General features: G+C 61.2%; 314 protein-coding genes and 17 pseudogenes. 118 read left to right on the forward strand and 213 right to left on the reverse strand.

The window, feature by feature from the left end:
• Entirely contained in the window at positions 1 to 1209 is a 1209-nt protein-coding gene (locus F9K07_RS29370; RefSeq protein ID WP_159597166.1) for a ParA family protein, read from the forward strand.
• Between the two features lie 4 nt (positions 1210 to 1213).
• Positions 1214 to 2236 carry a ParB/RepB/Spo0J family partition protein gene (locus F9K07_RS29375; RefSeq protein ID WP_159597167.1) on the forward strand — a complete coding sequence of 341 codons (1023 nt, stop codon included), beginning with the start codon at positions 1214 to 1216 and terminating at the stop codon, positions 2234 to 2236.
• A gap of 291 nt (positions 2237 to 2527) precedes the next feature.
• Here F9K07_RS29375 and F9K07_RS29380 read toward each other — a convergent pair whose 3' ends face one another.
• Both F9K07_RS29380 and F9K07_RS29385 read right to left on the reverse strand, forming a co-directional pair.
• Positions 2528 to 4417 carry a site-specific integrase gene (locus tag F9K07_RS29380; protein WP_159597168.1) on the reverse strand — a complete coding sequence of 630 codons (1890 nt, stop codon included), beginning with the start codon at positions 4415 to 4417 and terminating at the stop codon, positions 2528 to 2530.
• Entirely contained in the window at positions 4414 to 5103 is a 690-nt protein-coding gene (locus F9K07_RS29385) for a hypothetical protein (protein ID WP_159597169.1), read from the reverse strand. Before F9K07_RS29385 ends, F9K07_RS29380 begins: the two co-directional genes overlap by 4 nt.
• Before the next feature lie 810 nt (positions 5104 to 5913).
• Between F9K07_RS29385 and F9K07_RS29390 the strand changes: the two genes are divergently transcribed.
• From F9K07_RS29390 to F9K07_RS29430, 8 genes and pseudogenes are all read left to right on the forward strand, one after another.
• Positions 5914 to 6861 carry a hypothetical protein gene (locus F9K07_RS29390; RefSeq protein WP_159597170.1) on the forward strand — a complete coding sequence of 316 codons (948 nt, stop codon included), beginning with the start codon at positions 5914 to 5916 and terminating at the stop codon, positions 6859 to 6861.
• Positions 6862 to 6884: 23 nt separating this feature from the next.
• On the forward strand, positions 6885 to 7541 hold the full coding sequence (locus F9K07_RS29395) for a hypothetical protein (protein WP_159597171.1): 657 nt from the start codon (positions 6885 to 6887) through the stop codon (positions 7539 to 7541).
• 53 nt (positions 7542 to 7594) lie between these two features.
• The gene (locus F9K07_RS29400) at positions 7595 to 7876 is read left to right on the forward strand and encodes a hypothetical protein (RefSeq protein WP_236582113.1); all 282 of its coding nucleotides are present in this window, start codon (positions 7595 to 7597) and stop codon (positions 7874 to 7876) included.
• 97 nt (positions 7877 to 7973) lie between these two features.
• The gene (locus F9K07_RS29405) at positions 7974 to 8285 is read left to right on the forward strand and encodes a hypothetical protein (RefSeq protein WP_159597172.1); all 312 of its coding nucleotides are present in this window, start codon (positions 7974 to 7976) and stop codon (positions 8283 to 8285) included.
• Between the two features lie 160 nt (positions 8286 to 8445).
• Entirely contained in the window at positions 8446 to 9540 is a 1095-nt protein-coding gene (locus F9K07_RS29410) for a hypothetical protein (RefSeq protein ID WP_159597173.1), read from the forward strand.
• 23 nt (positions 9541 to 9563) lie between these two features.
• A pseudogene (locus F9K07_RS32340) lies at positions 9564 to 10450 on the forward strand (IS3 family transposase); the annotation flags it as partial.
• Positions 10451 to 10517: 67 nt separating this feature from the next.
• Positions 10518 to 11894, forward strand: coding sequence for an IS30 family transposase (locus F9K07_RS29425; protein WP_159597175.1), 1377 nt, complete (start codon positions 10518 to 10520; stop codon positions 11892 to 11894).
• Between the two features lie 4 nt (positions 11895 to 11898).
• Positions 11899 to 12174 (forward strand): annotated as a pseudogene (locus F9K07_RS29430) (IS3 family transposase); the annotation flags it as partial.
• Here the strand turns inward: F9K07_RS29430 and F9K07_RS29435 are convergent.
• The 5 genes and pseudogenes from F9K07_RS29435 to F9K07_RS29450 form a co-directional block, all read right to left on the reverse strand.
• Positions 12137 to 13012, reverse strand: coding sequence for a DUF4113 domain-containing protein (locus F9K07_RS29435; RefSeq protein WP_236582114.1), 876 nt, complete (start codon positions 13010 to 13012; stop codon positions 12137 to 12139). The pseudogene F9K07_RS29430 and the gene F9K07_RS29435 overlap by 38 nt on opposite strands.
• A 102-nt stretch (positions 13013 to 13114) precedes the next feature.
• Positions 13115 to 13171 (reverse strand): annotated as a pseudogene (locus F9K07_RS32220) (hypothetical protein); the annotation flags it as partial.
• Positions 13172 to 13395: 224 nt separating this feature from the next.
• The gene (locus F9K07_RS29440; protein WP_159597176.1) at positions 13396 to 14580 is read right to left on the reverse strand and encodes an MFS transporter; all 1185 of its coding nucleotides are present in this window, start codon (positions 14578 to 14580) and stop codon (positions 13396 to 13398) included.
• 1 nt (position 14581) lies between these two features.
• The gene (locus F9K07_RS29445; RefSeq protein WP_159597177.1) at positions 14582 to 16048 is read right to left on the reverse strand and encodes an FAD-dependent oxidoreductase; all 1467 of its coding nucleotides are present in this window, start codon (positions 16046 to 16048) and stop codon (positions 14582 to 14584) included.
• Between the two features lie 61 nt (positions 16049 to 16109).
• On the reverse strand, positions 16110 to 16418 hold the full coding sequence (locus F9K07_RS29450; RefSeq protein ID WP_159597178.1) for an ArsR/SmtB family transcription factor: 309 nt from the start codon (positions 16416 to 16418) through the stop codon (positions 16110 to 16112).
• Positions 16419 to 16560: 142 nt separating this feature from the next.
• On the opposite strand from F9K07_RS29450, the gene F9K07_RS29455 reads away from it, so the two are divergent.
• Positions 16561 to 18525, forward strand: coding sequence for an NACHT domain-containing protein (locus F9K07_RS29455; RefSeq protein ID WP_159597179.1), 1965 nt, complete (start codon positions 16561 to 16563; stop codon positions 18523 to 18525).
• 31 nt (positions 18526 to 18556) lie between these two features.
• Here F9K07_RS29455 and F9K07_RS29460 read toward each other — a convergent pair whose 3' ends face one another.
• The 3 genes from F9K07_RS29460 to F9K07_RS29470 are packed head-to-tail and all read right to left on the reverse strand — an operon-like array spanning position 18557 to position 22169.
• Positions 18557 to 19864 (reverse strand): sigma-54-dependent transcriptional regulator, encoded by a 1308-nt coding sequence (locus F9K07_RS29460; RefSeq protein ID WP_159597180.1) that lies wholly within the window; start codon positions 19862 to 19864, stop codon positions 18557 to 18559.
• Complete coding sequence (locus tag F9K07_RS29465) at positions 19861 to 21306, reverse strand: sensor histidine kinase (protein WP_159597181.1); 1446 nt, start codon at positions 21304 to 21306, stop codon at positions 19861 to 19863. Before F9K07_RS29465 ends, F9K07_RS29460 begins: the two co-directional genes overlap by 4 nt.
• Positions 21306 to 22169 (reverse strand): PhnD/SsuA/transferrin family substrate-binding protein, encoded by an 864-nt coding sequence (locus F9K07_RS29470; RefSeq protein ID WP_159597182.1) that lies wholly within the window; start codon positions 22167 to 22169, stop codon positions 21306 to 21308. Before F9K07_RS29470 ends, F9K07_RS29465 begins: the two co-directional genes overlap by 1 nt.
• 168 nt (positions 22170 to 22337) lie before the next feature.
• On the opposite strand from F9K07_RS29470, the gene F9K07_RS29475 reads away from it, so the two are divergent.
• From F9K07_RS29475 to F9K07_RS29490, 4 genes are read left to right on the forward strand one after another with little or no spacing between them, the layout of a single operon-like run.
• The gene (locus F9K07_RS29475; protein ID WP_159597183.1) at positions 22338 to 22862 is read left to right on the forward strand and encodes an arsenate reductase (azurin) small subunit; all 525 of its coding nucleotides are present in this window, start codon (positions 22338 to 22340) and stop codon (positions 22860 to 22862) included.
• Between the two features lie 10 nt (positions 22863 to 22872).
• On the forward strand, positions 22873 to 25356 hold the full coding sequence (locus F9K07_RS29480) for an arsenate reductase (azurin) large subunit (protein WP_159597184.1): 2484 nt from the start codon (positions 22873 to 22875) through the stop codon (positions 25354 to 25356).
• Between the two features lie 48 nt (positions 25357 to 25404).
• Positions 25405 to 25719, forward strand: a complete 315-nt coding sequence (locus F9K07_RS29485) for a c-type cytochrome (RefSeq protein ID WP_159597185.1) — start codon at positions 25405 to 25407, stop codon at positions 25717 to 25719.
• Between the two features lie 8 nt (positions 25720 to 25727).
• Positions 25728 to 26408, forward strand: coding sequence for a nitroreductase family protein (locus tag F9K07_RS29490; RefSeq protein ID WP_236582115.1), 681 nt, complete (start codon positions 25728 to 25730; stop codon positions 26406 to 26408).
• 29 nt (positions 26409 to 26437) lie between these two features.
• On the opposite strand, the gene F9K07_RS29495 is transcribed toward F9K07_RS29490, so the two are convergent.
• Genes F9K07_RS29495 through modA form a run of 4 tightly spaced genes read right to left on the reverse strand, consistent with a single transcriptional unit; the run spans position 26438 to position 29863 of the window.
• A complete protein-coding gene (locus F9K07_RS29495) occupies positions 26438 to 27235 on the reverse strand; it encodes a sulfite exporter TauE/SafE family protein (protein ID WP_159597186.1) in 798 nt (265 codons plus the stop codon).
• 4 nt (positions 27236 to 27239) lie between these two features.
• Positions 27240 to 28379, reverse strand: a complete 1140-nt coding sequence (locus F9K07_RS29500; RefSeq protein ID WP_159597187.1) for an ABC transporter ATP-binding protein — start codon at positions 28377 to 28379, stop codon at positions 27240 to 27242.
• Complete coding sequence (gene modB / locus F9K07_RS29505; RefSeq protein ID WP_159597188.1) at positions 28376 to 29041, reverse strand: molybdate ABC transporter permease subunit; 666 nt, start codon at positions 29039 to 29041, stop codon at positions 28376 to 28378. Before modB ends, F9K07_RS29500 begins: the two co-directional genes overlap by 4 nt.
• A 33-nt stretch (positions 29042 to 29074) precedes the next feature.
• The gene (gene modA, locus F9K07_RS29510) at positions 29075 to 29863 is read right to left on the reverse strand and encodes a molybdate ABC transporter substrate-binding protein (protein WP_159597189.1); all 789 of its coding nucleotides are present in this window, start codon (positions 29861 to 29863) and stop codon (positions 29075 to 29077) included.
• Positions 29864 to 29982: 119 nt separating this feature from the next.
• Here modA and F9K07_RS29515 point away from each other — a divergent pair, with 119 nt between their 5' ends.
• Entirely contained in the window at positions 29983 to 30369 is a 387-nt protein-coding gene (locus tag F9K07_RS29515) for a winged helix-turn-helix domain-containing protein (protein WP_159597190.1), read from the forward strand.
• Between the two features lie 51 nt (positions 30370 to 30420).
• On the opposite strand, the gene F9K07_RS29520 is transcribed toward F9K07_RS29515, so the two are convergent.
• On the reverse strand, positions 30421 to 30750 hold the full coding sequence (locus F9K07_RS29520) for a hypothetical protein (protein ID WP_159597191.1): 330 nt from the start codon (positions 30748 to 30750) through the stop codon (positions 30421 to 30423).
• Positions 30751 to 30833: 83 nt separating this feature from the next.
• Between F9K07_RS29520 and F9K07_RS29525 the strand changes: the two genes are divergently transcribed.
• Together F9K07_RS29525 and F9K07_RS29530 are read left to right on the forward strand one after the other, a co-directional pair.
• Positions 30834 to 31313, forward strand: coding sequence for a MerR family transcriptional regulator (locus tag F9K07_RS29525; RefSeq protein ID WP_159597192.1), 480 nt, complete (start codon positions 30834 to 30836; stop codon positions 31311 to 31313).
• Positions 31301 to 32260, forward strand: coding sequence for an arsenic resistance protein (locus tag F9K07_RS29530; protein WP_159597193.1), 960 nt, complete (start codon positions 31301 to 31303; stop codon positions 32258 to 32260). The genes F9K07_RS29525 and F9K07_RS29530 overlap by 13 nt, the downstream gene beginning before the upstream one ends.
• A 156-nt stretch (positions 32261 to 32416) precedes the next feature.
• Here the strand turns inward: F9K07_RS29530 and F9K07_RS29535 are convergent, their stop codons facing one another.
• The 7 genes and pseudogenes from F9K07_RS29535 to F9K07_RS29565 form a co-directional block, all read right to left on the reverse strand.
• Positions 32417 to 32755: a copper-binding protein gene (locus F9K07_RS29535; RefSeq protein WP_159597194.1), complete on the reverse strand. Its 339-nt coding sequence runs from the start codon at positions 32753 to 32755 to the stop codon at positions 32417 to 32419.
• Positions 32756 to 32801: 46 nt separating this feature from the next.
• Positions 32802 to 35972, reverse strand: coding sequence for an efflux RND transporter permease subunit (locus tag F9K07_RS29540; RefSeq protein ID WP_159597195.1), 3171 nt, complete (start codon positions 35970 to 35972; stop codon positions 32802 to 32804).
• Positions 35969 to 37449: pseudogene (locus F9K07_RS29545) on the reverse strand (efflux RND transporter periplasmic adaptor subunit). The gene F9K07_RS29540 and the pseudogene F9K07_RS29545 overlap by 4 nt, the downstream one beginning before the upstream one ends.
• Positions 37446 to 38711 (reverse strand): TolC family protein, encoded by a 1266-nt coding sequence (locus F9K07_RS29550; protein ID WP_159597196.1) that lies wholly within the window; start codon positions 38709 to 38711, stop codon positions 37446 to 37448. Before F9K07_RS29550 ends, F9K07_RS29545 begins: the two are co-directional and overlap by 4 nt.
• Before the next feature lie 93 nt (positions 38712 to 38804).
• Positions 38805 to 39167 carry a hypothetical protein gene (locus tag F9K07_RS29555; RefSeq protein WP_159597197.1) on the reverse strand — a complete coding sequence of 121 codons (363 nt, stop codon included), beginning with the start codon at positions 39165 to 39167 and terminating at the stop codon, positions 38805 to 38807.
• Positions 39168 to 39222: 55 nt separating this feature from the next.
• Positions 39223 to 40542, reverse strand: a complete 1320-nt coding sequence (locus F9K07_RS29560; protein WP_159597198.1) for an MFS transporter — start codon at positions 40540 to 40542, stop codon at positions 39223 to 39225.
• A 46-nt stretch (positions 40543 to 40588) separates the two neighbouring features.
• On the reverse strand, positions 40589 to 40867 hold the full coding sequence (locus F9K07_RS29565) for a metal-sensing transcriptional repressor (protein WP_159597199.1): 279 nt from the start codon (positions 40865 to 40867) through the stop codon (positions 40589 to 40591).
• A gap of 69 nt (positions 40868 to 40936) precedes the next feature.
• Between F9K07_RS29565 and F9K07_RS29570 the strand changes: the two genes are divergently transcribed.
• The 5 genes from F9K07_RS29570 to F9K07_RS29590 all read left to right on the forward strand — a co-directional run bounded on the left by F9K07_RS29570 (position 40937) and on the right by F9K07_RS29590 (position 44527).
• Complete coding sequence (locus tag F9K07_RS29570; protein ID WP_159597200.1) at positions 40937 to 41341, forward strand: hypothetical protein; 405 nt, start codon at positions 40937 to 40939, stop codon at positions 41339 to 41341.
• 65 nt (positions 41342 to 41406) lie between these two features.
• Positions 41407 to 42144, forward strand: a complete 738-nt coding sequence (locus F9K07_RS29575; RefSeq protein WP_159597201.1) for a HupE/UreJ family protein — start codon at positions 41407 to 41409, stop codon at positions 42142 to 42144.
• Positions 42145 to 42164: 20 nt separating this feature from the next.
• A complete protein-coding gene (locus tag F9K07_RS29580) occupies positions 42165 to 42821 on the forward strand; it encodes a transmembrane anchor protein (protein WP_159597202.1) in 657 nt (218 codons plus the stop codon).
• Positions 42822 to 43012: 191 nt separating this feature from the next.
• Complete coding sequence (locus tag F9K07_RS29585) at positions 43013 to 43585, forward strand: class I SAM-dependent methyltransferase (protein ID WP_159597203.1); 573 nt, start codon at positions 43013 to 43015, stop codon at positions 43583 to 43585.
• 540 nt (positions 43586 to 44125) lie between these two features.
• Entirely contained in the window at positions 44126 to 44527 is a 402-nt protein-coding gene (locus tag F9K07_RS29590; RefSeq protein ID WP_236582116.1) for a DUF305 domain-containing protein, read from the forward strand.
• A 38-nt stretch (positions 44528 to 44565) separates the two neighbouring features.
• Here F9K07_RS29590 and F9K07_RS29595 read toward each other — a convergent pair whose 3' ends face one another.
• Entirely contained in the window at positions 44566 to 45954 is a 1389-nt protein-coding gene (locus F9K07_RS29595) for a heavy metal sensor histidine kinase (protein WP_159597204.1), read from the reverse strand.
• Positions 45954 to 46637 carry a heavy metal response regulator transcription factor gene (locus tag F9K07_RS29600; protein WP_159597205.1) on the reverse strand — a complete coding sequence of 228 codons (684 nt, stop codon included), beginning with the start codon at positions 46635 to 46637 and terminating at the stop codon, positions 45954 to 45956. Before F9K07_RS29600 ends, F9K07_RS29595 begins: the two co-directional genes overlap by 1 nt.
• A 140-nt stretch (positions 46638 to 46777) precedes the next feature.
• Here F9K07_RS29600 and F9K07_RS29605 point away from each other — a divergent pair, with 140 nt between their 5' ends.
• The 4 genes from F9K07_RS29605 to F9K07_RS29620 all read left to right on the forward strand — a co-directional run bounded on the left by F9K07_RS29605 (position 46778) and on the right by F9K07_RS29620 (position 50264).
• Complete coding sequence (locus tag F9K07_RS29605) at positions 46778 to 47890, forward strand: hypothetical protein (protein ID WP_236582117.1); 1113 nt, start codon at positions 46778 to 46780, stop codon at positions 47888 to 47890.
• 38 nt (positions 47891 to 47928) lie between these two features.
• Positions 47929 to 49308, forward strand: coding sequence for a multicopper oxidase family protein (locus tag F9K07_RS29610; protein WP_442907463.1), 1380 nt, complete (start codon positions 47929 to 47931; stop codon positions 49306 to 49308).
• A gap of 65 nt (positions 49309 to 49373) precedes the next feature.
• Positions 49374 to 49865, forward strand: a complete 492-nt coding sequence (locus tag F9K07_RS29615; RefSeq protein WP_159597208.1) for a cupredoxin domain-containing protein — start codon at positions 49374 to 49376, stop codon at positions 49863 to 49865.
• A gap of 57 nt (positions 49866 to 49922) precedes the next feature.
• Positions 49923 to 50264 (forward strand): copper-binding protein, encoded by a 342-nt coding sequence (locus F9K07_RS29620; protein ID WP_159597209.1) that lies wholly within the window; start codon positions 49923 to 49925, stop codon positions 50262 to 50264.
• Between the two features lie 113 nt (positions 50265 to 50377).
• Here F9K07_RS29620 and merR read toward each other — a convergent pair whose 3' ends face one another.
• Positions 50378 to 50830 carry an Hg(II)-responsive transcriptional regulator gene (merR, locus tag F9K07_RS29625; protein ID WP_201451623.1) on the reverse strand — a complete coding sequence of 151 codons (453 nt, stop codon included), beginning with the start codon at positions 50828 to 50830 and terminating at the stop codon, positions 50378 to 50380.
• 42 nt (positions 50831 to 50872) lie between these two features.
• Here merR and merT point away from each other — a divergent pair, with 42 nt between their 5' ends.
• The 4 genes from merT (at position 50873) to F9K07_RS29645 (ending at position 52172) form a co-directional block, all read left to right on the forward strand.
• Positions 50873 to 51247, forward strand: coding sequence for a mercuric ion transporter MerT (gene merT / locus F9K07_RS29630; protein ID WP_159597211.1), 375 nt, complete (start codon positions 50873 to 50875; stop codon positions 51245 to 51247).
• The gene (gene merP, locus F9K07_RS29635) at positions 51247 to 51543 is read left to right on the forward strand and encodes a mercury resistance system periplasmic binding protein MerP (protein WP_159597212.1); all 297 of its coding nucleotides are present in this window, start codon (positions 51247 to 51249) and stop codon (positions 51541 to 51543) included. The genes merT and merP overlap by 1 nt, the downstream gene beginning before the upstream one ends.
• Positions 51540 to 51764, forward strand: a complete 225-nt coding sequence (locus F9K07_RS32030; protein ID WP_159597213.1) for a GDCCVxC domain-containing (seleno)protein — start codon at positions 51540 to 51542, stop codon at positions 51762 to 51764. The genes merP and F9K07_RS32030 overlap by 4 nt, the downstream gene beginning before the upstream one ends.
• Positions 51765 to 51887: 123 nt before the next feature.
• The gene (locus tag F9K07_RS29645) at positions 51888 to 52172 is read left to right on the forward strand and encodes a CopK family periplasmic copper-binding protein (RefSeq protein ID WP_159597214.1); all 285 of its coding nucleotides are present in this window, start codon (positions 51888 to 51890) and stop codon (positions 52170 to 52172) included.
• 116 nt (positions 52173 to 52288) lie between these two features.
• Here F9K07_RS29645 and F9K07_RS29650 read toward each other — a convergent pair whose 3' ends face one another.
• Positions 52289 to 54601, reverse strand: a complete 2313-nt coding sequence (locus F9K07_RS29650) for a heavy metal translocating P-type ATPase (protein WP_236582128.1) — start codon at positions 54599 to 54601, stop codon at positions 52289 to 52291.
• 239 nt (positions 54602 to 54840) lie between these two features.
• Positions 54841 to 55263, reverse strand: coding sequence for a hypothetical protein (locus tag F9K07_RS29655; RefSeq protein WP_159597215.1), 423 nt, complete (start codon positions 55261 to 55263; stop codon positions 54841 to 54843).
• 118 nt (positions 55264 to 55381) lie between these two features.
• On the opposite strand from F9K07_RS29655, the pseudogene F9K07_RS32345 reads away from it, so the two are divergent.
• A pseudogene (locus F9K07_RS32345) lies at positions 55382 to 55564 on the forward strand (IS110 family transposase); the annotation flags it as partial.
• 76 nt (positions 55565 to 55640) lie between these two features.
• Here the strand turns inward: F9K07_RS32345 and F9K07_RS29660 are convergent.
• The 4 genes from F9K07_RS29660 to senB form a co-directional block, all read right to left on the reverse strand.
• The gene (locus tag F9K07_RS29660) at positions 55641 to 56078 is read right to left on the reverse strand and encodes a MerR family transcriptional regulator (RefSeq protein ID WP_159597216.1); all 438 of its coding nucleotides are present in this window, start codon (positions 56076 to 56078) and stop codon (positions 55641 to 55643) included.
• A 190-nt stretch (positions 56079 to 56268) separates the two neighbouring features.
• Positions 56269 to 57522 (reverse strand): chromate efflux transporter, encoded by a 1254-nt coding sequence (gene chrA / locus F9K07_RS29665; protein ID WP_159597217.1) that lies wholly within the window; start codon positions 57520 to 57522, stop codon positions 56269 to 56271.
• Positions 57470 to 57826: a PadR family transcriptional regulator gene (locus tag F9K07_RS29670; RefSeq protein ID WP_159597218.1), complete on the reverse strand. Its 357-nt coding sequence runs from the start codon at positions 57824 to 57826 to the stop codon at positions 57470 to 57472. The genes chrA and F9K07_RS29670 overlap by 53 nt, the downstream gene beginning before the upstream one ends.
• Before the next feature lie 131 nt (positions 57827 to 57957).
• On the reverse strand, positions 57958 to 58887 hold the full coding sequence (gene senB, locus F9K07_RS29675) for a selenoneine biosynthesis selenosugar synthase SenB (RefSeq protein WP_236582119.1): 930 nt from the start codon (positions 58885 to 58887) through the stop codon (positions 57958 to 57960).
• Between the two features lie 84 nt (positions 58888 to 58971).
• On the opposite strand from senB, the gene F9K07_RS29680 reads away from it, so the two are divergent.
• Positions 58972 to 60069 carry an SUMF1/EgtB/PvdO family nonheme iron enzyme gene (locus F9K07_RS29680; RefSeq protein WP_236582120.1) on the forward strand — a complete coding sequence of 366 codons (1098 nt, stop codon included), beginning with the start codon at positions 58972 to 58974 and terminating at the stop codon, positions 60067 to 60069.
• A gap of 183 nt (positions 60070 to 60252) precedes the next feature.
• On the opposite strand, the gene F9K07_RS29685 is transcribed toward F9K07_RS29680, so the two are convergent.
• The 8 genes from F9K07_RS29685 to F9K07_RS31655 form a co-directional block, all read right to left on the reverse strand.
• On the reverse strand, positions 60253 to 60684 hold the full coding sequence (locus F9K07_RS29685; protein ID WP_159597221.1) for a hypothetical protein: 432 nt from the start codon (positions 60682 to 60684) through the stop codon (positions 60253 to 60255).
• Positions 60685 to 60696: 12 nt separating this feature from the next.
• A complete protein-coding gene (locus F9K07_RS29690) occupies positions 60697 to 61155 on the reverse strand; it encodes a rhodanese-like domain-containing protein (protein WP_159597222.1) in 459 nt (152 codons plus the stop codon).
• 27 nt (positions 61156 to 61182) lie between these two features.
• On the reverse strand, positions 61183 to 62460 hold the full coding sequence (locus tag F9K07_RS29695) for an MFS transporter (protein ID WP_159597223.1): 1278 nt from the start codon (positions 62458 to 62460) through the stop codon (positions 61183 to 61185).
• A gap of 7 nt (positions 62461 to 62467) precedes the next feature.
• Positions 62468 to 63217, reverse strand: coding sequence for an MBL fold metallo-hydrolase (locus tag F9K07_RS29700; protein ID WP_159597224.1), 750 nt, complete (start codon positions 63215 to 63217; stop codon positions 62468 to 62470).
• 98 nt (positions 63218 to 63315) lie between these two features.
• Positions 63316 to 63969, reverse strand: a complete 654-nt coding sequence (locus F9K07_RS29705) for an ArsR/SmtB family transcription factor (RefSeq protein WP_159597225.1) — start codon at positions 63967 to 63969, stop codon at positions 63316 to 63318.
• Between the two features lie 69 nt (positions 63970 to 64038).
• Complete coding sequence (locus F9K07_RS29710) at positions 64039 to 64992, reverse strand: arsenic resistance protein (RefSeq protein WP_159597226.1); 954 nt, start codon at positions 64990 to 64992, stop codon at positions 64039 to 64041.
• Positions 64993 to 65098: 106 nt separating this feature from the next.
• Positions 65099 to 65746, reverse strand: a complete 648-nt coding sequence (locus F9K07_RS29715; RefSeq protein ID WP_236582121.1) for a redoxin domain-containing protein — start codon at positions 65744 to 65746, stop codon at positions 65099 to 65101.
• On the reverse strand, positions 65743 to 66063 hold the full coding sequence (locus F9K07_RS31655) for a hypothetical protein (RefSeq protein ID WP_201451628.1): 321 nt from the start codon (positions 66061 to 66063) through the stop codon (positions 65743 to 65745). Before F9K07_RS31655 ends, F9K07_RS29715 begins: the two co-directional genes overlap by 4 nt.
• A 72-nt stretch (positions 66064 to 66135) precedes the next feature.
• On the opposite strand from F9K07_RS31655, the gene F9K07_RS29720 reads away from it, so the two are divergent.
• Positions 66136 to 66612 (forward strand): MerR family transcriptional regulator, encoded by a 477-nt coding sequence (locus tag F9K07_RS29720; protein WP_236582123.1) that lies wholly within the window; start codon positions 66136 to 66138, stop codon positions 66610 to 66612.
• A gap of 145 nt (positions 66613 to 66757) precedes the next feature.
• Here the strand turns inward: F9K07_RS29720 and F9K07_RS29725 are convergent, their stop codons facing one another.
• The 12 genes and pseudogenes from F9K07_RS29725 to F9K07_RS29780 form a co-directional block, all read right to left on the reverse strand.
• Positions 66758 to 67420, reverse strand: a complete 663-nt coding sequence (locus tag F9K07_RS29725; RefSeq protein ID WP_159597229.1) for a DsbA family protein — start codon at positions 67418 to 67420, stop codon at positions 66758 to 66760.
• Positions 67417 to 67740, reverse strand: a complete 324-nt coding sequence (locus tag F9K07_RS29730) for a YnfA family protein (RefSeq protein WP_159597230.1) — start codon at positions 67738 to 67740, stop codon at positions 67417 to 67419. Before F9K07_RS29730 ends, F9K07_RS29725 begins: the two co-directional genes overlap by 4 nt.
• Positions 67741 to 67754: 14 nt before the next feature.
• Positions 67755 to 68387: an SCO family protein gene (locus tag F9K07_RS29735; protein ID WP_159597231.1), complete on the reverse strand. Its 633-nt coding sequence runs from the start codon at positions 68385 to 68387 to the stop codon at positions 67755 to 67757.
• Complete coding sequence (locus tag F9K07_RS29740; RefSeq protein WP_159597232.1) at positions 68384 to 69040, reverse strand: DsbA family protein; 657 nt, start codon at positions 69038 to 69040, stop codon at positions 68384 to 68386. The genes F9K07_RS29735 and F9K07_RS29740 overlap by 4 nt, the downstream gene beginning before the upstream one ends.
• Positions 69037 to 69453 carry a disulfide bond formation protein B gene (locus tag F9K07_RS29745; protein WP_159597233.1) on the reverse strand — a complete coding sequence of 139 codons (417 nt, stop codon included), beginning with the start codon at positions 69451 to 69453 and terminating at the stop codon, positions 69037 to 69039. Before F9K07_RS29745 ends, F9K07_RS29740 begins: the two co-directional genes overlap by 4 nt.
• A gap of 243 nt (positions 69454 to 69696) precedes the next feature.
• Entirely contained in the window at positions 69697 to 70071 is a 375-nt protein-coding gene (locus tag F9K07_RS29750; RefSeq protein ID WP_159597234.1) for a hypothetical protein, read from the reverse strand.
• Positions 70072 to 70097: 26 nt separating this feature from the next.
• Positions 70098 to 70469: a DUF3703 domain-containing protein gene (locus tag F9K07_RS29755; protein ID WP_159597235.1), complete on the reverse strand. Its 372-nt coding sequence runs from the start codon at positions 70467 to 70469 to the stop codon at positions 70098 to 70100.
• 185 nt (positions 70470 to 70654) lie between these two features.
• Positions 70655 to 70789 (reverse strand): annotated as a pseudogene (locus F9K07_RS29760) (disulfide bond formation protein B); the annotation flags it as partial.
• Complete coding sequence (gene lspA, locus F9K07_RS29765) at positions 70786 to 71310, reverse strand: signal peptidase II (RefSeq protein ID WP_159597236.1); 525 nt, start codon at positions 71308 to 71310, stop codon at positions 70786 to 70788. The pseudogene F9K07_RS29760 and the gene lspA, both read right to left, overlap by 4 nt.
• Before the next feature lie 95 nt (positions 71311 to 71405).
• Positions 71406 to 71780 carry a hypothetical protein gene (locus F9K07_RS29770; protein ID WP_159597237.1) on the reverse strand — a complete coding sequence of 125 codons (375 nt, stop codon included), beginning with the start codon at positions 71778 to 71780 and terminating at the stop codon, positions 71406 to 71408.
• A gap of 26 nt (positions 71781 to 71806) precedes the next feature.
• Positions 71807 to 72178, reverse strand: a complete 372-nt coding sequence (locus tag F9K07_RS29775) for a DUF3703 domain-containing protein (protein WP_159597238.1) — start codon at positions 72176 to 72178, stop codon at positions 71807 to 71809.
• A gap of 96 nt (positions 72179 to 72274) precedes the next feature.
• On the reverse strand, positions 72275 to 74524 hold the full coding sequence (locus F9K07_RS29780; RefSeq protein ID WP_442907460.1) for a heavy metal translocating P-type ATPase: 2250 nt from the start codon (positions 74522 to 74524) through the stop codon (positions 72275 to 72277).
• 423 nt (positions 74525 to 74947) lie between these two features.
• Between F9K07_RS29780 and F9K07_RS29785 the strand changes: the two genes are divergently transcribed.
• From F9K07_RS29785 to arsH, 6 genes are all read left to right on the forward strand, one after another.
• The gene (locus F9K07_RS29785) at positions 74948 to 75991 is read left to right on the forward strand and encodes an ArsJ-associated glyceraldehyde-3-phosphate dehydrogenase (protein ID WP_159597239.1); all 1044 of its coding nucleotides are present in this window, start codon (positions 74948 to 74950) and stop codon (positions 75989 to 75991) included.
• Between the two features lies 1 nt (position 75992).
• A complete protein-coding gene (gene arsJ, locus F9K07_RS29790) occupies positions 75993 to 77252 on the forward strand; it encodes an organoarsenical effux MFS transporter ArsJ (protein ID WP_159597240.1) in 1260 nt (419 codons plus the stop codon).
• The gene (locus F9K07_RS29795) at positions 77245 to 77571 is read left to right on the forward strand and encodes an ArsR/SmtB family transcription factor (RefSeq protein ID WP_159597241.1); all 327 of its coding nucleotides are present in this window, start codon (positions 77245 to 77247) and stop codon (positions 77569 to 77571) included. The genes arsJ and F9K07_RS29795 overlap by 8 nt, the downstream gene beginning before the upstream one ends.
• A gap of 22 nt (positions 77572 to 77593) precedes the next feature.
• Complete coding sequence (locus F9K07_RS29800; RefSeq protein WP_159597242.1) at positions 77594 to 78094, forward strand: arsenate reductase ArsC; 501 nt, start codon at positions 77594 to 77596, stop codon at positions 78092 to 78094.
• 64 nt (positions 78095 to 78158) lie between these two features.
• Positions 78159 to 79223: an ACR3 family arsenite efflux transporter gene (gene arsB, locus F9K07_RS29805; RefSeq protein WP_159597243.1), complete on the forward strand. Its 1065-nt coding sequence runs from the start codon at positions 78159 to 78161 to the stop codon at positions 79221 to 79223.
• On the forward strand, positions 79210 to 79926 hold the full coding sequence (gene arsH / locus F9K07_RS29810) for an arsenical resistance protein ArsH (RefSeq protein ID WP_159597244.1): 717 nt from the start codon (positions 79210 to 79212) through the stop codon (positions 79924 to 79926). The genes arsB and arsH overlap by 14 nt, the downstream gene beginning before the upstream one ends.
• A gap of 621 nt (positions 79927 to 80547) precedes the next feature.
• Here the strand turns inward: arsH and F9K07_RS29815 are convergent.
• On the reverse strand, positions 80548 to 82194 hold the full coding sequence (locus F9K07_RS29815) for a tetratricopeptide repeat protein (RefSeq protein ID WP_159597245.1): 1647 nt from the start codon (positions 82192 to 82194) through the stop codon (positions 80548 to 80550).
• A 311-nt stretch (positions 82195 to 82505) separates the two neighbouring features.
• On the opposite strand from F9K07_RS29815, the gene F9K07_RS29825 reads away from it, so the two are divergent.
• Positions 82506 to 83641, forward strand: a protein-coding gene (locus tag F9K07_RS29825; RefSeq protein WP_201451459.1) for an IS3 family transposase whose coding sequence is annotated in 2 segments (ribosomal slippage) — positions 82506 to 82758 and positions 82758 to 83641 — 1137 coding nt in all. Because the reading frame shifts where the segments join, the coding sequence is not laid out codon by codon here.
• Positions 83642 to 83700: 59 nt separating this feature from the next.
• Positions 83701 to 84578 (forward strand): annotated as a pseudogene (locus tag F9K07_RS29830) (IS3 family transposase); the annotation flags it as partial.
• Between the two features lie 7 nt (positions 84579 to 84585).
• On the opposite strand, the gene F9K07_RS29835 reads toward F9K07_RS29830, so the two are convergent.
• On the reverse strand, positions 84586 to 85962 hold the full coding sequence (locus F9K07_RS29835) for an IS30 family transposase (RefSeq protein ID WP_159597175.1): 1377 nt from the start codon (positions 85960 to 85962) through the stop codon (positions 84586 to 84588).
• A 64-nt stretch (positions 85963 to 86026) separates the two neighbouring features.
• Here F9K07_RS29835 and F9K07_RS29840 point away from each other — a divergent pair.
• Positions 86027 to 86314, forward strand: a pseudogene (locus F9K07_RS29840) (IS3 family transposase); the annotation flags it as partial.
• Between the two features lie 16 nt (positions 86315 to 86330).
• Here F9K07_RS29840 and F9K07_RS29845 read toward each other — a convergent pair.
• Positions 86331 to 87466, reverse strand: a protein-coding gene (locus tag F9K07_RS29845; RefSeq protein WP_201451459.1) for an IS3 family transposase whose coding sequence is annotated in 2 segments (ribosomal slippage) — positions 86331 to 87214 and positions 87214 to 87466 — 1137 coding nt in all. Because the reading frame shifts where the segments join, the coding sequence is not laid out codon by codon here.
• 471 nt (positions 87467 to 87937) lie between these two features.
• On the opposite strand from F9K07_RS29845, the gene F9K07_RS29855 reads away from it, so the two are divergent.
• From F9K07_RS29855 to F9K07_RS29875, 5 genes are all read left to right on the forward strand, one after another.
• On the forward strand, positions 87938 to 88972 hold the full coding sequence (locus tag F9K07_RS29855) for a porin (protein ID WP_159597246.1): 1035 nt from the start codon (positions 87938 to 87940) through the stop codon (positions 88970 to 88972).
• Positions 88973 to 89100: 128 nt separating this feature from the next.
• Positions 89101 to 90197, forward strand: a protein-coding gene (locus tag F9K07_RS29860; protein WP_442907461.1) for an IS3 family transposase whose coding sequence is annotated in 2 segments (ribosomal slippage) — positions 89101 to 89353 and positions 89353 to 90197 — 1098 coding nt in all. Because the reading frame shifts where the segments join, the coding sequence is not laid out codon by codon here.
• 210 nt (positions 90198 to 90407) lie between these two features.
• Complete coding sequence (locus tag F9K07_RS29865; RefSeq protein WP_159597247.1) at positions 90408 to 90752, forward strand: CzcE family metal-binding protein; 345 nt, start codon at positions 90408 to 90410, stop codon at positions 90750 to 90752.
• 320 nt (positions 90753 to 91072) lie between these two features.
• The gene (locus F9K07_RS29870; protein WP_159597248.1) at positions 91073 to 91765 is read left to right on the forward strand and encodes a heavy metal response regulator transcription factor; all 693 of its coding nucleotides are present in this window, start codon (positions 91073 to 91075) and stop codon (positions 91763 to 91765) included.
• A 15-nt stretch (positions 91766 to 91780) separates the two neighbouring features.
• Positions 91781 to 93151 (forward strand): heavy metal sensor histidine kinase, encoded by a 1371-nt coding sequence (locus F9K07_RS29875; RefSeq protein ID WP_268894771.1) that lies wholly within the window; start codon positions 91781 to 91783, stop codon positions 93149 to 93151.
• 11 nt (positions 93152 to 93162) lie between these two features.
• Here F9K07_RS29875 and F9K07_RS29880 read toward each other — a convergent pair whose 3' ends face one another.
• Positions 93163 to 93447, reverse strand: a complete 285-nt coding sequence (locus F9K07_RS29880; protein WP_159597250.1) for a CopK family periplasmic copper-binding protein — start codon at positions 93445 to 93447, stop codon at positions 93163 to 93165.
• Positions 93448 to 93574: 127 nt separating this feature from the next.
• Entirely contained in the window at positions 93575 to 95122 is a 1548-nt protein-coding gene (locus F9K07_RS29885; RefSeq protein ID WP_159597251.1) for a tetratricopeptide repeat protein, read from the reverse strand.
• A 420-nt stretch (positions 95123 to 95542) separates the two neighbouring features.
• On the opposite strand from F9K07_RS29885, the gene F9K07_RS29890 reads away from it, so the two are divergent.
• From F9K07_RS29890 to F9K07_RS29910, 5 genes are all read left to right on the forward strand, one after another.
• Positions 95543 to 96532 carry a porin gene (locus tag F9K07_RS29890; protein ID WP_159597252.1) on the forward strand — a complete coding sequence of 330 codons (990 nt, stop codon included), beginning with the start codon at positions 95543 to 95545 and terminating at the stop codon, positions 96530 to 96532.
• A 132-nt stretch (positions 96533 to 96664) separates the two neighbouring features.
• A complete protein-coding gene (locus F9K07_RS29895) occupies positions 96665 to 97012 on the forward strand; it encodes a hypothetical protein (protein ID WP_159597253.1) in 348 nt (115 codons plus the stop codon).
• Complete coding sequence (locus tag F9K07_RS29900; RefSeq protein ID WP_159597254.1) at positions 96993 to 97679, forward strand: heavy metal response regulator transcription factor; 687 nt, start codon at positions 96993 to 96995, stop codon at positions 97677 to 97679. The genes F9K07_RS29895 and F9K07_RS29900 overlap by 20 nt, the downstream gene beginning before the upstream one ends.
• Positions 97676 to 99010, forward strand: coding sequence for a heavy metal sensor histidine kinase (locus F9K07_RS29905; RefSeq protein WP_159597255.1), 1335 nt, complete (start codon positions 97676 to 97678; stop codon positions 99008 to 99010). The genes F9K07_RS29900 and F9K07_RS29905 overlap by 4 nt, the downstream gene beginning before the upstream one ends.
• 225 nt (positions 99011 to 99235) lie before the next feature.
• The gene (locus tag F9K07_RS29910; protein ID WP_159597256.1) at positions 99236 to 99580 is read left to right on the forward strand and encodes a CzcE family metal-binding protein; all 345 of its coding nucleotides are present in this window, start codon (positions 99236 to 99238) and stop codon (positions 99578 to 99580) included.
• Positions 99581 to 99683: 103 nt separating this feature from the next.
• Here F9K07_RS29910 and F9K07_RS29915 read toward each other — a convergent pair whose 3' ends face one another.
• The gene (locus F9K07_RS29915) at positions 99684 to 102158 is read right to left on the reverse strand and encodes a heavy metal translocating P-type ATPase (RefSeq protein WP_159597257.1); all 2475 of its coding nucleotides are present in this window, start codon (positions 102156 to 102158) and stop codon (positions 99684 to 99686) included.
• Positions 102159 to 102492: 334 nt separating this feature from the next.
• Here F9K07_RS29915 and F9K07_RS29920 point away from each other — a divergent pair, with 334 nt between their 5' ends.
• Positions 102493 to 103548 (forward strand): porin, encoded by a 1056-nt coding sequence (locus F9K07_RS29920; protein ID WP_159597258.1) that lies wholly within the window; start codon positions 102493 to 102495, stop codon positions 103546 to 103548.
• A gap of 159 nt (positions 103549 to 103707) precedes the next feature.
• Here the strand turns inward: F9K07_RS29920 and F9K07_RS29925 are convergent, their stop codons facing one another.
• Positions 103708 to 104460 (reverse strand): TorF family putative porin, encoded by a 753-nt coding sequence (locus F9K07_RS29925; RefSeq protein WP_159597259.1) that lies wholly within the window; start codon positions 104458 to 104460, stop codon positions 103708 to 103710.
• A 762-nt stretch (positions 104461 to 105222) separates the two neighbouring features.
• Here F9K07_RS29925 and F9K07_RS29930 point away from each other — a divergent pair.
• From F9K07_RS29930 to F9K07_RS29960, 7 genes are all read left to right on the forward strand, one after another.
• Positions 105223 to 107295, forward strand: coding sequence for a methyltransferase domain-containing protein (locus F9K07_RS29930; RefSeq protein ID WP_159597260.1), 2073 nt, complete (start codon positions 105223 to 105225; stop codon positions 107293 to 107295).
• A gap of 393 nt (positions 107296 to 107688) precedes the next feature.
• Positions 107689 to 108030, forward strand: coding sequence for a CzcE family metal-binding protein (locus F9K07_RS29935; RefSeq protein WP_159597261.1), 342 nt, complete (start codon positions 107689 to 107691; stop codon positions 108028 to 108030).
• A 226-nt stretch (positions 108031 to 108256) separates the two neighbouring features.
• Positions 108257 to 109531 (forward strand): TolC family protein, encoded by a 1275-nt coding sequence (locus tag F9K07_RS29940; protein WP_159597262.1) that lies wholly within the window; start codon positions 108257 to 108259, stop codon positions 109529 to 109531.
• 7 nt (positions 109532 to 109538) lie between these two features.
• The gene (locus F9K07_RS29945) at positions 109539 to 110843 is read left to right on the forward strand and encodes an efflux RND transporter periplasmic adaptor subunit (RefSeq protein WP_236582129.1); all 1305 of its coding nucleotides are present in this window, start codon (positions 109539 to 109541) and stop codon (positions 110841 to 110843) included.
• A 12-nt stretch (positions 110844 to 110855) separates the two neighbouring features.
• Positions 110856 to 114062, forward strand: a complete 3207-nt coding sequence (locus tag F9K07_RS29950) for a CusA/CzcA family heavy metal efflux RND transporter (RefSeq protein WP_159597263.1) — start codon at positions 110856 to 110858, stop codon at positions 114060 to 114062.
• Positions 114063 to 114304: 242 nt separating this feature from the next.
• Positions 114305 to 114991, forward strand: coding sequence for a heavy metal response regulator transcription factor (locus tag F9K07_RS29955; protein ID WP_159597264.1), 687 nt, complete (start codon positions 114305 to 114307; stop codon positions 114989 to 114991).
• A 946-nt stretch (positions 114992 to 115937) separates the two neighbouring features.
• Positions 115938 to 118595 (forward strand): tetratricopeptide repeat protein, encoded by a 2658-nt coding sequence (locus F9K07_RS29960; RefSeq protein ID WP_212745177.1) that lies wholly within the window; start codon positions 115938 to 115940, stop codon positions 118593 to 118595.
• Between the two features lie 361 nt (positions 118596 to 118956).
• Here the strand turns inward: F9K07_RS29960 and F9K07_RS29965 are convergent, their stop codons facing one another.
• From F9K07_RS29965 to F9K07_RS30000, 8 genes are all read right to left on the reverse strand, one after another.
• Positions 118957 to 119283: a hypothetical protein gene (locus tag F9K07_RS29965; protein WP_159597265.1), complete on the reverse strand. Its 327-nt coding sequence runs from the start codon at positions 119281 to 119283 to the stop codon at positions 118957 to 118959.
• 231 nt (positions 119284 to 119514) lie between these two features.
• Positions 119515 to 119871 carry an XRE family transcriptional regulator gene (locus F9K07_RS29970; protein WP_159597266.1) on the reverse strand — a complete coding sequence of 119 codons (357 nt, stop codon included), beginning with the start codon at positions 119869 to 119871 and terminating at the stop codon, positions 119515 to 119517.
• Positions 119852 to 120241, reverse strand: a complete 390-nt coding sequence (locus F9K07_RS29975) for a type II toxin-antitoxin system RelE/ParE family toxin (RefSeq protein WP_159597267.1) — start codon at positions 120239 to 120241, stop codon at positions 119852 to 119854. The genes F9K07_RS29970 and F9K07_RS29975 overlap by 20 nt, the downstream gene beginning before the upstream one ends.
• 16 nt (positions 120242 to 120257) lie before the next feature.
• Positions 120258 to 120479 carry a hypothetical protein gene (locus tag F9K07_RS29980; protein WP_159597268.1) on the reverse strand — a complete coding sequence of 74 codons (222 nt, stop codon included), beginning with the start codon at positions 120477 to 120479 and terminating at the stop codon, positions 120258 to 120260.
• Between the two features lie 207 nt (positions 120480 to 120686).
• Positions 120687 to 120965, reverse strand: a complete 279-nt coding sequence (locus tag F9K07_RS29985; protein ID WP_159597269.1) for a hypothetical protein — start codon at positions 120963 to 120965, stop codon at positions 120687 to 120689.
• 709 nt (positions 120966 to 121674) lie between these two features.
• On the reverse strand, positions 121675 to 123546 hold the full coding sequence (locus F9K07_RS29990) for a hypothetical protein (protein ID WP_159597270.1): 1872 nt from the start codon (positions 123544 to 123546) through the stop codon (positions 121675 to 121677).
• A complete protein-coding gene (locus tag F9K07_RS29995; protein WP_159597271.1) occupies positions 123543 to 124058 on the reverse strand; it encodes an ABC-three component system middle component 2 in 516 nt (171 codons plus the stop codon). The genes F9K07_RS29990 and F9K07_RS29995 overlap by 4 nt, the downstream gene beginning before the upstream one ends.
• A complete protein-coding gene (locus F9K07_RS30000) occupies positions 124046 to 125047 on the reverse strand; it encodes an ABC-three component system protein (protein ID WP_159597272.1) in 1002 nt (333 codons plus the stop codon). The genes F9K07_RS29995 and F9K07_RS30000 overlap by 13 nt, the downstream gene beginning before the upstream one ends.
• Positions 125048 to 125385: 338 nt before the next feature.
• On the opposite strand from F9K07_RS30000, the gene F9K07_RS30005 reads away from it, so the two are divergent.
• A complete protein-coding gene (locus F9K07_RS30005; protein WP_159597273.1) occupies positions 125386 to 126675 on the forward strand; it encodes a DUF3883 domain-containing protein in 1290 nt (429 codons plus the stop codon).
• A gap of 569 nt (positions 126676 to 127244) precedes the next feature.
• A complete protein-coding gene (locus F9K07_RS30010) occupies positions 127245 to 128051 on the forward strand; it encodes a hypothetical protein (RefSeq protein ID WP_159597274.1) in 807 nt (268 codons plus the stop codon).
• A 343-nt stretch (positions 128052 to 128394) separates the two neighbouring features.
• Here F9K07_RS30010 and F9K07_RS30015 read toward each other — a convergent pair whose 3' ends face one another.
• On the reverse strand, positions 128395 to 130905 hold the full coding sequence (locus F9K07_RS30015) for a DUF4238 domain-containing protein (protein WP_159597275.1): 2511 nt from the start codon (positions 130903 to 130905) through the stop codon (positions 128395 to 128397).
• A 64-nt stretch (positions 130906 to 130969) separates the two neighbouring features.
• Positions 130970 to 133318 carry an AAA family ATPase gene (locus F9K07_RS30020; RefSeq protein ID WP_159597276.1) on the reverse strand — a complete coding sequence of 783 codons (2349 nt, stop codon included), beginning with the start codon at positions 133316 to 133318 and terminating at the stop codon, positions 130970 to 130972.
• Positions 133319 to 133527: 209 nt separating this feature from the next.
• Between F9K07_RS30020 and F9K07_RS30025 the strand changes: the two genes are divergently transcribed.
• From F9K07_RS30025 to F9K07_RS30040, 4 genes are all read left to right on the forward strand, one after another.
• A complete protein-coding gene (locus tag F9K07_RS30025; protein WP_201451626.1) occupies positions 133528 to 133734 on the forward strand; it encodes a hypothetical protein in 207 nt (68 codons plus the stop codon).
• Between the two features lie 178 nt (positions 133735 to 133912).
• Positions 133913 to 134722 carry a hypothetical protein gene (locus F9K07_RS30030; protein WP_159597277.1) on the forward strand — a complete coding sequence of 270 codons (810 nt, stop codon included), beginning with the start codon at positions 133913 to 133915 and terminating at the stop codon, positions 134720 to 134722.
• A 24-nt stretch (positions 134723 to 134746) separates the two neighbouring features.
• Complete coding sequence (locus tag F9K07_RS30035; protein ID WP_159597278.1) at positions 134747 to 136738, forward strand: hypothetical protein; 1992 nt, start codon at positions 134747 to 134749, stop codon at positions 136736 to 136738.
• A gap of 42 nt (positions 136739 to 136780) precedes the next feature.
• Positions 136781 to 137008 (forward strand): hypothetical protein, encoded by a 228-nt coding sequence (locus F9K07_RS30040; RefSeq protein ID WP_159597279.1) that lies wholly within the window; start codon positions 136781 to 136783, stop codon positions 137006 to 137008.
• Between the two features lie 308 nt (positions 137009 to 137316).
• Here F9K07_RS30040 and F9K07_RS30045 read toward each other — a convergent pair whose 3' ends face one another.
• Positions 137317 to 138273 (reverse strand): DNA-binding protein, encoded by a 957-nt coding sequence (locus F9K07_RS30045; RefSeq protein WP_159597280.1) that lies wholly within the window; start codon positions 138271 to 138273, stop codon positions 137317 to 137319.
• A gap of 42 nt (positions 138274 to 138315) precedes the next feature.
• Between F9K07_RS30045 and F9K07_RS30050 the strand changes: the two genes are divergently transcribed.
• Positions 138316 to 138522 carry a hypothetical protein gene (locus tag F9K07_RS30050; protein WP_159597281.1) on the forward strand — a complete coding sequence of 69 codons (207 nt, stop codon included), beginning with the start codon at positions 138316 to 138318 and terminating at the stop codon, positions 138520 to 138522.
• Between the two features lie 341 nt (positions 138523 to 138863).
• On the opposite strand, the gene F9K07_RS30055 is transcribed toward F9K07_RS30050, so the two are convergent.
• The 3 genes from F9K07_RS30055 to F9K07_RS31660 form a co-directional block, all read right to left on the reverse strand.
• A complete protein-coding gene (locus F9K07_RS30055) occupies positions 138864 to 139187 on the reverse strand; it encodes a helix-turn-helix domain-containing protein (RefSeq protein WP_159597282.1) in 324 nt (107 codons plus the stop codon).
• Positions 139177 to 139560 carry a type II toxin-antitoxin system RelE/ParE family toxin gene (locus F9K07_RS30060; RefSeq protein ID WP_159597283.1) on the reverse strand — a complete coding sequence of 128 codons (384 nt, stop codon included), beginning with the start codon at positions 139558 to 139560 and terminating at the stop codon, positions 139177 to 139179. The genes F9K07_RS30055 and F9K07_RS30060 overlap by 11 nt, the downstream gene beginning before the upstream one ends.
• Before the next feature lie 309 nt (positions 139561 to 139869).
• On the reverse strand, positions 139870 to 140037 hold the full coding sequence (locus tag F9K07_RS31660) for a hypothetical protein (protein ID WP_201451629.1): 168 nt from the start codon (positions 140035 to 140037) through the stop codon (positions 139870 to 139872).
• Positions 140038 to 140493: 456 nt separating this feature from the next.
• On the opposite strand from F9K07_RS31660, the gene F9K07_RS32035 reads away from it, so the two are divergent.
• From F9K07_RS32035 to F9K07_RS30075, 3 genes are all read left to right on the forward strand, one after another.
• On the forward strand, positions 140494 to 141339 hold the full coding sequence (locus F9K07_RS32035) for a hypothetical protein (RefSeq protein WP_236582127.1): 846 nt from the start codon (positions 140494 to 140496) through the stop codon (positions 141337 to 141339).
• Between the two features lie 240 nt (positions 141340 to 141579).
• A complete protein-coding gene (locus F9K07_RS30070; RefSeq protein ID WP_159597284.1) occupies positions 141580 to 142176 on the forward strand; it encodes a DUF6088 family protein in 597 nt (198 codons plus the stop codon).
• On the forward strand, positions 142169 to 143218 hold the full coding sequence (locus F9K07_RS30075) for a nucleotidyl transferase AbiEii/AbiGii toxin family protein (protein ID WP_159597285.1): 1050 nt from the start codon (positions 142169 to 142171) through the stop codon (positions 143216 to 143218). Before F9K07_RS30070 ends, F9K07_RS30075 begins: the two co-directional genes overlap by 8 nt.
• Before the next feature lie 155 nt (positions 143219 to 143373).
• Here the strand turns inward: F9K07_RS30075 and F9K07_RS30080 are convergent, their stop codons facing one another.
• The 3 genes from F9K07_RS30080 to F9K07_RS30090 form a co-directional block, all read right to left on the reverse strand.
• Positions 143374 to 144060 (reverse strand): hypothetical protein, encoded by a 687-nt coding sequence (locus F9K07_RS30080; RefSeq protein ID WP_159597286.1) that lies wholly within the window; start codon positions 144058 to 144060, stop codon positions 143374 to 143376.
• A gap of 118 nt (positions 144061 to 144178) precedes the next feature.
• The gene (locus F9K07_RS30085) at positions 144179 to 145429 is read right to left on the reverse strand and encodes an HNH endonuclease (protein ID WP_159597287.1); all 1251 of its coding nucleotides are present in this window, start codon (positions 145427 to 145429) and stop codon (positions 144179 to 144181) included.
• 312 nt (positions 145430 to 145741) lie between these two features.
• The gene (locus F9K07_RS30090) at positions 145742 to 145960 is read right to left on the reverse strand and encodes a hypothetical protein (RefSeq protein WP_159597288.1); all 219 of its coding nucleotides are present in this window, start codon (positions 145958 to 145960) and stop codon (positions 145742 to 145744) included.
• Between the two features lie 641 nt (positions 145961 to 146601).
• Here F9K07_RS30090 and F9K07_RS30095 point away from each other — a divergent pair.
• The 3 genes from F9K07_RS30095 to F9K07_RS30105 all read left to right on the forward strand — a co-directional run bounded on the left by F9K07_RS30095 (position 146602) and on the right by F9K07_RS30105 (position 148125).
• Positions 146602 to 147072, forward strand: coding sequence for a hypothetical protein (locus tag F9K07_RS30095; protein ID WP_159597289.1), 471 nt, complete (start codon positions 146602 to 146604; stop codon positions 147070 to 147072).
• Between the two features lie 63 nt (positions 147073 to 147135).
• Entirely contained in the window at positions 147136 to 147567 is a 432-nt protein-coding gene (locus tag F9K07_RS30100; protein WP_159597290.1) for a hypothetical protein, read from the forward strand.
• 342 nt (positions 147568 to 147909) lie between these two features.
• Entirely contained in the window at positions 147910 to 148125 is a 216-nt protein-coding gene (locus F9K07_RS30105) for a hypothetical protein (RefSeq protein ID WP_159597291.1), read from the forward strand.
• A gap of 143 nt (positions 148126 to 148268) precedes the next feature.
• Here F9K07_RS30105 and F9K07_RS30110 read toward each other — a convergent pair whose 3' ends face one another.
• The 7 genes from F9K07_RS30110 to F9K07_RS30140 all read right to left on the reverse strand — a co-directional run bounded on the left by F9K07_RS30110 (position 148269) and on the right by F9K07_RS30140 (position 153384).
• Positions 148269 to 148685: a hypothetical protein gene (locus F9K07_RS30110; RefSeq protein ID WP_159597292.1), complete on the reverse strand. Its 417-nt coding sequence runs from the start codon at positions 148683 to 148685 to the stop codon at positions 148269 to 148271.
• 58 nt (positions 148686 to 148743) lie between these two features.
• Positions 148744 to 149879 (reverse strand): IS3 family transposase gene (locus F9K07_RS30115; protein ID WP_442907462.1). Its coding sequence is split into 2 segments (ribosomal slippage): positions 148744 to 149624 and positions 149624 to 149879, totalling 1137 coding nucleotides; the frame shifts between segments, so codons are not numbered across the junction.
• A gap of 39 nt (positions 149880 to 149918) precedes the next feature.
• Positions 149919 to 150386: a hypothetical protein gene (locus tag F9K07_RS30120; protein ID WP_159597294.1), complete on the reverse strand. Its 468-nt coding sequence runs from the start codon at positions 150384 to 150386 to the stop codon at positions 149919 to 149921.
• Between the two features lie 161 nt (positions 150387 to 150547).
• A complete protein-coding gene (locus tag F9K07_RS30125; RefSeq protein WP_159597295.1) occupies positions 150548 to 150727 on the reverse strand; it encodes a hypothetical protein in 180 nt (59 codons plus the stop codon).
• 211 nt (positions 150728 to 150938) lie between these two features.
• Entirely contained in the window at positions 150939 to 151145 is a 207-nt protein-coding gene (locus tag F9K07_RS30130; RefSeq protein WP_159597296.1) for a hypothetical protein, read from the reverse strand.
• A gap of 281 nt (positions 151146 to 151426) precedes the next feature.
• On the reverse strand, positions 151427 to 151723 hold the full coding sequence (locus F9K07_RS30135; protein ID WP_159597297.1) for a hypothetical protein: 297 nt from the start codon (positions 151721 to 151723) through the stop codon (positions 151427 to 151429).
• A gap of 398 nt (positions 151724 to 152121) precedes the next feature.
• Positions 152122 to 153384, reverse strand: a complete 1263-nt coding sequence (locus tag F9K07_RS30140; protein WP_159597298.1) for a hypothetical protein — start codon at positions 153382 to 153384, stop codon at positions 152122 to 152124.
• 420 nt (positions 153385 to 153804) lie between these two features.
• On the opposite strand from F9K07_RS30140, the gene F9K07_RS30145 reads away from it, so the two are divergent.
• Positions 153805 to 155475, forward strand: coding sequence for a sensor histidine kinase (locus F9K07_RS30145; protein WP_159597299.1), 1671 nt, complete (start codon positions 153805 to 153807; stop codon positions 155473 to 155475).
• Between the two features lie 180 nt (positions 155476 to 155655).
• On the opposite strand, the gene F9K07_RS30150 is transcribed toward F9K07_RS30145, so the two are convergent.
• From F9K07_RS30150 to F9K07_RS30160, 3 genes are all read right to left on the reverse strand, one after another.
• A complete protein-coding gene (locus F9K07_RS30150) occupies positions 155656 to 156102 on the reverse strand; it encodes a helix-turn-helix domain-containing protein (RefSeq protein WP_159597300.1) in 447 nt (148 codons plus the stop codon).
• Positions 156103 to 156316: 214 nt separating this feature from the next.
• Entirely contained in the window at positions 156317 to 156499 is a 183-nt protein-coding gene (locus F9K07_RS30155) for a hypothetical protein (RefSeq protein WP_159597301.1), read from the reverse strand.
• Entirely contained in the window at positions 156496 to 157971 is a 1476-nt protein-coding gene (locus tag F9K07_RS30160) for a phage integrase N-terminal domain-containing protein (protein ID WP_159597302.1), read from the reverse strand. Before F9K07_RS30160 ends, F9K07_RS30155 begins: the two co-directional genes overlap by 4 nt.
• Before the next feature lie 1582 nt (positions 157972 to 159553).
• Between F9K07_RS30160 and F9K07_RS30165 the strand changes: the two genes are divergently transcribed.
• The 3 genes from F9K07_RS30165 to F9K07_RS30175 all read left to right on the forward strand — a co-directional run bounded on the left by F9K07_RS30165 (position 159554) and on the right by F9K07_RS30175 (position 161459).
• Positions 159554 to 160627, forward strand: a complete 1074-nt coding sequence (locus F9K07_RS30165) for a hypothetical protein (RefSeq protein WP_159597303.1) — start codon at positions 159554 to 159556, stop codon at positions 160625 to 160627.
• A 20-nt stretch (positions 160628 to 160647) separates the two neighbouring features.
• Positions 160648 to 161046 carry a hypothetical protein gene (locus F9K07_RS30170; protein WP_159597304.1) on the forward strand — a complete coding sequence of 133 codons (399 nt, stop codon included), beginning with the start codon at positions 160648 to 160650 and terminating at the stop codon, positions 161044 to 161046.
• Between the two features lie 113 nt (positions 161047 to 161159).
• The gene (locus tag F9K07_RS30175) at positions 161160 to 161459 is read left to right on the forward strand and encodes a hypothetical protein (protein WP_159597305.1); all 300 of its coding nucleotides are present in this window, start codon (positions 161160 to 161162) and stop codon (positions 161457 to 161459) included.
• Between the two features lie 112 nt (positions 161460 to 161571).
• Here the strand turns inward: F9K07_RS30175 and F9K07_RS30180 are convergent, their stop codons facing one another.
• Together F9K07_RS30180 and F9K07_RS30185 are read right to left on the reverse strand one after the other, a co-directional pair.
• Positions 161572 to 164487: a Tn3-like element IS1071 family transposase gene (locus F9K07_RS30180; protein ID WP_003049965.1), complete on the reverse strand. Its 2916-nt coding sequence runs from the start codon at positions 164485 to 164487 to the stop codon at positions 161572 to 161574.
• A 114-nt stretch (positions 164488 to 164601) separates the two neighbouring features.
• The gene (locus F9K07_RS30185; RefSeq protein ID WP_159597306.1) at positions 164602 to 164955 is read right to left on the reverse strand and encodes a hypothetical protein; all 354 of its coding nucleotides are present in this window, start codon (positions 164953 to 164955) and stop codon (positions 164602 to 164604) included.
• Between the two features lie 47 nt (positions 164956 to 165002).
• Here F9K07_RS30185 and F9K07_RS30190 point away from each other — a divergent pair, with 47 nt between their 5' ends.
• Positions 165003 to 165827 (forward strand): hypothetical protein, encoded by an 825-nt coding sequence (locus tag F9K07_RS30190; RefSeq protein WP_159597307.1) that lies wholly within the window; start codon positions 165003 to 165005, stop codon positions 165825 to 165827.
• On the opposite strand, the gene F9K07_RS30195 is transcribed toward F9K07_RS30190, so the two are convergent.
• The 4 genes from F9K07_RS30195 to F9K07_RS30210 all read right to left on the reverse strand — a co-directional run bounded on the left by F9K07_RS30195 (position 165799) and on the right by F9K07_RS30210 (position 170272).
• Positions 165799 to 166761 carry a tripartite tricarboxylate transporter substrate binding protein gene (locus F9K07_RS30195; protein WP_236582100.1) on the reverse strand — a complete coding sequence of 321 codons (963 nt, stop codon included), beginning with the start codon at positions 166759 to 166761 and terminating at the stop codon, positions 165799 to 165801. The genes F9K07_RS30190 and F9K07_RS30195 overlap by 29 nt on opposite strands.
• A gap of 183 nt (positions 166762 to 166944) precedes the next feature.
• Complete coding sequence (locus F9K07_RS30200; protein ID WP_159597308.1) at positions 166945 to 167886, reverse strand: PDR/VanB family oxidoreductase; 942 nt, start codon at positions 167884 to 167886, stop codon at positions 166945 to 166947.
• A 77-nt stretch (positions 167887 to 167963) separates the two neighbouring features.
• On the reverse strand, positions 167964 to 168917 hold the full coding sequence (locus tag F9K07_RS30205) for a Bug family tripartite tricarboxylate transporter substrate binding protein (protein ID WP_159597309.1): 954 nt from the start codon (positions 168915 to 168917) through the stop codon (positions 167964 to 167966).
• A gap of 74 nt (positions 168918 to 168991) precedes the next feature.
• Complete coding sequence (locus F9K07_RS30210; RefSeq protein ID WP_159597310.1) at positions 168992 to 170272, reverse strand: Rieske 2Fe-2S domain-containing protein; 1281 nt, start codon at positions 170270 to 170272, stop codon at positions 168992 to 168994.
• Between the two features lie 89 nt (positions 170273 to 170361).
• On the opposite strand from F9K07_RS30210, the gene F9K07_RS30215 reads away from it, so the two are divergent.
• On the forward strand, positions 170362 to 170841 hold the full coding sequence (locus tag F9K07_RS30215) for a MarR family winged helix-turn-helix transcriptional regulator (RefSeq protein WP_159597311.1): 480 nt from the start codon (positions 170362 to 170364) through the stop codon (positions 170839 to 170841).
• 51 nt (positions 170842 to 170892) lie between these two features.
• Here the strand turns inward: F9K07_RS30215 and F9K07_RS30220 are convergent.
• The 5 genes and pseudogenes from F9K07_RS30220 to F9K07_RS30235 form a co-directional block, all read right to left on the reverse strand.
• A pseudogene (locus F9K07_RS30220) lies at positions 170893 to 171204 on the reverse strand (uracil-DNA glycosylase family protein); the annotation flags it as partial.
• A gap of 13 nt (positions 171205 to 171217) precedes the next feature.
• Positions 171218 to 172087 (reverse strand): UPF0280 family protein, encoded by an 870-nt coding sequence (locus tag F9K07_RS30225; protein WP_159597313.1) that lies wholly within the window; start codon positions 172085 to 172087, stop codon positions 171218 to 171220.
• Position 172088: 1 nt separating this feature from the next.
• Entirely contained in the window at positions 172089 to 172223 is a 135-nt protein-coding gene (locus F9K07_RS32140; RefSeq protein WP_268894765.1) for a hypothetical protein, read from the reverse strand.
• Between the two features lie 157 nt (positions 172224 to 172380).
• A complete protein-coding gene (locus F9K07_RS30230) occupies positions 172381 to 175296 on the reverse strand; it encodes a Tn3-like element IS1071 family transposase (RefSeq protein ID WP_003158660.1) in 2916 nt (971 codons plus the stop codon).
• A gap of 114 nt (positions 175297 to 175410) precedes the next feature.
• Positions 175411 to 175764 (reverse strand): hypothetical protein, encoded by a 354-nt coding sequence (locus tag F9K07_RS30235; RefSeq protein ID WP_159597306.1) that lies wholly within the window; start codon positions 175762 to 175764, stop codon positions 175411 to 175413.
• A gap of 47 nt (positions 175765 to 175811) precedes the next feature.
• Between F9K07_RS30235 and F9K07_RS30240 the strand changes: the two genes are divergently transcribed.
• Positions 175812 to 176636, forward strand: coding sequence for a hypothetical protein (locus F9K07_RS30240; RefSeq protein ID WP_159597307.1), 825 nt, complete (start codon positions 175812 to 175814; stop codon positions 176634 to 176636).
• Here the strand turns inward: F9K07_RS30240 and F9K07_RS32350 are convergent.
• From F9K07_RS32350 to F9K07_RS30260, 5 genes and pseudogenes are all read right to left on the reverse strand, one after another.
• Positions 176608 to 176853, reverse strand: coding sequence for a tripartite tricarboxylate transporter substrate-binding protein (locus F9K07_RS32350; RefSeq protein WP_442907464.1), 246 nt, complete (start codon positions 176851 to 176853; stop codon positions 176608 to 176610). The two genes, F9K07_RS30240 and F9K07_RS32350, sit on opposite strands and share 29 nt — an antisense overlap.
• An 85-nt stretch (positions 176854 to 176938) precedes the next feature.
• Positions 176939 to 177754, reverse strand: a pseudogene (locus tag F9K07_RS32355) (tripartite tricarboxylate transporter substrate-binding protein); the annotation flags it as partial.
• Positions 177755 to 178696 (reverse strand): PDR/VanB family oxidoreductase, encoded by a 942-nt coding sequence (locus F9K07_RS30250; protein ID WP_159597308.1) that lies wholly within the window; start codon positions 178694 to 178696, stop codon positions 177755 to 177757.
• 77 nt (positions 178697 to 178773) lie between these two features.
• On the reverse strand, positions 178774 to 179727 hold the full coding sequence (locus F9K07_RS30255; protein ID WP_159597309.1) for a Bug family tripartite tricarboxylate transporter substrate binding protein: 954 nt from the start codon (positions 179725 to 179727) through the stop codon (positions 178774 to 178776).
• A 73-nt stretch (positions 179728 to 179800) separates the two neighbouring features.
• Positions 179801 to 181081 (reverse strand): Rieske 2Fe-2S domain-containing protein, encoded by a 1281-nt coding sequence (locus F9K07_RS30260; protein ID WP_159597310.1) that lies wholly within the window; start codon positions 181079 to 181081, stop codon positions 179801 to 179803.
• An 89-nt stretch (positions 181082 to 181170) separates the two neighbouring features.
• Here F9K07_RS30260 and F9K07_RS30265 point away from each other — a divergent pair, with 89 nt between their 5' ends.
• Entirely contained in the window at positions 181171 to 181650 is a 480-nt protein-coding gene (locus F9K07_RS30265) for a MarR family winged helix-turn-helix transcriptional regulator (RefSeq protein ID WP_159597311.1), read from the forward strand.
• A 51-nt stretch (positions 181651 to 181701) separates the two neighbouring features.
• On the opposite strand, the pseudogene F9K07_RS30270 reads toward F9K07_RS30265, so the two are convergent.
• From F9K07_RS30270 to F9K07_RS30285, 5 genes and pseudogenes are all read right to left on the reverse strand, one after another.
• A pseudogene (locus F9K07_RS30270) lies at positions 181702 to 182013 on the reverse strand (uracil-DNA glycosylase family protein); the annotation flags it as partial.
• Between the two features lie 13 nt (positions 182014 to 182026).
• Positions 182027 to 182896 carry a UPF0280 family protein gene (locus F9K07_RS30275; protein WP_159597313.1) on the reverse strand — a complete coding sequence of 290 codons (870 nt, stop codon included), beginning with the start codon at positions 182894 to 182896 and terminating at the stop codon, positions 182027 to 182029.
• 1 nt (position 182897) lies between these two features.
• Entirely contained in the window at positions 182898 to 183032 is a 135-nt protein-coding gene (locus F9K07_RS32145) for a hypothetical protein (protein ID WP_268894765.1), read from the reverse strand.
• A 157-nt stretch (positions 183033 to 183189) separates the two neighbouring features.
• A pseudogene (locus F9K07_RS30280) lies at positions 183190 to 186109 on the reverse strand (Tn3-like element IS1071 family transposase).
• 114 nt (positions 186110 to 186223) lie between these two features.
• Positions 186224 to 186577: a hypothetical protein gene (locus F9K07_RS30285; RefSeq protein ID WP_159597306.1), complete on the reverse strand. Its 354-nt coding sequence runs from the start codon at positions 186575 to 186577 to the stop codon at positions 186224 to 186226.
• 47 nt (positions 186578 to 186624) lie between these two features.
• On the opposite strand from F9K07_RS30285, the gene F9K07_RS30290 reads away from it, so the two are divergent.
• The gene (locus F9K07_RS30290) at positions 186625 to 187449 is read left to right on the forward strand and encodes a hypothetical protein (RefSeq protein ID WP_159597307.1); all 825 of its coding nucleotides are present in this window, start codon (positions 186625 to 186627) and stop codon (positions 187447 to 187449) included.
• On the opposite strand, the gene F9K07_RS30295 is transcribed toward F9K07_RS30290, so the two are convergent.
• The 4 genes from F9K07_RS30295 to F9K07_RS30310 all read right to left on the reverse strand — a co-directional run bounded on the left by F9K07_RS30295 (position 187421) and on the right by F9K07_RS30310 (position 191894).
• The gene (locus F9K07_RS30295; protein ID WP_236582100.1) at positions 187421 to 188383 is read right to left on the reverse strand and encodes a tripartite tricarboxylate transporter substrate binding protein; all 963 of its coding nucleotides are present in this window, start codon (positions 188381 to 188383) and stop codon (positions 187421 to 187423) included. The genes F9K07_RS30290 and F9K07_RS30295 overlap by 29 nt on opposite strands.
• 183 nt (positions 188384 to 188566) lie before the next feature.
• Complete coding sequence (locus tag F9K07_RS30300; protein WP_159597308.1) at positions 188567 to 189508, reverse strand: PDR/VanB family oxidoreductase; 942 nt, start codon at positions 189506 to 189508, stop codon at positions 188567 to 188569.
• A 77-nt stretch (positions 189509 to 189585) separates the two neighbouring features.
• A complete protein-coding gene (locus F9K07_RS30305) occupies positions 189586 to 190539 on the reverse strand; it encodes a Bug family tripartite tricarboxylate transporter substrate binding protein (RefSeq protein WP_159597309.1) in 954 nt (317 codons plus the stop codon).
• A 74-nt stretch (positions 190540 to 190613) separates the two neighbouring features.
• The gene (locus F9K07_RS30310) at positions 190614 to 191894 is read right to left on the reverse strand and encodes a Rieske 2Fe-2S domain-containing protein (RefSeq protein WP_159597310.1); all 1281 of its coding nucleotides are present in this window, start codon (positions 191892 to 191894) and stop codon (positions 190614 to 190616) included.
• A gap of 89 nt (positions 191895 to 191983) precedes the next feature.
• Here F9K07_RS30310 and F9K07_RS30315 point away from each other — a divergent pair, with 89 nt between their 5' ends.
• Positions 191984 to 192463, forward strand: a complete 480-nt coding sequence (locus F9K07_RS30315; protein WP_159597311.1) for a MarR family winged helix-turn-helix transcriptional regulator — start codon at positions 191984 to 191986, stop codon at positions 192461 to 192463.
• Positions 192464 to 192514: 51 nt separating this feature from the next.
• On the opposite strand, the pseudogene F9K07_RS30320 reads toward F9K07_RS30315, so the two are convergent.
• The 4 genes and pseudogenes from F9K07_RS30320 to F9K07_RS30330 form a co-directional block, all read right to left on the reverse strand.
• Positions 192515 to 192826, reverse strand: a pseudogene (locus tag F9K07_RS30320) (uracil-DNA glycosylase family protein); the annotation flags it as partial.
• 13 nt (positions 192827 to 192839) lie between these two features.
• A complete protein-coding gene (locus F9K07_RS30325; protein WP_159597313.1) occupies positions 192840 to 193709 on the reverse strand; it encodes a UPF0280 family protein in 870 nt (289 codons plus the stop codon).
• A gap of 1 nt (position 193710) precedes the next feature.
• Positions 193711 to 193845, reverse strand: coding sequence for a hypothetical protein (locus tag F9K07_RS32150; protein WP_268894765.1), 135 nt, complete (start codon positions 193843 to 193845; stop codon positions 193711 to 193713).
• Between the two features lie 157 nt (positions 193846 to 194002).
• The gene (locus tag F9K07_RS30330; protein ID WP_003049965.1) at positions 194003 to 196918 is read right to left on the reverse strand and encodes a Tn3-like element IS1071 family transposase; all 2916 of its coding nucleotides are present in this window, start codon (positions 196916 to 196918) and stop codon (positions 194003 to 194005) included.
• 543 nt (positions 196919 to 197461) lie between these two features.
• On the opposite strand from F9K07_RS30330, the gene F9K07_RS30335 reads away from it, so the two are divergent.
• From F9K07_RS30335 to F9K07_RS30345, 3 genes and pseudogenes are all read left to right on the forward strand, one after another.
• Positions 197462 to 198211 (forward strand): electron transfer flavoprotein subunit beta/FixA family protein, encoded by a 750-nt coding sequence (locus F9K07_RS30335; RefSeq protein WP_159597314.1) that lies wholly within the window; start codon positions 197462 to 197464, stop codon positions 198209 to 198211.
• Positions 198212 to 198222: 11 nt separating this feature from the next.
• Positions 198223 to 199158, forward strand: a complete 936-nt coding sequence (locus tag F9K07_RS30340; protein WP_159597315.1) for an electron transfer flavoprotein subunit alpha/FixB family protein — start codon at positions 198223 to 198225, stop codon at positions 199156 to 199158.
• A 280-nt stretch (positions 199159 to 199438) separates the two neighbouring features.
• Positions 199439 to 200407: pseudogene (locus F9K07_RS30345) on the forward strand (IS5 family transposase).
• Positions 200408 to 200751: 344 nt separating this feature from the next.
• Here the strand turns inward: F9K07_RS30345 and F9K07_RS30350 are convergent.
• Positions 200752 to 201896 (reverse strand): IS3 family transposase gene (locus tag F9K07_RS30350; protein WP_159597316.1). Its coding sequence is split into 2 segments (ribosomal slippage): positions 200752 to 201608 and positions 201608 to 201896, totalling 1146 coding nucleotides; the frame shifts between segments, so codons are not numbered across the junction.
• Between the two features lie 96 nt (positions 201897 to 201992).
• On the opposite strand from F9K07_RS30350, the gene F9K07_RS30355 reads away from it, so the two are divergent.
• A protein-coding gene (locus tag F9K07_RS30355) for an IS3 family transposase (protein WP_236582131.1) occupies positions 201993 to 203536 on the forward strand; the annotation gives its coding sequence in 2 pieces (ribosomal slippage) (positions 201993 to 202464 and positions 202464 to 203536; 1545 coding nt in all).
• A gap of 185 nt (positions 203537 to 203721) precedes the next feature.
• Here F9K07_RS30355 and F9K07_RS30360 read toward each other — a convergent pair.
• The gene (locus tag F9K07_RS30360; protein WP_028604925.1) at positions 203722 to 204528 is read right to left on the reverse strand and encodes a GntR family transcriptional regulator; all 807 of its coding nucleotides are present in this window, start codon (positions 204526 to 204528) and stop codon (positions 203722 to 203724) included.
• Positions 204529 to 204634: 106 nt separating this feature from the next.
• On the opposite strand from F9K07_RS30360, the gene F9K07_RS30365 reads away from it, so the two are divergent.
• The 10 genes from F9K07_RS30365 to F9K07_RS30405 are packed head-to-tail and all read left to right on the forward strand — an operon-like array spanning position 204635 to position 213293.
• Positions 204635 to 205615: a Bug family tripartite tricarboxylate transporter substrate binding protein gene (locus F9K07_RS30365; protein ID WP_159597317.1), complete on the forward strand. Its 981-nt coding sequence runs from the start codon at positions 204635 to 204637 to the stop codon at positions 205613 to 205615.
• 27 nt (positions 205616 to 205642) lie between these two features.
• A complete protein-coding gene (locus F9K07_RS30370) occupies positions 205643 to 206806 on the forward strand; it encodes an acyl-CoA dehydrogenase family protein (RefSeq protein WP_028604927.1) in 1164 nt (387 codons plus the stop codon).
• A 13-nt stretch (positions 206807 to 206819) separates the two neighbouring features.
• Entirely contained in the window at positions 206820 to 207593 is a 774-nt protein-coding gene (locus tag F9K07_RS30375; protein WP_159597318.1) for an enoyl-CoA hydratase/isomerase family protein, read from the forward strand.
• Positions 207590 to 208729: a thiolase family protein gene (locus F9K07_RS30380; protein WP_159597319.1), complete on the forward strand. Its 1140-nt coding sequence runs from the start codon at positions 207590 to 207592 to the stop codon at positions 208727 to 208729. Before F9K07_RS30375 ends, F9K07_RS30380 begins: the two co-directional genes overlap by 4 nt.
• Before the next feature lie 9 nt (positions 208730 to 208738).
• Positions 208739 to 209146, forward strand: coding sequence for a Zn-ribbon domain-containing OB-fold protein (locus F9K07_RS30385; protein WP_159597320.1), 408 nt, complete (start codon positions 208739 to 208741; stop codon positions 209144 to 209146).
• A complete protein-coding gene (locus F9K07_RS30390) occupies positions 209136 to 210356 on the forward strand; it encodes a CaiB/BaiF CoA transferase family protein (protein WP_159597321.1) in 1221 nt (406 codons plus the stop codon). The genes F9K07_RS30385 and F9K07_RS30390 overlap by 11 nt, the downstream gene beginning before the upstream one ends.
• Position 210357: 1 nt before the next feature.
• Entirely contained in the window at positions 210358 to 210759 is a 402-nt protein-coding gene (locus tag F9K07_RS31665) for a Zn-ribbon domain-containing OB-fold protein (protein ID WP_201451620.1), read from the forward strand.
• On the forward strand, positions 210756 to 211931 hold the full coding sequence (locus F9K07_RS30395; RefSeq protein ID WP_028604933.1) for a thiolase: 1176 nt from the start codon (positions 210756 to 210758) through the stop codon (positions 211929 to 211931). Before F9K07_RS31665 ends, F9K07_RS30395 begins: the two co-directional genes overlap by 4 nt.
• 37 nt (positions 211932 to 211968) lie before the next feature.
• Positions 211969 to 212646, forward strand: a complete 678-nt coding sequence (locus tag F9K07_RS30400; RefSeq protein WP_159597322.1) for a 3-oxoacid CoA-transferase subunit A — start codon at positions 211969 to 211971, stop codon at positions 212644 to 212646.
• 8 nt (positions 212647 to 212654) lie between these two features.
• Positions 212655 to 213293, forward strand: coding sequence for a 3-oxoacid CoA-transferase subunit B (locus F9K07_RS30405; RefSeq protein WP_028604935.1), 639 nt, complete (start codon positions 212655 to 212657; stop codon positions 213291 to 213293).
• A gap of 315 nt (positions 213294 to 213608) precedes the next feature.
• Here the strand turns inward: F9K07_RS30405 and F9K07_RS30410 are convergent.
• From F9K07_RS30410 to F9K07_RS30430, 5 genes and pseudogenes are all read right to left on the reverse strand, one after another.
• Positions 213609 to 213859: pseudogene (locus F9K07_RS30410) on the reverse strand (electron transfer flavoprotein subunit beta/FixA family protein); the annotation flags it as partial.
• 107 nt (positions 213860 to 213966) lie between these two features.
• A complete protein-coding gene (locus F9K07_RS30415) occupies positions 213967 to 214800 on the reverse strand; it encodes an alpha/beta fold hydrolase (RefSeq protein ID WP_028604936.1) in 834 nt (277 codons plus the stop codon).
• A pseudogene (locus F9K07_RS30420) lies at positions 214797 to 215114 on the reverse strand (carboxymuconolactone decarboxylase family protein); the annotation flags it as partial. The gene F9K07_RS30415 and the pseudogene F9K07_RS30420, both read right to left, overlap by 4 nt.
• 143 nt (positions 215115 to 215257) lie before the next feature.
• Complete coding sequence (locus F9K07_RS30425; protein WP_003049965.1) at positions 215258 to 218173, reverse strand: Tn3-like element IS1071 family transposase; 2916 nt, start codon at positions 218171 to 218173, stop codon at positions 215258 to 215260.
• Positions 218174 to 218287: 114 nt separating this feature from the next.
• Entirely contained in the window at positions 218288 to 218641 is a 354-nt protein-coding gene (locus tag F9K07_RS30430) for a hypothetical protein (RefSeq protein ID WP_159597306.1), read from the reverse strand.
• Between the two features lie 47 nt (positions 218642 to 218688).
• Here F9K07_RS30430 and F9K07_RS30435 point away from each other — a divergent pair, with 47 nt between their 5' ends.
• Positions 218689 to 219513, forward strand: a complete 825-nt coding sequence (locus F9K07_RS30435; protein WP_159597307.1) for a hypothetical protein — start codon at positions 218689 to 218691, stop codon at positions 219511 to 219513.
• Here F9K07_RS30435 and F9K07_RS30440 read toward each other — a convergent pair.
• From F9K07_RS30440 to F9K07_RS30455, 4 genes are all read right to left on the reverse strand, one after another.
• Positions 219485 to 220447, reverse strand: coding sequence for a tripartite tricarboxylate transporter substrate binding protein (locus tag F9K07_RS30440; RefSeq protein WP_236582100.1), 963 nt, complete (start codon positions 220445 to 220447; stop codon positions 219485 to 219487). The two genes, F9K07_RS30435 and F9K07_RS30440, sit on opposite strands and share 29 nt — an antisense overlap.
• A 183-nt stretch (positions 220448 to 220630) precedes the next feature.
• Positions 220631 to 221572, reverse strand: coding sequence for a PDR/VanB family oxidoreductase (locus F9K07_RS30445; RefSeq protein ID WP_159597308.1), 942 nt, complete (start codon positions 221570 to 221572; stop codon positions 220631 to 220633).
• A 77-nt stretch (positions 221573 to 221649) separates the two neighbouring features.
• Positions 221650 to 222603: a Bug family tripartite tricarboxylate transporter substrate binding protein gene (locus F9K07_RS30450; RefSeq protein WP_159597309.1), complete on the reverse strand. Its 954-nt coding sequence runs from the start codon at positions 222601 to 222603 to the stop codon at positions 221650 to 221652.
• Between the two features lie 74 nt (positions 222604 to 222677).
• Complete coding sequence (locus F9K07_RS30455) at positions 222678 to 223958, reverse strand: Rieske 2Fe-2S domain-containing protein (protein ID WP_159597310.1); 1281 nt, start codon at positions 223956 to 223958, stop codon at positions 222678 to 222680.
• Positions 223959 to 224047: 89 nt separating this feature from the next.
• On the opposite strand from F9K07_RS30455, the gene F9K07_RS30460 reads away from it, so the two are divergent.
• Positions 224048 to 224527 carry a MarR family winged helix-turn-helix transcriptional regulator gene (locus F9K07_RS30460; protein ID WP_159597311.1) on the forward strand — a complete coding sequence of 160 codons (480 nt, stop codon included), beginning with the start codon at positions 224048 to 224050 and terminating at the stop codon, positions 224525 to 224527.
• Between the two features lie 51 nt (positions 224528 to 224578).
• On the opposite strand, the pseudogene F9K07_RS30465 reads toward F9K07_RS30460, so the two are convergent.
• From F9K07_RS30465 to F9K07_RS30480, 5 genes and pseudogenes are all read right to left on the reverse strand, one after another.
• Positions 224579 to 224890, reverse strand: a pseudogene (locus tag F9K07_RS30465) (uracil-DNA glycosylase family protein); the annotation flags it as partial.
• A 13-nt stretch (positions 224891 to 224903) separates the two neighbouring features.
• Positions 224904 to 225773, reverse strand: a complete 870-nt coding sequence (locus F9K07_RS30470) for a UPF0280 family protein (RefSeq protein WP_159597313.1) — start codon at positions 225771 to 225773, stop codon at positions 224904 to 224906.
• Between the two features lies 1 nt (position 225774).
• Positions 225775 to 225909, reverse strand: a complete 135-nt coding sequence (locus F9K07_RS32155) for a hypothetical protein (protein ID WP_268894765.1) — start codon at positions 225907 to 225909, stop codon at positions 225775 to 225777.
• 157 nt (positions 225910 to 226066) lie between these two features.
• Entirely contained in the window at positions 226067 to 228982 is a 2916-nt protein-coding gene (locus F9K07_RS30475; protein ID WP_003049965.1) for a Tn3-like element IS1071 family transposase, read from the reverse strand.
• Between the two features lie 114 nt (positions 228983 to 229096).
• A complete protein-coding gene (locus F9K07_RS30480; protein ID WP_159597306.1) occupies positions 229097 to 229450 on the reverse strand; it encodes a hypothetical protein in 354 nt (117 codons plus the stop codon).
• Positions 229451 to 229497: 47 nt separating this feature from the next.
• Here F9K07_RS30480 and F9K07_RS30485 point away from each other — a divergent pair, with 47 nt between their 5' ends.
• The gene (locus tag F9K07_RS30485; RefSeq protein ID WP_159597307.1) at positions 229498 to 230322 is read left to right on the forward strand and encodes a hypothetical protein; all 825 of its coding nucleotides are present in this window, start codon (positions 229498 to 229500) and stop codon (positions 230320 to 230322) included.
• Here F9K07_RS30485 and F9K07_RS30490 read toward each other — a convergent pair.
• The 4 genes from F9K07_RS30490 to F9K07_RS30505 form a co-directional block, all read right to left on the reverse strand.
• Positions 230294 to 231256 (reverse strand): tripartite tricarboxylate transporter substrate binding protein, encoded by a 963-nt coding sequence (locus F9K07_RS30490; RefSeq protein WP_236582100.1) that lies wholly within the window; start codon positions 231254 to 231256, stop codon positions 230294 to 230296. The two genes, F9K07_RS30485 and F9K07_RS30490, sit on opposite strands and share 29 nt — an antisense overlap.
• 183 nt (positions 231257 to 231439) lie before the next feature.
• The gene (locus F9K07_RS30495; protein ID WP_159597308.1) at positions 231440 to 232381 is read right to left on the reverse strand and encodes a PDR/VanB family oxidoreductase; all 942 of its coding nucleotides are present in this window, start codon (positions 232379 to 232381) and stop codon (positions 231440 to 231442) included.
• Between the two features lie 77 nt (positions 232382 to 232458).
• Positions 232459 to 233412 carry a Bug family tripartite tricarboxylate transporter substrate binding protein gene (locus F9K07_RS30500; RefSeq protein ID WP_159597309.1) on the reverse strand — a complete coding sequence of 318 codons (954 nt, stop codon included), beginning with the start codon at positions 233410 to 233412 and terminating at the stop codon, positions 232459 to 232461.
• 74 nt (positions 233413 to 233486) lie between these two features.
• Positions 233487 to 234767: a Rieske 2Fe-2S domain-containing protein gene (locus F9K07_RS30505; RefSeq protein WP_159597310.1), complete on the reverse strand. Its 1281-nt coding sequence runs from the start codon at positions 234765 to 234767 to the stop codon at positions 233487 to 233489.
• Between the two features lie 89 nt (positions 234768 to 234856).
• Here F9K07_RS30505 and F9K07_RS30510 point away from each other — a divergent pair, with 89 nt between their 5' ends.
• Positions 234857 to 235135, forward strand: coding sequence for a MarR family winged helix-turn-helix transcriptional regulator (locus tag F9K07_RS30510; RefSeq protein ID WP_159597323.1), 279 nt, complete (start codon positions 234857 to 234859; stop codon positions 235133 to 235135).
• A gap of 116 nt (positions 235136 to 235251) precedes the next feature.
• Here F9K07_RS30510 and F9K07_RS30515 read toward each other — a convergent pair whose 3' ends face one another.
• The 17 genes from F9K07_RS30515 to F9K07_RS30595 all read right to left on the reverse strand — a co-directional run bounded on the left by F9K07_RS30515 (position 235252) and on the right by F9K07_RS30595 (position 259504).
• Positions 235252 to 238167 (reverse strand): Tn3-like element IS1071 family transposase, encoded by a 2916-nt coding sequence (locus tag F9K07_RS30515; protein WP_003049965.1) that lies wholly within the window; start codon positions 238165 to 238167, stop codon positions 235252 to 235254.
• Positions 238168 to 238560: 393 nt separating this feature from the next.
• Positions 238561 to 239409 (reverse strand): hypothetical protein, encoded by an 849-nt coding sequence (locus F9K07_RS30520; RefSeq protein WP_159597324.1) that lies wholly within the window; start codon positions 239407 to 239409, stop codon positions 238561 to 238563.
• A 318-nt stretch (positions 239410 to 239727) separates the two neighbouring features.
• On the reverse strand, positions 239728 to 239949 hold the full coding sequence (locus F9K07_RS30525) for a hypothetical protein (protein WP_159597325.1): 222 nt from the start codon (positions 239947 to 239949) through the stop codon (positions 239728 to 239730).
• A 384-nt stretch (positions 239950 to 240333) separates the two neighbouring features.
• A complete protein-coding gene (locus F9K07_RS30530; RefSeq protein ID WP_159597326.1) occupies positions 240334 to 241803 on the reverse strand; it encodes a hypothetical protein in 1470 nt (489 codons plus the stop codon).
• Between the two features lie 811 nt (positions 241804 to 242614).
• Positions 242615 to 247765: a DEAD/DEAH box helicase family protein gene (locus F9K07_RS30535; RefSeq protein ID WP_159597327.1), complete on the reverse strand. Its 5151-nt coding sequence runs from the start codon at positions 247763 to 247765 to the stop codon at positions 242615 to 242617.
• 261 nt (positions 247766 to 248026) lie between these two features.
• Positions 248027 to 248428, reverse strand: a complete 402-nt coding sequence (locus tag F9K07_RS30540) for a hypothetical protein (RefSeq protein ID WP_159597328.1) — start codon at positions 248426 to 248428, stop codon at positions 248027 to 248029.
• A 3-nt stretch (positions 248429 to 248431) separates the two neighbouring features.
• On the reverse strand, positions 248432 to 248863 hold the full coding sequence (locus F9K07_RS30545; protein ID WP_159597329.1) for a hypothetical protein: 432 nt from the start codon (positions 248861 to 248863) through the stop codon (positions 248432 to 248434).
• A gap of 531 nt (positions 248864 to 249394) precedes the next feature.
• Positions 249395 to 250357 (reverse strand): IS5 family transposase, encoded by a 963-nt coding sequence (locus F9K07_RS30550; RefSeq protein WP_159597330.1) that lies wholly within the window; start codon positions 250355 to 250357, stop codon positions 249395 to 249397.
• Between the two features lie 83 nt (positions 250358 to 250440).
• Complete coding sequence (locus F9K07_RS30555; protein WP_159597331.1) at positions 250441 to 251310, reverse strand: amidohydrolase family protein; 870 nt, start codon at positions 251308 to 251310, stop codon at positions 250441 to 250443.
• A gap of 39 nt (positions 251311 to 251349) precedes the next feature.
• Positions 251350 to 252627, reverse strand: coding sequence for an iron-containing alcohol dehydrogenase family protein (locus tag F9K07_RS30560; protein WP_328794073.1), 1278 nt, complete (start codon positions 252625 to 252627; stop codon positions 251350 to 251352).
• The gene (locus F9K07_RS30565) at positions 252524 to 253531 is read right to left on the reverse strand and encodes a Bug family tripartite tricarboxylate transporter substrate binding protein (protein WP_159597333.1); all 1008 of its coding nucleotides are present in this window, start codon (positions 253529 to 253531) and stop codon (positions 252524 to 252526) included. Before F9K07_RS30565 ends, F9K07_RS30560 begins: the two co-directional genes overlap by 104 nt.
• Positions 253528 to 254424 carry a methylisocitrate lyase gene (gene prpB, locus F9K07_RS30570; RefSeq protein WP_159597334.1) on the reverse strand — a complete coding sequence of 299 codons (897 nt, stop codon included), beginning with the start codon at positions 254422 to 254424 and terminating at the stop codon, positions 253528 to 253530. The genes F9K07_RS30565 and prpB overlap by 4 nt, the downstream gene beginning before the upstream one ends.
• A gap of 19 nt (positions 254425 to 254443) precedes the next feature.
• Positions 254444 to 255217 (reverse strand): isochorismatase family protein, encoded by a 774-nt coding sequence (locus F9K07_RS30575; protein ID WP_328794074.1) that lies wholly within the window; start codon positions 255215 to 255217, stop codon positions 254444 to 254446.
• Positions 255162 to 256550: a dihydroorotase gene (locus F9K07_RS30580; protein WP_159597335.1), complete on the reverse strand. Its 1389-nt coding sequence runs from the start codon at positions 256548 to 256550 to the stop codon at positions 255162 to 255164. The genes F9K07_RS30575 and F9K07_RS30580 overlap by 56 nt, the downstream gene beginning before the upstream one ends.
• Entirely contained in the window at positions 256547 to 257578 is a 1032-nt protein-coding gene (locus F9K07_RS30585) for a CobW family GTP-binding protein (protein WP_159597336.1), read from the reverse strand. The genes F9K07_RS30580 and F9K07_RS30585 overlap by 4 nt, the downstream gene beginning before the upstream one ends.
• An 83-nt stretch (positions 257579 to 257661) precedes the next feature.
• The gene (locus tag F9K07_RS30590; RefSeq protein ID WP_159597337.1) at positions 257662 to 258531 is read right to left on the reverse strand and encodes an amidohydrolase family protein; all 870 of its coding nucleotides are present in this window, start codon (positions 258529 to 258531) and stop codon (positions 257662 to 257664) included.
• Between the two features lie 10 nt (positions 258532 to 258541).
• The gene (locus tag F9K07_RS30595) at positions 258542 to 259504 is read right to left on the reverse strand and encodes a Bug family tripartite tricarboxylate transporter substrate binding protein (protein WP_159597338.1); all 963 of its coding nucleotides are present in this window, start codon (positions 259502 to 259504) and stop codon (positions 258542 to 258544) included.
• Between the two features lie 158 nt (positions 259505 to 259662).
• On the opposite strand from F9K07_RS30595, the gene F9K07_RS30600 reads away from it, so the two are divergent.
• Positions 259663 to 260601: a LysR family transcriptional regulator gene (locus F9K07_RS30600; RefSeq protein ID WP_159597339.1), complete on the forward strand. Its 939-nt coding sequence runs from the start codon at positions 259663 to 259665 to the stop codon at positions 260599 to 260601.
• Positions 260602 to 260761: 160 nt separating this feature from the next.
• Here the strand turns inward: F9K07_RS30600 and F9K07_RS30605 are convergent, their stop codons facing one another.
• Positions 260762 to 261091: a helix-turn-helix domain-containing protein gene (locus F9K07_RS30605; RefSeq protein ID WP_328794075.1), complete on the reverse strand. Its 330-nt coding sequence runs from the start codon at positions 261089 to 261091 to the stop codon at positions 260762 to 260764.
• Here F9K07_RS30605 and F9K07_RS30610 point away from each other — a divergent pair.
• Positions 260982 to 261818: a nucleoside hydrolase gene (locus tag F9K07_RS30610; RefSeq protein WP_236582105.1), complete on the forward strand. Its 837-nt coding sequence runs from the start codon at positions 260982 to 260984 to the stop codon at positions 261816 to 261818. The two genes, F9K07_RS30605 and F9K07_RS30610, sit on opposite strands and share 110 nt — an antisense overlap.
• Here the strand turns inward: F9K07_RS30610 and F9K07_RS30615 are convergent.
• From F9K07_RS30615 to F9K07_RS30635, 5 genes are all read right to left on the reverse strand, one after another.
• Positions 261740 to 262693, reverse strand: a complete 954-nt coding sequence (locus F9K07_RS30615) for a 2-hydroxyacid dehydrogenase (protein ID WP_159597341.1) — start codon at positions 262691 to 262693, stop codon at positions 261740 to 261742. The genes F9K07_RS30610 and F9K07_RS30615 overlap by 79 nt on opposite strands.
• Before the next feature lie 9 nt (positions 262694 to 262702).
• Complete coding sequence (locus F9K07_RS30620) at positions 262703 to 263284, reverse strand: amino acid synthesis family protein (protein ID WP_159597342.1); 582 nt, start codon at positions 263282 to 263284, stop codon at positions 262703 to 262705.
• 33 nt (positions 263285 to 263317) lie between these two features.
• Positions 263318 to 264220, reverse strand: coding sequence for an NAD(P)-dependent oxidoreductase (locus F9K07_RS30625; RefSeq protein WP_159597343.1), 903 nt, complete (start codon positions 264218 to 264220; stop codon positions 263318 to 263320).
• 118 nt (positions 264221 to 264338) lie between these two features.
• Positions 264339 to 265256 (reverse strand): LysR family transcriptional regulator, encoded by a 918-nt coding sequence (locus tag F9K07_RS30630; RefSeq protein WP_159597344.1) that lies wholly within the window; start codon positions 265254 to 265256, stop codon positions 264339 to 264341.
• Positions 265253 to 266191 (reverse strand): CysB family HTH-type transcriptional regulator, encoded by a 939-nt coding sequence (locus tag F9K07_RS30635; protein ID WP_159597345.1) that lies wholly within the window; start codon positions 266189 to 266191, stop codon positions 265253 to 265255. The genes F9K07_RS30630 and F9K07_RS30635 overlap by 4 nt, the downstream gene beginning before the upstream one ends.
• A 133-nt stretch (positions 266192 to 266324) precedes the next feature.
• Between F9K07_RS30635 and F9K07_RS30640 the strand changes: the two genes are divergently transcribed.
• The 7 genes from F9K07_RS30640 to F9K07_RS30670 all read left to right on the forward strand — a co-directional run bounded on the left by F9K07_RS30640 (position 266325) and on the right by F9K07_RS30670 (position 273824).
• Positions 266325 to 267314, forward strand: a complete 990-nt coding sequence (locus tag F9K07_RS30640; protein WP_159597346.1) for a Bug family tripartite tricarboxylate transporter substrate binding protein — start codon at positions 266325 to 266327, stop codon at positions 267312 to 267314.
• A gap of 52 nt (positions 267315 to 267366) precedes the next feature.
• Positions 267367 to 268932: an FAD-dependent tricarballylate dehydrogenase TcuA gene (gene tcuA, locus F9K07_RS30645; protein ID WP_201451621.1), complete on the forward strand. Its 1566-nt coding sequence runs from the start codon at positions 267367 to 267369 to the stop codon at positions 268930 to 268932.
• Positions 268929 to 270197: a 3-isopropylmalate dehydratase large subunit gene (locus F9K07_RS30650; RefSeq protein WP_159597348.1), complete on the forward strand. Its 1269-nt coding sequence runs from the start codon at positions 268929 to 268931 to the stop codon at positions 270195 to 270197. The genes tcuA and F9K07_RS30650 overlap by 4 nt, the downstream gene beginning before the upstream one ends.
• A 25-nt stretch (positions 270198 to 270222) precedes the next feature.
• Complete coding sequence (locus F9K07_RS30655) at positions 270223 to 270744, forward strand: LeuD/DmdB family oxidoreductase small subunit (protein WP_159597349.1); 522 nt, start codon at positions 270223 to 270225, stop codon at positions 270742 to 270744.
• A complete protein-coding gene (locus F9K07_RS30660) occupies positions 270741 to 271730 on the forward strand; it encodes a tripartite tricarboxylate transporter substrate binding protein (protein WP_159597350.1) in 990 nt (329 codons plus the stop codon). The genes F9K07_RS30655 and F9K07_RS30660 overlap by 4 nt, the downstream gene beginning before the upstream one ends.
• Positions 271731 to 272891, forward strand: coding sequence for a 2-methylaconitate cis-trans isomerase PrpF family protein (locus F9K07_RS30665; RefSeq protein ID WP_159597351.1), 1161 nt, complete (start codon positions 271731 to 271733; stop codon positions 272889 to 272891).
• Between the two features lie 150 nt (positions 272892 to 273041).
• The gene (locus F9K07_RS30670) at positions 273042 to 273824 is read left to right on the forward strand and encodes a hypothetical protein (protein WP_159597352.1); all 783 of its coding nucleotides are present in this window, start codon (positions 273042 to 273044) and stop codon (positions 273822 to 273824) included.
• A 145-nt stretch (positions 273825 to 273969) separates the two neighbouring features.
• Here the strand turns inward: F9K07_RS30670 and F9K07_RS30675 are convergent, their stop codons facing one another.
• From F9K07_RS30675 to F9K07_RS30825, 31 genes are all read right to left on the reverse strand, one after another.
• Entirely contained in the window at positions 273970 to 274527 is a 558-nt protein-coding gene (locus tag F9K07_RS30675) for a glycine zipper domain-containing protein (protein WP_159597353.1), read from the reverse strand.
• A 386-nt stretch (positions 274528 to 274913) separates the two neighbouring features.
• On the reverse strand, positions 274914 to 276437 hold the full coding sequence (pilV, locus tag F9K07_RS30680) for a shufflon system plasmid conjugative transfer pilus tip adhesin PilV (RefSeq protein ID WP_159597419.1): 1524 nt from the start codon (positions 276435 to 276437) through the stop codon (positions 274914 to 274916).
• A gap of 38 nt (positions 276438 to 276475) precedes the next feature.
• Positions 276476 to 277534: a type IV pilus twitching motility protein PilT gene (locus tag F9K07_RS30685; protein ID WP_236582132.1), complete on the reverse strand. Its 1059-nt coding sequence runs from the start codon at positions 277532 to 277534 to the stop codon at positions 276476 to 276478.
• A 5-nt stretch (positions 277535 to 277539) separates the two neighbouring features.
• A complete protein-coding gene (gene pilM, locus F9K07_RS30690; RefSeq protein WP_159597355.1) occupies positions 277540 to 277974 on the reverse strand; it encodes a type IV pilus biogenesis protein PilM in 435 nt (144 codons plus the stop codon).
• A 25-nt stretch (positions 277975 to 277999) separates the two neighbouring features.
• Positions 278000 to 278965 carry an ATPase, T2SS/T4P/T4SS family gene (locus F9K07_RS30695; protein WP_159597356.1) on the reverse strand — a complete coding sequence of 322 codons (966 nt, stop codon included), beginning with the start codon at positions 278963 to 278965 and terminating at the stop codon, positions 278000 to 278002.
• Positions 278966 to 278995: 30 nt separating this feature from the next.
• A complete protein-coding gene (locus tag F9K07_RS30700) occupies positions 278996 to 279535 on the reverse strand; it encodes a type IV pilin protein (protein ID WP_159597420.1) in 540 nt (179 codons plus the stop codon).
• Positions 279536 to 279586: 51 nt separating this feature from the next.
• Entirely contained in the window at positions 279587 to 280666 is a 1080-nt protein-coding gene (locus F9K07_RS30705; protein ID WP_159597357.1) for a type II secretion system F family protein, read from the reverse strand.
• A gap of 2 nt (positions 280667 to 280668) precedes the next feature.
• Positions 280669 to 282165, reverse strand: a complete 1497-nt coding sequence (locus F9K07_RS30710; protein ID WP_159597358.1) for a GspE/PulE family protein — start codon at positions 282163 to 282165, stop codon at positions 280669 to 280671.
• 41 nt (positions 282166 to 282206) lie between these two features.
• A complete protein-coding gene (pilP, locus tag F9K07_RS30715; protein WP_159597359.1) occupies positions 282207 to 282596 on the reverse strand; it encodes a type IV pilus biogenesis protein PilP in 390 nt (129 codons plus the stop codon).
• Positions 282597 to 282780: 184 nt separating this feature from the next.
• Positions 282781 to 284073 carry a type 4b pilus protein PilO2 gene (pilO2, locus tag F9K07_RS30720; RefSeq protein WP_159597360.1) on the reverse strand — a complete coding sequence of 431 codons (1293 nt, stop codon included), beginning with the start codon at positions 284071 to 284073 and terminating at the stop codon, positions 282781 to 282783.
• Positions 284073 to 285749: a PilN family type IVB pilus formation outer membrane protein gene (gene pilN / locus F9K07_RS30725; protein WP_159597361.1), complete on the reverse strand. Its 1677-nt coding sequence runs from the start codon at positions 285747 to 285749 to the stop codon at positions 284073 to 284075. The genes pilO2 and pilN overlap by 1 nt, the downstream gene beginning before the upstream one ends.
• Positions 285749 to 286144, reverse strand: coding sequence for a TcpQ domain-containing protein (locus F9K07_RS30730; protein WP_159597362.1), 396 nt, complete (start codon positions 286142 to 286144; stop codon positions 285749 to 285751). Before F9K07_RS30730 ends, pilN begins: the two co-directional genes overlap by 1 nt.
• Positions 286145 to 286159: 15 nt before the next feature.
• Positions 286160 to 287863 (reverse strand): TcpQ domain-containing protein, encoded by a 1704-nt coding sequence (locus tag F9K07_RS30735; protein WP_159597363.1) that lies wholly within the window; start codon positions 287861 to 287863, stop codon positions 286160 to 286162.
• Positions 287864 to 287872: 9 nt separating this feature from the next.
• A complete protein-coding gene (locus F9K07_RS30740; protein ID WP_159597364.1) occupies positions 287873 to 289147 on the reverse strand; it encodes a TrbI/VirB10 family protein in 1275 nt (424 codons plus the stop codon).
• A gap of 1 nt (position 289148) precedes the next feature.
• On the reverse strand, positions 289149 to 290063 hold the full coding sequence (locus F9K07_RS30745) for a TrbG/VirB9 family P-type conjugative transfer protein (protein WP_236582106.1): 915 nt from the start codon (positions 290061 to 290063) through the stop codon (positions 289149 to 289151).
• Positions 290060 to 290839 (reverse strand): type IV secretion system protein, encoded by a 780-nt coding sequence (locus F9K07_RS30750; RefSeq protein WP_159597365.1) that lies wholly within the window; start codon positions 290837 to 290839, stop codon positions 290060 to 290062. The genes F9K07_RS30745 and F9K07_RS30750 overlap by 4 nt, the downstream gene beginning before the upstream one ends.
• 164 nt (positions 290840 to 291003) lie before the next feature.
• On the reverse strand, positions 291004 to 291462 hold the full coding sequence (locus tag F9K07_RS30755) for a hypothetical protein (RefSeq protein WP_159597366.1): 459 nt from the start codon (positions 291460 to 291462) through the stop codon (positions 291004 to 291006).
• 37 nt (positions 291463 to 291499) lie between these two features.
• Complete coding sequence (locus tag F9K07_RS30760; RefSeq protein WP_236582107.1) at positions 291500 to 292114, reverse strand: lytic transglycosylase domain-containing protein; 615 nt, start codon at positions 292112 to 292114, stop codon at positions 291500 to 291502.
• A gap of 2 nt (positions 292115 to 292116) precedes the next feature.
• Positions 292117 to 294141 carry an AAA family ATPase gene (locus F9K07_RS30765; protein WP_159597367.1) on the reverse strand — a complete coding sequence of 675 codons (2025 nt, stop codon included), beginning with the start codon at positions 294139 to 294141 and terminating at the stop codon, positions 292117 to 292119.
• Between the two features lie 43 nt (positions 294142 to 294184).
• Positions 294185 to 295552 carry a type IV secretion system protein gene (locus F9K07_RS30770; protein ID WP_159597368.1) on the reverse strand — a complete coding sequence of 456 codons (1368 nt, stop codon included), beginning with the start codon at positions 295550 to 295552 and terminating at the stop codon, positions 294185 to 294187.
• Between the two features lie 23 nt (positions 295553 to 295575).
• Positions 295576 to 296337: a hypothetical protein gene (locus F9K07_RS30775; protein WP_159597369.1), complete on the reverse strand. Its 762-nt coding sequence runs from the start codon at positions 296335 to 296337 to the stop codon at positions 295576 to 295578.
• Positions 296324 to 298897 (reverse strand): VirB4 family type IV secretion system protein, encoded by a 2574-nt coding sequence (locus tag F9K07_RS30780; RefSeq protein WP_236582108.1) that lies wholly within the window; start codon positions 298895 to 298897, stop codon positions 296324 to 296326. Before F9K07_RS30780 ends, F9K07_RS30775 begins: the two co-directional genes overlap by 14 nt.
• 24 nt (positions 298898 to 298921) lie before the next feature.
• Positions 298922 to 299227, reverse strand: coding sequence for a VirB3 family type IV secretion system protein (locus tag F9K07_RS30785; RefSeq protein ID WP_159597371.1), 306 nt, complete (start codon positions 299225 to 299227; stop codon positions 298922 to 298924).
• Between the two features lie 3 nt (positions 299228 to 299230).
• Positions 299231 to 299623, reverse strand: coding sequence for a TrbC/VirB2 family protein (locus F9K07_RS30790; protein ID WP_159597372.1), 393 nt, complete (start codon positions 299621 to 299623; stop codon positions 299231 to 299233).
• Positions 299624 to 299684: 61 nt separating this feature from the next.
• Complete coding sequence (locus F9K07_RS30795; protein WP_159597373.1) at positions 299685 to 300677, reverse strand: CpaF family protein; 993 nt, start codon at positions 300675 to 300677, stop codon at positions 299685 to 299687.
• 81 nt (positions 300678 to 300758) lie between these two features.
• Positions 300759 to 301397, reverse strand: a complete 639-nt coding sequence (locus F9K07_RS30800) for a DUF4400 domain-containing protein (RefSeq protein ID WP_159597374.1) — start codon at positions 301395 to 301397, stop codon at positions 300759 to 300761.
• Between the two features lie 15 nt (positions 301398 to 301412).
• Positions 301413 to 302030 (reverse strand): hypothetical protein, encoded by a 618-nt coding sequence (locus F9K07_RS30805; protein WP_159597375.1) that lies wholly within the window; start codon positions 302028 to 302030, stop codon positions 301413 to 301415.
• Positions 302027 to 303982, reverse strand: a complete 1956-nt coding sequence (gene traD / locus F9K07_RS30810) for a conjugative transfer system coupling protein TraD (protein ID WP_159597376.1) — start codon at positions 303980 to 303982, stop codon at positions 302027 to 302029. Before traD ends, F9K07_RS30805 begins: the two co-directional genes overlap by 4 nt.
• A gap of 1 nt (position 303983) precedes the next feature.
• Positions 303984 to 305891 (reverse strand): TraI domain-containing protein, encoded by a 1908-nt coding sequence (locus F9K07_RS30815; RefSeq protein ID WP_159597377.1) that lies wholly within the window; start codon positions 305889 to 305891, stop codon positions 303984 to 303986.
• A gap of 72 nt (positions 305892 to 305963) precedes the next feature.
• Positions 305964 to 306626: a hypothetical protein gene (locus F9K07_RS30820; protein WP_159597378.1), complete on the reverse strand. Its 663-nt coding sequence runs from the start codon at positions 306624 to 306626 to the stop codon at positions 305964 to 305966.
• Between the two features lie 36 nt (positions 306627 to 306662).
• A complete protein-coding gene (locus tag F9K07_RS30825) occupies positions 306663 to 307265 on the reverse strand; it encodes a hypothetical protein (protein ID WP_159597379.1) in 603 nt (200 codons plus the stop codon).
• A 153-nt stretch (positions 307266 to 307418) separates the two neighbouring features.
• Between F9K07_RS30825 and F9K07_RS30830 the strand changes: the two genes are divergently transcribed.
• The gene (locus F9K07_RS30830) at positions 307419 to 308144 is read left to right on the forward strand and encodes a hypothetical protein (RefSeq protein WP_159597380.1); all 726 of its coding nucleotides are present in this window, start codon (positions 307419 to 307421) and stop codon (positions 308142 to 308144) included.
• Positions 308145 to 308217: 73 nt separating this feature from the next.
• Here the strand turns inward: F9K07_RS30830 and F9K07_RS30835 are convergent, their stop codons facing one another.
• The 3 genes from F9K07_RS30835 to F9K07_RS30845 all read right to left on the reverse strand — a co-directional run bounded on the left by F9K07_RS30835 (position 308218) and on the right by F9K07_RS30845 (position 312835).
• Positions 308218 to 309282, reverse strand: coding sequence for a DUF7146 domain-containing protein (locus F9K07_RS30835; RefSeq protein ID WP_159597381.1), 1065 nt, complete (start codon positions 309280 to 309282; stop codon positions 308218 to 308220).
• A gap of 247 nt (positions 309283 to 309529) precedes the next feature.
• Positions 309530 to 311680, reverse strand: coding sequence for a VWA domain-containing protein (locus F9K07_RS30840; protein WP_159597382.1), 2151 nt, complete (start codon positions 311678 to 311680; stop codon positions 309530 to 309532).
• A gap of 48 nt (positions 311681 to 311728) precedes the next feature.
• The gene (locus tag F9K07_RS30845; RefSeq protein ID WP_159597383.1) at positions 311729 to 312835 is read right to left on the reverse strand and encodes a DUF3150 domain-containing protein; all 1107 of its coding nucleotides are present in this window, start codon (positions 312833 to 312835) and stop codon (positions 311729 to 311731) included.
• Between the two features lie 403 nt (positions 312836 to 313238).
• On the opposite strand from F9K07_RS30845, the gene F9K07_RS30850 reads away from it, so the two are divergent.
• Both F9K07_RS30850 and F9K07_RS30855 read left to right on the forward strand, forming a co-directional pair.
• Positions 313239 to 313517 carry a type II toxin-antitoxin system ParD family antitoxin gene (locus tag F9K07_RS30850; protein ID WP_159597384.1) on the forward strand — a complete coding sequence of 93 codons (279 nt, stop codon included), beginning with the start codon at positions 313239 to 313241 and terminating at the stop codon, positions 313515 to 313517.
• Complete coding sequence (locus tag F9K07_RS30855) at positions 313507 to 313800, forward strand: type II toxin-antitoxin system RelE/ParE family toxin (RefSeq protein WP_159597385.1); 294 nt, start codon at positions 313507 to 313509, stop codon at positions 313798 to 313800. Before F9K07_RS30850 ends, F9K07_RS30855 begins: the two co-directional genes overlap by 11 nt.
• Positions 313801 to 313996: 196 nt before the next feature.
• On the opposite strand, the gene F9K07_RS30860 is transcribed toward F9K07_RS30855, so the two are convergent.
• The 7 genes from F9K07_RS30860 to F9K07_RS30885 all read right to left on the reverse strand — a co-directional run bounded on the left by F9K07_RS30860 (position 313997) and on the right by F9K07_RS30885 (position 320167).
• The gene (locus F9K07_RS30860) at positions 313997 to 314593 is read right to left on the reverse strand and encodes a single-stranded DNA-binding protein (protein ID WP_159597386.1); all 597 of its coding nucleotides are present in this window, start codon (positions 314591 to 314593) and stop codon (positions 313997 to 313999) included.
• Positions 314593 to 315606, reverse strand: coding sequence for a hypothetical protein (locus F9K07_RS30865; RefSeq protein ID WP_159597387.1), 1014 nt, complete (start codon positions 315604 to 315606; stop codon positions 314593 to 314595). The genes F9K07_RS30860 and F9K07_RS30865 overlap by 1 nt, the downstream gene beginning before the upstream one ends.
• An 11-nt stretch (positions 315607 to 315617) precedes the next feature.
• Positions 315618 to 316349: a hypothetical protein gene (locus F9K07_RS30870; RefSeq protein WP_159597388.1), complete on the reverse strand. Its 732-nt coding sequence runs from the start codon at positions 316347 to 316349 to the stop codon at positions 315618 to 315620.
• Positions 316350 to 316357: 8 nt separating this feature from the next.
• Positions 316358 to 317332, reverse strand: coding sequence for an AAA family ATPase (locus tag F9K07_RS30875; protein WP_159597389.1), 975 nt, complete (start codon positions 317330 to 317332; stop codon positions 316358 to 316360).
• Positions 317319 to 317963, reverse strand: a complete 645-nt coding sequence (locus F9K07_RS30880) for a hypothetical protein (RefSeq protein ID WP_159597390.1) — start codon at positions 317961 to 317963, stop codon at positions 317319 to 317321. The genes F9K07_RS30875 and F9K07_RS30880 overlap by 14 nt, the downstream gene beginning before the upstream one ends.
• Positions 317964 to 318263: 300 nt before the next feature.
• Entirely contained in the window at positions 318264 to 318398 is a 135-nt protein-coding gene (locus tag F9K07_RS32160) for a hypothetical protein (RefSeq protein WP_268894769.1), read from the reverse strand.
• A gap of 425 nt (positions 318399 to 318823) precedes the next feature.
• Positions 318824 to 320167, reverse strand: a complete 1344-nt coding sequence (locus F9K07_RS30885) for a hypothetical protein (RefSeq protein WP_159597391.1) — start codon at positions 320165 to 320167, stop codon at positions 318824 to 318826.
• A gap of 148 nt (positions 320168 to 320315) precedes the next feature.
• Between F9K07_RS30885 and F9K07_RS30890 the strand changes: the two genes are divergently transcribed.
• From F9K07_RS30890 to F9K07_RS30900, 3 genes are all read left to right on the forward strand, one after another.
• Positions 320316 to 321173 (forward strand): hypothetical protein, encoded by an 858-nt coding sequence (locus F9K07_RS30890; RefSeq protein WP_159597392.1) that lies wholly within the window; start codon positions 320316 to 320318, stop codon positions 321171 to 321173.
• A 109-nt stretch (positions 321174 to 321282) separates the two neighbouring features.
• Positions 321283 to 323064 (forward strand): UvrD-helicase domain-containing protein, encoded by a 1782-nt coding sequence (locus F9K07_RS30895; protein ID WP_159597393.1) that lies wholly within the window; start codon positions 321283 to 321285, stop codon positions 323062 to 323064.
• A 53-nt stretch (positions 323065 to 323117) separates the two neighbouring features.
• Complete coding sequence (locus tag F9K07_RS30900; protein WP_159597394.1) at positions 323118 to 323279, forward strand: hypothetical protein; 162 nt, start codon at positions 323118 to 323120, stop codon at positions 323277 to 323279.
• Positions 323280 to 323386: 107 nt separating this feature from the next.
• Here F9K07_RS30900 and F9K07_RS30905 read toward each other — a convergent pair whose 3' ends face one another.
• From F9K07_RS30905 to F9K07_RS30970, 14 genes are all read right to left on the reverse strand, one after another.
• Positions 323387 to 324286, reverse strand: coding sequence for a PRTRC system ThiF family protein (locus F9K07_RS30905; RefSeq protein WP_236582109.1), 900 nt, complete (start codon positions 324284 to 324286; stop codon positions 323387 to 323389).
• Positions 324283 to 324909, reverse strand: a complete 627-nt coding sequence (locus tag F9K07_RS30910; protein ID WP_159597395.1) for a PRTRC system protein A — start codon at positions 324907 to 324909, stop codon at positions 324283 to 324285. The genes F9K07_RS30905 and F9K07_RS30910 overlap by 4 nt, the downstream gene beginning before the upstream one ends.
• Positions 324909 to 325667, reverse strand: a complete 759-nt coding sequence (locus F9K07_RS30915; RefSeq protein WP_159597396.1) for a PRTRC system protein B — start codon at positions 325665 to 325667, stop codon at positions 324909 to 324911. Before F9K07_RS30915 ends, F9K07_RS30910 begins: the two co-directional genes overlap by 1 nt.
• Positions 325657 to 326781, reverse strand: a complete 1125-nt coding sequence (locus tag F9K07_RS30920) for a PRTRC system protein F (RefSeq protein WP_159597397.1) — start codon at positions 326779 to 326781, stop codon at positions 325657 to 325659. Before F9K07_RS30920 ends, F9K07_RS30915 begins: the two co-directional genes overlap by 11 nt.
• Positions 326782 to 327093: 312 nt before the next feature.
• Positions 327094 to 327510, reverse strand: coding sequence for a PRTRC system protein C (locus tag F9K07_RS30925; protein ID WP_201451622.1), 417 nt, complete (start codon positions 327508 to 327510; stop codon positions 327094 to 327096).
• Between the two features lie 11 nt (positions 327511 to 327521).
• The gene (locus tag F9K07_RS30930; RefSeq protein WP_159597399.1) at positions 327522 to 328070 is read right to left on the reverse strand and encodes a PRTRC system protein E; all 549 of its coding nucleotides are present in this window, start codon (positions 328068 to 328070) and stop codon (positions 327522 to 327524) included.
• A gap of 97 nt (positions 328071 to 328167) precedes the next feature.
• Entirely contained in the window at positions 328168 to 329901 is a 1734-nt protein-coding gene (locus F9K07_RS30935; RefSeq protein ID WP_159597400.1) for a PRTRC system ParB family protein, read from the reverse strand.
• 203 nt (positions 329902 to 330104) lie between these two features.
• Positions 330105 to 331442, reverse strand: a complete 1338-nt coding sequence (locus F9K07_RS30940; protein ID WP_159597401.1) for a hypothetical protein — start codon at positions 331440 to 331442, stop codon at positions 330105 to 330107.
• A gap of 9 nt (positions 331443 to 331451) precedes the next feature.
• Positions 331452 to 331928 carry a hypothetical protein gene (locus F9K07_RS30945; protein WP_159597402.1) on the reverse strand — a complete coding sequence of 159 codons (477 nt, stop codon included), beginning with the start codon at positions 331926 to 331928 and terminating at the stop codon, positions 331452 to 331454.
• Positions 331925 to 332755 (reverse strand): hypothetical protein, encoded by an 831-nt coding sequence (locus tag F9K07_RS30950; protein WP_159597403.1) that lies wholly within the window; start codon positions 332753 to 332755, stop codon positions 331925 to 331927. The genes F9K07_RS30945 and F9K07_RS30950 overlap by 4 nt, the downstream gene beginning before the upstream one ends.
• Positions 332756 to 332769: 14 nt before the next feature.
• Positions 332770 to 333168, reverse strand: a complete 399-nt coding sequence (locus F9K07_RS30955) for a bactofilin family protein (RefSeq protein ID WP_236582110.1) — start codon at positions 333166 to 333168, stop codon at positions 332770 to 332772.
• Positions 333161 to 334105, reverse strand: a complete 945-nt coding sequence (locus F9K07_RS30960; protein ID WP_159597405.1) for a hypothetical protein — start codon at positions 334103 to 334105, stop codon at positions 333161 to 333163. Before F9K07_RS30960 ends, F9K07_RS30955 begins: the two co-directional genes overlap by 8 nt.
• 44 nt (positions 334106 to 334149) lie before the next feature.
• Positions 334150 to 335151, reverse strand: a complete 1002-nt coding sequence (locus F9K07_RS30965) for a recombination directionality factor (RefSeq protein WP_159597406.1) — start codon at positions 335149 to 335151, stop codon at positions 334150 to 334152.
• Positions 335152 to 335214: 63 nt separating this feature from the next.
• Entirely contained in the window at positions 335215 to 336165 is a 951-nt protein-coding gene (locus F9K07_RS30970) for a hypothetical protein (RefSeq protein WP_236582112.1), read from the reverse strand.
• 295 nt (positions 336166 to 336460) lie between these two features.
• Here F9K07_RS30970 and F9K07_RS30975 point away from each other — a divergent pair, with 295 nt between their 5' ends.
• Complete coding sequence (locus F9K07_RS30975; protein WP_159597408.1) at positions 336461 to 337387, forward strand: PD-(D/E)XK nuclease-like domain-containing protein; 927 nt, start codon at positions 336461 to 336463, stop codon at positions 337385 to 337387.
• Between the two features lie 276 nt (positions 337388 to 337663).
• Here F9K07_RS30975 and F9K07_RS30980 read toward each other — a convergent pair whose 3' ends face one another.
• Positions 337664 to 339133 carry a replication initiation protein gene (locus tag F9K07_RS30980; protein ID WP_159597409.1) on the reverse strand — a complete coding sequence of 490 codons (1470 nt, stop codon included), beginning with the start codon at positions 339131 to 339133 and terminating at the stop codon, positions 337664 to 337666.
• Positions 339134 to 339634: the final 501 nt, after the last annotated feature.

Consider the following 339634-nt stretch of genomic DNA (forward strand, 5'->3'; position numbering starts at 1 on the left):
ATGAACAAAACACACTCGCTTATTCCGGAAATCGGCATTTCAGAACTTGACGCTGTCAGTGCAAACGCGTTGCACGTGGTCAGCCAGGTGAGGACCGCCATGCTCGCCCCTGAGGCGCGCAAAAGCGCGCCAACTTACAACAGCACGCAGCTAGCCGAGCTGTGTGGCGTGGACAAGAACCGCCTGCAGTACCTGGTGCGCAAGGGTGACCTGTCCGGCGGCACAAAGGACGACAGCGGCCGTCGCGAGTGGACTTTGGCCGAGGCCCGCGAATGTATCAAGTCCTTCCGCGTAGAGAGCCTGAGGGACGCTGCAAAAGCGCCTGGCGCGGTGATCACCGTGGCCAACTTCAAGGGTGGCGTGTCGAAGACGACCACCGCTGCAGCGCTGGCGCAAGGCCTCTCGCTGCGGGGCCATAAAGTGCTGGTAATCGACTGTGACCCCCAAGGCTCGCTCACCACGCTTTTCGGCGTGCTTCCCGACACCGAAGTCGAAGAGACGGACACCATCCTTCCGCTCTGCGCAGGCGATGCCGACTCGGTAATGCCAGCGATCCAGAAAACTTACTGGGATGGGATCGACTTGGTGGCTGCTGCCCCCCTCCTCTTCAATGCTGAGTTCTTGCTGCCATCACGCCAGAAGTCCGAGCGCGGGTTCGCGTTCTGGCGTGTGCTCGATGACGGTCTGACTGCCGCGCGCGATGCGTACGACATCATCATCATCGACACCCCCCCGTCCCTCTCCTACATCACCATCAACGCACTGATCGCTGCAGATGGCGTGGTGATGCCTTTGCCACCGAATGCGCTGGACTTCGCCAGCTCGGCTCAATTTTGGAACCTCTTCACCGAAGTGTGCGGAGGGCTGTTCAAGGCTGGTGGCGACGACAAGAAGTTTTCCTTCGTAGACGTGGTCCTCTCACGCGTCGATCGCGCCGACGCGGTCAGCGTCGCGGTTCGCCAGTGGATTGGGTCTGCTTACGGCCGGCATGTCATCCCGGTCGAGATCCCGAAGACCTCGGTCGCTGCCAGCGCAAGCGCCGAGTTCGGTACTGTCTACGACCTCGGCCCTTCGTCCGTCCAAGCAAAGACACTCAAACGCGCTCGTGATGCCTATGAGAGCCTGGTCGACTATGTCGAGCAGCAGGTGGCAGGCGTCTGGGCTCATTCCGCGGACGTTGTCTCCGCGGTCATCAAAAAGGAGGGCTGAGTCCATGTCTCAGAAGAAGCCAAACCTCAGGGATCGCGCTTTGGCAGCGATCGGGCCTGCGGGTTCTGCGCCGGCGCCGGCACCAGTGGCGGCTCCTACGCCGCGCACCGGCCCCGGTGCTCTGATGGTTCATCTGGCGCGCGAGTCGGATGCGCAGCGTGAGAACGATCGTCTTCGCGACGAGCTGAACCAGTGGGAGGGCGCAAAGGCGACGCGGCTCCTGGACCCGAAGTTGGTCGGCTGGAGTACGTGGGCCAATCGCGACCAAGCCAACTTCACCGGTGCGGACTTCCTGGAGCTCAAGCAGGAGATCGCTTCAGCCGGCGGCAACGTCCAGCCGATCAAGGTCCGAGTAAACAAACCGGGGGGTGAGTACGAGTTCGAGATCGTCTTCGGCCACCGACGTCACCGAGCATGCCTGGAACTTGGTCTGCCGGTGCTTGCGGTGATCGACAACCTCGGCGAAGTCGATCTTTTCGTGCAGATGGATAGGGAGAACCGCAGCCGCAAAAATCTCAGCGCGTGGGAGCAGGGGATGATGTACCAGCGTGCGCTGGAGAAGGGGCTTTTCCCCTCGAGTCGCAAACTTGCAGAACAGGTCGGTGTCGACCTCGGTCAGGTGGGCAAGGCCATCTCGTTGGCCAAGCTTCCACGCGAGGTTGTCGATGCGTTTGCATCGCCGCTCGATCTTCAATTTCGCTGGGCGAAGCCTCTGGCTGACTCCCTGGAGCGCGATCTATCGGGACTTGTTGCGCGGGCAAATATGGCGAAGGCTCTCGGTGCTAACCGGTCAGCGAAAGACGTCCTCGAGATGCTGCTTGCTGCCGAAGGGGAGGGGGGTAGAACGGTTCAACCCCCCCCGATCGTCATCCAGCGTAACGGCAAGGAAGCTGCCTCGATCACGTTTGACGGAAAGGGGAGGGCGACCGTTTCGTTCGCCGCAACCGTCGTTGGGCCTGATCAGTTGAAGGCCTTGAGCGAACTGGTTGATGCGTTTATCGCCAACACTACAAAGGCGACAAAGTAGGGCGTCGAACCTAGATAGGAAAGGGGGTTGAACCGTTCAACCCCCTTTTTTTGGCCTAGGAGGCGTCGGCCATGGTGTCGGCGGGAATCATTTGCCGAGCAGGAGGGGTTGAACGGTTCAACCCCTCCTGACCTTCGGCAGGACCAGCCGGATCCTCTTTGCCTATGCCAAGACGAATTGGAGAGATTTGTCAGCTTTCAAAGCTGTGGTCAGCCATTGGCGGCGACGAGCCCAATGATCAGGAGCGGGCAGGTTCTGGACAGAACGAACTCGGTGTCGGTGAAGAGGGGGTTATTCAGTAACCTTCGCCCATGCTCGCTGTAGCTCTGCAGCCCGACGCTGAAGTGGCGCACGGCTGTAAATGGACATTGTGGTATCGATGCGCGAGTGTCCGAGTTGCTGCTGGACGACATCGTAGGGCGTGCCCAGCGCCACTGAGGTCGTCCCGAAGGTATGTCGCAGCCAGTGCGTCGAAGCACCCTGCAGGCGGCTTTGCTCAGCTGCCGATAGGGCGGAGGTCGTGACAGCTCGAGAGAGCCAAGCTCGGGTGGTCTTGTAGAGGGTCTGGTAACTTACCGGCTTCATCGGGTCAGCCAGGCTGGCCAGCACTGGAGCATTGCCCGGCGCAACATCAAGACTCTCCAGGCCGCGGCTGGCCAAATAGTCGTCCAGGACGTTGAGCGCCACGTCGACCAGCATCACGTCGCGCGCTTTCTTTCCCTTGCCCACCACCCGCAAGAAAACCCCTTCAGGCTCCACCCGGATGTCGGAGATCTTCGCGGCCAGCAGCTCGGCACTGCGCAGACCCGTGGTTGACAGGAAGGCGACCACGAACCGAGCACGCGCGCGGGCAGGGGAGGGCGCCTGGCGCTCGATGAAGGCCCCGATCTCACCCATGGCCTTGAGCGATATCGCTTTGGTGTCCAGGGCGCGGCTGTCTTGGGTCGAAGCCATGCTTTGGCCGGTCTTCTTTACGAGCTTCCACGGGTTGGCGCGCAAGTACTCGGCGTTGCACAGCCAATCGAACCAGCTGGCCAGGATTGTCATCGCTTGCCGCTGGCTCGCCGCGCTCAGCTGCCCCTTGAAGGGCGTCCAGCCTTCCTGGGCAGGAGACGCCTTGGCGCGAGAAATCCAGCCATCCGGCACGTACGCAAGGAAGGTCCGATAGGCCTGGGCGTCGTCGAGCTTGAAGTCCAGAAGGCGCCGTCCCGCACGCTCGATCTGCATCCACAGCAGCAGCCGGCGGCCCTCGCGAAGGTAGGATTTGCGGGTCGCTTGCGAGCCCGCGCAGGCCTCTGCCCAGGTGGCCAGCGCTTGCGGGTCGGTGCCGATCGCGCCGATGTTGTCCGCGCGCCATGCGGTGTTCAAATCGGAGGAGGGCGGGAGCAGGCCGTTTCCCGATGGGCTTTCAGGTTGGTTGCCAGGTCGGATTTGGGCCCGGTTTTCGGGTCGATCGACCAGCGCTTTCGTGCGGCTTTCGGGCAAACCGATCAACGCCTGCGTCGGCGCCGCAAAGCCCATCGAGCGCCGGCGCGTGCTGCCCGGCAGGATGGCTTCGAGCTGCTGTGCAATGTGAACGGCCTTCGTGCGGCCCACGGCCGTGATGCCGCTGTACCACTGACCCCCCTGGCGCACACGATCGGCCAGCTGCTGCAAGTTGACGTAGCCCGCGCGCACCAGGCGCTGCGCCAGGTGATCGGCAAACCACGCATCCACTTCATCGGTCGGGCGCGGCTGCGCGGTGGTGCGCCCGTCGACTTCCAGCCGCCGAAGGATTTCGACCACGCGCTGGCGGCTGCGCTCGCGCCGCTGCAGCGTTGCGTAGGCGGTTGAAGCTTGCGGCGCCGGCGGGTACTCGGCCTCATAGAGCTCCAGCTGCTCGGCCTCGCTCCAGCCGTCCAGGTTGCGTGCCTCGATGAACTCGGACAGGGTAGGGCGTTTGGCCTGGGTGGGTGCTTGGCGGGTCTTCTCGCGGATGCGAATGCCGATGAGCCGGTGGTGGCGCTCGCCCGCTTGTTTGGCCGCCAGGCGCAGCTGGGCGCTGAGCTCGTTGTGGGCGATTTGCGCCTCGCGCGGATCCTCAATGCCCAGGTAGGTGCGCGCGCAGGCCAGCACCTCCAGGCCGTCGGCGACGGCGCGCAAATACGCCAAGTGGTGGGGACCGATGCGCGCGCGGCTCATTTCAGATTGGCCTTTTCGGCGCGGCGGTGCGCGACGTAGGCATCAAAAATGTCGCGCCCGATCATGGCCATGGACTCGCCACTGGCGCGCTCGTAGCGGCTGCTGCGCGCGTCAATGGAAATGATGCAGTGGGCTGTGTTGGTGCGCTCGTCGGCCCCATCCAGGCGTGTGGACCGGTACCCGCTCAGCATGAAGTTCTCAGGCTTCACACCGGCAAAACGCGGGTAGTTTTTCAGGACGAACAGCCCGAGCTTCTCTCCGCCGATGAGGCTGTCGCACTCGTCCATGAGTTGTCGGTCGAGCTGGTGTGCCGCGGGGTCATCGCCCCAACGTGCCTGGGCCAGCGCTCGGGCACTGGCGGTGTCGTCCTCGAGCCGGCGCTGGTCACTGAAGTCCTTGTACTGATCCGCCCAGCGCGCGAACACGGCCAGATCTTCGGCCTGTCGATCCAGTACCTGGGCGGCCCGCTGCAGGGCCTGGAGATCGGCCGCGCTCACGGTGTCTTTCAGCTCGTCTGCGGTCTTGCGCAGCGTCGTCGCCGAGCGCTTGGCGGCAGAGGCTTTGGACTTGAAAGAGGCCCCGCCGTGGTACTTGGCGGTGGTGGCATGGCGTTCCACCAGGTCGGCGCTGGGCTTGTGGCGCGACTTGAAGTCGGCGGGGAGGCCTGGGTAAGTGCTTGTCGCCATTGGAGATTTTCGGGTCGGTGGGTTGGAGGCGGTGTCTGACGCGGATTCAGGCTGCACGATTTGAGGTAGAGATTATGCAAATAATCTTAACCTAAGCTCCCCAAATTGTTGTCGAATGAATATGGGGCGTTCATGGAACGCGCAAATGTTGTGCGATTGATCTTGGATGCGTACGGGTGCACGGTAGCTGCCGACAATGTGATGCTCGGCGTCGAGATAGCATGGCGCGTCGAACTACAGCACCTCGTGCAAGAAGTCCATGACCAGCGTGCCAAGTGTGCATCTCTCACGTGCCCCGTTTGGACCTCTCACTTTCGAAGGGTGCCCAGGTGTCGACGGCTGGCATGCCGTTTCTGATGAATGGGCTGGATGTACGAGCACCTCATGGGGTGTAGCGTAGCCAGCGGTCGCGTTTCTGCTCAGTCCGACGCGAGTGCGCGCTGAGAGCGCACCACGTGAATTGGGCGCGGGCAGTGGCCTGTGCGTTTTTTGGCGCTCGGTGGGTAGCTTGAGCCGCCGGGTGCGCAATCTCGACCATATCAATCCAGATGCTGCCCCGCGACGCAGGTGATGGGGAGGCCCGGTGCTTCGAGGACCTCCCGGCTTCATGCAGACCTTCCAGTGCGGCTTGCTAGTAATAGTTGGTGATCCGCGTTTTATAAATAAAGAATAAAATGCTTTGGCTTACTTGGCTTAAATGCCCGGCAGGCGCACAATGGACACACCCGCGGTGACAGGGCCACCGCCAGGCCCGGGCGCGTCACACCCGCCCAAGCCCACCCGCCTGCACCAGCCCTAAAGGACCCTTCCATGGAGTACCAGCAGATCCTCATCTCCCTGCCCAACCATGAGGCAGATCGGGCCGCTGCGGCCGCCCACCTCGAGGCGCACCAGAAACGAATCGCGCGCGAGACGGCGGAAGCGGTCAGCGACGTGTTCGAAAGCGCGTTGAAAGAGTCGCGCGCTCACACCTTCGTGATGGTCTCCAGTCAAACCTTGGCCACGCTCGGGGTGCTGGACAAGATCGGGCGACACCTGGTCGGCGCATCGCTGCCCAAGCTCTCAAGCGAGTACGAATCGGCCGTGGCACTATTAGCGCAGCAGCACGATCCACTTCTACAAAGGGACCTGTATGAGGCCTTGTTCCAAGGGAACGTCTTCTATGGCGGCTCGCGCCACGACCCACTCTCACAACGCCCCCTGGCTCTGGAAGTGGAGGATCTGGCGTTCGCTGACGACGACAAGCCCCGTGACGAAAACCAAGCGCGTTTCGTCCACCTGGCCACTTTCAAGCGGCTGCATGCGCTGCTGGGCGAACTGGTGCAGCAGGACAAGACGTCGCCAGATGTCATTGCCCCTGCAGACGATCCCAATGAGCTGCTCGACGCGAAGACCTTTGCGCAGCGCATGGGCGCCACAGACCAGACGGTCTACAACCGCGAGAAGGCGGGCCTCCTCATCTCGGTGCTGCCCCCCAAGCGGGTGAGGAAACGTGGCTTCCCCAGTTTCCAGCTCAGCCCACGGCTCAATCAGGAGTTGCACCAGCTCGCGATAGCCATGTACCGCTCCCACGGGCAGGACATGACGTTCTACTGGCACTTCCTGCGCACGCGCCACCAGGATTTGGGCGGCAGCACGGGCGTGGAATTTCTGCTCAACCGGATTTCTGATCCGAGCCTGCTCGATCTGGAACAGAGCGAGCGTCAGGCCATTTTCCTCGCGCTGGCCGAGGAGGACATGCTTAGGGCCAGTGCGTGAGCTGGTACACGCAGGCGACGGGGATGGAGATCCCGACCCGTTTCGGGCCGCTCCCAGGCTTTGCCTTGCCAGCCGACGCCAGGCTGTACCGCATTTACCGCCACGTTGATGCGGACTGGTCCGTGGCGCCGGAGCCTCACCGCAAGGGCAGGGTGGACCCACCACTGCCTGACAGTTCTGCCTATGGCCTGCTGTACCTGGCGGACTCCCTGGTGACGGCGGGGTTCGAGGCGCGAATTCTGCGACCGACCAAGGATGCAGATGGTCTCAACGACATCTCAATCGAGCCTGAGCCGATGGATCTAGTCACCGGCCGGGCCCTCAAACCCCCACCTATGACGGCGGTGCACACGACCAAGCAGCCAATCGTGTTCGTCGATCTCGAATCGCCGGATATCGCCAGGGCCGCCGCAATAGCGATTGGCCGCCCAGTGCCTCGCATCGACAAATGGCGAAAACTCACTTTGTGGGTCCATGATCAACTGATCGTGCCGGGCGACGGCAATTCGATCTTGCCTCTGGTGGGTGCGACCTACTTATCCAATGTTCCGGACTGCGTTGGCAGAAACTTCGTGGTGTTCGAAGGGCGCCGGGACGCTCACATCCACCGCGGTGTTCCGCCCGAATCCCAAACGCCCTTGGATGTACCCGGGCTGCAGGCGCTTTGGGAAAACGCCTGAGCGCGCATCCCGCCTCACCTTGACATGATTTGGCAGGCTGCTACCTTTGGACGATGGTGGCCCAACTCATGCTCTGTGCCACTTCACTCAATTTCCGCACTCTTAAAGTGAAAGCGACTGCGATGCCGAAAGGTTCCCAACTTACCAACCGCGACCACGACAACATGGACGCATTTCTGAGTCACGTGCTGGATGACTACAAAGCAGGCCATCTTTCCAAGAAGGACCTGACGCTTGGGCTTGCTCAGGTGATTTCTGCCCTCGACTGTGGGAACGTCGATGAGGCACGGAACTGGTTTGAAAATGGCCGAAAATTGATCCGGCAAGGCGGCTGAGGGAGCGCAGCGCTGCTCTGGCGCCTTAGGTCCAGCCAATCGCTCTAAAACGCTTCGGCTTTAGCTGTCCGGTCACGGCATTCGAAAAGGAAGACTCATGGAATCTGATCTGACTCCTTCACCGTTGCGAGTCATTGATCGTGATCTGTTGCGCAAAGAGTTCGCGGCCATCGAGGCGAGGCAGGCTGTCCTCACCGACCAGGGTCAAAAGCTGATGGCCCGCATTCGGCCAAGTTCCAAGTACCACGGGCAGGGTAAAGAGGGTGCACTGTTCGCCGTCTGCATCGGCCCAATTGGGGACTACTGCGTATTCGGCGGACCTGGTGGTCAATATCGCCTCTCGGATGTCGACCTGTTTGCCGTCTTTGACGAGACCAGGCCTCCGACTCAGATCACCTTCGAGCCCTGAATTGCACTCCCGGTGGCCAGACAGTCCCTGGGCCGTGGGAACGTCTGCGGCGAAGCGACTGTTGCTCGCATCATACGCTGTACAGCGTATAAACCCATTTTGAGATATCATATTCTCAAATGCCATCATACGCTGTACAGCGTATAAACCCACTTAGAACATGCATCCTGAGCGACGACTTGCCGACAAGCTCCTTACCGAGTTCACGGCCGTCCTGCGCGATCGACTCAATATCGATGGCATCGAGGCCGAGCATGAGCCAAGTTTCGGTACCGGCGCCGCAGACCTGGTCTTGAGCATCCCCGTTGATGGTGTGAGAGTCAAAGTGGTGGTTGAAGTCAAAAAGAACGCGTTCCCCCGCGACATCGAGTGGGCACGTGTGCAACTGGAAGGGCTGGAGAGAGAGGACAGCACCATTGATCAAAAGATGGTCTGGGCCGAGTCGCTGAGCGAAGGAGCACGAAAGTCCCTGGAGGCCTTGGACATCGGCTACTTCGACAGCAGTGGAAGCATCAGTCTCAAGCTAGGCCGTCACCACATCCTCATCGACAGGCCCCCGATCAAGCCCCTTTGGCGTGAGGTCGGCACTGTCTTTACGCCTGAGCGGGCGAGAGTGCTGCATTCCCTGCTGTTGGGGTGGGATAAATGGCGCACCGGCGTCGAGTTGGCGAAAGATTCCCGTGCGAGCCCCAATACTGTCTCCGTACTCCTGCGCGAGCTGGAGAAACGCGGCATGGTGCAAAGCGAAGGGAGCGGTCGCAACGTGCGCCGCCAGCTGGTCCAGCCTGATGCACTTCTTGATGCATGGGCGAACCACTGGGCAGAGGGAAAACGGCGCAAGACGCGCTGGTTCGCGTTCGCCCAAAACCCTGGAAACTTGGCGTTGCGCCTGGTATCGCGATTGCTCCAAGACCACGATGAATGGGCCTTAACAGGCCAGTATGCGGCCAACTGCGTCACACCTCTTCTGACAGCGGTCAACGGTTTCGACATCATCGTCCCCGTGGGTATGGCCGAGGCCTTCGCCGAGGATCTTGAGCTGAAAAGAGCCGACAAGGGGTTCAACGTCACGCTCCACGAATGCGAAGACTTCGCCCTGCAGCATCGACTCCAATTGCCCGATCGACATGGCTTCTTTGCCAGCCCCGTGATCCAGTACCTGGAGCTGGCCAACGAAGGTGGGCGCAGCAAGGAATTGGCCAATGAGCTGAAGAACCATTTGGGCTTCCCCCAGTTTCCCGGACACATCCAATGACATGATGTGTTCAGGAGATAGGCATGACAAGAACCCGAAGGAGCTTCACGGACGAGTTCAAACGTGAAGCAGTGAAGCTGTGCAAGCAGCCAGGCGCCACCGTGACGCACATTGCACGGGACCTGGGTATTCAGACCAGTGTGCTCAGGCGTTGGGTCACCCAGGAGCGTGGCGGGGTGTTGGACCTCAGGCCGAACCGGCCGCTTCGCAGTGAGGCCGCCACCGAGGTGGAGCGGTTGCAACGCGAACTGCGCCGCGTGACCACGGAGCGCGACATCCTAAAAAAAGCGCTCGGCTACTTTGCAAAGGACCCGCAGTGAAGTACGGCTTCATCGCGCGGCATCGTAGTGTCTGGCCCACCCGCACCATGTGCCGGGTTCTGGCGGTCTCCCACAGCGGCTTCTATGAATGGATGGACAGAGCGCCGAGTCAGCGCAGCCAGGACGACGCCAGGCTCACCCGGCTCATCCGAGAGAGCTTCGAGCTCAGCGACCGCACCTACGGCAGTCCACGCGTCTGGCACGACCTTCGAGCGCTGGGCGAGAGTTGCGGGATGAACCGGGTCATCCGGCTGATGCATCTGGCCAAGCTGCAAGCCCGCCACAAGCGTCGCAGGCTGCCTGGCGATACGGGCAGCAGGCTTGAGAACCACATCGCCCCCAACCATCTGCAGCGCGACTTCCAGGCCAGTGGTCCGAACCAGAAGTGGGTGGCCGACTTCACCTACATCTGGACGGCCGAGGGCTGGCTGTATGCGGCAGCGGTGATGGACCTGTACTCACGCCGCATCGTGGGGTGGTCGATGAGCGACACCATGCAGGCCAAGATGGTGAGCGACGCTTTGTTGATGGCTCTTTGGCGGCGCGGCAAACCCAGCGCGCTGATGCACCACTCGGACCAGGGCAGTCAGGGCGGATTCAATCGGTCGTCGCAACACCTTCAATCATGGAGGTGTTATGGGAAGACCAGCGGGCTGGATGCAAGAGTTAACGGGGCGATCGGCGATGCGATCACCTGGCGCGCCATCGCATCGGCGCGAAGTGGAGCGGCAGTTCTGGCAGCAGATCGCGAGCGGAATCACGAGTGAGAGGGCAGCCGAAGCTGTTGGCGTGTCGCAGCCCGTAGGCACACGCTGGTTCCGGCATCGTGGTGGCATGCCATTGTTCTTATCAAAGTCTGTGTCCGTGAGGTATCTGTCCTTCGCGGAACGAGAAGAGATCGCGCTTCTGCGAGCTCAAGACGTCGGGGTACGGGAGATAGCTCGCCGTCTGGGACGAAGCCCGTCAACGGTCTCGAGGGAGTTGACGCGCAACGCGGCCACCCGCGGTGGCAAGCTCGAGTATCGAGCTTCGGTCGCTCAGTGGAAGTCCGAGCTGGTGGCCAGAAGGCCCAAGCCAGCCAAGCTGGTGGTGAACCCGCTTCTGCGCCAATATGTCCAAGACCGCTTGGAGGGCAACATCCTTGATGCTCAAGGTCGCGAAGTTGCAGGGCCTGTGCAAGCTGCGTTTCTCGGCCGCAACAAGCCTCATCGTAGTGACCGCAAATGGGTCAATGGCTGGTCGCCGGAGCAGATTGCGAACCGGCTGCAGGTCGACTTCCAGGATGATTCGTCCATGCGCATTTCTCACGAAGCCATCTACCAGGCCCTCTATATCCAGGGCAGAGGCGCCCTCAAGCGCGAGCTGGTGGGCTATCTGCGTACAGGGCGTGCGTTGCGCGTGCCACGGGCCAGGGCCCAGGCCAAAGCATGGGCTCATGTCAGCGAGGAGGTGATGATCTCCAGTCGACCTGCAGAGGCAAAAGACCGTGCCGTGCCTGGACATTGGGAAGGGGATTTGATCATCGGCCTGGACAGGTCCGCAATTGGGACGCTGGTGGAGCGGTCGAGCCGCTTCACCATGCTCGTGCACTTGCCTCGCGAGGCAGGCTATGGACTGACTCCCCGGACGAAGAATGGCCCCGCGCTAGCGGGTTACGGGGCAATCACCATGGCCAACGCGCTCAAGAGAATCGTGACCACGCTACCTGCCCAGTTGTGGCAATCACTGACGTGGGATCGTGGCAAGGAACTGTCCGACCATGCTCGATTCACCATTGAGTCCGGAGTGAAGGTCTTCTTTGCCGATCCTCACAGTCCATGGCAGCGCGGCACGAACGAGAACACGAACGGGCTGTTGCGCCAGTACTTCCCGAAAGGCACTGACCTGTCACGGTGGAGCGAGCAGGAGATTCAAGCCGTGGCCCGGACCTTGAACAACAGGCCGCGTAAAACGCTGGGCTGGAAGACACCAGCTGAGACTTTGAACGAGTACCTAAAATCCGTTCGACAACCCGGTGTTGCGACGACCGGTTGAATCCGCCCAGTACACCAGCGACGACTTCCAGCAACTGCTCAAGGCACAGGGCATCACCTGCAGCATGAGCCGTCGCGGTGAATGCTGGGACAACGCCGCGATGGAGAGCTTCTTCTCATCCATGAAGACCGAGAGGCTCAGCCGCAAGGTCTACAGGACAAGGGAAGAGGCCAGGTCCGATGTGTTCGATTACATCGAGCGCTTCTACAACCCGGTGCGCAAACACTCAAAGCTAGACTTCCTCAGCCCAGTTGACTTTGAGCAAGGCTTGATGGGCTAAGCAAACCGTCCGGGAAACTGGGGGAAGCCCAGATGTCCTCAAATCGCGTCGTGTACTGCGGTGTGCGCCGCTCTTGCTTCATGTCCCATTCGCGCGGCGGGCCAGCCTTGCCAGTAGAGGCGGAGTGCACACTACCCTTGCCAAAGCGCCCATTGATCGCATCCATTGCCACCATGAGGCGCTCGCGCGCACCGTTGTGCGCAGGTTCGGCCGGCGCATCGAAGTCCAGGTTTCCCTGCTGCATCGACGCTGGCAGAAGATCCACAAGGATTACCCCGGCCTTGCTGAAACGGTAGCCAGGCGCGTACATGCATCGCATGCCGTCAGCCGCTGCCTGCACCAGTGCGAGAGTATCTGCGGTGGGTTTCGGAAGCTGCACGACGATGCTGCGTGATAGCTGTGGACCGGCCCTGTGGGGAGAGGTGTGCACGAACTCGAGCATTTCGGTCGCGACGCTGTCCTGTGCCCGCAGCTTCTCTGCCGCTCTACCAGCGAACTCGCTCACTGCTTCGATCAGCGGTGGCAACTCGTGTATAGGCTTCCCAAAGGAGCGAGTGCAAGCGATCTGTTTTTTGGGCCCCGGTGCGCTGTCGAGCTCGATGCACTGCAGTCCTTGCAGTTCGCGAAGCGTGCGTTCCAAAGACACGCCCCAGCGGCGCCGTACCGTGGCTGGATCCATTCGGACAAAGTCGAGGACGGTCTGAATTTCGCCTTCCTTCAGTTGCTTTCCGATGCGCGGTCTCACGCCCCATACCTCACTGACATCCGTGGTTCGCAGCAAGGCGTCGAGGTCAGACGAGGGAAGGGCTGCGAGGTTGTAAATCTGCGCCAGATCCATGGGATAGCTGCCCGGCTTACGCTCTGCAGTCTTTGCGATGTGGTTCGCCAGCTTAGCCAGCGTTTTCGTTGGCCCGATCCCCACGCAGCAAGGAATTCCTGTCCAACGAAGAATTCGCTCGCACACGATGCGTGCGTGACGCACCAGGTCACCCCTCACACCATCCAGGCCTATGAATCCTTCGTGAATGGAATAGCTCTCCGAGGGTTGGCCCTAACCCCGCAGGCAGTGACAACATTCGGTCGCTCATTTAAGCTATTTACGGGATGTTGTGCTAGTTGCACCTGGCTTTATCCGCCGGACACAATCCGCGAGTTGTGTCTTGCGAAGATGTGCAATGTGGTGATCGTCACTGGCTTCAGGATGCCTGAAATCGGGTGATCTTACCGATTCGATCTTGGCGTTTCACCTGGTAGGGCCAAAAGCGCAAGCAGGGCCATGATGCCCAGACCCGCCGACAACAAAAGTGCTCCTGCCCCCCATCGCACCAACGCCAATCCGAAAAGGAACGGCGCCAACGCCTGCGCCACGCGCGCCGGCAACATTAGCCACCCTTGTCGCAGGCCATAGCCCTGAGGTCCGAACAGCACCAACGGTAGCGTGCCTTTGGCGATGGTGAGAATGCCGTTGCCTGCACCGTGCAGAACGGCGAAGAGCGGGGCTAGCACTGGTCCGGCGATGAGTAGCGCCACCACGCCGACCGGATGCCCTAGCGACGCGAGCCGCGCCGACAACAGCGGGTGCACATGGCGTAGGAAACCGAATTCGAGCAGCCGGCCGGCCACTTGTGCAGGACCGATCAGAGCGCCCACGCCCACCGCAACGGCCAGGCTTGCGCCACTGGCTTGCAGCAGACTGGGAAGATGCGCCGCCATCGCGGTGCTGATGAACCAGGTGGTGGCAAAGACGAAGGCCAGCAATGCCGTGGTGACACGTGCACGGACTGCGGACTGCGGCACGGCGTCAATGTCCAAAGGCTTCTTTGAATCGGATGGCGCCACCACGGCGACGCGCGGCAGTGCAGCGTTCAACGGCAACCCGAACACCAGATGAAGACCGGCCCATGCGAAGCAAGCACCTCGCCAGCCGAACTGGGCTTCGAGCAATGTCGACAGAGGCCAGCCCACCGTGCTGGCGAAACCCGCGATCAGCGTGATCCCGGTGATGGCGCTTCGCGACCCGTGACCATACAGCCTAACCAAAGCCGAAAACGCGGCTTCGTACAGACCGCTGCCCATGGCCAGACCGATCAACATCCAGGCGGCGAACAGCGACCAGACGCCTTGTGATGCGCCGAGTGCAACGAGCCCGATCGCAAAGAACAAGCTGGTGCCCATCAGCACCGGGCGCCCGCCGTGGAGATCGATGGCGCGCCCGGCCCATGGACCGACCAGTGCGGAGACACCCAGAGCAACCGAGAACGCTGCAAACACCGTGGGCGTATTCACGCCGAGGTCGCGTGCCATAGGTACTGCCAGCATTGCCGGCAGATAGTAGGTGGAGGCCCATGCCAAGGTCTGGGCAGTCCCCAGCGCCGCGACGGTGCCGACGTTGCTCGCGGAGGCCATCTCAGCTGCAGCAGGCTTTGGACGGGGCAGCGCGCGGCCGTTCGGCCTCAGGCGGTGTCGTCGCTGAAGTCGCTCTTTTGGGGCCACAACCGCAGCCAGATTGACTTTGAGCCCTGCTCATCTGATCGAGCGAGCAGCAGGCAACCGTGTCGAATTTGGCCGGGCCACCGCAACAGCTCGCATTCCCAGCAGTGAGGTCTGGGCTTGCCAGATTTACTGAGCACACACCGGTCTCGGGCAATTCAAGCTGCACGTCGTCGGCGGCGCGAAGGTCGCCAGCCAATGCTGCAACCACCGAGCGCGCCTGCTCATAGCCCGTGGCCATTAGGAAGCTGGGTGCGCGGCCGTAGCTCTTGGCGCCAATGGCATAAAAGCCTGGCTCAGGGTGCATGAGCTCTCGGTGCCCGTGCGGGCGCACTGTGCCGCAGCTGTGCACGTTCGGATCGATCAATGGTGCCAGCGCGTCGGTGCTCTCAAGCCACGGGTCCAGGCGCAGGCGCAGTTCCCGAGTGATGTTGAGGTCGGGTCGTGCACCTGTCGAGACGATGATCTCATCGATGCCCTCGATAGGAGTCTTGTCCACATCTGCAGCGAACAGGCGCATGCCATCGGGCTGCGCGACGATCTCTCGAATGCCAAAACCGAGATGCAATTCGAGCCGCCCTTCCTCGATCATGGCGCGAAGGCTTGTGCCCAGTTGGCCTCGTGCGGGCAATCCATCGTTTTCGCCACCACCGAAGAGCTTTCGCAGGTCGGTGCCTCTCACCGCCCAGACAACGCGCGTGTCGGGCTCCTGTTCGGCCAGTCTGGCGAGAGCGAGCAAGTTGCCGGCGGCAGAGTGCCCGGCCCCCACCACCAGCACCTTGCGTCCAACATAGCGGTGACGATCCGTGTCCAGCACGTCGGGCATGCCATGCGCGATGTGCGCGCGTGCCTCGATCTCCCCGAGTACTGGCAAGCCATGCACGCCCAGTGGGTTGGGTTGCGACCAGGTTCCTGAGGCATCGATCACTGCACGGGCACGCACTTCGCGCAAACCCTTGTCGCTCTGGACTTGCAGCAGAAAATCTGCGTGTTCGCGGCCTGCGGTCTTGGCCTTGTCGAAGCCATCGCGCGAGACGGCGGTGACGCGGGCCCCGAATTGGATGTGAGGCGCCAAGGCAGGCGTGCGAGCCAACGGCGCAAGGTAGTCATCCACGACTTCCCCGGCCGTTGGCAAGTCGTCGTCATTGGGGGCAGACCAGCCGGTGGTTTCCAGCAAGGCACGTGCGGCGCGATCGACGTTGTAGCGCCATGGCGAAAACAGCCGCACGTGGCGGTAGCTGCCAAGGTGGGTCGCGACGCTGGTGCCGGCCTCCAGCACCACGACCGGCAGACCACGCCCCACTAAATGGGCTGCAGCAGCCAAGCCGACCGGACCGGCACCGATCACGGCTACTGGTGAGGAAGAGGTGGATTGCTCCTTCATGATTGACTCCTTCGTTCTTCGTCGATGTACGAATTAATGGGCAAAAAAAAGGGCACTCCACTCAGAGTGCCTCGACCAGCCGCTTGAGCACGGCCAACCGATCGGGATTGACGCAGTAGCACGTGCGCTGCTCTTCCGCCGAACCCAGCACCAATCCTGCATCCTTGAGTACCTTGACGTGCTGTGACGTGGTGGACGGGGCCAGCTCGACCACGTCCGACAGGTTGCCGAAGTAGCAGGTGCCGTGGTGCGCCAGGTGTTGCAGCAGTCGAATGCGCGCAGGGTGCGCCAGTGCCTTGAGCAGAACGGCCAGCTCTTCGGCATCCAGTTCTTCGTCGACTGGCAAAGGGGCGCAGTGAGTTTTTGCCATGGCTTATTTCGTTATTCGCAAAATTACGAATAAGTGTAGTGACCAGAGAGATTGGAGTCAACATCTCTACGCCAGTCGGGTCCTGGGGGTGGGCCACTCGCGTACGTCCAATGCAAGGCAGCCGCCGAGTTACAGTGTGCGCATGGAAGACAAAGGGAGCGGGAACATGGCCTTATCCGGGGATCCAATGGTGGACAAAGCACTGCTCGATGCTGGCAGTGCTGTCGGCAAAGAAGTCTTCGCGAAGGCATGGAGCTTGGTGACGAACGCTCCGCAGTGGATCCAAAAGAGATATCGAGAGAAAGACCCATTTGGGCTTGAGGCGAGCCGCTACTGCGCGCGTGTCGAGGAACGCTACAACACGATGCGCATCATCGGGATGAGTCGGCCGATGCAAATCAGGAGCATCTTTGTCCGCGTCAACATCCTCAAGAAGATCTCTGCCCAGCGTCGTTCCACCATCGATGAACTTGAGCAAACGCTGAACAAAGATCAATCTGGATTCGGCATCGTTGCTGAGACGATTGATGGACAAGAGGTCGTGGATAGAGAGCCGCGTCTGGTACTCCTTGGAAAACCAGGTGGCGGCAAAACGACGTTCCTGAAATGGGTTGCACTGGCAGCCATGGATGGCAAGTTCCATGAGCGGCGCCTTCCCGTTTTCATACCCATGAAAGACTGGAGCGATGGCACCAACACCTTGCGGACGTGCATCAATGAAGAGTTCAGGGTATGCGGCTTTGAGCAGCCGGAGAGCTTTGTCGACCGGCTCCTCGACAGTGGATCACTCATCCTTCTGCTGGACGCTCTTGATGAGATAAACGACAACGGAAGAAGATCGCATGCATTGAAGGAGATCCGGGAGCTTTCAGACAAGTACCCGAAGATCCAGATCGTTATCAGCTGCAGGACGGCTGCATACAACTATCTCTTCGAGCAGTTTGTGGATGTTGAGCTCGCCGACTTCCAGCAGCAACAGGTGGAGCAGTTCGTCAAACAGTGGTTCTCGGACAGTTCCCAGAAGGGAGCGCTATGTCTGGCGGAGCTCGCCCGTGACAAAAATAGAGCGATTCGAAGCCTCTGCCAAACGCCGCTGCTGCTGACCCTCATGTGTTTGGCCTTCGACGAAGGGATGACCTTCCCCAGCAATCGCGCTGAGTTGTACAAGGACGCCTTGGACGCGCTCCTAAAGAAGTGGGATACCTCTCGCGCAGTGCGGAGAAACACAGCCTACCAACAGCTGTCACTTGCGAAAAAGGAGCTCCTCTTGGGGCGCATCGCAACCACGTCGTTTGAAGACGGGCGCTACTTTCTCCGTCAGGACGACGTAGAGCGGCAGATCAAAGCCTTCATGACAAACTTGAAGGGGGCGCCAGGCGATCGTGAGCCCGAGGTTGACCCGGGGGAAGTTCTCAAGGAAATTGAAGCGCAGCACGGCGTTCTCGTTGAGAGGGCAAAGGGCATTTACTCGTTTTCGCACCTCACATTTCAGGAGTTCTTCACCGCTCGTACCCTGACCGAAAACAGCAACCGTGATGGCCCCAATCAGTTGGTTCAGGAGCACTCACTTGAACCTCGCTGGCGCGAAGTCTTCGTACTCGCAACAGGACTCCTCGCAGAAGCCGATTCTTTCGTGCAGGCCATGCGGCAACGTCTTACTCGGCTGGCTAGCGAAAATCATGGTGTTTCCGACTTCCTCAATCGCAACGCGGCACTGGTGCACGCCGCTGCAGGGATTCCACTGCCGTTGCGGCGTGCGCTTGCATTGGCACATGTTCTCGAGCGCTTGGCTGAGGCAGCGCAGGGCTACACATCCAGCTTGAACGCCAGCCGCGAACTTGTGGAGGACATGCAGCTTGAGTTCGGGCGGATAAAGAAAATTGACGTTGCCACGATTCAGACGCTAAAAATCGGGCTCAATGACGCCAGAGACGGCGTGGACAATCTCGTCCAGCACGTCCTCAAGCGCGATCACGGAAGGGTCTTTGATGCCCTTGTTCGGTACATTCAACTGACCAGGCTGTTGGTGAACTGCCTCAATGTCGATGCGTACATCACGTTGCAGGTTCGAGAGTCCATTGTGGGAAGCATCCTGGCGGAAAAGTAGTTGCTGGACCAATGACGTTTTACGGCGAACGTCAACTCGCAATCGCCAGTTTCTTCATCTTCTCCCACAAGGTCTTTCGGCTGATCCCGAGAACCTCTGCCGTCTTTCCAACGCTGCCCTCACAGTGCACCAGCGCCTTGCGGATGTGCGCACGCTCGACGCCCTCCAGGATGATCTGAAGAGGCTCGATCGGATCGCTGGACGCGGTACTAGGGGACTTGTCCGGGTACTCCACACTCAAGGGCTCATCGAGCAAGCCGCCATCGCTCATCACCACGGCTTGCTCCAAGTAGGAGCGCAGCTCGCGCACGTTGCCTCGCCACTCGCGTGCCATTACATCGCGCAGGAACAACTCGGACATTGCCAGCGGCCGGCCTTGCTCGACCACCATCTGTGCCAGCAGTCGTTCGGTCAACCAGCGGATGTCTTCAGGGCGTTCACGCAACGGCGGCAGCGCGATCTTGATGACCGCCAGGCGATAGAACAGATCCTCGCGGAACGTGCCCGCGCTCATGTCCGCGTAGAGATCTCGATTGGTGGCGGCCAGGATGCGGAAGTCGCTGTGGGTGGTGCGCTCGGCGCCAAGTCGGAAGAAGCACTTTTCCTGCAGCGCTCGCAGCAGCTTGGCCTGCATGCTCGCCGGCAGATCGCCCACCTCATCGAGAAACAGCGTGCCCCCATTGGCGCGCTCCAGATAACCCTTGTGGGATCGCACCGCGCCTGAGAACGCGCCCTTCTCGTATCCGAAGAACTCGGCTTCGAGCATCGATTCAGGAATGGCCGCACAGTTGACGGCAACGAATTCACGCTGCCCGGCGCGTGGGTCCAGCGTGTGGATCATTTGCGCAGCGACCTCCTTGCCCACGCCGGAGTCGCCGGTGAGCAGCACCGAGACGCGCTGACCCGCGACCTTGCGGACCATGCCTTCGACGCGGCGCATCGCCGGCGAGATGCCCAGCACCGCGTCTTCTTCTGGCGCAAGGCTGAGCGACACAGCCTGGTGCACCAGGCCGACCACATGCTCGATGTCGAAGGGCTTGGTGAGGTACTCCCGCGCACCGGCGCGAACCGCCGTCACCGCATCGTTCACGCTGCCATAGCCGGTCAGGAAGAACCAGGGCAAGGCACGGATGCTGGCAGGCAGCTTCACGAACCAATCGGTTGCCAGGCCATCGGGCAGTCGCACGTCGCTCACCACCGCCGCGGGCGGTGTCTCCAGCGCGTCGGCGGCCTCCGACAGGCGTCGGCACCAGACCACGTGCAGGCCTTCCAGTTCGAATCGCTGCACCAGGGACTCCCCCATGATCGCGTCGTCTTCAATCACCAACAGGGTCTTCATGTCGTTTCCTCCGGGGCCTCTCGGTTGGGCACCTGAAATACCAGACGAGTCTGGCCGGGCTGCGTCGTGTCCAGCTCGAACCGACCACCATGGTGGCTGGCGAGTTCCTGGCAAACCCACAGACCGAAGCCTCGGGGGTCGCGACCGCTTTCTGCCGCCAGGGTGCTGCGAAATTTCTCGGCACTCAAAGGCGGCCCACTGTTGGTGACACAGAACGTCACCTGGGTCTCGTCCGCCTCCAGCCGGGCCGACACGACGCCGTGTTCACCCGCCGCCTTCATCGCATTGAGCAGCAGATTGAGCATCACTTGGCGCAAGGGCGCCGAGGGTACACGCAGCGCGGAGTCAACATCCACTCTGAAACGGATCTCAACCTGCAACTTGCTGGCGCTCACCCGCACGAGCGTGACGATGTCTTCCAGATCCCCGGGTTCCAAGGGGCGGTCATCCATGCGGGCCTGAGGCAGCAGCGCTGCCACCGTGGTCCGGATCTGTTGCAGGCCTCGATCGAGCAGGTCTAACGTACGCGTGCGGATGTCGTCCGACCGACCGTGCAGGCGCAGCGTTTGCGTGGCGGTCAGCAGGCCCGCAAGGGGGTTGTTGATCTCGTGCGCCACGGCCGCTGTCATGCGGCCTACGGCGGCGAGCCGTTCGGCCGAAAGGGCGCGGTCCTCGGCCAGCTTGCGCTGTTCGAGTTCGCCCATGAGCTGGCTGACCGCATCGCCAATGCGGCTCAGTTCGGGGTCTTTGGTCGCCGGCACGGCTCCGCGAAGCTTGCTGGGGTCTTCTCTGCCAATGCGTTCGATCACGGCCACCAGCCGCCCAACTGGTCGGGTCATGCGTTGCCCCACCCACCAGCCCACTGGCACCAGCAGCGCTACCGCGAGTGCGATTGCCAGCAGCGCGGTTTTTGCGAGCGAGGGCCAATCTGGCGCGAACACCGCAGCGTCGACTTCGGTCAACACAAAGCCCAGGGTCTGGCCATCCTCGCTGCGAATGGGATCGACCATCACCACCGATCCGTCGCCTTGGTCGAGCCGTTGCCTGTCGATGATTTCGGATGGAGTTGGCGTGGGTTGGTCGCGCCATGGCTTGCCCAGCAACCCTCGGCCGGTCTCCAGTTTCGCGGGGTCTGAAGCGGCGAACACGCGGCCCTCGGCATCCAGGATCGCCAGGCGGGCCTGTCCTGTCGCCGCACCCGGCACCAACTCGGCGGTATCGCGCAGCAGCGCGAACACGCGCCAGGTGTCGTCGGCCACCATCATGGGGCGCACCTGCGCGATGACCAGGACCACAGCCCTGTCCAGCAGGGACAGGATTTCCTGGCGCGCGTTCTGCGTTGACACGCGCGCTGTGATGCCCGTGACGAGGATGGCTGCGATCAGTACCGCAAGGGACAGGCCCAGCGGGATCTGCACGCGGTAGGGCAGGCGACCCAGCATCAGCCAGTGACCCCGCTACCTGGGACCAATGCAGCTTGGCGCCGAATCGAATCGAACTGCGACGACGCGCCCGCAGAAAACCCGCTGAGGTTCAGCGACCCCAGGAGTTCGCGGCCCACCGGGTCGTTGGCCATACCGAGCAGGGCCGCTCGCAACCGCTCCATGTGAGGGTGAGTGGCTCGGCGCGCCGTCACCAGTGGTGGAAATGCGAAGGGCTCGGATTTCCAGATCACCTCGGTCTTGGCCACCGCCGGCATGCCCTGCAGGCGCATCGTCTCCCACACATAGCCATCGATCGATCCGGCGTGGGCCAGTCGTGCTGCAACTGCTTCAGCCACATTGCGATGGCCGTGGGCGAAGAACGCTCGTTTGAGTTCGCGCGGCGCAATGCCGACGTTCGCCAACTGCGCCTGGGCAACGAGCCAGCCCGAGTTGGACAAGGGATCGGAATACGCGAGCACGCGGTCCTTGAGGTCGCCCCAGCCTCTGAGTCCCTCAGGCGCACCGGTCGAGCGGATCAGGTAGGCCTGGTAGAGCGGATCGCCTTGATACAAGGGCACGGCCAGCAAATTGAGATCGGCCTCGAACCGCACAAAGGGATAGCCGCAGATCCACGCGGCATCCACATGGCCAGACCACAACAGATCGAGGATGGACTGGTAGGACTCGCGCGCCACGAAGTGCACCTCGACCCCCACCTGGGCTCCAAGGTAGCGCCCCCAGCGTGACAGGAACGCGATCTGGTCGGCCAGGATGACCGGGGTGAGTCCGACCTGCAACCGATCGACGCGCGCGGCGGTTGCGGGCCGAACGGCCCAAAGCGTGGCAGCCGCCACGCTGGCGATGCACTCACGTCGTCTCATGCTGTTGTCTCCGGCGTTACTTTTTTGTAACCAGTATTTTTCAGCATTGTTACCAAAACCACCCAAGAAGTCACGCACTCTCGCGCAACCTGTTGATTCATATGGCTTCAGCAGTTGGCACGCGCGTTGCGATGGAAGACGGGTCAGTGATTCCAACCAGGAGACAACATGGAAGACCTCAAGATCGGCCGCCGCTTCTTTTTGCAGTCCGGCGGTGTCGCCGCTGCCGTGGCCGGCAGCACCGTGATTCCCATTCACAACGCCCAAGCCGCCACCCCGGCGCGCAACACCGGCACCACGTTGCCTTACCCGAAGAAGGCGGTCGGTGCGGCCAAGCGCATGCCAGTCAATGAGGTGGTCAGCTTCACCTACCCTGACGCGAGCTCACCTTGCTATGCCATCCGCATGGGCAACGCGGTCCCTGGCGGTGTGGGCCCGAACAACGACATCGTGGCCTTCAGCGCCTATTGCACGCACATGGGTTGCCCGGTGGCCTACGACGGCGGTACGCGCACCTTCAAATGCGGCTGCCACTTCTCGATCTTTGACCCCGAGAACGGCGGGCAGATGGTGTGTGGGCAGGCCACCGAGGACCTCCCCAAGATCCGGCTGGAGTACGACGCGAAAACCGATGCGGTGAGCGCGGTGGCCGTCGACGGCCTGATCTACGGCCGCCAGTCCAACATTCTCTGAGGAGCCCAGTATGTCCACCAACATCAATGACCGCATTGCGCTGCCGCCTAAGGACGCGCAAAAGTCGAACATGACCTGCCACTTTTGCATCGTCGGTTGTGGCTACCACGTTTACAAATGGGACTCCAACAAGGAGGGCGGCCGCCCCGCCAGCCAGAACGCGCTGGGCGTGGACTTCACCAAGCAGGTGCCACCCATGGCCATCACGATGACCAAGGCGATGACCAACACCATCACCGACAAGTCTGGCAAGCGCTGGAACATCATGGTCGTACCCGACAAGGAGTGCGTGGTGAACAGCGGCCTCTCAAGCACGCGTGGCGGCAAGATGGCCTCGTACATGTATGCCCACGATGGCATCGGCAAGGAACGGCTGAAGAACCCGCGCATCTTCCGCGGAGACCAGTGGCTGGACACCGGCTGGGACAACGCCATGGCGCTGTACGCAGGCCTCACCAAGAAGATCCTGGATAACGACGGCCCGAATGCATTGTTCTACGACTGCTTCGACCACGGTGGTGCCGGCGGCGGCTTCGAGAACACCTGGGGCACCGGCAAGCTGATGTTCAGCGCGCTGCAGACGCCGATGGTGCGCATCCACAACCGGCCGGCCTACAACTCCGAGTGCCACGCCACGCGCGAGATGGGCGTCGGCGAGCTGAACAACAGCTACGAAGACGCGCAACTGGCCGACACGATCTTCTGCACCGGTGCCAATCCCTACGAGACGCAGTCCAACTACTTCCTCAACCACTGGGTGCCCAACCTGAGCGGTTCGACGGTGGACAAAAAGAAGCAGCGCTTCCCTGGGGAGACCGCTACGGCGGCAAAGGTGATCATCGTGGACCCACGCCGCACCGCCACTGTCGCGATCTGCGAGCAGGTCGCCGGCAAGGACAACGTGCTGCACCTGGACATTGAGCCCGGGTCGGACACAGCACTGTTCAACACGCTGTTCACTTACGTGGTGGAACAGGGCTGGCACGACAAGGAGTTCATTGCCAAGCACACGCGCGGATTTGATGACGCCGTCAAGACCAACCGCATGAGCATGGAGGATGGGGCCAAGGCCACCGGCATTCCCGTTGCGAAGCTGCGCCAGGCCGCTGAGTGGGCCTACAAACCCAAGGCCTCGGGCCATCGCCCGCGCACCTTCCACCCGTATGAGAAGGGGATCATCTGGGGCAACGACAACTACGTGATCCAGAGCGCGCTGGTGAGTCTGGTGCTGGCCACGCAGAACGTGGGCCGGCGGGGCACGGGCGTGTGCCGCCTCGGTGGACACCAGGAGGGCTACACGCGTCCGCCGTATCCCGGTGACAAGAAGATCTACATCGATCAGGAAGTCATCAACGGCAAAGGCCTGATGTACACGCTGTGGGGCACCAATCCCTTCCAGACCACCCTTAACGCCGAGCAGCACCGCTTGGTGCTGAGCAAGCGCGCCAAGATCGTCAACGAAGCGATCGCGAAGGCCCGGGGCGTGTCCACGGAGCAGATGGTCGATGTCATCTACGACGCCTGCAAGAACAAGGGTGGGATGTTCATCGCCGCAATGAACCTCTACCCGACCATGATCGCGGAAGAGGCGCATCTGCTGCTCCCCGCGGCGCACCCCGGTGAGATGAACCTCACCTCCATGAACGGTGAACGCCGCCTGCGCCTTTCCGAGAAGTTCATGGACGCACCCGGCTCCGCGAAACCGGATTGCCTGATCGCGGCCGACATCGCCAATGCGCTCAAGGCGCTCTACCTGAAGGACAACAAGCCCGACATGGCCAAGCGCTTCGAGGGCTTCGACTGGAAGACAGAGGAAGATGCGTTCAACGATGGCTTCCGCCGCGCAGGCCGGCCTGGCGTCGGACCGATTGACAGCCAGGGCGGTGACACCGGTTACATGGCCACCTACGCACTGCTGCGCAAGGCCGGCAACAACGGTGTGCAGCTGCCCATCCAACGCGTGGAGGGCGAGAAGCTCATTGGTACCGAGATTCATTACGCCGATGGCAAGTTCGACACCAAGGACGGACGCGCCGAGTTCAAGCCCGCGCCCTGGAACGGTCTGCCCAAACCGGTGGCCGATCAGAAGGCGAAACATAAATACTGGATCAACGGAGGCCGCGCCAACGAGGTTTGGCAGACCGCGTACCACGATCAGTACAACGCTTTCGTGCGTGACCGCATCCCGTTGGCCTTTATCGAGATGAACATGGACGACGCGAAGCAACTCGGCGTTGCAGCGGGCGATGTGATCGAGGTCTACAACGATTTCGGCAGCACCTATGCGATGGCATATCCGATCAAGTCTGCCAAGCCTGGCCACACCTTCATGCTCTTTGGCTACATCAAGGGCGTGCACGGCAACGTCGTGACCAGTTGGGTCGACCGCAACGTCATCCCCTACTACAAGGGCACGTGGGGAAGCATCCGCCGCGTGGGCACCGTGGAGGACTACAAGGCCACGCTTTCGTTCAAGGACCGCCACTTCGCTTGAAGACCCCGGGGTGGCCATGCGCCACCCGCCCCTTTCACTGGAGAACCCATGTTTCGTAAGTTTCTGACGCTCGCCGCGCTGGTGGGTACTTTCGCGCCCATCGCCGTACATGCCAATCTGGCATTGGCTCAAAAGAACGCTTGCATGGCGTGCCATGCCGTCGACAAAAAGGTCGTTGGTCCCTCTTATCAGGAGGTCGCCAACAAATACAAAGGCCAGAAGGACGCGGCGGCTGTGCTGGCCGCGAGCATCAAGAAAGGCGGTGCCGGCAAGTGGGGGCCTATGGCGATGCCACCGCAAGCGACTCTCAGTGACGCGGATGCTAAAACCCTGGCCACCTGGATTCTGTCCACCGCAAAGTAGGTTCAACGATGCGGCCCACGCCGCTATTCCGGGAGACACCCATGGACACGTCACTGCAGCGGGCAGAGGAATCTTTGTCACGGATCGCCTTTCGCGAGCCACGTCCAAACCTTGAGTTGCCTGACGGATTTGCGCAGGCGTTGATCACCACGCGCCAGAACGTCTCGCCCAAGCGCCTTGTTGAGCCTGGTCCGTCCGACCTTCAGCTTGAACAGTTGTTTCGCGCGGCCGCAGCCGCACCTGACCACGGCCTCTTGCGGCCATGGCGCTTCGTGATCGTTCCGACGGAACGGCGCGCGGATCTGGCGGAAGTTTTCGCCCTGGCCCTGGTGGATCGCGATCCTGGCGCCACGCTGGAACAGATCGAGTCCGCGCGCGAAAAGGCCCATAGGGCGCCCCTGCTGATGCTGGTGGTGGCCCAACTGGGCGTCGTCGATGCCCAGATTCCCGTGCTGGAGCGCATGATCTCGGTGGGTTGCGCGGTGCAAAACATGCTGTTGATGGCGCACAGCCTGTCGCTAGGCAGCAGCCTCACCAGCGGACAAGCCATGCAGTCACCTCGAATGAGGCGGCTGTTCAACCTTCGTGAAGGCGAGGAGCCGGTGTGTTTTCTGAATGTCGGGACTGTGGCCAAGCGCAAGGCGCAGCGGCGTCACCCCGAGCCACTGGATTTCGTGACGCTGCTCTAGGTCCGCCCTGTCAAGGCCGGAATCTGTGCTCAGCGGTGCGTCCATGTCTTCACCGCGGAAATCAACAAGATCGCTGCCAAGGTCGGCAGCAGCATGCCGGCCGGCACGAGGCCCAGCGCCAAGCCGCCAAGCGCCGCGCCGACCACTGAGCCTGCGGCCATACACAGCACGAACCGTCGGTTGGCCCGCAGCACCTCGAAACTGCTGTCCTGGCTGTACCGCGCGAAGCCCACCAGCATCGTCGGCAGGCTGATGGCCAGCGACAGGCTGCCAGCCAACTTGATCTCGACACCGAACAGCAACACCAAGGTAGGGATCAGCAGTTCACCGCCCGCCACCCCCAGCAAAGCCGCGACGATGCCGATCAGGAGACCAGCCACGACGCCGGCCACCCGCAATGCCGTGCCATCGAGCGCGGGGCCGGCCCCTGCGGGCCCATGACCCAACAGCAACACTCCGGCGATGCCGATCAACAGCGCCGCGATCACGCGCTGCAGCACGATCCCGCGCCAGCGAGTGGCCCATCCCGCCGCCAGCCAGGCGCCCACCAGACTCCCGGCCAGCAGGTTGAGGATCACCGGCCACTGAGCGGCGACTTCTCCCGGTGCCACGGCCCCGCTGCGAAACACCAGCGCAGCCGACACGACCAGCAGGCTGATCGCCTTGTTCACGATCACCGCCGGCAATGCCGCGAAGCCGAACATCAGCAGCAGCGGCAACCGAAACTCCGCGCCGCCCAGGCCGACCAAGCCTCCCAGCAAGCCGACGGCCGCACCTCCACAGAACGCGAAGACGAGCTGGGCGGATGGGTGGTCGCGGGAAGACATGGCGTCAGCGCGCCTTCAACGGCATCACATGCACCAAACGCGCGTCCAGTCGTACACCGAAGCGCGCGCCGGGCACCAGACCCTGACGCTGCGCACCTGACAACGTGAGCACGAGGCGTGCGCCCGGCGCATTGACCAGGACCAGCGTGGCCAATGTGATCTCGCCCAGGTGCCGCGCTTCTTGAACCATGGCGCTGAAGTCATCGGCTCGTTGCTCATTGGGCGCGACAAGGGTGATGCCATCGCTTGGGATAACCCAGTTTACCGCCTGACCAACGGGTACCTTGCCCTTGTCGCGCACGGTCAGCACTGGTGCAGTTGCCGTGCTGCCTTCGTCGCCCACCCAGCGCAACAGCCCATGGCCTTCCACATCGGCGGGACCGAGCCACACCCCTTGGAAACGGTTCTGGATGCCCACCAGGTCGGCCACGCGGGCGTTGCGCGGCGCGTTGTGAATATGGGCAGGCGAACCTTGCTGCAGCACCTCCCCGCCATCCATCACGGCGAGGCGGTCAGCCAGCATGCGCGCTTCGTGCAGATCGTGGGTTACCAGCACGATGGGGATCGCCAGCTCGCGCCGCAGGTCGGCCAGCAACCGGTACAGCCCCTGGCGGTTCATCTGATCCACCGCCGAAAAAGGCTCGTCCAGCAGCAACAGCTTCGGTTCGCGTGCCAGCGCACGCGCCACCGCCACGCGCTGCTGCTGACCACCCGACAACACGGCGGGCTGGCGCGCCTGCTGGTCGGTACTGAGGCCCACATGGTCCAGCCATTGGCGGGCCTGCTTCAGGCGCTCGGTACGCGGCAGGTGCAGCAGCGACAGCGCCACGTTGCCGATGGCGTCCAGGTGCGGCATGAGGGCATAGTTCTGGAATACCAGCCCGACGTGGCGACGCTGCGGTGGCAGGAAGAGTCCCAGCGCCGTGTCGCACCAGACTTCACCGCCGACTGCCACGTGGCCCTGCTCGGGCCGCATCAAACCCGCCAGCACGCGCATGAGGGAGGTCTTGCCGGCGCCAGAGGGGCCCACCAGGGCCAGCAACTCGCCCGCCTCGCAGCGCAGACTGCCGCGCAAGGGCATGGGCTGCGCCTGCTCGACTTCGACGACCAGCGCCAGCCCGGTCTTCAAGTCCGGGCCACTCATCGCCGCACCGCCAGCCGCGCCGACGCAAAGAACGACGCCGCCACGGCGCCCAGCGAGAACAACAGCAACAGCAGCGCCATCTGGTTGGCGCCGGTGAGGTCGAAGGATTGCACGCGGTCGTAGATGGAGATCGCGATCGTCTTGGTCTCACCCGGGATGCTGCCGCCCACCATCAGCACCACGCCGAATTCACCCAGCGTGTGCACGAAGGTCAGCACGCAGGCCGAGAGCACGCCCGGCCAGGCCAGCGGCAATTCAACACGCCAGAAAGTCTGCCAAGCGGAAAGTCCGCTCACGGCGGCGGCTTCGCCCAACTGGCGCGGGATGGCCTCGAAGGCGCGTTGCACCGGCTGCACCAGAAAGGGAATGTTGAAGATCACAGAGGCGATCAGCAACCCGAGGAAGTTGAAGGTGAGCCGAACGCCGAAGGTCTGCTGCACCCAGGCGCCGATTGGCGAGGCACCGCCCATGGACACGAGCAGGTAGTAACCCAGCACTGTGGGCGGCAGCACCAGCGGCAGCACCACCAAGGCCTCGATCCAGGACTTCCCGGCCACGCGCGTGTAGGCCAGCCAGCGCCCCAGCCACAAACCGGAAGGCAGCAGAACGAGCAGCGTGACGGCCGCCAGCTTCAGCGAGAGAAAAAGGGCTTGCCAGTCCACGACCGGGAGTCCTGTCGATGCGTCGCCGACGCGTTATTCCTTGGGCATGGCGAAGCTGTAGCGCACCATGATTTCCTGCGCGGCCGGCGTGGACAGGTACTGGTAGAACGCGCGCGCTTCGGGTGGCGCCCCCTTGACCAGCACCATGCGCTGCACGAGCCGCTTGTGCCAGCTCTCGGGGATCAGTTCGAACTTCGCGCGGCTGGCGAAGCTCGGCGCCAGCGCCAGCGAATAGGCCACGATGCCGCCTTCCGCAGAGCCGGAGATGGCGAACTGCGCCGCCTGCGAGATGTTCTCGCCCAGCACCAGCTTGCCCTCGATGCTTTCCCACAAGCCGGCGTGCTGCAGGGCCTCCTTGCCACGCGCGCCATACGGGGCGTGCTCAGGATTGCCGATGGCGAACTTCTTCAAGCGCCCGTCCTTCAACGCCGCCGCCAGGTCCTTGAGTTGGCCGTCGGGCTTCAGAGCCCCATCAGGAGGCACCATGATGACGATGCGACCGATGGCATAGGTGCGGCCCCGGTCTTCGGTCTTGCCCGCGTCCGCCAACTCGTAGACGAAGTTTTCGTCGGCCGACATGAACAGGTGAAAGGGCGCACCTTGCAGGATCTGGGTCTTGAAATTCCCCGACGAGCCGAAGACCAGCCGGAGCTTGTTGCCGGTGTCTTTCTCGAAGCGATCCGCCACCTCTTCAATGGCGAACTTGAGATCGGATGCCGCTGCCAGCGTGGGCACCGCCTGGGCATGCGATGAGGGAAGCGCAGAGAGGAACAGCGTGGCGGCAGCCGTCCACACCGCAAGTTGACGACGAAGCAAGGACATGAGGTCTCCAGTTAGGCCGTTTGAGGAAGCTTCGATATCTATAGAATTCGATATCGAATTGAAAGTATATCGGTCTTAACTGCCGGCGGACGACCGAGTAGGTGAGAATTCAGCTCATCATGAAAACGACCCTCAGCACCTCGCCGCTGGACGCAAAAACGCGCTTCCGGGTTCAGGTCAAGCACGCGGTAGCCATCGGTCCGGGCAAGGCCGACGTGCTGCAAGCGATTGCAGAAACCGGCTCCATTGCCGAATCGGGGCGCAGGCTGGGCATGAGCTATCAGCGCGTGTGGTCGCTGGTGCGGGCCATGAATGGCGATTTCATCGAGCCGCTAGTGCTGACGCAGCGCGGCGGAAATGCGGGTGGAGGTGCTGCGCTCACGCCCACAGGTGCAGAGACCCTGGCGATCTATCGTGCGATCGAGCGTGATGCGGAACGCGCCGTGACCAAGCGTCTGCCTCAATTGCTGGCACTTATCCGGCCGGAGGCCGGTGCGGATTCGTAGTTTGCAGGTGGCTGGCGCAGGGGGCTCGCGCCAGAACGGCACAGACGCGCATCAGCCTTCAAGCCTTTGCCCCCTATTTGGACCACACCCGCATCCCTGGGCATCCTGATCGACCGAGCAAGCGCTGCCGTTTAATGGCTCGCTGCCAAATGCTTTTGACCGTCTGCGACCTGTCCAGGCCATTGCCGCCCAGACCATCACGGTGATAGACGCGATCACCATGACCACCAGCAGTTCTAGCCCGATCTGGAACTTCACGCCCAGCCATGAAGTCAGGCCAAGCGCTGCCGCACCTCCGAACAGCGGAATCGCCAACGGGATGGTGCAGCAGGCCACGCAAGCGCCGGCCACGCCCAACGCCGCCAGAACAGGCTTCTTCATGAAGTTTCTCCAGTGAATCATTGCGGGTCGATTCCCGTAGACCAACTGTAGAATCTCAAGTAACTTGAGATGCAAGGCCCGCCGTGAAGAATCGAACAACCGTTGCAGTCCCTGCGCCAGAGCAGCTGCCCATCGGTGTCCTGGCCAAGCGCGTCGGCTTTGCCGTCTCGGCCATCCGTTACTACGAGGAAGTGGGGTTGATCCCCGCCGCGATGCGCCGCGAAAGCGGGCACCGCGCCTACCCTGACACGGTTCAGGACGTGCTCATCCTCATCCGGCACTGCCGTGACCTGGGCTTCTCCATCGAAGAGACCCGAGAGCTGGTCACGTTGTCGACCAGTGCCGAGCGCGACTGCGTGGAGGCACGCTCGATCGCTCAAGGGCATCTCACCTCGGTGCGGGCCAAGATGGCCGAGCTGCGCCGCCTGGAGCGAAGCCTGGCGCGATACGTCCAAGCCTGCAGCGAAGGCTGTGTCGGCGGCCCCGCCCCCGACTGCACCATCCTGGCCGACCTGCGCCAAGGCACGCCCGCTTCGGCCGATGCGGTGGGATGCTGTTCGTGAGCCGCCTCACGCTGGAGCGCCATCAGGTCTGGGTCTACCTGGTCGCCATTGGACTGGGGCTGGCCGCGGGCACCGCGTGGCCAGAGATCGGCCCGGCGTTGGAACGCCTGCTGTGGCCCACACTGGCGGCACTGCTGTTCGTGACCTTCCTGCAGGTACCCCTGCTGCACGTGCGGGATGCCCTGCGCGACCGGCGTTTCGCGGTGGCCGTGCTGCTGGGCAATTTTGTTGTGCTGCCCCTGCTGGCCTGGGCGCTGGTGAAGGCATTCGACTTCGATCCGGTCATGCGTCTGGGCGTCTTGCTGGTCCTCCTAGTGCCTTGCACCGACTGGTTCATCACCTTCAGCCAGCTGGGCAAGGGCGACGTGCCGAGAGCGATCGCCATCACACCGCTGAATCTGGTGCTGCAGCTGGTCCTGCTGCCGCTGTACCTGTGGCTGATGGCGGACGCCCAGAGCCTGGGTTCCTGGAACTGGGCTACGCTGGCGCCCGCCTTTTTGATCGTGCTGGTGCCCTTAGCGAGCGCTGTCATGGCCGAGCGGGGGATAGAGACGCATCCCAAGGGCGAACGCTTGCGAGAGGCGATGGCCTGGTGGCCGGTGCCGCTGCTGGCCTTGGTGGTGTTTCTGATTGCAGGCGCGCAGGTGGGCACGGTGCTGGACTCCCTGGGTGAATTGCAAACCATGCTGCCCGTCTTCGTGCTGTTCCTGCTTGCCGCCGCCTTGCTGGCCAAGGGCATCGCGGCTCAACTTCGCTTGCCTGCCGAGCAGGGGCGAACCCTGGCGTTCAGCATGGGCACGCGCAACTCCTTCGTGGTGCTGCCCCTGGCCCTGATGCTTCCCGTGGGCTGGGAGATTGCCGCCGTCGTCATCGTCGTACAGTCTCTGGTGGAGTTGCTCGGTATGGTGGCTTATGTCTGGGTGTTGCCCAGGCACCTTTTCAGATAGAGACGTTCTCGACCCCGACGGGAATGCCTCGCGTCTATTGAACGTGTGAGTTTGCCGAACTCCGCCATCTGGCGCTCAACTCAGTCGCACAACGTCGCTTAGAGCACATCTGACGCGGCCCTCGGCGCGCGCAACGCGAGCGTAGGGTCAAGGAATTTACTTCACCGTCGTCACGACGTAGTCGTCGCCCTCTTTGATGAAGCTGAAGTCGATCTTCTTGTCGACTGCCAGCTTGGCCAGCAGGTCCTTGTCCTTGACCTTAAAGCCCATGGTCATAGGCGGCCAGTTGAGGCTGCTGACAGGACCGTGAGAGATCACGACGCTGCCTGCCTTGACATCAATCTTCTTGATCGTGCCGTTCGCTGCATGCACGGTTTGAGCACCGACAACGGGCTTCTTGGCCATATCCATGCCCTTCATGTCGCCCATGGTTGACTGGGCGAAACTGATGGACGCTGCGGCCATAACGAGGGAAGCGATGGCGATCTTCTTCATGAAAAACTCCTTTGAACGTGGTGGATGGAACGAACGAAAAACGGGTTCAAGCTGCGGAGTTGCGCTTTGCCCAAAATGGTTTGCCAGCAGCTCGGCGTTCGCGAGGCCGGCGCATCAACAAATACACCGCAGGGATCACAAACATGGACAGCAAGGGGGCCGTGATCATGCCGCCAACCATGGGCGCGGCAATGCGTTGCATGACCTCGGAGCCGGTTCCCGTGCCCCACATGATGGGAAACAGTCCGCCCAGAATGACGGCCACGGTCATCGCCTTGGGGCGCACGCGCAGTACCGCGCCTTCCCGAATCGCATCGAGCAGGTCGGCCGCCGTGGTCTTGCCTTGGTCGAGTCGGTCATCCCAGGCGGATTTCAGGTACAGCAGCATGATCACGCCGAACTCGGCGGACACCCCGGCCAAGGCGATGAAACCGACGGCGCCGGCCACCGACAGGTTGTAGCTCAGCAGGTACAGCAGCCAGATGCCACCCACCAGGGCAAACGGCAGCGTGGCCATGATCAGCAAGGCCTCGTCAAAGCGTTTGAACGTCAGGTAGAGCAGCACAAAGATGATCAGCAGCGTGAACGGCACCACCACTTTGAGCTTGGCCGTGGCGCGTTCCAGGAACTCGAACTGGCCGGACCAGGCGACCGAATAACCCGGTGGCAGCTGGACCTTGTCCGCGACGGCCTTCTGCATGTCCTGCACGGCCGAGCGCAGATCGCGGCCGCGAATGTCCACATAGACCCAGCCTGACAGCCGGGCGTTCTCGCTGCGCAACATGGGGGGACCGTCGGTGATGCGGATGTCGGCCACGTCAGATAACAACAGGCGCTGGCCGCGTTCCGTCACAAAGGGCAGGCTGCGCAGCTTCTCCAGCGAATCCCGGATCTCGCGCGGGTAGCGCATGTTGATCGGGAAGCGCTGCAGGCCTTCGACCGTCTCGCCGATGTTCTCGCCACCCACGGCCGAGCTGATGACCGACTGCACATCGGCGATGTTGAGGCCAAAGCGCGATGCCGCATCCCGCTTGATGTTGACGTCCACATAGCGCCCCCCGGTCAGGCGCTCGGCCAGCGCGCTCGTGACGCCAGGCACGTCCTTGAGCGCCCGCTCGATCTCGCCGGTCAGCCGGTCTATCGTGACCAGGTCGGTGCCCGCCACCTTGACCCCCACCGGGCTCTTGATGCCGGTGGCCAGCATGTCGATGCGGTTGCGGATGGGCGGCACCCAGATATTGGACAGGCCGGGCACTTTGACGATGCGGTCGAGCTCTTCCACCAGCTTGTCCTGCGTCATGCCGGCGCGCCACTGCTCGCGCGGCTTGAACTGGATGGTGGTTTCAAACATCTCCATCGGTGCCGGGTCGGTCGCCGTCTCGGCGCGGCCGGCTTTGCCATACACGCTGGCGACCTCGGGCACGGTCTTGATCAGCCGGTCGGTCTGCTGCAGCAATTCGCTGGCCTTGCCGGCCGACAGACCGGGCAGCGCGGACGGCATGTAGAGCAGATCACCCTCGTCCAGCCTCGGCATGAACTCGCCGCCGATATGCCGCAGCGGCCAGAGGCTGACCACCAGCACGATGCCGGCAGCCAGCAAGGTGCGCTTGGGCGCGCGCAGCACCACTTCCAGCATCGGCCGGTAGAGGGCGATCAGCCAGCGGTTCAAGGGGTTGGATTTTTCATCGGGAATCCGGCCGCGGATCAGGTAGCCCATCAGCACCGGTATCAAGGTCACCGACAGGCCGGCCGCTGCCGCCATGGCGTAGGTCTTGGTAAACGCCAGCGGCGAGAACAGCCGTCCTTCCTGGGCTTCCAGCGTGAACACCGGGATGAACGACAAGGTGATGATCAGCAGCGAGAAGAACAGCGCTGGCCCGACTTCGGCCGCCGCGTCGCCGATGACCCGCCAGCGCGCTTCGCCCTCCAGCGTCTGGTCTGGATGGTCCCGCCCCCAATGCTCCAGGTGCTTGTGGGCGTTCTCGATCATCACCACGGCGGCGTCCACCATGGCGCCGATGGCAATCGCGATGCCGCCCAGCGACATGATGTTGGCGTTGACGCCCTGGTAATGCATCACGATGAAGGCGGCCAGGATGCCCAGCGGCAGCGAAACGATGGCCACAAACGCTGAGCGCAGGTGGAACAGGAAGATGAAGCACACCACCGCGACGACCAGGAATTCCTCCAGCAGTTTGTGCGTGAGGTTGTCCACGGCTCGTTCGATCAGTCCCGAGCGGTCGTAGACCGGGACGATTTCAACGCCCCTGGGCAAACTGGCCTGCAGGGTCTGGAGCTTGGCCTTGACGGCGGCAATGGTCTCCAGCGCGTTCTTGCCGGAACGCATGACGATCACGCCGCCGGTGGCTTCACCTTCGCCGTCAAGCTCGCCGATGCCGCGGCGCATCTCCGGGCCGACCTGGACACGTGCCACGTCGCCCAGGCGCACCGAGATGCCGGCAGGCGTGGTCGTCAACGGCACCGACCGAAAGTCCTCCAGGCTCTGCAGGTAGCCCGAGGCCCGCACCATGTATTCGGCCTCCCCGAGTTCCAGCACGGAGCCACCGGCTTCCTGGTTGGCCTTCTGGATGGCCTCGGCCACCTGGGTATGCGGGATCGCATAGGCGGCCAGCTTGTCCGGGTCCAGCACGATCTGGTACTGCCGCACCATGCCACCGACCGACGCAACCTCGGCCACATTGGGCACGGTCTTGAGCTCGTACTTCAGGAACCAGTCCTGCAGGGCACGCAGCTGCCCGGCGTCCTGGGTGCCGCTGCGGTCGATCAGGGCATACTGGTAGATCCAGCCCACCCCGGTGGCATCCGGCCCCAGCGAGGCCCTGGCCGCCGCCGGCAGGCGCGACTGGACCTGGTTGAGGTACTCCAGCACGCGGGAGCGCGCCCAGTAGAGGTCGGTCCCGTCCTCGAACAACACGTAAACGTAGGAGTCGCCAAAGAAGGAATAGCCGCGCACCGTCTTCGCCCCCGGCACCGACAGCATGGTCGTGGTCAACGGATAGGTGACCTGGTTCTCGACAATGCGCGGCGCCTGGCCTGGATAGGTGGTGCGGATGATGACCTGCACATCGGACAGGTCAGGCAAGGCGTCCAGTGGCGTTCTCATCACCGAGTACACGCCCCAGGCCGCGATCATCAGCGTGGCCAGCAGCACCAGAAAACGGTTGCCGATGGACCAGCGTATCAAGCGGGCGATCACCGCGGAGCTCCCGATGCCGGGGTAACGGGTGCCACAGGCTGAATGGAGGTCAGGGTGGGCTCGCCGTCCTTGGGCATCACGAACTCGAACCGAACCCTGTCCCCCTTGGCCACGTTGCCGGGCATGCCGCCGGCTGGTGCCTTGAACTCCATGGTCATGGCGCCCATGCCGGCCGTCGGGAGCGGGCCATGGGCCAGCAGCGCGCTGTGCGGGTCGATGGCGATCACCTGCGCTTCACCGGGGTGCCGGGTCAGTGGCGGCGGGGCGGCCTCGCTGTTGAGCCGGGCCGGAAGCGGCCGTTGTCTTCGGCCAGCATCACGACGGTGCGTTTGCCGGTCTGGATGACCGCTTCGGTGGGGACGAGCAAGGCCTTCTCCGCCCGCATGTCCATGAACCGCATGGTCACGAACATGCCCGGCACCAGGCGCGCGCCCGGGTTGGCCAGCTCCAGCCGGGCCTTGAGCGTGCGCGTCGCGGCATTGACGTCCGGCAAGATGGCTTGCACCTTGCCTTCGAAGACCGTGCCGGGCACGGCCGGACTGCGGGCTTGCACCCTGGCACCCGGGCGCAGCAGCGCCGCCTGGCTCTCGGGCACCTCGGCGTTGGCCCAGACCGTGGACAACCCGTTGATGCGAAACAGGGTCATCCCCGCCGACACCGTCATGCCCTCACGTGCCGCCAGTTCCACGATCACACCACCCAATGGCGCCGTGATCGTGGTGCGGGCCTGCGTCTTGCCGCTGGCCTCCACCAGTTGGATCTGCTGCTCACTCATGCCCGCCTGGCGCATGCGCTGGCGCGCGCCGTCGACCAGCGATCCCAGGTCGTTGCCCTGCATGCGCTTGAGGGCCAGAAACTCCTCTTGAGCGGCCACCCAATCCGGCACATACAGGTCCAACACAGGCTGACCCTTGGCCACGGGGTCCAGCGTGGCACGCACATGCAGGCGCTCGACATAGCCGGTCGCCCGGGCCTGCACGGTGGCCTGGTCGCGTTCGTTGAAAGCAATGTTGCCGACCGCGGAGACCTGAGGCGACAGCGTGCCTTCGGTGACGGCTGCGGTGCGCACCCCCAGGTTCTGCTGAATCCGCGGGCTGACAGTGACCTTGCCCTGGTCGGAATCGCCATCTGCATAGACCGGCACCAGCATCATGTCCATGAACGGCGATTTGGCCGGTTTGTCGAACTTGTTGCCCGGCACCATGGGGTCGTGGTAATAGAGGATCTTGCGGCCACTGACCGGATCGGTATCGCCCGCCTTGAGGCCTGCGCCGATGTGGCGGCGCGTGGCCTCTTCGCCTTGCGGGAGGGTCCACAGCGACGGGTCGTCGCTGGCGCTGGTGCTTGCCGCGGGTTGCGCGGTGGCCGATGGCCTATCGCCCATGCCCTGTTGCAAACCCAGCCACCAGGCGCCACCGCCCACGGCAACGAGTGCGGCCACAACGGCCAGCGCGATGAGGGAAGTTCTCGGGTTCATGGCTTCACTCCATTCGTGGTGTCGGGGAACAGGTATTCGAGTTGAGCCCACAGGCCGGCGGTGTCGCGCTCCAGGGCCAGGCGCTCCAGGGCCAGGTTCAGCGCGTCGCGGCGCGCCTGCAGCACGGTGCCCAGGCCTTCGCGCCCGCCTCGGTAGGCGGCCAGCGCCGCGTCAACACGCTGTGTGGCCAGCGGCTGGCGGTGCGCATCCAGGTAGGCCAGCCGGTCCCGCCCCGCGCGCCAGTCCTGCTGCCAGCGCTGCACTTGCAGCGCTCGCGCGCGCGCCTGCTCCTCGCGCTCGGCTTCGAGTTCGTTCACACGCGCCAGCCGCGCCGCCAGATCGCGCTGCTGGCGTTGAGGCTTGTCCCACTGCAGTGGCACCGACACGCCGATCGACACCATGTTGGCGAACTGCGAGCCGCGCTGGCTGAACATGATCTCTGCGCTCCAGTCGGGCCTGAGGTCCTGGCGGGCCACCTCGGCCTCGGCCCGGGCCACGGCTTCGCGGGCCTGCAGCGCGGCGAGATCGGGCAATCGGTCCATCGGGCCGATCGTGGCCGTGCCGCGTTGCCATGGCGGGGGATCGGCGAGCGGCTGCTCGGGCGGACCACCGGTGAAGCGCGCCAGTGTGAGGCGGGCGTTGGTGCGCTCGGCCTGCGCGCCGATCAAGCCCTGCTCCAGTTGCGCCAATGCCTCGCGCGCGCTCAGCGCATCGGCCGTGGAACCGCGTCCTCCGCGCAAGGCAGCCTCGGTGGTCTGCACCAGCACGCGCGCCTCGGTGATCTGCGCCTGCAGCAACTGCAGGCGCTGCTCCTGCAGGTGGCGCTCCAGCCAGGCCTGCGCCACCTCGGTCTGCAGCAGAGCCACCCGCTGCGCGCGTTCGCTCAGCGCCGCATCGGCCTCGCGCTCGAAGCGCTCGCCCCGGGCGCGGCGCTTGTCCGCGTTGGGCAAGGTCTGCATGAGTGCGATGGAGCGCATGGTCATGAAGTCGCGCGTGGTGCTGAAGCGCTCGGGCCCGTTCACCGGCAGGTTGTCCAGCGAAAGGCGCAGCACCGGGTCGGGTCGCTGTGCAGCGGCCACCGCCATGTCGCGCGCGCCTTGAGCCGCGGCGGTTGAAGCGTCAAGGCTGCGCGAGCGCGCCAGGGCCGCGTGCACCGCAGCGCTCAGGCTCAAGGGTTCATCGGCAGCAGCGGGTGTGATCACGGCGAGCAGGCCAGCGAGGGCGAGCACGGCGCGTGTCAGGAAAAGCGAAGGGTGTTCCATGTCTGAGCTCCGGAGCAGGCACGCCGGGGCGCAATGGCCCTGGCAACGTGCGACAGCAGCACCACCGGGCGGCGGCCTGCACTGTGCGGGGAGTCAGATGGAAGTGGGAGGGCGCCAGAGGCGCGAAAGCGAACCCTGTGGCGGGCTGCGCCAGACGGGAGCAAGGGGGTCCTGGGCAGCCTGGGCCTGGGGCACCAGGGGCTGGAATGGGGGCATGCCGACAGCGGGTGCGGCGCAGCTCTGTGCGCTCTTGCAGGGCTGGCCGGTGCGCTCGAACGTGGCGAGGTCGTTGCAGCAGTCTTCCATGGCCTGGGCCAAGGTCTCTTCCATGCCGCTGGCGTTTTCTTCCATGGCCATCATGCCCTGCATGGGGCACGGCGCGGGAACCACCGGCATGCCCGCAAAAGCCTGCAATGGCATCAGCAGACACAGGAGGAGGACGAGTGCGCGGCGCATGACGCGAATTCTAGGGCTTCCATGCCAGTTGGGGATCATGGGTGGCCTTTTGGCATCAGCGACTCTCGCGAGGCCAATGCGGGTGGTGGTCATCGATCACGAACGGGTGCGCATGGCGCACGCCATCGCCGGTGGCGATCGCGCCATGGGCATGACCGCCCGGCAATTCCGGGTGTTCGTGCTGGATCACTTCGGGATCCCGGTGCGGCCAGATGGTCGCCGCGATCCAGAACGCCACGGCGCCTGCACCACCCAGGACCGCAAAGCTCACGGCCATGCCATGGCGGGCACCGAGCCAGCCGGCCAAGGGGTAGAACAACAACCAGCAGGCATGCGACAGCGCGAACTGCGCCGCAAACAGCGCGGGGCGGTCCTCCGGGTGCGAGGATCGTCGCAACAACCGCCCTGAGGGCGTCTGAGCGATGGAGTAGGTCAATCCGAGCACGAACCACAAGGCCACGAGCGAGGTGTATCCGTCCACCAGAACCCCGGCGAACATGCCCCCGACCATCAACCCGATTCCGGCCAACATCACGCTGCGGTCAGGCAGCTTCTCCAACAGTCGGGGCAGGATCAGCGCAGCCACCATGGAGCCCGCGCCGAAACTGGCCAACGCCCAGGCCACTGCGCTCGGGGTCAGGCCCAACCTGGCCTGAACGATGACCACCGTGTTGACAAAGACAATGGAGCCCGCCGCCGCCACGGCCGCATTAACCGCCAGCAACCCGCGCAGCCGGGGTGTGGCCAGGTAGATTCGCAGCCCGCGCGTCGTTCGCTCCCAGACGCCTCGGTGCTTCGTCGCGGGATGCGCGGGCAAGACCACCGACACCACCAGCGCTGCCGACGCCAGGAATCCCACCACCGTGCCCGCAAACAGATCGTGAAAGCCGATGACCGTGAGCAGTGCGGCAGCCAGCATCGGACTGATCAGGCTCTCCATGTCGTACGCAAGGCGTGAGAGCGACAAGGCTTTGGTGTAGTCCTTCTCCTGGGGCAGCACGTCGGGGATGGTGGCCTGGAACGTGGGCGTGAAGGCAGCTGACGCCGCCTGCAAGACGAAAATCAGCACGTACACCTCCCAGATCCGGGAGACAAACGGCAGCGACAGGGCCACACCTGCCCGCACCAGGTCCAGCGTGACCAGCATGGTGCGCCTGGGCAGGCGATCGGCAAATGCCGCGGCGACCGGTGCCACACCAACGTACGCGACCATCTTGATGGCCAACGCCGTGCCCAACACCATGCCCGCGCTGTCGCCAGCCAGGTCGAAGGCCAGCAGGCCCAGCGCCACCGTGGCCAGGCCGGTCCCGATCAAGGCAATCACCTGCGCGGCGAACAAATGGCGGTAGGTGCGGTGGGAAAGAATATTCAACATCGTTTGTGACTCGGTCAATGGCCCAGTGCTGCTGAAAGCCCACGACTCAGAGGTATCGAGTGATTTCTCTGAACTCCTCCATCGACTGGCGCTGTCCGACACCCAGGGGCCCCACGAGGTCTTCAAGGCAGTGATCCAGATGGTCCTGGATCAGGGATTTCTTGGCTTGCTGAATCGCTTTCTCGACCGCCTGCAGCTGCTGCGCGACATCGAGACAGGTTCGCCCCTGTTCCAGCATCTCTATCGTGCTGCTCAGATGTCCGCTGGCTCTGCGCAGGCGCTTGATGATGGCCGGGTGGGAGGTGTGTGTATGCGAATGTTTCATGGCGGATCGTATCCCCTAGGGGGGTTACTATAATCCACCCTTGTCTGCTCCAACACGCACTCGCACTCCATGACCCTGCATGTCCCGTTCTCATTGCGGCCTACCCGGGCAGCGCTGGGCGTGCGATGGCTGGTGCTGATTGTGATCATGGTCGGCGCGATCATTTCTTCGATAGGGTTGACGAGTTCCCATGGCCTTGCTGCCATCTCGGCAGAGCATCAAATGGCTCCACTGTCGCCCGAGGATTCACACGGGCATTCGCATGGCGATCAGGGCAACGAAGTCGCAGCGGCTGGCAGCATCGTGGGCGCTGAGCATCCGCACCATGCAGTAGACCATTCACACGACAAGGCCCACGCCTTGCCTTTGGGATGGAGCACCGCAGCACCGCCCGCGCCAAGCTGGCGCGTGCTGGTGCGGCCGTGGATTGAAATGGTTCAGGCGTCCCGGCTCGAACGTCCACCCATGGTCTGAGGACTTCTTCGTCCTCGCGCTGCGATTCGCGGCGCTCCTATTTCTTTCAGACCATTGGAGTCTTCATGCACAGCCTTCTTCAAGACAGGCTGCCACGTTCGCCATGGGCGACGTGGCAGTCACGTCTCTTGCTACTTTCGGCGCTCTTCATCTTGTTGCTCATTGGGACCTCCGAGGCTTTCGCCCATGCGGTGACCGCTGGCGACAAGGGCTACATCCAGGAAATATCGGGCGTCAACCTGCTGCCCTTCATGTACCTGGGTGCCAAGCACATGATGACCGGCTACGACCACCTGCTGTTCCTGTTTGGGGTGATCTTCTTCCTGTACCGGCTTTCCCACATCGGTCTGTATGTGAGCCTGTTCGCATTGGGACACTCCACCACCATGATCCTGGGCGTTTACTTCAACGTCGGGATCAACAGCTATCTGATCGACGCGATCATTGGTCTGTCGGTCGTCTACAAAGCTTTGGACAACCTGGGTGCTTTTCAGCGGTGGCTGGGGTTTCAGCCCAACACCAAGATCGCCACCCTGGTGTTTGGCCTGTTCCACGGCTTTGGCCTGTCCACCAAGATCCTGGAGTACGAAATCTCCCCAGACGGACTGGTGCCCAACCTGCTCGCCTTCAACGTGGGTGTGGAAATCGGGCAACTGCTGGCATTGACGGTCATCCTGATCGGCATGAGCTATTGGCGCCGCACCCCCAGTTTCATCCGCAATGCCTACACCGCCAACGTCGCCATGATGAGCGCGGGCTTCATCTTGGTGGGCATGCAGCTCACCGGCTTCTTCGTATCGTGAACACCCAAGGAACACTGACCATGTACAACGCTGAAACGCCTTTGCGCGCCGAGTTGCCGTCCTCCAGACAACTGCTGCGCTCCACCGCCCTGGCTACCATCTCCGCCATCGTGATCCTGGTGGCGATCGTGCTGCCCGCTGAGTACGGTATCGACCCCACAGGTGTGGGCCGCGTCCTGCGAATGACAGAGATGGGTGAAATCAAGCAGCAGCTGGCGGCAGAAGCCGCAGCTGATGCAACTGCAGCGTCTGCGGGAAATCCTGCCGCACCGGTCGCCGCAGTCATGGCGAACGCAAGTGCGGCGACATCCGATGCCCTGATCGCGGCCCCGAAGGCTGCGCTCACAGCCCAACCTCAAGCAAACTGGCGCGACGAAGTGACATTCACCCTTGCCTCGGGCGAAGGAAAGGAAATCAAGTTGCGCATGAATGAGGGTGAAAAGGCCGAATTTGAGTGGGTCGTCAATGGAGGCTCTGTTAACTTCGATACCCACGGCGATGGCGGCGGGCGTTCCATCAGCTACGAAAAGGGCCGCGGCGTGCCGGCCGACGATGGCAATCTGGTGGCGGCGTTCACCGGCAACCATGGTTGGTATTGGCGCAACCGAGGTCAGGCAACTGTGAAGGTCGTGCTCCGCACGCGTGGCCAGTACAGCGACCTCAAGCAGGTCCAGTGATCTGAAAAGAGAGCGGCGATGCGAGAGCCGCTCTCCATGAGAGCACGCTACCTGCGGAGCCGTTCGCAAACGAACGCCATTGGCGCATTCGTACAAGACGCCATGCAGGCCGCGCATCAGAATGCGTCGATTGTCCGCAGCCACGCAGTGCCGGGACCGAGAGTGATTGATGTCCTTGGAAGGATTCGCCCGTGTCTCTATCAACCGATCAAAGTATCTTCCTCAAGAGCTGGCTCAAGCGGCCCATGAAAACTGGGGCCGTGGCGCCATCCAGCAACGCATTGGCGCGCCTCATCACCCGCGACATCGTGCCCGATGGAGGACCTGTCATCGAACTGGGCCCGGGGACCGGAGCCTTCACGCGATGCATCCTCTCCAAGGGAGTGCCCGAGTCCGCTCTCACGCTGGTGGAGAACAGTCCAGACTTCACGGTGTTGCTGCGACAACGCTTTCCAAAGGCACATCTGCTTGAAATGGATGTGACCCGAATGCGTATGCGGAAGGACCCGTGGAAGACGATGCAGGCTCAGGCCGTGATATCCGGCCTGCCACTATTGACCATGGGAATGCGCGCACAGTGGAATGTGGTCGGTGCCTGCATGCAAAGTTTGCGTTCTGGAGCGGCGCTGTACCAATTCACCTACATGACTCGGTGTCCCATTGCACCAGAGATTCTTGCTCGAATGGGCCTGAGGGTCGAACGCGTCGGAAGCTCATTCTTCAACTTGCCTCCCGCCTCGGTGTATCGAATCTCGCGGAGATGACATGCAGAGATCCCACATCGGTGCCGGCAACGCACACACAGCAAGAAGAGTAAACCGCAAACAGAACTGCGTACTTGCTTTGGTGATCGCCAGAACCAACCCTGCGCCATCCGAGTAAGAATGAGTGCGCGCATTTTTCACACGATAGAACCGATCGAACTACCGCAGCTGATCAGCGGCAGAGCGGCTCAGCAACCCGGGCTCAGGTAATCCGGCGCGATTCAATCCGAGTAGGTACGCGGACATCCAGGCGGCGTGGGCTGTGCAACTCTGGCTGGGCGTGCAGGCCTAGCCGGTGTGCTCGAAGGTAGGTGCGTCGTTGCAGCAGTCTTCCATCGCATCGACCTTGTCGCGGGCATTGATGTCCCTGGCCATCATGCCGCAAGGGCATTCAGTTGACACAGGACGAGGGCGGGCGGACTGTGGTGCTTGCCGTCGCGGTGGGTTGCTGCCTTGCGTCGATCTCACTGTGCGCTGCCGCACAGTCAGGCGGCGTTGCCGTGGCAATGATCAAGTCATCTACATGCTCAGGAGATCCCTATGAAATACGTCAAGCTGATTTCCTTGCCCGCGCTGTGCCTCGTATCGGTGACCGCACTATGCGGGGTGTCGGCTTTAGCTCAGGCCCAAACTAGTCCAGCGACGAGCCCTTCTGCGACCATGCCCATGGGGGAAATGCACAAGGGCTCGGCTGACGCCAAGGACATGAAAGCTTCCATGATGATGGGCATGGAGGAAATGCAGAAGATGCCGATGACGGGCAACGTCGACAAGGATTTCGCATTGATGATGAAAATTCACCACCAGAAAGCCTTGAACATGGCCGAACTGGAGCTGAAGAACGGCAAGTCTTCCGAAATGAAGGCCATGGCCAAACAGATCATCGCGGCGCAAAAGAAGGAAATTGCACAGTTCGACAAGTGGCTCGCAGCGCAGAAGTGATCGGCATAGATGAAGGGGATACGTTGGGCTGAACCTCTTCAGTGCTGACGCGGAAACCGCAAACAAAACTGCGTTGTTCCTGCAGTCGATGTGACCGATACGCTCCCATCGTGAGCGAGCATGATGGCCTTGGTGATCGCCAATCCTAAACCTGCGCCATCCGAGGAGGGATGAGTGCGCGCCTTGTCCACACGATAGAACCGATCGAACAACCGTGGCAGATCAATGGCAGCAATGGCGTCGCCCGTATTGGTTATGCACAACGCAGTGCCATTTTTCAGGGAATTGATGGTCACTTCAATCTCGCTACGAGGGCGTGAATGCCGCAGCGCGTTTGACAGCAGATTGCTGATGGCCCGCCGGATCATCAGGCGATCCCCCGCCACTGTGCCAGTTCCCACCACCCTAAGACAAACCACTTTCTCCTCAGCGACCGCATCGTAGAAATCCAGCAGGCTCGCCACCTCGGCTTCCAGCGCGATGCTTTCTCGATTCGGAAGTTCGATGCCGTGATCGGTTTTCGCCAGAAACAGCATGTCGGACACCATGCGCGCCAGGCGCTGGAGTTCCTCGGCATTGGAGGCGAGGATGTCTCGGTAGGTGTCCGGATCGCGGCGTTGCGAGAGGGATACCTGGGTCTGGGTCAACAAGTTGCTGATGGGTGTGCGCAGCTCATGAGCGAGGTCGCTTGAGAAATCCATCAGCTTCGCGAAATCCAACTCCAGTCGCTCCAGCATCGTGTTGAGGCTGTTGGCCAGTTCAGCCATTTCCACAGGCACCGCCTCGATCGGCATCCGCTGGTCGAGCTTGTGGGCAGTTACCCTCAGGGCTCGCTCCTTCATGATCCGCAGCGGCGCCAGACCGCTGCGAGCGGCCCACCAACCCAGCAAACCACTGAGCAGGGTGGCGACCACCACGTAGATCGCCAACTGCTGGCGCAGAACCTGCATGAAATGGTTGTGGTGTTGGGTGTCCAGGGCGATTGTCAAGCGAATGCGCTCCACTGAACTTGCAAGTCTGTCAGGCACCTGAGCAGTCGACAGCACTGTGCTCATTCCGCGCAGTTGTCGTCCGCCATCGGCCCAATCGACGGGCTGGGCTGTGCCACTCCCTGCGGCGAGTTCAGTTGGGAAAGAAATGCTGCTCGACCCAAACAATTGCTCATTTCCACGTTTGATTTGGATGAACAGGCCGTAGTGGCCGTCCAGCAGTTCATTGAGCTTGTCAGAAAGCTCTGCAGCGTTTGGCGTCTCATTCACCATTTTCTGGATCAGATGGGCCTTGTCCTGCAGGTAGTCGCGGTCGAGTTCGACAAAGTGAAGGTGGGTCGACCACGCAACCAGGACCCCGAGGCCCAGGAGGACCGAGGCTGAAACCAGGGTGTACAGAAAGGTGAGGCGGGTGGTGAGGGTCAAGCGCCGGATCATCAGGGTGGCTCCGGCACTTCCAGCACGTAACCCATGCCGCGCACAGTCTGCAGCAGGCGGCATTCAAATCCGTCGTCCACCTTGGCACGCAGTCGCCGCATGGCCACCTCGATGACGTTGGTGTCGCTGTCGAAATTGACGTCCCATACATGAGAAGCGATCAGCGAACGGGGCAGAACCTCACCAGCGCGGCGCATCAACAACTCCAGCAATCCAAACTCCTTGGCGGTCAGGTCAATGCGCTTGCCAGCGCGGGTGGCTCGACGGCGCAGCAAGTCCAGCTCCAGATCCGCGACCTGCAGGGTGGTCGGCTCCATTCCAGAACGCCCTCGACGCAGAAGAGTGCGAACTCTAGCCAGAAGCTCGGAGAACGAAAACGGTTTGACCAGATAGTCATCCGCACCCAGATCCAGTCCTTTGACGCGGTCGTCCACATGGTCTTTGGCGGTCAGTAACAACACCGGCATTTGGCGGCCTTGAGCGCGCAGCCCCTTGAGGATCTGCCATCCGCTCATGCCAGGAAGCATGACGTCCAGGATGATGAGGTCGTGGTCGCCCTCCAAGGCCTGGTGCAGCCCGTCAACCCCATTGGCGAGCCATTCCACGGCGTAGCCGGCCTCGCGCAGCCCCAGGCGGAGGTAGTCACCCGTCTTGGGTTCGTCTTCAACGATCAGAATTTTCACGTTCTCTCCTGACGCTATTTTCGCTGCCAGCGGCTGTTCGCAACCGAACCTGACAACTTTGTAATGCAAACGAAAGGCTCGCGACGGGGGGGGCTTTGCAAACTGCGTGCAGCTTGAAACGGTTGAACAGGAGCAAATCAGTGATTCATAGACGCAATTCCTCCCCAGCACTGAGAGCCATCGCTCTGGGTGTGCTGGCCCTTCCCTTGGTTGTGTCTGCGCAGATCGCACCGGCGCCCGCAGAAAAGAACTGGCGTGACGCCAACGACGCCGTGGGGCAGTACAAGCGTGGCCACGCAGACATTCTCAAATGGGAAAAAGAGAACATGCCCGCTGCGAAAGACCAGGAGCAGGCAGCCGCCAGTCTGAGCTTGATGACTTCAGAAGACGCTGTGCGCCAAGCCTGGCGGGCGCACCGCGAACTGGTCAAGCCCATGAACCGCATCGGTGACGCGAATGTGGATCTGATCGCCAAAGGGCGGTGGACAGAGCTTGACCCGATGCTGCAGCGCCGTGTCGATGATCTGGACGAGTTGCTTGAAGTCGCCGTGCAGGGTCGCAAGGCGTGGCTTCAAGCGGTCGCGGCCCGCCAGGTGCTCAAGCAACACCGCGATGCCCAGGATGCGGCCGAGGCCGGAAACGAGTTGGGCCGCCGGATGGTGAGCGTGGGGAACTGGAGCAAGCTCCAGCAGGCCCAGGTTCAGCTGGCGCAGTCATCCGCCCAGATGAACGTGCGACGCGCGCAGTACGCCGCCACGCAGGCGGAGGCCGCTCTCATCAAGACGTTGCAACTCACGGGTATGCACACCGCAGTTTCCCTGCCTGAGCGATTGCCGGATCTGCCGGCTCAGGCCTTGTCGTCACAGGTTCTTGATGGACGGGCTGCTGCTATTGCGGCCCAGTTGCCACGGGCAGAGGGGATGAGAAGCGGGGCCAATGCCCGTCTTGCGCGACAGGCGTACTTGTCCAGCCATGCCCTGGCCATGAGCGCCCGTGAGGAAGTGCTGAAGGTCCGCGAGTTCATCACCGAGGAAACCGTTCTTCACTACAACGGCATGCTCAAGAGCGTGTGGGACTTGTTGGGCGAGGTTTCCAGCCAGTCACAAGCGGTGGCCAGCGCTATCGAAGCACAGCGTGACTTCTGGATGGCAGAGACCGATCTGCAGTGGGTCCTTCAAGGAGGTGCCCCGGACAGTTTTGTTTCCCTGGGCGGGAGTGGTGGCGGTGAGCCCGCTGCTGCCGCAGCCCATTGATCGCATCGAAAGCATTGAAAGAAAATAGCATGAGTCTCATCAATTCACGTCGTCAATTCTTCGCAGGTGCCGCCGCTTCGGTGGCCGGCCTGGCGGTGGCCCGGTCCGCCATGGCCGCCTTGCCCGAACCCGTCTACGCGACGTCCGTGGGCACGGCGCCCCCTTTGGTGCCAACCACTGGCCGACCCTACAACCCGGTGGTGACGCTCAACGGATGGACTTTGCCCTGGAAGATGAACAACGGCGTCAAGGAATTCCACCTGGTGGCCGAGCCGGTGGTGCGCGAAGTCTCACCGGGATTCAAGGTCAACATGTGGGGCTACAACGGCCAGAGCCCGGGCCCGACGATTGAAGTGGTCGAGGGCGACCGCGTGCGCATCTTCGTCACCAACAAGCTTCCCGAGCACACCACCATTCACTGGCACGGCCAACGCCTGCCCAATGGCATGGACGGTGTGGGCGGCCTGAACCAGCCGCAGATTCCCGTGGGCAAGACCTTCGTGTATGAGTTCGAAGCGCGCCGCCCGGGCACCTTCATGTACCACCCCCACGCGGACGAGATGGTCCAGATGGCCATGGGCATGATGGGCATGTGGGTCACCCACCCCAAGGCCAAGCACCCTCACATCAGCGAGGTTGACCGCGACTTCTGTTTCCTGCTCAATGCGTTTGATGTCGAGCCTGGCAGCAAGACGCCCAAAACCGCCACGATGACCGACTTCAATATCTGGTGCATGAACAGCCGGGTGTTCCCTGCCATTGATACGCTCAACGTGCGTCTCAACGACCGGGTCAGGATTCGCGTGGGCAACCTGACGATGACCAACCACCCGATTCACCTGCATGGACATGAGTTTCTTGTGACTGGAACCGACGGAGGCCCCACGCCACCGAACACGCGTTGGTACGAGGTGACGACCGACGTGGCCGTGGGACAGATGCGCCAGATCGAACTGATCGCCGATGAGGAAGGCGACTGGGCCCTGCACTGCCACAAGAGCCACCACACCATGAACGCCATGGGTCACGACGTGCCCACCATGATCGGCGTGGACCACCGAGGGATGATCAACAAAATTCAGAAAGTGGTGCCCGACTACATGCTGATGGGCGAGCGCGGCATGGCCGACATGGGCGAAATGCAGATGCCCATTCCCGACAACACCGCTCCCATGATGACCGGCACAGGCCAGTTCGGACCGATCGAGATGGGGGGCATGTTCACGGTGTTCAAGGTGCGCAAGGATCAGAAACCAGGCGACTACAAGGATCCGGGACCCTACAAATTCCCTGAGGGCACGGTCGCGCAGGAATGGACGGGTGCGCCGCTGCCTGCCGTCAGGTCAAAGGCCAGCGCAGACACGAGCCCGGCCAAGGCCACAGTGGTCAAGCCGAACGGCAAAGGCATGTCGCATTGAAGCTCGACCTTCTTACGCTTTCCCTCCCCGCCTGCTTTCTCAACCCACCAACTCAGAGAGTTCAAATGACATTCACGCAAGCCCCTCTTTCCAAGCGCTCCAGTCTCTTGTTTGTCGCGGCCATTCTGGCTGCATCAGCGGCCACTGCGGCAGGCACGCACGGCGGAGGCCACGCCGAATCGCCTATTGGTGAGCCCGGTGTTGCCAGCAAGGTATCTCGAACGATTGAGGTCGATGCAGCCGACAGCATGCGCTTCACCCCGGCACTGGTGGCCGTCAAGAAGGGGGAAACCATCCGCTTCGTCGTCACGAACTCCGGCAAGGTAGCGCACGAGTTCAGCTTGGGCACGGAAAAGGAGCTGAAGGAACACTACGAAGTCATGAAGAAGTTTCCGGGCATGGAGCACCAGGAGGCCAATAAAATTTCCTTGAAACCTGGGCAGAAAGGCGAGGTCATCTGGCGTTTCACGAAAGGCGGTGTCGTTGATTTTGCCTGCCTTCACCCCGGCCACTACGACGCAGGCATGAAGGGTCAGATCAAAGTGACCAACAAGTAGGTCAGCAAGCCAACTGCCCCGGCTGCTCACTGCAACATCTGATTGAAGGAACATCACATGAAAAAACTCAACCTGAGTCTGGCCGCTTCAGTGGCCGCTCTTTCCTTTGCCCTCGCCGGGCCCGCGCTGGCGCAAATGACCATGGACAACAACAAGATGGGTATGACGGCAGCACCGGGTATGACCGACGGCGAAATTCGCAAGATCGACAAAGAAAACGGCAAGATCACGATCAAGCACGGCGAGATCAAGCACATGGACATGCCCCCGATGACCATGGTTTTCACGGTCAAGGACAAGGCCGTCCTGGATAAGGTTAAGGTGGGGGAGAAGGTTCAGTTCATCGTCATTAAAGACGCAGGCAAGATGGTCGTCACCGACATTCAACCCGGTAAGTGAGCTGACTGGCCGACATATTAAGACGGCTCTCGTGCAGGACTCGGTTGCTTCAACCGAGCCCCGCCTTTTTGCTCACTCGGCTTGATGGCTGAGCAAAGGGCTGCGCCGGGGTCTCACGCGCAAGCGCTGGGGTTGGCACTCGACGGGACGTCTTCCTTCAAGGCCGCGATCAGCGGGCATCGCACCTTGCCCCTGGATGCGCCACACAGGCGAATCAATCCCTCGAGCACCCCTTCCATTCGGCGCAAGTCCTCCAGCTTGGCACGGACGTCCACAAGCTTGGCCTGCGCTTTGGTTCGGGCCTGGGCACAACTGGTGCCGTCTTCGAGCTGCAGTAACTCGGCTATCTCATCCAGGCTGAATCCCAGACGTTGCGCCGACTTGATGAAATGCAGTCGAGAGCGATCCTCTTCTGCGTAGCGCCGAATTCCGCCAGATGGCCGCTGCGGCTCAGGCATCAATCCCTTGCGTTGGTAGAAGCGGATGGTCTCGACATTGACGTCAGCTGCTTTGGCCAATCCGCCAATCGTCATGCCGGGCTCGGCGGGTCTGTGGGTATCGTTCATGTCGCTTGACTCCGTACTTGGGTACGGCGTTAAGGTTATCCCATGCCATCTCATCCCACCACCTCCGATTCGGCAACCAGGCATGGCGGCAAAGCACTGCTGGCCGGCGGTCTTGCTGCACTGTTCGCATCGGCCTGCTGCCTCGGCCCACTGGTATTGATCATGGCGGGCATCTCGGGCGCATGGATCAGCCATCTGGCGGCATTGGAGCCCTATCAACCGCTGTTCATGGGTGCTTCGCTGGTGGCGCTGTTCTTTGCTGCAAGAAAAATATGGAGGCCTGCAGCTGCATGCGAACCGGGCCAGGTGTGTGCGACTCCCAGCATCAATCGCACTTACAAATTTCTGTTCGGTGTCGTGTTGCTGCTGCTCGTCGCCGCGATGGGATTCCCGCTGATTGCCTCCTGGTTCTATTGATGAAAGGCTTGCCTGTGAAACGCATCTTGATCGCTGCCGGGTTTGCGCTGAGTGTGCCTGTGTGGGCAGCGCAGAAGACCGCCACGCTCGCTGTCCCCGGCATGTCCTGCGCCACCTGCCCCATCACGATCAAGATGGCTCTGATGAAATTGGGCGGCGTGGTCAACGTGACTTCCAACCTCGGAAAGAGCGAGACCACGGTGGTTTACGACGATGCCCGGGTGTCATTAGAGGCACTGACGCAGGCGACCAAGAACGCCGGCTTCCCGTCAACCGTCACTGGAGTCAAACCGTGATCGAGGTGGTTCTGACTTCGGTGTTGACCTGTCCGCAATGTGGGCACGCCAGAACCGAAACCATGCCCACCGATGCCTGTCAGTGGTTTTATGAATGTGAAGGGTGCCACGCGGTCCTTCGTCCCAAGACGGGTGACTGCTGCGTGTTTTGCTCTTACGGAACGGTGCGGTGCCCACCGATGCAAGATGGACGGCAATCTGGTTGCGGCAAGGCCTCCTGACTCTGCGCTGACCAAGATGTAATGCATTCGCAAGCTGCGGGTCAGGAGTGCTTCGCTACATTGAACTCGTACGCTGTACCACATTGATTCAGTCGAACTATGTGATTCTCAAAGGAGACCTTCATGATTCGCAAGCTCAGCATTCTCGCCCTCTCAATAGCCGCATTGGCCCCGGCCTTCGCGATGGACGCCGCCAGGTCCGAGGCCAAGCAGGTCATTGCACTGCAAAACGGTGAAACGCTCTACATCTTCAAGGACGGGTTGATGGCGAAAGAAAGCAAGTTTGGACGTGCGATTCACCTCGCCAAGGGTGAGGTCGTTCAGACCGCCGATGGGAAAAGCATCACGACCGTGGGCAATGAAGTCGCACGGTTGTTTTCTCTGCTCAACAAAGGCCACCAAAACTAAGGCTGAGGCGCCTGAACTCCCGCGGTGAAGACTTCACTGCATGCGAGCCAAACTTTCAAGACCTTCTCGGCAGTGCTGGCGGGCAGGTCTTTTCCATTTGGACGGCTTTGCCTCCGTCAACCTTCCCGGATGACCGCGCCGCGCAACCGCAGCGCGTTGCCGATCACCGAGGCCGAGCTCAGGCTCATGGCCAGCGCGGCGATCATGGGTGACAGCAGCCAGCCGGTGAACGGGTACAGCAAGCCCGCGGCCAGCGGAATGCCCAGGGCGTTGTAGACGAAGGCGAACGCCAGGTTCTGCTTCATGTTGGCCACCGTCGCCACCGAGAGCGCGCGGGCCGTGGCAATGCCGCGCAGATCGCCCTTGACCAGCGTGAGCTGGGCGCTGTTCATCGCCACGTCGGTGCCTGTGCCCATGGCAATGCCCACATCGGCGCGGGCCAGTGCGGGCGCGTCGTTGATGCCGTCCCCGGCCATCGCGACCACGCGGCCCTGCGCCTGGAGTGTCTCGACCAGCTGGAGTTTGTCGGCGGGTTTCACTTCACCGTGAACCTCGTCGATGCCCAGGCGTTGGCCCACGGAACGCGCAGTGGTCAGGCCGTCGCCGGTGGCCATGATCACGCGGATGTTCGCCTGGCGCAGCGACACGAGCGCAGCGGCCGTGGTGGCTTTGACCGGGTCGGACACGGCGAGCAGACCGGCCAGTGCCTTGTCCACCGCGAGAAACATGACGCTGGCGCCCTGTGCGCGCAGCGCTTCGGCCTGGGTGGCCAGCGGCGCCACGTCCACGCCTTGCTGTTGCATCAGCGCGGTGTTGCCCAAGGCCAGGGACTTGGCGCTCACCACGCCCTTCACGCCGATGCCGGACGCGGAGTCGAACTGCTCGGGCTTGTCGAGCGTGAGTCCCTGTTGCTTCGCTGCCGCCACGATGGCGGCGGCCAGTGGGTGTTCGCTGCCCTGGTCCAGGCTGGCGGCGAGACGCAAGACCTCGTCTTCGGGGACGTTTCCGTGCCCGATGGCACGCTCGAAGGTGGGGCGCCCTTCGGTCAGCGTGCCGGTCTTGTCGACGATCAGCGTGTCGACCTTGCGCAGGTTTTCGATGGCGGCGGCGTCGCGGAACAGGACCCCGTTGGTGGCGCCGCGCCCGGTCGCCACCATGATGGACATGGGTGTGGCCAGGCCCAAGGCGCAAGGGCACGCGATGATCAACACGGCCACCGCGTTGATGAGGGCATAGACCCAGCTCGGCTCGGGGCCAAAGTAGCCCCAGCCGAAGAAGGTCAGCAGCGCCGCCGCCACGACACCCACCACGAAGTAGCCTGCCACCTGGTCGGCTATGCGCTGCATCGGCGCGCGCGAGCGCTGTGCCATGGCGACCATCTGCACGATCTGCGAGAGCACGGTGTCCGAGCCGACGTGTTCGGAGCGCATCACCAGGGCGCCGCTGGTGTTGAGCGTGGCGCCGATCAGCTTGTCACCGACCCGCTTGGTCACCGGCAGTGGCTCGCCGGTGAGCATCGATTCATCGAGCGCGCTGCTGCCCTCGACCACGGTACCGTCGGTGGGCACCTTCTCGCCGGGGCGCACACGCAGCAGGTCGCCCACATGCACATGGGCCAGCGGCACGTCTTCTTCCTGGCCGTCGGCCGAGATGCGCCGCGCGGTCTTGGGCGCCAGGCCCAGCAGCGAGCGGATCGCCGCCGAGGTTTGTGAGCGCGCCTTGAGCTCCAGCAGTTGGCCGAGCAGGGTCAGCGAGATGATCACCGCCGCCGCTTCGAAGTACACCGCGACCCGCCCCATCGAGACAAAGGAGTCGGGGAACACCTGCGGCGCCACCGTGGCCACCACGCTGTAGACGAACGCCGCGCCCGTGCCCAGGCTGATCAGCGTCCACATGTTGGGGCTGCGGTTCGCGATCGACTGCGCGCCGCGCACGAAGAACGGCCAGCCGGCCCACAGCACGATCGGCACGGTCAGCACCAGCTCCACCCAGCTCTGCGTGGCCATGTCGAACCAGCCGAGCTGGTGACCGAACATCGCCAGCACGGTGACCACCACCGTGAGCGGCAAGGTCCACCAGAACCGGCGCTGGAAATCCACCAGTTCCGGGTTCTCGTCGGCGCCCAGTTCGGGCATGACCGGTTCCAGCGACATGCCGCATTTGGGGCAGTTGCCCGGGTGGTCCTGCCGGATCTCCGGGTGCATGGGGCAGGTGTAGATCGTGCCGGGCTTAGCCTCAGGAGCGGGGGCCGGGGCCGCTCGACGCCCCGCTTCGGTTTGAACGAATTCGGCCGGTTCGGCAGCAAACCGAGTCAGGCACTTCGCACTGCAGAAATAGTGGCGTTTCCCTGCGTGTCCCAGGTGATGCGGCGACTGCTCGGTGACCGCCATCCCGCACACTGGGTCTTTCAGTCCGTCTGATGGAAGCAGTGGTTTGGGCGCGCCGTGGTGGTGGCCCGCATGGTCGTGTTGTGCTTGTGGTCCCACGTCTTTTCCTTCCAGAAGATTTCGCGCCTCCCGTGGGGCTGATTGCCCACCGACGGGCGGGATTACTTGGACACGACTTCGTCCTTTCGTCGAGGCGGCAGCAGGTTGAAGCGGGCCTCGCGCGAGCAGCCCCGAAGCGAATGCCGGGTTATTGGCTCTACATTCCCGGGACGGGCGCCGCATCAATGAAGGCGACGGGCCAGCTGCAGCCTTGCAAGCATATGGACGTTCCACTGTGCCGGGCCATCACGCTCCAGCGCGAACTGGCGCGTGTGGTCGATGGCAACGTTCGGTCCCCGGGCGAATCCTGTCTCCGTGGCAAACAACGTCGATACCCGGCCACCGTCTTCCACGGCCTGCAGGACGTCGCTAACTTCGGCGACCTGCGGACCGGCGAGCCAGTCGCACAGCCACTTGTCGATGACGCCCCACTCAACGTGTGTCACGACACCTTCGACGTCCTGAGAGACACGAGAGACGACACACAGGCAGCCGTTGTGCCGTCGCTCTTCCATCACACGCCGGAACGCCTCCGGCCATGCAACTCCGTCCGTGCCTTCGGCTCCATTGCGCGAAGGCACCCCATTCCTCTTTGGATTCTTCATTTGCTTCTGTTCCTCAATCGCGGGCGAATCGTCGTGAGGTCAGCCAACCGGGCGACCATGGAATCGACGGCTATTCATCCGTTCACAACGAGCCGCGCCTTCGTCAGAATCTGTGTATATTTTCAGATGCGGAGAAACCTACTTGCCAACCCTACTGATAGCGGGAGCCAGAGCCGTCGTTGCCAGGTTGGAGAAGTCGAACTGGATTGATCGGCTGCTGGCGCGGCGTCACTACAACGTCGTGGTGGTGTTGGCCAACAAAATGGCTCGTACCGTGTGGGCTGTATTGGCCAAAGCATAGCCTTTGACCAGGTGAGGTGGAATCCGACGGAGATTACTGGCACCTGAAATCACAGACCGTGTTTTGTCATCAGGATTCAACAGGAAACCCGTTTTGAAGGAGATCCTTGACGGACTCGGTCTCCGATCGGATGTTCATGAACAAATAATACAACGGGCGGATTCAAGTTTGAAGCGCAACAGTCGCCACCGAGTAAGGTTCGCAGGTGCAAAGCACCCGTCCAGGGGTTACCAACAACTTTAGCCCGAAGATCGCGTGACGCTGGGCAATGGCCTTCACCTCGCGGCTGCTGCGAGTCGCTCCACAGGCCGATGAGCTCGGCGATATGCGCGACCGAAAGGTCCAGCCGGCGCGACTGGCGGATGAAGCGCAGCACCGACACCTCGCGCTCGCCATACAGGCGGTAGCTCGATGTGCTGCTCTCGGCCGCGGGTAGGGGGCCAATCTGTTCGTAGTGGCGGACCATCTTGGCCGATACACCGGCGGCGGCAAGCGGGCAAAGGTCGACAAGCATTCTGACGTTGTGTGCACCTGAGCACATGGGCGAGCAATACGCCCCGGACCGCTTGCATCACTAAATCTGGCAGCTTGCTGCGCAGCACGCCTTCGCTTTGCGTGTCCGTGTTACATCGAAACGCTAAACCAAGTGCCATCGAAAGACGTACCACTTGGTCCCGCATCTGGGGTCGCTACGCGCCTACCTTTTAAAGGGCAAGCATCCACCCAGCGGCTGCGGCCAAAGAGACGACCAGCACCGGCGAAAGACGTGCGTAAACCAGCAGTCCGAATGCCGCCAAGGCAAGTCCGAAATCCGCTGTGGAGTGAATGGCACTGGTCCAGACCGGGTCGTAGAGCGCTGCAAGCAGGACACCGACGACGGCGGCATTGACGCCAGCCATCGCACGCTGGACGCCATCACGCTGACGCAGGGTCTCCCAGAACGGGAGCGCGCCGACTACTAGCAGGGACGCGGGCAGGAAGATGGCCAGGAGCAACGCCAGCCCGCCCAACCAGCCTCCCAATGGGCCGGGCATGACGGCGCCGAGGAAAGCAGCGAAGGTGAACAAGGGGCCCGGTACCGCCTGGGCGGCACCGTAGCCAGCGAGGAAGACGTCGTTCGAGACTAGCCCGTCAGGAACCACCCCTGCCTGCAGCAAGGGGAGCACCACGTGGCCGCCACCGAACACCAGGGCACCAGCCTGATAAAAGCTGGCGATGATTGACAGTCCCGGCGAGCGCACCGCAGAGGCTAGGAGAGGCAGTGCCAAGAGCAGGATGACGAACAGGCCAATCAATGCGGCCCCGATCGCCTTGCTCACGCCGTAGTCGCGGTGTTGCGCCGCCGGGAGATGTCCGAGGTTCAATGCCCATCGGCCGACCAATCCGCCGGCGACGATGGCGGCGATCTGCCCTATCGCCGAGGGAACCGCCAGCACCAGCAGGGCCGCCACAATGGCGACGCCTGCGCGCAAGCGATCGGGGCACAGCGACTTGGACATGCCCCATACTGCCTGAGCTACGACGGCCACCGCAACGACCTTCAGGCCGTGAACACCACCCGACTGCGATAGGGCGGACCATTGCGTAACACCAGCCGCAAAGAGAATGAGCGCCACAGCGGAAGGCAGCGTGAACCCGATCCAGGCCGCCATCGCCCCACCCCAGCCAGCACGCCCCAGTCCGAGCGCAATACCGACCTGGCTGCTCGCGGGCCCCGGCAAGAACTGGCACAGCGCCACCAGATCCGAGTAGCTCTTGTCGTCTAACCACCCGCGGCGCTCGACGAACTCTGCGCGAAAGTAGCTGAGGTGGGCCACCGGCCCACCGAAGGATGTCAAGCCAAGCTTGAGGAACGCGATGAGGACCTCAAGCACCGTGCCTCGCGAACGGATGGCGCTCGCACCATCAACGGCGGGTTGTGCGGGAAGATTTTGTTCGGGCTGCTGCGTTTGGTTCATGTGGCAGGGCTTCGCCGACCAGCTCGGACAACTTCGGACGAATCTCGGCCAGGACCTCTCGGCCCCTGTCGGTGGCGACGTAGTACTTGCGCACCTTGCCTCCCACGACCTCCGACTCGCTCACCAGCAAACCTTCAAGCTCAAGGCGATGCAACAGCGGATACAGGGTGCCCGGGCTCAAGGTGTAGCCGTGCCGCCCGAGTTCCTCCGCCATGCCGGCCCCGAAGATTCGCTCATGCGCTGCGTGATACAGGATGTGCACCCGCACAAACGCAAGGAAGATGTCTCTTACTGTATCGGTCATCGATATTGAAGTTGGATATTGTAAATGCGACCATGTTTTTCCCGCAAATCTACACGTGCCCAAGACCGCATTCTCCCGCCAATGCCCGTTGAGTCCGGCAGCGCTAGGGGCCGCCCGGAAATGGCCGCTTCCTAAATCAAAGGGGCGAGCAAGGACTTCAGCGAGCGGGCTTCGCTTTCGGCATCGAATTGGACGGAGCACGCCTGTGCCTGCTGCGCCAGCTGTGCAAGCAATCCTTGATGTAGGTGCAGATCGACAAGCTTGGCGGCCAACTCTGCTGCGTTTCCCACCGCAAAGTACCCCGAATACCGAGCGCCCAGCAACCCCACGTTCCCGTCGATGTGTGAGGCCAGCACGGGCGTGCCGCTGCGCACGGCCTCGATCACGACGTGGGCGCCCCCTTCCATCCGGCTGGGATGCACGAGGACATGGGCGCGCTGAATGCGCCTTCGGGTCGCATCGTGTGACAGTGGTCCCAGCCATCGGTAGTTCGGACAGGCTGCGTGAAGGGCCTGCGCCTGTTGCCCTAAGTCGGCATCCAATGCTGCACCGATGTGGTCAAAGTGGATGTTGGCATCGTGAGCCAATAGTCGGGCGGCTTCGAAGTAGGTCTGGGGGTCCTTTTCGCTGCGCAGATGCCCGACCATCAGCGCACGCAAGTGGTTTGGGCTCTTGCCGACCGCGACACGGGCGCTGCAGGATTGAAGAACGACATGGGCCTTGTCCTGGAGATGAGCCGGCAGTGCGCGAGCGCCCAATGCATTGAGCACGACGAGCCTGTCGGCGAGTTCCAATGAACGGTGCGCATCGGCGTCGCTGGCAATGTCTCGGTAGAGGTCGGTGCCAGTCAGAACCAACACCAGGGGTCGCCCTGGGTGACGCTCGCGCCACGCCACGATCGAGTGTGCGGAACGCCTGGCGTGCAGCGCGATCATGAGTGCGTCGTCGTGATCGGACCATTGCGCGGTCAGCCGGACTCGGTATGCTCCGCTCAGCAGGTGCGACCAGCGGTGCGCCGTTTGCCAGTTGCCATTGTTGGCATCGGCGAGTGCAGGGGTCACGATGACAAGTTGAGGAAGATGCACGCCACAAGCATAGCGCCAGACACAAGCCAAGCCGAGGCCGCTCGCAACGGGGGCGCGGATGTGCTCGCCCAGGCCGTGCTCGACTGCCGCCGCGACACGCTGTCCACCTTTGAATCCTTCATCACGGCGCTGCCTGATTTGAAGGTGCCTCTCCACCCCGAAGTCAACCCGCCTCTGTGGGAGCTGGGTCATATTGGCTGGTTCCAGGACCACTGGATTGCCCGCAATCCTCATCGGCATCTGGGCTGGGATGCCGACCCCGCGGCAATTCTGGCGCACGTCGACGATGCGTTGTACGACTCGAGCGCAGTGCCCCATGACAGCCGATGGCAATTCAAGTTGCCCGATGTTGACGAAACCCGGGTTCAGCTTGCCGAGCAGCTCGAGCGAACCCTATCCTTCCTGAGGGGGGTGAACAGCTCCGACCCTCGCGCCTTGTACTTCTACCGCCTGGTTCTGCTGCATGAAGACATGCACCATGAGGCCGCGCTTTACATGGCTCAGCATCTGGGCATTCCGATGAATGACGAACGATGGAAGAGCCCGGCACTGCCCGAACCATCAACGCCTCTTGAGCTGCTGCGCGGAACGCTGACGCTGGGCGGAGACATGCAGGATGGGTTTCGTTTCGACAACGAATGTGGCCAGCGGGTCCACCAAGTGGAGGCGACGACCATCGACGCGCAGGTGGTTCGCTGGGCTGAGTACCTGCCTGCCGTCGAGGCTGGTGCCAACCCCATGCCTCGATACCTGCGACGCGAGGGTTCGATCTGGACCCGGTGGCGACACGGTCAGTGGAGCACACTGGACATGCACGAACCCGCTTGTCATCTGAGTGCCCATGAGGCCACAGGATGGTGCCGTTGGGCCGGCCGCCGTCTGCCAACGGAAACCGAGTGGGTGTGGGCATCGCGCACGCAGCCCGGCGCTTTCCGCTGGGGCGATGTGTGGGAGTGGACGGCCACAGCCTTTGGACCGTTCACTGGGTTCCAAAGCCATCCCTATCGAGACTACTCCCTGCCGTGGTTCGACGGAAGGCCCGTGCTGCGCGGAGCGTCTTTTCTCACACAGCCGCGTTTGCGACATCCCGACTACCGCAACTTTTTTCCTGCTGCGCGCAATGACATTCCAGCTGGGTTCCGGAGCTGTGCCCGTTGAGACCGGATTCGCGGTCGCAGCAACTTCGGCGTGAAATGAACGAACCGAACGGCTGCTGCACATGATCGAGACCGAAGGCGTGGATGGCAGCCTTCGCGTCGGGTTGAGGCCCACTGTCTTGTGGTGGCGCGCAGCACAGGACATTCACCACTGTGTGAGGCGCGGCAGAGCGCTTTGCGGCGGCTACTTCCCTTTGATGCTCTGCTTCAGCGCATCGAAACTGCCCTTGACAGCAGGGGCCATCAGCAAACCGGACTTGTCCTGCTTCGCGACTCCCTCGACTTCGAATCGGTCAGCCAGCTCGGTGTACGAAATCATGCCGTTGAGCTTGCCTCCACTTTGGGCAATGTTCTCGCCACCGAACCAGACGATGGGCGCCTTGGTACCGGCCGGCATGAACGACACCGGGTAGATGAGGATGGGCACCTTGTAGGTGTTGGCCAGCTCGGCAGCGACCTGGATGTTGTTGTTGCAGCGCAGGCCCGGTGGGTCGTTGCTGACGAGGGTCAGCACTTTCCTGCCGTCGATTTCCAAAGGCCCAGGAGCGGACTGGGCCCATGAGGTAGACAAGGCGCCCAGCAGCGCAGTCGTCAATGCGAATGTACGGATATTCATGCCGCAAAAACCTCAATCCTTCTTGCCGGCGCGGCTGCTGGCTTGCATGCCGCCGCTGGCCTTCCATTCGTTGTAGCCGCCGTGCAGAAGACGCACGTTCTCGTAGCCGTCCATACGCAGTGCCATGGCCACCTGACCGGCAAACGAGCTCGTGTTGCAGTAGACGAGGATGGTCTTGTCCTTGGGCAGCTTGGCGCGCTGCGCAAACACCTGACGCCATTCAATGTTCATGGCACCCGGGATGTGATCCTTGGCAAACTGCCCCGCGTCGCGCACGTCGAGCACGAACAGTTTCTTGTAGTCTTCTGCCGCCAGCTGCTCGGCCATGATGGTGCCGCTGTTGGCATCCGCAAAATCGAAGTAGCCCTCCAGGGCGCTGGTGGTGGCTTTGTCGGCCTGGGCGTGCGCGGCCAGTGGCAGGCAGGCGGCAGCCGCAAGGGCAAGGGTCATGGTCAGTCGGCGCGTGTTCATGGTTGTCTCCAGAGTGGTTGAGGGAAATCAGGTGGCGGGATTGAGGCGGGGGTGGGTTTCTTCCCCCCAGCGGAACAAGATGGCGCCGGACAGCAACATGGCCACGGCAACGAACCAGAAGGCGCTCTCGATGCGGCCACCCAGCGCGGCAGCTGCCCCCAGGCCAAGCGCGCCGATGCCGTAGCCCAGGTCGCGCCAGAAGCGGTAGATGCCGATGGCCGACGCTCGCCAGTTCGGGTGGGCGATGTCGGCCACGGCAGCGCTCAGGTTCGGGTAGAGCATGGCCATGCCCAGGCCCGCGACGGTGGCGGATGCGCTCCACCACAGGGAGCCGGTTCCCATCGGCATCAGGGCCACGCCGGCACCACATACCCACATGCCCCAGGCGTTCAACATGTGCCTTCCGATACGGTCGGAAAGACGGCCGGTGAAGAACTGCGCGGCACCCCAGGTGAAGCCGTAGATGCCGACGATCCAGCCGATGCCGGGCAAACTCACGCCCTGCTGGTGCAGGTAGACCGGCCAGAACGCCCAGACCAAGGCATCGACGAACTTCTCGACCAACCCGGCCTGGCAGATCGCCGCCATGCGGCGGTCGCGCCAACTCATCAGGGCGAACATCTCGGCCGTCGATGGCTTTTCGCTGACCGCCTTTGGGTATCGTGGCCTGAGCGCTTGGGCACCTGGAGCGGCGTGGCGCTTCACCTCGTCTCGCGCCCAAGGCAGCGTCTCCGAGATGGAGAGCCAGGACAGCGCCGTGGCCAGCCCAATCACGCCCATGCCGAACCACAAGAGGCCCTCTCGCGGGCCGAACATCGCGGCAAGGTAGCCCGTGATGACGCCAGCGATGGCCACGCCAACGTAGCCAGAGAACTCGTTCAAACCGATCACCAGGCCACGCTGATCGGCCCGGGTGATGTCAAGCTTGGCCGTCTGCGTCATCGACCAAGTGAGACCCTGGTTGATGCCCAGCAGCACGGTGCCAAACACGACCCACGCCCAGCTGGTTGCGAAGTAGATGAGCAACGGAATGGGCAAGGCAACCAGCCAGCCGAACAGCAGCACCCGTTTGCGGCCCATTTCTTCGGCCAGGCGCCCGGCAACGAAGTTCATCGTTCCCTTGACGAAACCGAAAGCCACGACGAAGGCCGCGAGCAGCATGAACGAGCCGCGCGGCACACCGAACTCGGACTCCGCCAGCGCAGGCACGACGTTGCGCATCATCCCGATGGTCATGCCCACGAGCAGCACCTGCAGCAACTGCTGCAGAAACTGACCGAGGTTGGCGCGGATGCCGAACTGCATGTCCTGTTCAGACGGTGGCTGGCACCACGCCTCGCAAGTTTGCCTCGACGATGCGCGCCATGTCGACCGGTCGGGGCGTCATCTCTGCAGTCAAGGCGGCCACGAACGCGGCCCTGTCCATCGCCAGCATCGGATTGAAGCGTTTCTCGAAGCCGATGGTGGATGCCGGTTTGCCCGACAGGCCGGCACCACATGCGCTGCCGGCCTGGTGACCCGGATAGATCTCCAGCTCGTTGGGCAGGTTCAGCAAGCGGTTTTGCAACGTGTCATAGAGCTGTGCAGCCATCTCGTGCTCCCGCTCCGCCAGGTCAGGTCGCCCGACCGCACCAACAAAGAGCGTATCGCCGGTCAGGACGAACCAGGGCTCATCACCCCGGCGCAGGTCTCGCACCATCAGGCAAACGCTGTCCGGGGTGTGCCCGGGCGTGTGGGCAATGTCCACAACCACGTTGCCCGCTTCCAGTCGTTGCCCGTCGTGTAATGGGGAAAAATCGAAGCCCACGCGACCCAGGTTGCTCTCGTGCAAGTGGTAGGCGGCCCCGACCCGTCGCGCGAGTTCCAGACCTCCCGAATAGTGGTCCGCGTGGACATGCGTGTCGATGACATGGACGATTTGCGCGCCTGCTCTTTGCGCCTCTTCCATGAACCAGTCTTCATCGCCAGCCACAACATCGACCGCAACAGCTTTCTGCAAACCAGCACAACCGAAAAGATAAGAGAGCGTGGCGTTGGCAGCCGGTCTTTGGCGGAAAAACATGGTGGTCTCCTGGGGCAGAGCACAAGCCTTGTCGGCCTAAGCTGTCCATTGGGTGATTTCGTCGAGGGTGCTGCGGTTGCACCTGGGATGAGGTCTTCTCAGTTCGTCACCGGCAAGCCTCGGGCTCGCCATTCGGCCACCCCGTCGGTGAGGTGAAAGGCCTGATAGCCCTTCTTGCGCAGAAGCTCGACGGCATCCTTGGCCATCAGGCAGAAGGGGCCACGGCAATAGGCAACCACCGGGATGTCCTTGGGCAACTCGGCGATGCGTTTCTTCAGTGCATCCACCGGCAGCGAGCGCGCGTGAGGCAGATGAGCCGCGGCGTACTCATTCTCGGGCCGCACGTCCAGCACAAGCACTTCACCGGCGGCAGCACGACGCAAGATGTCGGCGCGGTTGACGCCCTGCAGGTCGTCTCCGTGCTCGACGATGGAGGCGAGCGCCATCTGCAGTTCAACGAGACGCTCCTCGGCTGCCGTGCGCAAGTTCACCCACAGATCGGCCACGCTGGTACTCGCCAGCCGATACAGGACGTACTTGCCGTCCTTGCGGGTGTCCACCAGGCGCGCCAGGCGCAACTCTTTCAAGTGGGCGCTGGCCAGCTTGACACTGACGTCCGCCTGAGAAGCCAGCATCTCGACGGTCTTCTCACCTTGGCACAGCAACTCGATGAGCTCCAGGCGCTTGGGACTGGCGACAGCCTTGCCGATGCGCGCAACCTGGTCGTAAAGGTGGTTTTTGAGTTCTCTCATGACGACATTCTAGGGATTGTTTGAATGAAGTCAAAATCGACACGTGTGTCGACCGAGGTTCAGGTAGGGTTACCTTCCTAACCGAGGCATTAGCCTGACGTAAACCAATTCGCCCAACAACTCGACCAGCGTCTGCGTGACAATGACAGCAGGTAGCACGGGTATTGCCCCTGGCACTGAAAGCGCCAGGGGCAATACGACCAGCGAGTTGCGGGTGCCGGCGCTGAAGGCGACCGCGCGGCCGGCAGGCGCATCTATTCCAAACAGTAGCCCTACAAACCATCCCAGCAAGGGTGCGAGGACTGCGAACGCGATGTACGTAGGCACAACGTTTAGAGCGGAGCCAATTGCCGGGCCGAGTTGCGGCAGCACAGCGGCAACCACCACGAAGAGTACGAGCGCGGTCGCAGGCACCGGAAGCAGGCCCAAGCCCGTCGAAGCGCTTGCGCCGAGTGCACTCTTCGCTGTCCAGAGCTGCGTGATGGCAGCAAGTGCCAACGGAATCGCGATCAACCACACAAATGCATGGATGAAGGGTCCTGCCTGGACCAGGCGCGCTGCATCCTCCCCGAGAAACAGGCGCAGATATCCCGGCAGAAGGACCATCTGCGTGATGAGCAAAGCGGGCGTGGATGCCAGCAGCAGCCGCGCATCGGCTCGCCCAAGGTGGGCGAAGGTGACCACATAGTCGATGCACGGCGTGAGCAAGACCAGTAGCACGCCCAGGCGAAGCATGGGGTCTGCCGGCAGAAACTGGATCAGTCCCCAGACCAGCAACGGTACAACAAGGAAATTGGCGAACAGCAGCGCGCCCAGGAACTGAACTTGACCAAAAGCTCGTCTGAGTTCCGCTACTGGAACCTGCAGGAAGGTCACGTACAGCATCACCGCGAGGGCTGGATTGATGACCCCTTCTAGCACTGCCGTGCCTGGGACCGTCAAAGCGACAACGGTCGCAATGACAACGGCCGCAAAGTAAATCGAAATCTGATGCCGCTCCAGCGCATCTCTTACGTGTTGCATTCTCGGAAGTTCTCAGGTCAGCCAAATACAGGTGCGCGCCACACGTAAAAGGGCGCCTCGCGGCCGGCCGAAGTATCGCAGCGCCGCCTACCTCAAGGCTGGGAGTCTACCCAGCCGGCTTCAATAGCTTCTTCACTGCGTCTCCCCATCCGTAATGGATGCTGCACCCGTAGGCTTGGGATATGGGTTTGCTCACAGCCTTGCCAGCGATGGATTCGTTCAGGGCCTGACTGACGTAGTTGGTCGCGGTTTTGATGTCATCCGGGTTCGTGCTGGGCTTGCTGTCGATGGCACCTGCATAGACCAACTTGCCCTGCGGATCGATCACGAACATGTGCGGCGTTGCTCGCGCACCATAGGTCTTGCCGATGGTTCCCCCGCCATCCAGCAGGACTGCGGTGGGCGAAGCGCTTTTTTGCTTGAGCCAGTTGGGGAACGTGGAGGCCGCCTTCTTGTCGCCCGGCTCTCGCGCGTCGGAGTTGATGGAGATCCACACCGCTCCCTTGGACAGGGCAACCTTCTGGGTGGCTGGCATGTTGCCGCTGTTGTAGTGTTTCTGCACGAACGGGCAGCCCGGATTGAACCATTCGAGCACGACGTGCTTGCCGGCGAAATCAGCGAGCCGAACGGGCTTGCCGCTCACATCCGTCGCCTGAAACGCCGGGGCCGGTTGCCCGACGATCGCCTGTGCATGGGCGATGGGGGTGGTGGCAACCGCCATGAGAACGGCGGCAGTGGCAATCAGATTTTTCATATGGATTTCTTGGAGGTTGCCCCACTGCATCCGCATAAGGACGCAGGCAGCGATGCTTCGTTTTGAACTGCACTGAGTTGGTTGCTCGCATTTGAGCGCCGACGCCGGAACGTCCAGATGCCCAGCGCAACCACAGACGCAGCTGCGCTGGCGGCCGTGACGGCCACAAGACTCTGATGGCCCGACAGTTGCTCCCAGTTGAATCCGATCAGCCCGGCCACCGACAAGCCTGTGGTTAAGGGCACGAGAATGGGTATGGCGCAGCCTGCCGCGCAGGCTCCAGCCAATCCAAGGGTAGTGAGCATTGGTTTTTTCATTAGATTTCCTTGCAAGCAGTTCGGATAGACTGACTCTAAAACCTCAAGTAGCTTGAGATGCAAGGGCCGACGATGAATAACCGTCCCACGCAATTGACCATCGGAACGCTGGCGGAGCGCACAGGACTGAACGTCTCAGCGATTCGCTATTACGAGGAAGTCGGTCTCATTCCCGAAGCCATGCGCCGGCCGAGCGGCCACCGTGTGTACACCGCGGATGCGCAAGAGCTGCTCATGCTGATCCGCCATTGCCGGGATTTCGGCTTCTCTGTGGAGGAGACGAAGGCGCTGGTCGGCCTTGCTTCCAGGGACGATGCCGATTGTGTGGAAGCACGTGAAATCGCCCAGGTCCACCTTGACAGAGTGCGCGCGAAGTTGACGGAACTGCTAGCCCTTGAGAGGACCTTGAGCAGCTTTGTGACTGCGTGCACGGAGCAATGCGCAGGGGGGCCCGCGCCCAAGTGCAACATCCTTCAGGATTTGAGTCTGAGCGACGCCGCCAGGGTAGCAAAATCGGCCAAAACACAACCGAGTCGCTGTTGCGGGTAGTCCATCCTACATAGTAGGCCATTGGCGACAACTAGCGCTGCTTCCCATCTGCGCCTCGCTGCCGTCACTGCGGAGCGCATTTGCGTCGAGTTGGCCTGTTGCGTCCACCCACGCCCAAACCTAGTACGCCTAGATTCTTCTATTGTCAGGGAGATTTCCCGACACGCTCCACTTCGCTTTTGACCAGATCGTAGAGTCGCCCTGGATCGGTCGAAGACAGCGGTTTTCCATTGACGAAGAAAGTCGGGGTAGCCCGGACTCCGATCGCCTTCAGGTCCACGACGTCCTGCGCCAGCATCACGTCCACCGAGCCCTTGGCAATGTGTTTTCGTGCCCGCTCCACGTCAAGGCCGGCAGACTGCGCGATAGCCCATGCGCGATCGATGGCTCGTGTCCCCTGACCCGTCCACGCACGCTGGCCATCCAGCAAGGCCTCGAGCATGGGTTCGAACTTCCCCTGCGCACGTGCCGCCTCAAGAATCTTCACCGCTTCCACAGAAGATTCCCTGTGAAAAGGCGTGTACCGAATCACCAGACGTGCCTCTCGCGGAAACGCCACAAGGATCTGTTTTACCTGGGGATGAAATGCCTTGCAGGCTTCACATGCAGGATCGAAGAACTCCACGATGGTGACCGGCGCATCCGCGATACCAATGACTGGCGAGTGCGGCCGGACCATCGCACCGGCTTGCTCTGAGGCCACAAATGCCGCAACTTGCAGGGTGTGTCGCTGATAGAGAAAGACAGCGGCAGCAAACACTACGAAGGCGGCCAACGCCGAGAGAGAAACAAGGAGGCGGCGGTTCATGTTCGAGGCTGGTACGCAATGATCGCCATGCCCGCCAGCGTTACGGCCACACCCACCCAGTCCCAAGTGGACGGACGGATGCCGTCAACAGACCACAGCCACGCCAGTGCAACCGCCACATAGACCCCGCCGTAAGCAGCGTAGACCCGCCCCGAGGGCGCTGCGTGCAAGGTGAGCAGCCAGGCAAACGTGGCCAGGCTCACGGCAGCCGCTGGCAACAGCAGCCAGCCCGAGCCCTGGCCGCGCAACCACAGCAACGGCAAATAGCAACCAATGATTTCGGCGATGGCAGTGGCCAGGTAGAGCAGCAGTGTTTTCATATCGGCAGCGGACTTCAACCTTTCATTGAATTCAGCAGAGTCAGGATGTCTTCGGCGATCACGGCGGGCTCCGTGCCGTAGCTGGAGAACAGGCGCACGGCGCCATTGCTGTCGAACACATATTTGCCCGCCGAGTGATCCATCGTGTACGAGGTCGGTGTGATGCCTTCGGCCTTGCGATAGTAGATCTTGAAACTGTCCGCCACAGCTTTGAGTTCAGCCGGCTCGGGACGCAACGCCAGAAACGTCGGATCGAAGTTGGCCATGTACTCCTTGAGCAGCGGCAGTGTGTCGCGCTCCGGGTCCACCGTGATGAAGAGCACCTGCAACTGCTTGCCTTGATCGCCCATGAGGCGCTTGACCTCGGCGAGGGTGGTCATGGAGGTGGGGCACACGTCGGGGCACTGCGTGAAGCCGAAGAACACCACGACGGCTTTGCCGCGGAAATCAGCCATGGTGCGAGATTGACCGGTGTGGTCGGTCAGTTTCAAGTCTTGTGCAAATGCGGCGCCCGTGATGTCGGTGCTCTTGAACGTGGGCGCCTTGGGCGAACAGCCGGCCAGGAAACCGCCCCCGGCGAGCCACGCGGTGCTCAACGCCAGAACCGTGCGCCGGTTGAACGGACGTGCGGGTGTCGTGTGCTTCATTTTTTTGCCTTGGCCACTTCTTCGGCCACCAGTGCGGCCAGTTGATCGGGTCCGAAGCTCGGCAGGCTGCGGCCATTGACGAAGAAGGTGGGCGTCTTGGTGACTTGCAGCGCGGTGAGGTCTTCGATGTCTTGCTGCAGCAAGGACTGCATGCCGGGTTTCTCGATGTCCTGGCGCGCTTTGACGAGGTCCAGCCCGGCCTGCTCAGCCACCTTGAAAGCGATCTCGATGTTGGGCTGAGCATGATCAGCCCAGGCGGGCTGCGCGGCCAGCACGGCTTCAAGCACCGTCTGGTATTTGCCTTGGCCCTTGGCCGACTCCAGCAGCTTGACCACCCGGTCCGAGCCTTGGTGGAATGGCGCGTAGCGGATCACGAGCCGCACGTCGTTGGGGTACTGGGCCATCAGGTTCTTCACGAGGGGGTAGAACGCGCGGCAGGTCTCGCAGGCCGGGTCAAAAAACTCGACGATGGTGACCGGCGCGCCTTGTGGACCGAAAACCGGTGAATGCATGCGCACCAGACGGGTCTGCTCCGCCTTGGCCTGCTCGTCCTGCGCGGTCTGCACGCGCTTCTGGTAGGCGTTCATGCCCAGGTAGAAGAACAGGGCAACGATGGCCACCAGGCCGATGACGGTGATTCTCTTGGCGTTCATGAACGGGTCTTTCTCAAGTAAACAAAAAGCAGGATGGCGATGGCGATGAAGGCCAGGAGGGACAACCAGGGAATCTGGATGCCATCGAGGATTTCGAGACTCTGTTCGCTGCACGAAGGTCCAGTGCCACAAGGCACCCACCATTTCGGCACCCAATCGGCCACCAAGGCGGTGTGGTAGCCGGCCATGGCTGCACCACCCAGCGCAAGCGGCAGCGCATAGACAGCTCCACGCCGGTCTTCTGCGAAGGCCGCCATGCCCAGGATGAGCGCCAACGGGAACATGAAGATGCGCTGATACCAGCAAAGCAGACAGGGCGTCATGCCCATCACCTCCCCGATGAAAAGCGCGCCCAGCGTGGCAACCAATGCGATACCCCATGCGGCCATGATCCAGAACCAGCCATGCTTCATGAGGGCAACTCCTCGGATGTTCTACGGGGCGATGAGCGCGACGAGGCTTTCAGTGATTCAAGGCACATGAGCTGATCGACGCATAAGGGTGTCGCGACGGCGGCAAGCCACGTCCATCGCGGATTTCGCTGGGTCCAGCGAGCGGTCATGAAAAAGTCCTTCCTAAACGATCCAGGGTCAGTCACCGTGTGAAACGGCGGTCACTGAAGTCAGCGGATCGGGGAAGACGTGTGCGTCAGCGCATCAGGCGTAAGCGTTCAACCCCGAACCTCTCGGGGTGGACCATCGTGGGCGGTACGGTCGCTCAGGCCAGGGCGGCAGGAAGCGTTCGACGAGGTGCTCAGCCAACTCAATGCCAGCGGGGTCGACCATGGTCGCGGTGGTCGCGGTCACGGCTGCAGCGCAATTCGCATGGCAGGTTCCACAGTCAAGATCAAAGCCCAGGTCGTTGGTGGCCAGGTCTTCCGTACACGACCAGGCCGACATGAAGGTGGGCTGATGGTGTTGGAGCTGTGCCTCTTGGGTGACCGCAACGTGGCCGCAGCATTCAACCGCCGCTGCTGCAGAAAATTGCAGCGGTAGCAGCGTGAACATCAGCATGACCAGGAAAGCGCGCATGCGGCGGATTTTAAGCGGTGGGCATTTCAGTGGTCGCTTGCACGGGCGATCAAGTCGGCCAGTTCCGGACGCACCGGCATAGGCTCGAAGGCACTCACGATGGATCGACCAGGGTTGCCCAGCGGCAAGCGCCCGCTCAGGTGACCCAAGGGCACCAACGCCAACCTGAACATCTGGCCGGCAGCCTCGGGCCAGTCGCGTGTGCGCAAGGACAGGCCCAGCATGTGCGCGTGCGTTTGCAAATGGGGCCTTAGATGGAGCTGTCCCACGATATGAGCCGCCTCCAGATACAACCAGGCTTGCGAGGTGGAGCCAGCCGACTTCGCTTCGTGCATCAAACGAGTATGCGTGGCAGCATCGAACCGGCGACCGGCCTGCGGGTCAGTGAACATGGCCATGAAGGTCTCCTTCAGCGTGGTTTTTACAGAGTTCTTCCTTCGCTTGCCGAAGCACAGCCCAACCACCGTGTAGGGCTAGTAGGGAGGGACAATCAGCGGCTCGATCGCAGGACTTCCGAACGCCTTCTATGGACATTGATGAGTACTCCAAACACCAATGCTGACGGGGCTTCCCATCAGTGTCCATAGATGATCACTCGGGGTTGCCAGCAGAGCAGGCAGGGCGTCATTCCCATGACCTCTCCGATGAAAAGCGCACCGAGCGTGGACACCAGGGCAACACCCCAGGCGGCCATGAGCCAGAGCCAGCCATGTTTCATGAGGGCAACTCCCCGGGTGTTTTGCGGGGCGATCGGCGCGGCGGCGCTTTCAGGGATGCGAAGCACCACACCAACATGGAACAGACGATGAAGACATCTGCCAGGTTGAAGGCGGGCCAGTGAATGCTGCGCCAGTGGAAATCGAGGAAATCCACCACGGCACCGATCTGGACGCGGTCCACGAGGTTGCCGCCGCCACCGCCCACCACGAAGGCGCCCACCCACCGATCCAGCGGCGCGGCTTGCCGGGCAAGACACACGACGGAGACGACACCGACCACCAACACCGATACGCCGATGAAGAACCAGCGTTGCCAGCCACCCGCATCGGCCAGCAACGAAAAGGCCGCGCCCGTGTTGAGCACATGCACAAAGTTGAGCCACTCGGTCACCCGAACCGCTTCCCCGAGTGCAAGGGTGGTTGAGAAATACGATTTGCTGATCTGATCAACAAACAAGAGTGCCGCGATGGCAGCAAGCCACGTCCATCGCGGGTTTCGCTGGGCCCAGCGAGCGGTCATGAGAGAGTCCTTCCAGAACGATCCGAGGTCGGCCAGCGTGTGCGATGGCGGCCACTTGAAGCCAGGGGATCGGGGAGGAGGTGCCTGTCAGTCCATCAGGCCAAAGCGTTCAACCCCGAACCTCGCGGGGCAGACCATTTGGGACGATAGGGTCGCTTGTGCCAGGGCGGCAAGATGAGTTCGACCAGGTGTTCGACCCGCTCGATGCCAACGGGGACAGCCGTGGTTGCGGAAGTCGCCGTCAGAGCTGCAGCGCAATTCGTATGACAGGTTCCACAGTCAAGATCAAAGCCCAGGCCGTTGGTGGCCAGCTCTTCCGAACCCGAACCAGCCAACATATGGGCGGGCTGACGGTGTTGGACCTGTGACCCTTGGGCGACCGCAACGTGGCCGCAGCATTCAGCCTCCGCTGCGGCAGAAAACTGCAGCGGCAGCAGCGTGAGCATCAGAATGACCAGGAAGGCGCGCATGCAGTGGATTTTAAGCGGCGGGCATTTCAGTCGTCGCTTGCACGGGCAATCAAGTCGGCCAGTTCCGGGCGTACCGGCAGAGGTTCGAAGGCACTCACTGTGGAGCGCCCCGGGTTGCCCAGTGGCAAGCGCCCGCTCATGTGGCCCAAGGGCACCAACGCCAATCTGAGCATCTGGCCTGCAGCCTCGGGCCAGTCGCGTGCGCGCAAGGACAGGCCCAGCATGTGTGCGTGCGTCTGCAAATGCGGCCTCAGGTGAAGCTGTCCCACGATATGAGCCGCCTCCAGATACAGCCAGGCCTGCTCGGTGGAGCCTGCGGACTTCGCTTCGAGCATCAAGCGAGCATGCGTGGCAGCATCGAATCGGCGTTCAGCGTGCGGGCCAGTGACTGTGGCCATTGTGGCCTCCTTCAACGTGGTTCTTGCCGAGTTCTACCTGCGTCTGCCGAAGCACCGCCCAACCACCGTGCAGGGTCAGCGCCGCCATCGGGCTGGTCACGATGTGACGCGCCGCAGCAGGCGCAAGCCGTTGCCCACCACCAGGAGACTGGCGCCCATGTCGGCGAACACCGCCATCCACATCGTTGCGCTGCCGAACACCGCCAGCACGAAGAAGACCGCCTTGATGGCGAGCGCCAGGCTGATGTTCTGCCACAGGATCGCATGCGTCCTGCGGCTCAGCTGGATCGTCTCCGCGATGCGCCCCAGGTTGTCGTTCATGATCACGACGTCGGCCGCTTCCATCGCCGTGTCCGTGCCGGCACCGCCCATGGCAAAGCCAATGTCGGCCTGGGCCAATGCCGGTGCATCGTTGATGCCGTCGCCGGTCATGGCTGTCGGGCCGTAGCGCTCGCGCATCTCTTTGATCGCCGAGAGCTTGTCTTCTGGCAGCAGCCCGCCGCGCGCATCGTCGATGCCCGACTCGCGTGCCACCGCCTGCGCGGTGGCCGTGTTGTCGCCCGTCAGCATGACCGGGGTGACACCCAGTTGCTTGAGCTGCGCCACCGCCGCCACCGAGCTGGCCTTGATGGTGTCGGCCACGGCGAACAGGCCGAGCACACCGGTGTCGTCCGCCAGCAAGGTGACGGTGCGACCTTGTGCTTCATGGGCCATCAGCTCGGCATCGAGCTGTTCGTTGGACTGGTTGCGTTCGCGGATGAGACGGTGGTTGCCCAGAACCATGGCTTTGCCGTCCACCGCGCCTTCTACGCCACGACCCAGCAATGCCGTGAACCGCTCGACATCTGCTGCCACGCCCTCGATGCCCGCCGCAATGGATTTGGACACGGGGTGGTCAGAGCGGGCTGCGAGGCTTTTGGCCCAGCGCCTTGCTTGACCCTCGTCGGTCTGCCCCCATGCCTTGAAGGCCACCAGTTTCGGCTTGCCCTCGGTCAGCGTGCCGGTTTTGTCCAGGGCCACGGCCTTGAGCAGGCGGGCATCTTCGAGGTAGGTGCCACCCTTGATCAGGATGCCGCGGCGCGCGGCGGCGGCGAGGCCACTCACCACGGTCACCGGCGTCGAGATCACCAGAGCGCAAGGGCAGGCGATCACGAGCAACACCAGTGCCTTGTAGATGGCGGTCAGCCACTCCCAGTCGAGCAGCAAGGGCGGTAGCACGGCGACCGCCAATGCCATGGCGAAGACGGCCGGTGTGTAGATCGCGGCGAAGCGGTCCACGAAACGCTGCGTCGGCGCGCGGGTGCCTTGTGCTTCCTCCACGGCGTGGATGATGCGCGCGAGGGTGGAATTGCTGGACGCGGCGGTCACACGAAATTCAAGCTCGCCGTTTTCGTTGATCGTTCCCGCGAACACCTGGCTGCCCGGCTCCTTGTCGACCGGAATGCTCTCGCCCGTGACCGGGGCCTGGTTGATGCTGCTGTTGCCTTTGGTCACCACGCCGTCGAATGCGACGCGCTCGCCGGGCTTGACCCGTGCGATGGCGTTCAGCGCCACCTCGGTGGCCTTGACGCGGTTCCAGCTTCCGTCCGGCTGCAGGATTTCCGCGTCGTCGGGTGCCAGGTCCACGAGGCCCTTGATGGCATTGCGTGCGCGGTCCACGGCGCGGGCCTCGATGAGTTCGGCAATGGCGTACAGCGCCATCACCATCGCGGCTTCGGGCCACTGGCCGATGATGAACGCCCCCGTGACCGCGACCGACATGAGGGCATTGATGTTGAGCTTGCCGTGCCGCAGCGCGTTCAGCCCCTTGGTATAGGTTTCAAGGCCTGCCAGCCAGATCGCGGCGGCGGCCACCGCCATTCCAAGCGCCTTCCAGACCATAGTTTCCGGGGCGAAATAGGAGATGCCTTCCGCGAGCGTCGCGAAGACGAGTGCGGCGGCATAGCGCGCGTAGCCCCCGCCGGGCGCATGGTCATGTGTGTGGTCATGGTCATGGCCATGGCCATGGTCGTCGGTGGCGGCGCCCGCTGCGGTCGGCGCCGTCACGGTCTCGGGCGCGAAGCCAGCCTTGCGAATGGCGGTCAAGGCGGCAGTGACCGCATCTTCGGCGCCATCGATCCGCAGCGTTCGCTGGTTCAACCGAAAGTGCAAACCACGAATGCCGGCGATGGGCTCGACCAACCGGCGAATTTCGGACTCTTCGACCGTGCAGTCCATCGTGGGGATGCGGAAGGTGTTGGGCGCGATCACCGCCCCGGCAACGGGTTCGCGACTCACGTTGACAGGTGGCGCGCAACATGAGGCCGCATCGCCACTGGACGCGGCAGGTACACAGCAACTCGACACCGCAGAATCCTCGGGCGGAGTAGATCTCAAAGCTACTGGTCCGCAACAGGCATCGGCTTGACTCGTAGTGTTGGGAATGTGCGCTTTGACAGTAGCGCAGCATGTTGACGCACCGCTGGATTCGATGGGCGCTTTGTCTTGAGGGTGGTGTTTTGCCATGGGTTCTCGCTTTTAGGATATTTAAAACCCTATACCAACTCCAAGGTCAAGAGGCCGGGCGTCGGCGTGCGCTCTGAGTGTCGGGGCGGTCACCAAGCGCAAGACTCAAAGGAGCGACCTCAATCCGCAGGACCCCGTGACGATGCTTTGAAGTCAGCCTGGCGAGGGCGACTCCCGATCTACCTCGTCATGGCTTTGCCACAAGTTTGCGCAATAGTTCTATAATAATTGAACTATTGCAATGATCTCTCAATGGAGAACTACATGAAGGTTGGCATCAACGGCATGGGCCGCATCGGGCGACTGGCGCTGCGCGCGGCCATGGGGGCCGCCGATCGGCAAAACGACGATCCGCGTGCAGGCAATCGGTTGGAGGTGGTGCACCTCAACGAACTCAAGGGCGGCGCCGCCGCCACGGCGCACCTGCTTGCTTTCGACAGCGTGCAAGGCAAATGGCGAGCAGACATCGCTGCTGAGGGCGAGGACACCATCCGCATCGATGAGCAGCGGCTGTCGTTCAGCACCCACGGCACGGCAGCAGAGATTCCTTGGGGCGATCTGGGTGTGGACGTGGTGCTGGAGTGCACCGGCAAGTTCCTTACACCCGAGACCCTGCAAGGCCATCTGGACCGCGGCGCTAAGCGCGTCATCGTGGCCGCACCCGTCAAGGTCGGTGGCGTGCTCAACATCGTCGTGGGTGTGAATCACACGCAGTACGACCCCGCGCGCGACCGCATCGTCACCGCCGCGTCTTGCACGACCAACTGCCTGGCGCCGGTAGTACAGGTGGTGCACGAGGCTATCGGCATTCGCCACGGCCAGATCACCACGCTGCACAACCCAACCAACACCAACCTGGTGGTGGACGCACCGCACAAGGATCTGCGCCGCGCGCGCAGTGCGCTGATGAGTCTGGCTCCGACCACCACAGGCAGCGCCACCGCTATCGCGTTGATCTACCCTGAACTCAAAGGCAAGCTCAACGGCCATGCGGTGCGCGTGCCCGCGCTCAACGCGTCGCTCACCGACTGCGTGTTCGAACTCAAGCGCGAGACCACGGCCGAGGAGGTGAACGCGCTGTTCGCCACCGCGGCAAAAGGCTCGCTGGCGGGCATTCTTGGCTATGAGACGCGTCCGCTGGTCAGCGCCGACTACGCACGCGACACACGCAGCTCCATCTTGGATGCGCTCTCCACCATGGTGACCGACGGTACGCTGCTCAAGGTCTACGCCTGGTACGACAACGAGATGGGCTACGCCTGCCGCATGGTCGACCTGGCCTGCCATATGAGCGAAGCGGGCATCTGACATGCAGCACGCCGCGCGCAACTACGCCATCGTCACCGCCGCCTACTGGGGTTTCACGCTCACCGACGGCGCGCTGCGCATGCTGGTGCTGCTGCACTTCTACAAGCTCGGTTATTCCCCGTTTGCTCTCGCGTTCCTTTTCCTGCTGTATGAGGCGGCGGGCGTGCTGGCCAACCTGATCGGCGGCTGGCTCGCCACGCGCTACGGCATCACGCGCATGCTCACGGTGGGCTTGGTCACGCAGATCATCGGCTTCACGCTGCTCTCGATGCTTGATCCTGCGTGGACCGCCGCTATGTCGGTTGCCTGGGTGGTTCTGGCCCAAGGCATTTGCGGGGTAGCGAAGGATTTGACCAAGACTGCAAGCAAGTCGGCGATCAAGGTCACGGCCTCGCAAGCCAAAGAGCAGGGTTCGAGCCAGCTGTTCAAGTGGGTGGCGTGGTTCACGGGCAGCAAGAACGCGATGAAGGGCGTTGGCTTCTTTTTGGGAGGCCTGCTGCTGGAGTCTCTCGGTTTTCAAGCGTCGCTGTGGTGCATGGCGGGCCTGCTCGCTTTGGTTTTGATCGGTGTGATCAGTTCGTTGCCTGCCATGATGGGCAAGAGCAAGGCGTCCAAGTCGGCCAAAGAGTTGTTCGCGAAGAACGCCGGCATCAACGCCCTGGCTGCGGCGCGCGTCGTGCTGTTCGGTGCGCGCGACGTGTGGTTCGTGGTGGGCGTGCCGGTGTTCTTGTACTCGCAAGGCTGGACCTTCACCATGGTGGGTGGCTTTCTCGCGGCCTGGACGATTGGCTATGGACTGGTGCAGGCGCTCGCGCCGCAACTGGTTCGCCGCAGTGCAGACGGCTTGAGCGCTGAAGTGCCCGCCGCACGACTGTGGTCCGCATTGTTGGCGCTGGTGCCGGTCGGCATTGCCGTCGCTGTCTACCTGCAGGTGCCTAACCTGGAGTGGGTGGTGGTGGGCGGTTTGGGTCTGTTCGGCTTTGCGTTTGCCGTCAACTCGTCGGTGCACTCGTACCTCATCCTGGCGTACGCCGGCTCGGAAAAGGCGGCAGAGGATGTCGGCTTTTACTACGCGGCCAATGCATTGGGGCGTTTCATGGGAACGCTCATGTCCGGATTGCTGTACCAATGGGGTGGCCTGCTGTACGCGTTGGCGGGCTCTGCCGTGATGCTGATGATCTGCTGGCTGCTCACACTGCTACTTCCTGTAAGGAAGCAGGTTGATGCCCTTGCAAAGAACGAAAGACTGAATCATGGATGAAGCTGACGTCGTGCGCGCCCTCGGGGCGCTCGCGCAGGAAACACGCCTGCGCATCTTCCGCCTGCTGGTGGTGGCCGGACCTCAAGGGGTCTCGCCCGGCCAGATGGCCGAGGCGCTGGGGTGCTCGCCCACCACACTCTCGTTCCACCTCAAAGAGCTGGTGCATGCCGGCTTGGCCGGCAGCGAGCGAGATGGCCGTCACCTGATCTACCGCGCCAGCATTCCGCAGATGAACGGACTGCTGGGTTTTCTCACCGCGCATTGCTGCGAAGGGCAGCCCTGCGAAGTCAATCAGGTCGTTTGTACCGACTGTCCCTGAACATCCACACCGAAAGACTCCCATGTTGAAACCCACCTACAACGTCTTGTTCATCTGCACCGGCAACTCGGCGCGCAGCATCATGGCCGAAGCCATCCTGAACCAGCTCGGCGCAGGCCGCTTCCGTGCTTACAGCGCGGGGAGTCATCCGGCGGGTGCCGTCAATCCGAATGCCATCGAACTCCTGGAGCGCAGCCATTTCAAGACGACCGGTCTGCGCAGCAAGAACTGGAGTGAGTTCGCGACTTCCGATGCGCCAGTGATGGACTTCGTGTTGACCGTGTGCGACAAAGCGGCCGGCGAGGTGTGCCCCGTTTGGCCCGGTCAACCGATGTCCGCCCATTGGGGGGTGGAAGACCCAGCGGCGGCGAAGGGCAGCGAGGAAGCCATTCGTCGCGCGTTCAACGACAGCTTCATGGTGCTGAGCCGTCGCATCTCGCTCTTCATGGTTCTCCCTATGGACAAGCTGGACAAGCTCGCACTGCACAAAGAGCTCACCAGCATCGGCCAAGTCAAGTCCTGATTGTTTGCTTCCTCGCCCAGGCGCCATCGGTGCCCTGGGCGTTTTCGTTTTGAGGTGATGAGGTATGGGACTTTTTGAACGCTATCTGACGGTATGGGTGGCATGCGGCATCGCCGCCGGCGTGGGCTTGGGCTTGGCGCTACCCAGCCTCTTCGAGGTGGTGGCAGCGCTGGAGATCGCGCACGTCAACCTGGTAGTCGCCGTGTTCATCTGGGTGATGATCTACCCGATGATGATCCAGATCGACTGGTCGGCGGTGAAAGGCGTCGGCCAGCGTCCGCAGGGCCTGGTGCTCACGCTGGTGGTGAACTGGCTTATCAAGCCCTTCACCATGGCAGCGCTGGGCGTGCTGTTCTTCCAGTACCTCTTCGCTCCGTGGGTCGATCCGCAATCGGCCAAGGAGTACATCGCTGGCATGATCCTGCTGGGCGTGGCGCCGTGCACAGCGATGGTGTTCGTCTGGAGCCAGCTCGTCAAAGGCGATGCCAACTACACCCTGGTGCAGGTCTCGGTGAACGACCTCGTCATGGTCGTGGCATACGCACCCATCGCGGCTTTTCTGCTGGGCGTGACGGACGTGACTGTGCCATGGGAAACGCTGGTGCTGTCCACGGTGCTGTATGTGGTTCTTCCGCTCTTGGCCGGAATGGCCACGCGTCACCTGCTGGGCAAGAAATCCGATCACGCCGTCGGCGACTTCGTGGCGAAGTTAAAGCCCTGGTCAGTGGCCGGGCTCATTGCCACCGTGGTCCTGCTGTTTGGCTTTCAGGCGCGGACCATCGTGGCGCAACCACTGGTGATCGCGCTCATCGCGGTGCCGTTGATCCTCCAGTCGTACGGCATCTTCTTCATCACTTGGTGGGGAGCGAAGTGGCTCAAGCTGCGTCACGACATTGCCGGGCCGGCCTGCCTGATCGGCACGTCGAACTTCTTTGAGCTGGCCGTAGCGGTCGCGATCTCGCTGTTCGGCTTGAACTCCGGTGCCGCGCTGGCCACCGTGGTCGGCGTGCTGGTTGAGGTACCAGTGATGCTTTCGCTGGTGGCCTTGGTCAACGCCTGGAGGCCTGCGGAAAAACTCATCAACAAATCAAACAACGACATTGGAAAACGCCTGCATGCCTCTCGCTGATCTACCGCAACTGGCCGCCGAACACTTCCAGGCGCCAGATCCGCAGCGCCTTCGCCCGGCACAGCCGTCGACACACGCGCCGCGCATCCTGCTGCTCTATGGCTCGCTGCGCGTACGCTCGTGCAGCCGGCTTGTGGTAGAAGAATCGGTTCGACTGCTGCAGGCTATGGGCGCCGAGCCCCGCGTGTTCAACCCCAGCGGCCTGCCACTCCCCGACGACGCGCCTGAGACCCACCACAAGGTGGCCGAGTTGCGTGAGCTCGCGGCATGGGCCGAGGGCATGGTGTGGTGCTCGCCCGAGCGCCACGGCGCCATGACCGGCATCATGAAAGCGCAGATCGACTGGATTCCGCTGGCGTTGGGCGCCGTGCGACCCACACAAGGCAAGACGCTGGCCGTAATGCAGGTCAGCGGCGGCTCCCAGTCGTTCAACGCGGTCAACCAGATGCGCGTGCTCGGGCGCTGGATGCGCATGCTCACCATTCCCAACCAGTCGTCTATCGCCAAGGCTTTCCAAGAGTTCGATGAGCACGATCGCCTCAGGCCATCGGCGTTTCACGATCGCGTGGTCGATGTGCTGGAAGAACTGGTGAAGTTCACGCTGCTCACGCGCGACGTGGCACCATACCTAGTGGACCGCTACAGCGAGCGAAAGGAAAGTGCTGAGCAACTGATGCGGCGGGTGAATCAAGCTCAGATCTAGCGCGAGATGGAGACGCGTGTCACGAGGGCTAGCTTTTGTGTCACCCTCCCGTCGCGCGGTTCGGCGAGTCGTGGTTGGAGCGCGCGGGGAGCGGCTTCACGCGAGAAGTCCAGTCGCAAGAACTTTGGCGAGGACATAGGCCCGTCGCACCGCTTTGACTCGAACCGCGGCACCCCTGCGGCACGGGGTCTTGTAAGACCTTGATTTCTAGAATGCGCGGGAGCAGCTACTCTGGCACCCTACGCTGGAAGGGCGGTACTTGGACTTTTTCCTCGCACTGTCGCATCACCGGCGTCCTGGCGCCTCCAAGCGGCACATTGCTGGGCACACTTTTGTACATCTTGGCTACTGCATGACTGCGAATTCCCTGGCTAGTAGGGCGACGACTCCCCTTTGGGTACTACCTGGCATCAATGTTCTTCTTCGCCATGGGCATCACAGATGCTTGCTCATTTCGTGTTTCCATTCTTTACGGGCCAGCGCTACGGCTACTTTCCAGGAATGGCGGGCGTCGTCTTCCTCGCACCAGCGGCTTGGTGGGGATTGTGGAGAATGTATCGTTGAAGTTGGCCTCGGTCCCCAGGGCATGTATCGAATGGCGTCCAAGCCCGACTTCACTGCCTAGTTGGCCAAAGCAGTGCGTAGCGTCTTTTTGACACTGTGCGCCCAACTCGCACCTTGTCGAAGTGTCGCGATGGTAGCGGTCGGAACCTGTGCGAAGAAAAGTGACTCGTCAAAGTCGCACAGTTCGAGGACATACTTGAGCCTGTGTTCTCTTAGTCGACGGTCACCCCGCGTGACTGAGCCGCTTTCACCGGTTTGTTTGAAAAACTCGGCAGCCTCGCGAACATGTTCTAAAAACCTTGATTCAAGAGCTGGAATTGCGCGACTGAAGCGAGACCTTAGTCTTTCATCAGCGGCATCTTTGGAGACAACGAATCCCCAAGGTCTCGAGCCTGAGGCAATGTCAACGCATATGGCCTCTGTCCGAGTCAGCCCAAAGTCTCTCGCAATGCGGAGACGATGAGCTACACCGGGATCCAGACGAGCGATTTTGTCTATCGCCTCGAAAGCTCTCTTGCTCTCTCCGCGAATTGGAAGCACGAACGTTCCCAAGAGATTCCGGGCAATCGCATCACCTTGATTCGCTGCCAGCGTCATCCAATGCATGCCAGCTTCAAACGCCTCGATGTCGAGCGCCGATTTCAATATCGAGGCTCCCAGTTGACGTTGCGCGCATGGGTCCCCACTCGAAGCGGCCTTCTCCAAGAAGAATCTGGCAGCTTGTGGATTGGCGACAGACCCCTGACCATACGCGTGTACCCGATAGAGGAGCAACCACGCCTCCTCAATCCCAGCGTCTGCAGCGCGAAAGAGAAGGGCTGTCCCGCCACGGACGTTCCGCTTTGGGGTCAAACTAGCGGACCACGCGAATACCGAATCAATGCCACATAGGGCGCGACCCAAGACCAAAGCGGCAGATGAGTTTCCCCGCTTCACGCAGTCCTCCAGCATCGACTGTAGTCGACCACTATTCATCTGCGGCAACGTCATGCGCTGGTTTTGGGTTGCGACCAGCGCAATGCACATGGCATCACAGAGTTCCGAGGTTTGATCTATTGCCATCGACACTGCGTATTCCATGACGCGAGCCGCAATGTCCAGGTCACCACTCTTCACAGCCGACGACAGTGCTTGAGTCATCGTTCCACTGGCGTCAATCTCAGGGAGAGAGGCAAGGGTGGACATGGCGACCTTCATGGAGTTGTGTGTACCGCTCGATAGCGCGTTCATTGCCGCTGCCGCATGTTGGCAGCCGTCTGCGCTAGCTTGAGCCCACAGACGGTGAACGGAATCCACCTCTCTATATGTCAGCGCGCGCCAGAAGCCTAGCTTGAGACGCGCGGAAGCTGCGCCACCGTTTGCTGCTGATATAAGCACAACCAAAAGACTCCGTCGGACCAGTTCGCTCAGCGTCAGCGCGTCAGCGATGATTGTTGCCGAAAGCTTAGAGTTCGCTACCGAGGGATGCGAAAGGTACTTGAGTCCGAGGTCAATGTACTTCGAGAACCCCTCAGTGCCCAGCAAGTAGCGTTGCCCGACTTCGCAAAGAGCATCGCGGTCGCCTCGTTTCGCAAGTGTCAGCAGCTGTACGTCTTGTCGTCGCATTCTTTCCCGTGCGGTTAGATGGTCTCGCGTTCTCATGTCGCACCATTGCGGACACTTGTGACCATTCACGGGAAAATTTATCTGCGAGGTGATTTCCAAGCTGTGGCGTGCTCGTTACGCATGCGTCACGAAGCTGTTACGTGAATCGCGTCGCAGTATTCTGAGCATCGCAGATGTGCAAGGCGTAGATTCTTGGAGCTCGTTTCATTGCCGTTGTTCACATCGCGCACGCCAGCATTCAGCCCATGACTTCATGACATCAATAGCTTGGTCGAGGCTCAGGTGGTTTTGACCACTGCGCCGTGCAAGTGGGCTGCTGCCGGTTTCAAAGACACCTTGTTAAGGTGGATGGACTGCCCCTGGTCCGGTAGACAAACCCCGCCTATCCTTTGAGCATAGGAGGAAGTGCGATGAGCACCCAAAGGTTTTCACCAGAATTCAAGGAAGAGGCAGTCAAACAGGTCGTCGAACGCGGTTACACCGTGCCCGATGTGGCCGCCCGTTTAGGCGTGTCAGCACACAGTCTGTACAAGTGGGTCAAGGCCGTTGCGCCAGACAAGTCCGAGCAGCAATCCAAGGAGTTGCTGGAGGCCAAGAGCGAAATTCTTCGGCTGCGTGCCCAGATGCGCCGCATTGAAGAGGAGCGCGACCTACTAAAAAAAGCCGCGCGGTACTTTGCCAGGGAGCCCGAGTGAAGTACCGCTTCATGATCGAACATCGTCATGAATTTGCCCTGAGCCTGATGTGCAGGGTGCTGCAGGTGGCGCGCGCAGGCTTCTATGCATGGCTGCAATGCCCGCAGTCCGAGCGGGCCAAAGACGACGCTCGGCTGCTTGAAATGATTCGAAATTCATACGCAGCAAGTCACGGCGTCTATGGTGCTCGGCGGGTGTTTGCAGATCTTCGCGAGGCGGGTGAAACCTGCGGCCTGCATCGTGTGGAGCGCCTCATGCAGCGCCACAAGATCAAGGCTGTGCGTGGCTACAAGAAGCCTCGATCGATTGCAGGAAGACCCTCCCTCATTGCGCCAAACCACCTGCAACGCGAATTCACGGTGGACGCGCCCAACAAGGTCTGGGTCACCGACATCACCTACATCCGGACCTGGCAAGGCTGGCTGTATCTGGCGGTGGTCTTGGACCTCTACGCCCGCAAGGTAGTGGGCTGGTCCATGAAGCCCTCGTTGAGCAGAGAGCTCGCGTTGGACGCTGTGCTGATGGCCGTGTGGCGTCGAAAGCCCCAACAGCGGGTCATTGTGCACAGCGACCAGGGCAGCCAGTACGGAAGTGACGACTTCAAGCGGTTTTGTTCAGCCCACGACCTCGAGCCGAGCATGAGCAGACGGGGGAACTGCTGGGACAATGCCGTTGCCGAGTCCTTCTTCAGCAGCCTGAAGAAAGAGCGCATCCAGAAGCGCATTTACAAGACCAGGGACCTGGCACGCTCCGATGTCTTCGACTACATCGAAGCGTTCTACAACCGAACCCGCCGCCACAGCCACCTGGGCGGCGTCAGTCCCGAAGCGTTTGAACGCGCTTCGGCTTGAGGCGACGGTTTGTCTACTAGACCGGGGGCAGTCCAGGAAGATGAAACCGGAGGTGGTTCATGGAGAGAAGAAGGACATTCAGCCGAGAGTTCAAGCTCGAGGCGGTCAGGCTGGTCACTGAGCGTGGGGTGGCTGTGGCCCAGGCGGCCAAGGACCTGGACGTTCACGAGAACGTGCTGCGCAAGTGGGTGCGTGAGCTGCGAGAGGAGCCCCAGGAGGCGTTCCCTGGCAACGGCAAGCAAAAGGCCCAGGACATCGAGATAGCGCGGCTGCGCAAGGAGGTTGCCAAGCTCAAGATGGAGCGCGACATCCTGAAAAAAGCCGCGGCCTACTTCGCGAAGGAGTCGATGTGAAGTTCGGCTTCGTGGCGAAACACCGGGGGGCCTGGCCGGTCAATCTGATGTGCGAGGCGCTCGGTGTCTCGCGAGGCGGCTTCTACGCGTGGCTCACGCGGCCCAGGAGCCAACGCAGCCTCAGCGATGAAGTGCTGGGCGCTCAGGTCCACCAGAGCTTCGTGCGCAGCGACCGCACCTACGGCGCACGCCGTGTGTGGCACGACGTGCTGGAGCAAGGTCAGGCTTGTGGTCTGCACCGCATTGAGCGGCTCATGCGAGAGCAGGCACTGCGTGCTCGACCCCGTCGTCGTGGACTGCCCAAGGACCGGGGCGCGCGCAGCGCGGTGGCTGACAACGTGCTGGACCGCCAGTTCCAGGCCGATGGCCCGAACCAGAAGTGGGTGGCCGACTTCACCTACATCTGGACAGCAGAAGGTTGGCTGTACGTGGCTGCGGTGCTGGACCTGTACTCCCGTCGCATCGTGGGCTGGTCGATGCAGGAGAGCATGACCTCCCAGCTCGTGGTGGACGCGCTGATGATGGCCGTGTGGCGCCGGGGCAGACCCGTGGCCTTGCTGCACCACTCCGACCAGGGTAGCCAGGGCGGATTCAACCGGTCGTCGCAACACCGGGTTGTCGAACGGATTTTAGGTACTCGTTCAAAGTCTCAGCTGGTGTCTTCCAGCCCAGCGTTTTACGCGGCCTGTTGTTCAAGGTCCGGGCCACGGCTTGAATCTCCTGCTCGCTCCACCGTGACAGGTCAGTGCCTTTCGGGAAGTACTGGCGCAACAGCCCGTTCGTGTTCTCGTTCGTGCCGCGCTGCCATGGACTGTGAGGATCGGCAAAGAAGACCTTCACTCCGGACTCAATGGTGAATCGAGCATGGTCGGACAGTTCCTTGCCACGATCCCACGTCAGTGATTGCCACAACTGGGCAGGTAGCGTGGTCACGATTCTCTTGAGCGCGTTGGCCATGGTGATTGCCCCGTAACCCGCTAGCGCGGGGCCATTCTTCGTCCGGGGAGTCAGTCCATAGCCTGCCTCGCGAGGCAAGTGCACGAGCATGGTGAAGCGGCTCGACCGCTCCACCAGCGTCCCAATTGCGGACCTGTCCAGGCCGATGATCAAATCCCCTTCCCAATGTCCAGGCACGGCACGGTCTTTTGCCTCTGCAGGTCGACTGGAGATCATCACCTCCTCGCTGACATGAGCCCATGCTTTGGCCTGGGCCCTGGCCCGTGGCACGCGCAACGCACGCCCTGTACGCAGATAGCCCACCAGCTCGCGCTTGAGGGCGCCTCTGCCCTGGATATAGAGGGCCTGGTAGATGGCTTCGTGAGAAATGCGCATGGACGAATCATCCTGGAAGTCGACCTGCAGCCGGTTCGCAATCTGCTCCGGCGACCAGCCATTGACCCATTTGCGGTCACTACGATGAGGCTTGTTGCGGCCGAGAAACGCAGCTTGCACAGGCCCTGCAACTTCGCGACCTTGAGCATCAAGGATGTTGCCCTCCAAGCGGTCTTGGACATATTGGCGCAGAAGCGGGTTCACCACCAGCTTGGCTGGCTTGGGCCTTCTGGCCACCAGCTCGGACTTCCACTGAGCGACCGAAGCTCGATACTCGAGCTTGCCACCGCGGGTGGCCGCGTTGCGCGTCAACTCCCTCGAGACCGTTGACGGGCTTCGTCCCAGACGGCGAGCTATCTCCCGTACCCCGACGTCTTGAGCTCGCAGAAGCGCGATCTCTTCTCGTTCCGCGAAGGACAGATACCTCACGGACACAGACTTTGATAAGAACAATGGCATGCCACCACGATGCCGGAACCAGCGTGTGCCTACGGGCTGCGACACGCCAACAGCTTCGGCTGCCCTCTCACTCGTGATTCCGCTCGCGATCTGCTGCCAGAACTGCCGCTCCACTTCGCGCCGATGCGATGGCGCGCCAGGTGATCGCATCGCCGATCGCCCCGTTAACTCTTGCATCCAGCCCGCTGGTCTTCCCATAACACCTCCATGATTGAAGGTGTTGCGACGACCGATTGAATCCGCCCAGTACACCAGCGAGCACTTCCAGAAGCTGCTGGACGAACAGGGCATCACCTGCAGCATGAGCAGGGCCGGCGAGGTCTGGGACAACTCAGCCATGGAGAGCTTCTTCAGCTCCCTCAAGACCGAGCGCACGGCCAGGAAGGTGTATCGAACGCGAGGGCAGGCCCGTTCAGACGTGTTCGATTACATCGAGTGCTTCTACAACCCGACGCGTCGGCATTCGACGCTCGGCTATCTCAGTCCCGTACAGTTCGAGCGAGCTCAAGATGGACTGCCCCCGGTCTAGTAGACAAACCGTCGCCTCAAGCCGAAGCGCGTTCAAACGCTTCGGGACTGACGCCGCCCAGGTGGCTGTGGCGGCGGGTTCGGTTGTAGAACGCTTCGATGTAGTCGAAGACATCGGAGCGTGCCAGGTCCCTGGTCTTGTAAATGCGCTTCTGGATGCGCTCTTTCTTCAGGCTGCTGAAGAAGGACTCGGCAACGGCATTGTCCCAGCAGTTCCCCCGTCTGCTCATGCTCGGCTCGAGGTCGTGGGCTGAACAAAACCGCTTGAAGTCGTCACTTCCGTACTGGCTGCCCTGGTCGCTGTGCACAATGACCCGCTGTTGGGGCTTTCGACGCCACACGGCCATCAGCACAGCGTCCAACGCGAGCTCTCTGCTCAACGAGGGCTTCATGGACCAGCCCACTACCTTGCGGGCGTAGAGGTCCAAGACCACCGCCAGATACAGCCAGCCTTGCCAGGTCCGGATGTAGGTGATGTCGGTGACCCAGACCTTGTTGGGCGCGTCCACCGTGAATTCGCGTTGCAGGTGGTTTGGCGCAATGAGGGAGGGTCTTCCTGCAATCGATCGAGGCTTCTTGTAGCCACGCACAGCCTTGATCTTGTGGCGCTGCATGAGGCGCTCCACACGATGCAGGCCGCAGGTTTCACCCGCCTCGCGAAGATCTGCAAACACCCGCCGAGCACCATAGACGCCGTGACTTGCTGCGTATGAATTTCGAATCATTTCAAGCAGCCGAGCGTCGTCTTTGGCCCGCTCGGACTGCGGGCATTGCAGCCATGCATAGAAGCCTGCGCGCGCCACCTGCAGCACCCTGCACATCAGGCTCAGGGCAAATTCATGACGATGTTCGATCATGAAGCGGTACTTCACTCGGGCTCCCTGGCAAAGTACCGCGCGGCTTTTTTTAGTAGGTCGCGCTCCTCTTCAATGCGGCGCATCTGGGCACGCAGCCGAAGAATTTCGCTCTTGGCCTCCAGCAACTCCTTGGATTGCTGCTCGGACTTGTCTGGCGCAACGGCCTTGACCCACTTGTACAGACTGTGTGCTGACACGCCTAAACGGGCGGCCACATCGGGCACGGTGTAACCGCGTTCGACGACCTGTTTGACTGCCTCTTCCTTGAATTCTGGTGAAAACCTTTGGGTGCTCATCGCACTTCCTCCTATGCTCAAAGGATAGGCGGGGTTTGTCTACCGGACCAGGGGCAGTCCAAGAAGCTTAGGTCGGTGTCAACGGAACCGGCAGCAGCCCACTTTGTCTTGCGCTCGTACCCACTCTCGCCCAGGCTCATTTGCTTCATGTCCTCAATGTCTCACATCACGCAGCCACTGCCGAGGTTGTGCTGACCTTCCCTAAGGCACTGGAACCTCGTGGCTAGATTTACCTCGTGGCTAGATTTCATGCCTGTAGTGAGCGCAAGTGCAGCGAGCCGTGGACGTCAGCACACAGATGGCGGCTCCTGTAAGAGAAATCACTTGCGATTGTTTCTGCAACTCAATGCCGACCGGCTTCATTCCTTGTTGTGCCCATAGCCTACGTATCGCACCAAGCTTTCTTGCAGCCAGTGGCTGCGACGAGAGCAGTTGGAGGTGCGTACCAAACCCAAACTAGGAGCAATCAATATGAACAGGAAAATGCTGACGCTCGCTGCGCTGGCAGCCTTGTCCACAGTCGCAAGCGCACAATCCTCTGTGACGCTATTTGGCGTTGTCGACGCTGCGGTGCGTTCGGTGAAGAACGGATCTGACGGATCGAAAACTCAACTTGCTTCTGGCGACAACATGACCAGTCGCTGGGGTCTGCGCGGCGTGGAAGACCTCGGGGGGGGCCTGAAGGCCAGCTTCCACCTCGAATCGCAGTTCGCCGTCGACACTGGTACAGCGGACCCCGCAAAGTTCTTCGGCCGCCGTTCGACGGTGAGTCTGAGCGGCGGGTTTGGTGAAGTCCGACTGGGTCGCGACTACACCCCCACTTTCATGAACGGTTTGGGCGACGAATTTGGAATCGTGGGTATTGGCTCACGCGGCATCTTCCTCTATGGAGCTGGCTCGAACCTGGGCAGCGTGGCCAGCACGGTTCTCCGCGCGGACAATGCAATCAGCTACCTGCTGCCCGCTATGGGTGGCGTGTATGGCCAGATTCAAGTCGCGCCAGGCGAAGGAATTGTGGGCAACCGCTATACGGGCGGTGGGCTCGGATACAAGAACTCGGCGATGGACGTTGGTGTGGCATACGGCGTCACCGATGTTGGAACGCCTTCTGACTTCAAACACTACAACGTCAAGTTCAACTACATGTTTGGCTTTGCGACGTTGCACACGCTGTATGACGTGAAGGCGTGGAGCGGCCGCAAGACGCAGGACATTTCTATCGGCGCCAGCGTTCCTGTTGCCACCGGCACCATCCGCGTTGGCTACACGCGAGCCAATCGATCTGGCGGTCCAGTGGGCTCTGGCTACGCAGACGGCGACGACAGCACACGTCTCGCAATCGGCTATGTGCATGACCTGTCGAAGCGTACAGCGCTCTACACCACGTATAGCCGCATCAGCAACGACGGCGCTGCTCGTAGTTCTGTCCTCGGAACGCCTCCTGCCGGCATGCTGGGAGGTGAAAACTCCTCCGGCTTCGAAGTGGGCCTGCGCCACACCTTCTAAGCAGATACCCCGGTTCTCGGGGTGACCTCGGGTTCTTCTGGCACGCAGATTTGCCGGTATGGCAGTGAAGTCCCCTCGAAAACCTGAACCAGTTGGAAGTAGAGAATTCCCCCAGCAGGAGTCTCTACATGAAGAAATCCAGATTCAGTGAAGCGCAGATGGTCGGCATCCTCAAGGAGGTCGAGCTTGGCGCGAAGGTTGCAGAGACGTGCAGGAAGCACGGCATCAGCGAGCCGACGTACTACAAGTGGAAGAGCCAGTTCTCTGGCATGACGGTCTCGCACCTATCGCAGCTGCGGCAGTTGCAGGACGAGAACGCCAAGCTCAAGCGCATGTACGCCGACCTGGCGCTGATGCACCACGCGCTCAAGGACGTCGTTGACCGAAAGCTCTGACCCCGGAGCGTCGCGATATGGTCGTTCAGGCCCTCGTGGCCGAGCACGGCATGAGTGAGCGACGTGCCTGCCAGGCAAGTGGCATCTCCCGCTCAACGCTGCGCTACCGACCGGTTGCACGCGACGACTCCGGGGTCATCAGCTTCATCCAGGCCCACATGGCACTGAACCCGCGTCACGGCTTCGGCTTGCTGTACGACAGCGCGCGCCACCAGGGAAAGCCCTGGGGCAAGACGGTGCTCTGGCGCGTGTACTGCGAGCTGCGGCTGAACCTGCCTCGGCGGGGCAAGAAACGGTTGCCAGCGCGCGTCAAACAACCGCTGCAGGCTGCAGCCCAGCCCAATCACGGCTGGAGCTGCGACTTCATGTCCGATGCGCTGTGGTCGGGGCGGCGCTTCAGGACCTTCAATGTCATCGACGAGTTCAACCGCGAAGGCCTTCGTATCGAGGTCGACACCAGCCTGCCGGCCGCGCGGGTCATCCGGGCCTTGAACGAGCTGGTGGAGGCACGCGGCGCGCCGCTGTCGATTCGCCTGGACAACGGCCCCGAGTTCATCGCCAATGCGCTGGCCCAGTGGGCGCAATCCAAGGGCATCGCCCTCAACCACATCCAGCCTGGTAAGCCCACGCAGAACGCCTATGTCGAACGCTTCAACAAGACCTACCGCACCGAGGTGCTCGATTGCTACGTCTTCGACAGCTTGAAGGAGGTGCGTGAAATGACAGCCGACTGGCTGCACCGCTACAACCACCATCGGCCCCATGAAGCTCTCGGCAGAATCCCGCCTGTCGAGTACCGTGTCAAACTGTTCCCCAACCTCTACTTCTGAATGGCGCAGGAAATCGAGGGGACTTCAGCAGGTCTGCGTGCTTTTTCGCGTGCGCGTAGAGATGAACTCGCCTTCCTCCTGAGCAACATGACGAATTTGTCATTCTTCGGTCTCGATGTTGTAGGAGCCTGATTTTTAAAGTTGATGTCGGTTCTTGAGGGCAACCTTGCCTAGCTCAAGAGTCCGTTCTATTCACCAATGAGGTTCCAAATGAAAGCACTTTCAACACTCCGTATCGCAGCAATTGCAGTCGCATTCACCAGCACTTTGGGGGCAGTGTCTGCAGCTGAAACGTTCCGCAATGGTCAGTCGGTCCAAGGCCAGTCGGCCAGCGCGGACGCTGGCTCGAGAATCGTGGACGTTGAAGCAACCAAGTACGCCAACGTCAAGTATGGGGAAACGGTCTCCTTTGTAGGCACGGACGGTAAAAAGTTTTCGTGGACCTTCAATGGTCTGGATGGTCGCTCCTGGGATCTTGCCCAGTTCGCGCCTGCCGGCTTCACGAGCAAGGACTATCGTGTTTACGTGACCAAGAATCCGTTGTATCGCCGTTGAGTGGTCACTACCAGTACCTGGCTCGTGGGCCAGTAGCTCCGGTTCATATCCGCGCCACGGTGAGATGGGGTGGCGGTGAAGGTTGCTTGATCGCGACCAATCACCGCCTTTCACATGCTCCGCTCTGGACTTGGACCCCAGCAGGCGCTTTATCGTCTAAAAGCGCATCGCCTTGCGGGTCCGGGCCGGGCTCCTCATCGAAAGGACGCCATTTAGCCCCGGAGTGCAACAACCCTCTGTCAGCCGAATTACATGTTCGTCACATTCCAGATTGAAGAAATTCACGTGCCAAACTGCTGGCCCTTGGAGACGGTCACCGTATGAAAATTCTTATCGTGGAAGACGAAGCCCATACGGGCGAGTACCTCAAGAAAGGTCTGAGAGAAGCGGGGTACTACACCGAGTTGATGCGGGATGGTGTTGACGGTTTGCACGAGGCTACGGAGGGTGACTACGACCTAGTGCTACTGGACGTGAATTTGCCTGGAATTGACGGATGGTCGGTGCTTCGCTCATTGCGGAGAAAAAAGCCTCATCTGCCGGTTCTGTACCTTACGGCGAGAGACAGCATTGAAGACCGTGTCAAAGGCCTTGAGTTGGGAGCAGATGACTACCTTATCAAGCCGTTTTCGTTCTCCGAGCTTCTCGCACGCATAAAGACGGTGCTGCGCAGAGGTATCCAGTCACAGGAGTCCACAACGCTCCAAGTGGCCGACCTTCAGCTTGACCTCGTGCGAAGAAGGGCGAGCAGGGCGGGTCGTCGCCTGGACCTGACAGCGAAGGAGTTCGGACTACTTGAGCTCTTCATGCGGCGCCAAGGGGAGGTTCTCCCACGCACATTGATAGCTTCGCTGATGTGGGACATCAACTTCGACAGCGAGAGCAATGTGATTGTTGTCGCGGTGGGGCGGCTCCGGTCAAAAATCGATGACGCGTTCGATGCCAAGCTGCTTAGAACAGTGCGTGGCATGGGCTACGTGCTCGACGAGCCCGAGCCCGAGACCGAGCCCTGAAAGTGTTCGAGAATTATGTCGTTAACTGCTCGACTGACGCTTCTGTTCGCCTGCGTGCTGACGGTAGTCCTAGCTGGATTCTCGTGGCTGGTCTTTCGAGAAACAAGCAGCCGGTTCCATGAGCTGGACGAGCTGCTGCTGCAGGGCAAAGTTCAGCTCGTCGCTGAAGCGGCGCGAAACAGCCGGTCGGAGGATGAGCTGAGGGGGTGGCTTGCGACAAGCATGCCAGGGCACGCCGGGCTCTACGTCAAGGTTCTCAGCGACACTGGCGACCTATTCGAACATCGAGATTTGCAATTGCCAGCAGGCCTGGCAGAAGAATTCTCCGGTGCCGGGAAGGCCAAAGACTGGCGAAGAACAGCTCACAGCTTTCATGCCAAACGCTTTGAGGTCAGTCTTGGCGGGAACGTCTCAAAGAAGCTCTCTGTGATTGCCGCAGTAGACACGCGGCAGCACACAGACTTCCTTGACGTGTTGTCCATGAAGACCTTGGGGTATGTGTGCTTCGCAGTAGTGGTGGGCACGATGCTCGGCTGGCTAGCAAGCCGGGGCGGCCTACAGCCGCTTATTACGATGAGAGCAAGAGCGGAGCAAATAAACGCCAATAGGCTATCGGAGCGGATCTCTGCACAGAGCTGGCCAAAGGAGATGCGTGAACTTGCTAACTCGCTGAACGGCTTGCTGGATCGTCTCCAAAGCGACTTTGACCGCCTGAGCGCGTTCTCGGCAAATCTGGCGCATGAGATGAGAACTCCAGTCAGCAACCTTCTGACTGTCGCGCAAGTCACACTGGCTCAATCACGAACCAGTGACGAGTATCGAAGCACGATTGAGACGATATCGGAAGAACTGCAAGACCAAGCGCGAACTATCTCGGACATGCTCTTCCTGGCGCGAACGGAGAACATGCACGCTCTGCCATCTGTGCAACTCGTCGAGCTCGACGTAGAGTCTCAATCGTTGGTTGATTTCTATGACGTTACGGCAAGCGAAAAGGCGCTAAACTTTTCAGTCAGGGGCTCCGCTCGAGTGCAAGGTGACCGTCTGATGATTCGTCGAGCAATCAGCAATCTGCTGTCAAATGCAGTGAAGTATGCGCAGCCCGCATCCACCATCGATATCAGCATCAACACTGCTGAAGGCAAGGCCAGTTTGGCGATTACCAACAGGGGAGAAGAGATTCCTGTTGCCTCTCAAGCGTCGCTCTTTGACCGCTTTGTGCGACTCTCTTCGCCGAGCGCAAAAGATGCTGGAGGTCTGGGCCTAGGCCTTGCTATCACCAAAGCCATCATGAGAGCCCACCACGGTCAAGTCGAGCTGAGGTCCCTAGCAGGGGCCAACACCTTTGTCCTCGAATTTGAGAAGGTGGTGTCCCTGTCGCACTAGGGGAACTCTCTTCAGTTGTTGCTGTGGCCTTTGTTCAGAAGATAGTCCATGCGGGCCACTTCGTTGCTCGTGACAGGGATTGAGCGACCATCTGCGGCCTCCAGAACTTCGCCTTTCTTCAAATACACGGAGGTACCTACCCGGCTTTCCTTGCCCATCTTCCCATCAGGGAAGATGTAGAGACTGCCTCCGTCCTTGAGTGGGATGGTTTCCTTGGCGGCTTCGACGGCAGCGTGCCCAGCGAAGGTGGAGGTGGAGGCAAGAGCAAGAGCCGCGATGGCAAGTTTCGCTTTCATATGTGTTCCTTCTTTGATTGTCCGAATAGCACTATTGCTTCGGAGTACCTACGTACCCCCCTACGCTACCCAGATGGCCGTGACGAGAGCGCTGCTTGAGCATTACTTTTTTGTCAGGACAGCGCGTTCAGTTGGCAATAGCGGTTCGCAAAGTTTGTCGTAGCCCTTGCGCCCAGCTGGATCCCTGGCGCAGTGAGGTGAGGGTCGACGTAGTGACTTGCGCGAAGAACATGGACTCGTCGACGCCGCTGCGATCAAGCCGATATCGAAGCTTCTGCGATCGCTGTCGCTGTTCAGCGTTGGACAGCACTGGGCCCTCACCTGCGAGTCGGAAGAACTCGGCAGACTCTCGTAAGCTGTCAACAAATTGACCCTTTAGCGCCGGTATCGCTCGTCCAAACCTGGTTCTCTGGTAGCGGTCTGCAGCTCCGCTTGAAACAACTAAGCCCCAAGACCTTACGCCGGACACCACGTCTACGCACGTTGCTTCAGCTTTGGTCAATCCAAAATTCCTCGAGACGCGCAGGCGATGTGCGACCCAGGGGTCGATTTTTTCTAACTCCTCAATGACATGTAGAGCATCGTCGTCAGTTCCTTGCACCGGAAGAACGAACGACTGCAGAAGGCTTTTCGCAATGACGTCGTCTTGGGCTGCAGCTTGTGACATCCAATGAAGTCCAAGTTCCTGCTCTGCCATTCCTGTAGCTGATTTGAGAATCATGGCGCCAAGCTGACGTTGCGCATTGGCGTTGCCACTCGCTGCAGCTTTTTCAAGAAAGAAGAGCGCCGCGTGAGGATTTGCCACAGAGCCATGGCCGTCTGAGTGAACTCGGTAAAGGAGCAGCCAGGCCTCACTCAGACCTGCATCCGCCGCACGAAGTAGTAGCGCAGTACCCCCTCGAAGATTTCGCTTGGGAACAAGACTCTCAGACGCCGCAAATGCGGTGTCTATGCCGCAGAACGCGCGGCCCAAAAGCAACGCCGCTTCGGCATTCCTTCGGCCCACGCAGTCCTCCAAGATGGCATGAAGCGTCGTACTGTCAAGCTCGGGAAGAGACACCTGATTGCGTTGCAGGAAGACAAGGCCGCCGCATACGGCATCGCACAGCCCGGAGCCTCGTTCTAAGGGCAGCGCGGTAGCGAACTTGAGCAGCCGAATGACGAGTGCAGAATCTACAGTACGCGTGGCCTCGAAGAGCGCGTGCGCAACAGTATCTTCTGTCGCGATGTCTGGCTCCTCGACAAGCGTTTTCAATGCCGACAAGAGACGGCTTTCCTTGGAGTTCTTGTAAGCGCTTAGAGCGTTTGAGGCTGTCTCACTCCCCAAGGTTTCGGCTCGCTCCCATAGCTCAAGTGCAAGCTCGTCGTCCAGTTGCGTAAAACCACGCCATACCCCCAGCTTGAGGCAAGCGGCTGACGAGCCAGCACTTGCTGCGGCAACCAGTATTGGGACCAGGTCGCGCTGGACGAGGTCGCTCAACGAAAGGCCTTCCGCAATGATTTTGGCGGAGCGCTCCGAAGCGGAAAGCGCTGGGTGGGATAGGTATTTAAGGCCTAGGTCGGTGTACTTTGGAAAGCCCTGCACACCCTCCAAGTAGCGTTGCCCAACCTCGCATAGCGCATCCAAGTCGCCTTGTCTCGCAAGGGCCAGCAGTTGAACGTCTTGACGTCGCATGTTCTCCAGAACTTCGATAGAAACTTGTCGGTGAATCTATCGAGATGCTGGTTTCCACAAGCTTTCGCGCTGATGACGATGTCGTCACCAATTTGTTATTTTCATGAAGTGGACTTCCCGTACGTAGTGACGGAAAAACACAACGCCGGAAGGATGGTCCGGGTTGGCGCGTTCGAAGAGAGCAACGGATTTCGCCAGTTTTCATGCAAATCACTAGCGAATTTTCCAAAAATTGACGCGGGGGGAGCGTTCATGCGTAGACGTGAACATAGTCACGGGTACGCACCGTCGTCATGTGCTTGGTCAGACAGCCATCAATTTTGGCTGTTCGTCTTCAGTGACATTTTGGCCAACATGCGAGGTGCGATTCGTCCCCCCAAACTAGTCTCTGAATAGAGCTATCAGCGTAAAGGAAATCTCATGAACAAGACGAATCGTTCGGCACTGGCCGTGCTCGCCCTCCTCGGGACCACTGCCGCCTTTGCCCAAAGCAGCGTGACGCTGTACGGCCGTGTGAATACCACGGTGGAACGCCAAGATGTGGGCGGCGTGAAGACCACTGTTGTGGCCAACAACAGCTCGCGCTTTGGCTTCAAGGGCGTCGAGGATCTCGGTGGCGGTCTGACCGCTGGCTTCCAGCTGGAAAGCGGTTTCCAGTCGGACACCGGTGTTGGCAGTGGTGCGCTTTTCGGTCGCCACAGCGAAGTGAACCTGTCGGGCGGATTTGGTACCGTTCGCCTGGGCAACTTCTTCCCCGCCTCGTACTTCGCGTCTGCCGACTATGTCAGCATGCACAACCACGACACGGGATCCTCGTCTGACGCTCTGTACTACGACCCGGTATGGTTCGGCGGTCCAGGCACCGGCAACAAGATTGCTTACCGCACCCCCAACATCGGTGGCTTCACTGCGGAAGGTTCTGTTGTGCTGCATGAGCAAGCACCCGGTACCGGAGGCAAGAACGGCTATGACTTTGCTGCCAACTACGCCATGGGCGCACTGGACCTTGGCGCAGGCTACAGCGCCATTGATAGCAACAAGCAGTTCTCCTTGCGTGCTTTGTATTCCTTTGGTCAATTTACCGTTGGTGGCTACTATCAGCGCAACAAGGACGCAAACCAGCTGCTGGCTACCGGAGCTGGAACGCGCAACAATCTGCGCTTGGCTGCGGCCTACAGCGTTGGCGCCTCGGAGTTTCACGTGAACGTGGGCCGTGCAGGCGAATACGAGAACATCGCCGACAGCGACGCTACGCAATACACGCTGGGCTACAACTACAACCTGAGCAAGCGCACGAAGGTCTACGGTTACTACACCCGCGTGAACAACAGCACCAACGCGACCTATATGACCGGCACCGCTGGTGCCGATTTCAGCTCCGTTGCAGTGGGCATTCGCCACAACTTCTAAGCTGCTCGCGCTCTCGGCAGCCTCGCTGCCCGAGGGTTAGCTTTTGAAGAAAGAGGCCTCGCGTTCCTTCAAGGATGCGAGGCCCTTTGTCTTTTGGACCCACGGCCACAAGCCGCGTGTGGGATTCCATAAATGAATAGCATCGCCTTCTTTATCGGTGGCGTGAAGTCCATTGGGCGTTTGCCGGCACAGGTGTCACGTGATGCCCGCTTCGGTACACTTCCTCATGTCTCATCTGAAGGCGTCGGCCTGCAAGAGCCAGGTTGTTTTGCCTCTCGCGTCTGGCGCGAAGTCATGACATCGATGCGCGAATCGACCTTCTCTCCGGCAGCGCTCGCTCCTGGCTACTTCAGGTGGGGGTACCTCTTGAAGAGCGGTGTTCAAGAGCCGCACCAGCAGGCGCGCACCAAGCAATCGCGGAGCACGCCACCCACGACCACTTTTTTTGGACTCGAGGCACATGAAGCTGTTGGTGATTGAGGATGAAGTGAAACTGGCGGAGTACCTTCGGAAAGGCCTCCAGGAAGCTGGTTTCGTCGTGGACCTTGCGCACAATGGCATCGATGGCTTGCATCTCGCAATGGAGTCCGACTACGACCTCATCGTGCTAGACGGCATGCTTCCTGGCATTGACGGGCTTGGCTTGTTGGCCGCGTTGCGTCAGACCAAGCGCACAAGGGTCTTGATGCTGACTGCGAGAATAAAGGTCGAAGACAGAGTGCGCGGCCTGAACACAGGTGCAGATGACTACATGGTCAAGCCGTTTGCATTTTCTGAACTCGTTGCCAGGGTTCAGGCATTGTTGAGAAGAGAACAGACAGGAGTGGGAGCTGAGCAGCCCACGGTGCTTAGTGTGGCTGACCTAGAGGTTGACCTAGTCGGTCGCAAGGTGTCTCGCCGAGGGCAAAAGATTCTCCTGACATCTCAAGAGTTCAGTCTTCTTTCCTTGCTCCTGCGACGACAGGGCCAAGTACTTTCGAGAACCGAAATTGCCTCGCAAGTGTGGGACATGAACTTCGACAGCAACACAAATGTGGTGGACGCTGCGGTCCGACGCTTGCGCACCAAAGTGGATGTGCCGTTTGACAGCCCGTTGATTCACACGGTTCGGGGCGTTGGCTACATCCTAGAACCCCGACAAGAATGAATCGGAATAGCGCAAATTCGCTAGGACGACGGCTGTCGGCCTGGCTTGCGTGGCAAAGCTTGGGTGGGCTGCTAATCGTGTGTGCAACGGTGTACGGAGCCACACACTACGCGTTCAAGGCGCGGCAGCTTGAGGAGTTGGACCAGAAGCGGGCGCTGCTGACATATCTTGCCTCCGAGGCCGCGCGCAACGGCAATGAAGTCAAGCTCAAGCATGAGCTCGACGACTTCATGGTTGGCCATCCCCAACTCGGGCTTTCTGTCGCACAGACAGATGGAGCAATTTTTCACCAGAAACTGCTGCCACCGTCGAGGCATGAGCGACGAACGATTCAGTTCAACCTCGACTCCCCGAAACCTGGTCAGAAAATGCTTCGCACGGAGTTGTCGCTGGATGTAGGTGGCGATGCGCTGGTGTTGCGACGCATCGCCTGGATTCTCTTTGGGGCGGCGGTTGGAGGTGTACTGCTGATTTCCTTCGGCGGATTTCTCCTGGTGTGGCTTGGATTGCGGCCTTTGCGCGAGCTCTCGGCACAGGTGAAAGTGCTCACAGCAGGGACGCTGCACATCCGACTGGATGGTTCGCGACAGCCCGACGAGCTCGCTCCGTTGATTGCGCAATTCAACGATTTGTTGGCCCGACTCGACCAGTCTTATGAACAAATGGAGGGCTTCAACGCTGACGTCGCCCACGAGTTGTTGACGCCGCTGACTACATTGATGAGCGGTGCTGAACTGGCGATGAATTCATCCAAGAGCCTGGACGAGATACGTGAGTTGCTCGGTTCGAATCTGGAGGATCTGCAGCGCATCGCTGGAATAGTGCACGACATGCTGTTTCTCTCGCAAGCAGACAGGGGGGCGGCTGCGCGTCGCACATCGACTCCAAGCCTCGCGGCAGTCGTACGGCGTGTTGCCGAATACCACGAAGCTACCCTCGATGATGCTGGACTAACCCTTGAGGTGAAGGGGGACGTCGATGGCGAGTTCGACCTGCAGCTGTTGCAGCGCGCGTTCTCTAACCTGGTTAGCAATGCCACTCGCTACGCCACAAAGGGCTCGAGCATCGTAGTGAGGATTGAACCCGATGCTTTCGAGCAGGTGACGGTTCTTGTCGAGAATCGTGGGGCCCCGGTTGACACCCAGACCCTCTCTAGGATGTTTGACCGATTCTTTCGAGCCGATGCATCACGCAGCGGAGCTAGCAAGAATCACGGCCTCGGTCTCTCAATTGTTGCGGCCATTGCGCGTATGCATGGCGGCACGACCGTGGCTGCATCGAGCCACGGAGTCACCAGCGTGGGCATCCGTCTGAAGCGGTTGGCTAAGTAGGTCGAAAGCCGCTTTGCCACATTAGTGTGGGCAATCTAGCGGGCACTTTTGCCGCGCAGCCGGTCGACCGCGCACTCCTGTTTCCGCGTAGCTTTCGAATATGACTGATTTGTCATTTTGATGACTTCATGTTGTTGAGGACCAACTCATAAAGTGCTTCTCAGTGCCGAAACGGCAGCTGTTGCCTCACACGAGAGGCTTTCCAAATCACTTATGAGGTCCTACATGTCCAAAATCCATACCTTCCGACAAGCCGCCTTCGCAGTCTCAATTGCAGCCACCCTGGCCAGCGCCTCCGCTGCTGGCGTTTCCAGCAAGGAGCAGGCGCTGATTGGCCAACCCGCTCCTGCCACGGCATCGGCACGTGTCATCGACCTGAGTGCGTCCAGCTACGCGAACGTTTCCTACGGTGAGACAGTCGTCTTTCGCGGCAATGGAGGCAACCAGTTCACATGGACGTTCAACGGTGTTGGTGGCCGTTCCTGGGACCTTGCCAAGATTGCCCCAGCCGGCTTCTCCGACAAGCAGTTCCGAGTGTTCGTGAGTCGTAATCCGCTGTATCGCAGCTGAGCCTTCATCGCTCGTAGTGGGCGAATCCGCGCTGCCGGGACGGGGATTGCCACGATAGGCTCCTGGAGTACACGGGCTACACACGCATGGTGTGTGGCCCGTTTTACTTTTTGTCGCCGCCCTTGTATGCCAGAAGGCGCAGTGCGTTGAAGACGACCAAGAGCGTCGAACCCTCATGAACGGCAACGGCTGCTCCAATGCCAAGACCCATGATGGTCGCGGGGACCAAAACCGCCACGATGCCAAGACTCACGAAGACGTTCTGACGAATCACCGAACGCGTGTGACGGCTTAAGCCTACGGCGAAGGGAAGGTTTCTCAGGTCGTCGGCCATTAGCGCCACGTCGGCTGTCTCCAGTGCCACATCTGAGCCAGCAGCCCCCATGGCGATGCCTACGGTCGCGTTGGCCATAGCGGGGGCGTCATTGACGCCATCGCCCACCATTGCTACCTTCGTTTCCTCGCGAAGCTTGCGAATCGCTTCGACTTTGTCCTCGGGCATTAAGTCACCCCAGGCCTCATCGAGCCCTACCTCACCGGCAACTGCTTCTGCCACTTTCTTGTGGTCCCCGGAAATCATAATCATGCGGGTGATGCCGAGCTCTCGAAGCTGCTTCAGTGCATCACGTGCGCCTTCGCGTGGGGTATCAAGAAGTCCGATGGCGCCGAGATCTCGCTCACCCTTGCGCACAACCATAGATGTGCGGCCTGCTTCACGCAGACTTTCAATGGCTGACGCGGCCGAAGCACCCAGGGGGGCGATGCCATCGCTTCCAAAGAGTTCTGCTTTGCCAATCCAGACTGTCTCCCCGTCCACAGTGGCAGTCACCCCGCGTCCAATCAAGTTCTCGAGATTGCTTGCGGTTGGGATGGGTTGCTGCCCCAAGCGTTCACGACCGTCCTTCGCTATCGCAGCAGCAAGCGGGTGGTCGCTCAAGGACTCGACTGCAACCGCCACAGCGAGCAGTTCTGTTTCGGTGACACCTTCCGCTGTCACCACGTCGGTGATTCGCGGTCGGCCTTCCGTCAGTGTGCCGGTCTTGTCAAATGCCATTGCGTTGAGGGAGCCGAGCTCTTCAAGAGGAGCGCCACCCTTTATCAGAACGCCGCCTCGTGCTGCGCGAGCAATACCTGAAAGAACCGCGCTGGGCGTCGCAATGGCCAAGGCACATGGGCTGGCAGCCACAAGAACCGCCATGGCGCGATAAAAGCTATCGCGGAACGGCTCGTCCACGACTACCCACGCGAACAAGAGCAGGAACGCCAGCAACAGAACAGCGGGCACAAAAATGCGTTCGAACTGGTCCGTGAATCGCTGCGTTGGAGACTTGCGCGTCTCTGCTTCGCTGACCATCTTGACCACTCGGGCCAGGGTCGAATCGGTGGAGCGTCGCGTCACCTCAATTTCGATGGCATGTGCCCCGTTGATGGTGCCTGAGAAAACGCGGGAGGCTGCTTCGATGGCATCGGGTCTTGAGCGAGCGAGGGCCGCATCATCGACCGGTCGCTTGTCGACCGGCATGCTCTCGCCAGTGACGGGCGCCTGGTTGATGCTTGTTGTGCCAACCAGAATAAATCCATCGGCGGGAAGGCGCTCATTTGGCCTCACCAAAACGACGTCACCGACCACGAGTTCTTCCACCGCAATCTCAGATGTCTGCCCATCGCGGCGAACGGTGGCCGTGTCTGGCGCTAGTTCTGCCAATGCCTCAATGGCGCGCTTTGCCCGACCCATGGCATAGCTTTCAAGAGCGTGGCCCAGGCTGAACAGAAACAGAAGAAGCGCGCCCTCTGCCCATGACCCGAGGGCAGCTGCGCCGGCAGCCGCGACCAACATCAGGGTGTCAATCTCGAAGCGCTTGCGTCGAAGGTTATCGATGGCTTCACGCAATGTATAGAAGCCGCCAAAGAAGTACGCAGCGACGTAACAAGCAAGTGGAAGCCAGGATGGTGCGCCTGTGAGTAGCTTCTCCGTGACGGCTCCCGCACCGAGCAGCGCTCCGCAAATCAGCGCGAAGATCATTTCGCTGTTCGCGCCGAACACGCCGCCATGCTGGTGCCCTTCGTGGCCGCCGGAAGCATGTTTGTGGTCACCGTGGTCGTGGCTATGCGCGCTATGGTCTTCCTCCGTCTCGCGCGGATTCGTTCCAAGGCTTGAGAGTTCGGCACGTATTACTTCTTCCGAGGTCTTCTCGCGGTCGAACTCGATGTGCAGGAGCCCTGAAGCATTGCTGTTGGCTTCAAGAACCCCCTCCAACTTCTGCAGACGGTCGGCCACGGACCCAGCCTTCCTTTGATGGTTAACCCCGTCAAGTTGCCACTGAAGGTGGCCGAAGCGGCTAGAGATTTCTGCGCCAGCTGCTTTCGCAAGTTCACGAATGCGCGTTAAAGAAAGCTGATCCGGGTCATAGTGAATGCATAGCTGCGGCGGCTTTTCTGCGGCGCCAGGCCGCACGTGCACTTCGTCAACGCCTGGCCGATTGCGCAGCAGCTGTTGCAGCCGCTCAACGCAGGCATCTGCTTCGCCAGGAATGCTCGGCAGAAGAACAGGGAGGTCGAGGCGAAGCTTTTCAGACATGACGTGATGGTCGCTCTATACGACTGAGTTGAAGAGAAAAGAGCTGAACTTTGCTCGCAGAAGGTGTGCGAAGAAGCTCGTGAACGCTTGATTCTTGAACGGCTGACACGCGCACCGAAAACATATCGCAAAAGTCATGTTCGCGTCACATTCACGTTAGATAATTTTTATCCATGGTGCAAAGCTCACCAGAGGTGTTTTCGTCCTCGTTTTGTCACATTGCGTCGGTCTAATCATTTGTGTCAGCCCGACTTGGGTTGTCGTTCCACCGAGTCCTTGCGATGTAGGTCGCATCGGAACACGGTCCAACTCAACTGCACAGCAAATAGACGACATGAAACACTCTCTCATCGCCCTTTCGATTCTCGCGACCACTGCAGGGGCGTTTGCGCAAAGCAGCACCACTCTCTTCGGTGTTGTCGACGCATCTGTGACACGACTGTCCAGCGACAGCGCGAGCGTCACGGGACTCTCCAGTGGTGAACAATCTAGCAGCCGTCTTGGTTTTCGTGGACTGGAAGACCTCGGCGGAGGTCTCAAGGCCAGCTTCTGGCTTGAAGGTAGCGTTGCCGTTGACAACGGCGGTACAACATTTCGCTTTGACCGTCGCTCCACTGTCGGCTTGATTGGCGGGTTTGGCGAGGTTCGACTTGGCCGGGACAAGCTCGCGTCCTATCTGAACGTAGAGACCTTTGACCCGTTCGGCGACATTGGAGTGGCTGGAAACGGCGCTAACAACATGCTCGGCAACGCAGCGGTCGCCGCTGGCACGCAAGAGGGTAGCCACTCCAAGCGCGCAAGCAATATCGTCTCGTATCTGACGCCTAAGATGGGTGGCTTCCACGGCCAGGTGCAATACGGCTTCGGCGAGCGAGCCAGCAGCGAGCCGAACAACAGCCGAGGAAATTTCGTCTCCGCACGCGTGGGATATCAATCGAACCCGCTCGACATCGCGTTGGGCTATGCACAGTTGAAGGGTGGCACTGCTATCCAGGAAGTGACCTACAAAGCGGTCAACTTGGGCGCTTCGTACGACCTCGGATTCGTGAAGCCGATGGTGCTGATTGCGACCGAACGTGGCGCCGGGCGCGGTGTCAATGCGTATACCTTGGGCGCGTCGGCCCCCGTCGGACAGGCGGGTGAGTTCCGTGTCGGCTATACGCGCTTCAGCACCCGCAACCAGGTCGAGGCCGATTCCTCGAAGTTGGGTCTCGGCTACATCCACAAGCTGTCCAAGCGCACTGTGGTCTACGGCCTGCTCGCACGAGTGAGCAACGACAGCAACGCGAATCGCGGTTTCGCAGTCTCCTCGTCTTCCCTGGCGTCTCCGCTCATCGCCGCCGGCGACAGCGCAACCGGATACTCCATCGGCGTGCGTCACTCGTTCTGACAAAAAGAGCCGCAGCACGGATGTGGTGTCTGTGCTGCGGCGTATAAAGTGCTCCCCGTGGAATTGGCCCAAGAGCTTTGCGGTTCTTGGGCCTTTTTTCGTTGGGGATTCCGTGAAGGTTTGGTCGCGCCCTACTAACGCGCAATCAACTCCTGAAAGTTACATCTTCTTCGTGAACATCATGACCAGCGTGTTTGCGTTCACAGATTTTCCATCTGCCTTGCCGAGGAATGAGTTCTTCTTGGTTGCACCGACCATGGCGCCTGAAACTGAGAAGCCATCGCCAAGGTCATAGACAGCGCCAACGCTGTAGTCGACATAGTTGGGGAGGGTAATGTCGCTGCTGTACGAGGTGTAGCCCAGCGATGCCTTCAAGGTCCACTTGGGATGGATCTCTTGAGCGTAGGCCACGTTCAGATACCCAGTGCCTTTGCCCTTCAGTCCCGACCCGAGCGCGGAGCCCGCAGCGTTGAAGTAGTCGTCAGATACGGTGTGGTAGTACTTGGCGCTCAGAGGACCCCAACCCACACCGAGGTACAGCTCAGTTGTGTTTACAGCGCTGGCGCCCGTGTAGTGATAGCGCAGAACACCGGCGTCCCAGCTGAGCTCGCCGGTTGCAAAGATGTAGCCAGCGTAGAGATCGCTTTCCAGATTCGCGGTCGGGCCCGTGGCACTCGTCTGGAAGTTGACGGTCGAGTTCCAGTTTCCAGCATAGAAACCACTTGAGTGGGAGTAGTCGAAACCGCCTTGCAGCGCAGGTCGCAGCTGTCCTTCTCGCACATCCTGGTCTTGGCCGCGAGTCTTGTAGTTGGTGACGAGACTGACGTTCGCGCTCAGTTGGGCGCTGGCGAGCATGGGAAGCGCTGCCAATGTGAGGACGGCCAGAGTCTTGGGGGAGATGATTGTTTTCATGAGTGAGCTTTCAAGTGGTGATGAACAGATAAAAGCCGAGTCGGAGCTTTTGACCCCCGCCCTCAATTGCAAGCAACGAGGGCACGGGACTCGACGTAGACAGCTTGCTATGGCATAGCGTTTCACCAAGAGAAAACTGCAGGGCATTCATTGAAACGCTAGTGAATTTGGACATTCAGGCGCAATTCAGCAACTTGAAAGCAACTGCCCTCGTGCAACTCCCCATTGCATGTTTGGCTGCTTCTCAGTTCAACCCAGGTGCCCACTGCTGGCACGGACCGATTCCTCTGTTCAGAGCGAGGTTGAAAGCTACCTAGCTCTCCCGGCACATAAGCAAAAAGTGACGCATTTGTCATCGCTCGGATGTCGGTTTGTGTCGGTGCGCTCTCTAAATTATGTCCAGCAGATGACGGCTTCCGCTGGCAACCGCGAAGCGATCCGACGAACCGCAAGGTCTGCAAACGTTCACTCGGCCCATGTCCACTGTGATGTCAAGTCGATGGCTTTGTTCTCTAGTGCGGTTAGAGGCCGCGCCCTCAATCCCAGGACAACTATCCGTGGAGTTTCTTTCCCAGGAGCGTCAAGCCGAAGTTAGAGCCATCGCCGAAAGGCAGCAGAAGACTTACCGCCAGATGCTTTCGGCAAACAAAACAAGACGTTCGCCATCCATGCGATTCACAACCTGCATCGACAGATGTCTTTGCGCTAATGGCTGCGGACGACTGAATTCATGACGCCAGTCTTCTTATGTAGAGGGGAGCTGTGAGCGCAGTTGGGCGTAACGAGCCATGTCCATGCTACAGCGGGAAGAAGTACAAGCATTGCTGCATGACGCGTAGTTCGACCCCGTTGGCGGCGGGTGAAGCGACGAGCCCAGTCGATGCGCTTAACGTGGCATGGAGCTTCTTCGAGTCGGGCCAAGCAACCGAGGCGGCGAATCTGTGTCGAACAGTTCTTCGTTCAGATGCGACGCAGCCGGATGCGCTGTACTTGCTGGGCGTCTTGGCTTGTGAAAGCGGAAATTGCTGGGATGCTCTGGAGCTCTTCCGGAAAGCTGCACTGGCGCGCCCGCAGTTTCCTGAAGCGCACTACTACCTCGGGCTTATTCATATGAGGCAAGCCCAGCATGAGCAGGCTGCCTCGCACTACCGCCAAGCAATCGCCTCTGCGCCTGGATTCGTCGAAGCACATTGCAACCTGGGCGTTGTGCTTAACCGCTTGGGTCAGCCGCTTCAGGCCTTGTCCAGCTACCAGGAGGCACTGGCCATTAGTGAGGCGACAGAAGTGAAGATTGGCCTCGCCGAGTGCTTGCAGCGCCTCCGCGTCTCGCCAGGCGTGAGCCACTTGCGCCCCCTGCTCACGCGCGCAATCGCTGAAGCTTGGCGCCGGCCTGAAGAGCTCGCGCCCGCCGCCATCGCCTTCCTAAAGTGCGAAGCAGGATTCCAAGAAGCATTGTCGAAAGGAGTTGGGCGAGAGAGATTGCTTGCAGACTGGTGCGAAAACAGACTTCTTCTTGCGTTGCTTGAGAGCGCGACGATTTGCGATGTCGAGCTCGAGCGCTTGTTGACAGCGGTCCGCGAGACGCTTCTGGATGACGCTCTGAGGTTCGATGTGCAAGATGATGAGCTGCTGAGCTTGCGTTCCGCCCTAGCACAGCAGTGCTTTGTGAACGAATACTCTTGGCTCGTGCACCCAGAAGAAAGCGAGAAAGTCGAAGAGCTACTGAAGCATGCGAGTCTCGATATCGAATCGGGTCGAATGCCGTTGCCACAAGTCATGCTCGCGCTTGCTAGCTATCTACCTCTGTGCAATCTGCCATTTGTAGACGCTCTGAGGGAACATGCCTGGTCTGGTTCGCTGCGTTCGGTGATACGTCAGCAAATTGATGAAGTGAGGCAGGAGCTCAATTGGCGCTCGGTCCTTCCAAAAATAACAGCGATAGACCAAGACTCGTCGAGCAAGGTTCAGCAACAGTACGAAGAGAACCCTTACCCGCACTGGGTCCGCTCCTCTTTGTTTCCCGCCCCACTCGCGTTGGACGACCGGCTGCGCATGCAGATTCCGCACGCGCGTTTTCAACCAATGAGAAGAATTGATACTGTCGACGTTCTTATTGCCGGATGCGGAAGCGGTCGTCACTCAACTGAGAGCGCAAGCGCATATAGCGACTCGCGAGTGCTTGCGATTGACTTAAGTGCAAGCAGCCTCGCCTATGCGATGCGCAAGTCTCATGAGCTCGGTCAATGCAACGTCGAGTACGCCCAAGCCGACATTCTGCAACTCTCGTCGCTCAACCGACGCTTCGACCTCATCGAGTCTGTAGGTGTGCTGCATCATTTGGCCGACCCAGCGGCGGGATGGCGAGCACTACTCCAAGTGCTACGTCCAGGCGGGCTCATGTTGCTCGGCCTGTACAGCGAAGCAGCGCGCGCTCCAGTAGTCGCCGCGCGGCAATTCATTGCTCATCGCGGCTATCCCGCTACTGCACAAGGTATTCGAGAATGTCGTGCGGCAATCATGGGGGCAGATTGTCCGGAGGCACTGAGTCACCTCACCGCGTTCGGCGACTTCTACGGCTTGAGTGCATGTCGCGACTTGCTATTCCATGCGCAAGAGCACCGCACAAACTTACTCGCTATAGATGCGCTGCTGAATGAGCTGTCGCTCGACCTCGTCGGCTTGCATGTTGAGCCAGAGGTGCTTCGAAAATTCCAAGCACGGTTTCCTGATGATGACTCTGTTCACGACCTGGGAATGTGGCACCAATTCGAAACAGAAAATCCCCAAACCTTTGTTGGGATGTATCAGTTCTGGGTGCAGAAGCGATGCGCATAACTGGGTGGACCATGGGTACTCGGTCAATCCGCCGCGACTGCGGTCGTGTGAGATTTGCTGCACTCGACATCCAATCTTTGAGTAGCTTGCAAGCCCCTAGGGAATCAGCGCATAAGCCAGTTGCCACTGCTCAAAAATAGCAATAGCTAGCAGCAAACAAGGCCGTCAGGGGAAGAGCGAAGGTCTGCTCACATGCCCCCTGTGATTGCATCTTGGGCAGCAGTCTCATAGCTGCTCCTGAAGAGTCTCACGCGCTCTTCCGTCGCCACTGCACCCCCAATATGACTGATTTGTCATTTACCGGTTTTCGAACTGTGGAGATGCCAGTTCTACAGTTCCGTCAGTGCCAAAAATAGAACTTTGGCTCCTGTTCCGACCGACTCTAAGGCCCCGATGAAAACACTTCAAGCCGTGCTTACGGCGTTAACCCTTGCATCGTTTGCTCTTCTGACATCTGCAGCTTCGGCAGACACGCTTCGTAGTGGCGAGTCCCCTTATGGACAACTTGCTGTGGAAGCAAAGAACGCACGCGTGGTAGATGTGATGTCCACGAAGTCCGCCAGTGTCACATATGGCGAAACCATCTTGTTTCAGGGTGCAGGCGGGAAGACGTTTGCTTGGACCTTCAACGGCCTTGATGGTCGGTCTTGGAACCTGAAGCAGTTTGCTCCTTCGGGTTTCGTTGCCAAGGACTACCGCGTTTACGTGGCTAGAAACCAGCTTTATCGCCGGTAACAGGTCTTCTTGGCCAAGCGACGTGCTCAGGCTGAGCTGTCGAAAAAAACTTGCTCCGAAGAGGCGGTACCCCACCGCTTGAGCAGCTTTAGGCCAGTTGAGCACCAGGACCGAGATTCCATCTGATGGCCACCACGACTTTGCGTCACTCGCTTGTGCAAATAGCAGAGCACTGCCGTGCTGCCTCGATTCGTTCATTGATATTTAGGTCAACGGGAGAAGCCAAATGACCAGGAAACCCATGTCGCTCGCCCTGGGGCTTGCGATGCTCGTCGGATTTGGAGCGAACGCGCAGCAAGTCGCTCCCACTAGCGCCCCATCAGTAGGAGTAGCGTCCTCCACGCAAGTGTCTCTGCCGCTGACTTTGGGTGCGGCACTGCAGGCCGCAATCGACAACAGCCCTACGTTATCCGCTGCCAGACGTGAGATAGATGCTGCTCAAGGCGCGCTCACGCAGGCGGGGGTCTATCAAAACCCGTCGCTCGACCTAGAAGTGGAGGACCTCCGCTCCGGCATGCGTAGCACAACAGTTACCTTGAGTCAGTCTTTGGAGCTTGGCGGAAAACGCTCAGCGAGAGTTGCTGCGGCGGAGCGCGCACTTGAAGCAATTCGCGTTAAGAGTGAGGCGACTGAAGCTCAATTGAAGGCAGACGTCACGGCCGCATTCCTATCTGCGCTTCTATCGCAGGAGCGTGTGAGGTTAGCGCAAGAGTCTCTGAACATCGCTCGCTCTGGCAGCCAGGCTGCGTCCAAGCGCGTCCAGGCTGGGAAGGTGTCTCCTCTGGAGGAGACGCGCTCGAAGGTCGCAGAGGCTAACGTTCGCCTCGAGCTTGTCCAGGCGCAGGGTGAGCTGGCAGCGCAGCTTCAAGAGTTGCGTGCGCTGTTGGCTGGTGGGGTGCCTTTCGACGCGTTGGACGGAAACGCTTTGCTTCTTCCGACACTCCCTCCAATCGACGTTCTGCAGGCGCGCGTGGAGAACTCACCGACGATGCGACAAGCTCGACTTGAGACCAGCCGACTGTCAGCACTTGCGGACCTTGAACAGGCAAAGAGGAAGCCAGACATAGCCGTAAGCCTCGGCATGCAGCGTTCTCAGCAGGACGGTCGCTCGACGGCCATCGTTGGGGTTTCGATTCCACTGCCCGTGTTTGACACCAATCGCGGAAACATCATCCAGTCGCTCCGACTGAGGGACAAGTCGGAAGACGACGCGAGGGCACTTGAGTTGCGGTTGCGAGCGGATCTCGCGATTGCAAGGCAGCGAATGGAAATCGCCTCACAAGAGGTGGCCGCCGTCAGTGCGGAAATCCTTCCCAGTGCACAGCTCGCCTTCAACGCCGCCACGCAAGGTTTTGAGCTCGGAAAGTTCGAATACCTCGACGTTCTCGATGCACAACGAACTTTGCTACAGGCTCGGTCCCAGTACCTGCGCTCGCTAGGCGAATCTCATCGAGCGGCAGCAGATGTCGCTCGGCTCCTTGGAAACAACACTCTCAACTGAATCTGCCATGGCTACCAAATCACCTATGAATGCAAGACCTGAGAAAAAGCAGCTCATCATCATCGCCATCATCCTGGTGCTGGGCGCAGTCGGAGGAGCCCTAATCCTGCGAGGCGGAGAGAGCCACGGCGAAAGCGATGGCCATGGCCATGAAGAAGAAAGCTCACAGGTAGAAGGCGGTGCTAGCAAAGCAGGAGCCAAGGAACCTGGTTCCGGCACCTCTGCTGAACAGAGCAAGTCACCGTCCGGAGCAAGCGAAGAGGCGCACAAGGAGGATGAGGAAAAGGTGGCTCTGACGGACGAGCAGGTGAAGGCAGCCGGTATCGTGATTAAGGAAAGTGGTGCTGCTGTGATTCGTACCACGCTGCAGCTCCCTGGAGAGATTCGATTTAACGAAGACCGAACCGCGCACATCGTTCCGCGAGCAGCGGGGGTCGTTGAAAGTGTGAGCGCAAATCTCGGGCAGAAGGTGTCTCGAGGTCAAGTCTTGGCGGTGATTTCTAGTTCTGCCGTTTCGGAGGTTAGGTCTGAACTCCAAGCGGCAACGAAGCGTCGTGAACTTGCACAGACGACATACGAACGCGAAAACACGCTTTGGCAGCAGAAGATTTCGCCGGAACAGGATGTCCTGCAAGCCCGACAAGCCTTGCGCGAAGCAGAGATTGCAGTGGCAAATGCCACTCAGAAGTTGCGGACACTTGGGGCATCAGCAGGTTCCGGTGCTCTAGGTCGAGTTGAGCTGCGGGCGCCGTTCGATGCGATGGTCGTGGAAAAGCACATCGCCATCGGAGAGGCCGTGCGCGAGGACGCAAACGTGTTCACCTTGTCCGACCTTTCAACGGTATGGGCTGAGATGAGCGTGGGTGCAAGTGACCTCGCCAAGGTTCGAGTCGGGGAACGTGTACGAGTAAAGGCGGACGCCGCAGATGTCGTTGCGGATGGAAAGATTGCCTTCGTTGGCTCGCTGATTGGTGCACAAACTCGAACGGCACCTGCTCGGGTTGAACTGAGCAACCCGCAGGGCGCTTGGCGGCCTGGGCTCTTCGTAACCGTCGAAGTTCTTACTAATGACAATGACAAGGCATCGGCGGTAACAGTAGATATAAACGCGCTTCAAACCGTGGAAGACAAGACTTCGGTCTTCACCAAAGTTGATGGCGGCTTTGTCGCGAAAGCTGTGCGTGTCGGACGCACTGATGGTCAGCGGGTTGAGATTCTGGATGGCCTGAAGGCTGGTGAGTCCTATGCTGCAGACGGCAGCTTCGTTGTCAAGTCTGAGCAGGGCAAGAGCTCGGCGACGCACGCGCACTAAAGGCCGCCCACTATGTTTGAACGCATCATTCGCTTCGCCATCGAACAACGATGGCTGGTTATGTTGGCCGTGCTCGGAATGGTTGGGCTCGGCGTATACAACTTCCAAAGGTTGTCCATTGACGCCGTGCCGGACATCACCAATGTCCAAGTGCAAATCAACACGGCCGCACCTGGCTACTCGCCTCTTGAGACAGAGCAGCGCGTCACGTTCCCGATTGAGACCGTCATGGCCGGGCTGCCTGGCCTTCAACAAACACGGTCCATCTCGCGCTATGGCATATCTCAGGTCACCGTGGTCTTTAAGGACGGCACCGACATCTACTTCGCGCGCCAGTTGGTGAACGAGAGAATGCAGGGTGCGGTCAGCTCTCTGCCAGAGGGGGTCCACCCAGCTGTGGGGCCAATATCTAGCGGCTTGGGTGAAATCTTCCTCTGGACGGTGGAGGCGGAAGAAGGAGCGAAGAATGCGGACGGCAAACCGTATACGCCGACCGACCTTCGTGTGATTCAGGACTGGATCATCAAACCGCAACTCCGCAATGTGCCGGGTGTGACTGAGATTAACTCTATCGGCGGCTTTGAGAGACAGTTCCAGGTCGCTCCGATACCGGAGCGCTTGTTGGCCTACGGGTTGACGTTGCCGGATGTCGTTCAAGCTCTTGAGCGAAACAACGCCAATGTGGGCGCCGGCTATATCGAGAGACGTGGCGAGCAGTATCTGATTCGGGCTCCAGGCCAAGTCGGCAGCCTTGAAGACCTCCGCAATGTCGTTTTGGCGAACAACAGTGGAACTCCGGTTCGAATCCGCGACGTTGCTGAGGTCGAAATTGGCCAGGACTTGAGAACTGGTGCAGCCACGGACAACGGTCGCGAAGTCGTGCTGGGCACGGTGTTCATGCTATTAGGCGAGAACAGCCGAACGGTTGCCCAAGCTGTTGCGAAGAAGATGGAGGAGATTAATCAGAATCTTCCAGAGGGCGTACACGCGATTACTGTTTATGACCGAACAGTTCTAGTGGACAAGGCAATCTCCACGGTCAAGAAGAACTTGTTTGAAGGTGCCGTGCTCGTCATCGCGGTGTTGTTCCTTTTCTTGGGCAACATCCGAGCTGCGTTGCTGACTGCGCTGGTCATTCCGCTCTCGATGCTCTTCACCTTCACCGGGATGGTGAATCAGAAGGTGAGCGCCAACCTGATGAGTCTGGGAGCGCTTGACTTCGGCATCATCGTCGATGGCGCCGTGGTGATTGTGGAAAACTGCATCCGTCGCCTAGCGCATGCGCAAGAGCGCTATGGACGTCCGCTGACAAAGGCGGAGCGATTCCATGAAGTGTTTGCCGCATCTCAGGAGGCTCGCAGGCCACTGCTCTACGGCCAGCTCATCATCATGGTCGTCTATCTACCCATCTTCGCCCTTACAGGCGTGGAAGGGAAGATGTTCCATCCGATGGCTCTGACAGTCGTAATCGCACTGTTGGGTGCCATGATTCTCTCCATCACCTTTATCCCAGCAGCTGTCGCCATGTTCATCGGCAACAACGTCGGCGAAAAGGAAAATCGTCTCATGGGCTGGGCTCGTCGCGCCTACCACCCGCTGCTCAAACGTGCCATGGGCGCGAGGGCCGTTGTTCTGACCGCTGCAGCTGTGGCCGTTGTGCTGTCGGGACTTTTGGCAACTCGCTTGGGCAGTGAGTTCATACCCAGCCTTAACGAGGGTGACTTCGCTATCCAGGCGCTTCGAATTCCAGGCACCAGTCTGTCTCAGTCTGTCCAGATGCAGCAGCAAATTGAGCGCACTTTGGTAGCAGAGTTTCCTGAAATTGAGCGCGTTTTTGCCCGCACAGGTACCGCCGAAATCGCATCAGATCTTATGCCGCCGAACATCTCCGACGCATATGTGATGTTGAAGCCTGAGGACCAATGGCCAAGTCCTAAGCGAACGCGTCAAGAGCTCGTTGAAGCTGTCCAAGAGAGGGTGAGCAAAATCCCGGGCAACAACTACGAGTTCTCACAGCCGATTCAACTTCGTTTCAACGAGTTGATCTCCGGTGTGCGCGCGGACGTGGCTGTCAAAGTGTTCGGCGACGACATGGATGTGCTGAACAAAACGGCTCAGGAAATCGCAGAAGTTCTTGGATCTATCAATGGGGCGAGCGAGGTGAACGTCGAGCAAACCACTGGCCTACCTATGCTCTCCATCAACATCGACAGAAGCAAGGCGGCACGTTATGGCGTCAACGTGGGAGACATCCAAGACACCATCGCTACTGCCATCGGTGGTCGGAATGCTGGAACCCTCTTTGAGGGAGATCGCCGGTTTGACATCGTTGTACGACTGCCCGAGAGGATGCGAGGGGACCTGGAGTCGATCCGTCGTCTCCCGGTAACGCTCCCGGCGGCCACACAGGCGGACGGAAGCACTCGTGTGAGCTTTATCCCTCTTTCAGAGTTGGCGACACTTGATTTGGCACCAGGGCCTAACCAGGTCAGCCGAGAGGACGGAAAGCGAAGAATCGTCGTGAGCACCAATGTGCGTGGGCGCGACTTGGGCTCGTTCGTGGAGGAGGCGGGAACCGCCCTGAAGGAGAAGGTCGTCATTCCCACTGGATATTGGACTACGTGGGGTGGACAGTTTGAGAATCTTCAGTCTGCGACGAAGCGCTTGCAAATCGTGGTCCCAGTAGCACTTCTTCTGGTGTTCGTTTTGCTGTTCGCCATGTTCGGCAACGTGCGAGACGGGCTCATCGTTTTTACTGGAATTCCCTTTGCGCTTACGGGCGGCATTCTCGCGCTTTGGCTGCGGGATATTCCCCTCTCTATCTCAGCCGCAGTCGGGTTTATCGCGTTGTCCGGCGTGGCCGTGCTGAACGGGCTGGTCATGATTTCATTTATCCGGAATCTCAGAGAGGGTGGCGCGAGACTGGATGACGCGATTTTCGAAGGCGCTTTGACGCGACTTCGTCCAGTGCTGATGACAGCCTTGGTGGCTTCGCTTGGCTTCGTCCCCATGGCTATCGCAACCGGCACCGGTGCAGAGGTGCAGCGCCCCCTGGCAACAGTGGTGATTGGAGGTATCTTGTCATCAACAGCACTGACGTTGCTAGTGCTACCGGTCCTATACCGGCTGGTGTATCGGCGAGAAGACGATGACGAAGCCGAAGCCGAAGCCGAATTGTCTTCTCCCGTTTTGCCTTCCTCTTCGCACCAACCAACATAGCGCGTCGCTCAAGGTCTTGGCACTTGCCAAGGCCATGAGTTCGTAGCAATGGAGGCCGTACATATCAACAGCCGAGGCTCGTGTAGACGGCTAGCCTAGTGCGAACCTCGCGCGCTCCAGACTGTGAGAGCAATTGCATCGTCGTCATTACCTGGCGGAGTGTTAGCTGAATTACATGTTCGTCATCTCCGAGTTTGGCGTCCTTCAACTGCCAAACTGTCGCCCTTGGAAACAGTTGCAATATGAAGATACTCATAGTGGAAGATGAAGTCCAATCGGGCGAGTACCTGAAGCAGGGTTTGAGAGAGGCCGGCTACTACACTGAATTGATGCGTGATGGCATCGATGGTTTGATTGAGGCTACGGAGGGTGACTACGATCTCGTTCTGTTGGATGTGAACTTGCCAGGAATCGATGGCTGGTCGGTCCTTCGCTCTTTGAGGCGGAAGAGGCCTCACTTGCCTGTGCTGTATTTGACTGCCAGAGACAGCATTGAGGACCGCGTGAAAGGCCTCGAGTTGGGCGCGGATGACTACCTGGCGAAGCCATTTTCGTTTTCGGAACTTTTGGCACGTATCAAAACGGTTCTCCGCCGAGGTGCCCAGTCCCTGGACTCCACCACACTTCAAGTGGCTGACTTGCAGTTGGACTTGGTGCGTAGAAAGGCGTCTAGGTCTGGTCGGTTGCTGGATCTGACAACTAAAGAGTTCGGGCTTCTCGAGTTGTTTATGCGACGTCGTGGTGAAGTGTTGCCTCGGTCCTTGATTGCTTCACTCATGTGGGACATCAACTTCGATTGTGAAAGCAACGTGATAGTGGTTGCAGTTGGCCGGCTAAGGTCAAAAATTGACGACGAATTCGACTCAAAGCTGTTGAGAACAGTGCGTGGTATGGGGTACGTGCTTGACGAACCCGATCCTTTGAACTAGTAGCGCGATTGCTGTTGGAGTAACTGATCTGGGCCCGAAGCCCTCTTCCGAAAGTCCATAAATAGGCTTCGATAAGATATAGTTATCGCGAGTCGTCGCTGCGTTCAAAATGAGGATTGGTCGGACTCGCGCGCGAAGGTAAATCTCTTTACGCACTTGAGCTACCGCAGCGCACTGCCGCACATGCCCTCCGGGATTGAGCTCGATGCGAACGCTATTGCTCTCCATTTGGAGGCCGTCGAAACACTGGACGAAGCACTCGAAGCTCTTCGGAGCAACGAATAGCGCCGTCGCGTTCGTGACTGGATCCGGTGACTGGATCCGGTGACTGGATCCGGAAAATTTAGCCAAGTCGACTGTCCCGTAACCCTATGATCTATCGAGGGCTTCTGTCTTTGCGATGGCAAAAGCATCGCTGTCCTTCGAGAGGCAAGCATAGCGTCCACACAGCGACGTGCATGGAATTCCCTACCAACCGCAGCCACAGAATGTGAATGCAATATGCGTGTAGCCTCGACCCGCTTTCGACTGAGCTGGCATGACGGCTATCGGCCGATACTGGGTGAAAACGTGTGCGCACACCGTTTTCACGGGCGGCAAAACCATTTCCCATGGTCTCGATCGTGGATGCTGACGCGATCTGAAAGGTCGACTTTCTACTTGATTCAGGCGTTTTCAAACAGCCTCGGCCCGTTGCTGGCCTTCGGGGTAGTAGCTAACATGATCCACTCGGACACGCTTGCGCAACTGACTATTTCCTCAAGACTGAGTGAAGCTGGTCAGCTTTGAAGTATTTGTTGTTGGCCTGGCGCGCCTTCAACGGCAACCGTAACAGGAAGTCGTCTGCGTCAAGTAGCCCCTTGAGGACGCCCTACAAGGACCTTGACGCACAGCCGCGCAACACCGTGTCCATAAGTGCGCGGGGGGCGTTCCTCAGGAGGAAGCTATGGCGTCGGGATGGGGCGAGGAGATATTCGGCACGGTCCTGGGCGGTTTGCCGGCCGTCAACAAACTGGTTCCTCGCCGCTTTCGGCAGCGTGCCATCGCACGCTTAAACGACGTCAACCCTTTTGCGTCAATCGCGGCCAACGAAGACCTGCTGCGCGCACTGCGCCTGGCTTGGATTGAGGCGGCGCTGCAGATCGACTGTTCGGTGGTGCAAACCTGCGCAACGCCCGAATGGGCCTCGCAAAGTCGAGACATTCAGCGCTTCTCGACCGTTTTGATCACTGGTCTGCGTGCGCTGCGTGCTGAGGCCTTCGACCGCGATGTTCACCCGGGACATGCTCCCATGGACCGGCACCTGCGGGAACTCGTCGTCGACTTGCCCGCGACGATGACGGGGAACCGTGCGGCCGCTGGTGAAGCTATGACAGAGTCATTTCGCGAGAATGTAGCGGCGGTATCCGGTTGGCCGATACACGAGGTGCCGAGCCTGCACGAGCAGATCGCCCGCCAGGGCCTTCCTGTGCCAGGGGCCAGCAGTCGGCGCACCTTCGGCGACTTGGTGTATGCCGTTTTTGCCGAGACGATTAAGAGTCCAGATCGCTATCCAGAGGCGAGCCAAGCCTTTGTGATCGCCATCGGGGGCTTCGGGGTAGAGCTTGGACAGCAGTGCCTTGAGCTGCTGCGTGGCCAAGATGCGCGGCTCGACCGCTTGCTCGATTCGCTAGGCGGCACCTCAATCGAAGGTGGGCTCGCTGCTTGGCTTGGGCGCGTCGATGCTGAGTGGACTGCGCGCTGGCAAGTCCTGAGTGATCAGGTCTCGGTTGTTGACGCGAAGATCGATCTCCAGACAGGCATGCTCGACCGGATGCAAGAGCAACTGGCCCAACTGGTGGCTGCCATTGAAGCCAAAGGGCAGATTGGTAGCGGGCCAGGCCAACTCGCTCACAACACTGTGCTTTCCCTGGCCAAGCGCTTGCGCCCAGATGACCTGATCGAGTTTGATCGCGCGGTGCAAGAGCTAGATGCCGCGGTGAGCGTCGCTCTGGAGCTTATCGCGAAAGGGCACTCGTCGTACTACCAGGATCTGTTCGTTGACGAAGTGCTCGTCCGTGTTCGCCAGTCGATCGAGGAAGGTCAGCTCGAGCAAGGTGCACAGTCGATCGACCAGGCTCTTGCGGAACTGGACCGGCGCGAGGCGGGCGAGCGTGAAGCTGCGCGGCGCCGACGTGTGCAGTTGCTCGAGGCATCCGTGAGCCAGGCGATGCTACTGCGCCAGCCGCAGCGCGTGGCCGATGCGGTGGAGAGGCTGGTTGGAATCCATCATCCGGTGTGCGCCGCGGCGAGTGAGCTCTTCAAAAATAGGCTCAGAGCGTACTGCGCAGAAGGCGAGGAGCGCGGCCTGCGCTTGCCCCTGGAGGTGGCGGAAGCGTTGGCACGCAGGCGCCTAGCGGTGGCCGGGAGTCGCGAGGAGCGCGGTGAGGCGTTGGTCTGGCTTGGCACTGCGTTGGCGGTCTTAGGAAAGCGAGAGCCCGGCACTGAACGGCTGCTGCAGGCGGCGCAAGCGTTTCGGGCCGCGTCGCAGGAGTGCATGCGCGAGCGTGTGCCGCTGGAGTGGGCGACGACGCAGAACAACCTTGCCAACGTGCTGAGTGACCTTGGTCGGCGCGAAAGCGGTACCGAGCGACTCGAGGAGGCGGTGCAGGCGTATTTGGCCGCATTGCAGGAGTGCACTCGCGAGCGAGCGCCACGGGACTGGGCGATGACGCAAAATAACCTGGGTACCGCGCTCAAGACCCTCGGTGAGCGCGATGTCGGCACCGAACGGCTGCAGCAGGCGGTGCAAGCGTACCAGGCAGCGCTACAGGAACGCACTCGCGAGTGCGTGCCGCTGGAGTGGGCGATGACGCAGCACAACCTCGGTACCGCGCTAAAGACGCTTGGTGAGCGCGATGGCGGCACCGAACGGCTGCAACAGGCGGTGCAGGCGTATCAGGCTGCGCTGCAGGAGCGCACCCGCGAGCGCGTACCGATGCACTGGGCGATGACGCAGATGAGCCTGGGCAATGCGCTCAAGTCCCTTGGTGAGCGCGAAGGCGGTATCGTACGGCTGCAGCAGGCAGTACAGGCGTATCTGGCCGCGCTACAGGAGTACACGCGCGAGCGCGTACCGCTGGAGTGGGCGATGACGCAGAACAATCTGGGCAGTGTGCTCACAACCCTCGGCGAGCGCGAAAATGGAACCGAGCGCCTTGAGCAGGCGGTGCAAGCGTGCGAGGCGGCGCTGCGGGAGCGCACGCGGGAGCGCGCTCCGCTCGCGTGGGCGATGACGCAGAACAACTTGGGCAATGCGCTCAAGTCCCTTGGTGAGCGCGAAGGTGGCATCGAACGGCTCCAGCAGGCGGTGCAGACGTACCTGGCCGCGCTACAGGAATACACGCGTGAGCGCGCACCGATGCACTGGGCAATGACGCAGAACAATCTGGGCGATGCCCTCACCACCCTTGGCGAGCGCGAAAACGACCCCGAGCGGCTGCACCAGGCGGTGCGGGCGTACGAGGCCGCGTTGACGGTCATCACGCGTGAGACCGCGCCGTATCACCTCGAGATCGTTCAGCGTAGCCTCGCAAAATGCCGGCGCCTGATCAACAAACGATGAGGTGGCGAAGCTTGTCAAACTGGAGGTAGCTGCCGCAAGCCGCCAACGATCGATCAGTGGCGGTTTCTGGAAGGGGCGTGTGGAATTTGCGTGCTCGCACAAGCGGCGCCGTAGCCACTGGCGTGGATTGGCGGCAGCGTTGCTGGGATTGCCTTCTGAAAGTGCTTCAAATCGCATGAACCAGCCAGCCCCGGTGGCTTGCGAATTTCGATTTTTTGATAGTCCACGATTTACCTTATGTAAAGTAGCTTAATTCGGCCCCACGGAGGCGCGTTGCGCTTTCAGCATCCGGCGTGAGGCGATGACAAGTCTCATGAAAGGACGTTGCACGCCCTCTCCCCGAAAAGCTCTGGCGGAGTCTTTAGACCTGCAGCGCAGGGTTCAACAGATCCACTCCTGCACCCTTGCACTTGATCCAAGGACCGCCAGGGTGTTCACGACCGTCCCAGGCCAGCAGTGCCGCAAGCGCGTCGCGCGCATGCTCGTAACAGTACCGCCTTTCGTAGCCCTCAAAGCTCAACCCGACCACCAGGCCCACGGTGAAGTTGAAGCGGCGCAGCCCGCAGACGGTGTCATCGATCACTCGAATCTCGACGTAGCCCTGATTGGCCAAGAACTCGATCAACGTCGGCGCGAGCCCCCGAGCAGGACTTTGGCGGCGGGCCCTGGTGTTCACATCAGATGTCACGCTGGACGCTCGCCTCACCACAGCGTTCTCGCAGCACCTCGATCATGTGCAGCTGGGAGGGCCAGCGCCCAAAACCCAGGCCACTCAGCGATGTGCACAACCGGTTCAACGCGCGTTCGCGCATTCCCAGGTCGTAAATCCAGCCCTGTTGGGTGCGACGATCAGAGGGGCTCGCATCACCCCTCGCGACACCTAGCGCAGCCTCGCGTCCTTGCGCATGGCAGGAAGCGTTCAAACCGTCGCCCTGCCCTTGCGCCCTGCGCCCGCAGGCTTGTGATCAGAGGCCCCATCCACACCCAGATGCTCGATCACCACCGGGGGGCGGTTCGGGAACTGAGCCACCAGTTCGAGCTTGCCGCCCATGCTTTCGACGTAGTGGCGCAGTGTCGACAGCAGCATGTCGCTGCGCTTTTCCAGGCGGGAAATGGTGTCCTGACGCACACCCAGCGTGGCAGCGAGTTGCTCCTGCGTTTGCTGCGCCGCTTGTCGCAGGTCTTTGAGGGTCGCCAATTCCATGGCGCGTGCCTCCACCCGCTGCTGACGGGCTTTGGGCAGCGCGGCCATAACGTCATCGAGTTTTCTTGCCATGAAGGTTCTCCTTGCTCTGCTGGGCCAGACTGCCCACGTGTTCGTCGTAGCGCTCGTCGGCGATCTGGATCAGGCGTTTGTAAAACCTGCGTTGATCCGCGCCGCCTTTGTCACCGCCAACCAGCAAGATGGCTTGTCGCTGAGGATCAAAGGCAAACGCTATTCGCCAGACTTGACCATTCCACGAAAAGCGCAGCTCCTTCATGTTGGAGTGCCGCGAGCCCTTCAGCGCATCTACGGTGGGACGCCCTAGGTTCGGACCAAATTTAGCCAGCAACCGGGCGTGCGCCAACAGTTCGTCCTGCAAGTCCACTTTCAGATCGCCGAATTCAGCGTCAAACGCGTCATGAAAGAGAACGGTCCAAGTCACATTGACAATTATGGATTTAAGACCATATGGAGTCAATGCCATAATTTGACAGAGATGTCCACACCACCTCTTCCGGCGCTGTATCGATCTGATAGCCGCAGCACTGTTCAAACTCGCGGTACATCCGAAGTCTGCATAGGTACTCGCCAACCACCCTATCTTCCCAAACCTGGCCATCGAGCCCCGGCAGCACACCGGTCGCGCCGCCCCACAGCTGGCGTTCCTGGAATTCGCCCATGAACGTCGCCAAGTACCGCCCCTCACGTTGAAGAACACGCGCGCAATGCCGTCGGCATTCTCGCTGCGCACTTCCCCCAACCCCGGCTCAATCTTACGCACCAGCGGCATGCTCAAAGGCCACAACTTCAGGGCCAAGTGCGGCGGGCGCTCTTCAAACGGGTGCGCAAGACAGCGTGGTTCTTCCCTAAGCGCACGCGTGGAAAACTCAACACTGCGCGCGAAACTGTTGGTCTCGAACCTTCTTGCGCTCCCCGCGAATCCAGTCTTGCATCTGCGGACTCTGCGGCTGTCGAGCAAGCGCATCAAGATGCGCAACGCGCGCCAAGAATCCATCACACGCTTGTCTGCGATTGGGGCCCGCACCCTGCTGGATGACAACGGCGTTGTTCTCCACCGTTCGAGGCCGCTGATTCAGTTTCTGTCGCCCCAGCTCCACCTGTTGATCGAAAGGCATACCATCCGGCACCGTGACGATGCGATCCACCAAGCCTTGGTGCTTGTTGCAGTGAGCGCTCGCCCAAAATGAGCCGCCACTGTAGGCTCGGCAATGGTAGAGCTCTGCAGCATTAACGGACGAAACCAGGACAGTAGACACAATGAAAAACACAGTCTGAATCATGGTCTGCACCCTACCTCAGATTCGGAGGGACACCTCTGGCCAATGGATCACTCTGTGAAAACTGGCACGAAGCCCAGGGTCCCTGCGCAGGTCGAGGTGTGCTTTCCGCACCCCGCGCCAAGAAAGAGTCACCGTGACGCCCGAGAGGAGGTCATTTCGCAATAGGCCGCGCAAAGACTATCAGGGCATGCCCCAATGAACCTTTCACAGGCAGCACCGTGGCGAGGGTAATGGGCGCAAGGAGTAGTGTTACGTCACCTTCACAGAAGGTAAATCGTAGGATACTGAAAGCTCGTTTCGGAAGCCACCCGTCCGCGAAGAACACCGAGTACGGGCTGTTTTTCCTTCTACCTCGGCTTTGCATCGGAACCAGCCACTCACGCTCGTGGCGCTCGGGGCGCCAACTTGCTTGGCCGCCTTTGAGCACCATGCCAGGCTAAAAATCGCCCCAGAGAAGACATGTTTTGGGCATGATCTTCGGATCTACTGGATTCGCTTAGGCGCCGCGCACTTCTGTTCACGCCAAACGGCGCAGCTAGCTTAGATAGGGTTGCTGAAACGCCCGCGTTGATCGTCAAAGGTCAAGTGCTGCCAGAAGCCCGTGTCGACCGTCTCCCGGCACGCCAGTGAACACCTCTATGAACGCGAGGTCCTCGATCTCGGCCGGCGGGTCAGCGTTCTCGAGCACGATGACCTGCAGCTTACCCTCGAGGCTGGCGAGATGTCTGTAGAACTTCTCGGCCAAGCTTGATGACTTCAACGCCTTCTCATCCTCCGACAGCTCGCCATGTCGCGATCTGAGCGGCTCGCGATAAGTCAGCAGCGGGGTATCGAGCACGATGAAGCCGGGGTGCGGCAAGCCCTTGTCAATGCAGTGAATCGCTATGGCGACATTGAAGGCCGCGTGCAGCACGGCGCGCACACCTTTGCCGTTGGCGCCCCTTGCCTTACCCGCTACGGTGATATCGTTGATCTTGGTATCGAACTGCACCTTGTCCGCGTCAGGGAATCCCCATGCGATAAGTACCGCCTTGATTGTCTCGCCAAATCCGAAGACAGTAGAGGAATCAGGACCCACGGGGAGCGAGCCGCGTTCGCTCTTGGTGGACGTAGCTTCGATGGCTGCGCGACGACTGATCAACGTTTCATGTCGCAGGTGGAGTTCGATTACCTTCCCCAGCTCGGCGCGCTGCGCGTTAAAGACCTCGAAGTTCACGCGTAGCGCTATCTCTGTCGGGCGCAGGCCGAACGCGTTCCGATCGAACTCCTCGATGTCATCATCCAGCGACGAGATGGACGCCGCCAGGCCCAACGCTTCCGACCTAAGCGAGTCGATCACATGGGACAGCTCGCGCTGCTCGCGTTCAATCTTGCGCGCCTCGGCAGCGGCGGCGGTATGCGCCATGTAGATCTCTTTGGCTGCGTGCTGGTGCTTCTGAGCGCCATGTGGCGCACCGCACACCGGGCAATCGCGTTCTGCCATGGCCGCGAGCAGGCTGCCGCCTTCCTCGATGGAATGCAGCCGGTCAAGGTCTGAACTGTAGACCGCCTGCAGCTTGGTAAAGCGTTCCAGGGTGACGTCGAGCTCGGCAGCGCGCATGGACAAGGACTGACGATGGTCCAACGCCTCACGCCGCTCGGCCGCGCATTGGTCCAATGCGGTCTGAACAGCCTGCAACTCGGCCGTCGTGGTGGCGCCGGTGGCTTGCAGTGCGGAAAGTTGCCGTTCAGCCTCGGCGCGGTCTCGCGACTCAACTCCCAGCTGCTTGTCGAGCTGGGCCAGCATGTCGTCGATCAGCTCCAGCTTGCCGGCCTTTGCGGCGACCCGCTCGGTCTCGGTCGGGATCTTCACAACGGCCGCGTCATCCTGACCAGTGAGCAGCAGCTTGAACAGATTCTGCTCGAGCGTGCGATCAGGGTGGTTGCCCGACAGCAGGACAGGGCTGCGCTTGGACATGATGTCCTCTTCCCCGACCACGGCATACTTCGCAAGGATCCGGATCGACAGCTGCTCCTTTTCACCGCTTCCGGCGTTGCGCACAATCCACCGGTCATGCAGGCCCAAGGCATCCAGAATGCGGTAGGAGGCGGTATCGGCTGCCTTCTCCTTGTGCCTCCACTTCAGCACTTCGCCCTTGCCCGTCGGGTGGGAGCTGATGAGGCCGGGGAATAGCTTGAGGTTTCCGCCCGCAGTCGGGCGATAGAGCGTGAAGTCACCGTCTTCACCCAGGGTCACGCCCAGCCAAACCGCATCGTACGGCTTGATTTCATCGTTCGTCGGCAGCTCTTTCACAGCACCGAGCATGAACAGCACAGCCTCGGATGCGAACGACTTGCCCGTGTTCGAAGCTCCATAGACGATGTTCAGACCGTCGACGAAATTGAGCTTGGCAGGCTCGATGTTGGGCCCGGTGAAGGCCAGATGGCGCAGCCGAATGCCCTTCATGACCGCGGCCCCGTGAACGCCTCATCAGCACGGAAGTCAGCGGTCCACCGGCCGATACGCTGTTCCATCTGTGCGCGCATGTCCGCAGCCGACAGATCGGCAAAACGCTCGGCTATCCACAGGGCCCGATCCTTGAGAGCGACGGTATACGGGGCCTGTAGCAGGTCGAGGTAAATCGGCGAATTGTCGCTTGCACCAAAGGTGATGCCGTCTTCAGTCTCGAAGACTTCTACGAGGTGCAACTGCATCATCATGCGAAGGCTTTTCTCCACCAGTGGACGTCGGACCACCAGTTCGGCGGTGCGGTTTGGCAAGTCCGGGTGCAGGCTGCCCGGTGCCTCGGCATCGTCCAAGTCTCCGGTGTGCACCACCAGATGATCCAGCCAAGTCATCTCCAACAGGTCAAATCGCCGCGGGTGGAAGGCTTCCAGCAGGACCAGGGCGCGAATACCCGTCTCCAGCGCGCTGTTGAAGGGATGCGCACTAGGTGCAGTTGTTTCTACCGATCCCATGGCATCTTCCCCTCGTTTGCAAGCAAGTGGCATGTGCCCTGCTTCACGTGTGGCCCCGCGTGCCGGCCCAACACGCCCGATGTCTGCAGCAGCGCAGCCTGCTGCATAACCTTGGTCAGGCGGGCGAACTTGCTGGGGTGATCGTCCTGGTGCACATCGACAACGCCGTTGTGGACTTCATGACGGAACGTCCTAACGAATTCTTCCGGCGTCGAATCTCGATAAAAGCGGTTGAACGCCGTGGCATCGAAAAAGCGCATCCGCTGGATCTTCAGGTGCTCTCCGTGCGTCGGGCACGCCAGCGCCGCCTCTGGATCGGGGTAGGTCCCCGGCCCCCGCTCCTCATAGACGTGCAGCAGTTGACTCAGGTATGCCGACTCATCGGCCTGGATCGCAGCGGGCACAACGCCCCTCGGGCTCTGGCCCGGATCAGCATCGAACCACTTGACCAAAGCTGGCATGCATGCCGGGTCATTGGCCAACAGCCTGGCGTCAAGCCAGTGGACCTGCGCAAAGTCGAACGCTTGGATCTTGGCCTCGATCTCCGGCGACAGCTTCACCGTCACGTTCTCCACCAGGTCACCAGCGATGCATGTGTCCCAGCGATCCAGGAACGCCTGCTTGAGCTTGTCGGGGTGCGCCACGAATTCGCGTACCCTGCGCACCACGCCCAGCGGCGCCACGAAGGTATACGCCCTTGGCAGCGAGTAGGCTCCCGCGGCCGAGTGCATGAATATCTTGCCCAGTTCAACGAACAGCGCCTTTTCCGACAGCTTCGTGCTGAGCTGCTTGCACTGGTAGTTGTCCCACAGCCCGTCCATCCTGCGGTCGGTGACGTAGCCGGTGACATCGCGCCCCCGGTCGCCTGTGCCACTCCAACGGTCGTGCGAGTGGTAGTCCTTGTAACGCTGCGCCAGCCAGTCGTCGACAAACTCCTCGAGCTGCGCCGCGGTCAGCACGGAGATCAAGCCGGAATAGTTCTTGGGCAAAGGGGCTCCTCCCAGGTCCGATCTTCGAACGAGCGCCGGCACCTGAACGGCCAATGATAGTAGCGTCAGGCTTACCTATGGCCGGGCGTTTCAGTGAACGAGATTCTGATTGGAAGGTTCAACGGCTTTGAGCGCCAGACTCTATTGCTTGAGGGCGACGGTGGCCTGCGGGAGGAAGTTTCGGTTATTTCCCCGCCAAGCAAGCAGCAAGCGCTGAACCGAACCAAGCGCTGCCTCGATTCATTGTTTGGACGGCGACGATGTTCTGCATGGATGCCCAGTCCGCTCCCCTTCGGGCGTTGCGCTAGGATCGACGTCCTCGACTCACCGCATTGAACATGGACCTGCAGCAGGACGAAGACTTCACGGAATTCCTGCGAGCCAAGGCTCGCGAAGGCATGGATTCGGTCAAGTATCCGGCAACGAAATTCCACCGGATGCTCGATCGCGACGGGGGATTCGAGACCGTCAAACGGCTTTTGGCTGCACCTCGGGTATCCGAGGGATATAGCCAGCTCGTAATGCGAGGCCGGCCCGACCTTACCGTTGAAGCGCTTGTCACGCAGACCCATTGGCGTGCTTTCTTCGACCCTCAGCTGCTTGAAGTAGCAGAAACCCGTCTTCGTCGAACCGGCTTCCCGTTCAAGCCATACAGTGTTCCTGGAGGAATTCACACGCCACCCACACCGCCCATCGATGCGATTCCTGAGCGCCCACTTCCGCTCTCTTCGCGCGACGCAGTCGCAGCCGCCGAATGGCTCAAGAATGCATACGGTGCCGTTTTGACCTGGGAGTCTCGCCAGGAAGGCCGTCAGCAAGGCGACACGCCCGTGCGCATCTACACCCTGCCCAATCGCACGCAAGCAGCCATTCGGATGAACAAGGGTTTGCCGGCGGTCTATGTCCGAGCGACGTCGCCGACCGGGGACAGCATTGCAGACAAGATCGAAGCGATCACGCCAATCGGTGAGACCTTTCCGAGTGGCAAAGGCGAGGCTCCTTCGTCAATCGTTCATCACGCGCCCTACCTCCGACCCGCGCCAAACAACATCCTGCTGCGTGTCAATCCCTTACCAGGAAAATACCGTGCAATCTTTGAACTCGCTCTGGGTCATCCGCAGCACGTGACCGCCGCGCCCGCACCTAGCGCAGGGTCGGCAACGTCCGAGCGGCGAACGATCGACGAGGAGGCGCTACGGCGTCAGCAGGAGCGCAACAGCGAAACCGGGAGGAATGGTGAATTGGCAGCGCTGGCATGGGAGAGAGCCCGGTTGGCCGCCCTTATGCCTCCTTGCCCGGACCCCGAGACCTACGCAGTGCGAATCTCTTCGGATGACGTTGGGGCCGGCTACGACATCGAATCCAAGTGGCCAGGCCACGAGCGGTTTATTGAGGTTAAGGCCACAACCAGCGGAGCGAAGCACTTCTTCATGACGGAGAACGAACGGCAAACCCTCGCAAGTCTCGGTGAACGCGCGTGGCTTTACCGGGTGGAGCTTGCCGAAACCGGCGCCTCGGTCTTGGAGTTCTGCGACCCAGCGCGGCACTTTGAAACGAGCATGGCGCCTGCTGCGTGGCGAGTGGAGTTGCCTGACGCACCCGATGTCACGTCGACGAGACGCCCATAGCCCTCCGAGACAAATACTGTGGCGGGCGCGATCGAATCCATCAATCCCGTCGCGAATGCGGCCAAAGTGTCGCCACCCACGGGAGACAAACCGCCCCCGGACGTTGTCGCCGCCGAATGCCAATCGTTGTCGCCGACCCGCGAGACCCTATCACTGGACTTTCTCGTGAAACATCGAATCTTGAACAGCCACACCCATGTCCGTGCGCGAGTCCCTTCGCGCGGGATGCTGCTGGACCTAATTGAGTTATGAACTTTCTCACTCAGCGTTGAACTCGCGGAGCTAGCGAATGGACATCTACTGCGACGAATCGGGGAACACAGGCGTCGATCTCTTGAACAGCGACCAGCCGCTGTTTGCGCTCTCGTCGACGTCCCTGGCCGAGTCCACCTGCCGGGAGTTGGTTTGCCCGCTCCTCGTACAAAGGCAGCGGGAAGCGAAGTACACGCGCCTCAAAGGTACCGCTCGAGGCCAACGGGCTCTGTTGGACCTTTTCGGGTCGAATCACTTCAGCCCGGAAAGCACCAAGTTAATGTTGGTGGACAAGAGGTTCTACGCCATCACGCATTTTGGTCGACAAACTCATCGAACCGCCGCTACACGAGGCCGGGCACGATCTCTATGCCGGCGACGCCCACGTCGGACTGGTCAACGTGTGGTACTTTGCTGGTCCCACTATCTTCCCGGGCTACTGGGACCGGGTTCTAAGTGCCTTCGTGTTGGCCATGCGGCAGCGCAATGCTGCAGCTTACGCCGAGTTCGACAAGGTACTTCTGGCTGCTGCCAAGCGAACTCCTCCACGCGAGCGAGATCTGGCCACGGGCCTGCTGCTTGCTCATGGCCGTCTCGGTGAATTCCTCGGCGTGTTCGATGGCATGGTTGTCTTCGACCCGGCGGTCGACACGTTCATCGCACTCATGCATAAGTGGATGGAACAACACGACGGAATGCTGCGCGTTACCCACGACCGCTCCAAGCCGTTGAAGAAGAGCGAGTCGTTCTTGCGCACGATGATGACCCCATTGCCACCGCGCATGATCGGGTACGGCCAGCGTCAAGTTGAACTGCCGTTGCGTGTATCGACGCTCGAGTTCGGAGACGCTGCACTTAGCCGGCGGCTCCAGCTCGCCGACCTAGTGGCCGGCGCCGCTATTGATTGCTGGAAAGCGGGGGCAGGCGGGAAGCCTGTGTCGGACTACCACGCTCAGTTGCGCGAGTCGCGTCTGCTGAGCCTATTGGTCGACGGAATGCTGCCGAACCCAGACAACATCGGTCGACGAAACGAGCCAGGACCTGGTCAGGTGAATCTCGTCGACGGCTCTGCGGCGTTCGTTGCTGATGTCGAGGTGTTTCGGTCATCACTCAGGCCGTCGTAGGGGCACACCGGTGATTAGCGACAGGGGAATTCGCGGATCGAAAATCAAAGCTTAGAGAGAAGCCGGTGCAACACCCAGTGAAAACGCGAACGGTAGTCCCTTGCTTTCACTACGCGTTGAATTCTGCGAGTCTTGATGCAATTCAGCATGGGCACACCGGCCGATGCTGAGGGAAGGCTACCGCTGCGCATCCGCCTTTCGGGCCAGCGAGGCGGTGAACAGCAACGTGCCAGTTCCAGGCATAGGGTTGCTTGGACTGGATGCCTAACACCTGCAGTTCATAGATTGGCTCACGCTGAAGCGCCAAGGCGTGGGCGATCCTGTCGGATCTGCAGCAGGTCGTTCACGGCCAGGGCGAGCTCGACCCGTTCTCAGCCGCCGAAGAGTCTGTCAATGCCCTGGCCGTGCCACTGGCCGGCTTCGGAGCGTCTGCTTCGTCGGCTTCATCGAACACCAGGCGCAACGCATACGGCACCGAACGAGGCCGGGTTGCGCCCGCGAACATCACCAGCAGCCGCTGTACTTCGTGGCGGAAGAAGCCCGCCGGCGGCACATGTAGCTCCAACCGCGCTGTGAGCAGGTTGTTGTCGTCGATAGCGGGATCCTTGCGCTCAGCCTTGCCGCGGACCTGGCGCAGCTGCGTGGCCAGGGCTTGCGGTGTGGCGCCTTTTCCCGGAGACGCGACCGAATCGGCTAGGCGTCGCAGCAGCGCATTGATGGGCGGCAGCTCTCCCTTGGTCAACCGCTCAGCCACGCGGACCGGATTCAGGTCCACCGGGAAGGTGATCGCGGCCAGGGCCTGTCGAACAGGCGCCCAGACGTGCTGTGACGCCGCGCCCGCAGGCTGTGCATCCATCAGCAGCTGTTCCCAGTGAGCGTCGGTATCGACGTGGATCACCGATCCGGTCAAAGTGGCCAGGTAGAGCGCGGACTCCAGGTTCAGGCCCTTGTAGATCTGGTGCTGCGCACCGTCTTCTCCCACGGGCAGCGGCTGCAGAAGTTGGTATGGGTCGGCCTCGGCCTGGCGCCGGAAGTACGCGACCATCTGATCCAACATCGCGTCTCCAGCGTCAGGGGCGTGCTTGGCAATGTGGCGGCGCAGGGAGTCCTCCGGCAGCATCCGGATCATGCGGCGGCCCTCATCCTCGGCGAGCTTGAGCCGTTCGTGCAGGCCGCCCTTGGGCGGCTTCCACCCGGCGGTTCGGCGGGTCAACACTTGCCTAACGTGCTGACCGAGAGGGGCGCATACCTCGCCGGGATCGGGCACGAAATGAACGAGGCCGGCACGGATGTATGGCTCCAGCTTGAACAGAAGCAGGACGTTCTTGAGCGTCTGCATTTTGTGGCCGGCGGGCGAGTCGATGGGGCTGAACTCGGGCTTCAAATTCCGCGCCACAAAGAACGGGTTCACGAGCACGATCTCGTCGATATACGGCAGCCAGCCCACCACCGCCGCCTCGACCGTGCGCGGATCGGCCAGACCGAGGAAGACCGAGCGCAGCTTCTTGGGCTGGGGACGCGGCAGCAGCGCGGCCAGGTCGGTGTCGTCAGGCCAGAGCGCCGAGAAGGCGCCGTTGATGCGCTGCACCTGCTCGTCGCTCAGGGTGCGGCGCACGTCATCCCAGGTCGCGCCCTCATGCAGGCCAAGGATGCCCATGATGACCCTGCAGAACCTCAGGTTGCGCTCACGCAGGCCGTAGACATCCCATGGCGGGCGTTCGGTGCTGGACAGCCGCTGGCAGCAGTCCTTGAAGGTGTACGCGCTGCCGCAGCCGCAGAAGGCGTTGGCGGCGACGTTTTTGCGTGGCGACTCGCGGGTCAGGAACTCGTGGGCTTTGGATGTGCGGCCGTGCTCGTCCCAGTACCCAGAGCTGCCGTCCTTATAGCCGACGTAGATCTCGCCGCCGAACTGCCAGAGGTCGGACTTCGGGAGCAGTACCTGGGCAATCTGGGCCCAGGTTCCGCGGTAGTGCCGCTCCGGGTAGAGCCACTCCTTGTTGGCGGCCGCAATGCAGCGCTTGGCACGCGCCTTGAGCAGGTAGTTGATCGCGATCACTTCGTCGCGGGTCAGGCGACGGTCGCGGAAGAAGGCGTCCGTGCGTACCATGCCCATGCCTTGGTGCCGGGCGTTCGTGCGAATGCGCGTCAGATCTTTCCGGTCGGGCAACTTGGCGTATTCGAGGTGCGTGAGGATCAGGCAGGTGTTGGCGTCGAGCACGAACACTGTCTGCGTGCCCAGTGACGCTACCATCGGGTCTAACGGATACGCGCAGTCCGGCGCGGTGGGTTCGATCTGCGGGTTGTAAACCGTCACCGGATGGTCCGTCACGATGAACTTCACGTCCGAGTCAGCCGCCGAGACGACCTCCCGCACGCCCTCGGCCCACATCGTGCAGTGCATGGTCCGCAGGGCCTGCATTTCCACCATCAGGTCGATCTGGTCCAGATTGCCGTAACACGAGCGGATCCAGTCCAGCCCCTTGGGCGTGCGTAGCTTCTGCGCAGCCATGTGCTCGAAGAAGTCCTCGAACGAGTCGTGGACGTCGGCGTGATCGCCCTTCGCGAAGGCGAGCACCGCCTTGGCACCCTGGTCGTCGATGGCGCCAAACAGGTGCTTCTCGATGTCGTCGTTAACGATCGAGCCGAAGTGCGTGGTGTAGAGGTCGTACTCCACGAAGCAATTCACAGGGCCCCATTCGTGGAGCGCCTTGCGCGGAACCTGCCGGCCATCAAGCAGCGTCTTGCGGTCAGGATCGAGGTTGAGGTGGAAAAGACGAGACTGGCCCGGGGCGAGGAAGCCGCGTTGGTACCACTGCGGGACGTAGTGGTTGTTCCGAGTCTGCTGGTCGGTCATCCGCTCACTTGGGTCGTTCGGAACCCTGATTATCCCTTGGGCGCCTCCGACCACTGTGGGCGCCTCATGCGCTGGCGACGAGGTCGTTCATGCTCTTGAAGTGAGCCGCGTCAGTGTGTTCGATCAGGGCAAAAAGATCCCTGAGCACCGACGGCGTCTCGACTAGCATCGACGGGTTGTGCTCCGGATCCGCGACCTGGTCCAGGTGCGAGAAGGCGTGCAAGAACCGCAGGATGCGCGTCTTGGCGGCGTTGTCGTGGTCGATGGTGTCGAGCTGCTTGTAGAGGTCGCCGGTCTGGTGAGGCACCCGGAAAGCGAGGAACGCCTCAAGCAGGCGCCGGGCCATGTTCGGCAGTGCGTAGTACGCCTCCAGCGTCGGTGCGTCTTCCTTCTTGGACTCTTCCTGGAGGCGCTTGAACAGGTAGTGGTACTCCGACTCGTAGCCCCTCAGCAGCGGATCCAGCTCGGAGAGCCTCGCGCCGCGCATGCCGCCCTTGACCTCCGTGGACAGCATGTAGAACCGCGCGGGGTGGAGCGCGGCATCCTTCTTGTTCTGCTGCGGCAGCTTGTCGAACCAGAGCCGGACCTGACGGAAAAACGTGAAGTTGTGAGTCAGCACGAACAGCTGGCCCGCCGCCGCTGTTCGGGCCTTCATGTAGCCGAACGCGCTGAAAAGAGAGTTCGCGTCGAGACTGGAAACCGGGTCATCGATGACGACGATTCCGCTCTCCAGATCGAAGTCGGTGGCCTTTAGTGACTTCAAGAAGTACAGGAATGCGATGGACGTGCGCTCGCCGTCGCTCAAGTGCAGGGCGGGCTGGTCGCCGCGCATGATCTTGTAGCCGTTCTGCTCGACATCGAACCGCAGCTCGTCGCGTCCGAGGTACGAGGCCAGTTCCTTGTTCAGCTCCTCGGCGGGGCGCCGGTGCTGGCGCACCTGTTGCTCAAGCGCGGCTATCTGCCTTTTGAGTTCCTTGGCGGTGTCCGTCGCTGTCTTCTGATCGGCAGTCGCGGTGTCCACCGCGGCGGCTTTCACCTTCCAGTCGGGCAGGGCGCGGAGCAACTCATCGCGGGCCAGCGCCTTTCTCGCGTTGGCGACGGTGGTTTCGAAGCTCGAGGTCTGCCGGTTGTGCTCGGTGATCAGCTCGCTGAGCCTCACGAACGCGGTCTGCCCGAGCGCAGCGCCGACGACCGCCATGCCGGTGTACAGGCCGTGGAAGAGCGTTTCCCACCCGCTGGCCGGCGCGTCATCGGGCCTGTGGCCGCTGATGAACGGCATCAGCTCCATGCTCTTGAACGGCTCATCCCGTTTGGCGTGCAGGGCTCGCAGCAAGACATCCAGCGCCGACCACATCATGCTCGCCTGGCTGTTGAGGGACTTGAGCGCCTCCTCGTAGGCGGTGCGCAAGTTGCCGTACAGCGCCTCCTTGGGCGGAATCTCCAGCGTCTTCTGAAACGCCTGGGCCTTTTGGACCTCGGCGATCAACCGGCTTAGGTCCGACTGGAACCGCTTGAACTCGTCGTTGAAGTGGTCTTCCAACTGCTGGACGCGCTCGGGCTTCAATGGGCCGCCGCAGAACTCGCAGGCGTCGGTCGCGTTGTCCCCGATGTGCATGGCGAGGCCCGAGTCCACCCACGTGGCAAGTGCAGGGTTGGCCGCCAGCCGATCTACCACTTTGGACACGACGGAGCGCCCGAGGGCCGCTCGTGTCTTGTTGGTCAGGTCGACAACGTCGGGAAAACCTATCGATGGCGCATCGACGGGATCCATGATCGCACTGTTCCTCGCGGCGAGGTACTTCTTGCGGTCCGCCTCCGACAGTTTGGTTGGCGCGGGGGTGGTCTGAGCGAGGTTAGCAATGTCCGCCTTGAAGTTGGCAGCGTTGTAGTTGTTGTACGGGCCACCGCCGGCGACTGTCAGCAGGTTCTTGATGCCCTTGGCTTCTTCGGAGCAGAACGACTCGTAAGCCGTGCTGGCGGTGGCCTCGTCCCCACGATGCTTGACCGCTTTCTCCAGCGCCGCGTTCAGGTGGATCGTGAGCTCTTCGATCTGCTTTTGCTTCTCGACGCTGTCCTCCCCGAGGAAGAACACGGGCGGGAGTTGCTGGCCGCCCGACTCGAAGACGCTGCGGTCGACGGTATCCCGGTTGAAGACACGCAAGGCGGGTAGTGGCGTGGTGCCGAAGTCAGCACCGTTGACGACCGCCTGGTCGACGAGCACCTGAACCTGGCCATCGGAGAGCGGCTGCTTGCGCTGGAGGTGCCGGAAAATGGTGGACAGGGAAGTCTTGCCCGCGCCGTTCCATCCGTAGATGACGTTGTAGCGGCTGAAGTCGTGAAGGCCCGTCGCGGGCCAGCTGAAGTCCCGAAAGATGCGATAGCCGTGGGCCTTCACAAGGCGTGCAATCCTCATCCAATCTCCCTGGTTCTCTGTTTCGTGCCGGGGCGCGCCTCGCGCTGGAAACGCTCGCCTACATCGAAGCCGTTCCATGACAGCTGTCCTGTCGCCCGCTCGCTTGCGCGCACGGGGCACCGATTATCCCTCGGCAGGAGGGCAAGCGGACGCGCCCTTGAACGCGGATCACTCTCTGGGTGTCTGGCTTCGTCCACACTGGAGGCGCCATGCCTACAGCTGTCAAACTCACCCTGACGCTGCGCCGCATCGTGCAGGTCAAGAATCCCCGCGAATACTTCGACTCGGACGAGATGGCCGACCTGGAGGCGGGGCTGCGACCAGCGGGCCGGGTTATCCAGCCTGCCTCCGTGCGGTCGATCCCGGGCCGACCCGTACGAGATCGTCACCGGAGAGCGCTGCAAACGGCCAGCTAAGGCGCGGCCTGCAACGGGATAAATTCGGCGGGATCGGCGCGCGAGCGGTCCAGGCCGACGCGGATGACGCCCTGGAGTGTCAACGTACCTGGAGCAGGACTTCGCAACTGCGTTTCAGGTACCGACAGAACCCGAGTGCTTCAATATGCTGCGAGCATGCCATCAGCCGAGACCATCTATGACATTGCGCTCCCCCACCTCCCCCAAGAACGCCTGTGAAGAGCTCCTTATGGAGGAGAAGCGGTACAACGCCGAGCGCCACATCCTGCCCAGCGAAAGCGCGGTAGCGGATCGGCTTCTCGCAAGAGGCCTTGAAATGACTCCGGTCTATGAGGAGCTGCATAGCAAGCTGCATCAGCATCCGCACGCCCTCAAGACATTTCTGGGACTGGTTCTGACTGCAGCGGCACTTTGGAATCCCGAGAAGATCACGGAGGCGCGCAATGCGCGGAGCGAACTTACCAAGGTGAACCACCAGATTGCCAGGCAAGCGGCCGAATTGGCTGAACTGCTTCAGCAGCGCTCGGATCTCGGCAACACGTCCGGCTTCCGGACGGATACGCATTACCACGTCTGCGGTGTGATCCAGGCGTCCTCCCAGCAGAACTACGGATTCAAACACTATGTGCAGGAGCATCTCGAAAATCTGCAAGGACAGTTCGATCTCAAGTACTGGCCGACATTGAGCGACTTCGCCCGTGAACTGGCTCGCGATGCCGCGACGGCGGTTGCACAGGTCTCCGATCCTTTGACGGCGGCAGCAACGGCCGCCTCGCGGGCTTCTCTGGCAGATTTCTTCAAGGCCCTCTTCGCAAGCATCGAAGAGAACAGCGCACAGAATTTCGGCCACCTACCCCATGGGCTGCAGATCAGCGACAGCACGTTCGCCATCCTGGTGAACTGCGCGCTGGATCTGGACGCGGATAGCATGGTGGACGGCCCCTACGTGAAGCGTCTGCGTCAACGCGAGCGCGAAGGTTCCAAGTAGTGCTTCAGCAAGGAAAGGGCGGCAATGGCACACGACGCGAGCATCTGGCGGGTGGACACCGAAACCGCACCGGCGCGTCCCACGCCCCACGCCGACACCGTTCCGCTGACATGGGCGCGCGACTCGCGCACCTGCGAACCGCGCTACATCCACGACGCTGAGGTCATCGACGGAAGCGCTGAATGCCAATGCCCGGCCTGCGACCTGTCGCTGACGCCGGTGTTGGCAGGGCAACCCCTGCGGAGAAACCCCACAGCGCACTTCCGCCATCCCAAGGGCGTTCAGAAAGATGACTGCACCCTCGTTGCCGCGCGGCTGGCCGCGATCCGGCATCTGCAGGAACGGGGCTTCATCGATCTGCCCAGGCGCCGGATGTCGGCCAACGCCATCGGCTTCAGTGGCCAGGGGTATGAAGGCTGGGCGGAGAAACCCGGAGAGCGCGTCTCCATCACCCGCGCGGTGCTCCACGACTATGCGACTGCGCTGTTGACGCTGGATGATGGCCGCGAATTCCTGGTCGACCTAACGGGGCAGCGCGATGCCGGCAGCGATGGTCAACGGCGGGCCATCGTCACGCTGTTCCTCTCCGATCCCGCCATTGCGATGATGTCGCCGGACGAGATCCGAGGACGCCTGCGCCTACTTCCCGATATCCGCTGGTGCGCGCACTGGGACGACCAGGCTTTGCGAGCGGCTGCGAGCGCGCAGGCCCAGCAGGCCGCGCGCGAGGCCATGGATGCCTGGGAAGCTGCAGACGAGACACAATTCCATCAGCACCTGCCCCCGGACCTGGAGCCATCTGTTGCCCAGCAATGGCGCCGCGAGACGCTGTTGCACAGTGAAGTCAAGGCGATCCTGGAACAGGCCTCCCAAATTGCAACGCCCAGCCTAGAGGTCAAAGTGATCCGCTACGCCCCGGACGAGTTCAGCGGCGAATGGGAGGACAACACGCTTCGAGCTGAGTGGTGGACAGCATCCACGACGCTGCCGCTGCAAAAGACTCAGTTGGAACGGCACCAGGGCAGCATCGTCCCCGATGTCATCTGCACCCTGCGCGAGCCCCGGCCATTCATCTTTGGGGGCACGGAAATCTGGCTCGACGAGGGCTTCGAAGAGTTGATAGAGGACACCCACAGCAGCCAGCGCTGGCCCCAGACCTTGCTGATCGAGGTCACCGTGACCCACGGCATCGATCAGGAGAAGCTGCGCCGCATCCAGGCACTCAATATGCCGACGCTGGAAATCGACATCGGCTCGCTCGGTGGCCGGGTGACCCGGGAAGGACTGCGCCACCTCGTGGTGAACGAAACCATCGGCAAGCGCTGGGTGCATCACCCTGCCTTGCAGTGGCGCCACCAGATCCTCGAAACAACACTGGACCAGCATCCAGTCACGCAAAGGTTTCAGGAGCGCCTGGCCGATATGAGGCGCCCCCGTTTGCTCGCGACACCGGCGTCGGAGTGGGCCAGTATCTATCTGGCCGCCGCCACGGAGTTCCTCGACACAAACACCCGCATCAACAAAGCCCGGCGTGCACATCGGGGGCCGGGCCCAGAACCCGAGCCATTGGGGGAAGACAGCGAATCCTGGCTGCGGATCATGGAGGCCGCAGAAGCCCTGGCTGCGCATGGCTGTCCGGGAGGTGCCGACCACGAGATGGTGGGTGGCGCCGGTATCGTTTCGCGGCTGCTGTCGATCCAGCACAATCGGGGCATCGGCTATGCGTTCAGTACAGGTTACCAAGTGCTCAACGCCATCATGCAGAGCACGCCCGGCTACCAGCACTGGCACACGCTGTATCTCATTGCCGTCAAGGCCTACGGTCTGGACGCTCGGCTCTCCCCAAGGCAAGTCGAGCGCTATTCCTCCTGGCGACAAGGCGTCATCGAAAAGGTGAACGCAGGCGATGAGACGCACCTACGGCCCGAGCGCTATGACGCGTTGCTAGATGTACTTTTCCCCGAGATGGCATCACGCCTTGCCAACGGCTATGGCCGAAACCCGCATGCCGAGTAGCTGCTCGAAGGCGGTGCGTCTCCCGGCACAATGGCTTCCAAGATGGACATACGAGAACTACAGGACGAGGAACTGATGGCCCAGGCCCGCGAATGGAGGCAGCGCGCCCTGCGTGGAGAAAAGGATGCGCGCGGCATCGCGCACGAACTCGAACGCGAAGTGCGCCGCCGCCGGGGCACGCCGCAGAAGGACGTGCCCCGGCCATTGCCGACGATGCGCACATTGGCCGAGCTGCCAGAGCGGCAGCATCGAAGCTGGAAGCCTTGGTGATCAACGCCCGTGGGCGCTAGGCTGCATCGGCGACGAGGCGGCGACCAAGCCGGTGACCAAGATCCAGCCGGCCTTTTCTCAACAAGCGTTGCGCACCCCGTCAAGCCATTCAAACAAACGCTTTCTGACGCCCGCACCGATCCGCGATCGAATTCGCTACGACGAGTTTCCTGCGCGTGGTGACGGTTTGGCGGACCTCTTGCGCGGCGACGGATCTCGCACACCTGTCGTGTCGATCAGAGACGTCAAGCGCTCCAGAGACGCGCGCAGCCCGGCGACCTCGGCTGCAGCGGCGCTGACTTCCGCGCTCATTTCCGCATTTTTTCCGCGCTCTTGGCGTCATCCATGGCGCGCAGCGCTTCCAGCCGCTCTCGCGTTACCAGTTCGGCCTGCGCCAAGGTCAGGCGGGTCTGCAAACTCTCTTCGCGCTGACGTGCCGCCTCCAGCTTTTGTCGCGCCTCTCTTTGCACGATCGCCTCTGCCTCCCGCGCCGCATCGGCGGCTTTCTGAAGCGCTTCCACCTGCCGCTCGACCTGGCGCTCTGCCTTGGTGCGGGCGGTGCGCTCGCGCTCGAGCTCGAGCTCCAGGGCCACGCGTCGGTCCGCGGCATCGGCGCGCTGACGTTCTTCGAGCAACCGATCTTTCTCCACCGCCAGGGCCGCGGGGATTTCAACAAGCCGCGCGCGTTCGGCCGCGAGCTCTTCATGAACCTGGCGAAGCAACGCGCCCTGCTCGGTCAGCTCGGCTTTTAGACGGGTCGCCTCGGCAGTCGCTTCCAATGTTGCCGCGTCCGCGATCTGAGCACGCGCCTGCTCGGATTCCATGCTGGCCACAGCATCCGCCAGGCCTTGTTTCAGGCGCTCGTCAAAATCCTCCCGCGTCTGCGCCAGCGCCGTCTCCCAGAAGTGCTGCGCGGCCTGCAGCACCGGGTCGAGCACGCCGACGGGCGCCGCAAAAGCCCCCGGATCCTGGATGCGACGCGCCAGGTGCTTGAACCACTGTTCTAACAGCGGCCCCGCGGTGTTGGGCGAGCCAGTGCCCGCGTGCTGGCGCACGCGCTCGATGGCGGGTTTTTCGCCAACGAGCAGCACGGCGTCGGCCGCGACCCAGACGTCTTCGCTGACGCTCGAATTTTTGCTTAGCATGGCCCTACTCCAGTGCTTAAGTAGCCCACGATAAGAATGGTTTATGGAGGGCATTGTGCGGCGTGTCCTCGACCCTGGGCTGTCTCGCACCCTTTGCCGGCGCTGGTCAATCAGCTTCAACAGCGGCACATCCTGGTGCTGGGCGTAGGCACTCAGAACTGCATGACCTTCGAAGCGGTCGATCGCGACGGCAAAGCGGCCTGCCACTCGGTGTTTTTCGAGGTCCGCAAGGACTCAGCCCGAAAGAATCGCATTCTGCTGCGAGTGCAGAGCGCCTACCTGCAAGATCAGCTCACCCTGCGCCAGCGCGGCGCACGCAAGGCGAATCTGACTGTGTTGCGAACCATTTCTCACTCCGATGCCCGGTAGTGGCCGATGGCCGTCACGCGTGCCGACGTGACCCGTGTCGGTGGGAAGTCGACAGCAATGTCGACTTCCCACCACGGAAGCGGGACGTCTATCAAACGGGTATTGCCGACCTGGATGAACACCTGAGACGCAAGCACGGCCTAGATTGAGCAGACGCAAAGAAATCCTCGCTGGCCTAAAGAGCGTACGGCCACAGTGGGTAGCGGGAGTGGAAAAAGCCTGATCCGCCTAGACGTGTCGTGAGAGGCACGGCATTTTTGGGCCGAAGGCGGACTATGAAATGGACGGTCAGGCGGACCAGGTTTTTCCCATACCCGTCGGAGCCGGCTCTTGCTGGCCGCTCAGGCAAACGCTTCCAAGCCCTTGCGCTTCAGCAATCCGAGCACACGGCGAGCAGGGCCACCAGGGCGTTTGTCGCCAGCTTCCCATTGCGCGACTGAAGAAGTGGTTGTATTCACGAAGGCTGCGAGAACACCTTGGCTGATCTTCAACTCGGAGCGAAGCTTGACAATGTCCTTCGCCTCAAATACTTCGTCGTCCAGGCACAGCGCGTTGTATTCGCGCAAGGTCTTCAAATCCATGAAGCCTGCCTTGTGCAGATCCGTGGCGGTTTCGTGCAGTGCAGCCAGCAACGGGCTGGCCGCCTTCTTTGCTTTAGCAGTCATTGCAAATCTCCAATAGATTCTTACCAGTCACAAGGGCATCCAGGCCAGCGTCGAAATACGCGAACAGGTCGGTCGCCATCTTTTGCAGTGCCGCTCTTTCGCGGTCTGTTATGTTGGCCCGGTCATTCTTCTCGAAGCCATACACAAAAAACCAGTGCGACTTCTTGCGGTGCGCAACGATCGTGCGCGTACTGCCACTCTTGCCCTTACCAGGCAAAGCAACTCGCTTTTTCAAGACACCTCCACCCAGATCGGCATCAATCAATCCTTGCTCCATCTCTTTGACCGCTTCACATAGTGTGGTGTCCGTCAACCCTGCCTTTGACGCGAACTTGGCAAAGTGCTTGGTCTTGAAAACGCGCTTCTTGCTCATGATGGACTATATCACTAAGTTATATAGTGCGTGTGCTTGAACTGGCCCAATGGGTCACGCACACCAGCGGCACAGCAGTTCTACAGCCTGGCGGCTTGAGCACGCGGCCATTGGCCGCGATCGGCGCCTCTCCCTGGCGCTATTGCGACGGAACCATATGCGGCCAGCGGCTCTCCGGTCAACCGCCTCTGCGCACTGTGGTCTCGAATGTTCGGCGGCATTGAGCTTCGTTGCTCATCCGCAGTCCGTCACGTTCCTCCCCTCACTTTTTTTGCTAGGGTGCGGCACGGCGTTGTCTGTGCGAACGCGTCATTCATGGCCACGGAGAGCTTCGAGCGCTTCGTTTAGCGTCTCGGCCGCCTCCACATGCAGAGCCATTGCGTTCGCATCGAGCTCAATCCCGCAGGGCATGCGACCCGACTCAGCGCAATCTCTGAGGACATTGATCGCCAGGCGCAATGCGTCGGCGGTGGTCATCGTAGCCATGGGCAGTGGACCTTTCAGTCTTTGAGTTGCAACAACGCCGTCATTTCATCGGCGGAAAGTTGACGTGTTCGTTTGAGTTCGACGAGCATATCTTGAACAGGTTCTGGACAAGCCTCGTCGCCACCCTACTCGCATTGCCGTCCGGGCCCATTGGTCCATGAGCGCCGAATACAGCCCACCCTATGCTTGCGCGCGAGCTCGCAAATGAACCGCTCTATGCGCGACGGGAACCTCATTCCTTCCGCAAGGCAAGTACCGCTTGGTCGCACGTTCTTCTGCCATCGATAAAATCTCACCACTCGCCATCGATCTGAACGCGCACCAAAGCCGACGCCTATCTCTATGAGCCACTCGAAACTTGCCGGTGCCGCCATTGAAAGCGCGGCTCGGGCACTGCTGGAGCGCCACCGGTGTCCAACGCCTTTTCATGTTGTACGAACTCACTTCATGGGAAACATCGCCAGTCCGCGCTTGAACGCCTCCCCGTTGGGCGCGCTAGCGCGAATCTGGGGTGGAGAGCTGCCCACGTTCGACTCGGAGCGAGACCTGCAGGAAGTTGTCAGCACGCTCGTGCAGGGTCTGTGGAATCGGCTCGCCGATCACCAGAGCTCACGCGACCCGTTCTACCTGACTCGCTTCGAGGTGCTGCCAACGCGGCAGGCCTTGCACCACCTGGCCGTGATCCGTGCGCAGGAACTCCAGGGCTTTATCGACGGTCTGTTCGGATCTGAAGAAGAGATGCGGCTTCCCCAGAAAGCGCACGATGCCGTCCAGGCGTTGTCTGAGGTGTACTCGATGTTCAGCGGCCCCCCCGACCTTCTTGAGAACGAATCGAAACCGGCAACGCAGCACGAACTTAAGGACCTGCTGCGCAATTTTCAGAAGCTGACTATCACCGCAGACGAATTGATCAACAAGGCCGCGCAATCATGCAAGCGAGCACGCGGCCTGCGACTGGATGCCATGTGCGCCAAGCCCTTCCGAAGAGGCCTACGATTCGGACAAGCCGAGGTCGCGTCTCAGATGCCTGAGCACGACGATGGCTACGAACCAGAGTCGATCGAATCTGCATTGAGCCAGCAGGTCACTCGTCATGGGGTGTCTGTCAGCATTCAGATCTATGGTGACGGAAACGGGAAGTGGATTCTCGAAGTCGTCGATGCCGAGAACACGTCACACGTTTGGGATGATCCGTTCGAGTCCGATGGCGATGCCCTTGCAGAAGCCATGCGCGCGCTCGAAGAGGAAACTCTGGAATTCTGGGGGGCTGCAGCAGAGCGACCGATGAATTGAGGCACGGCAGACGTGCTACACAGGACTTGGTGGACCAGGACGGCTTTGACGGCGCCTACAACTCGGTCAACCGTTTCATGGCGCGGCTCCGTCATGAAGAGCCCGAACAGGCCATCGCCTGTCCAGCCGCAACTACGCATCTGATTCTTACGTTTCGTCAAACCTGGCTCCTTGAGACCGGCCGTCCAAGTTGAAGGCAAAATGTCAGAAACTCTGATAAAATTCTGATACGAGGCCGCTATGAGCACCCTTCCCGCTTCCATCCTGTCGCACGCCAAGGCCCTTCCCGAGGGAGGAGTGCTTTCGCCCAAGGAATTCCTGCATTTGGGGAGTCGCGCCGCCATCGATCAGGCGCTTTCTCGGTTTACCCGAGAAGGCAAGCTGCTGCGCGTGGCGCGGGGCACCTATGTCATGCCGGTCTCAAGCCGCTTCGGAACCAGGGCACCCGCTCCCGAAAAGGTGGTGCACGCTCTAGCCGCGCAGAACGGCGAAGTGGTAACGCCCCATGGCGCCAATGCTGCGAATGCGCTGGGCCTGACCCAGCAAGTACCCATCCGCGAGGTCTACCTGACCTCGGGGCGCACCCGAAAGCTCAAGCTGGGGCGCTCCGAAGTCACGGTCAAACATGCTCCACGATGGATGCTCGCCCTGGGTTCTGGCCAAGCCGGCGCGGCGGTGCGGGCGTTGGCATGGATGGGGCCCAGCCACGTGCACGAGTCCCTGGCTGCGCTGCGACGCACCCTTTCTCCTTCCGAGTGGCGGACGTTGACCTCCGCACGCGCGGCCCTGCCCTCCTGGATGGCACGCGCCATCGGCGAGGAAGCGCTTCGTGGCTGAACCTGAGCGCTACTTCGCCCTAAGCAAGGAAGACCAAGGCGAAGTCCTCGAACAGGCTCGCGAGAACACCGGCAGACCCACGCATCTGCTTGAGAAGGATGTGTGGGTCGTCTGGACGCTTGGTGCGCTGTTCGAATCAGCGTTTGCGGCCGACCTCACCTTCAAAGGCGGAACTTCGCTGTCGAAGGCCTACAAGATCATCGACCGCTTCTCCGAAGACCTCGATCTCACCTACGACATCCGAAAGCTCATCGCGGATCTCACTGGCGGCGAAGATTTCCTGCCTGCAAGCCGCAGCCAAGCGGGCAAGTGGACCAAGGCTGTTCGCGACCGGTTGCCCGAGTGGATCGCTGCCGAAGTGCAGCCGACTTTGCAGAAGGCCCTCGATCTTGAGAAGCTGGATGCCAAGTTGGAAATCGCCGGCGCCGACCAAGACAAACTCCTGCTTCACTACCCAGCCGTCAGGCAAGGGACTGGTTACGTCGCACCAGTCGTCACGCTGGAATTCGGCGGCCGTGCGACCGGGGAGCCGCACGCGGTCATGGCCGTGACGTGCGACATGGACGGACAGGTCGACGGCGTGACGTTTCCGATCGCGTCGCCCTTGGTGATGAGCGTTGCGCGGACCTTCTGGGAGAAGGCCACCGCTACCCACGTCTACTGCGCGCAGGGAAGGATTCGTGGCGAGCGCTACGCGCGACACTGGCACGACTTGGCGGCGATCATGCGCAGCTCCCACTTTCGGGTAGTGGCTGCAGACCGCGTTGTTGCCCGCGCTGTTGCCAACCACAAGTCCCACTTCTTCAGCGAGAAAGATGTCGCGGGCAAGGTCATCGACTACTTCGCCGCGGTGGAAGGCGGCTTGCAGATCGTGCCCGAAGGTGCGGCGCGTGAGGCACTCGCTACAGACTACGCCAAGATGCTTGAAGATCAGGTGATGGTCGGCGACGCCCTGCCCTTCGATGAACTCATGAAAGTCTGCGCCGAGGTCGCGCAGCAAGCCAACGGCGTTGCCCAGTCGCCGGAGGAGCAAACCACATGATCGGATCAAGAGCGCGCCACTCGCTCGCACAGTTCCTCGAACTTTAGAAGCCTGCCGTCTCGATCGTGCTGTTCAGTACGTACGGCATGGCAAAGCACCTTCGGGTCAACAAAGGGTGGCACCAGATCTGGACCCTCGTTCTTATCGTGGGCACCTCAGTCCACGGAATCGAGATGAGCTCGGCCCTTCATTGCAGTGCCACCGCGCCATATCGCAATAAAGTCAGGTGTCCCATTGACGGCGCGCGAGTAAACCCAGGGCGGTGTGATCTTCTCGTGGGGCAGCGTCCAAATCGACTTCTCCCGATGGACATGCTCATTGCCGATGAAGATGTACTCGTCACACGACTCGATGAGCCTCTTCTCATTCACACCAAAGGCGCTGCCCCCAGCGTGGGGTCGAGCTGGATCGAATCTGTGGGTAGTCCAGCAAGCGACGACAACGCTCGGCCTGAACTTTTCCACTGCAGCGTGAGCATCGAGCTTTTCAACGTGATCTCCGTACGGAACTGTTGGCTGACCTAGTCCAGCGTAGTGAGCCTTTATGGCTGGCTCCTCCTGCTGGCGATTGTCAGTGGCGGGGATACCTAGCGCCTTCGCCAGGACCCCATGTCCAGCGCCAATCTCAATGGCGCTCCGACCCGCAATTCGAGAGCGCAGGAACTGACAAAGCTCCTCGGTCGGGAAGCTGTAGAGTCCGTGCTGAACTCCAAACAGGAGTCGCTCTTGAGCGGTGGTGGCCGCCAATGTGGACGCGCTCACCACCTTGAGCTGCCGACACTCATCCAGCATGAGACTGGCGATGTCTCGGGTTCCAGAAGGGTTGACGAGGTAGGCGTCCATCAGGTGAATCGGTATTTGTTGAAGTGGTGGACGCGAGGATATGTCTGCCGATGCAGACAAGAACCGTTGGCGATTTCAGCCGAGACTCCTTGCGAAGCACTATGCGACCAACTGAAGCTCACAAAGGCTCTCCCTCTACCCCTGCGTTTGTCCAGCCACACCTCCGCATGTGCTCTCGAAGTGCCTCGTCGAGGACGACATGTCGGGAGTCACTGGGCATACGCAGAATGACCCCATCAAGGCGGCCGTACTCGGATATCTTGAGAGCCTCGCATACACGCACCACCCGCGTGCCTGGCTCAATGCATATCAGATGCAGGTCGAACAGCTTATGCACGTCTGTTCGCAAAAGCAATCCATTACCAGCATGGTTGGTGTGCTGACCACGATAGGGCATGACGTGCGCGGCTTCAAGCAGCTGCTCGACGGAACAACCCGTGATCGCGCAGGCCCCTCCGTAAGCCTTCAAGAGCGCTTTGCGAAACGCTGGCTGCCCCTCGCGCTGGACGATTGTCGCCAAGGCCTTCAGCCTCGCGTCTAGGGACGTGTCAAAGAGGCCCTCTTCCATTGCAGCATCCCGTGCGCGCTGGAGCTCCGAGACCTCCGCTCCTCTCACGTATCTCGGGCGCAGAACCTTGTCGCCGACATCGACGAGCGCCCAGACACCGTGGACACCCGGGTCGTAGAGCTCGAAAAAAACCCCTGCCCCCTTCCCAATCCGAATCAGACGGTCGTACTGATTGCCTGTGTCAGTGCTGCGGGGACGCGTATTAACTGCGTGATTGCCTCGGGAGAAGCAGTTCACCGAAAGCACTGAGAGGTCGGGACCAATATTGGCTTTGGCGAAATCGGGAATCCGAGTCGCGATGAGTTGCCCGACCTCCGCCGAGGTCACGGGACGACCGATCTCCATCACCGCGTCCAGGACGACCTCCCAGGTAGGCTTGTCGCCATACCGGTACTTACGACCACGCGGCTGGGTTTGGCCTGAGGCCTCGGTCAGTTGTTCTTGAAGACTCCCAACATCCACTGCCAGAGCGTTTTCGGCGAACCAGGTGTCAATCTGGCTGGGCGACGGGCCAGCATGGGTCTTGAAATCGCACACCCACTCGACTGGAATCCGCACGCGCTCGACCTCAGTGCTGCCCTTCGGGCTCAGGCGGAACGCATGAGCGTGACTCGCGTCCTCATCCCACACCACCACAGCACGCGCAGGGCCGTGCCTTTCATGCATCGCAGGAGCGCGATGAAGGTTGAGCAGCAGGTTGACGGCGCCATCCTTGCCAGAAGTTGCAGCATCTAGCGTCTTGTGCTGGGAATGCTGGCGCCAACCATTCTCCTCATGAACCGCCGCGAACTGGATAGCCATGCTGCCTCTTGATGTTGCTTGCATCTTGGAGTCTATTTCAGACGCCTGAGCACTCGCGCCTGGCCCAGAACACGACAGGCGAACCCATCATTCGGCCGAAGCGCATCCTCTGGCTAAGAATCGACGCGGGAACATTCATTTGATGGATCTGTCGCGAAAGCGCCAAATAATATGGGTGTTCCGTTGATGGCTAGTACAACGGGACACCGACCCGATCAGGGCATTGGTGGCGTTGCCCCATTGCCTCGCCTCAACTTGTCAAGAAACACCCTCTTGACTCTTCACAAGTAGTGCACACGCAGCACACCGGCGTCACAGACGTCGACTCATGCCGTCGCGATAGAGGAGTGCCCCAATGTCTGAGAGGACGATCAGATCCTCTTCTGTCAGGTCTTCGTGTCGAATATCCAGCCACTGGGCGAGCATCACAATGGCTGCGTCTGGATCTGGGGAAACGCACGCGGCATCAAGCACTTGCGCCTTTTGCTCGAAAAGCGCTATGAATTGGTGGACTGGTTGATCCTCTGTCATGGCCACGCTCCTGGTTGCGCAGGGAAATGGTTGTGCTCGTGAAGATGCATTGAAACGCTACCAAGCTTCGTCGACAACGTCCCCTGAAAAGCTGGAGCACAAATGCGTTGCACTCAAATGGTCCTCCTCCATCTCGCCGCGAAATAGGCATGTAAGTTACATGCCATCGACAGCGTCGCAATCATGCTTGTGCGAGCCGGCCATTCATCTCCTAAACCGTGAAGGCGTGTTGGGACACTGGGAGTTTCCGACGCTGAATCTGGAACTTGCTCCTTTGCTGCAAGGCCGTGCTCATGCTACCCCACCTCAAGCCACAACGGGTGGCAATGAGCGTCGGTATAGGCATTGAATTCTTCACCGACGGGAGTCCTGGGCATGAGCAAAAAGCCAAAACGCTGTGGCGCGCGACCCCTGCGAACACATCATCAAAAAATACGCCATCTTCACCGGCGTGGTCTGCGACCTCATTGGCAAGAAATGCAACTGATCAATGCTGCCCCGCCCTGCCCTTTTCTACCAGGCTCAGGATGTGGGGACGAGACGTGAAGCTTCGCGTGGGCGCGCCCGCAAAAATATTCATCACGTCGCCTTGACGCAGGGCGGACCTTCTGTAGCTTGAAAGCACAGAAAGGAATCGCTCAATGCGCCAAAAATACGCCAAGGGTCCCTACCTCGCCACCATGCTCCAACTGGCAAAGGCCAAGGGATGGAGCGTGGAAATAGGCGGGGCAGATCTTCCGGAGCGCACGCACGACGAGGAGCTCGTTTCGTACACCGTGTACTTCGAAGCCGCCATGAATGTTTCGTTCGCCCTCATGAAGCATCCGCCAGGCACGGTGGCCTCGATCGATGGCCTAGGGTATTGGCTCGCTGTCCATCGAGACTTGGAGGCAGGGGGCCGGAACACGCTGTTCCTGACGTCTGCGCGCTTGTCCGATAACGTTCTTGACGCGGACAGCGTGCGCTTCATTCGGGACCATACGGGCTTGGTTGCGTCGGAATACGATCGGATCACCGAATGCCTCATGGCGTGGCGCGAACGTCGTGCCTACCTGGAGTTCGACCCCGAGCACCTCGATGCGCTGGTCGCGCGTGCGTATCCTGCGTACTGAATTGGCAGGCTGCTGCAGCGTCCCCCGGACACCCAAAGAACCTCGAACCTACGAGTCAAATACATGCCCAAGCCGCAACCGGACCCCTCACCGCAGAATCGCAGCGCGCTGTCGCAGGCGCTGGAGCACTTCGGGGCCAAACCTGTTCGCCGCTCTGATCTTGAGGAGCGCCTTCTCGGACTTACCTCGCCTCAAAGCCGCCAGCATGCGGACGCGCTCGCAGCCTTGTTGATCCATGAGGCCGCAGCGCAAGGTCGCATTCGACGCGAGGGGCATCAGCACTGGGTCGCTGCGGCGCGCGGACGTACCCTGCTCGATGGGACGCTGGTGCCCAAACTCGGCGAGCTTGTGCAGTTGAATCTGGAGACGCGGTGCCCACAAAAGTGGCTGGCCATCGACTTGGAGACGTGCGAGATCTGGCAACCGACTTCGAAGGGCTGGCGCCACGCGACGCAGGCGAACAAGAAGCTAGCGGCCAAGATCGCGGGAGAATGAAGGCAGCTGAGCCTGCCGTGGTATTCTCGGCATCACCTTGGTGCTCGCACCATTTGCAGTTCTTGTGGCTGCCTTCATCTTCACGGCATCCACTGCTGTGAGCTGCCAGTAGCGACTTTGCGTGCTCCTGTCGGCCCTCAAAAGATCATCCGCACACCGTGCTGGTGATCAGTGGTCAGAAAGCGCTTCAACTTCTTGGCTTCGGCTGAGCAGCTCTTGCCGCGCTTTCTGCCCCATGCACCATGTGCCTCTCCAGGCAAGCCGGTGCGCGTCGTTCCTTGTGTGTTTTCTCGCGAGAACCCACAAGGGGCGACGTGCCCGGATTTCACAATGGAGAGTCCCATGAGTGCCAACTGTGTGAACGTGCTGAAGGGCCCTGCCCTCTTGGCGAAAGCTGGCGTCACCTTTTCCGAAGCTCAGTGGTTGTACGCACAGCGTGCAACCCTTGGCGCGGCGTGCTGCGCCGACGATCAACGCCTGGTCGCCATCCGCAAGAAGGTCTCGAGCTTTCTGCAGCGCCAGATGGAGACCCCCAATACACCGATGACCGTCGCGTAAAGCGCCGTCTTCACATCCCCACAGGGAGCGCTCAGTCAATGAGCACCCCTTTTGTCGTTCCAAGGGTCTGCATCGCTTTGGCCCTAAAAAGGAGAAAGCCCCCAGCATGTGCTGAGGGGCTTTTCCTATTTGGTGTGTCCAGATCAGGCCTGGGTGCCGTTGCGTTTGAAGATGTCGCGTGCACGAGGCAGTTGCGACACCATGAGCGCTCGCCAGTCCGAGAAGTCAGCCTGGGTCTTGCCAGCCTCGACAGCGGCGATCCATTCGTCTTGGCTTACACCTGTTTTTACGGAGGAAGCAGGGATCATCACCTGGTTGAATTCACCTTCAACGATGACAAGGTCATCCTGTAGGTCCGACTCAATGGCGTTGATGATGCTGGCGTCCACGATGACTTCGTCTCCCTCGTGCATGTAGGTGAAATATCGGCTCGTGGCCAGTCGCTCCAGCGGGAACTCGCCGCGCGTGAAGGCGTCGCAGATATCTTCGGTTGCCGGATGGTAAAGAAGGTCCTCTTCGGTGATGGGCAGGATCTCCAAAGGGCCGCCTTCGATCCGCATGATGTGTGACCTGCCCCCTGTAGACGTACCAATCAGAAGTGGAAGTCCGGGTTCAAGATTACTCGATGGGTGTCTGGGTTGATGTGGGTAGAGCTGCATCGCCAGCGCGCTGGCGATGCAGCTCGGCGAAGCGAGCCGGTGGCATGCGCCCCAAGCTGCTGTGCGGCCTGACTTCGTTGTAGTCCGTGCGCCAGATGGCCACGGCTGTTCTGGCCTGATGCAAGGTCTGGAACCAGCACTCGTTCAAGTGCTCGTCACGGAACTTGCCGTTGAAGCTCTCGATGTAGCCGTTCTGCATCGGGCGCCCGGGCTGGATCAGGATGTGGCGGATGCCATGCGCCTGCGCCCAGGCCATGAATGCCCGGCTGGTGAACTCCGGACCGTTGTCGGTTCGCACCGCCTGCGGATACCCGCGAAACAGCGCAGCGCGGTCCAGGATACGGGTGACGTACTGACCCGAGATGCCGAAGTCCACCACGATGTCCACACTCTCGTGGCTGAAGTCGTCGGCCACCGTGAGGTACTTCAAACGCCTTCCGCCCGAGAGGCTGTCGCTCACAAAATCCATGCTCCAAACCTCGTTGACCGTGCGTGCCAGCTGCAGCGGCACACGCTCATTGATAGGCCGTTTGCTCTTCTTGCGCCGGCGCACGGCCAGATTGGCTTGCCGGTAGAGTCGGTACACACGCTTGTGATTGACGCCGGGAAACTGTGGACGCAACAGGTCGTGGATGCGCCGGTAGCCAAAGCGGCGACGCACATGCGCGATCTCCACGATCTTCTCGTGCAGATCCAGCGTGGCCTGGTCGGCCTTTGGTGGATGGCGGTAGCTGTCGCGGGAGAGCCCCACAAGCCTGCACGCACGGCGTTCGGACAAATGGTGCTCGCTCACCATGCGCCCAACCGCCTCACGCCTGGCCTGTGGGGCTAGCGCTTTACCCCCAGAACGCTCTTGAGCGCGTGCATGTCCAGGTGGGCTTCGGCCAGCAGCCGCTTGAGCTTGGCGTTCTCGGATTCCAGCTCACGCAGGCGCTGGGCCTCCGAGACCTGCATGCCGCCGAACTTGGCGCGCCACTTGTAGAAAGTGGCATCGCTGAAGCCGCCGTTGCGGCACAGCTCCTTGATCGGCATGCCGGCCTCGGCCTGCTTGAGGAAGCCGATGATTTGTTCCTCGGTGAATCTGCTCTTCTTCATGTCCGTCATTCTCCTGGTGGTTGACGGACTTCACTAACTTCAGCCTGGTACGGCTGGTGGGGGGCAGGTCATGTGATACATCCCGTCGTCGGGGTGGGACTCGTGCAAGCAATTGGCCGCTTTCAGCATGGCATCCTCACTGCCGAAGGCACCCATCAGATCCGGCTCCACGTCTTCGTTGATGTGCAGCAGGTAGTGGTCGATGTAAGCCCTCCTGACGCCCCGTCTTTGAAACGCGGAACCCTTTTTGTAGCGGCCCTTCGCGATGGCCAACTGCACGTCCTTGGAGGCTGGCCGAGCGCCTTCCAAGTCGGCCAGATGGTAATCCAGGACGAACGAGCCCTGAGCGCTACCGCCGCCCATGGGGCTCACGATATTACGCAGCGCGTCGTTCAGCCTGTTGGCGATCTGAGCAGTTTTGTTCGAATTGACCAGGAGATGAATGTTGACGACTTTCGCCATTGTGATTCCCGTTTCTGTAGAAATGCCCCAGATCGTCGCGATCACGACCAGGGGCTAATTGATATGAGTTGGCTCGGACCGCAGCCGTTGCCGCAGGCATTGGGCGGAAACGTCCATGGCGACATGAACACCGAGCAGTTGAAATGCTGGCTGTTGGCCAGCTCGACCCGATATGGGTCGGTATTGAAAGCAATTCCCTGCTTGGCTCACGCCTGCACGGACTCATTGCGGTGGAACGTCGCGTTGAACTCGCGTTCGTCGTTGTCGATCTGGTCGAGTTGCTGCGGTGCGGTCTCACGGATAGTTGCCCATTCGTCCTTGCCGCCAAGGATGCTGGTCCTGCATGAGCGCCTGCTACCGCCCAGCCAGTGGCGGAAACGAGTCACACGCGTCAGCGCTCGATGATTCCCCGCACCTGTTGCTGATGCCCATGCCGAGCACGTGCAGTAGCAGCGCCTGGAGGTCCATTGCCATCGACGAGGACAAGGGTCTGGGTGTGCCGCTTGCCCAGGCTCTCGCTCAATGCGAAAGGGACACATGGCCCCTCGATCGAGCAGTTGAGTGTGCGCGGCAGTGCTGTCGCGTGCCCGAGCCGCTTCAGCGAACCAAGGTCAACGCCGGTCTACCGTGGAGCCGGCCTTCGAACTCGATCAACTGCTCGTCAGTTGGCCAGCTGCCATGCGTCTTGACGTAGGCCAAGCGGCGTTGATCGGCAGGGAAGTTCATCTGACCTTCTGACCCAAACATCATGTCCTCGCAGGCTATTGCCGGCATCCAGCCCAGACCATGAACGTTCTCGGCCATGTGGTGCGCCGCGCCCAACTCGCACATCGCGTTGAACTCGCGGGGTGTTCTGGGTTGCCACGGCGCTCGGGTGATCTGCTAAAACTGCAGCCACTCGTCCTGGCTCATGCTCAGGCGTCCGTTGGAAACGATCATCTTTCTCTCCTGGTGACACGGTGTCGCCCTTGTTCCGGGCGTTGCTCATGGCTGCATGGTAGCGCTGGGTTCGCGAGTTTCAAGAGCGGTCATACATAGGAAAAAGGCCACCCGCGAAGGAGTGGCCCAATTTTTGAGGTTTACGTTCAGTGCAAAACCTTCTTGCTTAACAGCGCCGCAACTTGGCGGTTCTGGCCGTACAGAAAGACTCCGAGTTTTTCACGGACCCAATCCGGAAGGGACGGAGCGCCGAGCGCTTGGACCAGCACCATGCGGTGGCCCTTGTCCATCACGGCGTCGAACAAGGCCTGCACAGCGTACTCACCACCGTGTTCGACGGCGAGAGCGATTGCGCGACCGGGCTTTTCGGCCAGGGACGTCACGATGAAGTCCATGTGGTCAAGGGCGGATGCGTAGTCCGATTCGTATGCGGCGTTCATCATTTCTCAATCTCCGTTAAAGGGAAAGGAGACGAGTTCCACATACGCCCCATGAGGGAACCGTGGTTCCCGTCCGGGTGGGTGAAGTTCGGCGTTTGCCGACGAATTGGAGTGAGCTCCAAAGGTGAAGCGATTGGAGCACGCCGCAGGTTTGGTGTCAGCTCACATGGTTCACATGGGACACTTCGCCTACGGCGAACTGCGCAAACTGGTTTGCGGCTGATTCAGCCTCTATGTGAAGCGGATCGCGACTTCTTTCCCCTCGGCATGAACCTCTTGACGCAGGGCGATCACACGCAAATCGATTTGCGCTGGCGCTCGGCAAAACTGGCTTTATGCTTCTGCTCGAACGATCCCAAACCGTCTTGGTGGCAAGGCGCACCGAGGCTTGTGCGGTTCTTCTATCGCTTCATTCCCAGATCGAAGACTGATGTGATTTGCCCGCGACCGATCGTGATCGCCCGCACACTGGACTTGGCCACTTCGGGCGCAACGCCGGCAAGGCCCTCGACCCAGATCGGCTCATCGCCCCTACCCTCCTCCTCCTCCGCGACCAGCATCTCGTGGGCTTGCAGGATGGAATGCCGATTGCGTGCGAGATTGGCGCGTGCTTGCCATGCGCGGCGCATCCACACCATTCCCGTCCAGGTGAGGGTGATCATGCTGTTGCGTCCGAGCTCTTCAAGCTGCTTGCCCGCGAGTTCGTTGGACTCGGCAAACGTGATGACCGAGACGAGGTTGATGCGTTCCATCGTGCGCAGTGTGCGGCGCATTGCGCGCTTTCGCATGATGGGGGATTCGATACCCCTGATGCGGTCGGCGAGCATCGTGAAGGTGCTCACGCCTTCGCGCTGGTACAACCATGACAGGATGGTGGTCCTCTCGCAGCGCTGGCTGGTCTGTGGAACGTGCTCGACCAGGCGATGTAGCTCGTCGTCCATCCGCTCCCAATGTGGGTGCGTGAGGAAGTCTTCGATGTCGATGTTGTCCAGGCAGGCTTGGCCATCAGCGTGTTCTGCGCACTCGTCGCCACTCGGCTCAGAGGCTGCTTCGGGAGCCGGTGGAAGCAGCACATTCTGTGCAGCAAGCGGCGTCTCATCGGCTTCAACCTTGGGGTTTTCGGATCGGGTGGTGCGCTGTTCACTCAAGGTGGTTTGCTCGGCGTTTTCCTGGTCCTGCTGAAGTGCCGCAGGCAACTGCTGTATCGCTTGCTCGTGCCGCAGTTGCCGGACGGCCTCACAGGTCGCGCATTTCGAATCGGTGTCCCCTGCGGTTCTGGCAGCGACAATCAGTCGGGGCGGTATGCGCCGCTTGCCCTGTGCGGCAGCCACGCTCATCCCTTGGGCGATGCAATCGACCGCCTTGTCCCCATGGGTGCGGATCGCTTTGAGCGCTGCGGAAGGCGAGAGGATCTCCATTGCGATCATCTCGCGTACCTGGGAGGGAGCACCGGCCAGCAGTAGCTGGTTGACGACGTGAACCTTGGAACACCTGAGGTGCAGTGCGATCTGGCGCACGGACCATCCCTGCTCCATCAGGGTCTCGCACTCTGCGGCGTGCTCCAGCCGTCGCATGGATGGCGACTTTCTTTTGTTCGATTTGCGAGGTGCAGTTGCTGCCTGCTGATCGCACACCAGTTTGCGTTGTTCTGAAGGTTTCGACATGGATGAGCCCAATCATTTGATGCACGTTTTCAGCACGAAAAGTCGTAGTCCCGTGCGCTTGGCGTGAATTGTTGGACCACCACAGCGCATTGATCCCCCGCCATCGAAGCCGTTTTCGCCTGTTGAGTCGGGTGCACAAACGCTTTACTGCTTTGGCGCTATGTCACCGTGGCATCGATTCGCAAACCGGTTTGCGCCCAAAGGGAAGGGACTGCCGTTTTGCCTATGGGGCATTGAGGGTGACCATGAGGCTGCGAGCAATTCAAGCTGCGGGTTGCGATGCTTTTTTCCAAATTGGCACCAAGAGCCTGCTCGATCCAAGACAGAATCTCGGCTCGCTGCCAATAGTTCGATATCTCGCCTATTTCTTGGCGCTGCGGCCTATCGCGCATCCTCACCCAAGATCGAGACGTCTCGCACATGGACCCTGCTCCGCCCTTTCACACCTCAGCGCCTCATTCCTCGCTTCTCCACACAACCAGCGCCACCTGGGATGAACAGCCTTTCTTTGATGCCGCGCCCTACGCCGCGCTGCTGCTAAATGCGCAAGGGGAGGTCGTCAAGCACAACCGGGCTTTCCAGGAAACTTGCGCACCTGCAGACGAAGCGTTTGCCATCGGTACCGATCCAGTGAAGGTGCTGGGTGTTCGTGATGAGGCCAGTGCCCTGGCATTGCGCATGCGCATCGGACGAGCGCTCGCTGGCGAGGTCTCGCTGACGCTGCCTCTGGTCCTGTTGCGCAATCCGCGCGTGCCGGTGCACGTCAACGCCACGGTCAGCGCGTTGCAAACGCCGCCGGGCTCGCTGACCGGCGCCTTCATCAGCCTCATTCCAGTTGCCGAACCGGTCGCAGAGACCGTACCCGGCGCCCAAGGCGTGCAGGTCGACGAGGCCTTGTTCAAGGCGGAACGGCGCTATCGCCTGATGGCCGATGCACTACAGGACTCCTGCATCTTCATTGTCGATGCGCAGGGCAAGATCAGCGAATGGAGCGAGAGTGCGCACCGCTTGCACGGCTTCACCCGCGATCAGATCCAGGGTATGTCGTTGAGCGCGCTGCACGTGGTTCTGCACGGTGAGGAAGAAGAACTCTCCAGTCACGATGCGTTGCGCCTGGCTGCAGAGCGAGGGCAGTGGGAAGTGCATGGCTGGCGGCGACGCGCGCACGGCGAGCCCTTCTGGGGGCACACCCTCCTGACGGCCCTGCGGGGCGAGGACGGCACGATCGAGGGCCTGTCTTGCATCACACGCGATATGACGGTCGCCCGTGACCTGGACCGGGTCATGAATGACCTCAATGCGGAGCTCGAGCGGCGCGTGTCCGAGCGAGTGCGCCAGTACCTAGTGCCCAACCGCGATCTGGATGTATTCACCCATCACATCACGCACGATCTGCGCGCGCCGCTGCGGCACATCAACACCTTTGCGGGCCTGATCATTGAGGGGACAGAAGACCTGTCGCCTCACGCGGAACTGGCGCGCTACCGAGAAGGACTGCGCACTGGTGCAAGGCGTCTTGACAACATGGTCGAGTCGCTGCTGAACTATGCCCGCCTAGGGCGCATCGACTTGCATCCCGCCGCGCTTGCGGTGTCTGCCCTCGTGCAAAGCGCCATTGAGCGCGTCCGCTGCGCTTATCCGGGCGTGGCTGTGAGCTTCGTCGTGCAAGGTGATCTGCCTGTGGTCGTCGGCGATGCCAAGATGCTGGGCCATCTGATGTTCAACGTGATCGAAAACGCCGTGAAGTTCAGCGCCCGTGCGCGCTCACCCGAGGTGCAGATCGGCTGGAGCCCTGAGGGCGATGGTCTTGCGCAGTTCTTCGTCGTCGACAATGGCGTCGGCTTCGACGTGAGCAAGGCGAGCAATCTGTTCGTGATGTTCTCCCGCCAGCATCATTCAATCGACTTTGCCGGCGACGGGACGGGATTGGCCATTGCGCAACGCATCGTTCAGCGGCACAACGGCCGGATCTGGGCTGACAGCTCGCCCAACACGGGCTGCACGGTGTACTTCACGCTTCCGGTGAATGGGGGCACTTCCTCCTCAACACCGGGCTCGCTCGCTGATCTGCCGCTTGGGCCGGCTGGCTGAACGAGAGCGGCGTTGACTCGCGCACGGCCGACTCGTGCCGCTGCGCGGTGTTCGAGATGGCCTCGGCGTGCGCGCGCTGTCGCAGCTGAGCTTTCCGGTAGTCAAGCCAAACTCAGCCGTCCTGCCTGCGCAGCGACCTTGATCTGCGCAGAAGGAGGACTGCCCTTGCAGGGCGGAAAGTCAACTTGTCGCGATGGCCAAGGCCTTGCGCTTGCCGAGCTTGAGCGCCTGTGCGACGCCCTCGCGCTGAGCGGCGCGAGGCATGACCTTACCGCTCTCCCACTTGTAGATCGAGAGGGAGGAGACGCCGACCAGTTTTGCCATTTGCGCTTGTGTCAGGCCCAGGCGTTTGCGGTGGGCAACGAACGCCTGGTGGTCAAAAGCCGCTGCTGCTGCCGCCGACAGTGGTGCGCGCGGCGCAGCAGCTTCGGATTTGCTGTGGTGGACTGTGCTCTCCCGATCAGCACGATTCGCCATTCGCACGAACTGGCGCAACAGCGCTTCTTGTGCCTTGACGATCTTCTTCAGGGCGGCAATGTCACTGCGGTGCGATGCGCTGGCCTTGCGCAGCGCTGAAATCTCGCTCTTGATTTCTTTGCGCGCAACGCGCGCGATCTCGCGCTTCATGGATTCTGCAAACGACGCCATCAGAGAACTCTTTCGCTTTACGTGAACATATGGGCATTCTAGGGGTGGGTCGAGTCCACGGCCTGTGCATGCCGTTGATCCACGCCTCAGGAAAAGAAGCAACCCCGAGCCGTGAGGCACTCGGAACGAAACGAAAAGGGGGATCGCTCTCGCAGTCCCCCTTCTTCGCCTTGCCGGCCCTATAACCCCAGGCCTACTGAGTCCGCGCCACCTCTGCGGCGCTTGCCGGCCTCGACCTTGTCTTGTCCTGGCCAGCCAGAAGCAGTTTCGCAATCTGCGTTTGCAGCACTTCAAGCAGCATCTCGAACGAATGCTCATCCCGAGCTTCAGCACGCGAGTCGCGTTGCAGGTTGACCTTCTCCTTCATTTCGCTCACCCCCGCACGCTCAATTCCAGGTAGCTGTCCCGGGCATCCTCGCATTTCGACACGTCCTGCACCTCCACAGCCAGTCCATCTCCCGGGCGAAGCAACGCGGCAATAGCCCGCTGCAGCAACTCCAGATCCCGTGCCTCGGCGCTCACCCCCTCCCGCTCAACCAGCAACCGCACGCTGTCGCCGCTCAGCAGCCTCACCCCCTGCGCCGCTTTGCCGCCCAGGTACACAGTTCGGACCGCAAACGCATCCAGCATCGCTTTCAGACCTGCGCATCTCTCGATTCGCTCCAACCAGGCCTTGGCGCGGACGATCTCTTCTCTGGACTGCGTGTAGACACTTCCGTTGTATGCCCCGGTGATCGTCGGGCGCACGTGACCCATCTCCAGGCTCAACCGCTGTGCTCCTTCTCGCACCAGATCGGCATTGGCCCGGTAGACAGCCATCGGTACCGTCCCCTCCACGGGCGGCGGCAGACCGGTCAACTCCAGGTGGCGCCGGCCCGCATACATGTGGCGCAGCCCATGCGGCAGTACCCCCAGACCATCCCGAGTCACCCCGTACTTCTCACACACGTAGTAGAAGTGCCTGAGCATCTTTGGGTAGTCCTTGCCAGGAACTGCCAGCTTCAGCTGGCGATGGTGGCGTGCAAGCACCTTCGCTCGTTCCAACACGTCACGCTGCCAGATCCGAAGCGCGACATCCTCCGACAGCGGCACCGTTCGTGACTTTCCCCCCTTGGCGCCACCACGCCCCCCCTCCCGGATGTGCAGCGTGTCCCCAAGGTCTCCCCCGATCGGCTCCAGGTGGGTCGCTTCCCGCGTCCGCAACCCGAACGCCAGCATGGCCTCAAGGCAGAGCGCGACCACCGGGTGCTCCGCCCTCATCTTCCCGATTACTCCCATCGGGTCCACGTTCTTTGCAGTCCATGTCTTCGGCTCCAACGCCACCTTGCTTTTGCGTCGCTCCAAAAGATCCACACCAGCGCGCTCCAGCCAATCGAAGTAGTCCGCGTTGCGGGGAATCATGCTCGGTTTGCCCATCATGGTCGTGAACGTGCGCAGGGTGCTCACCTTGTTCTGGATGTTCTGGTACGACTGGCCCTCGGCCATCCACCGCTTGATCAAGGCCAGCACGTGCTTGCGTCCGAGTTCGTCGAGATTGCGAACAGCCATCCGCTCCGCCTTCAACTCGCGCGCCGCACGCAAGAGCCCCTCTTTGACGCCCGATTGCGAACCTTCCGACATCCTGCGCTTGCGGCCTGTGCTTACCGGTAGATCCTCATTTGTCATCACATACACCACCTGCTTGACGATGTCGTTCTTGTGGCGCTGCTGCGCCTGCTGCACCGTCTTGGCCAGCGCCCCTGTGTTGCGCCGAATTACTCGCTCCTTCAGCTTCCCGCTCCGCAGTTCCTCACTGATTTTCCGGTTCACCTCCCGTGGGTCCGGTAACTCGAAGTCGTCGTCTGACATGGCTTGATCTCGATCCATTCTTTCCTTTCCTTTCCCGGCCTATGCCGTATCCCCTGCGGGGCTTGTTGCAGATGCGCCGATCAGACGCTCGCGCGCCAGATGCGCGCTCTTCTCTTGCTATTACCAAAGCGGCCAGCCACTGGCCCCACCTCGCAAACGCAAAAGAACAACGCGCACCCCATCGGGTCGTACCTCCACAGAACAGATTCCAGGTCTTGCACCCCCTGGCGGACATTCATCACTCGTCTTGGTTTCTCGCTGAGGACGTTAGTAATCCATCCTGCCGTCACGGGAAGCGACTCCGTTGGGCAACCCTCTTGCAAGGGGCACCCTGAGCCAGTGAGGCGGCTCAGAGGGGGTAACTGACTTCAAAAGTCAGGGCCGTTTCCGGTGGCCAGCCTCGACCCGCTATTCGCGGGCCCGGTTTCTTCACTTGTCAGCCGGACGTGGCGACTGACCCGTTCCGCACGGATGTTTTCCCGTCTCCCCCTTTGTAGGCCCCATGGGCTCCCGGCTTTGCCAGGCGGATTGACTTGCCACCCTTGGTGGATGCGTGCGTCGGAACGTGAAGCGATTGCTTGTTTCCCCGAAGGGGCGCCGGCTCAGTGCTTCTGTAGAGAACAGCACTTGATGGCGGGTCCTGTCTAGGACCTGATGGATTACTCGCGGGCTGAACCCCATGCGGGGCCGCCACTTCCTGTCCGCATCTAGGGACAAGCCAGCTGATTCAGCTGACCCGGTTCTGGACCCACTTGGTCCTTGCGCTGCAACTCTCAACTTGGAGGGCGATGCAGTTGCTCCAGCATGGGAGCGGTTTTCTGAAAGCGCTTGGGCTTTCGATACATCACTTGGATGCAGTGGTGCGTAATCTATCCAAGCATTTGAATGGGCGCTAGCGACTTGGACCACCTGTGACTATCTCTGAGCGCGACATCGGTTATCCACAGTTCGGAATTTTCGATCCTACTGCCGACAATGCCTCCGCTATCGACTGGCAGGCCGCGTCAACGCTTGGTCTTGGCCTCACTCCGTCTCCGCTATCTCCGTCCAAAACCACAGTGAAGATCGGTGTGGACAAATCAGTTTGCGGTTTGCGGCCGCGCCTTGTTTTGGCCATGCTCCTGGGTTCGTGTGACGATGTGCCCACTTGGGTTCGGCCAGCTTTCCGCGCTCTTCACAACCGGTTGCCGCCGAAGCCCAGGTCCGCCGAGGTAGTGGATCGCACATTGCTTGCGTCCGGTCCACTCTCGGCCTGCGTTGCCCCACTTTCGCTAAGCCCCACCACAGCTTCCCTGGCCCACCATGTCGCGGCCCACCTTGGGCCTCTGGCGGCCCACATTGGGCCATTTCGCTTCCATCGATCAACACCGCACGCCTTGGTGGCCCACCTTGGGCCTCTGGTGGCCCAATTGGGGCCGCTCGTGCATGCACACCCATCGACCGCTGGCACTTTTGGGCCATTTAAGGCCCGCTCTGGGCCGTGGGGTGGCAGTGGTGGACCGCGTCGCACGACAAATGCGCTCCTGCTACGGAAAATCACCTCCAGCACTTGTTGTGTGCCTGTCAACTTAGGAGAGTCCAAATGCATCGTGATATGAAAACCACTGTCCTCGCGTCCTGCGCGGTGGACGTCGGATATGCCAACGTCAAGTACAGCTCGGGGCGCGCGCACGTCGGTGGTCAGGTCGAGATCCGTACCGGCGTCTTCCCCGCCCTTGCACCTGTGCTGTCGAACGACGGCTTCCAGATTCGGGGCGATTCACCGGCCGCCGATGGGACGGTGGTCACGTTGGGAGGAACGCGCTACTTCTCTGGCAAGGGCGTGCACTTCCATGCCAGCGGCTCCGAGCCGCGGACGGTCCCCAGCAACTACTGTGAGACTGACGAATACATGGCGCTGCTTTGTGGTGCTCTGCACTACATCGCCAAGGACGCTGGCGCAAATCACTCGATGGTGATCGAAACACTGGTGCTCGGCCTGCCACTGTCAACCTGGCGCCAGCACCACAAAGCTCTTGCTGCTCGCGCAACAGGCGAGCACGTCCTGGGAACCTTCGGCGGCGGCGATCTCAAGTGCCTGGTGCATGTCAAACACGTCACCGTCATTGTTCAGCCGCTTGGCGCTCTGTATCACCATGGCATCGGTGCGAGCGAAAAGCCTATGGCGGGTTGGACCATGGTGGTGGATGCAGGTGGGGGAACGCTCGACTGGTTCGTCTCGCAGCGCATGCAACCCAACTGGCCGCGCTCGGGCGCACACAACAAATCGATGCTGGCTTGCTGCTACGCAGTGGCCGATCAGATCAACCCGGATTGGAAGGATCAGATCGAAATCGTGAATCGAATTGACTTTGCCTTGCGGAACTCTTCGGACCATTTCGAGGTTCAAGGAGTGAGGTACCCGCTCGACAAATACCGCGCGGCCGTGGAAGCGGTGCTTCGCGAGTCCGTCAACAAAATGATGGCTTCGGTGAACAAGACCGACAACCTGGACTACATCCTTGTCACCGGGGGGGCGGCTGGCATCTTCTATACCTTTCTGTGTGACAACTACCCGAATTTGAAGCCCGTCATGCACGTGGACCCGGACAACCTCTATGCCAACGTGAAAGGGTTTCAGATTGCAGCCGAGTTGGTGCACGAGGAAGTCCGCTGACTTCGAGACAGGAGATCACCTTGGCAAAAGCATCTTCGGAAAAAGTTGGCAATGATGAGGTCAGGCATGGCGAACTGCGTACGCGTATTCGCCTGCCTGCTGCGATGGGCCGGGTCTACGATCATCTCATTGCGATGCCGTCCTTGCAGCGCGGTAAACGCATCCAGCAGCTGATCGTTTTGGGCTACTTGTACGAGGCGCAGTTCTTTCCAGCGACAGACGCCGGGCCGGCAACGATGGGGATGCCCCCACCCGAGCCCCTCATGCAGGCGAGCAAGCGACGCAATCACGGTTCATCGCGCTCACTGCCTGCATCTGAAAGTCATGCGAAGAAGGCTGTGGCCGATTCGCTTGTCGCATCTCGGGCAACCGCGCGTGAGCGCATTGGTTCACCGTTCGCGCTACTGCCCATCGACTAGCGCACCACGCTTGAACACCAGGGATCGGCTCGCCGGTCCTTTTTTTTGGCAAATTGACATCCGGGAATTTCGTGAGAGCCTGATTTCAACCAAACCCAAACCAAGGAGCTGAGATGCCCTACGTGACCGAACTTGACATGACCACTGCTGACTTCCGACAGCACTACACCCCTGATCCACACTGGCTGCTTGAAACTGCCTTCGGCCGGGATCTACTCAAGATGCGGCTGCGCCAGGTCGAACCTGGTCTGCAGGTGCCCGAGTGGAAGTACGCCGCGCATCTGGACCCCAAGCTGGAGCGCATGGTGGACGACCTCGGCCTGCGCGAGACGGCCCAGCCCAGCACGGTGTTGGAAACGCTCAAGTTCATGAAGCTTGCTTCGGGGTCTCCTCGTTTTCAGTGCAATAAGTGACGGTACGAAAAGCTAGCACTGGCGCGAAGGTGGTGTTGGTAGATCGTTGATTTCATTGACTTTCCTGTTCACTTTCAAATCTGCGATTCGTGGCGTCAAACCGTGGTCGGTTTCATCCATTGGTGCCAGTTATCGATGCATTTGGCCGCGAAGGCAGGATTTGGTCAGCATAGCGGTCAACCGGGAAGCGAAACACACCCCGCAAGTTGATGCTCTCCAGCCTGGTGGGCGCAATCTTCCCGATCAGTTCCGGTGGAATGACCTGGCGGCGGTTCGACCAGCGATCCAGGACCGCCTGCATCTGTGAGGTATTCCACGCCATCACGATGTTGGCCATCAGGCTCAACGCATCGGCCACAGCCTGCATTTCATCGACACGTTTGGCCTGCGCCGGGCTGATCCGGCCGGTATAAATGGCGCGCTTGAGGGCGTTAACAGCCTCGCCCCGATTGAGCACCCGGCGCAACTCGTTCCTGAAAGCGTCCTTGACAAAGTAGTCAGCCAAAAACGCCGTACGCAGCAACCGCCCCAATTGCACGCCAGCCTCATAGATTGGATCGCCCTGGGCGGCAGAACCGAACCGCGCAAGAGCTGCCACCGCACTGGCATGTCCGCTCATGACCGAGGCTGCCAGGTGCACCAGACTATCCCAATGCTTTTCGATCAAAGCGACGTCGACATTGGCTTCGCACACCGCAGCGATTTCTGCGGGCACTTTGGTGCCGCGTGGCACAAAGAGGTGGCGCTGTTTGAGTTCCTTCAACCGCGGGCAAAGATCAAAACCAAGCAAACGGGCATGTGACATGGCAAAGTCGGTGTAGCCATGGGTATCCACAGCAAGCTGGCTGGTCTCCAGCTTTTCTTGGCGGATGACACCTTCAATGGCCACGCCCGCCTGGCGCTCATTGAGCACAAAGGGCTGCGCATGGAAGATGCCCCACCGGTCTTTTACATGGGAGTAGATTCCAATGGAAGGTGTGTTGCGCCGAGGATCAAGCCGGGCTTGCCACACCCGTTTGGTGGTCTCCATGCTCATCATGTCAGAAGATGCCAAATCGGACCGCCCCCAGGTGGCGGCAATCGGGTGTCGCTGCATGAATTCCAGCACAGCCTGGCAGGCCTGGCTCAGACGCCGTTCGTCCCGCGCCCAGCGCATGGCCTGGCGAATGCTGGTGGCAGACAATTGCGGAATCATGCGCGCGCATTCGACCGCAGTCAGACTGGTGCCGTGGGCCATGATGCCGGCATAGACCATCAGCAGCTCGTCGGTAGAGCGCGGCTCACGTCCGAGCATGATCCAGCTAAAGCGCACCTGGGCGTCAACGGCCAGAATCACTTCCGGCAATTGAACCTCACCGATGCGGTGATCCAAAGCCGCGCGCAGCTTGGTCACTTCTGGGTCTTCGTCCTCTGCGGGCAATGGCGACAAATGGAGTTCATCATCCACGCGCAGTACGCCACTGCGGGCTGCAGCGGCCACCGCATCGACACCGGCAGTTACTCTGGCCAGCAAAGGCTTCAAGAAAGTGGCAGCCTTGCTGGGTAACGATAGACGGGCATAGTGTTTCTTGGACTCTGCCTGCCAACGCTCGTCCGTGAAGAACAAGCGCGCACGACCCCGAAAGCTCAGGCTGTGCTCAATCCAGACCGAGCCATTGCGCACCGCGCGGCGCAGGGCAAACAGGGTGGCCACCTCCAACGCCTGAAACGCCCGTTCCCGGTCTGGGCTGGAGATCGAAACCTGCCAGATCATTCCCAGACTTGGTGCCACCACTTCAACTGGCAGCTTTCTGGATCCTTTGAGATATAAAGCTTGCAGCTTGGCAAGGTACTCGATGGCAGGATGCTCGCCGGTGGCCTGCCAGGGCAGCTTTGCAATGGCGACGAGCAACGACCGCACGGGGCGAATTCCATCAATCAATCCCTCGCGGACCAGGGAGGCCCTGCTCGGTGGTTTGCGTTTCTGGGTTTCGGTGATCAAGGCTTCAAGACGGGCACGCAACTCAGCATCTGGCACCGCACCTTGCGCGCTCAAGGCAACAAGTTCGCCGAGCAGCGTTTTGTACATTGCGGCCCAATTGACGGTAGCGGGGACATCGGCGGCAGCCTGACGCCACAGATCGGCGATCCGGCGCTGCACCATAAGGATCAACTGGTCTGTGGTGGTGAACAGGCAATACCGAAGAAAGCATGCGACCTCCACGGTGCGCGCTGGCTCTTTGATCTTGGCTCCGGCTGAGGGCGGCCTGGAGACAAGTCGGCGCGCGTAGCGGCGCAAGATGAGATCGGGGATGTCTGCCAGGTGCTTATGAACGTCCAGCGTGTAAAGCAGGTCGATGCGCTCCAGTACCTCGCTGATTTGGCGGGTTGAGTGTTTCGCCGGTGCAGCCCATAGCCAACTCTGCTGGGTTTGTCCATCTGGGCGCAGCTCTGAAACTGAGGCTCGCCAGCGATCAAGTGTTGCTGGATCAACGCTGGCGGCGATGGCGGTGCCTGTTTCAACTTCAAGCTGGGCAAGTGCCGCCGCAATCAGTGTCCGAATTGCCCGCTCGTGCACGATCACCAGCTTGTTCTTGTACAGCCATTGACGCGCCCGCACGAGTAGCTGATCGCGGTCGGCGCAGCGCGCCACTTCGTCGCGCAGTTCACGTACCAGTGAGCGGCGCTGGTGCTCGCTCATCCACTGGAATCCAAGGACCGTGCAGGCTACTTGTTGGTGATCGAATAGCGTGCGCCCGCGTTCATACATGGCTCTCAGCGAGGCGACTTCTGGTGCTGCAATGCCAAGCTCGTTGCCAAGGTGGCGCCACAAGGCTACTGGAATTACCCGAAAGGCACCGAGCAAACGCCCACTCATGCGCAGGAAACCAATATGGAGCGCCAGACCAAGCTTGTGGGAATCACCTCGGCGTGCATTGATTGCGTCGCGCTCGGCACCATCGAAGGTGAAAAATGCCTTCATCTCGAAGTCGCTGATATCGCGGGGGAGCCCACGCATCCCCAAAAACGTTGTGTGCCAACCCTGCATCGTGAACCTCAAAAGTGGGAGGCCACCATACCCGTTTACAAAGCGAACAGGAAAGTCAATGAAATCAACGGTCTACCCAGACCACCCCCGCGCCAGTGCTAGCTTTGCGTACCGTCACTTATTGCACTGAAAACGAGGAGACCCCCAGAAACTCCTTGTGGGTTTGGCGGCGGCAACGAGTTCGACATCCAGCGACGGTGTGAGCAGCTCGTGCGATCGCGGGCCGTATGCCGCTTCCGCCCACTCGTAGGAAGTGCCGACCTCGTTCGCGAACGACTGCACGGTGGGAACGCGATTCGCTTGGCTCCATCGCGCCGCGTTAACGATCTGGGCGACATAACGGTCCACCAGGTCCGGCCGCTCCTTCACAAGCTGCGCGCTCACTGTCAGCGTGGCGGGCTGCTGGTTGCTGCCGCGAACGTGGGGGTCGGGGTGGTCGCCCCATCGACCTCTTCCCGCGCAAGGCATGGTGCCGCCTCGCCACGCGCCATGCGAAGAACCTGCTGTCCGAGGACATGCTGCCGCATGACCGGGCCGGCCACCCGCGGCTGCGCGAAGCCGTCGCCAATCGCGTGAGGCTCGTGCGCGGCGGTGTGCAGGTCGTCCCGTTTCCGTGCATGGCAGGGAGCACCGCCGCCCTGCCTTCGGCGAAGCTCGCCATCTGTTGCCCGGCCGACTTTGCGTTCACGGGCGAGCCATGGAGCGCGGACGCGCTCGCGGAGCTGGTCGGGTGGTCGCGCAAGCACGCGGGCTGGCTGGTCGAAGACGACCGTGACCTCGACCTGTACGAAACGGGCCCGCATGAAGCGGTCCTTGCCCGGGGCGCAAGCGCCGAACGAACGATCTATCTCGGCTCGTTCGAGCGCAGCGTGTTCCCCGAGGTGGGCTGCGGCTTCATCGTCGCTCCCCACGAACTGGTCCAGTCTTTCTCCGCCGCTGCGCAGCAGCAGGCGTACAACTCGCCGCTGCAGATGCAGCGCACGCTGTTTGATTTCATCACGCAAGGCTATATCGGGCGTCACGCCAACCGGCTTCGCAAAGCCCATGGGGAGCGGCGCAAGGCGGCGCTGGCGGCCTTGCGCAGGGGCGCTTTCACGGGAGATCTCTCGTTCCAGGCCGCGGGTTCCTACCTGGTGGCGAGCTTTCGAAACGTGAGCGAACCGGGGCTGCTGGAACGCGCTCTCGAAGAAAATCGCGTCGGGGCGCGCGTGCTTGCGCGTCCAGGCAGGCGTGAGCAGCTGCTGCTGGTGGGCTATGCAGGCGCGCCGCGTGAAGAGCTCTTCGCCGCGATCGGCGTGCTCGACGCGCTGCTTACGCGATCTTGCCGCCGAGTGACTTGACGACCGCCGCCCACTTTTTCATGTCGGCCTGGATGAACGCGTCGAACTGCGCCGGCGTGGATGCGGCCGGCACCATGCCCTGGGTCGCCATCCAGGAAGACACGGCGGGGTCTTCCATCGCTTTCTTGATGGCCTGGTGGATCTGGGCCAACACCGCGGGCGGCGTTGCCCGTGGCGCGATGACCCCGAAGTAGCTTTCCACGTTGAATCCCTTCACCGTGTCCCCGATCGGGGCGGCGTCGGGGAAACCGGGGAGCCGCCGCGGTCCGGCCGGCGCCACCAGCTTCACGCGGCCCGCTTGCACCATCGGCAGTTGGGAAATGAACGAGTCGAAGAGCAGCGTGAGCCGGCCGCCGATCAGGTCCTGCTGCGCGGGGGCGCTGCCCTTGTAGGGCACGTGAACCAGGTCCACGCCGGCCAGCTGGTTCAGCATCAGGCCGGCGAGGTGCGACGTCGAACCGAGTCTCGCCGAGCCGTAGCTCAGCGTCTTCGGGTTCTTCTTCGCATAGGCGACGAGTTCCGCAACGTTGTTCACGGGCAGGCTGGGTGTGGCAAAGAGCGCGATCGGCAGCGTGCTGATCAGCGTCACGCCGGCAAGATCCTTCACCGTGTCATACGGCAGTTGCGCCATGATGCTCGGGTTCACCGCGAGCGATGGGATCACGAGCGCGATCGTATGCCCGTCGGGCGCCGCCTTCGCGACGAGGTCGGTCCCGATCACCGTGCCGCCGGGTTTGTTCTCGACAACCACCGCCTGGCCCCACGCGGCCTGCATCCGCTGGGCAAGCATGCGCGTGAGCGCGTCGGCGGAACCGCCGGGCGGGAACGGCACGATGAAGCGCACGGGCTGTGTCGGGAACGTGTTGGCAAAGGCCGGCATCGCACCTGCGAGCAAGGTGAGGGCGAGCGCGAGGATGGGTCTTCTGGCAAGCATGGCGTTGTCTCCTGGGCATTGCGGCGCGGAAAACGCGCCTGATGCTCCGCATGCTACGCAGCGGCGACCAGAGCACCTACGGCCAACCGCCATCAAAACTTGCAGGCCAAGGGACGGTCCGATGCCTGGCTGTGCCGTGTGGGTTCGGGCGCGCAACGCCCGGTCCACGAGTCGCGCAAGCATCTAAAGATCGAGCACCAACTCCTCGGTCAACGAGCCCGAGCAGCAGATCAACATGCTCTTGCCGTGTGTTCGCTCCTCCTCGGAGAGGACGCAATCGCGATGGTCTGGACGGCCCGCGAGAACCGCGGTCTCACATGCCCCGCAGACCCCCTGCTGACAGGAAGACTGCACCGGGATGCCCCGCTGCCGGAGCGATTCCAGAATCGTGCATCCCTTCTGGATTCGGATCTCCTGATTGCTGCGGGCAAGTCGGACGAGGTAGCCTCCGTCGCGCGACTGCATTTCCTTTGCCTTGAAGCGCTCCAGATGAAGGCGCTCCTTCGGGAGGTGCACGCAGGCGCTCTCGACGCACTCCAGCATTGACTCCGGTCCGCAGCAGTAGATGTGCGCCCCTTTCGGCGCCTTCGCGACGATGGAGTGGATGTCCAGGCGCGGGGTCCCGGCGTCCTCGCTGAAGCTCACATGGACGCGCCCGCCCAACCGGGGAGACGACAGGCAGTCAAGGAACGCCGTCGTCTTGCGGCTGCGGCCTCGCATGTACATGGTCCAGGGCTTGCGCAACGCCTCGAGCCTTTGAGCCATGCTCCACAGCGGCGTGATTCCAATTCCTCCGGCAATGAAGACGCTATGGGCAGCATCCTCCTCGAGAGCAAAGTTGTTGCGCGGCCCGGCGATGTCGAGCAGCGTCCCGGCCTGGACATGGGCATGCATCGAAGCCGAACCGCCTCGACCCTGGGCCTCACGCTTGACGCCGACAACGTACCTGTGGCGATCCGACGGATCGTTGGCGAGCGAATAGCTGCGCACGATGCCGCCGGGAATGGTCACGTCAATATGCGCCCCCGCCTCGAACGGCGGCAGCTGTTGGCCATCGGCGCTGCGGATGTCGTAGATCAGCACGTCATCGGCGCCGTACGTTATCGAATGCACGCGGGCTTTCATGATTCCCCCATACGGCGTGACGCTACAGTTGGATCAAGTTCGTTCGCGGTGGCCCGGTGACGGGCTCTTGACGAGAACTACTTGTCAAGAGATATCCCGGCTTTCTGGATCACCCCGCCCCATCTCTTGTATTCCGACTTCAGATAAACATCGAACTCCTCCGGCGAGAGGCCGCGGGCTTCGACACCCAGCTCCTTGAGCTTATCCTGCACTTCGCGAAGCCCCAGCACCTGGCGAATCTCGTCGGCCAGCTTGTGCCTGATCTCGATCGGTGTCCCTGCCGGGGCCACGACCGCGTACCAGGGTCCCGAGACGATCGCCGGATAGCCAGCCTCGGCGAAAGTGGGAACGTTCGGCAGCACGGCGCTGCGCCTGGTGGAAGCGATAGCGATCGGGCGCAATTGCCCCGAAACGATTCGCGGCACAAGATTGATGGTGTCACCTATCATCAGGCTGACACGCCCCGCGAGAACATCGGTGAGCGCCGGCGGAAAACCCTGATACGCGACATGCGTCAGCGCGGTGCCGGCCTGCTGGTTGATCAATTCGCCCGTGACATGGCCTGTCGTCCCGATGCCCTGAGTCGCGAATGTCATCTTTTCGGGATTGGCTTTGGCGAAGTTGCGCAGTTCCTCGAAGCTGGAAACCGGCAGCTGCCTGCTCGCGACGAGCACGTTCGGCGCCTCGACCACGACCGTCACGGGCGCAAATGTTGTCGCGTCGTACGGCAGGCGCTTCATCAGGAAGGGGTTGAGCACCAACGGCCCTTGCGCGGTGAAAAGTAGCGTGTACCCATCCGCCGGAGCCCTGGCCACAAGATCAGTACCGACCGTTCCACCGGCGCCCGTGCGGTTCTCCACCACGATCGGTTGATTCAGACGGGTTTCGAGGTGTCTGCCCACCAGGCGTGCCAGCACATCGATGGAACCGCCCGCCGTGAATGGAACGACGAACCGGACTGGCTTGGACGGCCACACCTCCTTGGTCTGGGCGTGCGCGTTGCACAGGATGGCCGAGGCGAACAACGCCACGGCAAGCCTCAAGGAAATTCCACACTTCGATATCCGTTTCACAGCTGTCTCCTTGCGTACTGTCTTGGGGGGCACTATCGGGCATCGGGCACTGTTGCCGGATGGCTTCCCGCCTGTTCAGGTGTGATATCCATCGGAAGCAGAATGGCAATGGCGCGGTGCTTGTAGAGTTCGCCGCGCTTCGCCGCCGTCGGGACGGTTCCGTCATTTGCGAACTTCTTCGCAACCTCGAGGAGGCGTCTGCGGCATTTCACGATCGCGGTGTCCGAGGTACCCAAGTGCTCCTTGGTCCGGTCTGCGATCGGCCCCTGGCTCTCCTGCACGGCGAGGTCCTGAAGTTGGGCACTCGGAATTCCGGTGAATGAGCCGCGTCTCTGCAGATCCCGATCCATCAGGTAATCGTTCGCGCGGTTCCCCTGCGGAATGTAGGTGCCCGGGATCAATCTCGCGTAATCCAGATTTCCAGTCTTGTATTCCGCCAGCTCGTCACTGCCAAGAGGACGTCCGACGTGATAGCGGACGCGATACCACCAGCAGTTTTCGTCGTCGATGGCAATGAACAGATTGGCTCTGCACACCAGCCCCTCGGCTGTGGGCACCAACACGTAGTTGGGCATCAACCACTGGGTGATGCGCCAGTAGTAGTTGCCGTTACCCCCGTCCCTTCGTGCGGAGATTCGCATTCCGAAGTCGGTGTCTTCGCAGAAGAACCGCGGCGCCCCATCCGCATCCCCGAATTCCTGAAGATTGCCCACGGCAAAGACGTCCTTCTCCATCGGGGCCATGGAATGGTGCAGGAAGGTCAGGTGGGCCGTGTCGATACTGCCCTCGAGTGCCTGCAGATAGTTGCACTTCATCAGGCACTTGGAAACATGGACGTTCTGCGGAGGAAGGCTCATGAATTCCATGTCGGGCAAAGCCGGCATGGACTCTTGCGGGCCGAGATACGCCCAGATGATGCCGCCCGCTTCCCGCACGGGATACGCCTTTGCACGCAGATTCGGGTTGCAGCGCATGGGGCTTCCTTGCGGTTCGCTGGGCATGTCGAGGATTTCACCCGCCACGCTGAACTTCCAGCCGTGATAGACGCAACGAAGACCGCCCTCCTCGTTGCGGCCGAAGAACAGGTCCGCGAGTCGGTGGGGGCAATGCGCGTCGAGCAACCCCACTTTGCCGCTGGAGTCGCGAAAGGCGACAAAGTCTTCCCCCATCAGCCGCACGCGAACCGGCGGACAGTCCGCTACGGGCAATTCCTCGGAGAGCAGCGCGGGCTGCCAAAACTGCCGGAACACCCGTCCCATGGCAGCGCCTGGACCCATCCGAGTCAAGGTCTCATTGCTCTCGGAATTCGACATACCCGATCTCCTTCAAAATTAGTAGCGGTTCGCTATTATTGGGTCGTCGTTCATGGCTGTCAACTGCGGTGGCCCCATAGAATCAACGGATGCGTACCCCGAACAGCGTCCCTCTCGAAAACAGGATTTCCTACCGTTGTCTTTCGATCGCCACGCGCATCACGCGCTTTCTTGCGCCGAGGTGGAAGGATGAGTTCGGCCTGACGGTGATCGGTTGGCGAGTCATGGCGGTCATCGGTCGATTCGAGCCGATCTCTGCCAAGGAAGTGGCCGCGAGGACGAGCACGGACGCCTTCTTCGTTGCCCGCGCAATCGAAAAGCTGGTCGAACAGGGCTATGTCAAGAAGGCAGTGGACATGCATGACAGGAGGCGCCTGAGCTTGAGCCTGTCCACGCCCGGCAAAAAGGTCCACCGGCACGTCGAGGCCATGATCAGTCAGGTGGAGGCCGACCTGCTTGCCGAAGTTTCGGCGGCGGATGCGAAGACTTTCTTCCACGTGATGTCGGTTCTCGGGGACCGCGCCGCACGACTGAGTGCTCCGGACGCTGCGTCCGGAGAAGCCGCCTGAAGGCTCACATGTTTCGCGCTGCGCTGGTCATTGCGCCAGCACGCTGGCGACACGCTCTTTCTCGGTGAGCGTTGGGCCACGGCGCGATCCAAGGAATTTCGCTTGGGCGTACTGCCCGATCAGAATGGTGAGTTCGACCCGCGGCATGAGCGCGAAAATCCGGTCATGCCACAGTGGCGCGCATTCAGGACGCGGCGGCAAGTCGCCTCCAGCACCTCGCCCGGGATAACACATCCCCATTGGAACGATCGCGCACTTGCGCACGTCATGGAACGTTGCGTCATCCACTCCCAGCCATTCGCGCAGGCGCTTGCCACTGGCGTCATTCCAGGGGACGCCGCTCCCATTCCTGTTGGCGGTCATCGGACTGCTTCGGTCATGGTGGCTGCAAGATGAACGCACTACGACCTACCATTCGAACCCGGCCCTGACACACCAGCACCGCGGCCGCGATCAAGTTCGCGTCGAGCAGCTCGCGAGCCTTGGCCTCCCCGGCGTCCAGGGCGTCGTGCACCACGGTTTCCGGGAGAGCCGGTACGGCCACTGTCACGAGGCGGTCGCCCAAGTCCGAATCCGGTTGCAACTCCCGGGCAGGCCGGCGAACGACAAGCGGGTGATCGACGTTGACCGCGTTGGCGACCGCTGTTGCGGCGGCGTCCGCCTGCGCAGCCGTCAATGCGAGGATGGTCACACTGTCCGCGATGCCGAGCGAGAAGCTCCGCCCCGGCCATCCACTCGTCGCAACACCACGGACTGGGTTCGCGGCATCGATGTTCAGGTGGAGCCGTTTTCCGGGATCGTGTGCCGCGTGCGGATCAGAGATGTCGGGCACAACCGCAATGCGCATTCGTTCGCCCGCTTCAAGATGCAGGGCAATGTCGCCTCCGTTGTTGATGGCGGCTCGCCTGACACCGGCAGTCCGATAGAAATCCACGATTTCATCCGAGACGGATCCGGCCACGGCCGCCATCGGCGTGATGAAGTCGCGCGCGAATGGACGACAAGCGCTCCACATTCGCCGGGCGACAGGGCCCACCATCCCGCATTGGACTCGCGGGTCGATCGCTTGCCGAAGGTCGGGAAGTTCGGCGACCAATTCCGGCAGGATCTGCCCGAAACGTGCCCAGGCCTTCGCGTGGGCTTCTTCGATCACGGCGCTCTCGCCCAGCGCGAAGATCACCAGGTCGATGGGACCGTGCTGGAAGTGGATACGGCCCTGATCGAGCCGGCCGCATACAGGGCCCACGTCATTCGCCGATCGTACGCACCTCGTAGCCCCGCGGCGGCGCCTGCAGTGCTGTCCGGGCACGGCTCAACGCGGCATCGACGGAAAACACCTGGTCGCTGTGGCCGCCGAAGTCGAGGTAGTCCGCCATGGTCATCGAGAATTCGATGGGGGGTCTCCTCGTTTTCAGTGCAATAAGTGACGGTACGAAAAGCTAGCACTGGCGCGGAGGTGGTGTTGGTAGATCGTTGATTTCATTGACTTTCCTGTTCACTTTCAAATCTGCGATTCGTGGCGTCAAACCGTGGTCGGTTTCATCCATTGGTGCCAGTTATCGATGCATTTGGCCGCGAAGGCAGGATTTGGTCAGCATAGCGGTCAACCGGGAAGCGAAACACACCCCGCAAGTTGATGCTCTCCAGCCTGGTGGGCGCAATCTTCCCGATCAGTTCCGGTGGAATGACCTGGCGGCGGTTCGACCAGCGATCCAGGACCGCCTGCATCTGTGAGGTATTCCACGCCATCACGATGTTGGCCATCAGGCTCAACGCATCGGCCACAGCCTGCATTTCATCGACACGTTTGGCCTGCGCCGGGCTGATCCGGCCGGTATAAATGGCGCGCTTGAGGGCGTTAACAGCCTCGCCCCGATTGAGCACCCGGCGCAACTCGTTCCTGAAAGCGTCCTTGACAAAGTAGTCAGCCAAAAACGCCGTACGCAGCAACCGCCCCAATTGCACGCCAGCCTCATAGATTGGATCGCCCTGGGCGGCAGAACCGAACCGCGCAAGAGCTGCCACCGCACTGGCATGTCCGCTCATGACCGAGGCTGCCAGGTGCACCAGACTATCCCAATGCTTTTCGATCAAAGCGACGTCGACATTGGCTTCGCACACCGCAGCGATTTCTGCGGGCACTTTGGTGCCGCGTGGCACAAAGAGGTGGCGCTGTTTGAGTTCCTTCAACCGCGGGCAAAGATCAAAACCAAGCAAACGGGCATGTGACATGGCAAAGTCGGTGTAGCCATGGGTATCCACAGCAAGCTGGCTGGTCTCCAGCTTTTCTTGGCGGATGACACCTTCAATGGCCACGCCCGCCTGGCGCTCATTGAGCACAAAGGGCTGCGCATGGAAGATGCCCCACCGGTCTTTTACATGGGAGTAGATTCCAATGGAAGGTGTGTTGCGCCGAGGATCAAGCCGGGCTTGCCACACCCGTTTGGTGGTCTCCATGGTCATCATGTCAGAAGATGCCAAATCGGACCGCCCCCAGGTGGCGGCAATCGGGTGTCGCTGCATGAATTCCAGCACAGCCTGGCAGGCCTGGCTCAGACGCCGTTCGTCCCGCGCCCAGCGCATGGCCTGGCGAATGCTGGTGGCAGACAATTGCGGAATCATGCGCGCGCATTCGACCGCAGTCAGACTGGTGCCGTGGGCCATGATGCCGGCATAGACCATCAGCAGCTCGTCGGTAGAGCGCGGCTCACGTCCGAGCATGATCCAGCTAAAGCGCACCTGGGCGTCAACGGCCAGAATCACTTCCGGCAATTGAACCTCACCGATGCGGTGATCCAAAGCCGCGCGCAGCTTGGTCACTTCTGGGTCTTCGTCCTCTGCGGGCAATGGCGACAAATGGAGTTCATCATCCACGCGCAGTACGCCACTGCGGGCTGCAGCGGCCACCGCATCGACACCGGCAGTTACTCTGGCCAGCAAAGGCTTCAAGAAAGTGGCAGCCTTGCTGGGTAACGATAGACGGGCATAGTGTTTCTTGGACTCTGCCTGCCAACGCTCGTCCGTGAAGAACAAGCGCGCACGACCCCGAAAGCTCAGGCTGTGCTCAATCCAGACCGAGCCATTGCGCACCGCGCGGCGCAGGGCAAACAGGGTGGCCACCTCCAACGCCTGAAACGCCCGTTCCCGGTCTGGGCTGGAGATCGAAACCTGCCAGATCATTCCCAGACTTGGTGCCACCACTTCAACTGGCAGCTTTCTGGATCCTTTGAGATATAAAGCTTGCAGCTTGGCAAGGTACTCGATGGCAGGATGCTCGCCGGTGGCCTGCCAGGGCAGCTTTGCAATGGCGACGAGCAACGACCGCACGGGGCGAATTCCATCAATCAATCCCTCGCGGACCAGGGAGGCCCTGCTCGGTGGTTTGCGTTTCTGGGTTTCGGTGATCAAGGCTTCAAGACGGGCACGCAACTCAGCATCTGGCACCGCACCTTGCGCGCTCAAGGCAACAAGTTCGCCGAGCAGCGTTTTGTACATTGCGGCCCAATTGACGGTAGCGGGGACATCGGCGGCAGCCTGACGCCACAGATCGGCGATCCGGCGCTGCACCATAAGGATCAACTGGTCTGTGGTGGTGAACAGGCAATACCGAAGAAAGCATGCGACCTCCACGGTGCGCGCTGGCTCTTTGATCTTGGCTCCGGCTGAGGGCGGCCTGGAGACAAGTCGGCGCGCGTAGCGGCGCAAGATGAGATCGGGGATGTCTGCCAGGTGCTTATGAACGTCCAGCGTGTAAAGCAGGTCGATGCGCTCCAGTACCTCGCTGATTTGGCGGGTTGAGTGTTTCGCCGGTGCAGCCCATAGCCAACTCTGCTGGGTTTGTCCATCTGGGCGCAGCTCTGAAACTGAGGCTCGCCAGCGATCAAGTGTTGCTGGATCAACGCTGGCGGCGATGGCGGTGCCTGTTTCAACTTCAAGCTGGGCAAGTGCCGCCGCAATCAGTGTCCGAATTGCCCGCTCGTGCACGATCACCAGCTTGTTCTTGTACAGCCATTGACGCGCCCGCACGAGTAGCTGATCGCGGTCGGCGCAGCGCGCCACTTCGTCGCGCAGTTCACGTACCAGTGAGCGGCGCTGGTGCTCGCTCATCCACTGGAATCCAAGGACCGTGCAGGCTACTTGTTGGTGATCGAATAGCGTGCGCCCGCGTTCATACATGGCTCTCAGCGAGGCGACTTCTGGTGCTGCAATGCCAAGCTCGTTGCCAAGGTGGCGCCACAAGGCTACTGGAATTACCCGAAAGGCACCGAGCAAACGCCCACTCATGCGCAGGAAACCAATATGGAGCGCCAGACCAAGCTTGTGGGAATCACCTCGGCGTGCATTGATTGCGTCGCGCTCGGCACCATCGAAGGTGAAAAATGCCTTCATCTCGAAGTCGCTGATATCGCGGGGGAGCCCACGCATCCCCAAAAACGTTGTGTGCCAACCCTGCATCGTGAACCTCAAAAGTGGGAGGCCACCATACCCGTTTACAAAGCGAACAGGAAAGTCAATGAAATCAACGGTCTACCCAGACCACCCCCGCGCCAGTGCTAGCTTTGCGTACCGTCACTTATTGCACTGAAAACGAGGAGACCCCCAGAAACTCCTTGTGGGTTTGGCGGCGGCAACGAGTTCGACATCCAGCGACGGTGTGAGCAGCTCGTGCGATCGCGGGCCGTATGCCGCTTCCGCCCACTCGTAGGAAGTGCCGACCTCGTTCGCGAACGACTGCACGGTGGGAACGCGATTCGCTTGGCTCCATCGCGCCGCGTTAACGATCTGGGCGACATAACGGTCCACCAGGTCCGGCCGCTCCTTCACAAGCTGCGCGCTCACTGTCAGCGTGGCGGGCTGCTGGTTGCTGCCGCGAACGTGGGGGTCGGGGTGGTCGCCCCATCGACCTCTTCCCGCGCAAGGCATGGTGCCGCCTCGCCACGCGCCATGCGAAGAACCTGCTGTCCGAGGACATGCTGCCGCATGACCGGGCCGGCCACCCGCGGCTGCGCGAAGCCGTCGCCAATCGCGTGAGGCTCGTGCGCGGCGGTGTGCAGGTCGTCCCGTTTCCGTGCATGGCAGGGAGCACCGCCGCCCTGCCTTCGGCGAAGCTCGCCATCTGTTGCCCGGCCGACTTTGCGTTCACGGGCGAGCCATGGAGCGCGGACGCGCTCGCGGAGCTGGTCGGGTGGTCGCGCAAGCACGCGGGCTGGCTGGTCGAAGACGACCGTGACCTCGACCTGTACGAAACGGGCCCGCATGAAGCGGTCCTTGCCCGGGGCGCAAGCGCCGAACGAACGATCTATCTCGGCTCGTTCGAGCGCAGCGTGTTCCCCGAGGTGGGCTGCGGCTTCATCGTCGCTCCCCACGAACTGGTCCAGTCTTTCTCCGCCGCTGCGCAGCAGCAGGCGTACAACTCGCCGCTGCAGATGCAGCGCACGCTGTTTGATTTCATCACGCAAGGCTATATCGGGCGTCACGCCAACCGGCTTCGCAAAGCCCATGGGGAGCGGCGCAAGGCGGCGCTGGCGGCCTTGCGCAGGGGCGCTTTCACGGGAGATCTCTCGTTCCAGGCCGCGGGTTCCTACCTGGTGGCGAGCTTTCGAAACGTGAGCGAACCGGGGCTGCTGGAACGCGCTCTCGAAGAAAATCGCGTCGGGGCGCGCGTGCTTGCGCGTCCAGGCAGGCGTGAGCAGCTGCTGCTGGTGGGCTATGCAGGCGCGCCGCGTGAAGAGCTCTTCGCCGCGATCGGCGTGCTCGACGCGCTGCTTACGCGATCTTGCCGCCGAGTGACTTGACGACCGCCGCCCACTTTTTCATGTCGGCCTGGATGAACGCGTCGAACTGCGCCGGCGTGGATGCGGCCGGCACCATGCCCTGGGTCGCCATCCAGGAAGACACGGCGGGGTCTTCCATCGCTTTCTTGATGGCCTGGTGGATCTGGGCCAACACCGCGGGCGGCGTTGCCCGTGGCGCGATGACCCCGAAGTAGCTTTCCACGTTGAATCCCTTCACCGTGTCCCCGATCGGGGCGGCGTCGGGGAAACCGGGGAGCCGCCCGCGGTCCGGCCGGCGCCACCAGCTTCACGCGGCCCGCTTGCACCATCGGCAGTTGGGAAATGAACGAGTCGAAGAGCAGCGTGAGCCGGCCGCCGATCAGGTCCTGCTGCGCGGGGGCGCTGCCCTTGTAGGGCACGTGAACCAGGTCCACGCCGGCCAGCTGGTTCAGCATCAGGCCGGCGAGGTGCGACGTCGAACCGAGTCTCGCCGAGCCGTAGCTCAGCGTCTTCGGGTTCTTCTTCGCATAGGCGACGAGTTCCGCAACGTTGTTCACGGGCAGGCTGGGTGTGGCAAAGAGCGCGATCGGCAGCGTGCTGATCAGCGTCACGCCGGCAAGATCCTTCACCGTGTCATACGGCAGTTGCGCCATGATGCTCGGGTTCACCGCGAGCGATGGGATCACGAGCGCGATCGTATGCCCGTCGGGCGCCGCCTTCGCGACGAGGTCGGTCCCGATCACCGTGCCGCCGGGTTTGTTCTCGACAACCACCGCCTGGCCCCACGCGGCCTGCATCCGCTGGGCAAGCATGCGCGTGAGCGCGTCGGCGGAACCGCCGGGCGGGAACGGCACGATGAAGCGCACGGGCTGTGTCGGGAACGTGTTGGCAAAGGCCGGCATCGCACCTGCGAGCAAGGTGAGGGCGAGCGCGAGGATGGGTCTTCTGGCAAGCATGGCGTTGTCTCCTGGGCATTGCGGCGCGGAAAACGCGCCTGATGCTCCGCATGCTACGCAGCGGCGACCAGAGCACCTACGGCCAACCGCCATCAAAACTTGCAGGCCAAGGGACGGTCCGATGCCTGGCTGTGCCGTGTGGGTTCGGGCGCGCAACGCCCGGTCCACGAGTCGCGCAAGCATCTAAAGATCGAGCACCAACTCCTCGGTCAACGAGCCCGAGCAGCAGATCAACATGCTCTTGCCGTGTGTTCGCTCCTCCTCGGAGAGGACGCAATCGCGATGGTCTGGACGGCCCGCGAGAACCGCGGTCTCACATGCCCCGCAGACCCCCTGCTGACAGGAAGACTGCACCGGGATGCCCCGCTGCCGGAGCGATTCCAGAATCGTGCATCCCTTCTGGATTCGGATCTCCTGATTGCTGCGGGCAAGTCGGACGAGGTAGCCTCCGTCGCGCGACTGCATTTCCTTTGCCTTGAAGCGCTCCAGATGAAGGCGCTCCTTCGGGAGGTGCACGCAGGCGCTCTCGACGCACTCCAGCATTGACTCCGGTCCGCAGCAGTAGATGTGCGCCCCTTTCGGCGCCTTCGCGACGATGGAGTGGATGTCCAGGCGCGGGGTCCCGGCGTCCTCGCTGAAGCTCACATGGACGCGCCCGCCCAACCGGGGAGACGACAGGCAGTCAAGGAACGCCGTCGTCTTGCGGCTGCGGCCTCGCATGTACATGGTCCAGGGCTTGCGCAACGCCTCGAGCCTTTGAGCCATGCTCCACAGCGGCGTGATTCCAATTCCTCCGGCAATGAAGACGCTATGGGCAGCATCCTCCTCGAGAGCAAAGTTGTTGCGCGGCCCGGCGATGTCGAGCAGCGTCCCGGCCTGGACATGGGCATGCATCGAAGCCGAACCGCCTCGACCCTGGGCCTCACGCTTGACGCCGACAACGTACCTGTGGCGATCCGACGGATCGTTGGCGAGCGAATAGCTGCGCACGATGCCGCCGGGAATGGTCACGTCAATATGCGCCCCCGCCTCGAACGGCGGCAGCTGTTGGCCATCGGCGCTGCGGATGTCGTAGATCAGCACGTCATCGGCGCCGTACGTTATCGAATGCACGCGGGCTTTCATGATTCCCCCATACGGCGTGACGCTACAGTTGGATCAAGTTCGTTCGCGGTGGCCCGGTGACGGGCTCTTGACGAGAACTACTTGTCAAGAGATATCCCGGCTTTCTGGATCACCCCGCCCCATCTCTTGTATTCCGACTTCAGATAAACATCGAACTCCTCCGGCGAGAGGCCGCGGGCTTCGACACCCAGCTCCTTGAGCTTATCCTGCACTTCGCGAAGCCCCAGCACCTGGCGAATCTCGTCGGCCAGCTTGTGCCTGATCTCGATCGGTGTCCCTGCCGGGGCCACGACCGCGTACCAGGGTCCCGAGACGATCGCCGGATAGCCAGCCTCGGCGAAAGTGGGAACGTTCGGCAGCACGGCGCTGCGCCTGGTGGAAGCGATAGCGATCGGGCGCAATTGCCCCGAAACGATTCGCGGCACAAGATTGATGGTGTCACCTATCATCAGGCTGACACGCCCCGCGAGAACATCGGTGAGCGCCGGCGGAAAACCCTGATACGCGACATGCGTCAGCGCGGTGCCGGCCTGCTGGTTGATCAATTCGCCCGTGACATGGCCTGTCGTCCCGATGCCCTGAGTCGCGAATGTCATCTTTTCGGGATTGGCTTTGGCGAAGTTGCGCAGTTCCTCGAAGCTGGAAACCGGCAGCTGCCTGCTCGCGACGAGCACGTTCGGCGCCTCGACCACGACCGTCACGGGCGCAAATGTTGTCGCGTCGTACGGCAGGCGCTTCATCAGGAAGGGGTTGAGCACCAACGGCCCTTGCGCGGTGAAAAGTAGCGTGTACCCATCCGCCGGAGCCCTGGCCACAAGATCAGTACCGACCGTTCCACCGGCGCCCGTGCGGTTCTCCACCACGATCGGTTGATTCAGACGGGTTTCGAGGTGTCTGCCCACCAGGCGTGCCAGCACATCGATGGAACCGCCCGCCGTGAATGGAACGACGAACCGGACTGGCTTGGACGGCCACACCTCCTTGGTCTGGGCGTGCGCGTTGCACAGGATGGCCGAGGCGAACAACGCCACGGCAAGCCTCAAGGAAATTCCACACTTCGATATCCGTTTCACAGCTGTCTCCTTGCGTACTGTCTTGGGGGCACTATCGGGCATCGGGCACTGTTGCCGGATGGCTTCCCGCCTGTTCAGGTGTGATATCCATCGGAAGCAGAATGGCAATGGCGCGGTGCTTGTAGAGTTCGCCGCGCTTCGCCGCCGTCGGGACGGTTCCGTCATTTGCGAACTTCTTCGCAACCTCGAGGAGGCGTCTGCGGCATTTCACGATCGCGGTGTCCGAGGTACCCAAGTGCTCCTTGGTCCGGTCTGCGATCGGCCCCTGGCTCTCCTGCACGGCGAGGTCCTGAAGTTGGGCACTCGGAATTCCGGTGAATGAGCCGCGTCTCTGCAGATCCCGATCCATCAGGTAATCGTTCGCGCGGTTCCCCTGCGGAATGTAGGTGCCCGGGATCAATCTCGCGTAATCCAGATTTCCAGTCTTGTATTCCGCCAGCTCGTCACTGCCAAGAGGACGTCCGACGTGATAGCGGACGCGATACCACCAGCAGTTTTCGTCGTCGATGGCAATGAACAGATTGGCTCTGCACACCAGCCCCTCGGCTGTGGGCACCAACACGTAGTTGGGCATCAACCACTGGGTGATGCGCCAGTAGTAGTTGCCGTTACCCCCGTCCCTTCGTGCGGAGATTCGCATTCCGAAGTCGGTGTCTTCGCAGAAGAACCGCGGCGCCCCATCCGCATCCCCGAATTCCTGAAGATTGCCCACGGCAAAGACGTCCTTCTCCATCGGGGCCATGGAATGGTGCAGGAAGGTCAGGTGGGCCGTGTCGATACTGCCCTCGAGTGCCTGCAGATAGTTGCACTTCATCAGGCACTTGGAAACATGGACGTTCTGCGGAGGAAGGCTCATGAATTCCATGTCGGGCAAAGCCGGCATGGACTCTTGCGGGCCGAGATACGCCCAGATGATGCCGCCCGCTTCCCGCACGGGATACGCCTTTGCACGCAGATTCGGGTTGCAGCGCATGGGGCTTCCTTGCGGTTCGCTGGGCATGTCGAGGATTTCACCCGCCACGCTGAACTTCCAGCCGTGATAGACGCAACGAAGACCGCCCTCCTCGTTGCGGCCGAAGAACAGGTCCGCGAGTCGGTGGGGGCAATGCGCGTCGAGCAACCCCACTTTGCCGCTGGAGTCGCGAAAGGCGACAAAGTCTTCCCCCATCAGCCGCACGCGAACCGGCGGACAGTCCGCTACGGGCAATTCCTCGGAGAGCAGCGCGGGCTGCCAAAACTGCCGGAACACCCGTCCCATGGCAGCGCCTGGACCCATCCGAGTCAAGGTCTCATTGCTCTCGGAATTCGACATACCCGATCTCCTTCAAAATTAGTAGCGGTTCGCTATTATTGGGTCGTCGTTCATGGCTGTCAACTGCGGTGGCCCCATAGAATCAACGGATGCGTACCCCGAACAGCGTCCCTCTCGAAAACAGGATTTCCTACCGTTGTCTTTCGATCGCCACGCGCATCACGCGCTTTCTTGCGCCGAGGTGGAAGGATGAGTTCGGCCTGACGGTGATCGGTTGGCGAGTCATGGCGGTCATCGGTCGATTCGAGCCGATCTCTGCCAAGGAAGTGGCCGCGAGGACGAGCACGGACGCCTTCTTCGTTGCCCGCGCAATCGAAAAGCTGGTCGAACAGGGCTATGTCAAGAAGGCAGTGGACATGCATGACAGGAGGCGCCTGAGCTTGAGCCTGTCCACGCCCGGCAAAAAGGTCCACCGGCACGTCGAGGCCATGATCAGTCAGGTGGAGGCCGACCTGCTTGCCGAAGTTTCGGCGGCGGATGCGAAGACTTTCTTCCACGTGATGTCGGTTCTCGGGGACCGCGCCGCACGACTGAGTGCTCCGGACGCTGCGTCCGGAGAAGCCGCCTGAAGGCTCACATGTTTCGCGCTGCGCTGGTCATTGCGCCAGCACGCTGGCGACACGCTCTTTCTCGGTGAGCGTTGGGCCACGGCGCGATCCAAGGAATTTCGCTTGGGCGTACTGCCCGATCAGAATGGTGAGTTCGACCCGCGGCATGAGCGCGAAAATCCGGTCATGCCACAGTGGCGCGCATTCAGGACGCGGCGGCAAGTCGCCTCCAGCACCTCGCCCGGGATAACACATCCCCATTGGAACGATCGCGCACTTGCGCACGTCATGGAACGTTGCGTCATCCACTCCCAGCCATTCGCGCAGGCGCTTGCCACTGGCGTCATTCCAGGGGACGCCGCTCCCATTCCTGTTGGCGGTCATCGGACTGCTTCGGTCATGGTGGCTGCAAGATGAACGCACTACGACCTACCATTCGAACCCGGCCCTGACACACCAGCACCGCGGCCGCGATCAAGTTCGCGTCGAGCAGCTCGCGAGCCTTGGCCTCCCCGGCGTCCAGGGCGTCGTGCACCACGGTTTCCGGGAGAGCCGGTACGGCCACTGTCACGAGGCGGTCGCCCAAGTCCGAATCCGGTTGCAACTCCCGGGCAGGCCGGCGAACGACAAGCGGGTGATCGACGTTGACCGCGTTGGCGACCGCTGTTGCGGCGGCGTCCGCCTGCGCAGCCGTCAATGCGAGGATGGTCACACTGTCCGCGATGCCGAGCGAGAAGCTCCGCCCCGGCCATCCACTCGTCGCAACACCACGGACTGGGTTCGCGGCATCGATGTTCAGGTGGAGCCGTTTTCCGGGATCGTGTGCCGCGTGCGGATCAGAGATGTCGGGCACAACCGCAATGCGCATTCGTTCGCCCGCTTCAAGATGCAGGGCAATGTCGCCTCCGTTGTTGATGGCGGCTCGCCTGACACCGGCAGTCCGATAGAAATCCACGATTTCATCCGAGACGGATCCGGCCACGGCCGCCATCGGCGTGATGAAGTCGCGCGCGAATGGACGACAAGCGCTCCACATTCGCCGGGCGACAGGGCCCACCATCCCGCATTGGACTCGCGGGTCGATCGCTTGCCGAAGGTCGGGAAGTTCGGCGACCAATTCCGGCAGGATCTGCCCGAAACGTGCCCAGGCCTTCGCGTGGGCTTCTTCGATCACGGCGCTCTCGCCCAGCGCGAAGATCACCAGGTCGATGGGACCGTGCTGGAAGTGGATACGGCCCTGATCGAGCCGGCCGCATACAGGGCCCACGTCATTCGCCGATCGTACGCACCTCGTAGCCCCGCGGCGGCGCCTGCAGTGCTGTCCGGGCACGGCTCAACGCGGCATCGACGGAAAACACCTGGTCGCTGTGGCCGCCGAAGTCGAGGTAGTCCGCCATGGTCATCGAGAATTCGATGGGGGGTCTCCTCGTTTTCAGTGCAATAAGTGACGGTACGAAAAGCTAGCACTGGCGCGGAGGTGGTGTTGGTAGATCGTTGATTTCATTGACTTTCCTGTTCACTTTCAAATCTGCGATTCGTGGCGTCAAACCGTGGTCGGTTTCATCCATTGGTGCCAGTTATCGATGCATTTGGCCGCGAAGGCAGGATTTTGGTCAGCATAGCGGTCAACCGGGAAGCGAAACACACCCCGCAAGTTGATGCTCTCCAGCCTGGTGGGCGCAATCTTCCCGATCAGTTCCGGTGGAATGACCTGGCGGCGGTTCGACCAGCGATCCAGGACCGCCTGCATCTGTGAGGTATTCCACGCCATCACGATGTTGGCCATCAGGCTCAACGCATCGGCCACAGCCTGCATTTCATCGACACGTTTGGGCCTGCGCCGGGCTGATCCGGCCGGTATAAATGGCGCGCTTGAGGGCGTTAACAGCCTCGCCCCGATTGAGCACCCGGCGCAACTCGTTCCTGAAAGCGTCCTTGACAAAGTAGTCAGCCAAAAAACGCCGTACGCAGCAACCGCCCCAATTGCACGCCAGCCTCATAGATTGGATCGCCCCTGGGCGGCAGAACCGAACCGCGCAAGAGCTGCCACCGCACTGGCATGTCCGCTCATGACCGAGGCTGCCAGGTGCACCAGACTATCCCAATGCTTTTCGATCAAAGCGACGTCGACATTGGCTTCGCACACCGCAGCGATTTCTGCGGGCACTTTGGTGCCGCGTGGCACAAAGAGGTGGCGCTGTTTGAGTTCCTTCAACCGCGGGCAAAGATCAAAACCAAGCAAACGGGCATGTGACATGGCAAAGTCGGTGTAGCCATGGGTATCCACAGCAAGCTGGGCTGGTCTCCAGCTTTTCTTGGCGGATGACACCTTCAATGGCCACGCCCGCCTGGCGCTCATTGAGCACAAAGGGCTGCGCATGGAAGATGCCCCACCGGTCTTTTACATGGGAGTAGATTCCAATGGAAGGTGTGTTGCGCCGAGGATCAAGCCGGGCTTGCCACACCCGTTTGGTGGTCTCCATGTCATCATGTCAGAAGATGCCAAATCGGACCGCCCCCAGGTGGCGGCAATCGGGTGTCGCTGCATGAATTCCAGCACAGCCTGGCAGGCCTGGCTCAGACGCCGTTCGTCCCGCGCCCAGCGCATGGCCTGGCGAATGCTGGTGGCAGACAATTGCGGAATCATGCGCGCGCATTCGACCGCAGTCAGACTGGTGCCGTGGGCCATGATGCCGGCATAGACCATCAGCAGCTCGTCGGTAGAGCGCGGCTCACGTCCGAGCATGATCCAGCTAAAGCGCACCTGGGCGTCAACGGCCAGAATCACTTCCGGCAATTGAACCTCACCGATGCGGTGATCCAAAGCCGCGCGCAGCTTGGTCACTTCTGGGTCTTCGTCCTCTGCGGGCAATGGCGACAAATGGAGTTCATCATCCACGCGCAGTACGCCACTGCGGGCTGCAGCGGCCACCGCATCGACACCGGCAGTTACTCTGGCCAGCAAAGGCTTCAAGAAAGTGGCAGCCTTGCTGGGTAACGATAGACGGGCATAGTGTTTCTTGGACTCTGCCTGCCAACGCTCGTCCGTGAAGAACAAGCGCGCACGACCCCGAAAGCTCAGGCTGTGCTCAATCCAGACCGAGCCATTGCGCACCGCGCGGCGCAGGGCAAACAGGGTGGCCACCTCCAACGCCTGAAACGCCCGTTCCCGGTCTGGGCTGGAGATCGAAACCTGCCAGATCATTCCCAGACTTGGTGCCACCACTTCAACTGGCAGCTTTCTGGATCCTTTGAGATATAAAGCTTGCAGCTTGGCAAGGTACTCGATGGCAGGATGCTCGCCGGTGGCCTGCCAGGGCAGCTTTGCAATGGCGACGAGCAACGACCGCACGGGGCGAATTCCATCAATCAATCCCTCGCGGACCAGGGAGGCCCTGCTCGGTGGTTTGCGTTTCTGGGTTTCGGTGATCAAGGCTTCAAGACGGGCACGCAACTCAGCATCTGGCACCGCACCTTGCGCGCTCAAGGCAACAAGTTCGCCGAGCAGCGTTTTGTACATTGCGGCCCAATTGACGGTAGCGGGGACATCGGCGGCAGCCTGACGCCACAGATCGGCGATCCGGCGCTGCACCATAAGGATCAACTGGTCTGTGGTGGTGAACAGGCAATACCGAAGAAAGCATGCGACCTCCACGGTGCGCGCTGGCTCTTTGATCTTGGCTCCGGCTGAGGGCGGCCTGGAGACAAGTCGGCGCGCGTAGCGGCGCAAGATGAGATCGGGGATGTCTGCCAGGTGCTTATGAACGTCCAGCGTGTAAAGCAGGTCGATGCGCTCCAGTACCTCGCTGATTTGGCGGGTTGAGTGTTTCGCCGGTGCAGCCCATAGCCAACTCTGCTGGGTTTGTCCATCTGGGCGCAGCTCTGAAACTGAGGCTCGCCAGCGATCAAGTGTTGCTGGATCAACGCTGGCGGCGATGGCGGTGCCTGTTTCAACTTCAAGCTGGGCAAGTGCCGCCGCAATCAGTGTCCGAATTGCCCGCTCGTGCACGATCACCAGCTTGTTCTTGTACAGCCATTGACGCGCCCGCACGAGTAGCTGATCGCGGTCGGCGCAGCGCGCCACTTCGTCGCGCAGTTCACGTACCAGTGAGCGGCGCTGGTGCTCGCTCATCCACTGGAATCCAAGGACCGTGCAGGCTACTTGTTGGTGATCGAATAGCGTGCGCCCGCGTTCATACATGGCTCTCAGCGAGGCGACTTCTGGTGCTGCAATGCCAAGCTCGTTGCCAAGGTGGCGCCACAAGGCTACTGGAATTACCCGAAAGGCACCGAGCAAACGCCCACTCATGCGCAGGAAACCAATATGGAGCGCCAGACCAAGCTTGTGGGAATCACCTCGGCGTGCATTGATTGCGTCGCGCTCGGCACCATCGAAGGTGAAAAATGCCTTCATCTCGAAGTCGCTGATATCGCGGGGGAGCCCACGCATCCCCAAAAACGTTGTGTGCCAACCCTGCATCGTGAACCTCAAAAGTGGGAGGCCACCATACCCGTTTACAAAGCGAACAGGAAAGTCAATGAAATCAACGGTCTACCCAGACCACCCCCGCGCCAGTGCTAGCTTTGCGTACCGTCACTTATTGCACTGAAAACGAGGAGACCCCCAGAAACTCCTTGTGGGTTTGGCGGCGGCAACGAGTTCGACATCCAGCGACGGTGTGAGCAGCTCGTGCGATCGCGGGCCGTATGCCGCTTCCGCCCACTCGTAGGAAGTGCCGACCTCGTTCGCGAACGACTGCACGGTGGGAACGCGATTCGCTTGGCTCCATCGCGCCGCGTTAACGATCTGGGCGACATAACGGTCCACCAGGTCCGGCCGCTCCTTCACAAGCTGCGCGCTCACTGTCAGCGTGGCGGGCTGCTGGTTGCTGCCGCGAACGTGGGGGTCGGGGTGGTCGCCCCATCGACCTCTTCCCGCGCAAGGCATGGTGCCGCCTCGCCACGCGCCATGCGAAGAACCTGCTGTCCGAGGACATGCTGCCGCATGACCGGGCCGGCCACCCGCGGCTGCGCGAAGCCGTCGCCAATCGCGTGAGGCTCGTGCGCGGCGGTGTGCAGGTCGTCCCGTTTCCGTGCATGGCAGGGAGCACCGCCGCCCTGCCTTCGGCGAAGCTCGCCATCTGTTGCCCGGCCGACTTTGCGTTCACGGGCGAGCCATGGAGCGCGGACGCGCTCGCGGAGCTGGTCGGGTGGTCGCGCAAGCACGCGGGCTGGCTGGTCGAAGACGACCGTGACCTCGACCTGTACGAAACGGGCCCGCATGAAGCGGTCCTTGCCCGGGGCGCAAGCGCCGAACGAACGATCTATCTCGGCTCGTTCGAGCGCAGCGTGTTCCCCGAGGTGGGCTGCGGCTTCATCGTCGCTCCCCACGAACTGGTCCAGTCTTTCTCCGCCGCTGCGCAGCAGCAGGCGTACAACTCGCCGCTGCAGATGCAGCGCACGCTGTTTGATTTCATCACGCAAGGCTATATCGGGCGTCACGCCAACCGGCTTCGCAAAGCCCATGGGGAGCGGCGCAAGGCGGCGCTGGCGGCCTTGCGCAGGGGCGCTTTCACGGGAGATCTCTCGTTCCAGGCCGCGGGTTCCTACCTGGTGGCGAGCTTTCGAAACGTGAGCGAACCGGGGCTGCTGGAACGCGCTCTCGAAGAAAATCGCGTCGGGGCGCGCGTGCTTGCGCGTCCAGGCAGGCGTGAGCAGCTGCTGCTGGTGGGCTATGCAGGCGCGCCGCGTGAAGAGCTCTTCGCCGCGATCGGCGTGCTCGACGCGCTGCTTACGCGATCTTGCCGCCGAGTGACTTGACGACCGCCGCCCACTTTTTCATGTCGGCCTGGATGAACGCGTCGAACTGCGCCGGCGTGGATGCGGCCGGCACCATGCCCTGGGTCGCCATCCAGGAAGACACGGCGGGGTCTTCCATCGCTTTCTTGATGGCCTGGTGGATCTGGGCCAACACCGCGGGCGGCGTTGCCCGTGGCGCGATGACCCCGAAGTAGCTTTCCACGTTGAATCCCTTCACCGTGTCCCCGATCGGGGCGGCGTCGGGGAAACCGGGGAGCCGCCGCGGTCCGGCCGGCGCCACCAGCTTCACGCGGCCCGCTTGCACCATCGGCAGTTGGGAAATGAACGAGTCGAAGAGCAGCGTGAGCCGGCCGCCGATCAGGTCCTGCTGCGCGGGGGCGCTGCCCTTGTAGGGCACGTGAACCAGGTCCACGCCGGCCAGCTGGTTCAGCATCAGGCCGGCGAGGTGCGACGTCGAACCGAGTCTCGCCGAGCCGTAGCTCAGCGTCTTCGGGTTCTTCTTCGCATAGGCGACGAGTTCCGCAACGTTGTTCACGGGCAGGCTGGGTGTGGCAAAGAGCGCGATCGGCAGCGTGCTGATCAGCGTCACGCCGGCAAGATCCTTCACCGTGTCATACGGCAGTTGCGCCATGATGCTCGGGTTCACCGCGAGCGATGGGATCACGAGCGCGATCGTATGCCCGTCGGGCGCCGCCTTCGCGACGAGGTCGGTCCCGATCACCGTGCCGCCGGGTTTGTTCTCGACAACCACCGCCTGGCCCCACGCGGCCTGCATCCGCTGGGCAAGCATGCGCGTGAGCGCGTCGGCGGAACCGCCGGGCGGGAACGGCACGATGAAGCGCACGGGCTGTGTCGGGAACGTGTTGGCAAAGGCCGGCATCGCACCTGCGAGCAAGGTGAGGGCGAGCGCGAGGATGGGTCTTCTGGCAAGCATGGCGTTGTCTCCTGGGCATTGCGGCGCGGAAAACGCGCCTGATGCTCCGCATGCTACGCAGCGGCGACCAGAGCACCTACGGCCAACCGCCATCAAAACTTGCAGGCCAAGGGACGGTCCGATGCCTGGCTGTGCCGTGTGGGTTCGGGCGCGCAACGCCCGGTCCACGAGTCGCGCAAGCATCTAAAGATCGAGCACCAACTCCTCGGTCAACGAGCCCGAGCAGCAGATCAACATGCTCTTGCCGTGTGTTCGCTCCTCCTCGGAGAGGACGCAATCGCGATGGTCTGGACGGCCCGCGAGAACCGCGGTCTCACATGCCCCGCAGACCCCCTGCTGACAGGAAGACTGCACCGGGATGCCCCGCTGCCGGAGCGATTCCAGAATCGTGCATCCCTTCTGGATTCGGATCTCCTGATTGCTGCGGGCAAGTCGGACGAGGTAGCCTCCGTCGCGCGACTGCATTTCCTTTGCCTTGAAGCGCTCCAGATGAAGGCGCTCCTTCGGGAGGTGCACGCAGGCGCTCTCGACGCACTCCAGCATTGACTCCGGTCCGCAGCAGTAGATGTGCGCCCCTTTCGGCGCCTTCGCGACGATGGAGTGGATGTCCAGGCGCGGGGTCCCGGCGTCCTCGCTGAAGCTCACATGGACGCGCCCGCCCAACCGGGGAGACGACAGGCAGTCAAGGAACGCCGTCGTCTTGCGGCTGCGGCCTCGCATGTACATGGTCCAGGGCTTGCGCAACGCCTCGAGCCTTTGAGCCATGCTCCACAGCGGCGTGATTCCAATTCCTCCGGCAATGAAGACGCTATGGGCAGCATCCTCCTCGAGAGCAAAGTTGTTGCGCGGCCCGGCGATGTCGAGCAGCGTCCCGGCCTGGACATGGGCATGCATCGAAGCCGAACCGCCTCGACCCTGGGCCTCACGCTTGACGCCGACAACGTACCTGTGGCGATCCGACGGATCGTTGGCGAGCGAATAGCTGCGCACGATGCCGCCGGGAATGGTCACGTCAATATGCGCCCCCGCCTCGAACGGCGGCAGCTGTTGGCCATCGGCGCTGCGGATGTCGTAGATCAGCACGTCATCGGCGCCGTACGTTATCGAATGCACGCGGGCTTTCATGATTCCCCCATACGGCGTGACGCTACAGTTGGATCAAGTTCGTTCGCGGTGGCCCGGTGACGGGCTCTTGACGAGAACTACTTGTCAAGAGATATCCCGGCTTTCTGGATCACCCCGCCCCATCTCTTGTATTCCGACTTCAGATAAACATCGAACTCCTCCGGCGAGAGGCCGCGGGCTTCGACACCCAGCTCCTTGAGCTTATCCTGCACTTCGCGAAGCCCCAGCACCTGGCGAATCTCGTCGGCCAGCTTGTGCCTGATCTCGATCGGTGTCCCTGCCGGGGCCACGACCGCGTACCAGGGTCCCGAGACGATCGCCGGATAGCCAGCCTCGGCGAAAGTGGGAACGTTCGGCAGCACGGCGCTGCGCCTGGTGGAAGCGATAGCGATCGGGCGCAATTGCCCCGAAACGATTCGCGGCACAAGATTGATGGTGTCACCTATCATCAGGCTGACACGCCCCGCGAGAACATCGGTGAGCGCCGGCGGAAAACCCTGATACGCGACATGCGTCAGCGCGGTGCCGGCCTGCTGGTTGATCAATTCGCCCGTGACATGGCCTGTCGTCCCGATGCCCTGAGTCGCGAATGTCATCTTTTCGGGATTGGCTTTGGCGAAGTTGCGCAGTTCCTCGAAGCTGGAAACCGGCAGCTGCCTGCTCGCGACGAGCACGTTCGGCGCCTCGACCACGACCGTCACGGGCGCAAATGTTGTCGCGTCGTACGGCAGGCGCTTCATCAGGAAGGGGTTGAGCACCAACGGCCCTTGCGCGGTGAAAAGTAGCGTGTACCCATCCGCCGGAGCCCTGGCCACAAGATCAGTACCGACCGTTCCACCGGCGCCCGTGCGGTTCTCCACCACGATCGGTTGATTCAGACGGGTTTCGAGGTGTCTGCCCACCAGGCGTGCCAGCACATCGATGGAACCGCCCGCCGTGAATGGAACGACGAACCGGACTGGCTTGGACGGCCACACCTCCTTGGTCTGGGCGTGCGCGTTGCACAGGATGGCCGAGGCGAACAACGCCACGGCAAGCCTCAAGGAAATTCCACACTTCGATATCCGTTTCACAGCTGTCTCCTTGCGTACTGTCTTGGGGGGCACTATCGGGCATCGGGCACTGTTGCCGGATGGCTTCCCGCCTGTTCAGGTGTGATATCCATCGGAAGCAGAATGGCAATGGCGCGGTGCTTGTAGAGTTCGCCGCGCTTCGCCGCCGTCGGGACGGTTCCGTCATTTGCGAACTTCTTCGCAACCTCGAGGAGGCGTCTGCGGCATTTCACGATCGCGGTGTCCGAGGTACCCAAGTGCTCCTTGGTCCGGTCTGCGATCGGCCCCTGGCTCTCCTGCACGGCGAGGTCCTGAAGTTGGGCACTCGGAATTCCGGTGAATGAGCCGCGTCTCTGCAGATCCCGATCCATCAGGTAATCGTTCGCGCGGTTCCCCTGCGGAATGTAGGTGCCCGGGATCAATCTCGCGTAATCCAGATTTCCAGTCTTGTATTCCGCCAGCTCGTCACTGCCAAGAGGACGTCCGACGTGATAGCGGACGCGATACCACCAGCAGTTTTCGTCGTCGATGGCAATGAACAGATTGGCTCTGCACACCAGCCCCTCGGCTGTGGGCACCAACACGTAGTTGGGCATCAACCACTGGGTGATGCGCCAGTAGTAGTTGCCGTTACCCCCGTCCCTTCGTGCGGAGATTCGCATTCCGAAGTCGGTGTCTTCGCAGAAGAACCGCGGCGCCCCATCCGCATCCCCGAATTCCTGAAGATTGCCCACGGCAAAGACGTCCTTCTCCATCGGGGCCATGGAATGGTGCAGGAAGGTCAGGTGGGCCGTGTCGATACTGCCCTCGAGTGCCTGCAGATAGTTGCACTTCATCAGGCACTTGGAAACATGGACGTTCTGCGGAGGAAGGCTCATGAATTCCATGTCGGGCAAAGCCGGCATGGACTCTTGCGGGCCGAGATACGCCCAGATGATGCCGCCCGCTTCCCGCACGGGATACGCCTTTGCACGCAGATTCGGGTTGCAGCGCATGGGGCTTCCTTGCGGTTCGCTGGGCATGTCGAGGATTTCACCCGCCACGCTGAACTTCCAGCCGTGATAGACGCAACGAAGACCGCCCTCCTCGTTGCGGCCGAAGAACAGGTCCGCGAGTCGGTGGGGGCAATGCGCGTCGAGCAACCCCACTTTGCCGCTGGAGTCGCGAAAGGCGACAAAGTCTTCCCCCATCAGCCGCACGCGAACCGGCGGACAGTCCGCTACGGGCAATTCCTCGGAGAGCAGCGCGGGCTGCCAAAACTGCCGGAACACCCGTCCCATGGCAGCGCCTGGACCCATCCGAGTCAAGGTCTCATTGCTCTCGGAATTCGACATACCCGATCTCCTTCAAAATTAGTAGCGGTTCGCTATTATTGGGTCGTCGTTCATGGCTGTCAACTGCGGTGGCCCCATAGAATCAACGGATGCGTACCCCGAACAGCGTCCCTCTCGAAAACAGGATTTCCTACCGTTGTCTTTCGATCGCCACGCGCATCACGCGCTTTCTTGCGCCGAGGTGGAAGGATGAGTTCGGCCTGACGGTGATCGGTTGGCGAGTCATGGCGGTCATCGGTCGATTCGAGCCGATCTCTGCCAAGGAAGTGGCCGCGAGGACGAGCACGGACGCCTTCTTCGTTGCCCGCGCAATCGAAAAGCTGGTCGAACAGGGCTATGTCAAGAAGGCAGTGGACATGCATGACAGGAGGCGCCTGAGCTTGAGCCTGTCCACGCCCGGCAAAAAGGTCCACCGGCACGTCGAGGCCATGATCAGTCAGGTGGAGGCCGACCTGCTTGCCGAAGTTTCGGCGGCGGATGCGAAGACTTTCTTCCACGTGATGTCGGTTCTCGGGGACCGCGCCGCACGACTGAGTGCTCCGGACGCTGCGTCCGGAGAAGCCGCCTGAAGGCTCACATGTTTCGCGCTGCGCTGGTCATTGCGCCAGCACGCTGGCGACACGCTCTTTCTCGGTGAGCGTTGGGCCACGGCGCGATCCAAGGAATTTCGCTTGGGCGTACTGCCCGATCAGAATGGTGAGTTCGACCCGCGGCATGAGCGCGAAAATCCGGTCATGCCACAGTGGCGCGCATTCAGGACGCGGCGGCAAGTCGCCTCCAGCACCTCGCCCGGGATAACACATCCCCATTGGAACGATCGCGCACTTGCGCACGTCATGGAACGTTGCGTCATCCACTCCCAGCCATTCGCGCAGGCGCTTGCCACTGGCGTCATTCCAGGGGACGCCGCTCCCATTCCTGTTGGCGGTCATCGGACTGCTTCGGTCATGGTGGCTGCAAGATGAACGCACTACGACCTACCATTCGAACCCGGCCCTGACACACCAGCACCGCGGCCGCGATCAAGTTCGCGTCGAGCAGCTCGCGAGCCTTGGCCTCCCCGGCGTCCAGGGCGTCGTGCACCACGGTTTCCGGGAGAGCCGGTACGGCCACTGTCACGAGGCGGTCGCCCAAGTCCGAATCCGGTTGCAACTCCCGGGCAGGCCGGCGAACGACAAGCGGGTGATCGACGTTGACCGCGTTGGCGACCGCTGTTGCGGCGGCGTCCGCCTGCGCAGCCGTCAATGCGAGGATGGTCACACTGTCCGCGATGCCGAGCGAGAAGCTCCGCCCCGGCCATCCACTCGTCGCAACACCACGGACTGGGTTCGCGGCATCGATGTTCAGGTGGAGCCGTTTTCCGGGATCGTGTGCCGCGTGCGGATCAGAGATGTCGGGCACAACCGCAATGCGCATTCGTTCGCCCGCTTCAAGATGCAGGGCAATGTCGCCTCCGTTGTTGATGGCGGCTCGCCTGACACCGGCAGTCCGATAGAAATCCACGATTTCATCCGAGACGGATCCGGCCACGGCCGCCATCGGCGTGATGAAGTCGCGCGCGAATGGACGACAAGCGCTCCACATTCGCCGGGCGACAGGGCCCACCATCCCGCATTGGACTCGCGGGTCGATCGCTTGCCGAAGGTCGGGAAGTTCGGCGACCAATTCCGGCAGGATCTGCCCGAAACGTGCCCAGGCCTTCGCGTGGGCTTCTTCGATCACGGCGCTCTCGCCCAGCGCGAAGATCACCAGGTCGATGGGACCGTGCTGGAAGTGGATACGGCCCTGATCGAGCCGGCCGCATACAGGGCCCACGTCATTCGCCGATCGTACGCACCTCGTAGCCCCGCGGCGGCGCCTGCAGTGCTGTCCGGGCACGGCTCAACGCGGCATCGACGGAAAACACCTGGTCGCTGTGGCCGCCGAAGTCGAGGTAGTCCGCCATGGTCATCGAGAATTCGATGGGGGGTCTCCTCGTTTTCAGTGCAATAAGTGACGGTACGAAAAGCTAGCACTGGCGCGGAGGTGGTGTTGGTAGATCGTTGATTTCATTGACTTTCCTGTTCACTTTCAAATCTGCGATTCGTGGCGTCAAACCGTGGTCGGTTTCATCCATTGGTGCCAGTTATCGATGCATTTGGCCGCGAAGGCAGGATTTGGTCAGCATAGCGGTCAACCGGGAAGCGAAACACACCCCGCAAGTTGATGCTCTCCAGCCTGGTGGGCGCAATCTTCCCGATCAGTTCCGGTGGAATGACCTGGCGGCGGTTCGACCAGCGATCCAGGACCGCCTGCATCTGTGAGGTATTCCACGCCATCACGATGTTGGCCATCAGGCTCAACGCATCGGCCACAGCCTGCATTTCATCGACACGTTTGGCCTGCGCCGGGCTGATCCGGCCGGTATAAATGGCGCGCTTGAGGGCGTTAACAGCCTCGCCCCGATTGAGCACCCGGCGCAACTCGTTCCTGAAAGCGTCCTTGACAAAGTAGTCAGCCAAAAACGCCGTACGCAGCAACCGCCCCAATTGCACGCCAGCCTCATAGATTGGATCGCCCTGGGCGGCAGAACCGAACCGCGCAAGAGCTGCCACCGCACTGGCATGTCCGCTCATGACCGAGGCTGCCAGGTGCACCAGACTATCCCAATGCTTTTCGATCAAAGCGACGTCGACATTGGCTTCGCACACCGCAGCGATTTCTGCGGGCACTTTGGTGCCGCGTGGCACAAAGAGGTGGCGCTGTTTGAGTTCCTTCAACCGCGGGCAAAGATCAAAACCAAGCAAACGGGCATGTGACATGGCAAAGTCGGTGTAGCCATGGGTATCCACAGCAAGCTGGCTGGTCTCCAGCTTTTCTTGGCGGATGACACCTTCAATGGCCACGCCCGCCTGGCGCTCATTGAGCACAAAGGGCTGCGCATGGAAGATGCCCCACCGGTCTTTTACATGGGAGTAGATTCCAATGGAAGGTGTGTTGCGCCGAGGATCAAGCCGGGCTTGCCACACCCGTTTGGTGGTCTCCATGCTCATCATGTCAGAAGATGCCAAATCGGACCGCCCCCAGGTGGCGGCAATCGGGTGTCGCTGCATGAATTCCAGCACAGCCTGGCAGGCCTGGCTCAGACGCCGTTCGTCCCGCGCCCAGCGCATGGCCTGGCGAATGCTGGTGGCAGACAATTGCGGAATCATGCGCGCGCATTCGACCGCAGTCAGACTGGTGCCGTGGGCCATGATGCCGGCATAGACCATCAGCAGCTCGTCGGTAGAGCGCGGCTCACGTCCGAGCATGATCCAGCTAAAGCGCACCTGGGCGTCAACGGCCAGAATCACTTCCGGCAATTGAACCTCACCGATGCGGTGATCCAAAGCCGCGCGCAGCTTGGTCACTTCTGGGTCTTCGTCCTCTGCGGGCAATGGCGACAAATGGAGTTCATCATCCACGCGCAGTACGCCACTGCGGGCTGCAGCGGCCACCGCATCGACACCGGCAGTTACTCTGGCCAGCAAAGGCTTCAAGAAAGTGGCAGCCTTGCTGGGTAACGATAGACGGGCATAGTGTTTCTTGGACTCTGCCTGCCAACGCTCGTCCGTGAAGAACAAGCGCGCACGACCCCGAAAGCTCAGGCTGTGCTCAATCCAGACCGAGCCATTGCGCACCGCGCGGCGCAGGGCAAACAGGGTGGCCACCTCCAACGCCTGAAACGCCCGTTCCCGGTCTGGGCTGGAGATCGAAACCTGCCAGATCATTCCCAGACTTGGTGCCACCACTTCAACTGGCAGCTTTCTGGATCCTTTGAGATATAAAGCTTGCAGCTTGGCAAGGTACTCGATGGCAGGATGCTCGCCGGTGGCCTGCCAGGGCAGCTTTGCAATGGCGACGAGCAACGACCGCACGGGGCGAATTCCATCAATCAATCCCTCGCGGACCAGGGAGGCCCTGCTCGGTGGTTTGCGTTTCTGGGTTTCGGTGATCAAGGCTTCAAGACGGGCACGCAACTCAGCATCTGGCACCGCACCTTGCGCGCTCAAGGCAACAAGTTCGCCGAGCAGCGTTTTGTACATTGCGGCCCAATTGACGGTAGCGGGGACATCGGCGGCAGCCTGACGCCACAGATCGGCGATCCGGCGCTGCACCATAAGGATCAACTGGTCTGTGGTGGTGAACAGGCAATACCGAAGAAAGCATGCGACCTCCACGGTGCGCGCTGGCTCTTTGATCTTGGCTCCGGCTGAGGGCGGCCTGGAGACAAGTCGGCGCGCGTAGCGGCGCAAGATGAGATCGGGGATGTCTGCCAGGTGCTTATGAACGTCCAGCGTGTAAAGCAGGTCGATGCGCTCCAGTACCTCGCTGATTTGGCGGGTTGAGTGTTTCGCCGGTGCAGCCCATAGCCAACTCTGCTGGGTTTGTCCATCTGGGCGCAGCTCTGAAACTGAGGCTCGCCAGCGATCAAGTGTTGCTGGATCAACGCTGGCGGCGATGGCGGTGCCTGTTTCAACTTCAAGCTGGGCAAGTGCCGCCGCAATCAGTGTCCGAATTGCCCGCTCGTGCACGATCACCAGCTTGTTCTTGTACAGCCATTGACGCGCCCGCACGAGTAGCTGATCGCGGTCGGCGCAGCGCGCCACTTCGTCGCGCAGTTCACGTACCAGTGAGCGGCGCTGGTGCTCGCTCATCCACTGGAATCCAAGGACCGTGCAGGCTACTTGTTGGTGATCGAATAGCGTGCGCCCGCGTTCATACATGGCTCTCAGCGAGGCGACTTCTGGTGCTGCAATGCCAAGCTCGTTGCCAAGGTGGCGCCACAAGGCTACTGGAATTACCCGAAAGGCACCGAGCAAACGCCCACTCATGCGCAGGAAACCAATATGGAGCGCCAGACCAAGCTTGTGGGAATCACCTCGGCGTGCATTGATTGCGTCGCGCTCGGCACCATCGAAGGTGAAAAATGCCTTCATCTCGAAGTCGCTGATATCGCGGGGGAGCCCACGCATCCCCAAAAACGTTGTGTGCCAACCCTGCATCGTGAACCTCAAAAGTGGGAGGCCACCATACCCGTTTACAAAGCGAACAGGAAAGTCAATGAAATCAACGGTCTACCCAGACCACCCCCGCGCCAGTGCTAGCTTTGCGTACCGTCACTTATTGCACTGAAAACGAGGAGACCCCTGATATCGTCGTTTCATTCAAAGGAATACTGTTCTTTTATGTGGAACATATAAGCTTCTTGAATTGCTCCTCTGCCTCTCCCTGTGCACTTTCGGAGGGACGTTGCATGACTTTTCGATCGGGCCGAAGTTCAGGAGAAGGGCGTGGGTGTGAGCTCTTCCGTGCGGAAGCGGCGCATGCTTCGCTGGGTCGGTGATGATCGTGTGTGGAAGCTGCAGGCGAGCGGTTGACAAGCACTCGATAGGGATCCATCGGCAGGGCTTCGATCCTTGAATGACCGGCGTCGCTCCAGTGACGTGCAGGTCTTGACCATGATAAAAATTGATGGGACCTCGACAAATCAAGATTGGACACGTATGCGTGGTGTCGCTACGCTTTCAACCTTTTCGGAGACGCATATGAAGATATTGGTGGGTGTCAAACGCGTGGTGGATTACAACGTCAAGGTTCGAGTCAAGAGCGACGGCAGCGGTGTGGACATCGCCAACGTCAAGATGAGCATGAACCCGTTCGACGAGATCGCGGTGGAAGAAGCGGTTCGTTTGAAAGAGAAGGGTGTGGTCACCGAAGTGATCGCCGTGTCTTGTGGCGTCACGCAATGCCAGGAAACGTTGCGCACCGCCATGGCGATTGGCGCGGACCGCGCCATCCTGGTGGAAACTAGTGAAGAGCTGCAGCCGCTGGCCGTGGCCAAGCTGCTCAAGGCGCTGGTGGACAAGGAACAACCCGGCCTGATCATTCTGGGCAAACAGGCTATCGACGACGACTGCAACCAGACCGGCCAGATGCTCGCTGCGTTGGCTGGATTGCCGCAAGCTACTTTTGCATCGAAGGTGGAAGTGGCCGACGGGAAAGTCAGCGTCACACGCGAAGTGGATGGTGGCTCTGAGACGCTGGCGCTCACGTTGCCTGCCGTGATCACCACCGACCTGCGTTTGAACGAGCCGCGTTATGTGACGCTGCCCAACATCATGAAGGCGAAGAAGAAGACGCTGGACATCGTCAAACCCGAAGACCTCGGTGTGGATGTGAAGCCGCGCATCAAGACCTTGAAGGTCAGCGAGCCACCGAAGCGTGGCGCAGGCGTGAAGGTGGCGGACGTCGCCGCCCTGGTGGACAAGCTCAAGAATGAAGCAAAAGTGATCTGAGGAACCGACAAATGACCGTACTCGTTATTGCCGAACACGACAACGCCAGCATCAAGCCGGCCACCCTCAACACCGTGACCGCCGCCGCCCAATGCGGGGGTGACGTGCACGTGCTCATCGCGGGGCACAACGCCGGTGAAGCCGCCAAAGCCGCTGCCGCCATCGCCGGCGTCGCCAAAGTCATCCACGCCGACGCGCCGGGCTTCGAACACGGCCTGGCCGAGAACGTCGCAGCGCAGGTGTTGGCCATCGCCGGCGACTACAGCCACATCCTGTTCCCGGCGACGGCCAGCGGCAAGAACGTGGCACCGCGCGTGGCCGCCACGCTGGACGTGGGCCAGCTCTCCGACATCACCAAAGTGATCAGCGCCGACACCTTCGAGCGCCCGATCTACGCCGGCAACGCCATTGCCACCGTGCAGAGCACCGACGCGAAACACGTCGTCACGGTGCGCACGACCGGCTTCGATCCGGCAGCGGCCACGGGTGGCAGCGCAGCAGTGGAAGCCGCCACGGCTGCATTGGGCGACGGCAAGAGCGAATTCAAAGGCAGCGAGATTGCGAAGAACGACCGCCCCGAACTGACCGCCGCGAAGATCATCGTCTCCGGTGGCCGCGCGCTGGGCAGCAGCGAGAAGTTCAACGAAGTCATGACGCCGCTGGCCGACAAGCTGGGCGCGGCCATCGGCGCGAGCCGCGCGGCGGTGGACGCGGGCTACGCACCGAACGACCTACAAGTCGGCCAGACCGGCAAGATCGTGGCGCCGCAGCTGTACATCGCGGCGGGCATCTCGGGTGCCATTCAACACTTGGCCGGCATGAAGGATTCCAAGGTGATCGTGGCGATCAACAAGGACCCGGAAGCGCCGATCTTCTCAGTGGCCGATTACGGCTTGGAGGCCGACCTGTTTACGGCGGTTCCTGAGTTGACGAACGCAATTGCGTAGTTCGCCCCCTCGCTCTGAATGCGCAGTACTCAGAGGGATCCGAGTAGATCAAATCAGATCGACGTAGCCCTTTTACCAAGCGGATGAGCCCGCGAAAAAATGCTTATCCGTTCAGGCCGTGCAGGCCGCCCGCCCGCTTGCATTTTTTATATGCAAGCTCCCACGAGTCCCGCGGGCGTCTTGTTATACCTTCGCCCCTCAACGTTACCTTAGGGATGGTGTTCAAAACCCCGTGCAGTCCCCAATGGCCTGAAGGCCGGCGAAGCGGAACAATGAAGTCATGAAGAAACAAGCCGAACTGGGACTGAACCTGAGCACGAGGCGAACGCGCAAGGCGGTGTTCCTGGATGAGATGGAGCTGGTGGTGCCGTGGCGCGAACTCATCGCGTTGATTGCAGCGGCCTCGCCGGTGGCCAGCACGGGACGACCGCCGTTTGCACACGAGACCATGCTGCGCATTCATTTCCTTCAGCAGTGGTTCGGCCTGTCGGACCTGGCCATGGAAGAGGCCTTGTTTGAGACGCCGCTGTACCGCGACTTCGCTGGGCTCTCCAGCGCCGAGCGCATTCCGGATCGGGTGAGCATCCTGCGCTTTCGCCACCTGCTTGAAGAGCACCAGCTCAGCATTCAGATACTGGCCACGGTCAACAGCACGCTGGCCGCCAAAGGGCTGTTGCTCAAGAGCGGCACAGCCATTGATGCCACCTTGATCGCCGCGCCCAGCTCGACCAAGAACAGCAGCGGCGAGCGCGACCCGGAGATGCACCAGACCAAGAAGGGCAACCAGTGGCACTTTGGCATGAAGGCCCACATTGGCGTGGACGCCGATTCGGGCCTGGTGCACACGGTGGTCGGCACGGCGGCCAACGTCAACGACGTGACGCAGGCCAGCGCGCTGGTGCACGGCGAAGAGAGCGATGTGTTTGCGGATGCGGGCTACCAGGGTGTGGCCAAACGCGAAGAGACGCAGGGCATCGAGGCGAATTGGCACGTGGCCATGCGCCCGGGCAAGCGCCGGGTGCTGGACAAGGCCACTCCGATGGGGCGCGTGCTCGATGAGCTGGAGCATGTGAAGGCCCGAATCCGGGCCAAGGTCGAGCACCCGTTTCGGGTGATCAAGCGCCAGTTCGGGTTTGTGAAGGTGCGCTAACGAGGGCTGATGAAGAACACGGCGCAACTGCAAACGCTGTTCGCGCTCTCCAACCTGTGGATGGCGCGGCACCGGCTTTTGCACAGGGTGCCGGGATGAGTGCGTCTGCAGCGCGCCCAAGGGCCAGGATGGGGCCTCGAAAGGCCGAGAAACAGACCTCCGTGGCGTTGAAATCGATCGAAACGGGCGCGGCAGTTTCATGTCGCGAGATTCATGCGCTCAGCGAGCTCCGCTGCGCCGGTTTTGAACACCATCCTTAGCCGTTCTTCCTCGCCAAAAGACACGCGTTAGCATCTCCGAGAAGGCAGTGCTGCGCCTGATGAGGCAGCAGAGCCCGGTGGCCGCCGTCCCCTGGCAAGCGTACCCGCGCGCCATGGGACGGCGGTTGCAAGCTCGACGAGTCCACGTCGGGGCAGTGACGTCTCCCCCATATACGGCCACTTTTAAACTGGAGTTGGGCGGCTTTCCAGCTGTTGATCTGGCCTCTTTTTGACGAACTCACTCGGGGTCAGGTGGCCGAGTGAGCCATGCGGACGGTGATGGTTGTAGTCGTGCTGCCAAGCCTTCAATTTCTCACGCGCATCCTGCATCGTAATGAACTCGTTGACGTTCAGAAACTCATCACGCAACCGACCGTTGAATGACTCGATGAGCCCGTTGTCCGTGGGCTTGCCAGGACGTGTGTAATCGAGCTTCACACCGCGGCGCCAGGCCCATTCATCGAGTGCCTTGGACGTGAATTCCGTGCCGTTGTCTACGGTGATCGCCTTGGGCCATCCGCGCTGCAGTGCAGCCTCGTCCAGGGCCTTACCGACGCACCGGCCGGTGAGCCGGAAGTTGGCCTCTAGAGTCACACTCTCGCGACTCCACTGATCGATCACCGTGAGCACCTGGAATGCCCGTCCGTCGAGCATCTGATCGTGCACGAAGTCCATGCTCCAGTTCTGATTCGGCCCTGTGGCAGGCACGGGCCTGCCGCGCTGCAGGCTGATGCGCTTGCGGCGCTTGACCTTCATGCGCAACTGCAGTCCTTCCAGCCGGTACAGGCGATAGACGCGCTGCTTGCCGATTTCCCAGCCCTCACGCTTGAGCATGACCAGCACGCGCAGGTACCCGAATCGTGGACGGTCCATCGCGATCTCCCGGATGCGCAGGCGCAGCGCACTCTGATCGCGTGCCTCGCTCTTTGCGTACCAGACCGATGGCCGCAGCAGCGCCAGCCGGCACGACCTGCGCACATTCACTTTGAAGCGTTCTTGCATCCAGGCCGCCAGCTCACGCCGCTGGACAGCCTTCAAAGCTTTTTTCGGACGACCTCCTGCAGGATCTGTTTGTCCAACGTCAGATTGGCCACGATGCGTTTGAGCCTGGTGTTCTCGTCCTCAAGCATCTTCAGGCGTTTGAGCTCGCTCACGCCCAGGTCCCCGAACTTCTTCTTCCACGTGTAGTACGTCGCCTCGGACACGCCGATCTGGCGGCACACGTCGACCACCGGTGTGCCTGACTCAGTCAATCGCAGTGCGTACGCGATCTGTTCTTCTGAAAATCTCGACCTCTTCCTTGCTTCTCCTTGCGCCCCTTCGGGCATGCCGGAAAGTAACCGTACTTCTGGTCCCTCCATGTCAGGATAGATGTCGCCTCGGCTATCAATAGCACTTTGGAGGGCGGGATCGAGAATGGATACATGAAGCAGAAGAGATACAACGCCGAGCAGAAGCAGTGGGCGCTCAAGCAGATGTCGCCCCCGATAAGCCAAACGGTGCTCAAGGTATCGCGTGAGACAGGCATCACGCCCGTGACCTTGCGTACGTGGCGCAACGCTGCGATTGCGGCCGGCGAGATGACGGAGCACAGCAGCGCTGATGGCTGGAGCAGCGCCGCCAAGTTCCGCGCTGTGCTGGAGACCGCTGCTTTCTGTGAAGCGGAGCTGTCGGAGTATTGCCGTCGCAAGGCGGTCCATCCGGAGCAATTGCGCCAGTGGCGCGCGGCGTGCGAAGGTGCCAACGGCGACGGCAGGCCAGTGTCGGGGAGCACGCCGGTGGTCAATCCATCAGCGCTTGAGCGATTGCGAGAACTGGAACGCGAACTTCGTCGCAAGGATGCGGCCTTGGCGGAAGCGGCGGCGCTGCTGATGCTGAGAAAAAAAGCCGACGCGATCTGGGGCACGGAAGAGGACGAATGATCAACACCTCAGATCGCGGCGAAGCCATCAAGTTGATTGACGAAGCGATTGCTGCCGGAGCCAGGCAAGCCCAAGCCTGCAGCGAATTGGGCTTGAAAGAGCGAACCCTGCAGCGCTGGCGCATACGACCCTTCGATGGCAGGCCCGCAGCCGAGCGCAAAGTGCCGCGCAACAAACTCAGCGAAGCAGAGCGCCAAGCTGTCTTGCAAGCGGCCAATCGAAGCGACTGCGCCAGTCTGACGCCCCACCAGATCGTGCCCAAGCTTGCGGACGAGGGGACCTACCTGGCCAGCGAATCGACCTTCTACCGGGTGCTCAGGGCTGCAGGGCAGGCGCTCAGGCGAGGTCGCAGCCGCGCGCCCAAGGCCCGCCCCTTGACGACCCATCGCGCCACAGCCGCCAACCAGGTCTGGTGCTGGGACATCACCTGGCTGCCGACGACCGTCAAGGGGCGCTACTTCTACTGGTACATGATGAAGGACATCTTCAGCCGCAAGCTCGTGGTCAACGAGGTCCATGCCGAGGAGACGGCCGACCATGCTGCCCGACTGCTGCATCGGGGATGCTTGCGTGAGCAGACGGCGGGCAAGCCGCTGGTGCTGCATTCGGACAACGGGGCGGCGATGAAGGGCATGACCATGCGAGCCGCCATGGGAGAACTCGGCGTGGTGCCCTCGTTCAGCCGGCCACGTGTGAGCAACGACAACGCCTATGCAGAAGCGCTGTTCCGCACAGCCAAGTACTGTCCGCTGTGGCCTGAGCGGCCCTTCGAGACCATCGAGCAGGCACGTGAATGGGTGCTTCGATTCGCGGCTTGGTACAACGAAGAAGAACACCGGCACAGCGTGGTCAAGTACGTCACGCCGTCACAGCGCCATCGAGGGGCTGATCGGCAATTGCATTCCCAGCGCGCCTCTCTCTACGAGGCCGCACGACAAACGCACCCCGAGCGTTGGTGCGCAGCGTGCCGCAACTGGCAACTTGAAGACGCCGTCTACCTCAATCCAGAGCGCGACCGGGCCAACGAATTCAGGAAAGTTGCCTGAACACCGAGGCGACAACTACCTTGACACACGCCGTGGTTTTGAAAAGTAAGGAATTCGGGGGAGACGTCAGGCCGATGGGCGAAGGGAGTCGGTGTCCGGGAATCGGGGCAGTCCACGCTGAGCGTCTCGGTGCCAGGTGACAGTGGTGCGAATGCCGCTGCGATCACCCTGTAGCGAAAGGACCTTTACAGCGTGCCGTCGATTCCGGTCGAAAGATGTGGCAGCAGTTCGTTTGGAATAGTGGCGGCAAAGGAAAACATGTCTCCGCGATACCACGACAGGGCCAGATACACACCTCGTCCCTTGGTGTCGATCGCTCGCCTTAGGACGCGAGCTACGGGGGCGCCGAGTGGGCAGCGTAAATGGTCGGCGAGTACGACGTCGGCCGGCTCCACTGTGATGATCAGCTTGAGTTCAAGTGCACCGACGGCCGGAAGAGCTCTCACCATGGGCAAAACCTTCTTCTTCTCAATGGCCCCTTTGGGCAGGCGGCGGTAAATCGAATCTGCGACACAGATTCTTATAAGCCCCAGGGGGCGCCCCTCGAACTTGTGAATCTTCGTGATGCCTTTGTATGTAGGAAATGCAATGGCTTCCTTGAGCATATCCGCCGGTACGGTCGTCAAGTCGTCAACGGCCAGGATCACGATCTCCACGCTGGAAACATCGGCGTCCATCGCGTCTGCGATTTGGGGAGCAGGCTTGCTCTGCGACGGATGCTGTAAGACATGGATGCCACGCCCTCGGCTAGAGACGAGAAGTCCTTCTTCAGCAAGGACCCGTATGGCTTCCCGAATGGTAATGCGGGCCACCTTGAAGTGATCACCGAGTTCGACCACCGTCGGCAATCGAGAACCTGGCGCGATGGCTCCAGAAAGGATGGCATAGCGCAGGATGTTGGCGACCTGTATGTATAGGCTGACACCCTGCGTCTGATCGACGCTCAGATTTCCGGCTTCGGCAGGGATGAGGAAATGGGGACTTCTTTGCATGGGCGACAGACTATCACGGAGGTGATTTCCCGCCGCCGGTGAAAAAATCGCACCATTAAACCGTATAACCGGTGTATAATTTCAAGACGCACATTGAAAGGTATTTATGTTCACGAAAACACAGTCTTTATGTCGCTCTCTTCTCGCTTGTTGTCTGGTTCTGCTGGGATCCCTGGCGAATGCGCAGGCAATTGACTACCCGACACGCACCATTAAGTTCGTTGTGCCCTTCCCCTCGGGAAGCGGCACCGACCAATCCGCCCGTGAGGCGGCCAACGACATCACTCGCCGAACCGGTCAGCCTGTGATCGTCGAGAACAAACCTGGCGCAAATGGCTTGATCGCCGCGCAACAGGTTGCTCGGGCAGCGCCTGACGGCTACACCGTCTTCATCACCAGCATGACGACGCAGTCGGTCAATCCCTTCCTCTACAAGAAGCTGCCCTACGACCCGGTGGCGGATTTCATCCCGGTGGCGATGATTTCCAAGAACGCGATGGTGCTTGTGGTGAGGAACACCGAGGATCAGCCAAAGAGCGTCGCGGAGCTTACAGCGCGAATGCAGGCTGCGGGCTCGAAGCTGAGCTTCGCGAGTGGCAACACCTCTTCTCTGGTAGCGGGAAAAACCTACTCCAATGCCGTTTCTTCTCCCGCGCTTCATGTCCCTTACAAGGGAATTCCGCAAGCCGTCACCGATCTCATGGCCGGGGCGGTCGACTTCATGTTCTCAGATCTGACGGTGGCCAACCCCCTGGTTCAACAGGGGCGGCTTCGTGGTCTTGGGGTGACCGGTCCAACCAGAGCGTCAACCCTGCCAGACGTCCCGACGATGCGAGAAGCCGGCATGCCGATCGAACTGAGTGTCTGGAACGGAGCCTACGTTCCTGCAAAGACGCCGCATGCGGTTGTTGTCCGTTTGAACGAACTTTTGAATCAGGCGACGCAGAGCAAGCAAGGTCAAGAGAGATTCAAGCAAACCGGCGGCACCGTCGACACGATGTCGCCGGAAGAATTCGCAAAATTCAACGAGCAGGAAGTGCTGATCTGGGGCCGCGCTGTGCGTGGCGCGGGCATTCAACCTGAATGACACATTGCAACACGTAAAGGACGATGAATGGAAGCAATTATTCCAAACTTGGAAGAATTGGAGCATCTTCGACAGACCACTCGCAGGTTCATGCGAGATGAAGTAAGGCCAGCCGAAGACAAGGTGCAGCACGATGCATATGAGCTGCCACAAGAACTGCTAAATCCGCTCAAACAAAAAGCGAAAGAGATCGGGCTTTGGGCCCTGCGCTCTCCAGCCGAGTATGGCGGCCAGGGGATGGGATTAGAGGCCTCAGCCGTCTTCGCTGAAGAGGCATCGCGATGCAAGATGGGCGCGTATATTCCGGCATGCGGGGCTACAGGGAGCAACCCGCCTGCGCCGATTCTTCTGGGCACTAAAGAGCAGATTGAAAGGTTCGCGATTCCTGCAATTGCGGATGGGGCCAAGGTCTTTATGGCGATTAGCGAGTCATCGGGCGGATCGGACCCGGCTCGCTCTATTCGCACGCGTGCAGTGCTCAAAGGTGACCACTATGTTTTGAACGGATCCAAACTGTGGATTTCGGGTGCTCAGAGTGCGAAGTGGGGGCTGGTATTTGCCCGCACCGGCGATCAAGGCGACCGCGGCGGGATCACCTGCTTCATCATCGACGGCAAGCCCAAAGGCTTGGCGCTCCGTGAAGTGCCGGTCATTCGCTCATTCCCGACCTATGAACTTACATTCGACAACGTTGAAGTTCCAGTGGAGAACCGCTTGGGTGGCGAAGGCCAGGGCTTTGCGCTTTGTGAGCGCTTGTTGGTCGAGGCACGTGTGCCGTACGCAGCGGGTTGCATCGGCATCGCACAGGAAGCACTCGAGATTGCGATCGACTGGGCTCGTGATCGGAGGGCATTTGGTTCGACGCTGAGCGAGAAGCAATCCATTCAGTGGATGATTGCAGACAGCGACATGGAACTACGAGCCGCACGGCTTTTGACGCAGGACGCCGCACGCAAGTGCGATGCTGGTCTTCCATTCAAGGTGGAGGCATCGATAGCCAAGGTCGTTGCCACAGAAACAGCGGGACGCGTGGTCGATCGATGCCTTCAGATTTTGGGCGGGATGGGCGTTGCCAAAGAAATGCCGCTTGAGCGCTGGTATCGGGAACTCCGCATCAAGCGCATCGGAGAGGGGCCTTCCGAAGTTCACCGGATGGTTCTTGCTCGTCAACTCTTCAGAGGCACTGCCTGATCGAGGTATCTGTATGTCAATTGATTTTGAAATCGTGGAAGACGGCATTGCCCGAATCACACTTAATCGCCCGGAACGAAACAACGCATTTGACGAAGAACACTACCGGGATCTTTCTCTTGCCTGGGCAAGGGTGCGAGATGACCAGGCTATCCGCGTTGCCATCATCACCGGCGCGGGCGAAAAATCATTTAGCTCGGGCGCTGACCTGAAGTCATTTTTCGGCAAAAGAACCGCCACCGAGATGTGGCTGACGCAAAAGGACCAACTTCTCAATCGGGGGCTGGAGATATGGAAGCCGATCGTTGCCGCCGTCAACGGCTATTGCCTCGGTGGGGGCATGACCCTTCTGATGGCAACCGATGTTCGGGTGGCCGCTGAGCATGCGACTTTCGCGCTGTCAGAAGTCAAGCGGGGCATTGTGGCTGGCAACGGCGGGACGCAACGAATACTGGATCAGTTGCCGCGCGCCATCGCCATGGAGGTGCTGCTCACCGGGGACCGGTTCGACGCCGCCACCGCCGAACGGTGGGGGTTCGTCAACAAGGTTGTCCCGCTGGAACAATTGCAGGAAACGGCATTGACATACGCGCGAAGGCTCAATTCCAGCGCGCCACTCGCTCTTCAGGCTTCCAAAGAGCTGGCACTGCGAAGCCGCGAGATGAGCTTGGCAGACGGATTCCGGATGGAACTGTTCTTTAATCGCATGCTCCAGGCAACCGAGGATTTCAAGGAAGGCTCGGCGGCATTTGCAGAAAAGCGCAATGCGCGCTTCACGTCGACATGAGCACGGCGAACGCCTTGAGCGGGCGCTACGTGGTTGCTGGAATCGGAAGCACTGCATTCGGAAAGCTCGGACTAGACACTGTTTCACTGAATGCGATGGCGTGCCGGGAAGCACTTGCAGATGCCGGCATTTGCAAAGAAGAGGTTGACGCGCTTTTTCTGAAGGCGCCGACCTCCGCAAGAGAATCGCTCTACGGTCAGAAAGTTGCGGACGCAATGGGCATGCAACCCCGGTGGGGGGGCGCGTGGGACCAAGGCGGCGCTGCCAACGTCACCTTGATCGCTTTCGCCATCATGGCCATCGAAGCCGGGCAATGCGAAGTGGCTTTGGTGTCCTATGCTGACAACCCGCGCAGCGGCGCGGCCGACTTCTTCGGCCGGCCCCGCGGCGCAGAAGCCCCTCACGGGTGGTTTTCCGCTGCGGCGTGGTACGCCATGATCCATCAGCGGCACATCATCGAGCACGCAACGCCGCCCGAAGCGTTCGGCGCAGTTGCCATCGCCGCGAGAAGGCACGGAGCCGCCAACCCGAATGCGCAGCTGCGAAAACCGATCACGATGAACGACTACCTGGCGTCTCCCATGCAGATCGAGCCGCTGCACCGTGACGACTGCTGTCTTGTGTCCGATGGGGGCGGCGCAGTGGTGATCATGAGCGCGCAAAAGGCGAAAGACCTGCGCGTGCCTGCGCCAGTTCCCATTCTGGGATTCGGCGGAGGCAATACATCCGTTGAGTTACAGAACCGCGCGTGCCTGACGACAACAGAGGCCGTGCGCTCTTCGAGATTGGCATTCGACATGGCCGGAGTGCGTCCAATCGACGTCGACGTCGCGCAAATATACGACTGCTTTTCGGTCGCCGTTCTCATGACGCTCGAAGACTACGGCTTCTGCAACAAGGGGAGCGTCTACGACTTTGTGCGTGACGGGCAGATCGAGTTCGGCGGGCGCCTTCCCATCAACACGAGCGGCGGCCTACTTTCAGAAACTGGCATGCCTGGCATGCAGCTTATCCACGAGGGTGTTCGGCAAATGCGCGGCTCGGCGACGCTGCAGGTGCCGGGTGCGAAATTGTGCGCGATCAGCAACCAGGGGGGGGCGATGCACACGCACGCGACTCTCCTGCTTGGAACTTGAGGTTACAGGATGCTTCCGCAGCCAGAAATCACCACTGCCAACAAGCCTTACTGGGATGCATTGCACATGGGACAGCTGATGTATCAGTGCTGTCCGTCGTGCGGCGCATGCTGGCTTCCCGCTCGAACGCTATGCCCCACTTGCCTTAAATCCGGCGTCGTCTGGCGGCCCGCCGAAGGGTCGGGGAAATTGGTGAGTTGGGTCGTCTTTCATGTCGCGTATCACGAGGCCTTCAAGGATAAGGTGCCGTACAACGTGGCGCTGGTCGAGTTGAAGGAGGGTCCCCGACTTATCAGCAGCGTTCTGGCTTCCTCGCAAGAACTTTACGGAGACGCGCCGCTGCGACTGAAGATCGAGACGGAAGACGGAATCGCATTGCCGCGATTCTGTATTGAAAAGGATTCAGATGACAAATGAAACGTCGGGGACGGCCGGGGCTCCGCTGCAAGGCGTAGTTGTGCTTGACCTCACCCAGATTTACAACGGACCTTATGCGACCTTTCTGATGGCGATGGCTGGCGCCGATGTGGTAAAAATTGAGCCGCCGGACGGAGAGCATCTGCGACGCAGACCCAATTCGGGTGGAACAACCGAGCCGTTTGCCGTTCTCAACGCGAACAAACGAAGTCTTGTCCTGGATCTCAAGACTGATGTGGGGCGTCAGGTTCTCCTCGAACTGGTCCGCAAGGCCGATGTCCTGGTCGAGAACTACGCACCCGGCGTTATGGCAAGGTTGAATCTTGGCGCCGATACGCTGCACCAGACAAACCCCCGGCTCGTGATTGCGTCCGGGAATGGTTATGGCGCCGAAGGGGCCTATCGCGACTTCACCGCCATGGACCTCACGGTGCAGGCGATGTCGGGCGTGTTGAGCGTCACCGGGCACCCGGACCAGGAGCCGGTCAAGGCCGGTCCAGCCATCGCCGATTTTTTTGGTGGCATCCACCTTTATGGTGCAATCGTCACGGCACTCTACAAACGACAGCAGACCGGCGAAGGCTCCTGTGTCGAGGTGGCGATGATGGACGCGCTGGTTCCCAGCCTCATGTCCAACCTCGGACTGCATAACAGTGGGGAACTACAGAATTTGCGCACCGGCAACGGTCATGGCGGACTCCTTGTCGTTCCCTACAACGTCTACCCCGTACAGGACGGCGGTGTTGCCATCCTGGCTGTAAGCGACCAGCATTGGCTGGCACTGGGCGACGTCCTTGAGTACCCCGATCTGGTGACCGATCCCCGTTTTGTGGATAAGTCAAGCCGGGTCAAAAACCGCGCTGCGCTCGACGCGCGGATCGGTGAGTTGACCATCAAGTTCACAAAACAAATGCTCTTCGATCGGCTGGTGGCAGCGCGCGTTCCGAGCGCTCCGGTCAGAAGTCTCGACGAAGTCATCAACGACGAACATCTTCATGCACGCGGGATGCTCAAGTGGACTGAGCACCCCGTCTATGGGCGCATGTTGGCCATGGGAAGTCCGCTGCGGTTCAGCGACTATGCCGGCCCGCGGGGCATTGACAGCCACGAGCTTGGCGCTGACAGCCAAGAGGTCCTAGCGCAGATGGCAAGCATCAAAGGCTCTCAGTTTGACGAACTGGCGCGAGCCGGTGCATTTGGAAAGAAATGAAATGGGATTGAACAGTCAACTTCAAGAATCGGCTGAGCGCGGCGTGGAGGCCACTTACTTTGCGGCGCTGACGCAAGGAAAACTGATGATTCAACGTTGCGCCAATTGCAAGCGCGCCATTTTCTACCACAGGCAGTTCTGCCCGCATTGCGACAACGAAACCCTCACGTGGGAGCAGGCGTCAGGTGCCGGGACCGTGCACTCGGTGACGACGTTGCGTACGAAGCCAGACCGGCCATACAACATTTCCCTGGTTGATCTGGACGAAGGGGTCCGCATGATGGGCCGTGTGGACGGCATTGCGCCCGACGACGTGAAGATCGGGATGCGTGTGCACGCACGGATCATCGAACAGGGCGGTAAGCCTCTGGTCGTCTTCCTGACCTCGCCGGAGGCCGCATGAACGAATCCCTTCTTCGCGGCGCGGTCGCGATCTCCGGTGTCGGGACAGCGGGGTGCGGAGATGCGTCCGGCTTTACTGACATGGAAATACTGGCAAAGGCAGCGCGGTCCGCCGTGCACGATGCGGGTCTGAAGATGTCGGACATCGACGGCATTGCCACCGCCAACCTCAGCGCTGCATTGTGGCCCTTGAACGTCGTCGAGTATCTCAATGTCCGTCCTTCCTATGTCGATGGAACCAACATAGGAGGGACATCGTTCATCGGTCATATGCTGCCAGCTGCAAGAGCCTTGATGAGCGGGCAATGTAATGCGGTACTCGTGTGTTACGGAAGCACTCAGCGATCAACAAGGGTTCCCCGGCGCGAGCGTGCGGATGCAAGGGCGCTTCTAGACCCGCTGCCATATGAAGCACCTTATGAGCCGTTCAACCCGCCCTCTTCTTACGCGCTCATTGCCGCGCGGCACATGCACGAGTATGGAACGACCCGGCGTCAACTCGCCGAGGTTGCGGTGGCTGCCCGACGTTGGGCTCAACTTAATCCGGAAGCGTTCGCGCGGGACCCGCTGAGCCTGCAGGACGTTCTCTCCGCCCGGATGGTCAGCGACCCATTCACGGTTTATGACTGCTGCCTTGTCACCGACGGCGCGGGAGCTTTCGTGATGGTGCGCTCCGACAGGGCGCGGGATCTGCCCCAAAAGCCCGTTCACGTGCTGTCGTGTGCGACGAGCGTCTGGCATCGCCAGGTTTCCGGCATGCACGATCTGACGGTGACGCCCGCATCCGAATCCGGCCCGAAAGCCTTGGCTCAGGCGGGCCTGACAACCGCGGACATGGACATGGTCCAGCTCTACGACGCGTTCACTATCAACACGATCATGCTTCTGGAGGATCTGGGATTCTGCAAAAAAGGCGAAGGCGGCGCCTTTGTGGAAAACGGCGCAATTGCGCCAGGCGGACGCTTGGCCGTGAACACCAACGGCGGCGGACTCTCCTGCGTTCATCCCAACATGTACGGCGCGTTCGCGGTGATCGAAGCAGTGCGGCAGTTAAGAGGCGACTGTGGCGAGCGACAGCTTAGCAAGGCCCGGACCGCACTGGTCCACGGCAACGGCGGCGTTTCCGCCGCCGCCCAGTCCACGGCCGTTCTCTCCACTTCGGACGTCCTGTGAAAGCGAATCAACGTTCGGCACCCAAAGAAGTATGCCCATGAACAAAATATGCCCAGATATCGCGACGGCAATCGCCGATATCCGCGATGGATGCACAGTGCTTGTGTCCGGTTTCGGGGGCGCCGGCCATCCTACCGATCTGATTCATGCGCTGATCGATCAAGGAGCTCGCGACCTCACGATCGTCAACAACAATGCGGGTAACGGAGAGAACGGTCTCGCTGCACTTCTCAAAGCCGGGCGGGTTCGCAAGATCATCTGCTCGTTCCCCAAAACCGCAAACTCCCATGTTTTCGACAGCCTCTATGCCGCCAAGGAGATTGAGCTGGAACTGGTACCGCAGGGAACGTTGGCTGAACGCCTGCGGTGTGCAGGAGCGGGCCTCGGAGGATTTTTCACGCCTACTGGGGTAGGGACGCCAATCGCGCAGGGCAAGCGCACGGAAGTGATAAACGGTAGGGAGTTCCTTTTCGAAACACCGTTGCCCGCCGAGTTCGCGCTGATCCAGGCCGACGCTGCCGATCGCTGGGGCAATTTGACGTACCGCAAGACGGCGCGCAATTTTGGCCCTGTGATGTGTGCCGCGGCTACCACCACGATCGTGCAGGTTGCCCGCATCGTCCCTCTTGGAAGTATCGATCCGGAGCATGTCGTCACACCCGGGATTTTTGTTTCCCGAGTCGTAGAAGTCAGTCATCCACTGTATTCAAGCTGAGGAGCCGTATGAACAAATGGACAACCCAGGAGATGGCTCAACGGCTCGCGCGAGACATCGAGCCCGGATGGTATGTGAACATCGGAATCGGAATGCCGGAAATGGTCTGCGAGAACTTGCGCGAAGACGATGACATCATCTTGCAGAGCGAGAACGGCATCCTCGGCATGGGACCCCTGGCGCGCGGAGATGACATCGACACCGACCTTGTCAATGCAGGCAAGAAGCCTGTCACCGCACGTTTAGGGGCGTCCTACTTCGAGCACACCACATCGTTCGCGATGATGCGTGGAGGGCATCTCGACCTGTGCATCTTGGGCGCCTTCCAGGTATCGGGCAGCGGGGATCTGGCGAACTGGTCCCTGGGCAGACCGGGCATTCCGCCGGCCGTAGGCGGTGCGATGGATTTGGCGGTTGGGGCCAAGCGGGTGTACGTCATCATGGACCACACTACAAAAGACGGGGGGCACAAAATACTGCCGCAGTGCACGCTGCCACTGACCGGTCTGTGCGTCGTGACGCGTGTCTACACCGATTTGGCCGTCCTGGAACGACGGCATGACCGCATGCATGTCATCGATCTTGCACCCGGTGTCTCGTTTGACATGGTCCAGCGAGCGACGAGTGTGCCACTTATCGCGCCCTGATTCGTTCGTGTCAGCGGAGCCGTGCTCGTCGATTCCGTGAACTCGCAACACGTTCTCGTCCGGTCCACGCCGACCGTCGTATCCGACGCTATGAGCCGGCCTAATTCGGCGGGCATCGTCGATGGACATGAACCTTGTGTCGCGTATTGCGGAAGAGCGTGACTGGTGTTTTCGGCATGGAGACAGCTGGTTTCGCGAGCGTGACCGTTCATTTCGGTGACGTGACCGAGGCATCAAATTCTGCTTGCTGTCGGAGGGCGAACCGGCTCGCCGGTCGGTACTCAAGTTGCGTATGAACCAACTGCTGGGCATAGGGGGGCGCGGCTCTTCGGTGGTCTCGGCCAGATTGCCCCGATCGGCACCGCTGGCCATGGTCGTGCGCAGCGTCTCCTTGCACTAGGCATCGCAACAGGAGACAGTAATGACCTAGACGACCATGCCCTTCTCCTTCAAGCGGACCGCTTCTTCGACAGCGATCTCGTCGAAGGGTTCATGCTCATCCTGGCGTTGGCGTTGGCGTTGGCGTTGGCGTTGGCGATGCCGTCGGCCTTCACTCGAACCTTCACGTTGTAGTCGACGACGCGTCGGGGCGTTCGACAGGGAGAAGAGTTTTCATTGACGTGTTATCTAAAAGAAAAAGCAGGACGTGGCTTGTGCAAGGACCACTCCGGTTTCAGTCGTTGGCGAGGAAACGGCCGACCATGTCATTGAAAGACGAGGCCCATTCGATCTGGGTCCAATGCCCGCAATGCGGATACACATGCAGCTGCGCGCGAGGGATCAGGCTTGCCAGGGTCAGCGCGTTCGACAGTGGAATGACCTTGTCTTCGCGGCCGTGGACTACCAGCGTCTCGTGCGGTAGCGCGCGGATCTTGTGCTCCGGCGTGGTCATCGCCTGGATGTACTGCTGGCGCGGGGCGGGAGAGAACATTTGCGCGAAGCGCTCCTGAACGCCTTCGCGTGTGCTGGCGCGGTAGCGAAGCTCTGCGAGCTCGTCGTTGACGAGCTTGCGATCATGCGCAAAGACGTCGAGCAGGCCCTTCATGTTCTCTATGGAAGGTGTATAGCCCCACACGGCATCCAGACCGGGCGTCAGCGGAAAGTCGATGCCCACGCTGCCCATCAGTACCAACTTGCGCACGCGCTCGGGCCGGCTGGCGGCAATGGCGAGGGCGAGCCCACCGCCAAAGGAATTGCCCACGAGATCGACGGAGTCCAGCTCCAAGGCGTCCAGGAATCCCACCAGGTGCTCAACCCACGTGTCGAGCCCGTAGCGCGTCCCGGCGGGTGCGTCTGTGTAGCCGAAGCCGACCATGTCCGGAGCCAGCACGCGGGCCTGTTTCGACAAGGGCCCGATGTTCAGTCTCCAGTTGGCCCAGGCGGTCACACCCGGGCCGGAGCCGTGAATCATCACCACTGGATGGCCATTCCCTTGGTCGTGGTAGTTGGTGTCGAAGCCGGCCGCCCGAATGCGATGGCCGAGTTCGGGATTTGGCGTAGAGCTCATGAGGTCGCCTTGCTTTCGCGGTCGCAAATGTTGGCCAGCACTTCGGCGCCGCGATTAGCCGCAGACAGGCCACGGAACAAAAAGCACAGACTGACAACCGCTTGCATCTCCTCCCAGCTGGCGCCAGCCTTCCGCGCCGCGATGCCGTGCATGATGGCAGCGTCGCTGAGGTCCATCAGCAGCATGCCGAAAAGCATCAACTGCGAGGTCTTCACATCGAAGCACGAGGGGTACATGCCATGCTCGCGCATCTGCTCCTGCAGACTGAGCATCTTCGGATCGAGCGCGCCGGTAACGAGCATGCGTGCCTCAATGGGGTCTCCTCGTTTTCAGTGCAATAAGTGACGGTACGAAAAGCTAGCACTGGCGCGGAGGTGGTGTTGGTAGATCGTTGATTTCATTGACTTTCCTGTTCACTTTCAAATCTGCGATTCGTGGCGTCAAACCGTGGTCGGTTTCATCCATTGGTGCCAGTTATCGATGCATTTGGCCGCGAAGGCAGGATTTGGTCAGCATAGCGGTCAACCGGGAAGCGAAACACACCCCGCAAGTTGATGCTCTCCAGCCTGGTGGGCGCAATCTTCCCGATCAGTTCCGGTGGAATGACCTGGCGGCGGTTCGACCAGCGATCCAGGACCGCCTGCATCTGTGAGGTATTCCACGCCATCACGATGTTGGCCATCAGGCTCAACGCATCGGCCACAGCCTGCATTTCATCGACACGTTTGGCCTGCGCCGGGCTGATCCGGCCGGTATAAATGGCGCGCTTGAGGGCGTTAACAGCCTCGCCCCGATTGAGCACCCGGCGCAACTCGTTCCTGAAAGCGTCCTTGACAAAGTAGTCAGCCAAAAACGCCGTACGCAGCAACCGCCCCAATTGCACGCCAGCCTCATAGATTGGATCGCCCTGGGCGGCAGAACCGAACCGCGCAAGAGCTGCCACCGCACTGGCATGTCCGCTCATGACCGAGGCTGCCAGGTGCACCAGACTATCCCAATGCTTTTCGATCAAAGCGACGTCGACATTGGCTTCGCACACCGCAGCGATTTCTGCGGGCACTTTGGTGCCGCGTGGCACAAAGAGGTGGCGCTGTTTGAGTTCCTTCAACCGCGGGCAAAGATCAAAACCAAGCAAACGGGCATGTGACATGGCAAAGTCGGTGTAGCCATGGGTATCCACAGCAAGCTGGCTGGTCTCCAGCTTTTCTTGGCGGATGACACCTTCAATGGCCACGCCCGCCTGGCGCTCATTGAGCACAAAGGGCTGCGCATGGAAGATGCCCCACCGGTCTTTTACATGGGAGTAGATTCCAATGGAAGGTGTGTTGCGCCGAGGATCAAGCCGGGCTTGCCACACCCGTTTGGTGGTCTCCATGCTCATCATGTCAGAAGATGCCAAATCGGACCGCCCCCAGGTGGCGGCAATCGGGTGTCGCTGCATGAATTCCAGCACAGCCTGGCAGGCCTGGCTCAGACGCCGTTCGTCCCGCGCCCAGCGCATGGCCTGGCGAATGCTGGTGGCAGACAATTGCGGAATCATGCGCGCGCATTCGACCGCAGTCAGACTGGTGCCGTGGGCCATGATGCCGGCATAGACCATCAGCAGCTCGTCGGTAGAGCGCGGCTCACGTCCGAGCATGATCCAGCTAAAGCGCACCTGGGCGTCAACGGCCAGAATCACTTCCGGCAATTGAACCTCACCGATGCGGTGATCCAAAGCCGCGCGCAGCTTGGTCACTTCTGGGTCTTCGTCCTCTGCGGGCAATGGCGACAAATGGAGTTCATCATCCACGCGCAGTACGCCACTGCGGGCTGCAGCGGCCACCGCATCGACACCGGCAGTTACTCTGGCCAGCAAAGGCTTCAAGAAAGTGGCAGCCTTGCTGGGTAACGATAGACGGGCATAGTGTTTCTTGGACTCTGCCTGCCAACGCTCGTCCGTGAAGAACAAGCGCGCACGACCCCGAAAGCTCAGGCTGTGCTCAATCCAGACCGAGCCATTGCGCACCGCGCGGCGCAGGGCAAACAGGGTGGCCACCTCCAACGCCTGAAACGCCCGTTCCCGGTCTGGGCTGGAGATCGAAACCTGCCAGATCATTCCCAGACTTGGTGCCACCACTTCAACTGGCAGCTTTCTGGATCCTTTGAGATATAAAGCTTGCAGCTTGGCAAGGTACTCGATGGCAGGATGCTCGCCGGTGGCCTGCCAGGGCAGCTTTGCAATGGCGACGAGCAACGACCGCACGGGGCGAATTCCATCAATCAATCCCTCGCGGACCAGGGAGGCCCTGCTCGGTGGTTTGCGTTTCTGGGTTTCGGTGATCAAGGCTTCAAGACGGGCACGCAACTCAGCATCTGGCACCGCACCTTGCGCGCTCAAGGCAACAAGTTCGCCGAGCAGCGTTTTGTACATTGCGGCCCAATTGACGGTAGCGGGGACATCGGCGGCAGCCTGACGCCACAGATCGGCGATCCGGCGCTGCACCATAAGGATCAACTGGTCTGTGGTGGTGAACAGGCAATACCGAAGAAAGCATGCGACCTCCACGGTGCGCGCTGGCTCTTTGATCTTGGCTCCGGCTGAGGGCGGCCTGGAGACAAGTCGGCGCGCGTAGCGGCGCAAGATGAGATCGGGGATGTCTGCCAGGTGCTTATGAACGTCCAGCGTGTAAAGCAGGTCGATGCGCTCCAGTACCTCGCTGATTTGGCGGGTTGAGTGTTTCGCCGGTGCAGCCCATAGCCAACTCTGCTGGGTTTGTCCATCTGGGCGCAGCTCTGAAACTGAGGCTCGCCAGCGATCAAGTGTTGCTGGATCAACGCTGGCGGCGATGGCGGTGCCTGTTTCAACTTCAAGCTGGGCAAGTGCCGCCGCAATCAGTGTCCGAATTGCCCGCTCGTGCACGATCACCAGCTTGTTCTTGTACAGCCATTGACGCGCCCGCACGAGTAGCTGATCGCGGTCGGCGCAGCGCGCCACTTCGTCGCGCAGTTCACGTACCAGTGAGCGGCGCTGGTGCTCGCTCATCCACTGGAATCCAAGGACCGTGCAGGCTACTTGTTGGTGATCGAATAGCGTGCGCCCGCGTTCATACATGGCTCTCAGCGAGGCGACTTCTGGTGCTGCAATGCCAAGCTCGTTGCCAAGGTGGCGCCACAAGGCTACTGGAATTACCCGAAAGGCACCGAGCAAACGCCCACTCATGCGCAGGAAACCAATATGGAGCGCCAGACCAAGCTTGTGGGAATCACCTCGGCGTGCATTGATTGCGTCGCGCTCGGCACCATCGAAGGTGAAAAATGCCTTCATCTCGAAGTCGCTGATATCGCGGGGGAGCCCACGCATCCCCAAAAACGTTGTGTGCCAACCCTGCATCGTGAACCTCAAAAGTGGGAGGCCACCATACCCGTTTACAAAGCGAACAGGAAAGTCAATGAAATCAACGGTCTACCCAGACCACCCCCGCGCCAGTGCTAGCTTTGCGTACCGTCACTTATTGCACTGAAAACGAGGAGACCCCCAGAAACTCCTTGTGGGTTTGGCGGCGGCAACGAGTTCGACATCCAGCGACGGTGTGAGCAGCTCGTGCGATCGCGGGCCGTATGCCGCTTCCGCCCACTCGTAGGAAGTGCCGACCTCGTTCGCGAACGACTGCACGGTGGGAACGCGATTCGCTTGGCTCCATCGCGCCGCGTTAACGATCTGGGCGACATAACGGTCCACCAGGTCCGGCCGCTCCTTCACAAGCTGCGCGCTCACTGTCAGCGTGGCGGGCTGCTGGTTGCTGCCGCGAACGTGGGGGTCGGGGTGGTCGCCCCATCGACCTCTTCCCGCGCAAGGCATGGTGCCGCCTCGCCACGCGCCATGCGAAGAACCTGCTGTCCGAGGACATGCTGCCGCATGACCGGGCCGGCCACCCGCGGCTGCGCGAAGCCGTCGCCAATCGCGTGAGGCTCGTGCGCGGCGGTGTGCAGGTCGTCCCGTTTCCGTGCATGGCAGGGAGCACCGCCGCCCTGCCTTCGGCGAAGCTCGCCATCTGTTGCCCGGCCGACTTTGCGTTCACGGGCGAGCCATGGAGCGCGGACGCGCTCGCGGAGCTGGTCGGGTGGTCGCGCAAGCACGCGGGCTGGCTGGTCGAAGACGACCGTGACCTCGACCTGTACGAAACGGGCCCGCATGAAGCGGTCCTTGCCCGGGGCGCAAGCGCCGAACGAACGATCTATCTCGGCTCGTTCGAGCGCAGCGTGTTCCCCGAGGTGGGCTGCGGCTTCATCGTCGCTCCCCACGAACTGGTCCAGTCTTTCTCCGCCGCTGCGCAGCAGCAGGCGTACAACTCGCCGCTGCAGATGCAGCGCACGCTGTTTGATTTCATCACGCAAGGCTATATCGGGCGTCACGCCAACCGGCTTCGCAAAGCCCATGGGGAGCGGCGCAAGGCGGCGCTGGCGGCCTTGCGCAGGGGCGCTTTCACGGGAGATCTCTCGTTCCAGGCCGCGGGTTCCTACCTGGTGGCGAGCTTTCGAAACGTGAGCGAACCGGGGCTGCTGGAACGCGCTCTCGAAGAAAATCGCGTCGGGGCGCGCGTGCTTGCGCGTCCAGGCAGGCGTGAGCAGCTGCTGCTGGTGGGCTATGCAGGCGCGCCGCGTGAAGAGCTCTTCGCCGCGATCGGCGTGCTCGACGCGCTGCTTACGCGATCTTGCCGCCGAGTGACTTGACGACCGCCGCCCACTTTTTCATGTCGGCCTGGATGAACGCGTCGAACTGCGCCGGCGTGGATGCGGCCGGCACCATGCCCTGGGTCGCCATCCAGGAAGACACGGCGGGGTCTTCCATCGCTTTCTTGATGGCCTGGTGGATCTGGGCCAACACCGCGGGCGGCGTTGCCCGTGGCGCGATGACCCCGAAGTAGCTTTCCACGTTGAATCCCTTCACCGTGTCCCCGATCGGGGCGGCGTCGGGGAAACCGGGGAGCCGCCGCGGTCCGGCCGGCGCCACCAGCTTCACGCGGCCCGCTTGCACCATCGGCAGTTGGGAAATGAACGAGTCGAAGAGCAGCGTGAGCCGGCCGCCGATCAGGTCCTGCTGCGCGGGGGCGCTGCCCTTGTAGGGCACGTGAACCAGGTCCACGCCGGCCAGCTGGTTCAGCATCAGGCCGGCGAGGTGCGACGTCGAACCGAGTCTCGCCGAGCCGTAGCTCAGCGTCTTCGGGTTCTTCTTCGCATAGGCGACGAGTTCCGCAACGTTGTTCACGGGCAGGCTGGGTGTGGCAAAGAGCGCGATCGGCAGCGTGCTGATCAGCGTCACGCCGGCAAGATCCTTCACCGTGTCATACGGCAGTTGCGCCATGATGCTCGGGTTCACCGCGAGCGATGGGATCACGAGCGCGATCGTATGCCCGTCGGGCGCCGCCTTCGCGACGAGGTCGGTCCCGATCACCGTGCCGCCGGGTTTGTTCTCGACAACCACCGCCTGGCCCCACGCGGCCTGCATCCGCTGGGCAAGCATGCGCGTGAGCGCGTCGGCGGAACCGCCGGGCGGGAACGGCACGATGAAGCGCACGGGCTGTGTCGGGAACGTGTTGGCAAAGGCCGGCATCGCACCTGCGAGCAAGGTGAGGGCGAGCGCGAGGATGGGTCTTCTGGCAAGCATGGCGTTGTCTCCTGGGCATTGCGGCGCGGAAAACGCGCCTGATGCTCCGCATGCTACGCAGCGGCGACCAGAGCACCTACGGCCAACCGCCATCAAAACTTGCAGGCCAAGGGACGGTCCGATGCCTGGCTGTGCCGTGTGGGTTCGGGCGCGCAACGCCCGGTCCACGAGTCGCGCAAGCATCTAAAGATCGAGCACCAACTCCTCGGTCAACGAGCCCGAGCAGCAGATCAACATGCTCTTGCCGTGTGTTCGCTCCTCCTCGGAGAGGACGCAATCGCGATGGTCTGGACGGCCCGCGAGAACCGCGGTCTCACATGCCCCGCAGACCCCCTGCTGACAGGAAGACTGCACCGGGATGCCCCGCTGCCGGAGCGATTCCAGAATCGTGCATCCCTTCTGGATTCGGATCTCCTGATTGCTGCGGGCAAGTCGGACGAGGTAGCCTCCGTCGCGCGACTGCATTTCCTTTGCCTTGAAGCGCTCCAGATGAAGGCGCTCCTTCGGGAGGTGCACGCAGGCGCTCTCGACGCACTCCAGCATTGACTCCGGTCCGCAGCAGTAGATGTGCGCCCCTTTCGGCGCCTTCGCGACGATGGAGTGGATGTCCAGGCGCGGGGTCCCGGCGTCCTCGCTGAAGCTCACATGGACGCGCCCGCCCAACCGGGGAGACGACAGGCAGTCAAGGAACGCCGTCGTCTTGCGGCTGCGGCCTCGCATGTACATGGTCCAGGGCTTGCGCAACGCCTCGAGCCTTTGAGCCATGCTCCACAGCGGCGTGATTCCAATTCCTCCGGCAATGAAGACGCTATGGGCAGCATCCTCCTCGAGAGCAAAGTTGTTGCGCGGCCCGGCGATGTCGAGCAGCGTCCCGGCCTGGACATGGGCATGCATCGAAGCCGAACCGCCTCGACCCTGGGCCTCACGCTTGACGCCGACAACGTACCTGTGGCGATCCGACGGATCGTTGGCGAGCGAATAGCTGCGCACGATGCCGCCGGGAATGGTCACGTCAATATGCGCCCCCGCCTCGAACGGCGGCAGCTGTTGGCCATCGGCGCTGCGGATGTCGTAGATCAGCACGTCATCGGCGCCGTACGTTATCGAATGCACGCGGGCTTTCATGATTCCCCCATACGGCGTGACGCTACAGTTGGATCAAGTTCGTTCGCGGTGGCCCGGTGACGGGCTCTTGACGAGAACTACTTGTCAAGAGATATCCCGGCTTTCTGGATCACCCCGCCCCATCTCTTGTATTCCGACTTCAGATAAACATCGAACTCCTCCGGCGAGAGGCCGCGGGCTTCGACACCCAGCTCCTTGAGCTTATCCTGCACTTCGCGAAGCCCCAGCACCTGGCGAATCTCGTCGGCCAGCTTGTGCCTGATCTCGATCGGTGTCCCTGCCGGGGCCACGACCGCGTACCAGGGTCCCGAGACGATCGCCGGATAGCCAGCCTCGGCGAAAGTGGGAACGTTCGGCAGCACGGCGCTGCGCCTGGTGGAAGCGATAGCGATCGGGCGCAATTGCCCCGAAACGATTCGCGGCACAAGATTGATGGTGTCACCTATCATCAGGCTGACACGCCCCGCGAGAACATCGGTGAGCGCCGGCGGAAAACCCTGATACGCGACATGCGTCAGCGCGGTGCCGGCCTGCTGGTTGATCAATTCGCCCGTGACATGGCCTGTCGTCCCGATGCCCTGAGTCGCGAATGTCATCTTTTCGGGATTGGCTTTGGCGAAGTTGCGCAGTTCCTCGAAGCTGGAAACCGGCAGCTGCCTGCTCGCGACGAGCACGTTCGGCGCCTCGACCACGACCGTCACGGGCGCAAATGTTGTCGCGTCGTACGGCAGGCGCTTCATCAGGAAGGGGTTGAGCACCAACGGCCCTTGCGCGGTGAAAAGTAGCGTGTACCCATCCGCCGGAGCCCTGGCCACAAGATCAGTACCGACCGTTCCACCGGCGCCCGTGCGGTTCTCCACCACGATCGGTTGATTCAGACGGGTTTCGAGGTGTCTGCCCACCAGGCGTGCCAGCACATCGATGGAACCGCCCGCCGTGAATGGAACGACGAACCGGACTGGCTTGGACGGCCACACCTCCTTGGTCTGGGCGTGCGCGTTGCACAGGATGGCCGAGGCGAACAACGCCACGGCAAGCCTCAAGGAAATTCCACACTTCGATATCCGTTTCACAGCTGTCTCCTTGCGTACTGTCTTGGGGGGCACTATCGGGCATCGGGCACTGTTGCCGGATGGCTTCCCGCCTGTTCAGGTGTGATATCCATCGGAAGCAGAATGGCAATGGCGCGGTGCTTGTAGAGTTCGCCGCGCTTCGCCGCCGTCGGGACGGTTCCGTCATTTGCGAACTTCTTCGCAACCTCGAGGAGGCGTCTGCGGCATTTCACGATCGCGGTGTCCGAGGTACCCAAGTGCTCCTTGGTCCGGTCTGCGATCGGCCCCTGGCTCTCCTGCACGGCGAGGTCCTGAAGTTGGGCACTCGGAATTCCGGTGAATGAGCCGCGTCTCTGCAGATCCCGATCCATCAGGTAATCGTTCGCGCGGTTCCCCTGCGGAATGTAGGTGCCCGGGATCAATCTCGCGTAATCCAGATTTCCAGTCTTGTATTCCGCCAGCTCGTCACTGCCAAGAGGACGTCCGACGTGATAGCGGACGCGATACCACCAGCAGTTTTCGTCGTCGATGGCAATGAACAGATTGGCTCTGCACACCAGCCCCTCGGCTGTGGGCACCAACACGTAGTTGGGCATCAACCACTGGGTGATGCGCCAGTAGTAGTTGCCGTTACCCCCGTCCCTTCGTGCGGAGATTCGCATTCCGAAGTCGGTGTCTTCGCAGAAGAACCGCGGCGCCCCATCCGCATCCCCGAATTCCTGAAGATTGCCCACGGCAAAGACGTCCTTCTCCATCGGGGCCATGGAATGGTGCAGGAAGGTCAGGTGGGCCGTGTCGATACTGCCCTCGAGTGCCTGCAGATAGTTGCACTTCATCAGGCACTTGGAAACATGGACGTTCTGCGGAGGAAGGCTCATGAATTCCATGTCGGGCAAAGCCGGCATGGACTCTTGCGGGCCGAGATACGCCCAGATGATGCCGCCCGCTTCCCGCACGGGATACGCCTTTGCACGCAGATTCGGGTTGCAGCGCATGGGGCTTCCTTGCGGTTCGCTGGGCATGTCGAGGATTTCACCCGCCACGCTGAACTTCCAGCCGTGATAGACGCAACGAAGACCGCCCTCCTCGTTGCGGCCGAAGAACAGGTCCGCGAGTCGGTGGGGGCAATGCGCGTCGAGCAACCCCACTTTGCCGCTGGAGTCGCGAAAGGCGACAAAGTCTTCCCCCATCAGCCGCACGCGAACCGGCGGACAGTCCGCTACGGGCAATTCCTCGGAGAGCAGCGCGGGCTGCCAAAACTGCCGGAACACCCGTCCCATGGCAGCGCCTGGACCCATCCGAGTCAAGGTCTCATTGCTCTCGGAATTCGACATACCCGATCTCCTTCAAAATTAGTAGCGGTTCGCTATTATTGGGTCGTCGTTCATGGCTGTCAACTGCGGTGGCCCCATAGAATCAACGGATGCGTACCCCGAACAGCGTCCCTCTCGAAAACAGGATTTCCTACCGTTGTCTTTCGATCGCCACGCGCATCACGCGCTTTCTTGCGCCGAGGTGGAAGGATGAGTTCGGCCTGACGGTGATCGGTTGGCGAGTCATGGCGGTCATCGGTCGATTCGAGCCGATCTCTGCCAAGGAAGTGGCCGCGAGGACGAGCACGGACGCCTTCTTCGTTGCCCGCGCAATCGAAAAGCTGGTCGAACAGGGCTATGTCAAGAAGGCAGTGGACATGCATGACAGGAGGCGCCTGAGCTTGAGCCTGTCCACGCCCGGCAAAAAGGTCCACCGGCACGTCGAGGCCATGATCAGTCAGGTGGAGGCCGACCTGCTTGCCGAAGTTTCGGCGGCGGATGCGAAGACTTTCTTCCACGTGATGTCGGTTCTCGGGGACCGCGCCGCACGACTGAGTGCTCCGGACGCTGCGTCCGGAGAAGCCGCCTGAAGGCTCACATGTTTCGCGCTGCGCTGGTCATTGCGCCAGCACGCTGGCGACACGCTCTTTCTCGGTGAGCGTTGGGCCACGGCGCGATCCAAGGAATTTCGCTTGGGCGTACTGCCCGATCAGAATGGTGAGTTCGACCCGCGGCATGAGCGCGAAAATCCGGTCATGCCACAGTGGCGCGCATTCAGGACGCGGCGGCAAGTCGCCTCCAGCACCTCGCCCGGGATAACACATCCCCATTGGAACGATCGCGCACTTGCGCACGTCATGGAACGTTGCGTCATCCACTCCCAGCCATTCGCGCAGGCGCTTGCCACTGGCGTCATTCCAGGGGACGCCGCTCCCATTCCTGTTGGCGGTCATCGGACTGCTTCGGTCATGGTGGCTGCAAGATGAACGCACTACGACCTACCATTCGAACCCGGCCCTGACACACCAGCACCGCGGCCGCGATCAAGTTCGCGTCGAGCAGCTCGCGAGCCTTGGCCTCCCCGGCGTCCAGGGCGTCGTGCACCACGGTTTCCGGGAGAGCCGGTACGGCCACTGTCACGAGGCGGTCGCCCAAGTCCGAATCCGGTTGCAACTCCCGGGCAGGCCGGCGAACGACAAGCGGGTGATCGACGTTGACCGCGTTGGCGACCGCTGTTGCGGCGGCGTCCGCCTGCGCAGCCGTCAATGCGAGGATGGTCACACTGTCCGCGATGCCGAGCGAGAAGCTCCGCCCCGGCCATCCACTCGTCGCAACACCACGGACTGGGTTCGCGGCATCGATGTTCAGGTGGAGCCGTTTTCCGGGATCGTGTGCCGCGTGCGGATCAGAGATGTCGGGCACAACCGCAATGCGCATTCGTTCGCCCGCTTCAAGATGCAGGGCAATGTCGCCTCCGTTGTTGATGGCGGCTCGCCTGACACCGGCAGTCCGATAGAAATCCACGATTTCATCCGAGACGGATCCGGCCACGGCCGCCATCGGCGTGATGAAGTCGCGCGCGAATGGACGACAAGCGCTCCACATTCGCCGGGCGACAGGGCCCACCATCCCGCATTGGACTCGCGGGTCGATCGCTTGCCGAAGGTCGGGAAGTTCGGCGACCAATTCCGGCAGGATCTGCCCGAAACGTGCCCAGGCCTTCGCGTGGGCTTCTTCGATCACGGCGCTCTCGCCCAGCGCGAAGATCACCAGGTCGATGGGACCGTGCTGGAAGTGGATACGGCCCTGATCGAGCCGGCCGCATACAGGGCCCACGTCATTCGCCGATCGTACGCACCTCGTAGCCCCGCGGCGGCGCCTGCAGTGCTGTCCGGGCACGGCTCAACGCGGCATCGACGGAAAACACCTGGTCGCTGTGGCCGCCGAAGTCGAGGTAGTCCGCCATGGTCATCGAGAATTCGATGGGGGGTCTCCTCGTTTTCAGTGCAATAAGTGACGGTACGAAAAGCTAGCACTGGCGCGGAGGTGGTGTTGGTAGATCGTTGATTTCATTGACTTTCCTGTTCACTTTCAAATCTGCGATTCGTGGCGTCAAACCGTGGTCGGTTTCATCCATTGGTGCCAGTTATCGATGCATTTGGCCGCGAAGGCAGGATTTGGTCAGCATAGCGGTCAACCGGGAAGCGAAACACACCCCGCAAGTTGATGCTCTCCAGCCTGGTGGGCGCAATCTTCCCGATCAGTTCCGGTGGAATGACCTGGCGGCGGTTCGACCAGCGATCCAGGACCGCCTGCATCTGTGAGGTATTCCACGCCATCACGATGTTGGCCATCAGGCTCAACGCATCGGCCACAGCCTGCATTTCATCGACACGTTTGGCCTGCGCCGGGCTGATCCGGCCGGTATAAATGGCGCGCTTGAGGGCGTTAACAGCCTCGCCCCGATTGAGCACCCGGCGCAACTCGTTCCTGAAAGCGTCCTTGACAAAGTAGTCAGCCAAAAACGCCGTACGCAGCAACCGCCCCAATTGCACGCCAGCCTCATAGATTGGATCGCCCTGGGCGGCAGAACCGAACCGCGCAAGAGCTGCCACCGCACTGGCATGTCCGCTCATGACCGAGGCTGCCAGGTGCACCAGACTATCCCAATGCTTTTCGATCAAAGCGACGTCGACATTGGCTTCGCACACCGCAGCGATTTCTGCGGGCACTTTGGTGCCGCGTGGCACAAAGAGGTGGCGCTGTTTGAGTTCCTTCAACCGCGGGCAAAGATCAAAACCAAGCAAACGGGCATGTGACATGGCAAAGTCGGTGTAGCCATGGGTATCCACAGCAAGCTGGCTGGTCTCCAGCTTTTCTTGGCGGATGACACCTTCAATGGCCACGCCCGCCTGGCGCTCATTGAGCACAAAGGGCTGCGCATGGAAGATGCCCCACCGGTCTTTTACATGGGAGTAGATTCCAATGGAAGGTGTGTTGCGCCGAGGATCAAGCCGGGCTTGCCACACCCGTTTGGTGGTCTCCATGCTCATCATGTCAGAAGATGCCAAATCGGACCGCCCCCAGGTGGCGGCAATCGGGTGTCGCTGCATGAATTCCAGCACAGCCTGGCAGGCCTGGCTCAGACGCCGTTCGTCCCGCGCCCAGCGCATGGCCTGGCGAATGCTGGTGGCAGACAATTGCGGAATCATGCGCGCGCATTCGACCGCAGTCAGACTGGTGCCGTGGGCCATGATGCCGGCATAGACCATCAGCAGCTCGTCGGTAGAGCGCGGCTCACGTCCGAGCATGATCCAGCTAAAGCGCACCTGGGCGTCAACGGCCAGAATCACTTCCGGCAATTGAACCTCACCGATGCGGTGATCCAAAGCCGCGCGCAGCTTGGTCACTTCTGGGTCTTCGTCCTCTGCGGGCAATGGCGACAAATGGAGTTCATCATCCACGCGCAGTACGCCACTGCGGGCTGCAGCGGCCACCGCATCGACACCGGCAGTTACTCTGGCCAGCAAAGGCTTCAAGAAAGTGGCAGCCTTGCTGGGTAACGATAGACGGGCATAGTGTTTCTTGGACTCTGCCTGCCAACGCTCGTCCGTGAAGAACAAGCGCGCACGACCCCGAAAGCTCAGGCTGTGCTCAATCCAGACCGAGCCATTGCGCACCGCGCGGCGCAGGGCAAACAGGGTGGCCACCTCCAACGCCTGAAACGCCCGTTCCCGGTCTGGGCTGGAGATCGAAACCTGCCAGATCATTCCCAGACTTGGTGCCACCACTTCAACTGGCAGCTTTCTGGATCCTTTGAGATATAAAGCTTGCAGCTTGGCAAGGTACTCGATGGCAGGATGCTCGCCGGTGGCCTGCCAGGGCAGCTTTGCAATGGCGACGAGCAACGACCGCACGGGGCGAATTCCATCAATCAATCCCTCGCGGACCAGGGAGGCCCTGCTCGGTGGTTTGCGTTTCTGGGTTTCGGTGATCAAGGCTTCAAGACGGGCACGCAACTCAGCATCTGGCACCGCACCTTGCGCGCTCAAGGCAACAAGTTCGCCGAGCAGCGTTTTGTACATTGCGGCCCAATTGACGGTAGCGGGGACATCGGCGGCAGCCTGACGCCACAGATCGGCGATCCGGCGCTGCACCATAAGGATCAACTGGTCTGTGGTGGTGAACAGGCAATACCGAAGAAAGCATGCGACCTCCACGGTGCGCGCTGGCTCTTTGATCTTGGCTCCGGCTGAGGGCGGCCTGGAGACAAGTCGGCGCGCGTAGCGGCGCAAGATGAGATCGGGGATGTCTGCCAGGTGCTTATGAACGTCCAGCGTGTAAAGCAGGTCGATGCGCTCCAGTACCTCGCTGATTTGGCGGGTTGAGTGTTTCGCCGGTGCAGCCCATAGCCAACTCTGCTGGGTTTGTCCATCTGGGCGCAGCTCTGAAACTGAGGCTCGCCAGCGATCAAGTGTTGCTGGATCAACGCTGGCGGCGATGGCGGTGCCTGTTTCAACTTCAAGCTGGGCAAGTGCCGCCGCAATCAGTGTCCGAATTGCCCGCTCGTGCACGATCACCAGCTTGTTCTTGTACAGCCATTGACGCGCCCGCACGAGTAGCTGATCGCGGTCGGCGCAGCGCGCCACTTCGTCGCGCAGTTCACGTACCAGTGAGCGGCGCTGGTGCTCGCTCATCCACTGGAATCCAAGGACCGTGCAGGCTACTTGTTGGTGATCGAATAGCGTGCGCCCGCGTTCATACATGGCTCTCAGCGAGGCGACTTCTGGTGCTGCAATGCCAAGCTCGTTGCCAAGGTGGCGCCACAAGGCTACTGGAATTACCCGAAAGGCACCGAGCAAACGCCCACTCATGCGCAGGAAACCAATATGGAGCGCCAGACCAAGCTTGTGGGAATCACCTCGGCGTGCATTGATTGCGTCGCGCTCGGCACCATCGAAGGTGAAAAATGCCTTCATCTCGAAGTCGCTGATATCGCGGGGGAGCCCACGCATCCCCAAAAACGTTGTGTGCCAACCCTGCATCGTGAACCTCAAAAGTGGGAGGCCACCATACCCGTTTACAAAGCGAACAGGAAAGTCAATGAAATCAACGGTCTACCCAGACCACCCCCGCGCCAGTGCTAGCTTTGCGTACCGTCACTTATTGCACTGAAAACGAGGAGACCCCCAGAAACTCCTTGTGGGTTTGGCGGCGGCAACGAGTTCGACATCCAGCGACGGTGTGAGCAGCTCGTGCGATCGCGGGCCGTATGCCGCTTCCGCCCACTCGTAGGAAGTGCCGACCTCGTTCGCGAACGACTGCACGGTGGGAACGCGATTCGCTTGGCTCCATCGCGCCGCGTTAACGATCTGGGCGACATAACGGTCCACCAGGTCCGGCCGCTCCTTCACAAGCTGCGCGCTCACTGTCAGCGTGGCGGGCTGCTGGTTGCTGCCGCGAACGTGGGGGTCGGGGTGGTCGCCCCATCGACCTCTTCCCGCGCAAGGCATGGTGCCGCCTCGCCACGCGCCATGCGAAGAACCTGCTGTCCGAGGACATGCTGCCGCATGACCGGGCCGGCCACCCGCGGCTGCGCGAAGCCGTCGCCAATCGCGTGAGGCTCGTGCGCGGCGGTGTGCAGGTCGTCCCGTTTCCGTGCATGGCAGGGAGCACCGCCGCCCTGCCTTCGGCGAAGCTCGCCATCTGTTGCCCGGCCGACTTTGCGTTCACGGGCGAGCCATGGAGCGCGGACGCGCTCGCGGAGCTGGTCGGGTGGTCGCGCAAGCACGCGGGCTGGCTGGTCGAAGACGACCGTGACCTCGACCTGTACGAAACGGGCCCGCATGAAGCGGTCCTTGCCCGGGGCGCAAGCGCCGAACGAACGATCTATCTCGGCTCGTTCGAGCGCAGCGTGTTCCCCGAGGTGGGCTGCGGCTTCATCGTCGCTCCCCACGAACTGGTCCAGTCTTTCTCCGCCGCTGCGCAGCAGCAGGCGTACAACTCGCCGCTGCAGATGCAGCGCACGCTGTTTGATTTCATCACGCAAGGCTATATCGGGCGTCACGCCAACCGGCTTCGCAAAGCCCATGGGGAGCGGCGCAAGGCGGCGCTGGCGGCCTTGCGCAGGGGCGCTTTCACGGGAGATCTCTCGTTCCAGGCCGCGGGTTCCTACCTGGTGGCGAGCTTTCGAAACGTGAGCGAACCGGGGCTGCTGGAACGCGCTCTCGAAGAAAATCGCGTCGGGGCGCGCGTGCTTGCGCGTCCAGGCAGGCGTGAGCAGCTGCTGCTGGTGGGCTATGCAGGCGCGCCGCGTGAAGAGCTCTTCGCCGCGATCGGCGTGCTCGACGCGCTGCTTACGCGATCTTGCCGCCGAGTGACTTGACGACCGCCGCCCACTTTTTCATGTCGGCCTGGATGAACGCGTCGAACTGCGCCGGCGTGGATGCGGCCGGCACCATGCCCTGGGTCGCCATCCAGGAAGACACGGCGGGGTCTTCCATCGCTTTCTTGATGGCCTGGTGGATCTGGGCCAACACCGCGGGCGGCGTTGCCCGTGGCGCGATGACCCCGAAGTAGCTTTCCACGTTGAATCCCTTCACCGTGTCCCCGATCGGGGCGGCGTCGGGGAAACCGGGGAGCCGCCGCGGTCCGGCCGGCGCCACCAGCTTCACGCGGCCCGCTTGCACCATCGGCAGTTGGGAAATGAACGAGTCGAAGAGCAGCGTGAGCCGGCCGCCGATCAGGTCCTGCTGCGCGGGGGCGCTGCCCTTGTAGGGCACGTGAACCAGGTCCACGCCGGCCAGCTGGTTCAGCATCAGGCCGGCGAGGTGCGACGTCGAACCGAGTCTCGCCGAGCCGTAGCTCAGCGTCTTCGGGTTCTTCTTCGCATAGGCGACGAGTTCCGCAACGTTGTTCACGGGCAGGCTGGGTGTGGCAAAGAGCGCGATCGGCAGCGTGCTGATCAGCGTCACGCCGGCAAGATCCTTCACCGTGTCATACGGCAGTTGCGCCATGATGCTCGGGTTCACCGCGAGCGATGGGATCACGAGCGCGATCGTATGCCCGTCGGGCGCCGCCTTCGCGACGAGGTCGGTCCCGATCACCGTGCCGCCGGGTTTGTTCTCGACAACCACCGCCTGGCCCCACGCGGCCTGCATCCGCTGGGCAAGCATGCGCGTGAGCGCGTCGGCGGAACCGCCGGGCGGGAACGGCACGATGAAGCGCACGGGCTGTGTCGGGAACGTGTTGGCAAAGGCCGGCATCGCACCTGCGAGCAAGGTGAGGGCGAGCGCGAGGATGGGTCTTCTGGCAAGCATGGCGTTGTCTCCTGGGCATTGCGGCGCGGAAAACGCGCCTGATGCTCCGCATGCTACGCAGCGGCGACCAGAGCACCTACGGCCAACCGCCATCAAAACTTGCAGGCCAAGGGACGGTCCGATGCCTGGCTGTGCCGTGTGGGTTCGGGCGCGCAACGCCCGGTCCACGAGTCGCGCAAGCATCTAAAGATCGAGCACCAACTCCTCGGTCAACGAGCCCGAGCAGCAGATCAACATGCTCTTGCCGTGTGTTCGCTCCTCCTCGGAGAGGACGCAATCGCGATGGTCTGGACGGCCCGCGAGAACCGCGGTCTCACATGCCCCGCAGACCCCCTGCTGACAGGAAGACTGCACCGGGATGCCCCGCTGCCGGAGCGATTCCAGAATCGTGCATCCCTTCTGGATTCGGATCTCCTGATTGCTGCGGGCAAGTCGGACGAGGTAGCCTCCGTCGCGCGACTGCATTTCCTTTGCCTTGAAGCGCTCCAGATGAAGGCGCTCCTTCGGGAGGTGCACGCAGGCGCTCTCGACGCACTCCAGCATTGACTCCGGTCCGCAGCAGTAGATGTGCGCCCCTTTCGGCGCCTTCGCGACGATGGAGTGGATGTCCAGGCGCGGGGTCCCGGCGTCCTCGCTGAAGCTCACATGGACGCGCCCGCCCAACCGGGGAGACGACAGGCAGTCAAGGAACGCCGTCGTCTTGCGGCTGCGGCCTCGCATGTACATGGTCCAGGGCTTGCGCAACGCCTCGAGCCTTTGAGCCATGCTCCACAGCGGCGTGATTCCAATTCCTCCGGCAATGAAGACGCTATGGGCAGCATCCTCCTCGAGAGCAAAGTTGTTGCGCGGCCCGGCGATGTCGAGCAGCGTCCCGGCCTGGACATGGGCATGCATCGAAGCCGAACCGCCTCGACCCTGGGCCTCACGCTTGACGCCGACAACGTACCTGTGGCGATCCGACGGATCGTTGGCGAGCGAATAGCTGCGCACGATGCCGCCGGGAATGGTCACGTCAATATGCGCCCCCGCCTCGAACGGCGGCAGCTGTTGGCCATCGGCGCTGCGGATGTCGTAGATCAGCACGTCATCGGCGCCGTACGTTATCGAATGCACGCGGGCTTTCATGATTCCCCCATACGGCGTGACGCTACAGTTGGATCAAGTTCGTTCGCGGTGGCCCGGTGACGGGCTCTTGACGAGAACTACTTGTCAAGAGATATCCCGGCTTTCTGGATCACCCCGCCCCATCTCTTGTATTCCGACTTCAGATAAACATCGAACTCCTCCGGCGAGAGGCCGCGGGCTTCGACACCCAGCTCCTTGAGCTTATCCTGCACTTCGCGAAGCCCCAGCACCTGGCGAATCTCGTCGGCCAGCTTGTGCCTGATCTCGATCGGTGTCCCTGCCGGGGCCACGACCGCGTACCAGGGTCCCGAGACGATCGCCGGATAGCCAGCCTCGGCGAAAGTGGGAACGTTCGGCAGCACGGCGCTGCGCCTGGTGGAAGCGATAGCGATCGGGCGCAATTGCCCCGAAACGATTCGCGGCACAAGATTGATGGTGTCACCTATCATCAGGCTGACACGCCCCGCGAGAACATCGGTGAGCGCCGGCGGAAAACCCTGATACGCGACATGCGTCAGCGCGGTGCCGGCCTGCTGGTTGATCAATTCGCCCGTGACATGGCCTGTCGTCCCGATGCCCTGAGTCGCGAATGTCATCTTTTCGGGATTGGCTTTGGCGAAGTTGCGCAGTTCCTCGAAGCTGGAAACCGGCAGCTGCCTGCTCGCGACGAGCACGTTCGGCGCCTCGACCACGACCGTCACGGGCGCAAATGTTGTCGCGTCGTACGGCAGGCGCTTCATCAGGAAGGGGTTGAGCACCAACGGCCCTTGCGCGGTGAAAAGTAGCGTGTACCCATCCGCCGGAGCCCTGGCCACAAGATCAGTACCGACCGTTCCACCGGCGCCCGTGCGGTTCTCCACCACGATCGGTTGATTCAGACGGGTTTCGAGGTGTCTGCCCACCAGGCGTGCCAGCACATCGATGGAACCGCCCGCCGTGAATGGAACGACGAACCGGACTGGCTTGGACGGCCACACCTCCTTGGTCTGGGCGTGCGCGTTGCACAGGATGGCCGAGGCGAACAACGCCACGGCAAGCCTCAAGGAAATTCCACACTTCGATATCCGTTTCACAGCTGTCTCCTTGCGTACTGTCTTGGGGGGCACTATCGGGCATCGGGCACTGTTGCCGGATGGCTTCCCGCCTGTTCAGGTGTGATATCCATCGGAAGCAGAATGGCAATGGCGCGGTGCTTGTAGAGTTCGCCGCGCTTCGCCGCCGTCGGGACGGTTCCGTCATTTGCGAACTTCTTCGCAACCTCGAGGAGGCGTCTGCGGCATTTCACGATCGCGGTGTCCGAGGTACCCAAGTGCTCCTTGGTCCGGTCTGCGATCGGCCCCTGGCTCTCCTGCACGGCGAGGTCCTGAAGTTGGGCACTCGGAATTCCGGTGAATGAGCCGCGTCTCTGCAGATCCCGATCCATCAGGTAATCGTTCGCGCGGTTCCCCTGCGGAATGTAGGTGCCCGGGATCAATCTCGCGTAATCCAGATTTCCAGTCTTGTATTCCGCCAGCTCGTCACTGCCAAGAGGACGTCCGACGTGATAGCGGACGCGATACCACCAGCAGTTTTCGTCGTCGATGGCAATGAACAGATTGGCTCTGCACACCAGCCCCTCGGCTGTGGGCACCAACACGTAGTTGGGCATCAACCACTGGGTGATGCGCCAGTAGTAGTTGCCGTTACCCCCGTCCCTTCGTGCGGAGATTCGCATTCCGAAGTCGGTGTCTTCGCAGAAGAACCGCGGCGCCCCATCCGCATCCCCGAATTCCTGAAGATTGCCCACGGCAAAGACGTCCTTCTCCATCGGGGCCATGGAATGGTGCAGGAAGGTCAGGTGGGCCGTGTCGATACTGCCCTCGAGTGCCTGCAGATAGTTGCACTTCATCAGGCACTTGGAAACATGGACGTTCTGCGGAGGAAGGCTCATGAATTCCATGTCGGGCAAAGCCGGCATGGACTCTTGCGGGCCGAGATACGCCCAGATGATGCCGCCCGCTTCCCGCACGGGATACGCCTTTGCACGCAGATTCGGGTTGCAGCGCATGGGGCTTCCTTGCGGTTCGCTGGGCATGTCGAGGATTTCACCCGCCACGCTGAACTTCCAGCCGTGATAGACGCAACGAAGACCGCCCTCCTCGTTGCGGCCGAAGAACAGGTCCGCGAGTCGGTGGGGGCAATGCGCGTCGAGCAACCCCACTTTGCCGCTGGAGTCGCGAAAGGCGACAAAGTCTTCCCCCATCAGCCGCACGCGAACCGGCGGACAGTCCGCTACGGGCAATTCCTCGGAGAGCAGCGCGGGCTGCCAAAACTGCCGGAACACCCGTCCCATGGCAGCGCCTGGACCCATCCGAGTCAAGGTCTCATTGCTCTCGGAATTCGACATACCCGATCTCCTTCAAAATTAGTAGCGGTTCGCTATTATTGGGTCGTCGTTCATGGCTGTCAACTGCGGTGGCCCCATAGAATCAACGGATGCGTACCCCGAACAGCGTCCCTCTCGAAAACAGGATTTCCTACCGTTGTCTTTCGATCGCCACGCGCATCACGCGCTTTCTTGCGCCGAGGTGGAAGGATGAGTTCGGCCTGACGGTGATCGGTTGGCGAGTCATGGCGGTCATCGGTCGATTCGAGCCGATCTCTGCCAAGGAAGTGGCCGCGAGGACGAGCACGGACGCCTTCTTCGTTGCCCGCGCAATCGAAAAGCTGGTCGAACAGGGCTATGTCGGGGTCTCCTCGTTTTCAGTGCAATAAGTGACGGTACGAAAAGCTAGCACTGGCGCGGAGGTGGTGTTGGTAGATCGTTGATTTCATTGACTTTCCTGTTCACTTTCAAATCTGCGATTCGTGGCGTCAAACCGTGGTCGGTTTCATCCATTGGTGCCAGTTATCGATGCATTTGGCCGCGAAGGCAGGATTTGGTCAGCATAGCGGTCAACCGGGAAGCGAAACACACCCCGCAAGTTGATGCTCTCCAGCCTGGTGGGCGCAATCTTCCCGATCAGTTCCGGTGGAATGACCTGGCGGCGGTTCGACCAGCGATCCAGGACCGCCTGCATCTGTGAGGTATTCCACGCCATCACGATGTTGGCCATCAGGCTCAACGCATCGGCCACAGCCTGCATTTCATCGACACGTTTGGCCTGCGCCGGGCTGATCCGGCCGGTATAAATGGCGCGCTTGAGGGCGTTAACAGCCTCGCCCCGATTGAGCACCCGGCGCAACTCGTTCCTGAAAGCGTCCTTGACAAAGTAGTCAGCCAAAAACGCCGTACGCAGCAACCGCCCCAATTGCACGCCAGCCTCATAGATTGGATCGCCCTGGGCGGCAGAACCGAACCGCGCAAGAGCTGCCACCGCACTGGCATGTCCGCTCATGACCGAGGCTGCCAGGTGCACCAGACTATCCCAATGCTTTTCGATCAAAGCGACGTCGACATTGGCTTCGCACACCGCAGCGATTTCTGCGGGCACTTTGGTGCCGCGTGGCACAAAGAGGTGGCGCTGTTTGAGTTCCTTCAACCGCGGGCAAAGATCAAAACCAAGCAAACGGGCATGTGACATGGCAAAGTCGGTGTAGCCATGGGTATCCACAGCAAGCTGGCTGGTCTCCAGCTTTTCTTGGCGGATGACACCTTCAATGGCCACGCCCGCCTGGCGCTCATTGAGCACAAAGGGCTGCGCATGGAAGATGCCCCACCGGTCTTTTACATGGGAGTAGATTCCAATGGAAGGTGTGTTGCGCCGAGGATCAAGCCGGGCTTGCCACACCCGTTTGGTGGTCTCCATGCTCATCATGTCAGAAGATGCCAAATCGGACCGCCCCCAGGTGGCGGCAATCGGGTGTCGCTGCATGAATTCCAGCACAGCCTGGCAGGCCTGGCTCAGACGCCGTTCGTCCCGCGCCCAGCGCATGGCCTGGCGAATGCTGGTGGCAGACAATTGCGGAATCATGCGCGCGCATTCGACCGCAGTCAGACTGGTGCCGTGGGCCATGATGCCGGCATAGACCATCAGCAGCTCGTCGGTAGAGCGCGGCTCACGTCCGAGCATGATCCAGCTAAAGCGCACCTGGGCGTCAACGGCCAGAATCACTTCCGGCAATTGAACCTCACCGATGCGGTGATCCAAAGCCGCGCGCAGCTTGGTCACTTCTGGGTCTTCGTCCTCTGCGGGCAATGGCGACAAATGGAGTTCATCATCCACGCGCAGTACGCCACTGCGGGCTGCAGCGGCCACCGCATCGACACCGGCAGTTACTCTGGCCAGCAAAGGCTTCAAGAAAGTGGCAGCCTTGCTGGGTAACGATAGACGGGCATAGTGTTTCTTGGACTCTGCCTGCCAACGCTCGTCCGTGAAGAACAAGCGCGCACGACCCCGAAAGCTCAGGCTGTGCTCAATCCAGACCGAGCCATTGCGCACCGCGCGGCGCAGGGCAAACAGGGTGGCCACCTCCAACGCCTGAAACGCCCGTTCCCGGTCTGGGCTGGAGATCGAAACCTGCCAGATCATTCCCAGACTTGGTGCCACCACTTCAACTGGCAGCTTTCTGGATCCTTTGAGATATAAAGCTTGCAGCTTGGCAAGGTACTCGATGGCAGGATGCTCGCCGGTGGCCTGCCAGGGCAGCTTTGCAATGGCGACGAGCAACGACCGCACGGGGCGAATTCCATCAATCAATCCCTCGCGGACCAGGGAGGCCCTGCTCGGTGGTTTGCGTTTCTGGGTTTCGGTGATCAAGGCTTCAAGACGGGCACGCAACTCAGCATCTGGCACCGCACCTTGCGCGCTCAAGGCAACAAGTTCGCCGAGCAGCGTTTTGTACATTGCGGCCCAATTGACGGTAGCGGGGACATCGGCGGCAGCCTGACGCCACAGATCGGCGATCCGGCGCTGCACCATAAGGATCAACTGGTCTGTGGTGGTGAACAGGCAATACCGAAGAAAGCATGCGACCTCCACGGTGCGCGCTGGCTCTTTGATCTTGGCTCCGGCTGAGGGCGGCCTGGAGACAAGTCGGCGCGCGTAGCGGCGCAAGATGAGATCGGGGATGTCTGCCAGGTGCTTATGAACGTCCAGCGTGTAAAGCAGGTCGATGCGCTCCAGTACCTCGCTGATTTGGCGGGTTGAGTGTTTCGCCGGTGCAGCCCATAGCCAACTCTGCTGGGTTTGTCCATCTGGGCGCAGCTCTGAAACTGAGGCTCGCCAGCGATCAAGTGTTGCTGGATCAACGCTGGCGGCGATGGCGGTGCCTGTTTCAACTTCAAGCTGGGCAAGTGCCGCCGCAATCAGTGTCCGAATTGCCCGCTCGTGCACGATCACCAGCTTGTTCTTGTACAGCCATTGACGCGCCCGCACGAGTAGCTGATCGCGGTCGGCGCAGCGCGCCACTTCGTCGCGCAGTTCACGTACCAGTGAGCGGCGCTGGTGCTCGCTCATCCACTGGAATCCAAGGACCGTGCAGGCTACTTGTTGGTGATCGAATAGCGTGCGCCCGCGTTCATACATGGCTCTCAGCGAGGCGACTTCTGGTGCTGCAATGCCAAGCTCGTTGCCAAGGTGGCGCCACAAGGCTACTGGAATTACCCGAAAGGCACCGAGCAAACGCCCACTCATGCGCAGGAAACCAATATGGAGCGCCAGACCAAGCTTGTGGGAATCACCTCGGCGTGCATTGATTGCGTCGCGCTCGGCACCATCGAAGGTGAAAAATGCCTTCATCTCGAAGTCGCTGATATCGCGGGGGAGCCCACGCATCCCCAAAAACGTTGTGTGCCAACCCTGCATCGTGAACCTCAAAAGTGGGAGGCCACCATACCCGTTTACAAAGCGAACAGGAAAGTCAATGAAATCAACGGTCTACCCAGACCACCCCCGCGCCAGTGCTAGCTTTGCGTACCGTCACTTATTGCACTGAAAACGAGGAGACCCCGCTTCGCGCTCGATGCTTGCACTGAGCCGTGGCGAACCCTTGCCCGAATGGTCTCTCGATCGGTTTCAGCGCAGCGAGCCTCTCGCCGAGTCGGTCGAAATCACCGCCTCCGCTTGACCAGCCTCGATTGGCCGAGTAGCTGATCGCCATAGAAAAAAGCCCCGGCACACGTAATGTGGCCGGGGCTTTCCTTTGCTTGCTTGCAGATTGCACAAGCCCGTAATGGCTTGTGTACGCGTTGTCGTCGTTCAGATCGGTTCTTGCAGGGGTTTCTTCTTCGGAGCCTTCTTGATGATGTTCACCTTGGCCTTGAGCCAGGAGCGGTCATCAAGTGCGTCGATCAGACGATTGCCCATCTCGTTGAAGTGCACGTCCTCGATGCGGCGCGCACCCTCTTGGCCGGCAACGCCGAGCTCGATGAAGTACGTGTCCAGGCCACGGTCATAGCCGAGCATGATCGGGCCATGGAACTTCTCGGTGTTCACGGTGCAGGTGATGCCGGGCGGCACCAAGACCGACTTGCTCTCCTGAGGATCCACGAACGCGAGGTCCTTGGCACCGGCGTCCACCAACACGTTGATCACGCGGCGCAGGCCGCCGTCCACACGCATTTCCTCCATCTGCGTGAGCATGTCACGCAGGTAGGGGTTATGGATTGCGGTGTATTCACTGGCGAAGCGATCGTTGATGCCAAGGTAGCGACCCTCCCATTTCGCGGGGAAATAGGTCTGGGCGCCGGTCAGCATGATTGTTCGACTGCCGTTTTGCCTGGCGTCGCCGGAGCCGTCTGCCGCCGTGCCGTCAAAACGACGCAGCTGATAGAACTGCAGGTTGACCTTGTCGCCGATCGCCACCGGTTCGCTGAGCAGCTGTGTCTTGACGATGCAAAAGTCAGCGAGACCTGTCTTGATGAGCGTGAAGTCCTCGCTCTGCTCGACCACTCTGCCTTCCGCGGGCAGCAGGTAGCTCACTCCCCCGAGTGCGTTGTGGTCGGTGTCGCCGGTGTAGGTGGCGAACTTGTACGAACGGATGTTCTTGCCGACGTGGGCCCCGACAACGGTTTTGACCCAGGCGCGTGCGATTTCTTTGAGGTTCATGGTGCTTTGATTTGAAAGCGCCAGCGCCTCTCGCCCCACGGGGCTTTGAGAAGCCCCAGCGGGTTGGTTGAATGACGCTCGGTGAGCGTCCGTGCGGCAATGCCGACAACAGGTGAGATTGTTCCCGACGACGGTGACCTTGTCGCGGGAAGTGGTCCACCAGTGCTGGGGGCCGCCAACGCTTCGATCCCGTCCAGGCAGAAGTCAGCACCGGCGACACCTTGAAAGCACACCGCCCAAACTCGGGTCACGAAAGCCACAGGCCCAAGGAAGAATAGCCCCCTCGCATTGCTGCAAGGGGGCTTCGGATAGGTAACCTCAGGCGGCCACGTTCGCCTTGTTCACGTGGGCCAAGACGGTCATGAAGTCGCGAACGCTGTTCAGGATCTCGGTGCCACGCTGGGTGGTCAGTGCACGCATCTTCGCGCTGGGACTCAAGCGGTTGAACCACAGGACGTGCTGCACCGGCACGCCAGCTTGGATCAAGACAGGCGTGGCCAGAGGTTCACGAATCTGGGGGACGGAAGTCGTCATGTTCATGGGGCTCTCCAATGTGTTGCCGGGCACGTCGCCCCTTGTGCACTCTCGCGGGAGAAAGCACACAAGGAACGACGCGCACCGGCGATGAGAGGTCCATGAACCGTGAGAACTGCGCCACCAGGAGGCCCTGGCGGTGCAGCAAAGTTCCGCGCTGTGTGAGCACTGAACCTACGGAGGAGCTGCAGCTATTTCAAGCAGCGGCTTCGCAAAGGAAGCCTCTGTTGCTTGCGGTCACGGGGACAGCGAATGGTGCGAACACCAAGGTGAAGCGAATTCTACGGTTGTGAGGGCGGACGTCGCAACACAACGTGACCTGCATCGGTTGGTAGCGTTGCGTACCTTGAAATCGTTGCGAGACCAATGAACATGAAGGATTTCAGGATGTCAGCGCCTGACATGATGTTTTGGAGCAGTGGCTGCATCTGGATGTTCCAAGTTTTGTGAATCGTCTTCAGAGCTCGTTTCAATCCCGGCGCCTCGCGCGATTACGCGCAGGCTCTCAATGGTCTTGAAGCCCGCGCGCCACTGCACCTCCTCCTCGCTCAGTGTCCTCAGCCAGAGCTGGATGAGCGTGTTGCGGATGACCGATGGTCCCCGGGCTCCATGGTGCTCAAGCAGCGGCGACGCATCCTGTGGCTGGCCTTTTTCGGGCATGGTCGCTTCGCTCAAGCCCGCGAAGGCTCGCTTGAAGATCAGGTACAGAGCAGCGCTCTCCATGGGGTAAAACGCAGCGCTGGTTGGTAGCTGAGTGTCCTCGTGCGGAGAGTCGGATTGCGCTGTGCGTCGGCGCTTCTGACGCGACGGGAAAAGCGGACCTCGCAGGCTGTGCCGGTGTAAGAAGGCATCTCGCTCGCTGGCCTGGCCCAGGCGGGCTGCGGTGCGTGTGAACAGGTGTTCGCGCAGTTTGACCCATGGCAGCAGCGTCTCGCACACGCGCGCGGGCAGCGTGAGGCTTCTACCTTGCAAAGTGAGCGAAGGCGCAATGGTGAGCACGACAGGGGCCCGGGGCATGCGGGCCCCACAAGGGTTATCCACGGAAACTTTGGTCACGTTCAGGTCGGTGCTTTCGTTCGGCTCGTCGCCATGTAGGGAACGCTGCGCTGCCGCATCCATGGCACGCAGGATGTTGAGCCCGCCTGCGCCCAGGTCGGAAAGCTTCAGGTTAATCAGCTCCGCACTCGTGATGCCCGTCTCGGCTGTCAGGGCGACGATCGCGCGGTCGCGCAGCAACCACCACTGACGGTAGCTATCGGTGCTGGGCGCGAACGTCTGCCGAAGCAGGTTGGTGTTTTGCAGCCGCTCAAGCACGCCAGGGGCTAGTACTGCGCCTTGGGCGTCTTTGGCAATGTAGGCCGGCTGGGGGGCGTCCATGGTGGGCGCTTGCTCTATCCAGCGCTGGGTGACAGCGTTTTCGTAGATGCCTTTGAGCACGCGAAAGTAGCGCACGCGCGTGAGACTTGACATACGGGCGGGGTTGAGCGGAGGGCGCCTGCGCCGGCGCAGGCTTGGCGCGGGCCCGTCCAGGAAGGCGCGCACGTTGTTGGTGGAGGCATCGCTCCAGTGCAGAGCCTGAGCCGCGAGCCACTGGCACCACCCGCCCCACAGTACTTCGTTGGCCGCGATGCTGCTTGGGGCCATGGCGCGGGGGCGCTTGGTGCGGCAGATCTCGCTCCAGCTCTGCACGGCTTGCAGGTGATTCGGGGCGGCGGGGTTGATGCGCCCATGTGGTGGTGGCGCGATCGGCTCGGGCTCGGGGCCGAGATTAGGCGCGATGGGGTGGATACGAGGGCGGCCACGGCCACGCTTTGGGGGAGGTGTATCGACTAGCGCGTTGCGATTGGTGGTGGACTTCATGTTTATTCAGCTTTTGATGGGGTCGGACGTGATGCCCCGGTCGACGTTGGCGATGGAGGAGTCAAGTTGCGGGGGCAAGGGCTTCGAATGGGAGTCGTGCTTTAAATAAAACATATATGAATAGCATGCTATATCAACACCAAACTCCCCCTCCTCCGGCTAAACCTCGCCTCACGCGCCACTGAACACCTGCCACTCGAAAGACACGGGCGCGCCGGCCGCAAGGCAGGCACAAGGAAGGCAAAAGGTCAATCAATAGGGGCCTTGTAGTATCGTGACGTCTCCGGAGCTCGTGTCACATTCGCCCTTCCGCTAGTTATTTATCTTTTATTCAACGGGCTCGATAGACCCCATATCGCCCAGGGGGCACCACTCTCAACCACCCCTTTTCGCCTGCTGTCGCACGCCCGTCACCGGCTACGGCCCTACCGTCGTGGTGACCTATCCCGCAGGCGCAATCCCCTGCTTAAGCGAGCAGCACCTCCCCCATTTGAGCTGCAAATCCGGCGGCACCTCGGGGAATAGTCATGGCAGGCTTGAACGTTCGCGAATTCGAAGGTGAGAGCACTGTCGAAGCTGCGGCGCGCGTTGTCCGCCCTCATTTACCAGCTGCGTGAGATCGATTCGGAGCTGAGATATCCACCGATTCTGGGGATAACTGAACCATGACAATGCCTCAAGGTCCACACAACCCCGGTCGCCCATGGGGCCGCGCTAGATTGCTCAGATTCTCAGCACCTAGCACTCGCTAAATGTTCACCGGCCAAAGAAAAACCCCTGCGCCTTTCGGCAACAGGGGGTTCTAAGAGAATCAGGCGGCTTCGGACTCCATTGCTGAAGTGCCAGCCGCCGACTTGTCGAGGTCCAGTTCGGCCTCGATTTCGCGTTGACGCTTGCGCGCGGCTTCAAGCTCCTCGCGGAACTCGAAGTCTTGGTCAAGCAAGGCCTGGATGCCGGCGAGTTCTTCAGTCTTGCGACCAAACTCTTCTCGCAGCTTTGCGGGCATTTCCACAAAGGCCTTGATGCCCTCATAGGTCGCCACGCCCACGCCATGCCTGTCGTGCATCGGAGGCCGATCCACACGGGCACGAAGGCCCATGGTCTGGTCCACCAACACGAGGTCAGTGGTCCCACCCCAGCGGCTGGTCTCCAGCGCGAAGTTTCCGATCTGGCCGAACTTGACGTCACCGCCAAGGACAGCCGACACAGCTTTCAGTGCCAGGCCTACCGCCAGGCAGTTGTCGAACTCGCCCGCCATTGCAGCCGCTGCCGTTGCCAGCAGGGGTTCGAATCGCGTTTGAGTCGTGACTGCCGCAGCCTCGCGAGATACGCCCTCGGCCTCTGGCATGTTGTCCTCGATCCACTTGAGCCGGTGCTGCAGGTCCGCCTTTCGGCGCCCCATCTTCCAGCGGTCCTGCTCGTAGTGGTCGAATTTCAGCGACAGTTTCTGCACCGTAGCGTCCACCGAGGCCTTCTCCAGCACCAGCGGATTTCCCGACGCAATCGCCTTGATCTCTGCATAGGACAGAGCCGTCATGGAGATGTCCTCCACGGTGCGCAGCCCCTGTTCTGCCGTCATCACCTGGTCGATAAATCGGGCTTTCACATCCAGCAGGTTCCAGCTGTAGCTGTCGAACGAGCCCTCGGTCACATAGCGCCACAACTCAACGCTCTCGCACAGGTTGCCCTGGCGATCGCATCGGCCGTCACGCTGCTCCACATCAGACGGACGCCAGGGGGCGTCAATCTGATGAACCGCCCTCAGCCTGTTCTGCACGTTGGTGCCGGTCCCAAGCATGGCCGTGGAACCGAACAGGACGCGCACGACGCCATCCCGCACCCGTTTGAACAACTTCGCTTTCGCACTGTCGCTCGCATGGTCCTGGATGAACTCGATCTCGCCTTCGGGAATCCCGTTGGCGATCAACAGTCGTTTGACCTCCTCGTACACCGACAGACCCGGCGCGCCAGGCGTGCCCAGATCACTGAAGACCAGCTGCGTCACCCGCTGCTGCAACCCGTCTTGCCAGATGCGGTGCACATTGTTGGCCACCTTCGCGAGTTTGCCGGCTGGATCGAACGGCGCAAACGGCAGAACCATTCGCACGTCAATCGCCGCACGGCGCCCGTCATTGGTGACCGCGAGCATGTTGTCATCCTCAGGCTTGACTCCACGATTGCGGATTTTGTCCGCGCGTTTCACCAGTCCTTGAATGAACTCCTTGAGCACATTACTGGGCTCGGACACCATGACTTGGGGCTTACCGCCCTCGATCTTCGGTGTCGGAAGGTTCAACATCCTCTTCGTCTTCACATCGGCGACCCCTTTGAAGATCGCCATCAGTTCCGGCAGGTTGGAAAAGCGGCAGAACCTGGTGTTGGTCCTGAATCCGCTGCCATCCGGTGCCAGCTCGATGCCCGTAACGCTTTCGCCGAAGCTTGCAGCCCAGGCGTCAAACTCGAAGATGCCGTAGCGCCGAAGCGTCTGCGGCTGCAAGTACACCTGGAAGGTGTGCATCTCGCAGATCGAGTTCGCAAGCGGCGTAGCCGTTGCCATGGTCAGCCCCTCCTCCTTGTCCCCGCGTGCGCTCATGATGACTCGCGTCTTCATGTACACGTCAAACGCCCGCTGTGAGGCGGAGTTCGGAATCCCCGCGATGCGTGGCATCTTGGTGATCTTCTGCAGGTTCTTGTAGGCGTGAGCCTCGTCAATGAACAAGTGGTCCACACCGAGTTCATCGAACCAGACCGTGGTGTCATCGGTCTTGTCACTCTCCACCAGGCGTTGCAGCTTGGCATCGTAGTCCTTCATCCGTCGCTCGATTTCCTTGATGGATCTCTTTGCGCCCGAATCCGACGTCAGGTTCAGCGACATACGCGCCTCCTCCAACATCGAGTCGATGAAGTCTTTTTGAACCGCGGGACTCAGCATCAGCCTCTCGAAGGTCGATTGCGTCATCACCACGGCATCCCAGTCCCCGGTGGCCACGCGTGCCACAAAGGTTCGGCGCTTGTCGCCACTGAGGTCTTCCTTTGATGCCATCAGCACCTTGCTCTGCGGATACAGGCGCAATGCTTCGGCACAGTACTGCTCAAGGGTCGATCCCTGAACCACGTGCAGCGGTTTGCGAGCTTTGCCGAGTCGGCGCAACTCCATGCCTGCTGCAATCATCGTGAGCGTCTTGCCCGCACCGACGCAATGCGCCAGCAGGGTGTTGCCATTCACGACGATTCGCCAGATGGCGTCCCTCTGGTGCGGGTAAGGCACCACCACCGCGCTCATGCCCGGCAGCTGAAGGTGTGATCCATCAAATCGTCGCGGGACGACTTGGTTGAACGTGTCGTTGTAGAGGCGCAGCAGCCTGTCGCGTCGCGCGTCGTCTTGGTAGACCCACAACCGGAATTGGTCGCGGATCGCCTGCCACTTCTCGCGTGCATTCAGCGTCGCCTGGCGGTCGACCACCGTCTTTCCGTCGATGAGCATCGTCACAGTCGGCGGCTGCTGGTTCAGCGCGGCTTCCACCAGCTGAAGCGCACAGCGCTTTTCCGTTCCCCATTTCGTTCGCTGCAGCGTGTGGTCTCCCACGTACTGCAGTTGGTGCTGCGTTTTGACACTCCACGTTGCCGTGTTTGCGTCATATGCCACCGTGACATCGCGCTTTTGCGCGTTGACCAGTTCCGTCGCAAACGTCTCAATGACGTCGCTCGGGATCCAAGGTGCTCCCAAACGGGCTTCCACCTCGGCCGGTCCCAGGTCTGCCGGCACCACTGCCGCCAGCGCCGCAATGTTGCTCTCGTAAGCGGCCCCGGCGGCCTTAGCTTGCGTGATCTTCTCGCGGATATTGCCGGAGAGGTACTCATCGGCCGGAACCCAGCGCGCCAGCACCGGATCGCGAAACGCCGTGCCGTGCTCCTTTAGCTCCTTCACGACCTCCATCACCGGCTTCCCGGTTCGCATGGCCATGTCTTTCAGAACGATCTGACCGTAGACGGCCAGGCTCAGCAGCATCGCGTCCTTCGCGGTATCCACCTTCACAGGCAGTTCCACTTGTCCAACGGTGCGCTTGGAGAAGATGTCGGCCTTGACAGCCTTGCCTTCCTCATCGTCCCAGATCTCCAACGCCAGCATCAGAGGCCAGCTGGGGTCCCCGCGCATCACACGGCTGTTTGCCGTGGTGCTCAGGTATCCCATCTGCGCCACATAGGCGTCGTAGACCTTGTTCAGGTGGGTCTGGTGCATCGCCAGATGTGCATCGTCTTGCGACGACGCCTGGAACTCGATCACGGTCTTCACCGCATCGCGCACTTCCAACATCCCGAGCACACGCTTGCGCGCCGTACCCACATACAGGGAGTCAACCTCAATCAGCTCCTCCCCTTCGGAGATGCAGATTGCGCCGTTTCGCAGCACGAACGAACCCGGCAGGGCTTGAGTGCTGTTGTTGTAGCGCTGCATCGAACTCACCGGTGCTTCGGCGAATCCTTCCCTGCGCGCTTCGTAGACCCCTTTCGGGATCTTCTTGTCGATCAGCTGGTTCAGCGCCTCCCCCAGTTCCTCGATACCTGCATCGAAAACCGGAAGTGCCTCCTCGCCATACTGGCCCGACTTCCACTCCAGCTTGCCCAGAACGAGTTCGGGGTTTCGCAGGTAGTAGCTGTTGATCGACGCCTTCTGCAGCAGCGACCGGCCGACCGAGCGGTTGTAGACATGCTTTTCAGCTGTCTCGCCCGCCTTGAACATGGGATCGTTCGCGCCGCCAATCTCCACCCATGAAGCCTTGACGGCGTAGTCGGGAAGTTCACGACGCTTGAACACCAGGATGTCCGTCACCGCTTGCGTGTTTGCAAACGACTCAAACGCCATGGTCGGGAGACGAAACGCTCCCAGCAGCTCGGCGTGAGCCGAAATCCACTGGCGATGCTTGTTCGAGACGCTGTCAAGACTCTGTCGCGTCGTGATCACCACCATGAGACCGCCCGGTCGCACCAACTCCAGCCCCTTGCCAAGGAAGTAGTTGTGGATGCTCCAGTCGGCATACGGGGCCTTGCTCACGTCCTTGGTCTTGTACTTACCGAAGGGCGCGTTCGTGACGACGAGGTCGTAGAACGCCGTGGGCAGCCTCGCTTCTTCCAGGCCACAGGCATGCACCTGCAGTCCGTACGGGGCGAAGTTGGCCTCGAGGATGTTTGCGCTCACCGGGTCGAGCTCGACCGCGGTAAGTTCGCTTTTTGCCACCATCGCCTGCGGCATGCCGGCAATGATGTGGCCCACGCCCGCCGCTGGCTCCAGCACCCGGCCACCCTCGAAACCCAGTTGGGCCACGATTCGCCAGAGCGCTTGCACCAGATAGGGGTCGGTGTAGAACGCGGTGTTCACGGAAGACTGCATCGCTGCAAACTCCCGCTCGCTGGTCAACACCTTGAGCTCATCGCGCAGCGCCGACAGGGCATGCGGTGTAGAACCATCCGGTGAAAAGACCCTTGCGGAGCCGCCCCAACCACTGTATTTCAGCAGCTGGATCATCTCCTGCGAGCTGGGCTTGGACTTGTCTTGCGACAGTCGTTGCATCAGCTTGATCGCATCGATGTTGGCTTGGATGCGCTGCTCGGCCGAGGCCGAAGGGCGGTAGTCATCCGAGTCGATCAATGGCCACAGCGTCTTGCGAATCGCAATGTCCAGATCATTGTCGTTCTCGCCCCACCCGGCCAGGACCTGGTCAACGATGCTGCCCAGGGCATCACCATCGACGGCCTCGGCGCTGTTGAGCACTTCGACGTTCTCGCCATCTTCGGGTGCCTGCGACACAGGTTCAGCCATGTCGAATGCCACCTTGGTGATGACGGAGGCGATCATCGCAATTTCGGTCTTCTGAGATGGGATCTCGAAGTCGTCCATCGTGAGGCCGCCAACCCACAGCGACGCCTGAGCGTTGCGCGAGCTTTGTTGGGCATTGGATGCCATGTGTTTCTCCATTTCCTTGGAAGAAATGCGGAAAACACACCCTCCCCTGCGGGAGTGGCGTGCATTCCCGCGAAGGTTGTTGAGGTTGATTTCGGCCCCCCTGGGCTTGGAACTCCAGAGGAGCATCGGGTCGCGCTAAGGCTTCCTGATGTACGGTGAAGGCGGCATCGGCATAGGCGATGCGCCAGCTTGTTCAAACACCCTGGTTGCAGGGCGCTTGGAAAAGCCCCCTCTTGCGAGGGGCCCTTCGATTCTTGTTGTTCAGAGCTTGACTGCCTCGATCACCCAGGCCTGTCTCGCTTTGCAATTGACCGGGCGCAGCGTGAACAGCGCACGGCGAGCGCGCGAATCACGCCCATGGACGTCGACAGCACGGCAGACGAACACACTTTCTTGCACCTTCGTCCCAAGGTAGGCGACAGTCTCGATCACCGCCATCAAGCGAAGACGCGGCTCCAGGTGCAATCCATGCTCGCGCATTGCCATGCCGTTCCACTCGACGAAGCGCTCGTAGGTGTCGGCTTCGATAGCCACCGACGCACCGCTGAAGGTTCGCGAAACACTGGCGCTAACGTCAACCACTGCTCCGCTCGCGACCAGCGATCCGAAGTCGTTTGCCACGTCGGTCAGTACACGGAACTGGTTGTATTGCGAAACTCGCATTGCTCAGCCCCCGTCCTGGCTTCTTGCTTCTTCTTCACGCAGTTCTTCCAGGCGGCGTTCCTCTTCTCGGCGCTCTTCCTCGCGAAGCTCTTCTTGCCGAAGTGCTTCCTTGTGGACAGCGTCGTCGTCCGAATCGGCGCCAGTTCCGGGACTGAATGCGGCAAGCAGTGCGTTCATGTCCTGCACGTGCTTGCGCGAGGTTGAAAGTCGGTTGATCTGCTCCAGGTCCGCTTCCGCTTTTGCGCCCGCGACCGTTGCTTTGGTCACCGCCTCTTCAACGCGCATTTGCTGCGCGGCGACGGTCGCCCGTTGCTTGCGTGCTTTCTCCTTCGCCTTGCGCTCGTCTCGAGCCTTGCTGCTCGCTGCGCCGTCGTAGCCGGCGATGGCGATGTTTATTCGGCGCGGTCGCTCGATGTCAAAGTGATTGCGTGCCATGGTGCCCTTTCTGCTCGCGCACGAGCACCAGCCCGGCGCCGCGCGTGATACCCACGGCGCCGCTTCGTTTTTTGTCGTTCATGTTGTGTTTTCCAATGTGGTCTGTCGACCATGGACAAGGCGTAGTTCGGCTTTGCCGGCGCATCTGTGCCAACTGGGCGAACTAGGCTTGGGATGTGACCTCTACACCGAGGCGGTGAGCCTCGGGTACCCGGGAGCCGGGTCGATCATGCGTTGCATGCTGGCATGGCGCCAGCGAGGGCAGAAAACTGCCAATCAGCACCCATCATAGGTGGTTCCAAACGGCGCCGTCAAAGAACCTGGTCCATGACTGGTCTGGCCGCGTTCTACGCGGAAAAACCCCTCCGATACGCGGGGGACAGGTTCATCCTTAGGGCTACGCTGATCAAGCCCTTGAATTGAGCGATGCACCTGGCTTGGCGTGAGCGATGCTGGGAAGTCGGGCAAATTCTCGGCGAGGCGCTGCCTTTCCGGCCCGAGATGCGCACTTGACGTGCGCTTCGGGCGCACTCAAGCCATGAGGCGCTGTCGCGCCAGGTAGATGTTAGCCAAACCCAGAACCACGAATGCGCGTGTGGCGTTCTTGGCAAGACCTCGGTAGCGCACCTTGGCAAAGCCCCACAGCCGCTTGACCACGGCGAAGACGTGTTCGACTCGCGCGCGGACCCTGGACTTGTTGTGGTTCTTCGAGCGCTCGGCCTCGTCGATCTCGCCGTCCTTGCGAACGCGTTGGTTGGTGAAGTCCCGGGCCTTGGGCGCCTTGGATGCGATCAGCGCCTTCTGACTGGCGTAAGCGCTGTCGCCGTACACGCGCTGCTCGTTGCCGTGCAGAAGCTCGGACAGCGCGTGTTTGTCGTGCACGTTGGCCGCCGTCACCACGGCGCTGTGGGCCAGCCCGGTGCGGCTGTCCACGCCGATGTGCATCTTCATGCCGAAATACCACTGCTGACCCTTGCGCGTCTGGTGCATCTCAGGGTCGCGCTGCTTGTCAGCGTTCTTGGTCGAACTGGGCGCGCCGATGATGGTGGCGTCCACGATGGTGCCCGTGCCCAGCTTCAAGCCTTGCGTCTGAAGAACCTCGCCCACCTTGGCAAACAGCGCCTCGCCCAGCTTGTGCTTCTCCAGCAGACGACGGAACTTCAGCAACGTGGTGCCGTCGGGCACGCGTTCACGTCCGAGGTCTATGCCCACGAAGCGCCGCAGCGCCGTGCTGTCCAGCAGCGCCTCCTCGCAAGCCTCATCGGCCAGGTTGAACCAGTGCTGTACGAAGTACATCCGCAGCATGCGCTCCAGTCCGATCGGCGGGCGCCCGTTGCCCGCCTTGGGGTAGTGCGGTTCGATCACCTCGCACAATGCCCGCCAGGGCACGATCTCCTGCATCTTCGCCAGGAACGCATCGCGCTTGGTCGGCTTGCGGTAATGCTCGAATCCTTCGCCTTGATCGGCTGCTATCGCAAGAGTTTGCTGTTTCATCTTCACCTGCCTGTTTGTGCAGCAGCACCACATGCAAGCACCGCGCCACATCGGACCTTGTTCAGCGTAGCCTTAGAACGTTTTCAAGAACCCAGTTTGTAGAGATCGCGATAGACGGGGTCGGATTCAAGATCGAATGCGCGCAGGGCGTTCTGATAGAGCATCTTGGGCAGCACCTCTTTTTTCCACGGCAATGCGAAGAACCGTTCCATATAGGGCTTCAATGCCACAGCGGGGTAGGCGGTGCCGAACAGGAAGCGGTCGGACACGCCATAGTGGTTGGAGTTGACAGCGGTAATCCAGTCTTCCGTGCCCATGTCGAACAGATAGGAATCGGGCGATACGTAGACGTTTTCACGGCGCGCGGCCACGATGATGGCTTCCCGGATGTAGGGATAGCAAGCATGGCCAGCGATGATTCTCATGGTCGGAAAATCTTCGGCAATCTGGTCGATGTGGCGTGGATGTGCGTAGTCGATGTTGCGGCCACCGGTAGGCCCGGAGGTTTGCGGCATCACCGTCATGTTCAGTTCGACGCATCTTTCATAAAACGGGTACAGGCGCCGATCGTCGATGTCGCAGCCCGGGGAATGACCCGGTTCGAGAAAGACGGCACGCAATCCCATCTTGTGCGCACGTTCCAGTTCCTGCATCGCATCGTGATAGACGTTGCCCGTGTCGATACCGGCCACACCGATGAACTTGCCTGGGTTTTCGCTTTGTAGCGAAGCCATCAGGTCGTTGGGGGTGGTGCGATCAGGGGGCGCTACGCGGCCAATCTTGATCGTAGGGTTGTTGCCGCAGACCGATACGGCCGTGGTGATGCCGACTTCAGCAAGTTCGGCGAAGAAGCCTTCTGTGCCTGACGTGTTCACACCGCGTTGTTTGGCCAGCTCGGCAAAGAACGCGCCGGTTTCGGGCAGGGTGATGCGGCAGCGTACATCGATAATCATGGGATACCTTGAGTTTTGAAGTGGTCGTTGGGGAAGTTTCTACCAGGCAGACTTCAGGAGATCCAGCACGGCAGAAGAATCTTTTACGGGGAGTGGGTTGAACAGAATCCCGCGCTCACGCACGGCGTGTTGCGCAATCTCCGGCAGGAGTTCCGAATCGACGCCGAGATCACGCAGACGTGTGGGAAGGCCCAGGGCTTGCTGAAGTGATTGGATACCGCGGATGGCCTCTTCGGCGTCGGTACTCGACTCCGGGCGGTCCAGAAGAGCCGCTCCCAATGCCTGCAAGGCCTCAGGGGCTGCGGAGCGATTGAATCGCAGCACATGGGGCAACATGACCGAATGGGCATCGCCATGGGTGAGCCCGCCCAGGGCGCCAAGGCAGTGGCATACGGCATGACCGATGCCGGTGCGCGCATTGCTGATTACGTGCCCCGAGAGGTGAGCCCCAAGAAGCAACTCGCCGCGCGCAGCAACGGACCGCGGATCCTTGGCCATGGCGGGCATGGCGCGACCGAGCCGTCTTGCACTCTCACGCGCGATGGCGTCTGTGATGGGGCTGCGAGCGAGGGAGTAGAGACCTTCGGCAGCGTGAGCCAATGCATTCATCGCTGTGCGGGCCATCAGTGCGGCCGGCACGTCGAGGTTTGCCTTGGGATCCAGGAAGATGACGCGCGCGGCGAGCTGGGCGTCCCAGAAAAGGAGCTTTCGGCCGTCGGCACCGCGCACGCTCAGACCTGGCGTGACTTCCGCTGCAGAGGCTGTCAATGGCACGGCAAAGATGGGAAGCTTTGCCTTGCTGAGTGGCGGTGCCACCAGTTGCCCGGACGGGGTGAGGACACTGGCGTGGTCTTCGATCTGCCCGCCCTCGGCCAGCACCAGTGCAATGGCCTTGGCGGTATCGATCGCACTTCCCCCACCCACGGCGACGAGGCCATCGATGTTCGTGGCCTGTCCCTTGGCCAATCCTTTGGTGATGCTGTCGGTGCCAGCATGCTGCACGACCTCATCGTAGACCGTGGCCACGCGAGATCCCAAGTTGTGTCGGATCCGCGTGAACACCTCCGAGGTGCTGGTGCGGCGCCCTGCGACTAGCATCAACCTCTGACAGCCCAGGCGATCGGCTTCCTCTGAGACCGCGTCCACGGCGTCTGCACGCAGCAGTAGCCTGGACGCCGACCTCACGTGCTGGAAGCCTGCGGTGTAGTCGAGATCAGCGGTCAACTTTGACGTCCGCGGTCTTGATGACCCTCTCCCACTTCGCCACATCTGAACGAAGTCGCTGGGCGAGTTCGTCTGGCGTGCTGAGTGCGGCATTCAATCCCAGCTCTGCAAGCCGTTTGGCCACATCGGCATTCGTCATTGTCTTTCCGATGGCGTCATGCAGTGTGTTGACAACGGCATCGGGCGTGTTGGCGGGAACGAAGACGCCATACCATGCGTCCGCTGAGAGCCCGTTGAGACCCGTGGCTTCGGCAATGGTCGGCACATCGGGCAGAGCAGGAGATCGAGCCTCGCCCATGACGGCCAACGCGCGAAGTCGGCCCGACTGGATATGCGGAAGCAGCGGCGCCAATCCTTCGAACACCACCTCGACTTTTCCGCCTACCAGATCGCTGATGCAAGGGCCAGCGCCTCGGTAGGGAATGTGGACAAAGCTCGTCTTTGAAGCCTGTTTGAGCAGCTCGCCGTTGAGGTGGGCCGGTGAGCCGATGCCCGAGGAGCAAAAGTTGTACTTGCCGGGAGCGCTACGGGCCAGTTCGATGAACTCTTTGGCGGTTCGGGCAGGGACGGAGGGATGCACCGCCATGACGAACGTTCCCTTGAGAATCATTGAAACCGGTTTGAATGCACGAAGCGTGTCGAACGGCAAATTGGGGTACAGCGAGGCGTTGATGGCCAGCGGTGTACTGGAAAACAGAATGGTGTAGCCATCGGGTGTCGCCCGGGCCGCATATTGGTTGCCGATAACGCCATTGGCGCCGGCGACGTTCTCCACGACGAGAGGTTGTCCCAGTGCGTTGCCCAGGGTTGGTGCCATGTGGCGCACGAGGATGTCATTGACGCCCCCCGGCGGGTACGCGACCACAGCCTTGACCGGGCGGCTGGGATAGGTCTGGGCATGCACGCTTGCCTGTAGTCCGGCCCAGAGTGCGAGCCCGGCGAAGAGGCAGCCAGTTGCACGGAAACCGTGTGCAAGGAGGGTTTTTTGGGTTTTCATGGGAGTCGCTTCTTTCCTGAAAAAAGTTGATCTAGCTGTTGTTCGAAAGCGTGGTAGCCAATGCACTCGTAAAGCTCGGCGCGCGTCTGCATCTGGTCGACGACGGCCTGCTGCGAACCGTCGCGACGAATGCTCGTGTACACCCGCTCGGCCGCTTTGTTGGCGGCGCGGAACGCGCTCAGCGGATACAGCACCATCCCGACGCCCACCGCAGCGAGCTCGTCGACGGTGTAGAGCGGCGTTTGGCCGAACTCGGTGATGTTGGCCAGGATGGGCGCTCGCAGCGCTTCGCTGAAGCGTCGGTAGATGTCCAGGTCGTAGGCGGCCTCGGCGAAGATGGCATCGGCACCTGCCTCGACGCACCGTGCTGATCGTTCGAGCGCTGCCTCCACGCCCTCGGTGGCGATCGCATCGGTTCGTGCGATGAGATAGAAGTTCGCATCGGTACGCGCGTCGACAGCGGCCTTGATGCGATCGACCATCTCGTCCGCTGTCACGACTTCTTTCCCGGGCCGGTGCCCACAGCGTTTGGCGCCCGCCTGGTCTTCGATGTGGCACGCGGCGGCGCCAAACTTGATCAGGCTTTTGACGGTGCGTCCGATGTTCAACGCACTCGGGCCAAATCCGGTGTCGATATCGACCAGAATCGGTGTTTCGCAGCGATCTGTGATGCGGCGCAGGTCCGTTAGGACGTCATCCATGGTGTTGAGACCCAGGTCGGGTAAGCCCAACGAGCCGGCTGCAACGCCGCCGCCAGAGAGGTAGAGAGCTTTAAAGCCTGCGCGCTCGGCCAGGAGCGCGTGGTGGGCATTGATTGCGCCAACAATCTGCAGTGGATTCTCCTGCTGAAGGGCAGAGCGAAACCGCTGACCAGGGGTGGGATTTGGTGCCATGTTGCGTGTGGGGTTGTGCTTAGCGAATGGCGCCGAGTTGCGCGATCAGATCGGCCGTGGGTTTGACGTCTGCATATTTCTGCGCCAAATCGAAAAGGTTCACTTTGTGGGAAGTGATGCTGCGGTCGTAAACGCATTCCTGGGGGATCGCGACCTTGAAGTTCAGCGAGAAAGCGTCCACGGCGGTTCCACGCACGCAGCCGCTGGTGCTGCAACCCACGACAACCACGGTGTCCACTTGATGGTCAATCAGGTGGCTGCACAAAGCGGTGCCGAAGAAGGCGCTGGGATGCTTTTTGGGCAGCAAGACGTCTCCCGCCATGGGTGCGACTTGTGGTGGGAATTCGTATCCCTTGGCCGCGACACCCATGATGGCGGGAATTTTCTCGGCCAGTCGACCGCCCTCGGAATTCACCTTGGGTGCCACGTGTGGGTACATGACCGGCCAGTTGCGGCGGCGAAATAGCGCGATCAATGGTTCCATCGCGCTCACGGCGTCCCAGGCGACGTCTCCGCACGACGTCGGAAACTCCTTGATGGCCTCATAGAAGGGCATGCGCGCGGTACCAACGGTGCGGTACTGCACGTCAATGATCAGTAGCGCAGGGCGTTGGCCGAGGCCGCTTGGGCGCCCAAAGCCGGCCGCTGCGTAGGCTTGCTGTTCGTCGGTCGTGATGACGTCGTCCCAGATATTCATAGTGGCAGGATCCAAAGAAAGATAAGAGGTAATCAAGCGGTCAGGCGTCTTGAAGTTCGACGCTGCCGTCATTGCGGCGGAAGAGGTATCGCCCATCGCCAGGTGCGCCTGTCAACTTGCCGTCAAGCATCACGGTCTTGCCGCGAAGAATGGTCTCGACGGGCCATCCTTTGAAGGTCCATCCGTCGTAGATGCTGTAGTCCGAGAAGGAGAGGAGGTCTTCGTGTCGAACGACGCGCTCAAGGTCCAGGTTCACCAGCGTGATGTCGGCATCCATTCCCGGCACGAGCGAGCCTTTGCGATCATCGATGCCGAAGATGCGCGCCGGGTTCGTCGCCACCAACTGGCAAATGCGGCGCAAGGACAGGCCGCGCTTGTGGTACCCCTCGTGGAGCAACACCGGGAGAATGGTGGCCGTACCAGGGAAGCCTTGCGAGGCGAGCCATAGCGACTTGTCTTTGGTGGCGCGTTTTCGAGGGCAATGATCAGAGGCGACAACGTCGATGCTCCCGTCGAAGAGTCCCTCCCACAGCGCGTCCTGTTCGCTGCGGTTGCGAAATGGTGGATTGGCCTTTCCCATGCCGCCCAGGTCCATGTCGCTGGTGTGTGTCAGGTAGTGAGGACAAGTCTCGACGTAGACGCGGTCGTAGCGCTGCCGCCATTGCCTCACCTCGTCCAGGCCCATGCGAGAACTCATGTGCGGGATGTAGATGGTGGCGCCGGCCCGTTCGGCCAGAAACATCGCCCGCACGCAGGCCTCTGCTTCTGTGATGGGAGGCTTGATGGATTCCCATTGCAGAAGATTGTCCAGGCCGCGGTCGAGTTGCGCGTTGCGCAAGCGGTTGACGATCTCGATGTTCTCGGTATGGCAAATGAGCGTCACGCCCCCGATGTCGGCGGACTTCTGCATCAGCGCGTGGAAGAAACCATCGTCGGTGCCATCCAAACCGAGGTAGCGACCTTCCTCGCCCTTGAAGTTCATGAAGTACTTGAACGACGTGACCCCATAGTTCTTCACATACGCGTTGAGCTCGAGCAAGTGCAGCTCGGAAGCGGTGCTGAAGTGAAAGCCGTAGTCGGTGTGCGCACGCGGACGGGCATAGGCTTGTTCACGCTGGTACACGTCGCCATAGGCTTCGTTGTTGAGGAAGTGCGCCAGGACGGTCGTGAAACCACCGATCGCCGCATGCGCGGTTTCGGTTTCGTATTCCGTGATCTTTTCGCCAAAGCCGAAATGCATATGGGCTTCGACAAGTCCAGGGAACACATGAAGACCGTCGATTCGGCGTTCTGTCATGCCAGCGGCGACAGGGGTAGACGGTTCAAGCAAGGCGGCAATCCGGCCGTCTGCGACCAGAATGTCTTGGGGCAAGGGGTCGCGGTCGGCGCTAACCACCGTGCCACCGCGAAGAACGTAGTTGGATGTCATGGGTTATGGGACAGAGCTTCGATAGAGGAAGAAAGTAAAACTGCGACGTCATCCCACTCGTCTTGCGTCACAGATTCAAGAATGCAAACGAGGTAGCTGTTTTTTGGCGAGGCGTGTGAATGGGCCAGCGGTGTTGGTGCAGAGAAATGGCCCTGCACGCCCTGGACCACCCAGCGGCGCGCGTCGTCGGCGATAGCCACCAGACCTTTGCATCGGAGCACCCGACGTCCGAAACGCTGGGTGAGCGTGCTCGTCAAGAGGGCATATTGCTGCCAGCACATCGCGGCGTCGATGTGCAGAACCTTTGACGAGACCTGGGCAAAGGCCGCGCCATGTGCATCGGCGTCTTGTTCATTGGCTACTGCGTCGTCTGCATACTGCGCCCGAAGAGGGCCCCGCAGCCAGGCGGCTGGCGCAGGCACGGGACGCACCACGGGCGCTTTCGCCGTCAGGATCGGCGCGGCCGGCTGGCCTTGCTGCCAATGCACCACGTCAGCGTGGCCATTGATCTGACCCAGCTGTGCGCGCAAGGTGGTGATTGCCTTGGTCGTGGCGGTGTCCGTTTTGCTGATCACAAGACGGTCTGCGAAGCCCACCTGCCGGCGCGCTTCCACATAGCGCGTCAACGTCTCGAAGCCGAGTGCGGCGTCGACCAGTGTGACGACTTTCGATAGCTCGCACCGCTGGGTGACGGCGGAATCGCTGAGCAGCGTCGCAAGAAGAGGCGCGGGATGCGCGAGCCCACTGGTCTCGACAATGATGCGCTTGAAGTCGGGCACACGGGCGCTAGTGCGGCTAGCGAAGAGGTCGATCAGTGTGTCGCGCAGGGAGCCTGACGCGGCGCAACACAGGCAACCCGATTCAAGCAAAACGACGTTGTCTTCGGCGCTGGATATCAGAAGATGGTCCAGGCCAATCGAGCCGAATTCGTTGACGATGACCATGCTCTGAGCGAACGCCGGGTCTCGCAAGACAGCGTTGATGAGGGTCGTTTTGCCACTGCCCAGAAAGCCCGTGATGAGATCCACGGGAAGGCGCGGGTGCTGAACAGCGGGCGCGTTCAAGGTGTTGGATTCCCTGGCCTGGGTTTCGCTTTGGTGGGTTCGCTGGCTTAGAGCGAAATGCCCAGCAAACGGGCCGCGTTGCCTCCCATCACCATGTCGCGGATCGTGTCGTTCCGGAACGGCAGTCGGAGGTAGCCTGCGACAAGCTCTTCCACGCCGACGATGGGGTAGGCGCTTGCGAAGAGTATCTTTTCGGGGGATACCGTGTTGGCCAGCTCTACCCAGCCCAGGTGTCCGGGCATGCCCACGCCGTACATGTCGGGAACCAGGTAGACGTTGTCTCGACGAAACGCCAGGCCGCAGGACTCCTCGACGAAGGGCCAGAAAGCGTGCGACACCACAATGGGCAGCGTGGGGAATGATCGCGCGACGCGGTCAACGTGCACCGGATTAGAGTGGCTCAGGTCTTGGTCCTTGCCACTGCCGCGAGAGACCGTGAGACCCAGAATGCCGCCCAGTTCGGCGCAGCGTTGATAGACCGGATAGAAGCGTTCGTCATTGGGATGGGCCAGCCCATGCTGGTCAAAGGTCGGTTCGAGCGTGATACCGCGCATGCCCAAGGTCGTGATGGCATGGTCGACCGCCTTGACGGCTTCGTCAATCGCTGCCTGCGAGTTGTCCCGGACGAAGATGCCACCCAGGCCCGCGGCAAAGGTGTCAGGGTGCGCTGCGACGATGGCTGCCACATCGTCGTTGCTGGTGCTCTCTGCGGGATCGGATACGGCACGTCCCCAGACGACGGTCTTCACCACGCCCGCGCGTTGAAGTTCTTCGCGAAAGAGTTCCATCGACTCGCTCTGTGCCGAGCGGGGAGCCTCGCCATGAAACGCGAAGAGTCCCTTGAGCCACTTGTTGGTATATATCGAAAGTTTGGTGAAGGAGCCCAATGGGGGTCTCACGCGAAAGTCGATGATCATGGGGTTCCCTTTATTCGGCGCGGATATTGGCGGACTTGATCACGGTTGACCATTTGTTTGCCTCGTTGAGGCTCCAGGTTTTGAGCGCTGCGGGACCAGTGCCCACGGGGACCATTCCCAGCGCGGCCCAGTCTCTTCGCACAGAGGGATCGCCTGTGGCTGCGGCAATGTCATTCGCGATCTTGTCGACCACATTGGGTGGCGTGCCACGAGGTGCCCATACCGATCCCCAGGCGGCTACTTCCAGGTCGGCTACGCCGGCCTCCTTGGCCGTTGGTATGTTCGGCAGCTCGGGGAGCCTGCTGGGGCCTGGCACGGCGAGTGCGCGCAGCTCACCTCTTTCGATGTATTGCTTGTATTGACTCACGGTGTCCACGGCGACGTGAATGCGGCCTGCAAGCAGCTCGGTTAGCGTGGCCGCTGCACCTTTGTGCGGGATGTGCACCATCTGGATTCCCGCACGAAGCTTGAGAAGTTCGCCCGCCAGGTGTGAGGCCGTTCCCACGCCGCCTGACCCAAAGTTCAGCACACCTGGATTGGCCTTGGCGTAGTCGACGAGTTCCTTCAGCGTGCGAGCAGGCACTTGAGGACTGACGACGATGACGTACGGTATGCGCACCACGTCGGCCACGGGTATCAAGTCCTCCATCAGCCGATACGGCACCGACGAATACAAGACGGGATTGATGGCGATAGAAGGTCCAGCGAAAAGCAAAGTCTGGCCATCGGGCTCAGCCTTCATGACCATGTCGGCACCAATGTTCCCACCTGCGCCTGGCTTGTTCTCGATCACGACGGGCTGCTTCCACTTCCCACCCAACTGACGTCCCAGGGACCGGGCGACCGCATCCAGTGACCCGGAGCCGAACGGCACGACGAGTCTGACGGGCTTGGTCGGGAAATCGGAGGGGTTGGCGAATGCTGGCGCCGCCAACAGGGATGCGCCGAGGCAGGCCAGGGCGATGGTCTTCACAATAGACTTCAAGGTCAACTCCAGGTAAATCGCGTTGGAAATGGTCAGGGCGAAGGAACTAAGGATCGATGGGCGAAGACGGGGTGGTCTTCTCTTGTGAAATTCATGAAATCAATTCGACTGGATAGTACTATGAAAACTGAAGATAGGGAATCAAGATGCTGGATCTGAACTTGTTGCTCGTTCTAGAGGCGTTGTTGCAACACCAAAACGTCACCGCGGCAGCGGCTCACCTGGGCCTCACGCAGTCGGCGACAAGCAATGCGCTGGGTCGCCTGAGACGCCATTTCGACGACCCCATGTTCGTCAGTACGTACAACGGCATGCTGCCGACGGCGCGCACGATGGAGATCTCCGAATCACTCTCCCAGGCGCTACAGCTGATTCGTTCGATGGACGCACCTAGGCAAGTCTTTGATCCTTGCCGCTCGACCCGAACATTCCGCTTCCACTTGAGCGACGTCGGTGAGGTCGTCTTCTTGCCCATGCTGATCCGAAGGCTTGACGAGCTAGGCGCTTCGGTCAAGGTGGAAACCGCACAGATGACGGCGGACGAAGTCGGGACGCGGCTTGAATCGGGGGAGATCGATGTGGCAGTCGGATTTCTTCCTGCACTGTCGAAGAAGCTGGAGCACCTGACGCTATTCAAGGAGCACTACGTCTGCGTGATGCGCAAGTCGCATCCGTTGGCCAACGCCGGAAAATTGACGCTAAAGAAGTTCCTGGGAGGGGCCCATGTCCTGATCGAGTCCATGGGCTCCGGCCATCGCATCATTGAGCGCACGCTAGAGCAACACGGCATTCCCAGGGGCGTGGCTTTGCGCGTGCCGCACTTCATGGTCGTTCCCATGATCGTGTCTGAGTCAGACCGGATCGTGACCGTCCCAAGCCGGGTGGCTCGGGTTTTTTCTTCGGTCATGGACATTCGCGTGCAGGACTTGCCCATCGACATTCCCAGCTTCGATGTGTCGCTGTACTGGCATCCCCGTTTCGGATCGGACCCTGGTGTTCTGTGGCTGCTTTCTCTCATGTCGGAGCTTTTCTCCGAGCCCAAGGGCAGGCCGATGCAAAAGGCGAATCCGCTGGACGCGTACTAAGTGCCGCACGCCGGATGTTCTGCAGCCGTCGGGTGGTTGTGTGATGGCCGCCAGCGCCAGGTCCAGCCGGCCTTCTCGCACTTCCTGAAGAAAAGCGCGGAGGAGGGAGCGTCGCGCCAGGTGAACTCCAGCAATGCGCCCGCCGCGGATTTGAAGGTGGTCACCGCCATGGCCACGCGGGTTCTGGCCGATGGAATGACGCCCACGCGCGCCAGCGATCGTCCACGCTGCACCCCTGCTGGATGTTCTGCATGACAAGGTCCATGGTGTTGACGAGAAAGTCGGTGCGTGCCAGCACCTCGCTGCCCAGCGGCGTGATCTCCAGCCGGTGCGTGTTGCGTGTGAGCAGCTGCTCGCCGAGCAGTTTTTCCATCTGCTTGATGGCGTTTCTCAAAGCCGGTTGGGTGATGGACAAGCGCTGTGCCGCGCCCGCCAGCGTGGCGGTGGTGGGCCTGGGCCCGCTCACCAACATCGCGGCCGCGCTGAACATGGCGCCCGACATCAAGCCCGCGATCAGCGAGATCGTGGTGCTCGGCGGTTCCTGGGGCGTGGGCGGCAACATCACGCCGGCCGCCACATTCAACCTCTATGCCGACCCGGAGGCCGCCTCGGTGGTGTTCCGCGGCGGCGTGCCGGTAACGGCGGTGTCGCACGACGCCGCGCGGCGCGTGCTCGTCACGCCCGAGCGCATCGCGCCGTTCCGCCAGATGGGCAACAACGCCGGCAAGGTGGTGGCCGACATCCTGGATTCGGCGATGGACTACGCGATGCGCCGCCGCGGCGTGAAGGTGGGTCCGATGTACGACCCCTGCGTGATCGCCTATTTGCTGCAGCCTGAATTGTTCAAGGGCGCCCGCGTGCCGGTCGACATCGAAACCCGGGGCGAGTTCACCGCCGGTACCACGGTGGTGGACTTCCGCGGCTACACCAAGCGCAAGGCCAACACGCTTTGGATCAACGCGGTGGACATCGATGGCTTCTACCGCTTGCTGGGCCAGCAGATCGCGCGTCTGCCATACGACGTGTCCCGGGGGCGCTGCGTGGTCTCGCTCCTCCCCCTTCTGGGGGAAGGCCGGGATGGGGGCATCCGTACGCCGTCTTCACCCACTCACCTGCGATCAGGTTGCAGTAGGCCATGTCAATTGACTGGGGTGAGCAAGGGCTGGCCGGCCATGTGCCGGGTGGCGTTGTCGATGAAGCGCACCACCGACGCATGAATCGCCTGCGGTGAGATGCCGGCGATGTGGGGCGTGAGGATGGCGTTGTCGAATTCCAGCAGCGCGGCCGGTGGCAGCGGCTCGCCTTCGTACACGTCGAGCGCGGCGGCGCTGATGCGCTTCTCGCGCAGCGCCTCGGCCAGCGCGGCGGTGTCCACCAGCGAGCCGCGCGCCACGTTCACCAGCACGCCGTCGGGGCCGAGCGCGTCGAGCACCTGTGCGTTGACGATGTGGTGGGTGTCGGGCCCGGCCGGTGCGCAGATCACGAGGTAGTCGCACCAGGCGGCCAAGGCGTGGATGTCGTCGAACCACCGGTAGCCCGATGCGTCGCGCCGCGTGCGGCTGCAGTAGCCAATGTCCATGTCGAAGCCGGCCGCGCGCCGGGCCATTTGCCGGCCGATGGCGCCCAGGCCGAAGATGCCGAGCTTGCGGCCCGAGACGTGCGGCGGACGCGGGATGTCGTCGCGCCACAGGCCGTTGCGAACGCCGGTGTTGAGAAAGGGAATGCGGCGAATCGCGGCGAGCAGGATCGCCATGGCGTGGTCGGCCACGGCCGCGTCGTTGGTGCCGGCGGCGTTGCACACGCGGATGCCGCGTGCGGTGGCCACGTCGACCGGAATGTGTTCGTAGCCCACGCCCAGGCTGCACACGATTTCGAGCGCGGTGAGCCCTGCGAATTCGTCGGGCGTGAGACCGGTGGCGCCGTTGGTGAGCACCACGCGGAAGTCGCTGCCCTGCGCGGCGATGAGCGCCGCTGCCTCTGAGCGGTCGACGCGCGGTTTTTCAATGGGCGCGTAGACCATGTCGAACTGCGCCGCGACGAGGGCACGGTGTTCTTCGGAGAGGTAGACCAGGACGAGCAGCTTGGGTTTCATGGATGCAGCTTAACGCTGACCGTCACCCACCGAGATCTGGTCCACCCGCAGGCCACCCAGCCGTTCGTGCACCCGGCCGCCGGTGGACATGACCAGCGCATACAGGCATTCGTTGGGGCGCGGGCCGTCGATCACGCCCACGTCCATGGTGCTGAAATGGCTGCGCACGTACGCCGCTTCGATGTTGTGCATGGGGATCGGCAAACGCATGCCGGCCGCCGCAACGACCTTCGAGGTCGGCACGATGGACTTGGCCTTGGGCAGGTTCGCGCGCATCGACCAGCCACCCGCTTCGTGCCAGATGGCGCCGTGCTCCAGTTCGCCGTTCACCCCCACGATGGCGCCCTTGCCGTAGGCCTGGATGCGTTCCGCACCGCCCATGGCGTTCAACAACTCGGGCACGAGCTCCTTGGCCAGCAGCTTCGCGGCCTCCACCAGCTCGGTGAGGTCTTCCACATAGCGCCCGGCGTAGGGGTTGTTCACCACCGCCACGATGGAACCCATGAGGATGGGCTCGGCGCGGGCAGGGCCGCCTTCGTGGTAGATGGTTTCGAGGGTCAGCAGTTTTTTGCGAACGTTGAGGAATGACATGGTGTGGTGCTCAGTTTGTGGTGAAGGGTGGTCTCAAGCGGCGTCCGGCGCGCTGCCGAACTGCACGCCCGCCCATTGCTCGAAATGGCGAATGGGGAACACGTTGTCGCGCGGCCCGTCACCCTGCGTGATCGCAAAGGCAAGGAACTGCCGCGCGGCCGGGCTCACCAGCATGGGCACGCCGAGCTTCTCGGCCTCGTCGATGCACATCTTGATGTCCTTGTGCAGCAGCTCGGTGGTGAAGCGCACCGGGAAGCTGCGGTCGAGCACGCATTGCGGAATGCGCTCGAGCGTGGCGAACGAGCGGCCGCTGGAGGCGTTGAGCACGTCGAGCATGGTCTTGGCATCCAGGCCTGCCTTCACGCCATACACCAGCGCTTCGCAACTGGCCACCATGCTGGTGGCGTAGAGCGTGTTGTTGATGATCTTCATGGTCTGGCCGAGCGTGGGGTCCGCGCCGAGGTAGAAGATGTTCTTGCCCAGCACGCGCAGCAGCGGTTCGACTTCCTGGTACGCCGCTTCGTCGCCGGCCGGCATCACCGCCAGCGTGCCTTTTTCCGCTGCGACCGTGCCTCCGCTGACCGGCGCGCTCACAAAGGCGATGTTCCGCGCCGCCAGCGCCTTCGCGATCTCACCCGTCACCGACGGACCCGTGGTCGAGAGATCCAGCACCAGGCGCACCTGGCTGCCGTCGATCACGTTGCCCGCGCCGATGGCCACATCTTTTACGATGGCCGGCATCGGCAGGCACAGCAGCACGGTCTCGACCTGCGACGCGAGTTCGTGCGCGCTGCCCGCGACCTGGGCACCTTTGTCGGCCAGGCGCTGTTGGGCGGCGGCGCTGCGGTCGTGCACCACCAGTTCATGGCCCGCCGCCAGCAGGCGGGTGCCGAAGTGCACCCCGATGTTGCCCAGTCCTATCAGTCCGATCTTCATGGTGTCGTCGTCCTTGCAAGCACAACCCCGGGTCGGGGTCGGTGCCGTGCATCCTAGAAGCGCGGTGCCCGCAACGCCAATGCCAATTCGGGTGTGGGGTATAGCCTTGGGTTAAGCGTCAAGAGTCCGTCTGCAACTTGCGCCGGGCGTCGTCGGCCACCTGCTGTTGCAGCACGTCCACGAACTTGTCTGCGTGGGTGGTGCGTTGGTCGAACACCGAGCGCACCACGCTGGGCGTGAGCACGATGTCTTCCACCAAGGGCAGCACCTGCAGATCGGACCAGTCCATGCCGTCCACGGTGAACTCGTCGACCAGTGCCAGGCCGGCGCCCGTGCGCACCAGCGAGCAGGCCACTTCGGTCTGCTGGATGTCGATGCGCGACACCAGTTCCACGCCGGCCTTGCGAAACGCGGCCGTGACGAGCTGGCCGAATGCGATGCCGCGCTCGTGCGCGATCAGCGGATAGCGCGCAAGGTCGGCAATGGCGACCGCGGGCATCTGGCTGAGTTCGTGCCCGCGCGGCATCACGCAGACCATGCGCCCTTCGGTCAGCGGTGCTGTCGCGAGGTTTGGGTGCTGCAGCGGCATGACCGACACCGCCAGATCCACCTTGTGTCCCAGTACCTCGGCCGCCATGTCGGCCAGCAGGGTGACGTGGTAGTTCACCCGGATCTGCGGGTAGCGTTGTACGAAGCGGGTGATGGCGCGTGCCATCAGGCCACGGCTCAGGCAGGGGCTGGAGCAGAGCTTGAGCGTGCCGGTGGAGCCGTGTGCGAGGTTGCGCGCGAACTCGTCGACCCGCAGCGCCTGCTGATAGAACCCGTCCACCTCGCGAAACAGCGCCTCGCCTTCGGGCGTGGGCACCAGCTTGCCCTTGGCGCGGGTGAAGAGCGCCAGGCCCAGGGTTTGCTCGGTGTGCGCCACGATGCGGCTGACGGCGGGCTGGGAAATGAACAGCAGCCTGGACGCGCCGTTGATCGATCCCGTGAGCATCACGGCGCGGAAGACCTCCATCTGCCGCAGGCGGAATTTCATCGCGCGGGCTCCGCCTGCTGCTCCAGCGCATCGCGCACGTAGTCCTTGGTGAGCTTGGGCGTGAACATGCGCAGGAAGTCGTAGGTGTGGTTGCGCAGGTAGCTGTTGGCGCGCAGCGAGATCGACAGCATGCTGGACTTGAAGAGGTGGCTGGCGTCGATCGCGCGCAGGCCCTGGTCTTTGCGGCGGTCGTAGGAAATGGCCGTCATGACGGCGATGCCCATGCCCAGCTCCACGTAGGTCTTGCTGACGTCGGCATCGACCGCACCGAAGACGATGTTCGGTTCGATGCCCACTTTCTGAAACGCTTCCATGACCTTCCAGCGGCCGCTGAACGCGGGGTCGTGCGTGATGATGGGATAGGCCGCCACGTCGTGCAGCGTGGGCTTGCGGATCTTGAGCAGGGGATGCCCGGCTTTCACGATGACGATGCGCTCCAGCTCGAAGCAGTCGAGCCGCACCAGGGCCGGAAAGTTGCGCATGGTCTCGGTGCCGATGGCGAGATCGGTCTCGCCGGATTCCACCATTTCGCAGATCTGCGTCGGGTTGCCCTGGCGCAGGTGGAGCCGCACGTTGGGGTGGCGCTGGATGAAGCGCTCGATCACTTTGGGCAGCACGTAGCGCGCCTGGGTGTGGGTGGTGGCGATGGACAGGCTGCCTGTGTCGCGCGCCGAAATTTCTTCGCCCAGGCGCTTGAGGTTGTCGATGTCGCCGATGACGCGTTTGGCGATCGTCACCACTTCGCGGCCGGCCTCCGTCAGGCCGACGATGCGGTTGCGCTTGCGGGCAAAGATCTCGAAGCCCAACTCGGCCTCGATCTGCTGGATGTGCTTGCTGATGCCGGGCTGCGACGTGTGCAGGGCCTCGGCGGTGTTGGAGATGTGGTTGCCGTGCCTGTGAACTTCCAGCACGTAGCGCAGTTGCAGCAGTTTCATCGTGTTCTCAGCATGAATGAATCGAATGATGTGATAACGCAATATTCTGGCAGTGAATTGCAAGGAGCGCTATCGTGCCGCCACGCGATGACAACGGGCAATAGGTATTGCCCCGACAACGAAGGAGACGGCAATGAGCGATGCGATGTGGCACACCCGGCGGTTGCTGGGCCGGACCGCCTTGGTGACGGGCTTGATCTTCATCACGGGCAGCGCGTTCGCGCAAGCGCCGTTTCCCAACCGGCCGATCCGGCTGGTCTCGGGCTTTGCACCCGGCGGCGCCACCGATGTGGTTGCGCGGCTGATCGCGCAGAGCCTGTCCGACGCGCTGGGCCAATCCGTGGTGGTGGACAACAAGCCCGGCGCGGCCGGCAACATCGCCGCCGACTTCGTGGCCCGACAGCCAGCCGACGGCCACACGCTGTACCTCGCCAACGCGACGCTGGCCATGCCGTCGATGTTCCCCAAGATCACCTTCGACGTGAAGAAGGACCTGGTGCCCGTGTCCATGATCGCCTCCGGCCCTTCGGTGCTCGCGGTCAACCCCAAGCTGCCGGTGCGCTCGGTGCGCGAGCTGGTGGCCTATGCGCAGCAGAACCCCGGCAAGCTGGACTTCGGTTCGGGGGGCATCGGCAACATCACCCACATGTCCATGGAATTGTTCAACTACCTGGCCAAGGTGGACATCAAACACGTGCCCTACAAAGGTGGCGCGCCCTCGACCACCGCCGCCGTCGCGGGCGAAGTGCAGGTGCTGATGGCGGCGGCGGCGGGCACCATGGCACACATCAAGGCCGGAACGCTCGTGCCGCTGGGCGTGAGCGGACGCACCCGCGCGCAGGCGCTGCCCGACGTGCCCACGATTGCCGAGGCTGGCGTGGCCGGCTACGAAGCCACTTCCTGGTATGGCGTCGTCACGGCCGCCGGCACGCCCAAGGCGGTGGTGGACCGGATCGACCAGGCCATTCGCGCGGGCATCAAGCGGCCCGAGGTGCGCGAAAAGATGCTCTCCCAAGGCATGGACCCCATGGAAATGGGGTCCGAGGAATTCGGCCGCTTTCTTCAGACGGAGATCGACAAGTGGGCCAAGATCATTGCGCGCGCCGACATCCGCGCGGAGTGAATGGGACTTTCACGAACCAACCCAGGATGCTGTTGAGCACGAGATGGAATCCATGAACTTTGACGAGAAACAACACGACGTGGTGGTGGTGGGAGGAGGCAATGCCGCGCTGTGCGCCGCGATCTCCGCGCGCGAACAGGGCGCCAGCGTGCTGCTGCTGGAGCGAGCGCCGTTCGCCGAACGCGGTGGCAACACCGCCTACACCGACGGCAAGATGCGCTTCGCCTATGACGGTGTGGACGACATCATCGCGTTGTCGGGCGATCTCACCGAGGACGAGATCGCCAACACCGATTTCGGCTCGTACCCCGAGTCCGATTTCTTCGACGACATGGCGCGCGTGACCATGCACCGCACCGACCCGGACCTGTGCGAGATCCTGGTGCGCAACAGCAACGCCGTCATGCGGTGGATGCATGGCAATGGCGTGAAGTTTCAGCCCAACTACGGCCGCCAGGCCTACAAGACCAATGGGCGTTTCAAGTTCTGGGGCGGCGCGCCGCTGGCCACGTACGGCGGCGGACCGGGTCTTGTGGAGGCGCTGTACAAGACCGCCGAGAAGAAGGGCGTGCAGATCTGCTACGACGCATGGGTGAAGGAACTGATCCACGACGTGGACGGTGTGCACGGCGTGGTGGCGCGCATCGACGGGCGCATGCAACGCATCGCTGCCTGCGCCGTGGTGCTGGCGTGCGGTGGCTTTGAAGCCAACAGCGAATGGCGCACGCGCTATCTGGGCAAGGGCTGGGACCTGGCCAAGGTGCGGGGCACGCGCTTCAACACCGGCGACGGCCTGGCGATGGCGCTGAACATCGGCGCGCAACCCTACGGCCATTGGTCGGGCTGCCATGCGGTGGGCTGGGAGCGCTATGCGACCGACTTCGGCGACCTCGACGTGACGCCGCATTTCCAGCGCCACAGCTACACCTTCAGCATCATGGTCAACGGCGAGGGCAAGCGCTTTCTCGACGAGGGTGCGGACATTCGCAACTTCACCTACGCCAAGTACGGCCACCTGATTCTGGAACAGCCGGGGCAGTTCGCCTGGCAGATCTACGACGACAAGGTGGCGCACCTGTTGCTCGACGAGTACCGCACCAAGAGCGTGACCAAGGTGAAGGCCGACACGCTGGAAGAGCTGGTGCAAAAGCTCGACGACGTGGACCCCGAGCAATGCCTCAAGACCATCCACGCGTTCAACGCCGCGGTGGACGAGGGCGTGGCCTTCGATCCCAACATCAAGGACGGCAAGGGCACGCGCGGCTTGCCGGTGCCCAAGTCCAACTGGGCGCTGAAGATCGACAAGCCGCCTTACCAGGCGTTCGCCATCACTTGCGGTGTGACCTTCACCTTCGGCGGTTTGAAGATCACCAACGAAGCGCAGGTGGTCAACACCAACCACGAGCCGATCGCGGGCCTGTACGCCGCCGGGGAGATGGTGGGCGGCATCTTCTATTTCAACTACCCCGGGGCCAGCGGGCTCACGAGCGGCGCCGTGTTCGGCCGTCTTGCGGGCGCCAGCGCTGGCGCCCATGCCCGCAGCCGCGCGAGCGCGCCCGCGCCCGTGTCTGCATCCGCCGCTTCTTCTCCCACCACCGCACCGCAAACCCTCTCATGACCCGACAGACCATCGCAGAAAAGATCCTGCAAGCCCACCGCATCGACGACCGCGACCGTGTCGAACCCGGCGACGTGGTGCGCGCCCGGGTGGACATGGTGTTGCTCAACGACGCCAATGGCCCGGTGGCGTTTCGCCACTTCGCCAACATGGGCGGCGGCAAGGTGGTGAACCCCGACAAGGTGATGATGGTCTGCGACCACTTCGCGCCCGCACCGAGCGCTGCGGGCGCGCGCATGCTCGGTGACATGCGCCGCTTCGCCACGGCCAAAGGCATCGAGCATTTTTACGACGTGGGCAAGGGCGGCATCGAGCACACGCTCATGCCCGAGGTGGGCCTGTGCGGCCCGGGCGACCTCATCGCGGGGGGCGACTCGCACACCGGCACCGCGGGTGCCTTCAATGCCTTTGGCACGGGCATGAGCTGGTCCGGCATGGCCGCGATCATGCAGATCGACGAGACCTGGTTCCGCGTGCCCGAATCGATGCGCTTCACCCTGCGTGGCAAGAAGGCCGCGCACGTGACCGGCAAGGACGTGATCCTGCAGATCCTGCAGGACATCGGCGTGGATGGCGCGCTCTACCGCTCCATGGAGTTCGCCGGCCCGGGCCTGGCCGATATCAACATGGACGAGCGCATGGGCATCTGCAACATGGTGGTGGAGGCGGGCGCCAAGACCGGCATCGTCGAGTTCGACGACATCACCCGGGCCTGGGCCGAAGCCACCTGCAAGCGGCCCTGGACCGCCACCGTGGCCGATGCCGATGCGCAATACCACTCGCGCCACGACATCGACCTGGCCCGCATGCGCCCCATGGTCGCCAAACCGTATTCGCCCGAGAACGTGGTGTCGGTGGACGATATTCGCCACGTGCACGTGGACCAGGTCTACATGGGCAACTGCGCCAATGGCACCATGACCGACCTGCGCCAGATCGCCAGCGTGCTCAAGGGCCGCAAGGTGGCCAAGGGCACGCGCGCCATGATCGTGCCGGCCACGCAGAAGATCTACCGCGAGGCCATGGCCGAAGGGTTGATCGACATCTTCATCGAGGCTGGCGCGGCGGTGAGCACGCCCACTTGCGGCGCCTGCTTTGGCGGTCACAACGGCGCGCTCGACGACGGCGAAGTGGGCTTTGCCACCATCAACCGCAACTTCAAGGGGCGCGGCGGGCACGCCGGCGCGCAGGTGTATCTCGGCAACTCCTATGTCGCCGCCGCCACCGCCGTGGCCGGTGAAATCATCGACCCCGCCCTCTTGTGAGCGCACAGACCAGGACAACCACGCCATGAAATTCAAAGGCAACGTGCAGAAGCTGGGCGACAGCGTGGACACCGACGTGATGGTGCCCGGGCGCTACCTCTCGCTCATGAACCCGGCGGACATCGCCAAACACATCTTCGAAGAGGTTGACCCCGGCTTCGTGGGCCGCGTCAAGCCCGGTGACGTGATCGTCGCCGGCCGCAATTTCGGCTGCGGCTCGGGGCGCGAACAGGCCCCGTTCGGGCTCAAGGCGCTGGGCATCAGCTGCATCATCGCGGGCAGCTTCTCGCGCACGTTCTACCGCATGGCGATCGATCTCGGCCTGCCCATTCTGATCAGCCCGGCCGTGGCCGAAGCGGCCAGCCAAGGCCAGTCCATCGAGGTCGACACGGTGACGGGCCTGGTGCGCCTCGATGGCCGGGACTTCCGCGCCGAGCCGCTGCCGGCCTTCATCCAGGAAATCATCGACATGGGGGGCGTGACCGATTGGGTCAAGCAGGAACTCGCGCGCCGCGCGGCCGCGCAGCCCGTGGGGGTCGCCCCATGAAACGCCGCTGCCTGGTGCTGGCCGGGGCCGCGGCCGCGCTGGGCGGCGCGTCGATCGCGCATGCCCAAGGCGGCGCGGCGGCGGGCGCGGACTGGCCGAACCGGCCGGTGCGCATCGTGGTCGTCTATCCGCCGGGCGGGGGCATCGACCTGATCGCACGCAACCTGGGGCAGCAGCTCTCGGAGCTCTGGCGCGTGCCGTTGGTGGTGGAGAACCGGCCCGGCGCGGGTACCACGCTGGGCGCGGGCGTGGTCGCCAAGGCCCCGGCCGACGGCTACACGGTGTTGATGACGGATGTGAGCTTCGCCATTGCGTCCAGTCTGTACAAGAGCCTGCCCTACGACACGCTGCGCGACTTCGCGCCGATCACCTTGCTCAACACGGTGGACGACATCCTGGTGGTCAACCCGTCGGTGCCGGCGAACAACGTGCGCGAGCTGATCGCGCTGGCCAAGGCAAAACCGGGTGCGCTGATGTACGCCTCGGCCGGCAATGGCACGCTCAACCACCTGGCGCCCGAGATGTTCAAGAAGGCGGCCGGCATCGAGATGGTGCACGTCCCATACAAAGGCGCGCTGGCGGCGCTGGCCGACGTGATGGCCGGACAGGTGCAGGTGTACCTCGGTGCGCTGGGCTCGGTGGTGCCGCAGATCAAGGCCGGGCGGCTCAAGCCGATCGCGGTGACCGGCACGCGGCGCTCGCCGGTGTTGCCCGAGGTGCCGACGGTGATCGAATCCGGCGTACCCGGCTACGACGTGTCAGCGTGGTACGGCTTGCTGGCACCGGTGGGCACCCCCGATGCGATCGTGGCGAAGATCCAGCGCGATGTCGCCCGCTTTGCGCGCGAACCGGCGTTTCGCCAGAGCCTGGCGGCCGACGGCAACGAGGTGGTGGCGGGAACGCCTGCCGAGTTCGCCGCATTCCTGGAGCGCGAAGTGGCGAAGTGGCGAAAAGCGGTGGTGGACGCTGGCGCGAAGGTGGACTGAATGCGGCAAACCAAACTGCCCGCCGTCTTCGTGCGCGCGGGCACCAGCAAGGGGCTGCTGTTCCACGCCCGCGACCTGCCCGCCGATCGTGCTCGATGGGATGCGCTCGTGCTGGGCGCCATGGGCAGCCCGGACCCGTATGGCCGCCAGCTCGATGGCATGGGCGGTGGTCTGTCGTCGCTGTCCAAGGTCTGCGTGATCGGACCGCCGAGCCGGCCCGATGCCGATGTGGACTACACCTTCGGGCAGGTGCAGATCAAGACCGCGCAGGTGGACTGGCAGCCTTTGTGCGGCAACATGTCTGCTGCCATCGGCCCGTTCGCGGTGGACGAGGGCCTGGTCCGCGTGCCGGACGGCCCGGCGGTGGTGCGCATCCACAACACCAACACCGGCAAGCTCATCGTGGCGCACTTCGAGGTGCGCGACGGTGTGGCCGAGGTGGACGGCGATCTGGAGATTCCCGGTGTGGCCGGTACCGGTTCGCCATTGCGCCTGGACTTTCTGGACCCTGGTGGTGCGTCGACGGGGCAGTTGCTGCCCACGGGCAACGTGGTCGACACGTTGCAGGTGCCTGGGGTTGGCGCGATCGAGGCTTCGCTGGTCGATGCCAGCAATGCCTGCGTGTTTGTGCGCGCGGCGGACGTCGGGCTGACCGGCACCGAGTCACCGACGCAACTGGAGGACGACAGCGCCTTGATGCATCGCCTGTCGGCCATTCGCATCGAAGCGTCGTTGCGCATGGGCCTGGCGGCCGATGCCGAAGAGGCGGCGCGCCGCACCGCTGTGCCCTTCATTGCGGTGGTGGCACCGCCGACGGATTCGGTAACGCTCTCCGGGGATGCGGTGCCTGCGGCGTCCGTGGACTTGCTGGCACGCGCGCTCTCCAACGGCCAGCCGCACCGCGCCTTGCCGCTCGGGGTGTCGATGTGCATGGCCACGGCCGCGCGCATCGGCGGCTCGGTGGTGAACCAGGTATGCGCCGTGGCGGCGCGCGAAGGCGGTGGACCTCTGCGCATCGGCATGCCGTCGGGTGTGTTGCAGGTGGCGGCCGATGTGAAGCAGCTCGAGGGTGACCGCTGGCATGTCGAGAGCGGCGGGTTCTACCGCACGCAGCGGCGGTTGTTCGAGGGAACGTTGCTGGTGCGTGGCTTGGGGGTTTGACTTGCTCCTTCCCCAGAGGGGGAGGGAGTGAAGCCTCAGCCCTCCCTCGGTCAGGGAAGGAGTGAACGCCCGCGTGCGTTTTTAAGCCTTCACCACCTCATGCAGCAAGGTGTACTTCTTCAGCGCATCCTTAGATCGTACATTGGCCCGATGGACCATGCCGCCGAAATCTTGACCACCGCTTTTCTCGGACCGTGGGTTCGCCCTGGCGGTAATGGCCCGCGCATGCAGCACGTCTACGCATCAGTGCTCCACTGGTACGAGGCCGCCAAGTTCATGCCGCATCACCCTGAGCACCGCGACGCCGTGCTGTTTCAGCCCAGCCTGAAAGAGGCCAAGCGCTACGCCAAATTACGCCAGAGCGCCTGGCGAACGGACTGGAACCTTGTTCGCCCCTCGATCCTCATCGCTGGTCTGGGCTTCCTGGCGGTGCAGCGCCCCGAACTCTCCCTTCGCACCCTGGACCTGGCCACTGTCAATGCCGGGCTGGCCCCCATGGCGCTACCCGAGCGATTCGTGGAAGCCTGCCTTGGGCGCTTTGACGAGTGGCGCAGTGGCCCTCGAATCGCCTTCATCGGTGCAGACGCGGCGCCCGACCAGCTCGTGGGCAAGGCTGTGGCCAAGCTGGTTTCTGCCTTGCCCACGTGGACCATGGTGAGCACGTCGATGGGCCGCACTCCATGGCGCGTTCACGACTGGTGTCTGAGCCACTTCATTCCCATTGAGTACCTCGGCACCCCGCAGAGCAAACTGAACCCGCGCATGCTGGCAGACCTTGTCGATCGAGCCGACCAGGTGGTAGTTTTTGAGGAGCGACAGTCCAAGAAGCACGACGCGGTCATTGCTTACGCGCGCAAGTGCAAGAAGAAGATCTCGCTGGAACTCTACGCAAGCGGTACGGATCAGCCCAGAGAGTTGTCCGGGCTCAAGTAGGCCTACGTCCTGGCCTGGCCTGGCCTGGCATCCTCCGACTTCTGGCCCTCCCAACGAAAAAGGCCGACCGCAAGCGGTCGGCCTTTTCCTTGTTGCAAGCACAACTGTCCAGCAATGCTGTGTCTGATTCTGTGCCGTATTGCCCTCAACGAATGATGGCGACGTTGCCTCCGGCCTGTTTGAGTACACGCCACTTGCCGGCCGAATTGCTCAAGTAGACGCGCTCGCCTGAGACCAGGTGGTCATAGGGAGCCGGTTGCACGATGGTGACGATCCGCGCAGGCATTCCAGAAGGTCCAAGGACCTGCAGAACAATCTCCTGCGCGTCTCCCGTCATCACGGCGTTTGCAGCCCGTTCGCCGAAGAGCCCACCAAGCGAAGCACCCACCAGGGCACCCACATGCTGGTTCTTCGCCCTGGAGCCGATGGCACCACCGACCGCTGCGCCGATGCCGGCGCCGACAGTACGGGTCTGCCAGGACGGTTCAGCGGTCTTGATGCGGACTTGCATCACGACAGCTTCCTCGGCCTGGGAATAGACCTGCACTTGCCCGTTGCCGTACACGTTGCCCGACTGAGCTCGTGCCTGATCAGGGATCATCATCACGAACGCGACGACGACGACCGCCAGGATTTCTGCCATAGCCACGAAGATGGTGCTGGCAGGGGTGTTGCGGATTTTGGAGACGAGATTGAAGTTCATGGGATTTCCTTTTGGCGATGAATGCAAAGGAAATCCGCCCTGCAGGGTGGAATTCCCTGCAGGGTTTGCTAGTTGCGCGACGCGAACGACCACAGGACACGCACGGTGCAAGACCGAGTGTGTGTCCTCACGGTTCGTCCAGCTACGCACCAGCTTTGCGCTGGTGGTAGTGAATTACGTCAGTTTGAGAAGGCCGTCAGCTGTGCCGCTGACCTTCCTGACAGCCAAGGGCTGTCGGGTGTCTGCATGCGCAAGGCATGCGATTACTCATGAGAGCAATGTGTTTGAAGTCTATTCGAGATTGTCTGATCGAGCCACAATCGCTGCCCATGACAGACATGGGCCAGGCTGCATGTACCCGAGTTCCGCAGGCCGGTCGGAGTCGATCACAGTTCCTTCATGCACGCCAGCAGTGCGACGTTTCGGCCACGCGTCTCGGCCGCAGATCGGGTGACGCGTGCTGAATCGAATGTCATGTACACGGGTGCGCTCGGGTAGTATGAACCACCGTACCAACGGGAGCCCGGCGATTGACCTGCAAACGCACCCCAACCCGACCCGAAGGGCTCTTCGAAGTTGTGAAAAGTACCTGTGATTTGTTGTAGCGCGTCCAACTGCGACGAGCCAAGACCACGCGCGCTGTCCACGCCGCGCCCAGCATCCCATCCGCGAATAAACTCGCCACGCAGGTCGCGCGTTCCGTTCGTACCGTTCGCCGCAACCCAGCCGTCCGGGCAAGTTGCTCGATCAAAGAACGCATACATGCCAGCCTCGCCACCTCCGCCAGCTGCTGTCCAAACGCCGGCCTGACAAGACAGAAACTTGCCATCTACTTCTCGCGCAATACTTCCGTTGCGGACACAAGCAGCACCTGCAGCCGCGATCTCAGCAATCTCCAACGTTCCAGCAAGACGATTGATGGTCGCAGTGCCTTCCACCCGAATGCTGCCGGTGTCATCGACACCAAGGGCCGCCCAGGCGCCGGTTCCGTCACAGGTATAGGCCCGGGGCCCTGTTCCGACCGATGGCGTGAGTACCACCCTGGTCTGACCCCGTCCTGCTGCATCACACAGGCCGAGCATGCCGGCGTTCGCAACGGGGTCGCGCCAGTACGTGCTTCCGGCGCGCCGCCACACGTCTTCTTCACAAGTGAGCACGCCACCGACAGTGTCGCGCGCAAGCGCACCTCTGGGTGAGCAAGCCGCCCCCGCAGTCTGGATCGTTCCCACGCCGAGCAAGATGGGGGTGTTCATAGTGTTCAGGCTGGGATCGCCCGGCACCTGATCGCGATAGAGGGTCGGTGCCGTTGCGAGCGCTTCGCCAAACCAGAGCGACACAGCCGGATGGCCAGCTTCGAATGCAATCGTGCCTCCAGAGCCGTCGCACCTTTGCCCAAGGTGATTCGGGTTGCCATATGCTCCCACAGGGAAATCGAACCCCCCCATCGCGCCGCGGATGTTCGTGGGGTTGGCAGTGTAGACACCAGCACCAGAACCACCAATGGTGGCCGCGAGCTGCCCTAGAGCGAGGTCGTCGTAGGCTTCACCACCTTCTGTGATCACCAATCCGTTCAATCGGCCGGCGGTAGGCTGCAGAACAAGAACGCAAGCGGCCTGCCCGCGTCCGTTGTGAGTCGAAAACCCCGTTTCCAAGTACCCCTGGGTCACCAGGTCTTCAACGCGAACCAGTGCCGGCGTTGTCGGCGTCGCTACGGTTTGCAGTACCGCATAGTTGTCCTTGATGTAGGCGCTGGCGGCCTGGCCAATGGATTTGCTATGCGCTGCGGCGACCGAGATTTCCGTGTCCTCAACCGCCACGTTGATGAGACGCGTAACGCCAACCGCTATCGTGGCGAACACGACCAGCGCGATCATGATTTCGAGGAGGGTGACGCCCTTTTGGTTCTTCATGTGACTTTGCGGTGTTGGTTTCTGGGGCGCTGCACCCACTACGAGCGGACCGCCTCATAGGCGATCGGGTTGGCGCTGATCGCGCGCATCACGTCAGCCTTTGAGACAACTTCAGATCGCATCAAGATCTGGGCCGACGCGGCAAGGCACATCGAGACCTTGTCCTCTGCCCTTTCCAGCATCGCCTGCAGCCGATCTCCGTCATTGAGGTGTTTTGAATAGTCGCGCTTGTGGTTGGCGAGGAAGTCCACTGCCAAAGCGTAGCCGGATCCATCCTTCCTCGGAATGAGCGTCTGGTTCACGATGCCCAGCAGACTGCCAGCCAGAGCGGTCACCTTGGCCTCTCGCTCGTTGTCTGCAAAGAAGCTCAGAACTTTGCTCACCGTCCCAACGGCAGAGCTTGCATGAAGGGTGCCGATCACAAGGTGACCGGATTCACCAGCTAGCAGCGCTTGTTCTGCCGTTGCCCGATCCCGTATCTCACCAATCACGATCACGTCCGGCCGCTGGCGCAAGGCAGCACGAACCCCATCGAGCACCGTGTCGCAGTCGACACCAACCTCGCGCTGCGAGAAGATCGACTTGTCACGCTGGAACACGTACTCGATCGGGTCCTCGACAGTGACGATGTGCGCGTTGCGCATGCCGTTCACGGCGTTGACCATCGCGGCCATGCTCGTGGTTTTCCCAGCCCCCGTGGGCCCCGACACCAGGAGGAGGCCAGCTGGACTGTCCAGAAGGATCCTGAGCGCAGCTGGCAATCCAAGCTCTTGCAAGCTGGGAACCCTGTCCGGGATACGACGCATCGACAGCATCAAGCTCGCCCCCGCGTTTGCCAGGTAGATGTTCACGCGCAAGCGTTGCCCTCCCACCTCATACGGGCGGTTCACTTCGCCCTTGGTGATCTCGGCGCTCAGGTCCGACTCCAAGGAGTCCCCGAATTCGCGAATATCGGCCATGCTGGGTACCCCAGCAACCTCGGCTTCGAACCACCCCCGTGGGGTCTTCAACATCACGGGCGCATCCGATTGCATCATGATGTCGGTGAACGCACCGCCTCGGCCGAGGAGCTCGGCAACTACCTTTGCAACGTACATGTTGTTCAACGTCCCATCATGACAGCGGCGTTGTTGGGGATAGCCGCTGGAAGATCAATGCCAGTATCGAAACCGTTTGCCGAAATCAGACGCCCTGTCACTTGGTTCTTTGCACCTACGAGCACAGAGCGCTGTGACAGTTCGAATAGCCGGACAACGGTTCCTTTTTCGGTGGCGTCTGTAGCGAAGACGTAGAGCGAGGTACCTTCAACGAGATTAGTCCAACGATCGTCTCGGATATAGCCTGGGAGAAAGTAGGCTGCCAGTGCAGCGTCATCAACCGAGCCGCTCGCAGTTGGGTGATCATTGAGATAGCCGCGTACCGCCTTCCCGTAGGCCAAGAAGCTCGTGGCCGAAGAATCGGCTTGAATCGCCGCAGTGATCTGGGCCTGCCGCGGGGCTTCCTTTCCCGTGAAGAACATGACAAGGGCCAGGAACACGGCCACAATCCAAAGCGGTACCACATCAACCTCGCACGACCGGTCTGGTGTCACCGTCAACTGCTGGCCGACGTTGCACCATCAGGCGATTCCGTTGCATCTGAACCTCGTTTCCAAGGTGCTCCCAACGACGCTGGCGAATGTTGTTCCGCACGCCTGTTGCATCCTGGTCGCCCAACCACAGAAACTCAAGCTTCGGCTTGCGCGGCTCGCCCTCGAGGCGTTGGTGCAGCACCGCAAGTAGGCCATTCGCCAGAAGACTGGACGTGTCCTCGGGGTTGGCAATCGCCCCGTTGGCTAGCGAGTACATGCGCTCCACAGCCATCGCTGCAGAATCTGCATGCACAGTGCAGATCACGAGGCGACCGTTGATCGACCATCTAAGCGCCTCGGCCGCGCTCTCGGAGTCACGCACCTCCCCGATGAACATGATCGTAGGCGTCCACCGATTTGCTTTCCTGCACGCCTCTCCGAACTTGCCATGTTCCGCTTCGGTCTGGAAGCAAACGCCTTCGCCATGATTCCCCTGAAGTGGCATCTCCGGTGGATCCTCGATCGTGACGCCGATCCCTCCAAATTTTTGGAGGCGCGCCGCGATCATGGACGATGCGGTGGTCGTTTTCCCATGCCCAAAGGCTCCCGCGACAACCACCAGCCCGTTCAGCCCAGGCTTGAGCAACATGTCGACATAAGCGGGATGGATGCTGAGTTCTTCGGGCGAAGGGATCGTGCTGGGCATGCGGCGGAGTACGTGCACCACCTCGGTGATGGACCTGAGGACGGATACCCGATAGGTCACGCCGCCTGATCGAACTGGGAACTCCTCTTGCGAGGCGCTCGATTGGCGTTCCGAAAGAATGCGTCGAAGCTCCTGGAGGTCGCTTTCAGCTTCCGGGGGCGCGAGCACCGGATCCTTCGTATTGGGAACGCCAGACAGCCAGGCACGTTCTTTGGCCAGATAGATGTCCTTGAATTTCAGGCCGACCAGCATCAGTGCCCTCCTAGTACGCTGCGTTGTGGCTTAGTTGCCCCGGAAGGCGATAGTGGTGCCGGCCGCACACGCGGTGACAGCATCGGGCGGCGAAACAGGGAACGAAGTCACAGGCGTACCGCCACTAACACTCACGCTTAGCCATCCCTGCGCACCGGTCAGAAGCGGAATGCAGATGTCTTCGTTGATGTTGGTCATCGTCACCTCAAACGAAGTGATAGCCGAGGTAACGACGACGTTGCCGTTGCCTGCATGCGTAAGCGTCGGCGGGGTCGTCGTCGAGTCAACGCGGATCGACGTCGGAATGCGCTTCGCGGTGACCAGCACGCTGTTGAGGTTCGTCCCACTGGCGCCGAAGCTCCCCTGGCCCTGCCAGATCTGTTTCACCGAGGCGCGCACGGCTGCCAGGTCCTGGGTAAGTTGGGTCGTCTGCTGGCTCGACATTGCGTTCTGATAGAGCGCCATTGCACCCCCGACGATGATGGCCATCACAGTCAGTCCAGCAATGAGCTCCATGAGAGTCACGCCGGCTTGCTTCTTGAACTTCGTGGTGCGTTTGAACGATTTCATTGGGTTCCTTCTGTTGAAATGGGAGTTTGAAGAATGGGATCGCTATTGAGTTCAGCGATAGCTGCTCTGAATTACTTGAGACATCTGAAGCTCCATGCCCATGAGGCCAGCGACCATGAGAGCAATGAACAGGCCGACGAAGAGGATGCTGAACCCGAAGATGACTTTCATCATCGATTCGATCTTCTCGACTGACTCTGCAATCCACTCTTTGCCAATCGTCGAAAGCGCGGTCTCGAACCCGGACAATCTCGCGTAGACACCAAGGTCATCGATGATTTCGATGTCGGGGAATCCATACCCGGACTTTGCAAGTGCATCGCCTGGGTTGAGGCCAGATCGCATTCCCTTTAGGCACGCCAGAATCCGTATGCGCATCCAGGGCGAGGCGCCAGAAAGCAGCTGCTCAAGGGCAGTCTCGATCCGCACTCCTGCGCCAACCAGTGCGGCGAAGCTGATCATCCATGCACTGCCGTGCTGCACCCGGTAGACGCTATACGGGACCGCTCTATCGAACCGGATACGCAGCCCCTCGCTCCACCTGGGCAGGCTCCACCAAAACGCAAGAACCAGCGCAACTGGCACGCCAGCGATTGCGCCCATCCAAGCTCGGGCAAAGTTGGCGAAGTCGATCATCAGCTTCGCCACGCCGTGCCACTTCTCGTATGGAACGATCTGTGCGAACTCCGGGATGATCTTGTAGCTGAACATGACCAACACCCCGAATGCGATCAACAGCATGACGGATGGGTAGGCGATCCCGCCGACGACCGCGTTCTTGATCTTCTTCTTGGCGGTCATCACTTCCGCCGCAGAGACCAACGCGTCTTCGATCTTTCCCGACTGCTCGCCAGCGGAAATCAGCATCGCCTCATCTGGGCTGACCCAGCCGACGATCGCCTGGGACAAGCGACTGCCGTTGCGCAGCTTTCGCAGCCAGTCCGAAAGGGCAACCGCAAGCGGTTCCTTGGTGCTTTTCAGCGTCACTCTTCGGGCCCGCATCGTTTCCAATGCATCGATGATGGGAACGCCGTTCCCCAGCAACTTTCCGAGCTTCAAATACAGACGCCGACGCAGGTTCGCGTCGTTGCGGAACATGAAACGAGCAAACTTGAATTCGAGCTCATCCATGATCAGGCCACCAATGCAAGTCGTTCGTCACCGTGGTTCTCAGCAAGGGGGCCGACTACATCCTCCGCTTGCAGCGGATCGATGATCCCTTCGTTGATCTTGCGGATGGCGTGCTCGAGCATTGACATGACGCCGAGTTCTTCGCGGATGTACGTGATCGCAGCAAGTCGGTCGTTCTGTCGCAGGAGAGCCATAAGGCTCTCGTCGCTGACGATCGTCTCCGCGACCACAGTCCTTCCGCTGGTGCCGCTGCCACCGCACTTGTCGCAACCATCAGGGTTCTGAACAAAGGCCCTCTCGACGTTGATGGCGCGCATGAAGCGCCCCACCGTTCGCGGATCGAACTCGGCTAGGTGGTCGGCAAGAGGCTGCTTGCAGTGGGGGCACAACACCTTGACCAGGCGCTGGCAAATCAGGCCCGCCACGATCGTCGGGTCTGTCACCAATGCTGGGTTCACCCCAAGGTCAGTGAGACGATCGATGATGGCGACCGCACTGTTCGCATGAACCGTGCTCCAGACCTGGTGTCCGGTCATGGCGGCCTGAACCGCCAGTCGCCCGCTCGGGTTGTCCCGAATCTCGGAGAGCATGATGATGTCCGGGTCCAGGCGCATTGCCGCCTTGATGGCCATCTGGTACTCACGCGACCGTTCCTCTTCGGAGTCAGCGTTCGTCACAGGTGTTTGGACGGCTCCGGGAATCGGATACTCGGGAGGGTCCTCCACGGTGATCACGTGCTTTCGACCTTGCGCTTGCTGGATGATGGCGCCCAGGGCCCTCTGAAGCGTGGTCGACTTCCCTGAGCCGGTAGGTCCACCAATCAGCACGACACCGGTAGGCTTGCGCTTGAGTATCTCGACGCACGCAACCTGCTCGGGCGAGTACCCCAGACGAGCCAGGTCGAGATCGTTCGTGGCGTCGTTGTATAGCAGACGAAGCACCATGATGTACCCATCGACCTGCGGTGATGTGGCGATTCGGATGCCGTCCAGGTGCACTGGAATTCGGCTGCGCATCGAAATCCGCGCGTCCTGGCGCGACAGCTCTTCGAAAGTGGCGTCTGACACATCCGCCATCGCCTGGAAGATGGTCGTGCACAACTGCGACCCGTACTCGAAGGTGTGCTCTTCGATGAAGGTGAGGTCGTTGTGGATGCGAAAGAGGATCTGGGTGCGGTTGCGCGAACTGACGCGAATGTGGATATCCGACGCTCGCTTCTCGACAGCGCGCTCAAAGAGCTGCTTTGCCGTCGCCTGCATGTTGGAATGCGTCTCTGACCCGCTTGCCTGGTCGTACAGCTTGGCGATCGCTGCCAGATCACACTCTTCCACCCGAACTTCACGTTTCAGGTGCTTGAGCTTGGCCATAAACCCGCGCACATGACGGTTGTAGACGTGGCTCTTCGACACCATCAGACGGCCGTCGTCAAGGTAGGCCAAGATGGCACGCACCTCGTCCGCAACCTGTAGCTCTCCGTCTTTCGCCGTCAATACCTTCATGGCCTTGCTTTCTTGTGGTTATCAGTGCCGGTCCGTTGCATTTACTGCGCGCGCGGAGCGAGCAGCGACGGCGCGTTAGGCGAAGTGGCGCCCGGCGGAACGGCTGCGCCGGCTGCGGGCGTTGCCGCCGCACCAAAGGTCAGGCGCTTCGACTCTTTGCCACGGCCCAGCGTGATTGCATCCACCGTGATCTGGCGCACCCCCCAGCCACCAACCGTGTCTCCAACCCGGACGGACTGGACGTTGCCGCCTGGCATCACCAAACTCGCGACAAACTTGCCATCGACACCGCCGATTTCGAGGACCGCGGGCGTGGAGCCGTCGTCGGCTTGACTTGCCGGGCCGCGTTTCAGGTGCGCAATCTCCGAGCGCTTTGCTTCGAGCTTCGCATCCAGCTCGAGCTCAGACAACTCGGCCTCTTTGACGCTCATGCGCTCATTGATGACAGCAATGGCAGATGCTGCCGGGCTTCCACGGCCAGCAGCAACGGGGGTCGTAGCCGCAGCGGCCTGTGGCTCGCTCGCCCCCGTGCCCTGACGCGGCATCTGTTGTGCGTAACTCGTCGCAGCACTGGCCGCAGCTACGGCGACCAAGAGCTTGCTGAGAGAGCTGAACTTACTTTCGAACATACTGCGATCCTTCCATCATCCAAATCATTCGGCCGCCCTTCCACTGCGCTGCCATCGAGCGCAGGCGGAACCCGCTGCCGTCAAGTGCATCGACAACCGCATCCGGCAACGTCACGCCGTCTGCCTTCCAAGTGAGTTCGTCCCAGAGCGGCTCTGCGCCACCCTGGCGCTTCTGGCCGGGAAGCACCTGGGTATTGCTTGTCGCGGGCGCGCTCACGGTCAGCTTGAAGCCGTAGCGCTGTGCGGCCGAGTACATTTCGGCCACCCGTGCGTTGGACGGAGACACCTCCTCGTCCTTCCCGATCAGCAGCGACGGCAGTGGGCGCGTCGAGGAAGCAAGGCTGCCGTCCAAAGAGATCACTGCATCGGGCACGACGCTCTTGAGGTGATCGATCCAGCCCCGGCCGGATGGCTTCCAGGCCACCACAACGACGCCGCCAGTGCAACTGACGCTGGCAAGATCCCAGTTGCCCGGGAACAGGGTGAACGCTTCCAGGGTTCCAAGGCAGGCGTTCTTCTGTTCGCTCGCCATCGGGATCTCGCCCCAAGGGCGAGGCCGCGGCATCTCTGCCGCTTTGCTTGCTTCGAGCTCGGCAGCTACGCGCCTTGCTTGCTCGATTGCCTTGGTTCTTTGATACGCCTTGAACTCATTGAGCCCGTACGCACAGGCGGCGACGACCGCAAGCGCAAGAACCAGCGGTTTCGCGTGCTTGGTCACCATCTGTGCGGCTGTGACCGTGATCGGAGCCAGCACCCACGAGCGCTGGAGCACCAGCTTGCCCCTGCGCCCGAGCGGTAGAAGCTCTTCGAGGGAAGGCGCTTCTTCGGACAGTGCCACGCCCCAATGGCCTGGCAAGAACATGTTGCCCCACTCGCCAATACTGTTGTCCTGGTAGAACATTGTTTTGGCGATCTCTTCCGAATCGATGATCTGGTCCCTTTCGGGAATGATCACCCCATCCTTCTGAGCGAGGTAGTACCACCGGCCTCCACCGAGGTCGGCGACAAACAGGAAGTCACGAGCGTTACTGAGTTCGTGCAAGCGATCCACCACCGCCATCGCCAGGGAGGCGACGCCGGCCTTGATCTCGGCACCTGACTTGGCCAGGCCGGTGCACAGCCCATCTCGGTGGACAACGTGAAGGTTGAGATCTAGTTCCTTGCCGATTCCCTTGATCTCGGTCGCACGCTCCCCGGTGTTCGTGGATGTGAGAGGCTGCCAGAGCAGCCCAGCCGCGAAGTCACGACCGCCATAGGAAAACACCTGGGCGAGTTCCATCAGCGTGCACCTGCAACGATCGGCTGGATCAACACGACCAGGACATTGCGTGTCTTCGAGGCCCGCACAGAGCCGCCCAGCGCCACATTGGTCGCCTTGCCGACCCCAGCCGAACGGCCTTCATCCGCCAGCTGCTCGAAGCCGGTCACCACCAGCGTTTCGCCACTGTTGAGGATCGTGCGCTGAAGGAAGTTGCGCGTGTCGATCTCCGGCGTCTGAATGGAGGAGCCGCCCGAAACGACCTGATCGATCCCGAGCAACGACGAAATGTCCCCGCTGAACTGCAGCATCAGACGCTTGTCATCGAGAATGTGTGGCAGCGTGTTCAGGGAGAAACCAGTAGTGACCTGCCCAGGCTGGAGCGTCGTGGTATTCCCCGCGCCGCCAGTTCCCAGCGTCGTCGTGCTCGATGCCAAGTAGGCCGTTTGACGCCCCACCTGAATCGGCGCAGGTTGGTTGTTGATCGTCAGGAGTGAGGCCGACGTGACCTGCGAGACGCGTCCTTGTTTGGACAGGGCTTCGACCATCGCTTCCGTTCCGTTCCAGTTGCTGGTCGGTGACAGGATTCGCATGCCGAACGAAGAGGCACCGATGATCGGCTCCGCGGCCGAGGAAAGGGTCAAACCCACGCTGCGGTTGACGCTCTGGTACACCGCCTCCCAGTTGATCCCGTATTGATCCGAGTCACTGAGTTCGACAGCGAGGACCTTCACGTTGATCGACACTTGCCTCGAAAGCGAAGCGTTTTGCGCGTCCACAAAGCGCGCCAATCGCTCGATGACCACGGGTGTGTCGTCAACGGTGATGGTGCCAGTAGAAGGGGTAACAACCAGGCGCCCGTCTGGGGAAAGCATCGCCTTGATGCTGTCTTCGATGCCCTTCCAGACGCTCATGCCGGAGAACTCAACCCCTGCGCGCATCTCACTGCTGGCAGAACCGCTAGCCGAGCCGTTCGAACTGTTGCCGTTGACGCCGGTGGTGGTGTTCGATTGCGTACCAACGCGCGCCTGCAGGCTGGTATCGCCCGGGAGCGCTGCAAGACGGAAGGTCGCCGACTTGGTCACGAAGAAGTGAACGCCCATGCCGTCCCACTCCCAGAAGACGCCATATTTCGACGCCATCAGGTCCAGGAAGCCACGCACCGAGCCGCTGTACACCACCGGAGCTGCCACGGCGTCGCGTGATCCTGCGGCAGATCCATTGGCCTGGACCGTACCGCTCGGCAGAGGGGGAAGCGGTGCCTGTGAACTGTTCGCAGGCGTTCCTGAAGGGCTGGCGGGCGTCTCGCTGGACGAAACTTCAGCCTCGGCGTTCTTCCGCGCAGCACGCGAAACACTTGTCACGATGCCGGTGATCTGGCTCAGGTAGCTTGCCGAGTCCACGAGACCATCGAATCGACGATTCACGGCAAACGAACGATTGAGCGCCGCCTCAGCGCGCGGGTCCTTCGCCTCAGCCATTTTGCTGACCGGGATCCAAACCCGGTCGACACGACGCACCGACGTTGCCACGACCGGGCCCATCGCAGTGGTGTCGCGAACGGCACGGAGTGCGCTTTGGGCCTCCTTGCCCACGGCGTCGACCTTTTCGACGACGGGCTTCATCGTCGCGGTCGAGCAGCCAGCGAGGGTTGCGATCATCATCGTCGCGAGGATCGTTTTTTTGGTCTTGGTCATCACTTCACCTCTTGAATGCGCACGGCGTTGTTTGCGTAGATCTCAGCCTCCAGTCGCACCTTGTTCAGACGCATTGAGCCGAGGACCATGTCCAGCGCTTTGTCGAAGTCGTGGTTCAGCACCAGGTCGGCTTCACTACGGAATTCCGGCGCTTCCCAGCTGAGGGAGTAGCCGTGGCGTTTGGCCCACTCCACCAGACGCGGCGAGATGAGGTCACCCGCTTTGATGGACAACGACAGGTCCACCTTGGGTGCGGGCGGCTTCTCCATCGGCTTGATGGGCAGCGCAGTCGTCGACGCCTGGATCGGGAATTCCTCGGTCACGATGCGAATGTTCTGCGCCTGCGCGGATGCGGCGACGAGAGCCAGCAACGTGATGGTGTGTTTTGCGTTCATGGTTGTCCTCAAATCTCAAATGCCGCTGATGACCAGCGTGTTGTTTGCGTAGGCCACTGCCTTCATCCGATAACCCGCAGAGGCCACCTGTGCCATAACGAAATCGGCCGCCGCCAGGAAGGTGGGTTGATCGACCAGCGCATCCCCCGCGATCGGCACGCTCTCGCGCGCATTCCAAACGACCGACCAGTTGGCCTCACGGCCCCAGCGATTGAGCATTTGTTCCAGGCTCTTATCGTCTGCTCTCATCGACCACTTGCGCCCCGGCTCATCGAGCCCAAACCCCCCCATAGAGTCGGATTGGTTCGCAATCGGGCGCCCGGCGCGGCTGTTCGCAACTGGCCCGCGCGCCGCGTTCGTCGCTGCTGCATTGGTTGCGGCGGGCGTTGACGTTGTGGGTGCCGCCTCAGGCTTAGCGCCCGCCGCCGTGAAGCGGATCACACGGTTGCTGTAGACGGTTGCATCCAACGCGTACCCTGCTTGGCGCAGGCCGACCAGCAGACGTTCAATCGCTTCCTTGATAGAGGAAGCCTGAATCGCAGCGTCTCCCGCGACTTGTGCGTCCAGTTCTGGCGGAACCTCCCAAACGATGGTGTGCCCCACGGCCGCGGCCCAGCGGCGCACGGTGCCTTGGACCGTCTTGTCCGTGGCCAGCATCCGAAAACCCCCAGCCGGTACGGCGGGTTGCGCCACGGGCGGCGGCGTGAGGCTGGGCCCATTCGGCGTGTCCATAGCAGCTTGGGCCGAATGGCGCCGCAGCATTGCGTTGCCCTGTTCCACCGTGAGTACGCCCGAGCGCACCAGCGCCTGGATGTTGGCTTGGTTGCTGTTCATGGGGCGCTGATGGGAGCCCGCCTGGCGCGCGCCCTGTGCCTTGGCTTCCACGCTCACGCGAACGTTGGACTCCCAGAGGTTCTTGTCCTGCTTGCCCGCAACGGCCACCCGCGTGGTGATGGACTCTGCAGACACCCCAGCCTTCACAAGCGCATCGCGCATCGCCTTTGCGCGCGCCTGGTCCAGACCTTCCTTGAGCGTCTCGTCGTCACGCCCAACGACCTCGAGCCGGTCGCCCGACGCCACCTTGGCTGCGATGGCCGCCAGCAGCTTGCGCCCTTGGGGCCCCAGCACATGGCTCCCTTTGGGGAACCAGATCGTTTGTTCGGTCGTGGAAACTTGCGGTTCGACCCATGCCACGCGGTCCCCTCGGACTGGGGTTGCGTAGCTGTTGCGTTCCTGCGCGTCATCCACCAGGGCGGGAACTACCGGTGCAAGCGATGCCACCAGTCGCGATCCCGGGCGCACCGGGCCGCCGCTGTAAGGCGTTCTCATACCATTCTCGGCAAGCTGATCGATCGGTGGCACATCCAGGCGATCTCCAGCTCCGTGGACGACCATCGCCTGCGCGCGCCCGAGCTGCAGCGTGAATTGGCCATGTACCTCAGATACCTTGATGTACGGGCCTTCGTGGGTCGGCACCAGAAGCTTCATGCCGCCGTTGTTCTTGGCGAAGATGGCTGGGATCGCTTCGCCAGCTCTGAACTGGAAGTAGGTATTGCGGCCGTCGTCAAAGACCTGCACGGGCGCTGCCCTGAGGCTGCCCGAGGTCATGTAGGTGAAGTCATAGGCACCGACCTGTTGCTTGGCGCTGCCCACGGCCGCGTTTGCATTGAGCAGGACGATTGCGGCAGCTGCCGCCGCCTTGGTAAGTTTGGCTTTCATTGTGTTGACCTATTTGCGGCGGTTGTGGGCTCGCGGGAACACCATGTCGCTCACGACCTCGACGTTGATGCGCTCTCCCTGGCGCACCGTGATGGTGGGCGGGATGACTTTGTTGCGATCCAGGATCGACTTGCTCACATCGACAAGAATTTCGCCAGCGGCGCCCTTGATGCCGCCGCTTTCATTGCCAATCGTCGTGACGCCTGTTGGGGCGGACGTTTTGTCTGCCAGCACCGCAATGAAGAAGCTCGATGCGAACATCTTCAGGAAGTGGTTATTGACCTCACCCGAGATGCCCGCCGCTCCCCTGAGGTCAGAGCCCGGTGCCGGCGGCATATCGAAGCTGGTGCCATCGGGAAGGATCAATCGTTCGAAGGCAAACAGGATTCGTGCCTGACCGACCTTCACGTTGGAGTCGTACTTCCCATCAAGCACGCTACCCTTCGGTATCAGCAACTGCCCCTTGCCGAGGCTGTCGTAGATGTCCACGGTGGTGTAGGCGGAGATTCTCCCGGGCAGATCGGAGTTGATCGCGCGACCAAGTACAGCGGGGATGACCTTGCCCTGCATCAGCACGAGGTCGGAAGGAGCCTGGTAGCTTTGCAGTACCTTTCCCCCGCGTGTCCTTCCTCCGACTTCGCCGGCGTACTCTTTCATCCAGGACGTGGACTGAATGCTGCCGCCTTTTTCCTCCTGCAGGCGTTGGATCGCCTTGGCGATGCCCGGGTACTCGGCCTCGGCGGCGGCTTCCATAGGAAGCTGGCCCCCGGACATCTGCTGCGCCGCTCCCACGACCATTCCCGCTGGCGTCATGGCGAGCGGGCCCTTGGCTTCTCCGTTGCGCTCATCGAAATCCACGACCATCGCCTTGGCCAGCCGGACTTCGGCTTCGCGCTCGGCATCCAGCAGGGCTTGCTGGTCGGGCTGGGCCGGCGCAACGACGGGCGAGACTCGCTCGTTCTCGAGGGACGCCATCGGCTTTTCGTACAAGCTGGCCGTGTTGTCTGGTCGGCGCACGCTCTCCGGCACCACGCGAGGCTCTCCAGCCACTGCGGCTATCTCCTCATCAATGGATTGCGGCTTGCCAACGACCTGGCCAACTGGGGCTTCGGTCGGCTTCACTGAAAGATCGGCCGGTTGAGAACTGCCCCCGCCGAGAAACATGGAAGAGGCCACGCCGAGGCTGAGCACGCCAACTGCGAGCACCGCCAGGGTGGACTTCTTCAGCGGAATGCCCGGCTTGGGCTCTTCCGGCGCGATGATCGATTCGTTGGACAGGCCCATATCAGTCCTGCACGACCTGACCAAGCCAATTGCGCTTGATGACGCGGTGCACGCGCACCTCGGGCTTACCCAACTTGAGAACCGCGGTCTCCAGCAAGCGCTGCGCGACGATGTAGTCCCCGTTGACCGTGTAGTTCACCAGGCTGTACTCGTTCCCTTCGATGACGGCGAACAGCGCCGGCTGCTCCTGCAGATTTGCGGGCATGCGGAAGTAGGTGAACTTGCCGTCGTCAAAGACCATGTCCGGCCGGAACGGCGCATCCCCCTCGATGCGGTAGTTGAACCGCATGCTGGACGGATTGATCCCCAAGGCACCGGCATCGCCTTGCTCCGACCGGGGCTTGCCTTCAACGCTGCGGGCGGCCCCTGGCGCGCTCGACGGCACAGGTACCTGGCCCTCCTTGAGGCGCGTCGGTCGCTCTGCCTCATCCTCTGCTGCTCCCGCAACCTCGGATGGATCCATTTCCAACAGCACTTCCTTGGCGTAGACCCAGGAGACTCGCTGGTACCACTTTCTTCCGTCGCCCGTGGACTTGAGCACGAACTGGTAGGGGCGCTTGTCGGTGAGTACCGTCAAGGAAGTCTCAAGGTCTTCGTAGCGAGGCTTGAGAAAGAGGTTCTTGCGGTTCTTGGTGGGCGTGATCTCCCAGTTCGAGGTGTCGCCCGCAGCGACCGACATGATCACTTCGTCGGGCGCGAACTGCAGATGGGTCACTGCCCGCGGTTTGGCCAGGACCAAGAATGTGTTGTCCGCATCGAATTGGAACTCCACCAGCCGCGTATCGCCGCGAAGGGGCGTTGCAATGAGTTCGGCCGTCGCCGGTTGATGCGCCAGCAACAAAGCGGCAACGGCGAGCGCTGCGCTCAAGCCGCGAGCGTTCAGCATGCTCATGGGAGTTCGGTAGTTGATCTTCACTGCGCGCGCTCCTCGGCATCGCTAAAGTAGGTGACAAGAATGCCCAGGGGGTTTGCCAGCAATGCGGCTTCCTGGGTTGCGGGCGTCAGCCGGTAGTTCAGGGTGACGCGGTATCGCTTGATGCGGTCGGCGGCCGGTGCGCTCGAACCGACCCGCTCGGTGGTCGTGATGAAAATGAAGGCCGTTCCGCGGGCGCTTGCGTCGACAGCCGTCACCTTGACCTCGCGCGCCAGGTCCTTCTCGTTGCGAATGCGCTCGAAAACGCGTTCGCGCGCACGAAACTCCGTGAACTGCGCCACGGCCTTGTCAGCGGCGCGGCTGTTCGCCCAGCGCATTTGTTCGGACGTTCGCAGCGGATCGAGGGTGTAGACAGCCTCCACCCAGCGCGCCAGCTCGGCCTTGATCACCGCCAGATTCGGGTCGATCCTCTCGACCTGGACTGGACGGTTGACGATGCCCGTCTCGGGATTGATCTCCACTACCCATGGACGCACTTCCTTGAGCGGCAGCAGAACCGACACCGAGGCGACCGCCGCGATCGCGAGCAGGATCGACAGCATCGCCACGACGAACCAGCGGGCAGCATCCACTTTGGAGGAGCCGTAGATCTCGGCGAACGCCGCCATCCCCTTGCCGAAGACGACTGCCGGCGTGTTCGGCTGATTGGCCATTGCAGCGATGGCGTCGACCTTCTTGGCCTTCTTGCCGGGTGTGTCCTCTGACGGGACCAGTGGTCCGTTTCCTTTAGTGGGTCTGGATCGATTGAAAAAAGACATGAGCGGTACCTTTCCCGGACGATGCTAAGGACGAAGTGCCCACAGGCAGGGACGTTCAACGTCTGCGTTTCACCGCATAGCCCCGGGAAAGGGCCCTCACTTGGACTGCTCTGATCGAAAAAAAAGCCAGCTCGACGGCTGGCCATTTCAGGGGTGGTGCGAACCTAGAACCACACGCTCCATCCCCACCGCGCAAAAGCGGCCACGGCAAGGCATGCGCCCACGATTGCCCCCACGATCAACCACGGCTGTTCGGTGGCGATCTTCGTGACCGACATCCGCACGGCAAGGCTCGGTTGGTCATCGAGGATTGCCCTTCGTTGCTGCTGCAAGTACGCGATGGCTTCGCGCTCATCGACTTGCTCAAGCGCATTTTCGATTTGCTGAATGCGGTCGTACAGGCTCCCCGCAGGGTCCAGCCCTTCGTACCAGTTCGTGACGTTTTCGAGCTCCGACCGCGCCTCGCTCGCCGGGATATCCCCCAGCGCTACGGCAGGCACGGCGGCTCCTTTCTGGCGTGCTGGCCTGCCATGCAACGCTGCGAGCACATCGAGGATGCGCAGTCGCTCGCTCTCGGGGAGCCCCAGCAGCAGCTGCAGAAGTTCTTCAGTTGTCTTGCTCATCGATATTCCAGTTGCCATGGATGGGCGCGAGTTCGGTTCACTGGTCGAACGCCATGAGGCCCGAGCTTTCCGCCTTGGCGACTCGGGAGCCAGTCGGCTTCTTCGCGCCTCCCTCTTGGGCCACGGCCTTGAATCCGCATGCCTCAAGGGACTTCGTACGCCGGCGAGGCTCTTCCACCACCTTCCAGTCCACCAGAGCGTTCCACACCAGGTCGACGTACCGATCGTTGTAGCAACGCGAGACAGAGTGATAGGCGCCCACGGCAAACCACGTGTTTCCGTACTGGCGATATTGCTTGGATAGATGCCACGCTGCCACGTAGGTCGATACGCATGGATCGAGCAGGTCGGTTCCGCTGATCCCATGCTTGGATAGCTCGCGCAGATGGATGGTGTTGATCTGTGCCATCCCGATGTCTTTTGTGCCGTTCGGGTTTCGGTTGACCGCCCCCGGGTTGAAATTGCTCTCCACCTTGAGGATTGCCTTGAGCACCCACGGATTCACCGAGTGGCGTTCGGCTGCCGCGACCACGCATCGTGTGGCCGGCGTCAGCGCCATATCCTCCAAACGCGGAATGGCTCCTGCCGACTGCGCGCTTGCGCCGCTCGCGATCACAACGCCCGCCAGAAGCAGGCCCATCATTCGTTTCATGCTTAGAGAACCGTCCTGACTGCCTGGTCGAGATCGGCCTGGCAGAGCACGACCGGCGTTACTCGCCGCGAAATAGCCCGGTTGAGCGCTGCCTGGGCAACGGCTTCGGCGTTGGCGATGCTCTCGCCCTCCACAGCTTTGCCAACGGCGGCCAGCGTCAAACCTGCTCCCAGCTTCACCTTGCGACGGGCGAACCACTGTTCAAGGTAGACACCCATCGCCTCGGCATTCGGGCGCTCAAACAGCACCTTCTCGGTGAAGCGTCCACCGCGCAGCAAGGCGGCGTCGATCTGCTCCGGGTTGTTCGTCGCAGCCACCCAGACCACATCCTTGACGCGGTCGTTCACGCCATCCATGAGCGTGAGCAGCTTGTTGGTGGCTTCGGTGTTGGGCGAGTAGTCTCGGCTCTTGAGCAGCTCGTCGGCCTCGTCCACGAAAATCATGCAGGGGCGCAGTTCCTTGGCCTTGGCGTAGAGCTTTTCCAGTGCCTTGGGGTCACGAGCAAGGTCCGCGCCGGTCGCCGGCAGGAAGGCCCAATCGATGGCTTTCGCCAGGGCTTTCGCAGTGGCAGTCTTGCCAGTACCGGGAGGGCCGTAGAACAGCACGCCGGTAGGCAGTGTGCCGCCATGCGACTCGGTGTGCTCAGGGTCGGCCATGCGCCCGGCGACCAGCTCCAGCATGTCGCGGGTGGTCGGCGTTAGCACCAGTTCTTCCATGGGCTTGACGTTCTCCAGCGTCGTGCCTTTGCGGCCCTGCAGCGTTCGCAGCGCGCCCATGAAGTCTTCGAACGCCGGCTGGGTCTTCCCCTCGCGCTCAAGATATGAAGGCAGTTCCTCGGTGACGGCCAGGATGCGCTTGACGGAAAAACCATTCCATCGGCACGCAACCGCTTCGACGAGCGCCTCATCGACGAGGGCTTTTGGCAGGTTGGTCTTCAAGCCGAATTTAAGCAGGCCAACCCGGGCCTCGCTGTCGGGCGGCGTGATCTCGACCTTGAAGTCAAAGCGGCCCTCACGGATGCCCGCGCCGTCCAGGCGGTCGATGTGGTTGGTGGCAGCCACAAGGATGACACGGTCCTTGCGAACGTCGACCATGAGCGTGAGCAGCGCGTTAACCACGTCGCGATCCTCTTTCACGCCTTGACCGGCTCCGCCATCACGCGATTCGAGGAAGCTGTCAACCTCATCGACGAACAGCACGCAGGGCTGGTTGGCACGCGCCTCGGCGAATACGGCATTGATGCGTGAGGACTTTTCGCCCACCCAGGGACTGGCCACGTCCGCGTACGACAACTGGAACAGCGGGAGCTTGAGTTCGCCGGCCAGGGCCTCGGCGAAGACAGTCTTGCCGTTGCCCGGCTCGCCAGAGAGCAGGATGCCGTTGCGCGCGGTCTTGCCATCGGCTCGGCGAGCCACGATTACGTTGGCGGCTTCATTCAGGCGGGCCTTGATCTCGGCGTTGCCGAAGATGTCCTTGAAGGTGGTCTTCGGGTGAACACGGCGTGCGACCGACTTCTCCGTCATAGCCACCTTGTTCGACACCCGGGTTCGGGTAGCGGTGATTTCGCCGGTCGCCAACGGGCCAACCCGTGCGAGCACCGCGAGTAGCGTCATCCAGGCAACGTAACCAGCCAGCAGCGCCATTGGGAGACCCATAGGCTGGCTGGAGAAGAACAGCATCAGGACCAGGAAACACGCCCCCAGGCCTGCAAGCGTTGGAGCCGCAACCTGCATGAAGACCGATCCGCTGATGGTCAGGTCGCCCAGTGCCACGCGGGCGATCACTCGCCAGATCAGCGCACAGCCGCCCAAGGCTGACAGGATGAAGATGGGCGCGAAGATGCTGGCTGCCGGCTCTGCGCGGCTTCCCAGTTCGACGCCCGCACCCCATCCCATGTAGCCACGAAAGCTCTGCCATGCGATCGCCGAAAGCCAGAAGCCCTTGACGACGACGACGATGAGCATGGACAGTCTCGCTGCCAACGATTCAGCATGGAAGAAGACGTTCTGGAAAAGGGTCTTGAGCATATGGCCTCTGATCTGGTACTGCACTCAACATACCGGAAGGTTGTCAAACTGCAATATCGGACGCCGCCTTTTTATCCGCAGCCGCCTTCTGCTTGAACGTCTTTTGATAGCCGCGGTCGTAACCTGCCTTTGATGCGCCCACGCGGTACGCCATATCGCGTTCTTGCCCATTCTTCGCGTGTCTGGCACCAACCGCAGACGAAACTCCACCGGAAGCGAGGTTCTTGATTCCACCTGCGGCGGCTCCCGTCGGCGCACTAACCGAAGACGACGCAATCCTGCCGCTCGGCGCCGTGGTCAGGCCCTTGATCCCGCCGAACCCTGTAGAACCCGCGCTACCCGACAGCAGGCCCGTGGCAATGGACGGCACCTGCATCAACATCAGTGTGCTCAACAGGGAGATGATCATCATCATCGCGTGCATAAGCAGATCAGCTGTCATCTTCTCGGACGACTGTGCCGCCGCCATCTCTGCCACCATCTGCGCCTGAACCTGACTGAGCGACGAAAGGATCGAAGACGCTGCAGTGAGCAGGAATGCAAGCACGATCTTCATCATGCAGGCGCCCAGCAAGAATTTGAGCCAGGAGTCGAATATCCAGGAAAGCGGCTTGAACATGAAGAACGGCACCATGACAGGTGCGAGCGCCAAGACCAACGTCAGCGACACAAACGACATGATCACTGTCGCCATCCCTCCAACAGCCGCGATCACCAAGAAAAGGATGGTCAACCCCTTCGCGAGCATCGTACCGATGAGAGACATGGCCGCTGGCAGCCAACTCGTCGGATCAAAGGCCGAGGAGATATCCGATGTTGGCATTTGCGTGACGGTCGCGATTGCGGAGAAAACCGGATTTGCAACTGTCTCCAATGCGGCCGACAGCGTGCCCATTTGCCCGCCTCCCAAGGCCGTACCCACCGACGTCATAAAGGCCTCAATGCCTTTCGCGGCCGATTGGTCCAGGAACGTGTAGACGAAGGCGAAAGACACCCAAATCGGCACCCACTCGCCGATCAGTTCCCCAAAGCCCCTTCCAGCCGCCATCGTCTTCACGGCAGTCCAGACCATTAGGGCGACCAGAAAGAAGCCGGCAATGATATTGCCCATCTCCTTGAGATTGCCATTCGCGAGCTTTTGCAGGGCTTGATCTACCGCCTCGGACACACGCGGCACCAGTTGCTGCATGCCGACGTCATAGGATGATTTCGCCGCTGGAGCTGCGGCCTGACCATTCCCCGCATCTTGGGCTCCAACCAACGCACTCGCGAAAGCGGCGATGAGGATCAACGTGAGCACGAGATTGCGGGGGCGCATGAACCTCGCGCGCTTGTCCGCCAGCCAATCAATTGTGGGTTCGACAATGCGGCCAACCCAATAGCCGAAGATGATGTTCGCCTGCATGTTCATGGTCCGCATTGCCGTCTACCGCATCACTTATTGAGGACAGCCTTGGCCGCGGCTTGCTGGCGGTCGCGGACCGCCTGCTCCTGTTTGCTCATCCGCGTCAACTCAGATGCGGTGCGCTCTTTCGTGACCGCAGCATCCGCTTGTGCTCGCGATTGCTCCTGCATGGTGGCCACGATCGTTTCGGTCATCTTCGCGTTCTGCAGCACCAAACGGTTCATTTGTTTGTTCAGAACCTGCAGGGATTGCTGCGTACCTGCGGCGTTCGCGATCATTGGCTCAAAGCTACGAGCGGCTTCATAGTCGTTTTTGACTTGATCCAGGACCGATGCCTCGTACTGCATGCGGTTGATCGCCCGCTTGTTCTGGTTCCGCGCATCCGCGTGCACCGTTTCAACGTATTTTTCCCACGTGAGACCGCTAAGTCGCGCCTCCGAGATCCGAGCCTCCATCATTTTCTTCTGCTCATCCAACGAGCCATACAGACTCGTGAGCGCCTTTGCATAGGCGAGAAGATCTGCCTCGGATTTCTGGTTGTGCGAAGCGTTGCTAGGCATTGATCCGAACTTGGCGTTGTTCGCGATATCGATCGCGTACTGCTTGTTCTGGACGGCAAGCGCGGAGACCTCTGCCTTCGCCGACTTCGCCGAGTCCGCAGCCACTAAAAGCAGTTGAATATTGTTCATGATCTGCGTGAACTCCGAAGCTACCCAGGCCATCGCTGACATGGGTGATGCCAACGCGACTGAGACAACTGCGGCTTGGACGATGGATTTACGCTTGGACATTGAGGACCTCCTTCAAAAATTTCATTTCCCAGTTGGCTTCACGAGAAGCCGCATACATGGCGAGCTGCTCGCGCTTGGCTTCCTGCGTCGTGGCTTCGTTGATCGCGATCACGGCGTGTGGCATCTTCGTGTTGACAAGTCGCGTCACGGTAGGCCGAACCAGCAGGTAGTCGCGCTTGGGGATCGCACCGGCCAGCAACTCCATTTGCGCATCGGTGGTACCAAACACGGAACGGAACAACTCGGCTTGCTCATGCACGGACGACTTCACCGCAGGCAGGAAGATCTGCGTGGGGATGTTGGTCACAAAACTCCCAATGTTGGGAAGGCGCGCGATCTCGTCGAGTGCTTGCGTGGCGAACATGACAAAGGCGCGCTTCTTGCGGAATGTTCGCAACCAGTCTTCCATCTTCTGCGCGAAGACGGGGTTGGACAGCATGTACCAGGCCTCTTCCACGTAGATCAGCGTGGGCGTGGTGCCATTCAGACTGCGCTCGATGCAGTAGAAAGCGTAGTCCATGAATGGGCTGGCCAGCTGGGGCGTCTCCAGGATGCCGCCGCACTCCATGCAAACCATGTGGGTCAGCTTGAAGTTGTCTTCGTCGTTGTCGAAGTAGTTGGCGTATGGGCCCGCGCCGTAGTCATCATCGGAGTCCGACCGGTCCACATACGGAGCCAGCTTTGCTGCCAGGTCACGGTTCTCGCCGGCAATCAGCGCGTAGACCGCCGAGAGACGCCAAGCCGACTCCGGGCTTCGGCGCAGGCCCTGGATTGCCGAGAAGATGGTCGCGCTCTCGGTTGGCGAGATATCGCTTCCGCCCGCCGTGATCAGCACCTCGATCCACTGGCGCAGGCGCATGTCGTCCTTGTTCTGCATCATGACCTTGACTGGGTTCATGCCGCGGTCGCGCCCCTTCGGGCCTGAGTCGATGTGTTTGCCCCCCATCAGAACCGCGCCCATCATCAGGCTGTAGTCCTTGTCGAAGATGTACGTCTGAGCGGGCGTGTACTTCTGGAACTGAGCAATGAGCAGGGTCATCAGCGATGTCTTGCCCGAGCCCGAGCCGCCGATGATTGCCGTGTGTCCAAGATCACCCTCATGGGGGTTGAAGTCATAGGAGACGCCGTAGGGCGTTAGGAACCTGCACAGCGGAGGAACTTCGCGGCCCAGCACGCGCGAGAACAAGGGGTGGAGTTCTTCGCCGCGCGTGATGGTCCGGATAGGCGCCAAATCGGCGATGTTCGCTGAGGACGCCAGTTTCCAACGCAAAGTCGCGTTGGAGTTTCCGGGGAGGCTGGTCAGGTAGGCCGACATCATCCCCTGGCGTTCGCGCACGATCGTGAAGCCACTGCTGCGCAGCGAGCCCGCCAGCTGGTCTGCCGCAACCTCGGCTTGACGTTGCGTGTCGCCAAGCGCCAAGAGGGTCATGTTGTAGTAGCCGTAGGTCAGATCCTCGGTGGTGAGCTCGACCAGCGCATCCTGTGCGTCTTGGGCCAGATGCAGGTTGCCGGTGTTGACCTTCTCACTGACCTGGTCGAACAGCCTTTCGAACACACGCGTAACGACCGACTTGACCTCGGAGCGGTAGAACATCTCCGCGTCTTGGATTGCCTTCTCGGCCACCATGCGGTCCAGAAAGCGAAAGCACTGCACCAGCACATACTCGCAGTCGGTTCCCATCAGACGATCAACGTCGTTGGAATACGCTTCCCTTGGCGTTCCAGTGGTAGACAGGGCTGCCACATAGGTGGCCTTGGTGGGCCCTTTGAACATCAACTGGTCATTGCGCCGCTCGATGGTGTCTGCCGCCAGGATCGTGTTCAGGAATGGGGTATCTCCCACCGAGGCGACAGGTCCACGTGGCGATGCCAGGTTGGCGCGGGAATAGAGTTCCCCCAGGAACTCCGGACCTTCCATCCGGCGAAATCCCAAGTTGTTTTGCACTACCCCGGCGAACGAGGCAATCACTTTCTCGAATTCCGAGGCCATCTCGGCGAGTTGACCACGCACCTGTGCGATGGCCCCCTTCTCGGTGAAACGGCGCTTGATGAGGCTGGCCGTGGCCTTGAGGACCTGCCCGTCGTGCTCTTGAATCTCGGCCGTTAGAGCTTCGAAGAATCGCTCCGACTTGTTCGGGAAGTTGTACGACAGGTAGATGTGCTGCCGAATCACCGCGTTTCGTTGCACCTTGCAGGCCGCGCCCCACTGCTCGTCGATGAGGCGGGCCACCGGGCTGGCGAATTCGCCGAAGTTGTAGCCGTCCGTGAATCGACGCTCCTGAATGCTCCAGAGGGTCACGCGATCGGTGAGCGCGCGCAAGGCGATCTGCAGCTGGTTAATGCGCTGGTCAACTTCGAAGTTTTCCTTGCCCTCGACGTCCTCACCGGCGAAGGCAAACCCCGCCAGGAGCGAGCCGTCCTGGCAAAGCACCAGACCAGGCGTAACCTGCCCGAACCATGGCAGGAGTTCAGCGAAACTTTTCGCGGCCTTGCGCGGCTTGGTGAAGAGGTCTTCGAATGAGAGCATGGCAATGCGACAGGGGAAGGTGAAATGAGGCACGCGCGGACCTAGCCGCGCGTGTGTTCAACGGGGCAATCCCTTGCCCCAGCCTCGCGGGCGACTGTTGAAGTCGCTCGGCCGAGGCGTTGCGTCGTAGACGTGGTCTTCGTTGAGGTAGTGAAGCAGGATGGCCATGAACTGGTCATCCTTCTTGGTCACCCACCGCGCGATCATGTAGAGGATTGCCAGGATTGGGTATGCCCAATACATCTTCGCCACCAGAGCAAACACACCGATGAAGACGATGCCTGCGAAACTCCCCTTCTCCACCCCCATGATCAGCTTGGGCCGGTGGAGCGAGATGTGGAAGGGACTGGTCCGCGACGCCACGGCTTACTGCAGGCAGGCGCTCATGCCAGCGATGTTGTTGATGTAGCCGCTGTTGGCCAGGATGGAGCCCATGCCAAGGATCACACCGAAGATGATGCAGACCGTGATGATCTTGCCCCAATCCATCTTGGAGATCATCCCGAAGACCAGGGTCACGACCACCACGATCACGAAGATCACGATTGCAAGTGGACCCTTCAGCCAGGCGACGATGCTGCAACCGAAGTCCTGGATGAATGGCACAGTGATACCCGAACCCTGAGCGAATGCTTCGACGGGCATGAAAGCGGCCAGCATGAGCAGGATCGCTGCAAACAGAATGGGCAATTGGCCCGGGTTTGCGCGGCGGTTCATGAAGGGCGAGGTGAACAGTTGGAAGGAATTGGCAAAGTTCATGGTGTGACTCTCTAGGTTGATAAAGGGGGGTGGGTGATTGATGCAGGCGAGGTGCCCGGCTTCAAAAGTTTTCGATCTCGTATTCGCCTTTGGCGCGGTCGAATCCGTGCAGGCGGCTGACCTGTGAGACCGACCGCTTGCTGCCATCGCGGTAGATGAAGAACATCCAATCGACGGTGTCGGCGATGGCTGCGCGCAAAGGGTCGTAGGGCACACCCATGTTGGCCATCAGGAGCAGGTTCTCCAGGCGCGGAAGCGCCTTGGGCGCGCTGTTGGCGTGAATCGTTGCAGCCGAGCCAGGGTGCCCGGTGTTGGCAGCGTCAAGCCAGTCGTAGGCCTCCGGCCCCCGTAACTCGCCCAGCACCACACGCTTGGGTGCATAGCGCATTGCTGTGCGCACGGCCTTGCGCGGCGTAACGCCCTGGTCCTCATCGCACTCGATGCGGACATGGTTGTCGCTCGAGATCTTCAGTTCCGGCACGTTCTCGATGACGAACAGGCGCTCATCGTCGGGAATCATGGAGAGCGCAGTGTTCAGCAGCGTGGTCTTGCCAGATGCAGTGCCGCCCACCACCAAGAAGGTTTCTCGCGCTGCGATGGCGTTTGCCAGCAGGGTCGCGTACTTCTCAGAGATGGTTCCTGAGGCGACATACTCCTCGATGGTGAAGACGCGCGCTGCATGGCGTCGGATACACATCGAAGGTCCCTTGACCGCAATGGGCGGCAGGATTGCCTCGACACGAAAGCCTGGCAGCGGGGCCGACAGGATCCGATTGTTCGATTTCTCGCCAACTTCCTTGGCCACCGTCGCGGCGATCAGGGTGATTGCGGTCTTGATCGTGCCGGCGCTCAAACTCACCGGTACGCGCAGTTCCTTGCCTCGGCGTGAGATAAACACGTCGTCGGGCCCGTTTACCATGATTTCGTTGACTTCTTCGTCCTCGAAATACGGTCGCAGCATGTGAAGTGTGTCCTTGATCTGGTTCAGCACGCTTTGGCTGTAGCCGCCGCGCGTTCCCCGACCATCCGCACCAACAATGACTCCTGAACTCATGCAGGAATTCTTGTCTGCGGTTTGCGTTTCGCTCCCCGCCCAACATCCCCAAATGGGGCCGTTGAACAGGGATACGCACCCTCAGCGCCCGAAGATGGGCTGCGAGTTGGAAACCAGAATGGACAACGGCATCGCAACGAACGCGGCCCAGGCCGGAGCCAGCAAAGGCGACAAGCTGAATGGCAGCACCAGGTACAGCACCGGCAGCGCGATCACAGGGATAACCACCATCCCGGCAAGCGTGAACGTCGCCGGCCGCAGGGAGCCGAATTCGCTCATCTTGACGTTGCGCAGCATCAGGCCGTCATAGACCGCCGCAACGAAGAGCGGCGCCAGGAAGGCCAGCCAGATCAGCACGATGGCCATTCGCATGGCCACGATGTAGGACTGCAGTACCAGGCCCTGCATGTAGCTGTTGAAGAGGTTGCCCATCATTGCGCCCCCTGGGCCTGCGACCTTGCGGCTGAGCTTCTTATCATCATCCGAGAGCGAGGCGGTTTTGGCAGCGCCGGCCACCACCATCAGCGGCGTGCCCTCGAAGATCGAGTTTGCAAAGCCGACCACCATGTCGGCCGCACGCTTGCCCATCGCGTGCCTTGTCTGCTGGATTTCCCCGGTCACGAAGCGCTCCATGCTCTCGCCGGACCTCAGCAGGGGTGAGAGCATGAATCCCAGGATTGCTAGGACAAACCAGAAACCAAGGTGCTGGGAGTTTTTCATAGGTGAATGCCGCGTTCAGCCGTGTGCAGCATGACGAAGCAGATAGCCCGTGTCGGTCGGGTTGGACAGGTGGGTCACCATGTGGGTGCGGATTCCGGCGATGGTCCCCTCGCTCGGAGCTGGGCTGGCGAACTCGACACACACGGTATCCACGCCCAGGCGCTTGGCCCAGGTCGCAAGCGGCTCCGAGAACGGCGTCCACCGATGGGTGATGCCATCCAGATCCATGCCCGTGATGGAAAGGCGCGCGACATCGGCAGCGTGTTCGGTGAGACCGTAGAGATAGACGCCCACGATTCGACCCAGGAATGCCTCACCATTCTTCACGGCGTTGTTCGAACGGCGTAGTGCTTCCGCGACGCACACGGCCAGCAGCGAGCGACCATCCTGGGCTGGCCAGCGCGGGCCGATGTACTCGGCCAGTTTGCGGGTCGCTTCCTTGAGGTTCGGGTGGTGCGCCCAGATCACCTGCGCAAAGGCCTCTTCGGGGGTGCCCTTGACGGCGTTCGTGATCCACTCGTCCTGGTCTGACTGGTGCAGCTCGCTGACAGGCCAATACACGGTGGCGTCGTTCTTGAGGACTTGCTGCAGACTGCGCGCCCGTGCCGCGTTGAGGGTGACGATAGTGGTCATTTCTTTCGATACTTCTTGTCTTCGACGATTACGGGGATTCGGCCCTTGACCAGTTCGCCACGGTTGAAGAACCCGATGTAGTGGAGGTCCTGCAGGCTCGGCAACAGCGAGCGCGGAAAGATCTCCTTGTCCTTCTCGGAAATCGAGGTGCTTGAATTCGCGGAGAACTCGAGCCCCACGTCCTCGGTCTTTGAGCCAATGCCCGTGGACTGGCCGCGAACCGTGATCGTTGTCTCGCCCAGTTTCTCGGTGATGAGCGCCATCGTGTCGGGATCTTGGGTGGCTCCCACGATCATGTTGTTCATGTTTCCGATGAAGCGCTTAGCGCGCGCCGTGTTGCCTTGGAACTTGTCCACCAAGTCGCTGAAGGTCTGTCCCAGCGCCCAGATGAAGAAGCCAGCGCCGCGGCCCTTGTTGGCCTGCTGGATGACCGGCGCGCACACTGCATCGCCCCATTCGTCGATCACCACATGCACACGACGGGGCTCTTCGCCCGTATCGGCTCCGGTGCCGTGGTTGTAGATCTCGGCTGCCACCGCGGAGAGTTCGGCCAGAGCCATGGTCGAGATTGCTCGGCCGACAGACTCGTCAGCCAACGTGTCTGTGCCGATGTACAGAATGTGGTTGCCCTCGACGATGCGCTTGCCATCCATGATGGGTCGCTGGTCGTTGATGTCGTCGTAGTCGGGCGACAGCAGCCCTTTGAGGTCATCCGTCGTGAGCTTGGTGAGCATCGGCGTGATCGACACGATCATCTTGCCGAACCACTCTCGGTTTGCTTCGAGAATGGCGATGAGGCCGCGCAGTTCTTCCGGCTTGATAGGCAAGCCCGTCAGCTTGGCCTGTTCCTCGTCCTCTGGCACCTGCTCTTGGAACACCTTGATCATTGCCGCCAGTTCTGGCGAGCTGGTCTCGATGGCGCCCTTTTGCGGCTTTCCGCCGGCGGAGGCCAGTGCATTGATCTGCTTCTCCAATGCCTCATGCAGTCCAGGGCAATCAACCTCGAAGAACTTCTTTAGCGCTTGCTCGGTCAGTGCCTCGACCGCCGTTCGCGATTCCATCGCCGTCTTCAGCGTATAGATGGACACCCGGCGACCGACATACTTCATGGCGTTCGTGATCCGGTGCACCGCCATCCAGCAGAACTCTTTGAAGTTGTCGCTCTCCTGGCTGTCCAGAACCATGGTGATCCGCGAGGCCACCTGGGAGACGCGATCCCAGTTCTTGATGAGGTCCAAACGCACCGACTCACTGGCGAATGCCGGGTGCAGCATCAGGAAGCGCTCAGGCTTGCCCGAAAGCAGGGCTGCCTGCCGACAGATCTCGCGCAGGTCCTTGTCGCCCTTGGGGTCGATCACGATCACGCAATCGCCGCGCATGGCCAGCTGGAAAATCACCAGCGCCGCAAGACGGGTCTTGATCGCACCGGTAGTGGCGATGATGGCGCAGTGCCCCTTGAGCGATTCGAAGGGCAGAACGACGTCTTTCTCCCCCATGTCCAGGCCATGAATCCACGGCAGTCCCTTGGACTTGAGGGGGTCGCGCTTGTCCCCGCGCCACTTAAGCCACCACGGCGGCGGGTACACGTCCACCAGGTCGCGCTTCATGATCTCGTAGGCTCGCTGTGTGTGGCGTGGCTCCCAGCGATAGCCCCAACCCAACCAGAGATTGTTTCCCAACTTGGACATGGAGCGCTGCAGCCTGGTCGCGGGCATCACCACCGTGGGCTGGCCAAGCAGCGAAAGCTTGTACTTGAGCAGGCGGTTGGCAGAAAGAAATCGCAGGCCGGTCATGCACAGTGCGAGCAGCGTACACGCCACCAGCGCCGGCTTCGGTGCTTCAAGGGCGATGCTGACGCCTGCCATCCATATGCAGGCGACTGCCCAAGCAACAGCCGCTCGGGCCTCGTAGACCGGGCGCAGCAGTTGCTCAAAACGCTTCTTCTCTGCCATGTCAAAGCCCCAATTTCTTCACAGCGAACCGCGAGAGCACGACCGCTTCCTTGGGCTTAGACCCCTCCGGAATAGCGACCTTGATTACCTTCAGCCCCGGCGTGGCCGGGGGGCTGTAGATCAGACCGGCTGCAGCCATTTCGCCCACCCATGCAGGCACATCGCGCACGAGCGTGGCGAGTTTTTCCACCGTGATGGCCGCGCCGTTGTCCGTCATGCGCATCGACTTGCTGGCCTCACCACGGTCACGCCAGGCCTTCATGACCTTGCCAAGCAACTCGATATGCAGCCGTTTCTTGATGTCCTTCTGAACTTCCTGCGGCACCAGGTCGCTGTACCGAACCTCAGCTGCCTCGCGAATGGGCGCAGCCGCTGCTGCGGCCAAAGGCTCTTCCTCGTGAAGCATTTGGGGGACTCCGCTTCCCACGGTCGGCTTCGCGAGCTCTGGGCCCTCGGAAATCGTCGCCAGGTGCGCTCCAGCCTGGGCGTCCTGGTCGTGCGACTGTCGCAGCTCTGTGGCCTCTGCAGGCGAGTTCGGTGTCGACTCGGGATCGGCCTCGGGCTCCAGGGGCGCAAGTTGTGCTTCGCCACGGCGAACTTGTACTTGCGTCGCCGCCCCAGCTGTTACCTCGGCGCGTGCCAGCGGATCGGCCGCCACGATGGCGTCAAGGGTTTTGGGTACCTGCTCGACATAGTCGTCCGGATCGAAGTCTTCAAGAACAGACAGCGGATTCCGAAGCTTCAGCGCCATGAGGATCTCACCATCGCCGGCGACTACCTCAACCATGCCGAGGCACTCTTCCCCGCCTTGGGTCACCACCTGTGACGCCTTGAGCAACTCTGCAATGGTGGTGGGGCTGGCTGGCCAGCCCGGGTACCCCTGCTGGACACCAAAACGCGCAATGTCCTCGATCGCATCTGGCCAGACGAGGTACAGACCGGATTGATCCGCCTTGACCTTCTCCCCGTTGATCTTCCAACCCACCGATCCAAGCAGCTCGCGAATGGCGCCCACCAAGTATGGGCCCATGTGCGTGCCAACGATCTGGCGCCCGTACGCCTGCGGTCGTCGTGCTTCCTCTCGCCGGGAGATACGCTCCCAGATGGTCTGGATGACATCCAGGCAGTTGCGCGCCTGCGTCGCACTGCCCGATGAGATCTCATACAAGGTCTTCACCAGTTCCGGCGAACCGTCTTCCAGCCATTGCAGGTTCTCGGCACCAACGATCACTGCGATCAAGGCGGACGTGTGGGTTGAAGGACCAATCTCCTGCGGCGACTCATCCACATTGGGCCACCTCGCAAAGATCCGCTGCACGTTGCTGTCTGCCGCCCACTGGGTGAGGCTGCCGAAATGCCGGCGCCATGTCGCGCCTTCCTCGCTGGTGATGACGATTGTGTCCAGCGACTTTCCCAGCGGATATAGGATGCCTGCGAGGAAGCAGACGTAGCGCCAGCGGCCCTCCAGTGCATGGCGGCGCTCGACGGTTTCCGCACCGGTGAAGATCCGGCCATCCCCCGCCTGGTAGCTGTAGAAACCCATTTCAATTGCGGCGCGAAACAACCCACCCTCGCCAGAGAAGAGAGCGGTTGCAGTTGCAGGGAGGACATTGACCTGTTCAGCCAGTCTCAGCAGCGGCTGCTCGAATCTCTGCTCAAAAATGGCGGCGTCACTGGCCGCATGAAGCCGCAAGCGCCCCAGTAGGGCTTCATTTGCGCTCAGGATTCCCTCAGGCGTCGCAATGGCGAGCCCCCGATCAACCGGAGGGTACGCAGGGGGCTGAGCGACGTTCGCCGGCCGTGCGGCGTTCGAATTGCGTGCGCCACTTCCTTGCTGGCTTGCGCGCTGGGTACGGCTGATTGCGGGCGGCGCAGCACGCCTCAATATGGAAATCCACTTTTGGAGCATCCAGGTATTTTTCTACTCAACACCCCATGGCTGACCCCAGCCTACAACCCCAAAAGTGCCCGTAGAGCGGGATCAGCCGACGCGGCGCATATTCACGCGCGAGGCCCTGAAGGCGGCGATTCGCGCTCCGATCTCACTTTCTGCCTCTGAAACGCGCAAATCCTGCGTGACGCACGCCGGGCAGGCCGCCGGGCCGATGTGCAGGCGGCTCACTGGATGCTTGGTTTTGCATGTCCCGCAATGGCGCACTTCGATATCGCCGGCCTTGATGCCATTGATGAGCAGGCAGTAGGTCTCGAACGTGATGCGGTGCTCCCCGCCACAGGGCGCGACATCGCTTCTGTACTTTGAATAGACTTCGATGCGCTTGTCTACCGCGCGCGCATAGTTCGTTTCAACCTCTGCATGCTCACCCGCGCCGCGCGCTCCGAAGTGCAGCGCCATCAGGTAGGCTGCCTCATAGCGCTCGGCCGCTGTTTCCAGGAAGCGTTCTGAGGACGCAGCCTTGATGGTCCCGCGCGGCCGACTCACCGTGACGCCGCGGGCAGCCAAGCGCCGATTCATCTCCTCCTTCAGGCGAGGCTCGTGCACGTTGGTGCCGGTCAACTGGTAGATGAGCTTCGTTCGGGTGGTCAGCTCCATGAGAACGTCGAAGCGATCATCCCAAGCAGGGTCCTCGAACAACACCTTGCGGTTTCCAGAGGTTACGAGTGCGCGGCCGGTGAACTTATCCATGATGCTTGCTTGTGGTTGTAGAGCTTTGTTAGGGAGTCAGAGCACGCCGGCTTTCGAACGCTTGGACATTCCCATGTACATGGTGCGTTCGGCAGAACTCATGTCGCGCGAGGCGGCCACGGTGAAAAATTTGTCGGCGGCTGCAGGGAGCAGCACCAGAGCGGGGTTTGCCGCCAGATCCCAAAGATCATGGGGAGCCATGCGAGCGAGATAGTTTGCCTCTGCCGAACCCAGGTCAAAGAGCACACAGCCCTGTTCGTGTGAGGTGCGCAATGCATCGAGCCGGACGGAAAGCGCCATGAAGGCCTCTTGCCGATTGGCGACCTCAAGTTCGCCTGGCTGAACCAGCGCCGCCGCCGTGGACGGCTTCAGCCCCTCGTGCAGCACCATGGTGAACAGAGGCGCCCTGGTGTCCGCGATGCGAAGCACTTCCTCTTCGCTCAGGACCGCGAGCAGCTCCAGAAGCGCATCCTGCTCGGGAAACCAACGGGCTACTACACGGGCGTCCATGTCTGCAGTACTGCGCGCGATCTGCCAACGGCGCATCAGCGCCTTGTAGTTCTCGGCGATGATGGAGCGTGTGTAGTTGGGCAGACGCCAGTCGCCAAAGAGCTGCGAGTTCAATTTGGCTGTAAGCATTTCTTCTCTCGTCGTATATTCGTCAAGTTCATCCTCCCTCAGTGCCGTCCACGTTAAAGTTTCCGCTCCCGCTCCCCGATATGCTGAGCTGAGCAAAGGTCCTGCGTTCACATTTGATCCTGCCATGGCTCGCGCCCAAGGCATGCCCCCTCCATGTCCGCTATCGACATCCTTCCGCAGCGCTTTAGGGCCCGATTGCGAATTTCTCTCGATGAGCTAGGGTTTCCCCCGACTTTGCGAGACAGAAGTCGTGCATTGGCAGTCTCGCTGGGCGTTCACGAGAGCGTCACCAGCGAGTTCTTGGCCTTCAACGCCACGGCGCTCCCGGATCTGGACCTGCTGGCGAAGATTTCGGAATTGACCCGCAAGCCCATGGGCTGGTTTCTTGACGCTGACGGCAGTAGTTTCCCGGCGAGCACGCGGCTCGTCCACTCACTTGGCTCAGGTCCGGACTTGGCACTTTCACTTCCGGACGATCTCGGCAGCATTGCCGTCGACGCCGACGACTCGCTGTACTACCTCCGCGCTACCCGCAACATGGGCTTCGGCGTCCAGAGCGGCGACTACTTGATCGCGATCGAGGTGCTCGTCCATCCAATGAACATGACGCGCAATCAGATCTACCTGATCGGCGCGAGTGCCGGCTTCGACTTACGCAATTGCGTGGCACAAAGCCCGCTGCGTGCAAGTTTCTCCAGCTTCGATGGCAAGCACACCCTAGTCTTGAAGCCAACCATCGCGGCCGCAGACCGCCGCGATTCGGATTTCGTGGAGAACGGCCTGGGTGAAGGCATGCATCATTTCTCACAGCTGGTGTGCGTACTCAAGGCGGGCAAGAACATCCCGCGCGATAGCAGCGCCTACCTGTTCTTCTCGTAGCCATCGGGGCGGAGCGCTCTGGCAAGCGCGAATAGAAAAAGCCACCCGTCCGTAGACGGGTGGCTTCCTTCGTTCAATGGCTGTGGGCGCGCTCGTACTGCGCGGCCCACTGGTTGGCCATGTCCTGGCCTTGCGATGCTGCCTTGATGACGAGCACCCGAACGCCGTCCTTGCGGATGCGCTGAGCGAGCTGCTCGGCGTAGAAGCTGCCAGGGCGGCGAAACTTCTGCACTCCATCAACGACACCGACTCGCTTGCGCTCATCGTGGTCCGCAAAGATCACCAGGCGCCGGATTTGCGCCTTGAGGTCTTGGGGCAGCTCGAACTGCGCCATCGCTGGGCCGTTCAGGCAAGGCCATACAGGCACTCGGCGCAGCATCGCTGCTGCAAGTCCGGTTTCGATGCCTTCGCACACCGCCAATGTGTCGCCCACGGGCTGCATCATGCGAATGGCGAAGGAGTTGATGCCCAGGCCGTAGTCGGTCTTCTTGACCAACGGTACGGCTGCCTTGTGACCATCCATTGTGAGGAAGGTCTTGTGCAGCTGCACCACCTCACCCCTGGCGTCTTGCGCGAGCGCAAGCATGGCTGGGTACTTGCCAAGTGAAACCGGTCTGCCGCCCTCCGTCTCCGGTGGAGACCAGTACTCCAGGCCCGGGTGATAGCGCAGCATTTGCGGCTTCACGTCCAAACCGGGCACCCTGTTGCTCAGGTAGCGCGAGACCGGGTCGCCGGCGGTGATCTCGCGCGCTTCGCTCCAGAAACGCTGGATGCGCTGCAGATTGCGCTGTGCTTGGTCGGGCGAGAGGTCGTTGGACCTGGCCACACGCGCCTCGCGCGCAATGGCCTGGATCTGTGCGCCTGCACCGAAATAGCTTCGCACGTGGTCTGCCGCTTCGCGAAACGATGCGTATCCCATGTGTTCCATCAGCATTCGAAAGCCATTTGCGTAGCTTCCACCGGTGCATTGATTGCAAACCCACAGCCCGCCGTTCTTCTTCGCCCATCGGAAGCGGTCAGTGCCTCCGCAGAAGGGGCACGGTCCATTTCGCGGGCTGAAGAAACTCGCATCCATGCCTGCTGCCGTGAGGATGTCCGGCCAGCGATCGTAGACGAGGTCCTCTGCTTTGATGTTCACGTCCCAATCTCCAAAGAAACTGAGGCATGCAACGTCCCAAGGGACAGGCTCGCCCCAGTGGGTGGTTGAATGCAGCCAGAAGGCTGCGATCTTCGCAACTGCGAAAACATGCCAATTCTCCAGGGCCAGAAACACCCTGTCCAACGTCGTTGACCACGTCTGGCGCGAACGCCAGGGCTTGTTTCAGCACTCGAGATAAGGACTGAAAAAAGCCCCCCGCATACGGGGAGCAAGGAGTTGATGAGCATCAGGCCGCGAGTCTCAGAGCGAGCTTTTCACGAAACAGGCCTTCCATCGCATCGGGTAGCTGTTCGGTGCAGCTGATGCTCGTCGAGTTGGGAATGAAGGCTCGGATGCAACAACCGATCCCCACCCCAATTACCTCGACATCGTTCTCGTAGGCCTCTTCAAGGGCCCTTGCCAGCAGATGAGGATCGTCCGGACCATCGTCGGTCACGACGACCAGCACGTGCTTTTCCTTTTTCTGCCGCAGCAAGTCTGGCAACTCACGCGCCACAGCCGCCCCCAGGGGCGTTCCCCCGGTCGCGACCAGGTTGGCGCAGCGCCGCACTGCCTGCTGGGCGGGTTGCCCAAAGGTCTGCAGTGACTCGGTGATATCGGTCTGGGCCGGGAACATCGCCACCGAAGTGGAGACGTTGCCGAGTCGCTGCATCGCCAGGCTGAACGCAAGCGTTGCCTCTGCGGCCGTTGGCAGCACCTTCGCCATGCTTCCCGAGCGATCGAGCAGCACCTTGACCGCGGCGTCCACGCCGTTGCGCTTTGCCTTCACCCGAAACACTTTCGTGTCGCCGAGTGAGTTCAAGCGCCAGAAGCGATTGACAGCCACCTGGCCACCAGCTCTGGCATACGACGTAGGCCTACGGCGCTTGTCCTGAAGCTCTCGCAACAAGACACGCACCAGCCGCGACTGCACACCGTCCAGGCGAACGTCAGGACCTACGCCCAGGGGAACTGCAGCGGCGAGCACCGTAGCACCAGGTGTTCCGTTGGCGACACCCGATTGTTTTGCGACGTCAGTCCGCTCCAGATGCTGTATCGCAACCTGCACCAGCTCCTCAAGGTCTTGGCCGTCCTCGCCGACATCTGCAATCGCTTCGGCAAGCAGACGCAGCGTTTGCTCGTCCACCCGCGTCTCCTCCTGCATCTGTTGTTGCGGCTCCGTGATCTTGCCGTGCTGAGCCTCGTAGGCCTCACGAAGCATGTCTCCCAGGTCGTAGCTGCTCTTGGGTAGGGTCAGCGGCTGCTGCTCCTGCTTGGCGTCCAGGTCTGCTTCGGGCTGCGCGCAGCATTCTCCGCCTTCGCCTGCCTCACCGTTGGGGTTGTCCCCTGCAGGCTCGGATTCGCCAACCGGGTCGCTCGCTTCCGTTGCCGGTTGCCCTGGCGCCTCGCCCTCGTGGCTCCCTGACGATCCGCCAGAGGCTTTGGGGCCGCATGCAGGCTCTGGCCCACTGGCGCCCTCGCCACTATCGGGTTGCTCGCTGCCTTCGCCATCCTGCGCTTCAGTCGTTTTGCCTTCTGCTTGCGGGGTACCCGCCGCCGATTGGCCGTCTTCGCCCGGGGCATCGTTGTTGTCGTCGGCGCCCTCGCCTTCGCCATCGTCCCCCTGCTGCAATTCGCTGCTGGGTTCGGGGGCCTGGCCATGCTCGCCGCTCTCCTGGTCCTCTTGGGCCTCGCCTTGGTTTTGCTGTTCCGATTCTTGGTCCTGGTCTTGATCCCCCCCGTCTTCGGGTGGCATCTGTTCCTCGGGCGGCTGCTCGCGCAGTTGGCGCTCGAGCCGCACAGCCAGGTCCTCGGTCTCAATGCTGGACGTGTGCGTTGCCAGTTCCGCAATCGCGGCTTCGATGACCATTCGCTGATGCTCGCTGACCACCTGGGCCGCAAGCGCCTCGAAGGCCTGCGCTCGTTCCTCGATCGCTGCGTACGGCGACAAGGCGCGCATACCGCGAATGATGACGTCGAGCTGCAGCACCTTCGCGCGATCCTCCTCGCGCTGCAAGTCGATCCCATTGAGAATCGTGTCCAGAGCATCATCGAAACCTCGCGCAAGGATCACGCCCGCACCGGGGAACAGCTTTCGCTGCTGCTTTTCCATTCGCGGGTCTTCCAGCAGGTTAAACACCCACTGTTGCTCGTTCGAAAGCCGGTCAAAGCAGCCCACATCGGTGTGCAGTGCGTGTCCTGCCTCGTGTACCGCCATGCGCGTCAGCGCAGCGATCTGTGATTCCTCACCCGTGGTGGGTGTCGGTAGAGTGATGTCTCCATTCGCCAGCATGGATACGTGCTGCCCCCAAATGATGGTGGTGGCACGTCCCAGGATGAGCGACACGAAACCCGCAACGACCTTCTTGGCCGTTGCGACGTTGGTGTTGTTTTGCATGTTTGCTCCCACCGCCCTGGCGCGAGGCCAGGACGTCGTTGGATTGCGTTAGAAAAGGCCGACGAACTCCGGCTGGAAGCCATCGTCATAGCCCTTCGGTTGCATAGGCGGCGACGCATCCGTAGAAGCATCGACATCCACTTGCATTTCCTGCACGGGGGTGTTGTCGGGCTTGACGCCAATCAACGCCTCCGCAGGACTCTCGACTTGCTCGGGTGCAGTGCGCAGGATCGATTCGAACGCGTGGTTCGCGCCGCCCGTGTCCCTGACCAGCAATGCCGCCTGTTGCGCCGACGCATTGTTCGACAGGGTCTTGGCCAACGTCCAGACGTGCATCAGGTGCACGCCCTCGATCGGGCCATCATCCGGCAGCAATGCCAGCACGTGATCGACGATCTGTGCCAGCGGCTCCACGGTCGGGTCCAAGAAGCTGAAGCTCTTGAACTTCGCGCCGATTCGCTTGAGCGGGCCCAGCGTCTTCTGCGTGATCTTCTCGCGCTTGCGCACGGCACCGTGAGCGTCCTTGCCCATCAGGTATTTCTCCATCAGGGTTTTGGCTTCTTCCGCTGCCTCAGCAAACAACTCGCCTTTGAGGCCCGTCATCTGCTTGCCGAACTGCTGGTTGACCTCGCTGAACTCATCGCTGCTGGGCGCGCTAACGCGGCAGAGATGGGACCCGAAGGAAAGGCGTCCAGCCACGTATTCCGGGGTCGGAATGTCCGTGATCAAGTGCTCCCAGTCCTGGTTGTCGATACGCGAGCGCCACTGGCCGATACGCGCATCGAAGTCCTGGTACAGCTTCAGCGCCAGGTCATCGAACTTTTGCTTGATCTCCAGCAGACCACTGTGGACCAGATGGACCTTTCCCTCGGGGATACCGATGGTGCCCAGAAGCGGCAGGCCGTGCAGCTTGAGCAGCTTTTCGGCCTCGCGCTTGTACTTGAGAAACGGTGCCAGGTCTTCCGGGTCCGCGATCTTGATCGAGCCCAGCGTGGCCAGCGACTCTGGGGGGAGATGCGCCAACTCGGGGTTCTTGGCCAGAAGATTCTCCTTGCGGAGTCGCTTGCGGCCTGACCAGAGGTGGATATCCAGCGTGACACAGACGATACCGGTGGCTTTCGCCTGTTTGATGTTGGGAACGACTGATGCGTTCATGTGGGTTGCTCCATGTAGGAGCGGGAACCCACTTACCCCATGCGGGAAGTGAATTCCCGCGGGGGTGTGATGATGAATGCAGGCGCTAAGGCCTGCGTACGGCGATGCCGAACCCTTGCACTGTATGCTGCGGTAGCGGTGAGGGCAATCGACCTGGCCCACGCCATGAGCAGGCACGGGATGTTCGCCATGCACGCGTACACACACCACCCTCGCACGTGCTATTTGGCACACTTGGGCGGTTGCGTCCCGCCATCGAACCCAGACCGTTGAACGGTCAGCTCAGATCGAGCTGGCGGCGATCTTCTCGCTCGAGGACTTGCGCAGGCTTCTGGCGGCAAGGAGCCTGGCCAAAGTTGCAAGCACTATCAATTTTTGATAGTCTTGGCACAGAGGTTTTGCAATGCCATCCAGCTACGTTTTAGGAAATCACTTCGAAGGCTTTGTCCGTCAACAGATTGACTCTGGCCGCTACCTGAGCGCGAGCGAGGTCATCCGTGATGGGTTGCGCTTGCTCGAAGAGCAGACTGTCTTCAAGCGGGCAAAGCTGGAATCCCTTCGGGCCGAAATTCAGGCCGGTATCGTCAGTGGTCCTGGGCGGCCACTATCCGAGGTTCGTGCGGAGCTGAAAGCGCGCTACAAGGATCGGGGTAGCAAAGGCACACCGTCAAGTGCGGTGTGAGCTTTCGCCGCTGGCCGTCGCTGATCTGCAAGAGATCGGCGACTACATTGCGCAGGACAACCCGCGCCGTGCCGAAACCTTCGTCGATGAATTGATCGACCAGGCAGAGAAGATCACCAAAATGCCGAGTGGCTATACAGCGCGCGAGGATCTTGTTCCTGGCCTGCGCATGTGCTCCCATGGGCGATACATCCTCTTCTTCCGGATTGTTGGATCTGTCGTCAGGGTCGAGCGTGTCTTGCACAGTAGCCGCGACATCGATACAGACGATTTCTCAGGTTGAAATAGGCAGTCTCGGAAGTTATAGGCCCACGTCGGCCCAGCGACCCTCCTCCGTAATGACTGTCTAAAGACGCGGTTGTCTTTAGACAGTCCCCTCTTTCGAGGGTCCTGCGAGGCCACCGACCAGTAGCCCCAAGTTGGGTTTGACTCCGAAAGCATCCCCAGCCGGGGGTGTCCCGGCCAGGGGCTGATTTCGCTTAGACGAACCCAGTCACGTCATCAAAATCGGCAAAGCCGTCATTGCCGGAGCTGGATTCACCCGCGCCGGGGTGGCTGGCGCGCCGCTCTTGCGAGTGGGATGCGCCTTCGTCTCGGCCTTGTTGCGGGGGCCGCGTGCTCTGCTGCCCCTGTGCGAAGCCAGAACGGCTCGCGCCTGCTCCATTCATTCGCGTGTTGCCCGCTGCCTGTCTGCCAGCGCCGTAGCGATCACTTGTTGGTCGCTGCGAGCCAGTACCGTCCGAGCCTTGTGCGACAGGATGCGAGCTGCGAGGCCGTGCACCCTTGGCGTGCCAGGTCATCCGGTACTTGGTGAAGGATTTTTTCACCCCTGCGGCGTCGGTGTAAGACGACGTCTCCTGGGTGCCGCTGGCCGAGATGAGTTGCCCCTTCTCGGCCGTTTCGCAGAACTTCTCGGCCTCGCCGTCGAAGCAGAAGAATGTCACCGCTTCGGTGACTTCTTCGCCCTTCGCAAAGCGAGAACTCAGCAGGCGGAACTCGCACACCGCGCCGCCATTCCCGAGAATTTTCAGCTCGGGTTGATGAGCCAGTCGGCCATGCACATTGATCACGATCATCAGTTCACCTTCAGGTTCTCGACTTTGTAGAGGTTCTTGCTTCCTTGGCCGCCGTTGGCCAGCGAGACGGGGACCTTGCCCATGGGCGTGATCGACACTCGCTTACCAACTTCGCATCCTGCTGCCTCCAGCTCTCGCTCGAGTTCAGCACCGCGCAGAGGAAGCTCTGCGCCGTTTTCCAGCAGGATGACCGCCTGAAAGACTTCGTAGGCATCCCGATCTCTTGGCGTCACGCGATGAGAGCCCGCCTGCAACAGCGTTCCAACGTAGGTAATACCCACCGTTGGCGAAGGCGTAAACACCTTCTTCTCCGTTGCGCCTTGCGCCGCGCGTACAGCGTTTGATGCATCCACCTTCACTGCGACCCTTTCGGGCGCAGCTGGGGCTTGAGCAACCGCATTCGTCTTGGCCTTCTGCTTGGTCTCGGCTTTCGCCACAACCTTTGCAGCCGGCGCCGACGAGCTTTGGCTGATCTCCGCTTTGCGTTGCTCCTTGCTTGGCTTGAGGCCTTTCACCCGAGCGTTACCCACCCGGTTGATCAGTTCCTCGGCCAATAGCACCGTTTCCTCCTTCACTTCCTCGATGTCAGCCTTCGGATCGAAGGTGGCATCGGCGAAAGTGAATCGGCGACCCTTCATGATCGCGCGCAGCCGCGGCTCGTTGATGATCAAGTCGCGCTTGACCGTCTTCGTCGCCTTGTACACGCGCAGGTTAAGAACGCCCACAGGGGGCTCCAGGCGAATCGAAATGATCCGGTCTGCAACCGTGAAGTCGGCCGACTGGAGCGGCTGCCCCAAACTCGGCACATTGCGCATTGGCTGCAGCTGACCCGCATCCTCGTTTTCGACCTGCACTCGTGCGGGCTTCTGCGAAGGAGCGGTGTTGATGTTGATCCCTTTGGCCATCCTTCTGGCGGCCAAATCGATCGCGCTTCCCATCGGTCTCAGTACCCAGATGCCCGCTCGCAAGAGCGACATCAGCAGGTAGCCGAACAAGTTGATGAAATCTCGCATGTTGCTTCCTCTTAAAAGGCTGCCAGGCCCGCCTCGGCATTCCATCCTTGGGCGTCACCTGATTCGTTGATGTTTTCCGGCTGGCGCATCACTGGGGCCAGCATTGCGTCGCGGAGCGACCAACTGAGCTGTTCCATTGCGCGTTGAACCGTTTCTTCTTTGAACCACTCGCTGAGGAATTTCTTCCAGGCCAGCGGGTCGTTCATCGGTTTGGTTGTTGGCACCGCTCCCTTTTGACAGAGGACGATTTGCTTGTTCTCCATCGCCCAGTCGGCAAGCACCAGCGCGAAGGCTGGGTGCGTTGCATGAGCGGTGAAATACTGTTTCGCAAGTTCCTGGCGTTTGAGCCAGACTGCGGCCTGTTCACTGAGCACACTGACCATTTGCAGCTTGGTTTCCCAGGCTGCCGTCAGCGCGCTCAGGTCGTCTGAAAGCGACTTGGTCGCCATCAGCACCAGTTCGCTGCCGTCCGGGCTCAGCACGTCAGGATGGACCTCACTGAACTCTCCGTAGACGTCGCCTTCCGGCGTCAGCGTCTGGTGCAGGTACTTGGTACGCGTTGCCCGCACGTAGCCCATGCGGACACGTTTGGTCAAAAGGCCACCGAGGGTGATGGCCTCCACGCGATCGAGTTTCAACGCCTTTCCGGGCTTGATCTCTGCCGTCCAGACCTCGGGGCCGCTTGCGCTGAAGCCCCACTGCCCTTTCGCGCTGTGTGTGTATACGTCGAAGACGAGTTTCATCTTCGACCTCAGCTGACCAGGTTCTCGTCGTAGCCGGCGACCAGCGTGATGGTCTCGCGGACCGCTCTGGACATGACCGGGCTCATGCGCACCGCCTGGCGGATTGCGAAGTGCAGCCCGCTTCGACCTTGCGTTTTCATGACGCCCTGGTACATCACCGTGTACTTGGCCCACCGCAACACCGCTCGGGTGGACAAGGGTTTGTCCACGCCTGCAGCGTCGCTACGGAAAGCCTCGCGCACCTTGTTGGCGACCAGGACGCAGACCTTGGCGATCGGCTCGGCCACGGCCTTATCGACCCGGCCGGCGAGCAGGTGGCGAAGCACCAGGGCTTCTTCCAACTCGGGCTTGAGGTAGTCGACCTCCATGTAGGAGAACCGATCATCGTTGGCCACGTCCTGCACGTTTCGTCCAGCGACCGCGGCCCGGCTGTCCACCGCGTTCTGCGTCGCGAAAAACCGCGTGCGCGGATGCGGTTTGATGGTTTCGCCCGTTTCCGGGATCGTCCACGAATAGCCTTCCAGCAGCATGTTCAGCGCGTTTGCTTCGCCCGGATCCAGCGTGTTGTACTCATCGAGGAGCACCGAAGTGCCCTCACGACAGGCCGTCACCACAGGTCCGTCCTTCCACTGCAATCGACCTTCTTCGGTCGGAAGCAGCTGACCGATAAAGCGATAGCTCTCGGTCGTGGGCGAGCACGGGACCTTGTACAGCGGCACGTTCAAGCGAGCGTGCCACTGCTCGACCAGCGAGGTTTTTCCAGCTGCGGGGTCGCCCTCGATCAGCAGCGCTTTGAAGCCGCCGACCCAGAACATCGTGAGCTGGCGCATTCGATCCGCGTCGAAGACATAGGTCGCATCGCTGGGCGGCACACCCTTCATGCCAGGCTCAAGGCCTGGGATTTCGGCATGCTCAGGTGCTTCCATCAACCCGAAAGTCGTTCGCACGTTGTACTTTCGGATCGCGGTGTTATTGGTTTCCATCGAAAAGTTCCTTAAAGACATTTCCAAGGCCAATCTCTTTGAGAACGGGGACTAAGCCGTCCTGCAAACGCTCAGTGCTGTAGCCGCAGATGCGGCAGCACTGCTCGAATGAGAAAGGTGTTGCGGATTGAGGCAGGATTGCCTCGACTGGCTGCATGCGTTCATCCCGGAGGACGGCAACCATGGTGTTGGGAGCGAAGATCCACTGCAGGACCTCCTTCTTCTCTGCTCCGTTGCCGCGCGCTTGGAGTAACTTCAGCGAGTAGTGCAAGACTGCCTCGTGAAGCTCCTCAATGGCGGCATCGGACCACTCTTCGGACGTCTGAAATGCTTCGATCTGTTCAATGACATCGGCCCTCACGGGATCGACGTCGCAGTTCAGCTCGTTACCTTCATTCGTGCCTCCAATTGGCATGTCCAGTAGACGGTCATCGATTGCATCGAAAAGGCCCTGCTTTGCGGACTGCGCTCGAACCTGAAAGGTCCTAGCCGTTTCCCGCATCTGTGCTTTTTCTTTGCGTTCCGAATACGTCTTCCAGGCTTGTTCAACAGCCTCGATTTCGTGGCTGAGGAACATCGGCAGGTGAAGCTGTCGGTACTGCTGCGTGGGGTCATTCGCCGCGGCGCTCATAGGATTTCTCCCAGATGCCGGCGATGAGTGTGTCCATCGAGCCTCCAGCTCTTTAGCCGGAAAGCGCCCCTACCGGGGAGCTTGTCCCAGCGGGGTGGATGAATGCGGCAAAGCCGCTTGGTGTTTGCTGGCACGAAGGCCAGCGCTACTCGATTTGCATCGAGAAGTGCTCATGGCAATGGCGCAGGCCAATGCCTTCAGCAGTTCTCACGCTGACATGCGAGGTGCGATTGAGGTTGGGGAGATTGGTGAGAACAAGGAAGGGCCAAAGCCCTTCCTTTCCTCAGCGTGCGCAGCTGATCATTTGCCAGCTTCATCCAGAATCTTCTCGATTTGAGAATGACGATCCTGAACCTTGGAGGATGCGGTAGCACCCGTACCAATGGCGAAGTAAGCGACCAGCGACACAGCGACAACCAGCAGAACTGCTTTCATGGAGATCTCCAAACAAGGAAGCCCCAAGTAGCAATCCGCACCCAACGGGCAAAGGAATTGCCAAGTTGGGAAGTTGTGATGCGATGAGCCCACCGGAGTAGGAACATCAGTTGATGGCGTGCGCGTGGCACGCAACGCAGCTTTGCAGCTCCGTTCTTTTCGACAACGTCGAGGAAGACGTCACGACTCGATCCACAAGCCGTCACGACTTTCCCGTGCGTCAATTTTACCTAGAGGGCATGAGCAAGGGGCCGAAGCCCCTGCCACGCGAGGCGCTTCGCGCCCCGTCATCTTTCTGTTGCTCTTTGGAGCGGCCCTCAGTGATCTACCGAGCGCAGTTACTGATCGGAAGGTTCAAGTGTCCCATCTGCACCGCCACTGGAAACCAGACAGCAATGCCATTGTTGGCGTTCCTCGCTGGCAGGTCAATCGACCTGGCTCACCATGTTCACGGCCATCAGGTGGGGTGCCTTTAGGAGCATGGCCACCGCCTTGAAGTGCTTAGCCTGTACACGCTTCCACAGGCCCTCGCCGGACTCTGCCGAGGAAGTCGCCAGCAGCATTGCATCGGCGGGGCGCGCCAACTGCCTTCCCAGCTGCAGGCCAGCCAACAACACCTCTTCACCCAGCAGCACGCGCATCATTTGCTTCGGCGCCAGGGCCCCGCCGTAGGGGATCAGGTGTTCCCCGCTGGCACAAAACTGCTCAGTCGGCGAACCGCCCCAAGCGAAATCCGGTTTGCGCCAACCGTGGGCACAGAACAGCACCGGCTCCCGGTCGTTGCTCACAACCGCTAGGGCCGGTACCGCATCGCCCGAACCGGCTGCACTGCCGCCTTGTGTGTCGTTTTTGACGCGCATGCCCAGGCCCACAGGAATTGCGCCCAGCGTGAGCTTGTCGGCGACTTCTCTTGCGAACGCCTCTGCCTCCGCCTGCGATTTCACGCCGAACGCGCCCACGCCGGTGATGAGCAGATCCGCGATGGCGGGTTGCCCACCCGGGTCTGCAAGTAGGCCGGCTGCGTTTTGCACCCTCTGCAGGCGTTGCTCCAGCGGCAGTGCTGCAGCCGCGCCGAGCTGGCCCCAATGACTGTTCAGCGCAACCGCCCGCGCCACCTGAGTTGGCACTGCCGTGTGATCGCCGGCCCCCTTGACTACCAGGATCACGCACAGGAGCATGCTCAGGCTGCGCGGCGACTTCCAGGACCAGCCATCGCCTTGCTCGCGGCGATCTCGCTCCCTGCGTATCGCAAAAACGAGCCCAGCGGTCATCACCGGCGCCACCACCAGTGTGACGACCCCCATGAAGCCGTCCCCTGCGAACGACCAACCCCACAGCGGATGGGCCATCCCCATGAGACCGAGCGGAGTGGCGAGAGCGATGAACCAGACGAGCACGAGGCGAATGGCGGTGTGCGCCGCGCGACCTTTGCGATCAACCGCAAGTGCCCACAGCCCTGCGGCCACCGCCGACCCCAGAAGCCACGCGGCAAACATCTCAGTGGTGTGCCCCAGGCCGCGCTGCTGCTGGAAGGCTGCAACCGGCACGAAGCACAGCGCCCCGAGGTAGTAGGCCCATGCAAAGCCGAACGCCTGGCGTCGTTGTTCACTGACCCCAACGAGGAACGAAAAAGCAATGCAGAGTCCGGTCGCCCAAGGCAGCGCCACCCATGCAAGCGCCCCAAGAGAGGCGCCGGTGGCAGGCCATAGGAGCCATGACAGGCCCAATGCCGTTCTTTTGTCAGCCTGAGTTTTCGACTGGGTGTTCATCTGCCGGTGAACTTATCACGTCGAATCGCGGGTTCAAGGACCCAATCCACGTTCTTTGGGGCGATATGGGCTCGTTGGCCGGGGTCTTGGATGTCGTTACGACACCTAAAGTCAGCTACGACATTTTCAACCAGTTGGAGAGCCCCTCATGTCCCAAGCCCCGAGTCCGGCCGAACTGGCCGCCCTCAACGAAGTCTCTGCGAAGCGCCAGCGTTCACTCCTGGATGTCTTCGGCAACGCTTTCGCCCACACCTTCCAGAGCCCCGTGGTCTTTCTGGACAACGAGCAGCTGCAGTCGCCCGTTTCTGTCCGCTTCTACAGGAAGGACTTCGCCTACCTGTCCAAGCAGCTGTACCTGGAGTACCAGTACCGCAGCTGGCGTGGCTTCAACGCCGAAACCCTGGAGCGCTACAACGAGGTGATCACCAAGAAGCTGGTCAACATCAACATCCTGATGACCAACACGATTAATCGTTTGGAGAAGCTGCTGCAGCAGAACGGCGCAACTCTGGAGAGTTCACTGTTCCCGAATCCCCAGGCCCTGACCGTGCCGGTGATCGCCGCCCATGCCCGCTCCTACTTCCAGATCCTGCGCGACCTTGACCGGGTGAACTTGCTGGCCGGCACTGCCAACCTGCTTGGCGTGATCGATTCTCAGCAGCGATCCGAGGCCGAGTTCATCTGCAAGAAGGCCGTGCGCGCTTTCCGATCGATCCTGCAAACTGAGGTGAGCAAGCTCTACCGAGAGGCGGACCGCATCATCCAGGAACAAGCCGCCGGCGGCAAGGTGAACGAAGCCATGTCGGCGATCGTCGCCGAACAGGGCAAAGAGATCGCAGCATTCGCAGCATCGGCCAATGACGGCGCCGATGCCGACCACGCGCTCGAGCTGGGCCCCACCGACGCCTCCCAACTCATCGACGACGCTGCCGCCGCATCGGTCGCTGCAACTGCCGCGAGCAAGGGCCGCAAGAAATCCGCAGCCACTGAGACGCCCGCCCCCTGACGACCTGGCAACCTTGTTTCGTCAAATCGTTTGACCCATTACTGTTGGGGCCGTGGAGAACGCGGCCCCATTTTTTTTGCCCACAGTGCTTCCCTCCTGAGGTTTTGCGATGTCCTTCACCCCTCAACAGCAACAAGCCATTGACCATGACGGGCATTTGCTGATCGTCGCCGGGCCTGGCTCCGGGAAGACAACGACCTCGGTGGCCAAGGCCATGCGCATCCTTGCGGATCCCAATCGCCGCCTGATCATGGTGACCTTCACCAAAGAGGGCGCGGTCGAGATGCGCCGGCGCCTGGACGCGGCCCAGCAGAAAGCCGGTGAACGCCCCTTCAGCGAAGATCGTCTGATCATCTCGACGTTTCACAGCATTGCGATCAAGCACCTGTTTCGCCACACGCCGCGCCAGAAGGTGTTGAGCCCCGCCCAGCAAAACATTCTACTCAACGACGCCATCGGCTCGTTCATCCCTCCCGGGGAGGAGCAAAAGCTTGCGCGCCAGATGTTCGAGTCCTACATGTATGCGGTTGACCGCTCCGTACTGACGCTCCCTGAGGCCGTCACACGGGTGATCGACCGCTACTCGACTCGGCTTCGCGATAGCGGGCACACCGATCTTTACTCGATCATGCGCGACTGTGCGCTGCAGGTTCACTCGGGCACCATTCCGCCCCTGCCCTTCACCGACCTGCTCGTCGACGAGGGTCAGGACACCGACGACCTGCAGAAGCACTGGATCTTTGCGCACGCCAAGGCTGGGTGCAACGTGACCATTGTGGGCGATGACGATCAGTCCATCTACGAGTGGCGCCAGGCTCTGGGCTACGCCGGCATGAAGTCCTTCTTGGACACGTTTAGAGCCAAGCGCATCGAGCTCGGCGACAACTTCCGCTGCCGATCGGAGATCCTGTCGCACGCTGTGATGCTGGTGGGGCTCAACAAGTCCCGCTTGGACAAGACGCTGATGGCGCGCCGCGGCAAGGGGGGGAGCATCGGGGCGTACAACACCGCGAGCGCCGAGCGCCAGGCTCTTGAGCTTGCCGGCCTGGTCTCCTCCACACCGCAACAGCACCAGAACGCCGTGGTGCTCGCCCGCAAGAACCGCTCGCTCGACCTGCTGGAGCTCGAACTTCGCGCCAACGGCGTCGAGTACATGCGCATAGGCAAAAGCATTTGGGACAATCCCAACATCGCCGGCTACCTGTCCTTCCTGCAGACCTTGCTGGACAACTCCCCCGTTGGCGTGCTCGGTGTTCTGCCGTACCACGGTATCAGCGAAGATCTCAAGGCCGAACTGTTGCGCTCCATGGATGGCAATGCTTCATCGTTCCTGGATGGCGTGGTACCCGACCTTGACCACGCGAGCGCCGCCGACCGCAAGTCCCTGCAGGGGTTGGCCAACAGCTGTTCGTACTGGCGAAAGCAGCTTCGAGCCTCCCATACCGGGCTCAGCGGATCGGTTCGCGAGGTGATTCTGGAGGTGGGCGCCCTCTACGGTGGCTGGATGCCGCGGCAGCAAACGGCCGACCTGGTCGACATCTGCGCTCGCATCCTGAGTGACCTGAATGGCACGCTCTCCAGCCGCCTCAAGTTCGTGAGCACGAGATCCCGTGATCTCGGCAGCGTGCCCCTGGTACTCATGACCATGCACGGCTCCAAGGGCCTGGAGTTTGAGACTGTGCATGTGATCGATGCAAGCGCCGCAGACAGTGACTCGCACGTGGCCAACTACGAGGCCGAGCGCCGCCTGATGTACGTCGCACTCACGCGGGCCAAGAATCGGTGCGTAGTGTGGTTTTCTGGCAAGCCTCACATGACGGTCACCGAGGCGCGCATTCCCGTGAAGCACCGCTACGATGACGTCAAAGCTCTTGTTCTCGCCGGCAACTGATGCGCCACATCCACAGTCCCCTGGCGATGAGCTACGAAGGTAGGGATTGCCGCATGCTCGTCATCGAGGCTGACAGCCTCGAAGCGATGGATGAGGCGCGGCAGAACGCACGCGAGAAAGGGTGGACCGACTATCTGGACGGCCAGGTGCCCAGTAACGGCTGGTACAGCGCGTGGATGCTCAAACCGGCCGACACATCGCTCACACAAGGGTAAGCTGACAGCGCCCAAGCAGTTGCGCGCAGCTGAAGGTGTTGGCCAACGAAAAAGGCCCGAGCTGAGCTCGGGCCTTTTCTTTGATTCGCCTGTTGGCGTGCACCAGGTTAGGCCGTCACAGCCTCCTCCTGACGCTCCTGTTGTACCTGTTGTACCTGTTGCTTCTTGCGTCGTTTGGCCACCATCGATGGCTGTTCGACTTTTCTGCGCTTGCCATCGCGAACGATGCCGAATCGCGCCCAGACCTCAGGATCAACCCGCAGAGGTGTCACCATCATGCGGTTGAGGTTGATGAAGACCCCCTGAGTGTCCAGACGGCCCTCGGTGAAGAGCTTCCACAGAAGATTCGCTGCGAAGTCCGACACGGTGGGGTTGATGTACAGACTCTGTTTCTCAAGCGCTTCAGCAAGGGAACACGAAGGTGTGTTGTCCTTGTCTTCGGCCGACGCATCTATCAGGTCCGCGTAGAACTCGGCGATATGCGGCAGGCGCATCATGTCGTCATTGACCTTGCGACGCGAGGTGACCTGCCCAAGAACCACCTGCCCATCGGTGGCACGGTTGCCCGTGTCCAGCCAGTAGCGGGTGCCACTCGCACAGTTCTCCAGGCCCCGCAGAATCGCAAGGCGCGCTGCTCGATTGTCAACGGCACCGATGACGAGGTCGAAGCGGTCCAGACTGGCTCGCGTCGACAGAATTGCCGGCTCGCTCTTCCAGATCACCCCCTCCAACGCCATGTTGGCCCGGTTGACCAGCACATCGCTCTTGAAGCGCCCCACATCGCCAGGGTAGAACGCCTGGCGCCCGATGTTGGCCGTGGATACCGTATCCGGGTCCACAACCGTCACATCCAGGCCCGCAGGGTGCCCCTTCGCGAGAAGTGCTCGATGCAGCGCGACGAGTTTTTCAAGCATTCGACTGCCCGTTCCACCCGCGCCCACCAGGAGCACGTTCACAGCGTGCGTCATGAGCTTGCCGTTGAGGACATGCATCTTGGTTTGGTTCACCACTGCACCTCCAGCTCGCCGGCCTTGTTGATCGACGCTTGCAGGTACAGCCCCGCCATGCACAACCGGATGGCTGAGCTTGGCGTGTCTCGGTCCAGGTTGCCCAGAACCGCGCTGAACTTCATCGCACCGCTGTCGTCTTGATCGTCGACACTGGAAAAGTAGGCCGCATGAAGTCCATGGCTGTGCAAGTCGAGCACCAAGTGCTCATCGTCGACCAGCCGGACCTCCACGAAGGCCACAAAGTTCGCATTTGCCCTCAAGCTCTTGCGCACCTCGTAGCGCCAGGCATCGCTCTCGCTGTTCCAGATCAGGGCTGCGGCCACCTCGTTGGGCAGCGCCGCTCGCGCGTCCGCAACGAACTGACGAATCAGGGCTGCCGGTACGTTCGAACACAGAACCGACGCAGACTGGTATACCTCCCCATAGGGCAGGCGAAACCCTTCTGTGCACTGTGCCACCGGATGCACAAGGCGAATCCAGGGCAGGCTGATCTCGCGCATCAGTGCTTGGCGTGAGGCCAGGAACCGGATGCCCGTATCTTTTCTTGCTTGCAGAGGCTCCGCGATTGGAGTCGCCACAAGGGGAAAGGCCTCAAGAATGGCCTTGTCCATGTTGTTCATCAGAACTCTCCTTGGGCCCGGTCATGCGGGCGCTCATAGAAATCAAGTGCCAACAGATCGTTGACCGTGAGGTTGATGTCCACCAGGACCCTCTCGGGGAAGGTCTTGCTAGGTCGACTCAGTTGCTTCTTCCAGAACGCACACGGCTCCACCCCGAGGGTCAGCCGGTCCTTCTCGCGGAAGTTCGGGTGCGTGAAGTGCGACCCGAAGAAGAATCGCTCCCAGGCTTGAAGGTCTGTTCGCTGATCCTCCCCCGGGACCTTGGCGTTGCCCACGCAGACCTGCCCGCTGGACCACACGTTGAAGAACGGGGCCTGGTAGAGCTTGGTCTGCTTCGTCGGTACGACGTCGCCCTTGAAGGCAAACACGTGCAGCGTGCGCTCGCCGGCCATGAAGACCAGCCCCGGCGTCGGGCAACTTGCGCTTCCGCTGAACTGCACAACGCTATGGCTACTGGCCTGAAAAAACATCGCTCGCGTGCGCGGCGGCGTCCACCAGATCAGCCGGCCTAAGCCCTTGGCAAGGATTGCCGGGTCGTTCCATTCAATCGCAGGCCTGTCCTGGGGTTTGAGCCCCCCGATCAGGTCCTTGAAATCACCCTCGGTGAGGGGAGCGCCGGGGCGGATCATCGGGCTTCCGCTGATGACCTCGACACGGTGCTTGGTTGCATACGCTTGTCGCGTCTCGCGCGACTCGTAGATGAGCAGCGCACTGGCCAGCCGATACTGATCCCCCGCGCTTTGTGCTTCAAATTTCATCGTCGTCTCCGTGGACGGGAAGGTGCGACATCAGCTCTTCGAGCAGATGCCACAAGTTGAGAAAACCCTTGGTCTCGGTGACCAGATCAGCGAGTTGCTGATCGGTCAGTCCTTTGTCAAGGGGTATGGTCTTGCGTGCGAATGCCTCCATGACATCGCCACCGTTGTAGGCCTGCTCCTCGGCATGGCTTGCGGTTTCCCACAGCAGGTGCGGGTCATCCCACGCCACGAAGCACATCGCGCCGATCGACTCGACATCGCTTCCGTTGGCGTTGCTGAAGAAGTTGAAGTCCGCAGCGTTGCGCCTGCTCACCGCCGCTTTGAGAGCGACGGCGGCGTGCACGCACGCTGCCTGGGGATGCTGCGCATTGGCTCGAAGCCAGTGCTTGACCTTTGCCAGTGAAACGGGGGTGCCCTTGGCGCGCTTGTCGCGTGCGGGTCGGTATGAAACGGTGCCCAGTAGATGCTGGTGGCCGTCCACCGCTGCCAGGATGTCCGATGGCCAATGAACGTACTGCTCGCGCAGTGCCTCCATGGTCTCATCTGACACCGGCGTGCCCGGTTCGTAGTCGTGATCGCCCTCCTCCATAAGCACGGCCCGCGCGAAGCATTGATCCGTGAACTCGTCGAGTTCGGTCAGTCGGTAATCGAGGTGGTACGCCACCATCGGCATGTCGTAGCAGAACAGACCTTTGCTCTGCACCTGGTCCAGCACCGAGGTGATGAACCAGCCGAGTCCGGGAAGTGCCGCCTCCAGAGGATCTACCACGGGTTTGAGGCGATAGGTCAGGATGTCCGGGCGTGCCCCGATGACAACTTGAAGTTGCTCGTCGGTCACCACAAAGGTGGGCGTGCCCTTCATTCCCTCCCCGGCGCGGGGGGTGAGCGCTTCGGTGTAGTTGGACCATTGCTGGGCCACCACTTCTTCCAACGTGTGCATCATCCCGCCTGGCAGCGCAAGGCCGCCAGCTTCTCCCGCTAGCGCAAGTCGGGCCAGAACGCGTTTGCGCACTGTCGCTTGTTCCAAGGCGAAGGGGATTTCCGCAGAGAGCGCGGGAAGTGCGAAACAGCCCTGCACCGCAGACGGGGCAGGAGTGAGTTCCAAGGTTTCCATGGGGTCTCCAGGTATGGGAAACCCCACTTCCACATCGGGAAGCTGGTTCCCAATGGGTTGGTGATGGCGCGCCGGGTAACCGGTGCACGAGATCGCGTGATGCGATGACCGGATAATTTTCGCCGGGGGCGAAGCGCGCGTCAAAGCTTGTGGCTCACCACCGGCCCCGGTACGTCCTCAATTCGCCGCGGCGAGGGCAAAAAAAAACCCGCCGTGGCTTGTGGCCAGGGCGGGCTGTCGACTATTTCACGTCAACGGGTTGTAGATGAGACGCCCATGGAAGAACCATGGACGCCTCGTTGTTGCAGCTCATCAGCCCCAGATGCCGAAGGCACTGGAAGGCATGCTGATCGCCTTGCCGCGCCGCTGGGAAGCAGTGAGCACAGCAGAGAGTCGGCGGGCGACTGCGTCTGTGCCGTCGAGCCTCGCTTGGGGCAGCGCAGCGCTGTTGCCGGCGCCGCTGGTACACAGCGCCTTCTCGATCAGCGCGCGGGCCTCCAGGGCGGGGCTGGCAGTGACCTCCTCGCGCCCCTTCGCGCCGGCGGCACGAATGAAACTCCAGGTGGCCACACCGTTCTCGGTCACAGGTCCCTCGATCACCGCGTTGTTGAGTTCGGGGAACTGCGTCGCGTAGAACTCACGAACCTGATCGGGGGTCATCGCCTCGTTCGGGTCCGGCAGCGTCAGCGAGTTGTAGCGGTACTTGCGGGTCAGGTTGATCACTTGCATGGTCAACCTCCTCAGAACAGCGATGCGTCAAGCGAACCGGAAGTGGCGGTGGCAACACCATCGCCACCCGCGCCCACCGGTTGCCCGGCTTCTTGGGTCGAACCCGACTCGGGGTCGGTAGCTTCCCCTTCTCCCGGTTCGTCATCGTCACCCGTCATGAGCCCTGCGCTCATATCGCGCGGCTTCTTGGCCGGCGCGCTCAGTATGACACCCGGCTTGGTTGCCGCCTTGCCCGCCGTCTTGGTCGCCGCCGCTGCCTTCGCCTGATCGGCGAGAGCCTTGGCCGCGTCTTCCGCCGCCTTGAGTTCGGCCTGAGACTGTTCGATCAGCCCGCTGATCGTCAGCTGCGTTGCCAGGTAGCTCTCCAGGAAAGCCGGCAGTTGCGCATCCAGCTCGGCCGCCGTAGCGACCAGCGCCTTGGGCGTGAGCGTGATGCCTGCCTTGTTTTCCTTGGCCACCGGGATCAGGTCCAGCTGCATGTTCTGGCCGTTCGCCGAGAGCTTCATCTGGATCGACACGCCAGCGGCAACGAGGGGAGCAAATTGTTGAAAAAGGTTCATGTCGTTTCTCGAAAGAGATGTGACAGGCCCCTTCCCACGACGGGAAGGGGTTCCCGTCGGGAGATGTTGTTGAGACTTCTACTTTGGTGAGGCGGGCTTAGTTGCCCCAGCTCATCAGCGCCGGAACGGCACCCACGTACTGGAAGCCTTCGACGGCCAGCATGGCTTTGACGAAGTCCTTCTTCGGCCCGTTCTTGAGCCGGTCGTAGTGCTTACCCGCGGCATCTGCCAGGCCGATCTCGCTGCACACGGCATCGATTTCCGTCTTGGTCAGGATGTCCAGGAAGGTCTCGTTGAGCTTCCAGTACTGCTCGATCTTGATGTCCAGCGCCTTGAGGTAGCCGGTGACGTCGCTGATCGGCGCATTCGAACTCACGTTGGCCGCCAGGTGCTGCAGCGCCGTTGCCAGCGCGTTCTGCTCCAGGCCCAGGATCGAGGTCAACAACGCGTGCGTGTTGGTCTCGGTCTTCAGCTTGATGCCCAGCGCCTTCTCGATGGCCCCGCTACTTGCGATTCGGTCCATGTCGGACGGGCGATGCAGCGCGAGGGTCACGAGCAGTGCTCGGTTTTGAAGCACGGGAAGCTTTTCAGCCGCTCGTTTGAACACCGCACGCCAGATGGTCTCGCGGTACTCCTTCACCGCGCCACGGGGCTCGGCGCTTGCCACCACTTTCTTGGGTTGCGTCGTCGAGTTCCCGGCCTTGGGCTTCGCCGCGCTCGCAATTGTCGCCAGTGAGGCTTCCTTGGATTGCGGGTTCGCTGTCGGCTCTTGGGCGGCATTGGCTGCGTCCTGCTCGGCCTTGAGGGCTTTGGCGTTGGCCGCCACCTTCTCGTCGTTGCAGGTCTTGTTGAAGCACACGTCCTTGTAGACGAGGCCCAGCTTGTCCGGAACTGCGGAAACGCATGCGCCGAAGTCACCACAGGTGCGGCAGGCTTTCGCTTGAGCTTCGCCGACGCCCTTCGAACCATCGGCTCGCAGGGGCTCCAGCGTCGCGTTCTCTCCCGGACGCACGATGCGCACAACCTGGTAGGTTTCGGTCATCGCCTTGGCGCGCGCTTGCAGCTCGGCCTCGGTCTTGCCCTGGTAGCACTCCTTGTTCGTGCAGCGTGAGCCACTGAACGAGGTCTCGAACATCGCTTGCTGCATGCCCGTGTTGTACTGACAGGAGCCGCACTCGGTGCGGTCGAAAATGGCCGCATTCAGGCTCTGCAGGGAGACCTCGGCCATGGCCTTGAGCTCCTCCACCGTGACCTTTCGGTCCGCCTTGAGAAGTGCAGCGATCACCCGCTCCTGCACCTCCTTGCGAAGGGCAGCCAGGATCTCGACATGGCCCACCATGATCTTGTCATTCAGGTAGGCGTCACGCACCTCTTGCGTAGCGTTCATCACCGCAAGTCGGCGATCGAGCTTGGCGCGGCTCCAGCCCAGGCGGCGTGCGGCTTCTTCGCGGTCGCCCTTGCACAACCCGAGCATGCGAGAGGCGCCTTCGGCGTCTTCGATGATCGAGGGATCCTCGCGCTCGTTGTTCTCCGCCAGCATGGCCGCCGTCGCCTCGGCGTCGGTCATGACCTTCACTTCGGCCTTGATCTTCGCTTCGGGGCCGAACTCTGCCACCACCGCCTTGAAGCGGCGGCCGCCAGCGATCAGCTGGAAGCTGTCGTCGGCGAGCTGTCGTAGCACCACGGGCTGGATCAGTCCTTGCGCCTTGATGCTTTCCCGCAGGCTGGCCATCTTCTCCGGGTTGTACCGGCGGCGATAGTTGAAGCCCTCCATCACCTGCGAGACAGGGATGAGGCGGCTTTGCGCATCAGGGGTATTGGTAACTTCCATGGAATCTCCAAAAAAAAGGGACTCCACGGCCCGCAAAGGGACTCGAAGAATCCCAGAGAGGGTTGGTTTGTTGCGCACGCGAAGTGCGCGGTCCTCACAATAGCGAGGGGTTGCGGCCATTCTAGGACCACTGGCCAGGCGGCGCTATCGACCTGGCTCAGCACGCACCGAGCTGGCGGTGCCGCGCCGGCGCGCGCAACCTACTATGGGCGCGGCGCCGGCTGGGGGCGGTTCTCTGCCCTGACGTACGCCCGTCCAAAAAGCTGGGCCATACCCATGGAATGCCGGCTTTGGATTGCCGAGGCGTCTTCACCGCCTGCGGCGGTATCGGCCACCGCGACGTACACCTCGACCGCCGCACGCGCCTCGCTCAACAGGCTCAGCCAGGGCTGAAACTCCTCGTGACCGAACAGCACCGCCGCGCGCGCCTTAGGGCTCAGCGCCAGCACATTGCCGCGCCCTGCGTGCTCCGATACGCTTTCCACTGCCTGACCAAGATTCCATTGGCTCCAAGGTGCGGTCTGTCGCGCTTTGGCACGCGCCGACCTGCCATCGGGATAGAAGGCCACCAGGGCGTTCTCCTGCAGCCCATGCGGCCCTTGCAGGCGCATTCCGATGACGTGGGTCTGACCGCTCCTGCGAGCCGTCTCAAGAAGCATTGCATCGAGTTGGGGGTAGAGCGCCGGGCTGTACGTCCCCACGGCTGCAGCAGGCCACACAACGGTGTCCGGGCCGGCCTGCACGGTCAGATCCTGCGCAAGCTGCCCCATGCTCGCCATGCGGCGACGTATGGCCTCATCTGCCGTCTGTTCGCCCCACTCGGTTGTCACGCCCTCCACGCCCACTGCATCCCCGTTCGAATTCCCATTGCGCGCGATCCCTATCGCTCCCAGCACCAGGCTCAGCACCAGTAAGGTGACGAGCAGCTGCATCGGGGCGGGCTGCTGGCGTGCGATCAAGAACACCATGCTCGCCGGCACGGCCACAGACAGCACCACTCCGAGCCATGACGATCCGGGAAGGATGCTGGCCCAAGCGATCAACGGGTGCATTGGCAACACGACGGCTGCGGGCGGCAGCAACGCCACCAGCCAGGCAATCACGACTGCCAGGGCCATGCGCCAGGGTTTTGCCGATCTGCTCCATCCCAGCGACCAGACTGCGCCTGCTATGGCTGCATACACGATGATGCTGGCCACCCCGAAGGCCACGCCTTCGCGCAGCCACTCGATAACGAACGAGGGCGGATGGCGCATGATGGCCAGCGAATACCCGGCGCCGAGCATGAATGCCTGCGCGCGGGTACGGCACAGCGCGAGCAGCAGCGGCAGCAGCGCCGCCATTGCCGGTGCCCTGCCCTGACCCCACGCCAGCGCACTCAGCGCGGCCCCGATGAAAGCCGCGGCGACAAGCGCCGTCACTGTCATCTGCAACCCGCCGCCTGTGCCTTGTGCTCCGGTACGGAACAACCACCTGATGACCCCGTTCGGAACCGGATCAAAGGTCTCCTGAAACTGGCTACTCACGCCGATCCAACTCACGCGTGCGTGTTATCGAGGGGCTCGCAAGGCATCAGGCGCGCCTTGTTTGCCTTGCCATTCCGGGTCCTTGCCCTTCAGTGCACCCAGCAGCCACATTTCATCGGTCATTCGAAAGCCGGTGACCTTGTAGCTCTTGCCAGTTACGAACCCGACCGTGACGCCTTCAAACTCTGCATTGATGGTGTAGCTGCACGTCGCGTAGCTCGAAATCGCCTCATCCGCATTGCTGCCGAGGGCCTTGTAGCCAGCCTTGATCCGCTCGATCTCTTCCTTGGGTGCCTTGGCACAGCTGAGATCGGAGACCTCATAAGAGGTGATCTTGTGCGCCATCTGTGTCCCGTTCTTCATGCGCCATGCCTTCACTTGCTCGATGCTCGGCGCCGGGGTGCTACTGCCAGGGAATTCGCAGCCAGCGAGCAAAACGCTGGCAATGACTGCGGCACCGGCAAATGCACGGGCCATGTTGGTTTTGGTATGGTTCTTCATAACGTCTTTCGTTGATTCGTTGGTGCAACGTGCATTGCACCGGTCCGTTTCAGGATCTCAAGAATGCTCGCGCTGTCAAGGTCGGTTCGATTCTTTTTCAGCGCCGTCAGCACGATCACCGACCACTCGTATACATCGGCCGGCTCAACGGGAATCGCAATGGCGCGCACGCCCTTTCGCAACTTCACGAACAAGCGACCGCCCTGCTGTCGCAACTCCAGTCGTTTGTCCTGTTCTGGTCCGTGGTTCGCGAGGTCTAGTGCATCCCCGGCGTAGCCCATCAGCATCGCGCCCAACAGTGGCAACTCGCGCCGCGTGAACTGAAACCCGATCTTGTTGACCCAGTCGAAAGCGCGTGCGCCCTTCGCCTCGGCAAACTCCAGCTGAACCGTGAACTGCCCGCCATCGGGTTGGTCCTCCCTGCGCTGCTCAAGCTCGATCTTGAACGCCGCCTTTTGACCGTAGACATGCACACCAGCGTCGTACCACCATGGCGCCTGACCGCTCTCTCGATTGCGCTCCTGCACGCTCTGCCCGGATTGCTTTCCCGACCTGGCTGGCACAGCGCGCGGCGCGGGCGCGGGAACTTGCAGCGTGTCTTTCGTCACCCGATTGGAATGGCTTGCTGACCGGATAAGCGCGAGCAACGAGTCAATCTCGCCTGCGCTCTCTACGCCACCTTCGATGCGTCGAAGCTTTGCGAAGAGGCTCGCGTGACCATCCGCATCCAGGCTATCGGCGTAAGCTGCGCACGCCTCAACTGAAGTTGCCATGACCCCCCGGTCCGCGAACACCTGCTTCATCCATCTCGGAGAGATCAACGCCATGGTCCCTCGCTGACTCAGGCGCGTTTTACCGTCTTGATGCGCCCATCAACCTGTGAACCTTCGTAGGTCTTGAACGCGCCGGCCGTGATATTGGCCTTTGCATTGACCGTCTCAGTGAGGAAGACCGCACCGAAAGCGTCCAACTCGCTCGGCTCTCCATCGGTCCGAGCCTCAATGGTCCCGAACAGATAGGCATCGCCGTCGCACGCGAGCATGCCGCGCGCAACGCCACCTGGCATGAGAACCAGGGGACCGCCCTTCACCGAGAGCGTGCCGCTGACGACGCCTTCGATGATGACGCCGCCTTCACACTCCAGCGTTCCTTCGTACTTGGACCCCGGCGCGATGCGGTTGACGATCTTCATCGCTACCGGGTCGATCACGATGCTTTCATTGTTGGTCTGGTTACTCAAGGCTGTACTCCTTTGCGCCGGCGAAGACCTTACCCTGCTTGACATCGATGCTCTTGATCGTGTCGCCGCTGGGCAGCTTGTCGCCAATCTTGAATTGCTTGGGCAGGCGAGTTGCCGCTTCGGTGAACACAGCGGACTTTCCGTCCGGCGTGATCGCGAGCAGCCCCCTGCCTGTAGTGGTTTGTTGCGCTGGCGCTGCCTTCGGATCGCCCAATGAGGGCGGCGCCAACTTGCTACCTGCGGGGGCACCGGGTTGCTGGCCGGCCGGCTTGGGAGCCCTCTCCTCCATCACATCCAGGATCACGGCTGGAGGCTTTGGTTCGTTGGACGCCTTGGCTGCTTCCTTGGTCGCCTTTGAGGACTCGCTACTCGGTGTCTTCGCGCTTTGCGCAACTGGGTCTGCCCGCTTGTTTGAAGGCAACGGCGATGGCTCGGCCTTGGGCAGCCCAATCGGCAAGGCCGAGACCTGGTTGGGCTGCGCAGCCGCCGCGGGCACGCCGATTGGCAGGCCTGCGCTATTTTCTTGGGGCACCGGCCCTTCTTGGGTCTGGATGACCTGCAGCTTGTCTTGCCCATTGGGCTGGAACGGCTCGTCCAGCGTGCGCATGCCTTCGCCCATCTTGACCACTGGCAACGCCGCCGGCTCGTGTTGATTTGCGGGGGAAAGCGATGCCTGGGCGGGCTCTTCCTGGCGCAACAACACCCCAATCGAGATGCCAGCCAGCGCGAGCGCCACCGCAGCGCATGCAAGGGTAGTGACGCGGGTCGTTACCGGCTTGATGCCGCGTGCCTTGAGCACCAACAGCCTGGAGTGCTTCTTCGGGCCGATGCGGCTCAACAGCGTTGTGGTGCCTTGCCACTTTCCATCTCGCCACTGCAGCGTCTTGGTGAGGTCGGACGCACTCGTGCCCTGTCCCACAGCCTCGCCCAGGTTCAACGTAAACGCCTCGCCCACGACGAGACGGGTGATATTTGCTTGGCTCATGGTTCGACGCTTTCGGGTTCGCTCGTTTTTGCTCGGCTCTCGCTGGCGCGGCGCACCGCATCCGCGATCACGCTGCCCGCTGACTCTTTCGCGGCCTCTGTCGTTGTTGCTGATTCACTCTGCCGTTGCGCCACTCGACGCGTGACACGTGTGGGCTCGTAGAAGTCGCTGACCAGCTGGAAGTCGTCGCTCAGCGTCTCAATCGGGTCTTGCTCGCCCGCAGCGCCCGCAAAGACTTCATCGAACTCGTCAATCAGGCCTTGTGCGCTGGCAGCATCACGGGCCTGCTTGACCAGTGTCATTGCATCGGCGTCACTCGCGGCATTGATCGAAAGCCGCAGCAGATCGAACGGCTGATAGTTGCTGGCCACACTGCTCGCCATCCACATCTGCAGCTTCAGCGGGACGTGCCGCAGGCCAGCGAAGCGAAGCTCGATCATTCGCAGTTGCGCGGTGAGCGTGCGAAAGTTGTTTATCGAGGATGACCGCACTTCGAAGACGCTGAGCAGATCGTCCTGGCCGTCGATCTGCACGACCATCTTCACCTGCCGCCTGCAGGCGTTGCCTGCCGCCTGGGCGAACGCACAGCGATCCGGCCCGGGACAGGGCACTTGGGTGATGGTCTGCGTGGTGTCGCCCGCCTCGCTCAGGCGCCTTGCATTCTTGCCATCACCTGTGCACAGCGGGGCGCCGGTGCCGGTGTCATAGGCCCGGTAGTTCGCGGTGATAGCGTTGTCGGTCTTGTTGAAGAACATCTTCACCGGTACTTCAACGATGGCGTTGGCTTCCCGGTTCGCCTCGCGCTCCATCAGTCGGTCCTGGATCGGGTGCTTGGCAAGTGCAGGAGCCACCACCCCCGGTTCGCTCGTTTCGTGATGGCGCGCGCAGACGATCATCCCAGGTCGAGTCTGGATCGTGCCGGGCTCATCGCCGGCTTCGCAGTCGACCTTGATGATGCCTTGGGCGAAAGGGGTGATGGCGATGGTCTTGAGGTTCATGTGGAAGGGCCTTCGGTTGTTCCTGAATCGGTTCGATCCATGAAAGCACAAAAGCCTGCTCTGTCAATGGCGCTTGCCGAGGTCCCGAGGTGACTGTGTGCCGTCGCGCGGCACATCCAAGACCGGCGCCAGCGAGGCCAGCACCTGCAGAACATCGTTCACGCCGCGCAAGCCAATCTGGTGTTTTCGCAACGTGAACTGGGTAAGAGGCACCTTCTCGCTGTCGAGACGCAAGGCGATCTTGATGACATCGGCAGAAGTCGCGATGGGTGTAGCGCTCCAGCCAAGAATCTTGTTCGCTTGATCAAGCTCTGTGAGCCAAAGGCATACGCCATCCACGACGGCGAATTGAACCCTGTCGGGGGTGAGCACCAATGGCGGCACCGAGTGCTGTGTGTGCTGCAGCGCGAACCCCACCACGTCGCGTAGGCGTTTGTCTGCCATGGTGCTTGGGGCCGGCAGCGCCGGCCAGCCGAGTTGGCTCGTCAGCACCATGCACAGAAAGCCCAGGCGCGGTGCCGAATCCGGATAGTCGATCGCCTCGGTAATCGTTGTCAGCTTGGCCTGGTCATTGCCTGGCAGCGTGCGGTTCAAGTGGCTGCGCAAGACTGCAGGCCGCCAGGTGCCCACCCAGTCGAAGGGACGAATGCCGTTGAAGACAGTCTTGGTTACCTTCTTGGGAAGCCATCCGTCCAAAGCCTCACCAATGGCAAAGCTCGCCGCCGTCCAGTTCTTCTCGTTGGAGATCACATCCCCTGCTGCGGGTTCGATGACGGGCAGCAAGAACATCTCTGCGAAGCGCGCACGACCGTCGACCCGATAGGCCAGTCGAGAGACAAGCGTGGCCATCGCCTCCTGCGCCTTCTCCTGGTCATCTTGGCGCGCGACCACATCCCACATGCCTGCGTCATCGTTGCGCCGGATGGCATCGTCAAGCTCCACTTGCCATTTGGCTTGGACAAGAACTGGGTGTGTGTGCATTTCTGCTATCTGTGCGTTGCTGGGTACGTTCATTTCGCGCTTCCTCGCATTGAAGGTATCACGCGGCAGCGACCATTCAAGCCCTCCTTTTGGGCCTGAATCGTCTCGTTGAGCGTGCTCCGTTGTACTTTTCTCCACGTGTCGTTTTGCAATCTGGAGGTACGAATCCACCTCCAGATGCACGCTGCTACGGATGCTTCCTTTTGAGCATCTCAATCTGAAGTTGAGGCCCATGGCTGCTCGGACGAGTGAGCATGTGCTCGGCGCTTCGGCTTGACTTTCGTGGTTCCCGTGTTTTCATGGTGAAAAGACTTTCTACCCTTGCCACATGGAAACCTTCACCGATTTCAGCACCGCTCTCGATCTTGTTGCCGCGGCCACCGAGGAGGCTCGCCCCCTGCCCGGCTTCGCGCAGGACAGCCTTTTGTTCAAGGATCTGCCGGCGCATCTCTACCACGCTGACCGGGACGCACTCAGCTGTTCGCTGCTCAAGCCCCTGCTCGTCTCACCCGCCCATTTCCAGACTGCACTGACCGCCACACACAGCGACAGCGACGCCAAGGACTTCGGCACCTTGCTTCATTTGCTGCTCCTGCAGCCCCATCTCGCGGGCCAGGAAGTGGCTGTGTACCCCGAGATAGTCCACCCCACGACCAAGGCTTACCGCGAGTTCGTGGAAACCAACGCGCTCAAACTGGTGGTGGACGAGCCGACGTTCTCGGCGGCGCGGCAGTTGGCCGACAAGGTGCGTGAGACACCCTACAAGGGTCGCCCGCTGGGCCGCTTCATTGAGGAGTCGATGACCGAGGTGAGCATCTATTTCACTGAGCCCACTACCGGCCTGCGGCTGCGTGTACGCCACGATATCTATCACCCGGATCTGGCGTTCGACCTGAAATCCACTCGCCATGCGAGCGTGAACATGTTCAGCCGCGATGCCGTCAAGTTCGACTACGACCTGCAGGCCTTCATGTATTCACTTGGCCGCTCCCTATACGAGGGTACGAGCGACGCCAAGCCGTTCGTGTTCATCGCCGCCGAAAGCAACGAGCCGTTTTCGGTGCACACGCTGTCGGCCAGCAATTCCTTCCTCACCAACGGCGCGAAGAAGTTCCAGGAATGCCTCTCGATCTACAACGCCTGTGCGGCCACCGGGCACTGGCCCGACCTCAGCAGCGACGGAGAGATTGAGATCGAGCACTGGCAACAGTTCACGCCCACGCGTGCTTGGTTGGCCGGGCATTCGGCAGTTTGAGACTCAGCGAGCATGCTCAGCCATGGCATCAGCATTGCCTGCGCCGCTCGCGCTACGTCTTTGATGGTCTGCACCCGAGCAGCATCGCTTGGTGCGCCAGGGGCGTTGCATTCTGTCGCGCCCTCTTCGTGCCGATCGCGGCTTTCTGGGAGGTCGCGGAAGCGAACGCGCGGCATCACCTAGATCGACTCGTGTCCGCGCTTGCGGATGAGCAGCTTCAAGCCCTGCTCCAAGAGCATTTGCACCGAACTGCCATCTTCACTGCGGCAGTGACCTTCATGGTTCGATCGCCTGGGCCGGCGTCGAGGCCTCAAGGTGCCGCCTGGTCATCTCACCGAGCAGCACACCGGCAAGCGGCCCACCGCCGAGGTATTTCCCGAACGCTTGCGCGACTGACGCTGTCGCAATCCCCCTTTCTTTCATGCGCTCAAAGGCTACTTTGGCCAACGCGACCTGTTCATCTCGAGGAAGTGCTTCGACTTGGCGCCGTGCAACCGACTGCAGTGTCTCAACGACGTCGACGATCTTGGTCTCGGACATCGAATGCAGCAGTTTGGGAAAGGATGACTGCTCCGTTTCGCGAGGCATCGATGCCGGCGACGTTTGGGAGTCACTTGCCACGATCTCATCCAACTCACCTAGGATGGTCTTCAAGTAAGCCGTGACATTTGAGAGCGGGGTCAGGTCTTCACGAGCCACGCGGTCCGCCAGCTTCGTGATCGCTGCCCTGAGAACATCATGGCCCCCGCGCACTGCTCGGGCGATCGTGGCGATGTCAGAGACGGAAACGCCCAGACCGGTGGCTTTTTCAAGGATGTCTGGCGGGACGCCTTCACCAGGTGGCAGCGCCCTCCTCTTCCTGCGGACCGCGAACTGAACCTCGGCGACGGCCTTGCCTGCGCGCTTCTCGATCAACTCGATCTCTAGGTCCGTTTTGGTGTTGATCTCTTCGATGGCATCGATAACTGACTCGGATTTCACTTTGCGCCACTCGCGCTTGGGCTTTGCCTCCTGCTCTGCAATCGCGCTGTTCTTTCCACGGGACTTCTGAGGTGCAGAACGCACGCTTCGCGCGGTCAACGCTTCTACCCACCAGTCGGGTGGTTGAGAGCAAGTGAGGCCAGTGGGGTTCGTCTTGTAGCGCGAACAGATCTCATAGAGAGCGATGGCGGCATAGCTGCGAAGAGCCCCGAGCACCTCGAGATCGAGCCGGGTGAAGAACGCGGGGTCCTTCAGGGCGCCGAGAACACGTGGAGGAAAGGCCCAGCTCACATGCAGCGCCCTTCCCTTTTTGATGATGGACGCTTCTGAAAGCAAGTTCATCGCGCCCCACTCCGCAGTGTCCGAATTTCGGTCAATGGACTGCCAGACAACCTCGGTGCGCAGCATTTCGAGCAGATGTGCACTCGCGTTGCTAGACCAGTCCGACGCATCGCCCGGCAGATGAGCGACCAGATCACTCAGCCTTGCTTCGAACGTCTCCTCAGCGAGCATTGGCGCCCCGGATTGCAAGCGCTGACGATATACATCGCCACCGTTAAATAAGAGCGCATTGAAGAGCTTGCGCGAGACAGGGCTGAGCTTGCCGGCAATTGGCACCATCACCAGCAGCTCATTCGGCTTAGTGAGTGTGGTTTCCAACCGCTGGCGGTTTTCCAATGTGTCCGATATGTTTGCCATAACTGGACAGATGATATCCTCAAAACCTTCTCCGGGTATCTCACGAAGGACGGACAGCGCGGACACTTGAGTCGAGTTGGGCCCGATTCACCTTTCTGCCGTGGACGGATAACCCGGACACTTGGCGAAGTTTCAGCGTTCCACGTCGCCTGGACAAGGCCAGAAATGGCGTTCTTTTCCGATATCGGCAAGGATTTCCCAACTTCGCTTGCTCAGCGCGGGCGCGTTCTAGCTGAAGCCCTCGAAGACGGACAGCCCGGACACTTGAACGTATGGAGCGGACACTTGGACGGATAGACCGGACAGTTAGACGGATAGCCCGGACACATCATCAAAAAAAATCTTTATAAATCAATGTCTTATGGCGGTTTTCCACAGCCTTAATGTATTCAAGACTTTTCTCAAGACTTCCTCAAGACGGGTGACCTTGAAAAAGTTGAACAAGTCAGTTGTGGATAAGTGGCTTAAGTGGCGGGTGCTTGAACACCCATTTGGACGCTTGGCTCTGCTTTTCAGCACGTCAGTGAGATTCATCGAAAAATAGGGATTTCCTGATAAAGTTGCTGA

Source organism: Hydrogenophaga sp. BPS33 (genome assembly GCF_009859475.1).
Lineage (GTDB): Bacteria > Pseudomonadota > Gammaproteobacteria > Burkholderiales > Burkholderiaceae_C > Hydrogenophaga.

Bases quoted from the DNA above. Each gene is read 5' to 3' on its own strand.
- F9K07_RS29370 (WP_159597166.1), top strand. From the start codon at position 1: ATGAACAAAACACACTCGCTTATTCCGGAAATCGGCATTTCAGAACTT.
- F9K07_RS30555 (WP_159597331.1), bottom strand. From the start codon at position 251,310: ATGATTATCGATGTACGCTGCCGCATCACCCTGCCCGAAACCGGCGCG.
- F9K07_RS29915 (WP_159597257.1), bottom strand. From the start codon at position 102,158: ATGTCTGAAAAGCTTCGCCTCGACCTCCCTGTTCTTCTGCCGAGCATT.
- F9K07_RS30360 (WP_028604925.1), bottom strand. From the start codon at position 204,528: ATGCAAAGAAGTCCCCATTTCCTCATCCCTGCCGAAGCCGGAAATCTG.
- traD (WP_159597376.1), bottom strand. From the start codon at position 303,982: ATGGCAGAGAAGAAGCGTTTTGAGCAACTGCTGCGCCCGGTCTACGAG.
- F9K07_RS29380 (WP_159597168.1), bottom strand. From the start codon at position 4,417: ATGAGCCGCGCGCGCATCGGTCCCCACCACTTGGCGTATTTGCGCGCC.
- F9K07_RS30475 (WP_003049965.1), bottom strand. From the start codon at position 228,982: ATGCAGGGTTGGCACACAACGTTTTTGGGGATGCGTGGGCTCCCCCGC.
- F9K07_RS30840 (WP_159597382.1), bottom strand. From the start codon at position 311,680: ATGCAAAACAACACCAACGTCGCAACGGCCAAGAAGGTCGTTGCGGGT.
- F9K07_RS30615 (WP_159597341.1), bottom strand. From the start codon at position 262,693: ATGAAACCCAAGCTGCTCGTCCTGGTCTACCTCTCCGAAGAACACCGT.
- F9K07_RS29710 (WP_159597226.1), bottom strand. From the start codon at position 64,992: ATGCAACACGTAAGAGATGCGCTGGAGCGGCATCAGATTTCGATTTAC.
- F9K07_RS32035 (WP_236582127.1), top strand. From the start codon at position 140,494: ATGGGAAACATCGCCAGTCCGCGCTTGAACGCCTCCCCGTTGGGCGCG.
- F9K07_RS30035 (WP_159597278.1), top strand. From the start codon at position 134,747: ATGGCACACGACGCGAGCATCTGGCGGGTGGACACCGAAACCGCACCG.
- F9K07_RS29670 (WP_159597218.1), bottom strand. From the start codon at position 57,826: ATGACCGATACAGTAAGAGACATCTTCCTTGCGTTTGTGCGGGTGCAC.
- F9K07_RS30775 (WP_159597369.1), bottom strand. From the start codon at position 296,337: ATGTCCAAGCGTAAATCCATCGTCCAAGCCGCAGTTGTCTCAGTCGCG.
- F9K07_RS30705 (WP_159597357.1), bottom strand. From the start codon at position 280,666: ATGGATGAGCTCGAATTCAAGTTTGCTCGTTTCATGTTCCGCAACGAC.
- F9K07_RS30050 (WP_159597281.1), top strand. From the start codon at position 138,316: ATGACCTTCGAAGCGGTCGATCGCGACGGCAAAGCGGCCTGCCACTCG.
- F9K07_RS29920 (WP_159597258.1), top strand. From the start codon at position 102,493: ATGAAACACTCTCTCATCGCCCTTTCGATTCTCGCGACCACTGCAGGG.
- F9K07_RS30600 (WP_159597339.1), top strand. From the start codon at position 259,663: ATGCTGGATCTGAACTTGTTGCTCGTTCTAGAGGCGTTGTTGCAACAC.
- F9K07_RS30540 (WP_159597328.1), bottom strand. From the start codon at position 248,428: ATGCGAGTTTCGCAATACAACCAGTTCCGTGTACTGACCGACGTGGCA.
- F9K07_RS30930 (WP_159597399.1), bottom strand. From the start codon at position 328,070: ATGAACCTTTTTCAACAATTTGCTCCCCTCGTTGCCGCTGGCGTGTCG.
- F9K07_RS30790 (WP_159597372.1), bottom strand. From the start codon at position 299,623: ATGAACTTTGCCAATTCCTTCCAACTGTTCACCTCGCCCTTCATGAAC.
- F9K07_RS30060 (WP_159597283.1), bottom strand. From the start codon at position 139,560: ATGAGCAAGAAGCGCGTTTTCAAGACCAAGCACTTTGCCAAGTTCGCG.
- F9K07_RS30755 (WP_159597366.1), bottom strand. From the start codon at position 291,462: ATGAGCAAGACAACTGAAGAACTTCTGCAGCTGCTGCTGGGGCTCCCC.
- F9K07_RS30380 (WP_159597319.1), top strand. From the start codon at position 207,590: ATGAGCACGGCGAACGCCTTGAGCGGGCGCTACGTGGTTGCTGGAATC.
- F9K07_RS30310 (WP_159597310.1), bottom strand. From the start codon at position 191,894: ATGTCGAATTCCGAGAGCAATGAGACCTTGACTCGGATGGGTCCAGGC.
- F9K07_RS29490 (WP_236582115.1), top strand. From the start codon at position 25,728: ATGCGGCCCACGCCGCTATTCCGGGAGACACCCATGGACACGTCACTG.
- F9K07_RS29465 (WP_159597181.1), bottom strand. From the start codon at position 21,306: ATGCTGGGTCGCCTGCCCTACCGCGTGCAGATCCCGCTGGGCCTGTCC.
- F9K07_RS29735 (WP_159597231.1), bottom strand. From the start codon at position 68,387: ATGAAGCACACGACACCCGCACGTCCGTTCAACCGGCGCACGGTTCTG.
- arsJ (WP_159597240.1), top strand. From the start codon at position 75,993: ATGCAGCACGCCGCGCGCAACTACGCCATCGTCACCGCCGCCTACTGG.
- F9K07_RS30770 (WP_159597368.1), bottom strand. From the start codon at position 295,552: ATGAACATGCAGGCGAACATCATCTTCGGCTATTGGGTTGGCCGCATT.
- F9K07_RS29390 (WP_159597170.1), top strand. From the start codon at position 5,914: ATGGAGTACCAGCAGATCCTCATCTCCCTGCCCAACCATGAGGCAGAT.
- F9K07_RS30895 (WP_159597393.1), top strand. From the start codon at position 321,283: ATGTCCTTCACCCCTCAACAGCAACAAGCCATTGACCATGACGGGCAT.
- F9K07_RS30975 (WP_159597408.1), top strand. From the start codon at position 336,461: ATGGAAACCTTCACCGATTTCAGCACCGCTCTCGATCTTGTTGCCGCG.
- F9K07_RS30800 (WP_159597374.1), bottom strand. From the start codon at position 301,397: ATGAAAAACTCCCAGCACCTTGGTTTCTGGTTTGTCCTAGCAATCCTG.
- F9K07_RS30230 (WP_003158660.1), bottom strand. From the start codon at position 175,296: ATGCAGGGTTGGCACACAACGTTTTTGGGGATGCGTGGGCTCCCCCGC.
- F9K07_RS29925 (WP_159597259.1), bottom strand. From the start codon at position 104,460: ATGAAAACAATCATCTCCCCCAAGACTCTGGCCGTCCTCACATTGGCA.
- F9K07_RS29900 (WP_159597254.1), top strand. From the start codon at position 96,993: ATGAAGCTGTTGGTGATTGAGGATGAAGTGAAACTGGCGGAGTACCTT.
- F9K07_RS29700 (WP_159597224.1), bottom strand. From the start codon at position 63,217: ATGTTTTTCCGCCAAAGACCGGCTGCCAACGCCACGCTCTCTTATCTT.
- F9K07_RS30330 (WP_003049965.1), bottom strand. From the start codon at position 196,918: ATGCAGGGTTGGCACACAACGTTTTTGGGGATGCGTGGGCTCCCCCGC.
- F9K07_RS29645 (WP_159597214.1), top strand. From the start codon at position 51,888: ATGATTCGCAAGCTCAGCATTCTCGCCCTCTCAATAGCCGCATTGGCC.
- F9K07_RS32150 (WP_268894765.1), bottom strand. From the start codon at position 193,845: ATGACCATGGCGGACTACCTCGACTTCGGCGGCCACAGCGACCAGGTG.
- F9K07_RS29480 (WP_159597184.1), top strand. From the start codon at position 22,873: ATGTCCACCAACATCAATGACCGCATTGCGCTGCCGCCTAAGGACGCG.
- F9K07_RS30055 (WP_159597282.1), bottom strand. From the start codon at position 139,187: ATGACTGCTAAAGCAAAGAAGGCGGCCAGCCCGTTGCTGGCTGCACTG.
- F9K07_RS30105 (WP_159597291.1), top strand. From the start codon at position 147,910: ATGAGTGCCAACTGTGTGAACGTGCTGAAGGGCCCTGCCCTCTTGGCG.
- F9K07_RS29770 (WP_159597237.1), bottom strand. From the start codon at position 71,780: ATGCGCGCCTTCCTGGTCATTCTGATGCTCACGCTGCTGCCGCTGCAG.
- F9K07_RS29495 (WP_159597186.1), bottom strand. From the start codon at position 27,235: ATGTCTTCCCGCGACCACCCATCCGCCCAGCTCGTCTTCGCGTTCTGT.
- F9K07_RS31655 (WP_201451628.1), bottom strand. From the start codon at position 66,063: ATGAAAAAACCAATGCTCACTACCCTTGGATTGGCTGGAGCCTGCGCG.
- F9K07_RS30845 (WP_159597383.1), bottom strand. From the start codon at position 312,835: ATGAACGCATCAGTCGTTCCCAACATCAAACAGGCGAAAGCCACCGGT.
- F9K07_RS30300 (WP_159597308.1), bottom strand. From the start codon at position 189,508: ATGAAAGCCCGCGTGCATTCGATAACGTACGGCGCCGATGACGTGCTG.
- F9K07_RS30865 (WP_159597387.1), bottom strand. From the start codon at position 315,606: ATGCGAGATTTCATCAACTTGTTCGGCTACCTGCTGATGTCGCTCTTG.
- F9K07_RS29775 (WP_159597238.1), bottom strand. From the start codon at position 72,178: ATGGCCACAGTCACTGGCCCGCACGCTGAACGCCGATTCGATGCTGCC.
- F9K07_RS30140 (WP_159597298.1), bottom strand. From the start codon at position 153,384: ATGTCGAAACCTTCAGAACAACGCAAACTGGTGTGCGATCAGCAGGCA.
- F9K07_RS30665 (WP_159597351.1), top strand. From the start codon at position 271,731: ATGCGGCAAACCAAACTGCCCGCCGTCTTCGTGCGCGCGGGCACCAGC.
- F9K07_RS29890 (WP_159597252.1), top strand. From the start codon at position 95,543: ATGAACAAGACGAATCGTTCGGCACTGGCCGTGCTCGCCCTCCTCGGG.
- F9K07_RS29560 (WP_159597198.1), bottom strand. From the start codon at position 40,542: ATGTTGAATATTCTTTCCCACCGCACCTACCGCCATTTGTTCGCCGCG.
- F9K07_RS29940 (WP_159597262.1), top strand. From the start codon at position 108,257: ATGACCAGGAAACCCATGTCGCTCGCCCTGGGGCTTGCGATGCTCGTC.
- F9K07_RS30265 (WP_159597311.1), top strand. From the start codon at position 181,171: ATGCGTACCCCGAACAGCGTCCCTCTCGAAAACAGGATTTCCTACCGT.
- F9K07_RS29460 (WP_159597180.1), bottom strand. From the start codon at position 19,864: ATGAAGACCCTGTTGGTGATTGAAGACGACGCGATCATGGGGGAGTCC.
- F9K07_RS30945 (WP_159597402.1), bottom strand. From the start codon at position 331,928: ATGAAGAACCATACCAAAACCAACATGGCCCGTGCATTTGCCGGTGCC.
- F9K07_RS29535 (WP_159597194.1), bottom strand. From the start codon at position 32,755: ATGAAGAAGATCGCCATCGCTTCCCTCGTTATGGCCGCAGCGTCCATC.
- F9K07_RS30375 (WP_159597318.1), top strand. From the start codon at position 206,820: ATGTCAATTGATTTTGAAATCGTGGAAGACGGCATTGCCCGAATCACA.
- F9K07_RS29970 (WP_159597266.1), bottom strand. From the start codon at position 119,871: ATGGCAAGAAAACTCGATGACGTTATGGCCGCGCTGCCCAAAGCCCGT.
- F9K07_RS30825 (WP_159597379.1), bottom strand. From the start codon at position 307,265: ATGCTTACAGCCAAATTGAACTCGCAGCTCTTTGGCGACTGGCGTCTG.
- F9K07_RS29385 (WP_159597169.1), bottom strand. From the start codon at position 5,103: ATGGCGACAAGCACTTACCCAGGCCTCCCCGCCGACTTCAAGTCGCGC.
- F9K07_RS30935 (WP_159597400.1), bottom strand. From the start codon at position 329,901: ATGGAAGTTACCAATACCCCTGATGCGCAAAGCCGCCTCATCCCTGTC.
- F9K07_RS30820 (WP_159597378.1), bottom strand. From the start codon at position 306,626: ATGGATAAGTTCACCGGCCGCGCACTCGTAACCTCTGGAAACCGCAAG.
- F9K07_RS30435 (WP_159597307.1), top strand. From the start codon at position 218,689: ATGCTGCCGCATGACCGGGCCGGCCACCCGCGGCTGCGCGAAGCCGTC.
- F9K07_RS30290 (WP_159597307.1), top strand. From the start codon at position 186,625: ATGCTGCCGCATGACCGGGCCGGCCACCCGCGGCTGCGCGAAGCCGTC.
- F9K07_RS29615 (WP_159597208.1), top strand. From the start codon at position 49,374: ATGACATTCACGCAAGCCCCTCTTTCCAAGCGCTCCAGTCTCTTGTTT.
- F9K07_RS30795 (WP_159597373.1), bottom strand. From the start codon at position 300,677: ATGAGTTCAGGAGTCATTGTTGGTGCGGATGGTCGGGGAACGCGCGGC.
- F9K07_RS29690 (WP_159597222.1), bottom strand. From the start codon at position 61,155: ATGAACACGCGCCGACTGACCATGACCCTTGCCCTTGCGGCTGCCGCC.
- F9K07_RS32160 (WP_268894769.1), bottom strand. From the start codon at position 318,398: ATGAAAGCAGTTCTGCTGGTTGTCGCTGTGTCGCTGGTCGCTTACTTC.
- F9K07_RS30760 (WP_236582107.1), bottom strand. From the start codon at position 292,114: ATGAAACGAATGATGGGCCTGCTTCTGGCGGGCGTTGTGATCGCGAGC.
- F9K07_RS30870 (WP_159597388.1), bottom strand. From the start codon at position 316,349: ATGAAACTCGTCTTCGACGTATACACACACAGCGCGAAAGGGCAGTGG.
- F9K07_RS30635 (WP_159597345.1), bottom strand. From the start codon at position 266,191: ATGAAACTGCTGCAACTGCGCTACGTGCTGGAAGTTCACAGGCACGGC.
- F9K07_RS30625 (WP_159597343.1), bottom strand. From the start codon at position 264,220: ATGAAGATCGGACTGATAGGACTGGGCAACATCGGGGTGCACTTCGGC.
- F9K07_RS30390 (WP_159597321.1), top strand. From the start codon at position 209,136: ATGACAAATGAAACGTCGGGGACGGCCGGGGCTCCGCTGCAAGGCGTA.
- F9K07_RS29995 (WP_159597271.1), bottom strand. From the start codon at position 124,058: ATGGGATCGGTAGAAACAACTGCACCTAGTGCGCATCCCTTCAACAGC.
- F9K07_RS30765 (WP_159597367.1), bottom strand. From the start codon at position 294,141: ATGCTCAAGACCCTTTTCCAGAACGTCTTCTTCCATGCTGAATCGTTG.
- F9K07_RS30910 (WP_159597395.1), bottom strand. From the start codon at position 324,909: ATGAACAACATGGACAAGGCCATTCTTGAGGCCTTTCCCCTTGTGGCG.
- F9K07_RS30640 (WP_159597346.1), top strand. From the start codon at position 266,325: ATGAGCGATGCGATGTGGCACACCCGGCGGTTGCTGGGCCGGACCGCC.
- F9K07_RS30965 (WP_159597406.1), bottom strand. From the start codon at position 335,151: ATGAACCTCAAGACCATCGCCATCACCCCTTTCGCCCAAGGCATCATC.
- F9K07_RS29395 (WP_159597171.1), top strand. From the start codon at position 6,885: ATGGAGATCCCGACCCGTTTCGGGCCGCTCCCAGGCTTTGCCTTGCCA.
- F9K07_RS30295 (WP_236582100.1), bottom strand. From the start codon at position 188,383: ATGCTTGCCAGAAGACCCATCCTCGCGCTCGCCCTCACCTTGCTCGCA.
- F9K07_RS30575 (WP_328794074.1), bottom strand. From the start codon at position 255,217: ATGGGCGATACCTCTTCCGCCGCAATGACGGCAGCGTCGAACTTCAAG.
- F9K07_RS29730 (WP_159597230.1), bottom strand. From the start codon at position 67,740: ATGAAAACACTGCTGCTCTACCTGGCCACTGCCATCGCCGAAATCATT.
- F9K07_RS30880 (WP_159597390.1), bottom strand. From the start codon at position 317,963: ATGAGCGCCGCGGCGAATGACCCCACGCAGCAGTACCGACAGCTTCAC.
- F9K07_RS29555 (WP_159597197.1), bottom strand. From the start codon at position 39,167: ATGCGCCGCGCACTCGTCCTCCTCCTGTGTCTGCTGATGCCATTGCAG.
- F9K07_RS29945 (WP_236582129.1), top strand. From the start codon at position 109,539: ATGGCTACCAAATCACCTATGAATGCAAGACCTGAGAAAAAGCAGCTC.
- F9K07_RS30210 (WP_159597310.1), bottom strand. From the start codon at position 170,272: ATGTCGAATTCCGAGAGCAATGAGACCTTGACTCGGATGGGTCCAGGC.
- F9K07_RS30165 (WP_159597303.1), top strand. From the start codon at position 159,554: ATGCATCGTGATATGAAAACCACTGTCCTCGCGTCCTGCGCGGTGGAC.
- F9K07_RS30525 (WP_159597325.1), bottom strand. From the start codon at position 239,949: ATGAACATGACGACTTCCGTCCCCCAGATTCGTGAACCTCTGGCCACG.
- F9K07_RS30505 (WP_159597310.1), bottom strand. From the start codon at position 234,767: ATGTCGAATTCCGAGAGCAATGAGACCTTGACTCGGATGGGTCCAGGC.
- F9K07_RS29435 (WP_236582114.1), bottom strand. From the start codon at position 13,012: ATGGATCTGGCGCAGATTTACAACCTCGCAGCCCTTCCCTCGTCTGAC.
- F9K07_RS30190 (WP_159597307.1), top strand. From the start codon at position 165,003: ATGCTGCCGCATGACCGGGCCGGCCACCCGCGGCTGCGCGAAGCCGTC.
- F9K07_RS30535 (WP_159597327.1), bottom strand. From the start codon at position 247,765: ATGGCATCCAATGCCCAACAAAGCTCGCGCAACGCTCAGGCGTCGCTG.
- F9K07_RS29425 (WP_159597175.1), top strand. From the start codon at position 10,518: ATGCAAGAGTTAACGGGGCGATCGGCGATGCGATCACCTGGCGCGCCA.
- F9K07_RS30445 (WP_159597308.1), bottom strand. From the start codon at position 221,572: ATGAAAGCCCGCGTGCATTCGATAACGTACGGCGCCGATGACGTGCTG.
- F9K07_RS29910 (WP_159597256.1), top strand. From the start codon at position 99,236: ATGTCCAAAATCCATACCTTCCGACAAGCCGCCTTCGCAGTCTCAATT.
- F9K07_RS29980 (WP_159597268.1), bottom strand. From the start codon at position 120,479: ATGGGCGAATTCCAGGAACGCCAGCTGTGGGGCGGCGCGACCGGTGTG.
- pilO2 (WP_159597360.1), bottom strand. From the start codon at position 284,073: ATGGAACTCGCCCAGGTGTTTTCCTATGGCGGTCGTGACTTCGCGGCT.
- F9K07_RS30200 (WP_159597308.1), bottom strand. From the start codon at position 167,886: ATGAAAGCCCGCGTGCATTCGATAACGTACGGCGCCGATGACGTGCTG.
- F9K07_RS30160 (WP_159597302.1), bottom strand. From the start codon at position 157,971: ATGTCAGACGACGACTTCGAGTTACCGGACCCACGGGAGGTGAACCGG.
- F9K07_RS30455 (WP_159597310.1), bottom strand. From the start codon at position 223,958: ATGTCGAATTCCGAGAGCAATGAGACCTTGACTCGGATGGGTCCAGGC.
- F9K07_RS30510 (WP_159597323.1), top strand. From the start codon at position 234,857: ATGCGTACCCCGAACAGCGTCCCTCTCGAAAACAGGATTTCCTACCGT.
- F9K07_RS30030 (WP_159597277.1), top strand. From the start codon at position 133,913: ATGACATTGCGCTCCCCCACCTCCCCCAAGAACGCCTGTGAAGAGCTC.
- F9K07_RS29455 (WP_159597179.1), top strand. From the start codon at position 16,561: ATGGAAGACAAAGGGAGCGGGAACATGGCCTTATCCGGGGATCCAATG.
- F9K07_RS29895 (WP_159597253.1), top strand. From the start codon at position 96,665: ATGAATAGCATCGCCTTCTTTATCGGTGGCGTGAAGTCCATTGGGCGT.
- F9K07_RS30130 (WP_159597296.1), bottom strand. From the start codon at position 151,145: ATGGCCGAGAACGTTCATGGTCTGGGCTGGATGCCGGCAATAGCCTGC.
- tcuA (WP_201451621.1), top strand. From the start codon at position 267,367: ATGAACTTTGACGAGAAACAACACGACGTGGTGGTGGTGGGAGGAGGC.
- F9K07_RS30040 (WP_159597279.1), top strand. From the start codon at position 136,781: ATGGACATACGAGAACTACAGGACGAGGAACTGATGGCCCAGGCCCGC.
- F9K07_RS31665 (WP_201451620.1), top strand. From the start codon at position 210,358: ATGGGATTGAACAGTCAACTTCAAGAATCGGCTGAGCGCGGCGTGGAG.
- pilN (WP_159597361.1), bottom strand. From the start codon at position 285,749: ATGACCAAGACCAAAAAAACGATCCTCGCGACGATGATGATCGCAACC.
- F9K07_RS30215 (WP_159597311.1), top strand. From the start codon at position 170,362: ATGCGTACCCCGAACAGCGTCCCTCTCGAAAACAGGATTTCCTACCGT.
- F9K07_RS30175 (WP_159597305.1), top strand. From the start codon at position 161,160: ATGCCCTACGTGACCGAACTTGACATGACCACTGCTGACTTCCGACAG.
- F9K07_RS30630 (WP_159597344.1), bottom strand. From the start codon at position 265,256: ATGAAATTCCGCCTGCGGCAGATGGAGGTCTTCCGCGCCGTGATGCTC.
- F9K07_RS30095 (WP_159597289.1), top strand. From the start codon at position 146,602: ATGCGCCAAAAATACGCCAAGGGTCCCTACCTCGCCACCATGCTCCAA.
- F9K07_RS30180 (WP_003049965.1), bottom strand. From the start codon at position 164,487: ATGCAGGGTTGGCACACAACGTTTTTGGGGATGCGTGGGCTCCCCCGC.
- F9K07_RS30850 (WP_159597384.1), top strand. From the start codon at position 313,239: ATGCCATCCAGCTACGTTTTAGGAAATCACTTCGAAGGCTTTGTCCGT.
- F9K07_RS30670 (WP_159597352.1), top strand. From the start codon at position 273,042: ATGGACCATGCCGCCGAAATCTTGACCACCGCTTTTCTCGGACCGTGG.
- F9K07_RS30890 (WP_159597392.1), top strand. From the start codon at position 320,316: ATGTCCCAAGCCCCGAGTCCGGCCGAACTGGCCGCCCTCAACGAAGTC.
- F9K07_RS29880 (WP_159597250.1), bottom strand. From the start codon at position 93,447: ATGAAAGCGAAACTTGCCATCGCGGCTCTTGCTCTTGCCTCCACCTCC.
- F9K07_RS30135 (WP_159597297.1), bottom strand. From the start codon at position 151,723: ATGATGAACGCCGCATACGAATCGGACTACGCATCCGCCCTTGACCAC.
- lspA (WP_159597236.1), bottom strand. From the start codon at position 71,310: ATGACCGCTCGCTGGGCCCAGCGAAACCCGCGATGGACGTGGCTTGCT.
- F9K07_RS29885 (WP_159597251.1), bottom strand. From the start codon at position 95,122: ATGCGACGTCAAGACGTTCAACTGCTGGCCCTTGCGAGACAAGGCGAC.
- F9K07_RS29660 (WP_159597216.1), bottom strand. From the start codon at position 56,078: ATGCTTGTCGACCTTTGCCCGCTTGCCGCCGCCGGTGTATCGGCCAAG.
- F9K07_RS30590 (WP_159597337.1), bottom strand. From the start codon at position 258,531: ATGATCATCGACTTTCGCGTGAGACCCCCATTGGGCTCCTTCACCAAA.
- F9K07_RS29485 (WP_159597185.1), top strand. From the start codon at position 25,405: ATGTTTCGTAAGTTTCTGACGCTCGCCGCGCTGGTGGGTACTTTCGCG.
- F9K07_RS30830 (WP_159597380.1), top strand. From the start codon at position 307,419: ATGTCCGCTATCGACATCCTTCCGCAGCGCTTTAGGGCCCGATTGCGA.
- F9K07_RS30145 (WP_159597299.1), top strand. From the start codon at position 153,805: ATGGACCCTGCTCCGCCCTTTCACACCTCAGCGCCTCATTCCTCGCTT.
- merT (WP_159597211.1), top strand. From the start codon at position 50,873: ATGCCATCTCATCCCACCACCTCCGATTCGGCAACCAGGCATGGCGGC.
- F9K07_RS29595 (WP_159597204.1), bottom strand. From the start codon at position 45,954: ATGATCCGGCGCTTGACCCTCACCACCCGCCTCACCTTTCTGTACACC.
- F9K07_RS30080 (WP_159597286.1), bottom strand. From the start codon at position 144,060: ATGGACGCCTACCTCGTCAACCCTTCTGGAACCCGAGACATCGCCAGT.
- F9K07_RS29725 (WP_159597229.1), bottom strand. From the start codon at position 67,420: ATGAACCGCCGCCTCCTTGTTTCTCTCTCGGCGTTGGCCGCCTTCGTA.
- F9K07_RS30815 (WP_159597377.1), bottom strand. From the start codon at position 305,891: ATGCTCCAAAAGTGGATTTCCATATTGAGGCGTGCTGCGCCGCCCGCA.
- F9K07_RS30710 (WP_159597358.1), bottom strand. From the start codon at position 282,165: ATGAAGGTATTGACGGCGAAAGACGGAGAGCTACAGGTTGCGGACGAG.
- F9K07_RS30915 (WP_159597396.1), bottom strand. From the start codon at position 325,667: ATGAAATTTGAAGCACAAAGCGCGGGGGATCAGTATCGGCTGGCCAGT.
- F9K07_RS30565 (WP_159597333.1), bottom strand. From the start codon at position 253,531: ATGAAAACCCAAAAAACCCTCCTTGCACACGGTTTCCGTGCAACTGGC.
- F9K07_RS29470 (WP_159597182.1), bottom strand. From the start codon at position 22,169: ATGAGACGACGTGAGTGCATCGCCAGCGTGGCGGCTGCCACGCTTTGG.
- F9K07_RS30805 (WP_159597375.1), bottom strand. From the start codon at position 302,030: ATGACCACTATCGTCACCCTCAACGCGGCACGGGCGCGCAGTCTGCAG.
- F9K07_RS30240 (WP_159597307.1), top strand. From the start codon at position 175,812: ATGCTGCCGCATGACCGGGCCGGCCACCCGCGGCTGCGCGAAGCCGTC.
- F9K07_RS30545 (WP_159597329.1), bottom strand. From the start codon at position 248,863: ATGGCACGCAATCACTTTGACATCGAGCGACCGCGCCGAATAAACATC.
- F9K07_RS30365 (WP_159597317.1), top strand. From the start codon at position 204,635: ATGTTCACGAAAACACAGTCTTTATGTCGCTCTCTTCTCGCTTGTTGT.
- F9K07_RS30695 (WP_159597356.1), bottom strand. From the start codon at position 278,965: ATGCTGGTCGGCCTGAAATTCAAGGACATCTATCTGGCCAAAGAACGT.
- F9K07_RS30440 (WP_236582100.1), bottom strand. From the start codon at position 220,447: ATGCTTGCCAGAAGACCCATCCTCGCGCTCGCCCTCACCTTGCTCGCA.
- F9K07_RS29405 (WP_159597172.1), top strand. From the start codon at position 7,974: ATGGAATCTGATCTGACTCCTTCACCGTTGCGAGTCATTGATCGTGAT.
- F9K07_RS29695 (WP_159597223.1), bottom strand. From the start codon at position 62,460: ATGCAGTTCGGCATCCGCGCCAACCTCGGTCAGTTTCTGCAGCAGTTG.
- F9K07_RS30605 (WP_328794075.1), bottom strand. From the start codon at position 261,091: ATGTTCAGCGCGGCCGCGATGTTGGTGAGCGGGCCCAGGCCCACCACC.
- F9K07_RS30235 (WP_159597306.1), bottom strand. From the start codon at position 175,764: ATGCCTTGCGCGGGAAGAGGTCGATGGGGCGACCACCCCGACCCCCAC.
- F9K07_RS30700 (WP_159597420.1), bottom strand. From the start codon at position 279,535: ATGAAATCGTTCAAACGCACCACGAAGTTCAAGAAGCAAGCCGGCGTG.
- F9K07_RS29740 (WP_159597232.1), bottom strand. From the start codon at position 69,040: ATGAACGCCAAGAGAATCACCGTCATCGGCCTGGTGGCCATCGTTGCC.
- F9K07_RS29955 (WP_159597264.1), top strand. From the start codon at position 114,305: ATGAAGATACTCATAGTGGAAGATGAAGTCCAATCGGGCGAGTACCTG.
- F9K07_RS29440 (WP_159597176.1), bottom strand. From the start codon at position 14,580: ATGGCCTCCGCGAGCAACGTCGGCACCGTCGCGGCGCTGGGGACTGCC.
- F9K07_RS29835 (WP_159597175.1), bottom strand. From the start codon at position 85,962: ATGCAAGAGTTAACGGGGCGATCGGCGATGCGATCACCTGGCGCGCCA.
- F9K07_RS30560 (WP_328794073.1), bottom strand. From the start codon at position 252,627: ATGCCGCACTCAGCACGCCAGACGAACTCGCCCAGCGACTTCGTTCAG.
- F9K07_RS30100 (WP_159597290.1), top strand. From the start codon at position 147,136: ATGCCCAAGCCGCAACCGGACCCCTCACCGCAGAATCGCAGCGCGCTG.
- F9K07_RS30415 (WP_028604936.1), bottom strand. From the start codon at position 214,800: ATGAGCTCTACGCCAAATCCCGAACTCGGCCATCGCATTCGGGCGGCC.
- F9K07_RS30490 (WP_236582100.1), bottom strand. From the start codon at position 231,256: ATGCTTGCCAGAAGACCCATCCTCGCGCTCGCCCTCACCTTGCTCGCA.
- F9K07_RS30550 (WP_159597330.1), bottom strand. From the start codon at position 250,357: ATGAAACAGCAAACTCTTGCGATAGCAGCCGATCAAGGCGAAGGATTC.
- F9K07_RS30185 (WP_159597306.1), bottom strand. From the start codon at position 164,955: ATGCCTTGCGCGGGAAGAGGTCGATGGGGCGACCACCCCGACCCCCAC.
- F9K07_RS29950 (WP_159597263.1), top strand. From the start codon at position 110,856: ATGTTTGAACGCATCATTCGCTTCGCCATCGAACAACGATGGCTGGTT.
- F9K07_RS30085 (WP_159597287.1), bottom strand. From the start codon at position 145,429: ATGGCTATCCAGTTCGCGGCGGTTCATGAGGAGAATGGTTGGCGCCAG.
- F9K07_RS30920 (WP_159597397.1), bottom strand. From the start codon at position 326,781: ATGGAAACCTTGGAACTCACTCCTGCCCCGTCTGCGGTGCAGGGCTGT.
- F9K07_RS30520 (WP_159597324.1), bottom strand. From the start codon at position 239,409: ATGAACCTCAAAGAAATCGCACGCGCCTGGGTCAAAACCGTTGTCGGG.
- F9K07_RS30735 (WP_159597363.1), bottom strand. From the start codon at position 287,863: ATGAAAGCCAAACTTACCAAGGCGGCGGCAGCTGCCGCAATCGTCCTG.
- F9K07_RS29870 (WP_159597248.1), top strand. From the start codon at position 91,073: ATGAAAATTCTTATCGTGGAAGACGAAGCCCATACGGGCGAGTACCTC.
- F9K07_RS29685 (WP_159597221.1), bottom strand. From the start codon at position 60,684: ATGAATATCCGTACATTCGCATTGACGACTGCGCTGCTGGGCGCCTTG.
- F9K07_RS30005 (WP_159597273.1), top strand. From the start codon at position 125,386: ATGGACCTGCAGCAGGACGAAGACTTCACGGAATTCCTGCGAGCCAAG.
- pilP (WP_159597359.1), bottom strand. From the start codon at position 282,596: ATGAGCGTCAAAGAGGCCGAGTTGTCTGAGCTCGAGCTGGATGCGAAG.
- F9K07_RS29565 (WP_159597199.1), bottom strand. From the start codon at position 40,867: ATGAAACATTCGCATACACACACCTCCCACCCGGCCATCATCAAGCGC.
- F9K07_RS29575 (WP_159597201.1), top strand. From the start codon at position 41,407: ATGCACAGCCTTCTTCAAGACAGGCTGCCACGTTCGCCATGGGCGACG.
- arsH (WP_159597244.1), top strand. From the start codon at position 79,210: ATGCCTCTCGCTGATCTACCGCAACTGGCCGCCGAACACTTCCAGGCG.
- F9K07_RS29620 (WP_159597209.1), top strand. From the start codon at position 49,923: ATGAAAAAACTCAACCTGAGTCTGGCCGCTTCAGTGGCCGCTCTTTCC.
- F9K07_RS30530 (WP_159597326.1), bottom strand. From the start codon at position 241,803: ATGAAGTCCACCACCAATCGCAACGCGCTAGTCGATACACCTCCCCCA.
- F9K07_RS30950 (WP_159597403.1), bottom strand. From the start codon at position 332,755: ATGGCGTTGATCTCTCCGAGATGGATGAAGCAGGTGTTCGCGGACCGG.
- F9K07_RS29785 (WP_159597239.1), top strand. From the start codon at position 74,948: ATGAAGGTTGGCATCAACGGCATGGGCCGCATCGGGCGACTGGCGCTG.
- F9K07_RS30385 (WP_159597320.1), top strand. From the start codon at position 208,739: ATGCTTCCGCAGCCAGAAATCACCACTGCCAACAAGCCTTACTGGGAT.
- F9K07_RS30250 (WP_159597308.1), bottom strand. From the start codon at position 178,696: ATGAAAGCCCGCGTGCATTCGATAACGTACGGCGCCGATGACGTGCTG.
- F9K07_RS29550 (WP_159597196.1), bottom strand. From the start codon at position 38,711: ATGGAACACCCTTCGCTTTTCCTGACACGCGCCGTGCTCGCCCTCGCT.
- pilV (WP_159597419.1), bottom strand. From the start codon at position 276,437: ATGAAGAACCAAAAGGGCGTCACCCTCCTCGAAATCATGATCGCGCTG.
- F9K07_RS29410 (WP_159597173.1), top strand. From the start codon at position 8,446: ATGCATCCTGAGCGACGACTTGCCGACAAGCTCCTTACCGAGTTCACG.
- F9K07_RS30515 (WP_003049965.1), bottom strand. From the start codon at position 238,167: ATGCAGGGTTGGCACACAACGTTTTTGGGGATGCGTGGGCTCCCCCGC.
- F9K07_RS29705 (WP_159597225.1), bottom strand. From the start codon at position 63,969: ATGAGAGAACTCAAAAACCACCTTTACGACCAGGTTGCGCGCATCGGC.
- F9K07_RS30110 (WP_159597292.1), bottom strand. From the start codon at position 148,685: ATGCGGATCGAAGGCGGCCCTTTGGAGATCCTGCCCATCACCGAAGAG.
- F9K07_RS29755 (WP_159597235.1), bottom strand. From the start codon at position 70,469: ATGGCCATGTTCACTGACCCGCAGGCCGGTCGCCGGTTCGATGCTGCC.
- F9K07_RS29715 (WP_236582121.1), bottom strand. From the start codon at position 65,746: ATGAAAAATCTGATTGCCACTGCCGCCGTTCTCATGGCGGTTGCCACC.
- F9K07_RS30610 (WP_236582105.1), top strand. From the start codon at position 260,982: ATGGCGTTTCTCAAAGCCGGTTGGGTGATGGACAAGCGCTGTGCCGCG.
- F9K07_RS30675 (WP_159597353.1), bottom strand. From the start codon at position 274,527: ATGAACTTCAATCTCGTCTCCAAAATCCGCAACACCCCTGCCAGCACC.
- F9K07_RS30900 (WP_159597394.1), top strand. From the start codon at position 323,118: ATGCTCGTCATCGAGGCTGACAGCCTCGAAGCGATGGATGAGGCGCGG.
- F9K07_RS30480 (WP_159597306.1), bottom strand. From the start codon at position 229,450: ATGCCTTGCGCGGGAAGAGGTCGATGGGGCGACCACCCCGACCCCCAC.
- F9K07_RS30650 (WP_159597348.1), top strand. From the start codon at position 268,929: ATGACCCGACAGACCATCGCAGAAAAGATCCTGCAAGCCCACCGCATC.
- F9K07_RS30495 (WP_159597308.1), bottom strand. From the start codon at position 232,381: ATGAAAGCCCGCGTGCATTCGATAACGTACGGCGCCGATGACGTGCTG.
- F9K07_RS30405 (WP_028604935.1), top strand. From the start codon at position 212,655: ATGAACAAATGGACAACCCAGGAGATGGCTCAACGGCTCGCGCGAGAC.
- F9K07_RS30395 (WP_028604933.1), top strand. From the start codon at position 210,756: ATGAACGAATCCCTTCTTCGCGGCGCGGTCGCGATCTCCGGTGTCGGG.
- F9K07_RS29590 (WP_236582116.1), top strand. From the start codon at position 44,126: ATGAAATACGTCAAGCTGATTTCCTTGCCCGCGCTGTGCCTCGTATCG.
- F9K07_RS29960 (WP_212745177.1), top strand. From the start codon at position 115,938: ATGGCGTCGGGATGGGGCGAGGAGATATTCGGCACGGTCCTGGGCGGT.
- F9K07_RS29445 (WP_159597177.1), bottom strand. From the start codon at position 16,048: ATGAAGGAGCAATCCACCTCTTCCTCACCAGTAGCCGTGATCGGTGCC.
- F9K07_RS31660 (WP_201451629.1), bottom strand. From the start codon at position 140,037: ATGACCACCGCCGACGCATTGCGCCTGGCGATCAATGTCCTCAGAGAT.
- F9K07_RS29935 (WP_159597261.1), top strand. From the start codon at position 107,689: ATGAAAACACTTCAAGCCGTGCTTACGGCGTTAACCCTTGCATCGTTT.
- F9K07_RS30485 (WP_159597307.1), top strand. From the start codon at position 229,498: ATGCTGCCGCATGACCGGGCCGGCCACCCGCGGCTGCGCGAAGCCGTC.
- F9K07_RS29520 (WP_159597191.1), bottom strand. From the start codon at position 30,750: ATGAAGAAGCCTGTTCTGGCGGCGTTGGGCGTGGCCGGCGCTTGCGTG.
- F9K07_RS30620 (WP_159597342.1), bottom strand. From the start codon at position 263,284: ATGTCATTCCTCAACGTTCGCAAAAAACTGCTGACCCTCGAAACCATC.
- F9K07_RS30885 (WP_159597391.1), bottom strand. From the start codon at position 320,167: ATGAACACCCAGTCGAAAACTCAGGCTGACAAAAGAACGGCATTGGGC.
- merP (WP_159597212.1), top strand. From the start codon at position 51,247: ATGAAAGGCTTGCCTGTGAAACGCATCTTGATCGCTGCCGGGTTTGCG.
- F9K07_RS29865 (WP_159597247.1), top strand. From the start codon at position 90,408: ATGAAAGCACTTTCAACACTCCGTATCGCAGCAATTGCAGTCGCATTC.
- F9K07_RS30875 (WP_159597389.1), bottom strand. From the start codon at position 317,332: ATGGAAACCAATAACACCGCGATCCGAAAGTACAACGTGCGAACGACT.
- F9K07_RS30025 (WP_201451626.1), top strand. From the start codon at position 133,528: ATGCCTACAGCTGTCAAACTCACCCTGACGCTGCGCCGCATCGTGCAG.
- F9K07_RS29795 (WP_159597241.1), top strand. From the start codon at position 77,245: ATGGATGAAGCTGACGTCGTGCGCGCCCTCGGGGCGCTCGCGCAGGAA.
- F9K07_RS29875 (WP_268894771.1), top strand. From the start codon at position 91,781: ATGTCGTTAACTGCTCGACTGACGCTTCTGTTCGCCTGCGTGCTGACG.
- F9K07_RS30425 (WP_003049965.1), bottom strand. From the start codon at position 218,173: ATGCAGGGTTGGCACACAACGTTTTTGGGGATGCGTGGGCTCCCCCGC.
- F9K07_RS30370 (WP_028604927.1), top strand. From the start codon at position 205,643: ATGGAAGCAATTATTCCAAACTTGGAAGAATTGGAGCATCTTCGACAG.
- F9K07_RS30740 (WP_159597364.1), bottom strand. From the start codon at position 289,147: ATGGGCCTGTCCAACGAATCGATCATCGCGCCGGAAGAGCCCAAGCCG.
- F9K07_RS29990 (WP_159597270.1), bottom strand. From the start codon at position 123,546: ATGAAGGGCATTCGGCTGCGCCATCTGGCCTTCACCGGGCCCAACATC.
- F9K07_RS30150 (WP_159597300.1), bottom strand. From the start codon at position 156,102: ATGAAGCGCGAGATCGCGCGCGTTGCGCGCAAAGAAATCAAGAGCGAG.
- F9K07_RS29905 (WP_159597255.1), top strand. From the start codon at position 97,676: ATGAATCGGAATAGCGCAAATTCGCTAGGACGACGGCTGTCGGCCTGG.
- F9K07_RS30015 (WP_159597275.1), bottom strand. From the start codon at position 130,905: ATGACCGACCAGCAGACTCGGAACAACCACTACGTCCCGCAGTGGTAC.
- F9K07_RS29375 (WP_159597167.1), top strand. From the start codon at position 1,214: ATGTCTCAGAAGAAGCCAAACCTCAGGGATCGCGCTTTGGCAGCGATC.
- F9K07_RS29400 (WP_236582113.1), top strand. From the start codon at position 7,595: ATGGTGGCCCAACTCATGCTCTGTGCCACTTCACTCAATTTCCGCACT.
- modA (WP_159597189.1), bottom strand. From the start codon at position 29,863: ATGTCCTTGCTTCGTCGTCAACTTGCGGTGTGGACGGCTGCCGCCACG.
- F9K07_RS29750 (WP_159597234.1), bottom strand. From the start codon at position 70,071: ATGCGCGCTTTCCTGGTCATGCTGATGTTCACGCTGCTACCGCTGCAA.
- F9K07_RS29580 (WP_159597202.1), top strand. From the start codon at position 42,165: ATGTACAACGCTGAAACGCCTTTGCGCGCCGAGTTGCCGTCCTCCAGA.
- F9K07_RS29800 (WP_159597242.1), top strand. From the start codon at position 77,594: ATGTTGAAACCCACCTACAACGTCTTGTTCATCTGCACCGGCAACTCG.
- F9K07_RS30285 (WP_159597306.1), bottom strand. From the start codon at position 186,577: ATGCCTTGCGCGGGAAGAGGTCGATGGGGCGACCACCCCGACCCCCAC.
- F9K07_RS30660 (WP_159597350.1), top strand. From the start codon at position 270,741: ATGAAACGCCGCTGCCTGGTGCTGGCCGGGGCCGCGGCCGCGCTGGGC.
- F9K07_RS30090 (WP_159597288.1), bottom strand. From the start codon at position 145,960: ATGACAGAGGATCAACCAGTCCACCAATTCATAGCGCTTTTCGAGCAA.
- merR (WP_201451623.1), bottom strand. From the start codon at position 50,830: ATGAACGATACCCACAGACCCGCCGAGCCCGGCATGACGATTGGCGGA.
- F9K07_RS30580 (WP_159597335.1), bottom strand. From the start codon at position 256,550: ATGACATCCAACTACGTTCTTCGCGGTGGCACGGTGGTTAGCGCCGAC.
- F9K07_RS29500 (WP_159597187.1), bottom strand. From the start codon at position 28,379: ATGAGTGGCCCGGACTTGAAGACCGGGCTGGCGCTGGTCGTCGAAGTC.
- F9K07_RS30335 (WP_159597314.1), top strand. From the start codon at position 197,462: ATGAAGATATTGGTGGGTGTCAAACGCGTGGTGGATTACAACGTCAAG.
- F9K07_RS30400 (WP_159597322.1), top strand. From the start codon at position 211,969: ATGAACAAAATATGCCCAGATATCGCGACGGCAATCGCCGATATCCGC.
- F9K07_RS32145 (WP_268894765.1), bottom strand. From the start codon at position 183,032: ATGACCATGGCGGACTACCTCGACTTCGGCGGCCACAGCGACCAGGTG.
- F9K07_RS29745 (WP_159597233.1), bottom strand. From the start codon at position 69,453: ATGAAGCATGGCTGGTTCTGGATCATGGCCGCATGGGGTATCGCATTG.
- F9K07_RS29530 (WP_159597193.1), top strand. From the start codon at position 31,301: ATGCTGTTCGTGAGCCGCCTCACGCTGGAGCGCCATCAGGTCTGGGTC.
- F9K07_RS29655 (WP_159597215.1), bottom strand. From the start codon at position 55,263: ATGAAGAATCCAAAGAGGAATGGGGTGCCTTCGCGCAATGGAGCCGAA.
- F9K07_RS32140 (WP_268894765.1), bottom strand. From the start codon at position 172,223: ATGACCATGGCGGACTACCTCGACTTCGGCGGCCACAGCGACCAGGTG.
- F9K07_RS30860 (WP_159597386.1), bottom strand. From the start codon at position 314,593: ATGATCGTGATCAATGTGCATGGCCGACTGGCTCATCAACCCGAGCTG.
- F9K07_RS32155 (WP_268894765.1), bottom strand. From the start codon at position 225,909: ATGACCATGGCGGACTACCTCGACTTCGGCGGCCACAGCGACCAGGTG.
- F9K07_RS29475 (WP_159597183.1), top strand. From the start codon at position 22,338: ATGGAAGACCTCAAGATCGGCCGCCGCTTCTTTTTGCAGTCCGGCGGT.
- F9K07_RS30750 (WP_159597365.1), bottom strand. From the start codon at position 290,839: ATGTCTTTTTTCAATCGATCCAGACCCACTAAAGGAAACGGACCACTG.
- F9K07_RS29720 (WP_236582123.1), top strand. From the start codon at position 66,136: ATGAATAACCGTCCCACGCAATTGACCATCGGAACGCTGGCGGAGCGC.
- F9K07_RS30195 (WP_236582100.1), bottom strand. From the start codon at position 166,761: ATGCTTGCCAGAAGACCCATCCTCGCGCTCGCCCTCACCTTGCTCGCA.
- F9K07_RS30730 (WP_159597362.1), bottom strand. From the start codon at position 286,144: ATGAACGCAAAACACACCATCACGTTGCTGGCTCTCGTCGCCGCATCC.
- F9K07_RS30460 (WP_159597311.1), top strand. From the start codon at position 224,048: ATGCGTACCCCGAACAGCGTCCCTCTCGAAAACAGGATTTCCTACCGT.
- F9K07_RS30655 (WP_159597349.1), top strand. From the start codon at position 270,223: ATGAAATTCAAAGGCAACGTGCAGAAGCTGGGCGACAGCGTGGACACC.
- chrA (WP_159597217.1), bottom strand. From the start codon at position 57,522: ATGAACCAAACGCAGCAGCCCGAACAAAATCTTCCCGCACAACCCGCC.
- F9K07_RS30070 (WP_159597284.1), top strand. From the start codon at position 141,580: ATGAGCACCCTTCCCGCTTCCATCCTGTCGCACGCCAAGGCCCTTCCC.
- F9K07_RS29450 (WP_159597178.1), bottom strand. From the start codon at position 16,418: ATGGCAAAAACTCACTGCGCCCCTTTGCCAGTCGACGAAGAACTGGAT.
- F9K07_RS30260 (WP_159597310.1), bottom strand. From the start codon at position 181,081: ATGTCGAATTCCGAGAGCAATGAGACCTTGACTCGGATGGGTCCAGGC.
- F9K07_RS30340 (WP_159597315.1), top strand. From the start codon at position 198,223: ATGACCGTACTCGTTATTGCCGAACACGACAACGCCAGCATCAAGCCG.
- F9K07_RS29855 (WP_159597246.1), top strand. From the start codon at position 87,938: ATGAACAGGAAAATGCTGACGCTCGCTGCGCTGGCAGCCTTGTCCACA.
- F9K07_RS30020 (WP_159597276.1), bottom strand. From the start codon at position 133,318: ATGAGGATTGCACGCCTTGTGAAGGCCCACGGCTATCGCATCTTTCGG.
- F9K07_RS30925 (WP_201451622.1), bottom strand. From the start codon at position 327,510: ATGCAAGTGATCAACCTGACCCGCAAGTACCGCTACAACTCGCTGACG.
- F9K07_RS29570 (WP_159597200.1), top strand. From the start codon at position 40,937: ATGACCCTGCATGTCCCGTTCTCATTGCGGCCTACCCGGGCAGCGCTG.
- F9K07_RS30315 (WP_159597311.1), top strand. From the start codon at position 191,984: ATGCGTACCCCGAACAGCGTCCCTCTCGAAAACAGGATTTCCTACCGT.
- F9K07_RS30430 (WP_159597306.1), bottom strand. From the start codon at position 218,641: ATGCCTTGCGCGGGAAGAGGTCGATGGGGCGACCACCCCGACCCCCAC.
- F9K07_RS30685 (WP_236582132.1), bottom strand. From the start codon at position 277,534: ATGTACGTTGCAAAGGTAGTTGCCGAGCTCCTCGGCCGAGGCGGTGCG.
- prpB (WP_159597334.1), bottom strand. From the start codon at position 254,424: ATGGCACCAAATCCCACCCCTGGTCAGCGGTTTCGCTCTGCCCTTCAG.
- F9K07_RS29515 (WP_159597190.1), top strand. From the start codon at position 29,983: ATGAAAACGACCCTCAGCACCTCGCCGCTGGACGCAAAAACGCGCTTC.
- F9K07_RS30970 (WP_236582112.1), bottom strand. From the start codon at position 336,165: ATGAACGTACCCAGCAACGCACAGATAGCAGAAATGCACACACACCCA.
- arsB (WP_159597243.1), top strand. From the start codon at position 78,159: ATGGGACTTTTTGAACGCTATCTGACGGTATGGGTGGCATGCGGCATC.